Origin of the sequence: Psychrobacillus sp. FSL W7-1457 (assembly GCF_038593405.1) — a bacterium.
GTDB lineage: Bacteria > Bacillota > Bacilli > Bacillales_A > Planococcaceae > Psychrobacillus.
The window spans coordinates 3,573,730-3,946,222 of the sequence record NZ_CP151993.1; the positions used below are offsets into that span (position 1 = coordinate 3,573,730).

Sequence of the window (372,493 nt, forward strand, 5' to 3'; positions counted from 1 at the left end):
GATATTCCAGTTCTTTTTCCTGATAGTTTGTATTAACCGTTACTAAAACTGCTCCCATTTTTCCAGTTGCAAATTGGCTTAATAGCCATTCCCTTTTATTGTCTGACCAAATGGCAATATGTTCTCCTTTTTGAACACCCATGCCAATAAATGCTTTAGCAAGCTCGTCAGTTTCCATATCAAACTCTTTATATGTTTTACGAATCCCATGCTCAGGGTACACATAAGCCTCTTTCTCAGGAAACTTACTTGCGGCTTCCTTTACTATCTCCCCAATTGTTTTTTCATTTAACAACCCAATCTCCCCTTTCGATTGACTACTCACCAATTATATTATCATAAAATTCTGATAGTATAAAAGGTATATAGACGTTTTATCTCTTCTTACACGATAGCTAATCTATCTATGAAATATGTCGTTGTGATACACTAATTTCAAGTATCTTACGAAAAAGAAGGCGATTATATGGAATTCAACGAAATGAAAGACAACGTATTAAAGCAAATCTTATCTAAACAGCTGATTCAAGCAACAATAAGCCAACCAAGGGCTAAATCTAATGAAATAAAGCGCATCAAACTAAAGCCTATTGAAATAAAAAATATGTACCACATCCAATTAGAATACCAATACGAACGTATTTTAAAGCACGAAAATATTCGAATAGAAGAATTCTCTTCAGCATGGGAAAAGTTACTGGATGACTTTCGCCAAATTCACGTTGATTTTATTGAGGAAAAGATTCAAATACAACTTTCTAAGAAAAATAAAGTGATGTATAAAACTGAAAAAAACACTTCATTGAAACAAGTGGATTTATCTCATAATCGTAAAAAAAACTACTTGTTAGACGAGCATACACCTTATCCTTTTTTAATCCGATTAGGAGTTCAAACTTCTGAAGGAAAAGTAAAAAAACAAAAGTACGATAAATTTAAACAAATTAATCGTTTTATTGAGTTTATAGATGATACTTTGGCTTATTTACCAAAGGATAAAACCGTTCGCATTTTAGATTTTGGCTCTGGTAAATCCTATTTAACGTTTGCCCTTTATCACTATTTAAAAATTGAAAAGGGATTAGACATTCGTGTTACGGGACTTGACTTAAAAAAGGAAGTAATTGAAGAATGTTCGCAAATCGCTAAAGATCTAGACTATGACGATTTGGAATTTTTAGTGGGAGATATTAATGATTATAACGACGAAACTGCCGTAGACATGGTTGTTACCTTACATGCTTGTGATGTTGCAACTGATATGGCACTTGCCCGAGCGGTTAAGTGGAATGCTAGCGTCATTTTAAGTGTGCCTTGCTGTCAGCACGAGTTAAATAGACAGCTTGATGCCCCTGGGTTAAACATTATGCTGAAGCATGGATTAATTAAAGAACGTTTTTCAGCACTTGCTACAGATTCAATACGTGCCGAAATATTGAATCTGGTAGGCTACGAGGCCCAATTAGTGGAGTTTATAGATATTGAAAATACGCCTAAAAATATTTTAATACGTGCCTATAAAACAGGTGGAAAGCCAACCCATGAACAAATAGAAGGCTATGAACAATTCAAAGAAATGCTAAACGCTCAACCATTTCTAGAAAATGAACTTAAGGAATACTTGAATATAGACTAATCATGACAATCCAAGGAGAGAACATATGAAAGATCCAACTTATCAAAAAGTGGTATATGGCATAGTAATGGCTATTGCAGTGATAATTGTTCATTTTTTAAATGTAAGGGTATATCCCCTGCATCCTATTTTCTCTATACTCATCGCTATATTAATAATTTATGTAGGCATTACTGCTGTAAAAAAGTCAGGGAAATTTGAACAGACAATATCAAGGATGAAGTATAACTTACTAAATATGGCGGTAGTCTTCATACTATTCATCGCCTATTTCACAATCGACCCCTCTTAAAAGAAAAGCGCAGTCGCCTGCTCTGCCCCGACAGGCAAATGGGGAAAAGCGAGGAGGCAGCTCTCCAGCCACCGCAGCTTTTTTCCATTTGACCCGAGGGGCAAGGCGATGGAGCTAGACATCAAGAAAAGCGCAGTCGCCTGTTTCTGCTCCGACAGGCACATGGGGAAAAGAAATTGTAAAAAGAGGGAACAGATACTTAGGTACCCGTTCCCTCTTTTGCTTTTATAATTCTTGTCTCAAAGCCTGTATAACGTCAATTTTAGTTGCTTTCTTTGCTGGTCTCCATCCAGAAATCATAGCTACCCCAATACTTATGCAAGACGCAATAGCTACAAGCTGCCAAGGAATTAACGAAAACGTTAAATTCATACCCGCAATACTTTCCTCCTCTAATGCCATGCCTACAACAATTGGCAAGACTAGATTAGCTAAATAACTCACTACATAAGAAATAATTACTGCAAGCACAGTTCCAATAATACCGATCCATGCACTTTCCATGAGAAACAGTCGACGGATCAATTTTGGGCTAGCCCCAATTGCTTTCATCACTCCGATTTCTCTTGTTCTCTCTGTAACCGCCATTGTCATTGTATTAAAGATACCTATAGATGAAATTAAAACTGCAATCGTACCTACAAATATAAGTCCTATTTTAAATGCCATAAAAAATACATCTAACTGCTCCAATTGCTCGGAAACAGAGTAAACACTGTAACCCATCTCTTTAATTTCATCTGTTGCAGCCTTGACGTCCTCTAGACTAGCAGTAAAAACTTTCGTTTCTGTGTATAGAACCTCTTCCGGTACCTCTGCTACATTCGCTTTATAGGATGCCATTAATGTTTCCGTCCAAGACTCATCCATTAGGACAATTTTATCGACTATCCAGTCTTTTGCTGGTTGCTTAGTAACACCTACAATTGTAAACGTCCATTGTTCTGGAAAAGTATCCTCTTGACCATATGGCTTCATGGCTAGAGTAACCTCTTTACCTAGTATGGATTCTTCATACCCTTTCGGTATTTCTCCGTCCTCTGCTGCTCCATCTTCCCAAGTCGCAAACTCTTGTTCTGTCCACAAGTTTTCTGCGAAGTGATAACCAACAATAATTTCATTACTATCTTTAGGCATTCTACCCTCGGATAATGATAGGTTTGAATTTGTTTCTTCTTTAAAGTTGGTTAGCTTGGAGTTTCCAAAAATTGTTCTATCCTCTAATTTGAAAATAGTTTCGACGTCTATGCTAGCACGTTGAACAACTGCTCCGACCGAATCTATATTTTTTATTTTCTCATAATCGATTACGCCGTCGTTACCATACACTTCTACCTCTGTAATAGCTTGGTCCTCTAATATTTCAGAACGCATCATATCTTGTACACCAAACCCTATAGAAGCTAGAACGATTAAAAATGCACAACCCATTGTTGCAGCAAGCACTGTCATAAATACTCGTAGTTTATTTTTCTTAATATGCTGGGATACAAATTCTAGCTGATCCTTAAATAACATGAGACATATCCTCCTTCCTAAGTTCTCCGTCGTGCATCTTTAACTTGCGGTGTGCGATGCTAGCTACCTCTTCATCATGAGTGATAATAACAAACGTAATCCCCATAGTCTGATTGAGTTCTTGAATGAGAAGTAGAATGTCCTGCTCTGTCTCTGAGTCTAGGCTACCGGTTGGCTCATCTGCCAATAAAATAGGGGGACTCGTGATTAATGCACGAGCTATACTAACCCGTTGTTGCTGCCCACCAGACAATTCATTTGGATAATGATCTGACACAGAATCTAGACCTACCTTTTTCATAATTTGAAGGACGGTTACTTTACGTTTTTTAGAAGATATCCCTTTCAGCTTTAATGGCAGCTCCACATTTTCAAAAGCAGTTAAACCAGGCATCAGCTGAAAGTTTTGAAAGATAAAGCCGAAATTATTTAAGCGAAAGTCTGCTCTTTCGGTTTCATTTAACTTAACAGTCTCTTGACCATTTATAAGAATAGACCCTTGTTCTGGACTCATAAAGCCTGCAAGCGTGTTCAATAAAGTAGACTTACCCGAACCACTTTTCCCAACTACGGCCACAATTTCTCCCTGTTGTACGTCAAAGGAGAGATTTTTTAGTACAGGCACCTTCTTCTCTTTTCCTTTCTTTCCAATTAAAAATGTATGATTGACATTCTTTACATGTATCATGCAATACCCCTTCCTTATTACCTTCTATTCATTATAGGTAACATTTCTTAACATTCAGGAAGGATAAAAATGAAGAAATTCTTAAGAAAGACAACTAACTTCATGAAATTGGTGCAAAAAAAATGTTCCCTCTCACTTATAGTGAGAAGGAACAGTTATATTTTAAGAGGGCATTGGTGTGTCAGTTGGTTTTGAGTAGCCTTCTTGATAAGCCTCGTCTATGGCCTGGCGAATTTCTATAAGTGACTTACCTTCTTGAATCATGTTAATAGAGGCAACGGCAGTTTCTAAGCACGCTGCACAGCGAGTACCGTGGTCATCCCATACGACTTCACCATTTTCTTTAATTTCCTGTACAAAACAGTTGAAGTTGCTTTTATGGCCTGCACTATCACCGCAACCACAGTAACAAGGCATCCACTTGAGTACATCATTAGCTTTTGCTGCAGCTTGATAAATCAGCTGCATATTTTCAGGCTGTTTTTCTAGAAACTTAGGAAGCACATCAGTTGAAGAAGTAGTTTCTTGAATATCCCCATTAGCTAAATGAGTCGTATGGTCGTGATCCTGCTCCTGATGATCCACTTCTTCTGCAGCCTTGTGACTTTCTTCTTTTTGACCACAGGCAGCAAGCACCAACATTAAACAAAATAATAAAAACAGAATTTTTTTCATATATACCTCTTTTATATCATTTTTTCTGGTCTAACAATTTCATCAAACTTGTCAGCAGTTAGCAGCTCTAATTCGATAGCTGCTTCTTTTAGAGTTGTACCATTTTTGTGTGCATGCTTAGCAATTTTTGCAGCATTCTCATAGCCAATGTATGGATTCAAAGCAGTTACAAGCATTAGAGAATTATTAACATGATGTTTAATTGTTTCTAAGTTTGGTTCAATCCCTACTGCACAGTTATTATTGAAGCTAATAATGGCATCACTTAATAAGCGAACGGATTGTAAGAAGTTATGAATAATTACAGGCTTGAAGACATTTAATTGATAGTTCCCTTGACTTGCTGCAAAACTGATTGAAGTATCATTCCCCATAACTTGCGCTACTACCATCGTCATAGCTTCACTTTGAGTAGGATTTACTTTACCAGGCATAATAGAGCTTCCTGGTTCATTTTCCGGAATAGAGATCTCTCCAATACCAGAACGAGGACCACTTGCAAGTAAACGTACGTCATTAGCAATCTTCATTAAATCAGCTGCAAGTGCCTTCACAGCACCATGTACATAAACAACGTCATCATAGCTTGTCAAAGCATGGAATTTATTTTTAGCTGAAGTAAATTCAATTCCTAGCTCTTTAGAAATTTCTGCTGCTACTAAATCACCAAAGCCTTTTGGAGCATTCAATCCGGTACCTACAGCTGTACCTCCAACTGCAAGCTCTTTCATATCTTCCACAGCTGTAGTAATCATTTTAGAAGACTTTTCAAGCATTCTATGCCATCCACTGAATTCTTGGCCAAGAGACAGTGGCGTTGCATCTTGTAAATGCGTACGTCCAATTTTAATGATTTCCATAAACTGTTCAGATTTTTTACCCAACGTCTCTTTTAAAACGTCAATTGCAGGCAATAACTCTTTTTCGACTGCGAGTACTCCAGCAATATGAAGTGCAGTGGGGAAAGTATCGTTAGAGCTTTGGGATTTGTTTACATCATCATTTGGGTGAAGTCTCTCTTCACTACCTTTTTCCTCTAATAGCTGATTACCTCTATTGGCAATGACTTCGTTAACATTCATATTAGACTGCGTACCACTACCAGTTTGCCAAACTACTAATGGAAAATGATGGTCTAGCTTTCCTGCTAGTATTTCATCCGCTGCAGCTGCAATAGCATCTTTTTTTACTTTTGATAGATTACCAAGAGAATGACTAACGATTGCCGCTGATTTCTTTAATAGAGCTAATCCATGTACTACGCCAATTGGCATTTTTTCTGTACCAATTTTAAAGTTTTCTTTAGATCTTTGTGTTTGAGCTCCCCAAAGACTATCTTGTGGAACTTTAATTTCTCCCATAGAATCACGTTCAATACGATAAGACATTTTTTTCTCTCCTTTTTCATTTACCACTGATTATTTTTTTCTTGCAACATTTCGAGAAATTCATCTAGCACCTTTGGATTAAATTGAGTTCCTCTACCTCTCTTTATTTCGAGGATAGCGTCTTCAAAGGTCATTGCCCCACGGTAAACCCGATTAGTGGTCATTGCATCAAATGCATCTACAACAGAGACGATAGAAGCTTCTAAGGAAATTTCTTCCCCCATCAGTCCAAAAGGATACCCTTTTCCATCATACCTTTCATGATGCTGTTCGACAATAAAAGCAGCTTCCCGAATACAAGAAATTTCATGATTTTTCATCATTTCAGCCCCTAAAGTAGTATGCATCTTAACTACTTTCCATTCATCTTCTGTTAGTTTTCCAGGTTTATTTAGAATCTCTATAGGAATGGCGAGCTTACCAATATCATGAAAATAGGAGCCTATACTTAACCTTCGAACTCCTTTACTTTTTAAGTTCATTCTTTTCCAAAGTTCAATCGAATAATCTCTTATCCGTGCGCAATGATGATAAGTATAACCATCCACTTCTTGAATACGGAGAGCATCGCGATGAATAATTCCTCTCTCCATGAAGTTTTGGTTAAAATGTGTTTTTGTCATTTCTATTAAAATCTGTACTTTTTCCACTGCATTACAAGTGATTAAAGTATTATACAGCTCTGTCTCTATTACATCACCCGGTCCAAGTATTTTCTGTTTATCCGAGTACAATATTTTTAATCTGCCTGATAGAATAGAATATTTTTCAACGTAATTTTTTTCGTTACAGGGATTCGAATAAATCCAAGACGTGCTTTCAGGTATAAGTGTATAAAGGGCATAGGAAATATTATTCGAGCTTCCGATATAGGTTGTGATTGTTTTATCCGTAACTACCCTTGGTAGACTATGCTTTTCTTCAATATCATGAATTTGTTCTTTTGTAAGTATCATTGTTCCTCCACAATTCTACAACATTCGACAATCTAACCTTAATTATACAGTTAGTTAATACTAAAGGGAATATTAAAAAAACAGACTTTCAAATATCGAAAGTCTGTTTAAAATATACATTTTTATACCTCTTGTACTTCACGTACCTTTGTTTCTTCGTTTGCTTTCTTTACTTCTTGGGTCAGTTGCTCGATGCTTGGACGTATATTACCCTTCCCAGCATAGTTTTCTAACATATCCTTCATATCGATTCCTGAAGAAGCCTTTAAAGTTTCTTGAAGGGTAGACATTAGATTTGTAGCGTATGAGGTAACCTTATTGGCACCTCCGCCCTCTCCTCCACCAGTATCTACTACAGTGATTTTATCGATATTTGAAAGCGGGCTAGCAATTTGTTTTGCGTATTCCGGTAACATCCCAACGACCATGTCTAATACAGCTGCCTGACCGTAAAGATCAAATGCTTCTGCAATTTTTCGTTTTGCTTCTGCTTCAGCAAGACCTTTCAGTCGAATTATATCTGCTTCTGATTCCCCTTGTGCACGTTGCGAGTCAGCTTTTGCTAAACCATCTAAACGTACTTTTTCTGCATCTGCTTTTGCTTTTGCCTCAATACGATATTTTTCTGCATCTGCCTCTGCCATTTCACGAGACTTGGAAGCTGCAGCATTTTGTTCAATAGCATATCGGTCTGCATCTGCCTTTTTCTTTACCTCTGAATCATATTGCTTTTCGCGACGTAAAATCTCTTTCTCTTCTAGCTCAATTTGCTTTTGACGTTCAATAATTTGAATTTGCATCTCTTGCTCAGTTACTTCCTGTTTAGATCGAGCAGTTTCTAGCTCATACGCTTGGTCGGCACGTGCTTTAGCAATATCTTGCTCTCGTCTGTATTCCGCAACCTTTAATTGATTGTCCTTCTCAGCTTCTGCAATTTCAGTTGCACGTTCAATTTCAGCTTTTTGAGCCTCCTTGGAAGCCTCCGCACGTTTGATGCGTGTTTCCTTTTCTGCTTCTGCTGTTGCTATATCTGCGTCACGCTTAACTTGTGCAATTCTCGGCTTACCTAATGAATCTAGATACCCATTTTTATCCCGAACATCTTTAATAGTAAAGGAAACTATGATTAATCCCATTTTTGCTAAATCCTGCGAGGCAACACGCTGTACCTCTTGCGAGAACTTATCTCTGTTTTTATATATTTCTTCAACTGTCATTGATCCTAAAATTGAGCGAAGATGACCTTCCAATACTTCTTTCGCTTCATTTTCTCTGTCCTGTTTAGACTTTCCTAAAAATTGCTCAGCTGCAGTTGCAATTTCTGAAATTGAACCACCGATTTTTATAATGGCAGTCCCATCTGCCATTACCGGAACCCCCTGCTCAGTGTATACTTCAGGTGTTGTTACTTCTAGTTTACTTGATAGTAGACTAAGGGGCTCACTTTGCTGGAATACAGGAAATACAAATGTACCTCCACCTCTAATAATCTTTATGCGATTTCCCGAGTCATCTGTATGAACATTTTTAGAGCCTAAGTAGCTCCCTGTGACGATTAATGCTTCATCAGGACCAACTGTTTTATATTTCGTTATATAGACAGTCAGCATGATGAAAAGAATAAATACAACAACCCCTACTACAACTAACATTTCAATTCCCATTTTAAAATCCCCCTTTTTATTTTATAAAAGGCACATATTCTTTTACTAAAAACGTGCCGTCTTTCACTTCAATTATTAAGACCTGTTTTTCGTAATCGATCTCTTCGTTGTCTAAACCTGTAGCTCTTTTAGCGATTAGACCGTTTACTGACTCAATAACGATTTCACCATACCCATTTGAGGGTATAGGAACAATAACCTTTCCAACCTGCCCTAGTAATGACTCGTTTGTATAAGCTGTGGAAACTTCGGCTGAGGAAAGTGGCAAAAGTACAAAGAAATATAGCAAAAAAGTTAAAAATATAGAAATTCCAATCGCCACAGCGACTATTACCGTATTACTCCAATTAGTAATTTTAAGGAGAATAAAACCTGCTGCACAAATGAATAATAGAAAGGAGAGAATTGTGGTCGGATTAAAGATTCCGGCATCCATGCCGTCTATTGCATCCGCAAATAACACATAAAGAATAGTAAGAAGGCCAATGACAATTAAACCATACAAAAATATCTGTTCTATTTTTCTCACCACTTTTCCAATTAATAACGTCCTTAATAGTTATACGTATCTAAAATTAGAAGGTTTCAATATTTTTAATAATTAGTATTTATTTCTTTATCTCTCCAAAAATTAGCTTTTTTTGTCAATTATTAATCTTTTTTATACACTTGAATTGTTACAGGATTGTAAATTTATCGATTTTAAAGTAAAAAGTGTGTTGATTTTGTATGTTTTTTGGTATGCTATTTGAGGAAAATTCATACTAACTACAACACTTAAAGTCTAGGAGGCTTTTATGATTAGCTCAAAAAAACCAGATCCTTTTTTCCTATCCCTTTTGAAGATAGCTGAAAATGTGCGTGAAGCCACTCATTATGCAGATGACTTCCGTATTAATAATGCTTCAGATTTAAAAGAAATTAGCTTACACCTTAAGAATTACGAAACAGCTGGGGATACACTAATTCATGAGTTGATTGTTATGTTAAACAAATCATTTATGACACCAATTGAACGCGAGGATATTCTAGAGCTTGCTATCCGAATGGATGACATTCTAGATGGCATCGACAATTTCACAGCACATCTTGAAATGTTCACATTAGTGGAAATTGATGAATCCATGCGCACTTTCCTGGGTTATATTGTAAAAAGCACGGATGAGATTGTTAAAGCGATGGAGCTATTAGCTCAAAAGAAATTGCTTAAGATGCATGAGCATTCCATTCTAATCAAGGATTATGAGCGTAAATGTGACGAGGTACTTCGTACTTCCATTAAGCAGCTTTTCTTAAACGAAAAAGATCCGATCCGTATTATTCAATTTAAGGATATTTACGAGCAATTAGAAGATATCGCAGATTATTGTCAAAACGTAGCAAATACGCTTGAAACAATTATAATGCGTAACGCGTAGGAGCTTTAGTTATGGATACTATTTTTATATTAACTATCTTAGTTGTATTTTTTGCTCTTGCCTTCGACTTTATCAATGGTTTCCATGATACTGCAAATGCAATTGCCACCTCGGTTTCGACAAGAGCTTTAAAACCAAAAGTTGCCGTTTACATGGCAGCCATTATGAACTTTGTAGGGGCTTTAACATTTACAGGGGTTGCTAAAACAATTACGAAGGATATAGTTGATCCATTTACACTTCAAAACGGATCATTAATTATATTAGCAGCTTTACTCTCCGCAATAATTTGGAATTTGGTTACCTGGTATTATGGAATTCCATCAAGTTCATCCCATACTCTGATTGGTTCTATTGCAGGGGCAGCTATCTCTGCTGCAGGGTTTGGAGTTTTAAATTATGATGGGTTCACTAATATCTTGATAGCTTTAGTCGTATCACCATTTCTTGCTTTAGCAGTTGGATTTTTAATGATGTCACTATTTAAGGTGATTTTTAAACGAGGCAGCCTGTATGGGACAAACAAAAGATTCCGTATCTTCCAAATAGGAACCGCAGCACTTCAATCGTTTACCCACGGTACAAATGATGCCCAAAAAGCAATGGGGATTATAACGATGGCCCTTATTGCAGCACAATGGCAAGCTACAGACGACATCCAGCTTTGGGTTCGTATTGCAGCAGCAACTGCGATGGGTCTTGGTACATCTATCGGTGGCTATAAAATCATTAAAACTGTTGGTGGTAAGATCATGAAGATCCGCCCTATTAATGGGGCAGCAGCTGACTTATCGTCTGCTATGATTATTTTTGGTGCTACAACTATTCATTTACCAGTTTCTACAACACACGTTATTTCATCCGCTATTATGGGGGTTGGAGCAGCTCAGCGTGTGAAAGGGGTAAAATGGGGAGTCGCTAAAAAAATTGTATTAACTTGGATTATTACTTTACCGATATCTGCCGTAGTAGCAGCTATCATCTTCCAAGTCTTAAATTTACTCTTTTAAATAATTAAAACCTCGTAATTGAATACGAGGTTTTTTCTTTTACTCTTTTATAATCACTCCTAATGATTTGGCAAATCCTATAGCTTGTTCCGTGGAAACTGTGCAGCCCTTTAAATCCTCTAGGGATACTAATAGGTTTTCATATGTAGTGCTACTCAAGTCAATTCCATCTAAAGATGTATCCGTAAAGTTAGCCTCATCTATTTCACATGCTTCGAATTCTACATGCTGGAAGGTGGAATCAATAAAGTCTGCATGATTTAATGTACAGTTATTAAAGGATACCTTTTTCAACTTAGAAAAGCTTAGATTCAGGTAGTTCGCATGGTTTTCACAAACTCTTACATCAGTTAGCCTCGCATCCGCAAAATTTGCTCCAAAGAGCTTACACGCTATGAATTCCACTCGATGAAATACTGCCTGTTCCATTACTACATTAGAAAGATCACATTTTTCAAAAATACAATCTATAAATTCCACTTGGTATAAATGTAAATCCACAAAGGAAGCTTGTTTGAAAAGTACTTGATCAAAGATTATCTTTCCTTCTGATTCCTCAATACTTTCAAGCGAACAAACAGTGGCGTTGGAAATATAATAATCCTCTTGTAAAGCCTCCTTTAAATTGATTTGTTCTGGGTTCTCATTGAGCTTTGGAGACGTAATTTTCACTTATATTCCTCCTTCAAAAATTTTCTTTTATCATAGCATTATATTAGCAGTTAAACTTGCTTTCCATTACAATAAAAAGGAAACTCTACCACTGAAACTGGTAGATTTAACATAAGAGCTATATTACTACTTGGCTTTATCTAAGGAGGAAATATATGAAATTTTTAGCTAACCTAGTGACACGCCATTATAAAGTCACTTTGGGAGTTTGGATCATCCTGTTTGTGGCTCTTGCTTTTTTTGCATTACGGCTTCCATCTTTATTGGAGGGTGACGGTTTTAAAATGAACGGAGAACACCAGCAAGTAATGGATGAGCTGACTGAAACCTTTGATTTACCAGCTGAGACACTCTTCGTCGTATTCGATAAAACATCCGATCAAACAATCCAAGATACATTAAATGATATAGAAAACTTAAAAATAGTGAAAGACATCCAATCACCCTTGGAGGATTCTACTCTCTATAAGGAACATGTATCATACGCAATGTTGCACTTTAATACGGACACCGAGAACATGTCAGAGGTAGTTGATGACATTCGGCAATCTATCGGAAACGAAAAGGGGGTCACTTTAACAGGGGCTGCCGCCATCAATAAAGATATTAATTCAGCTAGCCAAAAGGACTTGGCTAGTGCAGAAGCAATCGGTCTTCCAATAGCATTGGTCGTTCTGCTCCTTGCATTTGGAAGTGTAGTTGCCGCTTTGGTACCAATTGCTGTGGGTATTGTCACAGTAGTTTCAGCACTTGGAGTCATGACATTCTTTGGCGAAGCCATGGATTTATCTATTTTCGTCCTCAATATAGTTCCAATGCTAGGCCTTGCGTTAAGTATTGATTTTGCTTTATTACTAATTAATCGTTATAAAGAAGAGCTTGCTGAAAAGTCCGTTGTAGAGGCTGTCCAAATCTCTATAAAAACAGCTGGCCGCTCTATTGTTTTCTCTGCACTTTGTGTATTTATTGGGCTTGGAGCAATGTTTGTATTAGAAGTAGAGATCTTTCAAAATATTGCTCTTGGCGGTATGCTTGTCGTCGCTATGGCAGTATTGGGCTCCATTACCCTATTACCAGCCTTACTAATGGTATTAGGTGACCGTATTAATAAATGGACTATCTTGCGTGTGAAGCCTGGTGCCTCTACCAAGTGGAGAAACTTTGCCTCCTTTGTGATGAAGCGACCTGTTACCTTAATCATTGTAGCTTTAGTGTTGCTAGGGATAGGTATAATCCCGGTAAAAGAAATGACATTAACCATCCCATCAGTAGAATCTCTACCTAAGGACTATGATTCCCGTCAAGCTTATGAAGTGATGGAGGATGAGTTTAATATGGGGGACCAGTCTACGATTTACGTGGTGGCTGATCGACCAGGTGGCTGGGAAAATACAGATGGACTAAACACTATGAAAAATTTAGAAGAGCAGCTTTTGAAGGATCCTGATGTTAAATCAGTAGATACTGTCTTTTCGGCTAGTGAAATATCTACCGTCGAACAATGGGAGCAAAGCATCATGATGATTCCAGAGGTATCCGGTCAACTCACCTCACTAATGGATACCTTTGTCCAAGGTGACAAATTAATGATTCCTGTTACATTAGGACTTAATGGCTCATCTGATGAAGCACAGGATTGGGCAAGAGAATGGGCAGATAAAGACGTTGGCACAGATATTTTAGTAGGTGGTCAACCTAAGTTTAATCAAGAAATATTTGATGAAATTTTTGATAAGGTCGGGATTTTGCTAGGAATAATATTGGGCTCTACCTTTATCATTTTAACCATCGCCTTCCGTTCCGTGCTTATACCTTTAAAGGCAATTATTATGAATGTAATTGGTTTAGCCTCCACGTTTGGCATACTTGTTTATATATTTCAGTACGGCCATTTTGGTTTAGAGGAAACGACCATTGCCTTAATAATTCCAGTCATTGTTTTCAGTTTAGTCTTTGGGCTAAGTATGGACTATGAGGTATTCCTCATCTCCCGTATTCAAGAGGAGTATTTGAAACATCATAATAATACGAAAGCAACTGTAGATGGATTAACATCCACTAGTAAAATAATTACCTCGGCTGCATTAATTATGATTGTAATCACTGGCGCCTTTGCCTTCACAGAGGTTATGCCAGTCAAACAAATCGGTATCGGAATAGCTATAGCGGTGGCTATAGATGCTTCGATTATCCGCTTACTATTAGTTCCAAGCTTGATGAAACTTTTTGGTAAATGGAACTGGTGGCTACCTTTTAGAAAGGGACCATACAAAGCCAAGAACTTTCACTAAAATTGAAAGTCAAAACTTAAACACAACAAAGAGACTGGGACAAAACTCTACTCCAAATTAACAGCCTCGAAAATTTTACAAGGGGCCATATATTCGAATTATCAGTAGTTGTTTTCCGTTACAGCGGACGCTTTCCGGGGGCACGGCTTCCTCTTCAAACAACTAAAGTAGAAAGTTTTTCATACAGGAAACGGATCGGCCTTATAATAAAGTAAAAACGTGAAATCGAGTTTTCCGGTTTCACGTTTTTTATTGAGAGACTAGTTATGTCCCAGCCTCTTTGTTTTTTATAAAATAGTTAGTTCACAGGTCAGTTCCTCTAGAAATTTGCTTTATACCATTCCTTTGCAGCTTGTACTTCGCCTTGCGTTAGCTGATGGCCGTAATCGTGCCAATGCATCTCCACAACTGCCCCTGCATTTTGCAATAAATCCCGTAGTTCTTCAGATTCTACCGCCGGACACATAAAGTCATTCTTTCCTGCCCCAATAAACACAGGAGTACCTGACATGACTGGTAGCTCTACCCCACGCCTCGGCACCATCGGATGATGGAGAATCGCACCTTTTAAGACATCCTTATATTCAAATAAAAGGTTCCCTGCAATATTGGCTCCATTAGAATAACCAATTGCTACTATCTGCTTACGGTCAAACTTATAGTTTTGAGCAGCTTCATCTAAAAAGTTCTTCAATTCTTCTGTACGAGCCTGCAAGTCCTCCAGATCAAAAACCCCTTCCGCAAGACGTTTAAAGAAGCGTGGCATTCCATTTTCTAGCACATTCCCTCGCACACTCAGAATATTAGCTGAGCTGTCTATCTCTTTTCCTAGTCCAACTAAATCATGCTCATTACCACCTGTACCATGCAATAACAATAAGGTCGGTCTCGAAGAATCCTCCCCTTGAAAAAATAAATGCTTCATAATTAAAAGCTCCTCTTTTATCTCGAATTTGAGATAATTATAGCCAACATATATTTTCTAGTCAAACAATGCGCTTTACGTTGTTTCTAATATTTCCCTTAGCCTTTGTGGTTCATCTACTCGGATGGCAAAGTGCGTAACTACTTTCTCCTTCCCCATGAACATTGTCGCCTCTATAGGTTCATGCAAGTGGATTAAGGCCTGAGGTTCTAATGGTTCAAAATCACGATACATGAATTGAAGTGTATGCTTATCCGGAGCAGCCGCACCCCATTCTACATTCTTGATCAGATGTAGCGGCACAACTATTCGAGCACTAAGTCCTTGTGTCACATATAATTTACCATCTTTTACCTCAGCAGGGTGTAGTCGAGTTACTTGAATATCAGCTAAGAAATAGAAAACACTATAAATATTAAAGACCAATAACACTAATGACAGGAGAATCGATTTGTCATGTAGCCACCAATGAAGTCCAATTGTCTCTATAATAATTGCATGTATTATCATTACATTAAAAGCGATGTAGCTTGTATTTTTGTGTAAAGTAACTATATTTGGATGACTAGGAGCCTTCTTTTTCCACGTAAAAATTGCATAATAAAACATTAAAACTTCAGATGCAATGATACGAATAAGAATATTTTTTGTGACTATCTGCTGAATAGAAGGGATGAAGCTAAACAGTGCTGAAGTCTTCATCTCAGTCATCTGAGCCCTAATTTGGGGAATTTTATAAATGACTAGAATGATTAAACTTAGCTCTGCCACAATTAATAGTGCTTCAAAAGCGATTCCGAGATATAGAATTCCTTTGAATGGTGAAAACAATTCAGAGGGTATAAAAAATCTAGCAATAACTAGCCCACCAACCATAAGACCAATTACTTGTTTGAGGGAAATCTTAAAGTTTGCATAAACTAGTAAAGGAGCAACGATTGCTAAATCTATAAGAGACCCAATAGCAACTCCGCTATTAAGCTGAAGTGAAAAGAAATCCTGCACTTGTGGACGATACAATAGAAAATTAGAAAGAACTACAAGTAATAGAAAAGCAAATGCTATATTGGCAGTCTGTGTTTTTCGATAAATCAAATCCATCCCCCCTGTTTTTAGTTATATTTTAATTATAACTTCCCTTATAATCTAAACACTACCAAAATTAGTTAAATATTCAAAAAAGGAGCACAACTTTGTGAACATTCACCAAAAACAATTAAAAGAAAGAATTCTAGCCTCTCAAGGAAAAATAATAGCTGATTTCGTTCTTCGTCATGCAAAGATAGCAGATATATATTGATGAGAATGGAAATTAGCAGACATTGGAGTGCCGAACTGGTAGATGTAGCGGTGGATACAACTGGAGCTTTTGTCGCAAAACCTAAGGAAGATACTTAAAGAATTTTAGCCAAGTAAAAGGTAAAAGGCCTCTTCCATAAAGAAAGAGACCCTTTATAACTCAGTCTGCTTCTATTCGAATAGCTTGAATAAATTGGCAGTCTATGATAAGTGTTGATCCAGTTTCTGTTGTTGGATCATTAAAGAACGCACAGCAATTATTCTGGTCTAGGTTAATAAAAACAATATCTTCTAATACCTGACCACCTGATAAAAATACATCAACTTCAGTTTGAGTTTGTAATCTTCTTAATTGATCACAAGCACAACCATTACATTTATCGGAATGTTCTTTTTTCTTTTTGCATTCCTTACACTCATTACCCTTGCTACTTCTCTCACTAAAATAATAACTCATATTCAATACCTCCTTTTAGATTTGTAAAGCTTAACCTTACATTAATAAACTATGATTTCAGTATGAAATTTGCTTGTACAATCTGGTATGTGAAAATAAATAAGATTTATTTAGTAGTTTCACTTACTTAATGACTATGTTATAGGTAAGGGTTGATTTTTCGTGAGGTGGTATTGTATGTGAAATGTTACACTTCAACTACCAGGGCAGGTTAGTTGAAGAATAATTTGGAAAGCAAAAGGGTTTTAAATATGTTTATTGAACTAATATAGATGATTTATTAAGGGGAGAGTATTTTGGGTTCAAGAATAATGCACTCGATTATTGGGGGAAAAATTGCGGAGGGTTTATCGATGGAAGATAAAACATCATTTTTGCTTGGAAGCATTGCTCCAGATGCAGTTTTTTCACACGAAGAAAAGAACTTTTCACATTACTTTATAGGTGAAGTGCATGATTATTCCTCCTTGTCATACAATTAACCGGTAACCCCTATTCCTCCATGTAGTATCATAGCTTCGCTTGTTATACGAGATCAGAGTCCCAACCAGCCTCAATCATGTTTCTACAAGTAGGGGGCGAACTGTTTAGTTGACGGGATCATTAGCCCCACGGGTGCTTACGTTCTACCCCGGCTACCGCAATCATATATCGATATAAAAAAAGGTCAACCAGAAATATCTGGCTAACCTTATAATACGAACGGGTGCTTTAGTAAAAAAGGACATTAAAATAAAATAAGCTTGGAGAACATAGCCTAGCTCATTTTTTTATGTGCATTTTAAATCAACTTATCTTTAACATAGCTTACTTAATTAAAAAAATTCCCCATAGCAATTAGCACTATGGAGAACTTTAGATTATTCTTCTACTTTTTCAATCGTTTTAGCTTCACCTGATGCTGGATGAGATTCCTTTAGGGATTCATATCCGACTTTGACTACATCATACAATTCTAACTCATTGCGCTGAGCCATCGAAATATTAAACCAAGTAGCACTTTTCCCAGCTTCTAGTGCTTCTTCTACCGATAAAGTGCGCGCTTCATCTTCACTTAAATCTTCTATAACAAGAATACCACTGTCCTTCGTGTCTATAATAATCCCAGTGATATAGCCAATTGGCTGTGCTTGAGTAGGATTATTCTCAAAGAAGTTCATGATGAAGTAAAAGGTCGTTCCAATAGCGATGAGTAAAATCCCAATAATAATTACTACCGTTGTTTTACCTTTCATACAAAAACCTCCTTATCTTTTTGCAGTAAGACGGAAGCCTTCTTCTAAAAGATATGCTTTTGCTTCATTGTAGGTGCCAAAGCTCTCCTCTAGGTTATAGCCATGGTAGACATTCCAAAGAGTATCCTCTTGTAAAAGAGTTAGCTTAGAGCTTTCTTTGTTTGTCCATTCCTCCTCTACTTCTTCATCGATCAATTCCTCTTCCTCAGTCGCTAAATAGGCAATAGAATCTTTAATCATTTGGCGTAGCTCATCCGCTGATACTTCTCTAATATTAACTAATCCTTTTTCTTTTGCTTCATATTGCGGAAGATCTCCAACATACACAAAGCCATTGCCATTAGGATGTAGATGGTAGATTACAGTTGTTTTATCATATAAGCTTTCTTCATAATGGTAGTTAACTCGTTTCATCGATACTTCTTTACGTGTTAGTTCGGGAAACTCTTGAATAATTGCTTCTTTCTCTTCAAATGTTAGCATATGATTCCTCTTTCTTTTCTTATCTTTAGTTTATTATTATAGCATAAATTCTACCCTCTTCGTGTCCACCACTCTGCTACTATTATAAAACAAATGACAACCGCAATTGCCACAGCAAAAAACCAATCAGGTATGCTTCCCAATTTTATATCCTCCTAACACACCCGCACTATCTACGGCGAATATATTCTTAGTCTGTTCAGGAGAAACAACTCTCCTTCTATTCTAGCCGGGCTCTACCTTATTATCCTTATATTACTATACTTGTTCCTATCGCTCATATTCACTTTATCTTACTTCAAATTTAATCCCGTCTCTTGCGAATAGATATTACTGCTAAAATGTGATAAACTAAAGGACAGACAATAAGAGGACGTGAGAGAAATGATTAAAATTGAATTACCAAAACCAACCGTTACTATTACACAACGCACGCAAGCACTTAAAGAAGGAGAAGTTGAAATCCCATCTATCTTTGGATTTATCGACTTCCACCAAATCCCTCGTGATAAAGGCGGCATCTTTATGTTTTATAACAAAAATGATGAGCTGTTATTCGTAGGAAAAGCCCGTAAAATTCGTCAGCGCATAAAAAAACATTTTGAAGATAATGTTTCCCCGATGATTAAACATCGCGACGAAGTATACAAAATTAGCGTTTGTATTATAGAAGAGCCTATGGATCGTGAAATATATGAAACATATGCAATTAATACCTTAAAAGCTAAATATAATATCGATAAAGTATTCTATAAGTAAGAAATCTCATGCCTCCTAAACGAGGCATGGGATTTTTTATTTTGTTTCTTCAAAAATACTCGTACTGTGCTTTGGCTGCACTCTTGCCTTCGGATCTAATGATGCCTTAATATGGCTAATTGCATTAGGGACTTCCCCAAAGCCTACCGCTATAAGCTTTACTTTACCAGCATGTGTACAAACGTCACCTGCTGCATATATTCCTTCTACGCTTGTTTCCATCTTTTCATTCACTATTACCGAATTTTTCTCCATCTCCAGTCCCCAGCTTTTCAGTGGTCCGAGAGATGCTACGTTGCCATAGTTAACTAGTACATGGTCTACCGGGATTCTTTCCTCTACCTTATCCTTGCTGACTACAATCACTTCTTTAATACGATCTCCATCGCCAATTAGTTCATTGACCGCGTAGGAAGTTTTAACATGTACTTTTGAACCTTGAAGCTGTTGTACGGATTTTTCATGTGCCGTGAATTGCTCACGGCGATGGCAGATAGTTACTTTTGAAGCAATATTCTCTAACATTAACGACCAGTCTAGTGCAGAATCTCCACCGCCCAGTACTAATACATTAGAATTTTGAAAGTCATTTAAGTCTTTTACTTTATAATATAAATTTTTACCCTCATATTCCTTAGCTCCCGGCACAGTTAATTTACGTGGCTGAAATGAACCTACACCAGATGTGAGAAGGATAGTTTTAGAATAGTGAAAACCTTTGTCAGTTTTCAATATAAAATATTCATCGTGTTTTTCTAGCTCGTTTGCGGTTTCCTCTAAACATATGGTCGGATCACTATAGGAAGCCTGTTCAACTAAATTTGCCACTAAATCCTTTGCCAATATTTTGGGCAGGCCACCAATATCATATATATATTTATCTGGGTAAAGCTCCATTAGCTGTCCACCTAGCTCTGGAAGGCTATCAATTATTTTCACCTTTAAATCACGGAGCCCCGCATAAAAGGATGCAAACAATCCAGTTGGACCTCCCCCTATAATTGTTACGTCATACACTTCATGTTTCATGTTGAACAATCACCTCATTAATCTATTATTTACTTTATAAGAAACGGCTTCGTACTTCTGGAGAGGGTATCATACAGCTCTCCTTTTTACCAAACCAACGATAACGATTTTTTGCGATGAATTTGTAAACACTATTTCTAATGGGTTTAGGAACGAATCTGAAAATATAAAGATACTTCCATAAACCTTTTAAATTTTTACACACTCTTAAAGCCCCATCGGAAAATTTATAGACTCTTTCATCTTCTATCAAGATGAAACTATCGATGTGATTAGAAATACCATATTTATCCTTCAATTCCACTCCCGCATCACTTTGAAGTGCAGCAAACTTAAAATAACCACGAGTGTCTCGTTTTATTATAAATTGAACACTGGAATCACAAAAATTACATTCTCCATCAAACATAACGATAGCTGCCATTTAATATTCCCCCCTTGCTTCTAGTGTATCAGAAAGAATTTGGACTGTTAAATGACAGGGGTTAAATTCCCTTAAGACTTTTGACGGAGATAATAGAGCGAGTAAAAACAGAAAAAAAGATGCCCAATACAATTTGGAAATGGCATCTTTTCATTAGTTTATTTATCTTGCGGAGTATCTGATGAGCCATAGGACTCTACATCGTCGAAGCTATTACTGTAGTCTCTAAGTTCTTTTTCTTCCTGTTCTACTGGACGGTCTGTATCAGGCTTTAATATATCTTCTTCGACTGGACGGAAGTCCTCTATCTCCTGTTGGGCATCCTCAATACAGGTTAATGCTGTTGGCTTAGCTTCTAACCGTTCTATAGGGATTTGCTTGTTACATACCATACATTTTCCGTAAGTTCCCTCATCCATAGCCTGAAGCGCAGCCTTAATATCTTCTATTTCCTCTTCATTATGCTTTCGTATAGCTAGTCTCGTATGCTGATCAGTTAAATCCGTTGCATTGTCTGCAGGATGATTATCGTAGTTCGATAACTCCGTTGTTTCAAATTCCTCATCGCTATTTAAACTTTCCTCTAATTCTTTGAATCGGTTAAGTAATTGTTCTTTTAATTTTTCATATTTGGCCATGTTAATTCCTCCTTAGGTTAGTATTAGGATTACCCGAATGTAGGGAAAATAAAACTAAATAGGGTTGCTAGAGTTTCTATTACATAAAATACGGATATTTAAGTAATATATAGAGAAGGAGTGATTGTAAATGGGAATTCATCGTTTTTTTATGAGCATGAACGAATTAGAAAGAATTATACGAGCACCAGGAAGATTCAAATACGAAGAGCATAATGTAGCAGCTCATTCTTGGAAGGTCGCACAATACGCTATGTTCTTTGGAACTATAGAGGAAAACCATGGAGCAAAAATAAACTGGAAATCATTGTATGAGAAGACTATTAACCACGACTTTGCAGAAATTTTTATCGGTGATATTAAGACACCAGTTAAACATGCTTCTCCTGAATTAAAGCAAATGCTTTCGCATGTTGAAGAGAAAATGATGGAAAAATTTATACTGAATGAAATACCTGAAGAATTCCAACCCGTATTTTTTGATCGAATGAAAGAGGGTAAGGATGAAACTATTGAAGGTCGTCTACTGGAATTGGCAGATAAAATGGATCAGGTTTATGAAGCCTTTACAGAGCTACAGCACGGCAATACAGATCCGGAATTTATCAAGATGTATGAGACTGCATTAAGAAAGATTTTACACCTACCACTTAAAGAAAGTGTTACCTATTTTAAGGAAGTCATGCTACAGGATATTATTGCAGAGGATTCAGTCATAGACGTGAAAAATATTACGTTAAAAATTTTAGTAGAATAAGGAAAATTTTTCAATAAAACCTGCGATATATTGCATAATATAGTGTATAATATGAAACAACTAATACTTTTTGAAGGAGGTTGTTTTATGCCTATACCAATTGACCATACCAAACCAGTACGTACTACCGCTAAGCTACATGCGTTCAATCAGCTACAACAATGGATTATCGATGGTACTCTTCAACCCGATGAGAAGCTAAACGATATAGAGCTAGCACAAGCTTTAGGTGTTAGTCGTACACCAATAAGAGAATCACTTCAGCTACTGGAATCCCAGGGCTTTGTATCCATGCAACCAGGAAGAGCAACACAGGTAACTCCTGTGGAACCGGAGGACATTTATAATTTACTCCCTCCTTTAGCAGCATTACAAGCGCTAGCAGCTGAACTTGCAACTCCTAATATGGACGAAGAAATTTTAAATATGCTCGAAGAAAAAAATAAAGAATTCGCAGCTGCCCTGCAAGCTAAAGAATTTACAAAAGCACTAAGAATTGATGAAGAATTTCATCAGCTGATTGTGGATCGTGCGAATAATCCATACATATTCTCTATGGTAGAAATGCTCCAAGCTCATGTAAGAAGACTTTATTATTACGAAAAAATTAATTTAAGAGAGCAATCTATTGAACAACACCAAGAGTTAATTCAGTTGTTTAAAGATAAGGACGTTTCTAGGCTTACAGAAGTAATGCGCGCTAACTGGATTTATACGATAGAAGAATTTTAGTTACCTTAAAAAAATAGCTTTGTTAAAGTTATTGGTTGATTTTGGATAGACATTGCGTTTTTATACTGACTGTACAATTTTAAATGGCTAGTTAGAACATAATTAGATTATAGCGTGTGGTTGGAGTCAGTTTTCCGGTATTATATATGCGAGTAATTTATAAATAGAGTTTATTGAAATACAGCCCTACTCCATTTATTGATTGGAGCACCAGACGGCGACTCCTGTGGGATGAGTGAGACAGTTAAGACATCACAACCGCGCGCGTAAGCGACGGGTGATGGCTTAACGCTCACCCCACGGAAAGCGTCCGGCTGGCGCGGAAATCAATACTACTATCCGATTTAGAAAGCATCCTAAATCAATCCTAACCTTTAACATAGACAAAAAAATAAAGACGTGAAATCAAATTGCTGATTTCACGTCTTTTAATTTATGGACTTGTTATGTCCCGGCTTCTCAAATTTAATATTATCTAATTACCCTAGCAATAAGAGATGTTATAACAGTGATAACAATGAAAGGAATGACCCAGCCAAGTCCTACACCGTAAAATGGTAATATATTGTCATACAAGTTTAGAATTGATTGTAACCATCCAAAATACTCTATTTCTAAAGACTCACATAGCGCTTTCAATCCATCTACAATACTGATTAGGAAAGTAAAGAACATAACCACTACGTATACTAGCCTTGAATGATAGAACAATGGTGATAAAAAAGCTAGCAATATTAAAACTATAGCCAACGGATATAAAAGCATTAGTACTGGTACAGAGTATGTAATAATATTCGCTAAGCCAAAGTTAGCGATAACACATGTAAATACACTGAAAACGATTACAAATACTTTATAACTTACAGCAGGTAACAATGTATGGAAATACTCAGCACAAGCAGTGGTTAAGCCAATGCTCGTTGTTAAACAAGCTAAGATGATTACAATGGCTAATAGAATAGCTCCAAAGGAACCAAAATAATGCTCGGAAGCTGCACTTAAAACAGGACCTCCAGTATCCATTATCCCAAACAAATCAACAGACGTAGCTCCAAGATATCCAATACCAGCATAAATTATTCCTAAGAAGAAAATTGCAATGGCACCAGACTTAGCCGTAGCTACTAAAATACCTTTTTTAGAGGTGACACCCATTGCGCGAACTGCATTAATGACAATAATCCCGAAGACTAAGGAAGCCAAAGCATCCATTGTATTATACCCTTCTGTAAAACCTGTCATAAAGGCATTATTAACGTAACTTCCCTGCGGTGTACTAAAATCTCCCATAGGCTTGAATATAACAAAGACCAATAAGATCAGTAGCCCTATTAGTATTCCTGGAGAAAGGTATTTCCCCACATTATCTACAATCTTAGATGGATTCAAGGAAAGCCATAATGTAAGACCAAAGAAAAGAACTGTAAACACGAACAATCCGATTTGTGTATATTCAGAATTTACAAAGGGCATGATTCCAATTTCATATGAAACAGCACCAGTTCTAGGCAATGCGAAAAAGGGACCGATTGTTAAATATAGTAAAGATGTAAAAACAATAGCAAAAATAGGGTGTACTCGACTAGACAGTTCCTGTAAATTTTTACTTCCAGAGAAGCCCATTGCTAATGTCCCTAAAAATGGGAGTCCAATACCAGTTATTAAAAATCCTATTATAGCAACCCATAAGCTTGTCCCAGCATTTTGTCCAAGGCTCGCCGGGAATATTAAATTACCTGCTCCAAAAAATAGAGCAAATAACATTATTCCAATAACTAAATAACTTGAAAAGGATAATTTATTGTCCAAATGAATTGCCTCCTGTGATTTAAGAAATACTCATTTCTTCTATATTGTCATATTGTAATGAAAAAATGTGTTAAATGATCTTTCATCATCACTTAAATGTTAATAATAATCATGATAATACTATGTATTTATGCAGAATGCAATATATTATAAAAAGTTATAGAATAATTGTTTAATTTAAACAAAAAAGAGTTAGCCAATAAAATAACTTCATTAGCTAACTATTTTTAGCGTTTTCATCTTCTTCTTCAAATAAAATTTCTGTTAATGAATTATCAGAAGAATTTTCAGCCAATTCCACATTTGTTCTATATGCTGCCCTCGTCAATAGATGCCCTGCAACAGGAGCAGTTAAAAACACAAATAAAATACCTAATATTAATCTAATACTCACAAAGCCGTCATGAACCCAAAAATATACAAACGCTCCCGAAAGAGTTAGTAATACTGCAACTGTAGAGCTTTTTGTAGCAGCATGTGAGCGGGTGTAAACATCAGGAAGCCTAATAATTCCTATCGCACTAATAACACTCATTATACTTCCTAAAAGAACTATCAGTGCTGCAAGCAACTCAACTATCTGACTTACGCTCAATGATAACACCCCTCTCAATATAACGAGAAATAGCAATCGTACTTATAAATGCTAATATTCCTAATATAAGAATTGCCTCTAGAAAGGCTTTTGTCTTAAGTACAATCGATACTATAGCAATTATAGATATCAAGTTTACCCCAATCATATCTAAAGCTACGGCTCTATCTGGCATGGAAGGACCCTTTATAATTCGAAAAAGTGCTATTCCTATGGAAACTGCAAATAACGAAAGTGATAATACTAGTATTTTCTCTACCATTTAACGGGTCACCTCCATAATTGCTTTTTCAAATTTCTTTAATGATCGTAAAACGTCTGCTTTTGAGGTTTCCATATCCATCGCATGAATATAAAAAGTATCTCCTTCTGGATTTACTTCCATTACGACCGACCCCGGAGTTAAAGTAAGTAATAGTGCAAGCGTCGTAATCTCCCATTCACTAGATAGCTTAGTCTTATACGTAAAGATCCCTGGCTTAATCTTAAGCTTAGGACTAAGTATCTGTTTACTAATCACAATACTAGATGTAGCCAATTCCCTGTTAAAGATAAAGATCAATTTAAAAATTGAAAATAGACGCTTCAGATAAAACTGTGTTCCAAAAAATCGGTGCATGAGGAACACAATTCCAATACCAACGAAAAATCCGCTTACAAAGGTTTGTAATTGTAACTCCTCTGTGTCCATTAGTAAGGTCCACAAAAATGCTATGAATAAATTAAGTAGAAACTGTGCTGGCATTATATATCACCCCTCCCATTACTCTTCTCTGCCTAGAATGGCATCAATATATATGGAAGGATTGGTCAGCGTATTTGCTGCATCACTAACATACACCGATACCACCTCTGCTCCCAGACCGAGTGCAAGCGTTCCAATACCTAGTAAGAATATTGGAAAAATCATGCCAAACTTCAAGGGTGTTTCATCTTCTAGACTGATAATAGTTTCACCGAATATGGAATTTAAAAATATGCGAAGCAACGAATACAGAACTACTATACTCGAGAGAAATGCCAAGGCTAATAATATATAAGCCCCTGATTCAATTGCCCCTTGACCTACCAATATTTTTCCTACGAAACCGCTAAGCGGCGGAATTCCAGCTAGGGAACAAGTCACAATGAAAAACATCCAACCAAGTAACGGATAGTTTTTAATCAAACCGCTTATCTCATCAATTCTTGTTTTACCTGTTAAAGAAATCATTGTACCCACCAATAAAAATAGCATTGCCTTAGCAATCATGTCATGCATGATATAATATATAGAACCTTCAATAGCAACAGTAGTTCCTATTGCTAAACCAACAAGCATAAACCCAACAGCAATTACGACATTATAAGAGGCTATCAAGCGCATATCCTTGTAGGCAATTGCTCCCATACATCCAACAATGAGTGTGATACCAGCCATAATACCTAGCAGCGTGTGCGTTATAAAAGGATCATGATAGAAAATAATCGTAAATGTACGGAACAAGGCATAAATACCAACCTTTGTTAGAAGAGCTCCAAATAAAGCAGCTATTGCCATAGGTGGCGCACTATACGAACCTGGTAACCAAAAGAATAGTAATAATCCCGCTTTTACGCTAAAAACGACTAGAAACAGTATTCCTATAGTGGTTAACAGGGGATCTTGTCCTGCTTCAGCTACCCTCTGTGATAGATGGGCCATATTAAGCGTCCCAAGAGAACCATACAAATAAGCAAGTGCCAATAAGAAGAACCACGAAGCAACCACATTAATCACTACGTATTTAATAGATTCTCTTAGCTGCCGCTTTGTGCCGCCTAAGGTTATTAATACATAGGATGCCAATAGTGTAACTTCAAAACAGACAAACAGGTTAAACATATCACCTGTCAAAAATGAGCCGTTTACCCCAGCTAACAGAAACAACACAAACGGATAAAAGTACATCTTCTCGTGTCTTTCTCCAATAGAAGAAAAGGCATACATCATACAAAGGGTAGTTACAATACTTGCAGTCAATACCAGCAACATGGAAAAGGAATCTGCCACAAATAAAATTCCAAATGGAGGCTCCCAGCCGCCAAAGTCTAATCGAAGAATTCCTTCTTTTTGTATGGTATTCAAAGTATATATACTAATTCCGGTAATCGAAAGCAAGGTCACTAAAGTAATGATACGTTGCAATTTAACTTGACGATTAAAAAATACTAATAAAACTCCTATCATAATAGGAATGATTAAAGGTAAGACAATAATATTATTCATCATTTGTTCCTCTCAATGCATCCAGGTCATCTGTGCCAATGTCCTGATACGCTCGGTATGCAAGAACAAGTATAAAAGCTGTTACTGCAAAACTAATTACAATAGCAGTTAATATCAAGGCTTGTGGCAGCGCATCCGTATAAGGTGCGTTTGCTTCCTTTAACAAGGGCACGTTCCCTCTTTTTAAATCTCCCATAGTCAATATAAGTAAATGAGCTGCATGAGATAATACTGCAGTCCCTAAAATGACTCGAATTATATTACGAGAAAGGATTAGATAAGTAGCAACGGCAACTAAAATACCGATTAATATAACCATAATTGTTTCCATTAGCTATCATCCTCACTTATGCTTAAAATTATCGTAACGAGCACCCCAACTACCGTTAAGGCAACTCCTGCTTCAAAAATCGTGACAGTTGTTAGCTCTGTTTTACCGAAGATCGGCAAATCAAAATAGGCGAATGTTTGAGACATGAATGGAACCCCAAATAACAGGGAACCTAAACCTGTCCCAGTAGCTAATAATACTCCTACAGCAGCTACGAGCTTAAAGTCTAAAGGAAGACTTTTTTGAACGTTTTCGATCCCATTTGATAAGTATAGAAGAACGAAGGCAGAAGCTAATACCAGTCCTCCGATGAAACCCCCACCTGGTGTATTATGACCCGAAAGAAATAAATAAACACCAAAGGTTAAGATGATAAAAACACCTATTTTAGCAACGTTACGAAGAATAACATCATTGATTTTCACTGTCAGTGTCCTCCTTTTTCGCTCTAAGCTTAATCATGGTATATATACCTAAGCCTGCTATAAAAAGAACAACTACTTCTAGCATCGTATCGAACCCACGGAAATCGCCTAATATCGCGTTTACAATATTAGCTCCTCCCGCTAAGTTATATGCATCTTCAAATAGATAAGAAATCCGTTCGAACTGATCATAGTTCAACACTGACAATCCGACTAAAACTACTACTAACCCTACTCCAATTGATATAATGGCATTCATATTCTTAGTTTTTGATGATACTTTTTCTTTTTGCCAATCCGGTAAATGTGAAAATGCCAAAAGGAAAAGTGCAGTAGTAACCGATTCCACTACCAATTGTGTTAATGCTAAATCTGGAGCTCTAAATATTACAAAGAAAATAGCTACGGTATAGCCTAAAACCCCATTTAATAAAGTTGCAGTAATTCTAGATTTTGCAAATAACATGGCTAAGCTAGCAATAACCATAATTATCACTAAAATAATCTCGTATGTCCTAAACTTTGCACTTGGTGTTGTATCGAATGAAAAAGCACCCGAAATTAGTAAATATCCACCAACTGTTGCTATAAAGAAAATATAAATATACATAAGATAATCTCTTAAATAGCCTGTCATATAACTTTTTGTCGTAACTGTAGACTGCTTCTCTGAAAAGCTTAGAAAGTTCATATATAAAGCATTAAAGGAGTATTTCTGCGGTAGGATGTTATAAATTGGTCTCCAATATCTTAAAACTTTAAAGAGAAGAAAACCTACTATTATTACTCCGATTGTCATCTGTAACTCCGTATTAAAACCATGCCAAGCATAAATGGAAGGTGTTAGCTTCTCCGGATCTCCAAAGGATGGGTAAATACTAGCCATTGCCGGCTTTAGTAAATAATTACCAACTAAATTGGGAAAGAAGAATATACCTACTACTAAACCTGTTAGGATAGTTGGTGAAATAAGCATACCAATTGGTGCTTCATGAATTGGTTTATCCAACTTTTCAGGCTGTGCTTTCCCTAAAAAAGTTTTAAAGATGAAAACCATACAATATATAAATGTTAGTACACTCCCCACCCAAGCAATAACCGGGAATATTACACCCCATGACTGCAAGGAGAAAACATCTGCTTCCATTATCGAAATGGTGGCTGTAAAGAACATTTCCTTACTTAAAAAGCCATTAAAAGGTGGAAGTCCTGCCATCGATAGACTTCCAATTGTAGCAACTGTAAAGGTAATTGGCATAAAGGTCATTAGTCCACCTAATCGGCGAATATCACGTGTTCCGAGTTCGTGGTCAAGTATACCAACGACCATAAACAGCGCACCCTTAAAGGTAGAATGATTAATCATATGAAATAGCGCAGCAAACGTAGCCTGCGTATAGATAACAGACTCCTCAGAATAGCCATATTGTAAAGCAACAGAACCAAGACCTAACAGGCTCATAATTAATCCAAGCTGACTAACTGTAGAGAAAGCTAGTAGTGCCTTTAAATCGGTTTGCTTCACCGCGTTAAAGGAACCCCAGAACATGGTGATCATACCAACGATACTTACTGTCCAAAACCATACTTGATCAATACCGAAAATCGGCGTAAAGCGAGCTACTAAATATATACCTGCCTTAACCATAGTTGCCGAATGTAGATACGCACTGACAGGGGTCGGTGCTTCCATGGCATCCGGTAACCAAATATGAAACGGAAACTGTGCAGATTTCGTAAAGGCACCTAATAGGATTAAAAGCATGGCTGGCAAAAATAAATGGTGATTTGTTATTTCCAAGGTCATTGGAATGATTTCTCGAATACTGAATGTTCCAGTCATTGTATGGAGCATGATGAATCCAACCAGCATCGCAATACCACCACTAACAGTAATAAGCAGTGCCTTTTGTGCCCCTTGTCTAGATGCATTTCGATGGCTCCAAAATGCTATTAATAAGAACGAGGATACACTGGTTAGTTCCCAAAATACATATAAAACCATTAAATTATCAGAAAATACAACGCCGAGCATGGCGCCCATAAAGAGCAGTAAGTAGCAATAAAAGTTATGGAGAGATTCCTTACTAGAAAGATAAAAAATAGAATAAATTATAACTAAACTACCTACACCAGTAATAAGCAAACCTAATATGATACTTAGACCATCTAAATAAGTGGTGAAATTTATATCCAACGAGGGGATCCAATTGTATGTATTAAAGTATGTTTTTCCACTTGCTACAGAGGGAATAAAACTTGCAAGCATTACAAACAAAATGGTCGGTACTAACAAGACAAGCCAGCCAATATGTATTTTTTTAAAGTATCTATAAAAGACGGGTATAATCGCAGCTATTATAAATGGGAAAATAATAGCAAAGTTAATAGAAAACAATTGTTAACCTCCTATTTCCATATATTGTATGAAAATTCTATATAGAAAGATTTATTTCATTTGAAAGAGAGACTTGACTATTAGGGTAACTAGTTGCATAATAGGATTCCATATGGGGTTCATATGATAATCAGCAGAATAAGAGGTATAAATCATAGCCGTTACTTTGGCATGATTTTACGTTAATATAAATGGCTAAGCTAGAATAACTATTTTAGTATTCGGTAGCCTGATCATAGAGGGTAAAACCAGTGCATAAGAGACTAAGTCTTACAATCTCTTCATGCAGTATTAAGGAGAAAATTTCAATATTTAAAGAAGCGTTTTTTTAATCTTTTTGACTCCTTAACGGTAATTAATAGTATATTCTTGTTTTTCCTAAGTAAATTATACACTAAACCGCACTTCTCTGCACTTATAGTGTTTACTATAGCTTATAATTTGCATTATTTTGTACATGTCACTAGAATAGATGAGACTAAGATAAATGGGGTGTAGACAACCGTGAAACGCACAAAAGGTAGGATGGATGAAAGTATACTTGTCTGCGTATACTATGGACCAAATGGTGAACGACTTATTAGAAGAGGACATAAAATGGCTAGTATTATGGACTGCCCTCTTTATATATTAACTGTGGATCCACTTCCATACGATGCTTTCGATGCAGAAAAGTCAGGTTACGTAGATCAATGGAAAGCATTAGCAGATGAACTTGAGGTGGAAGAATTTATCATTCGTGATAATGAAAAACGCCCATCTCCTAAGGTGATTAAAGAAGTTGCACATAACCTGAATATTACTCAAATAATTATTGGACAAACTGCTCAAAGCAGATGGGAAGAAATTACTAAAGGGTCGTTTATGAATGTCTTGCTAAAAGAAATCCCTTTTGTCGATTTCCATGTAGTATCGGTTGAACGTGCTATAAAAGATGAAGAAGAAGGTGTCTTTGAAAAAGGTGTAAGAGCCTATTTAGTGAATGATGGAGACACTTATAAGGTTTCCTTTACTTGTGCTAAGAACATGTGCCAAGAAGGAATATTCTTCAAGGAAATAGGGACAGATTTTGATAACGGGATTTTTAAATTTATGCATAATAACAAAATGCAGCAAGTCCATATCCAAGACAATTTAGTTACAGACCCTTCCCAAGTACCCGATGATTGTACACTAAAAGCAAGATAACATACTAAGAGAAACCTTTAACAGCTTAAGAGACTGTAAACCAACTCAGAAATTTACGAAGTTGGTTCACAGTCTTTTTGTTTTGTATGATTTAAACTTTAAATTACGTCACTCTACAACCTTGCCATCCTTCGGCAAAGCAAATGCGACTACTCCTAGTAAGGGAAGAAGCGATACTACCACCATAGTAGAATAAATCCCGATGTAGTCCATAAGAATACCAATAAGAACAGACCCTAAGGCACCCATTCCAAATGCCAGTCCAACTGTAAGACCTGCCATCGTACCAATTTTGTTTGGCACTAGTTCTTGGGCATAAACAACTGTCACTGAAAAACTGAGCATGATTAAAAATCCTATTAAAGTCAGCAATAATAAAATAGCCCAAACTGGCACATAAGGTAAGACAAGACAGAAAGGAATTGGGATAACCGTTGAAATGACTATCACTTTTTTCCTTCCAATCTTATCTGCCATAGGACCTCCAAAAAATGTCCCCACTGCTCCTACAGCAAGAAATAGGAAAACAATTAGTTGACCTCTCTCCGTAACAAAATTGTAATTCTCGGTCAGATGAAATATATAAAAGCTAGTAATATTCGTTACATAAAAAGAACGTACAAAAATGATGATCATTAAAAGTCCAAGAGCGATGCCTACTTGTTTCTTAGTTAAAGCAGGTAACGAAGATATAAATGCTTTTTTCTTAGCTGCCAAATTCACCTCATTCAGCTGCGCCTTGTACCAACTTGAAATTTTGCTTAACATGAAAATCCCAATCGCCGCCACAATTAAAAACAATGCAGCTCCCCTTTGCCCTAGTGGAATTAGGATAAATGCACTGATAAGAGGGGCTAATGCTTGTCCGGAGTTTCCTCCCACCTGATAAATAGACTGAGAAAGCCCTCTTTTATTACCTGCTGCCATATAAGAAACTCTAGACCCTTCAGGATGAAAGACCGCAGAGCCTAAACCCAAAAACAATACCGCTATAATTATTATCCAATAATCCGTTGCAAAGGCAAGCCCGACCACCCCAATAAAAGAACTTACCATTCCTAGAGGAAGTGCATAAGGCATTGGCTTTTTGTCGCTTATAAAGCCTACAACTGGCTGTAGTAAAGAAGCAACCATATTAAGTGCAAACGAAATGAAGCCTAGCTGAGTAAAGGTTAATCCAATTTCATCTTTTAAGATTGGGAACATGGCTGGAACGATAGATTGTAGCGTGTCATTAAATAGATGGCATATGCCCATTGCTACCATAATTGGATAGATAGGATTTCCCTGTTTAAGCTGCGATGTTTGCGACAATTTTGCACACTTCCCTATCAAAATAGTTAGTTTCATTATTATATCGTAAAATCTTTGATTTTATAAAATTCAGCCTAAAATGGATATATAGAAGGAAGTAGGGCAAAATACGTGGAAGTATATTTATTTAAAGGAGTATCGATCACAATGGGTGATATTAACTTTTGGGAAATGATTTGGAGAACTACCATTTCCTTTGCAGTTTTACTATTTTTAGCACGAATAATGGGAAAAAAACAAATTAGCCAACTAACTTTCTTCCATTACGTCACAGGAATAACAATTGGTTCTATAGCAGCGGAACTCGCGTCGCAAAAAGAAACTCCCTTTGTGGACGGAATTATATCGTTAATATGGTGGGCAGTACTTACAATCATAATGACATATTTTTCGCAGCTTTCCCCCAAAATACGTCTGCTATTAGATGATGAACCAACTATTATTATCAAAAATGGTAAAATTTCTTTAAAGTCCTTAAAATCTGCACGCATGAATATGGATGATGTGATGATGTTACTAAGAGAACAATCCATTTTTTCCATAGATGACGTACAGTTCGCGGTATTAGAGACAAATGGAGAGCTTAGTGTTTTTAAAAAGCCTGCTGAACAAGGAGCAACAAAACAAGATGTGAAGGCAGATGTTTCATTACCGACTTATATGCCTACTGAAATTATATCAGATGGTAAAATTGTCCGTAAAAATCTCAAAGAATTAAATTTAGATGAAGATTGGTTAATGAAAAAACTACGTAAGCAAGGAGTTCAATCTATAGAAGAGGTTTATTTTGCCCAACTACAAACAAACGGTTCCCTTTCGATTAACTTGAAACATAACGGACTATAAATTATTATTCCTCATCACTATATGATAGACAAGCTTGGTTAAAGATAATCACATACAGTAATTTGCTTATAAAACTAAAGAAAAAAAGAAAGGGGCTGGGACAAAACCCAACTTAGAAGTTCAAAAGCCCTGAAAATTTTACAAACAGTAAAATTTTCAGGGCTTTTTTGCTACTTCATCATCGTTGTTCGCCGCTTTCGCTACGAACAACTAGTGTTTCCCTCTATATTTAGTAAATATCAATACTATTCCAAGCACCCAACAGTGAGACTAATTATGTCCCAACCTCTTTGTTCCCTTTTAAATAGGAAGCTTTTATTATTTCAAAATATTGTTAGTGAACTCGTTCGTTAAATTATTGATCTCTTCTATATTAATGGAAGAAAGCTGATTGTTGCTTAGTCGGTACTTTTCTTTTAAATGGAGAATACGTTCCACACTCTTATTAATCTGTTCTTCTTTTATCTCTCCATTACGGACAGCATCTAAAATAGCTTGAATTGCTCTTTCTACTTTTTCATAGTCATGAGCGATTAATACAATATCATTGCCAGCCTTTATAGCTTCTACTGATGCCTCTCCTATTTCATGATGATTTAAAATAGCCTTCATTGTCATATCATCCGTCATGATGACTCCTTCATACTGTAAACGTTCACGCAGTATATCTGTAATAATCTTTTTAGAGATAGAAGAAGGCATATCCTCATCTATCTTAGGCAATAGTATATGACCGATCATTACAACATCAGCTCCGCTTTTAATAGCATTTTCAAAGGGAATTAACTCTAACGCTTCAAGTTCCTTTAAATCCTTATTTACTATCGGAAGCTCAACGTGCGAATCAACTTCTGTGTCACCATGACCAGGGAAATGCTTAATAACCGAGATAACATTTTGACTTTGTAAACCCTTCATAGTTGAAATTCCAAACTCACTTACCACTTTAGGATTACTTCCAAAAGAACGATCGCCAATAATAGGATTGTCGGGATTACTATCTACGTCCATTACAGGAGCAAAATCTAGATTAAATCCATATGCATTTAGTTGCCTACCTAATATAACCCCTAATTGTTTTGCTAAATCCAAATTATTCTTTTGACCAATTTGTTTGTTCGTTGGTAAATCATTAAGTTCCGGAATCCTAGTCACCCGTCCCCCTTCTTGATCTACCCCTAAAAAAAGTGGAGGGTCTTCTTCCTGATTCTCAGCCTTCAAGGAATTCAGTAAGGTTACGATTTGGTTTGCATTCACTAAGTTATCTTTAAAAAGGATAACACCACCAACCTTATCCTCCCTAACCATTCTCCTACCTTCCTCCGATAATTCCACTCCATCAATTCCTCCAAAAATCATTTGACCAACTTTTTCTTCTAAGGTCATTCGGTCTACTGGAGAAGTTTTCACTGGGGAGCTTGCCTCTTTTAAATCTGTGTACACTGAAATATGATGTACATTGGGATTAGGAACACTTTCTGTGGGCTTCGGTAAAATCCATTTTAATTGTATATTTGGAGCTACTTCATAAACTAGGATAGTTTCTTCTTTCCCCTCATCCTGATAGCTTCGTATCATGTCTGGCTCACCTGCAACTGAATGGATGTCCTTTAACTGAACTTCCTGTATATATGAGGAATTAGTTCTAACGTCAAAAACAGTTCCTGAATGATGTCCAATCGTTGCGTAACGAGTTAGATAAGTATCATAAATATCATTGGAGAGGTTACTGCTTTCATCAGGTACTCCCCATAGCTCGTACAATTGTTCCGTATCGGTCTCGCCAACGATAAACGGAACATTTATAACCTGCCTTTTTTCTGCTAGCTCAAAAACGAGAGAGACAACTGCCTGCCCTCCTGTTACTGTTTCCTCTTTATTTATAAACTCTTTCGGCTCTTCCTCTTTGTTCGTTGTTAAAACTGCTTCTATTATAGTAAAGAAAAATATTACCACTAAGATTACCGCAATTTTTTTTGTCATATTTAAGGCCTCCGAACACTCGTCTACCTTATTGTATTTCAATTAGTATAGACACTATACCTTTTTTCTCGTTATTATTTATAAATATTTAGAGAATTGTATGCATATCTCCTTTACTGTGCTTCATTTATCAAAAAAAGCGCAAGCGCCTATGTCTGCCCCGACAGGCAAATGGAGAAAAGCGAGGAGGCAGTTCCTCAGCCACCGCAAACGCTCTTGTTTGCGACGAGCTTGCGCAGGAGCAGTTTTTATCCATTTGACCCCGAGGGGCAAGGCGATGAAGCTAGACATCAATTTACCCACAGGTTCAGAATTTTATAATTTCCTAAACAACAAAAAAAATCCCCTAAAGAGGGGACTTAAGCTTGTGATTTATGGTGAAATGGACATTTACCTTGAATCGGCTCAATGTCATCACCTATAAAGGATTGTTTCCATTCATTATGCGTTGGATCTCCGAAGTGACCGATATCTGGATGCTTAGGGAGTTGGTCCCATGCTTCTACACGTTTACGAACTTTCTCACGTGACATAATTCCACCTTTTTCAGTACCTTCTAGACCTTCAAATATTTTACGTGGCTGAAATCCTAGCACCATTGCATTCCCTAGATGACGAGTCTTTCGTTTTTTATAAGCAGGAGCATTTCCGAATACAAAGATTGGTTCACCATTGAATCGGAAATCCCATAAGTAGTGGTCAGGGTCGCGAGGACTATCTTCTGGCCATTCAACCTCATCGACCTCATGTAAATACTGAAGGATATCCCAAAATTGCTTTCTGTAATCATCAATAGAACCCTCTTGCTCAAAAGGCTCAACAAATACAAAGAGACCATGTCTCTTATAGTTTGGTAATTTAAATAAATCTAGAAAATCTGCTACTGCATAAGGTAAGTTACTCCAGTCATCTTGACTAATATAAGCATAGCGGAGCTCGCCTTTCAGTTCGCCACTCATTCCAAAAAAACACGGGAATGTTTTATCAGTTACCGTATTATGAAATGTTTCATATTCCTTATACAGCCAACTCGGCAAGTCTGTTCTAATTTTAAAGTCTTCCTTTGTTAATAACGCTTGTTCCTTCGTAATCATATAATCTCCTCCACTGTCTTGTTCGCACAAATCTTTATGTGTCTTTACCCCTTACTCGATTTCCTGAAACAACAAATAAATTTTACCAATAGGTTATAAAATACTGATTTGGGGAATATAAAGGGTGAATGAATAAACTGGAGGATGAATTATAGTGAAGATGATAGAAGATATAACACAAATAAATTGTCAGAGTGAATATGGCTCACTAAAAAAGGTATTCTTATGTGAACCTCAATATATGGAAATTAAAGAAGTGATTAATGATGTTCAAAAACAATATATAAATGATAATATTGATCGATCTCTTGCCCTGTCCCAACACAAGCAGTTTGAACAAACTTTAAGGGAGGCAGGTATCGAGGTAATTAAACTAAAACCAAGTAAAGAGCATCCTGAACAAGTCTTCACTAGAGATATTGGTTTTACTTTGGGCAAACATCTCTTTATTTCTGAAATGGCGAATCCCATTCGTCAAGGTGAAGAGAAGGTGCTTGCCGAATGGATGAAGGAACATGATATAACATATAAGAAACTCTCCAATCATTCGATTGAAGGTGGCGATGTAATTGTTGACGGAAAACGTGTATTTATAGGGATTAGTCATCGCACAAGTCAGAATGCTATTCAAGATCTCCAAAGTGAATTACCTGAGTTTGAAATTATCCCCATACCTTTTAATCCAAAGTATTTGCACTTAGATTGTGTATTCAATATTCTTTCGGCACAAGATGCATTAATTTATCCAGATGCGCTTGACCAGGAAACCTTCGAGCATTTATCGAGCATGTATCATTTGATTGAAGTAAGTGAACAGGAACAGTTCTCTATGGGGACCAATGTATTGTCTATTGGTCAAAATCGGGTGCTAAGTTTACCAGTAAACCGTGGTGTTAATGACCAAATGAGAAAACACGGATACGAAGTGTTGGAGGTCGACTTCTCTGAAATTATTAAATCAGGTGGGTCATTCAGATGTTGTTCCATGCCCATTGTTCGACAATAAGCAAAAACTCTCTATGGTGACGTTTCGAAGATAAAACAAGCTTAGAAATACGTTTTTAAGCTTGTTTTATATTTCATTTCTCTAATAGTTCATTACGTTTCATAACTAATACGTATTTGGAATATTTTTGTATGCAAGCTTTTGAATGACTGAAGCATGCTCCGGATATTTCTCTAGCAGCTCATCCTGTGTGAATATTTCAAAGTCTTCATATTCAAAGCCCGGTGCAACCATACACCCAACTAAAGAAAAGGCTCCCCCTTCTGCAACCGATGAACCAAAGATGGAATTTCCAGGCACAATTAATTGTGGGACTTCACCATTCATTAAATCTAATCCAAGCTTGTATTCATGGTAACTTCCTTCTTGATCAATTACATGGACAGTTAAAGGATCGCCTCCATGAAAATACCAAAGCTCGTCTGATTTCAAGCGATGTAAATGAGAGATATCTTTTTCCCCAAGTAAAAAGTATATGCTTGTGTATAGCTTTCTATCCAATCCATTTGCACTTATTGTATTGTCAGAGGAAAAGGTTGAACGAAAGTATCCACCCTCTGCATGTGGCTCCAAGCCTAAATGCTCAATATAATAGGAAGCGTCCTTTTCCATCATACCTCCCTCATTTCTAAATGCTTCATGCAGTTAAACAGGTGGCAATGGTTTCTCTCATCTTTTAGCTCAACAATGGTAACTGAGGTATTTCCAATATCATTAGAGAATTCTCCACCTGGTATAAGTGCGTTAAAAACTCTTGCAAGAAAACCACCATGACTAACAACTATTACTTTCTTACCTCGATGCGCTTTTTGTATATCCTCGATAAAGGACATACCTCTAGCGATAATAACCTCTTCCTTTTCGAAGCCCATATCCTGCGCTCTCCAATTTAGACCCCACTTATCTACTCGTTCTTGCTCAGTAGTTCCCTCTACAAGACCTCCTCCAATTTCTCCCAAACGGATATCTATATTAAAATTTATTTCAGGTTGCTTTTTTGCTATAATCTCAGCTGTACGCTTTGCTCTAATTAGTGGACTAGTATACATTACATCCCACTGCTCTTTTCCCATCCGCTCGGCAACTCGCTCTGCCATTAAAATTCCTTCTTCATCTAACGGCACATCCGTTTTACCCTGAGCTCGTCCCTCTTTATTCCAAGCTGTCACACCATGTCTAATAAACGCTATTGTAGTCATTTATAATAACCCCCTTTGTTCAAAGATAAGATAGAAAATACTTTTCGTAAAGTGCGGTCAAAAAGGTTTATGAAAAAAAGTTCTTTTTAAGTCTTGACCTTCACGCGACGTAAACCTTTACACTACATATAACTGGAGGTGAAGTAATGATATATACAATTCAGAAGCTTGGAGAACTTGCTGGAATTAGTACTCGAACTATTCGCTATTACGATGAAATCGATTTATTAAAACCAGCAAGCCTAAGCGAAGCAGGTTATAGAATGTACGGATCAGCGGAGGTAAATCGCCTTCAACAAATATTGTTTTACCGAGAGTTGGGGATAAGCTTGGGACAAATAAAAGAAATCCTCATTTCACCTGGCTTCGACCGTACTGTTGCTTTAAAGGAGCATAAGGAAAAACTAATTCAGAAACGAGCTCAGCTAGATTTGTTAATAAATAATGTGGATAAATCGATTCAAGAATATGAAAGGGGTATTAAAATGACAGACAAAGAAAAATTTGAAGGATTTAAACAAGAGCTTGTGGACAACAATGAGGATATGTATGGTGAGGAAATTCGAAACAATTACGGAAATAATGTTATAGACCAATCCAATGCTATTCTAAAAAACATGACGAAGGAACATTATGAAGATGTTGTAAATTTAGAGCAAGATGTATTAGATAGCTTAAAAGAAGCGATTGCTGCTGGTGACCCAACAAGTAAACTCGGACAAAAGACAGCAGAACTGCATAAACAGTGGATAAGTTTTCATTGGCCAAATTATTCAAAGGAAGCACATGCTGGCCTAGCAGAAATGTACGTGGCAGACGAACGCTTTCAAGCTTATTACGATAAAGTTCAACCTGGTGCGGCGCAATTTTTACGTGACGCTATTGTAGAATACACTAAAAACTAGAAGGCTAGCCTTCTAGTTTTTTAAGAGTTGCTCTATTATGTGGATATCATCCGGATAAGCTAGTGGCAAGTTCTTAATATCGTCCAATGACTTCCAAGCAATCTCATGGATAAATTCATCTGGATCATGAATCGTTAATTCTCCACTAAGAAATTCTACTATAAAATACTCTACATAATACGAGATACCATAATCACTTAATATTCCACTTTTTTATGTATCATTTCAATTGGGCGAACAGTTAAGCCTGTCTCCTCCCAAAATTCCCGGACACAGCATTCTTCAAAAGTTTCCCCTTCCTCCACCGTCCCTGAAGGAACTGTCCACAGCTTGTCTTCTCCCGGTGCTGCCTGTAAAACCATTAATACTTCATTCTGCTCATTTAAACAAATACCAGCTGCCCCTTGCCATTTAAACATTCTTTCCACTGTCCTTCCTAAGCTATAAAATATTATTCTTTTATTATACCGTACTGCTGGGTATCATTCCTAAATTATAGAAGCGCCTATATCCTTATGGCAAGTGCCCAATGCGTGCTCGTCTCCGCCCATTACCTTGGTGAAAGTGCCCCATTCACTGCTCAGAATCGCCCGTAAACGAACCTAAATGATCCATACCACTTATTATTTTATTCAGTACCTTGCATTGTATAATAGCATATGGTATATTACTACCAACGGTACTGTTTATTGAATAGTAGCGAAGGGAGTGAAGGAAAATGAATATACAATTTAAAAAGGGTGTGCTAAACCTGTGCGTGCTTGTCTTATTGGATAAGCAGGATCGATATGGCTATGAACTTGTACAAAAAATATCAGATCAAATCTCGATTTCTGAGGGCTCAGTTTATCCACTCCTTAGACGATTAACAAAAGAAGGCTACTTCACAACTTATTTACAGGAATCAACGGAAGGTCCTCCACGTAAATATTATAAGCTGACGGATCTCGGTAGAACATATCTTCATGAGCAATTAAAGGAATGGAAAAGCTTTACGGATGGTGTGAATAATCTAATCGAAGAGGGTGTAAAAAATGACTGAGCAACAATTTATTAAGGAATTGGAACTTGCATTACATCAAATGACGACCGATGAGAGAAACGAAATAATCTCAGATATTAGAGAGTACTTTTCAAATGCACGAGAGGATGGAAAAACGGACAGCGACATTTCTACTTCACTTGGTTCTCCAAAGCTTATCGCACAGGAGCTTCTTGAAAATTATGTTCCGGTAAAGTCCCAGCCAAAGGCTTTTACAAGTGATAAGTTAATTGTTATACCGGATTCTAGTTTCAATAATGTGTTAATCGATCTTGATTACGGTTCTCTAAATGTCTTTCCATCAGAGAACGATGAAACAACTATCGAACTAATTGGAGACAATGACAAGCTTTCCTTCGTTGCTGAAGTTATAGATGACACCCTCTCCATTAAGTTAAAATCTAAAAAAATGAGCTTCTTTACTTTTATTTTTCAAGTAAAGGAATTGAAAGTAAACGTTGCTCTACCTAAAAAATTATATTCGACTATTATTATGAAAACAGATGACGGACGTATTCGAGCAGAAAAAATGCTAGGAAAAAATGTTAAAATTTCATCTGACAACGGCTCCATTGCACTTCAAGAAATAGCTTCTACTATGATGGAGGTTTCCACAGATAATGGGCGTATCGAGTTAGACCGAGTCCAGGCTGATAAGTTAACTACTACGACTGACAACGGCAGAATAGAGCTTCGCAATGTAGATACCGAGAAGGTTTATGCAGAGACGGACAATGGCCGAATTACCATGCAATATGTAAATGGGGATATCCTGGGGAAAACGGACAACGGACGTATCGAACTGTTAACAACTAGCATTGATCGCATGATTGACCTTAAAACGGACAACGGAAGTATCATGATTGAAACAGAATCCGACCCTACAGATGTATCTATCTCTGCAAAAGTCGATTGGGGTAAAGTCGATATTTTTGGTGAACGTAATTCTAAAACAGTCTTTGGCGCAGGGACTCATCAAGTCAGGTTAACATCTGACAATGGCAGACTAACTGTAGCTAGACGAGCAACTTCTGGAATTAAATTATAAACACTCTTTCTCCCCTTTTCTCATAGACTAGGTAAGGACTATAACAAAAGGGGAAATGTATGAATAAAACAGAAAATTATAACCAACAGATGTATGCTCAACAGGCTTTCCAACAATCGTTAACATTAATAGCCGGTGCCGTACAAGGAGAAAAAGAAGATCAAGTTTTTTATGATTATTTAATTTCCTTAGCTCCGACGCAAGAGCAAATTGAAATAATCACCTCCATTCGAAACGATGAAGTAAAACATAGGCAATGGTTCAAACAAATGTACAAAGCATTATCTGGTAATGAGGTTGTCATTACCACGGAAGAACAATTTGTCCCTCCAGCCGATTATATAAGCGGTATTAAGAAAGCATTTTTCGGCGAGCTAAAAGCAATGGAAAAATACAGAGTAATACGGGAAGGCCTACCCTATCGTGAATATAGAGATATTGTCTTTGAGATATTAACAGACGAAATGAAGCACGCTCAGCTGTATAATTATATTTTAACGGAGAATATTTCGATGAATACTCCTAAGAAGACAGCAACTGAAAATACTGCATCTACTACCACAAGCAATGGTCCCGAACCAGTTGCCTTTCCAGATCAATGGATTCAATATACGGAATACCTTGTAAATGAAGGTCTAAATGATGTTGAAAGAGGCATTAATACGAAGCACATCCTCCAAGAATTTATACTTATGGGGGTCCTAGTCGGTAAAGGCTATACTCCTGAACAAGCATACGAAACAGTAGAGAACTGGGAGTTATCAGGGGAATCACAAATACTTCAGCAAAGTAAAAATAGTCAATAAGCCATCGCTGCGTGCAAAACGCAGCCTTTTTTTATGTCCATTTTTTTACTTTCTCATGTTACTCTAAAATTAATATTTTATTTTTGAGAAAAATTAAAATCGTAGACGTTATATAGAGTGTAAAAGCTTTTACAACTACCAAAAGGAGCTATTGTAGATGAAATCAACTGAATCTAATTTTATCCACAGGCTGCAATCTGGAAAAGAAGATGCACTCGAATATATTGTGGATAATTACTTACCGCTAATAAAAGGCGTTACCTACAAGGTTCTCTCCCCTTTAAATAATGCTGGAATGATGGATGAATGTATTAATGATATTTTTTTATCCATTTGGGATCACTCCAAGGATTTTAATGGGGACACAACTGATTTTAAAAAATGGATCTGTGTGATCACTAAATTTAAGGCAATTGATTACTACCGAAAAGCAACTCGTAATATGGAGGTTTCCAGTGAGCAGATGGAGCTTCAGCCAGCTGATTCAATAGAAAAACGTTTAATCCTTACAGAAAACCGAAACGAGCTAATGCAATTAATCCATAAACTAGACCCAATTGACCAACAAATCTTCATCATGCGTTTTTTTCTTGGAGAAAGCACAGAGACAATCGCTAAGAAGCTCGGAAAAACAAAAGCCTCTGTCGATAATCGTATATACCGAGGAAAGAAAAGGCTAAATGGACAGGTTACAAAATTTCTTCTAGGAGGTAGCTTTGTATGAAGGACCTTTACAAGCAATTTAATGATATCGAAATAGATGTAGACGAATTTGAAGAGGTAGAAGTAAGCGAGTTTGAGCGAGCGAAGGTAAAAAAAGAATTAATAAATAAAATCAGCACATCTAAACAAAGGAAAGGGAAAAAGTTATTAGCTGCCGCTTCCCTTGCGATTGGACTAAGCATCTCTGCTTTAGTAGGGCTTTCTTTTACAGCCTATGCGGACAATATTACAGTAATCAGTAATATTTATAAATTCTTATATGGAAATACCGGTGACGGAGGAACTTATTATGAGGGTTATGCAGATATTTCTACTCCTATAAATATAACAGCAACAAGCAATGGGATAGACATAACCGTCGCCGATGCCATCTACGATGGGGAATCTATGATTGTTACCTATACAATCGATGCCAATAGAGATCTTGGGAACCCCGTTGTAATTAGAGGGGTACCACACCTTCAAGGCTCTCCGAAAACTGGAAGCCATGCAGCAAGTAAAGTACCAGAGAGCGAAAATAAATATGTAGGTATTATTACTATGAAAATGGACGAAAGGGATGCCACTTTGCCAATAGAGTGGAACATTGATTACTTACGTCCAGGAAGTACCATTGATAATGAACCTATCGAAGGCGATTGGAAGTTCAATTTTACTTTAAGTAAGGCTGATATCGCTATCTATCATTTAGATAAAAAGTTGGAACAAGAAGATATTGCAATTCATCTACAAAAGCTAACAATTTCACCGAATTCATTTCATCTAGTCTTCGAAGAATTTACCTCCGCTAAGTTGTATGAAGGGTGGGATAATATTTCTGTTAATTTAATGGTTCAAGATAATCTAGGTAATCATTATTCTCTTAAAGACCAAAGTGGTGGAGGAGATTATAACTCTGCTAAGCGTAATATTAAATGGGGTGCTATCTACGAGAAGATTAATCCTAAGGCTACCCAACTCATAATTACTCCTAAAGTAGAATTATATGATTATGATTTAGTTGATTATAATGAGGATGGTTCTATAAAAGAGGGAGGTCGCTCTAATGATAGTACAGCCGATCAAAAACAATTTAAGATGGATGACATCATTATTGATTTAAAATAAATATAACAGAGGACTGGTAGTGAGTATCCATAACCAGTCCTCTTTTTTTTACATCTGCTCCGGAGCTTCTATCCCCAGTAAGCTCAACCCTTCCTTTAAAACTATCGCAACCGCATAACAAAGTGTCAGTTTGGATACCTTTGTCTCGTCATCAACGAGGATTTTTGTATGTGCATAATATTTATTAAAGTGGCGAGATAGTGTTAGGCAGTATTTTGCTATAAGCGATGGATCTACCTGTTCAAAGGATTTCTGTATAACCTGTGGAAAACGTTGAAGTGTCATAATCGTTTGCCAAGTCTCTTTTTCTAACCCTTCCAGCCTTACATTGTTAGCATCAAAATAGCCCTTTTGAAGAAGCGAACAAATTCTTGCGTGCGTATACTGGACATACGGGCCAGTTTCCCCTTCGAAGTTAAGCATTTGTTCTAGTGAAAATTCTACATCATTCATACGATGATTTTTTAAATCATGGAAGATGACTGCACCTACCCCAACCGATTTTGCGACCTCTTCTTTATTAGGAAGAGATGGATTTTTCTCCTTAATGCTATTCTTCGCCTCTTCAATCGCCTCTTCCAATACTCCTTTCAATAAAACCACCTTCCCTTTACGAGTCGACATCTTCTTGCCATCCTTCAGCATCATTCCAAACGGTACGTGCTGACAGTCCTTTGCCCACTCATAGCCCATTTTTTGAAGCACACTGAACAGCTGATTAAAATGAAGCGTTTGCTCGTTGCCCACTACATAAAATGACTTTGCAAAATCATATTCTTTTTTGCGATACAAGGCTGCCGCTAAATCTCTCGTTGCATATAGGGTAGTTCCATCCGTTTTCTTAATCAGACATGGTGGCATATCTTCGAGCTCCACTACTAGTGCCCCGTCAGATGCAGTTAGTAAGCCCTTTTCTTCTATCTCTTTAACCACAGGTTCCATTTTATCGTTATAGAATGCTTCACCGTTAAAGGAACTAAATACAATCCCTAATAGTTCATAAATACCTTGAAACTCTTTGAGAGAGGCCTCCTTAAACCAATTCCAAAGCTCTCTAGCCTCCTCATCCCCCTGCTCCAAACTCTTGAAGGCAGCTCTTGCCTCCACATTCAAAGATTCATCTTTTTCGGCCCATTCATGAAACTTTACGTAAATCTTTAATAGCTCTTCTATCGGCGAGGCTTCTATTTTTTCCTTATCTCCCCATAGCTTATAGGCCACGATTAACTTACCGAATTGAGTTCCCCAATCTCCTAAATGGTTAATACGAATAGTCTTGTATCCGTTCTTTTCTGCTATATTGGCAAGCGCATTTCCTATTACCGTAGAACGTAGATGTCCCATAGAAAAGGGCTTAGCAATATTCGGTGAGGAGAAATCTATCGTAATTTTCTCGTTCTTCATTGGCAGCTGGCCGTATTGGGTTTTGGTTTCCATTATTTCCTTAAGTACTTGCTTAGCAACGGTTTGCTGGTTATAGAAGATGTTCACGTAGCCACCTACCGCTTCTACCTTAAAAATAAGAGAGCCTTTTAACTGAGTTGCCAATTCAGTAGCTATTAGCTGCGGGTATTTTTTATATATTTTGGCTAGTGTAAAACAAGGAAATGCTACATCTCCTAATTCTTCGTTCTTTGGCTTTTCAAAAAGCTTCTCTATCTCATCTACTGTTAACAGACCTTTTAAAACAGATTCTACCAAAAAAGCCATTTGCTTCACTAATTCCATATACATTCAGCCTCCACATTTTTTCTTCATATAAAAAGCCCTCGCCTCTATGAAGAGACGAGAGCTTAAATTCCCGTGGTACCACTCTAGTTGTCACACGTTGTGACCGCTTTAACGTTATTAACGAGGACTTCCCCGGTCTTTTCTACTCTTAGTTCAAAAAGCTTCTCCAAAGTGCGTTTCTCCGAAAAGTTTTGCATCAGGCTCTCACCTCCCCTGACTCGCTTGGCATTACTGCATTCGGATACTCTCTTTATCACTGAATTGTCTATTAATTTTTACTAATTTTAGTGGAATGCAATCCTAATGTCAATATACATTTGGTGTATACAACCTTATTTACTTCCTAGCTTCAAATGAACGGAGTCGATTAGCTTCTGATAACCAATTTCTTGGTAGATTTTGTTGGAGGTCGGGTTTAGCATATCCGTATATAGCACGCAGAAGTCATATTGCTTTAATAGCTCCTTGCTGCAGGCTGCCACCATGGTTCTGCCGTATCCTTTTCGTCGTTTCTCTTTTGGAGTAAACACCATAGAAACAGTCACCCCATGCGCGGAAGGTCTCGCCTTCTTCATCATGGACACGATTTCCCCTTCATCCTCCCAAAGAAAAACCTCACGAGCATTTAACATAGCTTCCACTCTTTGAGCTATATCTTCTTTAGCGCTTCTCGGAAGTCCCGTATCTCCTTCAAATTGGCTAAGCCAAGATTCGATTAGTGGAGCGTCTTTGTCATTAGCAAGCCTCCAGGAGCCTGGACTAGCTTCTAACATATCATCCACCTGATCTAATCGGTATAGCCCTTGGTCCATTAACAGGGAGTGGGGTTGACCGGTTTTTTCTTCCCATTTCTCTGCAAAATGCATAGCCCACTCTTTCACACTTATTATGGAGTCAATATGTATACCTCGTTGTATGATTTCTTCTATACCTAAATCAGTTGATGCCTCTATTTTATTTGGATCCACAAAAATAATATTTAGAGGATGTGGTGGAGTCATTTGAAAAAGAGCAATTAACTCTCCATCTTCTTCAATAGTCGCCATTAGCGGGTTTTCATATCCACCTACTCGTATTCTTTCTAGCACCCCTAGAAACAAGCTAAATTTGTCCTCATTTTCCTTTAAAAAAGGTATTGCCTTCTCGTAAAAATTCTCTGCACTTTCATAGATTTGAAATCTCATTTTTCCATCCCCTTTGTAATGTTTTATGTTAATATAACGTAAAACGTTGCATGATGGGAGATATTTATGAAAATTATTTCTATTCGGGATATTCATATTGGAGAAGGACTTCCTAAGGTCATTGTTCCATTAACAGGAAAAGATAAAGACTTCCTTTTAAATGAGCTACCACTAGTTAAAGAAAGCGCTCCAGATATAGTGGAGTGGAGAGTAGATTTGTTGCAAGGAGTGGAAAACATAGAAGTGGTCAAGGATACCCTTTCCTATATACGTAATTTTTTGTATCCGGTTCCTCTTCTATTTACCTTTAGAAGTCATAAGGAGGGCGGTTCTACTGTTATAGAGAGCACCTATTATAAGCAGCTTTTGCGTGAGGTCATCCAAACAAAAGAAATAGATTTAGTGGATATAGAGCTTTTTTCAGAGGATGTAGAGGAAATAGTAGCTTTAGCTAAGGATTTTAAAATTTCTGTGGTAATGTCAAGCCATGATTTTAAAGGGACACCTTCCAAAGAAGTCATAATAGAACGAATGACAACTATGCAAAAGCTAGGGGCAGATATCCCCAAAATAGCTGTGATGCCTAGTAGCCCCGCAGACGTCCTTACCCTTTTGGATGCTACCTACACAATGTATTCTACATATGCAGACCGTCCGATTATTACGATGGCTATGGCTAAGGCAGGTATCGTTAGCCGTATGGCTGGAGAGATTTTTGGTTCAGCTGCTACATTTGGTTCAGTTCTCTCTGCTTCCGCTCCCGGACAAATTAAAGCTGCCGAGTTAAAGAAAGTCTTAAAGCTTCTACATAACGCATAGCTTTATGCGATTTCAAACGGGGCGATGACTCCCGTTTGAAATCCAGAGTGTTGATATAAACTCTAATGCTCTATAGTCCTCCTGTGTATAATCTTTTTTCTAGTCGTATCATATCCACACACGGAATTCCGTTTTCCACAATTTCTTCCGAATAATGTATAGTGAAGAAATCTCTATCCACAGATACGATTCGGAAACCACACTTTTGATAGAGCGCCAGCTGGTTTAAACTAGAGTTTCCCGTTCCCACCTCTATTATTTTATATCCAAGCTCCATGGATTTTTCAATTGCATGAAGTACCAATTCTTTTCCTAGTCCTCTTCCTTGATATTGCTCATGCACAGCTATATTTTTGAGCTCTATAGTGTCGTCATCCAAGGGTAGCAATACATAAACTCCAATTGTTTCGTCGCTATCTTTCGCTATATAACATTGCCCTCTATCCAAATAGGCTTCCACCAATTCCTCTGAAGGATCAGCTAAAAGCAACAAATCCATTGGATAATTGCTATCTATTTTATGTATATTCATTTACTTTTCGCCCCTCTTTATTTTTATCCTAACAAAAGCCATCCCTCTCTAAAAGCAAGGATGACTTTCGCTCACGACTCAGGTATCAATAACTCTAAAATATCCTCAGACACATAGGTCTGCTTGTTGTGCAAAACAGGAGCCTCTTGGAATTCCCTTATACTTTTATTATATCCATACTTCAGCTCACCACGTGTTATGGTAAAAGAACCGTTACCAAGCTTTAAGTACATACTATTTCGTTTTGGATGAGATATGACCTCATACCCTAAGTATTGAGCCACTTGGCGTAAAGGAATCATTTTAACCCCATTGTGGATAAAATGGTTATCTTCTATTAGATGATTGAGCTCCTTTACAGCAGGTTCAACATAGTCTATTGCAATAATTTTAGAAGGAGTTATAAGCTTCTGTTCTCCCTTAGGAGCGCTATAGAATACGATTAACTCCTTACCCTTTAAATCCTTTTGTTTAATTTTCTTACCCTTTTCGTCCATTAATTTGGTTTGATTGGTAATTTGAAGATGAAGCTCTCTGTCTAAGCTTACAAAATCCTCATTGAATTTTGACACCTTTACTAAGCTACCCTTTTTTCCATGAGCAACAATTATATCTGGCGTGATTCTTGGTGGATAGATTAAAATCATTGGTTTATTTTTATCATAATAAGCATCCACTTTAGTTCCCTTTTGAAACGAGTCAATCGATACTTCTTTGGTTGAAGCATCGTTAAGCGCTATAACGTCTTTATTCAATACAAACATAGATACCAATGTCTCATCATCGTCTGACTCTACAGTCAAGGTCACTTCTTTATTATCTTTAGTAACTTCCTTAACGGTTCCTGTAAACTTGATAAAGTTGCTGGCATTCTGCTCTTCATCATCCAAGACCACTACTTTGGATGGTATTGCTTGTGCAGGAATACTTCTAGTTGTGGACTTGTAAAATACAATTAGCTCATGACCTGCAAAATTCTTTTGTATAATACTCTCTCCATGCTCATTAACCACAAGCGTGTCCTTAGTAATGTTAAGCTTCAGCTGATTGTCTTCACTTGTTAACTCATCATTAAAGATACCCACTTTAGCAAAGCCTACATTTTTGGAATCATGCGCAATTATTAGCTCAGGAGTGATTTGGGCAGGATAAATCATAATCCTAGGCTGTGTTTTGTCATAATAGGCTTCTATTCGTTGTCCTTTAACAAAATCCTTTTGTTTAATTTCCTTCGTGGTACCGCTGTTAAATAAAAGTGTCTCATCTGAAATAGTAAAAATAGTGACAATTGGTTCTTTTTCCTCTGTTTCTACCGTAAGTATGACATTGTCCGCTTTATGAGTGATTTCTTTAACCACTCCGGTAAACCTCTCTAATTTAGAATTCATGGAATTCTCCCCCTCCTTTGCTAATACAAATGTAGGTGCGAGAAGAAGACAAATGGCTATAAAGCTTAAATAAAGATAGCGTAATTTTTTCATTTTTTACCGTCCCCTTTGTTGTTATCAATGTATTAGACGGAAGGCTATACTAAACGTTTCACAATTTTTTGAAACGTTTAATGTAATTGCACGTATAAAGTATTATGTAAAAATACTTAGGAATGGAGCATATGTATGGCATTAGTAATCAATGAAGTAACCAAGCGTTACCATAATTTCACTGCAGTAGACCATCTTTCCTTTACCATTGAAAAAGGTGAAATCTTTGGCTTAATCGGCCAAAATGGCGCAGGTAAAACAACGACTTTTCGTATGATACTAGATTTACAGGAAACTACAGAAGGAACCATTACATGGGATGGTACGAATATCAACAATATTAACCGAGACCTTCTTGGCTATTTACCCGAGGAAAGAGGGATTTTTCCTGCAATGAAAGTAGAGGATCAGCTTTACTTCTTTGGTGAGCTTCGTGGTAAATCCCGAAAGGATCTAAAAAAAGAAGTCGATTATTGGATTGACCGTTTTGAATTAGAGGATAAAAGAAAAGCAAAAGCCGAAACTTTATCAAAGGGTAATCAGCAAAAGGTTCAATTAATCGCAAGCTTCATACACCAGCCTGCTTTTCTCATTCTAGATGAACCTTTCAGTGGCTTGGATCCAGTAAACAAAGACTTGTTAAAGGGAGCTATTTTAGAGCTAAAAGACAAAGGCACGACCATTTTATTTTCTAGTCATCAAATGGAAAATGTAGAAGAGCTTTGTGACCATCTATGCCTATTAAAAAGAGGCGTCTCTTTGTTTGCTGGTAGCTTACTAGACTTGAAGAAGCAGTACGGGAAGACAAGACTAACCATTCGAACAGATATACCTAAGGATAAGCTCGAAAGTATGGAAGGCGTCAAGCATGTCCATGTTGGCAAAGACCAGTATGTACTTACACTAGCAGACGAAAAATATGCTCAAGCGATTTTCGACTCCATTTTTGATGGTAAATATATCGAAAAATTTAGCCTGGATTACTTGTCATTAGATGAAATCTTCAAGGATAAGGTAGGTGGCAAGAATGTCTAAATTCTGGTTGCTTGTAAAACAGCTATATACTGAAAAGATAAAGGCAAAGTCATTTATTGTCATGCTTGCTATCTATGTCGGTGTAATTTCTATCGTATTGTTTTGGTCGGATATAAAGGCCGCTTTCTTTGAAAGTGAAGCATTGGAAATTGCTGTGATAAATGAAACAGATGCCGATATTGATGCTTTATTCCAATCGAATAGTGATTTAGCCTTCTCCTTTCCTACAGAATCTAATAATGAAGTAGAAAAGGAAGTAATTGATGGAGACTATGCGGCTGCTATTTTTATAAAAGATGAAGGGAATTCTCTAAGCGCTGAGATTGCTACGTATGAACCACTCACATTTAATGATCAGCTTAGCTTATCTTCAACCCTTCAATATGCCGGGAAATTGTATGAGGTACAACAGTTAGATTTATCAGCTGAGGAAGCTGATAAAATCCTGCAATCTGAGACAGTCATCACTATGAAAAATTTAGATGAAGCCTCGGTTGGTGGTAAGAGTGAGGATGAGAAAGCCATTGGAATCGTCGCTTCTATGCTTGTCGGCTCTTTAATTTATGGATTTCTAATTTCCTTTTTATCTATGATTACCACAGACGTAGCTTCTGAAAAAGGCTCTCGTGTTTTAGAAGTACTACTTGCAAGCGTTAAACCATCTACTCATTTAATCGCTAAATTGACTGGGACATTTCTCTTGGCGATCACTCAAATTGCAGCTTTGATCATAGTTTTAGCAGTCATCTTCATGACAGTTGATGGTGGCTCCAAAATGGATAGCCTACAACCTATGATTGAGGAACTTTCCTACTCTTACATTGGGTATGCTTTTGCCTTTTTAATACTGACAATAATATTAAATCTAATCATTGGCGCATTATTAGGCTCACTAGTATCTAAAGTGGAGGAAGCGGGCCAGGCAGTTATGCCAATGACTATCATTGGAATCATCGGTTTCTATGTGTTAATCTTTGGAGCACAAAGTCCTGACACTATGCTAGTGAAGGTATTTTCTTATATTCCATTTACATCCGGGATGGTAATGCCCCTACGTATTGGTGCAACAGACATTGGGACATTCGAGCCAATGTTAGCTTTAGCCATACTCGTTATTACTTCTATTATCGCATTCGTCATTAGTCTATCCTTCTATAAACGAAGTGTTCTCACATATAGTTCAGGTGGGTTAATCCAGAAGATTAAAACGATGTTGAAGGTAACAACCTAATATTAAATGAAAGTATCGCGAACCTCACATGTTCGCGGTACTTTTTACTATTTGGAGTGTTTTTCTCTCGTCACTTTTACAGTACTTTTTTGCATATACTATGGGGGTGAAAGAAGGGATGCGAATAATATGTGTGGAATAACGGGATGGGTTGATTTTAAAAGAGATTTACGAGGGCATTCCCCTATTGTCGAGAAGATGGCGGAGTGTTTAAAAAAGCGAGGACCTGATGACCATAATGTATGGAGCTCAGCCCATGCTGCCTTTGGTCACCGAAGATTAACAGTGGTTGACCCTATTGGAGGCAAGCAGCCAATGAGCAAAAGCTATCAATCTAGGAACTATACACTTTGCTATAATGGGGAGCTTTATAATACAGAGGACCTCCGAAAAGAATTACTAAGTCGTGGCCATTCATTCTCCGGGCATTCCGATACGGAAGTATTGTTAACCTCTTATATTGAATGGAAGGAAAAGTGCATTGATTACTTTAATGGAATTTTCGCGTTTGCGATTTGGGATGAAGAGGAACAAAAAGTGTTTATGGCCAGAGACCGCTTAGGGGTAAAGCCTTTGTTTTTTACAGAAAAAAATGAAGGTCTGCTATTTGGCTCCGAATTAAAGGCATTACTTGCGCATCCAGACGTTCCTACTGAGATTGACCGGGAAGGATTATCTGAAATTATTGGTCTTGGTCCATCACGTACTCCAGGCTTCGGTGTGTATAAAGGTATAAGAGAGCTTCGGCCAGCACATGCCTTAATCTTTTCAAAAAATGGACTTCGTGTATGGAGATATTGGAACGTGGAAAGTAAGGAGCATACCGACACTTTAGAAGAAACAGTTGAGAACGTAAGATACTTAGTAACAGATGCCATAGAAAGGCAGCTCGTATCTGATGTACCTTTATGTACATTCCTTTCTGGAGGAATAGATTCCAGCGCCATTTCTGCCATTGCTGCGAATGCCTATAAAAGAGATGGCAAGTCTCCCCTCCATACTTACTCCATTGATTATGAAAACAACAACGTACACTTCAAGGGAAATGAATTTCAGCCGAGCGAGGATTTTCCTTTCATCCAAAAGGTCTCCAGCACTCTTAATACTACCCACCACTTTTCTGTTATTACACAGGATGATTTAGCCCAATTCTTAACGGAGGCAGTCCATGTTCGCGATTTACCTGGAATGGCAGATATCGATTCCTCTCTTTTATGGTTTTGTAAGGAGATCAAAAAAGATTTCACCGTTGGATTGTCTGGAGAATGTGCGGATGAAATTTTTGGAGGCTATCCTTGGTTCCATAAGATAGGGAATGCAGAAACAGGCTTTCCTTGGATTCGCTCCAAGCATGAAAGACACTCATTGCTAAATGATAGCTGGCAGAAGAAATTGAACATCGATGACTATGTCCAAAATGCTTATGATGTCAGTGCAGCTGAAACGCCTCAGCTATTTGGAGAATCCTCCTTAGAAGCTGAGCGAAGAGAGCTTTTTTATATGAATATGATTTGGTTTATGACCACTCTGCTAGACCGTAAAGACCGAATGAGCATGGGAGCAAGTTTAGAGGTTCGCGTTCCCTTTGCTGACCACCGGCTTGTAGAGTACGCGTGGAATATTCCCTGGGATTTTAAAATGGTTGGAAATCAAGAAAAAGGTATACTTCGCAAGGCGTTAGAGGGAATTCTTCCTCACGAGGTACTATATCGTAAAAAGAGTCCTTATCCAAAAACACATAACCCTATTTACGCGGCAAAGATACAGCTTATGATGAAGGAACAGTTATTAGATAAGAATTCTATCTTACATGAATTATTTACACCAAGTAGCCTTCACTCTTTAATCGAATCAAATGGAGAGGCTTTTAAAACTCCTTGGTATGGTCAATTGATGACGGGTCCTCAGCTGTTAGCATATTTGGCTCAAATGCATATTTGGTTTAAGGATTATAATGTTCAGCTCGTTGACTGATAGATTGATAGAGGGGTGGACGTTAACAATCGCGTCCACCCTTATTATTTATTTTTTTATAATAGAGATTGATTAATAATACGAAAAAAATGAGCTGGAAAAAGTATCTCCAGTGTCATTTTACTTTGAAGTTGTTTTTACCTAACGCACGCATTAATTGAACAAGGACAATTTTTAAGTAGCAATATTTTTAGAAAATAAAATGCGGTCTTGTCCCACACCAGCGTAATCAGTTTTTAAGGATACGGAAAAACCCATTGATTTATGAAAAGAGACAGAACTCGTGTTTACTGGTGTAGTAATGCAACGGACAGTGTTACAACCTAAACTTCGAACCTTAGCAAAAAACAATTCATATAACTCTCTTGCTAAACCGTTCTTCCTGAATTCTGGGTTAACACCTACAAAATGTATGTATGCTTCATTTATATTTGTTTGCGACACAAATCCAATTAGAAATGCAGATAATACTTCATTATCTTCAACTATGAAACTAGTCGACTGAAAATGCTCGAAAAACAGGCGAGGCAACAAATGTGTCATCTCTCGACCACCCCACCATTCATTCAAAACATTAATTACTTTATAATAATCTTCTTCCGAAACGTTTTGTATTTGCATTAATACAACTCCTATTTATAAATATTTAAGTTATAACTAAATGCACTGTTAGTTTAATTGTAACATTTCAAAAAAAATACTAAAAACACCATTACCTTTAACATAGCCTATTTTTTTGTTCCAATGTACAGCAGGTGAGATGATACCCCTAGCATATAAGGGTCGCTGGCTTTTTCAATTAGCAAGTTTATTAATTTATCGTATTCCTGCTCCCCTTTTTCCTTCCAGTAGTCCCAACTTACCTTGTTCAATGTTGCAGCTACATTTGAGCCAATCAATTCCAGACTTTGAAATCCGTTCGATTCCATAAAAGGCTGTATGTCATCGATATTATAATAATAGGCTCCAGTAAAACGTCCAGTCTCCTGATGATCAAAGCAGCCAGTTTGATTGAATTGAAGGATGTCGTCCATCTGGTCATGTGGTTTCCAGTTCTCTGGGTGTGTCAAAGAGGTTAATAAGTGTTTAACTCTCGGCATAAAGGCAACAAAAACAATTCCTCCCTTTTTAGTCACTCTATGTAATTCTTTTATCGCTTCTACCCGATCAATGTCTTCCTGTAAATGATACATAGGACCAAGCATAAGAGACGCATCAAATTGCTCGTCTTGGATTTTAGATAAGTCTCTTGCATCAGCCACTAGGAAATCGGTGAAATGACTTTTTAGATTAAACTCTTCTGCTTTTTCTTTCGCTATTTCTACTAGTTTGGGAGTGAGATCCGTTAACGTAACGTTGTAGCCCTCCATTGCTAGCCTAATGGAATACTTCCCAGGGCCAGCTCCGTTATCAAGGACTTTTCCAATAGGAGGCATATACTTCATGATATAGTGCCAATTCACCTGAAATTCAATTGGCTCTCTTTCTAGTCTTCCCCATTCGTCAAATTGGTTGTAATAGCTAATAATATTACTCATAAAACACCCGCTTTCTTAAATATATTTATTTGTACCTAACTCATGTAAGGAATTGATTTCTACAATATTTGATAAAAAAGGACAGAGCAAGATTGTCTCTGTCCTTTCCGTTGTTTAGAAAATTATAGAATTCTGCACCTGTGGATAGATTGATGTCTAGCTCCACCGCCTTGCCCCTCGGGGTCAAATGGTTAAAAGCTCCGGTGGCTGAGGTACTGCCTCCTCGCCTTTCCCCATTTGCCTGTCGGGGCAGACATAGGCGCTTGCGCTTTTCTCGATGTCTAGCTCCACCGCCTTGCCCCTCGGGGTCAAATGGTTAAAAGCTCCGGTGGCTGAGGTACTGCCTCCTCGCCTTTCCCCATTTGCCTGTCGGGGCAGACATAGGCGCTTGCGCTTTTCTCGATGTCTAGCTCCACCGCCTTGCCCCTCGGGGTCAAATGGTTAAAAGCTCCGGTGGCTGAGGTACTGCCTCCTCGCATTTTCCCATTTGCCTGTCGGGGCAGGGATAGGCGCCTGCGCTTTTCTTGTTTAATTGCTTGTAAGTGTTCTAAAGTACTGATCCACAAAAGGGATAAGATAGTCTAATAGCTCTTCACTTGGGTTCATCTTTGCATGATGAAGACCAAAAGGAGAATCGACACCCGCCCAGAATAACATGCCTGGTATGTCTTTTAAAAAATATCCAAAATCTTCACCTGTCATCGCTGCGTCACAATGAATGGCGTTGGTTGCTTGATGCTGATCAGCAAAAGCAAGAAAATCATTGGTAATGTCATGATCGTTATACACCTGATAATAGGATGATCCATAATCAATTTTTACCTCACACTCAAACGCGATTTCAGTAGCATGGCAAAAAGCCTCTATCTTTTCTTTTATTAATGCCATCGTAGTAGCATCCATCGTTCGAATCGTTCCTTCTAAACGAGCATGACCTGAAATAATGTTTTGTACGGTGCCTGATGTAAATTTACCAATCGTTAATACTGCAGGTTTCATTGGGTTAACTGTACGGCTAACGATGGACTGCAACTGCAACAATAGGGTTGCTGCAGCTATCGACATATCCTTTGCTTGATGTGGAAATGCAGCATGCCCTTCCTTCCCTATTAAATCAATGTAAAGCTCCGACGTATTCGCAAATAGGAGGCCAGGACGGGTAGCTATCGTCCCAACTGGATACTCCGGTGCTACGTGATAAGCAAATATCTTGTCAGGTACTAGCTCAGGATGTTCTTCCCTTAACCAGTTAAGCATCGGAAGAGCACCACCTGGGCTTTCCTCTGCTGGCTGAAACAAGAACACCATATTGTCGTTTATTGGTGTACCTACTATTTTTTCTAGTAACCCAAGTGCAACAGTCATATGCATATCATGACCACATGCATGCATTTTCCCTAGATGCTCAGAAGAAAAGTTAACCTCTGTAGCTTCCGTGATTGGCAGACCATCAATATCAGTTCTCCAACCAATCGTTTGAGTTGGTTGAAGCCCTTCTACTTTCACGACAATTCCTGTTTTCCAAGTAATAGTCGTTAACCGATCCTGCCGAAGGGACCCGATCTGCTCTAAAAGGTATGCTTGCGTTTTCACTTCTTCAAAGCCAAGCTCCGGTATACGATGCAAATCGCGACGAATATCAAGTAAGGCCTTCATATGTCACCTTCTTAAATTTGACGTAGTTCTTGCATGATTTCTGTTTTAGATTTTGTTTGTGCATCGATATCCTTAATCACCTTTGCAGGGGTACCAGCAACAACTGTATAAGGAGGCACGTCTTTCGTAACAACTGCTCCAGCTGCAACAACCGCACCTTTTCCAACACGGCATCCCTCTAGGACTACGGCATTCGCACCGATTAATACGTCGTCTTCAATAATTACCGGAGTTGCAGAAGGTGGCTCGATAACACCTGCAAGCACTGCTCCAGCTCCGATATGACAATTGTCTCCAACCGTCGCACGGCCACCAAGGATTGCTCCCATGTCGATCATTGTTCCTTTACCTATAACGGCTCCGATATTAATCACTGCACCAAGCATGATAATCGCATTATCCCCAATGCTTACTTGATCACGGATAACTGCGCCTGGTTCGATTCTCGCATTAATCCCTTTTAAATCTAATAGTGGAATAGCAGAATTTCTGCTCTCATTTTCTACTACTACATCTTCGATTTGATCCTTATGCTGTTCTAAAGCAGGTTGAATTTCCGACCATTCTCCAAATAGAATAAGAGAATTTCCTTGTCCAAAAACTTTTGTATTATCCCCAAAAGAAAGTTGGTCAATACCATTTCCCTTTATGTATACCTTCACTTGTGTGGATTTCTTTGCGTGTTGAATGTAAGAAATAATCTCATGTGCATCTAACTGTTTCATGTTCTCATTACCTCCTCAAATATGTGCTTATTGTACAGTAATTTTTATTAAAAATCACGAATTTAAATACATTTTGAAATAATTAATTAACTCCATCTATTAATACAAACCAACACACCTACTCAGAATTATTACAGATATATTGCAGGTGCCAGGCACCTGCAATATATCTGTAATAAAATCTTAAATATCTGAAAATACTGATATTTAGTTGTAAAATTTTAGATTAAAAGTATAATATTAATAATCATCTACTTAAAATGACAATTATATTATTGTTTTTAAATTTGAAAACGCTGTCATTTAGATGATAATAATCCTTTGGGGGGAGAGAAAATGAAGAAGAAAAGTTTTAGCATTATTTTGTTCGTCACAGTTTTAGCACTTTTTATGGCTGGATGTAGTGGGGGTAAGCCAAATATTGCAATTGGCCCACCTGCTAGTGAAACTAACTCTGTTTCCAAGCTAATTTTAGATGCATATGGAATTACAGACGATGATTACAAGGCTTATCAGGAAGGATTCGGAGATGCTGCTGATGGTGTACAGGATGGCAACATTGATATTTCTATAGGTATACTTGGTCTCCCTGCTGCTAGTATTGAGAGCTTGCAGAATTCTGCAGGAGATGTAGTAATGATGAGTTTATCTGATGATGCGATTTCCTATATCGAAGAGAATAGTGGCTATAGACGTCACACTATACCTAAGGACACGTATGACTTTTTGGATTCCGATGTAGAAACGGTTACAGCGTACGCCATTTTAATGGGAAGCACGGACACGATTGATGAAGAACTTGGGTATGAGCTAACTAAGATCATGATTGAAAATGCCAGTGAAAATACACATGCTCAGGCAAAGCAAATGATTTTAGAAAATGCTCTAAACGGAGCTGAAGGACTTCCAATTCATCCTGGGGCTAAACGTTACTATGAAGAACAGGGTCTTACTGTAGACAATCCGGTCGCAGAGCTGACTGCTGACAAAAGCAATCGAAAAAATGATTTTATTCTAGGTACCGGAAGCCAAGGCGGCACTTATTATCCACTAGGCGGAGAGATGGCGAGCATTTGGAACAAGCATATAGAAGGATTTAACTTAACTAATACAGAAACTGGAGCGTCTGTAGAAAATCTATCCAGTATTCGAGACGGCAACATGGATTTAGGAATGTCTGTACATGTGCCAGCATTACAAGCAGTAAATGGTGAGGCTGCATTTGAAGGACATGAGGTTCCAAACGCCGCTTTTATTGGTCATATTTATCCAGAGGTTATTCAAATTGTTACACGTGAAAGCTCAGATATTAAAAGCTTAGACGATGTAAAATAAAATCGATGTATAAATAAATCTAGTTAAAGATGAGGTGAGGCAATGAAAGATCAGCAACCTGTAAATGCACAAGAAATATTGGAAAAATACGATAAAGAAAATCAGTTCCGAACAAATATTGGAAAGTGGGCATGGGTCGTTACCTTTTTAGGTGTAGCCTTAACCGTATTCCATCTATATACTGCCTACTTTGGAACTCTGCCCACCCAAAAACAAGGGGCTGTCCATGTAGGAACTGCTCTCGGAGTTATCTTTCTTTTGTATCCATTCAAAAGGAGCTTAATTAAAACTCAAAGGAATATCCCCTGGTATGACATTGTACTTGCCTTTACTGCGATGTATGTGACCTACCATAAAATATTCTTTTTTGATTCAATTTTACAGAGCAGAATTTCCGGATATAGCATACCTGATGTAATTATTTCCATCCTTGGGATTCTTCTCGTCCTGGAAGCGACCAGAAGAACGGTTGGCTTACCAATCGTGATAGTGGCTTTAGTAGCCATACTTTATGCTATCTTCGGAAATTTTGTCCCTACTCAAATCCTTTCACATCCTGGATTTTCGATTGAGCGAACCGCTACTGCACTTTGGTACAAAGAAAGTGGAATCTTTGGCACCCCAGTTCAAATTTCAGCAAAGTTTATATTCCTCTTCCTATTCTTTGGCGTAATGCTCGTACAAACAAACGTAGGGAAATTCTTCAATGATTTAGCCTTTTCCTTAACAGGAAGATATACAGGTGGTACAGCAAAAACCGCAGTTGTAGCTAGTGCACTGCAAGGAACTATATCAGGAAGCTCCGTTGGTAATACGGTGGCAACTGGATCCTTCACCATCCCTATGATGAAAAAAGCAGGATTTAAGCCGGAATTTGCTGGAGCAACTGAAGCTGCTGCATCTACCGGCGGACAAATTATGCCTCCTATGATGGGTGCAGCCGCGTTCATTATGATGGAGATATTAGGGGTATCATATGGAACTATTATGATGGCCGCAATTATCCCAGCCATTCTCTATTTTACCGGTATTTTTATAGGGACACATTTTGAAGCAAAAAAACTAAAGATACATGGATTGCCTAAGTCCCAATTACCTTCTTTTACAAAGACGATGAAACGGAATTGGTATATGCTTTTACCACTTTTCGTAATTACAGGAACCATTATTTACGGATTTACTCCGCAGCGTGCTGCACTATTTGGAATAGTCGCTGCCTTTCTAGTGAGCTTAATACGCAAAGAAACAAGAATGTCCCTTAAAAAGACTATAAATGTTTTAGAGCAAGGTACAAGAGTTGCTCTTCCAGTTATAGCCGCGGTTGCTACAGCTGGTATTATAGCTGGAATAGTAAGTATGACAGGCCTTGGCTCCAAATTTGCTGCTGGAGTGATAGCCCTATCCAACGGATATCTAATTCTTGCTCTCATATTTACTATGATTGCTTGTATTGTATTAGGAATGGGTTTACCTACTACAGCAAACTATGTAGTTACTGCTACTATTGCTGCTCCAGTATTAATAAATGAATTTGGAGTAGCTCCAATTGCTGCACATATGTTTGTATTCTATTTTGGAATAGTCGCAGACATCACTCCTCCTGTCTGTCTAGCAGCTTATGCAGGGGCAGGCATTGCCGGCGCAAATCCATTTAAAACGGGTATGAACGCAGTCAAATTAGCCATTGCGGCCTTTATCGTTCCATTTATCTTTATCTATAATCCAATTTTAGTGATGGTAGATGTGGAACCAATCAGCATGATACTATCCTTAGCTGGTGCTTTAATTGGGATGGTTGCGGTAAGTAGCTCTATGATTGGCTATTTCATTAGATATTCAAGGTTTTGGGAGCGATCTGTCTTATTTGTAGCCGGGTTAATGCTTATTGTTCCTGAGGTTTTAAGTAGTGCGATTGGACTCGTGCTTATCATAGGAATTTGGTTCATACAAAAAAGAAGAACAGACGATGAGCTTGAAATGGAAAGTCCAAGGTCTAGTCAAGCACTGTATTAATTAAGCCTTTAATTTTCAGAAGAATATGTTATATTATTAGTAACTAATATCGAAGGGACGATGGGTGGACTATGATTTTATAATCTTATTTCTCGCTTAATATTACTGCTTTACGCAGAAAAATATTTTTAGCTAAAACGGAAATAGGATTAGTCTGCCCATTTTTCAAATCAGGTCAATGAAATTACTGCAAACATGTTGTAGTTATTTTTTGTCGTACATTTAAATGGCAGCAGAATCCTTCCGTCTAGAAACGGAGGGATTTTTTTAGTCTCTCCGGCAGGGAGGAAATGTTATGACAATACAAGGAAGAATAGTAAATCTAAGCATTACACATGGTCATAAAGAAATTATTAAAAATATAAAAACGGATATACCTTTAGGTGCTGTAATAGGTATTGTAGGGAGAAATGGTGAAGGTAAATCTTCGCTTTTGTCCGTCCTTTCAGGCGAAGCTCCCCCCTCTTCTGGACAAATCGAATGGATAGGAGCTCCTCCGACCATTAGCTACTGCAAGCAAGAGGACGAGAATTTCTATTCAACTGAAGTGGAGAAGGATGAATGGACTTATATGAGCAAGTGGTCTGTACCCCGTACCCTTTCTTATAATAGTTTAAGTGGTGGAGAAAAGATGAAAAAAAGACTAGCTAAAGTTTTTGCAGAAAGGTCTCACTTACTATTACTTGATGAGCCTACTAATCATTTAGACCAAAGCAGTCTATCTTTTTTAAAGGAGCAAATAGCTACCTATCCCGGAACCATTATTTTAGTCTCTCATGACCGTTATTTTTTAGATCAAGTATCCAATTATATATGGGAAATTGAATATCAAAATCTAACTCCTTACAAAGGAAATTATTCTACCTACCGAAAAAGAAAAGAAGAATTACTCCTTACTCAACAGAGAGAATACAACGCGCAACAATCGAAAGTACAACTTGTAGAAAAACAAATTGCAGAGTTAAGAAAATGGACTAATAAGGCTCACGCTGAGTCTACAAAGAAGGATGGCTACAAAGAATATTTCCGAATGAAGGCGAAGAAAAAGGATGTTCAAATCCGTTCTAAACAAAAACGATTAGAACTAGAGCTTTCTAAGCATCGGGTAGACCGTCCAGTAGAGGAAAAGGAAGTCAATTTCTCTATTGACGGGAATAAGAAAAAGGGAAAACGCATTCTAGAAGCCAAAAATTTAAGCAAATCCTTTAATGCCAAAACTCTTTTCCAAAATACCTCTTTTACTATTCAATCAAATGAACGCGTTGGTATTATAGGAGCTAATGGAAGTGGTAAAACAACCTTCTTTCGGATGCTTATAGGAGAGGAACCCTTTGATGGTGAGCTTTGGAAAACGGATTCGATGAATATCGGCTATTTACGACAAACTGTATTCGACCTTCCGAATGAGCAGACCCCCTCTAACTTTTTTGCAACTACAGATTTCGAAACACGAGGAATTATTCAAACTTTGATGACCAACTTGGGATTTTCAAAGGACCATTGGCTACGTCCCATTTCTACTATGAGTATGGGTGAAAGGGTAAAACTCAAGTTAATGGAGTTCATGTTAGATCAAAAAGATGTACTTATTTTAGATGAACCTACGAATCATCTCGATTTACCCTCTCGAGAACAGCTAGAAAAAACTCTTTCCACTTATCCGGGTACTATTTTACTTGTAACTCATGATCGTTATTTTTTAGAAAAGTTAACCAACAAGCTACTTATATTTGAAAATAAGAAAGTCCAGAAAGTCGAGATGACTTACAATGAGTGGCTCCATAGAGAAGAGGAAAATGAAGTCGAAAAAATTCTCCTGACTTTAGAAACAGAGCGTCTCGCCATTTTAGGCCAATTAAGCTACCTTCTACCTAAGGATTCCAAGTATGCCGAGTTAGATGAGCAATTTAATTTACTGACCCAAAAGATTAATAAGTTAAAAACCAAATAACACAAAAGAGGATGTGACGTAACACTCCTCAAAATAAAATGTATGTTTTCTGTTACGACAGAAGCTTTCCGAGGGCACGGCTTCAATCTCCTCGTCGCCGTCTCCCTACCAAACAATAAGAGAGATCATTTAAAAAGAAATAAGGGCGTGAAATCAAGTTGTGGTTGATTTCACGTCTTTTAATTTATTGACTAGTTATTTCTCAGACACTTTTCAAAAAATATGTCGATTTCCCGGGAAATAGGTCATTGAGGTCTAAATTAATTTACATTAACTGAAAATCAACATATAATAATAGAAATCCAATCAGAAAAGTAGGTTTTAAGATGAAGACAATTCCAAAACCCCTTGTTATGGTCAATCAGTGGTCAATAGTAACCTCCGTAGTCATAGCGCTTCTTATTCAATCAGCATGGATTTTACTTATACCATTAATAGCTAATCTATCAAGTTTATTAATTGGATTCCACCCTATCTTATTTATAGCTAAAAGGTTTTTAAAGAAGCCTGGTAGTGAATACATCCAAGAGGATTATGATCAGCTAAGATTTAATCAATGGCTTGCAGTTGGCTTTTTAGTTGTAGCTAGCATTAGCTTTTTCCTAAAGTGGAGCATTTTATTTAATATTGCAACAGTCATGGTTGGCTTAGCAGCATTTGTAGCTATATTAGGGTTTTGTATAGGTTGCTTCTTTCGTTTCCAGTATCAGCAATGGAAATATCGGAGAAATAACTCTGCTACCCATTAAAAAAAAAGAGAAGAACGTCACAGTTCTACTCTTTTTTTATTTGACATTAACGATTATCCAAAGCACAAAGAGTTTCTTCACTCTTCACAATTCATGTTTCTTCCAGTACTTCTAGCTGTTTCACTAATGATGTAGCTTAGTTTCAAACGCTTAAACCATCTCTCCGAATCATTCATTTCTCCTGTTATTCCATTTACCTCTTCGTGATACTCAAGTCCATTCACTTCCAAGTAGCCTAATTGGAATCCTGCTATTCTGTATGCAATCATGGCCCATTCTGCATCCGTCATTTTGGCATTCGAATAATGATTGATATAATTAGCGCATTCTCTTTTAAAGGCGCAGGATCCTGCTGTAATATCAAAGCTTTGCCCTACCTCCAACGAAAATATTTTATTGGTCACTCTTTCAGTCTCGATCCATTCCAATGGATGAGTGAGCATGGCCTGTTGTGTTCTGCCTATAACTAAATAGTCATAATTAGATATTTTATTTACTACTCTCTTTAATTCATTTGGATAACTATGTATCCATGTCAGTATCCGATCTAAATCACAATAATGGTAATGCTCACTATGACTCTGAAGTGAAAATTTTAGAGCTTGCCTTCTAGCATCAGCTGCTCCCTTTTTAGGAATTACACGATATTTAACTGCAGTGTTTTGTATTACTTCTAACAATTTCTTAGAAGTTTCATCACTTATGGTTAAATATACATCTCCATATATATTAGAAAGTGCCTGATGGTAAGTTTTAAGTAGGTCTAAACTTTTCCCATCTGGATCATGAGTTACGGTGACAAGAACTGGTTTATCCACGATTGGTTTTCCCTTTCTTTCCAAGGCCATACGTTATAGCAATAGCTATGAAGAGAACAAGGAGTACCCCTCCAATGAAAGAAACGGATATTGTATTCCAATTGTTCTTCTTACTTCCCGCATACTCTCCGTCACTATTTGCTTTCACGTATATCCCTACTTCTGATTCAACAGCAATAGCTTCCTCTGGATTTACTTCCACTATTTCATAATACTTAGTCCCTTTAGGAAATGTATTAGAAAAATTACCTGAATACGTTCCTTCTCTATCGGAGTATTTAGTGACGTGTCCAATCTCCTTGCCTATTTTCTCTACGTTTTCTTCTGTAATTATATACACGTCACCATCCCAAACTACAAACTGATATGCCCAGCTTGCCATAGCTGGGCTTAGGATGACGAAGCTGCCTAACAGCAGGATTAATGCACAAATATAGGATGTCCTCATTCTCTTTTCTCTCCCTTTTACCAATTAGACGCTCCATAGTTCCAACAGTTTCTTTAAAAAAATTAATAGGATTCTTCTTGCCTTGATAAACGCTTAGCCCATGTGTCACTTATTTCCATTCTGCTAAATGATTTGTCTTTGGGGTTCATATACTTTGTAGAAAGTCCATATCAAAAAAAATCCTCACTCCAGTTTCCTGAAGTGAAGATTTTCTCTGTATATCATTAAGCTAATTCTACATTGTGATAGACTTGCTGAACGTCCTCTAAGTCTTCGATAGCATCAATCATTTTTTCAAATTGTGCTTGTGCATCTGCATCCAATGCAATGTCGTTTTGTGCAAGCATTGTAAGCTCAGAAATTGTAAATTCCTCAACTCCTGCTGCTCTTAAAGCTTCTTGCACCACGTGGAATTGATCTGGCTCAGCGTATACGATGACCGCGTCTTCTTCTTCCAAGATGTCACGAGCATCCACATCAGCCTCCATTAAGATTTCTAATACCTCATCAGCTGTTTTTCCTTCTAACCCAATAACTGCTGTTGCATCAAACATGTAAGATACGGAACCACTAACTCCCATGTTGCCGCCATTTTTACCAAATGCAGCACGCACATCAGAAGCAGTACGATTTACGTTATTTGTTAATGCATCTACGATAACCATTGATCCACCTGGACCAAATCCTTCATAGCGAAGCTCGTCATAGCTTTCCTCAGATCCACCTTTTGCTTTTTCAATTGCTTTATCAATAATATGTTTTGGCACACTGTAAGTTTTCGCACGCTCTAATACAACCTTTAACGCTTGATTGGAGACGGGATCAGGTTCACCTTGTCTTGCTGCAACGTATATTTCACGACCAAATTTGGCATAAATACGACTAGTATTCGCATCCTTGGAAGCTTTCTTTTCCTTGATATTATTCCATTTACGACCCATAAAGTCCCACTCTCTTTCTCCTATTGTTTTCGTACTCTAGAATTCTACTGTGTTATTATACATTAGATTCCTTACAAGTAGCAAAAATTAATACATTAACTTCCATTCACTCCACACTCAGATACCTTTATATCCAGGAGAATATCTTAGTTAGACCTAACTATTAACAATAACAATTCCATAAGAAAAAAAGAGTCTTTCCATTCTTAGGACAAGACTCTTTCAGCCAATTATTTTATTAACCTTCTGCTAAAACGTTCCGAACAGAGTCTCTTAGTTTAGCTGTAACAGTTTGCATGCTTTCTAGATTACGTACGAGTGGCTCATCTTGATAAAACTCTGCAAATTGTTGCCCTTCATACCTTGGTATAACATGCATATGATAATGGGTCAATTCACTAAAGACTCCTCCATTTTGACAGATTGTAATCCCATCTGGGGCATATAATCTTTTGATAGCCTTAGAGATTAGCCTAGATGCATCCATGATAGAATAGGCTACCTCAACATCTAGGTCATCCACATCCTCATAATGCCTTTTCGGAAGTATCAGCACATGCCCATTATTAAAGGGTTCATGGTCTAAAAAGCAGGTAATATGATCATTCTCAAATATAACAAATATCTCTTGTTTTTTATTCGCTAACATACAGCCTAAGCAATCGGTCATTTAGTTTCCTCCCTACAGCATTTTTTCTAGCACAATTTTATGCTTACCTTTATTACTTATAAATGTTTCTTTAATATCAAACCCAAACTTTATATTTAAAATCAGCATTTCTCTTTTTTCATTTCTTGAGATGGTACGTGCTTTTGTGTACCCCATTGACTTAACAAGTTCATGCTGTCTACGCATCAGCTCTTTCGCTATTCCTTTTCCACGATAATCCTTGTGAACACCGCCAAGCCAGCTATAAAAGGTGCGATTTCCGTAGTCGTAGCCAATTTTAAATCCTACTACACGGTCTCCATCTTTTGCTACAAACAGGATTAAATTGTTTTTTTCTTTTAACTTCTCTGTTGCCAAGTCCGAGCCATCAAATACATGCTTATGTAGCTCCAAAACACCAGAAAGCGTCTGTTTGTCCGGTACCCCATGAAAATATTCATACTCCACCTTTACTCCCCCTCCTGCTCCAGTTGCTCTTTATAATCGAGTTTAACTTTGCCTAAAAGTGCTTCACAGCCCTCTAAAACCAAATCATAGGTTTCCTGAAAATCACCAGTGAAATAAGGATCAGGTACATCTTTCTTGTGCTCAGTCAAATCTAAAAAACGAATAATTTTGGGATGGTCAGGTTGACCAAGCATGTGTCGTATATCTTTAATATTATTTTCATCCATACCAACAATATAGTTAAATTCTTCAAAATCTTCTTTTTGTAGCTGACGTCCGGACATACCCTCTGTGGAAATGTCATATTCTTTCAGCTTAGCTATTGTCCCTTGATGTGGTGGGGCTCCAATATGCCAGCCACTTGTAGCAGCTGAATCTACTTGTATACTCGCTTCTAATTTTTCCTTTGCTACTAGATGCTTAAATACTGCCTCCGCCATGGGAGAACGACAAATATTACCGAGACAGACAAATAAAATATGAATCATCTTTTAACATCCCTTCTTAGTCTATTGATACTCCATATGCTTTATCAATCCTATAAACTATCTTTATAATACCCTTTCTATGTCCCTCAAATCTTCTTGATTATAAAAGTACCAATACCAATTAACATAAATAGAATCATCATATAAATAATGAGCATTCCTATTTCTATTGATTCAACACCAAGCGCGAATAATATTAATAGTATCGCCCCTGTAACGAAGAGGACAACATAAAGTACAGTAGAAAAATAATTCTTCATCATTACAGTTGTGCGTTCATCCATATCCGGTACATTTCCTATCCGTTTTTGACGCCACCATGCATAAAGCAAAAAGACAGTAAAGCCCCCTAATGCTCCAGCTAACATGGGCAAGAATAGCCCCCAATTGAAGATGCCTTCCTCTTTACCCGCGATATACACCCCTAAAAACGAGCCACCAATGATACATCCACTAATAATTCCATACAATAGGATCTCATAGCCCTTCTTCATCCTTATTCCTCCTCTAGATAAAATAATTCTTCAATAGGTACTTCAAAATAACGTACTAGTTTAAGTGCAAGCTCTAAGCTGGGATTGTATTTATGGTTTTCAATCGCTGTAATGGTTTGTCTGGTAATTTGTAAATCACCCGCCATTTGAACCTGAGTTATCCCCTTTTTTAATCGGATTTCTCTTATATAATTAATGACCTTTGCCATTTACTTCCTCCTTGCTTACAATGTAAATATATCTTTACATACAGAATAATCAAAAATTTACCCAATGTAAAGAACTCTTTACATGTTTTCATTAATTTTTTGTTATAATTTTCTTAAAAATAGGTGTAGGGGGAATAAGATGAGAAATCGAGGAGCCACTATTATTTTAGAACAAGGTCGAGTTGCACTGATTAAAAGAACGAAACCATTTACCACCTATTATGTATTTCCTGGTGGAGGTATCGAGGATGGGGAAACCCCTGAGGAGGCAGCTATTCGCGAGACATATGAGGAGCTAGGGGTACATGTTCGCATCCAAAGACTTTTTAAAGTACTACCATATAGCGGAACTCAATATTATTATTTAGCTGTTATTGTAAGCGGTACGTTTGGCGCCGGATGTGGAGATGAATATGTAAGCACTTCTCAAGAAAAAGGAAAATATGAACCGATTTGGATCGACCTCAAGGATTTATCTACTCTTGATGTTCGTCCTAAAGAAATAGTAGAAGCAATCTTGGCAAATTAAACAGTCCAAGGAAACCCCAAAAATTCGGTTCATAATGTACAGACTGAAATTAACACAAATATATTAGAAGTATTTATAAAGACTGTGCAAGTTTCTTAATAGAGTAGTTAAAATTTTGTGGATGAATCCATATATTAAAAAACTGCTACCTTCTTTTGATGGAAAAAAGATAGCAGTTTATAAGTTGTTGGCTAATTCTATGAGTAAAAATTATTTGTAAAGTTTAAGCAAAATTATTTGTTTATATAGAAGCGTCTCGTTCTTAAACTAAAGATCCGCCAGTTTTTAAGTATTTTTCAATACCTTCTGCAGCACGATATGCTAGTGCTCCAACTGTACCAGTTGGGTTGTAACCTGAGTTTTGAGCAAAAGCACTTGCACCTGGTACAAATACGTTTTCACAATCCCACATTTGTAGATAGCTGTTTAAAGCACTTGTTTCTGGATCAGAGCCCATAATTACTCCACCAGTATTATGAGTAGATTGGTAGTTACGAATATCGTAATCTCCGACTTCGAGGCCATTAATTTTGATATCTTTTGCACCCATTTTTTTCATGATCTCAGCTGATTTTTCGCCCATAAACTTCATTAGTTGACGGTCTTGATCTTTCCAATTAAACGTCATACGAAGTAATGGATCACCGAATGCATCTTTATAAGTTGGATCTAAATCGATGTAATTATCTTGCCAAGGTAGGGAAGCCCCTTGTGCTTTAACAATAAGAGCACGGTTTGCATTTGTAACAGAAGCGTCTTTAAATTCTTTCCCCCAAGTAGGAACGCCTGCTGGAATCTGATTGTTTGCAATAGGACGATCCCCTAATTGGGTAATTTGAATTGTCGCACCATGTAAGAAATCTAGGTCAGTGTGATCAAAGAAGTCTCCGTTGAAGTCATCAATTTGGGCTCCTAGAGATCCTGCACCACCGTATAGATTGAACTCTTTATCGAAGAAACCTACAGCAGTCCCCAGAATTGTTTGGTATGCATAGTTTCTACCAATAACACCTGTACCAGTAACTGGATCATATGGACGGCCAAGTTGAGAGTTTAATAATAGTTTAATATTGTTCATTTGATAGGCTGATACTACAACTACATCTGCCTCTTGGATGAACTCTTCACCAGTGCGTATATCAACGTATAACACACCAGTAGCTTTTCCATTTGTGTGTAGAACTTTACGTACAACAGAATGAGTACGTACTTCGAAGTTACCAGTTTCTTTAGCTACAGGTAATACTGTAACTACTGGTGAAGCTTTTGCTCCATATTCGCAACCAAAACGCTCACAAAAACCGCAATATTGACAAGCGCCACGAGAAACGCCATCTGGATTAGTATAAGATTGCGATAGATTGTTAGAAGGCATATGGTATGGATGATATCCAAGCTCTTTCGCTGCACTTTTAAATAATTTTATAGCAGGTGTTTCCAGCATCGGCGGGTTAGGATATTTAATTTGTGGAGAATCAGGTAGTGGATTCGCCTCCCCGCTAATACCCGTCATGGCATCAAATTTATCAAAGTATGGTTCTAACTCTTCGTATGTTATACCCCAGTCTTGAAGCATCATCCCTTTAGGGATTTTACCTTTTCCGTAACGTTTAACAGTTTCTGAATAGATCTCGAAATCGTATGGTAGGAAGCGGTAAGTTTGACCATTCCAATGCTCTCCTGATCCACCTGTTCCTTCTCCGATTAGGAAGCTACCCCATTCACGGTAAGGTAATGCTCGTTGTGTCGTATTATGACGGAATGTAATTGTTTCTTTAGAAAGATCCTGCATCATTTCTTTACGCTCTGCGTAACGTAATTCATCGTGAGCCATAAAGTAATCCTCAGTTGAACGTTCTTTACCACGTTCAATACCCACTACTTTGTATCCTTTTTTTGTGAGTTCTGCTGCGATAATACCGCCTACCCAGCCTACCCCTACTAAAACTATATCTGTTTTTGGTAATTTAGTTGCCAAAGTTGTTCACCCTTTCTATTGGTGTATATTAGTGTTGATGCTGAGAGTTTAAGCTCATAGGATCTATTTTCACGAATTCATCTTTTTCTAACACATTAGTATAACTTGATTGATGTCCAGGGAAATTCTTCATTTTCCAACCAGCCATATCTTTGTTACCGCCGTACATAGGGTCAGCATATACTCCTTCAATTGTTACTTTTCTAAGTAAAGAGAAGAAAAAGGATGCACTAACAGCTCCATTTAATTTAACTTTATCAGCTTCAAAATCTTTTAAGATTTCGATTTGTTGTTCTTCTGTTAAAGTAGCGAATTTAGGTTTATCATCGGATTTCTTTGCAGCCTCTGCATTTAAAGCTGTAATTCCAAGGTTAAACACTTGCTGACGATTCAAATGTGTTTGGTACCCTTGTTGTGGAACTGCTTCTCCTGGAAAGAAAGGACCGGTCATATATTCTTTTGAGTTCAGACCAAAGCTTCCTGCGAGTTGGTGATCGATATAATATGCAACAAGTAATTCTTTCGCACCGGGTCCTACCTCAGTTTTAGGGAAAATTTGCTCTGCTGCAGCTTCTATCGTATCAAATTGTGCTTTGTCAAAATACATCAGTGCTTGGTTGAAGTTAACACTAGTAGTTGCTGAATGAACCCCAGTCTCGTTAGTTTTAGACGTTGAGTCTTTCCCTAGTAAAGAACCGAGTGCTCCACCTAATACAACTCCACCAACTGTTAATCCAGAGTTTTTGATAAAAGTACGTCTAGATGAACGTTTATCTAAGTATGTAGTCTTGTTTTCCTGTTCTGACATAATATGACCTCCAATGTAAATTAGTTGAAAATAGGTTAAATATTTATTTAGGTAAACAATTAGTTGAAAAAATCCTCATTAATGAAAAACTGAATGCCAGTTATAAACTAATGAGAATAAGATTGTATAAACCAATAAAAATGAGATAAAGTATATATATTTTTTTCCAGTCCAGCAAAAAACAATAATAGATAATCCGATACTTGAACCTATTAACGCGTACCAAGGAAACTCATTATTATAGTAAAAGAGGCCAAGAGCTAAATCTGCTACTATAAATAAAGCAAAAATTACTTGATTCAACAGTTTTAATTCTTCTAAGTTATATTGCGTCACTTTTATTCTCCTTTAACATAGTTCACACAACTATGAAAATGTAATTTTTATACAAAACAAAACAACCGTTTTACAGTCTACTCCTTTTATTTCTTCAATACTAGATATTTATTTCGAATAATAAAATATAATTTTATTCTGAAAAAACATTAAATTTTTATAATTATTGCAGATTAATAGTAAAAACCCTTGTATTATCGGTATAAAGTAATTATATTTCTTGGTTAAATAAACGATAAAATTATATTTATATAATAAAATCCCTGCAAAAGGAAAGGCGACTTTTATAACGAGGAGAATTTTCCAGCTCACACCATTTGATCATTTTTAATACTAAATTATTTACAAATTTAAACGTAGGAGTATAATGTGTTATTGATACAAAACAACCAATTTTATATATGATTAACTACTATTGAAAAAAACACATGAGAATATATAGAAACAGTATAGGAGAGACTATAATGCCAAATATCGGAATACCAGGTTTAATCATTATATTAATTATTGCTTTAATCGTGTTCGGTCCGAAAAAATTACCTCAATTGGGTAGAGCAGTTGGAGAGACGTTAAAAGAATTTAAAAGCTCAACTAAAGATATAGTAGACGATGTTGCAGAAGAATTTAGAATAGAAGACAAAGAAACAGCAACTAAAAAAAATATCTAATACAAAAAGCCGCCTAATTCTAATAGGCGGCTTTTTGCATGTGTTAATATACGTTGCTAGATCAGTCTATAAGAATCTATACAAAAGCTTGTTGCTCATTATTTCTTTAAATAACGAAGAAATAAAAGGTCCTCTTGGTGTTTGTGTGATGGGAGAAAATGTTGAAGTCGACAGTATGATGGATTATTAGATAGGGGTCAGTCATGTAGGTGATGCACCTTGAAAAGCTGGAGACATTATAAATACCAGCATCAAAATAGGCGACCTTTGAGGCCATGGAGCAATGCCCGATGCTATGTGGAAAGCTTGGAAACAAATTTACTCCAAACGGTTTTCCTCTAGCTCCTACAAACAGGCATGAACATCAGAGATGGAAGTGTATACAGATGTTGACCCATCTGATCCAAACTGTTATTCGGAAATATGGATTCCTATCATATAAAAAAGTTGAACTAGTTCAGTTTACTAAACAATTGTATTTGATATTGTGCTACGAAAGGGTTACTAGCCTTTGCCACATTTTATACATATGCACTGTCATATCTTACTTCTACAACAATCATTTCCTCTTCTGAGTAAGCCTTAAGTAATTCCCTTGCTATATATGATGGTGCTCCTAATGATACTATGGTTTCTTGTTCAGATTGTCCCTCTTTTAACAAATCACAAAAATAATTTTGGAAATCTCGAACTATGGCTTGGCGTTCCTTTGTATTCAACATATAAAGCTCTTTTTCTAACGTCTCAATATAAATATTCGCTGTCATGTTTCTCTCTCCCTCAGTACTATTCATTAAATAGTACTATACCATAACACTATTGTTCATTGCAAGGTACCTTGTTTTAAATAAAAAGTTGGTCCTGCTTCTTGTCAGGACCAACCTTTAACTTTATTTGAACAACTCTGGATATACGGTTTTAGCCACCAACTCTACTGCCTCTCCAATTCTTGGTCCGGGACGTGACATAATGTCTTGATCTAATTGGAATACAGCATTACTTTGAACTGCCTCTAGCTGGCCCCAACCTGGACGAGCTTTAATCTCACCAATTGGATCTTCTACATAATTTACAGTAGTCAAGATGATTGGTGGATTTCTTTTGATGACATCTTCCTCAGATAATTTAATCCATCCCTCTTGGTCTGCAAAAATATTGTTAACAGAAGCGTTATTTAAAACCTCTTGTTGAAATGTATCTTTACCTGTTGTAAATATTTCAGGTGACGGGCTTATTTCAAAATAGACTTCTTTCTTTTCATTTACAACAGCTACTTTGTCTTGAACACCTTTAATAGTGTCACGAATAGAATTAACAAGATCAGTTCCTTTCTCCTCTATCCCCATTACTGAGGCAAGTTGTGCAACATCTCCATAAACGTCTTCAAATGACAGTGCCGATTGAATGACGAATACATTTAGTCCCGCATTCTCCAACACTTTAAGCTCTTCCTCAGAACCTGTCGTATAAGCAATCACGACATCAGGGTTGATCTCCAAAATACGCTCTGCATTAAAGCTCATAGAATCGGAAATCCGTTCAATATCTTGTGCTTCTACTGGGTAGTTATCATAGTCTGTTACACCTACAATTTTTTCGCCAACACCAAGAGCGAATAAGATTTCAGTGTTACTCGGTTGCAGAGAAACAATTGTTTCTGGAACCTCTTCAAATATAATTTCTTTACCCCTATCATCCGTTACGGAATATTCCTTTATTTCTTCCGAGACAGTTTCTTTATCTGCCTGACACCCTACAAGAAATACAGATATTAATAATACCGCTAACCAATTCCTTAACTGTTTGTTCATTTGTTATTCCTCCACTTTTTTCTTTTTTTGTATTGGATATGATTTACTAACAAATTGAATTTCATCTACCCCGTGCTGTTTATTTACATAGACCGCCATGACAAACAACACATTTGCCAGTAGCTGTGTATAGTCGAATAATATCTCTGGCACTTCTCTTTCTAATGAAACCTTATGTAATGCCCTAACAGATTTCTTCGCTTCACTCCGACAGACATGTAATTCACAGGCTGCGGTAGAACCTTGTGGCAGTACAAATAGATTTACTCTACCTTCCACTTCACTTACGTAAAAATCATACATATCACTAAGAATATTTAAATCTTGTTCGCTAATTGCCAACTTACCTCTAACAGAACCATTTAAGTGATATGCCATAGGTGCCAGGTACATTAAGTCTTCGTAAACTCTTGGTATATCCTTTGTTAAAGATGCAGCAAGTCCTATCCGAGTGGTCAATGAATCCGTTTGGATTTCAAAATCTACAGTAGAAGGTTTCTCTCTCATAAATGGATAACAAATATAACGTAAATCCTTTTTCATCTCCTAGCCTCCTTTCCAATGTATTTGTGAAATTTCAGCAATAAAATACTCGACTTCTTACAGCACAAAAAAACGCCACCCCTAAAAGGGCGGCGCAATACCTATTTATCGTTAGAAATTCAATCTCAAAATAGAAACGTGCCGTACAATCCCTTAACTTCCGAAGAGTATTTATACGTTCAAGAAAAGGCTGGTCTCCTGGCTCATGCATCATTTTACTCTAAGAACCTTCCCATCGACTTCTAGCCGACAGTGGTATTTTTCTTATTTCATTAGCATTTACAGTTGCGGATACAGCTTCGGTTTTTCACCGAATTCCCAATTAAGCTGACAAGTCAGCACCTTTTCCCTGCAAAATTATTCACTTATCGTAAGTGTACCATAGCCTCTCATTCGAATGATAGAAGCTTGTCCGTCTATTTTCTTTCCTTACTATCAATCTTTAATCATTTTGATTTCTCTTATATTTATGCTACTGTTTTTATATGAAAAAATTTATCCCACTTTTACTTTTAATTCTCTTTGTATTTATTGCTTCTGGACAGACGTCCGAGCAGCAGTCTTTAGAGACTGTGCTTAAAAACTGGCTTCCGAATAAGCCATTGGAGTCCTTTTTATCTTTATTTCATATTCCATATTGGGGATTTAATGTCTCTGTCGAGGAACGTGGCTACTATGCATTTGTTGAATTCTTAATAAGAAAAGGCACACACTTCTTTTATTTTGGTTTGATTAGCGTAGCCATTCATATTGCTTTGTCTAAAAGATTAAAATACCGAAAACTGGTGGCAATATTCATTACCTTTCTTCTTGGAGCTGCTGATGAATTCCATCAATCCTTTACGAGTGGACGATCCGCTCTTTTTCAAGATGTCCTACTAGATACAAGTGGTGCAATTTTTGCCATGCTAGTATTAACATTAGTACAACGTATAAAGCACAGAAAAAACGCTACCCCCTAAAGGGAAGCGTTTTCTATCTAACTATTTACGTCTTTTTATTAGCAAGAAAGCAATTCCTAGCGTAACTACGGAGAATACTGTAAGTATTTGGTTTATCGGAAGGATAGGTTTAAATTTCACATTCTCAGCGGTGATTTCATATACTCCTATCGGTTTTACCGAAAAGGCACCACCTGCTCCTTCTCCTTGGCCACTTGAATTTTGCTCATCCGTAATCTCAGTTCCACCTCCGCCACCTCCACCCACAAAATAGTTAACCTTGGCAACGGGTAAAACTTTTTTATTATCCAACACAATTGGCTCTCCATATATTAGAGAAACGTCTTTTTCTCGAGAGAACTTTTCGAATATCGCACGTACGGGAGTTTGAAGCCACGGTAGCTTTACATCGCTTTTTAACTTTTCTTCCATAATGTCATCTCCTTTATTTTAGGATAAGTGTCATGTGATGTTCCTCGTAGTAAACATCTTCAACTTTTAAAGCCATTTCTTCTATTCCAAATACTTTAAAACCTAACTGAAGATATAAATTTTTGGCAGACTTATTGTCGGCAACAACTGTTAGATTAATCTTTTCTATCTCATAAGTTTCTCTTGCTTGTTTAATGGCCTGCTCCATCAAAGATCTCCCTATTCCTTTTCTTCTTCCTAGCGGGCTAACATACATCGCAAAAATATTTGCTCTATGCTTCATTTTTAAAGTACTTTCTTGTAAGAGGGTGACCATACCTATTAATCTTGTTCCTTCATATGCCCCAAAGGTATAATTTCCGTCTACCTTGAAATTAGCTCTTACTCTCTTAATGGGGTTTTCTCTTTGAATAGCCTCTTCATAGCTAGTTCCGAATGCTTCGGGACTATTTTGCAGTGCCTCAAGCCTAAGCTCCCAATAAGCCCTGGCATCATCAGATGTTAACCTTCTAATTTCCATGTTCTATGCCTCCTGAGAAAAATAGCGTGCATTACAAATTTCATGTGCGTACAATATTAAATCTCTACAAGCCTCTGCACGTGATTTTTCTGTTTCAAATAACGACGCAGACTGCTCTAAAGAGCGAATTCTCATTCCTTCTTTTAGTAAGGGATGCCAAACATTTGGCAGCATACTTAATCCTTTTCCCAGTGCTTCTTTTTTTGAAATAATCTGCTCATATTCGAGTGAATAAAGAATTCTGCAAATAGTAGCTGTAACAGCCTCCACCACTTCATCAGGCACTGAATCTGGTATTTCTTTTGCTTTCTCATACCAATAATGATTTATATTGTATTTTAACGTTTCCAAGACGTCTTCCCATTCAGTAGGGATATTTAGCTCCTGAATGGCTGTCCCCTGCAATACAATTCCATGCTCCTTTAACACCCACCAAGTTACATGATTAATGTCCCAATGACCTACCTCAACTAAACCTTCTGAACAATATGGATACGGCTGAAGAAGATTATTGGTTTTACCAAGGTCCTTTGTTTGAATATACATACCATCCATCCGAGAACCTAATTCTTCTTTAGACAATTGAAAATGAATGTCCTTTATTATTTCTATTTCTTTCTCATTCATCTCTCTTTTTAATAAAACAATAAAGTCAATATCACTCTTCTTCTCATCAAAAGCTCCTAAAGCAATGGAGCCATACAGATAAACTCCTTCTATTAAAGTCTTAGGTAGATTTGTGTTTAATTGCGGTAAATATAATTGCAGTAAGTTATGCGCAGACTGAGATATTAAATAACCCAAAGTTCTTCTCCCCTTCTAAATATGTTCAAAATATGTCCCAGGTTCCGAAATTTCGACAAAACATGACAAGTAACACTATTACTAAAAACTAGTCTAAGGTACATTAGCGCTAACAAATAATTTTTTTTAGGAGATTATCATACTGTGAATAAAAATGTTGCTTGGATTACTGACACTGCTGCTTTATTGGAACAATCATTTATTGAAAAACATAATATACATGTCTTACCGCTAAATATTGTTTTTGAAGAAGGTGCCTTCAAGGAAACAATTGATATGACACATGATGAATTCTATGACAAATTAAGAACCGCAAAAGTCCATCCTAAAACCTCTCAGCCCCCAATTGGCGAGATGGTGCAACTATATGAAGATTTAAAAGCACAGGGATATGACTGTGCAGTAGCAGTTCATACGTCTAGTGAGCTATCAGGAACTTATAACAGCTCACAAACTGCTTCTGAACTAGCCAACTTTAAAGTGTATTCGATTGATTCTAAAATAGGTTCTTATCCGATGGTCAAAATGCTAGAGGTTGGAAAAAGCATGGTAGAAGAAGGACATGATGTAGAAGAAGTTGTAGCCCATATTGAAAATATGACAAATAACTCCGAGTTATCCTTTATTCCTTCTAGCTTGACTCAGCTTCATAAAAGCGGTCGTGTGTCCGGCACGAAAGCTTTTCTTAGTAATCTCTTAAATATAAAAGTAGTCATTTCCTTTGATGAAGGAAAAGTGGTTATGAAAGAAAAAGTCCGTGCAGATAAAAGAGCTAAAAATTATGTAATGGAGCTACTTCGAAAAGACATGAAAATAGCTGAAGTTCCAGAAGTTGCCGTAATCAACTGCAACAATGTTAAGGATGCTAAAACCTGGAGAGAAGAAATCTTACAAGAATTCCCTAAGCTAAAGGTAATCGTTATCCCACTAAGCGCTTGTGTAGGAGTGCATGCGGGAGAAGGTACAACAGGACTTAGCTGGGTCAGATATTAATAGATTCAATCGAGGGGGTTTGCTATTTAGCAAACTCCTCTTTTAATAAGGAACAAATAGCAGCATCGCAAAACCGCCCTTTTTCAAATGCCGATTTTCTTAATGTTCCCTCATATATAAATCCTGCCTTCTCCAAAGTTCTTTTCGATGCACTATTTTCCGGATCATAGAGTGCTTCAATTCTGTTAAGCTCCATATTTTCAAAGCCATAGGTAAGTATAGGCTGCAAAATCTCTGTCATTACTCCCCTTCTCCAAAATTCTGGTGTGAGCTCAAACCCGATTTCAGCCTTATAGTGTTCCTTTTCCCAATTATGGTAGCCACAGCTCCCTATAATCTTATTGTTCTCCTTAGTAGCTATCCCCCAACGCAAGCCCTCATTTTTATGATATTTTTTCTGCCAGTTCTTTATTATCCTTCTTGCTTCGCTAACATCATTTAAGACATCCAGATCATAGTATTTCATAACCTCATCCTGAGAGAAATAATGGAAAACCTCTTTTGCATCGCTTAGTTCTATTTGGCGCAGTATAAACCGTGTCGTTTCCATTCTAGGAAACCTTTTATTGCGTTGATCATAGGCAAATAATACAAAGAATTGAGCAATGAAAATTATCCCTGACAAGAAACTAATAAAGATGCTTATCCAAACATGTGATGATATTTCTCCATTTCCAATAGGGCCAACTTTCGGCTGGTACATATCATAAACACCATAAGCATTAATCCCTAATATAACTACTCCAGCAAACAATATAATCCATTTAGCCATGACGACACTCCCTATCGAGAGTTTATTCGAGATGATGGCCATAAAATCCTTTTTTGTTGTTCTGAAAAGACCTATAGCGCCGCCGGACTATTTTACGACAATTAACTCTTCGTTTACGACAATCACCGGATAATTTACGACAATCTCTCGCCTGCCCTATCCCTTTGACCTGATTTACGACAATCCAGCCTCGGATTACTACAATGACCGGATACTTTACGACATTCACCTGATAATTTACTACAATCTCTCGCCTGCCCTATCCCTTTGACCTGATTTACGACAATCCACCCTCCGATTACTACAATGCCTGGATACTTTACGACATTCACCTGATAATTTACTACATTCTCTCGCCTGCTCTATCCCTTTGACCTGATTTACGACAATCCACCCACCGATTACTACAATGCCTGGATACTTTACGACATTCACCTGATAATTTACTACAATCTCTCGCCTGCTCTATCCCTTTGACCTGATTTACGACAATCCAGCCTCCGATTACTACAATGCCTGGATACTGTACGACAATCACCTGATAATTTACGACAATCCGTCATCCAATCCACTTACCACAACACCTTTACTCTCACAGATGTTGTCCAATAAATGTTTCTATCCCCATGTCACCAAGGCTTCCTACTCGATGCTTCCTAACGGAAACAACTTGATTCTCCATTTCCTGGTCACCGATGATCAGCATATACGGATGCTTTTGCATGGCTGCCTCTCGTATCTTCAATCCAATCTTTTCTACGCGTTCATCTACTTCTACCCGGTAGCCTTCTTGTTCTAGCTGCGACTTTACTTCTTCCGCATAAGCTAGATGAGCATCTGCGATAGGCAATACCTTCACTTGAACTGGGGCTAGCCAAAGTGGAAAATTACCTTGAAAGTGTTCTAATAGAATCGCGATAAATCGTTCAATGGAGCCATAGATCGCTCGATGAATCATGATAGGACGACGAAGTTGGTTGTTTTCATCGACGTACTGACAATTAAATTTTTCCGGCATTTGAAAATCAAGCTGAACTGTTCCACACTGCCAGCTACGTCCAAGTGAATCGAGTATATGGAAGTCAATTTTAGGACCGTAAAAAGCTCCATCTCCCTCGTTTACTTGATATTCAACCTGTTTACTCTTCAATACCGATTCTAGTGCTTCTTCTGCTTGGTCCCATGCTTCCACAGAACCCATAAAATCCTCTGGACGAGTTGATAGCTCCACCTTATAGCTAAATCCAAATTCACGGTAGAATTCATCCACTAGATCTAACACCTTCGCAAGCTCACCTTCAATTTGCTCCTCTAGAACAAACAGATGGGCATCGTCTTGAGTAAATGCTCTAACACGTAATAGACCATTCAAAGATCCCGAAAGCTCATGACGGTGTACTAATCCGAGCTCTGCATACCGTATTGGAAGTTCTCGGTAACCTCTTCTTTTACTATTAAAGATTAAAACTGCTCCTGGACAGTTCATTGGCTTTATCGCATACTTTTGTTCATCCACATCGGCAAAATACATATTTTCATGGTAATGATCCCAGTGTCCCGACTTCTCCCAAAGCTCCTGCTTCATCATGATAGGAGTCTTTATCTCCTGGTAGCCCGCTCTCTGATGCTTCTCTCTCCATAAATTTTCTAGTTCATTTCGTAAGACCATTCCTTTTGGTAGATAAAATGGCATACCGGGAGCTTCCTCCATGGACATAAATAATTCTAATTGCTGACCTAATTTTTGATGACTTAATCTTTCCTCGGCTTTTACTGACATTATAATTCCTCCTAGTTTTGGTTAAATATAAAAAGACCACACCCATCCCGGTAAAGGGACGAGTGTGGTCGTGGTTCCACCCTAATTTTGCCGACATTAAAAAATACGGCTCTCATAAAATATAACGGTTTTCCGATTATGGATACTAGTTGTTCCCCATAATAGCTCCAAGGTGGTAAACTATTCGCCTTTCTAACAGGGCTTTCAGCCAATGACCCTGCTCTCTAATTAGAAATTGTTGAATAATTCATGTCCTTTTCATAGCTTAAATATAAAATTGTATATACAAAAAAACACACCCGTCCCGGTAAAGGGACGAGCGTGGTCGTGGTTCCACCCTAATTTTGCCGTCGAATAAAAAATACGGCTCTCTAAAAAGATAACGGTTTCCCGATTATGGATACTAGTTGTTCCCCATAATAGCTCCAAGGCGGTAAATCATTCGTTTTTCTTACAGGGCTTTCAGCCAATGACCCTGCTCTCTAATAAGAAATTTATTGAAATGACTCATGTCCTTTTCTTTGCCTAAATAACATAAATTAATTTTCAATAGTATATTCAATAAGTTTAGAATAGTCAACTAAATTTTATTTTAAATGAAAGAACGTCCCATCACAACCGTGTGATAGTATTTCCCATCCCTTAAAATTTTATCGTTTTTTAATATACCCTCTACCTCGAAACCATACTTTTTATATAAGGAAATCGCTTTTTCGTTTGTATGTAATACATTTAATGAGATTTTTTTGATACTATTGGCATCAGCCCAAGCGATCGACTCCTTCAAGAAGTTGGTACCGATACTCAGCTCCCAATATTCTTTTAAGACACACACACCAAATTCTACTTTATGCGCAAACCGCGTTAAGCCGTTCCCTACACATCTAGAAAAGCCAACAATCCTCCCCTCAATCTCTGCGACTAAAAAGAGATTGTTCACGGAAAGGGTGTCATCCTCAATTAGCTTCTCAAAGCCTGTGACATCAATGAATGCTTCCCCTTGTTCTCTATCTAGATTCTCCGTCTCCCCGTCGATTTGAACCCTGACCTCGGACAGCTGTTTTGCATCGAGCTGACTAGCCGATCTGATTTTATACGAGATATCTCTAACCTTAAATTCCTTTGTCTCTATTTCCATCTCTCAATTTCCCACTTTTCTTTATTTATTCTTATCGAAGTTTCTTTTAGCAAGCTGCTGCAAAGGATCCCATACACCGTTAAATGGTGGAGCGTACGATAGGTCCAGGTCTAATAAATCGGGGAGCTTCATGCTGTGGTAAAGGGCAGTTGCTAATACATCGGTGCGCTTGTCTACTCCTTGCCCACCAACAATCTGACCACCTAGAAGCAATTGATCCTCTTTACGATAAAGGAGTTTTATCTGCATTAACTCTTTACCAGGATAATAACCTGCAATATCACTGGCCTCAATCGTACTTGTGTCGAAAGGAATGTCTAGTTCCTTTACTTCCTCCTCTGACAGTCCGGTTCTACCAATAGACAATTCAAAGAATTTCATAATAGAGGTACCGACAATACCTTTAAATGGTATTTCTTCTCCAATCATATTGAATCCTGCAAGTCTACCTTGTTTATTGGCAGTAGTACCTAGCGGGACATAATCGTTTTTTTGTTTCAAACGATTAAAATGAGTGGAGCAATCTCCTGCCGCATAAATATCTGGAATACTTGTTTCCAAATATTCATTTACGATTATGGCTCCATTCGCTAGAGTCTCTATTCCTGTCTCCTTAAGGAAATTAGTTGCAGGTTTTATGCCAATAGCTATTAACACTAAGTCTGTTGAGTATGTCCCTTTGTCAGTTACAACCGCTTGGACTCGTGTCTTCCCCGTAAAGGATTTAACCTCCTCATTTAGTTTGACCTCCACATGTTTTTCCTTTGCCTTTTGTAGTAATATGTCTGACATCTCTGGATCAAGAATTGGCATTAGTCGATCTCCACGTTGAATTACTCGGACCTCTTTACCAATTTCTCTTATGTTTTCTGCCATTTCTAAACCAATATATCCTCCACCGATAATCGTAACGTGATTTACAGCCTCTAAATCCGCTATCAATGCCTCGGTTTGTGGAATGGTTTTAAACGTATGTATCCCATCTAGTTGTGTACCCTCCCAGTCAGGTACAACGGAGCTAGCACCTGTTGCTACCAACAATCGGTCATACTTAACCTCAAATCTTTCTCCAGTTACTAATACATTCCCTGCAACTGTTTTGTTCAGATGGTTTACTTCAGTTACTTCATGTCCTATTTTTGCATCAATCTTGTATTTCGTTCGAAACATCTCTACACTTCTTGCAATTACATCTGTCGTAGAAAATATCTTTTTTCCAACTACATATGGTAGGCCACATTGTCCGTATGAGTAAATATTTCCTTTTTCTAAAGTCGTAATTTGAGCTGTAGAATCGTTGCGAAAAATCTCCATTGCAGCACTCATACCAGCTGCATCTCCGCCTATAATGACATAATGCATACATTCTCCTCCTCATCTCTCTTTTTATTACTTCTCGTTTAGATGATAATGTTCCTTCTATAAGTTAATAATGCCCTTAATTTCCTTAAGTTAATCTCAATCAAAAGAGGTATGCCCTGTCTTAAAGGACATACCTCTTTAACTGTAATTTGATTAAACCGCACGATCCCAAAAGCGATGCGCCGCCACTGCATTGATGAACTCATCTACAAAGTGTACTTTATCATTTGCTAACACACCAACTTGACCTACAAGTCCCATTTCTTCTAGAAGCTCGTCACCACTAAAGGTAGATCCAATAGGCTTATAATGTGTAAATGCTTCTTGGACAAATAACATGGCATTTTTCTTAAATGCAGGTGTTGTTCCATCATTACTTGCCACATAGACTGCGTCAAATAAAACGGAATCTGCTGTTAAGAAGGTGTGATCTACTGGTAAACTTGCACCATTTGCTCCAGTTACACTTCCATGATGATCACTCACGACCATAGGAAGAGTTCCTTTTGCTTTTAAAGCCTCCATAAAGCTCAATAACTCTTCATCAAAGCCATCTCCTACGAGAATTGCTATTTTTCTAGTATCAGGCTTCATTACTGTATTTAGCTGACTTAAGGCTGGTGAAGATTTGGTTACTTTATTCTCAGCAGTTCCTTGAATAACCATTCCTAAATTCTCTGCAACTTTGCTCGCCATTTCTAAATCTATGTTTGCAATCATTTCTAATGCTTGAGTACGTACCGACTTCTCTACACATTTACCAAGCTCAAAGCTAAATGCTTCAATTATGTGTTCCTTCTCTGGCTTACTCATACTATTCCAGAACATTGTAGCTTGAGTAAAATGATCCTTAAAGCTTTCGCTACGTGCTCTTACCTTACGAGCATCTATTTTTTCTTGATAGTGAGCATATCCGCCCTCTGCTTCGCTCACTGGCGCAGGCGTGTTGTTAGCAAGTGAATTTTTGTGATAGCTAACTTGTCCAACGTTAATCGTTTGTCTTCCATATCCATCTCGCTGGTTATTATGGAAAGGGCAAACCGGACGATTGATCGGAAGTTCGTGGAAATTAGGACCACCAAGTCTTATTAACTGTGTATCCGTATAAGAGAACAATCTTCCTTGTAAAAGAGGATCGTTGGTAAAGTCAATACCAGGAACGACATTACCTGGATGGAATGCTACCTGTTCTGTCTCCGCGAATACATTATCAACGTTTCGGTTTAATGTCATTTTTCCTATACGTTTAACCGGCACCTCTTCCTCCGGCCAAATTTTAGTAGGGTCTAATATATCAAAGTCAAAAGAGAACTCATCTTCTTCTGAAATAATTTGCACGCCAAACTCGTATTCTGGATAGTCTCCCTTTTCAATTGCTTCATATAAATCACGGCGGTGGAAGTCGGGATCCTTACCATTAATCTTTTGTGCTTCATCCCACACAACCGAGTGAGTTCCAAGCAATGGCTTCCAATGGAATTTAACAAAGTGAGCCTTTCCTTCTTCATTGACAAATCGGAAAGTATGAACACCAAAGCCTTCCATCATGCGATAGCTTCTAGGAATTGCTCGATCTGACATTGCCCACATAATCATATGTGCCGATTCCTGGTTGTTCGCTATAAAATCCCAAAATGTATCATGTGCCGTAGCTGCTTGAGGCATTTCGTTATGAGGCTCTGGCTTCATAGCATGGACTAAATCTGGAAACTTAATAGCATCTTGAATGAAAAAGACAGGAATATTGTTAGCCACTAAATCGTAGTTTCCTTCTTCTGTATAGAATTTAGTCGAGAAACCTCGAGCATCACGCGCTAGCTCACCTGACCCGCGGGAACCAGCAACTGTCGAAAACCTTACAAAGACAGGGGTCTTAGAACCAGGTGTTTGTAAGAACTTCGCTTTTGTATAAGGCTTCATGGATTCGTACACTTCAAATACTCCATGTGCTCCGTAACCTCTAGCGTGAACAATTCGCTCTGGAATTCGCTCATGATCAAAATGCGTCATTTTTTCTCTAAAATGAAAATCCTCCATAAGTGTTGGACCACGATCTCCAGCCTTTAAAGAAAATTCATCCTCAGAAACTTTTAACCCATGATTAGTTGTCATAGCTTTGTCTTTATCTACTGCTCGAAATTGTTCTAATTGTTCATTTTTACTGTTTTCATTTACTTTATTATCCAATCGAAGTCCTCCTCTAATATAAATTGCTTCTATAGGATAATTACCCATAATTTTAGTAAAAAAACTTCTTTATTATAATCTTTCTAAATTAGTAACTAGTTTAGAGCTTTAAAGCGCATAGTTTCTATTAATATATGAATGAGGGAAGTATGATTGATTTCATTTCTACGTGGGAAAGATAGAATTTGAAAACATGAATAAATTTATCTCATTTACTAACTAAAAAAATACCTCAAGAGATTATATATATCTCTCGAGGTATATCGCTTACACTCTGAAGCTAAAGCTGAGAATATCAACCATTGCTTGTATTTAACCCATTATATTGTATCCACCATCTACGTACACTATTTCTCCAGTGACACCTCGTGATAAGTTACCAAGAAGTGCAACCGTCATTTCTCCAACTTCTTGTTGAGTAACATTTCGTTTAAGAGGAGCAGTTTCTTCTATTTTATGCAAAATCGTGTTAAAAGAAGAGATACCCTTAGCCGCTAAAGTTCGAACGGCTCCAGCAGATATCGCGTTGACACGAACGTTTTGCTTGCCCAAATCTACTGCCAAATATTTTACAGATGCTTCTAAGGATGCTTTAGCAATGCCCATAACATTATATCCTTCTAAAACGCGCTCTGCTCCAAGATAGGACATGGTGACAATAGCTCCACCCTCTGTCATAAAAGGAGCTGCTTCTCTTGCTGCAGCAATTAAAGAATACGCGCTAGTATCCTGAGCAAACGCATAACCCTCTCTCGAAGTTTTAATGAAATCATCTTTTAAATCTTCCGCATGAGCAAATGCCACTGAGTGAACGACCCCGTGGATCACTCCTACTTCCTTACCGATCTTCTCGAAGGCTTCTTTAATGCTCTCATCGCTATTAACATCACATTCTACTACTAACTTAGCCTCTAAATTATTATCTCCTAATAATTTTTGGATTTTCCCTAGAGAGCGTTCTTTTCGGTAAGTAAAAATAACATTTGCTCCAACATCAAATAAGGTTTTAGCTACTCCCCATGCCAAGCTTCGCTCATTAGCCACGCCCATTACTACTACATTTTTATCTTTTAGTTGTATTAAGTCCTTCATAAGAACCTCCCGTTTTAACCTGTTATTAGTACCTGTTACTAATTTTATCATACCACATGAATCTTCTCTTGTACTATGCAATTTTCTTTTTTCATTCAGTAGTTTATTATTATTTGAATTAACTTCATAATTTCTTTTTTATGAAAAAATACGAACACTTAAATGAGCATAATATGCCTTTTTAATAATCAAGTAGAATTGAATTCAGCTCTCGGGGACTCTTTCCTTCGGTTGAGCGATAAGCAACATAAAAGCTACTTGCTTTCCCCAATGAGGAAGCAAGTAGCTTTTTTAACTTATGACTTCTTCTAGCGTATTAGCTAAAATTATATTTTTTAAATTCTTGCAGGCAAAGTATTGCATAGCCCCTGCTCCACCTATATAAAATTTAGTTTCTTTATGATTTTCAGCAAACTGGTCCAACCCAGCTAGCAATTTAGGATTGCGTTCAAAAGGTATGCTTGTCGAGGCAGACAATAGAACCTTTTGTGGTTTAAGTTTTTCTACCATTGATTCTATTGCTCCCGGTGCAGGAGAAGCCCCTATTAAAAAGGATTTCCATCCCTTCATCATAAATTGTAATAATAAAATGTGAACAGGTATTTCATGGGTTTCATGAGGAAGACAGCATCCTATCACCAGCGGCGCATCATCCCTATAATGAAAATTACGACGAATTTGCACTAGGAAATCACGGACAATCATACTAGAAACAGCCTCCTGATACTCATCCCATTCTTCCTTTTCCCATCGGTTTCCCACCTCGAGTAAAAAGGGTAATACGACCTTATCTAAAAAATTCTCTAAGCCGTAGTGAAAGTAGGCTTGCTGCAAAGTATACGTTAACTCTATTTCATCGCAATCTGTTCCATGCTCCAACAACTTAAAAACAAAATCATTAAACTCCGGAAAAGAGGATTCATTTTCAATAGGTAGCTCCACTTGGGCATGATCTAATTGTTTTTCCTCCAAGACCTGAGCAACTGCTTGTTTTAGAGAGTATCCCTTCTCAGATAGAACCTTTACTTTTAAAAGCTTCTTTATATCCTCTTCACTATAAACTCGATAGCCGTTATCTAAACGTTCAGGTTGTATCAGGTCATAACGCTCTTCCCATTTTCGAATAACTTGCTTTGACAAACCTGTTACATTAGACACCTGTTGAATATTATAATTACTATTTGGGCGAGCTTGCATCATCTATATTCATCCTTTCAGCCTCTATGTAAAAGCTGTTGTTGCTTTTGTTAATTAATCTATAGTATAACATCATTCCCTCAACATTATACAGTAGTTCTACCAAAAAGAAAATTCTAGCTTTAAATCTTCATCCTAATATCTCTAAACTGAGCGATTCTTAGAGTATATTTGCATAATACATTCCAAATGAAATTGTATAACTTATGATAAATAATATTATACAAACATTTGACAAACGTCATACATCCTGTTAATAATAAGAGTATAAGAAAATCCATTTGCACCTATTCATCAAGTTTATTCAATAAGGAGAGATTAGATTGGTAATACCTTTTGCGAAAAAATGGTTTAAAGAAACGGAATTAAATACAACTGTAAAAGAACCAGTTATACAGTTGGAGCTTTATCCAGAATTAAAGAAGCAAATGAAGTTAATTGGTCTAGGCAAGGACGATATAAGAATGATACATACGTTTCAGCCCTATGTGGAAAAGGGTATAGACGATATTGTCTCTGTTTTTTATGAGCAAGTCCTTTCTGTTCCCTCCTTACGAGCAATTATTGAAGAAAGAACTCAAATCGAGCGTCTAAAGAAAACAGTCGGCAGTTATATTATTGAGATGTTCAGTGGTGAGTTCACGGAAACTACTATTGAGAGAAAACGAAGACTAGCCCAAATGCACTTTCGGATTGGATTAGAGCCCAAGTGGTATATGGGGACCTTCCATCAAATACAGTCAATTATCATTTCGTTAGTTAACAAGGAAATAAGGGATCACGCCCAAAAAGAAAAGATCTCTCTTACTATATCTAAGCTTATCAATTTAGAAATGCAGCTTGTGCTTGAAGAATACGAAAAAGAAAACGTGAAACTTCGCCAACAGCAATACGATACTGTTAAAACAGAGCTAAAAAGTAAAATTTCATCCATAAGTGAGGACTTGGCAGGCTTAACTGATGAGACGACGACCTCCATGGAACAGGTTGAATTGAATACTGCTAGGATACGCGAAAGTGTTCAGGCTAATATGGACAGCGTTAAACAAATACAAACAGAAGCTAACGACGGTAACAAATTAATAGAACTTCTGCAAAGACAAATGGAGCTTGTCACTGGTAATACAGGAGAAATGGCAAAAATTATTGTTGATTTAAAACATTCTTCCGAAGAAATTTTTCACATCGTTGGGCTAGTAAAGCAAATAGCGGAACAAACCAATTTACTGGCATTAAACGCATCTATAGAAGCAGCTCGAGCGGGTGAGCATGGAAAAGGCTTTGCAGTGGTGGCACAGGAAGTAAGAAAACTAGCGGAGCAGTCTAAACGCTCTGTAGAAGAAATTACATACTTGGTACAAACCTCTACCAAGCTTACAAACAAAGCCGTTAACACTATTGCAAATATGGAAAAGAGTGTTGAGCTAGGATTAGAAAGCTCCCAGGATACTAATCGGAAATTCAATAAAATCCTTTTTTCAATAGATGAAAACACCGACTATATAAACCAAGTAGAGTTTCAAGTGTCAAACCTTGTAGAGGTAATTAGAGATATTTCAAATGATACTAAAACAGTTGCTGTAACAGCCGATAGCCTTTATCAAACAGCAGTACAGCTTTAATAAAAGAGATAGGAAGTGAATGGAATGTTTTTAGCATGGAATGAAATCAAAAAAAATAAGTTACGCTTTTTTCTAATCATAGGAGTCTTAATGTTAGTGGCATACCTTGTATTTTTCCTTTCCGGGCTCGCTACCGGTTTAGCAAACCTAAATCGCGAAGCAGTAGATAAGTGGAATGCAACTGCTATTGTTCTTGCCGAGGAATCGGATAAAAGTCTACCGCAATCATTTATTAGCACCGAAGAATTAGATAACATCGATGCACAGGATAAGGCAATACTTGGACAAATAAGTGCCATTGCGACAAACGGGGATTCTAAGCAGAATGTGTCTATATTTGGCATAGACAAAGAAGAATTTTTGATGCCAAAAGTCAGTGAGGGTGAAGAATTCTCCGACGAAAATGAAGTAGTAGCAAGTGATAATTTAAAAGAAGAGGGTTTTAAAATCGGAGATGAACTAGAACTTTCATCTACTGATGAAACATTAACAATCGTCGGCTTTACAGAAAGCTCACGGTTTAACGGTGCACCCGTGCTCTATGGGGAACTAGCAACCTTCCATAAAATAAAGTTCGGTGAAGCAGCTGAAGCAAATGAGGATCAAATAAATGGTATTGTTGTTTCGGATGACAGTCTAGATGCTATAAACACTAGCAATGATGAGCTTCAAATTACAGAAATCGAAAACTTTATTGAGAGCCTTCCTGGATATACTGAGCAATCACTTACCTTAAACTTTATGATTTACTTTCTATTTGGAATCTCTTCTGTCATCGTTGCGATTTTCTTATATGTTCTAACCGTTCAAAAGATTAGTATGTTTGGTGTCATGAAGGCACAAGGAATTTCTAACGGTTATCTTTCTGTTTCAGTAATCGTCCAAACCTTCCTGCTTGCCTTCATAGGGGTTGTTGTCGGATTCGGATTAACCATTTTAACCGGAAAATTTTTACCAAGTGCAGTTCCTGTAGCCTTTGATTTAACGACTATGTTAATTTATGGGGCTGTATTAGTGGTTGTTGCTATTCTAGGAGCAGTTTTCTCTGTATTTACCATTGTGAAAATAGACCCGTTAAAGGCGATTGGAGGATAAGTAAATGGCGATTTTAAAATTAGATAAGGTAAAAAAAACATTTGGCTCTGGCCATAAACAGGTTGATGCTTTAGAGGAAACTGATTTTGTAGCCGATAAAGGGGAACTTATTGCAGTGATCGGCCCTTCAGGTTCAGGAAAGAGTACTTTTCTGACCATTGCCGGAGGGCTGCAATCCCCTTCTAGCGGAGAGATTATTGTAAACAATCAAAATCTCACCAATCTAAATGAAAAAAAACGGTCTAAAATTCGACTTAAGGAAATAGGCTTTATATTGCAGGCCTCCAACTTGGTACCTTTTCTAACAGTAGATAAACAGATGAAATTACTCGATAATGTAAAAAAAGACAATATGACAAAAGAAGAGCTCGAAACGTTGTACGAAAACCTAGGTATTACTGAGTTGCGTAAAAAGTATCCTTCTGATTTATCAGGTGGTGAAAGACAGCGTGTCGCAATTGCCAAGGCATTATATAGTAAGCCTTCTATCCTGTTAGCTGATGAACCAACCGCTTCTTTAGACTCTGATCGTGCATACGAAGTGATGAAGCTATTGAAGAAAGAAACAGAAAATAATGAAACTACTACGATTGTGGTAACTCATGATACTCGTTTAATTGAATACTGCGATAAAGTGTATGTCATGACGGATGGAATATTAGAAGAAAAAAGCAAAAAGGAAGTGGAGCAAACTGATCCACTATCTCACTAAATACTACTTTTAGGGGGGCTGGCAACAGCCTTCTTTTTTTATAAAAAGTTCTACGTAAAAACATTTGATGATTAAATAAAGCTCTATTTATGACTTTTACTCCCCACTACATAACAATATCTTATATTTTTCTCAATATTAATATAATTTGTGTTATGATGATACATAAAATTTATTAATTGTTTGCAAGGGAGTGCTTTCATTGATCATTCAACCTTCTACTAGAATGTCCTTATTTGAGCCAGCAATATTTGGTGACTTAAAAGCAGCAGCAGCCAGAAAAAAAGAATCCGGATTCGAGCTATATGACCTTAGCCTAGGAAGTCCCGACATCCCGCCAAGTGAGGCGGCTAGAAAAGTACTATCTGATTTGAGCTTTTCAGCAGACTCTTACGGATATACATTAAGTGGAACGAAACGTTTTTATGAGGCAGTGGCTAATTACTATAAACGATGTTATCATGTCCCATTAAATCCTGAGACTGAAATTGTCCAAACGATGGGCTCTCAAGAGGGACTAGTCCATTTACCTCTAGCCTTTTGTGATGAGGGGGATATTATTCTAACGACCAACCCTGGATATGTTGCGTATGATGCCGGTATAAAATTAGCAGGAGCAGAACCTTACTATATGGATCTTCTAGAAGAGAATGACTACTTACCTGATTTAGGTGCGATCCCAACAGAAATAGCTCAAAAAGCTAAGCTAATGATATTAAATTTACCTGGAAACCCGGTACCTGCCATGCCAAGCGAGGAGTTTTTCCAACAGGTAGTTGCTTTTGCTAATACATATAATGTCATTATTCTACACGATGCAGCATACTCTGAATTTTACTTTACTGGAGACTCTCCGTGTAGCTTTCTTTCCACGCCTGGTGCTCTTGAAGTAGGAATGGAGATTAACTCCTTATCTAAGAGCTTTAGTTTGGCGGGAACCCGGATAGCTTATATCGCTGGAAATTCAGAAATGATCGGTATTATGAAACAATTAAAATCTAATTTAGACTTTGGCATTTACGGTCCAATACAAGAGGCAGGTATTGTTGCTCTTAACTACGCTGAGGAAATTACGGAATCACTACGCAAAACCTTCTCTGAAAGACACCGAGTAGTCATGGATGGATTAAGAGACCTTGGATGGAATGTGGCACCCTCTAATGGCGGCATGTTTGTTTGGGCTAAGTATCCTTATGAAATTTCTGATAAGGAATTTGTCTTCGAGGCAATCGATCAAACTGGTGTAGTGATGGTCCCAGGTACTGTCTTTGGTTCAGCAGGAGCTGGCTATGTACGAATTGCATTGGTACAAAATGTAGAAATACTAAAAAAAGCGATTGAACAATTAAAGAAGCTAAAAATTAATTCGTTAGTTCTATAATTATCTTCTAAGTAACAGAAAAACCATCGACATTTAGCTGTCGATGGTTTTTGATCTGACAGCTAAACATTAGACTGTCTGACTGTCTAAATCAGAGTTCTCTTCTTTTTCATGAACAAGCGCATACTTTTCCCATTTCCTACTTTTCCATCTAAAGAACATGATAATACCACGTAGCCACTCATCTGCAGCTATAGCTAACCAAATTCCTGGTAGTCCCATATCAAGTACAAAAACAAATAAATATCCTAACGGCACACTCATCATCACCATAGACAAGGCACCCATTATTACTGGGAAGGTAGCATCCCCTGCTGCACGCAACGAATTGATAATTACTATATTCAACGTACGACCAGTCTCAAGTATGATACTTAAGACAAGTACAGAAGCTCCAATTTTAATAATTTCCTCGTTATCTGTGAATAAACTCATCAAAGGGTGGCGGAACGTGATTACAACAGCAACCATTGCTAATGTAAATACAAATGCTCTTTTTACACTATACCAAACAGATTTATAGGCCTCCTCTTTTTCATTGGCCCCTACAAACCTCCCGACAATTATTGCAGTTCCCATACCTATTGCGACTGCAAACAAATACGTAAACATCGATATATTGACAGCATACTGCCTAGCGGCCAATGCTTCTGCTCCTAAATAAGTCGCATAATATAAAAATACGATTTGACAGCCCTGATATAAAATTTGTTCAAAAGCTGAAGGCAAACCTATTTTAAGTATTTTTCCCACATACTCTTTAGAGATGGTGAAATAGTAACTTACTTGCACACGGTACTCCATTACTTGATATAGAAGCCAAAAGAACACAACAAGCGCTATAAATCGACTCACTACAGATGATATGGCAGCACCTTGTACGCCTAGCTCAGGAAAGCCAAATTTACCGAAAATTAGTGCGTAGTTACCCACGACATGAATTATATTCATCCCTAACGAAACAAACATTGTTTGCTTTGTATAACCATGTACACGAATAATGGCAGCCAAAGCATTAATCAATGCTTGAAGAAAAATACCACCGCCAACAATCATCAAATATTGATTGGCAAACTCAAGGACCTCTCCCTCTAAATTCATACCAGCCATAATACTTTTAGAAAATATGACAAACCCGATACTAAGAATAATTCCTACCCCAAGATTTAAAGTTACGGCAAGACCGGAAATTTTAGAGGCCTCTATATATCTTCTAGAACCTAAATATTGTGAAACTACGATAGCTGCACCGTTACCAACTACCTCTAAGATTAATATCGCAATATGGATATATTGGTTGGCTGCCCCAACTCCTGAAACAGCATTATCAGATACTGCACTTAACATAAAAGTATCTGCTATTCCCATTAACATAAACAAAAATACTTCTAAAAAGATTGGCCAAGTTAAATGAAATAAGCTTAGCTTTTCTCCTAAATCCTTCTTTTGTCTAATTGCCAAGTTTATTCCTTCTTTACTTTCATTTTTTCACAGGAAAAATCTTACCATAGAATCCTTCAATCTACTAATAATATTTTATACTTTTCATTTAATTTAAAATTAAGCTTCAAGTTAAAAGTGCCAGTTTACTATTACATTTTTATTATATTTTATTTAAATTATGCTAAAATTTATTAGATTTATAGAGGGAAAATAAGGGTAAAAATAGAATATATTAGTACGTATATTCTTTATAGGAGGTCTAACGCAGATGTCTCACTTTATCTCTCGTATCGCCACTGTAGAAATACCCGTCAGTAATTTAGAGAGCTCCATGGATTTTTATATGACTGTTCTCGGGGTTCATGTTGAATCTAAAGGAGACAAGACTGCCATGCTTTCCTTTCATACGAAAGGAGTTCCTACTATTTTTTTAGTAGAAACAAAAGAAGTTCGACCTTTATTTTTTACTAACACTCACTCTAGTGTGATCCATAGTATCATCGACTTTTATACGCCTTTGTTAAAAGATTTTTATCAATGGTTGAAGAAAAATAAAGTTGAGGTTGGGCCACTGAATGTAAATGAGGAGGGTCTAGGAGGTTTTGGTTTTAAAGATCCTGATGGGAATAATTTAAGTGCAAGTAATATTGAGCATTTTGGACAATAGTGGACATAAAATACGTCTGACTCTAAAGAGTCAGACGTATTTTATGGTTAATGAATAGATGGTTGTTCAATTCCAATATTTTGATGAATGTAATGCTTTAACGCGGGCTCCGAAAGCTCGATTTCATTTATTTGTAAGCTATCTTTGACGTATGCTAGTTTATTTCCTTCTGTTGCATATGATTGGATGTGTAAAGTGTTATCCATGTATAAAATTCCTTCATTTGTTATCATTTTATCCTCTTTATTCAACAGACCTTTTTTTGTAAGTTCCTCCTGAATGGTAGAGAGTCGGTCACCTAACCCTTCCTTCAAAGCTTTTGATAAGCTACCTTCTGATCCCTTTTCCAGAAAATTGCACACGTAATAGGCAAGTAGTGTTTGTTCTTTTACAGTTAGTCTCTCCATGCTATTTCCCCATTTCGTCTCTTTTTCTCTTTATTCCTTTTTTTCCTAAAACTTAAACATAAAGGACCTAGATCTTTGGCGATCCAGGTCCTTTACTTTATTCATTTATTATATTTTTTATGTCTTCTTCAAAATCATTAGGATTGTCAGTTGGTGCGTATCTTTTAACTATATTTCCCTCTTTGTCGATTAAAAATTTTGTGAAGTTCCATTTAATCTTACTTGAAAGCAATCCTTTGGTATGCGTCGTCAAGTATTTAAATAACGGATGTGCCTCACTGCCATTTAGTTTTACCATTTCATGCATGGGAAAGGTCACTCCGTAGCTCATACGACAAGCCTGTTCTGCTTCCGCTCCATTTCCAGGCTCTTGGAAAAACTGGTTGGAAGGGAAGCCTAGTACTACTAAACCTTCATCCTTGTATTTTTTATAAAGGATTTCTAGACTATCAAACTGATTACTTAGTCCACACTTAGTTGCCGTGTTAACGATAAGCATCGGCTTTCCTCTGTATTCACTTAAGTCATATTCTGTTCCGTCCGATTTTTGTACCTTAATGTCATAAATACTCATTTTCATCATTCCTCCATTTTCGATAAAAAAGCATTTAGTTCTTTTAATTGGGACATGAGTGTACTTGCATTCATGTCTAGGAAGTTACAGCTTGTAATTTTTTTTATAATGGATTGTTCAATTTCATCTTCTGCTTTTTTAGCCTTCTCAGTTAGAGATATAATATAGGCTCGTTTATCCTCGTTAGATTGTTTCTTTTCAAGCCAGCCCCGCTCAATCATTCGGTTAATAATAGGGTTTAACGTACCGATTCCTAGATCCAAACGCTTTCCAATATCCCTCGTCAGCAAATGATCCTCTTCCCATAATGCCAACAATACTAAATATTGAGGAAACGTTAATTGAAATGGCTCCAAGGTTTTAGCATATTGCTTAGCAAAGTTACTGGAAGCCTTATATACCTCGAAGCATAGCTGCTGCTCTAATTTAGAGGGTTTCTTGTTACTCATTTCTTACTCTCCTCACATAAATACATCGCACACGATGTATTTAAATCATATCGTACCTTTTCAAAAAAGTAAAAGAATCTGACTTCGAAGAAAAAAGGCTTCACAGCTGTCAAAAGCAACCGTGAGCCTTACCTTTATTAACTTCCTATATACAACGCGCATTGGCTTATAGCGATAAAGAAAGCAGGATTTTGTATTGGAGAGTCTTCATAAATTTCTAGCTCTATTACGAACTCATCTTCTACCTTAGCTTTCCACCTAGCAACTTCTTTTCCTTCACAAACATAGCTAGTCCATTCTTCTAGTTCCTTTTCAATTACTATATTGAAATCCTTACCAAGAATTAATAAATCAGCCACTAGTTCCTTCCATTTATCATAGGTTATTGTGTAATGTTCCTTTGTTTCATAATCAAAGGCTTGAAAATATACTCTACCCTTCTTTGAAACCTTTTTACATGTAAAAATAATTTGATCATTTAAGTCATATATATCGTAACGAAGGAAGTAACGGTATTCCATGGCTCTATCTAGGAATCGCTTCAAACGATTAGAGTAATACCTTTGAAATGTACAAATTCCCTTTCCCTCTTCGTTATATACAGTGGTTTTAGGGGTTATTTCTATCTCTAATGGTTGCGTATAGTGATATGTTGGCATTTTTATTTTCTCCTTTAAACAGTTGCTATAATAATAGCATTTTTGGACCTATATCTATATTATTTAGGCTATCCAAAAACAAAACGCTAATGTAAAATATTGTATAAACAAATTTAGACATCTTTTAGGAAGAGTGGGGGTCATGGTATGGCAGAAAAAAACACTTCTCAAACATGGGCAATAGTATTATTTTCTATTGGTGTTTTTATGGCTGCTCTTGATAACGGGATTATCAGTGCTGCTCTTACAACCATCAATAGTTCTTTTGAGGTTAATGCGAACTGGGGGGCGTGGGGAATAACACTCTACACTCTCGGTCTTGCAATCAGCGTACCAATAGTAGGAAAGCTCTCTGATCGTTATGGTCGCAAGCGTCTTTTCATTGTGGAGATTGCCATTTTTGGAATTGGTTCCTTGCTAGTTGCCTTAAGTCCTAACTTCACTTTTTATTTAATCGCCCGTTTCATCCAAGCTTTAGGTGGAGGTGGTATATTCATCATCGGAAGCTCTCATATTTTAAGCACTCTGCCGGTAGAAAAACAAGGTAAGGCTTTAGGTATGCTGGGGGGGATGAATGGTATTGCAGCAGTATTAGGACCCAACCTTGGTAGTGTGTTGTTAGACCTTACAGGAAGTTGGCATTTCTTATTTCTCATTAATATACCTATTGCAATCGCTCTTGTTATACTTGGTTTTTTAAAGTTAGAAGAAACAAAGGATGCAGCAGTTGGAAAACTGGATTTACTAGGAATTGTTTTACTTTCCTTGTCTATTCTAGGAATTATGTATGGGTTGACTAATATTGAAGGAGTTAACTTCTTTACGAGCCTGCTGGAGTTTGAGGTATATGGATATATTTTAGCAGGGATTGTTCTTTTACTCCTATTATTATTCCATGAAAGTCGTTTAGAAAAACGTGGTGGTGATCCCATCCTTCCATTTCGTTTGCTATCCAAATCGTCATACTTATTAACCTTGTTAATCGGTATGTTTTCAGGAGCTCTATTAGCAGGTATGATTTTTATCCCTGCCTTTTCTGAGCAAGTGCTTGGGATAGCCCAAGAAAACGCTGGGTATTGGATGACACCTCTTGCATTAGCAGCTGGGTTAGGAGCTGCGATGGGTGGTGTGTTAGTTGATAAAAAAGGACCAATTTTAGCCGTACTTCTATCTGGTATTGTGTCTGCCATTGGTTTTCTATTGTTTCCTACTTGGATTGAAGCTAAATGGCATTTCATTCTCGCTTCTTCAGTAGCTGGATTCGGAATGGGTATAATTCTTGGGGCGCCTTTAAATATATTAGCAACCGAAAAACTAAACGCCGACAAGGGCACTGCATTAGCAACTCTCTCTTTAAGTAGACAAATCGGTATGACCATTGCTCCAACTATTTATGCCGGATTTATTACTAGAGGATTTAACGAAATGCCAACCATTTTCCAAAATGATTTCCCAAAAATATTACAGCAAAACATCGAGGAAGCAAACATCAGTGAGGCAGGCCTCCAGGAGTTTCAAAACCTTTCCCAACAGGTGTCCTCCTCTGGGGAAATTATTTCCCAGGAAACTATGTCACGATTATTAGACCAAATACAAGATCCAACATTACTTCAGACTGTATTAAAAAGTATCGACCAAGTAACTACAATAGCTGCACAAAATGGCTACGGAGGGCTCTTCTATTCTGCTGTTGTAATAGCAACTCTAATTATCCTTACAACCCTCGTTCTGTCGCCCATTCGTAAGCGAAGTCTAGAAAGGTAAATCATAAAGGTATTACTGACTAAGCATATCAGTAATACCTTTTACCTTTTTTGGTCTAACAATATTCATCTACAGCGATTCAACTGGCTCTCTCTTATTAGATTTAATAAGTGTATAAATAATTCCTCCAAAAACCATTAAAATCCCTAAAACTTGCATAGGTGTTGGACGGAAATCTAATATCAATGTATCTAGTAATATAGCGACGACTGGGTCAACAAATACTAATGCGGAAATCACCACAGCAGTTAACTTTCTAAGACTATCAAAAAATAAATAATAGACAAATCCTGTATGTATTAAGCCCGTACCAATTATGTATAGCCAGTTTTCTATAGTTAATCCTTGAAATACATTAAGTTGAAGAAACGGAAGTAGTATTACAATTCCAATTGTGGTTTGGACAAAGGTCATTGCATAGGCACTTAACTGGTTAACACCTTTTCCAAGAAGCATAGTCATCGCATAGCAAAATGCAGCTAAAAGTGCCCATAAAAAGCCAGAGCCCAGAAACGCTGATAGGGATTGAGTGGTATTAATACCTACAATCAGAACACTTCCAAGAAAGCATACAAGTATCGCAACAAGTGATGTCCATGTCATCCTCTCCTTCAAAAATAAGGTTCCAAGTAACAATACAATGATCGGCGCCAAATTATATATAGTAATCGCAATCGTAATCGATGTGACTTCAAAAGCCTTGAAAAGGAATACCCAATTTAGAACTAAGAATACACCGCATAGAAGAGTTTGAAGCAGTTCTCTTTTTTTCCACGTTTCTGTCTTATGTTGACCAGTAATCAACCATAATGCACCAAGGAAAAGGGTGGCAAAAATACAGCGAACAAACACTAACTCTATAGCAGGAATACCAGTTTTTCCTGTAAAAAAACCAATTGATCCAAAAATGGCCATGGACAATGTCATTTTTAGCATTGCCGCTCTATTCATCTAAACTCACCCTACCTTTGTTTTGCTTATTTTCTTATATCCACTGATTTGTTGCATAAGGAAAAAGAAAACGCCGATTAAAACTATAAGACCACCAATAATTTGCCAAGCAACTATACGTTCACCTAGAATAATAACAGCTAAAATGGTTGCTCCAACAGGCTCTCCAAGAATACTCATAGAAATGGTCGTAGCATTTACGTAATTAAGAAGCCAGTTATTTATGAGATGTGAAATGGTAGGAACGACAGCCAATAAAACAAAAATCCCCCATTCCTTGGCATCATAGCCTGTCAACTGAACCGAAGTGACAACATTATAAAGAATTAAAGCGACTGCAGCAAAACCAAATACACAGAAACTATAAATCCAATGAGATACTTTCTTTACAGCACTTTGACCAATTAGTAAATAACCCACCACTGCAATAACACTTAAAAATGAAAGAATATCTCCTAATATGGCACTTTTACTAAGCCCAAAATCTCCCCATCCCACCATAACAGCACCTACAACTGCAATACCCATAGTAAGCAAAGCACTGGCAGTAGTTCTTTCTTTAAATAAAATCATTCCGCCGATTAAAGCAATGATCGGCTGGAGCGCTAGTATTATGGTTGAGCTTGCTACAGTAGTTAGCTTCAAAGAGCCAAACCAGAGAGCAAAATGCAAAGCTAAGAACATTCCCGAGAAGAACAAAAGGTACCATTCTCTTTTTGAAATCCTTTTAAATTCGTTTCTTTTTATCCAGACAACCGGCAAAAGCAATAAGCTAGCTAGGATCATTCGATACATACTTAAGATAGTTGCTGGTGCACTGGACCATTTCACAAAAATTGCTGCAAATGAAATCGCTACAATAGAAACTATTAACGGTAATACAATTGATTTAGAAGTTTTTTCAGAATTCACAACGTTACCCCATTTTTTCTTTTTCTTTTTCTTGTAACTATTATTATCCTATAATCTAGCACTTTATCAACATAAAGTAGACAATATAAAATATCTTCTTATACAAAAAAATCCCCTACTAGGGGATTAATCTGTACGCTCTCTTTTCCATTTTCTATATCTGTTTGCTAATCCCTTACCTCCTGTACTAATCAGTAGTGCTAAAGACAAGCCAATACCACTTAGCGCAGTAATTAGGGAAATCCATTCAAAGAATGAGTATCCAGGGACTTTCGACCAGTCAGCAAAGCCCTTCCAATCCTCTATGACTAAGTTCATGCCATAAATACCGGAAATAGTCGTATATACTGTCAGCATGAACAATAGCATATTATGACGGTTACTCGTTTGGTTATCTTGTGCACGATACAAATCATCTAATGTCTTTTTAACTTCAATAAAGAGGTGGTTTAGATTAAATGCTTCTCGAAGTAAATGGGTAAGCTCCTTCCCCTCTTGCCTAGGAGAAACCTGACCAAAGTAGTATCTTGAATAAAATTTAGAAATAAGCTCCATAAGCTCTCTCACATACTCCTTATCCTTGGACCAGCTTACCTCACTATGCTCAAAGGATAGTTTTAATAGCATTATCTTATAGTAGTAATGTAACAATAAATTATAATACATCGTTCCCATAAAGTCAGAGATGCTATTTGGGGAAGCTTGCTCATCTATTTTAGTAACAGTTGCCTGAACGTTCTCAGAGATAATAGTATATGTAAATGGAGCCCATCGATTATGTACCCGTTTTTCAACAAACTGCTCAATGTAGTTCGGGTTTGTACTAGATATATATGGATATCCATCGATTTTACCATCAACCTGTGCAACCCGATACAAGTGCTCCTCTAAGATTTCTTGATCATCCTTTACTACGAGAAAAATGGAAGAAAGCATTCTGGCATCCTCAAAAAAAGGAAGACTACCATAGTACCCCTCTAAATGTTCATTTCTTATAATAAACGGCTTAACTGAAGGACATAAATGATCCAATACTAATTGGTTGGTTGTTTCAAAGGTGTAGGAATCATTATATATAATGACTCCTTGCTCTTCCTCCAGTTTAGGTTCTAATACTCTAAAGTGAGAAACAAATTGCAAGAACTCTGATAAATTTTCATGCCCTTCCTTTAACGTTCGGATTGTTATTAATCCGATACCAAAAGGACATAGCGTAATGTCTACACTATTAATAACAAAGGTACTTTTTTGTTCTTTAAATTCCCATGTGAATTCTTCATTTATTTCTTTTGAGTATCTTAAAAACCCCCTATTTTTTGTAGTTTGGGGGAATAGTTTATCTTCTATATATGGTAAAAAAAATTGACTTAGTTGTTCATGTCTAACCCTTACTCCTTTTCCATAATAACCAGCTTGAAGTGTATTGTTCTTTAGTTTAAAAAATTTAAAATGATGCCTTTCTAGTGTTTCCATCATTTTATGTCTCTGTTTCTCATAAAAGGCGAATGGGAACATAAAAGTTACGTATGCTTTTTCTACATCTAACTCTTCTAACTTGCTTGTCACAGTCCATTCCCCCATTTCTTAACCTTTAGATACCACCTTTTCGTTTTTTCAAACAAAAAGCAACTTTACCTAAAAAGGTAAAGTTGCTTTTTAACCTATAAATTACAGGTTATTGTTATTATCGTTGTTGTTATTGTTGTTATTGTTGTTACGGTTGATATTCCGGTTGTTTCTGTCATTGTTATTGTTGTTATTATTGTTGTTTATGTTTTCAAAGTTGAATTCCTCACCGAATTCGTTGTTGTTATTGTTGTTGTTATTGTTATTGTTATTGCGGTTGATGTTATTACGGTTGTTGTTATTGTTGTTTGACATTATATTTTACCTCCCTTCTTCCGTATTAGAATGAGTTATAAACGATAAAATATACATTTTTTTATTTTTTCTTAAAGTCCTCTTTACTAAAAGCTTTTGCGAATTCCAATTGTGTATGAGTTCTTTGATAATAACCTGCTTTATCGCTTGGATTTGTTACTCTTGGTTCGAAAATATACAATTTTATATATTGATGCAAGTACATTTCCCCGATTATCAATATAAGAGAAATAATAAATGCAGCTCTTCCTACAGGGACGGAAGGGTCGAATAAGTAAGTACCTATTAGCCAAACTACTGCAAGTGCTAGTATGAAATCACCAAAGGTTGCAAGAACATTACCGATCTTTGGCATTAAAAAGATATCACCTATAAAGCCTAAAACAGTTAAAGCAATACTTGTAATAAAAATATTTAATAATTCTACCCCATAATAACCTAGTACAATCCAAATGACGGCTGTTGTCATAATAAACTTAATGAGACATGCTTTGAAATACATTCAAAACCACAGTCCTTTCTTTTAAGTTGATTTTTGACTATTTATTTCTTTATCCTTTAACTGTTTAGCTATTAATTCGTTTAACTCATTATAAGTTAATCCAGAATTAGCATTTTGCCTTTTGACTTCATCAATATTAGTTCCTGCAATCGTATACTTTGCGTTATCCTTCATATTAGCTCCTCTTTTCCATTTATGGGTTTAGGGTTAACTACCTCAGCCTTAGGACGAGTTTGTTTAAACCAATGATAATAAAGGATGACTATTAACCCTATCTCAATAGCGTCCCCACCATAATACATAATCATGCCTCCCATTTCTGCTTCTTCTCTGGATATACCAAGTGGTGGATTTGCATAAATATACTTGGATAGAATTGCATGACCAGCTAAAGCAAAGATAAAGACAACAGACCTGTAAACATAACTTTTTCTATATGGTGTTGGGTCAATATAAATGATGGAAATAGTAAAAAGATAACCTGCTAAGAAAATGTGTATATGAATGATAATATAAACCAAAGTACCTTCATGCATCATTGCGAATAGTGGAGTCGTGTATAATAACCAAAGCCCTCCCACATTTAGCACGGAAGCGACAATAGGATTTTGAAAAAAGTGAACGAATCTAGTTCGTAATATCCCTGTTATTTTTCTTGAGATTTTGACTGGCAGAGTTCTTAAAAATAGTGTCATAGGTGCTGCTAAAGCCAACAATAACGGTGCAAGCATTCCTAAAAACAAATGCCCAACCATGTGAGCAACAAAGTCTGTATGTGCCTGCTGTGCGAGATTCCCCGTTACAGATATCATTGCTAAAGCTATTCCTAATATCCATAAAACAGTTCGGTAAATAGGCCACTTTTTTTTGCTTTTATTTGATGATAAGACAGCATATAAATATAAGAACAGCAAGAGAACAAATGGTGCACCTAGTATAATCTGTACAAAATCAGTGTTTAAGCTGCTTTCATGAGAATGACTATGCAATTTATACACCTCTACTCTTTACACTAGTTTGCTTTAACAAAATAATTCCTACTACTATCATTAAAGCTGCAGTAATATTCCAAACTAGGTCATACGGCAATATATCCACATTGTAGCGAATTTGATGTAAACCTAATAGCTTGTGCTGAATGATTCCATCATATAGCTGGAAAATGCCAGCTCCCAAAAATATTCCTCCTAGCCACCTTTTTGGCCAAAATGCTTGGCGTCTGTGAAGATCTGCCATTAAAAAAGCTGAACCTACAGTAGCAAAGAAGCTAAAAGCATGGAAAATGCCGTCTGAAACAAGCCCGATGTCCGTGGTAGACTTGTCATAAAAATGATGCCAATGTAAAAGCTGGTGAAAAACTACTTCATCTATAAAGGCTACTACCCCTAATCCAAATAATATGCCCGTCCACATATTCTTAGTGGAATAAAGCCTCTGATTTTCTTTAGTAGGTGCATTACTTTTTATCGATGCCATGATATCCTCCTTTCTGTTTGCATTACCTCAAATTTTATTTTAGTTTTTCCCTGATTAACTGTTCTTAAACCATTAGTCTTATGAATCGTTACCTTCTCTATATTGCCAAAAACCAACTAGAGACTTTTAAAAGTATTAGCCTCGTGAAAATCGAGTAGGAGGGAGTGATTAACTCCCGACCTCTCACACCACCGTACGTACGGTTCCGTATACGGCGGTTCAATTAAGATGAATGACGCAAAGTTTCGTAACGAACGTGCAGACTTTTCAGCCCTTGGCTTTCCCAAAAGGAATTGCCAAGGGTTCTGTGTAATATGGGGCTTTTAGAAATGCGCCAGTACCCTTTACGGGTATTTCCCCACTCGTATGCTTTTCCATAAGGAACTTTTAATCGAGTAAGATTTCTGACTCTTGTTCGAGGTTTCTTCCAATCCTTCCAAAGGCACATACGTAATCTTCGTTTAATCCAGCTATCCAATATTTTAAATATGGTAGGTGTATCTGCTAAAGCGAAGTATCCACACCAACCCACTAGATATTGGTTTAACTTTTCAATTCTATATTCCATGGAATATGGCATCTTTCTAGAGGTAATTTCTCGTATTTTCTTCTTCATTCGTTGTAGACTTGTTTTTGCAATACGAACCTTCGGTTCTTTATGAGCAGTAAAGCTAAACGCCAAGAATTTTCGATTCCAAGGGCGGTCCACTGCCGATTTCTTTTCGTTCACTTTCAGTCGAAGTTTTCCTTCAATAAATCGTTGTATACTCGCCATTGTTCGTATCCCTGCCCGTTCACTCTTCACATAGATATTGCAGTCGTCTGCGTACCGAACGAATTTATGTCCACGTTTCTCTAACTCTTTATCAAGTTCGTCTAATACGATGTTTGATAAGAGTGGACTTAGAGGTCCACCTTGCGGGGTTCCTTCTTCTGTACTGGAAACTACTCCATTTATCATGACACCGGATTGGAGATATTTACGGATGAGTTTTAGTAAAGGTTTATCTGAAATTCGTTTCGCTAACGTTGCTATTAGTCGGTCATGATTGACCTTATCAAAGAATTTCTCTAAATCCATATCCACGACCCATCGATAACCCTCTTTTATATAACCCTTTGCTTCTCGAATGGCATCATGGGCACTCCGATTTGGTCGGAATCCATAGCTGTATTCTGAAAATGTTTTATCATATTCCTCAGATAATATCTGCGATATAGCTTGTTGAATCAAACGATCTATCACGGTTGGAATACCTAATAGACGCACACCACCGTCTGGTTTCGGGATTTCGACTCGACGTACTGGCTGCGGTTCATAGGTTCCATTCAAAATCTGCGATTTAATGGTTTCCCAATTTTCGAGGATGTGCTGTCGTAAGGTTTGTACGGGCATCATGTCTACTCCATGGCTTCCTTTATTCGCTTCTACCCGCTTTAACGCTTGTATCATGTTTTTCCGTTCCAGTATCTGATTCAACATCGCCATTTCGTTCCTTTCCGTGAATAACTTATCTTCTTTTGCCCAACTGGACTACACCCTCCGCAAATACCCTCGTGGGATTCACCACTACTTTCTAAGCGTGAGGTTTCTTTGTTTTCTGTGTTCATTCATCCAAGTTGGAAAGCCAAGGGTTATTCTCTCCTAATTGTTCAGTCCTTCCGAATGGTTCTAGACCCATTCGTACTATGACCTCTGCTGACTTCTGATGGTTCAGCCACTCCTCATGGAGTGGGTTATGAAGGGTACTTCACGTTTCCATCAGACCTCCCCGGGTAAGCGCATGCACTTTCACACCATCTATCCGCCTCATTTACTTGGTATGACCTTCGACAGAAAGAGCTTTGTTTTGTTATGCAAACTCACTCAATCATACCTAGCCTTCTATGAGATTCGTGTTCCTCGGACCGGTGATTTGCCTCCAGCTTCCTTCAGATTCCGCGTCACCACGGACACCCTTGCTCTCGGCTAACCTCTACTTCTGTCTTCGGGGTTCGGGACTTGCACCCTATAGTTCATGCGCATGCCGGGCGCACATAAAAAAAGATGCGAAGGACTATGTCTTTCGCATCTTTTTCTACCTATTATTTAACTGAGACTCCCAACAAATTTTAACTCTTCTACCTTAGTATGATCTTGCTTTCCTTCTAAAATAGCCTCAACATCATTTAGAGTTCGGTCTATTGAAACAGCTACTCCTGGACCCGTAAATTGTTCCGCTACATAAAATGATTGGGTAAAATATGCCTCTAGTCTTTCTCCTCGCTCGTAGGTTGTCAGTTCACTCTCTGGAAGCTTTTGAATTCCATGCACCCCTACAATGGAACGTAATTCTCTATAGCGTCTTAATAGCTTTTGTGCACGCTGTCTTAAACTAAAATGACGCTGGTCAACATCTATTCCCTCCATGACAGATGAGGTCGAATAGATAGGGTGAATCGCAGGATACATATGACGAGTTGCAAGGTCTGCATCTAGCTGCCATATAGTTTCTAAAGGACCAAACGGCATGTCTTCATCTACTACCTCTCCAGATAAATCTACTAAGATAGTTGTAATCCCATCTAGATTCTCTGCAATCATTTTTTCCTGTAAATCCAATAGTTCTCCTGAAATAATATAGCTTCTATCTGTGATAAATACTGTATCTCCTTGAATCTCTAAGAGCTTTTTATGTGTTTCATCAATAGTATTGGTAACAAAATCGGCTAGTTCTATAGTTCCTTCAAGCTCACCATGCTCTTTTTTGGGTAATAAAAACAGTGTTGTGTAATTACTATCCTTAAAACGATGCAGAAGCTCAGCAAGTATAACCAACTGACCCATTCCTGGTCTCGCCACCAAACCAATCGTCCCATCCTTTACTAGTGGTGCAAAAAAGTCTAATGCCTTGATTTGTGTTTCAATCATATCCTTCTTCTCCCCCCGTATGATCAATTCATCTACCGTGCAGTTCGCTAATGATGCTAAACCTACAAGTGTTTTAACCTCTGCCTTCCCCAAAGCAATCTTCCCTGTGCATAAATTGGAGACAGTAGCGGGTCGAATCCCAATGGATTTAGCAGCTGTCGTCAAGTTGGGTACCTTTCTTCTAAGCAAAGCGACATTTAATCTTATTTCTTCCACATTAACCCTCTCCCTTACTTTAAATAGTAATATAAATTACTTTAAAAAGCAATTAATTTATTTTTGAAAGTAATTTAAATTACCCTGAAATAAAAAAAGTACCAGGTTGCTTAACCTAGTACTCAATAACACTATGTCTTTATTTGACTTAATGAACTGTTCAATAGATATAAAATAGTTTCGTTGAACATGGATGGTGAAATACGTGACATTTCATCTATTGTCTTGTATTGTATCTCAGTAAATTGTGGATGTTTTTCAATTCCCCGAAGTATACTACGCATTGCATCTGCAGCTTGTTGATTCATTAAAATATCGGAAAATGTACTATTAATAGAAAATACACCCTCTGGAATTTCAATTTCTTTTACTATAACATTTTGTGTATTAGGGGCAGTAAACCAATCTGTAACTGCATATATATCAACCTCTTTTACTTCACTCTCAATTATTGGTTGTCCAATTAAAGTTTGGTCTGCTTCTGGATTTTTTTCTTTTTCTTCTTCAGAAATAGGCTTAACAGGCTTCTTCTCATTCTCCTCCTTATTTTCTTCCGTCTCATCATCAGGGCTTATAGGAGCTTCTTTTTCTTTTTCACTATCGTTAGAAGGAATAGTTATTAATTTGAATTCAGCAGCTTGTCCATCCATTTGTGCAATTGCCTGTGCGATAATGGCATCCAGGTTAGCTTGGATTATTTTCTCCTGTTCTGTATTATCTATCTTCATTTGAGATTTTAAAGACTTCGCATACTCATTTAAGGTATTGATTCTAGTTTGCTTTTCAAGTGCAGTAAATGAAACCAACTCGTCAGAAGCTTTTTGCATTTCCTTCGATAAAGAAGTTTCCAAGTCCTTTAACAGAATATCTTTTTCCTCTGAAATAGCCTTTTCTAGGTCTACTATGGACTTTTCTTTTTTCTTGTTAAACCAATTGCTCATCATGAGTGTTATATCCTGATCGGCTAGTACCGATTTTAGTCCCCCACCTAGTGTCATGCTGCATAGAATGACAAAAATAAAGAGGATAACCTTATAGTTTTTTATATTTTTTCCCATTTCCCTACCTCCATTTTGAGGTATAAGAGCTTCTAAAGAGGAACTCTTACAGAGAGTTTTTTTTACTCTTATTCATTTATCCCATTTACTAAATCCTGCATAGAAGTTAACGCAGCAGTCTCTAAATCTTTGGCAGCTGCTTCTATTGCATCTGTTTGGGTCTGAATCATGAAGTTAGTCATCATTTGTGTCCAAAGCGTAAAGTCTGCTAATTCCTTATCTATTTTTCCTTTCAAATCATCCGTTTTAGTGTCCACATGATTGTCAATGGTAGCCTGAAGACCTGACTTGGAAGCTTCTATTGCTGCTTCTAGCTCAGAAAGTGCTGCTGTTGTTGCAGCTTCTAATTCAGCATTTAATGTATCTAAAGCAGCAGATCCTTCGGCTATCGTATGTGCCTCCATATCTCTTTCTGCTTTTCGATTTGCCTCTAACCAGAGAAGACGTATATTCTCTTTTTCTGTCTCATAAATTTTAGTGAACTCAGCATTAGTGTAATTAGTAAGCTCTACTTTTTTCGCCTCTAACGCTGCCTTATGCTCTTGCAAGTCTTTATCAATCTTAGAAGCAGCACCTGCAGTAGAGTCTTCTTGAGATTCACCAATCTTATTGGTAGCTTTCGCCTCTAAAGCCCCGTACTGAGTTGATGCTACTAATGTTTTATCGTCTTGATATCCACCAACGGTTTCATCAAACTCCTCGGTAGCTGCACCAAACTGCGTATTAAACCAATTTTGTAGCATTTCACCAGCATTAGACGCCCCAAACGCAGATCCCGCTCCAACAAGTAATGTAACAGCCACTGTTCCTGTAATTATTTTCCCTTTAACTGTTTTCATCATCCTAAATATCCCCTTTTAGTTAGTAGTAGTTAATAGTTTATTTAAATTCCTTCTAGTACTTTTATAAATGTATTTTCGATATCTAGTTCCAGTTGTTCTTCCAGTTCCTTCTCAATAGCTGGTTCATCCAAATTCATGTTTTCAAGATCGCTTACAACTTCACTTAACTCACTCTTAAATTCTCCTTGTGTTTTTGTAATCTCTTTTTTAGAACGATCGATTTGTTTTTCTAAAATATTTTCTTGAATAGAGTTAGTTAGGTACTGTAAAGAGTCTTTAAGAATAACTTCATATCCTACTAACGAATTACTAATAGACTCGTCAACTTCTTTTTGTTCCTTTATTTCCTGAACTTTGATAAACCAATTTCCCAGAGCAAAATAGTTAATACTACTTGCCGAGATGTAGCTAGAACCAACAAAAACCAGTAGTATAAATGTAATAACCACTACTATTTTCCGAATTTCACTTCCCCCCAGTCACTTTCTTCTTTTAAGACAAAAGTACCTCAGACAATGAACCTAATTACTTAATTACCCTCCTTTTCTATAGGTATATAGACTATTTCACCTCTACTTCTGTTAAATTTCTTTGCTTTTTAACAGAAGATTAAGATTATTATACTTTTGATTCAATTCATTTCAATCTATTCGATAAAACTTCTTAGAATAATACAAAAATAGTCAAAATATTCTTATTTCCGACTTAAATAGACAGGCTAATGGAACCTTATATCTCCCTAAAAGGTATTTTTTCATCTAATTTTGATAAATGCTGAAAATTATACATTTTCGTGCCTTATATATATATTATTACTTACGAATAAAAAGAGGATTGTTCATAAATAGGTCCTAAGCTAGCTAGTTAAAGTGGAGTCATCAAAACTACGAAAATCGTGTAATACCTAAATTAGCTTTCAAAAATCAAAAACTGGATCCACGTCAGTTTTACGTTGACGATAGATAACTCTGTTATTTCTTTAAAAGCTTTTGTGTTACATATATTTTTTATTCCCATTCCGTATTTTTACGATTCGGCCCTTCTTCTGCTTTCTTACAAAAACTTCGAAAGGAACAATCGTAGAGGTTTCATATTCAAACACTATTAATAGACTACTAGCCCAGTTGATTCTTTACGTATTAAATAGTGAAGTCTGATTACGTTCGATTGTTTTAATTCCAATTCTATAGAACAAAGTCGTCTTTTTTCATGTAAAAAAATAGCTACTAATATTTTACTTTCGTAAAATATCAGTAGCTATTCTATTTTAATGTCAGTTTTGTCCCAGTCTCTAAAAATTTATATCTTTATTTCTTTTAAAGATTTATTAAGTAAATATAAAATAGTTTCATTGAAGAGTGAGGGAGATACTCTAGACATTTCGTCAATAGTCTTGTATTGTATTTGACTGAACTGGGGGTGCTTTTCAATTCCCTTTAAAATGCTTCGCATGGCAACAGCTGCCTGTGGATTCATCAATATGTCAGAAAATGTACTATTTATAGAAAAAGCATCTGATGGAATCACCAACTCTTCCACAGTCACCTCTTGTATATTAGGCATACTAAACCAATCCGTGATGGAATAAATATCTGCTGTCACTATCTCATTTACTACTTCAGCTGGTTTTGTTTCATTTATATAAGTATCAGCTTCTACTTTCTCAGGTTTTGATACTGGTGATGGTTCTTGAATAAATTCTTTTTCTTTTTCTTTTTCTTTTTCTTTTTCTTTTTCTTTTTCTTTTTCTTTTTCTTTTTCTTTTTCTGTTTCTGTTTCTGTTTCTTCCGGCACTGGTATCATTACAGGTGTAGGAACGGCTTCAGAACTAGTAGGAACTTGAATCGGCAATAGTTTTAAATTAGAAGCTTGACCATCTAATTGCGCTTTTGCATTTTCTAAAATAATATCTATGTTTTTCATAATTGCAGCTTGTTGCTCACTATTATCTATGTTCATCTCTGCTTTTATGTTATTCGCATATTCTTGTAAAGCTTCAATGCGAGTTCGCTTTTGAATAGCTGTAAACTCCGCCAATTGTTTTTCAGCTAGTTGCATCTCTGTATTTAATTGATCTTTCAATTGTTCCATAAGTACATCTCTTTCAGTACTTATGGCACTATCTATTTCTTTTAGTGACTCGTCTTGTTTTTTTAAAAACCATTTTTCCATTAATAGTTGAACGTCTTGATCAGCTAAAGCTGTTTTAACACCACCGCCGAGACCAATAAACAAGCAAAGAGCTCCTGCTATCATGGCTACCTTTTTAATCGGCTTTCTTTTATACTTTTCTATTCTACTTAGCATATCTTCTCCTCCAATCATAAAAATAAGGACCTCTTATAAATGGAGGCCCTTATTTAGTATTATAAGATTATTTATTAATGCCAGACACAATGCTATCTAACTTTGCGAAAGCCTGTCCTTCAAGTTCAGTTGCTTTTTTTGTAATAAGGTCTTGTTGTATTACAACTAATTCGTTTCTTTTTTCAGTAACAGTATTTCTTAACTCGATTATTTTAGCGTCAATTGCAGCGATAATTTCATTTTTCGTAGCAGTCTTTTCAGAGTTTAGTTGTGTCTGAAGTGAACTTTTCGCGTCATTAATCGCTTTAGTCAAATCGTTAACAGCTTTAGCCGTTGTAGCATTTAAATCTTCATTCAAGCTACCAAGAGCAGCTGACCCTTTATCTACCGTGTGTTTTTCTAAATCTCCTTCAGCGTATTTCACTGCTTCCGCACCAGTTGTATTAATAATAATATTAGCAGCATCGTAAAGCTGATTAAATTGTACTTCCATATAACCCGCGATTTCATTTTTCTGTGCATTTACTGCATCTATATGTTCCTGAGCTTCAGCTTTTATTGCAGTGTTTTTTGCAGCAACTTCATCCGCCCCAGTCTTATTAATACTATTAGTTGCCCCTGTTTTTAATCCCTGATACTCACCAGCTAATTTTGTGATTTTACCTGTTACGTTTTGCTTAACCCCACCAATAACTTCTTGTTGAGCTACCCCAAATTTACTGTTATACCAGCTTAATAAGTTTGTTCCAGCATCTGAAGCTCCGAATGCTACTCCTGCTCCTGCAAATAACGTTAATGCTAATGTTCCTGCGACTACTTTACCTTTTACTGTTTTCATCATTTTAATATCTCCCTTAGATTTTATATTTTTTATACTAATTCGTTAATTACCAAATACCTCATATAGTACTTCTTGTATGTCCTGATCGATTTCGTCTTCAATTTTTTTACTGTCCACGTAATCGCTAAGGTTTTCTTTTTTTAACTCGTTAACTGATTGGTTTAACTGAGTTTCAACTTCCTGTTGGTAATTCTCAATACCGTCCTTTGATTCTTTTATCTGATTCTCGATAGTCTTTTGAAGAGTATGATGATAATGTCCTAGACTTTCCATTATGAACGCATTTACTTCTTCAAAGGTCTTTTCTACTTCAGATAAAACATTATTCCGCTCACTCTCTTTCGTAAGTAATTGCCCATACCATTTAGAGAGAGGGGCTGGTGTCATGCCACTTGCATAAATGGCGTTAGACCCTATTCCTAATAGGACTAACAATCCCAAGATAATGCTTACTATTTTTTTCATAGTCGGCATCCCTTTCTAACTGCATTTAATTTCCCTAACAACCGACTCTGCAACTATTACTATATACTCACTATAAACTCCTCCCACTAGATATTTAGTTTATTTTTTTCACCACTTCTAGTTATCTCATAATTAATTCGTAACAGAAGATAACCATAATTATACTTTTATCATAAATGGTTTCAATACATTCTCTGAAACTTCTGACTTTTCTACAAAGAAAGTCATTTTATTTTATTTTCTGACCTTTAAAACAGGTAAAAAGATACCCACTTTCTATCTTTTATTCTATATTTTGCGCATTATATAAGTCTAAAGATTCATAAAAACAAAAAATGCATGCTATTTTATAGCATGCATCACTTTAATCTCATTTTTAATTTATATATTTACATTAGTAGACTTTATAATTAGTACCCATAAAGTCTTTTTCTTCTCTTTGAATTAGGTGGCTGGCTGCTCTTCATTCATTAATCTCTTTGTAATAAAAAATCGTCGCACTCATTTCCCCATTAGCAGATTTGGCATAACCGGGAATCTTGCCAGCCTGTATGTATCCTAGAGAAGTATATAAATTATTTGAAGCATCGCCCTCCCTTGTGTCCAAAACTATTAAGGTTCTACCCTCTCTTGCAGCTCTATTTTCTGCTTTTTCCATTAGCTGACGTCCTATTCCATTTCTCCGGTAATGGGGATGAGTCATAAGTTTAGCAATCTCTGCACGGTGCATACCATTTTGTTTACTGCAGAGTTGGAGCTGGATACTACCAATAATACGATTATTCCTTTTTGCAACAAACAAGATAACCTCAGGGGTTAAGACGTCTTCCCAATAATCCATGGCATCCGCTAGCTCCATTGGAGGCAAAAAGCCAATAGAGGCACCGTCTTCTACCACTTGTATTAGTAGCTCAGAAAGCTCCTCCATATGTTCTACGGTAGATGTTAACTGTTCGATTTTAACCTCGTTAAACACTTTCATCCCCCTCGTAAAATTAAATTTTAAATATTATTCTACAAGACTAGCTTTGTATCCTTCTATTTAGCGTTAACGTATATACGCAACACGTTATTATTGCTGCACATTTTTTATGATAGAAGCATTTTCTACATCTAAAACTAGATCTGCTTGTTCCAATGGCTTTTCTTCCCTTAAGTAAAACTCTTCACCCTTCCAATATCTCCGTTCATACTTATTTAGTCGTGCTTCCATATCTCCTATATAAGAATCTCGCTTCAATACCCGTACGTTTCGAATCTCTCTCGGACAATCCAAATAGATTAAATAATCAACAAAACTACGCCATTCCTTGCGTTGAAGGAATACCCCCTCAATTAATAGAACTGTACAGTCCTTCAGGGGTATATCCTTTGATAAGCACTGATCTTCTTGGGCAATATAAAATTTAAGCTGAAGAACCTTTGCCTTCTCATGAATTGACTTAAACAAGCTTTCCTGAATGTATAAAACATCCCATTGCATGCTATAGTATTCATACCATTCTGGTTGCCCGGTGTTATAACGCTTTTCTCGAACTTCTATTAAATCATCAAGGTGGATAATAACAATCTTATGACCCGCCTCCTCCAGTTCTTGAGCTAGTTGATCCGTAAAAGTAGTCTTTCCTGCCCCACTTAACCCGTCTACCCCTAAAACAAAAGGACGGTTTAAGCTTTTTATTTTTGTTAAAATCTGTTGTACGTTAAACATTTTTGGATTCTCCTGTGTTTAATAACTTGATAATAGCATTGGTAACTACGTAAGGATCCTCCAAATGAATAGAGTGACCTTTATCTGTTTGGATATGCTCTGTCCTGGCTGTTAACTTGGATAACAAAAGCTGCTGTTGAACCCATCTTTTCTCGGGATTATTAGAACTTAATACAGTGACAGGCAAGTCATTTAAAAGGGGCTTTGCATTCTTTAATTGATCTGCTGAAATGGCAATATCCCTATACTCTTGATAAATCGTTTGATACGCGCCCATTGTATATCCAGTATAATTTAAATAATGATTTTTCTCTCCAGCCAAAAACTTTCTTCCTGCCTTTTTCTTTAATATTCTAGGCAGACCAATAAGAGAAGTCACATACCCAAAAGTCGCCAACCGTTTAAATCCTCTGTTTTGGTTACCAGGAGCATACTGGTTCTCATGCACAGCATCGACTAGGAGTAGACCCTTCACCTGTTCTGGATACAAACTTGCGTATAGCCTCATGATAAGCCCTCCAAAGGAATGCCCTACTAAAACATAAGGTGGTTGAAGATCTAACTTTTCCAGCAGCTCCTTTAACTCCTCTACATAATCTAGTGCAGTTAGAGTTTGTCTTCTTGTTTTACTCCACCCGTAATTCCCTCGATCATAGGACAATACTTTAGCACTCTTAGAAACTTTGGGCTGAATTTCGGACCAATCAATAGAGATAGAGCCTAATCCCGCTTCTAATATGACTACATCTGGCCCCTCTCCTTCCAATATAACGTGTATATTAGAGTTCTTAGTTTTAATAATATTGCCTGGAGGATTTATTTTATTTTTGTGATTCATGGTTATATTCCATATGGTTAATGGAAATAAGGCAATTCCTAAACCCATTCTTAGAAAAGCAGCTAGCATTTTAGTCATAATTTTTCTCTACCGTTGATATTATTCTTTCATCTTTTACTTCTATTAAAAAATTTTCTTGAACATACTCCTTGCCACCATATTGTTCATACCATCCTTTAACGCTTGCAACATGTGGCTGATCACTTCTTACTGCAGCCTCTATTTGCAAATATTCCTCGTAGCTGTTATATTCCCAAATGGCAAAAATCTCGACTAAATCGTCTTTTGTAGCCGTCATCCATCTTCCTACTAAGCGAGAGCCATGCTTTAACTGATTCGGCAAATTAATTTCATTGAATAGCTTGTTGAAGCTCTCCACAAATTCTTCCTTTACACGATAATACTTTCTTCGATAAAACATGCCCATCACTCCCTTAGCGCTTTGTCCATATAGCTTTCGTATAGGCTAACTTCAACCCTTGACGTTCCATGTTTCGATGACTACTACTTCCGAAAACAGCCTCACTAGTAATATACTTTGCACCCTGCTCCACCGCTTTCTCTATCCTCTTATTTAGCAGTGCACGTTGCACTCCCATTCCCCGATAAGCTGGTAGAGTTGCGGCAGCTGCCAAGGTGGCAAGTTCCCCTTCCACATATAAAACTCCAATGCCTACTGGGACATTTTGTCGAAGTGCTAAGTAAAAACTCCAGCCCGGCACGTCATATAATATTTGGTTGTTTTGCTGTATCCCGTCTTGTATAAAAGTTGGCAGACCGAAAGCATTTACATAGATAGATGAAAACAAGTCAAATTCATCCTTTTTTAGAGGACGAACTTCGATAGTTGTCGACAAACTTCCACTTTTACTACTAGAGACAGACCTCATAAAGGAAGAATGAAAACCAGATTGATAATATTCCATATCTGATAGCTTGCGAAACAGTTGATCAGAACTATTCAGTGGAGTAACCTCTATTCGAAAAGAAACAGATAGCTCCTTATAAAAGAAAAGGATTTCATCTAAGTATTTTATATCGTAACTATTTAATCCTCTCACCGTATTAAAAGCAGGTCCCGGTATTTCCTTCACAGCAAAAGCATGGGTATTGCCTTTTACTATTCGCTCTGCTCCCATAGGATTATCTGGTAATGATTGAATTGTATTTATTCTAGATGTTAGTGTTTGTATTTCTGCTAATTCCGGTATGCTATATTTCATTTTCCATCTCCTATTATTTTATTTATACCTTGCCAAGTGCTGGCATCTGACTATATTTCTAAAGCTAGAGAATAATAACGAAATATGTCTAATTATAAACCTTTAACAATAATCATATACTTTAGAATATTTTACACTATTATTCTTTCATGCTAGAATATAATTCATATAATAACAATTAAAACCAATACAAAGGGGCGTATGTCATGAATACAAAGAGGTATAGACGAAGAAATACGATGGCTTTTACGGTGCTAGCTTATTTCACTTTTTTTGCAGGGGTCGTCATGTTTAGTATCGGGCTATACAATGCAGATAATTTGCAGCTAAACGAAAAAGGATATTATATTGCAGTAATGATTTTAGTAGCAGTAGGGGCAATCCTTACCCAAAAGGTTACGCGTGATAATGCTGAGGACAACGATATAATCGCTGAGCAAGAACAAGAACGTCAAATGAGCAATATTCGTATACCTTCAAGCTCCTCAAGCAGTAAAGAATCTTAAAAGCATATTATATTATGACAAAAATCCTGCCTTTAATTAGACAGGATTTTTTCTATTTCTACACGACTAATATTTGAGCCTTCTAGCAAGAAAATGTCTGGATTTTTCATGCGACTCCATTCGTCAAAGTCAAATGTACTATCAAAATGATTGAATAATAGAGACATGATATTCCCATGAGACACTATTCCCACATTTTTAACACCCTTTATACCTGACACCTCATTTACTACATTCAAAATACGGCCTAGCGCCTCTCGGCTAGATTCTCCACCGGGAAAGGTAAGATCTTTATCTTCAAAAGTCTTCTTTAGTTGCACTAGCCAATCATCCATAGGCTCTTTACTTAAAATACGCTCGCCTAACCCTTCATGGGTATGTATCTGCAAACCTGCATGAAAAGAAAACGGCTGGATTGTTTGTATTGCTCGCTGGAATGGACTAGAGATCAAATAGTCAATCTGTAATTTTTCTAATACAGATACAAGATCATTAGCACTTGCTTCACCTTCCAATGTTAAAACAGCATTTTCTTCTTGTCCTTCCGCCTTACAATGTCTTATAAAATATAATCTTTTGTTATGCATATACATTTCTCCTTTTAATATTTTCTTTTAATAATCTTATTTCCTTTTTACCTATGCATTTCATATAAAATTCCCTACAATGAAAGATGGAAAAGGAGGATGAATGATGAAAAAAGGTTATTTAGCAAATGGATTATTTGGATTAGGAGATCGTTTAGTAAATGAACTAGTAGCAAAGGAGATTCGAGCTTCACTCCCAGGCGTTGACTTATATGTACCACAGGAAAATGCAGCAATTAATGATAAAATGGCCTATGCAGATAGCCTGCTTATCGCTAGTGCAGACATCGATGCCCTGAAGAAGAGTGACTTCCTTGTTGCCATAATTGATGGAGTTGAAATAGATTCTGGTGTTGCAGCAGAAATTGGTGCATTCTCTATGTTAAATCGTCCAATTTATGCACTCTATACCGATACGCGCCAACAAGGTCGAGAAAATAAGAAAAAAATTAACGCATTAATTGAAGATGGAACCGAAAATCAATTTATGTACCGCAACTTGTTTGTTATTGGACTGATCAAGCAAAACGGCGTCATTGTTAGCTCGATTGAGGAGCTAGGAAAAGCCTTGAGAAATTAATACATATATTTATAAAAAATCCTGTGTTTTTATCACAGGATTTTTTGTTTTATTTCACCAATTTCCAATTGACCATTTGCTCAGAAGTTCCTACTCTTTGCATATTTAGCTTTTCTAATACACGCATGGAGCCAAGATTATCGGAAAGTGTTTCAGCAATAATTGCATCCACCTTACCGGTTGCAAAAGCCCATTGAATGATGGCGCCTACTGCCTCTGTTGCATAGCCCTTACTCCAATACTCCTTTAATAAACCATAGCCAACCTCTACTTGTTTATCTACATTAGGATTTCCCTTAAAACCAATATCCCCAATGACCTGACCATCACTTTTCTTTATCACCAGCCACGCTCCCCAACCCAATGAGGTAGGATCAGCTTTAAGCATCTCTAAAGACATAGAAATCTGTGGTCCATTATCATAGCTCTGCTTTTCAGCTATTTGAGCAGTTTCTTCCGTACAAGGGATAATTTCTAATCTCTCAGTTTCTAATTTCATTTTGACTCTCCTTTTTATTTAGCTACATTTCACCTCTATAAAAGCTAATGTACAAAACATAGAACTATCCCCTTTCATTATTCAGTTAGTAAAATTATACCACGATACATTTTTTATTTTTTCATTTTTCTAAAATTATTATATAATTAGTTTACTAGTATCGAAGGGACTGATAGAGAATGAAAAACAAACTAATGGTGATTGAAAAGTAGACTTCTAACATTTCTCTTTTCAATACAAACAGAAAAAATAGACCTAAAATGAAAAGAGGAATACAACTTGTATCAAGATCAAGAATTAATCATACGACCAATTCAGTACAAAGATTTACCTAGATTATGGGAATTAATGTGTAAAGATGAGGAGCCGGAGTGGAAAAAATGGGATGCACCCTATTACGACTATAAGCCAACTCCATATGATGTTTTTATGGAAAAAGCAGAATCCTACGTGGACAGTAAAAGCTTTTGGGGGATTGAAGTAGATGGTATATTGCGTGGGATTGTGTCATATTATTGGGAGCATGAACCTTCTAAATGGCTTGAGATGGGTATAGGCTTTCATGAAGCTCCAAGCTGGGGTAAAGGGCTAGGAACCCGCGCTATGAGACTTTGGATGAACCACCTTTTTACTAAAATGCCACTTGTTCGGGTAGGCTATACGACCTGGTCAGGTAATAAACGGATGATTCGGGTAGGAGAAAAGCTTGGAATGTCTATGGAGGCAAGAATTCGTAAAGTCCGCTTATATAATGGTGTTTACTATGATTCCATTCGAATGGGTATTTTAAGAGAAGAATGGGAAAAGGCACAGGAAGAAAGTATAAAAGAACTTTAAAAAAAGCTTGACAGTTATCAGAATTAATTGTAAATTCACTATAATAAGTTAATGCGATGAAGAGAAAAAGTAAGATGAGCGGTTTTCTTCAAAGAGAGCTTCGGTAGCTGAAAAGAAGCAGAAAACACCATTTGAACAATGGCCTCTGAGCACTACATTGAACGTGCAGTTACCTGCGCCTGAGATGCTAGCGGGATTGGTACCCGTTATCCACACCACAGTCTAGAATTTCATATTAACGGAATTTCTGTACTTGCTGAGGCTGCTTATGTGAATAAGTAGTGAATAAAGGTGGTAACACGAGTATCTCGTCCTTTTCAATCCAATGATTGAGGAGGGCGAGTTTTTTAATTCGCTCTCCTCCAAAAATAATGAGGAGAGTGTTTTAACATGACAGTAGGGTTATTAGTATTTCAATCAGATTTTGGTATCAACGACGGTGCGGTAAGTGCTATGCACGGGGTAGCCAATAGTGTGAAGCGTGGACTTCCGCTATTTGATCTGACACACCAAATTCCTCAATACAATATTTGGGAGGCATCTTATCGTCTCTTACAAACCATCAGCTATTGGCCAAGTGATACAGTATTTGTTTCCATAGTAGACCCTGGCGTTGGATCGGACCGGAGAAGTGTAGTTGCTAAGACCATAAACGATCAATATATTGTCACCCCAGACAATGGCACATTAACCCACATTAATCGATTTATTGGTATTAAAGAAGTGAGAGAAATTGATGAGTCAAAAAACCGCCTACCGAATTCTGGAGAATCTCACACGTTTCATGGACGTGACATTTTTGCTTATACAGGGGCACGACTTGCTTCTGGTGACATTCATTTGGAGGACGTCGGACCCTCTATCCATACATCTTTTATCGTGGAATTGCCATTAAAGGAGGCAGTTATTGAAAATAATTCGATTACAGGAGTCATTGATGTCATAGATCGACCATTCGGCAATCTTTGGACTAATATTCACCGTCTACAGTTTAAGCAGCTGAATGTAGAATATGGAGAGAAATTTGACGTTTCGCTTTCTATTAACGGGGAGGTAGCGTATGAGGGAGTAGTTACGTATGGTCGTTCTTTCGCTGCCGCAGAGTTAGGGGATGCACTCATGTATGTGAATTCTCTTGATAATATAGGAATTGCCTTAAATCAAGGCTCCTTCGCTGATACCTATAAGATTTCAACAGGTGCTAATACAGAAATAACGATTCGGAAAGCTGTTATTACAATCACTTAATTGGATGACTGGCAATAAAATATATAGGGGGAGAAATGAAATGAAAAAATCTATCTTTTCAACTAGGACGGTTGTTGCAATAGGTATCGGAACAGCTGTGTTCCTAATTCTAGCTAAATTTGCTGCAGTCCCTACCGGTATACCTAATACGACAATTCAAACATCCTATGCTTTTTTAGCACTCATTTCAGCTATTTTTGGACCGATAGCGGGTTTATTTGTTGGATTATTTGGTCATGCTTTAAACGACCTTACTTCTTATGGTTCTATATGGTGGAGTTGGGTCATTTCATCCGCATTTGTTGGATTAGGTATCGGATTATATTTTAAGAAGTTTTCTTTTGAGGATGGAGAGTTTGGTAAAAAACACATTATATTATTTAACATTGTTCAAATCGTTGTTCAAGTTATTGCATGGGCTTTAATAGCTCCATTATTGGACATTCTTATTTATGCAGAGCCTGCAAATAAAGTATTTACACAAGGGATCGTCGCTGCTGCTTCTAATATTATTACAGTTGCAATTCTAGGTACACTATTGCTTACTGCGTATGCAAAGACAAGAACCAAAAAAGGAAGCCTGAGCTACGAGGAATAAGTAGATAAGGAGATTTACATGAAAAAGCCAGTCATCGAATTTAAACACTTTAGCTTTCAATATAATAGTCAATCCGAACCTACTTTGCACGATATCAACTTAACGATTTACGAAGGGGAAAAAGTAGCTATTGTCGGACCATCCGGCTCTGGTAAAAGCACGCTCGTTCATTGCCTGAACGGGCTTGCGCCTTTTGCTTTTAAAGGCAGTATGACAGGAAACCTTACCATTCATGGGAGAGAGACCAGAGAGCTTGACCTCTTTACCATTTCACAGGAGGTTGGTACGGTTCTCCAGGATACGGATGGTCAGTTTATTGGCCTTACTGTCGGCGAGGATATAGCCTTTTCCCTAGAAAATAATGCTGTACCCACACAAAAAATGCATGAACGCGTTCAAAAAGCAGCCGCTTTAGTAAAAATGTCCAATCATTTAGATGCTCGGATTCATGAGCTCTCAGGCGGTCAAAAACAACGAGTCGCTCTTGCTGGCGTTTTAGTAAACGATGTGAATATTCTATTGTTTGATGAACCTCTTGCTAACCTTGACCCTGCTTCTGGGAAGGGAGCAATGAGACTGATTGATCAGCTTCATGCAGATAGCAACAAAACGATTATCATTGTAGAACACAGATTAGAGGATGTTTTGTCAGAACCTATCGATCGCATAATATTAATGAATCACGGTCAGATAGTTGCAGACGGCAGCCCCAATGAGCTATTGGCAGGATCGTTATTAACGGATAATTGGATACGAGAACCACTTTACATTAAAGCTTTAAAATATGCTGGGTGTGAATTGAGTGATCACCCCAACCTAACTAAGGTTGACAGCATCGTAAATGACTCCTTCCGGCAGAAGCTAAAAACATTTAGCGATGCAAGATGCTCTCCAATTCAGCTTGGTTTTAAAAATGAGCCTGTCCTGACACTTGATGACATCAGCTTCCACTATGGGAATCATTTAGACATTATTAAAAACGTGTCTTTTCAATTACATAAAGGAGAAATGATAAGCCTTATCGGAGCCAATGGAGCCGGTAAATCTACTCTTTCCTCTCTTATCTGTGGTTTTGAACGACCTACTGAAGGCACTATATATTTCGAGGGTTTTAATGCGATTAACGACTCTATCAAGGAACGAGCTCATCGTGTAGGCTTTGTCCTCCAAAATCCAAATCATATGTTTTCTAAGCAAATAGTTTTCGATGAAGTTGCTTTTGGCCTTATTCAATTTGAACTATCAGATAGGGAAGTTAAGAGACGAGTGGAGGAAACATTAAAGACTTGTGGATTATACCCTTTCAGAAACTGGCCGATTGCAGCCTTGAGCTATGGGCAGAAAAAACGTTTATCAATTGCCTCTATCCTCATCATGGAGCCCCCAATTATATTATTGGACGAGCCTACAGCGGGGCAGGATTACAAGCATACTACAGAACTAATGATGTTCTTAGAAGATTTAACGAAGAAGGGTACATCCATTATATTAATTACCCATGATATGCACCTAATGACGGAATATACAGACCGCGCAATCGTGTTAACAGAGGGGAAGATATTAGTGGATGACTCACCAGCCCATATCCTGTCGAATCCCTCTTTAATTCTAGAGGCTAATTTAAAGGAATCTTCCTTATATGAGATTGCTAAACAGCTCAAAATTGAGCATCCCTCTGACTTTGTAGAGCAATTTATACAGTATGATCGGGAGGTGCGATTTAATGGGCAACGAACTGCTAAGCTATCTTGATCGTGACTCTATTATCCATCGCCTAACAGGTTCAACCAAGCTGATCTGTTTCCTACTTTGGTCCACTGCGGCAATGTTAACGTATGACACAAGAGTTTTAATGGTGCTGTTGCTCGGTAGCTTTATTTTGTTTTATATATCGGATATTAAATTAAAGGATATCAGCTTAGTACTTGGTTTTATCCTCGTGTTTTTATTATTAAACAATATAGCCATATTTTTGTTCGCCCCTCAGCATGGGACAACTATTTATGGTACCTACCACCCTATTACTGGGTCCATGGGGCGTTATACACTTACGCAGGAGCAATTGTTTTACCAACTAAATATTACGTTGAAATATTTTGCAGTAATCCCTCCTGCTCTTTTGTTCTTAGTCACCACACATCCAAGTGAGTTTGCAGCTTCTCTAAACCGTATCGGTGTAAGCTATCGACTTGCCTACTCGGTTTCTATTGCTCTACGCTATATTCCTGATATACAAAGGGATTTTAAAACAATTTCTCGTTCCAAGCAGGCTCGCGGGGTGGACATGTCTAATAATGAAAAACTATTTACCCGAATAAAAAATGCTGGCTCTATTATAATGCCACTTATTTTTTCTAGTCTGGAACGTATTGAAACAGTCAGCAATACAATGGATCTTCGAGGTTTCGGTAAATTTAAAACTCGCTCCTGGTTTAGCTTAAAGGAGTTCAGAAAAAGAGATTTAATCGCTATTCTAATATCATCTTCATTATTTTTATTAATGGTTTTATTTATTTTTATTAACAATGGAAGGTTTTTTAATCCATTCACGTGAATCATTATTGACGTCTTACTAGAAAATGTTCTTATGTAGTAGGTGTTATGAAATTGGAACAACCTAAAAGTTAATCTCAAAGGGCCTCTCTTTAGGAGAAGCCCTTTTATCTTTTTAAAAATAAGTATTGACTGTCATTATAAATTATATTAATATTATAACAATTTAAAAGGTTGGAATAATATTTTTTTATTATTCACATATAATGTATTGCGTTAGTCCAAATAAGGACTATTTATTTTTAATACATTCGGTATATTTTATGCGATATATTATATAACTAGGAGGAATCATCATGAATCAAGCAACTAAGACATACCTAATCGACCGAATGTACAGAGGTTCCCAAGGACTAGCAAACGCCGTTCTTGTCACTTTAGGAATTGGACTACTTATTGAAACTATTGGTACGTTTACAGGCTGGGAAGGTTTTATGGCTATTGGGAAAACTGCTCAATTGATGCTTGCCCCAGCAATTGGTGCAGGTATCGCTTATCAGCTCGGAGGGAATACATTAGTTATTTTTAGTGCGATGGCCTGTAGCACCATTGGAGCGAATGCTCTCATACTACAAGATGGATTATGGGTTTTGACAACAGGACAACCAATTAGTGCAGTACTAGCAGCCGTGGTTGCTATCTGGGTAGGAAAACGTATTGCAGGAAAAACAAAGCTTGATATGCTTGCGATTCCTTTTTGCGCCATCCTTATAGGTGGTGTCGCGGGGGTTGGTTTAGCAGCTGTGACTACCCCTTTGTTACAGCAATTAAGTGAGTTTATTGCTGGTTCTGTTTCTGGATCTCCTTTACTTGGATCGATTGTTATTGCATTGGTGTGGAGTATTTTCCTTATGTCCCCTGCTTCCTCAGCAGCAATCGCCATTGCTTTACAACTAGACCCAGTATCTAGTGCGGCAGCATTAATCGGGTGTACAGCACAATTTGCAGGATGGACAGCTATGTCCTTTAAAGAAAATGACTTAGGTGCGAACATTGCACAATCGTTCTTGACGCCTAAAGTTCAAGTACCTAATTTGGTGAAAAATCCACGGTTAGTAATTGGGCCATTTTTATCTTCAATTATTTGTGCTCCGATTGCTATCTTATTATTTAATTTTGAGGTACCTTATACATTAGCCGGGCTTGGACTAAATTCATTCATCGCTCCTTTAAATGTTCTAGCAAACCAAGGTATTGGAGTGCTTCTTATGTATATCGTGTTAGGCGTTATTGTACCGGCAGTTATCTCTATGACAGCTTATCATCTGCTTAAAAAACGAGGATGGGCTAAAACTGGAGACTTACATATGGAAGTCCAGTAAATACGGTCATAGCAAATAAAAGCTCCTTACATTTACAGACAGTAGATTTAAGGAGCTTCATTTATGTAATGAGGCAGGTCTATCCTAGCCTCTAATTTTATAAAATGTTACTTATAATGCCCTTGTCTGTGTAGATTGTCACTGGCGAAGCTATTGCTCTTTTATCGGAAAACAACCATCTCCTACCTACAGGTCCAAGCAATATATATACCCCATCCTCCTGATGCCCCATAAAGTTTAAATGTTCTGGTTCGTCCACTATTTTTCCATCCTGTGAAGGGATGCCTAGGTCCATTATTTGGTCTGCGAACTCAATGATATTATGGGTAGTTAATCCAATTTCACTAATTTCAACAACATTGTTTGAAGTGAAGTGCATAGCATTCGACTTTGGTGTAATTGCTTCTCTTGCAATAAACTCCACAACGTTTCCTGCCGGATCCTGAAAATAACAGGACTTTGCTTTAAAATGACCACTATATTCTACCTCATCCTTCCCTTCCTCTATAGATAACGTTACACGTGGTAGCAGCCATAATTTAGCCTTTGAAAACATATTTGAGTGTATATTAAAAGCAAAATGATAGAAAGTATCCCCGGCTTCACTGTCCTTAATAAATCTAAGCAAACTATTCCCAATTTGAAATGTGGCCTCGGTATCTTTCCATAACTTTAAAGGAAACTCTAATGTATCTCGGTAAAAGATAACCATTTCCTCTAAGTTAGATACCCACAAATCAATTTGTTGGATCTTCATTTTTATCCTCCTCTTTAGCTTCTACTCTCAATATATACAAGTAGTATTGGGGTCAACTCGGCCAATAGCAGGAAGAATAAATATAATGATAGCTTTTTTTAACTTTTCCCAATGTATATGGTAAAATTAAGTCATTAAAATATGTAAAATAAAGGGGTATTTCATGAAAATTTCCGTTAATTACTCAGAGGATTACCAAAGCCTCCTCACAGAAGAATTACATAACAAACTAGAGGCTACTCATGATTTTATCCAGTCAAAAACAGGATTGGGATCTGACTTTTTAGGATGGGTAAATTGGCCAAGCTCCACTCAGCAAGCTTTTTTACAAGATATAAAACAAACTGCAGAGCATATTCGCTCTAATTCAGATGTATTAGTTGTCATTGGAATTGGGGGGTCTTACCTAGGCTCCAAAGCAGTTCTAGAATCACTCGCTACTCCATTCCAAAAGGACAAACAATTAGAAGTCATCTTCGCGGGACAGCTAGTTAGTGGTGCTTATTTAAAGCAATTGATTGCTTACTTAGACTCTAAGGAAGTAACTTTAAATGTTATTTCTAAGTCGGGTACGACAACCGAACCTGCTATTGCTTTCCGATTCCTACGCCAGTACATGGAAGCGCGCTACGGTGAAGAGGCTGCAGCTCGCATCATCGTCACTACAGACGAGGAAAAAGGTGCTCTATTGTCTCTTGCGAAGGAAAAGGGCTACAAACGCTATGTAGTACCAGAAGATATCGGTGGCCGCTATTCTGTTTTTACAGCAGTTGGCTTATTACCAATCGCAGCAGCTGGGCATAATATTGAGCATTTGATAGCAGGAGCTAAACAAGCAGAAGAGGAATTTCAAGTCATGGACGTTCAATTGAATGCGGCTATTAAATACGCTGTCATCCGAAATCATTTATACGGTAAGGGATATCCTGTGGAAATAATGGCTACCTTTGACGAGAAGCTGAAGTATGTCCAGGAATGGTGGAAACAGTTATTTGGGGAGAGTGAAGGAAAAGAAGGAAAAGGTATTTTCCCTGCTTCCGTACTGTACTCAACGGACCTCCATTCATTAGGACAATACATCCAAGATGGTAAGCGTATGCTATTCGAAACATTCCTTATGGTCGAACAGGTTTCAGATGATCTAACCGTCTTTGAAGCGGAGGATAACCGTGATGAGCTAAATTACTTAAGCGGTCTGACGTTACATGATTTCAATAAGGCATGTCACGAAGCAACCGCCTCTGCCCATTTAGACGGTGGTGTTCCTCAAATCACATTAACAATGGAACAGCTAGATGAAAAGCATATTGGTCACTTATTATATTTTTACATGATGACTTGTGCGTATAGTGCTTACTTGTTGGACATTAATCCTTTTGATCAGCCAGGAGTAGAAGACTATAAACGAAACATCTTTAAGATTCTTAAAAAGCCTGGATATTAAAACTGTAGCCTCCAAGTTGGGGGCTACAGTTTTTCATTTTTCAGTAGAGTTTTCCTATTTACTGTGGAACCGACCGGTTTTTCGGTGTGACCGACCGATTATTACGGTGAACCGACCGATTTTTTCGTGAAACCGACCGATTATTACGGTGAACCGACCGATTCTCCATTTTATTTACACAACAAGCATTGCGGCACCAAGCATACCTGCTTCATTACCAAATTGTGCTCGTTTAATTTCAACTGGTTTAAGCATTAATGGTTTTACTTTTTCGATTAGCAAGTCCCACCATTCATCGGCAGATTCCGAAACGCCACCGCCAATAACTATACAATCCATATCAATTACTGCTTGAAGGGTAGAAAGAACAATTGCAAAGTCTGCTATAAAACGATCTCTTGCACGTTTTGCACTTTCAATCTCCCGAGAAGCTAGCTTAAATAAAGTATGGGGCTTAGCTAATTCTCCAGTAGCCGGATCAATCACATGCTCTTCTTTAATCAATCTCTTTAATGCAGTTCCTGATACGTATTGTTCACTACAGCCTGGTCGTCCACAACCACAAACTAACCCGTTAGGATATAAAATGAGATGTCCGATTTCTCCAGCTCCACCATTCGCACCATTCATAACCTGACCATCAAATATAAAGCCACCGCCAAGACCGGTACCAACCGTTACACAAACTACTTTTGAAAAGTTACTTCCTGCTCCGATACGTGCCTCTGCAAGTGCCGCACAGTTCGCGTCATTATTTAACTCGACTCGAAGTCCCGTAGCTGTCTCTAATAGCGGTTTTACAGGTGTGCCCTCCCAGCCAGGCAGCTCCTTTTCAAAGGTGACTGTTCCAGTTTCAGCATCTACCATTCCTCTGGTTCCAATGCCAACTCCTGAGATGTCAGGGAACTGATCTTTAATCTTTAAGACCTGCTCCTCTAAATATGGGTATAAGGGAAGCTCTGTAGGTACTGTTATATCAGCCAAGACTTCTCCAGTCTCATTCACAACGCCCATCCGTATTTTCGTTCCACCAATATCTATGCCAAGTACCTTCTTCACTTTATAATCTCCTTTCAAAAGCTAATACTACTGCTTCATAGGGACGTACATTTATCCCTTGTTCTTCTATTTCTGGTGAGTCGTAATTAGCTATCATTACTTTTCCGCTAAGACCCTCTACCTCACAGCTAGTCCATTGCAGTTTCTCTGTACTATTTGAGAAATTCGTGATGACAAGCCATTCTTCCTTCTCGGTTTGGCGCTTATATACAAAAAGCTTTGAATCGTTTGGAAATAGCAAATGAAAGCTTCCATAAGTTATAATGTCGTGCTGTTTTCTCAACTCAATAAGCTTTTGATACGTATAAAAGATGGATGAGGAATCAGATAGCACCTGTTCGGCATTAATTTCAGTAGTATTTGGATTCATCTGTATCCACGGAGTACCAGTTGTAAATCCCCCATCGCTTGTCCACTGCATAGGTGTACGTGCATTGTCTCTACCCTTAGCATAAATACCACGCATAATAGCACCCTCTGGTATACCTTGTTCTATTTTACTATTATACATATTAATCGTTTCGATATCCTTGTAGTCTTCAATACTATCAAATCTAACGTTAGTCATACCTAGTTCTTCTCCTTGATAAATATAAGGAGTTCCTTGTAGCATATGAAGACAAATAGCTAGCATTTTAGCAGAAGTAACTCGATATTCTTGGTCATTCCCAAAACGAGAAACGACACGAGGCTGGTCATGATTGTTCCAATATAAGCTATTCCATCCTACCCCATGAAGTGCATGCTGCCATTTCTCAAGATTGTGTTTTAACGCAACTAAATCCAGTGGCTTTGCATCCCATTTTTCAAAAGGTCCACTGTCTAAATCCATATGTTCAAAGGTGAATACCATGTTCACTTCTTTATTGGCAGGATTCGTATATAACTGAGCATCCTTAGGAGAAGCTCCTGGCATTTCACCTACTGTTAGTACATCATAGTTTTGAAGAACACGCTCATTCATTTCTTTTAAATATGTATGGATTTTAGGACCATTCATAAAATATGGACCTCCATCACCATATAGCTGTCCTTGTCCAACCTTTCCGTCAGGTAGTCCCTCCACCTTGGAAATAAAATTAATAACGTCCATTCGAAATCCGCCTATACCCTTATCTAGCCAATAGGTCATCATCTCATATATATCGTTACGGAGCATTTCGTTCTCCCAATTCAAGTCTGGTTGCTTCTTAGAAAACAAATGTAAGTAATAGGAATCTGTCGCCTCATCCTTTTCCCATGCAGATCCGGAAAAAACAGAGCCCCAGTTATTCGGCGGCAAATTGTCTTTCCCCTCCCTCCAAATATAATAGTCTCTATACTTAGAGTCCTTTGAGGATTTGGACTCGACAAACCACTTATGCTCGTCAGAGGTATGGTTAACGACAAGGTCCATTACTATACGTAAGTCTCTTGCTTCTGCTTCCTCTATCAATTGACCTAAATCTTCCATTGTTCCAAACTCATCTAAAATAGTACGGTAGTTTCTTATGTCATAGCCATTGTCATCGTTCGGAGAGTCGAAAACAGGACTCAACCAAATAACATTGACACCTAGCTTCTGTAAATAATCTAATTTAGAAATAATCCCTTGTATATCCCCAATTCCATCTCCGTTTGAATCCATAAAGCTACGTGGATAAATTTGATAAACTACACTTCGTTTCCACCAAGGCTCCTTATTTGTCTTCATGTTCTCCGACCCCCATCAGAAGTATTTGATATATTCATTATAATGCAAACGCTTGCATAAAGTGATATCTTTTTTCAAAAAGTTATTTGAATTGGATTAAAAATAAGAACTGGCAATATATAAAAAAAGCAAGTACATGAATGACGTACTTGCTTCTTTAGTGCCTAGTGATGCATTCTAAACGAAGAGACCTATATTAGCTCTTTTTCACAAACTCAGATTTTAACTTCATGGCCCCAAAGCCATCTATCTTACAATCAATGTTATGATCTCCATCTACTAGGCGGATACTCTTTACTTTCGTCCCGATTTTTAGCGTGGAAGAGCTCCCTTTTACTTTTAAATCTTTAATAACTGTAACAGAGTCTCCGTCCTGAAGGATATTCCCGTTAGAGTCCTTCACCACCAACTCTTCTGCCGTATCTCCTACTTCTTCTGTTAAGGACCATTCGTGAGCACATTCAGGACAAACTAAAAGAGAGCCATCTTCATATGTATATTCGGAATTGCACTTTGGGCATTTCGGCAATGCTGTCGTCATTTTATTACCTCCAATTTACCTCATTTTAATACAGGACTCTATGCCCTTCAACTCATTTCTATCCCCAATAGGTTTATTGAAATTTCTTTGTGGGTAATCATTTAATAACCTTCCTAATTAAAATATATTCAAAAATATGGTGAGAGGAGGAATGAACATGGCTGAAGAAGAAAAACGCGTAGAAGTACATCGTGAAGAACGAACTGATTCTGGGATGGTAGGAGCAACCTTCATCAAGTATGCTGCTTACCTAATTATATTCTTTGGTATCCTTTGGTTCCTAATCTCTTTCGTATTCCCAATGTTTTAATTGGTGACTAAATCCACGTCTGACCACATGCAGACGTGGATTTTCCCTTTTTAAAAAGAAGCCCTATTCCGGGCTTCTTTTTTTGTTATTCTGTTTCTGGGAAAAATGCTTGCTCGGTCCATACGTCGACTAATACTGGTCCTTTAGTTTGGAGGGCTTTGCTCAGTATTTCTTCTAAATTTCCATCTGTTTCCACACGGAACCCTTTCCAACCACATGCCTCGGCCACTTGAACGAAATTTGGGTTAGTCAGTTCTGTCCCTAACTCTTCATTGCCAGCAGCTTGAATCTTATCACTTTCCATTTGAAGAGCTCCATTATTAAAAATTACTACCGTGATATCCAGACCATAACGAGTAGCAGTCAATAAATCAGCTAACGTCATTTCTATACCACCGTCTCCCACCACGGCTACCACTTGTTTTTCTGGTTGCTCTAACTTTGCTGCAATTGCTGCAGGAAGACCAAAGCCCATGGAACGCCAATATCCTGAAAAGAGAACCTTTTGGTTAGTTTGACGGAAGTTCCTATTCATCCACACTGTTACGTCTCCTGTGTCTAAAGCAATGATTGCATCGTCTGCTACCGTATTTTCTAGTCCTCTTGCTATTCGTGATGGATGAACGGGAGATCCTTGTATTTGACCTTCCTGTTCGTTTTGATATGCCCATTTCTCTTTTACTGCGTCTATGCGATTAAGCCACTCTTCATTCTTCTGTTTGCCCTTCATGCTTTCTAATAGAAGAGGAATAACCTGCTCAGTTTTACCCTTAATCCCGTAATCTGCTGCCACTCTTTTCTTGGCATGCTCTAAATGAAGGTCAATATGGATAATAGTCGCATCTTCTGGCACATATCCCTCCGGCCACCACGTTGCTCCTGCTATTAGAACTACATCCGCATCTTTAAATACATTTGGGGCATGGGGATTTCCTCCCTCGCCAATCCCTTGGATGAGATGAGGTGTAGCGTCCTCAAAAATGCCTTTGCCGCCTAGACTTAATAAAATTCCTGCTCCCCAAGTCGTAGCCAGCTCTGCTATATCTCCTGCTGCTCCTCTTGCTCCTGCACCAGCTAAAATCATTGGTTGTCGTGCCTGTTTCATCACTCCCGCTACCTCTTCTAAATCATTTAGTTCAAAGGTGCCTGTTCCCTCTAATACTTTCGGGAGTTGTCTAGCCTTTACAGTAGTCTCTTTTTCAAATAAATTTTTAGGCACTGATATGTGAGTCACTGTTCTCTGCTGTAGAGAAATTTCAGCTACCTTCTGAAGCAAATCAACAATGGCATTCTCACTATTTAAGTTTGCTGAGTATGCTGCAAATGGCTTAAATAGCTCCTGCTGATCGACATATTGCTGAAAGTCTGTCCCCATTTCTTTTTGTTCGGCCTGACCCGTTAACGCTAATACAGGTGCCTTGTCTGAATATGCATCACCTAGACCATTTAAAAGATTGGCTGCACCTGGACCCATTGTAGAAGTACATACTGCTAGTCTACCCGTCAGCTTTGCTTCCGCCGAAGCCATGAATGCTGCTACAGACTCATGCTTTACAGCAATAAATTCGATTTTATCCTGCTTGGCTATTGCGTCTAAAAGCCCAATAATAGTATCACCAGTCACCCCGTAAATTCGCTTAACCCCTAAAAGGGATAGCTGGTCTAATATAACCTCTGCGACATTTTTATTCATATTAATCCTCTCCTTTAAACAGAGTATGTTACCTGTTAAATTCCCTTATACAAATGGATTAAACAAATAACCTCAAGAAGAGGTTTACTCTTAAAAATGGATTCCCCAGCTGTTAATCCATTCTTTGATGTCCTTTTCCTGCTCTATACTTAATGAGTTCCCCATATCACGTTGCATTCTGATACCCGCCCAAACAAAAAATGCTGGAAGATTATTATAAGCCCCTTCAACACTTTCATAGCCCGTTCTCCAACCTGCTTCAAACGCCTTTATGAGAGATAGATTATCTTTAAAATGACGGTATCCCTCTATCTGTAAAATAGATAGAGTCCTTGCATAATCAAATCTTGGATCACCTACCGCTACATTAGTCCAATCTATTACTCCCGTAATCTTGCTACCATCTGTTAGAACATTTAATGGATGAAAATCTAAGTGAATAAGACATTCTTTAGCTGATGGCAGTTCTTCGATCATCTTTTTTTCTGAACCGATTGGCGTTAACCAATTGGGAGTTCTGATTTCTAAAGATTCTGGTACCGTTATGTGATGAAGTTTTGCATGTGTCTTTCCAAATTCTTCTCCTAGCTGATGAGCTACAGCTGGTTTTTCCATTAGCATTTGAAGTACAGTTACTCCTTTAATCCATTCCATTAGCATAGCAGCATAGGAATCCTCCACTATAACTGAATACACAATAGGTACAGGAATACCACTTTCTAATGCAAGTTCCATTATATTCTTTTCATATAAAAACTGGTCATATCGTTCAGCATGTTGGATCCGAAGGGCAAGATTAGTACCATCCTGTATTCGTACTTTATATACTAAGCAGTCTTTCCCCCCCTGTACCTCTTCAAGCCTTGTATACGATGTGATCCCTAATTTATTTATAATTTTATTTATGTCCATCCATTATCGCCCCTTATAATTCTTACACCGCTATATAACCTTTTAGTTCTGCTTTACCATTCAACATTCCTGCTGACTTACATATGTTAGAGATAAAAGCTAGAGGGGCTGAAAGATTGTCCAAAAAAATTGCTCTTGTGTGCAGTATTGAGTCCTATACGCTAGGTGATGCCCATCTATTCAAGGATGTTTGTCTTGTTCCAATATTACTTGGTGAATATTTAGGATACGAGGTAACCATAGTAACTGCTCACATTAACCAGACATTACTCCATGAGACCTTTCCAAATGTAAAGTTTGCACGTGTTTCCTCCGAGGGGAACTTCGAGGAAAATATGAAACTTTACATGATAGAGCATGCGCATGAAATTGATATTGCAGTTGCATTTGGTCCTTACCCATCTTATCTATCTATTTTGAAGACATATAAAATGTATAATCCGCTTGGGAAAATTTATATGAAACTAGATGTAAATCGTTACTGGTTGACTCGGTTATTACAAGAACCTTATTTTAAAGAACTATTGAATCTCTGTGACTTAGTTACCTCTGAGTGCGAGCCGATTCAAAATAAAATTAACGAAATGCTGAATTTAAAAGTAAAAAGAATTCCAAACGGTTTTTATGAATTTTTTCCTACAGAGCCTGTTTTATTTAAAGATAAAAAAAATGTAATTCTAACTGTAGGGAGAATAGATTCCCCGGAGAAGCAAGTCCTTCCAGCTGTAACAGCCTTCTTATCAGCAGGAATACCTGATTGGGAATTTCGCTTAGTTGGACCAATGAATGAGGAATTCAAAGCCAAATTATTTACCTTATTAGAGGGAAATCCATACGGCTCTCAAGTAAAAACCTTAGGTCCCATTTACGATAAAATTCTCTTGGAACAAGAATATAGAGCTGCTAAAATATTTACCCTTACCTCCATAGTAGAATGTCATGCTCATGTCTTAGCAGAGGCTGCTAAGAATGGTTGTTATTTGATCTGCACAGACGTGGACGGGGTCTCCGATATTACGTACAACCAAAGATACGGGAAGATTCATTCCACCTCCGATTGGGAGGGGATAGCTAAAACATTAAAAAAAGTGACAAGCGACGAGAAATTACTCTCAAGCACCTGCTATGAGCTACAGTCCATTGCACGAGCTTCCTTAAATTGGAGAAACCTTGTCCAACAAATTTCTCTTTTTCTGAGAGAAGCTCCAATGAAGTAGCTAGTCTAAGCAAACAAGGACCGCTCTTTATATGAATTATGCTATATTAACTCTATCAATAGGAAGGTAGGGAACAGTCATGAAAATTGAAGTATGGTCGGATTTTGTTTGTCCATTTTGTTATATTGGAAAGCGTCGTTTAGAGCAGGCTTTAGAGGAGTTTGATCAAAAAGACAAGGTAGAAGTTAGCTTTAAAAGCTTTGAGCTACAGCCTCATCTACCAAGCGATAAAAGTGTAACTGTTCATGAAATGCTCGCTAAAAAGATGAATATGTCTCCTGAGCAGGCAAAGGCAATGAACAATCAGGTCATTGCTAGTGCAGCAACTGTAGGATTGGCATACCAATTTGACGAAATGAAACAAACAAATACATTAGATGCGCATCGCTTAGTGAAATATGCAGAGTCTGCAGGAAAAGGTGGCGAATTAACAGAACGTCTTTTAAGCGCTCACTTCTTAGAATCTCAATTCATAGGTGAGCACGAAACTCTTTTAAACTTAGCTACCGAAGTAGAATTAAATCGGGAGGAAGCAAGCAAAGTTTTATCAAGCTCCGATTATTTAGACGAAGTCCGAATGGATCAGCAAGAAGGTCAGCAGCTCGGTGTTCAAGGAGTGCCTTTCTTTGTTTTCAACAGAAAATATGCCATTTCTGGAGCGCAGCCTCACGAAGCCTTCGTCCAAACATTACAGAAAGTTTGGGAGGAAGAAAATCAAACCACTCCTCTTCAACATATTCAAACTGATTCAGATGCAACTTGTACAGATGATAGTTGTGAAATTACGGAGAGAAACAAAGAGGTTTAAAAATAGAGGCTATCGTGATATGTCCGCGATCAATCTCTATCCATATATATAACAAAAGGCCATTACTGAATAGCTCTCAGCAATGGCCTTTTGTTATTTCATTTCTAATAAAGCCTTATAGATTTCATTTATAGTCGGTAGCTTTAACATTTTGCGATTACTGTATATGTTAAAAAGCTCTTTTTGAATTATCTCTCTTGCAAACTGTTCACGATCATTAGACTTGTACATTTGTCGTAATAATTTAGGGATTTTGTATTTCGATTTAAATATATCCAAAAGATTTTGAAGCTCTTTTTCGTTCAACAAATGGTTGTATACGTGCTGCTCGAGCTGTACCTCGAATAAATCTAGCATCTCTTTTGCATCGTCTTCAATAAAACGATTTAAAATCCTACTTGCAATTTTAGATGTGACGATACTACCGATGATTAAACCAACTATACCGCCTACTAGAGCCCCAGTGCTTGTACTCCCCAATGGAATAAGAGCACCTATGGCCGCACCGATTGCCATACCTCCTATACTACCTGCCACATTTGCAGCTGTTTTCGTGATGTTTTTAAACAGCTGCGTTTTAGACATCTCACCTTTTATAGCTCGGGAAATGTCTAAGGTAGAAAGCATACCAGTTACTAATGCGCCGGTAACCACGTTAGCATTTAGTAGTAGAATAGTTTTTTTAGCTGCTAGTGAGCCAATCATAGCCTTATGAGTAAACTTTCCGGCAGCTTTCTTTGCTACAACCTTCGCTCCATTTTTTCGAATAGCCCCCCTGACGCCAATCCCTAATTCAAAAGCATCATCTAGCTCAATATCCTGCATGTCATTTGACAGTACCTCATCTACTACTGCTTCTCCCACTATATTTAACCCAGTGAATACCGCATTTTCTACCGCTTCCTCACGAGTGGCTCCGTTCCATGTACTTTGCGCAAAAGCAACAGCAGCACTCATTCCTAATGACTCATTTAGAAGCTGAACTCGCCCTGATTCCTCTAAGATTAGTCCGTCTACAAGACCAGCATGCGCTATATAGCGAACTTGTTTATATGTAAAAGCACCTTGCTTCACTGTTTCTCTTGCAAGCACTTCATTTTGTAAACGGTCTGATAGTTGTGAAACCACATCATCATACTGGTCAAATGCGACTTCTAGTTTGATAGGACCTAATTGGTTCATGTACAATAGCTGATTGTCTAACAAACTTGCCTCTACTGTTTCGTTTACAGAAGAGCAATAAATATTTTGTAAAAAGTGCTCATTCTTAATATATTCCATGTTTTCCACGTTCATCTTGCCTCCACTGGTTTCTTCTAATAAATAAGGAAACCATATAACTCATAAGTTGTATAGTAAAAAAGATATAACAACATTAATTTGTCACACGTTTGGTGAAATCCTTAATATGGGGATAACTTTCAGTAGTATTTAATAATAGGGATAACTATGTGTATAAGTGCATAACTTTTTAGGAATTATCTACATTCTCCCAAAAAAGATATTATAAATTTTTGGATATGTGTGTAACTTTGTGGAGAAAGTCTAATTTTTACTATAATGAGCTGCTACATTTTATCTTTTGGGGAGAAGCTGTTTATAAGTTTGTTTTTCTTTTTGAAGATAGAACACCTTTTAGATAAGACAAAAGCTTTCCATTTTAAAGTTTTCTTTAGTATCTTTAATTTACTATTTATCTTTTTTAAACTGTAAACTTGGAGAGGTGACGATAATTGCAAAACTATAGAATAGACCAAAGCAAAGGCTTAGAGTTTGGCCTTTATACACTAGGGGACCATATTCCTAATCCCCATACTGGTGAACGTATTTCTTCCGCTCAGCGACTTAACGAAATAATAGAGTTAGCCAAATTAGCCGAGCAGGCAGGGCTAGATTTTTTTAGCGTAGGGGAAAGTCATCAGGAGTACTTTACTACACAAGCTCATTCGGTTGTTTTGGCTGCTATAGCACAAGCCACGAACACACTTAAAATTGCGAGCTCTTCTACGATCATAAGTACCTCTGACCCCGTACGGGTTTATGAAGATTTTGCTACAATTGATTTAATCTCCAAAGGTCGCACAGAAATTATTGCTGGCAGGGCTTCCCGAGTTGGTCTTTTCGATTTGTTGGGCTATAACGTACGAGATTATGAAGAGCTCTTTGAAGAAAAATTTGAGCTGCTCCTTCAAATTAATAAAGAAGAGATCATAAACTGGAGCGGTGAATTTCGTGCTCCATTAAAGGATGCACAGGTTATCCCTCGCCCGCAAAACGGTTCTTTACCAATTTGGCGAGCTGTTGGTGGACGTCCAGAAAGCGCGATCAAAGCAGGACATGCAGGCGTTCCAATGTTTATAGCAACATTAGGAGGTCCTGCTACTAGCTTTAAAGTTTCCATAGATGCTTATCGAAATGCAGCAAAAGAAAATGGTTTTAATCCTGAAGCGCTTCCTGTTGCAACTGCAGGATTTTTCTATGCTGCAGAAACAACCCAGCTAGCACAACAAGAAATTTACCCTTATCTAAACCAAGGTCTCCAGCTAATCAACGGGCATGGTTATCCTAAGCATCAATTTATGCAAGGTGCCGATCGCCATGATGTGATGAATATCGGAAGTCCTCAACAAATTATTGAAAAAATCCTCTATCAGCATGAGGTTTTTGGCCATCAACGGTATATTGCACAAATGGACTTTGGTGGGGTACCTTTTGAGAATTTAGTAAAAAATCTCGAACTAATAGGCAATGAAATTCTTCCCGCTATTAAGAAATACACAAAAAAATAATATACATTAAAAGGAGATCCCAAACTAGGCGATCTCCTTTTTTCATCTATTTAAGTTTAGGTAATCTAACTTCAAGCTGGTTATTCTTATAGTTTACAGTGATGTCTTCCTTAGAAACCAAGCTCGGAAGTGATATAGAACGGTGAAATCGACTTACGTAATGTGAATTTCTATTGTTTGCTTCTTCGGAGTGGTTAATCATGCCATTTATCATTAGCATGTTGTTTACCACTTCAATTTCGATATCACTATTTTTGTCCAAGCCAGGAATATTGCACAATGCAACGATTTCATTTTCCGTTTCCTGCATATCCGTATGCAAGCTTCCGAGTTGCATCACCTTAAAAAGGGGAAGCTCTCCAAAAAAGCGTTCAATTTCTTTAAATATATTAGTGGTTAGCTGATTAAATGGATCAGACGGCAGTAATGACATTAACTTGCCTCCTCATTTTATTTGAAGGTGATACAAATATTTTGTACATCACCTTGCATCGTCTAACCTTTATATATGTAATTCAACTGCTTTCATCTAGGCTCCCTGTTTAATTCACAAAAAAAGAAAGAGGGGTAAGACCCCTCTTCCTGGTTATGCCTTTAAAAGAATATTAACAATAGAGTACCGACGATAAAGCAATAATAAGTAAAATAATGCAATTTCCCATTCTTCATGATTCCCATAAACCATCTCATAGCAAAATAGGACATGATAAAAGTACTTACAAACGCCGCCAAGTAAGGAATGGCTAATTCAGCCTTGTTTGGTTCATCGATAAAATCGGATAAGCCTAATACAACCCCTCCTAAACTTATCGGGATATAAAGCATAAAGGAGAACCTTAGTGCTGTCTCCTGTTTCATCCCTACTGCTATCGAGGAAATAATGGTAGCTCCTGATCTACTGATACCAGGTGTTAAAGCAACTGCTTGGCCTAAACCAACAATCCAAGCATCCTTGGCAGTCAGGTCTTTTTCTCCTTTTGTCCCCTTCATATTTCGAATGGTCCATAAGGCTAACCCTGTGATGAAAAGCATTATTGCAATTACTGTCAGACTGATGCTTTCAGCTATCCAATCACTCAACAGGACCCCTAATATGCCCGCTGGAATCGTCCCAATAATTATAAAAAGCACAAATCGAAAATCACTTTTGTAACGCGTGTCTTTCTTCTGCACATAGGAAATAGAATTTGTTGCTAGTCTAACAATATCCTGTCTATAAATGAGCAAGATAGCCAGCAAAGAGGCTGTGTTTGTTAGTATCGCAAAGGTGAAGCCTTGTTCTCCTACTCCTAGTAGCTCACTAACAATCATGACATGCCCACTCGATGAAACCGGAATTGGCTCTGTAAAGCCTTGAACAAGTCCAATAATAATCATTTTTAAAGTAAATATTAAGTCTTCCATTTTTCCCCCTATAGAACATTTATAATGTAAACAGACGTTTTATCCTAAAGAATGTTTCCATTGTTAAGCATTATATGCACGATATTATTAGAACAGTAATAGAGATTCTATATCTATAAGTTAATACCTAAAGAGTTAAAGCCAAGATAAATATGAAATTTTGAAACTGCCTTCTCTCTTTGCTAATTACTTCAACATCTATTTAGTAGCGGTGAGATTTTTAGACGTATTGTACGCTTCTAATCGAATAACACATTAAAAAGCAAAAATACCTCGAGAGTTTCATCCCTGGAGGTATTTTTCGATGCTCTTACTTTGATGCTCTTACTTAATAGAAAATAGTTAATGATAGTTAGTAAGCACTCCAACCACCATCAGCTGTTACTACAATACCATTGATAAGTGAAGATTCTTCAGAGGCTAGGAATAGGGCAATATTTGAGATGTCTGATACTTGACCTGCTCTTGTCATCATTCCAACACCTCGTGTGGCTTGCTTCATACCGAATGGATCAACATTATCCATAGCTGCTGCGAATCCTGTTTCTACGTGCCCAGGTGCAATGGCATTGGAACGAATACCAAGTGGTCCATAATGCGAAGCAACATTTTTAGTCATACCAACAACAGCATGCTTAGCTGCAGTATAAGTAAGTCCACCACGACCACCCATTACACCTGATAATGATGCCATGTTGATAATTGTGCCACTTCCGTTCTTTTCAAAATGAGGGAGCACTTGACGTATACAGCGCATAACACCTGTTACATTAATATTCATAACACGGTTCCATATATCATCCTCGACATTAGCGGCTGCTTGCATATTATCACCTACACCTGCATTGTTCACTAAAATATCAATGCGACCAAAATGCTCAATTGTGGAGGAAACCATTTTTTTCACATCATTCTCGTTTGCAACATTCACTTTAACACCAAAAGCAGAAAATCCTGATTCTGTTAATTCTTTTACGGTAGATTGCAGAGCTTCCTCGTTAAAGTCAGCGATTACTACACTAGCGCCTTCTTTTGCATATGCAATTGCAATTTCCTTACCAATTCCAGCTCCACTTCCGGTGATTATAGCAGTTTTGTTTTCTAAACGGTTCATTTTCAAGCTCCTCTTAAAAGTATTAGATTCATTGTTATCTTAGTACAAAAAGATTCAACTATACAAAAAATAAGTCTATCGCTAGCTACAACATGGAAAAACAACAATATTAAAGAGATAATAACGAATTTTATATTCGTTTATGTAATTTTTTTAAGTAAAGCCTACATAAAATAATTTTTTTCTAATAAAGTATTATATACGTTATAATTCGTCACCTAATAGTGTATGATATACAGTATAGAAAAAGAGGTGAGAATAATTGGTTAATTTGTTGGATTCATACATGACTGAACTTAGAAGAGGAACGCTTCCTTTAGCAGTTTTAAGTCAATTACGAAAGCCACAGTACGGTTATTCGTTAGTTCAAGGATTAGAAAGTGCTGGGGTTTCTATTGAACAAAGTACACTATATCCCTTACTACGTCGTTTAGAGAAACAAGATTTATTAACAAGTAGCTGGGATACAACAGAAAGTAGACCAAGAAAGTATTATGTACTAAGTGATTATGGCATAGAGGTTTTTGAACTATTAAAAGGAGAGTGGGAGAAAATGACTTTAGAATTGAGGTCACTTTTAGAGGGAGATGATTTAAATGAATTTGATTGATGCTTATGTGTATGAAGTAACAAGAAGACTTCCAAAAAAATCGCGAGATGATATTGCAATGGAGCTAAAATTTTCGATTGAAGATATGCTCCCAGAGGGCTATACAGAAAAAGAAGTAAAAGAGGCGCTAGCTAAAATGGACGATCCAGCTATTTTAGCAGCAAGCTATCGTGATAAGCCGATGTATTTAATCGGTCCAAGGGTTTATGACGCTTATATAGAAACACTAAAGATGATTTTCCCTTGGGCAATCCTTATATGTGTCATCCTAAATGTTGTTGCAAGTATTGGGCTTTTCAATGGAGAAGAAGCGGTATTATCGGTAATTATTAATATCTTTACAGACACTATCGTTAATGTCATATACCTTATTTCACAAGTATTTATCTGGGTCACTATAGTATTTGTCATTGTAGAACGAGTTGGTCTATCCAAAAATGATCTACCCTTAACGAAAAGAGGCACTCCTTGGACACCAGAGGATTTAAAGGATGTCCGAATCGTCCCTGCAAAAAAAATGATAACAACCGGAGAAATAGTTTTTAGTATCTTGTGGACTGTAATATGGGCTGTAATTTATTGGAACGCTGATCACCTTGCTGGAATATACCGGTCAGCTGAAGATACGGGCTTACAGCTAGTAATGCCCATTTTTGACCAACAGGTGTTACTATCATATTGGCCTTTAGTAGTAGCATTTATTGTACTTGAGATTGGGTTGGCTCTTTACAAGTGGTATGTTGGTCAATGGACAAAGAATGTTGCAATTGTAAATGGAATCATCCATACGATGAGTATTATTACTTTTATCATCATAACAAGTCATGCTAATTTATATAACGAGGCTACGATTCCTTATATGGCAAACGTTTTAGAAATGAACATCCCCTCCTTGCTATCTGTGATTGAAATAATATGGATTATCATTGTGGTATCTGTAGTCATTTCTACAGTTATGGAGCTAGCAGACAGCTATAAAAAGGCTAAAATTTAATAATATATACTCAACCCTCCAAGCAAATAATGCTTGGAGGGTTAACTATATCCACAACAAATACTTATACTTCCTCCTAAATAAAACTAATCCCCCTCTTAATACCTACCAATAAAATCTCAATATTCAACCTTAAATATGTCTAAAATGTGAACTACATAAATTTCCCTACGAAAAAAACACTTACATCACAAGAAATTATTTTGTTATAGTAACAACTAGACCGGTCAAAACAAAGAAATTATAAAAATACACAAATCGCTTATAGTCGACATATAGTGATTGCTATTTTTTACTTAAGTGTACTCATAGTACAACTTATAAATTATTTCTAAATAATAATGAAGTATATAAATACTTGGATATGTTATTTTTAGAGCTCAAGAAGCCCTAGAATAATATCTGCCATATCGGGACGTCAGTAGATGTTTACTCACGTTTACAAAACAAAGAAGTATTCCCCTTAAGACAAAGTCTAGGGGAATATCTATTTTATAGAGGGAGTTTCAAATATAAATGAATAAACAGTTCAAGACAGGACCGATAATGGCTGCTCTTTTAGTAGCAGGATTTGTCGGACTTTTTAGTGAAACCGCATTGAATATTGCTTTAGGAGACTTAAGTTTAATATTTGATGTTAAACCTACAACCATTCAATGGTTAGCCACGGGTTACTTTTTAACTTTAGGTATTTTAGTACCTGTAACGGGAATTCTGATGCAAAAATTTACAACACGTCAAATGTTCCTTACTTCTATTTCTTTATCCATTATCGGAACTATTTTAGCTGCAGTTTCACCGACTTTTAGCCTTTTGCTAGTTGGACGTATTATTCAAGCAGCAGGATTAGCGATCAATTTGCCATTAACGCAAAATGTCATCTTTACTATTTTCCCTCCTAACAAACGTGGTGCTGCAATGGGAGTAATGGGACTAGTTATGTTAGCAGGACCAGCATTAGGTCCAACGATTGCTGGACTAATTTTAGATACACTATCATGGGAATGGATCTTTTGGGTAACCATTCCGTTCTTACTACTCTCTGCTATCATCGGCTTAGTGTTCTTGCCTAATGTTAACGAAATTCGAAAAGTTTCTATAGACATTTTATCTGTTATTCTTTCAACGCTTGGCTTTGGGGGCATTGTATACGGAGTAAGTGTTGCCGGAGAACATGGCTGGACGAGTACAATCGTTATAACATCCATTATTGTTGGTGTGATTGCATTAATTCTGTTCTCTCTTCGTCAAACGAAAATGGAGAATCCAATGCTGAATTTGAAGGCCTTTAAATATCCTTTATTCGTCTTGGGAGTTGTAATGAGCTTTATCACATTCTTTAATATGCTATCATTGCTTGTTGTTTTACCTATGTACATGCAAATGGCATTATTAATGCTTGCCTTTACTACTGGCCTGGTATTACTACCAGGAAGCTTGTTGAATTGTATTTTAGCACCTACCATCGGACGGATGTTTGATAAGTTTGGTCCAAAAGCTGTAATAACTCCAGGTACTATCTTTGTTGTTATTGGGTATATCCTTTATGCTTCATTTGGTACCGACACAGCTACATGGTTATTAGTTGTTACACATATTATCATGATGCTTGGTATCGGTATGGTACTTGCTTCTACGCAAACAAATACACTAAATTCATTGCCTAGAGAATACTATCCAGATGGAATAGCATTAACTCAAACAGTTCAACAAGTAGCTGGGGCAATGGGTATTGCCATCATGGTTTCAGTGTTGTCTGCAAAACAAAGTAGCTATTTAACAACGGTTAATGATAATTTAGCAGAGGCAACTGCTTCTGGCTCATCATTCGTATTTACCCTAGGTTTAATATTGGCAATCGTAAATCTTGTGCTATCTCTATTTATGAAAAAGCCAGGAGAAGTAAGACTTAAAGAATAATACAAGCCCTCTCTACAAATAAAAAGCTCCGAAGATTTACGTAAAGTAAATATCGGAGCTTTCTTTTTGGTTACAAGCAACTTTGGAATGCAAGTAGAAGCCTAGCCAAAAGATTAAGTTAATGCTTGGCATGGCTCACAGCCTGATGCAATAAGTTCATCACGTGATCATCATCGCTTGAATAGTACATGGTAGTTCCTTCACGGCGAAACTTTACTAAGCGCAAGTTCTTTAAAAAGCGAAGCTGATGAGAAACCGTTGTTTGCCCTAAATTTAATGATTCAGCTATTTCATTGACAGAGTGCTCTTCACAGCATAAATAATTTAATATTCGTATACGAGTAGGATCACTTAGTGCTTTGAACGTCTGGGATACAACGAAAAGTGTTTCTTCATCTAAATCATGCTGTAACTTTTCCTCCACTTTGAACCCTCCTTATTTTAGTGATGGTGGTGATGATGTGCTCCTGTGTCTTCAGCCTTCGTTGTACATAAAATGGATGATTCGTGCTTATGTGATTCTGTTTCAAGTTGAATAGTCACATGCTGTATACTTTGATGAGCTAAATCGTGTTCTACTTTTTGCAGTAGTTTTTCACCCTCACCAATAGTCATTTCCTTATCTACAACTACATGACAGGAAAGTGCATTCAAGCCACTAGTTATAGACCATATGTGTAAATCATGTACACTATGGATTTCAGGGTTTTGTTCGATTGTTTGTACAATGTTATTTATGTCTACATTTTGTGGGGTACCTTCCATTAGAACATGAAGAGATGCCTTTGTTACAAAGTATCCACTTCTTAATACAAGCGCAGCGACAATCACACTAGCCAATGGATCTGCCCAGCCCCAGCCAAAGAACATAATGAGTAATGCAGCAATGATTGCTCCGACTGAGCCTAGCATATCGCTAATAACATGCAAGTAAGCTCCTCGCATATTCAGGTTGTCTTCTGTGTCACTACCTCGCATCATGAACCAAGCTACAAAAATGTTAACCGCTAACCCAATAAAACTAATGATTAGCATTCCAGTTGTAGCAACCTCTGGTGGATTAGCAAATCGCATAAATGCCTCATAAAAGATAAAGAATGCAATCCCCATAAGCGTTAGGCCATTGAGCACAGCCGCTAATATTTCAAAGCGCTTATATCCATATGTTTTGTTATTATTTGCAGCTTTTTCTCCAAGGCTAAGGGCCAATAATGCAATGGCCAAAGATACAGCATCGCTTAACATATGGCCAGCATCTGAAAGAAGCGCCAAACTATTGGTCAAATAGCCCCCTATTGCCTCTACAATCATATAGGTAAAAATGATAAAAAAAGAAACGAGCAATACTTTTTTATTGGCACCGTGTGTGTGATTATGATGATCCGACATAATAACTCCCTGCCCCCCCATTTAAAGTAAACCTAAAACTTATATATGATTATATATTCATATATACATAATATATCCTCTTTATTATTTTGTAAACGGGATTGATTCACTAAAGGCATATTAAATTTTATGTATGAAAAAAAGCCCACACTAGTAAGTATCGGCTCCTGGTTTAGCTGCTTATAATATTTACTACTTATGGAACAGGGAATTCCTCTACTTTAAGTTGTTATCCCCTTATTTTTGTTTGTAGCAAGTAAGATAATTGCTACACCAATCGCTAAAATTCCTATTAAAAGAGTACTATAAAAAAACATGGTTAGACCTATCGTTGGGGAACCCGATACTAAACTACAAAGAACTAAGAATACAATTCCAATACCAGTTAGAAAATAAGAAAATAGCTTTGTTTTACGTCTAAATAATATGTAGCCGATCAGTATAATTAAATACGTTCCACTTAATAGCATAGCTAGAGGATAGGCAGGTACGAATTTAGCAGCATATATAAAATAATCTATTGTCAAAATGTCATTCGTTTGGTTTACTGACCCATTAAACCAATTTGAAAAAACAGCTGTATGCTTCCACTCCCATATATCTTGCGTTAATGTACTTCCCTCATACCAAGACGCAATTGTAGAAAATACTAATACTCCCAAAGCTATGCCAGCTTGTATAAAAAGTTTCAAATACTTCTCACCTCCTATTATAGATACATTACCATTTTTTATCTTTATGTGACCAGTTTTACCCGTCTAATCTACTGTTTATTTCTTCTTTTTAGTTATGTTACTCCGATATAAATCGCTAAAACTAAATTTATCATAAACAAAGCCAATCCAATCTAGATATATCATGAATCAATAGAAAGAGGGTCATTCAGCTATGGAATTAGCTGAATGACCCTCTTATATTTCATTTCTTTTAATACGTCTAATTAACTCCTCAAGCCAATGCGAGGTATGATCGGTCTTATCTGAAAAATATTCTCCAAGATAATTGACTAAATGCTCTTTCTCCTCTGTTAACTGTACTTGGTTTTCTAAGTTTTTTATGTTATCCCATCGTTCCTTGAGAAGCATTATTTTCTTTTCAAGTATCTCAATTACTTTTTCGCGATCAACATATTCTATATTTGCTAGAGCGATGACCATCCCGCTAATTGTATCTGTATTCTCAAATATATGATAAATTTTTTGTGGTAAAGCAGCTTTACCTTTCTCAGTAATCGCAAATACTTGTTTATCGGGTCGGTGCTCTTCCTTAATAATTTCTACCGGTTCAATCAGTCCTTGTTTTACCAAAGATTCAAAATGATAATATAGCTTACTTTCTGTCACTCCCCCTAATTGATCTAAGGGAATTGGCTCTGAAAGCTCTTTTTTTAACTTATATGGATAGTTATTATCCTGCATTAATTTGCCCAATATATATATTTGAATTGCCATTATAGTACAGCCCCTTTGGCAAGAATTATATTCATTGTAGCAAAATCATGCAGTAATTTCAGTATTATTCACAACTTCCTTTGTTTCGCTTATTGAAGCTCTTTCCATTGGAACGGGTTTATGGACGAAGGCTGCAAGCAGCATATTTATTAGCATTGCTCCTAAACCGACCGCAACCATGCCCCATACATAAGGTGCTGGGCTAATACCTCCATACATATTAGCAAAGTATGCTTGTACAGAATAATACATTGGGGAAATATAACTTACCCACTCGTACGGTCCATACATCATGTCTCTTGTAATGGTTGCTCCATTTGCAATGGTCTGTACTAGTAGGACTGGTATGTTCAGAATCATACCGCCCTCCCCCACAAGGAATATAAACATTGCCGTAAAGTTAAATGCTACCATATAGTTTAAAACTTGCTGACCAAAAAGACCTAAAAATAAATCTCCACTTGGTTCATTTACTAGATAGGTAATCCCCATTGCTGCAAGAGCCGCAAGCACGGCAATCATTAATGCAGTCAATTGCACGTAAACGAATAAACGAGTTTTGCTCGCTTTTCCAAGGCTCTCCTTGAAGGAAGCTACTAATTGCATTGCTGCAATCATTGCCCCTACATAACCTGCCATTGTTAAGAACATCGGAAGCATGTTGTTATGCATACCATCCGGGATATCATTGATCGTTACTACGTTTCCAACATAAGATGTTTCAATCGTTTCTGCCATTGCAGCAGCTTGGTCTTCAGGAACATTAAAGTTCATTAACACTCCCTGTGCGGTCTGCTGAGAAAACTGAGCGCTTAACTGATTGTTTATCTCCGTGACAATAGACGTCATGGAGGAAGAAACAACTGTTGCACCCGCTTCGTTAACAGTGAAGTCAATACTGGATGATACTTTTCCGTTTTGCATGTTTGCCGAGAAATTTTCAGGAATGTGAATTACTAGAGTTACTTCATTTTCCTCTAGCTGTTCTAACGCATTCTTATTGGACAAATCTGTTTTAATCTCTTCAAATGGTAAACTTTCTTTTAACTGGTCGGCAATCACCGAGCCATATTCACCGGCATCCTCATTGACTAGGGCTATTGGAAGTTGATCGATATTACCTGGGATCGCTGTATACCCTGGAAGAAAAATCCCCAGCATAGCAACTGCATAAAATATCCCCATAAAAATGGAAGCAATAGCTCCCTTTGTTTTCAAAAATTGTGTAAACTTCATTTACCTTTTTCCTTCTTTCATTATCTAATCACTTTAAATAAACTACTTTAATTTGAGTACTTTAAATAAATCACTTTGTAAGTATAATCTTTTAAAAGTAAATTGGCAAAAGAAAAAGGGTTCTTTTCGTATTTCATACGCTAAATATGTCCAAACTAAGAGTTAATTTTGTTTGAACAAATTCTCTAAGTGTTTTTAAGTGTTCCTACTTACTATGGTCGAGCTAAATATGGACTTATAAAAAAGAGCTTAGCAGTGAACATATGTTCATGCTAAGCTCTTTCGTTTCCACAAACAAACCTCTAAATTTGAGTTACTTAAAGCTTGGAATTGTGATCTATTTTCAATTGATGCACCACGGACAGAGAGCGATGTGAGTGACAAAATAAATAGTCCACGTTGGGAAGCTATCTATTTCTTCATCTTAATGGAGTTTAGAATTTTTAAAAACTAACCAATTATTTCTTGACGTGCCTTAAAACTAAACGTATAATTCTAAATCGTAACCATTACTATTTATAAAAGGAGTGTTATTTATGAAGATATCGTTAGGAAATGGGTTAAGCTTTTTAGCTATCAGCACCTTATTAGTTGGATGTCAGGCTACTGATCTCTCCGAAGAAAAGAACCTTGAGAACGAGACGTCCCAGGAAGCAACAGACAAGCGTGTTGAAAAAAGTGAACATGGGCATAATCACTCTCATGTCGAAAAAAAAGATAAGATTTACGCCGGTTATTTTAAAGATAGTCAAGTACAGCATCGTGCTCTTTCGGATTGGGATGGTGACTGGCAATCCGTCTATCCATACCTCGAGGATGGCTCACTTGATGAAGTATTTGCACATAAGGCAGAGCATGAAGGCAAGAAGTCTGCTGAAGACTATAAGGAATACTACCGAGTTGGATATCAAACAGATGTTGATCGTATTGTGATTAAGGAGGACACGATCACCTTTTACAGGGGGGAAAAAGAGGTGAAAGGCCAGTATATATATGATGGCTATGAGATTTTGACCTATGAGGCAGGAAATAAAGGAGTAAGATACATATTTAAGCTTAAGGAAGAAACACAAGGTCTTCCACAATACGTTCAGTTCAGTGATCATATTATATCTCCGAAGGAGTCTGACCACTATCACCTCTATTGGGGGAACGACCGACAGACTTTACTTCAGGAAGTAAATAACTGGCCAACCTTCTTCCCATCAGGAATGAGCGGGCATGATATAAGCCATGACATGATATCGCATTAACCTACAATCATCTACATCTTCACTATTTGTTGTTACATTATTAACCGCTATTTAAGAAAATTTTCTCAAACGTTGAAAGAGAGAATTAGTCCCCTTATCACGTTAAGTTTAAGTGGCAACGAATTATATCAATTTATTATTCTTATAAGAATTCCATTAAAAGTCTAAGTCTAGAAGGCACTTTTCCATATATTATAAATAGGTTTACTCTGTAAGGAGGTGAGTACATGCCACTTTTTTCACCAGTACCAAGAAGATCCTTTCCTCCAGGTTATAGACAAGGGTTTGGCCCTCCTTATCAAGGGCAACAGTTCGGTCCTCCTTACCAAGGGCAACCTTTTGGGCCTCCTTACCAAGGACAACCATTTGGGCAACCATTTGGACCACCTAATCAGGGGCAACAGTTTGGTCCCCCTAATCAGGGACAACCATTTGGGCAACCTTTTGATAATAGATGGAACCAGCCTTCTTCCAATAATACTTCCCCAGGCTTTTTAGGAAGACTGCCCAATCATATCAACACACTTGCGGGTCACGCCACTACCTTACAAAATGGTTATAACATGATGAGACAATTAGGATCTGCTATAGGCTTGTTTAGGTAGTTAAAAGCCGATGTTCCTCACTATTTAAGGACATCGGCTTTTTGTAATTATTGTCTTGTATTTGATTGTCATCTAAAAAAAACAACTAACTCAATTAAGAGAAAGTCGATTTTTTTAGAAGAAAGTTAAAAATGGGATATATTTTTTTAAAACATTATTAGTAGCTTTCTACCTAATAAATGAATGATGCTCCCACAATAATAAGTAGGATAAATAACACTACAAGCAGTACGAAACCTGATCCGCTATTGCCGTAACCCGATCCTCCGCCTTGATTTTCATATCCAGACATTTACTATTCCCCCTCTCCTCCTGATACTTATAGATTATGTAAGAAAAAAATTATGGATAAGGTAATTTATTACATAATCAATAAATAATTATTGGAGAAAAGAGAGAATCTGGGTAAAAGAGGTTTGTGTAGGACTTGCACCCATTAACCTGTTATTATAGTTGTTTTTTATTGAAAATAGCTATGGAACTTAAAAGTATTATGAAAATACTTGCAACGGTTAGCCAAATAACCATTGAAAAATCTTCTGTTCCCATAGCACCGGTTAATATTTCTACATTACTCGTTGCTAGTCGGATCGGGTTGTATGCTTCTGTTTTCTCAAACATATTTAGTAGTAATAATGCTACAAATACAATTCCTGAAAAAAGCATCGGCATATATGTTGATGTTGCTAAGACATTTCCAAACAAAAATACAGCAATCATTAAAATGCCAAATAACCATAGACAAAAAGCAGCAAAGTAGTAATGCGAAACAGTACTCATATCCCAATAATAAGATGTATATGCGAATGTCGTCCAAAAAGCAAGGGCATAGCTTAGTGTCCATATAAGTGATATAGCTGTGGCTTTCGACCAGATAACTGTTTTTCTTGAAAGTCCTTTTGTTAACATAAGGATAAGGGTACCTTTTGATAACTCTGAGGATAATGTGGTGCTAAATAAAATAATGAACAAAATAATACCCATTTGTGAAATATTTTTATAAAACTGTATCCAAGAGTCGAGAGCAGTTGGCTCTGGAATATCCATTAATACTCCTGCTGGCATAAACTGTTCAAATAATACAGGCATTAATTTTGCAGTTAACGGGCTCATAATGCCAAGACCTAAAAAAATAGTGACTATAATCCACAATTTATAAGTACGATGTGATTCCATTAATTCTTTTTTTATAAATGCTTGAAATGATTTCATTTAACCACATCCATAAATATATTTTCTAATGATTGCTCCATTTTTTCTAACTTTTGCGGAAAAACTTGTGCTTCCTGGAATGCTTGCAAAACTAATTGCTCTGTAAAATGGGTATGTTTAAATTGCAGACTCATTTTTTCCTCTTTAAAATTACTATCATTCAACAAATCTTGAATGCTTGATAAGCCACAAAATCTGTTTTTATCATCCTCTGTTCCAAATTGAATATACAATTGATCAGATTGATATTGCCTTTTTATAGGTTGTAGATCTCCCTCCATCACAATTTTACCTTCATGTAACACAGCAATATCGTCACAAATACGTTCCACATCAGATAATACATGTGTTGAAAAAATAACCGTTGTTTTCTGCTTTACTTCATGTAAGATGTCTAGAATCTGTTTTCGACCAATTGGGTCCAATGCTGAGGTTGGTTCATCACAAATTAATAATTTAGGCTCATTTAAAAGTGCTTGCGCAATTCCTAGACGTTGCTTCATCCCTCTTGAATAAGTACCAATCCTACCAGATTCGTTAGCCAATCCAATAAGATCTAACAATTCCTCGCTTTTCTGCTTCGCATATGATTGCTTCAAACCAGTGATTTCACCACATAATAGAAGGTATTCTCTTGCAGTCATAAAGGGATAAAACATTGGAACATCAGGTAAAAACCCAATGTATTTATTGGTTTTCGTCTCACCGAAACGAACCAATTCTCCACAGATATTTAAACTACCTTCATCTGATTGTAGTAAACCTAATAACATTTTCATTGTAGTCGTTTTTCCTGAACCATTTCTGCCAAGAAAGCCAAAGACTCGATTCTCTTCAACTGTAAATGAAATATCATCAATTACCTTTTTTTCTCCGAATTGCTTCTTCAGTCCTTTCACTTCAACAATGGACATTTATTTATCACCCCGTCCAAATACGAAATAAATAACAGGACCAATAAATTGAAAGAAGAGTACTACGATAATCCACATCACCTGATTACCAAACCGATATGTCGGGTGTTTTATTACATGAACTACTGCAAAGATGGCCAATCCAAACTGAATAATAATCAGTGGTAATAAAAACGGTAAATATTCTATTAATGTTGACATGTTGCTCTCCATTTACTTTTTTCCTCCTAATGAGAATTTTAAATTTTCGACAAGCAATTTATATAAAGGATCCTCTTGAATAAAACCAAACACCGGTTGTGCGCATACGCTTTGCAGCATACTTTCTTTAATCACTTCATCATCCCGTACTGCATTAATACCTAAATCTAAATTTTCAAGCCATTCATCAATTAACGTAAAAAAATTATCTCCATGTAATGTAAATGGAAAAATGTTAGACGTGCAAACCCCTAAATATCTTTCCAACCAGTACAACGTTTTCTCTCGATTTCCTTGCATTGCGTATCCTTGGGCAGCTGCATAGTAAAACTGCAACACGATATTCGGATGCAATTCCTTTAATCCAAAAATAGAAGTAATCCCTTCCATGCGCAGAATGGTTTCTTCGAATTTCTCTTGATCGTCAATATTTAATAACATATATGAATGAGCAGTTCCTGCTAGACTTGATAAGCTTTGATACATATTCACTTGTAAGGTGCGTTTTGCTTGCTCTACATCACCCATCATTTGAAAGGCATTAGATAGTACAATTTCATCGCCAACAGCAGGGCGTAACGTATCCCCTAACAAAGACAGTACTTCTTCAGGTTTCTTTAATAATAAATAAATGACTGCTTGTAACGAATTTGCCTGTTTATTAAGCCAAACATCATCACTTTCTTGCTTAATCCTTACAAACAGTTGAGCTGTCTCTTCTAAAATAGCTTGTTGTTTTTCCTCCGTTGGTGCGAGCATATAATGATTCAAATAAAGAACACCCATTTGCAGTAAGAAGGGAAAGCATGCATAATACTTTTGAATTATACTTTGGCTTTCCTCGTATACTAAATCAAAATCCTGTTTACTAAATTTTGTAGCAAGCTCGTGATATTGTTTCTTTATCTCATCCTTCGTTAACTGCGGTGCATAACCAATCAGTTCGTCAATCGTTATATTATAAAATGATGCAAGCTTCGGCAAAAGTGTTATATCTGGATAAGTTTTACCCGTTTCCCATTTGGATATAGAGGCTTTGGAAACACCTATAAATTTTGCTAGGACATCTTGTGTAATTGCTTTTTCTTCTCTTTTTTTTATAAGTATTTGACTAATCATAAGTCTCATCATACTCATCTCCTTCATCCTTACCTTCATTGTACTAATCACACGAATAACCCTCAAACGGTTTACCGTTAACTTTAGTTAAAAAAATCAACCTACAAGCAACATTGAAATTGCAATTATATTTTGCAAAATCTCACTTCTTAATCAGACTATAGTTACAACAACATAAATTAAATACCTATACAGTGAATTAACGTATAATTTTCTCTTAAATAGTGGTTCCATATTATCTCGACAACTTTAGGATAAGGGTACCCAACTTTTTTAGAAACCTGTCCATTCACGACTGTAAACAACTTATTGAAATGTCTTAAAGATAATTTAGTAGTTAGTATTTATAATAAATAAGTAAAAGCCGATGTTCCAATTAATGGGACATCGACTTTTGTTTATTTCATTTCTTTACCATACACTTTACCTCATAGATAATTATAATAAAATAATTAATACGTATGGGCTGATAAAATAACGGATATTTAATTAATTGTATTATATTCATACTCTCTTATTTTTGATTTAATTATCTTAACAGAAAATGTTTTTACCATTACATCCTCGATATTAAAATGACACTGTTCGTTCATTCAAAAAAACTACTTAACTTAAATTTTAATGTTATTTTAACTATCCAATTTTTTAATCGTTATAGAAGCGTTTACGGTCTGTCCTGTGCCTCCTGCAGTTGTTAAGGTAACAGTTCCATCCGAACTATTTCTTAATGTTATTACATCGTCAGCCGCGAGGTTGGTTATTACATATCCATTATTTTGTACAACACCAGATCCGGAACCATAGCGTGTTCCTGGTATCGCAACACCATTTACAAACACTTCAAATTGGCTAGGTTCGTTGGTTGTCGTAGAGAAATTAAACTCGTAATCGCCTGGAGTCGTAACTGTAATCCCTGCTTCACCTGTATGGGTAATTCCATCTGTTAGTAATCCATTTGTATTAAAAGTTCTTTAATAGCTTGCATATTTTTTTTGTAATTATTTCTTCCAAATTTTAAAGAATTCCACGGGAAAAAATAGTAAGTCTGAATTATAATTTTTCATTAACGGGTGCTTTAGTAATAACAATATTAAAGTAAAATGAGCCAGGAGAAAATATCCTAGCTCATTTTTTTGTGTATTTTAAATCAACTTTTACCTTTAACTTAGCTTAACATGATAAAAAAACTGGCTAGAAAATCTAACCAGTTTTTTTACGTCACGACTGAGTTATTTAAGAACAACCACTTAAATACATATAAGCAAATTACTCAACTGTAACAGATTTAGCTAGATTTCTAGGTTTATCTACGTCACAGTCTCTGTGAAGTGCTGCATAGTAGCTGATTAGCTGCAGTGGGATAACCGCTACTAGTGGGGCGAATAATTCATGTACTTTTGGAAGTACATAACGATCGTCCTCTTCATCAAAGCCTTCCATTGCAATGATACAAGGGTTTGCTCCACGAGCAACTACCTCTTTTACGTTTCCACGCACATTTAAGCTGACAGCCTGCTGTGTTGCTAAGGCGATGACAGGCGTACCATCTTCAATAAGTGCGATTGTACCGTGCTTAAGTTCTCCTCCAGCAAAGCCTTCTGCTTGGATATAAGAAATTTCTTTAAGCTTTAGAGCGCCCTCTAAGCTAATATAATAGTCCACGTTTCTTCCGATGAAGAAAGCATTTCTAGTAGTAGAAAGGTATTCTGTTGCAATCTCTTCAAGTTCTTCTTTAGTATCTACGATTGCTTGAACCGCATTTGCAACAATTCCAAGCTCTTGTACGACATCAAAGTCTAGCTCTTTGCCTTGGGATTTTGCGAATACAGATGCCGTGACCATTAGCACTGCTACCTGAGCAACATAAGCTTTTGTCGAGGCTACAGCAATTTCAGGACCAGCATGCAATAATAACGTATGATCCGCTTCACGAGAAAGTGTGGATCCAGGTACGTTAGTTACAGTTAGTGTTGGATACCCTTTTTCTTTGATTTTCACTAATACTTGGCGACTATCTGCCGTTTCACCAGATTGTGTGATGAAGATGAATAAAGGCTTTTCCGATAGAAGTGGCATGTTATATCCAAATTCACTTGAGATATGAACCTCTACTGGGATACCAGCAATTTTCTCAAAATACTCTTTACCGATTAGACCAGCGTGGTAGCTAGTTCCTGCTGCAATGATATACAGACGATCCGCATCTTTTAGTGCATCTAAAATGGCAGAGTCGATAGTAAGCTCGCCTTGCTCGTTTTGATAGGCTTGGATAATTTTACGGAGAACAGTTGGCTGCTCATCGATTTCTTTTAACATATAGTGAGGATATGTTCCTTTTTCAATATCACTCATGTCTAGTTCTGCTTTGTAAGAAGCACGCTCTACCTTTGCTCCATCAAGTGTTTGGATCTCTACTGATTCCTTGCGTACGATTACGATTTCTTGGTCATGAAGCTCGACGTATTGCTCTGTTACTTGTAGCATTGCCATTGCATCAGATGCAACCACGTTAAATCCTTCTCCCACACCCACTAGTAATGGGGATTTGTTTTTCGCAACATAGATCGTGCTTTCATCTTCATTATCGATTAAAGCAATTGCATAAGAACCATGAATCAAATGCAACGTTTTTCTTAATGCATCAACAGTTGATAGACCATCTTTTGAGAAGCGTTCGATTAACTGTACAATTACCTCTGTATCTGTATCAGAAGCCATTTGAACATCAGCCAAATAAGCCTTTTTCAATAAATGATAGTTTTCGATTACGCCATTATGCACAAGCGTAAAACGTTTCGTTGTACTTTGATGAGGATGAGCGTTTTCTTGGTTTGGAACTCCGTGAGTCGCCCATCGAGTATGACCAATTCCTAGGTTAGCACTTACATCACCGTCTACAGCTTCGCGCAAATCTGCGATACGTCCCTTTTCCTTAAAAACCATTACTCCATCTTCATTTAAAACTGCAATCCCCGCTGAATCATAACCGCGGTACTCTAATTTTTCTAAGCCTTTTAATAAAATTTCTTTTGCATCATTTTCACCGATATATCCTACAATTCCACACATAATATATATTCCTCCGTTATCATTCATGTCAAAATAAGCATACTAAAAAAAGCCTTAGCAATACAACGCCGGCTGGAAACGCACATAATCTATGCGATACCACTACTGCGCATATCCTAAACATTTTTTAAATACACATGCCTATTAAGCTAAGAATGCCTTCTTTTCCCCTTGGTCATTCAATCACTTGAATGGTTTCTGAAAAAGAATTACAACCGGGCAAATACGGTCGGGAGGCATCCGCCGAAATTTCGATAACCTCCACCTCGTCTGCTGAAAATTTGTTTCGTCCAATTTCTTCAGCTCAGGCGCTTTAATTGTTTTCCTTCTTTAACGCGTTACCTATCCTACCTTTCTACGCGATTACAAAATATTTTAATATAATGCAACTCCATCATTATATCTTCTCAGTATATGTGAGTCAATCGAAACGACAAGGCCTAAAGTACTGAGAAACCTATAAATAGAGAAAGAGACCTATCACTCATGGTCTCTTTTACTCATACTAAAACTGCTCCGTAAACAAGTGCTAGGATAATAACAAACGCAGGATGCAGCTTTACCTTCTCTAACAGCAAATAGCTTCCTACTATTAGAATAAGCGTTGACACTACACCAACTCCGTCTAATGAATCCTTCCCAAACTGAAGAGTCATCACACCTAACAATACTGCTATTACTGGTCTTATGAGCTTTGTAAGGTTTTTAACTTCCGGTGCCTCTTTATATTTTAATAGAATAGCCATCATACTAATCATAAGGATCAAGGAGGGAGCAACTGTCGCAAAGAGAGCAATAGCTGCTCCTAAAATCCCGCCCTCAGTATATCCAATATAGCCTGCCATTTTTGTGGCAATAGGTCCAGGCAAGGAGTTTCCAAGTGCTACTACTTCGCTGAATTCCTGAGTAGTCATCCACTCATAGTTCTCTACTACCTCGTGCTCCACCAACGGAATGGAGGCGGGTCCTCCCCCATATCCCAATATACCCGGGATAAAAAATGCTAGAAACAACTGCCAATAAATCATTTCCGCCCCCTCCTTTTCAATAGAGGAAAAAAGGCAATAGCCATACACACTAGGATGATAATTGCAGGGTGTATATGTAAAAGTTCCATTAGAAACGCAGCACCGGCTATTATTAAACAAGCCTTCCACCATCCAAGGGTTTCTCCAGATTTTTTGATAAAGTCCCAAGTCATTAATGCTAGCATAACTGCAACGACAGGAATAACTGCAGCAGTCATACCCTGTACTCTTGGGGAATCCTTAAAAGACTGGAGAAAGCCTAGCAGGAGGATCATTAACACTACGGTAGGAAGGACAGAAGCGAGGAGAGCATTAACACAGCCCCAAAAACCGGCTATTCGATAACCAATATAGCCAGCCATCTTAGTAGCTATTGGACCTGGCATTGTGTTTGCCAATGCTAATGTATCGCCGAACTCTTCCTCATCCATCCATTTATATTTCTTAACTACCTCCTGATGCACTAGCGGTATAGAGGAAGGGCCACCGCCAAATCCTAGCATGCCTATTCGAAAAAATGCCTGGCTTATATCTCTTTGAAGTACTGGCTTAGGACGTACAGAGCCATCCTTCAAAGACTGATGTTCTACCACGTTGCAATAGCTCCATCCGTTCTCGATTCTGTTCCTCCTTGAAGGACTCCCGTTTCTGGGTTTCTCCAAATGATTTGCCCACGTCCAAAACTGCCGCCATCCGTTGCCACCTGAATTTCATGTCCTTTTCTCACCAAGCTTTGCACCAAATAGTTAGGGAATTCAGGCTCTACATGTACCGTTTTGCCCCTCATCCACTGCCAACGCGGCATATCAAGTGTTGCTTGAGGATTTAACAAATAATCTACAGTGTTGGTTACAACCTGGAAATGCCCCTGTGGTTGCATATAGCCACCCATTACACCAAACGGCCCTACTGCTTCTCCGTCTTTCGTTAAGAAGCCTGGGATAATCGTATGGTAAGTTTTCTTCCCTGGCTTTAATACATTAGGATGTGACTCATCTAAAGAGAAATCATGTCCTCTGTTTTGCAATGCAATACCTGTTCCTGGAATGACAACACCAGAACCGAAGCCCATATAGTTACTTTGTATAAAAGAAACCATATTTCCTTCCTCATCAGCAGTTGCCAAATAGACAGTTCCCCCCTTTGGTAATTCATAAGGTTCGGGATCTGTAGCTTCGTCTTGGATTACCGCTTTGCGCTTTTCCGCATATTCCTCGGACAATAAATGCTCGACACTTACAGGCATTTCATCAGGCTCCGTTATGAATGCCTGGCCATCCGTAAATGCCAGCTTCATCGATTCAATTTGTTGATGAAGCGTATGAACACTTTGCCACTCGGGCTTATCCAGCTTATTAAATACATTAAGGGCCATCAAAGCGACCATACCCTGACCATTTGGCGGAATCTCCCAAACATCATAGCCACGGTAGTTCACAGAAATTGGGTCTACCCACTGAGGCTGATAGGATTGTAGGTCACTTTTAGATAGATATCCCCCATGCTTTCTCATAAATCCATCTATTTGTTCAGCAAGATCTCCTTCATAAAAAGCTCTTGAATTTGTTTCTCCTATAGCTCGAAGCGTGCTTGCATGACCTGGAGACTTCCACACCTCTCCTATTTCTGGAGGGCGACCATCTGGAGCAAACGTATCAAACCATGCGTTGAATTCCTCTGTCGTAAAGCTCGCTTTAAACTTTTTGTATGCTATCTTCCAATACTTCCCTAAAATTGGGGACAGAGGATAACCCTCCTCCGCATATTGAATTGCAGGCTCTAGTACTTCTTTTAACGGCAATTTGCCAAACCTTTCTGATAAGGCTGCCCATGCAGCAGGAACTCCTGGCACCGTTATCGGCACTACTCCATGCACAGGCATCTTCTCTAAGCCTTGTGCTCTTAGCTTCTCAGCCGAAATAGACTGTGGTGCAGGACCTGATGCATTCAACCCATGAAGCTTTCCTTTTGTCCAGACTAAAGCAAAAGCATCTCCACCGATTCCATTGGAGGTTGGCTCCACCACAGTTAATGCAGCAGCAGTGGCAATAGCTGCATCAATGGCATTCCCACCCTTTTTTAATATATCTAAACCAGCCTGTGCCGCTAAAGGTTGTGATGTTGCAACCATACCTTTTTTAGCAAAAACGGTATTTCTCTTACCTGGAAATGGGTGATATAAGTAATCCATGATGTAATTCCCCTTTATATAATTTTTGTCCCTGCAAAGTGACAAGCAGCAAAGTGTCCTTCTTCTATTTGTTCCCATGCTGGCTTATCCTTTTTGCAAATATCTTGGGCTATCGGGCAGCGCGTATGGAATGGACAACCTGTTGGAGGATTCGCCGGGTTAGGTAGATCTCCTTGAAGTCGAATACGCTTCATATTCCGATTTACCGAAGGGCGTGGAATCGCAGACAACAATGCCTGAGTATAAGGATGCGTCGGATTTTTAAATAAATCCTCCACTGTACCAAGCTCTACCGTATTTCCTAAATACATGACTAGCACTCGATCACAAAAATAACGAACTACCCCCAGGTCATGTGAGATGAACAAATACGAAAGACCGTATTTTTCCTGTAATGTTTTTAATAGCTTAAGAACTTGAGCTTGAACGGAAACGTCTAGAGCAGAAACTGCTTCATCACAGATGACAAAGGAAGGATTTAAAGCTATAGCTCTAGCTATTCCAATCCTTTGGCGCTGCCCCCCACTAAATTCATGAGGGTAACGCTCATAATGCTCTTCCTTTAGCCCAACTTCATTTAAGAGTTCCACCACAGCTTTGCGTCGCTCTACTTTGGATAAGTTCGTATGCATCACAAAGACTTCCTCTAACGCATGCCCAATTCTCTGTCTAGGGTTTAGGGAAGCAAAAGGATCTTGGAAAATCATCTGCATTTCCTTAACGAACTTTAACTTCTCTTTTCTCTTAAGGTTTTGAATTTCCTGCTCCTTAAATATTACTTTTCCATCCGTTAGTTCCTCTAGTCCTAAGATAGCTCTACCTAAAGTGGACTTCCCACAACCAGATTCTCCAACTACCCCTAGACTTTCTCCTTCATAAAGCTTAAGATTTACTTCTTGAACTGCCTGGACATGCCCTTGAACTCTCTTTAATATTCCACCTTTTATAGGGAAGTACTTTTTAACTCCATTTAATTCAAGGAGGACCTTCTGATCAGTTTTGGGTGACGAGATGACCATTCTTTACTTCCTCCTCTTCCTCTTCATATAACCAGCAACTTACCGTATGTCCACGCTCGTCTTGGATCTCTTTTGGAGGTAGTACGCTACACTTTTCTGTCGCAAATTTACATCGGGGATGAAATCTGCACCCTTGAATGTCCTCATGTAAACTTGGAAGAGAACCCGGAATTGGCTCTAATTCAAAATCAGGATCATCTACATTTGGCACAGAATTTAAAAGCCCTTGGGTGTACGGGTGTTTTGGATTGTTGAAAATATCTTCAACCATACCTTCCTCCACCTTTTTACCTGCATACATCACCATCACCTTATCCGCTACCTCTGCTACTACTCCCATATCATGCGTAATAAGCATAATGCCCATATTTAACTTTGTCTTTAACTCATTGATTAGGTCCAAAATTTGAGCCTGGATTGTAACATCTAATGCGGTTGTTGGTTCATCTGCAATGAGCAAACCTGGGTGACATGATAGAGCAATGGCAATCATAACCCGTTGTCTCATCCCACCACTCAGCTCATGAGGGTACTGACTCATCCGTTTTTCTGGGTAAGGGATTCCTACTTGGTTTAACAGATCGATTCCTTGTTTGTGTGCCACTGATTTAGATAGTCCGTGATGAAGCATCAAAGGCTCCCTTAATTGGTATCCCACCGTCAATACTGGATTAAGTGCAGTCATAGGCTCTTGAAAAATCATTGATATCTTATTACCACGCATCTTTCTCAATTCTTCATATGAAAGACTTTGGATTTCTTTTCCTTCATACTTGACTTGGCCTGCAGCTATTTTACCATTGCTTGGCAAAAGACCAATGACTGACAAGGATGTAATACTCTTACCACAGCCAGACTCTCCTACGATACACAGTGTTTCTCCTTTTGAAACAGAAAAGGAGACATCTCGCACAGCTTGAACGTTACCGTCTGCTGTACGAAATTCAGTTACTAAATTGTTCACTTCTAATAATGTCTCCCTCATCGGATATACCTACTTTCCAGTTACATTTTTTAATGACCATTTACCAGTAGAATCAAGGTCCAACCCAGTGTATTTGTTATCCAAAGCAGATGTAACAACTCCATGATACATAACTACTACTGCATTCTCGTCTAACATTAATTTATTTGCTTGATTAAGTAACTTCGCACGTTCTTCTTGGTCAACTGTAGTACGTGACTGCATTACTAAGTCATCAAATGCTGGATTACTATACTGTGCACGATTTGACGCACCTACATTGTCACTATGAAAGTTAGGATAAAATAATTCAGAACCGTCTCCAGTAACATTTGACCAGCTTAAGAAGGTTAAGTCATATTCCCCTGCACGAGCTGAATCTAAATAAGTAGCCCACTCCATAGACTCAATTTCAACCTTGAACCCTGCTTCAGTTAATTGAGCTTGAACAATTTCAGCCATTAAAGTTGTATTAGCACGGTTAGCTGTTAACAATTTAAGTGGTTGATCACCATATCCATTTTTCTCTACTAATTCTTTTGCATGCTCTATATCATAAGGAGTTCCTGCCTTATCAGCAGACGCATCATATCCAAATACTTTTGGTCCTATTACACTATCACTTCTTACACCTAATCCGTTCAATTTAGAGACAAATGCATCACGATCGATTGCTGAGGCTACTGCTTCTCGGAAATCAGGGTCTTGGTTTCTTTCTCTTAGATGGTTAAATGCAAAATAATAGACTGGAGAACCATCAATTTTTTGAATATCAATACTGTCCATCGATTCTAAACGATTGATTTGCTCGGTTGGTAGGTTATCGATAAATTGAACCTCGCCTGTTTGAAGCATCGAAATGGCAGTAGAAATCTCAGGAACTACCTTGAATACTACTTTCTTTAAATCAGGTGCCCCTTCTCGATATTCTTCGTTCGCTTCTAGCACTAACTGATCTCCAGGAGTCCAACTAACAAATTTAAATGGACCGGTACCTACTGGCTCTTTCATCAAATCTTGTTTTTGGTCAGCGGTTGGACTTACAATCGCAGAGTTGGAATGAGAAAGTGCCGCTAAGAATGCACCGTAAGGATATTTCGTTGTAATTTTAACCGTATATTCATCTTCGACTGTAATTTCTTCCACGGATTCTAAAAGAGATGCACGTGGTGCACCAGTTGCTGGGTCACGTAATTTATCAAACGTATATTTGACCGCTTCTGCGTTAAATGGAGTCCCATCGTGGAATTGTACACCTTCCCTTAGTTTAAAAATCCATGTATTTTCATCTGGAGTTTCATAGGACTCCGCTAATAAAGGCTCAATCTCTAATGTTTCTGAGTTACGTTTGAAAAGTGTCTCATATACTTGATCAATCACATTTGCTGAAGGAGTGTCATTTGTCATGGTTGGAGACAGGCCGACCGCATCAGTTGTAGTAGCATAGGTAAAGGTATCTCCACTAATGTCACTTCCTGAGCCTCCGTTTTCTTTTGGAGCTGATGAAGACTCTCCTCCAGAACAAGCTGCTAGAACGATTGATACAACAAATAATAAAATAAATAACCATTTTTTCTTCATTTTCATATTCCCCCTATTTTCTATTTTTTATTGGATGTCCATATTTGGATCTAATGCATCTCGTAATCCGTCTCCTAATACGTTAAAGGCAAATACAGTTAACATAATTGCTATCCCAGGAATAATTGTTAAATGAGGTGACGTCCACATATAGCTTTGCCCTTGTGCAATCATTGCCCCCCATTCTGGTGTAGGAGGCTGTGCCCCCAATCCTAAGTAACTAAGAGAGGCTGTGGAGAGGATAGCTGTTCCCATTCTCATTGTTGCAAATACGATAATTGGTGCCATAGCATTCGGAAGAATATGACGAATCATAATCCTTAAATCAGAAGCACCTAATGATTTTAAAGCCATAATATATTCTTTTTGTTTTATAGAAAGTACTGATCCTCTCACTATGCGAGCACAGCTTGGTATGGACCAGATACTAATCGCTATTGCTACGTTAACCAGGCTGGTACCTAATATAGCAATGATTAGCATAGCTAGTAGAATACCCGGGAAGGAAAACAGCAAATCTACTATTCTCATAATGATTCCATCTAGTTTTTTATAATAGCCCCCGAGCAAACCAAGCGTAATACCTCCTAGCAGACCAAGAACGACAGCTGCTATTCCGACTAAGAGAGAAATTCTAGAACCATAAACGATACGAGACCAAACGTCTCTACCATAATTATCTGTCCCCAACCAATGACCTTCTGAAAAGATAGGGAGTTCACTGGCTACTAGATTTTGTTTTGATGGATCATGTGTGGCTAAGGAGGGAGCAAATACCGCTATGAAGATTAGCCCCAAAATAATAGCAAGACCAACTACTGCTAATTTATTTTTCATGAGGCGTTTCATCGTCGTGACGTATACCTTATCCTTCTTTTTTGTTGCAGTTGGAAGATTATTGTTTATTGAAATAGTATTCGACATATGATCCCTCCTTCTTAGTCATAACTTATCCTTGGATCGATGAATGTATAGACAATGTCTACGATGAGATTCACAACCACGAATAGTGTGGCTACTAATAATACGGAAGCTTGCACCATCGGGAAGTCCCTTTGTGCGATAGCGTCTACCATCAACCTTCCAACACCATTAATCGCAAATACTTTTTCCGTGATAATTGTTCCTCCGAGTAAACCACCAAAGTTAACACCAATCACAGTAACTACTGGAATCATTGCGTTTTTTAGAGTATGTACCCAAATGACTGATCTTTCTTTCACACCTTTGGCTCTGGCCGTTCTTACATAGTCGGCTTTAGCCACCTCGAGCACTGAGGATCTTGTCATTCTTGCAATCATTGCTGCAGCGCTAGTGCCCAATGTAATTGCAGGAAGGATCATTTGTTTAAAGCCCTCAGCTGTATAGAATGGTGCTGACAGTCCACCTACTGGTAGCCATTGCAGATTTACAGCAAATACTAATATTAACAATGCACCTAACCAAAAATTTGGTATGGATATCCCGGCAAGTGCAAAAGTAGTTGACGTCACATCGAGCCATGAATTTTGTTTTAATGCTGATATCAATCCCGCTACCACACCTATTATGATGGCAACTATCATACTCGCAATTGCCAGCTTAAAAGTATTCGGTAGCCTAATAGCTATTGCTTCTGAAACGGATTGTTTAGATTGATAGGAATAGCCAAAGTCTCCTTGAACCGCATTTTTAACATATCGACCGTACTGAACTAGGAAAGGATCATTTAATCCCAAGTTCTCTCTTATTGACTCCAAATCAGATTCGGTCGCTGTCGGTCCTCCTACCATTGTGGCAGGATCCCCGGGTGCAATGTACATGGAGGAAAACACTAGAAATGATATACCAAAAAGCAAGAAAAGAAGCTGCATCCCACGCCTTACAATTAAAGAAACCAAAATCCCACCAACCTTTTCTACATTTGTTAATCTTTTTTTTATTTTTGATTAACAAATGATTGAATTTTAATAATTTTGATTATAATACAACTATCAATAAAAATCTATATGAATTTTCAAATAAATTTATTTATTTGATTTATTCTTTACATTTAGACTAAATAATTAATTTTACATTACATTTTGAATATTATATCTGCTATATCATTACTTTATGTTTTGTTATTTTTTTCATTTAAAGTAAACGTTTCCATTCTTTCTGTCCATGCAAAAAGGCATCCTCAAGGGGATGCCTTTTATAACTTTAAGCCACTACGGCTTTTAAACCTTCTTAATAAAATATGACTCTCAACTCTAGTAATACCTTCTAATGCGTATAACTCTTCGTTGATGAATTTTTCAAGACTAAGGAAGTCATCAACCAACACGTGCATATGTAAAGTGGAAGGTCCTGTCATTTGGTAGCAGCTAGCAACACTAGGATTGTTCGCTAGTTTCTCTGCGACTTCCACCAATGATGATGGTTCACAATCCACTTCAAAAAAGCCCGATACCCCTTTGCCTACTTTTTCCGAATTAATCACTACAGTAAATCTTTCAATAACTCCTTCTTTCTGTAGTTGATGTACTCGTTCTCTCACAGCAACCCTAGATAAATTTAACTCCTTCCCAATATCTACATATGATAATCGGCCATTAGCAGTTAACAGTTCTAGGATTTTTTTGTCTATCATATCTATTCCCATTTTTTCACACCCCTCATTTCTATCATAAATTATTAACTTTACTTTAGAAAGCAAAAATAACATTATACAGACATAATGTAAAGAATTAAACAATATATTACTATTATCGAAATAAAAAGCAATATATATATTAACTTAAACACACAAAAAGACACCCTTGCAGGGTGCCCTCCTTCATTATACTTTTAAGCCAACAGTTTAACAATTTCACGGTTGAACGCTGGAATGTCATCTGGTGTACGACTAGTAACTAATTGTTTTTGACAAACGAAAACCTCTTCGTCATGGAACTTAACTCCTGCATTTTCTAAATCTACTTGAATAGATTTATATCCAGTTGCATCTCGACCATTGAGTGTTTTAGCAGTAATTAAAAGCTGAGGTCCATGACAGATTGCAAATACGGGTTTTTTAGCATCCATAAAGTATTTTGCAAATTGTACGAAACGATCATCTGCTCTTAAAATATCGGGAGAAAATCCACCAGGAATGAATAGTGCATCAAATTCTTCTGGCTTCACATCGTCAATACCATAGTCAATCGTTACATTTACTTCACCATTTTTACCGGTTACTTGTTTCCCAGCCTCTTGTTCAATAGCGAATACCTCGTGTCCAGCTTCGTTTAATGCTTGTGCCGGTTTCGCATATTCCGAGTCCTCAAACATGTTTGTGATTAATGTTGCTACTTTAGCCATTTCCTCACTCCTCAATTGTTTGTTCTCTCTTATAATTCCACTAAAAAAGCTATATTAAACATCTTTAATGAAAATTAGAAAGAAGGGCTTTTGATAATCTATTTATAAGAATTTTTTAATCAAAAAGGCTACTAAAGTATTCGATTTATTTTACTTATATGGTTTATTTGTTAAATATAAAACTAAAATCAACGGGGAAGGTTAGTTTAGATTAAGAAAGTAGTCGAATATTAAAAGGGGGAATATATATGTTAAAAAAGATAATTATTAGTATTATTTTAGGAGGTTTATTTGGTTTTATAAGTCATATTATAATCAGTTCGCGACTATACTTACCGGAAGATATGTTATTTTTTTCAACGTTTTTAGGTGTTATTTTTGGTTTATTAATTTGTTTAATTGTTGATGTAAATAAACAAATTGGAATTAATTCTACGGGTGCATAGTAAAAAGCAATATCGAAGTAAAATGAGCCAGGAGAAAATATCCTAGCTCATTTTTATATGTCTTTTTCAACTTTTCCTTTAACATAGCCAACAAAAAACCCCGACCGTAATTCTACCGGTCAAGGTTATATTATATCTTTAGTCTACTAATCCCATTTCTGCTTTTACTACTTCAACTATACGATTTACATATTTCTCACAGTCTTCTACGGTAGAAGCCTCTACCATTACGCGAACTAATGGTTCTGTTCCTGAAGGACGAACTAACACGCGTCCGTTACCAGCCATTTCTGTCTCCACTTCACTAATGATTGCAGCTACTTTATCATTCTCAGTAACAGCATGCTTATCAGTAACGCGTACATTTACTAGCTTTTGAGGAAAGACTTTCATTTCAGCTGCTAGCTCAGAAAGTTTCTTCCCTGTTACCTTCATAATGTTTACAAGCTGTAAGCCGGTTAACAAACCATCACCTGTAGTATTGTAATCTAGGAAGATAATATGACCAGATTGTTCTCCACCCAGGTTGTAACCATTCTTCTTCATCTCTTCTACAACATAACGATCTCCAACAGAAGTTTTTACACTTGTCATATCATTCGCCTCAAGTGCTTTATAGAAGCCCATGTTACTCATAACAGTAGAAACAACTGTCTTGTTGTTTAATCGTCCTAGGGAATTAAGATATTTTGCACAGATATACATGATTTGGTCGCCATCAACGATGTTCCCTTTTTCATCTACTGCGATAATTCTATCTCCATCACCATCAAATGCTAATCCAACATTTGCTCCCTTTTCAAGAACAAACTTAGCTAAGCCTTCTGGATGTGTAGACCCTACACCATCGTTTATATTCAAGCCGTTAGGCGAAACTCCCATTGTCGAAAGGTCGGCATCTAAGTCAGCAAATACATGAGTACCTAAGGAAGATGTTGCACCATTCGCACAGTCTAAGGCTACATGAATGCCTACGAAGTCTTCATCAATTGATTGCTTAAGATATTGAATGTATTTTTGACCGCCTTCGAAGTAATCGGATACGGATCCGACACCACCACCTGTGGGTCTTGGCAATTCATCCTTCTCTGCATCAAGCAACTGCTCAATTTGTTCTTCTTGCTCATCCGTAAGCTTAAACCCATCTGAACCAAAGAATTTGATACCGTTATCTTCCACGGGGTTATGGGAAGCAGAAATCATTACACCAGCATCTGCGCTCATTACACGTGTAAGATAAGCTACTCCCGGTGTACTAATAACACCTAATCGCATTACTTCCACTCCGACAGATAAAAGACCAGCAACAAGCGCGCCCTCTAGCATATGTCCAGAAATACGTGTATCCCGTCCAATGAGTACCTTTGCTCGCTCTTTAGTATCTTTTGTTAAAATATATCCACCAAAGCGACCTAATTTAAATGCTAATTCCGGTGTTAATTCCTCGTTTGCTACACCTCTTACTCCGTCTGTACCAAAATATTTTCCCATTAATCTTCTCTCCTTAATTACCTGTTATCCTGCTTTTATGCGTCTTTTATCATTAATTTTGCTTCGGATTCAGATGTTTGCCATTCTACATTAGAAGGACCATCAATTTGAATAGGAAGAATTCTTTCACCAACTTCTATGTTTTGGGCATCTACGTAGATAGAAATGTCCCCTGACTGAATATCTTTCAAGGCATCCGGTGTTCCCTTGGCCACAACAGAAATTATTCCATCAGTAGGTGTTTCGAAGCTACTCGCTAGCTGCTCTGGTAATCCTTTTACAGCTATCCTCATTTCTGTAAAGGACTTCTCTGTTATCTCATCAGCTACAGCTGTGTCCTCATCTTCCTTCTCGGCTTCATCCGTACCGTTGGAAGGGGGTGTTGCGCTTGTAACATCTGCTTTTATATCAATTTTTTCTTGAGATAATTTGGTCACTCCCTCAGGCACAACCATTTTAACACTGATTGACCCAGTGTCTTCAATTTTACTCACATCTACATCGACATTCAACCTATCAATTTTATCAACAACTGACCTAGGACCATATACCCGCACCTTCTGAGTCGCTGTTGATAGTGCATTAATAGTTAAACCTTCCTTTGGAGTTCCTTTTTTCGAAAGCGAGATAGGTACTTCTTTACTGTATTCTTCAACTGTCACTTTAACATTTACAGTTCTCGGCTCAACAGAGACATCAAGCTTATTAAGATCCAAATCAAGCACTCTAACGCTAGCTTCTTGCTCAAAGGACTTATCTATGCCTTTTTCGCTCGAAATGGTTGCTTTTACATAGCCTATAGATTGTATAACACTTTTTGCTCCTGTTACGTTTACTGTTCGAGGTTCTACAGAAGAAGTCATGACATAGTTCTCTGCTAACAGGCTTTCATTCATGTCAAGATCTACCCGGAATTCCTGGGTGATTTTTTCTTCAATTACTACATTCACATATACGGGGTCTGTTCGGACCTTTAATTTTTCTGAGAAATTTTCCTGTGATATAGCAACTCTATGTTCGCCCATTGGAAGTTCTCTTAAGTCTACAAACAGCTTGTAGTCCTTCATAATCTTTGCCGAAGTCACAAAGTTTGCAGGGCCTTGTATATTTACATCTACCGTATCTGGAACTCCAGTGACGACTAAATTTTCATCATCATAATAGACTTCTACTGGAACATCCCTTAATACGTCAATTGCATTGTTGCTAGAGTTCTGATGATCAGATTCCAAATCCGATTTCACGGAAACAAACAGCAATATGGCAAAGGTAAGTGTAATAATTCGCAAAAGCCACGGATTATTCATCATTTTATCCATTTTGTTTCCCCCTCCATCGCCACTTAGAAGGTGTCACTTGCTCCTCAGTTGGACCAAACCAAAGTCTTGTTAAATGATTTTTAAATTCATCCATTGAAAGATTTCGATGTAGGTCTCCGTTAGAAGTAAGGCTTACTGCTCCTGTTTCCTCTGAAACTACAATTGTAATAGCATCTGTGACCTCACTAAGCCCTATTGCAGCTCTATGCCTTGTTCCAAGCTCCTTCGAGATAAAAGGACTTTCAGAAAGTGGTAAGTAACAGCCAGCAGAAACAATCTTATTTTTTTGAACAATAACCGCCCCATCATGTAGTGGCGTATTTGGAATAAAAATATTAATCATTAACTCAGAAGTTAAGTGGGCATTTAAAGGTATTCCCGTCTCAATATATTCTGTCAATCCAGTCTCTCGTTCGATGGAAATTAAAGCACCAATTCGACGCTTTGCCATATAGCTAACAGACTTGGTCATTGCTTCTATTAGACGAGTCTGCTCTTCTTCCTCTTGTAGAGAGCTTCTAGAAAACAATTTCCCCCTACCTATTTGTTCAAGTGCTCTTCTGATCTCAGGTTGGAAAATGATAATAATTGCTAAGAAACCATATGTGATAACTTGATTTAACATCCAGCCAAGTGTATCTAAACCTAGAAAATCAGTTACTACTTTTGCAATAACGATGACAAAGATACCTTTTAATAATTGAACTGCTTTTGTACCTTTAATAAGAGTAATTAATTTATATATAACGAACCATACGAACAAAACGTCTAATATATTGACGATTACGTTCACTGGCATCAAGTCTGTAAATTGTTCCATAAACGACATTGGGCATCCCCCACTTTTTCTCGCAAATCCATATAAAGTAAGTATAACATATTTGAAGTATAGATTTCTCGTTCTAATACTAACGCAAAAAGTCTATCCAGGTTCCTGGATAGACTCCTTTTTTAAAAAGATAGGATAATATATGTGTTTCTCGGGGTATTTATTTCTATTTTTATTCTTCAGTCTTATCGCTTTTAAAGAAAGAGGTAATTTCATTAGCAGTATCTTTTATGGTATACCATAACCAGTCAAATGCTTTGTTAATTTCCTCACTTTTACCTGTAACATTGGCTGTGGAAGCCATATATTTAGAACCGTCGATAATGGACCCATTAATCACTGTTAAATTGCCGTCCAATTCTCCATCAACGCGCACATCACCATTCTTAACTATCAAATCTCCTTTAACGACTTGTCCCTCAGGGATTATAACTGTTTCTCCCTCGACAATAACATTCTCTTGCTTTGTGAATGAAAACTGTTGGTCGTTATTATAATTGGAGAAAAGGGCACTACTCATTAAAAGCATAAACATAGCTGCTGCCGTAAGAACAGGATGCTGTCTAAACCATCTGCTTACACCTGTATGTGATTTTTCTTTTGGAAGTCTAGACATAACTGATAGAGTAAAATCATTTGGTGCCTCTACATGAGCTGCTCCTTTTACAAAGGCTACTACATCGCTTAACTCATGCATATGATTGCGACACTCTTGGCACGACTGCAAGTGTGACTTGAGCTCCAGCTCGTGTTCACGACTAATTTCACCATCTAGATATTCATGCATATAGTGAACAATTCGTTCTGGACACGCACTCATCATGATTCCTCCTATTAAAGATTCGGTTGTTTACTTAATTGTTTTCTAAGTGCTTCCCGACCTCGATGTATTCTTGTTTTTACTGTGCCTAATGGGAGATCTAAAATTTCACTTATTTCCTGTAATGATAGTTCCTCCATGTATTTAAGCACTATAGCAGATCGATACTTATCTGGAAGACGGCTGATCTCATATTGAATTCTATCTTGTAGCTCAAGTTTCATCAACTCTTCCTCAGGAAGTTCGTCAGAGGCAGCTATTTGAGAATACATGTCGAGACCTTCCGTACCTTTTACTTCTGCATCTAAATAATAATCAGGCTTTTTTTTACGTATACGATCAATACATAAATTGGTAGCAATACGATACAGCCACGTAGAAAATTTTCTCTTTTGATCGAATGTATGAATATTTATATAGGCCCGGACAAATGCCTCTTGTGCTATATCTTCAGCTTCGTGACGATTGCCAAGCATTCTATAACAAACTTGGAAAAGCCTATTTTGGTAAAGGTCGACAATCTCCGCGAATGCGTCTTTATCTCCTTTAAGTACTTGTTTTATTCTTTTGTTAACTATCGCATCCATCGTGTGATTTCCCCTCCGCTCTATGCGGCTGTCTCTACCTATACGTAAGAAGGATTCAACAGGTTTCATTTTTTTATATTATTTTAATTTTATCAAATATTTCCTGTGTTGTGTTGTTAAAAAAAAGAAAAAGCTGACAATTAGCCTGCTTTTCCTAAAATACTAATAAAACTATTATATTAAGCTTTCTCCAAATAATGAGCCCATAAGTGCTACTGCAGTATCAGCTGTTTTATTTTTCTCATCGAGAATAGGATTTACTTCTACAAATTCAGCAGATGAAATTAAATGAGAGGAATAAAGCATTTCCATAGCTAAATGACTTTCACGATAGCTTATACCTCCTGGTACCGGCGTTCCCACTCCAGGTGTATATAGCGGATCTAATCCATCTAAGTCAAGAGATAAATGCACACCGTCCACTTTACGTTCCAGGAAGTAAGTTATCGTTTGATTCATAACCTCGGTCATTCCTAGCTTATCTATTTCATGCATGGAGAAAACTTTAATACCTTTTTCTCTAATCAGTTCTCTCTCTCCCGGGTCTACAGAGCGGGCGCCAATTATAACTATATTCTCGGGTTTAATCTTCGGTGCAAATTCACGTATGTTCACTAAATCCTTGTGACCTAAGCCTATGCTTACGGCTAATGGCATACCATGAATATTTCCCGATGGAGAAGTTTCAGCAGTGTTTAAGTCTGCATGAGCATCGTACCAGATAACCCCTAGATTTTCATAATGATCAGAAAGACCTGCTAATGTACCGATAGCTATACTATGATCTCCACCTAGGACAAGTGGGAAATCACCTGCCTCTACAACCGCATGCACTTTATTGGCAAGAGCTGTATTAGCTTCAATCACCTGCTCTAAATTTCTTAAGGTAGTAGATGATTCTTTTTTTCTAGTCTGACTGATTAAAATATCCCCTTCATCCTTCACCGTATGACCAAGGTCAGTTAAGCGTTCCACTACTCCAGCATAACGAATAGCACTTGGTCCCATATCTACCCCACGTCTATTTTGGCCAAGATCCATGGGAACCCCTATAATTGTTAGATTTAATTTATTCATTATTTTATACCCCCTTTAGTTCATACACTTATTGTAATTCCTTAAAGGCAGTTGGCTCAACTCAGCATTTTCATGTATATTTATTCATTAATAATTGAAGATATTTTTTTGCTTCTGCCCATTCTTCATTTACAATCGAATATAAAACCGCGTTTCTGACGGTCCCGTTGGATCTCACACGTTCGTTCCTTAACACACCTTCCTTGATGCCCCCAATTCTTTCAATAGCTCGCTGTGACGGTAAGTTTAACTCGTCGGTTTTAAACTGCACACGAATCATCCCCAACGCCTCAAAGCAATGCTGGAGCATCAAGAACTTACAGGTCGTATTTACATGAGTTCTCTGAAAAGCTTTCCCGTAAAAAGTAGAGCCAATTTCACAAGCACGGTTAACTTGATCTATCCCGTAAATCCTAGTCGTACCCATTATTTTCTTGGTATCTGTATGTTCCACTACATAAACAATTGCGGTTTGTTGACCTTGCATTTGATCAATTCCTGCCTGCAGCCAATCTCCTAGCTGTTCTTCACTTTCTACCCTATGTAACATATATTCAAATACGCTAGGCTCATACAGCTCCCACAGTAACGGTATATCGCTTTTCGTTAACAATCTTAACGTAACATCCCCTAGGATTAAGCTTTCCATTTCCTCTCACAACCTCTTCTCTTTTTCTATTTATATCGGAATGTAGAAGTTATTTTGTTATATATCTAAATACAAAAAAACTCTTTTCAATTGAATGAAAAGAGTACAGTATACACACATTAGAATTAAAATGGAGCCTAGCGGGATCGAACCGCTGACCTCCTGCGTGCAAGGCAGGCGCTCTCCCAGCTGAGCTAAGGCCCCATAATAGATAATAGAAAATGGCTGGGGTACCTGGATTCGAACCAGGGCATGACGGAATCAAAATCCGTTGCCTTACCGCTTGGCTATACCCCAAAAACTGGTGGAGGGGGACGGATTCGAACCGCCGAACCCTAAGGAGCGGATTTACAGTCCGCCGCGTTTAGCCACTTCGCTACCCCTCCAGGCTATTATAAAAACTTTAAACTTTATGGTGGAGGATGACGGGCTCGAACCGCCGACCCTCTGCTTGTAAGGCAGATGCTCTCCCAGCTGAGCTAATCCTCCAAAACAGTAATCCTCTTTAAAAACCGGACAATTAATAGTTTAGCATAAGTATTACTTCAAAACAAGCATTTTTTTATGTACATTCCCTACTTTTATGTAAAATAGAAAAGCTTCCAACCGGATTTGAACCGGTGACCTCTTCCTTACCATGGAAGCACTCTACCTACTGAGCTATGGAAGCATAAAAATGGCTCCGAAGGTAGGACTCGAACCTACGACCAATCGGTTAACAGCCGATTGCTCTACCACTGAGCTACTTCGGAACGTTCTTATTATTTAAAGTACAAATATAATTATAACAAGTATACTTTAAATTTCAAGCTTAATTTAGGTATTTTTCCAATGAAATATTCAAGGTTCCAACATATAGAAGTTACCATCTTTTTGAATGATATTCTCTATATTTTATTTCATAGAAGATGCTTCACCATATTATATTGTCCATTTTTATTTAGAAATATGCGTAGAAGAATTTTTTATTTAGAGTTTTTTTAATCTATTTTTTAATTCTTATTTATAGCCAAAAATTTAAGCTATTAATAGAGAACAGTGAAATTTAATATTGCTTTTTTATGTTTAAAGTAGAGTTGGTTTTCGCTCTAGACGTAAGCTTTCCGCGGGGGGAGTCGCCGTCTGCCTCTCCAATCAATAGAGTAATTAATGTTAGTATTTTATAGGTAGTGCATTCTATATAAAATTCAACGCTCATTAAAAGATTTAATTATTGCTAGGAGAGTGCTTTTAAAGTAGACGAATGGTACGAGCAGGAATCACAGCTGTCACAGAGTTTAAACGCCTTTTTGATCAGGCTCACGTAATTATTACTCGTAACTCTTTCCTTGCCCTATTCATAACATGCTTAAGTATTTTTGTAATTTCTGGGGAGAGATTGCCTTCTAAACAAAAAAACACCAGCCACAGTCGTTCAGTTCCTCGAACTCTTTGCCCCTCCGGCTTCTCGCTCACTTCCTTAGGGAGAGAATGCCTTCGGCTTTTTTTTGATACAGGACAAAACAAAAAAGCCGCCACCGATTACTCGGTGACGACTTCCTTTAGTTGCCCAGCGACGTCCTACTCTTGCAGGGGCGACCCTCCAACTACCATCCGCGGCTGCGAAACCAGATGGGCGGCAGATTTCTTCGTCAGCCGCAGTCGTTCGGTTCTCGCGTATGCCATACGCTCCGAGCCTCTCTTCTTTGCTTCCTCGAACTCTTTGCCCCTCCGGCTTCTCGCTCACTTCCTTAGGGAGAGAGTGCCTTCGGCTTTTTTTTTGAAACAAAAAAGCCGCCACCGATTGCTCGGTGACGACTTCCTTTAGTTGCCCAGCGACGTCCTACTCTTGCAGGGGGAGACCCCCAACTACCATCGGCGCTGAAGAGCTTAACTTCCGTGTTCGGTATGGGAACGGGTGTGACCTCTTCGCCATCATCACTAGACTTTTGAGTTGTTCACTCAAAACTGGATAAAAGACATCATTAATCGAAACAAACAATTTGGTTAAGTCCTCGATCGATTAGTATTCGTCAGCTGCACGTGTCGCCACGCTTCCACCCCGAACCTATCTACCTCATCGTCTTTGAGGGATCTTACTTACTTGCGTAATGGGAAATCTCATCTTGAGGGGGGCTTCGTGCTTAGATGCTTTCAGCACTTATCCCGTCCACACATAGCTACCCAGCGATGCCCTTGGCAGAACAACTGGTACACCAGCGGTGTGTCCATCCCGGTCCTCTCGTACTAAGGACAGCTCCTCTCAAATTTCCTACGCCCACGACGGATAGGGACCGAACTGTCTCACGACGTTCTGAACCCAGCTCGCGTACCGCTTTAATGGGCGAACAGCCCAACCCTTGGGACCGACTACAGCCCCAGGATGCGATGAGCCGACATCGAGGTGCCAAACCTCCCCGTCGATGTGGACTCTTGGGGGAGATAAGCCTGTTATCCCCGGGGTAGCTTTTATCCGTTGAGCGATGGCCCTTCCATGCGGAACCACCGGATCACTAAGCCCGTCTTTCGACCCTGCTCGACTTGTAGGTCTCGCAGTCAAGCTCCCTTCTGCCTTTACACTCTTCGAATGATTTCCAACCATTCTGAGGGAACCTTTGGGCGCCTCCGTTACACTTTAGGAGGCGACCGCCCCAGTCAAACTGCCCGCCTGACACTGTCTCCTACCCGGGTTACGGGTATGGGTTAGAATTTCAATACAACCAGGGTAGTATCCCACCGACGCCTCCTCCGAAGCTGGCGCTCCGGGCTCTAAGGCTCCTACCTATCCTGTACAAGTTGCACCAAAATTCAATATCAAGCTACAGTAAAGCTCCACGGGGTCTTTCCGTCCTGTCGCGGGTAACCTGCATCTTCACAGGTACTATAATTTCACCGAGTCTCTCGTTGAGACAGTGCCCAGATCGTTACGCCTTTCGTGCGGGTCGGAACTTACCCGACAAGGAATTTCGCTACCTTAGGACCGTTATAGTTACGGCCGCCGTTTACTGGGGCTTCAATTCGCACCTTCGCTTGCGCTAAGCACTCCTCTTAACCTTCCAGCACCGGGCAGGCGTCAGCCCCTATACTTCACCTTACGGTTTTGCAGAGACCTGTGTTTTTGCTAAACAGTCGCCTGGGCCTATTCACTGCGGCTCTTCTAGGCTATTCACCCAAAAGAGCACCCCTTCTCCCGAAGTTACGGGGTCATTTTGCCGAGTTCCTTAACGAGAGTTCTCTCGCTCACCTTAGGATTCTCTCCTCGACTACCTGTGTCGGTTTGCGGTACGGGCACCTCCCACCTCGTTAGAGGCTTTTCTTGGCAGTGTGAAATCAGGAACTCCGGACATACGTCCTTGCCATCACAGCTCAATGTTACAGAGTGCGGATTTGCCTACACTCACACCTCACTGCTTGGACGTGCATAACCAACAGCACGCTTACCCTATCCTACTGCGTCCCCCCATCACTCAAACGGTGGGGTGGTGGTACAGGAATATCAACCTGTTGTCCATCGTCTACGCCTATCGGCCTCGACTTAGGTCCCGACTAACCCTGAGCGGACGAGCCTTCCTCAGGAAACCTTAGTCATACGGTGGATGGGATTCTCACCCATCTTTCGCTACTCATACCGGCATTCTCACTTCTAAGCGCTCCACCAGTCCTTCCGGTCTGACTTCAACGCCCTTAGAACGCTCTCCTACCACTGATACCAAAGGTATCAATCCACAGCTTCGGTGATTTGTTTAGCCCCGATACATTTTCGGCGCAGCGTCACTCGACCAGTGAGCTATTACGCACTCTTTAAATGATGGCTGCTTCTAAGCCAACATCCTGGTTGTCTAAGCAACGCCACATCCTTTTCCACTTAACAAATACTTTGGGACCTTAGCTGGTGGTCTGGGCTGTTTCCCTCTTGACTACGGATCTTATCACTCGCAGTCTGACTCCCAAACATAAATCATTGGCATTCGGAGTTTGTCTGAATTCGGTAACCCGGGATGGGCCCCTAGTCCAAACAGTGCTCTACCTCCAAGATTCTAACGTTTGAGGCTAGCCCTAAAGCTATTTCGGAGAGAACCAGCTATCTCCAGGTTCGATTGGAATTTCTCCGCTACCCACACCTCATCCCCGCACTTTTCAACGTGCGTGGGTTCGGACCTCCAGTAAGTGTTACCTCACCTTCATCCTGGACATGGGTAGATCACCTGGTTTCGGGTCTACGACCACATACTCATTCGCCCTATTCAGACTCGCTTTCGCTGCGGCTCCGTCTTCTCAACTTAACCTCGCATGTAATCGTAACTCGCCGGTTCATTCTACAAAAGGCACGCCATCACCCGTTAACGGGCTTTGACTATTTGTAGGCACACGGTTTCAGGGTCTATTTCACTCCCCTTCCGGGGTGCTTTTCACCTTTCCCTCACGGTACTGGTTCACTATCGGTCACTAGGTAGTATTTAGCCTTGGGAGATGGTCCTCCCGGATTCCGACGGAATTTCACGTGTTCCGCCGTACTCAGGATACACTCTGGAGGGAATGAACTTTTGACTACGGGGCTTTTACCCTATCCTGCGGACCTTTCCAGGTCGCTTCGTCTAGCTCATTCTTTTGTAACTCCGTATAGAGTGTCCTACAACCCCAAGAGGCAAGCCTCTTGGTTTGGGCTCTTCCCGTTTCGCTCGCCGCTACTCAGGGAATCGAATTTTCTTTCTCTTCCTCCAGGTACTTAGATGTTTCAGTTCCCTGGGTGTGTCTCAGATGCGCTATGTATTCACGCAAATGTACTGCCCCATTACGGGCAGTGGGTTTCCCCATTCGGAAATCTTCGGATCGAAGCTCACTTACAGCTCCCCGAAGCATATCGGTGTTAGTGCCGTCCTTCATCGACTCCTAGTGCCAAGGCATCCACCGTGCGCCCTTATTAACTTAACCTAAAAGTTAAAAGTACTACACTTGCAATCACGTAAGTGATCACAATTTGAATATCTTGCGTTTGTTTCTTTTTTTGATGTCGTTTTATCCAGTTTTCAAAGAACAAGTTAAAAAGCTTTAAATGCTCATATAGAATGAACATTCAAAACTGAACTGCAAAACGTTAAGATACAGATAAAAATCTGTATTCCGAATATATCCTTAGAAAGGAGGTGATCCAGCCGCACCTTCCGATACGGCTACCTTGTTACGACTTCACCCCAATCATCTGTCCCACCTTCGGCGGCTGGCTCCCAAAAGGGTTACCCCACCGACTTCGGGTGTTACAAACTCTCGTGGTGTGACGGGCGGTGTGTACAAGGCCCGGGAACGTATTCACCGTGGCATGCTGATCCACGATTACTAGCGATTCCGGCTTCATGTAGGCGAGTTGCAGCCTACAATCCGAACTGAGAACGGTTTTATGGGATTTGCTCACCCTCGCGGGGTTGCGACCCTCTGTACCGTCCATTGTAGCACGTGTGTAGCCCAGGTCATAAGGGGCATGATGATTTGACGTCATCCCCACCTTCCTCCGGTTTATCACCGGCAGTCACCTTAGAGTGCCCAACTGAATGCTGGCAACTAAGATCAAGGGTTGCGCTCGTTGCGGGACTTAACCCAACATCTCACGACACGAGCTGACGACAACCATGCACCACCTGTCACCGCTGTCCCCGAAGGGAAAAGCCTATCTCTAGGCCGGTCAGCGGGATGTCAAGACCTGGTAAGGTTCTTCGCGTTGCTTCGAATTAAACCACATGCTCCACCGCTTGTGCGGGCCCCCGTCAATTCCTTTGAGTTTCAGTCTTGCGACCGTACTCCCCAGGCGGAGTGCTTAATGCGTTAGCTGCAGCACTAAGGGGCGGAAACCCCCTAACACTTAGCACTCATCGTTTACGGCGTGGACTACCAGGGTATCTAATCCTGTTTGCTCCCCACGCTTTCGCGCCTCAGCGTCAGTTACAGACCAGAAAGCCGCCTTCGCCACTGGTGTTCCTCCAAATCTCTACGCATTTCACCGCTACACTTGGAATTCCGCTTTCCTCTTCTGTACTCAAGTCCCCCAGTTTCCAATGACCCTCCACGGTTGAGCCGTGGGCTTTCACATCAGACTTAAAGGACCGCCTGCGCGCGCTTTACGCCCAATAATTCCGGACAACGCTTGCCACCTACGTATTACCGCGGCTGCTGGCACGTAGTTAGCCGTGGCTTTCTAATGAGGTACCGTCAAGGTACGAGCAGTTACTCTCGTACTTGTTCTTCCCTCACAACAGAGTTTTACGATCCGAAAACCTTCTTCACTCACGCGGCGTTGCTCCATCAGACTTTCGTCCATTGTGGAAGATTCCCTACTGCTGCCTCCCGTAGGAGTCTGGGCCGTGTCTCAGTCCCAGTGTGGCCGATCACCCTCTCAGGTCGGCTACGCATCGTCGCCTTGGTGAGCCGTTACCTCACCAACTAGCTAATGCGCCGCGGGCCCATCCTGTAGTGACAGCGAGATGCCGTCTTTTAACATTTCCTCATGTGAGGGAATGGATTATTCGGTATTAGCCCCGGTTTCCCGGAGTTATCCCAATCTACAGGGCAGGTTGCCCACGTGTTACTCACCCGTCCGCCGCTAAATCAGAAGAAGCAAGCTTCTTCATCATCCGCTCGACTTGCATGTATTAGGCACGCCGCCAGCGTTCGTCCTGAGCCAGGATCAAACTCTCCATAATAGAGAACTTAAAAAGCTCATTTTGTTTTGCTGGCATCATCATTAAATGATGTCAAAAATTGTTTTGCGTCAATCAAGCCGAAGCTTGTTGATGCTGTATGTCTTAACGTTTTGCATGTTCAGTTTTCAATGTTCATATAATGTATTTTGTCGTTTTGTTTTAGCGACCTTTGTATCTTAACATCGTTTTAACATGAATGTCAACACTTAATCATAAAATTTATTAAAACAAATTGAAAAGGTGTGTGTTTCCTTGAAGACAAAGCTCTTAATAACCATCACTTCTATACTGTTATTCTTGCTGTTACTCTTCGCGCCCAATACTTATTCTACACTTCTTCCCGTGTTCCAAGTAACCGAAAAACCAAGTGTTATATCGAAGGGAACCTATGGGAATACGGTAACTATCGACCTATCATTTGGTAGAGAGGATGTAGAAACCCTAGTAGAAGGTTTGAAAGCTCCTTATCCTCATTTTTTCATTAGCATTGAATGGATTGAGCGATCTGAGCCCATTATTAAAATTATGCAGGATAAAAAAATTCCTATTAGTCTGCTGGGTAAAGAAGGCTTGTTGTATGTAGAGGACCGGAGTCTATTTAAAAAAGAAATAGCTAGATTTGAAGCGGCTATTGGTGTGAAGCCAGATTGGTTTCGGACTTCTGATTACGAGTTCCCTGTTGAACTTCAAAAGGATGCCTGGAAGGAGGAAGTAAATCTTTTAGGCTCTACTTTAGTTTTAGGAAATTCTGTGCCTAAGCTTACGAAGGGAGATATACTTACAGTTCCGCTCCACCAAGAAGAAAGAATCGATACAATCCAGCTTGCAAAATATTTAAGATCACAACCTTTTGTTAGTATTGAACAAAATATATTTAATATGAAAATGAAAACCAAAAGTTATCCGGAATAGCGTAGAGAATTCAACTATTCTTCTATAATAAAAACTGCTCCGACTAATAGTCAGAGCAGTTTTCTTATTTAACCTTTGCCGTAGCTTCTCTTCTCGCTTTTCTACGCGCTTCTAGTTTTAATCGGTCTTCATCAGATTTAGCGTTATATTTTGGCAAAGCTAATAACTGATATGCATTAACCGCTAAAATTGGGAACAACAATAAAGTAACCCAGCTATCGACGTTATCCGCATTTACCATTAAGACAGGAAGCCACTCTAATGTTGAAATTACAATCATAAAGAACAATGCAGAGATTAACACGTGTTTTTTTGTTTTATTTGCTTTAATAAGCGCCACCACTACTCCTGTTCCGATTAGAACGACTAACAAGAAAGCATATAGCCATACTTGCGAAGTAGTATCCGCGTTTGGACGGAAACGGAACATTATTAAATCAAATATGACAAATGCAATGATTAATAACTGTACCCAATTCCATAAAGTTAGGGTTCTAAATATATTTACACCCATTTGGTGAATCGTTAAATATGCGAAAAATCCCATTTGAGTAATAACACTTACGGTAAAGCCCATTACTACCATAAAAGCAAAGGCAGCAAGAAACTCACTCCATTGGCCTGCTTCAAAGTATTTAGCAAAGGCATCATCCCAACGGATAAATAGACCTAAAACTCCTGTTATTAAACCACCGATGAGCATGGAATTGATAAAAAATTTAAACCAATTTCGTATTGTCACAGCTAGGTTGCCTCCATCTACTCTATTTCATCCTTCAATTGTAACAACGATTTATCAAAAAATCTATTTCTTCATAATATCAATACATATTTCCGTACTAATTGTGAACAATAATTGAAAAGGATGGTGAGGAATCAATGAAGTATTTCGCCCTGATTTTATTAAGTATTGGGTTACTAGCAGGTTGTAGTGACTCTTCTAGTACTCCTTCATATGAAGAAAACAAAAAGATGTTAATCGATGCTTTACAGACAGAGGATGGTAAAAAAGCTATTCGAACTCTTTTAGAGGATCCTAAGTTTCAAGAAATGCTTGTAATAGACAGTGAGCAAGTAAAAAAGTCAGTAGAACAGACAATGCTTTCGAAGGAAGCAGAGGAGTTCTGGAAAGAAATTTACCAGGATCCTAAATTTTCTGAGACCATGGCTAAGAGCATGAAGAAGCAACAAGAAGACTTAATGAAAAGCATGATGAAGGATCCAGAGTATCTGAAAGACTTAGAGACATTCTTTAGCTCAGACGAAATGAAAAAAGAATTAGAAAAAACATTGAAATCGAGTGATATGAGAAAAGAAATTCAAAAGGTTGTGGAAGAAACTATACAAAGTCCGTCCCTCCAAGCAAAATGGCAGAAGCTAGTGGAAGAAGCCGGTGCTTCTAAAGAAGAAGGTGGCTCTAAAGAAGAGGGAGGTAAAAAAGAAGAAGAAAAATAGGCCGCTCCTCTATGGAAACGGCCTTTTCTTTATGCTTTTTCTATCACTTTTTCAGCTATTTCTAAATATAGCTTCCCTGTATCATGCGTTTCGCCGTATACAGAAGGAGCAAAGTCAATGTCGTTCCAGTCAGGCTGACCTAATGGAATTTGGCCAAGTAGCTCGGTACGAAGTTCATCCGCAAGCTTTGGTCCTCCACCTTTTCCAAAAACAAATTCCTTTTCGCCTGTAGATTTAGATTCATACCAGGACATATTTTCAATAACACCTAGAATCTCATGGTCCGTCTGTAATGCCATTGCACCTGCACGCGCTGCTACAAACGCAGCTGTAGGGTGAGGAGTGGTTACAACTATCTCTTTAGAAGCCGGTAGCATTTGGTGTATGTCTAACGCGACGTCACCAGTTCCCGGTGGTAAATCTAGTAGCAAGAAATCTAACTCTCCCCACTCTACGTCTTTAAAGAATTGGTCTAGCACTTTCCCTAGCATTGGTCCACGCCAAACTACTGGAGTATTGTTCTCTACGAAAAATCCCATGGATATTACTTTTACGCCTTTGCGTTCCACTGGAATTATTCGATCCTCTTTAATCTGTGGTACGTCTTTAACACCCATCATATCAGGCACACTGAAGCCGTAAATATCTGCATCTACTAATGCAACTTTTTTACCTAACCTTGCAAGAGCAACAGCTAAGTTTACGGACACTGTAGATTTACCTACTCCACCTTTACCCGATGCAATTGAGATGATTTTTACTTTACTGTTTGGAGAAAGAATATCTTCGCTATCGCTTTCTTTCCCTTTTCCTCTGAACTGCTCCAATACTTCTTTAGGAAGCTCCTCAAAACGAATACCTACAGTATTTGCACCAGCGTTTTTTAACACCTCAACCACTTTTGTTTGTAATTGCATCTGCTCCGCAGAATTGATCTTAGCGATTGCAAGCTTAACGCTAACATGATTCTTTTCTTCTTTTATTGAAACTTGAGAGATACCATTCGTTTCTTCAAGCGTTCTATGTAAAAACGGATCGTTTAATTCCCCAAGTAATGTACGAACTTGATTCTCATTAATCATTGTGTAGACACTCCCCTTTAGTTAACTATTCGCAATATAGTATACCATATACGAGTGTCTACCATCCCATCAACGGCTCAATAAATGCTTTCCTCTACAAATACACCAATCCCTTTGGCAATTGCATTTACCATATCGTTTTGATATTTGTCTGATGTTAGCAATTCTCTTTCCTCCGTATTGCTTATAAACCCTGTCTCTACTAATACCGCCGGGGCTTTCGCTTTCTTTAAAATGTATACTTGTTTAATAGCTAGTGCTTCTCTTTCTGTATTCCCAATGTTAGTTCTTATAGAAGATTGAATAGACTTAGCCAATAACTGGCCGCCTTCATGTCCTTCCGCATGATAGAAAACCTGTGCTCCTCTCCATCTCTCCTCTGGCACAGCATTAACGTGCATACTGATTACCATATCCGGCTCAGAGTTATTCATTATTTCCTCGCGGAGCAAAAGGTCAGCTCGTTTTCTAGCTCTTGTAGTTGGAAAATCCTCATCTGGTGAATGTTCAGCTACAGCGTCTCCTTCTTTAGTTCTTGTCATAACAACGGTTGCCCCTTGAGACTTCAATAACTTCTCTAGTTTAAGAGACATAGCTAATGTAATATCTCTTTCCACTATTTCTCCGTAACTAGCGCCGCCATCCATACCACCATGGCCTGGATCAATCACAATCTTTACCCCACTCAAAGGCTCTGGTAGGAAGAAACCAATATCACTTGCTCTCGTACTGTACGTTACAGCTAATAGAGTGACAAAAAATAAAACCCCAATTGTTAACCATTTCTTCAGATTAATCGCCCCTTTTTCACTCATTATACGTACGAGGGACAAAGAGTATGATTAGATTCTAGGCTTCATTTTAGAACTTATCCAAAACGAGGGAACAGATAAAACTGTAATAATAGATATGATAAAAAACACGACAGCTCCAGCTCCTATGTTGTCTAAGAGTATGCCTCCCAAACTAGGGGCAATTATTCTACCTATAGACTTAACTCCGGTTAGAGCGAAGTAAGTTCCTTTCTCATGATCCTCGCACATACTGTCTATATGTATATCTACCATTGTAAATACGAGCACCTCTCCAGCAGTGAAGATTATCATTGCTCCAATCAAAACAATAATATTAGGACTTTGGCCAAATATTAATAACCCTAAGGATAACATCCCACTTCCTATCATTAGAGAAGTAGTCGTGCTAATCCGCTCACCAAGCTTATACACAAAATATTGAATGACAAGAACCGTAATAGCATTCGTAGTGATCAACCATGCAAAATATTGTACAGCAAGCTCAGCGTCAAACGTCCTTCCAAGATATTGGCTGAAGGTCGAATCAAACTGACTGTATCCAAAGGTTACAAAAATAAGAGCTAGTACAAAAATGCTAAACGCATAATCTTTTTTAAATACATAAAATGATTGAAAAATAGATGATTTACTTGCACTAGCCACTGGCTTCACCATTGGATACTTCTTAAACAACACTAAAAATGTAATAATGTTGATTAAAAAGATAAAACCTACTCCAAAGAATATATTCTCTAGTCCAAAACGCTGAAAATAGACAGAAGTAAGGGGTGCTACAGCAGCAGATATATTAATCAAGAAATATCGGATATTAAAAATTAGTCTTCTATTCTCTGGTTCCGTATAAAGACTCAACAGAACACGATAGGTCGGCTCTACAATCGATTGACTCATTCCAAGAACAATTGCAAAAATGATAAATCCTGCGTATTGATCTATAAATGGAAAATATATATAGCAAGCAAGATACCCAGCTAAACCGGTAATGATTACTTTATTTTTTGGAAACTTGTCAATATAAGGACCAATAAAAAAACTCATAATAAGACCTGAAAACGCAAGGGTGGAAAGTATAGCTCCAATTTGCACACCCGTATATTCAAACTCATTCAATAAAAATAAAGTAAGATAGGGAATAACTAAAAATGTTCCAAATCTCGCTAAGAAAATGCTCACCAAAATGGTGGAGGTAACAACATTAAATTTTTTTCTCATCTCAACCCTGCTTCTCTCTATTTTTCGTATTCATATAAGCAAACTTGCTTGTCGCCCAAGATTATTTCTTTTACTAGTCTCATACCTGTTTTCTCTGCTACCTTCCTAGATGCTAGGTTTCCCTTCTGAACAAGCGATATAAATCTATCTTCTCCTAGCTGACTCAACCCTCTTTCTAACAAAGATCTTGCCGCTTCACTTGCATAACCATTTCCCCAATGCTCTCTAGCAATCCAATAACCAACTTCTAGTTCTTCTCTACCCTCTATCACCTGTGGGACAATTCCCGCATGCCCAATAGGTACTCCATCCGTTTTACGGACGAGTAGCTTTAATCCATATTCCTTGTTTAGCTCATAATGTTGAAATATCCATAGTAAGAAATTTACCGATTCCTTCCGATTTCTTGGCTTTCCACTCCCTATAAATCTCATCATTTTCTCATCCGACAGCATCGAATATAGAAACTTAAAGTCATCCTCTGTATAAGAACGGAATATTAATCGTTCAGATGAAAACACTTCCCCACCTCCAATATGTATAATTGCTAACTTAATATACACCTTCGCAATTTATGCTACAATCACTATTTCGGTAGAAGATAAATTATTCTTAATAATTTGTTATTAAATAATAATTTCCCAGGTAATAAATTTTTCCATTGCGATAAAAAGGTAGATTGAGGTGCCGAAGACCCAATCTACCTTTCTTGTTAACCTATCTTTTTTACTAAGTAATATTGTTTACTATCCTTCGTAGGAAAATCATCCACGATCCCAATTTCTTCGTAACCAAATTTTTTATAAAAATTCGGCGCTTGAAAGCTAAAGGTATCTAATTGTATAAGCTTACAGCTATGTTCTATCGCATATTCTTCTATCCTTGTTAGCAGCTCTTTACCGTGACCCTGCCCTCTCAATGAGTCATCCACCCATAGAAAGTCTATATGGAGGTGGTACCAAAAAACTGTCCCTGTAATTCCTCCGAGAATTTTTTGATTTTCATTACGCAATATGTAACTGATCTGTTGTTTCGGGTGCTTCACTTCTTCGGGAACATTAGCCATATTATGCTCAATAACCTTTTGTCGTATATAATCACTATCCGCCTGATTCCATTGTTTTAAAATTTCCATACCAACATCCTCCTCGCCACATTCTTTGTTCCATTTTAACTTATATAAATTACCTAGTCTTTTTTTTAAATAAAACAACTCCTTAGAAATAAAATATTACAAGATTTCGCCGGAGCTATTTCACGAGCATCTGACTCTACTGTGTTGTGGTCAGTATATAAACAAATATTTTTTTGTCTCTAATTTATAATCTACATCTTTAAACTCTTAGCATTCGTCCATACCTGCCCACTGCGCTAACCTTTATTTTTCCACGAAAAAACCCTCTCCCAAATTGGGAAAGGGTTGTAAATTCGATATTAACGTTTTGAGAACTGAGGTGCACGACGAGCGCCTTTAAGTCCTGGTTTTTTACGTTCTTTCATACGTGGGTCACGTGTTAAGAATCCTGCTGATTTTAAAGCTGGACGGAAATCAGGATCTACTGTAAGTAGTGCACGTGCAATACCGTGACGGATTGCTCCTGCTTGACCTGTGAATCCACCACCATTAACGTTTACATGAACATCGTAGCTACCTAAAGTTTGAGTAGTTACTAATGGTTGTTTAATGATTTCACGTAAAGTTTCGTATGGTACGTAATCTTCTACGTCACGTTTGTTGATAACGATTTTTCCTTCGCCTGGTACTAAACGTACGCGTGCTACTGAGCTTTTACGGCGACCAGTGCCGATATATTGAACTTGTGCCAAGTGTATGTCCTCCTCTTAATTATTATCCGCGAAGCTCAAATGCTTCTGGTTGTTGTGCTGCATGTGGATGTTCTGCTCCAGCGTAAACGTGAAGTTTTCCGAACATTTGACGACCTAAAGTGTTTTTAGGAAGCATTCCTTTGATCGCTAATTCGATCATTTTTGTTGGGTACTTAGTACGCATTTCTAAAGCAGTACGTTGTTTAAGTCCACCAGCAAATTGAGTGTGACGGTAGTAAATTTTGTCGTTTAACTTGTTCCCAGTTAAATGAATTTTTTCTGCATTGATAATGATCACATGATCACCAGTGTCAACATTCGGTGTGAATGTTGGTTTGTTTTTTCCACGTAAAATAGCTGCTACTTCAGAAGCAAGACGACCAAGAGTTTGGCCTTCAGCGTCGATAACTAACCATTTACGTTCTACTTCGTGACCTTTAGCCATGAATGTTGTACGCATGTATTTTGTCCTCCTAATTCAATCATAATCGATCTATAATTTTCTATATCCTCATAACAATAAGTTTCGGGGCTTATATTGTGGGGCTAATGAAAATACCATACATCATCATAACCCGCCGTTGCTTAATAGTCAAGTATTTTTCCATAAACACCTGGAAAAGTTGCTATATCATGAATACTCTACTTTTTCTAGGTATAAACCGTGTGCTGGAGCGGTTTTCCCAGCGTTTTTTCTATCGCAAGATTGAAGAATTCCCGGTAGCTCGTCTACATTTTTTTTTCCTATTGCCACTTCCCATAAAGTACCTGCAATAATTCGGACCATATTATATAAAAAACCACTGCCGTTAATCACCATATGCAGTTGATTAGATTCTTCTTTCCATTCAAAGTCTATCGATCGTACCGTTCGAATAAAATCTTTCACACTAGTTTTAGATGCACAGAAGCTTGAAAAATCATGTGTTCCTAAAAGGTGAATGGAAGCTTCCTTCATCAATTCTACGTTAGGCTTATATCTGTCTACATGGACCGTATAGTTACGCTCAAAGGGACTTTGAATCTCCTCAAGCGACCATTTATAACGATACGTTTTACCCGCTGCATGATATCTAGCATGAAAGTCAGCAGCCACTTCCTCTACGAAAAGTATTCGGATATCCTTTGGAAGTTGAACATTTAAAGCAGTTCTCCAGCTGTCCATAGATAAAGTAAAGGGACTATCAAAATGGATTACCTGCCCTGTAGCATGAACTCCAGCATCCGTTCGTCCACTTGCTACTACCTTTACTAGCTCTCCTTTATGGATTGTTTGTAGAACTCGTTCAAGCTCTAACTGTACGGTTCTTTTTCCCGGTTGGATTTGATAACCCGAAAATTGACTCCCGTCATAGCTTATTACAGCTCTTAAACGCATACGGTTACCTCCATTTACTGTCTAAAATAAACAAGTATAGCAGCCAGTAGAACAAGAACGACTAAAATCGACGTATCCTTCTTTCTCCACTCAAGCTTGCGATATCTCGTCCTTCCTTCTCCACCTTTATATCCGCGAACCTCCATAGCTGTTGCTAAATCTTCTGCTCGCTTAAATGCACTCACAAATAGTGGAATGAGCAGCGGTACAATAGCATTCATGCGCTGCTTCATACTTCCCGACGTCATATCCGACCCTCTAGCCATCTGTGCTTTCATAATCTTGTCGGTTTCATCCATAAGTGTTGGGATGAACCTTAAAGAGATTGACATCATAAGCGCTAATTCATGCACTGGGAGCTTCCATTTCTTTAGTGGATTCAGAAGTATCTCTAAAGCATCTGTAATCGATATAGGGGTTGTAGTGAGCGTTAGAATGGACGTTAGTATAACAAGGACGAAGAAACGAATAGATATGAATATCCCTTGCTTCAAGCCTTCTTCATAAATCTTTATAAACTTCCATTCGAAAATAATAGCGCCCTCTCGGGTAAATATCATGTGCAGCAGGAACGTAAAGATAATTAGAAAAACGACCGGCTTTAATCCATTGATTAAAAAGTATAATCTAATTTTGGACATACGAATGATTAAAAAAGTAAATAACACTAATATCCCATATGTAATCCAGTTATTTGCGATGAAAACTACGGCAATAAAAAGAAAAACAAAGATTAGTTTAGCTCGAGCATCTAAACGATGGATAAACGAATCTCCGGGAATATATCTTCCAAAAATCATTTTTTCTAACATTCATCCTCACACCCTTCCTTTAACAGGTGTGCCAAGTCTTTCGCTAACACTTCCTCCGTTAAGCAAAGGTTCGGTAGCCTTCTGCCAATCATTTGTTCTAGCTTCCGCTGAAACTTTACTGTTTGAGGTAGCTCTAGCTGGTAGTCCCTTAATTGAGTTTCATTTTGAAATATTTCTTCTGGAGTCCCCTGAACTACACATTTCCCTTTATGCATTATTGCTATTTGATCTGCATATCTAGCTGCATCCTCCATGCTGTGCGTCACGAGGATGGTCGTGAGCCCCGTCTCTTGATGGATTTGATAGAAGAGGTCCATAATCTCTTTCCGGCCTCTAGGATCAAGTCCTGCAGTAGGCTCGTCTAACACAAGGACATCTGGGTTCATTGCCAGAACCCCAGCTATAGCAACTCGTCTCATTTGGCCTCCTGATAAATCAAATGGAGACTTATCCATGACTTCATCTGGTAGACCTAATAGTCGAATTAATTCGATGGCCCGAGCTTTGGCTTCTGCCTCTGATACTCCGTAATTCATAGGCCCAAACATAATATCTTTCAGAACAGTCTCATCGAATAATTGATGCTCTGGAAATTGAAAAACAATGCCTACCTTTTGTCTGACCGAGCGTAGCTGCTTATTTTTCTTATCTGCCTTCACTTCTACGTTTCCTATTTTAACTGTGCCATCCGTAGGCTTTAACAATGCATTCAAGTGCTGTAATACAGTTGATTTGCCCGACCCTGTATGCCCTATAATTGCTTGATAAGAGCCAGATAAAATATGCATGTTTACGCTAAACAGGGCCCTCTTTTCAAAGGGCGTATCTTTAGCATAGGCGTAGCTTACTTGTTGAAGTATGATGTCCATAAATCATTCACCAACTCTTCTTCTGTCATATGTTCTGCAGTTAGGGATATCCCTTCAGCTTTTAGGAGCTTGGACATTTTCATGGCGAAAGGTAAATCTAAACCTAAATCCACCAATTCTTGACCGCGTTCAAAAATCCCTTTAGGAGTATCCTCCACATACTTTTCTCCTTGATTCATCATTATTACTCTATCCGCAAGCAATGTTTCCTCTAAATCATGGGTGATGGAGATAACAGTTAAATCTGTTTCTTCTCTTAACTGTCTGACAGTCGTTAGCACCTCTTCCTTTCCTTGCGGGTCTAACATAGAGGTTGCTTCGTCTAACAGTAAGATTCGAGGTTGCATAGCAATAGCGCCTGCTATCGCCACTCTTTGCTTCTGACCGCCGGATAGATGATGAGGTTCGCTATTCATAAAATCTTGCATATTGACCTTTGCTAGCGAATGTCTAACTCGTTCTACCATTTCCTCAAAGGGGATTCCGTTATTCTCAAGGGCAAATGCTACATCATCCTGAACAGTAGCCCCGACGAATTGGTTATCAGGATTTTGAAAAACCATCCCCATTTTCGATCTTGTTTCCCAAAGATTGTCTTGTGACAAGGAGTCACCAAAAACACGTACTGTTCCCTCCTGAGGAAATAGAAGACCATTCATTAGTCGGGCTAACGTCGATTTACCAGAACCATTATGACCTACAATGGCGACCCATTCACCTTCCTTAATAGAAAATGATACATTATGTATAGCTGGCCGTATAATAGACTCCTCTTCAGCATATGTAAAAGTTACATTCTGTAAGGATATAATTTCTTTTTTCAACCACTTAACCTCCCTTAACTAAACTCTGCTCGGCTTAACTCTATCCTAACAAATTTTATGGACAAATTAAAAAAGCGCGCACCTCATTTGGAGAAATGCGCTCTTCTATAACTTATTTCTTGACTGGTTGCTCAAGACCAGTCAGAAAATGAGGTGCGTAGAGCTAGACGAGACGCCACTAATGAAAGTCCGCTCATCATAACACTCTGCTTTTATAATGTCGTATAAATCTGTTTGAAAAAAGAAGAGGGTGGTAGCAACACCAACATCCCTCTTCAGCTTTGGATTTTAATTTAGCAATCGATCAAACGACTGATCCATTAAATTAAACTAACTCAATTACTACAACTGGTGCTCCGTCTCCGCGACGAGGTCCAACTTTCATAATACGAGTGTAACCGCCTTGGCGATCTGCATAACGTGGTGCAACATCATCAAACAATTTTTGCAAAGCAAAAGTTGTTGATTCTTCGCCTTCTTCGTTTGTAGTAGTAACTACTTCACGACGAATATAAGCAGCTGCTTGACGACGAGCATGCAAGTCTCCGCGTTTACCTAAAGTGATCATTTTTTCAACAACAGAACGTAATTCTTTTGCACGTGCTTCAGTTGTTTGAAGACGCTCATGAATAATTAGATCAGTCGTTAAGTCACGTAACATCGCTTTACGTTGAGAACTTGTACGTCCAAGTTTTCTGTAACCCATGGATGTTTCCCTCCTTTGGTGAATATTCATATCTAGCTATATCAAAATTCGCTTAGTCTTCTTTACGTAATCCTAAGCCAAGCTCATCTAACTTAGCTCTTACTTCTTCTAAAGATTTACGTCCAAGGTTTCTTACTTTCATCATGTCGTCTTCTGACTTGCTAGCTAGCTCAAGTACTGTATTAATACCTGCGCGCTTCAAGCAGTTATAAGAACGAACAGAAAGATCAAGTTCTTCAATAGTCATCTCTAAAACTTTTTCTTTTTGATCTTCTTCTTTTTCGACCATGATTTCAGCAGTTTGTGCCTCATCTGTCATCCCTACAAAAATGTTCAAGTGCTCTGTTAGTATTTTTGCTCCAAGAGAAATCGCCTCTTTTGGACCGGTGCTGCCATCTGTCCACACATCAAGAGTTAATTTATCGTAGTTAGACATTTGCCCAACACGAGTGTTTTCCACTTGAAAATTAACGCGTGAAACTGGAGTATAAATAGAGTCGATCGGGATTACGCCGATAGGAAGATCCTCACGTTTGTTTTGATCAGCAGGAGTGTAGCCACGGCCTCTCCCTGCGTACATACGCATACGGAAATGACCATTTTTGCCGATTGTAGCAATATAAAGCTCAGGATTTAAAATCTCCACGTCGCTGTCATGAGTAATGTCAGCTGCTGTAATCGTTCCTTCTCCTTTAACATCTATCTCTATGACTTTTTCTTCATCAGAGTAGATTTTAAGAGCTAGCTTTTTCACATTCATAATAATAGATGCTACATCTTCCACAACGCCTTCAATAGTTGAAAACTCGTGTAAAACGCCATCGATTTGAATAGAAGTAACTGCAGCTCCTGGTAAAGAAGACAGAAGGATACGACGTAAAGAATTACCCAAAGTATTTCCATAGCCACGTTCAAGCGGTTCTACAACAAATTTACCAAATTTGGCACTTTCGCTGATTTCTACACTTTCAATCTTTGGTTTTTCAATTTCGATCATTCCAATTTACCCTCCCTCAAAACATCGAATGTATAGGTTCTTTCCATCATGAATTCGATCGTTTAACTGATTGCTGTGTTGCACAACCTCAGTCTGTACAATAAATGATGTTCTCAAACATATTGAGGATCACCTATTAAACGCGACGACGTTTTGGTGGACGGCAACCATTATGTGGTACTGGTGTTACGTCTTTAATTGCTGTAACTTCTAGACCTGCAGCTTGTAGTGCGCGGATTGCCGCTTCACGACCAGCACCAGGACCTTTTACAGTTACTTCTAAAGTTTTTAAACCATGTTCCATTGAAGTTTTAGCAGCAGTTTCAGCAGCCATTTGTGCAGCGAATGGAGTAGATTTACGAGAACCTCTGAATCCAAGAGCTCCAGCACTTGACCAAGAAATTGCATTACCTTGCATGTCTGTTATAGTCACAATAGTGTTGTTAAATGTTGAGCGAATGTGAGCAATACCGGATTCGATATTCTTTTTCACACGACGCTTACGTGTTTGTTGTTTACGTGCCATGTTAAGAAGAAACCTCCTTTACCGATTATTTTTTCTTGTTAGCTACTGTTTTACGTGGACCTTTACGAGTACGAGCATTGTTCTTCGTGTTTTGTCCGCGTACTGGTAAGCCGCGACGATGACGGATTCCTCGGAATGAACCGATTTCCATCAGACGTTTAATGTTTAGTGATACTTCACGACGAAGGTCACCTTCTACTTTGTATACACCGATTTGTTCACGGATTTTGTTAAGCTCGTCTTCAGTTAAATCACGAACGCGAGTCTCTTCAGAGATCCCAGCTTCCGCTAGTACTTTTTGTGACGTAGTTTTACCAATTCCGAAAATATATGTTAATGCAATAACAACGCGTTTATCGCGTGGAATGTCAACACCAGCAATACGTGCCATATGTGTCGTGCACCTCCTTCTTATTATCCTTGTCTTTGTTTGTGTTTAGGATTTTCACAGATTACCATTACTTTACCGCGTCGGCGAATTACTTTACATTTTTCGCAGATCGGCTTCACAGATGGTCTCACTTTCATCTAACCCAACCTCCTTAGTAGTCCGGAGTGCAAAAGATTTATTTAAAACGGTACGTGATACGACCGCGAGTTAAATCGTAAGGAGAAAGTTCAATTGTGACTTTATCTCCAGGTAAAATGCGGATAAAGTGCATACGAATTTTACCCGATACATGCGCAAGTATCGTATGACCGTTTTCTAATTCTACCTTAAACATCGCGTTTGGCAAAGTCTCAACAACTGTTCCTTCGACTTCAATTACATCATCTTTCGCCATCAACCCTGTCTCCCTTCTATATACAAATCAGGTTCTCAACAATAATCAAACGTAATTTGCTGTAGTATAGCCTCAAAATAAACGAAACTATTCGTTTTAAGCATATGTTTGGAAATCATGAGAGATGTTCGAAAGACACTCGTAAGGTTTCGTTTAACGCAATCCACCGAGTAGACTGACTGGTAGAAACCTGTCTCCCTCATGTCAACATGTTCGTACGAATGTGTTGGATGAGTTCCATAGTACCCGTTCGATTAATGCTTTCCACGAAACCCATTATACCCTTTCAGAAATCAAAATGCACGTGGACTAGGGGGTCCTCGCTGTTAACACATTTTAAAATCATCCAGTTCGTATACCGGGCGCAATATGCTTTTGCAGCTCTCGAAAAAAACGTTTACGTTCTTTGCATACTACCCGGATATTCAGTCGTCTGCGACGGGCACCGGGCTTTAGATGCGGTTGCCCTGTAACAGAGCATCGATGTCAGCAAATACTACTTTAATATCCTGCTGGCCATCTAAATTACTTAAAACACCTTTGTTCTCATAAAAATCAAGCAAAGGTTGTGTTTGCTTCATATTTACTTCCAGACGGTTCGTCACCGTTTCGGGATTATCGTCCGCACGTTGATAAAGCTCTCCTCCATCTTTGTCACAAACACCCTCCTTAGCAGGTGGGTTGAACAGTAGATGATAAGCAGTGCCGCATTCTTTACAAATACGACGACCTGTTAGACGTTTAATCAATTCTTCTTGTTCTACTTGAATATTAAGCACATGCTCAATAGATTTCCCTAGATCCGAAAGTAAAGCATCTAATGCTTCAGCTTGAGGAACCGTACGCGGGAAGCCATCTAATAGGAATCCTTGATCGCAATCTGGTTTACTTAATCTTTCACGAACAATACCAATCGTAACTTCATCGGGTACTAATGCACCTTGATCCATAAACGATTTTGCTTTTAAACCAAGCTCCGTGCCTTCTTTAATAGCTGCACGAAACATGTCGCCTGTAGAAATATGAGGGATTGCGTACTTCTCAACAATTTTATCTGCTTGAGTGCCTTTACCAGCACCAGGCAGACCCATTAAAACGATATTCATACGAAAATGCCCCCCAGGACTATTTGTTGATTTTTAGGAACTCTTATCGTTCCTAAAAACCGACATTATTTCATAAAGCCTTTATAGTGACGTTTAACTAATTGGGATTCTAATTGTTTCATTGTTTCAAGGGCTACCCCAACAATGATAAGCAGACTTGTTCCGCCAATTTGTATCGATTGTGGTAAACCAGCAAACTTTACAAATAATAGAGGCATAATAGAGATTACTGCTAAGAAAATAGCTCCAACAAAAGTTAAACGGTATAAAACGCTTGTTAAGTAATCTTGTGTGTTTATTCCTGGACGAATCCCTGGAATATATGCACCTTGCTTTTTCAAGTTATCTGCTACATTTTCCGGATTCACCTGAATGAATGCGTAGAAATAAGTAAAGGCAGCTATCAAAGCAACATAGATGATCATACCAACTGGCTGTGTGTAATCTAGCGTGTTTCTAATAAATTCTGTTGTTTTGTTTTCACCAAAGAACAAAATGATAGACTGCGGAGCCATAAGGAACGCAGATGCAAAGATTACTGGGATAACTCCCGCAGCGTTAACTTTTAAAGGTAAATGTGTTTGTTGGCCTCCAGTTTGTGAAGAACCAGCAACACGTTTTGCATATTGAATAGGAATTTTACGCAACGCTTGTTGAATATAAATAACTCCTACTGTAACAGCAATGATTGCCAATAAAAGCAAGATGATAATCACGATGTTGATGAATAATGCATCACCAGCATCTTGGATTTGTTGAGCATACAATTGGTTAACTCCGTTAGGGATAGCAGCAACGATACCTGCAAAGATAATGACAGAAATACCATTACCAACGCCTGAAGCAGTGATTTGTTCACCTAACCACATTAAAAATGCAGTACCGGCAGTTAATACAACCGCAATAGTTAGATACGTTAGAATACCATCGTCTTTTATCAAAGAACCACTATACATTTGGTTGAAACCGTATGACATGGCGATCGCTTGGATAAAAGCTAACACAATTGTGAAGTATCGAGTGAATTGAGCAAGTTTCCGTCTTCCGACTTCTCCTTGTTTTGCCCACTCAGTAAACTTCGGAACAACGTCCATTTGTAACAACTGAACGATGATTGATGCCGTAATGTATGGCATGATACCCATTGCTAAAATAGAAAAGTTAGCAAGAGCTCCACCACCGAATGTATTTAAGAAACCGATTAAACCTAGTTCATCTGTTTGCTTTAATACATCTGCATTAACGTGAGGTACTGGAACAAATGTCCCAATACGAAACACGATTAGCATCAATAATGTAAAAATGATTTTATTTCGAATATCTCTCACACGCATAAAGTTGGAGATTGTCTGAAACATTAAACCACCTCTGTTTGTCCGCCAGCATTCTCGATTGCTTCTTTTGCTGTTGCAGAGAATTTGTGAGCTTTTACTGATAGTTTCTTCTCAAGAGTTCCATTACCTAAGATCTTAATACCAGACTTTTCGTTACTCACAACACCTGTTTCTATTAATAGAGCAGGTGTAACTTCTGTGCCTTCTTCGAAACGATTTAATGTGTCAAGGTTTACAATTGCATATTCTTTACGGTTGATGTTAGTAAATCCACGTTTTGGTAAACGACGGAATAAAGGGTTTTGACCCCCTTCAAATCCTGGACGTACTCCTCCGCCTGAACGAGAATTTTGACCTTTATGACCTCTACCTGCAGTTTTACCGTTACCAGAACCGATACCACGACCTACGCGGTTACGTGTAGAACGAGATCCTTCTGCTGGTTTTAACTCATGAAGTTTCATATGGTGGCACCTCCTTATTCTTAAAATAAACCTTAAATTTCTTTCAAAGTTACTAAGTGAGCTACTTTGCCAACCATTCCGCGGATAGCGGCGTTGTCTTGGTGCTCAACTGTTTGATGAAGTTTACGTAATCCAAGAGCTTCTGCTGTTTTGCGTTGATTTGGTTTAGTACCAATCAAGCTTTTAGTAAGGGTGATTTCTAATTTAGTTGCCATTGTAATTTCCCCCCTTATCCTAACAGTTCTTCTACTGATTTACCACGTAATTTAGCAACGTCCTCAGCACGTTTTAGTTGATTTAAACCTTGTACTGTAGCACGAACCATGTTAATTGGTGTGTTAGATCCAAGTGATTTCGATAGAATATCAGTAATACCAGCTAACTCAAGAACCGCACGAACTGGTCCTCCAGCGATAACTCCAGTACCTGGTGCTGCTGGTTTAACTAGAATAGATCCAGCTCCAAAGCGACCAATTACTTGGTGAGGAGTAGTTCCGCCAACTCTTGGTACTTCGATTAGATTTTTCTTCGCATCTTCAACTGCTTTACGGATAGCATCAGGAACCTCTTGAGCTTTCCCAGTACCAAATCCTACATGTCCGTTTTTGTCTCCAACTACTACTAATGCAGTAAAGCGGAAACGACGTCCACCTTTTACAACTTTAGCAACACGATTAATTGTTACTACGCGTTCTTCAAGTTCAAGTTTGTTTGGGTCAATACCACGCATGAAATATGTCCCTCCTTCTTCTTAAAATTCTAAGCCGTTTTCACGTGCAGCTTCAGCTAAAGCTTTAACACGTCCATGATATAAGTAACCGCCACGGTCGAATACAACAGATTTAATGTTCTTTTCAGTAGCGCGTTTAGCGATTGTTTCACCGATCAATTTAGCAGCTTCAACGTTTCCAGCTGTTCCATTGAAATCTTTGTCCATAGTTGATGCACTTACGATTGTTACACCTTGTGTATCATCGATAAGTTGAGCGTATAAGTGTTTATTAGAACGGAATACATTTAAACGAGGACGTTCAGTAGTACCCGTGATTTTTGTACGAACACGTGCATGACGTTTCTTACGAACTTGATTTTTGTCTTGTTTCGTAATCACAGTAGTCACTCCTTTCTAATGCGCAATGCATTATTTACCTGTTTTACCTTCTTTGCGGCGTACAACTTCACCTTCATAGCGAATACCTTTACCTTTGTAAGGCTCAGGTGGGCGAACTTGACGGATGTTAGATGCTAATGCACCAACGCGTTCTTTGTTAATACCGCGAACGATAATTTTTGTATTAGAAGGAACTTCAACTTCAAGTCCATCTTCAGGAGTGAATTCAACTGGATGAGAGTACCCTACGTTAAGTACAAGTTTCTTACCTTGTAATTGTGCACGGTAACCAACCCCAACTAATTCAAGTCCACGTGCAAATCCTTCAGAAACACCAGTAATCATGTTTGCTAATAAAGCACGAGTTGTGCCATGGATTGTACGGTGTTCTTTAGAATCTGAAGGACGAACTAAAGTAATAACATTACCTTCTTGTTCAATCTTGATATCTTGGTTAAAAGAATTTGTTAATTCACCTTTTGGTCCTTTAACGATCACAGAGTTATCAGCGTTAACTGTAACTGTAACGTTAGCAGGAACCTCTATTGGTTTTTTACCTACTCGAGACATTTTGTTGCACCTCCATTCGTTTGTTGATTATTACCAAACGTAAGCTACGATTTCTCCGCCAACTTGTTTAGCGCGAGCTTCTTTATCTGTTAATAAACCATTTGAAGTAGAAACTAAAGCAATTCCTAAACCGTTCAATACTCTAGGTACTTCGTTTGTTTTAGCGTAAACGCGTAGACCAGGTTTTGAAATACGTTTCAAACCAGTAATAACGCGCTCGTCATTTTGACCATATTTTAAGAAGATGCGGATGATTCCTTGTTTGCTATCTTCTACATATTCAACATCACGTACGAAACCTTCGCGTTTTAAAATTTCAGCGATTTCCTTTTTCATGTTTGAAGCAGGAACTTCTAATTTCTCGTGACGAACCATGTTAGCATTACGAATGCGTGTTAGCATATCTGCAATTGGATCTGACATTGTCATTACATTTACCTCCTTCCCAGTTATAGGGGATTACCAGCTTGCTTTTTTAACGCCAGGAATTTGTCCCTTGTATGCAAGTTCACGGAAACAAATACGGCAAAGCTTAAATTTACGATATACAGAGTGCGGACGACCACAACGCTCGCAGCGTGTGTACTCTTGCACTTTGAACTTTGACGTACGTTGTTGTTTAACGATCATTGATTTTTTAGCCACGTTTTCGCCTCCCTTATTTTACTTTTGGAATGGCATACCGAACTGTGTTAATAACTCACGAGCTTCTTCGTCAGAGTTCGCAGTTGTTACAATTACGATGTCCATACCGCGTACTTTCGAAACTTTATCATAATCGATTTCAGGGAAGATTAATTGCTCTTTTACTCCTAGAGTGTAGTTACCGCGACCGTCGAATGCTTTTTTAGAAACACCGCGGAAGTCACGTACACGAGGAAGTGAGATAGAGATTAATTTATCCAAAAAGTCGTACATACGCTCACCACGTAGAGTAACTTTTGCACCGATTGGCATACCTTCACGTAGACGGAATCCAGCGATCGATTTTTTAGCTTTCGTAACTACAGGTTTTTGACCTGAAATAATTTGTAATTCTTCAACAGCAGCATCAAGTGCTTTTGTATTAGATACAGCATCACCCACACCCATGTTGATAACAATTTTATCAACTTGAGGAACTTGCATTACTGAACTATATTCAAACTTGCTCATTAGAGCAGGAGAAACTTCCTTAAGATACTTTTCTTTTAGGCGGTTCATGTGTGTACCTCCTTTCTCTTTACTTATTTAATAATTTCACCAGATTTTTTCGCAACACGAACTTTTTTGCCATCTTCTACTTTATAACCTACGCGAGTCGGCTCGCCAGTTTTAGGGTCGATTAACATAACATTCGATACGTGAATTGCAGCCTCTTGGCTTACAATTCCTCCTTGCGGATTAGCTTGGTTGGGCTTAATGTGTTTTTTGATGATGTTTACACCTTCAACTAAAACACGGTCTTTCTTAGGGTAAGCAGTTAGGATAACACCTGTTTTCCCTTTGTCTTTACCTGAGATCACCATTACTTTGTCGCCTTTTTTAACATGCATTCTGTCGCACCTCCTTGATTGGCACTTTCATGATAATTAAAGAACTTCTGGAGCTAAAGATACGATTTTCATGAAGTTGCTGTCACGTAGTTCACGCGCAACAGGTCCGAAAATACGAGTTCCACGCGGTCCTTTATCGTCTTTGATAATAACGCACGCGTTTTCATCAAATTTGATATAAGTTCCGTCTTTACGGCGTACGCCGCTTTTAGTGCGAACGATAACAGCTTTAACTACGTCACCCTTCTTGACAACGCCACCTGGTGTTGCTTTCTTAACTGTACATACGACGATATCGCCGATATTAGCAGTTTTACGTCCAGTACCACCAAGTACTTTTATTGTTAAAACTTCACGTGCACCTGAGTTGTCTGCAACTTTCATACGAGTTTCTTGTTGGATCACTTAGGTTACCTCCCTCCGGAAATTAGTAGTTCCGAATTTATTATTAGATAATAACCGCTTTTTCTACAACTTCCAATAAACGGAAACGTTTTGTAGCTGATAGCGGACGAGTTTCCATAATACGGACGATATCGCCGATTTGGGCTACGTTTTGCTCATCATGAGCCTTAAATTTCTTAGAATATTTAACACGTTTACCGTATAATTTATGTTTTTTATGTGTTTCAACTAAAACAGTGATTGTTTTATCCATTTTGTCAGAAACTACACGGCCAGTGTATACTTTGCGTTGATTACGCTCAGTCATGCCTGAAAACCTCCTTTATCAGTTGTTTGCACTGATTTCTCTTTCGCGAATTACAGTTTTCATACGTGCAATCGCTTTACGAACTTCACGAATGCGAGCTGTGTTTTCTAATTGACCAGTCGCCAATTGGAAGCGAAGGTTGAAAAGCTCTTCTTTCAGTGATTTTACCTTTTGTTCTATTTCTGCAGTAGTAAGTTCACGGATGTCATTAGCTTTCATTAGATTCACCACCAATTTCTTGACGTTTAACTATTTTACACTTAATAGGAAGCTTATGAGACGCTAAGCGCAATGCTTCGCGAGCTACCTCTTCAGATACGCCAGCAATTTCAAACATAATTTTCCCTGGTTTAACGACTGCTACCCAACCTTCAGGAGCACCTTTACCGGATCCCATACGAACCTCAAGAGGCTTTTTCGTATAAGGTTTATGCGGGAATATTTTAATCCATACTTTACCGCCACGTTTCATGTAACGTGTCATAGCAATACGAGCTGATTCAATTTGACGACTTGTAATCCAGCTAGCTTCAGTTGCTTGTAAACCAAATTCACCGAAAGCTATTTCTTTACCGCCTTTTGCTTCACCACGCATTTTCCCACGGTGTTCGCGACGATATTTAACGCGTTTAGGCATTAACATATTATTTGCCTCCTTCCTCAGAGTTCTTCTTAACTGGAAGGACTTCACCACGATAGATCCATACTTTAACGCCTAACTTACCATAAGTTGTGTCAGCTTCAGCATGTGCATAATCAATATCTGCACGTAGTGTATGAAGTGGTACAGTTCCTTCGCTGTAATGTTCAGCACGCGCGATGTCTGCTCCGCCTAAGCGTCCAGATACTTGAGTTTTAATACCTTTAGCGCCAGAACGCATTGTGCGTTGAATTGCTTGTTTTTGAGCACGACGGAAAGATACGCGGCCTTCTAATTGACGTGCGATACTTTCTGCTACTAATTTAGCATCAAGGTCAGCTCTTTTAATTTCTACGATGTTGATGTGTACACGCTTGCCAGTGATATCGTTTAAGTGTTTACGAAGTGCTTCGACTTCAGTACCACCTTTACCGATTACCATTCCTGGTTTCGCAGTGTGAATTGTAATGTTTACACGTTTAGCAGCACGCTCGATTTCTACTGTAGAAACAGATGCATCTTTTAAACGAGTTTCAATGTACTTACGAATTTTTAAATCTTCATGAAGTAAGTTTGCATAGTCTTTGCCAGCGTACCATCTTGACTCCCAGTCACGAATGATCCCAACTCGCAATCCTATTGGATGAACTTTTTGACCCACGAATTATCCCTCCTTCTTCTCAGATACCACTACCGTGATGTGGCTTGTACGTTTGTTGATAGCACTTGCACGACCCATCGCACGTGGACGGAAACGTTTTAGTGTTGGACCTTCATCAACAAATACTTCAGAAACAACTAGGTTGTTAATATCTAAATCATAATTGTGCTCTGCGTTCGCAATAGCAGATTTTAAAACTTTCTCAACAACAGGTGATGCTGCTTTTGGTGTAAGTTGTAAAATTGCAACTGCCTCGCCAACTTGCTTACCTCTGATTAAATCAACGACTAATCTTACCTTACGAGGAGCAATGCGCACTGTTTTAGCAATAGCTTTTGCTTGTGACATTTGAATGACCTCCTCTCAAATTAGCGTCTTGTTTTCTTATCATCTGCACCATGACTTTTATAAGCGCGTGTTGGTGCAAACTCGCCTAGTTTATGACCTACCATATCCTCAGTCACGTATACAGGAACATGTTTACGTCCGTCATATACAGCGATAGTTAACCCGATAAAAGTTGGGAAAATTGTTGAACGGCGAGACCAAGTCTTAATCACTTGTTTTTTCTCAGAATCCTTTTGTGCATCGACCTTTTTCAATAAATGATCGTCTGCGAAAGGTCCTTTTTTCAAGCTACGACCCATGCTGAAACCTCCCTCCGTGATTGCACCACGGCTCGTTCTTTGAACCGTAGTAAAACCACTTTATTTTTTACGACGACGAATGATAAGTTTGTCGGATTTGTTTTTCTTGCTACGAGTTTTGTATCCAAGAGTTGGTTTACCCCATGGAGACATTGGAGACTTACGTCCGATTGGAGTACGTCCTTCACCACCACCATGTGGATGGTCGTTCGGGTTCATTACAGATCCACGTACAGTTGGGCGTTTACCTAACCAACGATTACGACCTGCTTTACCGATGTTTACAAGTTCGTGTTGTTCGTTTCCTACTTCACCGATAGTAGCGCGGCAAACTCCTAGGATTAAACGTACTTCACCAGATTGTAAACGTACGATAACGTACTTACCTTCTTTACCTAGTAATTGAGCAGATGTACCAGCAGAACGAACTAACTGACCACCTTTACCAGGTTTCATTTCGATATTATGGATAGTAGTACCCATAGGGATGTTTTGCAATGGAAGTGCATTACCTGCTTTAATATCAGCTTCTGGTCCTGACACGATTGTCATTCCCACTTCTAAGCCTTTAGGAGCTAGGATATAGCGTTTTTCCCCATCAGCATAATTTACTAATGCGATGTTTGCAGAACGGTTTGGATCATATTCAATAGTAGCAACACGTGCTGGAATACCGTCTTTGTTTCGTTTGAAATCAATTACGCGGTATTGGCGTTTGTGTCCACCACCATGATGACGAACAGTAATTTTACCTTGATTGTTACGGCCGCCTTTACGCTTAACAGGAGCAAGTAGTGATTTCTCAGGCTTGTTCGTTGTGATTTCAGCGTAATCAAGTGAAGTCATGTTACGACGTCCGTTTGTCGTTGGTTTATACTTTCTAATCGCCATTTTATTCCCTCCTTCTTGATTATTAATTCCTTATATAAGGATTAAATTTCGAATAACTCGATTTCTTTGCTGTCTTGAGTTAATGTAACAATCGCTTTACGACGTTTGTTAGTATAACCACCAAATTTACCTACGCGTTTGAATTTACCTTTGTAGTTCATGATGTTAACTTTCTCAACATCTACTCCAAAGATTTCTTCTACTGCATATTTAACTTGAGTTTTGTTAGCGCGAGTGTCCACTTCGAAAGTGTACTTTTTATCTGCCATTACTTCAGAAGAACGCTCGGTAATGACCGGACGTTTAATAATATCACGTGCTTCCATTATCCAAGCACCTCCTCTACTTTTTCTACTGCAGCTTTAGTCATCACTAATTTATCGTGACCAACTAAATCTAAAACGTTAATGCCTGTTGCAGACACAACTGTGATTCCAGGGATGTTACGAGCAGCTAATGCTACGTTTTCATCTAAATCAGCAGTTACTACTAACGCTTTTTTATTGATTGAAAGGTTAGTTAACACTTTCACGAATTCTTTTGTTTTTGGAGCATCAAATGCTAAACCTTCAAGTACTACAATGCTTTCTTCACGCACTTTAGATGAAAGAGCTGAAAGAAGAGCTAGACGACGTACTTTCTTAGGTAATTTATAGCTATAGCTACGTGGAACTGGACCGAATACAGTACCACCACCACGCCATTGTGGAGAGCGGATCGAACCTTGACGAGCACGACCTGTTCCTTTTTGCTTCCATGGTTTACGACCACCACCAGCTACTTCAGAACGATTTTTCACTTTATGATTACCTTGACGTAGTGAAGCACGTTGAGAAATGATAGCTTCAAATAGCACAGATTCGTTTGGTTCAATTCCGAAAACTTTATCGTTTAACTCGATTTCACCAACAGAAGATCCTGCTTGATTGAATAAAGACACCTTTGTCATTCCTGTTTCCTCCTTTCTTCAGAGAATTATTTCGATTTAATAGCAGCCTTAACAACTACTAGTGATTTACGAGAACCAGGAACATTACCTTTTACTAATAGTAGGTTACGTTCAGCATCCACTCTTACGATTTGTAAGTTTTGGATTGTTACTGTGTGCCCACCCATTTGACCAGGTAATTTCTTTTGTTTGAATACACGGTTCGGAGCAACTGGCCCCATTGAACCTGGACGACGGTGGTAACGAGATCCATGGGCCATTGGTCCACGAGATTGTCCGTGGCGTTTAATAACACCTTGGAAACCTTTACCTTTAGTAATACCTGTTACATCAATTACATCGCCTTCTGCAAAACTTTCTACGTTGACTTCTTGACCAACCTCGTAATTAGCTGTATCCAAGCCGCGGAATTCGCGGATGAAGCGCTTAGGAGCGGTGCTAGCTTTGGCTACGTGTCCTTTAGCTGGTTTGTTAGAAAGCTTTTCGCGCTTATCTTCAAAACCTAACTGAATTGCTTCGTATCCGTCTGTCTCAGCAGTTTTCTTTTGAAGTACTACGTTTGGAGTAGCTTCAATAACTGTTACAGGGATTAAGTCACCGTTCTCAGCAAATACTTGCGTCATACCGATTTTTCTACCTAAGATTCCTTTGGTCATCCGTCACACCTCCTATAATAATTTGTTGTTTTTTATCTTTTACCATTAAAGTTTGATTTCTATATCAACGCCAGATGGTAAGTCAAGCTTCATTAACGCATCAACAGTTTGTGGTGTTGGGTTAACGATATCGATAAGACGTTTATGCGTACGCATTTCGAATTGCTCACGAGAATCTTTATACTTATGAACAGCACGAAGAATCGTATACACAGATCTTTCAGTCGGAAGTGGAATCGGACCCGATACACTTGCACCTGAACGTTTAGCAGTTTCTACAATTTTCTCAGCAGATTGATCCAGGATTCTGTGATCATACGCTTTTAAACGAATACGAATTTTTTGTTTTGCCATTATTTTCCCTCCTTTTCGCCTATTTTCTAGACATTCTCCACGAAAATTTTCCGTACACTCGCCATGGCAAAGCGGCCGGGTGTGTCGGTAACCTCTCGTTTCATCGCAGTCAAAGACCAACATTCAACATTATATCCAATAAAAATAGAATATGCAAGTCTTTTTCTCAAATTCTTTTTATATGCTTCAACTTTATATATATTCATTTAAACAATACATTTTTTAGCCGTTTTCTAGTATATAAAATTATCACTAAAAATACAAATGAAATGAATGGTAGAAATTCCTTTATCCCTTGTTCCACAAGTGTCATCATGCAAGAGACAAATTACCTTCTTCTATTCAAAAGAAAAAGAGCTCACTAAGGAGCTCTCTCTTCTATAGTATATATACAATTCCAAACCAACCAAAAATGATTAACGGGATATTGTAGCAAATGAACGTAGGCACACAAGTATCCCAAATATGATTGTGCTGACCGTCTACACTTAATCCCGCGGTCGGACCCAGCGTTGAATCAGATGCGGGGGAGCCGGCATCTCCTAATGCACCAGCTGTTCCTACCAGGGCTATAATCGCCATAGTACTTAATCCTAACTCTAATCCTAGAGGAACAAAAATAGCTGCAATGATAGGAATAGTTGCAAACGAAGATCCTATGCCCATTGTTACGATTAACCCAATGACTAACATAATGAGTACGGCTAAGCTGACGTTACCTGCAAGCAACTCCGCTGAAGCTTCTACTAAATTTTCTACATCACCAGTTGCATTGATCACAGAAGCAAACCCATTTGCTGTAATCATGACAAAACCTACAAAAGCCATCATTCTCATACCTTCAGTTAATAGGAGGTCCGCTTCCTTCCATTTTAAAGCTCCTGTGATATACAGTACAGTAATACCCGCTAAAGCCCCAGCTATCATTGAGTCTGTTTCAATCTGAACATACAAGGCAGCAATCAATGAAATAATAGTGAAAAATACACTACTCTTTTTAACGTTCAATTGTAATTCCTCTACAGCAACTTCCTGTTGTTTGTATTGTCTTGGCTTTCTATATAATACAAACGCCATAACTAATCCTGCCACCATTCCTAGCGCCGGTATTACCATTGCTCGAGGAATATCATCTAAATTGATTGCTAGACCAGATAGCCCCATCTGAGTAGCCACGATCTCTTGGTAGATTGCACCGAAACCATATGGCAACAACATGTATGGTGTAATCAATCCAAACGCTAAAATAGTTGCAATCAATCTACGGTCAATCTGAAGCATATTTAGTACTTTCAAAATTGGCGGAACTAATAATGGGATAAATGCGATATGGATTGGTATTAAATTTTGCGAGAATATAGCCATCATCAGTAATAACAAGAATATTAACGTCTTAGCTAGACCAGTCTTCTGGGAATCTCCTTCTCTTTTTACAAGCTTGAGAATAGCTGCTACTAATAGCTCTGGTATTCCTGTCTTGGAGATAGCCACCGCAAAGCCTCCTAAAAGCCCGTAGCTAAGCGCTATTGTAGCTCCAGCACCTAATCCATCCGTGAACGCTTTTATCGTATCTGCGACCGATAAGCCTGCTGTGAGGCCCCCTACCAATGCTCCTATAATCAATGAGAATACTACATTTATACGAAGTAGACTCAGAACTAACATAACTGCAACTGCAATTAGTACTGCATTCATTTTACACACTCACTTTCACACACTAGATTGCTAACATGATAGAAGTTTATATTCTTTTTTCCATATTGTCAATAGAATAAACTATGCCAATAGTTAACATCCAAGCATTTTACAGTGGCCCACTAGCTTCTATATAAAAAAAGCCTGACTTCCAATTGGAAACCAAGCTTTTTCTTTTTCTTTATAAAGCAGCTTTAACTACTTTTCGATAGTACCCTGCAGAAAGAATTGCAAAGATAGAGTATAGAACAATATATATACCCATCGTGATCAATAGTGGAGCTACCAACTCGGTGCCAAACAAAACCCACCCCGATTTTACTGCAAAATAACTGTGTGCTAACCCTATGATTAATGGAAAGCCGAAGTTGAACAGCTGCTTACGTCGGATCCCACTCATAATTTCATTAGTAGTGAAGCCCATTTTTCGTAAAACTTTATAGGTACCTTTCTCTTCATCCGCCTCAGACATTTGCTTGAAGTACAGAATACTACCCGTAGCTATTAAAAACGCTAAGCCTAAAAATCCACTTATAAAAATAGTCATTCCAAGTGAATCTAACATCTTTATACGATAATCTTCCTGAGATTCTACACTGACTGTGTTTGTTGCTCGGTCATTACCTGGAATAGGTATTTCCACTGACACTTTATTTGCTTCAAATACTTCTTGTGCCTTTATTAGTTGATTTTCTTCCTTCAAGTCCATACCAACTATTTTTTGATTCACAGTAAGAGGGTCATTAAGTAGCTTTTGAAAAAAAGAATCGGACACTACAACTGTAAATAAACCATAATTATGATAATCAGGTACTAACCGATCTTCTATCACTTCTTTAATAAATATTTCCTCTTTACCTGTTGAAGTATTGAACTGGATTGGTTTTTGTGATTCTATTCTTATGTTTTCTGCACTCAAACTATCATAACCCAGTATATAGCCTTCCCCTTCTTGTAATTGAATATTAGGAAGCTTATTTTGAATCGCCTTTAGGCTTACAACCTGTATACCTAGCTCGGTGGATAAATTTTTATTTAATGCAGACTCCTTGACTAATAATGGGCGAACATCTGCTGGAACCTCTAGTAAATCTATATCATACCTGGTATATTGAATACCTTCTTTATCAAATTCCTCTACCAATTCGAAGCCAGTATCCTCATACATTATATAATCATAAGGTACTGCCTCTTTTGCCACTGAGTCCGTGGAATAGTAAGAGATATAGGTTAATGTTAATATTGCTAGCGTAGTCGCTGACAATACTGTAATAGTAGTCAGAGACATGGCATTGGCTTTCATTCGGTGCATGATTGTGGATAAAGACAATACATCTTGAATAGACAGTAAACCTTTTTTACTTTTTCTTACAAAATTTAAGATTAATGCTACCGAGAATCGAAATACAAAATAGGTTCCGCCAATCGTTAAAGCAAGGATAGAAACCATTTTGAATAACAGTACATTAGCAGATGGTAAGTTATCCAAATCTAACAGTGTCGTCGATAAATAATAGCCATATCCTATAGAAATCAACCCTATAAATCCTAAAAACATCTGAAAGGCATTAAACTTTTTGACTCGCTCGTCTGCGACTGCAGTAGTTGTAATGAGAGCTAGCAGAGTTACTCTTTTGATTCTTATTGCAGTTTGTAGAATAACTATCAATAATAGTACGGAGAAAACAACTACAGTAGTCATTAGTGCTTCTATAGAAAATGAGAGCTCGACAAATGCATCCTTTTCTACTATTTTTAAGAGAATCATTACAAATATTCTTGAGGAAAGTAAACCTACTAATACACCAATGACAATCGCACTGAACCAGAGAATAATGTTCTCTATTGCTATTAGTCTAGCCACTAGGCTCTTGGACATTCCGACTAGCTGGTACAAACCTATTTCCTTGCTCCGTCTGTTCATAAAAAGCTTATTAGCATAGAGTACAAAGAAAGTTACAATAAATAATAATAAATAGGAAGCTGTTTCTAATGCAGCTGCTGATCTTCCAGTCCCGATTTCATTAACGATTGCGGGATTATACTGTAATGTGACAAAGGAATAATATAATGAAACACTGAAGACTAAAGCAAAGACATAAAGATAATAACTCTTTATATTTTTCCTCATACTTCTTAGAACCAATTGATTAAGCGTCATAGCCATCACCACTTAATACACCTTGGGTATTCATAATCTCTTGGAAAAATTGCTTGCGATCCTTATCACCTTTATACAACTCCGAGTATATTTGACCGTCCTTTAGAAATAGAACACGTGAACAAAAGCTCGCAGCTACAGAGTCATGCGTTACCATCATAATCGTAACTTTCTTTTCTTTGTTTATTTTTTCTAGATTACTTAACAACGCCGTAGCCGATTTAGAATCTAAAGCTCCAGTGGGCTCGTCTGCAAATACAATTGAAGGATTACCAACTAGTGCTCTTGCCGCCGATGTTCGTTGCTTTTGACCACCAGATATCTCATTAGGATATTTGTTTAAAATATCTTCAATTCCTAACAGAGTTGTAATCTCCCTTATCTTTTCCTCCCCCTCGCTCTTAGAGGATTTTCCTACAGATAATGGTAGATAAATATTTTCTTTAACTGTTAGTGTATCCAACAAATTATAATCCTGAAAGATAAAACCTAACTGTTCTCTTCTAAATTTGGAAAGCTTCTGTTCTTTCATTTTTTGAAGATTATTATTGTTAATCTCGATTAATCCAGATGTAACTTTATCAATGGAAGCTAAGACATTTAATAGCGTTGTTTTCCCTGAACCCGAAGGTCCCATAATTCCAACAAACTCTCCTTCTCGAACTTCTATGTCAATATCCTTTAATACTTCTTGAGTATTAGATTTTTTACCAAATACTTTTTTAATCTTGCGACCTCTTAAAATTACCATGGTCTACCTCCTACCTTTTATTAACTTCATTTTACCCATTAATTCTAGTAAAATCGTTCGTTTTAGGTGACAATCAAAGAAAGTAGATGACATTTTCGTCACCTACCTAGTATTTGTTGCATCTCATTTTGTAGTGGAAAGTGTAAGGAGAAGGTAGAACCCTGACCAATATCAGAAACAACGTTGATCCTGATCCCTAGCTTTTCGGCGGAATTCTTTGCTAAGTATAGACCCATTCCAGTTGAAGCAGCACTCTCTCTGCCAACCCTGCCAGTAAAAGACTTTTCAAAAATTCTTGGCAAATCCGATTGTGCTATTCCTATCCCTTGATCTTGAATAGAAAGGATTAGGTGACCTAAATCATCTGTAGAAGTAAAAATCCGAATTTCACTATTCTCTTTACTATATTTTACTGCATTTGATATTAGCTGCCTTAGAATAAACGCTAGCCATTTCTGATCTGTTAGTATGACGTGTTCCAAGTCGCTAACCTCAAACCCTATATTTCGTTGTATACACCATGGCATCAGCTCTTTAATTTCCTGAAATACAACTCTTTGTATAGTTACTTCCTCGATTACATTATCCTTTTCAATTGAAGGAAGTCGTGTTTTATGAAGTTGTTGATCTAAGAGCATATGCAGTCGAAGCCATTCTACTTCTAATTGCTTCTTAAGTGTTGGATCTTCTACATTGTCTATCATTAGTTTCATACTGGTTAGCGGTGTCTTCATCTCATGTATCCAGGAAAGAGTTTGATCCTTCTCTTCAAGAGAACTGGTATTGGAATCATTCAGTTCTTGTTTTCCGGTTAAAATTAGTAATTCAACCTCTTCTATAATCATTTTATCAAAAAGTGATTGTCCTTCTGGTAGTCTTGCTATAAGCTCATCGAAAGTCGGGTCACCCTGATTAATCTTTAAAACACTTTTTATAAACTTTGTTTCCCTAAAGTATCGCCATAAAAAGAATACTAAAAATAAAAGTAGGTTGGTACCATTCAAGTACACAATAGAAGTATTGGTAAAGGCAACGTCAACCGTCAGGAGAATATTGAGCCAAAGCTGGAAAAAGCCAAAAAATAAAATCCAGGCAATTCGCTCTCTAATATAATATAACAGTAACCTCATAGCTCCTCCTTAGTAACAGCTAGATAGCCTAATCCCTTCTTCGTTACAATAACCTCATCTAATCCAATTTGTTCTAACTTTAACCTCAATCTATTAACATTTACAGAAAGAGTATTATCATTTACAAACTTTTCATCATCCCATAGCTTTCTCATGAGTTCATCTCTCGATACTATTTTATCTACAGATTGGACTAATACTCTAAGGATAAATAACTCATTCTTTGTAAGTTCAGCCTCTTGTTCTTCTTTGGAAATTGTACTTCTAGAGTAATCAATAATTGCACCATTCCAATGAACGATATCTGACTGTTCCTCTCCATAATCATACGTTCTCCTTAAAATAGCTTGAACCTTTGCTAATAAAACCTCCATATTGAAAGGCTTTTGAACAAAGTCATCCGCCCCCATCTGCATGGCCATGACCATATCCATTGGGTGATCTCGTGAGGAAAGAAATATAATAGGTACTTTAGAATGTCTTCGAATTTCTCGGCACCAATGGAAACCATCATATGCTGGCAGCTGTATATCTATCATAACTAACTCGGGTTTCTGTTCTAAAAAACTAGGAAGTACTTGTTGAAAATCAGTAGGGCCTATAACTTCAAATGACCATAGATGAAATTTTTCCTTTAATAAATTAAATATAGAAACATCATCTTCTATTAGCATAATTTTTCGCATATAATTACCTCCTAATCCCAGTGTACACAATTATACACATAAAAAAAACCATCTCGTCGTCACGAGATGGTTTTAACAGTTTAAATAAGATTACTTAGTGATAGTAGCAACTACACCAGCGCCTACAGTACGTCCACCCTCACGGATAGAGAATTTAGTACCTTCTTCGATAGCGATTGGAGAGATTAGAGAAACAGTCATTTCGATGTTATCTCCAGGCATAACCATTTCTACGCCTTCTGGTAAGTTACAAACACCTGTTACGTCAGTTGTACGGAAGTAGAACTGAGGACGGTAGTTTGAGAAGAATGGAGTATGACGTCCACCCTCTTCTTTAGAAAGAACATAAACTTCAGCTTTGAAGTCTGTGTGTGGTGTAATTGAACCTGGTTTAGCTAATACTTGACCACGTTGGATCTCTTCACGAGAAACCCCACGAAGAAGAGCACCAATGTTGTCTCCAGCTTCAGCATAGTCAAGAAGTTTACGGAACATTTCAACACCTGTTACAGTAGTTGATTTTGCTTCTTCAGTAATACCGATAATGTCTACAACGTCACCGATTTTAACTTGTCCACGCTCAACACGTCCTGTAGCAACTGTACCACGACCAGTGATTGAGAATACATCCTCAACTGGCATCATGAATGGTTTGTCAGTTTGACGTTCTGGAGTTGGGATGTAGTTATCTACAGCGTCCATTAATTCAACGATTTTTTCTTCCCATTCTGGCTCTCCTTCAAGAGCTTTAAGAGCAGAACCTTTGATTACTGGAATGTCGTCGCCTGGGAAATCGTATTCAGAAAGAAGGTCACGAACTTCCATTTCAACTAATTCAAGTAATTCTTCGTCATCAACCATGTCACATTTGTTCATGAATACAACTAGGTATGGAACACCTACTTGTTTAGATAAAAGAATGTGTTCACGAGTTTGTGGCATTGGGCCATCAGCAGCAGATACTACTAAGATCCCGCCGTCCATTTGAGCTGCACCTGTGATCATGTTTTTAACATAGTCAGCATGTCCTGGGCAGTCTACGTGAGCGTAGTGACGAGTTTCAGTTTCATATTCAACGTGAGAAGTGTTGATTGTAATTCCGCGCTCTTTTTCTTCAGGAGCGTTATCGATGTCAGCGTAAGATTTCGCTACTCCACCCATTTTTTTAGAAAGAACTGTAGCGATTGCAGCAGTTAAAGTTGTTTTACCATGGTCAACGTGTCCGATTGTACCAACGTTAGCATGTGTTTTGGAACGGTCAAATTTTTCTTTAGCCATTAGAGAAATCCTCCTCAGTAATTGTTAGTTTTTTTTATGATAAAAGATAGGGACAAGTAGTCCCTATAATTCATACACTACAAGAAAGTTATGCTTGAATCAAGATGAAAAATTAATTATTCACCTTTATGTTTTTTGATGATTTCTTCAGCAATTGATTTTGGAACATCTTCATAGTGGTCAAATACCATCGAGAATACTCCTCGACCTTGTGTATTTGAACGTAATGACGTTGCATATCCAAACATTTCTGCAAGTGGAACCATTGCACGTACTACTTGTGCGTTACCACGAGCGTCCATACCTTCAACGCGTCCACGACGAGATGTGATATCACCCATGATGTCTCCTAAATATTCTTCAGGAATAACAACTTCTACCTTCATGATTGGCTCAAGAAGTGCAGGGTTTACTTTAGATACAGCATTTTTCAATGCCATAGATGCAGCAATTTTAAATGCCATCTCATTCGAGTCAACATCATGGTATGATCCGTCGAATAATCTAGCTTTGATATCGATTAATGGGAATCCAGCGATTACCCCGTTGTCAAGAGAGTCACGAAGACCTGCTTCAACAGCTGGGATATATTCACGCGGTACTACACCACCAACGATAGCATTTTCAAATTCAAAGCCTTTTCCTTCTTCGTTTGGTGAGAATTCGATCCAAACGTGTCCGAATTGACCACGTCCACCAGATTGGCGAACGAATTTACCTTCAACTTGTGCCGATGAACGGAAAGTTTCACGGTAAGATACTTGAGGAGCACCTACATTAGCTTCTACTTTGAATTCACGACGCATACGGTCAACTAGAATATCAAGGTGAAGTTCACCCATACCAGCGATGATAACTTGACCAGTTTCTTGGTCAGTGTGTACGCGGAATGTTGGATCTTCTTCAGCTAATTTTTGTAGTGCTTGACCCATTTTATCTTGGTCAGCTTTTGTTTTTGGTTCTACAGAAAGTGAGATAACTGGCTCTGGGAATTCCATAGATTCAAGAATTACTAGAGACTTTTCATCACAAAGTGTATCACCAGTTGTTGTATCTTTTAAGCCTACTGCTGCAGCAATATCTCCAGCATAAACTTGTGAGATCTCTTCACGAGAGTTAGCATGCATTTGTAGGATACGTCCTACGCGCTCACGCTTCCCTTTAGTAGAGTTTTGTACGTATGAACCAGATTGAAGAGTACCAGAATATACGCGGAAGAAAGTTAATTTACCAACATAAGGGTCAGTCATAACTTTAAACGCTAACGCAGAGAATGGTTCAGAATCGTCAGAATGACGTTCTACTTCTTCTTCACTGTCAGGATCGATACCTTTCATAGCTGGAATATCAAGTGGTGATGGAAGGTAAGCAACTACTGCATCAAGAACTTTTTGAACACCTTTGTTTTTGAATGCTGTACCACATACTACTGGATAGAATTCTACGTTAAGAGTACCTTTACGGATACCAGCAACTAATTCTTCGTTCGTAACTTCTTCTCCACCAAGATATTTTTCCATTAGATCTTCATCAAGCTCAGCTACCGCTTCAACTAATTTTTCACGGTATTCTTCAGCTTGTGCTTTATATTCTTCTGGAATTTCAACTTCTTGGATATCAGTACCTAAGTCATTTCCGTATACAGTAGCTTTCATTGTCACTAGGTCAATGATACCGCTGAATTCGTCTTCAGCACCGATTGGTAACTGAATTGGATGAGCGTTAGCTTGTAAACGGTCACGAAGAGTTCCTACAGAATATAGGAAGTCTGCACCTGTTTTGTCCATTTTGTTTACGAAAACAATACGTGGTACGCCGTAAGTTGTAGCTTGACGCCATACTGTTTCAGTTTGTGGTTCAACACCAGATTGAGCATCTAGTACTGTAACCGCACCATCAAGTACACGAAGTGAACGTTCAACTTCAACAGTGAAGTCTACGTGTCCAGGTGTATCGATAATGTTTACACGGTGATTATCCCAAGCAGCTGTTGTCGCAGCAGAAGTGATAGTGATACCACGTTCTTGCTCTTGCTCCATCCAGTCCATTTGTGAAGCACCCTCATGAGTTTCCCCAATTTTGTGGATTTTACCAGTGTAGTATAGAATACGCTCCGTAGTAGTCGTTTTACCAGCATCGATGTGAGCCATGATACCGATATTACGTGTTTTGTCTAAGGAGAACTCTCTAGCCATATTGTATTTCTCCTTCCAATTTCGGATTAGAGTATGATTGTATTAGAATCTTACCAACGATAGTGAGCAAATGCTTTGTTAGCTTCAGCCATTTTGTGCATATCTTCACGTTTCTTAACAGAAGCACCAGTGTTGTTAGATGCATCAAGAATTTCATTAGCTAAACGCTCTTCCATAGTTTTTTCTCCACGAAGACGTGAATAGTTTACTAGGTAGCGAAGACCTAAAGTATAACGACGGTCAGGACGTACTTCAACCGGTACTTGGTAGTTAGCACCACCAACACGACGAGCACGAACTTCAAGAACTGGCATAATGTTAGTTAATGCAGCTTCAAATACTTCTAATGCATCTTTACCAGAACGTTCTTTCACAAGATCAAACGCACCGTATAGAATTTTTTGAGAAGTACCTCTTTTACCGTCAATCATCATTTTATTAATTAAACGAGTTACTAGTTTCGAATTATATATTGGATCTGGTAACACGTCACGTTTGGAAACAGGACCTTTACGAGGCATGTGTTTTCCTCCTTTCGACGAATGTCAATTTATTAAATAGATTATTTTTTAACTTTAGGGCGTTTTGCACCGTATAGAGAACGGCTTTGCATACGACCAGTAACACCAGCTGTGTCAAGAGCACCACGTACGATATGGTAACGTACCCCTGGTAAATCTTTTACACGTCCTCCGCGGATAAGTACAACACTATGTTCTTGTAGGTTGTGTCCTTCTCCTGGAATATAAGCTGTTACCTCTAACGTATTTGTTAAACGTACACGAGCGTATTTACGAAGTGCTGAGTTTGGTTTTTTCGGCGTCATTGTCCCAACACGAGTACAAACCCCACGCTTTTGTGGCGAATTAAGATCTGTAGCTGATTTTTTAAAGCTATTGTAGCCTTTTCCTAATGCTGGAGACTTTGATTTCGTGATGTTGGATTTACGAGGCTTACGTACCAATTGGTTAATTGTAGGCATCGATTATTCCTCCCTTCATTTGTTCTTTTAATACCACACATCCAGGTGGTTCATTTTTTGGGTAAAAACAAAGTCTTTGTGCTTAACACAAAAACTGTTACACAGTAATAGCCACAACGGAAGCGCCTAAACGCAAACCACAGGCTCTACCAAGGTCTATTTTAGACTCGACATAGGTAATTGGGACATCATTATCGTTTGCTGCCTGACGTGCTAATTCAATGATTCTCAATTCTACATCAAGTGCAATATATACTTCTTTGACAAGCCCTTTTTTCATTGCTTTTACTGCTTGCTTTGTACCTATGATCGTTTTGTCTGCTTGTTTTACTTTTTCATAAGACATTTACATATCCTCCAAAGCTACAAGTCCGATAACTATCAACCTTAAATATATTATCATTCCCTGCAAAAAGTGTCAACACTTAACAAGAAAATATTAGGGAGAATTATTATTAACTCTCCCTAATATAAAGTTATTCTGCGCTTACTGCTTCTTTTTGTGCATCTGATTCGTTTTTAGTTATTTGAATTTGACGGTAACGTTGCATACCAGTACCAGCCGGAACTAGTTTACCAATAATAACGTTTTCTTTCAATCCAAGTAGCTCATCACGTTTTCCTTTAATAGCTGCATCCGTTAAGACACGAGTTGTTTCTTGGAAAGATGCTGCTGATAAGAATGATTCTGTTTCAAGAGATGCTTTTGTAATACCAAGGATAACTGGGCGACAAGTTGCAGGAATCTTACCTTGAAGTACTGCTTCTTTGTTCGCTTCAGCAAATTGATGAATATCTAATAGTGAGCCAGGAAGCAAGTCAGTTTCTCCCGCTTCAATTACGCGCACTTTACGAAGCATTTGGCGAACCATTACTTCGATATGCTTATCACCAATTTCTACCCCTTGCATACGATAAACTTTTTGTACTTCTTTTAACAAGTACTCTTGAACAGTTGAAACATCTTTTACTTTTAACAATTCCTTAGGATCGATAGAACCTTCTGTTAATACTTGGCCACGATGGATTACGTCATTTACTTGAACTTTTAGACGAGCATTGTATGGTGCTAAGTATTTACGAGTCTCTACATTACCTTGAATTGTAATTTCTTTTTGTCCTTCTCTAATTTCATCGATTTCAGTAACCGTACCTGTAATCTCTGAAATAACCGCTTGCCCTTTTGGATTACGAGCTTCGAAGATCTCTTGAATACGTGGAAGACCTTGTGTGATATCATCACCGGCAACCCCACCTGTATGGAATGTACGCATCGTTAACTGAGTACCTGGTTCCCCGATAGATTGAGCTGCGATAATACCTACCGCTTCCCCTACTTCTACCTTGTCACCAGTAGCTAAGTTCAAGCCGTAACATTTTTTACATACACCGTGTTTCGTATTACAAGTAAATGCTGAGCGGATAGTTAATTGAGTAATTCCAGCATCTTCAATCAAACGCGCGATTTCATTAGTAATTAAGCCGTCTCTTTCTAAAATAACATGCCCTTTTTCAGGATGGAAAATTGTTTTCTTCGTATGACGACCAACAATACGTTCGCCAAACTCTTCAATAACTTCCGTTCCTTCCATAAGAGATCCTATTAGTAAGCCACGGTCAGTACCACAGTCATCCTCACGTACGATTACATCTTGCGCTACATCAACAAGACGACGAGTTAGGTAACCTGAATCGGCTGTTTTAAGTGCTGTATCGGCAAGACCTTTACGTGCACCATGTGTAGAGATGAAGTATTCAAGTACTGTTAAACCTTCACGGAACGATGACTTGATCGGAAGTTCGATAATTCGACCAGCCGGATTGGCCATCAGACCACGCATACCTGCAAGTTGAGTAAAGTTGGACGCGTTACCACGGGCACCAGAGTCACTCATCATGAAGATCGGGTTCATATTATCTAATGATTTCATTAGTTTTTCTTGAATAACTTCTTTTGCTCTACTCCAATGTCCAATAACGCTTGCATAACGCTCTTCTTCTGTTATTAGACCACGACGGAATTGTTTCAATACTTTATCTACTTTTCCTTGTGCTTCTTCAAGAATCTCACCTTTGTCTGGAAGTACGACGATATCAGAGATACCAATAGTTATACCAGCCTTAGTGGAGTACTTAAATCCAAGTGCTTTCATACGGTCAAGCATTTTAGAAGTTTCTGTAATATGGAAACGTGTAAATACTTCAGCGATGATATTACCTAGAATTTTCTTCTTGAATGGTTGAACAAGATCCATAGATTCAATATGTTTTTTCACATCTGTTGTAGTAGAGATGAAATATTTTTCAGGTGTTTCAATTTGTAAATTATAATCCGTTGGTTCGTTAATGTACGGGAACGTTTCAGGAAGTATTTCGTTAAAAATAACTTTACCTACAGTAGTTAATAACAACATCTTGTTTTGTTCTTCCGTAAACGTCGGATTTTTTAATGATGATGCAGCAATTGCAATTCGAGTATGCAAATGTACATGACCAGTGTTATATGCGATTAACACTTCTTCTGGACCGTAGAATGTAGAACCTTCACCCATTGCACCTTTACGCTCTAGTGTTAAGTAATAGTTACCTAATACCATATCTTGAGAAGGTGTAACAACTGGTTTACCATCTTTAGGGTTCAAAATGTTTTGTGCTGCAAGCATTAATAGACGAGCTTCCGCTTGTGCTTCTGCTGATAAAGGAACGTGAACAGCCATTTGGTCACCATCAAAGTCAGCGTTATATGCTGTACATACTAGAGGGTGAAGACGAATTGCACGGCCTTCTACTAATGTTGGTTCAAATGCCTGGATACCTAGACGGTGAAGAGTAGGTGCGCGGTTTAATAAAACCGGATGCTCCTTGATTACATCTTCTAGTACATCCCAAACCTCAGGATGCATGCGCTCGATTTTGCGTTTTGCACTCTTAATATTATGTGCCAAGCCTCGTTCCACTAGCTCTTTCATAACAAACGGTTTAAATAACTCGATTGCCATCTCTTTTGGAAGTCCACATTGGTACATTTTTAAGTTTGGTCCTACTACGATAACGGAACGACCAGAATAGTCCACGCGTTTACCAAGTAAGTTTTGACGGAAACGACCTTGTTTCCCTTTAAGCATGTGAGAAAGTGATTTCAACGGACGGTTACCTGGTCCTGTTACCGGACGGCCACGACGACCATTATCAATCAATGCATCTACAGCTTCTTGTAGCATACGTTTTTCATTTTGAACGATGATGCTTGGAGCACCTAAGTCTAATAAGCGTTTTAAACGGTTATTACGGTTGATCACACGACGGTATAAATCATTTAAATCTGATGTCGCAAAGCGTCCGCCATCTAATTGAACCATTGGACGTAATTCTGGTGGAATTACCGGAAGAACATCTAAGATCATCCAATCTGGCTTATTCCCTGAGTTACGGAATGATTCAACTACTTCTAAACGTTTAATCGCACGTGTACGACGTTGACCTTGAGCAGTTTTCAACTCTTCTTTTAGGTGTTCAGTTTCACTTTCTAGATCTATTTCTGATAATAGACGCTTAATAGCCTCTGCACCCATAGCCGCTTGGAATTTGCTGCCAAACTTATCTCGGTATGCACGGTATTCTTTTTCAGAAAGTAATTGTTTCTTTTCAAGAGGTGTATCCGCTGGTTCGATTACTACGTAAGAAGCAAAGTAAATTACTTCCTCAAGTGATCTTGGAGACATATCCAAAATCAGACCCATACGGCTTGGAATACCTTTGAAATACCAAATATGTGATACAGGAGCTGCCAATTCAATGTGTCCCATACGCTCACGACGAACTTTCGAACGCGTAACCTCAACTCCACATCGATCACAAACTACGCCTTTATAACGAACACGTTTGTATTTACCACAATGACATTCCCAGTCTTTTGTTGGACCGAAAATACGCTCACAGAATAACCCATCTTTTTCAGGTTTTAGTGTACGATAGTTAATTGTTTCAGGTTTTTTTACTTCTCCATAAGACCATGAACGAATTTTATCTGGTGAAGCTAAACCAATTTTCATATACTCAAAATTATTAACGTCTATCAAGGAGCCTACCTCCCTTTAGTCTTGAGTCTTTAGAAAGACCTTCCAAGTAGCTCTGCATAATGCAATTTAATACGGAAATACGGACAGGCATCACCTGTCCGATTTTTTATCTAATCAATTATTCCTGCTTTGCCTTACTCTAAGTTTCCAACTGGCTCTTCTTCGTTAGCTATTGGTAATAAACCAAGCGCATCAGCTGCCGGAATATCGTCATCTTCATCTAAATCGCGAAGTTCAATTTCTTCTTCGTCAATTGTTAACATCTTAACGTCCATACCTAAACTTTGAAGTTCTTTTATCAATACTTTGAATGATTCAGGAACGCCTGGTTCAGGAACGCTTTCTCCTTTAACGATCGCTTCATATGTTTTCACACGTCCAACCACGTCATCGGATTTAACCGTTAAGATTTCTTGTAATGTATAAGCAGCACCATAAGCTTCTAGTGCCCATACTTCCATCTCACCAAAACGTTGTCCACCGAATTGTGCTTTACCTCCAAGAGGCTGTTGCGTAACAAGTGAATAAGGTCCTGTTGAACGAGCATGAAGCTTATCATCAACCATGTGGGCAAGTTTGATCATATACATAACCCCTACAGATACGCGGTTATCAAAAGGTTCACCTGAACGACCATCATATAGAGTCGTTTTACCATCACGGTTTAAGCCTGCTTCTTCCATTGTGTTCCAAACATCTTCCTCGTTGGCACCATCAAATACTGGTGAAGCCATGTGTACACCAAGAAGTCTAGAAGCCATACCTAAGTGAAGCTCTAATACTTGCCCGATATTCATACGAGAAGGTACCCCTAGTGGATTTAACATAATATCTACTGGTGTTCCGTCTGGAAGGAAAGGCATATCTTCTTCCGGTAGAATACGAGAGATTACCCCTTTGTTACCATGTCGTCCGGCCATTTTATCCCCTACAGAGATTTTACGTTTTTGAACGATATAAGCACGTACTAATTGGTTAACGCCTGGTGATAACTCATCTCCATCTTCACGATTGAAGACTTTAACGTCTAATACAATTCCGCCTGCACCATGAGGTACACGTAGAGATGTATCGCGAACTTCACGCGCTTTTTCACCGAAAATAGCATGAAGTAAACGTTCTTCAGCAGTAAGTTCTGTAACCCCTTTAGGTGTTACTTTACCAACTAAAATATCTCCGTCTCTTACTTCTGCACCAACACGGATAATCCCACGGTCATCTAAGTTACGTAATGCATCTTCTCCGACGTTTGGAATATCTCTAGTGATTTCTTCTGGCCCAAGCTTCGTGTCACGTGATTCTGATTCGTATTCTTCTATATGCACAGAAGTATAGACATCATCTTTCACAAGACGTTCACTCATAATTACAGCATCCTCGTAGTTGTATCCGTCCCATGTCATGAAGGCTACTAGTACGTTACGACCTAGTGCAAGCTCTCCTTGTTCCATAGATGGACCATCTGCAAGAATATCTAAAGGTTTAACGCGGTCTCCAACTTTAACGATTGGACGTTGGTTAATAGATGTACCATGGTTAGAACGCTCGAATTTGTGTACTTTATAAGTTGTTAAGTCACCTTTAACTTCTTTTCCGTCCACTTCTTCAATTCGACGTACACGAATTTCCTTCGCTTCTACGTGTTCTACGATACCGTGATATTTCGCAATAACCGCTGCACCAGAGTCACGTGCATTGACGTGTTCCATCCCAGTTCCGACAAACGGAGCTTCTGGGTTTAAAAGAGGAACCGCTTGACGTTGCATGTTCGCTCCCATTAGGGCACGGTTAGAGTCATCATTTTCTAAGAACGGAATACATGCTGTCGCTGCAGAAACTACTTGCTTCGGCGAAACGTCCATGTAATCAATTTGATCTCTTCTAAATACCGTGTTATCTCCACGGAAACGACCAACTACTTCTTCGTTTTTGAAAGCACCATCTTCAGATAGTGGCGAGTTTGCTTGCGCAACAACGTAGTTGTCCTCTTCATCAGCTGTTAGGTAATCAATACGAGAAGTCACAAGACCTGTTTCAGGGTCCACACGACGGTATGGTGTTTCGATAAATCCAAATTTATTTACTTTCGCAAAACTGGAAAGTGAGTTAATTAATCCAATGTTTGGTCCCTCAGGAGTTTCAATCGGACACATACGACCATAGTGAGAGTAGTGAACGTCACGTACTTCGAACCCTGCACGCTCACGCGTTAAACCACCGGGTCCTAAAGCAGATAGACGACGCTTATGAGTCAACTCTGCAAGTGGGTTTGTTTGGTCCATGAACTGAGATAACTGCGAGCTACCAAAGAATTCCTTGATAGATGCAATAACTGGACGAATATTTATCAGCTGTTGTGGAACAATTGCTTGTGTATCGTTAATAGACATACGCTCACGAACTACACGTTCCATACGAGAAAGACCAATACGGAATTGGTTTTGCAATAACTCTCCAACTGAACGTAAACGACGGTTACCAAGATGGTCAATATCATCTGTGTTTCCAACGTTGAATAATAGGTTAAAGAAGTAACCAATAGATGAAACGATGTCAGCAGGCGTAATGTTTTTAACTTCTGTTTCCACATACGCATTACTAATTACGTTAATTTCTTTTTGCTCTTCATCATTTGGCGCATAAATTTTAATCGATTGAACCGTAATATCGTCTTCTAACACTCCACCTACTTGAGAGAATGTTTTAAAGCCAATTCCGTTTTCCAGATGAGGAATCAGTCTGTCTAATACACGACGATCAATCAGCGTACCAGCTTCAACTAAGATTTCACCTGTTTCAGGATCCACTAGCGTTTCTGCTACCGTTTGGTTGAATAAACGATTTTTAATATGCAATTTTTTGTTCATTTTGTAACGGCCAACATTAGCTAAGTCATAGCGTTTTGGGTCAAAGAAGCGAGAGTATAGCAAGCTCTTTGCGCTTTCAACTGTTGGTGGCTCACCAGGACGTAAGCGTTCATAGATTTCTAATAACGCTTTTTCAGTAGTTTCTGTATTGTCCTTTTCAAGCGTGTTACGTAAATACTCATTGTCACCGATTAAATCAATGATTTCTTGATCTGAACCGAAGCCTAAAGCACGAAGTAAAACAGTTACTGGTAATTTACGAGTTCTATCAATACGAACATAGACTACGTCTTTTGCATCAATCTCGTATTCCAGCCATGCACCACGGTTAGGAATAACTGTAGCACCAAAGCCTTTTTTACCATTTTTGTCAGTTTTGTCATGGAAGTATACACTTGGTGAACGGACTAGCTGAGATACGATTACTCGCTCAGCACCATTAATTACGAAAGTTCCGGTTTCTGTCATTAGTGGGAAATCACCCATAAAGACATCCTGTTCTTTCACTTCATCCGTTTCTTTGTTATGAAGACGTACTTTTACGCGTAGTGGTGCTGCGTATGTTGCGTCACGTTCTTTTGATTCATCGACTGAATACTTTGGTTCATTCAAACTATAGTCGACAAATTCCAATGATAGATTGCCTGTAAAATCCTCGATTGGTGAAATATCTTTAAACATTTCACGTAAACCTTCTTCAAGGAACCATTCATAAGATGCTGTTTGAATCTCAATAAGATTCGGTAACTCTAGCACCTCACTAATACGCGCAAAACTTCTACGCTGGCGGTGTTGTCCGTACTGAACTAGTTGACCTGTCAACTCATTCACCCCTCAATTAAAGCGATATTAGGTCTTTTCGATATAGACATTTTGGTGTATGATATCGAAAGACAAAAAGAAAACGAGTTCTTAATAAGAGCTCATTTTTGATTCACCAAACTTTTCTCGGCCAGTATACCCATAAAGTATAGCTTTTATACAAAAGGGCATAAGTCCTCAAAATAATATTTTTGCATTTTATTATAATATCATAGCGATTTTGTCAAGTCAATCTTTTGTACCTTTTATAATCCAATAACCTTTTTCTTTGTTCACAACTTCTACTTGACCAAAAATCTCTTCTAAAAAACTAAAAGTAGATGGCGCCCCTTGTTTCTTTTGAATTACAACCCACAATTCTCCCCCTGAAACTAATTTTTCATAGGAATCCTTATAGAAACGAAATATAGTCTCTTTTCCAGCGCGAATAGGTGGATTAGTTATAATAGCCGCAAAGTTTGCAGTTTCCACTGCTGACAACCCATCACTTTCATAGATTCGCACATTTTGTACCCCGTTAGCAGCCGCATTTTTTACTGCAAGTTGGATTGCACGTGTGTTAACATCTACTAAATGAACTGTTCTTTCTTCATTTGCTTTTGCAACGGCAAGTCCAATTGGACCGTACCCACAGCCCACATCCAATATATCTCCTTCGAGATCTGGGGCACTAAAAGCATCAATTAATACACGGGAGCCAAAATCTACTTCGCTCTTACTAAATACACCAGCATCTGTTTCAAAACGAAAATCATGACCAAGTAATTTAAAATTCCAATGTTGAGGCTTACTTTCCGTTTGAGGTTTTCTAGAATAATAATGTTCAGACACCGTTTAACCCTCCATCATACATACGAAGAAAAGCCCGTCGTATATAGACGAGCTTTTTCCCCGAGTTGTACCAGAAATTACTTAACTTCTACGTTAGCGCCTACTTCTTCAAGTTGAGCTTTCATAGCTTCTGCATCTTCTTTAGATACGCCTTCTTTAATAGCTTTAGGAGCGTTATCTACTACTTCTTTAGCTTCTTTCAAGCCAAGACCAGTGATTTCACGAACTACTTTGATTACTTTGATTTTTTGGTCGCCTGCAGATGCAAGGATTACGTCAAATTCAGTTTGCTCTTCAGCAGCAGCAGCACCGCCACCAGCAGCAGCAGCTACAGGTGCAGCAGCAGTAACACCGAATTCTTCTTCGATTGCTTTTACTAAGTCGTTTAATTCAAGAACTGTCATTGATTTGATAGCTTCTAAGATTTGCTCATTATTCATTTTATTTTCCTCCTATTATTGGGTATGTTAGGCTATTAGCCGGTTTTTTGTTGAAGAGTTGCATAATGAATTATGCGCCTTGCTCTTCTTTTTGTTCTGCAACAGCTTTTGTTGCAAGTGCGAAATTGCGCACTGGAGCTTGAAGTACAGATAAAAGCATTGAAAGAAGTCCTTCGCGTGATGGAAGTTCTGCAAGTGCTTTTACATCTTCAGCTGAAGATACGTTACCTTCGATGATCCCTGCTTTAATTTCTAATTGTTCGTTCTTTTTAGCAAAATCGTTGATGATTTTTGCAGGAGCAACTACGTCTACGTTAGAGAATGCAACAGCATTTGGTCCAACTAAGAATTCGTTGATCGCATCAACACCCGCGATTTCAGTAGCACGACGTGTAAGTGAGTTTTTATAAACTTTGAACTCAACGCCAGCTTCACGAAGTTGTTTACGTAATTCCGTAACTTGTGCAACGTTTAAACCACGGTAATCAACAACTACTACTGAAGCAGCAGCTTTAAATTTACCAGCGATATCGTCTACAATTACTTTTTTTGTTTCGATTGCTTTGCTCATCTTGGCACCTCCTATAAGAATTGGCCATTTATACCGACAAAAGAAAAGCCTCTGATCTACGGATAGACACAGAGGCAGAAAGTCATCATCTAATTAGAATCTGAATTTACGTGTCCTCGGTAGGATATTAAGTGACAAGTCACTCCTACTGTCTTCGGTACAAATGTATATTACACAACAAAAGTCATCTTATCAGATAGACTATAGGTTGTCAATTATTATTTTACTGATTGAGCGTCAACTTTAATAGCTGGGCCCATTGTAGTTGTAACATTTACAGATTTCATGTAAACACCTTTTGATGCAGCTGGTTTAGCTTTTTGAATTACTTCAAATACTGCCATGAAGTTTTCTACTAATTTGTCGTCTTCGAAAGAAACTTTTCCGATAGGTGCATGAATAATCCCTGCTTTGTCAGCACGGTATTCTACTTTACCAGCTTTAATTTCTTCGATCGCTTTAGTAACATCAAATGTAACAGTACCAGTTTTAGGGTTTGGCATTAAACCTTTTGGTCCAAGTACTCGACCGATTTTACCAACTTCACCCATCATGTCAGGAGTTGCAACGATTACATCGAAGTCAAACCATCCTTGTTGGATTTTGTTGATATATTCCACGTCACCTACATAGTCTGCACCTGCAGCTTCAGCTTCTTTAAGTTTTTCACCTTTAGCAAAAACTAATACGCGTTGAGTTTTACCAGTTCCGTTTGGAAGTACTACTGCTCCACGGATTTGTTGGTCGTTTTTACGAGTATCAATTCCTAGACGGAAAGCAACTTCAACTGTTGCATCAAAATTAACTGTGCTAGTTTTTTTAGCAAGTTCAATCGCTTCTTTAGCTGAATACGTAGTATTTTTGTCAACTAATTTAGCAGCTTCTTGTAACTTTTTACCTTTGTTAGCCATTTTAAAATGTCCTCCTTGATAGTGGTTTTAGCGGAATAAACCTCCCACGTGTAAAGGTTGCAGTTATTCTAAGGAACAACTACAACCTTCCAAAAAACAATTGCTTCATATCAAAATCACATAAAGTATTAGTCTTCGATCGTAATACCCATGCTACGTGCTGTACCTTCAACCATCAACATAGCTGTTTCAACAGATGCAGCGTTTAGATCTGGCATTTTTTGTTCAGCGATTTCGCGAACTTTTTCACGTTTAACTGTCGCCACTTTAACGCGGTTCGGTTCACCTGATCCAGATTGAATTCCTGCTGCTACTTTAAGTAACACTGCTGCCGGCGGAGTTTTTGTAATGAAAGTAAAAGAACGATCTTCAAATACAGAAATTTCAACCGGAATGATTAGACCTGCTTGATCAGCAGTACGTGCGTTGAACTCCTTACAGAATCCCATGATATTAACACCTGCTTGTCCTAATGCAGGACCAACCGGTGGAGCTGGATTAGCTTTACCAGCAGGAATTTGTAATTTAACAACTTTAATCACTTTTTTAGCCACGAGACACACCTCCTTAAGTCCGTGATGTGGTAATTGGGTTGCCCCTCCCACTCAAATATCTGTCTCTCAGCTCTGCGCTGATAACATTTAGAAAATTCATGCAGACTTTTTTTCAGTCTGACCTTTGAAATGATACCACTTATCCATTTTTTTAGCAAGTATAAATTATACTTTAATTACTTGTTCGAAATCTAGCTCCATATTCGTTTCGCGTCCGAACATATCTATAGAAACAGTAACTTTTCCTTTTTCTGCCTCGATTGCTTCTACTTTACCTTGGAAATGAGCAAATGGCCCTTCTAGTACTTCTACTAATTCTCCAACTGAGAAATCTACCTCGACTTTGCGATCGTTCATACCCATTTGCTTCAGCATAGATTGAACCTCTTCTGGAGCAAGCGGTGTAGGCTTTGTCCCTCCACCTGATGAACCTAGGAATCCAGTTACTCCTGGTGTGTTACGTACTACATACCAAGCGTCGTCGGTCATGATTAACTCTACAAAAACATACCCAGGGAATGTTTTTCTTGTAACCACACGTTTTTTTCCATCTTTAAAATCTGTTTCTTCTTGTTCCGGGATGAACACTCGGAATATCTTGTCAGACATCCCCATTGTTTCTACACGCTTTTCTAAATTTGCTTTTACTTTATTTTCATACCCAGAGTACGTATGAACGACATACCAATTTTTTTCCATAGTGTCAGGACTAGACGTCCTTCCCTCCTTTTCTAAGACAAATGAAAAAACCCGTTCGTTGACTAAGACGGGCTATTTTCAGATATTTACATGCTACAAACTTATAACTCCAAGTACCAACGGAACAATTCAGAAATACCTAAGTCCACTACTGCAAAGAATACAGCCATTACCGCTACTGTTGCAAGCACAATGATTGTGTACCGTGTTAGCTCTTTGCGTTTTGGCCAACTTACTTTTCTCATTTCTGACCCTACGTTTTTAAAAAACCCACTAATATTAGCCATTTAGTTGAACCTCCACATGGAATATCTATCTTCTTACATACTCATAATGTTTGTTTGTGTACTGTATGAGCATTACAATGCGTGCAGTATTTTTTTCTCTCTATACGAACAGAACCGCTATCTTTAGACGTTGGAACTGTATAATTGCGATTACCACATTCTACGCAACTCAAGACGATTTTTTTAGTCATAATCTCACCTTTTTGGTGTATAAGTCTTTTTCAAGATTATCACCTTAGACTTACTGTGTCAACAAAATCCCAAATTATGCATAATTACTTCCAATCTCCATATAACGCTCTAGCTTACGCTTTACTCTTTGCAAGGCATTATCGATAGACTTAACATGTCTATTCAATTCCTCGGATATCTCTTGATAGGATTGGCCATCTAGATATAAGGAGAGCACCTGCTGTTCAAGCTCGCTTAAAATTTCACCCATTTTACCTTCCATGTAATCATAATTCTCTCTGTTTATGATTAACTCCTCTGGGTCGTCTACCACAGATCCTGCGATAATATCCATAAGTGTACGGTCTGATTCTTCATCATAGATCGGCTTGTCCAAGGAAATATATGAATTGAGCGGAATATGCTTTTGTCTAGTAGCTGTTTTAATAGCAGTAATGATCTGCCTTGTAATACATAATTCAGCAAATGCCCTAAAAGAAGAAAGCTTTTCCTCTTTGAAATCACGAATCGCCTTATATAGTCCAATCATTCCTTCTTGAAGTATATCTTCCTTATCCGCACCTATTAAAAAATAGGATCTACCTTTCATTCTTACAAATGAACGGTATTTCGTTATTAAATAATCTAGCGCTTCGGTGTTTCCTTGATGAACCATTTCTACAAGCTCTTCATCTAGTAAACTATCCAATTGTTGTAGATTCAGCTCTGTCTTTTCCAATGAAGTCACCTCAGCTAAATTAGACATATTTACCATCAGTATACAGGATTCAAATTTATAGCGTCAATGAGTCATTTCATTCCTCTTCGCCATTTTTCGAAAATTTCCGCTACTTCTTCTGATAAATCAATGGTCGAAGACGGCTTAGCTTCTTGGATATTCTTCACTTTTTTCGTAATATTCGAGGAAATAGAAATCATTTCAATTTCTAGCTCTCTTGCAGATTTTCTTAGCGCACCTTGTCCAAATATGACTCGTTGCTCTGTCATATCAGAGGTAGCAACATAAATTTGTACGCGTCTGCCACTTAACTCCCGAGTCATCTTTTCAATTCGTTCGTCTGCTGTTTCATTTTTTCTTGTAAAGATAATTTCCACATCATACTGTTTCTTTTTGTTTTCTATACCCGGTACTAGGTGGGCATCAAACACTACAATTACTCGTATACCAGTAAATGCTTTATATTCTGCCATTTGCTCGATTAGTCTATCTCTAGCATCTAGTAATTTATCATTTTTTAGTTTTCTTAACTCGCTCCATGCGCCGATGATATTATAACCATCGACAAGTAGAATCTGCATGATTTTATTGTTTAAGCGGGTTTCTTACGCGCAAAACTTCGTATAGAAGGATTGACGTAGCAACGGACGCATTCAAGCTAGTTACATGACCAACCATCGGCAAATGGTAAAGAAAGTCGCATTTATCTTTCAATAATCGACTCATCCCTTTTCCTTCACTTCCAATAATGAGTGCTAACGGGAGGGTAGCATCCATATTTCTATAATCTGTTGACTTCGCGGCATCTGTTCCTGCAATCCACACTCCGCGCTCTTTAAGCTCGTCCACTGTTTGAGCCAAGTTCCCGGCACGATAAACTGGCACATGCTCAATTGCACCTGTAGATGCTTTGGCTACTACTGCTGTTAACCCAACAGCTCTTCTCTTCGGAATGATAATACCATGTGCTCCTACCGCATCCGCAGTACGCATAATAGAACCTAGGTTATGTGGGTCCTCAATTTCATCTAAAATGATAAAAAGCGGATCCTCTTTTTTACTTGCAGCTAGATTAAATAAATCATCTAATTCTGCATATTTGTAAGCAGCAACTGAAGCTACAATCCCTTGATGATTTGCATCGGTTAGATTATCCAGCTTTTTCTTTGGGACAAACTGAACGATAATTCCTGCTTCCTTCGCCAATTGTATGATTTCTGTAACACCACTTTTTTGAATACCTTCAGCTATCCAGACCTTATTCATGTCTCTTCCAGAGCGCAGTGCTTCTACGACTGGATTTTTACCAGCAATAATTTCACCAGTTTGTTCGGATTTCTCTATCATTATTTTTTCTCTCCCTTTTGCCCATCGATAAATTCAATGGAAAATCGCAGCACCTCTTGCAAACGATCTGCTTGCTCACTTAAGTATAAGCTACCAATAACAGCTTCAAACGCTGTACTGTAATGATACGTCAAAACGTCTGTATTTTTAGGAACCGTTCCAGATTTGGCGTTTCTTCCTCTTCTTAAGACAGCCTCTTCTTCCTCAGTTAAGAAATTAGTGTTTAACATTTCTTTAACGATTGTTGCTTGTGCCTTGGCAGACACGTATTTTGTTGCTTCTTTGTGAAGGATGTTTGGTCTAACCCGCCCTGAGCGGATGAGGTGCTCTCGAACTACTTGTTCGAACACCGCATCACCCATATAAGCTAAGGCTAAAGAGTTAAGTTGCTTTACATCAGATAATTTAAATTCCACGAGGGTCACCCACGCTTCCATCGGATACCTTGGGCAGTATCTTCTAAAATAATATTCATTTCCTTCAGCTGATCTCTAATTTCATCCGCACGGGCAAAATTTCGATCTTTTCTCGCTTGGTTACGTTCTTCGATAAGCGCATCAATTTCTTCATCCAACACCTCTTGCTCCTTTGAAAGGGTAATTCCAAGAACTGCAGTTAATAAATCCAAAACGGATATAAATTGATTTAATACTTCTTCAGATGTTTGCTTTTCTAATAGATAAGTATTCGCTAGCTTAGATAATTCAAATAATGCAGCTATCCCATTGGCAGTATTAAAATCATCATCCATTGCTGTTTCAAATTGTTGCTTAACTTCTTGTATTTTGTGCAGCCATATATCATGCTGGTCACCTAAATCCGCTGTTGTATTCAAACGGTGAAGTACATTTTCATATGAAGTACGAATACGGTCTAACCCTGCCTCTGCCTGCTCTACAAGCTCTTGAGAATAGTTAATCGGGTTACGGTAATGTACGCTTAGCATGAAGAATCGGAGCACTTGCGGATTAATTTGCTTGCGAATGTCATTCACCAATACAAAGTTACCAAGTGACTTAGACATTTTTTCGTTGTCTATATTGATATAACCGTTATGCATCCAATACCTAGCAAAGGTTTTTCCAGTCCTAGCCTCAGATTGAGCAATCTCGTTTTCATGGTGAGGGAAAGTTAAATCCTGACCACCAGCGTGTATGTCAATTGTGTCTCCCAAAATCTCACGTGCCATTACAGAGCACTCAATATGCCAACCTGGTCGACCTTGCCCCCACGGACTTTCCCAGAATATCTCACCCGGCTTTGCAGCTTTCCATAGAGCGAAGTCTAACGCGTCTTCTTTCTTCTCTCCACGCTCAATGCGCGCTCCTACCTTTAAGTCGTCTACGGACTGATGAGAAAGCTTTCCGTACCCTTCAAACTTTCTCGTACGGTAGTAAACGTCACCTTGTGATTCATAAGCATAGCCTTTTTCTACTAACACTTTAATAAAATCTATAATTTCATCCATATGTTCCGTTACACGAGGATGGGAGTCTGCCTTTGTGCATCCTAGTGCCTCTACGTCTGCATAATAAGCTTTAATAAAACGATCCGTAAGCTCCGATACATCTTCACCGAGTTCGTTGGCTGCTTTAATAATCTTGTCGTCTACATCAGTAAAATTACTTACGAATGTCACATCGTATCCACGATATTGCAAATACTTTCGGACCGTGTCATATACGATAACCGGTCGTGCGTTACCGATATGGATGTAATTGTATACCGTTGGACCGCATACATACATCTTTACCTTTCCTTCTTCTATTGGCACAAATGGTTCCTTCTCACGTTTTAGTGAATTAAAGATTTGAATTGTCATGGCGATTGGCTCTCTCCTTTTCCTCTAGCAATTGAACTATTTCTTCCTGTAGTTGCTTAATCTTATCTTCCATTTCCTTGCATCGATCTGCAAATGGATCAGGAAGATCTTGATGATCTAAGTTTCTTTTTACCTTTTTACCATTTTGAATGACGACTACACCAGGTATGCCAACTACCGTAGAATCTTCTGGTACATCCTTTAGGACGACGGAGCCTGCTCCTACCTTACTGTTGTCACCGATTGTGATAGACCCCAACACCTTAGCTCCAGTAGCTACTAAGACATTATTCTTAAGAGTAGGGTGACGCTTTCCTTTTTCTTTACCAGTTCCCCCTAAGGTAACACCTTGATAGATCGTACAATCGTCTCCTATCTCACAGGTTTCTCCAATAACCACCCCTGAACCATGGTCGATGAAGAAGCGTCTGCCTATCACCGCTCCAGGATGGATTTCTATACCTGTAAAGAACCTGCTGATTTGGGAGATTAGCCTTGCAAGGAAAAACCATTTCCTTTTATAAAAGACGTGTGCTAACCTATGGCTCCAAACTGCATGTAAGCCTGCATAGGTTAATATAACCTCCAACTTACTAGTAGCAGCGGGATCCTGTTCAAACACTACCTCTATATCTTCTTTCATCCGCTCAAACACGATAATCACTCCTTTTTTCCATAAGAAAAGCGCAAGCGCCTATGTTTACCCCGACAGGCAAATGAAGAAAAGTGAGGAGGCAGTTCTTCATCCACCGCAACTTTTATCCATTTGATCCCGAGGGGCAAGGCGCTGAAGCTAGACATCTATTTATCCACAGGTTCAGAATTTTATAATTTCCTAAACAATAAAAAAAGTCTCTGTCTATAAATATAGACAGAGACGCTGTTTTGCGCGGTTCCACTCTGATTGGAAAGATATACACCTTTCCCGCTTCACATCTTTAACGCAGATGATACGTCCAGCCTACTAATCGTTCGGCTTGGCGCTCCGAGGTGCATTTCCATAACACATAGGTTCAGACCACTTTCAGCCGGTGATGGTCCTCTCTAAGGAACTTGCGTTACGTACTTCTCCTCTTCTTAGCTTTCTTTACTTCGTTCATGAATTACACTCATTTTCACACCTTGCAGTGGAAAAGTCAATTTTATTGTTTAGCGTATTTGGAAACTCTAGCAATTACTTTTTCTTTTCCGATTAAGCTAATTGCATCAGCTAATTCCGGACCATGTGTCTGGCCAGTAGTTACGACACGGATAGGCATAAATAGGTTTTTCCCCTTATGGCCAGTTTCCTTTTGTACTGCTTTAATCGATGCTTTAATTTCTGCTGGTTCAAATGTTTCTAGAGCCTCTAACTGTGCTTTAAAGGCAGCCATAACCTCTGGTACTTGTTCACCAGTCAATACTTCAAGAGCTTCTTCATTATATGCAACATCGTCGTTAAAGAACAATGATGACAACTCAATAATTTCTGCTCCAAAGCTCATTTGATCATGGTAAAGTCCTATTAAATTTGTAGCCCATACTTGCTGCTCCTCAGATAATTCCTCTGGAAGAAGCCCTTCTTTTTGTAGATGTGGCAACGCAAGCTCTACTACTTTTTCTAGTGGAAGTTGCTTAATGTATTGATTGTTCATCCAAGTTAGTTTTTGCTTATCGAACATTGATGGTGATTTTGAAAGACGAGCTACATCAAATTGTTTAATGAATTCCTCTTTAGAGAAGATTTCTTCTTCCCCTTCAGGAGACCAGCCTAATAGAGCAAAGAAGTTGAACATTGCTTCTGGAAGATACCCTAGGTCTTTATATTGTGCTACAAATTGTATGATTGATTCATCACGTTTAGATAATTTTTTACGGCTTTCGTTGATGATTAACGTCATGTGCCCGTACTTAGGATATTCCCAGCCAAAAACGTCAAATACCATTAACTGTTTTGGAGTATTTGATAAATGCTCTTCACCTCGGAATACATGCGTAATCTCCATTAAGTGATCATCTAATACTACTGCGTAGTTATACGTTGGAATGCCATTTGCTTTGACAAGAACCCAGTCACCAACGTCTTTGGATTCAAAGGACACAGTTCCGCGAACTAGATCATCAAATGTATACGTTACGTTTTCAGGCACACGCATACGAATCGTGTAAGGTATGCCTGCATTTTCCTTCTCTTGAACTTCTTCTTTCGATAAATGTCTGCATTTTCCGTTATACATCGGAGCAGCGACACCTTTTTCTTTTTGTTGTTCACGGTCAGCCTCTAGTTCCTCTGAAGAACAGAAACATTTATAAGCATGGCCTTTTTCTAGCATTTCTTCGGCATACTTTGTGTAAATATCTAAACGTTCCATTTGGCGATAAGGTTCATAAGGTCCACCGATATCTACGGACTCATCGTATTCCATTCCTAACCACTTTAAGTTGTCCAGCTGCGATAATTCTCCGCCTTCAATGTTTCGCTCGATATCTGTATCCTCAATACGAACGATAAATTTTCCGTTATGGTGGCGAGCATATAAATAATTGAATAATGCAGTACGTGCCCCTCCAATATGGAGATTTCCTGTAGGACTTGGTGCATAGCGTACGCGAACTTCTTTTGTCATTATAAATCCTCCTAATTATCTTACGTCTAAATTAAACCTTTATCTGGAAAGTGGAATTAATTTGTTTATAGACAACACAATTATTGCCTGTCACGTTTTAGTAGTAAACTTTATCTATTCTACCACTGCGTGTAGTATTTTTAAAGTTAGTCTTTTTTCATTAAAAGGATCGTCGCCATCGAAGCAATCCCTTCCCCACGCCCAGTAAACCCTAGCTTTTCAGTAGTCGTTGCCTTTACATTGACCTGAGAGACATCAGCTTGCAGAAGCTCTGCTACCTTTGAGCGGATTTGCTCTATGTACGGGGCCATTTTAGGCATCTGAGCTATTATCGTGCAATCTACATTTCCAAGTTTATAGCCTTTTGCATCTACTAGCTTCCAAATATACTCGAGCAATTTCGCCGAATCTGCATCTTTAAAGTCAGGATCCGTATCAGGGAAATGTCTCCCAATATCTCCTTCTCCAATTGCTCCTAGCGCTGCATCTGTAATGGTATGGAGTAACACATCTGCATCCGAGTGACCGATTAAACCTCTTTCATAAGGAATCGTTATCCCGCCTATGATTAATGGGCGGTTGTCTGCAAATTCATGTACATCAAAGCCTTGTCCTATTCTTAACAATTTATTTATCCTCCTGCTTTCGTTTATTTAAAATTACTTCCCCTAACAATAAGTCCTCTTGAGTGGTTACCTTTACGTTATCATAGGTACTCTCCACGATGTGAACATTTCCACCTTGCTTCTCTACTAGCATAGCCTCGTCTGTCCCTAAAAAGGATTCCTGCTCTGCGATTCTTTCGGCTTTTTCCAATACGTCATATTGAAAAGCTTGAGGTGTTTGGATAATCCAAAGGCTCTCTCGATCAACCGTTTCCTGTATTATACCATTGTGAACCTTTTTCATCGTATCCTTTGCACGTACTGCCGCAACTGCTGCGCCGAATTGATCAGCAGCTTGGACTAACTGATGAATGACTTCCTGCTGAACGAATGGTCTAGCAGCATCATGCACCAATACAATTCCTTTAGCAGGACTAGCCTTCAAGCCCGCATACACACTATGCTGCCTTTCAGACCCACCTTCTACAATGGCTGACACCTTTTGGATGGAATATTGCTGAAGCAGCTGTTCTATATATGATTTTTCTTCTTTTTTTATCGCTAAAACAATATGAGCACAGTCAGGGTCTTGTTCAAAAACTCTAAGCGTATGTATTAAAACTGGTATATTACTTAATTCGATAAAAAGTTTGTTGTGACCTGCTCCCATCCTTTTGCCACTTCCCGCGGCAGGTAAGATTACTGTATACAACATTAATTACGCACCTCCTATATTACAAAGAAAAAGGGTATGCTCCACAAAGGAAACACCCCCTCCTACTTATTTAGTTTCTTGGGGTTTCGCAAAGATCATTCGTCCTGCTGATGTTTGGAGAACACTCGTCACTTCCACATTAATAGCTTGTCCGATATAAGCTTTACCGCCTTCTACAACAATCATCGTCCCATCGTCTAAATAAGCTACCCCTTGATTATGCTCTTTACCATCTTTAATCACAACTACATGCATTATTTCCCCGGGAATAACTACCGGTTTAACGGCATTTGCTAAATCATTAATATTCAATACACGAACCTGATGCAACTCACACACCTTATTTAGGTTAAAATCATTTGTTACTACTATGCCGCCCATTTTTTTAGCTAGACGCATCAGTTTTAAATCAACTTCTTGAACATCCTCGAAGTCTTCTTCCACTATTAAAACCGCAGTGCTTCTTTCATCCTTTAATTTGTTTAGAACATCTAAGCCTCGGCGACCTCTTGTCCGTTTAAGTGTATCGGAAGAATCTGCAATATGCTGAAGCTCCGTTAGCACAAATTGAGGGACAACTAGCACCCCTTCCATAAAGCCGGTTTCAGAAATATCAGCTATTCTTCCATCAATGATCACACTTGTGTCCAAGAGCTTGTAAGTACCCAATGGTAGGGCCTGTTCTTCTTCCTCTGCTGTTTTTTTCTTCAATGCAGGGAGCTTAGAAGAGGGAGTGAACACATGTAGTAATTCATCTCTCTTTTTATAACCTACTTGGAATCCTAAATACCCTAAAATAATGGTCAATAGAACTGGAGCAACAGACCGAATGACTGGAAATTCAATACTCGACACCGCTGACCCTAAAAAGAAGGCTACGATTAAACCGATGACCATCCCTAACGTCCCAAACAACAAATCACCAATGGGTGCCTTTAACAGTCTTTCCTCCATCCATTTAATGAAATGAATTAAATAATCTGTTAAAAATAGCGCAGCTACATACAGCATGATTGCTCCGATCAATACAGAAACATATACATTGTTAATAAAAGAGTTGTTGGATAAATTAATCAGTTCATATAAGTGCGGTAAGAATAGCAACCCTAATGTACCACCTATTAATACAAAAGCAATTTGAATAATCCACTTTAACAAATATTCCACCTCCGTTTAAATTTTATTATACTTCCTTTTATGGCTCTATGCCTATTTTGACGTATGAGTAAGGCTAACCTATGCAGCAATACTAGTATCAAAAGTTTACTTATACATAGTTTACATTACCACTCAGAAGTATACGTATTTTAGAAAGCAGGTGGCAGTTTCCCACCACCGTATCTTCTCTCCTATTACCTCGAGTAGTTTGTCCTACTAGTCAGTTAAGAAAAAGCTTCCTTCATCACTTCATTTACTGATTCTACACCAATGACCTGAAGTCCCTTTGGATAGTCCCAGCCTCCCATATTCGATGCTGGGATGATTGCTCGTTTAAAGCCGAGCTTTGCAGCCTCTTGCACTCTTTGTTCAATCCTCGAAACTCGCCTTACCTCACCAGTTAATCCGACTTCTCCTATAAAACAGTCAGTTGAAGCAACACCTATATCTCTAAAACTAGAGACAATACTTACTAGGACGGCTAAATCGATGGCAGGTTCGTCTAATTTTACTCCACCGGCAACTTTTATATAGGCGTCTTGCGTTTGAAGTAGCAGTCCCATGCGTTTTTCTAGCACTGCCATCAACAAGGAAATTCTATTTTGGTCAATCCCAGTAGCCATTCTTTTTGGATAGTTAAAGCTCGACTGTGTGACTAGCGCTTGAATCTCTACTAAGATCGGTCTTGTACCTTCCATAGACGCGACGATTGCAGAGCCTGCTGCTCCATGAGAACGCTCCTGCAAAAATAACTCAGAAGGATTCAGTACTTCCTTTAGGCCCTGTTGTACCATTTCAAAAATAGCAATCTCATTAGTCGACCCAAATCTATTTTTTTGCGAACGCAATATACGATGATTGTGATGACGCTCACCCTCAAAATATAAAACCGTATCTACCATATGCTCGAGAATCCTTGGCCCGGCGATTTGCCCTTCCTTAGTTACATGACCAACTAAAAAGATCGCAATATTTTTAGTCTTCGCGATACGCATCAGCTCAGCAGTACTTTCACGTACTTGAGACACGCTACCTGGTGCACTCGTTACTTCTGGGTGATGCACAGTTTGTATAGAATCCACGATTACAAAACGCGGACTTACTTGATCGATTGTTTCATTTATCAGCTCTAGATTAGTTTCCGAATAGATATAAAGTTCGTTTGAAGTAACTCCTAGACGTTCTGCTCGGAGTTTCGTCTGGCGGATGGATTCTTCTCCAGAAATGTAGAGGACTCTTTCTCCCTTATTCGCAAGAAGTGCAGAAACTTGTAAAAGAAGCGTTGATTTACCTATACCTGGATCTCCCCCAATTAAAACTAGGGAGCCTGGCACAATTCCTCCACCTAAGACCCGATTCAATTCTACTAAATCCGTCTGTACACGAGGCTCATCGATCGTTTCAATAGATATAATGGGCGTTGCTTTTTGAGTGACTCCAGAGGAATGCTGAAAAGAATGTCTAGGCCCCTTAGAAACAACCTCTACCTCTTCCACCATCGTGTTCCATTCTCCACACCCTGGACATCTACCCATCCATTTCGCAGCCTCATAGCCACATGAGTTACACATAAATTTCGTTTTCTTTTTTGCCATATAATCCTCCTATAAATAAGAAAAGCGTAATCGCCTGTTTTGCCCCGACAGGCAAATGGGGAAATGCGACGAGGCAGGTCTTCAGCCACCGCAGTATTTTTCCATTTGACCCGAGGGGCAAGGCGATGAAGCTAGACATCTTTAAAAGCGCAATCGCCTGTTCTGCCCCGACAGGCAAATGGGGAAATGCGAGGAGGCAGTTCTTCAGCCACCGCAAACGCTTTTGTTTGCGACGAGCTCGCGCAGGAGCAGTATTTTTCCATTTGACCCGAGGGGCAAGGCGATGAAGCTAGACATCTCGAAAAGCGTATGTCCCTATGTTGCAAAGCTATGTAAAAAAAGGCATTCCGGTGATCTCGGAATGCCTATATTATTAACTTTCTGTGACAGGCTCTGTTGTTCGAACAACAAATTCGTCATTTTCTACATCAAATACTACACGCTGACCCGTTAAGACTTCACCTTTTAACAGTTCCTCTGAAAGACGATCTTCCACATGCTTTTGTAATGCACGGCGCAACGGACGTGCTCCATATGTTGGATCGTAGCCTTCTGTAGTAATTTTATCTTGAGCAGCTTCAGTAAGTACTAGCTCTATTCCTTGTTCTTTTAAACGCTTCGCTAGCTGCTCTGTCATTAATGTCACAATTTGTTTTAAGTGTTCCTTCTCTAATGAGTGGAATACAATCATTTCATCTAAACGGTTTAAGAATTCAGGACGGAATGCTTTTTTCAATTCTTCCAGCATTTTTCCTTTCATATCTTTATAATCCGTTTTTCCAGCTTCTTGTAAGTTAAACCCTACATGTTTATTGTACTTAAGTGCATCTGCTCCAACATTAGATGTCATAATCACTACTGTATTGCGGAAGTCGACTGTGCGACCTTTCGAATCAGTTAATCGACCATCCTCTAATACTTGTAAAAGTATATTGAATACGTCTGGATGTGCTTTTTCAATTTCATCTAATAAAATAACAGAATACGGTTTACGACGAACTTTTTCAGTCAACTGACCACCATCATCAAAGCCAACATACCCCGGAGGTGAACCTACTAAACGAGAAGTAGAATGTTTTTCCATGTACTCAGACATGTCTACTCGGATCATCGCGTCCTCGTCTCCAAACATTACCTCTGCTAAAGCACGAGCTAACTCCGTTTTACCTACTCCTGTAGGTCCTAAGAAGATAAATGAACCAATTGGTCGCTTCGGATCTTTTAAGCCTGCTCGAGCTCGTCGAATAGCACGAGAAATAGCATCTACCGCTTCTTTTTGTCCGATTACACGTTCATGTAATTTATCCTCCAGCTTTAACAACTTCTCGGACTCTGTTTGAGCTAACTTGGAAACAGGAATTCCAGTCCACATCGAAACTACAGCAGCGATATCCTCGACTGTAACCTCTGACTCTTCTTTTCCTTGTTTTTCTTTCCAAGTATTTTTCATAGTTTCTAATTTATCTTTAATCTTTTGTTCTTTATCTCGGAAAGAAGCTGCCTTCTCAAATTCCTGGCTTTGCACAGCTGCATTTTTCTCAGAGCGAACAGCCTCTAGCTTCGTTTCTAATTCTTTTAAATTAGGAGGAGTTGTATAGGAGCGAAGGCGAACCTTAGAACCTGCCTCATCAATTAAATCTATTGCTTTATCAGGCAAGAAACGATCTGAAATGTAACGATCAGACATTTTAACTGCCGCTTCTACTGCTTCATCCGTAATTTTCACACGGTGATGTGCTTCATAACGATCGCGTAACCCATAAATAATTTGTACAGCTTCCTCAGAAGAAGGCTCATCAACTTGGATTGGTTGGAAACGACGTTCAAGCGCAGCATCTTTTTCAATGTATTTGCGATATTCGTCTAATGTAGTAGCACCTATACATTGAATTTCTCCTCGAGCCAGTGCCGGTTTCAAGATATTAGAAGCATCAATTGCCCCCTCTGCTCCACCTGCACCGATTAAGGTATGAAGTTCATCAATGAAAAGAATAACATTTCCTGCTTGGCGAATTTCATCCATTACTTTTTTCAGACGATCTTCAAATTCACCACGATATTTAGTACCCGCTACAACAGTACCCATATCTAAAGTCATTACACGTTTATCTCTTAAAATTTCAGGAACCTCATTTTGTACGATTTGTTGTGCAAGACCTTCTGCAATAGCAGTCTTACCTACACCAGGCTCGCCAATTAGGACCGGATTATTTTTCGTACGACGAGCTAATATTTCAATAACACGTGTGATTTCCTTGCTACGCCCTATTACAGGATCTAGCGTACCTTCTCTTGCAATTTGTGTTAAGTCGCGTGCTAATCCGTCTAATGTCGGTGTACTAGCAGGAGCGACTCCGTTGTTATTACTATTGCTATGAGATTGATCGGAACTTCCTAATAATTGAAGCACTTGCTGACGCGCCTTGTTCAAGCTTACACCTGCATTGTTCAATACTCTTGCAGCTACTCCTTCTCCTTCACGGATTAAAGCAAGAAGTAAATGTTCTGTTCCAATGTAAGAGTGACCTAGTTTTCTCGATTCATCTACTGAAAGCTCAATGACTTTCTTAGCACGAGGCGTATAGTGAACGATTGGACCAACTTCCTCTGCCCCAGTTCCAACCAGTTCCTCGATCCCTGCCTCTATTACTTTAGGATCTACTTCGATTGCTTCTAATGCTTTTGCGGCAATTCCGCTACCCTCACGGATAAGACCAAGTAAAATATGTTCTGTTCCAATAGATTCATGCTTTAAACGAATAGCCTCTTCTTGAGCTAATTGTAAAACTTTTTGCGATCTTTGCGTAAATCGATTAAACATCATGCAGGTTCCTCTCCTTTTGTATTATCTTTTTCTCCTTTTTGCAAACGTTCCCTTAACAGCTTAGCTCGAAACATGTCACGCTCCGTGGCATTTAAAGTTGTGCCAGCGTACTTTTGTAAAAAACCAGGCTGCATAAAGATCATACATTCATTTAGGATGGACATATCTATATCCTTAATAAGTCCAATATCTATTCCTAAACGCACATCAGACAGACATCTTGCCGCCTCCTCTGTGGTCATTAGACGAGCATAGGATAAGGTTCCTAGCGAACGGTAAAGACGATCCTCCAATGTATTTGGGGAGTGCTGTAAAAGTGCGTCTCTTGCTTCTCTTTCTTTTTGAATAATTTGTTCTGCTATACTTTGAAGATCAGCAAGTATATCTTCCTCAGTCTTACCAAGTGTCGTTTGATTTGATACCTGATAAACATTGCCGAGCGCTTCACTACCCTCTCCATATATTCCTCTTACGACCATACCAAGCCGAGAAATAATGGTTACGATTCGATTCATTTGCTTTGTTTTTGTTAAAGCAGGTAAGTGCATCATGACAGATGCTCTAAGTCCTGTTCCAGTGTTTGTAGGGCAGCTTGTCAAATAACCAAACTGTTCGTCAAATGCATATGGTAATTCCTTTTCTAATAAACGATCTATTGTATCTGCCCGTTCGTAAGCTTGTTGGATTTGGAGTCCTGGAAATAGGCATTGAATTCGAATATGGTCCTCTTCATTCACCATGACACTAACAGACTCATCTTCTGATAAAAGGACCGATCCCGTATTTGGTGAATTTGCGAGCTTAGGACTTATTAAATGTTTTTCAACCAAGACTTGACGCCCTAGCTCAGATACATCTTTAATGTGCACAGATGTAAAATTTTTCTGTAATTCTTCATCTGCATCTAGCAGTGTGGAGGATACAGATTGGTCAATTTTATGCGCTTCGTCCTCTGTAAATGCTAGAGGGAAGCGAAAACCATTTAGGTTTCTCGCCAAGCGAATTCTGGTGCTCATCACGATGTCAGAATGTTCTCCTTCTCCTTCCATCCAACTAGATCTGGAATTATCTAAAAAGTTCTCAATCGACATGTGAAGCGTCACCTCCTCCGGCAAGTTGCTGTTCAAGTACTTTTACTTCATCTCTTAACTTCGCCGCATCTTCAAATTGCTCTTGCTCAACTGCCTGCTTCATTTGAGCCCTAATTGCTTCAATTCGTTTCTTTAAAGCTATTTTTTCACCAAGTCGCCCTGGTGCTTTTCCAATATGTGTAGTGTTGCCATTGTGTAGACGTTTTAGGGCTTGAGGTAAATGAGGACGGAAACTTTCGTAACATGAAGCGCATCCAAACTTACCTTCTTCTAGAAATCTCTCAATAGACCAACCACATTCATCACATTCAAGTGTTTTTTGTTGTTTTTGTTGAACTATCTGATCTGCTTGGTTAAACCAATTAGATAGAAGCTGATGAAGAGATAATGGGTCTTGTTTGTATTCAACATAAAACGGGTGGAGGCTATTGGCACAGACCTCACAATAATGTCTTTCAAAGTGTTCTCCGTTATGCACTTGTGTAACCGTCACTTTAGCTGGCCGTTGTTTACAATTTTCACAAATCACCTTATCAACACCCCGTTCAATTTTCACTTTTTTCGTATTTTAGTGTTAAAAGCATGGCACATAGTATACGTGCTCGTAGCTCATCTCTTGCTGGTAGTGGGATGGCTAAAGTTGTTCTGTCTAGAGCTGCTAAAATTATCTTTGCCTCTCTTTTAGTAATAACATCTTCATCCAATAAACGAAAAACAATATCCTCTGTAGTGGATGCAGATGCTCCTGCTTCCAGACTTTGTATTATATGCTCAATTAATTCAGCTTTTGTGTGGGCTCGAACGCGGAGAATTCGAATATACCCACCACCACCACGTTTACTTTCCACCAAATATCCACGATCCAGTGTGAATCGGGTGTTTATTACATAATTTATTTGTGAGGGTACACATTGAAATTTTTCTGCGATCTCGCTTCTTTTGATTTCAATTTGCCCTCTACTTTCTTGTTCGATAATTGCCTTCAAATAACCTTCAATAATGTCAGATATATTTTTCATCTTCTCTCACCTCTTCTCACAAAAACTGACTTTGACTATCTTTGACTATATTATATAATGAATGTTTTGGTTGTGCAATTGATTTGCCTAGCATAAAAGAAACAAAAAAACTACCAACATTTATTGTCAGTAGTTTTAGGGTGTATCAAAATGAAAACTTATATTCTTATATTTGTGAATTGTATTTAAGCCGTGTAATAAAAATTGTTGGCTCTACCTCAATATCCTGTACTTTGAAAAAGTGATGTCTTTCATACAAATTAAGAGCTGGTATATTTTTTGCTCCGGTAGTAACTGTTATACTCACAGTTTTAGGAGTTGCACTTACAACATGGTGTAACAACTCAGAAGCTATTCCCTTTCTAAAATAATTTGGGTGGACAACTAACCTACAAATGTTTAGTACGTCTCCCTCATATTCATAGGAGATAAAACCAAGTAGGTTCTCCTTATTATACTTTCCTATAAAAATCTCTTTAGATACTTTAATATCCTCGATTGTTTCCTTAAGCTGTGGTATGCCTTCAAAACCGATAATTTCTGCTTCCTTGCGGTAAGCCGGAAGCTGTATTTCGAGCATTTCCTCTGCTACAGAATGTTTTTGGTGATCAATTAATCGAATCATACACACCTCTATTAAATTTTTCTTCTCTTATTAGTTTTTTGGATCTTCGATACTTGCTTCCATTTATCCCGTTCTGTTTTTTGAGCAGCTAAGTTGTTTTTTCGCTCGATATGGGCAAGCTCACGCAATAATTTCACATAGCTTACATATCGATCCTCTTTTAGCAAACCAGTTTGAATGGCTTCTTGAATGGCGCAACCCGGCTCTTTTTTATGCTGACAGTCTCTAAATCGACAGTCGATAGCAAGTTCTTCAATATCCTGAAAACTGTTGCTAATACCCTCGCTAGAATCCCAGAGCTGGAACTCTCTCATTCCCGGGGTATCAATTAATAGTCCCCCTCCAGGTAACAAGGAAAGCTCTCTATGAGTGGTTGTATGACGCCCTTTACTGTCATCAGCTCGAATATCGCTAACCTCCATTACATCCTCACCAGATAGAGCATTGATTAAAGAGGATTTTCCTACGCCTGAAGAACCTAGTAATGCACCCGTTTTCCCGTTGACCAGGAGAGCAGCTAAGTCTTCTATACCTTCTCCAGTAACACTAGATACTGTGAAAACGTCTACTCCGAATGCAATCGTTTCGACTTCACTGATGAAATAATCCACCTGTTCACAAGCATCTTTTTTCGTTAGCACCACGACAGGTGTAGCACCGGAGTCCCAAGCTGCAAGTAGGTAGCGCTCTAACCTTCTTACATTAAAATCATGGTTGAGTGACATCACTAAAAATACATAGTCTACATTCACTGCTACCAATTGAATTTCTGTTGTTGTACCTGCCACTTTTCTTGAGAATTGGGATTGTCTCGGTAGAACCTGTTGAATAATACCTTTATCTTCTCCGGGCATCTGCTCTAAAACCACCCAATCTCCTACTGCTGGATAGGCTTCTCGATTGTGATCAAATTTAAACCTACCCGAAAGAGAGCAAAGCCATTCACCTTCATTCGTAATTACTCGATAAGAATGCTTATGCTCGAGTAAAACTCGACCTACCAACCCATCGTTTGACATCTTTTCTTCCCATTTATTATTCCATCCATACTGTTCGATTAAATTCAATTCAATTTCCTCCTAATTTTCCCATTAAAATATTTGAGTCGCCATTTTTTTAGGCGAATTACTGGGCAACAAAAAAACCATGATTGCTCGAATCAGCAATCATGGTCTCCCGTTCATTAGTAAAGAAATTTCAAAAAGTATGAAGAAATAAGCTCGATTGTCTGTGTACAATCAAACTAATACCTATTCCGCCTACATTTTAAAAATAACAGGGTGAGACATCATGAACTTACTGATTCGAATCGAATTATATACAATAGCCATAATGCCTCACCTCTTTCTTTAAGTTAAATTCAGAATACTACAAGTTTTTGAAATATGCAATAGGCAATTACGCCGTTACATCACGTTTTGTAAATGACCAGTAGCTTGTCACTAGGAAAACTGCAAGGTAAATAAGGATTACGACAATAGAGAAGGCCATAGTCATTCCCTCTATTGAGGGATCATTTGCGCCAATGTATTGCCCCAAATTTGTATTAGCAAATAAAATATATTTCGAAGCCTCGATTTTCAGCGCCGCAAGAACTCCTGTAACTTGTACTCCTGTAAACATTAAGAAAATGGATATCCCTATTGCCAATGAGCTAGAACGGAAAACAGAGCCAATCATAAAGGCTAACATACCAATCACAAGTACATTAATTAAAGCTAGAGCAGTTAATAGCATTAACCTACCCCAGAAGGAAACTTCTACAACAGCTCCGTCCACTAGCTCTAACTGGGTTCCTGGTACATTATCAAAGAATATATATCCTAAAATGGTGCCCGAAATAAGAAGAATACCAGTCATTGCTACTGCAAATAAACCAACCGTTAAAAGTTTAGACGTTAGAATTTTCCAACGTTTTACTGGTCTTGTTAATAACATTTTAATCGTTCCTTGAGAAAACTCAGAAGCTACAATACCACCGGCAACGACTACTGTAAGTAGAGTAACAACAGACATCATACTAGGAAGACCAGTGATAAAGCCTTGTGCACTGTCATCAATAATTGGTGGCAGTTCATTATCCATTCTATACTTAGTTATCTCAGGTTCCTCTGCAACGGCCGTCATCTGACTCACTGTTATAGTTTCTCCTGAATCGTCCTGTCCTACTTCCAAGGAATTCATCCATTTAACAAAACCAGCGGAAGCAAGCATTACCAACACGAGCAATATAGCCATTATCCAGGTTGCTTTTTTACTCCATAGTTTTAACCACTCATTTCGTACGAGATTCAGCAATTTGTCCACCTCCTGTAATTTCTAAGAATTGATCTTCTAATGTTTTTCTATTTGGAGTGACGGAATAGATTTGTAGCCCATTCGCAATCATCTCTGCAACTAATGCAGGCACTTCCTCTTTATTAAGTGGGATTACAAAACCGCTTCCTTGAGTCTCCATTGTAATCTCTTTATGTTTAAAGAAATCTACTACTTTCTCTTTTTCAGATGCTTCGATGTAATAATAAGATTTCTGCTGTTCATTTACTTCTTGAATAGATAAAAGCTTTCCGTTTTGAATAACAGCAATCCGATCACACATTAATTCTATCTCTGCTAGTAGGTGGCTTGATACAAAGATAGCTACACCATCTTCTACGGCAATCTTTTTTAAGTACGTACGGAATTCCCGAATCCCTGCAGGATCTAAACCGTTAGTAGGCTCATCTAAAATTAGAAATTTAGGCTTATGTAAAATTGCCTGTGCTAGGCCAAGACGCTGTCTCATTCCTAATGAATAAGTAGATACCTTTTCATGAATACGCTTCTGAAGTCCCACCTGAGCAATTACTTCCTCAATGCGCTCTTTTGTTATATTCTTATTCATTCTTGCAAAATGAACTAAATTTTTATACCCGCTCATGTATTTATACATTTCAGGGTTTTCTACAATTACCCCTACCTTACTCATGGACTCCTCAAAATCCTCAGACAGAGGCTTTCCTTCTATAAAAACCTCACCTGATGTTGGCTTCATAAGACCAGTCATCATTCGTATAGTTGTTGTTTTCCCTGCTCCATTCGGCCCTAGGAATCCAGTTATTTGCCCAGAATACAAGTCTAATGTCAGGTCGTCGATAATTTTCTTTGTCCCGATTACTTTAGAAAGATTTTGTAACCGTACTATTGTTTTTTGTTCCAATTAACTCACCTTCCTTATCTCTAATTTTATCTCTATTAACTTATACGTCTCAAATTTGAATAAGTTCTATAAAAATCTAATTTAATTTGTTTTCCTTCTACGCAGCTATAAATCAAAATAAAAAAACACCAATCCATTTCAATCAGACTGGTGTAATCACATATCAATTATAAAGATGACAGGCAACAAAATGGCCTGGTTCCTGCTCTTGCCAAATCGGCTTTTTCTCTGCACATATAGACATCGCGTGAGGACATCTTGTCCGGAATACACAACCTGAAGGTGGATTGATCGGACTTGGTAGCTCGCCCTGTAAGATAATCCGTTGACGGGATTCCTCAATATCAGGGTCTGGAATTGGAATAGCCGACAACAATGCCTGAGTATAAGGATGTAATGGGCTTTCATAAAGCTGACTACTTGTTGTTAGTTCAACCATATGCCCTAAATACATTACACCAATACGATCAGAAATATATTTAACCATAGATAGATCATGAGCAATAAATAAGTAGGTTAACCCTTTTTCCTTTTGAAGACGCTGTAATAATTTTACTACTTGAGCTTGTACAGAAACGTCCAATGCAGATATTGGCTCATCTGCTATGATAAATTCCGGATCTAATGCCAGGGCTCGCGCAATTCCTATACGTTGTCTTTGTCCGCCTGAGAATTCATGTGGGTACCTATTAGCATGATCTCGATTTAGTCCGACATCTTCTAACAGCTCGTAAACTCTTTCTCTAATCTCTTTTTTAGAGCTATATAATTTATGAATTTCGATAGGCTCTGCAATAATTTCGAGGACGGTGGACCTAGGATTTAGAGATGCGTAGGGATCTTGGAAAATCATTTGCATTTTCTTCAAATAATCTTTACGTTCTTTATCATTCATTTCATGTACATTCTTTTGTTCGAATAGAACATCTCCATCAGTACGGTTATACAGACCTAGGATAGTACGTCCAGCGGTAGATTTGCCACAGCCCGATTCCCCTACTAATCCAAATGTTTCTCCCTTGAGAATATCAAAGCTAATCCCATCCACTGCCTTTAAAGTGCTGCCTTGACCAATATCAAAATGTCTCTTTAAATCCTTTACAGATAATAGTACATTCTCCGTCATATCTTTCCCCCCTAAACGGCATATCTTCTCACAGCACATATCTCTTTTTGTAGCTTGGAGCCTTCTAATACTAAAATTTCCACTGACTTTCCTGTTGAAGGTGAATGTAATAATTGACCATTCCCATAGTAAAATCCAACATGACGAACTGAGCCTGCGCCTTCGTCATTTGCAAAAAATAGCAAGTCTCCCTTTTTCCATGAAGAAGGTTCATCCATAGAGACCTCTATTCCTTCTATCGCCTGATCACTTGCATCGCGTGGGATAAAATAGCCACACGCCTTTAACATGTTGTATGAAAATCCTGAGCAATCAAAGCCATATGGAGACATCCCTCCCCATAGATATGGTAAGTCTAAGTAGGCTTCCCCCAGCCTCACAGTTTCCTCTAGTGGGAGTCTTGGTAATTGTTCCTTAGATGTAGCATATTGTACATTTTCTTTTCGGAGCAGCCCTTCTCCATGTGGCGCTCGAACCTTATAGAAATCATCCGTTTCCGCTAGAACAGGTAGAATTGTATTAAAAGGTAGAATCAGTAATGGTTTTTCTTCCGTATCCCATAACTGGGTTCTTGTACCCTTTACTCGAACAATTCCTTTGTTTTCTACCTCTACTATTTCTTTCAATTGAGCCAATGGCACCCAACCCGGATAGCCTCTTTCGTCTTTTTTAGAGGGCTGCCAGACTGCAATTATTTTTGCCCAATCGTCCTTTATCTCGTCCACTATAACTGGCTCTCCGTAAAGAAGCTGAGTTTGAACACGGTTCTCATCACAAAGGGCTAGTCGCTCCTTGTATGGCAGAGCTTCTAGCCATTCAACAAGCTGTACAGGATTGGATATTCCAGGACAATCTACTTCTCGAGCTGATGCTGGCTCTGTCCAGACCGTCGCAACCTTTACTGCACAAGCCCAATAACTTTTTTCTACTGTCATTTTTGTCCCTCCCCTATTTTAACGCTTGCAATGCCTAGCCCATAGGATTTCGAAAAGGTCATCGTGCTAGCTTGGTAGACGATTCCGCCTGTAACAATGTCCTCCGCCAACATTAAAGGGGCATCAAAATCATAAAAAAGGATATTAGACTGACTCGCTGCCAAATGAGCTGCCGCTGTTATACCTATTTTAGTTTCAATCATACTCCCTACCATACAGGTGATACCATTTGCCTCTGCCAATGTATTAATTTTTAATGCCTGATAAATGCCACCAGATTTCATTAATTTAATATTAATTAAGTCTGCAGCCCGCATTTCTAATACACGCTTAGCATCATAAATTGAGAAAACACTCTCATCTGCCATAATAGGGGTTGCTGTTCGTTCAGTTACGTATTTTAAGCCTTCTAAATCCTCTGCAGGTACAGGCTGCTCGACAAACTCAATATTAAGCCCAGCATCTTCCATAGTACCTATAGCACGGACGGCTTCTTTTGCATTCCATCCCTGATTGGCATCGAGCCTTATTTTAATATCTTTTCCTACTCGCTTCCTAATAGCCTCAATACGTTCAATATCATCTTGTATCGTACCTATTCCAACCTTTACTTTCAGTATTTGAAAGCCTTCTCTTACGTAGCGCTCAGCGTCCTCTGCCATCTCAGCTGGTGCATTGACACTCACAGTAAAATCGGTTGTAAGGCAATTTCGATAGCCTCCTAAATATTGATAAAGTGGTAGCTCAGCATATTGACCCAAAAGGTCAAAGATTGCCATGTCAACTGCAGCTTTTGCACTCGTATTTCTGACAAGTGCTTTATGGAGCTTCTGAAAAATTATCTCCTTTTCTAGTAAAGAAAGTCCGATTAGCTGCGGAGAAATAATTTCGTTTATCGCGTATTGGATACTTTCTAATGACTCACCAGTGATCACATGAGTAGGAGGTGCCTCTCCGTAACCTACCTTTCCTTCATCAGAGGTTACCTTCACGACAATGGAAAAAGCAGTGGTAACTGTACGTAATGCTGTTTTGAAAGGTTTGGTCAGTGGAACAGCAACATAAAACGTTTCAATAGCTTGTATTTTCACCCTATCTTCCTCCTACTCTACACCTGGTAATATAGATAACGTTAAGTTCTCTGTATTTAACATACCGTCTACTCCTAATGGAATCGCAAAGTGAGGCTGACAGTGTCCAATAAGAAAACCTTTTACTGCTGGTTTACCTAAGTTCCCTAAGTAATGATCAAAAACCTCATCCATTGTGAGAGATTTTTTACCTCTCCTTGGCTCCGCATCACAGAAGTCTCCAATGACGAATCCAGCAGCGGCATCTAGCTTGCCAGCTAAACGTAGTTGATTTAGCATTCCATCTACCTTATATGGCTCTTCTCCAATGTCCTCTATTAGCAGAAGCTTACGATTGGTATCCACTTCATATTTGGTCCCTATTCCGCTTGCAAGAAGAGAGAGATTTCCACCAACTAGCTCCCCTCGGGCTACCCCAGGAGCAACTATGGATAAAGGAGATATATCCTCTGTGTAGTGTAACTCTATTGGCTGAAACAGCTGATAAAACATTTTTTTGGATAGCTCATTAAATGTACTTTTACCCACGTCTGAAGCTAACATGGGACCATGGAATGTGACAATATCCGAATATAAATTCATTGCACTATGTAAATAAGTGATGTCTGAATAACCCCAAAAAATTTTCGGATTTTCATTCATTAATTGATAATCGATTTGGTCTGCATACCTTGCAGTACCGTATCCTCCGCCAGCACAAATTATTCCATTGATGTTAGGGTCTGCGAACATCTCATGTAAATCCTCTAGTCGCTCTTCGTCTGTGCCCGCTAAATACCCGTTAACTTGCTCTACACTTTTTCCCATTCTATAAGATAATCCTAATTCCTCTAAAAACGACAGGGAGCGTTTCAGTTGATCTAAGTTAGGAGGACTAGCTGGAGCAATAATTCCAATTGTATCCCCTTTTTTCAATCTATTTGGTTTTATTTTCATATGTATAATCTCCTTTGTTTTTAAAGAAAAGGGCGGCACTTGCAAAAGTGCCGCATCTTTTGTTTGGGAATAAATGCTTTTATTCCTTATCTGCCCATTTTAAATCCATGTATCCAACTGGATGCCTTACAATACCTTTAACATTCGATTTCTCCAGTGTTACTTGGTTGTAATAGTGGATTGGAATAACAGGCATTTCTTCCATTAAGAATTTGTCAGCCTCTATTAGCATATCCCAACGTTTTTGCTCATCTGTTTCATTTTTAATATCAGCAATCATTTTATCGAACTCTGGACTAGACCAAGTAGTACGATTCATAGAAGAACCAGTAATAAAGCTTTCTAATGCGTTTACAGGATCAGCATAGTCAAATAAGAAGGAAGAGCGTGATAACATGTATTTGAACTCTTTTTGTTCTGAAGCAAATACGCTAGCCTCTACATTTTGAAGTGCTATTTCTACTCCTAGAACTTCCTTAAATTTACTTTGAAGTGCCTCTGCAATTTTCTTGTGAGTGTCACTTGTTGAATAAGTTAAGGTTACTTGAGGTAGTTCAGTGTAACCTTCTTCTTTCATGCCTTCTGCTAAAAGTGCTTTTGCTTTTTCCGCATCATGCTGTATTAGCTTTCCAGCAGTCTCTCTAAATTCCTTGCCATCAGGACCGATAAATCCGTATGGAACAAACCCTTCTGCTGGTTTCTCGCCATTTTTTGTAACGTACTCTACAATTTGTTGTTGGTCAACAGCCATACCAAAAGCTTGGCGAATTTTTTTGTTTGTAAATGGTTCTGTAGAAACGTTATATCGGAAGAAATATAGACCGGCTTGGTCTTCGTTTTTTAACTCCGGATCATTCATCAATTTGTCTGAAAGCTCTGCTGGAACACCAGATACATCTAAATCACCTGTAGAGTACATTTGATATTCTGTATTCGAATCATCAATCATTGCCCACTCGACTTTGTCTAACTTCACAGTTTCAGCATCCCAATAACTTTCGTTTTTCTCAAAAGTGAAGCTTACATCATGATCCCAGCTAGCCAATTTAAAAGGACCATTCCCAACAAATGATTCTGCTTCTGTAAACCATTCCGGATTTTCTGTAGCTACCTTCTCGTTTACCGGGAAGAAGCTTGGGTTCGTGATAATATTTAAAAACGCTTCAGTTGGAGCAGCAAGTTTAACTTCAAATACTTTCTCACTAACAGCTTTAATCGCTACTGCATCAGCTGTTCCTTCTCCATTGTTGTAAGCCTCTGCCCCTTCAATAAAATATGCCAAGAATGCTGCTGGAGAAGCAGTTTCTGGATTTAACATATGCAACCATCCATAAACAAAATCTCCTGCTACAACAGGGTCTCCATTAGACCATTTTGCATTTTCACGAATCGTAAAAGTATACGTTAACCCATCCTCTGATATTTCAATTTTCTCCGCTGTAGCCTCTTCAGCTTGGTGGTCTTTGTTTAATCTTACTAGACCCTCCATAAGGTTGTTTAACGCGCTCCATGATACTGCATCAAACCCTACCGATGGATCAAATGACGTTGGCTCATTGCCATTATTTAGCTTAAGTACTTTTTCTGCCTCTGGAGCAGCTTCCTCTTTACCCTCGTCCGTCTTTGTTGTCGTCGGCTCAGTCTCGGTCGGTGTCTTCCCAGCCTCTTCATTGGCTGTACACGCGCTTAACACAAGAACAAACAAAGCCATAATTAATAATGAAAGCCATTTTTTCATCCTAGTTTCCCCCTCTGTATTGTATATGTGAATGCACTTGCGCGCTCTCATCCCTTTTACTTTTGTAATTGTAAAACCTTTGCTCTGTCATCCTGGAGCCAGCAATCTACCTTATGGGCATCTGATAGCTTACTTGTAAATGGATACACATGATCACATACTTCCATGGCAAACTTGCATCGTGCAGTAAATGGACAGCCAGTAGGAGGCGAGAAAAGGTCAGGTGGTGTTCCATCAATTGGCTGCAACTCCTCATCCATTAAATCCAAACGTGGAACTGAGTTTAGAAGCCCTTGAGTATAAGGATGCTGTGGAGTGTAAAAAATTTCTCTTTTATCCCCTATCTCCACGATTTTACCTGCATACATCACAGCGATGCGATCAGCTATCTTTGCTACTACCCCTAGGTCATGAGTAATTAAAATAATTGAAATATCGGTTTTCCTTTGAATTTCTTCAAAGAGCTCCAATATTTGTGCTTGTATTGTTACGTCTAAGGCAGTGGTAGGTTCATCTGCTATAAGCAGTTCTGGATCGCAGATTAAAGCAATGGCGATTACGATACGCTGTCTCATCCCACCAGAGAATTGGTGAGGATACTGTTTTAATCTTTCCGAAGGATTCGGGATGCCTACCAGGTTTAGCATTTCGATTGCCTTTAGCCTAGCCTCTTGTTTGCCAACCTTCTTATGTGTCCTCAAACCTTCCGTTAACTGCTCCCCTATAGTCAGGGTAGGGTTTAAGGCGGTCATAGGATCTTGAAAAATCATGGATACATCAATACCTTGGATCTTTCTGAGTTCAGATTTACTTAGCTTCGTAAGCTCTTTGTTTTTAAATAAGATACTTCCATTCTTAATCATGCCTGCTGGCTCCGGTATCAACCCCATGATGGCATTGGAGGTCACACTCTTTCCACAGCCAGATTCACCAACGATTGCTAACGTTTCACCTTTATATAAATCAAAGTTGACTCCCCTGACTGCTTCTACCTCTCCCCCATACGTTTTAAATGAAACTTGTAGGTTATTAACCTGTAATATTTTTTCATCAGTTATTTTCTTTTTTGCTTTCTTACCGCTAGGCCTAGCTAAAGAGTCACCCGATTGTAAGGATGCAGCTACTTCATCTACTTTCCCTCGAGCAAGTTCCTTTGCATGATCTAATTGATGTTCATTCATCCATTCTTACCTCCTAAGCTTTGGATCAAGTGCATCCTGTAAGCCATCTCCTAATACATTAAATGCAAACATTGTCACAGAGATAAAGAATGCAGGGAAAAACAACCTCCACCAATGGCCAGATAAAATTACCGGCAAGGCATCATTTGCCATTACACCCCAGCTGGCAGCGGGTGCAGATACTCCTAGTCCTAAAAAACTAAGAAATGCCTCAGCAAATATCGCACTCGGTACAGTAAGAGTCATTTGTACAATAATAGGACCCATCGTATTAGGCAATAAGTTTTTCCGTATGATTCTAGAGCTTTTTGCACCAAAGGATTTGGATGCAGTTACAAATTCATAGTTTTTAATTTGTAATACCTGGCCTCGTACAATCCTAGCCATACCTACCCAGCCAGTTACAGTTAACGCCACTATAATGGTTGTTAGACTTGGACCCATAACAACCATCAATAAAATAACTACCAATAAATGAGGTAGACCATAAAGTACTTCAATAATGCGCATCATGATCGCATCTGCTCTGCCGCCCTTGTAACCGCTAAAGCCTCCATAAATAATTCCAATAAAGAAATCAATTAATGCAGCCATTACCCCTACAAATAACGAAACTCTAGCACCGTACCATGTTCTTGTAAAAACATCTCGACCTGCCTCATCCGTACCGAACCAATGCTCAGCTGATGGACCTTGGTTTTGCATTGGATAATTTACTTCATCCATATCATATGGTGAAAAGATCGGACCAAATATGGCAAACAGGGTGAGAAGAACTAAAAAGAGCAGTCCTCCCATTGCAAGCTTATTTTTCTTTAGCCGTCTCCAAGCATCCTTCCAATAGGACAAAGAAGGTCTCACAACTGATTCGGCTTCTCCCTCTTCTTTTACTTTTGGACGAAACCATTCATCCTTTATTTCTACTGGGGATACAGTCTCTTGTGTTTTAACCATTAAGCATCCCCCTCTTTACGATGTAATTTGATACGTGGATCTAATATGCCGTAGACAATGTCTACTAAGAACAGCATAAATACTAGGAATGCACTATAAAAGACTGTCGTTCCCATGATAACTGGATAATCACGATTATTAATGCTTTCTACAAAGTATTTCCCCATTCCTGGAATGGCAAAAATGCGTTCTATTACGAAGGTACCTGTTAGAATACCTGCAAGCATCGTACCCATAATGGTTACTACTGGCATTAAGGCATTTCTTAAGGCATGACGAAAAACAATTCTAGCTGGAGAAAGTCCTTTAGCTCTTGCCATTTTGATATAATCCTGTGTCAATACTTCTAGCATGCTGGATCTAGTTAAACGAGCGATTATAGCTGTAGGTCCCGTGGCCAATGCTAGAGTTGGAAGAATCATATGCAATGGACTACTCCAAGTGGCTGGCGGTAATAACTCCCACGTTACCGCCACTTGCTGAATCAGTAAAGTGGCTAAAACAAAGTTAGGAACTGATATACCAATTACCGCAAAAGTCATAGCCAAATAATCAATAATACCGTTATGCCGGAGGGCGGCCAATGTACCTAAAAGAACCCCGGACAATAAAGCAACTAAGATAGTTGCCATTCCTAACTCAAAGGAAATTGGAAACCCCCTCGCTAATAGTTCATTGACTGATTCATTTGGCTTTTTAATAGACGGACCAAAATCGAATGTAACAATTGACTTCAAATAGTTTAAATATTGCACGTACATAGGCTGATCAAGCTTATAAAACTTTTCTAAATTTGCTTGAATAGTAGGATTTGAAGTTCTTTCTCCATCAAAAGGTGAACCCGGTATGGTGTGCATTAATGCAAATGTGAGAGTTGCAATGATGAGGATTGTTGCTATCATCATCATAAAACGCTTAATAATATACTTCGTCACGGCAGGCTTCCTCCTAACAGAATTTGGTTTGCATTGCTAGCTCTACCATGACAAGCATCGCACGATACGCTTCGAGAATATCTTTTGCTTCAAATTTTACGATAGTTGTTCCTTCTATTATTTCACAGCCAGGCATCAGTGCTGCCCACTCAGCTTGTCCGTAGTTTGTAAATTCAATTTTTAATATTGGGTGCTCGGGAGGTGTAAGTGGTGGAATATGATCTCTTTTTTTAATAGCCTCTGCTACTTTCTCTTTTAGAAGGGCTTGTGATTTTTGAGGGTGTAATGTTTTTACAGCAGACCTAGATATAGATTGCTTTACCGCTGCTGTTACAATGCCAGGTATAAGAGCTTCTGCCTCGCGACAAGCTCCGTCATCTCCAGCAACCATAATGACAGGAACCCCGTAATAGCCAGCCACATATGCATTAAGTCCAAGCTCTCCTATTTCTACGTCATTGATGTACATATTGCGAACTCCAAAAATCATGGAATGGCTCATAACCCCAGGTTGTCCTGCTCTAGAATGATATCCCGCAAATACTGCTCCTATGTAACTTTCATCTAATGACTGTACCATCGAATAAGGCTTAAGATCTCCTGTAATTAAAGAGACTTCTGGATGCAATTCCTCCACTAAAAGATTATTCATTTTTGAATGGCTGTCATTAACTAGGACCTCGTTGACTCCAGTAGATAGTGCCCCTTCTATAATTGCATTGGCTTCTTGCGTCATGATGCGTCTTGCTCTTTCATAGTTATGCTTGTTCGACTCCACAAATGTGTAATCCGGCAGACCGGTTATGCCTTCCATATCAACTGAAAGAAATAGCTTCAATACATTCTCCCCCAAATTCTAACTCTATTTTTCTATTAGTAAGACCAACTTTATCAAAATTTACGGAAAATTACAATATCTCGTTTTTGCTAGATGTTTGGGATATTAAAAAAAAATTAATAAATTCATTTTTTCCCTTACCAAAGAAAATAAAAAGCAAATGCACCTTTTATAAAGGGCATTTGCAATATTCGATTAAGATATACAAAACTTGGTTAAGTCAACGCGATAGTTCAAAAATTAACGAAATCTAGAGAAAAATCCACGATGGGATCCACCTGAAAACTGATTGTTAACAGGGTATGCATTTTGTGCTTCAGGTACTACCACTGTTTCATTAGATTCTGTAACGTAAAATTGTGGAACATTTACGATATGTTCTCTATTTACATTTACAATAGGTTGAATGACTGGTTGAACTCTTGGTATGAAAGAATCACTAACACGATATTGCGGTGGGCAAATAATTGGCTCAGCTGCTGGTAGCTGTCTTCTGCAACCACATTGTTGGCCCCAACTCATGTTCTTTCCACATGAATGACACATATGATGATTACTCATATTCTTCACCTCCTCTTGCACTTAATAATAATAGATGCAAGAAATCTTCGGAGGTATAGACATACACCTCAATGCCCAAAAAAAAGAATGACTTTGCGAAATACTTTTTACGTAAAACCCACAACAAACAAGGATAAATTAAAATCACGTTTTTAAATTCTCAACTCTTGTATATGCATACCTTTAATTAATATGAGTCATACTTTAAAGGATACAATATAATGGTATCGATTTCTTCAATCCTTTCAGGATTAGCAAGAAATACTTATCATCACTCTTTCCATATAATATTAAAAATAGGTAATATTTGCTTCTTTTGATTTATTTCCATATATTTCACCGTATAAAATACCTAATAAAAACGTTTGAATATATTAAAAAACGGTTATTCTAGGCATATGGGTTGATTAAACAATTTTATCTTAGTATAGTAATAGACTTAGTTGGAGCTAAAAGGAGGAAACATGAAAAATATTTCAAAAGTATTTTATATCACCATCGGCCTTATTATTTTAGCGGTCGGTTATGGAGCATTGGCTCCGGAAAGTTTTGAGGCACTTACTACACGAGGTAAGTCGTTTGTTTCAACATCATTTGGTTGGTATTACATGCTACTCATGTCAATGATGTTATTAATTAGTATATTTTTTATCTTCAGTCCGTACGGGAAGATACGATTAGGTAAGGATACTGATCGACCAGAATTCAGTTTAATTTCCTGGTTAGCCATGCTATTTTCAGCAGGAATGGGAATCGGTCTTGTCTTTTATGGTGCCGCTGAACCTCTATCTCACTTCGCAACTAGTCCTGCTACTGAAGACCCTAATACGAATGCTGCATTTAAAGAAAGCTTAAGACAATCCTTTTTTCATTGGGGACTACATGTTTGGGCAATGTATGGAGTTATCGCTTTAACACTTGCTTACTTTCAGTTCCGTAAAGGGGAACCGGGGTTAATTTCGGCAACACTGAAGCCAATCTTCGGCAAAAGAATGGAAGGTCCATGGGGCGTCCTTGTCGATGTACTAGCTGTCTTTGCTACAGCATTTGGAGTTGCTACTTCCCTTGGCTTCGGCGCTGTTCAAATTAACGCAGGTCTTAACTACTTATTCGGTTTTGAAATAGGTATCTTTTCACAATTTATCATTATTGCCGTGGTTACTGTCTTATTTGTGGCCTCTGCATGGTCAGGGTTGAGCAAAGGTATTAAGTATCTTTCAAACCTGAACTTAATACTTGCTCTTGCCCTTTTACTATTTGTAATTGTTCTAGGACCAACTTTACTAATTTTAAATATGTTCACGGATTCATTTGGTGGTTATTTAGCAAATATCATTCAAATGAGCTTTAGAACCGCTCCATTAAACTCTAGCAATAGAGAATGGTTGGATATGTGGACTATCTTTTATTGGGCTTGGTGGATATCATGGGCACCATTTGTTAGTATGTTCATCGCTCGAGTTTCTAAAGGTAGAACGATTCGCGAGTTTATGATTGGGGTATTAGTAGTGCCTACTCTTTTAGGTGCTATTTGGTTCTCATCTTTTGGGACCACCGCTATTGATATACAAAAAAGAGGCATTGCAGATTTAGCAAGTCTTTCAACAGAGCTAACTATTTTTGAGATGTTTAATACCATGCCATTCTCTTTTATCATTTCTCTGTTTGCAATTTTGTTAATCGCATCGTTCTTTATCACGTCTGCGGATTCTGCCACATTTGTGCTCGGTATGCAGTCTACTAATGGTTCTCTTACACCACCTAATAGCGTCAAGCTTACATGGGGAGTTATCCAATCGACTATTGCGCTTATATTACTATCGGTCAATGGGCTCACCGCGTTACAAAACACTATTATTATAGCGGCACTGCCGTTCTCATTTATAATGATAGTAATGGTTATATCATTATTTAAATCATTAAACGACGAAACTAAGGTAAAGATAAAAAAATAACAAAAATGCCAGGGAAAATCCCTTGGCATTTTTGTTTTAATATTTTTCATTGGGATATTATGAGATAATATACAAAGATCTGGTCGAAAGTGTGGTTTCTTTATGATAAGTACAATAGGCAGGACAGTCAACCAAGAGATCATTATAGATTTTCCTTTAGAATATATACAAACAAACGAACTGGAATGGTATTGGGTGGATATCGGTGAACCGACTAAAGAAGAGGAACAACTTTTAAGTTCCTTCTTTCACTTCCATCCACTTGCTATCGAGGATTGTCTGCAAATGCTGCAGCGCCCTAAGTTGGATCACTATGGTGATTATGAATTTTTTGTTTTACACGCCTTCAATGAGAAAGAAATGGAGGCTGAGGAGCTCAATCTTTTTGTCGGAAAGGATTTTGTTGTAAGCTTTCACTTTCCCCCTATGCAAGAGTTACAAGAAGCTAGAGAGAGAATAAGAAGTAACCCGAGGGATTGGGAACGTGGCAACATCCTCATTACGTACAATATCGTGGATAAAGTGGTAGACACGTACTTCCCAATTGTTTACCATATTGAAGATTATTTGAATGAGGTAGACGAAAGGCTAGCGATGGACATGGATCATTTGTCTATGGATCAAGTATTTGACCTTCGAAGTGACTTATTGCGTTTACGAAGAACTATTATTCCAATGCGAGACTTGCTATACCGGGTGATGTACTCCGAACGTATTAACTTAAACCAGAGTGAGCGTGCATATTTTGATGACATTTATGATCATCTTCTGAAGTTAACCGAGATGGTAGAAGCTAATCGAGAGTTAACTGCAGATATAAGGGACAGCTATGATTCGATCAATGCTAGCCGAATGAATCGTATTATGATGATACTGACCACGGTTTCTACCGTCTTTATTCCTTTAACGTTTATCGTTGGGGTGTACGGCATGAATTTTATTAATATGCCTGAGTTAGAGTGGAAGTATGGCTACTTTATTGTCGTTGGCTTAATGGTAGTGATTGCTACTGGAATGATTACCTGGTTCAAGTATAAGGGCTGGTTTAATTTGTTTAGAAGTTAAAATTTACTTAGGGGGATAATATGATTGAGATTAAAGGAACACATAATAATGCATTAGTTTTTACAGATATAATAGAAGAAACTGCAAAATCTCAGGTAGAACAGCTTTGTAGTCTTCCATTTCTTCAGGACACCAAAATTAGAATGATGCCAGATTTACATGCTGGTAAAGGCTGTACGGTGGGCACAACTATGACGATTACTAATAAAGTAGTCCCTAATTTTGTAGGAGTCGATTTAGGATGTGGAATGATTTGTGCAAAGATAGACACTAGAAAAGAAGATGTGGATTTTGCCAAGCTTGATAAGACAATCAAAAAAAATGTACCAAGCGGAACTCGTATTCGCCAAAAAGAACATCGTAATACAATAGAAATACCTTTTGAAGAGGTATCTGCTCCTATCAATGAACAGCGTGCAAAATTGAGCCTAGGTTCACTTGGAGGAGGAAACCACTTTATAGAACTCAACGAAGGTGAAGATGGGAGTATCTATCTAGTTATACACTCTGGAAGTAGAAACTTAGGAAAGCAAATTGCAGAGCATTATCAGCAAGTAGCATCCAATACTTTAGGTAACAGCATCTCAAAAGATCTTGCATATGTAGAGGGAGACAATATGAAGGATTATTTATATGACCTTTCAATTGCCCAAAAGTACGCCGCATTTAATCGTAAGACAATGGTTGATGTTATTTGTAGAGGGATGAATTGGAGTGTTCAATCTGAGTTTGATACCATTCATAATTATATTGACTTAGATAACATGATTTTACGCAAGGGAGCAATATCAGCTCAAGCTGGTGAGATCGTAATTATACCAATGAATATGCGTGATGGCTCACTTATCTGCCGCGGAAAAGGAAATCCTGAATGGAATTATTCTGGTCCTCATGGAGCTGGCCGTTTAATGAGCCGTTCTCAAGCAAGAAAACACGTTGCTTTAGAAGACTTTCAAGCTTCTATGGAAGGAATTTGGAGTACTTCCGTAGTGTCTGCCACAGTAGATGAATCTCCTTTTGCCTACAAGGCTATGGAAGATATACTTGCTCATATTCATGACACTGTTGATGTATTAGAGGTTATTAAGCCCGTCTATAATTATAAAGCACACTAAAATAAAGGAGGCTCATCATATTTTCTTATGATGAGCCTCCTTCTTGTATCTCCATTTAAATCATGACTGATTAGCTGTCCAGTAATAAAATAAAGCTGTAAAAGTTAGTTTTTCTACATATGATAGGCCTTCTGCAAATGAAACGTGAACATTCATCCCTTGCAGCTCAAAGGCGGGGTGTGTAGCGTACGGAAACATACCAAAACGATAGGTTGCTAATCTTTTACCCTTCAAATCATTTACGTCTATATCACCGTACACACTCTTTGCCTCCATTTGATGTGTTTTTTCCCGATTTGGGTCAAATACTAGTGCTCTATTTTTTACTGAAAAAACCGGAAGTACTGCAGTTGAGAGGTGTACCTGCTTATGATCAAACACTTGTATCTCCATAAATTTAAGTTTGTTTGCAATAGTAAACTTGCTAACCACTTGACCATCCATTGTTATAACATCATAAGTTACTGGAAATATCATTCCTTTTCGAATAAGTGGAAATGCATTTAGCCTTCTTATGACCGGCTGTTCCACTGTAGGACTGATACTATAAAGCCTTTCACCAGTAGGGGAGACTAAAAAGCTCCTCGGAATAATCGAGACATCACTTTGGAAATTTAACTCCTTTAATGTAAACTCAGATGGAGTTTGTTCTGTAACTGTGCTCTGCTCCACTGGTAGCTTGTTCGCTGCTTGTTGGAACAAGAAAGTCAAACTAAAGAAAATGAGAAGCGTCCATCCTACAGATATATGTAATTCCCAATCCGTTAATAAAGTCTCCCTAAAGCCCAAAATTACTGCTATGTAAACTATTAAAACAGTAATAGAGGCAATTTTAGCATATTTAGCTGTCCGTTCATAAATATGTTTCATCTACATCCCCCCTCCCCCTTTTACGAAGACCTTCAGGAAATAGTTTCATAAAAAAATCCCTCCTAAAGATTTCTCTTTTGGAGGGTGAGAGTATTCTTTAATGCTCCAATGCTCGCTTAAACAGTTTTCGTAAAAATTGCCACAAAATATAGAGGCCAAACGCTAGAAATAATACTACTAAAATGGTCTCTACTGCGTGTGGTAGATTAAATGGGTTTAAGAAGATTTGAAGCGTAACTAGCAAATAGATGAGTCCAGCGATTCCAGCAATAACTACAATACCCATTATTGCAATTTGCATATAACTAAGTTGCTTCATTTGATGACGGTGTATAAATAATTCTAAAATGATGACCAAAAGGATAACCATAATTGTAATTGTCATCTCATGGAGATAGATAGAATTTATTAAATAGATGCCAAGAAATAAAATCATTAAGTACTTATAATTCTCATCTATTAGCTTTATCATACAGTCACCTCAGTTTTTAATATTTCATCGCTAGACGTTGTTTACGGTGGGCCCTTCTTGCTGGTCCAGTTTCATACAGACGTTTTTCGTCCTCATTTTCTGGATGAATGCCCGGAACTGGAACTGGTTTCCCCTCTTCATCTACTGCAACCATTGTCAGGAATGATTCCGTTGTAAGCTTCTCTTCTCCTGTCAGTAGATTCATGGAAGTTACGCGAACGTATACCTCCATTGAACTGCGTCCCGTTGAGGATACAATTGCATCTAATTCAATTACATCTCCAACTTTTGCTGAAGATAAAAAGTCTACAGAATCAATAGAAGCAGTCACGACAGCTCCTTTTGCATGTTTCATCGCAGTGATGGCTGCGATTTCATCTATAAATGCTAAAACCTTGCCACCAAATATAGTTTCATGATGATTAGTATCTGGAGGTAAGATTAAATGGGTTTGAATTGTTCTTGATTGACTCATTGGATTAGTATTCACGAAAATCTCTCCTTGATGTTTAACTTCGATGTGTCTTTTTTTAAAAACCTTACTTACTTAGTATAGCATTCCTTCTTTAATTTGAGTTGGAAGATGATGCAAAACTTGTCGCTGCAATAGATGAAATCATCATTGCCTGTTGAGCCTGAAAAAGTATTTCAAGGGAGGTAGTCATTGATATTGCGGTAGTTTCATGTATGTCCCTAGAAGAATTCAAGGTCAATCCAAGAGCAATAGGAAGTGCTGATTCCTTGTACCAGGTAAAAAGCTTCATATTAGTCAATGCTCTGTATGTCTCCACTATATTCATTAGCTGATTTTCGTTTAATTTAAGAGCAGCCATAAAACCAATAAGTGGATACTGCGAAAGAGAGAATTTTATCTTCACACTTTTAAAACCATCCCTAATAACCACTACCCTTGGTACTGTTTCCTTATCATACCCAGGATTTGTATAAGTAAGCACTTGAGATAACCACTGGAGCTCATTCCCTGAATAAAATTTATGATTTTTTAACTCTTCATAATATCTATTCATGGTCTCTGCCCTTGTTGTAATATCCCCCTCCAACTTACCTAAAAAGATTGCAAACGGGTAATCATCACTATTAGTTAAGAAACGATGATGGACCTTCATCGCTGACATAAGCTCCATAGCTCTACTGATTTCATAATCCCACTTATCTGGTTCATCCGACATCATTAAAGCAGCAACGTATGTGTAATCATTCATCTTAAATGATTTTTTCTTCAATTCCTCTACCTTCAGTAATAACTGATCGATTGCTTCTTCCGGTTCTTGGCCACTTACATCCAAAACGGAAGTAAACAATGGCTGTAGGTGGGATCGTAAGGGAGAGAACACACTTACTTTGTTCTTCATGATCTCTTTTATCTTGTTAAAGCGAACTGGATCCACATCTTTTTCTAAGGACGTATAATAGCCAGCAAGGGACAACGTTACTCTCTTATCTACTGACCATCCTAAAACCTCTTTCAGCTTATTATAATTATGCTCTACTTTTTGTATCTTCAACATTTTACCCACTCCTTTACTTTTTTACTGCTTAAAACCCATGAAAGTTTCACTAATTTGTTATACTAATACCACAAAGAAAAGTAGGTGTTAAATTATGCGTATAAATAAGTTTTTAAGTAAGGCTGGCATTGTATCTAGACGTGGTGCAGACAAATGGATAGCAGAGGGCAAGGTCACCATTAATGGGTCAGTTGCTGAACTAGGAAGTAAAGTAGAGGCTGGCGATGATGTACGTGTAGATGGTAAGCAAGTAAACGTGGAGCAGCCCTTAGTGTACCTTGTTTTAAATAAGCCAGTAGGCATTACGAGTACAACGGAACGCAATATTAAAGGGAATATTGTAGACTTCGTCAATCACCCACTCCGTATCTTTCATATCGGTCGCCTAGATAAAGATTCTGATGGCTTAATACTATTAACCAATGATGGGGATATTGTGAATGAAATTCTTCGGGCAGAAAACAAGCATGAAAAAGAATACATTGTAACTGTCAATGAGAAAATCACAGACACATTTATTGAAAAAATGTCGGCTGGAGTTAACATTCTTGATACAACTACCTTACCATGTAAAGTAAAGAAAATAGGGCCAAAAACATTTAATATTATTTTAACTCAAGGTTTAAATCGCCAAATACGTAGGATGTGTTCTGCCTTAGGATTTACAGTTAAGAGATTACAACGAGTTCGTATTATGAACATTTCCATTGATGGTCTTGCTATTGGTGAATGGCGCGATTTAACTGAGCAGGAAAGAAAAGAACTATTTAAAGAATTAGACTATCACCCTAAACGATAATAAAAGAAAGCAGTCCACACTTTAAATGTGGACTGCTTTTGTCTTATGAGTTACCAGCCACACGTTTCTCTAATGGTTGGAATAATTTCTTTTTATCTACATCTGGTCGAATAGATTCTAACTGCTCTAGAGCAATCTTCGCACCATAGTCCATTCCTTGACATCCACCCAGCAGAACAAGATCGCCTTCTGACACCTCACTCAAGCCAAAGCTAATAGCCTCTGGAAGTTCTTCATATAAATGAACCGTAATGCCTGCTTCATCCATTACTTCTTTAAATACTTGTAACTCTTGCTCAGATACTACATCTTTTTTAGTAACATGAGATTTACTGATGGTAGCAGTGATCTCATGAATACCTAATCTTGGTGCCCATTTAGCGATAGCTTCTGCATTTTCTTTATTGACGGTTACCCCTCTATCTCCACGAATTGCATATACAAGGGACAAGCGGTTAAAATCCATTTTTTCTAATGTTCCAAGTGTAATATCTATGTTCCCACTATTTGCAAAGTGGTCATCTATAATTTTAAAATCTTCCTCAAAGATGATTTCAAAACGTCTTTCTACCCCTACAAATTCGGATAGACTTTTTTGAATGGTCTCCACTGGAACACCACATAACAAGCCGGCTACAATACTAACCATGGAATTGTAAACGGAGTGGTAACCCGGTGTAGAAAGCTCAATTGAAAATTGTTGCTTAGGTATGATCATATCATTTGTAACTAAATCACGTTGAATAACTAGATTGAATTTTGCTCTTCCTGTTGATAAATCCAAATCTCTACATATTACATCTGCCGATTGGTCTTCTACACCAATAGTAATAACAGTAGCCTTTGTTTTGTTAATTAGAGAGGCAGAATAAGCATCATCTAAATTTAGAATCGCTACCTTGTCCGCTCCAGCGTCTCGAATAAGACTAGATTTATGTTCAAAATATTTTTCAAAGGATGAATGTAAGTCGATATGTTCTCGACTTATATTGTTTAACGTCACAATGTCAAAATCAACACAGCCTACACGTTTTAACTCTAAAGCAGAGGATGAAACCTCCATTGTAGCGTGAGTCACGCCTTCATCGACCATCTTAGCGTAAAATCGCTGTAGATCAAGCGATTCTGGTGTTGTCAGTTCAGAAGGCTCTGCATAATCTCCAATTTTAACTACGACTGTCCCCATTAGACCTGTTTTTAGACCATGATTCTCTAAAATCGCATTAGTCATAAAGGAGGTAGATGTCTTTCCGTTAGTTGCCGTAATGCCTATCGTTTTAAGCTTATGAGTAGGATGATCATAGTAAGCAGCGGCAAGTGCAGCTAGAGCTTTGCGTGCATCCCCCACTTTATATTGTGGAACCTCTAGAGCATCTATAAACTCCTCTACCACAAGTGCTACAGCCCCATTTTCCACTGCTTGTCCAGCAAACTTATGCCCGTCCGCTTTAAAGCCTTTTATACAAACAAATACTTGGCCCTTCTCCACCTTCTGTGAATTATAAGCAAGTCCTGTAATATTAATATTTTTAGCATTTTTGACGTCAATTATAGATAGTTGATTCATCAAATTTGTTAGTTCCATCAAAACATCCACCTTTATATGTAAAATCTTCTCAGTTAAGTTTACATCAATTCAAATAAGAAGGAAACTAAAAGGAAATACAAAACTATTTCCTTAATTGTCCTTCAATTGAGTCTATTCCATCATTTCTCTTGTTAAAAAGTCACGCCGGTCATGGAAAGAATGACGACATAAAATATACGCTTTTCGTGAGGAGAAATTAAATGGTTTTTCACTCACACCGATACACCTTTCGTCTAGGCACCCCGCCCTTAATCTGTCTACTTCACCTAAAATAAAATGAAAAAACGTGATATCTTAACGATTTCACGTTTTTCATTATCTGAGGCTAGTGACGTTATTCCGCCTCGTTATAGTGTTCCATGCAAAAAGCAAGAACTACGGACTCTTCATCTTCTTCTAAGCCGTAATCTAATACTTTTCCATTACTGCGATCAAGGAAGTGATATTGAACAATTTTTGACCCCGTATCTAAAACAGCTAAAATAACTCTCAAATCTAATGAGCTTGCCTCTTCAAATAACTCGTCATCCTCTGGAACTTCAAAGCCCAGTAAAAATTCATATCGATCCCCAGCAATTATTCCTGTTGGGTCCTTTATCTTTTCAATCTCATAAGATGTTATATTCACAAAGTCCACCTCCGTCTATAGTTTATCATTTTTACAGAGCATTTTCTTATTTTGTTCGCTATAATAGAGAGATTATAAAAAGAAGGAGAGAATCTCTCATGCTTAACCCTGAAAAAATAATATATATACTTGTACCTGTTTTTCTTCTCGTATTAGTATTCGGTGAAGGACTAAACAATATCATATATTCTATCCTATCTTTCCTCTTAGGCCTATCGATGCTTTACCTTGCTTATTCCCTTTTACGTAAACAACGCGAGGAGCGAAAGCAGCGCAAATAATATTTAAAGGCATTGCATTTGCTCCAACACTTTCATCATAGCAAAAGCACCCTTAGACTTATTGGAGCAGATAGCTAATTTAAGTTGTTGAGCAGGATAGTATGCCGAGTGAAAGCTAACTCCAGGGTCATATCCCATTACGTGGTACTTGCTAATATTGTTCCCGTCTTTCTTTATCCATACTCCATATCCATAGTAATCATCATCCTGTTCTTTTACATAAGGTTGGAGTAAGGCTGCCGTTGTTTGCTCCTCTAATAATTTATTGTCTAGCAGGGCATCCCAAAAATGAAGCATATCCTGAACCGTTGTAAAAGCTCCTCCATCCGAGCCGCCTAGGACGGGTAGAGAATAAATATTAGTTTTCCATGATCCATCCTCAGAGTCTATATAACCTAGTGCCGTATTATTCGGTAAGGCATCCATCGGAAAATACCCCGAGTCCTTCATTCCCGCTTTCTCAAAAATATTTTTTTCTACATATCGTTGAAACGATAGCCCTGTAGTTTCTTCTACGATTAAACCAAGTAAGATATAACCTGCGTTGTTGTAATGAAATTGTTCTCCCGGCGTAAATTTCATCTTACCATTCTGAAATAATGGTAAGAAGTCCTCTAACTTACGCATATGGTACATCGGCTTTTCAATCCAAAGTTCTTCAAAGTCATCCATCACCTCTTCATCAAAATAGTCTGGGACTCCAGAAGTGTGTGTCAGTAAGTGATGAATAGTTATTGAATCATCAAAATGAGGAAGAGTGATGGACGTACAATCCTTTAATTTTTGGTCATAAGCTAATTTCCCTGCCTCTACTAACTGGCTAATGGCAACCGCAGTAAAAATTTTGCACCCAGATGCAATACCAAACCTGGTATCTATTGTGTTAAGTAGCAAATCGGAGCGGTTAGCATACCCAAAACTAGTCTCTACTAGCGAGGAATCCTTACTTTTCAATAGAATACTTCCTGAAAACTGCGATTCTTTTTGAGTCACTTCTATTTGTTGCTTGTTCATCTCTCCCATAATATTTCCCCCTGAAGATTATTTCTATTTTCTAAAAATCTTTACTACCTCGTTCACGATTAATGGTAGTAAGCTAAGCCCAATAACAATTAACCAGTCTTCTAGCTGTAGCGACTGTACACTAAACACATCTGCAATAGGTCCAATTGAAACAATGAGCACCTGTAAGACAACACCTAACAAAATAGAATATATTAATAACTTGTTTTTAAACAACCCCGCTTTAAACACTGACTGGTTCATAGATCGGAAATTTAAGGAATGAACTAGCTGAGAAAAGCTTAAAGTGATAAAGGCCATCGTCTGAGCATGTGTCAGTACTTCTTCGGACACATTATTCGTAACTCCCTCTAGCCCAATTAAAAATGCCACTAAAGTTGCAATACCTATTAATAGACCGTTTAGCAATAAGAAAGGAATCATTCCATGAAATAATTGTTCCTTTTTAGGTCTGGGTTTTTCCTTCATCACTCCCGGTTCCTCAGGATCCATCCCAAGAGCCAGAGCTGGGAAAGTATCCGTCACCAGGTTAATCCATAAAATATGAATAGAACGTAAAGGAGTGGGCCATCCAGCAATAATCGCAAAAAACAATGCAATGATTTCCCCAAGATTACAGGACAAAAGGAAGATAATAGATTTTTTAATATTTTTATAAATATTTCTACCTTCTTCAACCGCTTTTACGATGGAAGAAAAATTATCATCTGTAAGTACCATGTCTGAGGCACCTTTTGCTACATCCGTTCCGGTTATACCCATAGCAACTCCTATATCTGCCTCTTTTAAGGATGGTGCATCGTTCACTCCATCTCCTGTCATCGAAACCGTATTACCAGCAGCCTTCATTGCTTGGACAATTTTCACCTTGTGCTCTGGAGAAACACGAGCAAATACATTGATGTTTTGGCATGTCTTAACCAATTGTTCTTGGTCTAAGGAGTCTATTTCAACGCCCTCCATGACCTCCGCATCAGAAGAAGCAATTCCAAGATCCTTAGCAATAGCAAATGCAGTGTCCTTGTGATCTCCCGTAATCATTACCGTACGAATACCTGCACTCTTACATAGTGCAATAGAGTCTTTAACTTCTAATCTAGGAGGGTCAATCATCCCAACGAATCCAACGAAAATAAGGTCATTTTCAGCCTGCTCCAGCACTATCTCCGCATCCACCTTATATGCCGCAGCTAACACTCGCAGTGCCTCGCTAGACATCGAGTGAGATGCATTTAAAATGATTACTTTATCCTCTTCAGTTAATGGTTTAACTTCTCCATTACTCCAAATTCTATTACAACGACCAAGTAATCGATCTATTGCCCCTTTGGTCATATAGTAATAGCCGTCTTCAGACTCGTGGATCGTCGTCATTAACTTTCGTTCCGAGTCAAATGGAATCTCTGCGACTCTCTTTAGCTCAGCTTCGAGGACATTTTTGTCTATCCCATGGCTCGCTCCTGCAGCGATTAACGCAATTTCAGTTGGATCACCTGTTTCAGCACCTTTCGTATAAGTAGCATCATTACACAAAACAAAAATTCTCATTAAACGTTCATGCCCAGTACTAGCCTTTTTTAGATTAGCAATTTCCTGGTTCTCTCCATTTAAGAAAAACTTTGTTACGGTCATTTTGTTTTGCGTAAGCGTGCCCGTCTTATCAGAACAGATTACATTTACGGATCCTAAAGCCTCAACCGCTGGGAGCTTACGAATGATTACATGTTGTTTAATCATTCTTTGTACACCAATTGCCAACACAATAGAGACTATAGCCGGCATACCTTCAGGAATAGCAGCAACTGCAAGACTGATCGCAATCATGAACATTTCTAGTAAATCTCTTCCTTGAATCATTCCGATTAAGAAAATCAGCAAGGATATCCCCATTGCTGCAAAACCTAAATACTTACCAACTTGAGCTAGGCTTTTTTGTAATGGAGTTTGCTCATCCCCCGTATGTAGCATGCCTGCTATTTTACCAATTTGGGTGTTCATACCTGTTCCTACTGCTACGCCTGTTCCTCTACCGGCTGTAACTAGGGTGGACATGAATAACATATTTTTTTGATCGCCTAAAGGAATTGTCTTTTCCTCTGTATTAAGCTTTACATGTGCATCCTTTTCAACGGGAACAGATTCTCCAGTTAAAGCTGCTTCCTCTACTTTAAGATTGGCGGATTCAATTAACCTAATATCACATGGTATATACGATCCCGCGCCTACCACAATAATGTCACCCGTTACTACTTCAATCGAATCTATCTCTTTAGATTGACCATCCCTTTTGACTACAGCCTTTGGAGTGGACATATTTTTTAGTGCTTCTAATGCTTCCTCTGCTTTTGACTCTTGAATGACACCTACAACTGCATTGATAATAACTACTATCCCAATAATAATTGCGTCTGCCACTTCTCCTACAAAAGCTGAAACTGCGGCAGCAACAATAAGTACATAAATAAGAACATTATTAATTTGGGCAAAAATTCTTTCTAGCCATGACTTCTTTTTAGCAGCTGCTAAACGGTTCGGACCATTTTTCTCTAATCTCTGTCGTGCTTCATCTGTGGTTAGACCAGCTTGTACATTAACTTGAAGCTCTGTTGCTATATCTTCCGTCTTTTTTTTATACCACATGAGTTTTCGTACCTCCTTTTTATGTATATATCTTTCCCCTAGAAAAAACTATAATGTAAATAATTTTAAATATCAGTCGTACTTTAGGGTCTAAAAAAGCGACATTCTAAAAAAAGGCGACTGTAACACTAGAAGTGTTAGCTAGCCGCTCTCATCCTTCCTCTGATATCTCCCCTTTTTCATTAATTGCAACTCTTTTACCATTCGTAAAATGAATATCTATTGGAGAGGTAACACTCATCTTTCTAGAGAAATACCACCTGCGATGTGGAGGAACCAATAATATAAATGTATCCTTTCTACCTATAAAATTTAGCTCCTCCGGTTCAATACGAACGTGACCTGACACGGCAATGCCTAGTTTTTGAAGCTGTTCACCTACCTGTTTCACGAAAGGAGTGGTTATACTTACTTCACTTATATTCAGCAAAGATTCAATACTGAAGTCACTCCATTTATCTACATGTCTTCTAGCGATAAACTCAATCACGTTACCAGCTGGATCCTCGAAGTAAAATGCGTCTGCGTCGAATCGGCTGTAATAAATATCATCCAACCCATCCTCTCTATTTAGCAATACTCTTTCCTTTGCCCAGAGCTTAGCAAGTGTGTACTGGTTACCCGGAATGTTAATAGCAAAATGATATAATGAAGGATGTTCTGATTCTTGAAAAACAAGAGTAGACTCACCAATTTCCACTTGAAAGTAATGGTCATCTGCTTCCGTAATATTGAGCTCTAACACATTCCCATAAAATCCTCGCAGCTCCTGTAACTTGTTTGTATACATGGTTACTGTTTTAAACATACTCGCACCCCTTTTTATTTAACATCCATTACTTCAAATCGTTCACAGACTAACAATAAATCTTCTTCAAACTTCAACCCAACTTTGTCTAATTCATTTGTGAAAAAATTTATGTGCGTTTTTTTCCAATAATCATAACTTCTGTCTCCTTCACCCTCGGCATGCGCAAATTCTTCAGAAATTCTATTCATTGGTTTAATGGTGACATCCTTTGTTTTTATAATACAAACTGGTTCATCCTTTGTATTTAAGATAATATTATACTCACCAACCTGTGGAAGTGGCTCATTTTCTATTTCATATAGTATATGAGCGGAACAAGTAGCAGTTTTTATTCTGTTTACAACTAGTTGTGCCAAAGTGTCCGCATCTTCTCCAAATTGCCAAGCGGAGACCTTGGGCTCATACTCTTTGTCTTTCCAAAAACTGTTCCAGTATTCTCTAGCAACTTCATTCATATTGATTACCTCTTTTATTTAATATTTCGTTAATTTTAGTATAGAGAAGGGTTTTTAAAAATACTATTGATATTTTCACTATTCCTTTCAAGGGTACCAGAACTAACTAGTAGTAATGCAGTATTTTTAAGAGACGAGTGACAAGAAGAACAATCATACAGGGATGCTATGGCTAATAAAGCGATCAGGACATCCTACATAAGGGAGCTAATGAAATGACTAAAAAATTATATTACGAAGATCCTTACCTAACTACTTTTACTGCCTCTATCATAAAAAAAGAACCTGAATATGTAATAATTTCTGAAACAGCTTTCTATCCTACTGGAGGTGGCCAACCATGTGATACTGGAAGCCTAAATGGTATTTCCGTAGTCAACGTAGAGTTTATAGATGGTGAACTAAGACATTTTCTAGCTGAGCCATTAGATTCTCAGTCCACAGAAGTGAAGGGGAATATCAACTGGATGAGACGTTTCGACCATATGCAGCAGCATGCAGGTCAACACATCTTATCCGCAGCCTTTGCGGAGCTTTTCCAAATGCAAACAGTAAGCTTCCACCTTGGTAAAGAAACTGCAACAATAGATTTAGACACAACCGAAGTTACTGAGGAGCAATTAAAAAAAGTAGAAGAATTAGCTAATCAAATAATTCTTGAAAACCGCGCTATTGAAACAAAATGGGTGACAGAAGGTGAGCTCGTTCAATACAAATTACGTAAAGCAACTAGTATTAAGGAAGATATCCGTTTAGTCATTATTCCTGATTTCGATTACAACGCTTGCGGCGGCACTCATCCATCTTCGACTGGACAAGTAGGTTCCATTAAAATCCTACAGACAGAGAAACAAAAACGGCATATTCGAGTGGAATTTGTCTGCGGTAAAAGAGTGTTAACACAACTTGACCGTAAGCAGGATGTATTACTTAGCCTAATTAGCAAGCTGAGTTCACCAGAGGAAAAGCTAGTCGATGCTGCAAATAACCTATTGCATACTAACAAAACTTTAGAAAAGCTATTAAATGAGCACAAACAGGAGCTTTTAAAGTTCGAAGCCAAGGAGTTATTAAAACAATCTATTAACGATATAGTAGGTGTTACTTTTGAAAATAGAACTATCCAGGATCTACAAAGGCTTGCTCGCTTCCTTGTAGAGGAATCCCCTTCCTCCCTATGTGTATTAGTTTCACACAATGAAGAAAAGCTTCAAATCGTAACTGCCCGTGGTACAAATAGAGAAGAGAGTATGAAAGCATTGCTTTTACAGCTACTTCCTCTAATTAATGGTAAGGGTGGAGGAAACGATACACTTGCCCAAGGTGGAGGCGAAGCAGCGCTCTCTAGTACAGAGCTCTTAAATAAGGCTTTAACTTACATTAAGTAGCCGTGCCATAAAAGCTCCTTCTACATATACTAACTTGACTAAGTAGAAGGAGGATATTATTTTGACGAATCAATTTAATTTTCCGGGTTTATTTCCCGGCGGATTTCCGGGAAGACCACCTGGTGGACCTGGAAGCACAGGAAGACCGCCAGGAGGGCCAGGTGGCTTTCCGGGTATACCAGGTTTTCCAGGATCACCGGGTTCGCCAGGTTTTCCAGGGTCTCCGGGTTTTCCGGGCTCGCCAGGGATGCCTGGATTTCCAAATAGACCGCCAGGTGGCGGGCAGACTCCAGGTACACCAGGTAGGCCTCCAGGACAAAATACACAAGGAGGGCCACCTACTAGCCCTCCTCCCTCGTTTATTCCTCAACAAAGACAGGATGTAGGCGTGTTTGCGGTTGACCCTGGCGCTATAAGAAATTGCTTGTTCCGGAACACTTATATTTGGTTAAATAACGGAAGAGGCTTTTGGATTTACCCAACCTATGTAGGTAGAAATTCAGTTTCTGGTTTTCGTTGGAATGGTTTTCGTTGGACCTTCTACGGTACAGACCTTGGAAGAATAACATCTTTTCAATGCTTCTAAAAAGCCGAGTTTTCTCGGCTTTTTTTATTTTTTATAACATGTATTCCTTTACAGACTATGTAAGGAGTATTAAAATAAAACTTAGCTAGTTAAATAATTTTCCATGTTAGGAGCAATAAGATGACAAATCCACTTATTCACGAGCTTTTCCAAAAGACTCGTTATTTATCCTATGAGGTAAACAAAACGCTAAAGGATTATAATCTTTATTCATCTCAATGGTCTGTCTTAAATTGTGTCTATCGACATAATGAAATGACACTGACTCAAATTTGGAAGTATTTAAATGTGGAAGCCCCTACGATCACTCGCACAGTCAATCGGTTGGCCGTTTTAGGTTGGCTAGACATAAAAGCTGGAAAAGACCGTCGTGAGAAAATAGTAAAACTTTCTACTAAAGCGCTAGAAACATTTCCTACTATTGAAAATTCTATGAATGTTTTCGAAAACGAAATGATTTCTGCCCTGTCTAAGGAAGACCAACAGCTTTTAATGGAGTTGTTAAAAAAAATTAATAAGGAGTAATGTTTTTTGACTAACAAGGAACCAATATGGACTAAACCTTTTATCAGTTTGTTTAGTACAAACTTCTCCATATTTATCATCTTCTATGGCTTAGTAACTGTTCTTCCTCTTTACGCTACAGATGTATTAGAGCGTTCGGATGAAGATGCCGGTTTACTAATGACCATTTTTTTAATTTCTGCAATTATTATGCGTCCGTTTACCGGTAAGCTTTTAGATTTAGCTGGTAAGAGAAAGATGCTATGGATCAGTTTATTTTTATACTTGATTTGCACAGTTATGTATTACTTCATAGAACCCTTTAGTATTTTGCTTATTTTGCGCTTTGTCCAAGGTATTTGGTTTAGTATCGCTACAACCGCCAGTGGCTCCCTTGCTGCAGACAATATTCCACCATCTAGACGTGGTGCAGGATTAGGATACTTTACTATGTCTACAAACTTAGCTGTTGTAGTAGGTCCCTTCATCGCTTTGACGATTGTTCAGTACTTCTCATATGATATTTTCTTTATAGCTATGAGTCTACTTTTAATAATTGGTGCTTTAACGGCATTATCTATTCCACCGGAGAAACAGCCAGCCGTGCCACCTGTCAGAGCAAAAATGACTTTTAACGATCTTTTTGAAAAGAAATCTTTACCAATCGCATTAATCGGGAGCTTAGTCGCTTTTTCGTATGCAAGTATTCTATCTTATCTTTCTATATACTCCCAACAAAAAGATTTGTTGTATCTAACTAGTAGCTTCTTTGCAGTTTTTGCTATTGTGATGCTTGTAAGTAGACCATTTACCGGAAGAATTTTTGATGAAAAAGGACCAAGATACATAATAATACCGGGATTAGTCTTCTTTATGTTTGGACTTATTTTGTTAGCATATATGGATAGTCCCTTTACATTCTTATTGTCTGGCGCTTTTATTGGTTTAGGATATGGAGCGATTGTGCCTAGCTTCCAAACACTGGCTATACAGTCGACTACTCATGAGAGAAGTGGCTATGCAACAGCTACCTTCTTTACATTGTTCGATACTGGTATTGCTATAGGTTCTTTTATCCTCGGACTTGTTGCATCGAAACTTGGGTATCAAGGGCTTTATCTGCTATCTAGCGGAATTGTTGCCTTGACCTTGATTGTATTCTTAATGCAAATGAAGCGATTGAGAGCAAACCTTAATCGCTAAGCTTAATGCCTTTTGAGGGACAAACGCTTTGTTCCGAGTTAATCCGTTTATATTATAAAAAGCACAATGCAGAAGTCGACTGCATTGTGCTTTTTATTTAAATAGATGTATATAAACCCTATATTTGGTAAGACTTATGTGGACTTAAAAATGTAAAATTAGGAGGGACATAAGTGTATAAACATATTACAGTTACTTTAGTAATTACTAGCGTTTTATTGGCAGGGTGTAGCTTTTCTTCAGTTGATGCAGATAAAGGTGAGATGGTGGATGTTTCATTGATGAATTCAGAAGGTAAACAAGTAGGAACTGCAACGCTTTCAGAAACCTCCAAGGGTACCCACATTTTATTAAAAGCAGAGGGGTTAGCTCCTGGAATTAAGGCCATCCATTTTCATGAGAAGGCTAGCTGTGAAAAACCAACGTTTGAATCCGCCGGAGGTCATTTTAATCCTACTGGAAAAGAGCATGGATTTCAAAATCATAAGGGGTATCATGCCGGAGATCTACCCAATATTGAAATAGACAAGGATGGAACTGTTGAGTTAGAAACTATTTCACCTGCTGTAGTGTTAACTCAAGGGAAAAGTAATTCTTTGTTAGATGCTGATGGTAGTGCTATTGTTATTCATGAAAGTGCTGATGACTATAAAACCGATCCTGCAGGTAATTCTGGCAAAAGAATTGTATGCGGAGAAATTAAGAAATAAGTTGGAGTGTGAAACACGTGAGAAAAGTAGGCTGGTTTCTTCTTTTGTTAGTAGCCATTTTCTTCTCCAGACCTTTGTGGGAGGAATATACAACTGAATATGTTGATCTTTCTTTTCTTCAGCCTGTAGATGAATGGATAGAGTCTATGGAGGTTGGTCAGTATCTAAATGAAGCGAAGGCTTACTGGCAAGAGATGAAATCTAATCCTACTTCCTCCCCAACTAAAACGAACATTCCTCTTTCTGATGCAGGCATTGAGTTAGATCAGATTAAGATGGGTATGAAAAAAAGCGAGATTGAAACGATATATGGAAAAGCTCAAAGAGTTAGTCTAAACGAATACGGGTTAGTTTGGCATACTCACCATGAAAACTATCAAAATTTCATGATGGTTTCTTATGATTCTCAAAATAAGGTAAATGCCATGTTCACTAATCAGCCCTCTAACTCCATGTTTCTAGGGATGACTATGGATAGTAATAGAGAGCAGGTGCTTGCTGCTTTAGGAGAACCTATCAAACGTTTAAAAAAGGGTAACATCGTCTATATACTCCCAGACTCGGGGGAATATGATTTGTTTTTGGTCAATAACAACTATGTTACTTTTTTTTATGATATACATGAGGGCAGTACTATTACAGCAATACAAATTGTAGAGGAATCCGTGGAAAAAAATCATAAAAAAACATTTGGTGAGCCTTCTGAGGAATTGAAAAAAGGATTTGAATATCAGCTTTTCGATTTAACAAATGCTGCTCGTGCGATTCGTGGTTTACCTATCCTTGCGTATGATGAATCAGTAAGTGACACCGCTCGGAAGCATAGTGAGGATATGGCTATCCATAATTATTTTAGTCATGACAACTTACAGGGGCTAACTCCTTTTGACCGAATGGAGCAGGATGGTCTTAGCTTTACCTATGCTGGTGAAAATTTAGCATACGGACAAAGCAGCAGTATATTTGCCCATGAGGGATTGATGAACTCACTTGGTCACCGTAAAAATATTCTAAGTCCAAATTATAGGAATTTAGGAGTCGGAACTGCTTTTAATGATACTGCCACACCCTACTACACTGAAAACTTTTTTACACAGTGAAAAGCTATAGAGAGGATCACGACTAATGTCGGGATCCTCTCTTCTAAATTTCACTTACTTTAAGTTAAATCCTTTACTTGCTAAGAAATCTCTCACATGGGGTCTGCGAGGACTTTCTAGGAAGTCTGCCATTTGACTTGTCCAAGTAGATACTTTTTGGTTAGATCCACGACTCAAGTAATATTCCTTCATCGTTTCATCATACTCTTTCAGAAGCTCTCCGTATTTACCAGAATTATAATCATTTTCGTGGAGAATGGCCTCCACTGGTAGACGTGGCTTCACCTCATTTTGTTGGTCAGGCACACCTAGTGTAATTGCAAAGAGTGGAAATACCCCTTCTGGCAGATTAAACAAAGTACTAATTTCATCTAATGCATTTCTTACCCCACCTATGTAGCAGATGCCATAGCCTTTGTCTTCGGCAGCAATAACAAGATTTTGCGCGAACAGGGCTACGTCTACTGTTCCGACAATTACATTTTCAACCGTATCAATCGTTATTTCTTTTTCTTGAATTTTGCCAGCCGCTTGTAAGCGATTGAAGTCTGCACACATTAGAAGAGCTGCTCCTGCAGTAGCAAATTGAGTAGGGTTTTTGGATAGTCTACCTAGTTCTTCTTTTTTCTCCTCATCGGAAACCCATATCACGCTATAGGCTTGTACGAAGTGGGAGCTGGCTGCATGTTGAGCAGTTTCTATAAGCTCTACTACTTCTTCTCTCGGCAACTTATAGTCTTTATATTTTCTCACAGAAGCATGCGCTCGTAACAGTTCTTTAACCATTCGTATTCCTTCTTTCGTTGTTTTTTCTAAAGTAAGTATAGCTTAATTTATTTTAAGAATGAAACAAATCACACTCTAAGGAAACGGAATGGCTATTAAAGACGGCAAGTAACAAGCTATGGGCTCTGCAGTGCTTGTTGAGTCAATTACAAATAAGCACAGGAAGGGGATACCATTACTGTGCTTATTTCCATTATTCATAACTACTAAGCTGAGTGTTCTCGTCAGAGGTAAATGCCCGGGATCTTGTTAGGAATCGTTTGCCCTCTACTCCTTCTAAAGAAAACATTCCTCCTCTTCCCTCTACCACATCAATGATTAGCTGGGTATGCTTCCAGTATTCAAACTGATTCTTGTGCATGTAAAACGGAACATCCCCAATATGTCCTAAGAGTATATCCTGATCTCCGATAATTAGCTCCCCATTGGGATAGCACATAGGAGAGGACCCGTCACAGCACCCTCCTGATTGATGAAACATTAAGGGACCGTGCTTACTTTTCAATTGCTCGATTAGCTCTAGTGAAGTATCTGTTGCGATGACCCTTTCGACCATCTACATTCATCCTCTCTGTTGCTTAAAAGAATCCTAATTTATTTTCACTATAGCTCACTAATAGATTTTTGGTTTGTTGATAGTGACTGAGCATCATCAAATGATTTTCTCGGCCTATTCCAGACATTTTGTAGCCTCCGAAAGCAGCATGGGCCGGGTATTGATGATAACAATTTGTCCATACACGTCCTGCTTGAATAGCACGTCCAAAACGATATGCTGTATTCATATTGCGTGTCCATATTCCAGAACCTAAGCCGTATAACGTGTCATTAGCAATTTCCAGAGCTTCTTCTTTCGTCTTAAATGTGGTAACCGACACCACTGGACCAAAAATTTCTTCCTGGAATATACGCATTTTGTTATGACCCTTAAAGACTGTCGGCTTAATGTAATAGCCCTCTGCCAATTCACCTTCTAATGTATTCCGTTCGCCACCGATCAGGCACTCTGCTCCCTCTTGTTTTCCAATATCCAAGTAGGATAGAATTTTCTCCATTTGCTCTGTGGAAGCCTGTGCTCCCATCATTACATCAGGGTCTAAAGGATTTCCTATGTTAATAGACTCTACTCGAGCAATTACTCGTTCCATAAACTTATCATAAATAGACTCTTGAATAAGCACCCTTGAAGGACATGTACACACCTCTCCTTGATTTAAAGCGAACAATACAAAGCCCTCTATTGCTTTGTCTAAAAATGCATCATCTTCATCCATTATGTCCTCAAAGAAGATATTCGGTGATTTCCCACCAAGCTCTAGGGTTACTGGAATAAGGTTTTGAGAAGCATACTGCATGATTAAACGGCCAGTGGTAGTTTCTCCGGTAAAGGCAATTTTACTGATTCTAGGACTAGAGGCTAAAGGTTTACCAGCTTCTAAGCCAAATCCATTTACGATATTCACCACGCCAGCAGGAAGTAAATCCTCAATCAGCTCCATTAGTACTAATATAGAGGCTGGCGTTTGCTCTGCTGGTTTTAGCACGACACAGTTACCAGCTGCTAAGGCCGGGGCTAGCTTCCATACTGCCATTAGGATAGGGAAATTCCAAGGAATAATTTGTCCCACTACACCAAGAGGTTCATGGAAATGATATGCAACCGTATCATTGTCTATTTGGCTAAGCCGACCTTCTTGTGCTCTAATGGCACCAGCAAAATAACGAAAGTGGTCAATAGCTAAAGGTAAATCAGCATTTAAAGTCTCTCGTACCGCTTTACCGTTATCCCAAGTCTCTGCAATAGCTAACATCTCTAAATTTTCTTCTAAACGGTTAGCAATTTTGTTTAAAATATTTGATCGCTCAGTTACCGATGTCAATCCCCAAGCTTCCTTGGCCGCATGAGCTGCATCTAAAGCCAATTCGATATCCTCCGATGTGGAACGAGCAACCATTGTAAATACCTTTCCTGTCACAGGTGTGACATTCTCAAAGTACTGCCCATTAACCGGTGGTGTCCACTCTCCGTTGATATAATTATCATACTTGTCCTTAAAGGAAACCTTTGCCCCTTCAGTATTAGGAAATGCATAAACCATCCCTATTCCTCCCCCACATTTTTTTGCGCATTTAAATAATATGCAAAAGAATAATTATGTATGCGCTTACATTTTTAATTACTTTCCATGAGATGAATCTTATATCCCTCCTCCAATAATATCAATCTTATAATAATATTAACAGATTAAAATGAATATTCAAACTATATAATTTGATAAAATTATTTAAAGATGGGCTCTGTTATTTTCATAATTCCTCTATCAGCCACGTGCAATATTAAAGCCTTCATTATTCTTTTCAGAAAGGACTACATAAATTTAAATAGATAGATTAAAACTATTGATAACATTTTTTGGATAATTTTATTAATATATAGAAAACACTCTTTTAATTTTTTGAATTTTTTTATAAAATAGAAGAATGGCTATTTTTTAGAAAAGAGGAGATTAAATTGAGTGATATAGCGATTGAGCTGGCAAAAGTTAAAATACCTCACAGAAAAACCCCCAAAAAAGTTGTTGCTGGGCGCATGATCATGATAGCAATTGGAGCTATCCTGATGGCGGTCGGTCTAGAACTTTTCTTAGTTCCCAATCAAATTCTCGATGGTGGAGTAGTAGGAGTTTCTATCATTATTTCACATTTAACGGGAGTAAGATTAGGAGTTTTTATCTTCATACTAAACATTCCATTCTTTTTCTTAGGATACAAGCAAATCGGAAAAACCTTTGCACTATCCACTCTTTTTGGTATTACTATACTGTCACTCTGTACATCTTATTTACACCATATTGATGCTTTTACAAAAGATTTACTGCTATCAACTGTATTTGGAGGCATCGTTCTTGGCGTCGGAGTAGGATTAGTTATTCGTCATGGAGGTTCCTTGGATGGCTCTGAAATTTTAGCTATTCTTTTTAATAAAGCATTACCTTTTTCAGTTGGCGAGATTATTATGATAATAAATCTAGTCATATTCTCTGTTGCCGGTTTCGTCTTCACTTGGGAGCAAGCCATGTATTCCTTTTTAGCCTACTTTGTAGCATTTAAAACTATTGATATCGTTATTCAAGGTTTAGATGAATCTAAATCCGTCTTTATTATTAGTGAGAAAGTAGAGATTATTGGAGACACTGTCATGGACCGTCTTGGTCGAGGAGTAACATATCTTCATGGAGAAGGTGCCTATACAGGGGATAGTAAGAAGGTAATCTTTACAGTAGTTACTCGATTAGAGGAAGCCAAGTTAAAATCTATTGTGGAAGAAATAGATTCCCATGCCTTTTTAGCAGTAGGCAACATAGCCGAGGTACAAGGCGGCAGATTTAAGAAAAAAGACATTCATTAACAAGAAAAGCGCAAGCGCCTATGTCTGCCCCGACAGGCAAATGGGGAAATGCGAGGAGGCAGTTCTTCAGCCACCGCAGTTTTTTCCCATTTGACCCCGAGGGGCAAGGCGGTGCAGCTAGACATCGAGAAAAGCGCAACCGCCTATCTCTGCACCGACAGGCAAATGGAGAAAAACGAGGAGGCAGTTCCTCAGCCACCGGAGCTTTTCTCCATTTGACCCCGAGGGGCAAGGCGGTGGAGCTAGACATCGAGAAAAGCGCAACCGCCTATTTTTACCACTACTTTTTATTTTGCATATTTAAAACCCCGTACCTTGTAGAAGGATACGGGGTTTTATTGGTTTTAAGCTAATGATTCTTCTTTATCTAACATAGTTCCAGTTTCAGCAAATTTCGTGTGGAAAGAGAATGCTTTCTCTAATACATGAGGAGTTTGTCCGCCTCTAGTTAGGGCCTCCACGAAATAACTGCTTAACTGGTCTCTATACATTGGATGCACACAATTATTAATAATTAAAGATGCACGCTCTCGAGGAGCTAAACCGCGTAAATCAGCATAGCCTTGCTCTGTCACTACTACATCTACGTCATGCTCGGTATGATCGACATGAGATACAAATGGAACGATACTAGAGATATTTCCACCCTTAGCAATAGATTTGGTTACAAATATAGCCAGTTTGGCATTGCGTGCAAAGTCTCCGGAACCTCCGATACCATTCATCATCTTTGTACCACATACGTGTGTAGAGTTTACATTTCCGTATATATCAAACTCTAACGCTGTATTAATAGAGATTAGTCCAAGACGACGGATTATTTCTGGATGATTTGTAATCTCCTGTGGTCTTAGCACAAGCTTTTCACGATATTGATCGAAGCTACCGAATACCTGGTTCATCTTTTCTTCTGATAGTGTAACCGAACATCCAGAAGCAAAGTCGACCTTTCCTGCATCGATCAAATCAAAAACAGAGTCTTGCAATACTTCGGAGTAAACCTCAAGGTTCTCAAATTCCGAATCAATCATTCCGTGTAATACGGCATTAGCGACAGAGCCTATACCAGCTTGAATAGGCGCTAGCTTCTCTGTTAATCTTCCAGCCTTTACTTCCTCACGAAGGAAAGTGATTAAGTGATCTGCCATTTCCTTTGTTTCCTCATCCGGAGGAACAATTGTAGATGGAGAATCCAAATACTTAGTAAAAACGATTCCTTTAACCTTAGATGCATCAAAAGGGATACCAATGGTACCAATTCGTTCACCTACGGAGGTTACAGGGATTGGTTGTCTATTGTCTCCTTGTGCGACTGGCTCATAAACATCATGTAAGCCTTCGAACTCCTCAAGTTGCGCTAAGTTTATTTCAATAATAATGTTATTTGCATGAGTAACGAAGGTTGCAGAGTTACCAACTGAAGTAGTTGGTATAATCATTCCATCCTCTGTGATTGAAACCGCTTCCACAATAGCGAAGTCAATTGTAGGTAAAACCCCGTTACGAATTAATTCGGATGTATGAGATAAGTGTTGGTCAACAAATAGATGATCACCTGCATTAATATGCTTTCTCATAGTTGCATCCGCCTGGAATGGTAAACGTTTATTAATGATTCCTGCTTCTGATAGAAGCTTATCTATGTCAGAGCCTACTGAAGCTCCTGTAAATACGTTAACTTTAAAAGTATCTTTCTTAGCTCTATCTACTAATGCTAATGGCACCGCTTTCGCATCACCCGCACGTGTAAATCCGCTTAATCCTAAAGTCATTCCGTCTTGAATCCAGGAAGCCGCTTCTTCTGCGCTTACTATTAAGCTATGTAATTTAGTATTTTTTATACGATTAAGTTCTTTTAACATACAGACATCCCCCTCATTAGTTGCCTTGTCTAATTATTTTACTTCGTATCGTCACAAATTTGATAAAAACAGTCAAAGACACTTATAAAATGAATGAAGCAGAAAAAATAATGACTAAAACAGAATGGATTTTAAAAAAATTCATATTTTGCTATATCAAAAAAAGGAATAAATAAAAAAAGCTTGAATAAAAAGAGATTAACCCCTTATCCATGCTTTCTTTTTAAAAACCTAATAATTTCCTAAAATAGCTAGAATACGACTGGCTAACAGATACCTTTTCTCCGGTTTGCATAGCTAATACAAAGGTAGAATGTGTATCCGGGTATATTTCTTTAATCTGATGCACATTGACGATAAAAGAACGGTGACACCGTATAAAGGATTCTCTTGGTAGTCTATATTCAAAATCCTGGAGTGAACCAGCATGTGTACCAGTAAAATTTTTAGTCACGATTCTCGTTTTTCGATCTCTTGCTTCTAAATAGATAACATCTGAAAAAGGAACAGGCATCCAGCCGTCTAGTGTTTTGACTGTAATAACTGATTTTCCATCCGTCAGAGCAGGATAAATGGCTAAAACAGTTCCTTCTACCTCACCGTTGTGCTGCAAGGGTACAGCCATCCCATGATAAGGAATCCCAAACATTTCTCGATTGATAAATTCAGAGACCTTTTGGTTACTATGCAGCGCTTTATAAGCTAAAGTTCCTTCCTTTATAGGGTCCCCTGGTTTTATCTTTAAATCAATGCGTGTGCTTGGTCTATAGTATATATACTTTTCTTTGTCTGAAACGGCTATGGATATTTCGTCCGAAAATAACTGGCCAACTACATCTAAAAGTCCACCTAAAGAGAGCTCATGCACCCTTTTCTCCCCCTTTCACTACTTTGATTCACAAACTAAAATTTCTCGCTCAAACTGTTGTTTCGTTGTAATACAGCGATCCTTTATATGAAGACCAATCGATTCTAACCGATCATCCATAGATTCGATTGTGACAATGACTACCCGCTTAGCAATCCTTTTCGCATGCTTTAATATGGTCAGTTGTTCCTCCCATGAGGCATGAGTATATAAATTATAAGGTAAATCGATAATCGCTACGTCATAGGCTTCCTCTATGTCTTGAATAGCACCCTTTTCTACCTGTCCAGTTAGCCCAAAATAAGCCAGATTTTCTCTGGACCCTATACAAACTAAGGGATTAATATCTCTTCCTACAATATCGATATCCATAGATCTCGCTTCTACTAGGACAGTTCCAATTCCACAGCACGGGTCGATTGCTCGTACGCCTGAAGGATGAGGAACGGCTATATTAGCTACAGCTCTAGCTACTCTCGTACTTAGGGCAGTAGAATATTCTTTGGGTTTTTTTATATGATTAAACCAAATAGGTTCACTCTTTGTATAAGTACCAAAGTACCATCGCTGTTGGTATGGAGCTATTGCAAAGAATTGTTCTGGATTATGAAGATCAAAATCTCCCTTCATCTCTGATCCTATAGCTCTTTCAATATGGAGACGCTCCTTGTTTTCAATCTTATCCTCACCTTGCCTATCATTTATTTTAAGAAAGATCACTTTGTTGGTTTCTCCTTCTTTACCAAATAAATGGGCAGCAGCAATAATTTCTTCTACAGTGTCCCCCTCCGCTAAGATATCCATTCTTCCCTTCATGAATGGACTTCTACTAGGATCTATCTTTGTATCACTTTTAAGTATTTTCATGTCTGTATCGTACCCAAAAAAAGAGCGCATCTCTAGATGACAAAGAGAGCGTTCTGCATCGTTATAAGCAAATGTATAAATAAATGACGGATGATCGTTTAAATTTTTCAACGTATTACCTCCAATAATATTTTTATTATAACATGTGGTACTTTTTAAAGTCCGTTATCATAACCCAATAGTTAATTAGCATAAAAAGGAAGTATAATAAGAATAGACTATAATTTTCAGAACTATTAGATATTTGAAAAGGGGATAAGCGAATGGACTTTGATGTAATCGTTATAGGAGCCGGCTTAGCAGGGCTCGTGGCAACAGCTGAGTTAGTAGATGCTAGAAAGCGAGTTTTGTTATTGGATCAAGAACCGGAAAGTTCTCTAGGCGGTCAAGCCTGGTGGTCGTTTGGAGGGTTATTTCTTGTAGATTCTCCTGAACAAAGAAGGATGGGTATTAAGGACTCCTATGAGCTCGCATGGCAGGACTGGTTAGGGACAGCCGGGTTTGATGGAGATAACGAAGAAGAATACTGGGCAAAAAAATGGGCAGAGGCTTATGTACGATTTGCCCATGAGGAAAAAAGAGACTGGCTGCATAAAAAAGGAATTCGATTCTTCCCCGTAGTTGGATGGGCAGAACGTGGAGGTTATCTAGCTGAAGGACACGGCAATTCAGTTCCTCGCTTTCATATTGTATGGGGTACAGGCCCAGCAATTGTTGCTCCGTTTAAAAAACAGGTGCAAGGAGCAATATCCGAGGGATTGGTTACTTATAAGCCACGTCATCAAGTAGAGCATTTGATAACTAATAACGGTACGGTCATCGGAGTTAGTGGCTCCATTTTAATACCAAGTAACGTAGAACGAGGGCAACCTAGCTCCAGAGAAGTGATGGACAAATTTGACTACAACTCTAAAGCTGTAATAGTAACAAGTGGAGGTATAGGAGCTAATCTTGATCTAGTACGGCAAAATTGGCCTGCACGTCTTGGGACCCCTCCTACCAATATGATTTCTGGGGTGCCAGAGTATGTAGACGGTCGAATGATGGGAATTACAGAAAAAGCAGGAGGTCGTTTAGTCAATAAAGATAGAATGTGGCACTACACGGAAGGCATTAAAAATTGGAACCCAATCTGGAAGAACCATGGAATTCGTATACTACCAGGTCCCTCTTCTATTTGGTTAGATGCAGAGAGTAATCGCTTTCCTGCTCCTAACTTTCCAGGCTTTGATACATTAGGTACATTAAAGGCCATCCAGGATACTGGATATGATTACTCTTGGTTTATACTTACCGAAAAAATAATCGAGAAGGAGTTTGCACTGTCGGGCTCAGAACAAAATCCTGATCTTACTGAAAAAAGCATTAAACAAGTGCTAAAACGAGTTTTACCAGGTCCAACAGCTTCAGTTAAGGCTTTTATGGATACGGGTGAGGACTTTGTCGTTGCTACTAATTTGAAAGACCTTGTAGATGGAATGAATAAAGTGGTCGGCAATAGCTTATTAAACTACGAACATATAGAAAAACAAATTTTAGCTCGTGACCGTGAGATGGATAATAAGTTTACAAAGGACCTACAAATCACTGCACTAAGGGGAGCCCGTCATTATATTGGAGACAAGCTCATACGTGTAGCAGCACCACATAAAATGTTAGATGAAAAAAATGGTCCGTTGATTGCAGTTCGTTTGAATATCCTAACTCGTAAAACATTGGGAGGGCTGCAAACGGATTTAGGCGGTCGTGTGCTGAACTCAGCAGGTACATCTATTCCCGGCCTATACGCTGCTGGAGAGGTCACAGGCTTTGGTGGTGGTGGAATGCATGGATACCGTGCGTTAGAGGGAACCTTTTTAGGAGGATGTCTATTTACCGGAAGAGAAGTAGGCAGAGCTTTAGCCAACGACTTATCCGAGTGAATATATAAAAAAACTTTGACTACAACCTGTCAAAGTTTTTCTTTTGGAAAAGAATAATATTCTCTATACTTCCTTACATAAATAATGATATATTTCGTTGCCTATTTGAGAGAGTATCCTTTTGGAAAGGACGTCATCCTCTTGCTCCGAGAGCACGGTTGCAACTAGTTTTCTATTTCCAACAAAAAATATACCCACATCATGTCGAGTACCCGGTATCCAACCAGTTTTGTTTGCAAATTCCCAAGCAGGCATTCCATTGTTAAAGTTAGAATACGGAGAAGGAAGCTTTTCCGGCAAACAATCTCGAACTTGTTGTTTTTTCATAATATCGATCATTAGTTTACTTGCTTCAGTACTAACCAGTTCTCCTTGAGCCATTTTAGTCAGCAAGATGCCAACATCTTTTGCAGCAATGCGATTAGAACCAAGTGGATTGGGTTTACTCAACATAAGCTTGTTATAAAATGTACTATATACCATACCAGCATCTTTCATGGTCTGTTGAATGTTTTCTACTCCAACTAAATCTATTAATAGATTAGTAGCCGTATTATCGCTTTGAATGATCATCAGAAGAATGATATCCGATAGTGGCAGAGAAGTACCTGGAGTTAAATGCTGGAGAACACCGGACCCTCCTACATACTCCTCCTTTTTTAGGCTAATTAAATCACTCAGTGACAACTGCTTACGTTCCAACGCCTGAAAAACAGCAGCCATGATCGGCACTTTAATAACACTCGCTGCGTAAAACAGCTCTTGTTCATTGTGCTCCCACTTTTCACCTGTATTCAAATCCTCTAATACAATTCCCCAAGTCCCCTTGGAAGGTGCAATCAACTTTTGAACCTTGCTTCTAAGCTCCTCCACTATCCAGCCTCCTCTAGTCATTCTATTTCTTTTATTATAGACTAAAGTATATTATATTTTTTGAAAATTTAATCTACAAGGAGTATTTATATGACTCAACTATTATTGTTACAAAAGGTAATCGATCATATCGACAATCACATTAAAGAAGATATGAAAACTGATAACCTAGCACAGCTAATCGGTTACTCTCCCTTTCATTTTTCTCGTATTTTTCATCAAGCAACTGGTTATACCCCCATGGATTATGTACAAAAAAGGAAGTTACAATTTGCTTTGGTAGATCTCCTTCAGGGAAAAAGAATTATTGATATAGCAGTAGAATATGGTTTTGAAACACACGCTGGATTTACAAAATCGTTTAAGCGCTGTTTTGGTAGTCCCCCAAGCTTGTATAGGATGCATTGTCCCATATCATTTCCACAAAAGTTGTGTTTAGAAAGTCTTCTACAAAAGAAAACTGGCGGAATAGTTCTTCAACCTAAGATTATATCTCTCCCACCTTTTATGGTTGCAGGAAAGACATTTGAAACTCGGTTAAAGAATATAACTTATACAAGAGATGCTCCTGCTTTTTGGGATCAAAGAATACCTTCTGAAGAATCTATTGAAGCCACTTTATATGATCTTCTGTCGCCTAAAATACACGGAGAGTATTGCTTTAACCTTAGCGGACCAGAGCTAGAAAATCATTTCACCTATCTTTTTACCGTAAATTATGACGAGGGAACAACCATACCGGAGGGAATCATTAAGTTACAGGTTAAAGCGGCAACATATGCAGTATTTAAAACCCCTTTGGTACTAGAAGAGCACTTTGTTTCCTCTATAAAAGGAACTTGGCAATATATTTTAGAGGACTGGCTCCCGAACTCTCAGTATGAAGTAGATGAAGGTAGTTACGATTTTGAATACTATGATGAACACTGCCATGATTGGGAGTATGACAAAATCTATATGGAAATTTACCTGCCGATTAAAGAGAAACTATAAGGTTCGGCAGGATTTGAAGCACTAGCCCTTAGCTTTTCTTAAAAGAAAACGATATAAGAACAGGACTGGGCTTAAAATTATTGCACTTACTATAATAGCCGTCCTAATAGAAAAGCTTGTGGCAATATAGCCAATAAACGGTCCTCCACTTATTTGCCCTATTGCATCGACTTGCCCCTTTACAGAAAAGAACGTTGCACGAGTCGAGGAGTCCTTAATGAGTTTATTTAACCAAATATCCTCCAATGGGTACATAACTTTTCGACTCACTTGAATGAAAACATAGCATATAAACAAGCCGATAAAATACTTGGAAACCGCAAAGCCTATTAATGCAATCACCAGGCTGATGCTCCCTATAAAAAGAGCAATGTATATCCGATGTAATTCCTGATAGATTGTGCTTTTGTTTAAAAAGTGGAGTACTATAAACGATACTAGAACAACTACTAGTTGAAATCCGCCCGTCAATAGCACTAGCTGTTCATTTCGCAAACTGCTTATGAACGTTGTATCAAGCACGTGAGCAAGCCATAGACGATCAAAGCCTTCACTATAAAAACCTATAATTAGTGCAATTAGAAAGAGCATACGTAGTATAAAGCTAGTTTTGGAAAAAAGAATAATCTTACTTACATTCTGTTTCATAGCCTCAAATGTAGTGATTCTATCCGTTCTTTCAATTGGTTTAAAATGCTCCTCTTTCATAAAGACTATAAGAATAGTAGCCAAGCCTATCATACAAAGGCCTCCAATAATAATAGGTAGATTAATCATGTAATAACCGGTTAAAATACTTAACGGTATGGCTACTAGTTGACCCAAATTCCCAGCCTTTGCTCCCCTCAGATATGCCATAGAAGCTTTTTCTTCTCCTATTTCATCTGCAATCCAAGCTTGCTGAGATCCACTTGTAAAGGTATAACCTATCCCCCACGCCACTTGGGCCAATAAAACTATCGAAAAGTAGGGAAACAATCCCTCTAATAAAAAACCTATTCCTATTAAAAAATACCCAATAATAATGGACAGCTTTCGGCTCTTCAAGTCGGATACCACTCCTGTTGGAATTTCAAATAGAAATACAGATAACTCTAGTACCGTTCCCACCAATACAAGTTGCAACGGATCCAGCTTAACTACGCTCACGTGATACAACAAGCTGACTGTAAATATATACGTAAAAAATAATTGCGATACAAAGCAAATAAAAATATACAGCTGATAGGAATCCCTTGTTCTATTCAAAAACATTTACCTCACCTCTCCAATGATTATAAAAAGAGGTGCAACCTGTCGCTTATCCAAATTTGCTACATTGAATAAATTTTATGTTATATTGAAAGAACAATTAAATAATGTGTAGATTTAGGTGTTCTTTTGTCAGCAAAAGAACTTAAAAGGGAAGTTCGGTGAAAGACCGACGCTGTCCCGCAACTGTAAATGGGAGCGATTCTTTATAAACCACTGTGTAACAACGGGAAGGAAAGAAGAGCTATGAACATGAGCCAGGAGACCTGCCTATTTCAAGTACACACCGAAAACCTACGCGGATAGGAGGGTGTTAAGTCAGCTATGAACAAGCAATTGCTTGAAATTACTGTCGTACGAAAAACACAATAAAATTACAGGGGCTACTACGGTCCTGTTTTCATAGTGGATTTTATTAAGTTTCTAATCGTACTGATCAAAAAATTATACTAACTAGCATCTTCTTTTATAAAAAAGAGGATGCTTTTTTACGTACAAAAGAGAGGAATTTTTAAATGAAAAAAGATATTTATATTGCATACTTTAGACAAGTATTAATGACAAACCATGTTACAAATACATCAATATCACTACAGTCTACCTTTGAGGAATTGAAAAAAGACATTGAGCTTAATTCAACCTCGAGCATAGAGGAAAAAAAAATTATGCATCGTCATTTAATGGATGCACACCATCAAATGAAAAATGAGATTTCTGGACAAAAAGAAGAGTAAGTCTTAGGAGTATTCATCCTTTTGACAGCTACATGTGTTAAAAGGATTCCATAAAGAGTGCTTGGTACATAACTAATCAATAAATAAAAAACGTGAAATCGTCTATTTGATTTCACGTTTTACTATTTTTTTGCTAGATACTTCCTTCTAAGGAATTTCTCTATTCTAGTTGTTTGTAGAGGAGGAGACAACAACGAGGAGATGGAAGTCATTCCCCCGAAATGATTCTGCCGTAACGGAAAACAACTGTAAATCATGGAATATGAGCCCAAAAACTTTACTAGTTCGTAAAAATTTTCGAGGCTTTTTATTTGGAGGAGAGGTTTGACCCAGCCTCCTTTTTCTCAAGTTTAAAGATCCTGGTAATCCCTTTGATATTTCCCGCCGTCTTTTACTTCTGAATGGTACAAAGCTTTCAAAGCAAAACTTTTTTCTAAGTCATGCTCCTTCATTACTTCCTTCAATCTTTTTGCTAAGTCTGGACTAAACTTCACAAGCTCTTCCATTTTAGATTTTGAATATTGCATATCATTACCTCCCCACTATCATTGTTTCTACAGTATAGCACTTGTCTAAAAGTCATACGAAAAAATCGTTTTCTTAAGAACTGTAAAAAATCAGTAACCGATATTATTTAATTTGAGAATAGTGCCCATAAATTATGTAGTCACATTTTTTTCAATTTTACATAAATTAGTTTGACAATTCAAAATCGAAATGTTAACCTATTGAACAAATCTTTCCTTAAGGAAATTTATTATCACGAAAGAAAATTATATTTTTTTATTCTAAAAGTTTCCTTAAGGAAATAATTTATAACAAAGGAAAAGGAGTGTGCTAAGTGAAAAAGTTCTTTGTTTTTTTGATTGCGAGTTTTTTATTGGTTGGCTGTAGTGACAATAATTCCGGGAAGGCTAATGACGATAAGCCCCTAGTAGTCACAACTACGGGTCAAATTGGAGATGCGGTTAAAAAGATTGCCGGCGATTATGTGGTGGTTAAATCCTTAATGGGGCCAGGTGTAGATCCACATCTTTACAAGGCAACACAAGGGGACCTACAAGTATTAGAAGATGCAGATATCATCTTTTATAATGGCCTAGAACTTGAGGGGAAGATGAGTGATATTTTTGAGAAAATGCAAAAGGAGAAATCAGTAGTGGCAATTGGAGAAGCTGTTCCAAAGGATAGAATATTAAATGACGAAGCTCATCCAGAATTATTTGATCCACATATTTGGTTCGATATTGAGGTTTGGAAAATAGCTACCCATGAAATAACAAAAGCACTCGTCGAGGAATTTTCCTCTAACAAAGATCAATTCTTAGAAAATGAAACAAAGTTCTTTGATGAACTAGATCAATTAGATGAATGGACGAAGAAACGGATTAGTGAAATACCTGAAGAGCAACGAGTGCTTGTTACCGCTCATGATGCCTTTAAATATTTTGGTAAAAGCAATGGACTGGAAGTACGGGGATTACAAGGTCTCAGTACGGAAGCAGAATACGGATTAAAGGATATACAGAACATTGTAAATTTTTTAGTAGAGCAAAATATCAAAGCAGTATTTATAGAATCCAGTGTCTCAGATAAAGCGATGAATGCCGTGATTGAGGGTGCAAAGGAAAAAGGGCATACGATAAAAATTGGTGGGGAGCTATATTCGGATGCGATGGGTGCAGAAGGCACAGAGGATGGCACTTATATAGGAATGTATACGCATAATGTCAATACAATTGTAGATTCACTTAAATAGGAGGCAAAGAAATGAACGCATTACAGGTAAGGGATTTATCTGTTGCTTACGAGGAGAAGGTTGTATTAAGCAATATCAACCTAAATATCCCCAATGGCCAAATAACTGGTATCATCGGACCAAACGGAGCTGGCAAATCGACATTGATTAAAGCTGTACTAAATCAACTACCTAATAAAACCGGCTCTATATCCATTTTAGAGCGACCACTGAACCCCAAGGATCATGTAGTCGGATATGTTCCTCAGCGTAATGCTGTAGATTGGGACTTTCCAACAAATGCACTGGATGTAGTGTTGATGGGGCGGTATGGACATATTGGAATAATTCGAAGACCTTCTTTAAGAGATAAGCAAATTGCTCTGAATTGCTTAAAAAATGTAGGAATGGAAGCCTATGCGGAACAATCAATCGGCCAGCTTTCCGGAGGGCAACAGCAACGCGTCTTTTTAGCTAGAGCTCTCGCACAGGAAGCCGAGGTTTACTTCATGGATGAACCATTTGTGGGAGTGGACGCGGCCACGGAGAGAACGATTATTTCCATTTTGAAGGAGTTAAAATCTCAAGGTAAATCCGTGTTCGTGGTTCACCATGACTTGCAAACAGCTGCTGATTACTTTGATTGGATTGTGTTATTAAACCAAACAATTATTGCTGCCGGGCCTACTGACATTACATTTACTCCAGCTAATTTACAAGAAGCATACGGTGGAAAGCTTTTTTTCATGGATCAAGCAACTTCAGGAAAAAATGCCATATGAAAGAGGTGACCAGTAATGTTGTCGGGTAATTTACTTTGGGTTCTCGCTGGGGCTATTCTATTAGGGATAGCTGCTGGTTTAAATGGAACGTTTGCCTTTCTTCAAAAGCAAAGCTTAGTAGGAGATGCAGCAGCACATGCTGCACTTCCTGGCATTGCGCTAGCCTATTTAATATTTGAGAAAAAAGATTTACCCATCCTCATGATAGGAGCCGCTATAACCGCTACCCTTTCTGTATATATGATTCAATGGATTGTGAATCATTCCAAGCTAAAGGCCGATGCAGCCATTGGTTTAATATTATCCGTCTTTTTTGGAATCGGAATTGTATTAATAACAATAGTTAACCAAAGCGGGACCGGGAACCAAAGTGGTTTAAATGACTTTATATTTGGAAAGGCAGCTACAATGGCTAAAAGTGATTTAATCTGGTTATCCGGTAGCGCCCTATTAATCATTGCTATGTGTTTATTATTCTTTAAGGAATGGAAATTAATGATTTTTGATCCTGTCTTTGCAAAGGGTATTGGATTACCAATAGAACGTCTACGTATCTTGTTAACTGCCTTGACCGTATTAACTATAGTCACAGGTATTCAGGCAGTAGGAGTTATTTTAATGGCCGCCATGTTAATCATTCCTGCTGCTGCAGCTAGATTTTGGTCTAGCCACCTTGGTGTAATTTTGGTCACGAGTGCCTTTTTTGGGGCTTTATCTGGAGCACTTGGCACCATGATTAGCTCTCTGCGCACTGGTTTATCCACTGGCCCAATAATTGTTTTGGCAGCTGCTTCATTGTTTTTAATATCTTATTTTTTCGCACCAACAAGAGGGCTACTTTCTAAGCTTCGGAAAAAACGTATATTTAAACAACAGCGTGTGGCAAGAGAGGTGACTAACCATGAATGAGTTTTGGGTTCTTTTAACTGGGTCACTTGTTGGCATAACCTGTGGTCTTACCGGAGTCTTTCTAATCCTACGGAAAACAGCAATGATTGCGGACGCCATTAGTCATACAGTTCTGTTTGGAATTGTGGTCGCCTTTATGGTCACTCAATCATTAAATGGAGTTTGGATGCTTATAGGAGCGGCTATTGCAGGATTGCTTACCACCTTTCTAGTACAGGTGCTTCAATCAGGCGGTTTGCAAGAGGATGCGGCTATAGGGGTAGTATTTACCTCTCTTTTTGCCTTAGGTGTATTATTAATCACCTTATTTGCAAGCAATGTTCATTTAGACGTAGAGCATGTGCTGATGGGGGAAATAGCGTTCGTACCGTGGGATACATGGAGTATATTAGGATTTGAAATGCCTAAAGCAGTTTGGATGCTACTGTTTGTTCTATTACTAAACATAGCTTTTTTAGTATTGTTTTATAAAGAAATTAAACTCTCTACCTTTGATCCATTGTTCGCTATTTCTATTGGATTACCTATCATGGGAATGCATTATTCCTTTATGACACTAGTCTCCCTTACGACCGTAGCTGCATTTGATAGTGTAGGTGCAGTATTGGTCGTTGCCATGCTAATCGGCCCTGCGGCTACTGCCTATCTAATGAGCAAAAGTGTTCCCGGTATGATTATTTGGAGCATGACATTTGGTATAACAGCAGCTATATCTGGCTATTACTTAGCAAAGCTTTGGAACACTTCTATTGCAGGTATGATGGCAGCAATGATAGGCATTCTTTTTATGCTCGTTTTTCTATTGAAGCCTCATGATGGATGGCTTTGGAAAGCTTGGGTATCACTGAAAAAAGATTGACCGAAAGCTATTTCTCGATAACTCCCTCTCACCTTTTGTTTATCACTGCTTTTGCTATAATACAAGAAAGGAATAAACAGAGGGTGATGTTATGCATAAAACTATTGGAATTCTTGCACACGTCGATGCAGGAAAGACCACATTTTCAGAGCAACTGCTCTTTCATACAAAGACAATTAGACAGCGAGGAAGAGTCGACCATAAGGATTCCTTCCTCGATAGTCATTTAATAGAAAAAAATAGAGGTATTACTATTTTCGCTGACCAAGGAGTATTTTCTTATAATAACTCTACTTATTATGTTATCGATACTCCAGGCCATGTCGACTTTTCTCCTGAAATGGAGCGGGCCATTCAAGTAATGGACTACGCCATCATCATCATAAGTGCCGTAGATGGAGTAGAAGGACATACGGAAACAGTTTGGCAGCTACTTCGAAAGCATCAGATTCCCACGTTCTTCTTTATCAATAAAACTGATTACGAGGATACCGATCCTGCGGCAGTTTTACAGGATATTCAAGCTAATTTATCGAAGGATGCCTGTCACCTAACTAATGCATATACGGAGGAACTAATCGAGTTTATCGCTGAACGAGATGAGGTCCTTTTAGATACTTATATGGAAACCGGGTTTGATGAACAGCTATGGACAGGCAAATTCAAGCAAATGATTAAGGAATGTACCGTATTTCCTTGTGCATCTGGCTCAGCCTTAAAGGATATTGGAGTGTTGGACTTTTTAGAATCACTGGACTTGCTTACGGAAACAGACTATAACACTGACCAAGCTTTTACTGCTCAAGTATACAAGATACGCCATGATGAGAGTGGCAATCGAGTTACCTTTTTAAAGGTTTTAGGCGGAAAACTTAAAATAAGGGACGAAATAAATACTGGAGATGGACAGGAGAAAATAACACAGCTTCGTCAATATAATGGCAGCAAGTTTAAGACACTCGATGAAGCGAATGCAGGTGAACTAGTTGCTGTGACAGGGCTAACCGCTGCTTCTATTGGAGATACCATCGGTGCTACTCAAAGTAAAACACATTTCGATTTAATACCTACTTTAAAGTCTAAGGTAATCTTCGACGATTCCACCCATGTAAAAGAGGTACTGAAATCTTTTAGACTACTAGACGCTGAGGACCCATCCCTACAGGTTTATTGGGATGAGTATTTTCAAGAGGTCCAAGTACATGTGATGGGTGTAATTCAACTTGAGGTGCTTGTACAAATTGTTAAGGAGCGCTTTCATTTCGATGTGATGTTTGGAGAACCTAAGATTCTTTACAAGGAAACGATTGAGACCGCTGTTAAGGGCTATGGTCATTTTGAGCCATTAAAACATTATGCTGAGGTACACCTATTAATCGAGCCTGCAGAGAGAGGTTCTGGAGTGACCTTTCATAACATTTGCCATGCAAATGATCTGTCTATAGGAAACCAAAACCTTGTGCAGCATCACCTTTTAGAGAAGTCTCACCATGGTTTACTGACAGGTTCTGCACTTACTGACGTTAAAATCACTTTACTAACTGGGCGGGGACACAATGAACATACCTCAGGTGGAGACTTTAGAGAAGCGACTTACCGGGCACTACGTCAAGGCTTAGAAAAGGCACAAAATGTAATACTTGAGCCTTTTTATGATTTTAAAATTAAAGTAAATATGGATTTAATCGGAAGAGTTCTTTCAGATATCCAACAGGCACACGGAACATTTGATCCACCAGAAAATGTAGGCGATAAGGTTATCGTCAAGGGGAAAGTACCTGTAGCTACTTTTATGAGCTATAGCACTACCTTCGCTTCCTACACTCATGGCAAAGGGACACTCAGCCTGCTATACAGTGGCTATGATCGCTGCCATAACCAAGAGGAGATAATAGAAAGTATCGGGTACAACAAAGAGGCAGATCCAGAATACACCTCTACCTCTATCTTTTGTGCAAAGGGTACTGGATACAAAGTTCCTTGGTACGAGGCTGAAAAAGCGATGCATTGTCTATAAGACTTTTCAGGCCATATCTTATTTTTATATTTCATAACGATAAATCATAAAACGCTCATTGTGATTTTGTTCATAGAGCTCGGGTATACGTATTTCCTTCCATAGATTGAAAGCAGTCTCCTGCTCCAAAAATTGAAGATATTCGGGGGTTGGGTAGTAGAGAATGATATCTACTGTCCTCTCCGATTCATCTACTGACTCTAGAATATTATGAACAACCTTTTGAAATATAGGAGTAGAGAAAGGATTAAAGAAATAGAAGCAATCTTCCTGAGCGTCTATTTTGTATTCCTCTGCCAAGCAGCACTCAAAGCTAATGGATGCTCGTGTAGGCTTAGCTCTTTCCATATACTTCATGAGGTTTTCCATTGCCTGCTGATAAAGCTGACCACTCATCTCTATTCCTGTTACAGAGATGCTATGGAAATAATGCACATAGAACGGCACTCTACCTTTTCCGCATCCGAAGTCTAACATTCTGTTACAAGCCTTCCAATCATAGGCCTCAAACAATACCTGTAATGCGCTATATGGGGTTGCCTCGTAACGATTATAATGAGAGGACTGATATTGCCACTCCCTCATTCCAGCTGTTTGTATTCTTAATAATCGTTCGTAGTCTGACTCTTTCATCGCAACCTCCTTGATTCTTTTTATTGAGCAAAAATATGCTGCTGGACCCAGTCATTTTTTTGACTGTTAGCTTCCTCCAGTAATGATACCTTAAATGGATTACCTTTTGACACAATTGTCCCTGTAAACGAAGGATTTTCAATACGGATTATCACTTTCTCTTGAACTACTCTTTTGGTGATTTGTAGCTTCGCAATTCCACCAATGTTGGTGCTATCAAACTGTTGAGCAGAGAAGAAGTTACCTAGCGAGTAGAAGACATGGGTTTCACCCATGCTAGTCGCTATTCTTTCATAGGGCTGAATGACATGAGGATGGTGACCAAAAATTACATCGGCGCCTGCCTCGGCCATCCACTTGGCAAGCTCTTTTTGATGTTCACTTGGCTCTAGGGCATACTCTTCTCCCCAATGTATACTTAGAACTACCACATCTACCTTGGACTTTAAGGCTATAATATCTTTTTTTATTTGTTCTTTATTTATTAGATTTACTAAATATTCTTTTCCCTCAGGTATCTGGTGTCCATTCAACCCATAAGTGTAATTTAAAAAGCCTAATCTGACACCCTTCACTTCGAATATCCTATCCGTTTGTTGGTCCTCCACTGATTTATGGGCTCCCACGTAAGGAATATCGTTAGCTTCCATTGTTTCAATAGCTGCTAATAAGCCTGCTTCCTTTTTGTCTAGCGTATGATTATTGGCGCTTGAGATGAGATCTACACCAACCGCCTTAAGATCTCGAATAATATGAGACGGACTAGAAAAGTTAGGGTATCCAGACAAGCCGAATGTTGTTCCTGCAGGTGGAGATTCCTGATTTGCTAATAAAAAATCTAAGTTTTTCAACTCTTTTTCCACTTCTTGAAAAGATGGTAGGAAGCTTGAGTAATTATAGAGAGGACTATGCAATAAAACATCTCCTACCATTCCTATCTCTATCTGAGTCTCTTTGTATAATTGATGAAAATTGGTTACCTGTTTACCAGAAAAATCTTCTTCAAAGGAATTTGTTATTTGTGCATTAAAAAAAGATAAAACGACGATAAATAGTAATAGAAAAGAGAGTAAAAATTTCATGCCTCAGACCTCCTCCTATCATCTTTATCTATTCTTCTGTCTAATATACACATATAAAAATCCACCAGCTCCTAGCAATCGTAAAAACGAATTGATTGTCATAGCTGACTCCATGCCAACAAGCTCTAATAAAATAATACCCATTTGAGGAGCAACAAACGCTACTAATGCCAATAAAACGTTATATGTCGTAATACAATAAGTTCTTGACTGTTCTGGTGATTTTTCTAAAAGCAAATTAAACAATATGAGTACAGTCCCAGATAGAAAGAAACCAGACGTCGTTTGAATCATAGTTAAGTAGTATAAGTTAGTAGACAGCACAACAAGGAATGGTGTTGTAGCCATTCCTACTGCAGCCCAAATAAACATTCGAAGATTACTATATTTCTCAGCCCATCGCTTCCATAAAGGAAAGGTAAAAAACTGCATGAGCATGCTGCCTACCGAAAACATACTGACCCAGAATATAGTTGCCCCCGCTATTCGAACGTTATATATATTGAATAAGCCCCATGCCATTTGCCAGGCAAAGTTAAAAAACAGAGCAGCTCCTAAAAAGGATACATAATTGGAATCTCGAAAAATAGACCAATCCATTGTTTTCTTTTTTTCAACGCTTTCATCTATTTGAACAGGTGCTTCTTCATGCTTCATAACAAAGTACACTTCTAATATTCCAAATAATAAGGCTACCAAAAACAAAATTTGATACGCGCCGGCACTTGTAGACTCCTCTCTCATGACTATGCCTATAAATAAAGTAGCTACAAGCCCTACTAAAGTCAGCAAGCGGTTACGGTCACTAAAAAATTGCCCTCTTCGGTCCTCTGCAATCATTCCACTGATAAACGTTTGCCAGCCAATATTTGCAACTGTATTAGGTACACTAATTAAAGCTATAATAATAAGAAAGGACCATGCTTGCATGGATGAAGAAGGTAAATAAATGACTAGTACTATGAATAAAAAACATAGTCTGGCAAGTAGAATGGCCCCTGCAACTAATTTCTTTTGCTTATAGGCTTTGTTTAAAAGAATTGCTGCTGGTACTGTCATGAGCAGAGCAATTAATGGAGGGAGCGAACTGATGAGACCCACCTGGTAATTAGTTGCCCCTAAAATAGTAATAGCAAAGATAGGAAAAAAATTATTAGAAAAATTTAAAGCGATAGTTGAAGCCATACCATGATAAATGCTGACTTTCTCGTTATACATTCTCAAAATTCATTCCGTCCATTTCATGTGAGATAGATAGAATTATATACCTCATTTCTAGGAAAACAAGAGTATTATTTACAAATATTCCCCTTATAAACCTGAAGAAAAAAATACAAATTTAAACCAACTGTTAATAAAGTAATGTTTTAGACAATATTTCTTCATAGAAAGTACACAAAAGGGCAGCTTTAAATATTTCATTTTATTCGTTAAACCCTTAGAATATAAGGTGTTATCAGTTTTATCCTAATATGACAATTATAAAGTTTTCTAGTTTACAAATTGACTGGAAAGAGTATAATGGGTAGTTGGTACAGGACATTCATGTAACAATATGCTAACTTTAGCACTAATATAAACGGCTTCCCTTTTGTTTAAAGAAGATGGGGTGAACAAAAATGGCAATTACACAAGAGCCGGAGCTTACACTGGTTGAACATTTAGCTGAGCTTAGAAAACGCCTAATAATTATAGCAGCTACCTTTATCCTATCTCTTGCAGTAGGATTTTGGTTTGCGCCTAAAACGTTAAACTTTCTTAAGCAACAGCCCACAGCAGCACATGTAGAATGGAACATATTCGGTTATACGGACGGTTTGTTGATCTATGTAAAATGTGCTTTAGTCTTGGCTATTCTTGTAACCTTACCAATTGCTATGCATCAATTATGGTTATTTGTAAGACCTGGGCTATTGGACAAGGAAGCTAGAGGGACTATTTACTTTATACCAGTTTCTTTTTTCTTATTTTTAGCTGGTATTAGCTTTAGCTACTTTATTTTATTTCCTTTGATGTTAGATTTCATGTCTAATATCAATGAATCTATAGGTGCCACAGAAACCTATGGAATGCAGCAATACTTTACATTTATGTTTAATTTAATCATTCCTGTTGGAATAGTGTTTGAACTGCCTGTAATTATTTTATTCCTTACGAAGCTGGGAATTATTACGCCAGATCGACTACGTAAGATGAGAAAAGTTTCATACTTCGTATTAGTAGTTGTAGGGGTTTCCATTACACCTCCAGACTTTATCTCAGATTTCATCATTATCATACCTTTATTGTTATTATTTGAAATAAGCATTTTAGTATCATCTTGGTCTTATAAGCGTCGGTTAGCCAAAGAGGCTCTTTTAGAAAAAGAACTCGAGGACAACCAAAGTGAATAAGCATGATATAATAACGATACACTTGACTAATACTTATGCCATTTGAATAGATAGACAATTATATTCATTAGGAGGAAACACCATGCCAAACATCGGCGTACCAGGTTTAATCATTATTCTAATCATTGCTTTAATCGTCTTCGGACCTTCTAAATTACCTCAACTAGGTAGAGCAGTTGGACAAACATTAAAAGAATTTAAAAAGTCTACAAAAGACATCGTTGACGATGTAGCTGAAGAATTCAAGTTAGAAGACAATGATACAAACGCTAAAAAGAAAGCATAATAAAAAAACCGAGCATATATTTTGCTCGGTTTTTTTGTTCTTAATCACTATATTCCATGGAAGTCTCCAATGGATGCGGGAGAGGTTTTCCAAAGTAGTATCCTTGAAATAATTGATAGCCTGCGTCTTTCAGCCATTCAAAATCCTCTTTTTGTTCTACTCCTTCTGCTAATGGGATAGAATCGATTTCTAATGCTGTTTCTAAAAATTGCAATGCTACTCTTTGTTTCTCTTTATCAGAGGTCACCCCTTGAACATATTTCATGTCCAGCTTCATATAATGGGGCTTAATATCCTCTAGCATTTGCAGAGTGCTATGTCCTTCTCCTACATCGTCTAAGGCATATTGGTAGCCCCTTGCTTTATAAAAGGCCATGATCTTTTTTAAGTGGTTAACGTCTTCTATTTTTTCGGTTTCTACAACTTCAAAAACCAAGCTTTTAGGGTTAACACCTAGACGATCGGCTAACTCGTTGGTGGATTTAAGACAATGCTCAGGCGAATAGATAGAGGTTGGTATAAAATTGATGAACGCTTTTTTATTGACTAGCTTTGCAGCATACTTTACAGCAGTCATTCTACAAATCCGGTCTAACGCATACAGTCGTCCTCTCTCTTTAGCAGCGCTAAAAACCTGGCCAGGATATAAGATTTCCCCACCCTCATCTAAAAATCTAGAAAGAATTTCATAGGCATATATCTTATTATTTTTATCTACAATTGGCTGATAATAGCAAATTACTTGTTCGTTCCTAATTACTCTGTCCACCCACTCTACCTCAAATAATTCCTCTATCTTATAGAAAGGTTGCCAATCCCTATTTGGAATCTTAAAGGAAATCTTCGAAATATCTAAATGATCTATACTATAGTCAACAAAATCCTTCGCATCATTCTCGCGAAGAGTAAAATAACGATTATTCTCTTCTAACTTTAATATCCTACTTTGAATAAACTCTATTATATCCGGGAACACCTGATTATTCAGGTCACCGTCCATTTTGAACTCAACTATCAAATCTCTTACAGCACAACCGCTACATTCCAACATAATCCCTCCTACCTATAATACTATTCATAATTATGTATTTTTTCCTATTATAATGATTATATTAAATATTTTGTTACATGCATAATCAGAAGTCTTTGATTGATGATTATTAAATAAATATAGGAGGATGGGAGTAGCAACAAAAAGTAATTTCAAAATTCATAAACACATTCAATGGCTGTCCGATAAGGAAACACAAAAAAAGAGAAGCGCATCTCAGGCTCCTCCTTTAAGGTCTTTATAGGTTTTTAAAGAATACTCTGATGACATCAGCACCACCGATAATTGTGCCGAGAGAACCAAACAGGTTAGTTAACACTAAAACTAGCAAGACTCTTGTCACCTTATTTTTCCAGAATCCTTTTATCGTAAATACATCTTCGGACAGCCTTTCAAAATCCCCTATCGTTGGTCGTTTCATATAAGCCTGCACTAATCCTGAAAACCAACCAGAGGCTAATATAGGATGGAGTGCGGTTATTGGTGCCACGATAAATGCTGTAACTACAGCTAAAGGATGACCTAATGCTACAATTGCTCCTATTGCTGCCATGGATCCCGTCCAAATAATCCAGCTCCATGCTTGGTCCCATCCTGCCGTAGGATTAGCTATAAAAGTATAAGCAACCAAAGCTATTAAAAGGATAGGCAAGGACCATCCAATGATTTTAGGTAAAATAGATTTCGGAGGGACAGCAGATAGTCTTTCTAAATCTTGATGCTTGTATATTTCTTTTGTAATCCCCGGAACATGAGCGGCCCCTAAAACTGCTACAACTTTTTTCCCTGGAGCTTCCTTAATCTTTTGAGCTAAGAACTGGTCTCTTTCATCGATTAATGGTGTTTTCAACCTTGGAAATGACTCTGTGAATTCTGCAAGCACTGCGTTGAGAGTGTCTTGTGACTTCATATTCTCTAGCTCTTCTTCTGAAATGGTATCTTTACTAAAAATGCTATAAAATACTGACGTTAGGAGCTGAGACTTACCAAGCCAACCAAGATTATGCCAGATACGTGAAAATGTTATTTGGATATTACGATCAGCTAGTACAAGTTCTGCGCCATTTTCTTTTGCACTCTCTATCCCTTGAATCATTTCCTGGCCGGGTTTAATATCAAACTGCTTCGCCATACGGTTTTGAAAGGAAGAAATAGCTAAGTTCATCAATAGCAATGTTGCTTTCTTCTCTTTTATGATTTTAAAAATATCTGTCTCTTTCCATTTGTTATTATCTGTAATAGATTGATATCTCTGTTCGTCCAACTCTATACACACGGAATCCGGTTTTTCTTTTTCAATCACTTCTTTCACCTGCTCAGCACTTAACCTTGAAACGTGAGCAGTACCAATCAAAATAATTTCCTTGCCATCGACCTCTAAACGAGTTATATTTGCTTCCGACATAAACTACTTCCTTCGTGTAAATGTATTTCTTTACATAGTCGACTGAGCATGTAAAGACTTGTATCTATAATAATGAAGTACTTGGGCATAAAATTCAATTTGTTTATACAAAAAAATAGGAGATTTAATCGTAACCTAATCTGTTTATTTTGAGTTTTTCCCCTTGTATTTTAAGATTCTTCTTAGTACATGAAACGTTTAAATTTGAGATTGAAATGTTATACTTACATTGATTTAAATAAGTTATAAAGAGGAGAATGTCTAATGATTATCGTTACGAATCGTATTAAAACAAAACCAGGATTTGCAGAAAGAATGGCTCCAAACTTTACAAAGCCAAGCCCACTTCAAGAAATGGAAGGCTTCGTAAAAGTGGAGGTTACTATTACACAGGGTACCACTGAATATGATGAAATGAATGTCAATATGTATTGGGAAAACGAAGAAAGCTTCCAAGCATGGAAAAATAGCGACCTCTTCAAGGCAGCACATAAACGTCCAGAACCAGGTTCTGCAGAAGCATCGAAAGAATCTCCACTATTAGGTAGCGAGTTAATCATTTCTAAAGTGGCTTCTACTGTTGGAGCAATTTCCAACTAAATAAATTATTAAAAGGAGCAAGTGATGTTATATCGCTTGCTCCTTTGCATTTATTTATCGATTATCGATACGATAGATTCCTTTTTTATCCCTTAATAAGCATCCATTGGCTTTAAAAATCCGAATCATGTATTCATTGTTCTCATCTGTACTACCTACATAATATGTCGCATGCATATTCTTTAAAAGCTCTAATGAATATAAGTGAAGTACCTTCCCTAAACCTTTACCTCTATGCTCTGGAGTTACTCCAAAGTAAAACAATCTACCTTCCTCAGTAGTTCCGTCTTCTATATGAGGAATACTGATACCCAAAGGTTCTTTTGCTTTATAGAAGATATGACAATGGTTACGCCAGTTAGAACCTAACTCATTTAAGAAGGCATCCATAATTTGATCAATAGAGAATAAATTATTTTTGTTCGCAGATCCGCTTCGACATGCATCATATAGTTTGGCAAATTCCTCATCCCTCATCAAGCTATCCGAAAGAGATTGCACAAAAATAGAACTATCTAAAATAAAGTGTTCTTCTAGTGTTCTTGTATATTCCACCACGGAAGAAACCTTATGAAAACCTTCATTTAATAATTGTTCCTCATACTCCGCATCCATCAGAAGCGACAGATAATTTACCTGATTGCTTTCCCAATCTGCTAAAATATTTTTTAGTTCTGCCCAATATTCTTCTTTAGATTGACTCATTTTTATTTGATCGGCAAGCCAGTATTCCTGGTCTTTTTTTATGACGTTAAAAGCAACCATCTGTGCGCCCCCTATAAGTCGTCTATATGCGTAATTCTGTTTCTACCATTTCGCTTGGAATAATATAACGCTTGATCAGCCTTCTCTACCACGCTTGCATGCGTGTCTTCGGATGTATATGTTGCTATCCCCATGCTTATCGTCACTTCACCTATCACCCAATTTGCTGCTTCTATTTCCTGCCTTAAACGTTCTCCCTGGTTTTTAGCCTGTTGTGCATTAGTAAACGGGAGAAGAACGATAAACTCCTCCCCTCCGTATCTAAGTAATGTATCCGCTGGACGTACTGTTACTTCGGCTATTTTAGCTAGTTGCTCTAGCACTTGATCTCCCATTGTGTGACCCCAAGTATCGTTCACTTGCTTAAAATGATCGATATCTATTAAGCATAAGGAAAAAGCCTGTCCTTTCTGCTCGTAATGTATGATCATCTCTTCTAGCTTGATATGAAAATAACGACGGTTTTTTAAACCAGTCAATTTATCAGTTATAGCTAATCTCTCTAGCTTTCTATTTAGTTCAAGTAGCTTTTCTTGCTTTTCCTCTATTTCTTCATGAAGCTCTTCTAATTTAGAAAGAGCAAGTTCTTTTTCTCGAAATGCTTCCTCTAATTGCTTTTTGGCTAGCCTTATTTCTTGTTCATATCCTATTCGTTTTCCCATAGAAACTAATACACAGTCAATTACATCTGCACCCTCTCGAGTAGCTTTTTTCCCGTTTAACAACACAGGAATGCTCTGCCCATCCTTATGCTGTAGACTAAGAAATAATTCTTCCATATGTCCATATAATCGTATATAAGGATAAAAATAAGTATGGAATATAAACTGATTCGTTTTAGACATGATTGTTTCTATATGTTTTTGAGAAAGATCGTCAAAGGAAAACCCTATCATTTGAAGAAAGGTTTTATTCATATCAATTAGCATACCTTCTTGACTAATAGTGACATAGCCACAAGGTGCCAAATCCAAACGTTCCTCCATAAAATGTCATTCCCTTCCCTACACCTGGTATAGATACTCTTTAATGAGCTCTGCTGTTTCACACGGGTGACTTAGGTGAGGATAATGACCCTTTACATCCATTATCTTAAATTCACTATTCTCTATATGACGGTGTAAATATTCTCCTACCTGAATAGGAACAATACTGTCTTCTGAGCATTGAATGATTAGCACCGGAATAGATGATTTCTCTAAATCTTTACGATGGTCAGAAAAGAAGGTCACCTCTGCAAATTGTTTTGTTATCTTCGGATTTGTTGAACTAAAACTTTTTTCTACTTCCTTTGCTACCGCGGGGTGTTTTTCAGTGGCAGCCACTATTGGAGCCATATAGCTTGCCCACCCTATAAAATTCATCTCCATCATATCTAGCATCTCGTGGATATCTCTTTCATCGAATCCACCGTAATACTCGTGATCATTAAGATATCTCGGAGATGGTCCAATCATAACCAACTTCTGAAAAACATCCGGCTTTTGAATCGCTGCTAACATACCAATCATGGAGCTTACCGAATGACCTACAAATATAACGTCTCTCAATTCCAATGCCTCTACTATGTCTAAGACGTCTCGGACATAGCCTTTAAGCGAGGCGTATTTCTCTGCATTATAAACACTTAAATCCGATTCACCGGAACCAACATAATCAAATAATACAATTTTATAGTCATTCAAAAATGAAGGAATAATATGCCTCCACATCGTTTGGTCACATCCAAAGCCATGCGCAAACATGATTACTTTTTCCTTATTTCCAATTACTTTTACATTATTACGTTTTAATACTTCACTCATAGGAACACCTCTAGTTTATTTCATACCTTATATAAAAGGCTTCCTTTTCTTTTGAAAGGGAAGCCTTACATAGATTTGATAATTTAACCAATGTATATATTACCAATATACTATTTTATTGAATTTTATTCTAGGTAAAAGAATGAAATGCTACTAACATCCTAGAGTCTACTTCCTTGTTCTTTTTAAAAATTCCCTCGTTCGATCCTGTAAAGGATGGTTAAATATTTGGTCTGGAGGTCCTTCCTCTGCAATGACTCCTTTGTCCATGAAGACTATACGATCAGAGACTTCCTTGGCAAATTCCATTTCATGCGTAACAATCAACATGGTCAGGCCAGTATTCGCAAGCTCTTTCATAACTTTTAATACCTCACCGACCATTTCTGGATCAAGTGCAGATGTAGGCTCATCAAACAGCATTACATCAGGATCCATAGACAAAGCTCGTGCAATAGCTACTCTCTGCTTTTGTCCACCAGACAATTGCTTTGGCTTAGCATTGACGTAGCCATCCATGCCTACCACCTTTAAATATTTCATCGCAACTTTTTCGGCTTCTTCCTTAGAACGTTTTAATACCTTTACCTGTCCAACTGAACAGTTGCTTAATACATTATGATTATTAAACAAATTAAACTGCTGAAATACCATACCAAGCTTTGTCCTATAGGAATTGATATCATGCTTATTATCTAAAATATTATTTCCTTTATAAATAATTTGTCCCCCACTAGGCTTTTCCAATAAATTAACACATCGCAGAAGTGTTGATTTGCCCGATCCTGAAGAGCCTATGATACATACAACCTCACCTTTTTTTACAGAGAAATTTATATCTTTTAAAACTGCATGTGCTCCAAAGGATTTGCTTAGATGTTGAATATCAATTACGTGTTCCATATTTGCTCCTCCTTTGTTTACTTGTTTTCATAAGGACCTTTTGGCAGTACAGCCATTTGCATAGGCTGACCAATGACAGTGTAATTTTCGGGTCCATCTAGTTTCTTTTCAAAATGTCGTAAAATTAATGTAACCGCAAACGTCATGATGAAGTATAAAATACAAGCTACAAAGAATGACTCAAAATATCTGAAATTGTTTCCAGCTACAGACTTCGTTTGGAAGTATAATTCCGTTACCCCTATCACATTTAAAACAGAGGTATCTTTAATATTAATGATGAATTGGTTGCCCGTTGCTGGAAGTATGTTACGGATAACCTGGGGTAACACAACATATAGCATAGTTTGAATGTGATTCATCCCTATCGCTTGTGATGCCTCAAATTGTCCCTTATCAATTGAAATGACTCCCCCCCGAACAATTTCAGCCATATACGCTCCCGTATTAATAGATACAATAAAAATTGCTGCTAGTAAACGATCCATATCTAACCCAAAGGCCAGTGATGATCCATAAAAGATGACCATAGCTTGGACGATCATTGGTGTCCCTCGGAAGAATTCTATATAGATGGACAGAATAAGATTAACCAGCTTTAAAAAATATCTACTTACCCTCTTTTCAGGTAGTGGGATGGTCCTAATAACGCCTGCTAATAATCCAATGATTGCTCCTACAATAGTTCCTATAATAGAAATCAACAGGGTTACTCCTGCTCCACGCAAAAACATCGGCCAGTTATTGGTGATAATGGAGATAATCCATTCTAAACTCATTGTCTTCCTCCTTACACTTTCTGTTGCCTCGAACATCCACTAACCAATTGCGTAAGTACTTTAAAAAATGAAACGGCTGCTTTTATTAGCAGCCGTTAGTATACTTATTCTGCAGCTGGTTGATTGGAAATAGCATTATCCATAATTTCTTGACGCTCTTCTTCTGAAATTCCTGCTAATATTTCATTTATTTTATCTGTTAAATCGCTACCTTTTTTCAATCCTACTGCAACAGCTGTTTCTTCTTCATCTGCAACAAATCCTTCTTCGAATTCAACCATGCTGAAGTTGTCATTTGCAGAGGAAGCACTAATTCCTTCTGGACGTTCAGATACATAACCGTCGATCATACCAGATTCCAGTGCTACACGCATTGCTGGAAAGTTATCTGATGCAGGCTGTTTTTTTACACCTTTAATTTGGTCTATCACTCCGTAGTGAGAAGTATTTAATTGGCCTGTGACTTTTGCTCCATTAAAGTCTTGAATGGAAGTGGCACCCTCAAATTTTCCGCCCTTTTTTACAACCATAACAAAGTTGGAAGTATAATAGTTTTCAGAGAAATCGATTGTTTTTTTACGCTCTGCTGTTGGTGACATTCCAGCAATAATTGCATCAATCTTACCCGAAGTTAAAGCTGGAACTAGACCGTCCCATTCGGTTTTAACGATTACCAGTTCTTTACCTAAGCCTTCTGCAATTTTTTTAGCAATTTCTACATCGTATCCACCAGCATACTCTGCGTTACCGTCCAATTTTACTCCACCGTTTTTGTCGTCCATTTGAGTCCAGTTGAAGGGGGCATATCCTGCCTCAAGTCCTACAGTAAATGTATCTTGAGCAGATGCTGATCCACTGCTTTCTTCCTCTTTAGTTCCACAAGCAGCAAGCAATAAAAAAATGGATAGTAAAAATGTTAATGTAAATAGTCTCTTTTTCATCTCTAGTAATCTCCTTTTTTAAAGTTATTATATGTATGCAACCATACAAAAAGGACAACTGTACAAAAAAAGACTTGAGGTAGACTCAGGTCATAATGTATGGTTGCCCTAAATCCTCTACTTTTCCCCATGAGATAGCACACCATTATAAACCGGGACGTTTATAACGGACAGTCCTGCAATTCTTCACTGCAGACCCAGCATGTAATAATGAGTTTATTACAAGCTTCGGCGACATTTCCTTCTCCTTAGTATCTAAGCATCTCAAGCTCCTCTAAGGACTGTTAAATATCGCGCCTCTACCTCACTTATAAAAGCGAGGTTATATTCAATTAGTTGTTCATAGTCTACAATAGAGATTTTCATCTGTCAACAAACATTCTATTGATTAATCAAAATATTACTATTTTTAAAACTTCATTATTCTAAATAGAAACGAACAGTCTTATTTAAAAAATGAACCAATAATACGGGGAATAAATAAGAAAAAATCTGCTAAAGTAAATGTATTTTCCACTTTATCAAAGACATCCATTTTTGACTTTTCGTTCGGTTTGTATGTCGTTACTGTATCGCCTTGAATTGGCTCAATCCCATCATTGAAACTTATACGTATAGAATGGCAGTTCACATAATCAGACGAATCCATCACCTGAAAATGTATATGAGGCTCAGAGGAGTTTCCAGAATTTCCACAAAGGCCAATTGTTTGTCCCTGCTTCACCGCGTCTCCTTCTTTTACTACTATAGAATATTGTTTAAAATGCGCAAGCAAGCTATATTCTCTATTTTTATGCTCCAAAATGACATAGTTTCCGGCTGGTTCTTTTTCATTCATTTCTCCGGGAATATTATCTACAATATTATTCATAACCTTTACTACCTTACCGTCTGCTGGCGCAACTACCTCTTTATCAAAAGCATAGTAACTTTCATTGAGTAATCTATCCTTATACGTCTGACCATCCTTCATCCTCACTAAATCATATGCATAGCGCTGAGATTCATAAACGTAATGATAATTAAGAAATTCATTCGTCCCACCCCAGAAAACAAGCCATTCTTCTTTAATAGGCATTATATATTTATTTTTGGTGTAACGTTGATCGCTTTTAGGGAAGGTTACATAAGGTTTTAATACTATGCCCTGGATGTAGTTAGCCGTATCAAAGGTTACACTAACTATTCTCTCCTTATTGTTATCTAACCATAAATACTGAGTTGAATAACCCATTTCGATCTTTTTATACATTTGGTAGCTTTCAACACCGTGATTAAAGGAAATGGCTAAATCAGTAAATTGGTCCAGTGATACTAGCTCTTTAAATTCTTTAACGCATTGGTTATAAATTTCTTCATGGTTTCCATATAAGAATACTTCTCCAAACCTTTCTGGAGTTATAAATTCCTCTACATTCATGGCTCTGTTTACCTCCAATTTATAACACTGTCAGTATTTATCATGTAATACGGAAAAAGTTAACTAAGGTTTCACTTAATATGAAAAGTAAAAGGAAACGAGGGTGTAGATTCTCCGTTTCCTTTTGTTGATTTTATTTATTTCTTTTTTGTATTGTTGATATCGAAGGAAAAGTTTCACATGGAACATAAATAGAAATTGAGAATAGCCTACATCTACACTTTGAAGGGTAGACATAGGCCTTAAACTAAAAGAGTGGAAATGACAATCTTGCGTAGTCATTCCCACCCTAAATCAATTATTTTTGTATAAACATTTGAGTCCAATAGTTTCCGTCTTTCACGTAACCTACCCCAATATGAGTATAGTTTTTGTTTAAGATATTGGCTCTATGTCCTTCACTATTCATCCAAGCGTTAACTACTGCTTTCGCAGTCGTTTGACCTTGTGCGATATTTTCTCCTGCTGATTTATAGCTAATTCCAAAATTCTTCATCATTGTAAATGGAGTTCCATAAACAGGACTTGTATGGCTAAAATATTTTTGATCGTGCATATCTTGTGATTTATATTGTGCCACTCTTCCTAGCTCCCAGTCATAGCTTAATGGAGACAGGCCAGCATTTGCTCTTTCAACATTTACCAGTTTAATTACATCTTGTTCAATGTTATAAGAATCTTTTGTAGGAACATTTATTTTTTGTCCTGGATAAATAAGATTTGGATTTTCTAACTGAGGATTTTTCTCAATTAATTCTGAAACTCCAGTTTGTGTTTTTACTGCTATTTTCCATAGAGAATCTCCTGATACAACGGTATAGGTATTAGCTGCAAATGCAGTTAGTGGTAATAATAAAGAAATTGCGACTGCTACTGCAGCAACTTTTAATTTGGTTCTAAACAAGGTAATCTTCCTTTCTTTTTTTTACTCTATTAATATAGTAAAATAAAAAAGTCCTATAAATCACCCCTTAATAATTGGATGTAATTTTACAGTTAGATTACAAAGAAAAACAAATAAAAGAGAAAGCTTGATAGTATGGGGAAAATAATTGGTTCAAAGGTAACACTTTTGAAATATTCAAGGAGGAAAATTCCTCTATAGACAAATTCTTTTTATAATTTTTCCGTTTTTTTAAAAGTTAGGTTAAGTCTACTGTCCTATACAACAATGAGTGTTTAAGATATATTAAAAACAGGTGATTATATGAATATTAAAAATTATTTAAACAACGAACGTTTTCTCTCTGGAACAACTATGAAAGACCCTACTGCTTGGGAAGAGAACAATATGGCCTTACACATCTGTGAAAATCCACTACACATAATAGAAAATCGCAAGAAATTAGCGGCCCAGATCAATTGCAGTTTAGATAATTTCGTTTGTGCCAATCAAACCCATAGTGCAAATTTCTATAAAGTTACTGCGATTGATAAAGGGCATGGAGCAACGCTTTTGGAAACTGCTATTAAGGACACAGACGCTCTTTACACATTTGAACCAAACCTATTGTTATGCAGTTTTACAGCAGATTGCGTACCAGTCATTTTTTATAATGAAACTAATGGGCTTATTGGAGTCATTCACTCTGGTTGGCAAGGAACCATCAAGGAAATTACAAGCCAACTATTTGAGCATCTGAAAACACACGAACAATGCAACCCAGCTGACTTTCATGTACAAATAGGCACTGCACTAAGCCAAGAAAAGTTTGAAGTGGATGAAGATGTCTACACAAAATTTAAGAACCTAGGGTATGCAGATGACTTTATGTATTACAGAGAAGAAACAGGTAAATATCATATCGATAATCAATTGACCGTTCAAAAGCAGTGTGAACTGGCTGGTATACCGCTTGAACAGATTTCTATAGATCGCACATGTACTTTTTTAAGTCCAGATGGCTTCTCTTACCGAGAGGATAGAAATACTGGGAGACATTTAAGTTTTATAATGAGGAAGAAATAACTTTCTAAAATAGGCTGTAATCTCTTTAATCAATTAATAGACGTCTCATTACTAAAAATGTTACTCAAGCTTCATTTAAACAGCCCGGTTCTTCACAGAATTGGGCTGTTTTTTTAAGTAAAGTATTCAAATTTTGCATTAGGAAAGAACTTTTCCATATAACTATATAGATGCTCTTTGATGTCTTCCTCTTCTTCTTTTTGATAAATGTATTTTCCTATACCATACTTCCCCCATTTTATTCTTCGGGATTCTTCGTCCAGTTCAAGCTTAGTCATTGGGTAGTTTTTTTCGATTACCTTTTTAGCTGGCTTCGTAAAACGATGCTGGATGAATTCAAAGGTAATATCATCTCGTGCATCCTTCGGAAGCTCTGCATCTAATCGTTCAAACATATGATAATACCCTTCTTTCCACCCTTCATGAAGATATATAGGAGCGACAATGAACCCAAGTGGATATCCTGCTCTCGCAACCTTTCCTGCAGCCTCAATCCTCTTGTCTAATGGAGAAGTACCAGGCTCAAAATTTTTAATCACATAATCTGCATTTACACTAAAGCGAAATCTGGTTTTTCCATTATGCTTTGCATCCAATAAATGATCTACAAAGTGAAATTTTGTCACAAATCGTAGTCTACCGAATTCCGATTTACCAAAATGTTCAATCGCTCTTTTTAAGGTATGAGTTAAATGATCTATTCCCACGATATCAGAGGTACAGGATGCTTCGAATCTTGTGATTTCCGGCGCACGTTCTTCCATATACTGATCAGCTGCTCCGAGAATTTCGTCTACATTCACATATGTACGGATATAAGGTTTGGTCCCCATCGTTGTTTGTAAATAGCAATAATGGCAATGCCCCATACAACCAGTAGCAAAAGGAATGGCATATTCCGCAGAAGGCTTCGAGGTATCAAATTTCAAGGTTTTTCGTATTCCTACAACTAGGGTAGACTTAGCAATACGGTATTTTTGAAAGTCATTATCGCCAGGAAGGTTACGTATTTGGTTATGAGAGGTTGTGTAATGAATTTCTTTTCCCATCTTCTCAAACTTTTCTTTCAGTTCTCTACCTAGTGGATAATCCAGCGCCTTTGGCTCAAAATACACAAGCTGAGGTGTAAATGGTTTTCTCATGTTCAACCTCCATTATTGAAAATAGTGACGATACGCTTGCTCTGCTTCATAGGCACTTGTATAAATAGCCATATCAGCTGTTAAAGGGTAATACGTTTCATATACAAAAACAGCTAGTCCATCCGGATTATCTGGATCATTAACTACTGCCGCCGATTGAATGTTAGCGACACTTTGAATATGGGGGTTTCTATAAAAAACATAAACGATATCTCCTGCTGTATAATCTTCCATTTGCTTCTCTCACACTCCTAGCTTTTTAACTAGCTTGGCTTTCCTAAGAGAATTTATGTAATAAATACAATTGAAAAAACCATATTCGCTAAATCGAATATGGTTTTTTTATTGAAATCAATTTCATAATTCCTCTTTAAAAGACCCTACAACATATTAAATATAAAGAAATTAGTGATTCGCTACATATATTGCGGTAACCAAGGAATGTTTTAATCCTTATTTCATTCAGACAGACCATCCCTCAGAAAAAATAAATAGGAGAATTTTAAAAAAGTATAAGTTCTACATTTATATTCGGTTAACTAAACATATGCTTTAGTAAACCTAAGAAAAAAGGAGCTGCCCATTGATTATATATGTCGTTAATAATGGAGATACGCTTTGGGAAATTGCTAATCGGTATCAAATAGATGTAAATGCGATTTTACAAGCGAACCAATTACCTGATCCAAATACTCTATTGGTTGGTCAATCACTTATTATTCCTATTTATGGAATATATCATACAGTTCAAACTGGCGAAACTCTTTGGTCAATTGCACAACAGTATGGTATTACGGAACAATCTATTCTTCTTTCTAACAGACTTGCAAACCCAAATCTCTTATATCCTGGTGAGCGAATTTTTATTCCTCCTATCATTCATGTTGTGCAGCCTGGTGAAACACTACGACAAATTGCTAGCCTTTATGGTACTACTATTCAAGCACTTATTAATCAAAATAGAATACAAACGCCTGGCCTCCTATATCCAGGAACACAACTAATCATTCCTAGAGTCAAGCCATTAATCGAAGTGAACGCCTATACCTATCAGAAAGAAGAGGATGCCGTCAAGACGGTAAACAGTCTTCAATCTCTACTTACCTATATTAGTCCCTTTGCTTACAAGCTTACAGAAAGTGGAGATTTAGAGCCCTTACAGGACGAACTGTTAATAGAAGCAGCTATTACCGACAATATTGTACCAATGATGGTGGTCACCAATTTTTCATCTACTGAGGCTGGAACTAATCTCATGCATGTCATTTTCTCTAATCCAGATATATTAAAGAAATTGATGACAAACATTCTTCAGATTATGGAGGATAAGGGTTATAGAGGATTGAATATTGACCTGGAAAACGTTTTACCAGAAGACAGAGATGCTTATACGTCCTTTCTCCAGCTAGCAGTAGATACACTTCATCCTAAAGGGTACTTTGTTTCCACTGCAGTGGCTCCTAAAGTTAGCGAGACTCAGTCCGGCTTGCTATATGAAGCACATGATTATGAAGCACATGGAAAAATTGCAGATTTTGTGATCCTAATGACGTATGAATGGGGTTGGCGCGGTGCATCTCCTCAAGCGATCTCCCCTGTCAATCAAATGAAAAAGGTAGTAGAATATGCTTTAACTGTTATTCCTGCAGACAAACTATTTTTAGGCTTTCAAATATATGCAAGAGACTGGCGAATTCCTCATCAGGCTGGGCAAATTGCAGAGACCTTTAGCCCGCAGGATGCAATAACATTGGCTACCCAATACGGAGCAAGAATACAGTTTGATACAGTGGCTCAATCACCTTTTTTTAATTACACAGATGAGCAGGGACAAAAGCATGAGGTTTGGTTTGAGGATGCTCGAAGTGCTCAGGCTAAATTTAATTTAGTCAAACAATATCGTTTGAGAGGCATTAGTTATTGGGTGTTAGGTTACTCCTTCCCTCAAAACTGGGTATTGTTAGATGACAACTTTGAAGTAAAGAAAATAAAAGATTAAAGCCAATCTCCTCTCATTTAGATATTGAGCGATAAGTCTATAAAAAAGAAAAGAACCTACCATCTATAGAAGTTGGTAGGTTCTTGATGATCTATAAATAATGCTTAGACTATATCGTCTATAACTTCACTAACGTCTTCCAAAGGTTCCATGTTCTCTGCTACCTTTTGGTCTACTTTTAGTCGAAGTGTTTCTGCAGTTTCTGCATGTACATCCTTAAGTAGCTCTGGGTTGTTCATAAGAGACATACCGTAAGATGGAATCATCTCTTTTATTTTTGGCTCCCACTCCGTTATATGATCTGGGAAGCATCGTTTAAGGACGTCCAACATAACTGGTACTGCAGTAGAGGCACCTGGAGAAGCACCTAATAAGGCTGCAATGGAACCATCCTCTGAAGTGATAACTTCTGTACCAAATTGAAGAGTTCCTTTTCCTCCAGCTTCAGTGTCCTTGATGACTTGTACACGTTGGCCTGCTACAACTAAGTCCCAATCCTCTGCTTTAGCATCTGGGATAAAGATTCGTAGCTCTTCCAAGCGTTGTTCTTTAGACAGCATAACCTGTTGTACCAAATATTTTGTTAGAGACATCTCTTTTGCTCCTGCTGCTAGCATTGTAAAGAGATTATGTGGCTTAACAGAAGTTACTAAATCCATCATCGATCCAGTTTTTAGGAACTTCGGTGAGAAACCTGCGAAAGGTCCAAATAGTAGTGATTTTTTATTATCAATAAAACGAGTATCCAAATGAGGTACAGACATTGGCGGAGCCCCAACAGCAGCTTTACCATATACCTTAGCATGATGCTTCGCAACTATTTCAGGATTGTTACATACCATGAATATACCGCTTACTGGGAAGCCCCCGATATGTTTCCCTTCAGGAATACCCGATTTTTGTAAGAGATGTAGACTTCCGCCTCCACCACCAACAAAAACGAATTTTGCTTTATGATTCTCAATTTTGCCTTCTGCAAGGTTTTTCACTTTTACTTCCCATTTGCCATCTGGCGTACGGTTTAAATTCTCTACACTAGACTTATAATTGACCTTAACATTTTTAGTCTTTAAGTGATCGAACAACATACGAGTCAATGCCCCAAAGTTAACATCTGTACCAGAGTCAATTTTAGTTGCAGCAATCGCTTCATTAGCCGTACGGTTTTCCATGATCAATGGAATCCATTCTTTTAACTGTGCTGGATCATCAGAGAATTCCATTCCTTCAAATAATGGATTTTGAGTCATCGCTTCAAAGCGTTTTTTCAAGAACTCCACATTTTCTGTCCCCTGAACCATACTCATATGTGGCAATGGCATAATAAAGTCCTGAGGATTTTTGATTAAATTACTTTTTACAAGATGAGACCAAAATTGCATAGAAACCTGAAACTGTTCGTTTACATTGATTGCTTTTGTGATATCAATAGAACCATCTGGTCTTACAGAAGTGTAGTTTAGCTCACAAAGAGCTGCATGTCCTGTTCCCGCATTATTCCATTCATTTGAGCTTTCTTCGCCTGCACTGTCAAGCTTCTCAAATACTTTTATATCCCACTCCGGTACTAATTCTTTTAAAAGCGTTCCTAAAGTCGCGCTCATAATACCGGCACCAATTAAGATAACATCTGTTTTAGTTTCTGTGTTGCTCACTTTTACCATCCCTATACTTTATATTTGCAGAAGCCTTGTTAACGTTACGAAAACAAAGAGTTAGTTAACTCTGCTTCTGACTCTATATAACCGTGACTATTGCTTTAAATTTGTTTATAAGTTCAGAATATCTATTCTATTATAATATAATTAATGATTTTTTTAAAGTGTGTAGAAATTGTGAATTAATTTAGATTAATGGGACTAAACAAACCCAAACTGTCTCCTCCCCATTGTTTATTCCCTCCTCCATCTAATTGATAAATAAAGTAATTACCAACCGTCAATGCATCTTCTTTATGAGTTCGAATAGCACTAAAATACTCTTGGAAAATGTACGGCCCCTCATGGTGCTTAAATACACGTTCCGATTTAAATATGCACTATGAACAGGGCGTGTTAGTAGCGAGTCAGAGAGATGTTGTGTAACATAATTTTGGGGTAGAATCGCAATTCCTAAACCTTCCTCTACTAATACTTTTATCATTTCAAATCTTTCTATTTTATATGATATATGGGGTGTTACATTTTCCTGTTCAAATGCTTTTAATATTTGGGCACTTGTTTGAAACTCCGGCATCCCTATGATTAATGGTTCCTCGGTAAAATCCTTAAGCATAAGCTGTTCTTTTTGTGCAAAAGGATGATCTTTTTTTATAAGTACAACATATGGTTCGTTGTACAATAATTCACTTTGTATTTCTTCATCCACAATGTGCTGGTTTGTAATTACTCCATGCACATGTAAGCCTAGTAATGCTTGTCTTACTGTTTGATTATACAGCGTGTCAATTAAAGTAAGCTGATTGGATGGGTATAGCTTCTGATAATCTGTAATGACCTGTGACAACCAATAATTTGCCGATTCGATTACCCCTAATCTTATTTCTAATTGTTCTCCTTTTGAGAGCTCCCTTAACTCCGTTTGCATGACCTCGAACTGAGCAACTAAGCCTTTCGACCGTTCCCAAAACTGCTGTCCCATTTCTGTTAATTGAAACTGCTTTGTTGTTCTTTCTATTAACGGAGTATCCATTTCTTGTTCAAGTGCCTTAATGGCGTTACTTAATGAAGGCTGAGAAATGTGCAAGGCCTTAGCTGCCCTGGAAAAGCTGCGATATTTTACGGTGGCATTGAAGTAATACATCTTTCGTAAATCCATCTCTTCACCCCCATTTATAGTTTTAAACTATTATAATATAAAAAATTAATATTGGTTATTATAAATATTTAAAATTATACTAACAATATGATTTTTTAGATAAATGAGGGTGGAAATATGCATAAACCTACAGATTTAAAAGTATGGCAAGGTCGGGTGGATCATGAGTCAGACCACACTTACTACCGTTATCATCAAGTAGTTCGGTTGGCGTCTCTAAAGACTCAAGGGAAAGTCGGTGTAATTGGCTTTGCTTGTGATGAAGGAGTACACCGTAACAATGGACGAATTGGAGCCAAAAATGCGCCTCTAGCTTTACGCAAGCAGCTAGCAACATTACCTTGGCGTCATGCCGTTCATGAAAACGCTTTAATAGACTATGGGAATGTTATTTGCGAGGGCAATGAATTAGAGCAAGCTCAGATTGAACTCGGAGAAAAGGTGGCCAATATTTTATCCAGTGGAAAGGCAATCGTACTTGGTGGTGGACATGAAACATTATATGGACAGTATCTAGGTGTGCGAAAAGCATTTGGCCCCGATGCGTCCATTGGAATACTTAATATAGATGCACACTTTGACATGCGTTCATACGATAAACAGACTTCCTCAGGCACTATGTTTAAGCAAATTTTAGATGAGGATCCAAATGCACATTATTTCGTTTGCGGTATTCAACAATATGGCAATACCACGGCCTTATTTAATATAGCAGATCAGTATAAGGTAACCTATTTTACAGATGAACAGCTGGACTTTCCTTCGTTTACTATAGAGTTACATAACTTTATGGATACACATGATGTGTTACTCGTTACACTTTGTATGGATGTTTTAAATGCAGCTGAAGCGCCTGGAGTCAGTGCACCGTCTCCATTTGGCTTATCAGCTGTAAAGGTCCGAGACATTCTACGCCAAATGGCTTCTCATAAAAAAACAGTCAGCTTTAGTATTTGTGAGGTCAACCCTTTACTTGATGTAGATAACCGGACGGCAAAATTGGGAGCTTACTATATCAATGAAGTAATTATGAATAGTTTCGAATAAACAAGGGGGATACGTATGGTATTAAATCAAATTACAACGCTCAGTCTAGCAGTGGCTTTATTTTTAATCGGTACATTTTTAGTAAAAAGAATTGGATGGTTAAACCGTTTTTGTATTCCAGCACCGGTAGTTGGCGGCTTAATCTTTGCGATTTTAGCAACGGTGTTAAAAAGTTTCGACATTCTTGATATAACATTAGACACTTCCCTTCAGTCTATTTTCATGATTACCTTTTTCACAACAATTGGATTAGGGGCAAGCTTTAAGCTTGTAAAATTAGGCGGAAAACTACTCGTCATATATTGGTTAGCTTGTGGATTTCTAGCTTTAATGCAAAACGTAATTGGTGTCTCATTGGCAAAAGTAATGGATATTCACCCTCTGATTGGTGTGATGGCAGGAGCTGTTTCCATGGAGGGGGGACATGGAGCTGCTGCTGCATATGGAGAAACCATTGAAAGCCTTGGAATTCCGTCTGCTATATCAATTGGTATGGCTGCCGCTACATGTGGTTTAATTGCTGGTGCTCTTGTTGGTGGTCCAGTCGTTCAATATTTAATACGCAAGTTCAACTTAAAGCCAGCTTCTGAAGAAACAGAAGAATATGTAGAAAAAGCACAGCACGAAATTACCGAGAAATCTTTTATGGTACAAGTCTTCTTAATTACCTTCTGTATGGCTGTTGGTACATATGTTGGTGAATGGTTCTCTAATATGACTGGTTTTGTTTTACCGGGCTATGTAGGGGCTATGTTCGTAGCTGTAATTGTTCGTAACATTTTAGACCGTTTTAATCCTGATTTAATTAATATGAAGGAAATTAATTTAATAGGAGATATCTCTCTTGGTATTTTCCTATCTATGGCACTGATGAGCATCAAGCTCTGGGAAGTAGCAGACTTAGCCCTTCCGTTGTTTGTCATCATATTAGCGCAAGTAATCTTCATTGTATTATTCGCGGTAATCGTTCTTTTCCGTTTATTAGGAAAAAATTATGATGCTGCCATTATGGTAGCAGGCTTCCTTGGCCATGGGCTCGGAGCAACACCTAACGCAATGGCCAATATGTCAGCAGTAGTTTCAAAATTTGGACCATCCCGAAAGGCGTTCTTAATAGTACCAATCGTTGGCGCCTTCTTAATAGACGTGTTTGGTATGCCGATTATTATTACTACAATTAATTTGTTTAAATAGACAAAATAAAAGCGCAATCCTTTGAACATCAAAGGTTTGCGTTTTCTTATTGGAATAGGTTATTCAAAATAGTTATCTCGAAGCAAATCTTGACTTCCAAGTCAAAAAGCACAATGTAATATTTCCCAATTAATGTTTGGAGGATTTAAATATTTTATTCTGGGTATCTAATATACTTACGAGTTGAGCTTAGGATGTGATGTTTTTATGTTTGGACTATCTGACCTCTTGTCACTGATTATTTCTGCATTTATCATCTTGCCTGTGGTCGTATTTCTGCGAGAATCCGGTTATTTAATCGTTAGCTGGTTATTCGGAGTAGTAAAACCACGGCTCACAATCGGTTCCGGACCCAGGCTCTTTAAAATTGGAATGATTGATATACGCAAGTACTATCATTTGTATAGCTGGTTTTCATATGATGACTTAAAGCGTAAAAGTAAGTTTGCTTATGTTAGCATTTATTCTGGACCAATATTGGTTAACCTGATTATTGCCCTCCTCATTAACTTCTTAATCGCCAACGGCTGGGCTGCAGAATATAAAACATTTTGGGATCGCTTTGTTTTCTACGCATTCTATTATTTGTTATTTGATATAGTACCCATGATTACGACTAATGGTAAACCGAACAACGGCATGATTATTTATGAAATGATTCGATACGGAAAGAGAATCGACTTTAACGAAGAATCCTTCCTCCCAGCTACTTCAGATGTGGAGAACGAGTACCACGAACAGATGAAGCAAATAGAAGAAATAAAAAAAGAGAGAGAAGAGGAAAAACATGAACACTAAACTATTGTTTTCTTCTCTCTCAAAAGAGCCGATTCAAGAATATCTCCTAAATCGGCTCTTTTTTATATAAAATCGCGTTAATGCATTCTTTATTCGTAAATCTAGCCTAGCCTAGAAGCTAAGCCTAATCCTTTATACCTCCCTTAGACGCCTTGCTTTCAGAGCAAGCCCTTGGTTCAGTATCAAGGCACCTATCATTTGAATGACTGTTTTCACAACTACTTGGCCGACAATTGCTGCAGGCACAGCTTCCCACGGTATAAATCCTGCTCCAAGTGGACTCAATCCAACGATTACAAAAACAACAGAGTCAAGAAGACCTCCCACAATCCCACTGTAAAAAACTCTCCACGCCATTGGTAACTTTAAGCGTGTATAGATTTCTGTATCTGCTGTCTCGGCGATTACAAAAGATAAAGCAGATGCTGCCACAATCATTAAAGTATCTCCAAGTGCAAATGATGCAGTCCCTGATAAGAGTAACGCTAAGAAGATAAATAAATATGTTTTAGCTCTACCATATTTATTTTGCACAAGATCTCGAAATATAAAGGTTGCTCCAACAAAAAGCGTCCCCATAGGAACGATAAACATGCCAAACTCTAACGGTGCAAATCTAGCCGTCACCACATTTGCAATAACAATAGATAATAAATACAATAATATTCTCATTATGCTTCTCCTTTAAATATCACTAACTCTGTAAAGGCTAGTAACATTTATATATTCTTTTCCGCAAGTTCTCGCTTAGTATTTAAATACTCCTCAAGCCCATTTTCACGTAATTTACATGCTGGGCACTCTCCACAACCATCTGCAATGATCCCGTTATAACAGGTTAAAGTTCTTTCTCTCACATACTCAAATACACCAAGTGAATCTGCTAGCTCCCATGTTTGTGCCTTGTTGATCCACATTAATGGTGTATGAATGACAAAGGAACTATCCATTGATAAATTTAATGTCATATTCATCGATTTGATAAAAACGTCACGACAATCGGGATACCCACTAAAGTCTGTTTCACAAACCCCTGTCACGATATGGTTTGCTCCTACCTGACTAGCTAAGACACCAGCAAATGAAAGAAAAAGCAGATTTCTTCCGGGAACAAATGTTGAAGGTAGCTCACCTTTAGCCCTTTCTTCAATTTTTATCTCCTCGCGTGTCAATGCATTAGCTGCAAGCTGATTTAGTAATGACATATCTAGCACATGATGTTCGATGCCAAGCTCTTTTGCTATTTCTTTTGCACAGTCAATCTCTAGACGATGTCTTTGACCATAATCAAAGGTCACGGCCACCACTTCTGCAAAATTTTCAATCGCCCAGAACAAACAAGTCGTACTATCTTGTCCTCCACTAAATACAATAAGTGCTTTACTCTGTTTCATGTATAAATCTCCTTCACGACGAAAAAACAGCACGCTAAGAGAAGTGCTGTTTTCATCTTAGTTTTTTTAAGAGGGTCGCTAATAACCTCTTCCTTGCTAACAAGGATTTATTTAATTAATTTTCATTTATAAGTAATCGTCTAGGAGTAAGAAGTTCCTATTCCATTCCATTTATCGATTATCAATATTTTCAGGATTAAGGTCATGGTTCATTAAACGGTAGCTCGCAATCTCCTCATATTTTGTTCCTGGTCGTCCATAGTTGCACCACGGATCAATGGAGATACCTCCACGTGGTGTGAATTTCCCCCAAACCTCAATATACCTAGGATCTAGCAGTTGGATTAAATCATTCATAATAATATTCACACAATCCTCGTGGAAATCACCATGGTTTCTAAAGCTAAATAAGTATAGCTTCAACGATTTACTTTCCACTATTTTTTTATCTGGGATGTATGAAATATACATAGTGGCAAAATCAGGTTGTTGCGTTATTGGACATAGACTCGTAAACTCTGGACAATTAAACTTCACAAAATAATCTCGATTAGAATGTAGATTGTCCACTGATTCTAATACTTCAGGCGCATAGTTAAATGCATATTGCACTTTTTGATTTCCTAATAAGGTTAAATCTTCTAATCCTTCAGCTGACTTTCGGCCAGACATAAAAAAACCCCCTTGAAAAGTAATACCAAATCTTTTCAAGGAGAGGTTGAGACATTTTCTATAAAACTTTACAGGATTAAAACAAAAAAGCCATGTCCAGTTATGGACATGGCTTTTTCGTCATGTATCCATAGTTTTTTATAGAGGGTATCTGCTATGAACCTCTCCTGAAAAATTTCAGGTATTTATCTAAAAAAATAATATAATACGTGGAGATAAATGTCAAATTGAAAAATAACACTTTTTGGGCTCGTTATTAGATAGGACGGAAATTTATGAAGCATTACCGACTAACTAATTGAGGCGTCGTGTTACGTATCAAATAATCAAATGATCCAAGTGCAGCTGTTGCCCCTGAACCCATTGAAATGATGATTTGCTTGTATACCGTATCCGTACAGTCACCTGCTGCGAATACGCCAGGCATGCTTGTCGCACCGTGCTTATTAATAATGATTTCATTATTTTGATTTAAATCAATTATACCTTTTAAAAATTCTGTGTTCGGTAGTAGACCAATTTGTACGAAAACCCCTTGTAGCTCAATATGCTCTTCTTTACCAGACACAACATCCAAATAAGTTAACCCGTTCACTTTATCTGTACCTGTAATTTCTTGTGTTAAGGCATTTGTTAAAACCGTTACATTAGATAGACTATGTAAACGCTCTTGTAATACTGTATCAGCCTTTAGCTCTGCATTCCGTTGTAATAGGTAAACATGGTTCACAATTCCCGCTAAGTCAATTGCTGCTTCAACTCCAGAATTTCCACCGCCAACTACAGCCACATCTTTCCCTTTGAAGATTGGACCATCACAATGCGGGCAATATGCTACGCCTTTATTTTTAAATTCTTGCTCGCCTGGTACACCTAATTGACGGTAGCGTGCCCCTGTTGAAAGAATAACTGTTTTTCCTTTCAATACTGCACCGTTTTCTAATGTTACTTCTACCATCTCGTTACGAGCAATACTTGTAACTCGTTGGGATTTCATAATATCTACATTGTAATCCGCTACATGTGCCTCTAAGCTTGAAACAAATTGTGGACCTTCTGTAGCTCTCGTACCAATAATGTTCTCAATAGCCAATGTGTCATTTACTTGACCACCAAAGCGCTCCGCTACTATACCTGTACGAATACCTTTACGAGCGGAGTAGATTGCTGCAGAGGCACCTGCCGGACCACCACCAACTACCAATACATCGAACGGCTCAACGTCTTGGAATTCAGACCCGTCTGACACTTCTCCAAGCTTGTTTAATATATCTTCAAGCTCCATACGACCACCACCGAAGTTCTCACCGTTCATATAGACAGTGGGTACAGCCATAATGTCTCGTTCTTTAATTTCGTCTTGGAACGCGCCACCTTCAACCATTGTGTTTGAGATATTTGGATTTAACACAGACATGATATTCAATGCCTGTACAACGTCTGGGCAATTGTGACAAGTCAGGCTCACGTACGTTTCAAATTTCATAGGTTTCTTAATGGCTTGAATGCGTTTAATCACAGCCTCATCTATCTTAGGAGCACGACCTGAAACTTGCAATAAGGCTAGTACTAATGATGTAAATTCATGGCCAAGTGGTAAGCCTGCGAATGTTACACCTGACTCCTCCCCCACCTTATTAATGCTAAAGCTAGGAGTACGCTCTAGTAATGCATGTTGTACGGTAATAAGCTGAGACATATTTTCTAACTCTGTTACAAGCTCAAGCATGTCATTAGATACTTTATCGTCGCTTACGCTTACTTTGATAACTATCTCACCTTCTAATAATGCTAAGTACTGTTGTAACTGAGCTTTTAAGTTTGCATCTATTAGCATAAATTTCGCTGTCGCTGAAATAATGAAATATTATATTCAGATAATTCAATAACTATAATTCAATAATAAATCAATCTGTTATTCTCAACGAGCAGCCCTTCACCTCTATTCATCTTTTTTTAATACGCGTATTTCTTTTTTCTTTATAATTCTAATAAAAAATAGCGACAAGGCTGTCTGAAAATAATTTCATAACAGGCACTTGCCGCTTAAATCTTGCTCTAGTTTATATAGCTTAGAAACTTAGATTTTACCAACTAGGTCTAAGCTTGGAGTTAAAGTTTCGCCGCCTTCTTGCCATTTAGCTGGGCAAACTTCGCCTGGATTGTTGCGAACATATTGAGCTGCTTTTATTTTGTTTACTAACGTAGATGCGTCACGACCAATACCACCAGCGTTAATTTCGTAAGCTTGTACAATACCTTCTGGGTCAATGATGAAAGTACCGCGCTCTGCTAAGCCATCCTCTTCATTTAATACATCAAATGCTTTAGAGATTGTGTGAGATGGATCACCAATCATTATATATTCGATTTTGCCGATAGTATCGGAAGTATCATGCCAAGCTTTATGTGTGAAGTGAGTGTCAGTTGATACAGAGTAAACTTCAACCCCTAAAGATTTTAATGTTGCATACTCATTTTGTAGGTCTTCTAGCTCTGTAGGACATACGAAAGTGAAATCTGCAGGATAGAAGCATACTACTGACCATTTGCCTTTGAAATTTTCAGAAGATACGTCGATGAATTCACCTTGTTGGAATGCTTTTGCAGCGAATGGTGCAATTTCTTTACCTATTAATGCCATGATTTATAGCCTCCTATGTATTATTTCTATCAAGTATTAAAATTATGTTGTAATAATTCTAATGTATAGTTTTATTATTCTATACATTTGATTTTCAGTCAACCATTAAGGTATGAAAATAGTTCGTTATCAATACCACTCTACAACATTTATAGTGTCCAAGAGAAATGGGCATACTGCGTTTTGAGAAAATAAAAGTCAAAAGAAAAGGATTAGAATTCCTTAATCTTTTACTTAACAGCACTTCCTTGTGGTAAGTTTTCAACACTAATCTGCATTTAAGACTCATGTCATTTTGTCCTCTTATCCAACAAGCGCATAATCTTAAGAAAAGTCTTGCAGTCATTCTGTAGACCCGAAAACTTCCTATAAAGCATGGTACAATCATTCTATGAAAAATAGCTGGAGTGATTATTAATAATGAGTAAACGAGAACAACAAAAACACCAACGCCGTCAAAACATTATCCAGACTGCCAAGAGCTTATTCTTGGAACAGGGCGTCCAACATGTACAAATGCAAGATGTAGCGACTGCTTCTGGAGTTGGGATCGCAACGTTATTCCGTTACTTTCCTAAAAAAGAGTATTTGATAATTGCGGCTACGAATGCAATTACAGATGAAATGGCCACGGATATTGGGCAGATTATCGAACAGCCTATAACGGCATATGAAAAAATTGAGCAAATTTTAGAGTATTATATGGGCATCATAAAGGATCCGCAGTTACGTTTAGCAAAGTACTTCGATTCCTTTGATTTATATGAAAAGATAGCTGAAGAATCACCGGAGCAATATGCTGAGTATTTATCGGCACGCAGCAATTTAGCCCGAGTTTTATTAACTATAAGTGAGCAGGGCAAGCTGGATGGCTCGTTAAGGTCAGAAATTGATTTGGATGTATTTGTCATGACAATGGTGCAAAATTTTAGCATCTTTACTTATAAATCAAGCCTAACAAAGCATGATTCCAACCTATCGAAGTTACTTTCTGCGGACAAGCAGCTTTTGGTGATGAAGGATGTATTTTTACGCTATATTCAACCATAGTAAGTAACAGCAACGGACATTTGAATTGACATTCAAACAAGAAAGTTGTTTACTAGTAAATATAAAAAGTGATAGTCAACTATCACTTTATATGAATCTATTTTAGGGGGCAATTTACATGAGTCGTTTAACAGGTAAAGTCGCAATTATTACAGGTGCTGCACAAGGCATGGGAGCAGCACATGCAAAATTATTCATTGAACAAGGTGCAAAAGTTGTTTTAACAGATTTAAATGAAGAAAAAGGAAAAGCATTCGCAGCTGAATTAGGCGAAAATGCCCTTTTTGTTAAACAAAATGTAACATCTGAAGAAGATTGGGCAACAGTTATTGCTAAAACAGAAGAAGCATTTGGTCCAGTAAATGTATTAGTAAATAATGCCGGTATTACGATGGCAAAAAATATGCTTGATATTACAGTAGAAGAATACCGTCGTATCGTAGACATTAACCAAGTGTCCGTATTCTTAGGTATGAAAACTGTAGTTGCTTCCATGATGAAAGCTGGTGGAGGTTCAATCGTCAACATTTCTTCCATGAACGGCTTAGTTGCTGGTGCAGTAGGTTATACTGATACGAAATTTGCAGTACGTGGTATGACAAAAGCAGCTGCAATTAACTTAGCGCCAATGGGCATTCGCGTAAACTCTGTACATCCAGGTGTAATCGCGACACCAATGGTGGTACAAGAAGATACAAAAGCAGCGGTTGAAGCATTTGCTAAACACATTCCATTAAAACGTGTTGCACAGCCAGAAGAAGTCTCTAATATGGTACTATTCTTAGCTTCTGACGAGTCTAGCTACTCAACAGGTTCAGAATTCGTAATCGATGGCGGATTAACAGCACAATAATAGTATGTATAAACTAATAAAAGGTCGATTTTCTATTAACGTAGAAAATCGACCTTATTTTTTATTTAATTTATAATCGCACTTACTTTTGAATCGTTTATCTCGGCGGATCTATGAGATTTTTTTACTAGCCTATATAAACGCTTTCGCATGTTCCAGCTGCTGGTTCATAAAAGCAATGGTCTTTATATTGACCAGAAAAAGGTTGACCATACCAAGTCGGAGGACAAGGACCGAATGGATTAAAATACCACAGTGCATATTTCGCTGGGTGTTCTCTCCAATAATCCAAAGCTTGTTTTGCTAACTTTTTTTCAGTAGTTCTCGCTCTTTCATAAAACAAATTACCTTTTTGAACGGCTTCAAAAGAATAATTTCCTCCTTGTACCTGAAAAATGACATCCTCAATAGTTCTTACATCATTAAAGTCCAAACAATCAGCTTTAGCGCGGTTTACAATTACATTACCAACATATAACATCCCTTGTTTCCCTTCACCCTCGGCTTCCGCTCTCATCATCCTTGCCATGAGATCAATGTCTTTATCTCGGTATTTAACTCTAGCCATTTTTTCACCCCTAGGTATTGTATGAAAGAAAACTGAATTATGTCATTCTATCCCCTTTACCAACTTGCACATTATTTTATTAAGAACTACTAAGTAACGTAGCTCAACAATATTAGACCGCTTTTGAGGTTTATTGCAAAATTTAATAACACTAGAAAAAGGCTAGCTTGGCCTATTTGGTCCCTGCTAACCTTTTTGCTTCTTCTCATCCAATTAAAAAAATCTTTACACCTGTGTCTTTTAACCAACCTCAAACTAAAAAATAGCATATTGGTAATAAAACGATTGGAGTTGGTGGCATGAGTAAGTTAAATCCAGATAAACTCACTGTTGAATATCGAGATGGTGTTTCAGCTACGGGACCCATCATTTCCAGAAGTCACACACTGACTCACTCTGATTTCACTGGAGAATTATTCTTAACAATTGGAACACAATTTGCATGGGATAAAATTAATACTGAAATGAGAGACGAAGTACTAGGCGTTTGGAAAACACAAGGGAATAGTTTAAATTACAACGTATATCTATATCTAGATAAAGAAAATCACGACTTAAGTGCAGCAACAAAGCGGAATGAAGTTTTTAGGCGCGAATTACCACTTGCATTAACAACGATTCGATATGGCGATCGGTTTTTATTTGACCTATATCCAAGATTGGATTATGCATTAATAATCGTTAACTTTATGTCCATTTATCCTTCATTATTTAAACAGGAGATTTGGGGTACTTTTAGTAATTACTCCATTTCATTATAAACAAATAACTTCTATGTTTGTTTATAATTGAATGCCTATCACCCTTATTATGGACGGCTTTATACAACTCGTTTACGTTAAATCTACCACCAAAACATGTCGGATTAATATTTTTGGTGGTTCTCTTATTAAATAAGTATGATCTGTATAAATTGAATTCTATACACAGAATACATAATTAGTAACGTTATCACGGTTTACTATGCTATATTAAATATGTAATAAACAACTCTCGTTGACATCGAATAATGGTACTTTAGATTAGGCAAATTAGCATTATTGGGTGCCAAACCCATTAGAGTTCTTTAGGAACAAAGAATTCTACCGCAGCATCTCCTTGTGAGATGCTGCTTTTTTGTTTCTTTTTCTTGAATAGGGTTTCCCATTTTAAAGGGGGGATTTTTATTCCATTAATGATTGTTATAATAATACTGTTAAATCGGTACCAGCTTATCAGTGGTTTTCCCACTTTCTTATGGTATGGTTCTCCGAATGTAGCTAAGTGCGGTCTTTTTTTATAACTTATTATTCTCAATTTCCTTCAGAAATAACAGCTTCTTTTTCTTCTACTTTATAAGAACACTTCTATTACTAGTTTCCTCTCTTCAACCTATTTTTCTGCAACGTATTTTTTTATTTTCAGCACTGTTATGGAGGCTAGCGCTTTCTATTTCAATAATCAACTTTAACAGAGCTATTAATTTAAATAAAAAAACCTACGTTTAAGTAACGTAAGTTGATTAACTATTAATTTTGTTGAATTTTATATTTGAAAATAAAAATCGAAAGACTAAAAAGGACAGCTGCATAAACTACCACAACATATAAATGGGGAAACATTGCGTTAAAGTCTTCTGCCACAATTGCTCGAACTAAATCAACAGCGTGGACGAATGGTAGCGCATAAGCGACTTTTTCAAAAGCTCCTCCAATTAACGATAAATCGAGCCATGCGCCAGATAAAAATGCTGTTAAGTTAGTTAATAAAGCTCCGCATAAGCCTACTGCTGCCTTTTCGTTAAATAAGGAGCCACATAACAGTCCGATTCCTATGAAAATAGTAGATGTAATGAGTAAGGTAATAAATGCAAATACATGGTTGAAAGATAGTTCCAAACCTAAAAAGTAAGCAGTTATAAAACAAGTAATACTTTGAAGCACAGCAAATATCCCTAAAGGAAGCGTATATCCAATAATGAAATCACTTGCTGTCATTGGAGTTGTTAGCAATCTTATTAAATAAGAACTAGAACGGTCCTTCGCTAACGTTTGTGCTGCAAATAAAGCAATAAAAGAAAGACTAAATACTGCTATACCTGGTGTCAATTGTTCAATATTAAATATTTCTGCTGGAACATTGCGATTAATCGCAGTTAAAAGCAACAGTAAAATGATTGGAAAGGCTATACCAAAAAATAATGAAATCGGGTCACGTACAATTTCTTTCGTACAACGTCCAGCAAATGCCAATGCCCTCATTATAATTCGCCTCCTGTTACGAAATGCACAAATGCATCCTCAAAGTTTTCTTTACTTGCTGTTGTAAGGAGCTCGTCTACTGTACCTAGTGCCTTTATTTCGCCATCCTTCATAATACAAATACGATCACACAAGCTTTCTGCTTCTTCTAAATAGTGCGTAGTAAGTACAATTGTCGTCGTCTCTCTCAGTATATTAATCATTGCCCAGAGCTCACGACGGCTAATGATATCTAACCCTAAAGTAGGTTCATCTAAAAATAAAATTTGAGGATTTGCAATTAGCGCCATGGCAATACTTAACTTTCGCTGCCAGCCACCGGATAAATTTTTCCCACGTTGATGCTCGTAAGGCTGTAGTGAAAACTGGCTAATTAAAGCTTCCGTTTTTTCAAAGGACTTCTCCTTCGAAAAACCGTGAATACGTGCCATTAATAATAAATTTTCGCGCACAGATAAATTTGGTGCAATTGACGTTTCCTGAGGCGAGACAGCGAGTAATTTTCGAATACCTGGTAACTCTTTACTAAGGGAATGCCCAAGGACAAGCGCATCTCCTGTAGACGGTTTTGTAAGGCCACTTAGCATATTTATAACAGTCGTTTTACCAGCACCATTTACACCGAGGAGTCCGAACAGTTCGCCTTGGTTAATCGTAAGTGTCATCGGCGAAACGGCAACTTTTTCTTTATAGCTTTTTGATAAACCGTGAAGTTCAATTGCAGCACTCATTTTTTATTCCTCCTCTTTTTGCTGAGCTTTCACCATATTTAAAAACTGTTTAATCATTTTTTCAGGTGCTAACGCCAACCCACGATCCTCATCCCCTATAATAACGACTGAATCACCTGGGTTAATTTGAAAAATCTCACGGGCTTTTTTCGGAATTACAATTTGGCCACGTTCCCCTACTGTTGCTGTCCCAAAAAAATGCTGGCCTTTGGGTGGAATATCTACACCTGTTTCTTCTGGGTTATGATTTACTAACGCATCTAAGGTTACTCCGAAGAAATTGGCAATATTCATACTATGGTGTAAATCTGGTGTCGATTCGCCTTTTTCCCATTTTGCAATTACTTGACGTGAAACATTTAATTCTTGGGCTAATTGCTCCTGAGTTAGGTTATGACGTTTTCTCATCGAGCATAAATTCATATTAATCATACTTTTCATCCTCTCATATGTAATTATAAACACTATTTTAATCGTATTTCTACCAACGGAGTATAACAATAATGTTACTATTCGTAGCGTAATGTGTGATGAAAGTAGATGTGATTAATAAACACCGTATTCTAACAAATTGCAAAATTTTTAAGCCATTAGCTCTGTTAAAATTGAATATTTAAATAAAGAGCGCTAGCCTCCGTTAAGGCTAGCTACAACTATTTAATAAGATAAGCAATTCTACTACTAATTACCTCCTAAAATCTTCTCTCATTTATCAACATTGAAATTCAACATATCCTTAATTAAAATAACCACCTAAAACGCTGACTAATCAACATCTCAGATGGATATTCGTGACGCGGCTAAGTGCGGTTTTTGTGAGTATATTAATTATTAATATCAGATATACTAAAAGTAATTACTTTATTTGATTTATCTCCATGTAATTTTAATGTTATTTCATCATTTGCTAAGTTTTCGTTAAATAAAACAGATTGGTCTGCTTCGACAGTTCTATATGTATCAAAAATATTAAAAATGTTAAATGACCAATTTGTTTGCATTGTCAAATTTCTATGGTCTTCGAAAACTAAAAACTCATCCGCTATAGGTTTAAAGAATACATTTTTAGATTTCATTTCTAAACTAATCGTTGTATTCCAGTCTCTATTTGGATCTTCACCATTATAACTATGATCTCGAATCATATGAACGTTACTTATTTCCAAGCTTTTAGGATTTGCTTCAAATGTTACAGTACTTACAACTGTATTCACTAAAAGTAGAGCTAAAATAACTACCAATGATATCAACATTCTTTTTTGTTTGATACCAAAATTCAACTTTTTCACCATTTTTTCATCCTCTCTTAGTAAGAAATCCAAAGAAACATTAAAACAGTCACAAATTTCAATAACCATTTCTAAATCAGGATAACTTCTCCCTGTCTCCCAGCTCGATATAGTAGATCTTGAAACCTTCAACTTTTCAGCTAACTGCTCTTGAGTTAATTTATTTTCTGCTCTTAGCTTTTTTATTTTCCCCGATAAATTCATAATTCGTCTCCTTTCAGAAATTAGACTATTTTAGATTGACCTAAATAGCTAGATAAGCCTATTCACATCTTCATTTTTTAACGACAAGATTCTTGTCATGTTGATATATCAACGTTTCTAAGCTTTTTAATTGCTTGCTAAAAACGATTGTAAAAAGACATAACCTTACATCTTTTCCCCTATAAATTGGTGAAATTCTGCCTTTGTAATTAACGAAATAAAAAATAGACATATTCATTTTATCTGAATATGCCTCAGTATTAATTATAAATATAGATACTATTTAAGGATTATTATGAAACCGCACTTACTTATGATACGGTTCGCCGTTACATGGCTAAAGGCGGTTTTTATACAGCACTTCAAGATAAAACCAACGAAGCTCCAGCTTCCTTTGCAGCTAGTAAAATATAGTCTTTATAATCCTCTGTTGTATGCGCGTTATCTTAAGCATTGTCGGAAGCTAAAGGATTTTCAACTTGAATACGTATCAGTGATATGCACAGCGCCTGAAATAAAGGATTTATAAATGATTAAAATGGACATAATTGAACGAGGAAGGGGTATTCGAATTATGGAGCATTATAATAATCATGGGCAACAACAAAGCGAAAATAACAATCGAAAAGTAATCATGTGGACGTTTTTACTCATTACATCATTTATGATTGTAGAAGTTATTGGCGGGTTTATGACAAATAGCCTGGCACTTTTATCAGATGCAGGGCATATGCTGAGTGATTCTGCGGCTTTAGGGCTTAGCTATGTAGCACTTATTGTTGGTCAACGTGCTGTATCAGGGCAAAAAACATTTGGATACCGACGCTTTGAAATATTTGCAGCGTTTATAAACGGTTTAACGTTAATTGCAATTTCTATCTATATTTTTTATGAAGCTGTAAAACGTTTTTCAGCACCTCCAACTGTTGCGAGTACAGGCATGCTAATAGTAGCTGTTCTCGGTCTAGTAGTAAATATTGTGGCAGCATTTATTTTAAATCATGGTGATAATGAAAATTTAAATGTAAAGAGTGCATTTTTACATGTTATTGGTGATATTCTTGGCTCTATTGGCGCGATTACAGCTGCATTACTTATTTTATTTTTCCAATGGAATATCGCCGATCCAATTGCTAGTATCATTGTGGCTGTTTTAATTATTTTTAGTGGATATCGCGTAACGCGCGACTCTTTTCATATTTTAATGGAAGGGGCTCCAAAACATTTAAATACAGATAAAATTGAAGAAAAAATATTATCTGTAAAAGAAGTAATAAAAGTAACGGATCTTCATATTTGGTCTATTACATCTGATTTTCCATCATTAACATGTCATGTAAGCGTTGGACAAGATGTAGATGAACAGGTCGTATTGCGTAAAATTCAAACATTACTTCATGATGAATTTAACGTGCATCATATGACAATTCAAATTGTAAAGTAGTGGAAATAGAAAGTGAAGTGCCTAATTGAAACCCTGTAATATGGTAGCTGTAGTTGGAACACTTGAAAATGGATGTTTGAACTGCAGTTATCATACGTACTCTTAAACCTCACGTACTTATGATACGGTTCTCTATGATAGATCTACATGCGCTTTCTTAAACTAGCAACACGTATTTTTACTACATCTTCTAAAAGTTGAATAAACTTTTGCTGTTCTTTTTGATTATTATTTAGACGAGTAACTAGAATAGGTATTTTCTTACCTTCGCGTTCATAAAGAAACTTTTATGATGTCGTTCATCTACATATAGGTCATTAAACCACTTTAACTTTCTAAGCTTTTTAATATTTTTATCAATTTTGTTAGTATTCAACCTACTATTGGAGGAGCTAATTAAATCTGTGGATGAAAGTAAACTCAGTATGACCCCTATTAAACTAATAATTGCTAAACCTATCCATCGAAAGACTTTTTTTATAATATTAGACCCGCAATTCTTTTTATTTTATTACAGTATAAAACCAACTAAAACATAGTTGTTTTAGTTGGTCTTTTAGACACCGTACTTACTTATGATACGGTTCGCCCTTCATTATTCGAAATGCTCGATAAATCTGCTCCACTAAAACGAGTTTCATGAGCTGGTGTGGTAGTGTCATTTTGGAAAAGGAGAGCTTTTCGTCGCTTCGCTTCATGACTTCTTCATGCAATCCTAGAGAACCACCGATAACAAAGGCAATTTTGCTTTTTCCATAGGTCATTAATGACTCTATATCCGCAGCAAGCTGTTCAGAGGTTTTCATTTTTCCTTCGATTGCTAGAGCAATGACGTAAGTGTCTGCTCCGATTTTTGCTAGAATACGATTCGCTTCCTTTTTCTTCACGATTTCCATATCTGCATCGCTTAAGTTTTCAGGGGCTTTTTCATCTGCAACTTCAATTAATTCCATTTTAGCGTAGCTTCCAAGTCTCTTTGTATATTCTTCTATCCCCATTTTCAAGTATTTTTCCTTAAGCTTCCCCACTGATATAATTTGTATATTCACAGGTTATCCACCTTTACAATTCATTTACAAACAAGTTATTAACATCACTTATCCACATATCCACAATAGTTATCTACATCTTGTGTCATCATTTTCATGAGCCACAAGATATATTGCAGAACTATTACAATAGGTACAACTTGTGGATAACTGTTTTTCCTCATTTATTTTCTCCATCATTGGGAACGTTTTTTCTTCTGCTACAAATATATCTAAAGCGTGATTTATATGGGTTTCGCAACTGAATATTCTCACTATTTAACTCCCTTTCTCTTTAAAATTACTCAACATAGTTATACACAATTTTTCTTTTGTTATCCACAGTCTATTTTAACAAAGAAAAAACGAGTAGGAAAGACAAGCTTTTCTTTCCTACTCGTTGTGTAAAACTCTTGTTACCACTTTTCAGTTATCCACATGTCTACAACTGCGTGGAGTCCTCTAAAGTTAATGTTAATTCCACTATTTCTCCTTGGCGATATACTTTTACATCCAAGCTGTCACCAATGTCTTTTTCATTATATAAATGCTTTCTTAGATCGATGGAGTTCTCAACTTTTTCTCCATCCATTTCTACGATGACATCATAGGTTTTTAGACCAGCATTTGCAGCAGGTGTACCTTCATATACTTCGTCTACTACTACTCCCGTAGTTACTTCTGCAGGAAGTTTTAAAGTATCTCGTTGATGAAATGCTGGAACATTTGTTAAGTCAATTAGTGTAATGCCCATAGAAGGTCGAATTACTTTACCATTGACTTCTAGGTCTTCAATTATAGGCATCGCTGAGTTTACTGGAATCGCTAAGCCGATTCCTTCTATTGTTGATTCGGAGATTTTCATCGAATTGATACCTATAAGCTGGCCTGCTAAATTGATCAATGCTCCCCCACTATTACCAGGATTAATGGCCGCATCGGTTTGTAAAACTTCCGCTTGCCAATCTACTGTCCCGTCCTCATTGATATCCACTGGAATGGCACGATCCGTACCAGAAACTACACCTGTTGTAACTGAACCATAAAAGTCTAAGCCGAGAGGATTACCAATAGCGATAACTGTCTCTCCCTGCTTTAATGTATCTGAGTTTCCAATCTCTAAAACTGTTTCAATACCTTTATCGTCTATTTCTAGGACGGCAAGATCTGTCCACATATCGCTACCGACCAATTTTGCCTCTGCTTTTATTCCATCCTTTAATGTAACTTCTAATGCTTCGGCACCTGCAATTACGTGGTGGTTTGTAATGATATATGCTTTTCCTCCTGCTTTTTTGTAGATAACTCCTGAACCTGTGCCTGCCTCCTGCTCAGAGGAACTTTGGCTCCAAAAGTTTCTGACCGACTGGATATTGGTAATGCCTACTACTCCCGCTGAGGCTTTTTCAACAGCTCCGGTTACATCCGTAGTAATGTCAACGCTGATTTGCTCTGTTTTAGTTGTTTTACTTGTCGTGGCTTCCCCTTCGGTTTGGGAAGGTAAATTGTTTACAACGGAAGGAGTTAAAAACCAAACAAGAAGTGCTCCTACTAGGACACCTGCTAATCCACTGAAGAAATAACCTGCTGCTCCTCTTTTCTTATCCTTATTTCTTACTTTTGGTGGTTCTTGTTCAGGACCATATGAATTATAGTAACCCATTGCACTCTCCCTTTCATTAAACAATATGTTCGTATGCTTACTTTACCCACTAAACATTAAAATTAAATGAAAATAATCTAAAATTAAATTAAAAATATCTCTAATAGTAAAGAAAAAATAGGAGAAATCTTGCCTCACCATATTTATGTATATAAAAAAGCTCCAAAAGCTTTTAGGCTCCTGGAACTTTATAATTATACTAGTACTAATTCAGTCGGCTGATTTGCATCCGTGTCGTGTAAGTGAACATATTCACCTGCGATGATACCACACGATTGTAAGGTTTGAGTAACGCTCATTCTTGCTAGGTCCTTCATGTTATTGTCCTTGCTAAGATGTGAGAGGTACACATTAGTTGATTTTAAATCAATTACCTCACTCATGGCTACCGCAGCATCTTCGTTAGAGACATGTCCTACGTCACTTAGTATTCGTCGTTTGACTGACCAAGGATAGCGTCCCATTTGTAGCATACTGACATCATGATTGCTTTCAAAGACAAAGGCATCTGCTCCTTTAATATGTCCCTTCATGCGATCACTTACATATCCCGTATCTGTAATTAAAACAAGCTTGCGCCCATTTTCATGAAAGATATAAAACATCGGATCTGCAGCATCATGGGAGACTCCAAAGGATTGGATATCCATAGAGCCAAACGTTTTCACCGATTCCATATCAAAAGTGAAACGTTGATCTAAGGGCACCTTTCCAACAAGTGAATCCATTGCTCCCCATGTTTTTTCATTGGCGTATATTGGTACACCATATTTTCTAGCTAATACACCGAGCCCCTTTATATGATCACTATGCTCGTGAGTAATGAAGATACCAGAAAGATTTTTTATTTCTCTTCCAATTCCTTGAAAGAGCTCGTCCATTTTTTTGCCGCTTAGGCCTACGTCAACTAAAAAGGAATGCTTCTCGTTTTCTACGTAGATTGCGTTTCCGCTGCTCCCGCTAGCTAATACACTAAACTTCATCATCAAAACTCCTTATTCTACTGCTGATGAATCTACTTCTGTTGGTATTTCAATAATTCTTCCTTCTACCGCATTTACAAAGTGTTCATCTATTGTTCCGTCTTCTCGTTCCACAAGTATTCGCCAAGTTGGAGCAAATACCTGCGTCTCGGCTTGCTGAACTAATGTAAAATAGCCAAGACTAATATCTGTAACGGTTGAATTGGCAACTAGCAAACCTTTGGAATATAGATTTGAAACTGCTTGAATAGTAGGTAACAAATTTTTAGACTCACTATAATCCTCTAAGTTATCTAGGATGGTTTGCTCATAGCCTATGAGTTCATTATTCTCGTTCCAATAGACTACTAATTTAGCTTTTTGATTGTAATAGACAAGACGATCATTTACTTTTTGAAAAAATATAGCCATGCGAGCTTCTTCGTCTTTCTTCCATAATCCATATGAAGAGCCCTTAAAAATATTATCACTGATGAGAGTTTCGATTGAATTCTCTTCGGTTATAGGTATAGGTTTTATAAACGTGCCAACTATTTGCGCATCTGGATTAAATTCAACTGTTTGATTTTTTAATTCTTCTATTTCCTCTGGCTTAAAGTTATGAACACTACCAGAAACATAATAGGCTTCTTCCACAGTAACACTAGAAGCTTTTGTCACATTAATGTTCTCTACTTTTAGACGTTCTTCTGTCGTGGTAGAGCTTAAAACTTCTATATTTTGACCCGCTGTATATCTATTTAAATATAAGGAAAACAAAAAGACATTCAAGATAGAAAAAACAATGATAAAAATAGTCTTCGTTTTATTCCAATCCATAGGTGCCACCTCCTATAGTTTCTGGAGATAGTCTCAACCATGATCCATTAATTTGATAATACCAAGATGGCACCAAAGTAAATAAAGGTTGGTCTTCATCTTTAGAAATATAATAGCCTTGTACTAAATCATCTATTAAAGAGACTTGTGAATTTGGGGCTAAGCTAAGTAATTCATATGCATTTTGACCGGAAGGTAACTCTAAATCAGTGGAAGTTATCGGTAGAGCATTTAACGTGTAATATGGTCTATTATAACGATAAACTCGATTACTTCCCCAAACTTGAACTATTTCTGTAGTCAACATATCCTTACTGAATACAGGCAACCCATCAAAATATAGTTGATAATTTACTTGACTCGCATTCTTATTCATCCTACTAAATCGATAATCATCAGTCCAACCATCATGCTCATTAACAAAGCTTAAGCTATTATATAAAAGTTCCGATGATTTACCAAGAAATTCACCTTCTGATGCTGGATGAACGTAGCTTAACCTTTTAGAAATAGGGTCTACAGTCATTAATGCGTTATCATCCGTATATTGTTCTCCTGATCCTACTGGGTTACTTCGTCGAACAACTAAACTTGGTATATTAAAAAGAGCATCTTTGAATCTATTCGTATCAATCTCTTCCACTAAATAAGTATATTGAACAACCTTTTCAGGGTTACTTGTAGTATATAAGGATAATTTGCCTTCTCTGACGATTTCCTTATATTCCAGCATGGCATTGGAGGTCTTGACCATACGCTCAGAGAAACCAAAGATATCTTCCTTCGTCACATTTGCAGTATAAATTTTATTCAAGGTGGTGCTTATGAAATACAAAGTAGCCCCTTGATCAGATTCCTTTTCCCCTACTCTTTGGTCCACACTTTTCGAGGACCAATCTATAACTAGACGATTAAAAGAAGAGTTAGGGAAGATAGGATCTAAAAACTTTAAAATTGGACTATAAGATTCTATCGGTATATCTGCTTGAAAAAACAATGTACTCGTATATGGCTTGTTGATTAATTCATTTACCTGTTGAGAATTAGTATTATTACTATACAGTTTCACCGTTTCAATCTCCCAATTTTTCATGGGATTTATAACATTATTGATATCTACGATCGAATAGGAACCTCTTAGATTTTCGGGTTGACTAATCAGCAAACGATACGGTTTTATAACATCTTCCATCTTCTTCTTCTCTGCAATCGATATATTCACGACAGGTGGTTCAGTAGTATCATAATTTGGTGAATAGGTCCAAATCGTAAAGGTAAGTGTAAGACTAAGCAGTATGAGTAATAATAAAATAATAGATTTTACTGGTTCAATATACTTCAATCCCACTCACCTTCTTCATCCAACAGTATTTCTAAAGTAAAGAATATAGTAGTCCCGTGGCCTTCTTCACTTTCTGCCCAAATCTTACCTCCATGAGCTTCAATCATTTCCCGGGCAATGGCTAGACCAAGCCCCGTCCCACCCATTGACCGGGCTCTAGCCCGGTCTACTCGATAAAAACGATCGAAAATGCGATTTACATTTTCAGAAGGTATTCCCATGCCATCATCTGATATCATTACTTGTAACCACTCATCTTTGACTGCTATGCCAAATCGAATATTCCCTCCATCTGGGGAATACTTTAACGCGTTCGATATAATATTATCGATTACTTGAGTTAACTTATCTGTATCAATGTCTACATAGTACGGCGTCTCTGGAAGCATACGTTGGAACGTAACATTTTGTGATTTAGACAGTTCAAAACGATCAATAATTCGATTGAAAAATAGATTAAAATTAACGATTTCTCTATTCAGATCATAGTCACGACTATCCATCTTAGACAATTGTAGTAGGTCATTAACCAATCGAATCATTCGTTGGGTCTCCGTTTGAGTAACCATTAGAAACGACGGTGCTATCTCTTCATCCTTCCATGCTCCATCCGCTAGTGCCTCTAAATAACTGCTCATCGTAGTTAAAGGAGTTCGGAGTTCATGAGATACATTAGCTACAAACTCTCGACGTTCCATATCAATCTTCTCTTGCTCGGTATTATCATGTAAAACAGCGATTAAACCATTTACGAAACCAGTTTCTTTTTGGATAACTGAAAAATTTGCACGAAGTATATATGGTCGTTCCTGGGTACTGAAATCTAAATTCATGGATTCCTTTGAGTGAATGAGATCTTCGAAGGAATGAATGCTATCAATGCCAAGCACTGAAATAATAGGCCTGTTGAGAACCATTTCTCTTGGTATGCGCAAGAGCCTTAGGGCGGGATCATTGATCAAAATAACTCTACCCTTTCGATCAGTGGCTATTACTCCATCCGTCATATTAGTTAAAACAGAGGCAAGTTTCCTGCGCTCAGCTTCTGTAGTCGACTGAGATTCTTGCAGCCTATTTGTTAGATGATTAAATGCATGTGCTAACTGACCGATTTCATCATTTCCGTATACTCTTACCTTACGAGAAAAGTTGCCCTTAGACATAGCCTGTGCTTGTTTTCTCATCTCCGATATAGGTCTTGTAATTGTTTGTGCTATAAGAATACCTAGTACAATTGTGATTACAAGGGCTACTGCCGTACCCACTGCGAGGATTTGGTTTATTTCGTTCATTTGACCAAATACATTTTCAATATTCGATTCAATATAGAGAGTTCCAATTACCTCACCCTGTGAAATAATTGGTGTTACTAATATCCATACACGTTCTCCTGATTTAGAGGCGATGCTATCAAAATCTTCTTCTGCCGTGATAGATTTATGGACTAGTTCATCTAACGACTTTTGTCCAACGATTGCTTGGTTGTTCGAATCTGAGGTAGCTCGTATTTGATATTTCGCATCGATTACTCGAACTTCTTTAATATCATCAGAATTAAGACCAGTCAAAATAGAACGTAAGCTTTGTTCTAATGTTTGGTCTTCTTCAACCCGTATTTTAACAAGTTCTTCTCTTGCGCTAAACTCTAATACACCAACGCGATCCTTAACAGATTGTTGAAAGTTTTCTTTTAATGTATGCTCCAATCCCTTGACAAAATATAGACCAATTATTTGCATAGCTATTAAAATCAGTAAAACATAAATCAACACAATCTTTACATGAACTGATTTAAAGTAACCAACCTTATGCATCGAATTACTCCTGCTCAGGGCTTCTTAAATAGTAACCAACGCCTCGTCTAGTTACAATCCAGTTTGGATGACTAGGATTATCTTCAATTTTCTCACGTAAACGTCTAATTGTAACATCTACCGTACGTACATCACCAAAATAATCATAACCCCAAACTGTTTGTAAAAGATGTTCCCTTGTCATTACCTGTCCAATATGTTTAGAAAGATAATGTAAGAGTTCAAACTCACGGTGAGTCAATTCAATTGTTTCATCTCTTTTTAATACCAAATAAGCATCCGGTTGGATAGTTAGTGGACCTATAGTAATGTCATTAGTTACTACTTCATTATCTTCTTGAATGGTTTGGTGTCTTCTCATGTTAGCTTTAACTCGAGCTATTAATTCTCTTGTACTAAATGGCTTTGTTACATAATCATCTGCACCTAGCTCTAACCCTAAGACCTTATCTATCTCTGAGTCTTTAGCAGTTAGCATTATTATAGGAAAGCTAAAGCGTTTACGAATTTCTCTACAAACTTCCATTCCATCTCTGTTAGGCAACATTATGTCTAACAGCATGAGATCTGGTTGAATCTCGTCTACTTTTTTTAATGCATCGTCGCCATCATAAGCACAGAAAACCTGATACCCCTCTTTTTTCAAATTAAATTGTAGTATGTCAGCAATCGGCTTTTCATCATCCACTACTAGTATTTTCTTACTCACTTGTTAAACCCCTTTCGCCCTTTTCTGCTATATTTTAATCAAATACATTATTTTAAACAATTAATATATCATTACTCTATCATTCTTTTACTCTCCTTGCATCATTAAAGAAGTGAGAAAAAATAAGGGTAGAAAATGAAAATTTTAGGTCGAGCTTTGTCGAAATATTTCCCAGGAAATTTAATTCTTTCCTAATTCAATATTTCACAATACATAAAAAGACAGCCGGCTAGCGACTGTCTCTAACTTATATTTATTTTAACACAGATAAGGGATCAATCGTAACTCCATCCTTCTTCACTTCAAAATGCAAGTGGGTTCCTGTGGAGCGTCCTGTACTCCCCATAACGCCTAGTTTTGAGCCTTGAGGTACTACATCGCCCACACTTACACTAACTGAGGAGAGATGAGCATACGTCGTTTTATACCCATTTTTATGATTAACGATTACACGATTACCGTATGTACCATCCCAACCAGCTGCTTCAACTACTCCATTATCTGCAGCTTTAATATTAAATCCACTTGGTCGAGCAATATCAATACCTTCATGCTTACGTCCCCAACGGTAACCCATTTTACTAGAAATGTAGCCACCTTCTGCTGGCCATGCAAACACTCCGGAACCACGAGATGGAATGACTTTTGTTCCCTTTAAAACAACATGTTCCTTAGGTTGCTCTAAAATTGTTTCATCTGAAAGTGATTGGCCAATTTCTACACCATTCTCTTGACGAATCAAGTAAGTCGCCACTCGTTTTCCATCGGCACCTTCTTGCTTTACTTTTGTATCACCTTTGAACATCTCATCTGTTTCTATTACTTGTTTAGTATGAGGTACAGGTTCCTCTACCTTTTTCTCATAAACTACTTCCATATTTATAAGTGGTTTTAGTACAGTCACATTAAGCTCTTGATTTATCTGTAAGACACTTGTGTCTGTAAGTCCTGGATTGATCGCTAATAACTCCGCTGAGGTTAAATTAAATTTACCTGCAATATTACCAAGTACGTCACCAGCTGAAACTTTATATGTTTCTTGCTCTAAGGTTCCTTCTAAAAGAAGCTTAACTGCTTCATCAGCAGAAACAATCTTTTCGGGTGTCACATCTACCGTAACCCCTGAAACTTCTTGTTTTAAAATTAAATCTACAATTCTAGTTTCGCCAGTTTGTAATTCGGGTAAGCTATCTGTAACACTTTTTCTAGCTTCCAATGTGGCTAGCTCTTCTTCTGTGATAAACTGAAGTTTTAATTTTTTTATAACTTCATGGTATGTTGCAATGTCTTTGACGTAGACCGCCATCTCGTCATTGACAGATAAGGCAAAAGCGGTTGCTTCCACTTCTATTAATTCGTTAAGCTTTTGCAATGTTGTTTCATCGCTTGTTGAGGGAGTATAAACTTGTTCAGTAATAACCTTTAGGTTATTGCCTGCTTGTAGTTGAAGACCGTCATATTGGGAGCTACTCTCTTGCACTTTTTTATCAAAAAGCTTTTCCATTTCTTTTTTATCGGAAATTGCCCCAACGTACTGACCTTCTGCATATATATGATAAATTTCTTTTAAAGCTTTATTATTCTCTTCATTAGCAAATGCCATATTAAAAGTTAGAGATGACATAAGTAATACCATTATAGTAGCTTTTTTCACTACATTTGATTTTCTGTTTGAAAGAACAGTGAAGTTTTGATCCTCTTGTTCCTCATTCTTTCTATTCCAAAGCATGATAAAGCTCCTTCCAAACCTATTTAAGTTGCTAGTGCAAATTTTACACTATCTTAATTTAACATATTTGAAATAGTGAAGTGTAGGAATAGTCTATCTTGTAAAGAAAATGTATTTTTAAATCCATTATTTTCTATTTTTACATTTTGATTGTTATATTTAATCATTTTTATAGGTTTTAATCCTATGTTTTTAAGAATTTCCTCCAGTAAATTCTTATTTATACATATTACTACGGGTGCCTTTGTTATATTTGTAATAATTAGATAAATTTTAGATACCTATAGCTTTTATATGAAGAGAATCAAATGGGTAGACATGAATATCTTGTAAAATCCATTTCTAGCTATTGGCCATTTTTCCAATTATATTGTTAGACAGTTTAAATATATTACTTAGAACTGCTTTCCTACTGAGAGTATAGGTCTTATTTTCTTATGAATAGAAGGCAAATCACTGAGATAAATCGTTATTTGTCGGTGAAAATTCTTAAAATTATTTCACATAAAAAGCCGCCAAGTTTTCATTGGCGGCTTTCATTTTACTTATAATTATCTCCAAACACTTGAAATAACGTTTGTTTGTGTACGATCCGGTCCTACAGAGAAAATAGAGATAGGAACTCCTGTTAATTGAGATATGCGTTCTAAGTAATGTCTTGCAGTGTCCGGTAATTCATCGAGAGATTTACACTGAGTGATATCCTCACTCCAACCTGGTAATTCCTCATAAACTGGCTTACATTCGGCAAGCATACGCAGGTTTGCTGGATATTCTGTGATAAGCTCTCCTTTATATTCGTATGCTGTACAAATTTTAACCGTTTTTAATCCAGTTAAAACATCAATTGAATTCACTGTTAAATCCGTTAATCCACTTACTCTTTGCGCATGGCGGATTACCACTGTATCAAACCATCCTATACGACGTGGTCTACCTGTTGTAGTCCCATACTCTTTTCCTACTTCTCTGATTTGATTCCCTACTTCGTCAAAGAGTTCAGTAGGAAATGGTCCATCTCCCACACGTGAAGTGTATGCTTTACATACTCCTACCACATGCGATATTTTTGTTGGACCTACTCCTGCTCCAATCGTTACTCCACCAGCTACCGGGTTAGAAGAAGTGACAAAAGGATACGTTCCTTGGTCAATATCCAACATTACTCCTTGAGCTCCTTCAAAAAGTACGCGTCTGCCCTCGTCTAATGCATCATTAAGTACTTTAGAGGTATCCGTTACATACTGTTCAATTTCTTGGCCGTAACTGTAGAATTCTTCTAAAATTTCTTCTACTGTAAATCCTTCTGTTTCATAAAACTTCTCAAACATACGATTTTTTTCTTCTAGGTTATGCTCTAATTTTTCTTTAAACACTTCATAATCTAAAAGATCTGCTACACGTATACCTACACGAGCAGCCTTGTCCATATAGGCAGGACCAATTCCTTTACCTGTCGTTCCAATTTTTCTTGCTCCTCGGCGAGCTTCCTCTACTTCATCTTGCTTTATATGATAAGGAAGAATTACGTGGGCACGATTAGAAATACGTAAGTTTTCAGTCGTTACACCGCGATCATGCAGCCCTTTAAGTTCTTTTACTAATGCTCGTGGGTCAACAACCATGCCATTCCCAATAACTGAAATCTTGTCCTTATAGAAAATACCGGAAGGAATGAGATGTAGCTTATAGGTCTCTCCTCCGAAAATAATTGTATGTCCTGCATTATTACCACCTTGGTAACGTGCAATTACTTCTGAGTGTTCTGATAAAAAGTCAGTAATTTTACCTTTTCCTTCGTCTCCCCATTGGGTCCCTACTACAACTACTGATGGCATTGCCAACACCTCCGTCAGACATTTCGTCCTGATTAAAAATCAGTGTAATTGTACCAATCATTTTTACCATAGTCAACCAACTTAAGTAAAAAACACGAACGAATTGATGTTTAAATAATCAATTCGTTCGTGTTTTTATGCTGGAGGAGCTTGATGTTGACTCCAATCAATATTCACAAATTTATTAAATTCTTTTACAAATGCTAGAGTCACTGTACCAGTCGGACCGTTACGTTGCTTAGCGATAATAATCTCAATCATGTTCTGATTTTCTGTTTCCTTATCGTAGTAATCTTCTCGATACAGAAAGGAAACAATATCGGCATCTTGCTCAATAGAACCAGACTCACGTAAATCAGACATCATTGGTCTCTTATCTTGACGTTGCTCAACACCACGGGAAAGCTGCGAAAGAGCAATAACAGGAACCTTCAATTCACGGGCTAGCCCCTTTAATGAACGAGAAATCTCAGATACCTCTTGTTGACGGTTTGCCTGACTTCCACCGCTCCCTTGAATTAACTGTAAATAATCAATTAGAATCATGCCTAAGCCTGACTCCTGCTTTAATCGTCTACATTTTGCTCTTATTTCATTTACCCGGATACCCGGTGTATCATCTATATAGATTCCTGCATTTGATAAACTACCCATAGCCATCGTCAGCTTGCGCCAGTCTTCTGTAGTCAGCGCACCTGTTCTTAACACTTGAGCGTCAATATTACCCTCAGCACAGAGCATACGCATAACCAACTGTTCTGCACCCATCTCTAGACTAAAGATAGCGACGTTTTCATCTGTTTTAGTTGCTACGTTTTGTGCTACGTTCAAAGCAAAGGCTGTTTTACCTACCGAAGGACGGGCAGCAACAATAATAAGGTCATTACGCTGAAATCCTGCTGTTATACGATCTAAATCCCGGAAACCAGTAGGAATACCGGTAACGTCACCTTTTCTTGTGTGTAGCTTCTCGATATTGTCATACGTCTCTACTAACACATCTTTAATATGTTTGAAGTCGCCTGCATTTTTACGATTGGCAACTTCCATCATTTTTCTTTCTGCTTCGGAAAGGAGAGCTTCTACCTCATCTTCGCGAGTAAAGCCATCCTCTACAATTGTCGTAGCCACGCGAATAAGACGACGGAGTATAGATTTTTCCTCTACTATTTTAGCGTAATGTCCGATGTTAGCTGCGGTAGGCACTGCATTTGCTATTTCACTAATATAGGAGATACCACCGACATCTTCTAATTCCTTCTTAGAAGAAAGTTCTTCTGTGACTGTTACAACATCAATTGCTTTTCCCTGATCACTCAGACGAAGCATTGTCTGAAATATTTTTTGATGAGCTACCCGATAGAAATCCTCAGGCATGACAATCTCTGCGGCTGTTATTAATGCTTGTGGTTCTAAAAATATGGCTCCAAGAACAGATTGCTCTGCTTCTTGATTATGCGGCGGTACACGGTCCAATAATGGATCGCTCATAGAATTCTCTCCTTACGCTTCTTCAGATACGTGTACCTTCAAAGTAGCTACTACCTCTTGATGTAGTTTTACTGGTACATTTGTGTATCCTAGAGCACGAATTGCATCATCTAGTTCCATTTTACGTTTATCTATTTTAATTCCGTTAGTTTTCTCTAGTTGTGCGGCAATTTGTTTCGTTGTCACTGATCCAAATAGTCGACCATCATTCCCTGATTTTGCTTTTAGTTCAACAGTTAGTTGCTCTAAAGTTTCTTTTAATTTTTTTGCTTCTGCTAGTTCTTCAGCAGCTTCTTTTTCTGATTTTTTCTTTTGTCCTTCTAGAGCACTTATAGCAGCAGAATTTGCTTCTACTGCAAGTTTATTTTTAAGTAAATAGTTATGTGCATAACCATCTGCTACATTCTTAATTTCACCTTTTTTACCTTTACCTTTAACATCTTTTAAAAATACTACTTTCATTCTTCATTTCCTCCCTCAATTGTTTCTAATATAGCTTCATTTAATCGATTGATAGCTTCTGGAACAGTGATACCGGCTATCTGAGAGGCTGCATTTGTTAAATGGCCTCCACCGTCTAATTTTTCCATGATTACTTGAACATTTACTTCTCCTAGCGACCTAGCGCTTATTGCTACGGAAGAATCACTTCTTCTACCTACTACAAAGGAAGCAGAAACATTATTCATAGCGAGCAAAATATCTGCTGTTTGGGCGAGTAATACTTGACTATAAATCGTATTCTCATCACCGTAAGCTATTGCTATTCCATCCTTTAAAAAGTGAACATTTTGCACAATTTTTGAGCGTTCAATATACGTATCTAAATCCTCTTTTAGGAGGCGTTGTACTAATATGGTGTCTGCACCATGAGTTCTTAAATAAGAGGCTGCCTCGAACGTTCTAGCCCCTGTACGGAGCGTAAAACTTTTCGTATCGACTATTATACCTGCTAACATTGAAGTCGCCTCTAGCATGTTAATTTTCTCGTTTTTCGGCTGGTACTCTATAAGCTCTGTTACTAATTCTGATGTGGAGGAAGCATATGGCTCCATGTATACAAGCATCGTATTAGTGATAAACTCTTCTCCGCGACGATGATGGTCGATCACTACCACTTTCTCTGCTTTTTGTAATACCTTTTCATCTATAACCATACTTGGTTTGTGTGTATCCACTATTACTAGTAGTGTTTTCTCTGTCATTTTGTTAATCGCTTCTTCAGCACTAATGAATCGATTATATAGCTCTGGTTTTTCCTTAATTTCCTCCATTAAGCGCAGGACACTCTTGTCTAGCTCATTGAAATCAATTACAACATAACCATTTATCTTGTTCATTTCTGCCATTTTCCTTACACCAACTGCTGCACCGATGGCATCCATATCTGGGAACTTATGTCCCATCACGATTACTTGGTCACTATCCTGAATGAGGTCCTTCAATGCATGGGAGATGACTCTGGCTCTCACGCGCGTCCGCTTTTCTACTGGATTTGTTTTGCCTCCATAGAATTTTACCTTTCCACTAGGATGTTTGATGGCTACTTGATCTCCACCACGTCCTAAAACTAAATCTAAGCTGGATTGTGCAAGTGCTCCTAATTCTACTAGAGAAGTAGAACCTGCCCCTACTCCTACACTTAAAGTTAAAGAAAAGCCAAATTTAGAGGTGGTTTCTCTAATATCATCTAAAATGGAGAACTTACTTTTCTCTAGCTCCATTAATATGGATTCATTAAAAACAGCTAAAAAACGATCTGAGGATATTCTTTTAACGTATATACCATACTTGGCACCCCAATTATTTACACACGAGGTAACAAGGCTGTTTAACTGTCCTCTGGTTTGGTCATCCATTCCCTGTGATATCTCATCATAGTTGTCGATGAATAATACACCGATAACTGTACGATCACCATAATAGAGGGATTCCATTTCTATTTGCTCTGTAATATCAAAGAAGTATAGAAGTTTTTCCTCTGCTTTATAAAATACCTTATAATTATGATCGTCTAAAGAGATCACCATTTCCTTAGAATCATCTTGCTTTAGTAGCTGCTGAAAATCAGAGGATATGGAAAGCAACTCTTCCCCTATAATTGTGTCGAAGGGTAGTTGCTGTGTCATATACGGATTGGCCCATTCCACCACATGCTGATCGTTGATGAGAATAATCCCAATAGGCATTTCAAGCAAGGCTTCTTCTCCTACCTTCTTCATCCTGTAGGAAAGTGTCTCTATATGCCTTTCTGTTTCTTCATAAACACGTTGCTCGATAATCCATGCATATATGAATACGCCAATAACTAATAGCGCAAATAATAATCCAACTAACAGGTTGTCAGATAGAAGCAAATAGGATGCCACTCCACCTAAGAACATAAATAATATTAGTGGATATCGTAATGGTCGTTTTCTAAAAAAAGACGCCACTGAATCAGCTCCTTATTTCTTGTATCTGTCTTTTAAATATGCTCGCAAATTAAATCCTAAATCTAACACCCCTAGGATAATAGTAAACGTATAGAGCGGAATTGCTAAGAAGGTTGCTAAAATAGCACTCCATTTTGGCCAACCCTGAATATGAAAATAATATTGAATTAGGGATACACCTTGTAAGAATAATAATGCCCTTAAAATGAATGTAGCATTTATGATAAGCATATAGCTAAAGGTACCTACCTCAAATGTTGTAACTAAGGATATAATAGCTACAACTAAATAATACCACAACACCGCTTTAGGTAATTTAAAATACATGTATTTAGGAAATTTTGGAACTGGTACTTTTAATTTCTTTAAAATAGGTAAGTTAACAGCAATATAGATAAATGCTGTTATAAACATAAGAAAAATAAAGTAAGTTGGCGTTAAAGCTTCTAGGACAATTAAAAACTGCCTAACCATCTCATCATAGGTTTCTGGTTTTTGATTAGCTGATTCCAGTAAATTACCGACTTGTTCATAGGATATTTTAATGCCCTCTAAAAATTGCTCTATTAGGTTAATATTTAATACTAAGATAGAAACGATATACTGAGCAGCTGTCATGAGTAGTACAAATATTCCTGTGGCCATTAGCATATACAGCTTTGTCTGCTTTCTACGTAAAGAATCTCCTATTAGAAAACCAACTGGACCTACTATTAAACCAAGTGTAACACCTACTATACCTCCAATAATAAAAGTTATAATAACTGCTACAACTGTAACAAGTAAAGACTCTTTTCTTCCAAACTTGGCACTATACCAAGCTAAAGGTAAAGGCGCTATTAGGGACGTGATAATTGTTAGAATTGGAACATACACGGACATTGCTATCAAAATAGCAAATAGTGCAATCATTAAAGATCCAAACGTTAAAAAGCTTGACTGATTCTTTTGCATGATCGACCTTCCTTTTTTATAATCATCTATCCATTGTAACAGATTTTGCTATACAACTAAAATTACATGTTACCACACTGATTAGGTGAAATGTACTATGGAAGGTTTTAGTAAATGATTCTTGTATAGTTTATATTATTCGAGTCAACCTCATAATTCCTTTTTATTTAGTATACGACCAAGCAAGGAAAAATAAAGACTTCTATATGCTTTGCAGTGAACAAATACAATCAAATTTTTCTCCACATTGTTTATTTCACACGAGTTAATCGAAAAACCAATATTATGCTAACGAGATCTTGTAATAGCTATTATGGTCTAGCTGATTCTTTCAGATAGTAAGTTCTGTTGATCCTATTTGAACCATAGGAATATGACCCGCTAATGAGCTACATACTATAAAAGTTAAGTTATTACCGTTCTCTACATAATAAAGACAACAAAAAAAAGACCGGTTTCCCGGTCTTTCATATATACTTATCTCTCTTCAGAAGAGAATGGTAGTAAAGCCATAATACGAGATACTTTGATAGCTCGTGTTAACTTGCGTTGGTACTTCGCGCTAGTTCCTGTCACACGACGTGGAAGAATTTTCCCACGTTCTGACACGAATTTTTTCAACAAATCTACATCTTTATAATCGATGTGTGTGATGTTGTTAGCAGTGAAGTAACAAACTTTACGGCGTCTTTTGCCTCCGCGACGTGGTGCCATAATAGGTTGCCTCCTTTTCGATTAAAGTAAAACGTGCGAGAAAATTTTAGAATGGTAAGTCGTCATCCGATACTTCTATCGGACCGCTACTATTTCCAAATGGATCTTCATCTACACGCGTATAGTTTTGCTGATTCATTGGTTGGTTTTGCTGATATGTTGGATTAGAATTCTGTTGTCCGCCACCATATGATTGTCCACCTTGGCTACGTTCACCAGAGCCTCCACGTGGTTCTAAGAACTGAACGCTGTCTGCGACAACATCCGTCGTATATACACGCTTACCATCTTGTCCTTCATAACTACCCGTTTGAATTCTGCCTTCTACACCTGCTAAACTTCCTTTTTTCAAGAAATTGGCTGTGTTTTCTGCTTGTTTTCTCCAAACGACACAGTTGATAAAATCAGCTTCTCTTTCACCTTGTTGATTAGAGAATGTACGATTTACAGCAAGTGTAAATCTAGCCATTGCTACTCCACTCGGTGTATATCGAAGTTCCGGATCTTTTGTTAGTCTTCCAACTAATACGACACGGTTAATCATCAGTTAATAACCTCCCTCGTTCAGCATTCATCGTCGATTGTTATTATTTATCGTCCATACGAACAGCAATGTGACGGATAATGTCTTCATTGATGTTAGCTAAACGAATGTATTCATCGATTGCTTGAGAATCAGCGTTTACTTTAACGATTTGGTAGAAACCTTCACGTAAGTCATTGATTTCGTACGCTAAGCGGCGTTTACCCCACTCTTTAGCTTCGATGATCTCAGCACCATTTGAAGTTAAGATTTCGTTGAAACGCTCAACTAGAGCTTTTTTCGCATCTTCTTCGATTGCTGGTTGGATAATGTACATTAATTCGTACTTTCTCATCTATTTACACCTCCCTATGGTCTTTGGTCGAACTGTGGTCAGCCGACAAGGAGCAAGTAATGCTATTACTCACATCGGTTTATTGTATCATACACTTTTACTTATATCAAGGTTTGATTGTCTTATTTCAAATATTTGTCTATAATCGTGTAAAGGGGGAATGAGGATGGAAAAAAATGAGTCGATTCTTTCTACTATCGAAATTGATATAAAGAAGGTAGCTTGGCATAGCCTATGGATGACTATTCTATTTTCTATATTAGGTCTAGTTTTATATGGTTTTATTTATACAGAATATGAAATAAACATTACTCTTTTAGGTCTTTTATTAACATTCCTTGGTTTTATACTTTTAATAGTCTTACATGAAGCATTCCATCTGCTTGGCTTTTGGTTGTTCGGTAAGGTCCCGTGGAACAAAATGGACTATGGTGTGAATCTTAAATTAGGAGTTGCTTATGCAACTACCTCCCTCCCCATTTCCAATCGATCGATGAAAAAGGCATTACTGCTCCCATTTTGGATGACGGGAATATTACCTGTTATCATAGGTTACATGATTGAATCTCCCATATTAGTCTTACTAGGTGCCTGGCTTATTGCTGGTGCAGCTGGAGACTTTGCTATGTATAAAGAATTAAGAAAAATTCCTAACGATAGTTTAATAAAAGACGATCCTACTCTTCCAATATTATATGTAATATCAAAAGACCGGTCTGCATAATGCAAACCGGTCTTTTGATATTAAACGTTAAAACGGAACAGCATAACGTCCCCGTCTTGTACAATATATTCTTTACCTTCTAAACGTACCTTACCTGCTTCTTTAGCAGCAGACATTGAACCTGCTGAAACTAAATCGTCGTAAGCAACCGTCTCAGCACGGATAAATCCTTTTTCAAAGTCGGAGTGAATGACACCCGCACATTGAGGAGCCTTCATACCCTTACGGAATGTCCAAGCACGAACTTCTTGCACGCCCGCTGTAAAGTAAGTAGCTAGTCCAAGTAAGGAATATGATGCTTTGATAAGCTGATCTAAACCAGATTCTTGAATACCTAGCTCCTCCAAGAACATTTTTTTCTCATCGTCCTCTAGAGCAGCCATCTCTTCTTCGATTTTGGCACATACAACTATAACCTGCGCGCCTTCTTCTGCAGCAAATGCACGCACTTTTTGAACGTACTCATTATCTTCTGATTCCATAATGTCATCCTCAGATACATTTGCTACATAAAGCATTGGCTTGATCGTTAATAAGTGAAGTCCTTTTACAACACGAAGCTCTTCTTCTGTAAAATCTACAGAGCGACCAGATTTACCTTCTTCAAATGCTTCTTTTAAACGAGTCAATATAGGCTCTTCTACCATTGCTTCTTTATCTTTTTGTTTAGCCATCTTAGCAACTCTAGCTAAACGTTTATCTACGCTTTCCAAATCCGCTAAAATTAGCTCCAAATTAATAACTTCTATATCAGAAATTGGATCTACCTTCCCTGATACATGCGTTATATTGTCATCCTGGAAGCATCGTACAACCTGACAAATTGCATCTACCTCACGAATATGAGCAAGAAACTTATTGCCGAGTCCTTCGCCTTTACTTGCTCCTGCTACTATTCCAGCAATATCAGTAAACTCAAATGCAGTTGGCACTGTTTTCTTTGGTACTACTAATTCTGTCAGTTTATCTAAACGAGCATCCGGTACTTCAACAATCCCTACGTTAGGATCTATTGTTGCAAATGGATAGTTTGCAGCTAAAGCCCCTGCTTTTGTTATTGCATTAAATAACGTGGATTTACCTACATTTGGTAATCCAACAATTCCTGCTGTTAATGCCATATATGTCACAACCCTTCAATTTTCTTACTTAACGTATTCCCTTTAACCTGTCTATTATATTGATTTTGACAGTAAAAGTCTATCTTTACTCTGTCTCAGCTTGTACAAGCACTTTTTTCATTTTCTTCTCGAATTCTATACGTGGAATCATAACACTATGCTGACATCCCTCACATTTAATCCGTATATCTGCCCCTATGCGTATTATTTTCCAACGATTTGTTCCACAAGGATGTTGCTTCTTCATCTCTACAATATCATTTAGCTGAAATTTTTTTCTTTCCATTTACTCTCACCTACTCATTATTTTTCGCATTACGTACGACGATTGGATACGGAATATCCACGCCAGATTGCTCTAAAAATTCTTTTAGATCTCTTCTAATTCTTCTAGCAATGTCATCCTGCATCATAGGGATAGTCTCTACTCCAATTCTAAGCACCAAATCATCTGAGGATATCTCTTGTACCCCTAAAATTTCAGGAACCTTAACTAACTCCTTATACTTCAAAATTAAACTTTCTAAAAAGCCTTCTAACATTTTCTCTACCGCTTCTATATCGGATTCATAGGATACCTTTATATCTATGGTAACAATAGTATTGAATACAGAATAATTAACAACATTAGATATCGTGCCATTCGGAATAATAAACAGTTCCCCCACATAGCTTCGCACTTTCGTTGTACGCAAACCTATTTCTTCTACTACACCTCTGAACGTTCCAATCTGCACTTCATCTCCAACTGCAAACTGATCCTCAAATACTATAAAGAAACCTGTGATAACATCTTTAACTAGACTCTGTGCACCGAACCCTATCGCTAAGCCTATAACACCAGCACCTGCAATCAACCCTCTTACGTCAATATTAAATGTAGATAAAATGGATAGAACTGCTATGAAGTAAACAGCATACGTTAAAACGTTTTCTAATAACTTGATGAGAGTATTATGTCTTCTTTCCGAATATCTTAACGGACTCTTTAATCTGACAGCGAAAACTCTTCTTATAATTGATTTACCTACCTTTATAACAATAGCTGTTAAAAGAAAAATAAAGATAATTTTGATACATACTAAACCTAAGTTTATCCAATTATCTTCATTCAGTATGTAAGCTTCAATTCCTTTATATGTCTCCCCCATTGTATCCCACCTCACTGAATAAATATTTTCTATCATGCATATACTAACTTTAAAAAAGAAAGCGAGTTTATATATGAATAAAATTAATGTTGCTCCTCAAGCTTCCACTATCTATTATAAAGAAACAGGAGTTATTTGGCGATTAAGCAACCACTTTTTAGAATATATACCTTTTAATCATCAAAACCTTGTTTTTTGTTGTATAGGGACAGACCGTTCAACTGGGGATGCCTTAGGTCCAATGACTGGGTCATTTTTAACACAGCTTAACTCTTTTCCTTTTGAAATCATTGGAACATTGGATAGCCCACTCCATGCGTTGAATTTAGAAGAGACTACTAATACGCTCTACAGTTCTTCTGAAAAGCCATTTGTTGTAGCCATTGATGCCTGCTTAGGGAATGCTAATAACATTGGAGAAATTATTATTCATCCAGGCCCTCTTTTTCCTGGAAAAGCTGTAAAAAAAGATTTACCACCTATTGGTGAAATTTCAATTAAAGCTATTGTTAATATTGGTGGCTATATGGAATATAATGTATTGCAAAGTACTCGATTAAACCTTACTTTTGAAATGGGAAAGGTCATTTCTCGATCTCTACTTCTTGCATGGCATAGATATAATTTAAAAAATAAAAGCCACTACAATACCTACAAATAATAAAGATGGTAATAGATTTGCTACTCTAATTTTAGTTAATCCTATTAAATTCATTCCTATACCAATAATCATAATTCCTCCAGCGGCTGTCATTTCCTGTAGAAACAAATCAAGTGCAGCTTCTGGTACTAATCTTGTAATTTGTGTAGCAAGCAATGCTATTGTTCCTTGGTAGATTGCAACCGGAAAAGCTGAAAAAACAACACCTATTCCTAACGTTGCGGAGAGAATAATAGCAGTAAAGCCGTCGATGATTCCCTTGCTGATTAACAATTCGTGATCATTTTGAAGACCGCTATTTAAAGCTCCTAATATACCCATTGCGCCTATTACAAATATAAGTGTGCTTGTAACAAATCCTTGGGCAATACTATCTGTTTGTTTTTTTGAACCAAACTTTTTTTCAATAGTCTGCCCTAACCTGTTAATCCATTTATCTATATCTAACCACTCACCTACTACCGCACCAAGCACGATGCAAATAATGATAATAACAAAATTACTACTTTCTAATCCCATTTGTATACCCATTACCATTACTACTATTCCTATAGCATACATTACCGTTTGTTTCATATTTTCAGGGATGTCCTTTAAAAGTCGTCCGATTAATGTCCCTGCTATGATCAGTATTGCATTGACCAATGTACCAAATAACACCATATCCTATCCTCTTCTCCTAAAAATATAACCTATCTCTAGGTTGTCCTAGAAATAGGTCATGTCTAATCCTCTAATAATTTTAAAATTCTTTCCAAGTCATCCTTCGAGTAAAACTCTATCTCGATTTTCCCTTTTTCTTTTTCATTGTTTTTAGTTATTTTTACAGCTGTCCCAAAGAGTTCTCTTAATTCCGATTCTTTTTCTAAAGTAAAAATATCTTTATCTATTTTTTTTGTTTCACGTGGAACATTTTCATTTAAACGTTGAACCAAGGCTTCTAACTGCCTTACATTTAGATTTTCTTTAATTGTTTTTTGCATAATGAGAGGGATAGATTTTTTCTTCTTTAAACCTAATAATGCCTTCCCATGTCCCATGGATAATTTCCCTTCAGAGACAGCATTTCTTACAACATCAGGGAGTGTAAGTAAGCGAATATGGTTTGCTATATGAGGTCTACTTTTTCCCAGTCTGAACGCTAACTGCTCTTGGGTAAGACCAAGAGTCTCCATCAGATTTTGGTAAGCCTCTGCTTCTTCAATCGGCGTTAAATCTTCTCTTTGTAGATTTTCTAAGATAGCAAGTTCCATCATTTGTTGATCATTTAACTCTCGTACTACTGCAGGAATTGCATCTAAATGAGCCTTTTTAGAGGCTCTAAATCTACGCTCTCCTACCACTATCTCAAACTTAGAACCTTTTTTTCGAACGATGATCGGTTGTAGTACTCCGTGCTCTTTTATAGATTCAGATAACTCTTGTAATGCCTCATCGTCAAATATTTTCCTTGGTTGATAAGGATTAGGTTTAATATCAACAATACTAATCTGTTCTACTTTTTCTTCTGGCATTGTATCTTCTCCAGGAAAAAGAGCATTAATCCCCTTTCCAAGTCCTTTAGCCATGACGAATCACTTCCTTCGCAAGTTCTAAATATACTTCCGCTCCTCGAGATTTTGGATCATAAATAATTATAGGCTCTCCGTGACTAGGTGCTTCACTTAAACGAACATTCCTGGGAATAATAGATTTATATACTTTGTCTTGGAAATATTTTTTAACTTCTTCTATTACTTGAATGCCAAGATTTGTTCTGGCATCAAACATTGTTAATAACACCCCGTCAATTGCCAACGTTTTGTTTAAGTGCTTTTGCACCAATCTAATCGTACTCAGTAACTGACTTAACCCTTCCAAAGCATAAAATTCACATTGAACTGGGATTATAATGGCATCAGCAGCAGTAAGAGAATTGATAGTTAAGAGACCAAGTGAAGGAGGACAATCTATAATAATATACTCATAATCAGCTTGCACTTCCTGCAATGCTTTTTTAAGTCGCACTTCTCTTGAAATGGTAGATACTAGTTCAATTTCTGCACCAGCTAAAGAAATGGTTGCAGGAACTATATGTAAATTTTCCACTTTCGTTTCTAAAATTGTCTCTTTTACACTAACATCATCTATTAACACATCATAAATACATTGATTCACATCGCCTTTGTTGACACCAACGCCACTAGAAGCATTTCCCTGGGGATCAATATCTACCAGTAAAACCTTCTTTCCTAAGTATGCAAGACAGGCACTTAAGTTAACGGATGTAGTAGTTTTACCTACACCACCTTTTTGGTTGGCTATTGCAATAATTCTTCCCACTCTTGCACCTACTTTCATCAAAATAAAAAACCACTCTCTTCCATTCTATCAAATTTTACAGAAAAATGAATGTTATTATTGTTACAAAAGAAAAACTCTCACAAAATAGTGAGAGTTTCATATATTTTATATATTATAATATCTATTTATGATTTCTTTTTAGGAATTCTTACTGTTATTTGATAAAAATCTTCGGTGTCTTCTTCTTCGGTTTTTAAATTGATTCCGCTTTTAGTAACCATACTAAGAGATTGCTTGATCGTATTTAAAGCAATTCGTACATCTTTACTAATCGCTTTTCTTTTAGGTTTTGGAGCTTTTTCCTCTTTTACAGGAGGATTTACTATATCATTAACTTTTTCTTCGAGTTGTTTTACATTCCAATGATTATCAATGGATTCAACCATAAGCTTGATTTGTATTTCTTCATCCTTTATTTGCATAAGAGATCTTGCATGACGTTCCGACAATCTCTTATCCATAATTGCTTGTTGAATTTCTTCTGGTAGTTTCAGCAAACGTAGCTTATTAGCTACAGTCGATTGGCCCTTACCTAATCTTTGAGCGAGCGCTTCCTGAGTTAACTCATGCAGCTTAAGTAGTTTTTGATAGGCTACTGCCTCTTCAATGGCAGTCAGCTCTTCTCGTTGAAGATTTTCTATCAATGCAATCGATGCTGTTTCCTTATCACTTAAGTTACGAACTATAGCAGGTACTTCTGTCCACTTAAGCTTTGTCATCGCCCTGAAGCGACGTTCCCCTGCTATTATTTCATACTTATCGTCATCCATTTTACGAATGACGATAGGTTGAATTACACCGTGTGTATGAATAGTTCTAGCAAGTTCTTCTATTTTTGCATCATCAAAAACGGTCCTAGGCTGGTACCTATTAGGAACTATTTTTTCTATGGCTACTTGTACTACTTCTTCATTATTAGTCTGAGTAGCCTCAACGACTGGATCTTGTCCTTGCTTATCAGAACCTCCGAAAAATCGTGAGAAAGGACTTTTCATCTAACTAGCACCACCTTTTAGATACTCTTTACTTATGTTCACGACACAGAAAATAATATAATAATGTTTCACGTGGAACGTTCCTCATTAAATAATAGGTGTTTTGTTTGGTATACCTGGCTTTCGAGGGTATCTTTTCGGTGTGCTTTTAATTTTAGAAAAGACATATAACGTTCTCTCACTATTTTCTATCGGTAATAGAAAAGAATACTCCGCACTTTTTTCAGAGCCTAATACCTCAATAGCTTTTTGTGCATCTTTTAATTCATCTAATGCACTTGCTGCTTTCATAGCTATAAACTTCCCACCGACTTTCACAAGTGGAATACATAGCTCTGACAGTACAGAGAGTCTTGCTACTGCTCGTGCAGTAACAAGATCAAACTGTTCTCTATATTCTTTATTTTGTCCAAATTCCTCAGCACGCGCATGAACAAAATTAACATTTTTTAAATTTAGCTCCTTGCTTAAATGAGTCAAAAATTGAATTCTTTTATTTAAAGAATCAACTATTGTTACATTAAGGTTTGGAAAACAAATTTTTAATGGAATACTTGGAAACCCTGCCCCTGCTCCTACATCACAAACAGAAAGGGAACCATTAAAATCCTCATAGAAAGAAGCACTGATAGAATCTAAGAAATGTTTTAAGTAAACAGATGGTTCATCTGTGATGGCAGTTAAATTCATTTTCTCGTTCCATTCCACAAGTAACTCATAATATTTTCTGAATTGCTCTAATTGGAAATCTGTTAGTTCAATTCCTTTTTCATAGAGGGCATTTTTAAATTGTTCTTCGTTCATTTTGTTCTCCTCATTGTCTTAGACTAACCAGTGATTTTAGCTATCTTACCTTGTTCAATATATATTAGAAGGATAGAAATATCTGCTGGGTTTACTCCTGAAATACGAGATGCTTGTGCAATAGATAATGGTCTTACTTGCATTAGTTTTTGTTTTGCTTCTGTTGCAAGTCCGGAGATTGCATTGTAATCAATTTGATCAGGGATCTTTTTGTTTTCCATTTTTTTCAACTTATCAACTTGTTGTAGAGATTTATCTATATAGCCTTCATACTTAACTTGAATCTCAATTTGTTCTTTTTCTTCTTCACTTAACTGAACTTCTCCCGGAACTAGTTGGGCTACTAAGTCGTAGTTCATTTCTGTTCTTTTAAGAAGATCTGAAGCACGAATTCCATCTTTTAACTCGCTACCGCCTGCATTACGAACAACTTCTTGAGTCTCCTCATTCGGTTTGATAATAATGGAGCGTAGGCGACGAAGCTCATCTTCTATTCTTTTCTTTTTCTCTAAAAACTTATTATACCGTTCTTCTGGCACTAAGCCAATATTATATCCAATTTCTAACAATCTTAAATCGGCATTATCATGACGAAGCAGTAAACGATATTCAGCTCTTGAAGTAAGCAAGCGATATGGCTCGTTAGTTCCTTTTGTAACTAGATCATCAATTAAGACACCAATATACGCATCTGATCGGCTCAACACTTTTTCTTCTTTATTTAATACTCTAAGAGCAGCGTTTATTCCTGCCATTAGACCTTGAGCTGCAGCTTCTTCATAACCAGAAGTTCCGTTTATTTGTCCAGCAGTATATAAATTTTTAACTTTTTTTGTTTCTAACGTTGGCCATAGCTGTGTTGGAACCATTGCATCATATTCAATCGCATAGCCTGCTCGCATCATTTCCGCATTTTCTAATCCTGGGATAGAAGCTAACAGTTTACGTTGTACGTGCTCTGGAAGACTCGTTGATAACCCCTGTACATAAACTTCTCTTGTGTTACGACCCTCTGGCTCTAAGAAGATTTGATGACGTGGCTTATCATTAAATCTAACAATTTTATCTTCAATAGACGGACAGTATCTTGGACCCGTTCCTTTTATCATACCAGAATACATTGGCGATAAATGTAAATTATCATTGATAATTTGGTGTGTTTCAGAACTTGTATATGTTAACCAGCAAGGTAATTGATCCATAATAAATTCTGTTGTTTCGAAACTAAATGCTCGAGGAACATCGTCGCCTGGCTGAATTTCTGTTTTACTATAGTCCACCGTTTTACTGTTTACACGAGGTGGAGTACCTGTCTTAAATCTAACTAGGTCGAATCCTAAATTGCGGATACTATCAGCTAGCTTAATGGATGGTTGTTGGTTATTGGGACCACTAGAATATTTAAGGTCTCCTATAATAATCTCACCACGTAAAAATGTACCTGTAGTAATAACTACTGTTTCTGCTCGATAAACTGCCCCTACTTGGGTTACTAAGCCAACAATTTTATCATCTTCAACTAATAGTTCTTCTACTACTGCTTGATGAACTGTAAGGTTTGCTTGTTCCTCTATAAGACGTTTCATTTCATTTTGGTATAGAACCTTATCAGCTTGTGCTCGAAGTGCACGTACTGCTGGTCCTTTTCCTGTATTCAACATTCTCATTTGAATGTGAGTTTTATCTATAACTTTACCCATGGCTCCACCTAAGGCGTCAATTTCACGCACTACGATTCCTTTTGCAGGGCCTCCGATGGACGGATTACATGGCATAAATGCAATCATATCTAGATTGATTGTTAAAACAAGCGTTTTAGCGCCCATTTTAGCAGAGGCTAATGCGGCTTCAACACCCGCATGCCCTGCTCCTACAACAATCACATCGAACTTGCCTGCTTCAAAGTTTGGCATGTTCGTAACTTCCTCTCGTTTTTTATTTTCCTAAACAGAATTGAGCAAATAACTGGTCAATCAGGCTTTCTTCGACTGTATCTCCAATTATTTCTCCTAATATTTCCCACGTTCTAGTAACATCTATTTGAATCATATCGACTGGCACGTGATTATGTGCTGCTTCGATGGCATCAGTAATTGTAGATTTAGCAAGATTTAATAAAGCGATATGACGGGCATTAGAGACATAGGTAATGTCTGACACTTCAATGTTTCCTTCAAAGAACAAGGACGCTATAGAGTCTTCCAGCTCGTCAATTCCCTCTTCTTTTAATAAGGAAGTAGAAACAATTCTCTTATCAGTAGCAAGACGTTGTACCTCATCGTAATCTAACTTGGTTGGAAGATCCGTTTTGTTAACGATAACGATATAATCCATTCCTTTAATAGTCTCGAATAACCTTCTATCTTCTTCAGCTAGCTCTTCTGAATTATTCAACACAAGTAAAATTAAATCTGCCTCTTTTAGAACTTGGCGTGATTTCTCTACTCCAATACGTTCGACTATATCTTCTGTTTCACGGATTCCAGCAGTGTCTACTAATTTTAAAGGGACACCACGTACATTTACATATTCTTCTATAATATCCCTCGTAGTTCCTGCTATCTCCGTAACAATTGCTTTGTTTTCTTGAATTAAGCTATTTAAAAGTGATGATTTCCCTACATTTGGTCTTCCGACAATTGCTGTCGACAGCCCTTCGCGAAGAATTTTACCTTGAGATGAAGTAATTAAAAGCTTTTCAATTTCTTCTTTTACCCAAGTTCCTTTTTCAATCATCATAGGTAACGTCATCTCTTCAACGTCATCATACTCTGGATAATCAATATTTACCTCTACCTGAGCTAAAGTTTCAAGGAGTGCTTGCCTTAAGGTTTTGATGAGACGTGATAAACGTCCATCCATTTGACCTAAAGCTACATTCATTGCTTTATCAGTTTTGGCTCTTATTAAATCCATTACCGCTTCAGCCTGCGACAAGTCTATTCTTCCATTTAAAAAAGCACGTTTTGTAAACTCACCAGGTTCTGCAAGCCGTGCACCATTTATAAGTATTAACTGAAGAACTCTATTTACTGTGACTAGTCCTCCATGACAATTTATCTCTACTACGTCTTCTCTCGTAAAAGTTTTCGGACCTTTCATAAGAGACAACATAACTTCCTCTACTACTTCATTCGTCTTTGGATCCACGAGATGTCCATAATGAATAGTATGAGAAGATTGTTCACTAAGATTTTTTCCATTTGGAGACTGAAAAACTTTATTGGCAATTGAAATTGCCTCTGCTCCACTAAGCCTTACAATGGCAATGGCTCCTTCTCCTAATGGAGTGGAAATTGCAGCTATTGTATCAAATTCCAAAAGTGTACACCTCCTTGCACTTCCAGTTATCCACATGTGAATAACTAAAAAGAACATGACTATCTAACATATAACAATAACATATTTTGTCCTAAATCAGAAGTATAGATACTTTTTATTATGTGAACAAAAAAAGAATCCTACTGATGGCTTATCGCTCATCTTCGGAAATCTTCTTAAGCGGATTAATAACAGAAGAAAACGGATTCCAGCTTATTTTCAAGCTAAAATCCGTTTTACTTATTTTATTGATTCGATCACTAAATATCTATTTGGTTCATTACCGACTGAGTAAGTTTCAATGTCTACTCTTAGGGATAAAGCATTGTGAATAATCTTTCTCTCAGAAGAAGACATTGGTTCTAATTCTATCGGTTGACCAGTACGCACTGCTTTGTCAGCCATTCTTTCTGCTAACTGTTCTAATGCTTCTTGTCTTCTTTCACGGTAGTTACCAACGTCCAACCTAATAAGGATAAAGGAATTTGAAAATTTGTTTGCAACTAATTGAGATAGGTTTTCCAGTGCATTTAATGTTTGGCCTCTTTTTCCTATTAATAAGGCAGCCTTTTCACTGTTTAAATGAAGATAAATGTACTTACCCTCTCTTGTTTCACTAATTACTAAATCGTCAATATCCAATTCCTTAGCGATTGTTTCAAGATATAGTTTTGTTTCAGCTATCGCTTGATCATTATTTGGTGCTTCAGTGACTTCTATAGTTTCTTTTACTTCTTCTAATGTAGAGGTATTATCTAAAATCGGCTGTTCGATTACTTCCTCTACTATTTTTTCTTCCAAGACCTGATCGACTGGGTCGTCCTTTTTTAAAACAGTTACTTCAACAACTGCAGGCTTAGATAAAAATCCAAAAAAGCCTTTTTTCCCTTCTTCCACTACGGTAATTGACACATCTTCTCTCGATACTTCAAGTTTTTTAAGTGCAACGTTTATAGCTTCCTCTTTTGTAGGTGCAGTCTGTGTAATCTGCTTCATTTTTTGGCCCCTCCCGTTTTTGCTTTAACAGGTACTTGTTTTTCTCTTTTCCAAGGTTTATAAATGAATAAGTTTTGAATGATAGATATAATATTTCCGATTACCCAATACAATGTTAATGCAGCAGGTAATACAATACCAAATCCCATGATCATGAACGGCATGATATACATCATGATTTTCATTTGAGGGTTGTCCATTGCTGGGCCAGTTCTCAATACGATTAATTGCATGATTCCGGCTAAGACAGCAAGGATAATACTTGGCTCTGCCAATGCAAAACCTAAGAAATCACCAAGATTGATCTCAGGTGTATTATTCATACGACTAATTGCATGATAGAAACCGATTAGTATTGGCATCTGAATAAAAATAGGAAGACATCCAGCTGCTGGATTAATATTTCTATCTTTATATAAAGCCATCATTTCTTGTTGGAATTTTTGCTGTGTTACAGCATCCTTGGAGCTATATTTTTCTTTTAGCTTTAACATCTCTGGTTGTACTTCTTGCATTGCCTTAGAGTTTTTAGTTTGTTTAATCATTAACGGTAAAATTACTAAACGAATAATAATCGTTACTGCAATGATCCCTAGACCATATGTCCCTAATAGCTCTTGGAAAAATGTAATAGCGGAAACTAATGGCCAAACAATGTATTCATTCCAAAAACCTTCGGAAGTATTATAAATTGGTTCATTGAATTCCGTACATCCAGCTAGTAAAGCTGTCATTACTATTAATAATAATAGTAAAGGTAATTTTCTCTTCAACCTTCTTCCCCCTATTAAAATACATTCATCTTTCATCTATCCTTATCTTAACATCTCATCCAAAAGACTTCACTAGCTTTTCTTCTTTAAAACTTTGGCTACTTTCAAAACATGCTCTAAGTTCTTTTTTGTCTCATGAAAGTCAAGCTTGGCCGCCGAATTTCTGGCGATAATAATATAATCTTTGTTTCCTGCCACTGAATCATTCAACTCTAAAAAGGATTGACGAATGTATCTTTTAATACGATTACGAACTACTGCATTGCCAACTTTCTTACTTACAGATAATCCTATTCGAAAATAATCGTATTCATTCTCCATTGTATAAACTACAAACTGTCTGTTGGCGAATGATTTCCCTTTTTTAAAGATCTTTTGAAATTCAGCATTCTTTTTTATGCGTTGTTTCTTATTCATCTAGTCACCTGCTCCAACTAATCGGTTTGAAAGAAAAAAAAGACCACTGAATTGGTCAGTGGACTTATAATTATGCTGATAATACTTTTCTTCCTTTAGCACGACGGGCTGCTATTACGCGGCGACCGTTTTTTGTACTCATACGTGCGCGGAAACCGTGATTTTTTGCTCTTTTACGGCTATTTGGTTGGAATGTACGTTTCATCTATATGACACCTCCTGAGTGATCATCTTAAAATGTTCCTTAGACAGTCTCCGATATTATATAAAAACTACACTGTATTTGTCAATCTTTATTTAAGTCCATGTCTTGCTGCTTCTCTTTTCTACTTGCCCATTCTTATCCACATACTAAGATATCTTTTCCCACTTACCTGTGAATAACAATTTTCGACAAAAAAATATCCACATAGCTTATGAACATGTTTTTAACATATCCCTTTGCTGTGGACAACCTTAACTGTTAATTAATTTAATATTGTGGATAACCTTAAAGTATCTTGTAATTGCAACGTTTTTTTGATACGATATCTGTGTTTTACTTTTTCAAACGAAATATGTTATTTTTTATTATCCACAGTTGTTAGTAATCTGTGGATAATATTTTCCCCATACGTTTATAAAGTTTATCCACAGGACGTGGATTTGTGTATATAACTATAATTTATACATATAAAATATAAAGCAGAATGATTATTCTCTTTTTGTAAAACCGTCTTATTACTAAAAGGTAGGAAAAACGGATTTCCTATCAATCTTATAGAAAAGGAGATTATGTTA

383 protein-coding genes, 6 tRNA genes, 3 rRNA genes, 3 pseudogenes, 4 riboswitches and 6 other annotated features (1 of these 405 cut by a window edge) are annotated in these 372,493 nt (G+C 37.8%); of the genes and pseudogenes, 89 read left to right on the forward strand and 306 right to left on the reverse strand.

What is annotated here, in order from left to right:
• Positions 1-301, reverse strand: partial view of an AMP-binding protein gene (locus NSQ95_RS17490; protein WP_342560831.1) — the 5' end (the start) only. 1,337 nt of this gene lie to the left of the window's left edge; only the first 301 of its 1,638 coding nucleotides appear in the window; it begins with the start codon at positions 299-301; its stop codon lies beyond the left edge, outside the window.
• A 165-nt stretch (positions 302-466) separates the two neighbouring features.
• Between NSQ95_RS17490 and NSQ95_RS17495 the strand changes: the two genes are divergently transcribed.
• Both NSQ95_RS17495 and NSQ95_RS17500 read left to right on the forward strand, forming a co-directional pair.
• Positions 467-1,636 (forward strand): SAM-dependent methyltransferase, encoded by a 1,170-nt coding sequence (locus tag NSQ95_RS17495; RefSeq protein ID WP_340881694.1) that lies wholly within the window; start codon positions 467-469, stop codon positions 1,634-1,636.
• 25 nt (positions 1,637-1,661) lie between these two features.
• The gene (locus NSQ95_RS17500; protein WP_340881692.1) at positions 1,662-1,928 is read left to right on the forward strand and encodes a hypothetical protein; all 267 of its coding nucleotides are present in this window, start codon (positions 1,662-1,664) and stop codon (positions 1,926-1,928) included.
• Positions 1,929-2,153: 225 nt separating this feature from the next.
• Here NSQ95_RS17500 and NSQ95_RS17505 read toward each other — a convergent pair whose 3' ends face one another.
• From NSQ95_RS17505 to NSQ95_RS17535, 7 genes are all read right to left on the reverse strand, one after another.
• Entirely contained in the window at positions 2,154-3,446 is a 1,293-nt protein-coding gene (locus tag NSQ95_RS17505; RefSeq protein ID WP_340881690.1) for an FtsX-like permease family protein, read from the reverse strand.
• Positions 3,436-4,134: an ABC transporter ATP-binding protein gene (locus NSQ95_RS17510; RefSeq protein WP_340881688.1), complete on the reverse strand. Its 699-nt coding sequence runs from the start codon at positions 4,132-4,134 to the stop codon at positions 3,436-3,438. Before NSQ95_RS17510 ends, NSQ95_RS17505 begins: the two co-directional genes overlap by 11 nt.
• Before the next feature lie 162 nt (positions 4,135-4,296).
• The gene (locus NSQ95_RS17515) at positions 4,297-4,809 is read right to left on the reverse strand and encodes a PCYCGC motif-containing (lipo)protein (protein ID WP_340881687.1); all 513 of its coding nucleotides are present in this window, start codon (positions 4,807-4,809) and stop codon (positions 4,297-4,299) included.
• 11 nt (positions 4,810-4,820) lie between these two features.
• Positions 4,821-6,197 carry a class II fumarate hydratase gene (gene fumC / locus NSQ95_RS17520; protein WP_340881685.1) on the reverse strand — a complete coding sequence of 459 codons (1,377 nt, stop codon included), beginning with the start codon at positions 6,195-6,197 and terminating at the stop codon, positions 4,821-4,823.
• Between the two features lie 20 nt (positions 6,198-6,217).
• Positions 6,218-7,153, reverse strand: a complete 936-nt coding sequence (locus tag NSQ95_RS17525; RefSeq protein ID WP_340881683.1) for an HD-GYP domain-containing protein — start codon at positions 7,151-7,153, stop codon at positions 6,218-6,220.
• A 122-nt stretch (positions 7,154-7,275) separates the two neighbouring features.
• Positions 7,276-8,817 carry a flotillin family protein gene (locus tag NSQ95_RS17530; protein WP_340881681.1) on the reverse strand — a complete coding sequence of 514 codons (1,542 nt, stop codon included), beginning with the start codon at positions 8,815-8,817 and terminating at the stop codon, positions 7,276-7,278.
• A gap of 16 nt (positions 8,818-8,833) precedes the next feature.
• Positions 8,834-9,346: a hypothetical protein gene (locus tag NSQ95_RS17535; RefSeq protein ID WP_340881679.1), complete on the reverse strand. Its 513-nt coding sequence runs from the start codon at positions 9,344-9,346 to the stop codon at positions 8,834-8,836.
• Positions 9,347-9,614: 268 nt separating this feature from the next.
• Here NSQ95_RS17535 and NSQ95_RS17540 point away from each other — a divergent pair, with 268 nt between their 5' ends.
• Together NSQ95_RS17540 and NSQ95_RS17545 are read left to right on the forward strand one after the other, a co-directional pair.
• Positions 9,615-10,235, forward strand: coding sequence for a DUF47 family protein (locus tag NSQ95_RS17540; RefSeq protein WP_340881678.1), 621 nt, complete (start codon positions 9,615-9,617; stop codon positions 10,233-10,235).
• A gap of 11 nt (positions 10,236-10,246) precedes the next feature.
• The gene (locus NSQ95_RS17545; protein WP_340881677.1) at positions 10,247-11,245 is read left to right on the forward strand and encodes an inorganic phosphate transporter; all 999 of its coding nucleotides are present in this window, start codon (positions 10,247-10,249) and stop codon (positions 11,243-11,245) included.
• Positions 11,246-11,284: 39 nt separating this feature from the next.
• Here the strand turns inward: NSQ95_RS17545 and NSQ95_RS17550 are convergent, their stop codons facing one another.
• Entirely contained in the window at positions 11,285-11,917 is a 633-nt protein-coding gene (locus NSQ95_RS17550) for a pentapeptide repeat-containing protein (RefSeq protein WP_340881675.1), read from the reverse strand.
• 155 nt (positions 11,918-12,072) lie between these two features.
• Here NSQ95_RS17550 and NSQ95_RS17555 point away from each other — a divergent pair, with 155 nt between their 5' ends.
• Positions 12,073-14,208, forward strand: a complete 2,136-nt coding sequence (locus NSQ95_RS17555; RefSeq protein ID WP_340881674.1) for an MMPL family transporter — start codon at positions 12,073-12,075, stop codon at positions 14,206-14,208.
• Between the two features lie 319 nt (positions 14,209-14,527).
• Here NSQ95_RS17555 and NSQ95_RS17560 read toward each other — a convergent pair whose 3' ends face one another.
• From NSQ95_RS17560 to NSQ95_RS17570, 3 genes are all read right to left on the reverse strand, one after another.
• Positions 14,528-15,136: an alpha/beta hydrolase gene (locus NSQ95_RS17560; RefSeq protein ID WP_340885839.1), complete on the reverse strand. Its 609-nt coding sequence runs from the start codon at positions 15,134-15,136 to the stop codon at positions 14,528-14,530.
• 72 nt (positions 15,137-15,208) lie between these two features.
• Positions 15,209-16,228 carry a beta-carotene 15,15'-monooxygenase gene (locus NSQ95_RS17565; protein ID WP_340881670.1) on the reverse strand — a complete coding sequence of 340 codons (1,020 nt, stop codon included), beginning with the start codon at positions 16,226-16,228 and terminating at the stop codon, positions 15,209-15,211.
• A gap of 364 nt (positions 16,229-16,592) precedes the next feature.
• Positions 16,593-16,889: a hydrolase gene (locus tag NSQ95_RS17570; RefSeq protein WP_340881668.1), complete on the reverse strand. Its 297-nt coding sequence runs from the start codon at positions 16,887-16,889 to the stop codon at positions 16,593-16,595.
• Between the two features lie 296 nt (positions 16,890-17,185).
• Here NSQ95_RS17570 and NSQ95_RS17575 point away from each other — a divergent pair.
• Positions 17,186-17,353 (forward strand): annotated as a pseudogene (locus NSQ95_RS17575) (hydrolase); the annotation flags it as partial.
• 396 nt (positions 17,354-17,749) lie between these two features.
• Here NSQ95_RS17575 and NSQ95_RS17580 read toward each other — a convergent pair.
• Both NSQ95_RS17580 and NSQ95_RS17585 read right to left on the reverse strand, forming a co-directional pair.
• Complete coding sequence (locus NSQ95_RS17580) at positions 17,750-18,124, reverse strand: DUF3221 domain-containing protein (RefSeq protein WP_340881667.1); 375 nt, start codon at positions 18,122-18,124, stop codon at positions 17,750-17,752.
• A gap of 12 nt (positions 18,125-18,136) precedes the next feature.
• Entirely contained in the window at positions 18,137-18,607 is a 471-nt protein-coding gene (locus NSQ95_RS17585; protein WP_169358464.1) for a hypothetical protein, read from the reverse strand.
• A 384-nt stretch (positions 18,608-18,991) separates the two neighbouring features.
• Between NSQ95_RS17585 and NSQ95_RS17590 the strand changes: the two genes are divergently transcribed.
• Entirely contained in the window at positions 18,992-19,366 is a 375-nt protein-coding gene (locus NSQ95_RS17590) for a nucleotide excision repair endonuclease (RefSeq protein WP_340881664.1), read from the forward strand.
• Positions 19,367-19,402: 36 nt separating this feature from the next.
• On the opposite strand, the gene NSQ95_RS17595 is transcribed toward NSQ95_RS17590, so the two are convergent.
• The 3 genes from NSQ95_RS17595 to NSQ95_RS17605 all read right to left on the reverse strand — a co-directional run bounded on the left by NSQ95_RS17595 (position 19,403) and on the right by NSQ95_RS17605 (position 21,457).
• Positions 19,403-20,395, reverse strand: a complete 993-nt coding sequence (locus NSQ95_RS17595) for an NAD(P)/FAD-dependent oxidoreductase (RefSeq protein WP_340881662.1) — start codon at positions 20,393-20,395, stop codon at positions 19,403-19,405.
• A 34-nt stretch (positions 20,396-20,429) separates the two neighbouring features.
• The gene (locus tag NSQ95_RS17600; protein ID WP_340881661.1) at positions 20,430-20,819 is read right to left on the reverse strand and encodes a thiol-disulfide oxidoreductase DCC family protein; all 390 of its coding nucleotides are present in this window, start codon (positions 20,817-20,819) and stop codon (positions 20,430-20,432) included.
• A 158-nt stretch (positions 20,820-20,977) separates the two neighbouring features.
• The gene (locus NSQ95_RS17605) at positions 20,978-21,457 is read right to left on the reverse strand and encodes a TraR/DksA C4-type zinc finger protein (protein WP_340881660.1); all 480 of its coding nucleotides are present in this window, start codon (positions 21,455-21,457) and stop codon (positions 20,978-20,980) included.
• Positions 21,458-21,587: 130 nt separating this feature from the next.
• On the opposite strand from NSQ95_RS17605, the gene NSQ95_RS17610 reads away from it, so the two are divergent.
• Both NSQ95_RS17610 and NSQ95_RS17615 read left to right on the forward strand, forming a co-directional pair.
• Positions 21,588-22,214 (forward strand): YfbR-like 5'-deoxynucleotidase, encoded by a 627-nt coding sequence (locus tag NSQ95_RS17610; RefSeq protein WP_340881658.1) that lies wholly within the window; start codon positions 21,588-21,590, stop codon positions 22,212-22,214.
• A gap of 87 nt (positions 22,215-22,301) precedes the next feature.
• Positions 22,302-22,946 carry a GntR family transcriptional regulator gene (locus NSQ95_RS17615; protein WP_340881656.1) on the forward strand — a complete coding sequence of 215 codons (645 nt, stop codon included), beginning with the start codon at positions 22,302-22,304 and terminating at the stop codon, positions 22,944-22,946.
• A gap of 471 nt (positions 22,947-23,417) precedes the next feature.
• Here the strand turns inward: NSQ95_RS17615 and brnQ are convergent, their stop codons facing one another.
• The 8 genes from brnQ to NSQ95_RS17655 all read right to left on the reverse strand — a co-directional run bounded on the left by brnQ (position 23,418) and on the right by NSQ95_RS17655 (position 30,752).
• A complete protein-coding gene (gene brnQ / locus NSQ95_RS17620; protein ID WP_340881654.1) occupies positions 23,418-24,755 on the reverse strand; it encodes a branched-chain amino acid transport system II carrier protein in 1,338 nt (445 codons plus the stop codon).
• A gap of 217 nt (positions 24,756-24,972) precedes the next feature.
• The gene (locus NSQ95_RS17625) at positions 24,973-25,350 is read right to left on the reverse strand and encodes a Na+/H+ antiporter subunit G (RefSeq protein WP_340881652.1); all 378 of its coding nucleotides are present in this window, start codon (positions 25,348-25,350) and stop codon (positions 24,973-24,975) included.
• A complete protein-coding gene (locus NSQ95_RS17630; protein WP_169358455.1) occupies positions 25,328-25,612 on the reverse strand; it encodes a Na(+)/H(+) antiporter subunit F1 in 285 nt (94 codons plus the stop codon). Before NSQ95_RS17630 ends, NSQ95_RS17625 begins: the two co-directional genes overlap by 23 nt.
• Entirely contained in the window at positions 25,613-26,095 is a 483-nt protein-coding gene (locus NSQ95_RS17635; RefSeq protein ID WP_340881649.1) for a Na+/H+ antiporter subunit E, read from the reverse strand.
• A gap of 18 nt (positions 26,096-26,113) precedes the next feature.
• Positions 26,114-27,598, reverse strand: coding sequence for a Na+/H+ antiporter subunit D (locus NSQ95_RS17640; RefSeq protein ID WP_340885837.1), 1,485 nt, complete (start codon positions 27,596-27,598; stop codon positions 26,114-26,116).
• A complete protein-coding gene (locus NSQ95_RS17645) occupies positions 27,591-27,929 on the reverse strand; it encodes a Na(+)/H(+) antiporter subunit C (protein ID WP_251553286.1) in 339 nt (112 codons plus the stop codon). Before NSQ95_RS17645 ends, NSQ95_RS17640 begins: the two co-directional genes overlap by 8 nt.
• A complete protein-coding gene (locus NSQ95_RS17650; protein ID WP_340881645.1) occupies positions 27,929-28,354 on the reverse strand; it encodes a Na(+)/H(+) antiporter subunit B in 426 nt (141 codons plus the stop codon). Before NSQ95_RS17650 ends, NSQ95_RS17645 begins: the two co-directional genes overlap by 1 nt.
• A complete protein-coding gene (locus tag NSQ95_RS17655; RefSeq protein WP_340881643.1) occupies positions 28,341-30,752 on the reverse strand; it encodes a Na+/H+ antiporter subunit A in 2,412 nt (803 codons plus the stop codon). The genes NSQ95_RS17650 and NSQ95_RS17655 overlap by 14 nt, the downstream gene beginning before the upstream one ends.
• A 504-nt stretch (positions 30,753-31,256) precedes the next feature.
• Between NSQ95_RS17655 and NSQ95_RS17660 the strand changes: the two genes are divergently transcribed.
• Positions 31,257-31,940 carry a histidine kinase gene (locus tag NSQ95_RS17660; protein WP_340881641.1) on the forward strand — a complete coding sequence of 228 codons (684 nt, stop codon included), beginning with the start codon at positions 31,257-31,259 and terminating at the stop codon, positions 31,938-31,940.
• A 108-nt stretch (positions 31,941-32,048) separates the two neighbouring features.
• On the opposite strand, the gene NSQ95_RS17665 is transcribed toward NSQ95_RS17660, so the two are convergent.
• Positions 32,049-33,206: an MFS transporter gene (locus NSQ95_RS17665; protein ID WP_340885836.1), complete on the reverse strand. Its 1,158-nt coding sequence runs from the start codon at positions 33,204-33,206 to the stop codon at positions 32,049-32,051.
• A 195-nt stretch (positions 33,207-33,401) separates the two neighbouring features.
• Between NSQ95_RS17665 and NSQ95_RS17670 the strand changes: the two genes are divergently transcribed.
• Positions 33,402-34,100, forward strand: coding sequence for a DUF421 domain-containing protein (locus NSQ95_RS17670; protein WP_340881639.1), 699 nt, complete (start codon positions 33,402-33,404; stop codon positions 34,098-34,100).
• Positions 34,101-34,418: 318 nt separating this feature from the next.
• Here NSQ95_RS17670 and nagZ read toward each other — a convergent pair whose 3' ends face one another.
• Positions 34,419-36,083, reverse strand: coding sequence for a beta-N-acetylhexosaminidase (gene nagZ / locus NSQ95_RS17675; RefSeq protein WP_340881637.1), 1,665 nt, complete (start codon positions 36,081-36,083; stop codon positions 34,419-34,421).
• Positions 36,084-36,442: 359 nt separating this feature from the next.
• Complete coding sequence (locus NSQ95_RS17680; RefSeq protein WP_340881635.1) at positions 36,443-37,177, reverse strand: YqcI/YcgG family protein; 735 nt, start codon at positions 37,175-37,177, stop codon at positions 36,443-36,445.
• A gap of 160 nt (positions 37,178-37,337) precedes the next feature.
• On the opposite strand from NSQ95_RS17680, the gene NSQ95_RS17685 reads away from it, so the two are divergent.
• Complete coding sequence (locus NSQ95_RS17685; RefSeq protein ID WP_340885834.1) at positions 37,338-38,183, forward strand: dimethylarginine dimethylaminohydrolase family protein; 846 nt, start codon at positions 37,338-37,340, stop codon at positions 38,181-38,183.
• A 105-nt stretch (positions 38,184-38,288) separates the two neighbouring features.
• On the opposite strand, the gene NSQ95_RS17690 is transcribed toward NSQ95_RS17685, so the two are convergent.
• Positions 38,289-38,798 carry a cupin domain-containing protein gene (locus NSQ95_RS17690; protein ID WP_340881633.1) on the reverse strand — a complete coding sequence of 170 codons (510 nt, stop codon included), beginning with the start codon at positions 38,796-38,798 and terminating at the stop codon, positions 38,289-38,291.
• Positions 38,795-39,382, reverse strand: a complete 588-nt coding sequence (locus NSQ95_RS17695) for a histidine phosphatase family protein (RefSeq protein WP_340881632.1) — start codon at positions 39,380-39,382, stop codon at positions 38,795-38,797. The genes NSQ95_RS17690 and NSQ95_RS17695 overlap by 4 nt, the downstream gene beginning before the upstream one ends.
• A gap of 146 nt (positions 39,383-39,528) precedes the next feature.
• Here NSQ95_RS17695 and NSQ95_RS17700 point away from each other — a divergent pair, with 146 nt between their 5' ends.
• Positions 39,529-40,287, forward strand: coding sequence for a MerR family transcriptional regulator (locus tag NSQ95_RS17700; RefSeq protein ID WP_342560015.1), 759 nt, complete (start codon positions 39,529-39,531; stop codon positions 40,285-40,287).
• 12 nt (positions 40,288-40,299) lie between these two features.
• Here NSQ95_RS17700 and NSQ95_RS17705 read toward each other — a convergent pair.
• Positions 40,300-40,706, reverse strand: a pseudogene (locus NSQ95_RS17705) (NUDIX hydrolase).
• 299 nt (positions 40,707-41,005) lie between these two features.
• Here NSQ95_RS17705 and NSQ95_RS17710 point away from each other — a divergent pair.
• The 5 genes from NSQ95_RS17710 (at position 41,006) to NSQ95_RS17730 (ending at position 45,013) form a co-directional block, all read left to right on the forward strand.
• A complete protein-coding gene (locus NSQ95_RS17710) occupies positions 41,006-41,329 on the forward strand; it encodes a PadR family transcriptional regulator (protein WP_298474236.1) in 324 nt (107 codons plus the stop codon).
• Positions 41,322-42,377 (forward strand): DUF4097 family beta strand repeat-containing protein, encoded by a 1,056-nt coding sequence (locus NSQ95_RS17715; RefSeq protein ID WP_340881626.1) that lies wholly within the window; start codon positions 41,322-41,324, stop codon positions 42,375-42,377. Before NSQ95_RS17710 ends, NSQ95_RS17715 begins: the two co-directional genes overlap by 8 nt.
• Before the next feature lie 59 nt (positions 42,378-42,436).
• Positions 42,437-43,183 carry a ferritin-like domain-containing protein gene (locus tag NSQ95_RS17720; RefSeq protein WP_340881624.1) on the forward strand — a complete coding sequence of 249 codons (747 nt, stop codon included), beginning with the start codon at positions 42,437-42,439 and terminating at the stop codon, positions 43,181-43,183.
• A gap of 157 nt (positions 43,184-43,340) precedes the next feature.
• Complete coding sequence (locus tag NSQ95_RS17725) at positions 43,341-43,907, forward strand: sigma-70 family RNA polymerase sigma factor (RefSeq protein ID WP_340881623.1); 567 nt, start codon at positions 43,341-43,343, stop codon at positions 43,905-43,907.
• On the forward strand, positions 43,904-45,013 hold the full coding sequence (locus NSQ95_RS17730) for a DUF4179 domain-containing protein (protein WP_340881622.1): 1,110 nt from the start codon (positions 43,904-43,906) through the stop codon (positions 45,011-45,013). The genes NSQ95_RS17725 and NSQ95_RS17730 overlap by 4 nt, the downstream gene beginning before the upstream one ends.
• Before the next feature lie 48 nt (positions 45,014-45,061).
• Here NSQ95_RS17730 and argS read toward each other — a convergent pair whose 3' ends face one another.
• The gene (argS, locus tag NSQ95_RS17735) at positions 45,062-46,741 is read right to left on the reverse strand and encodes an arginine--tRNA ligase (protein WP_340881621.1); all 1,680 of its coding nucleotides are present in this window, start codon (positions 46,739-46,741) and stop codon (positions 45,062-45,064) included.
• Positions 46,742-46,791: 50 nt separating this feature from the next.
• Positions 46,792-47,010 (reverse strand) — a binding site (T-box leader).
• Between the two features lie 66 nt (positions 47,011-47,076).
• Positions 47,077-47,928: a GNAT family N-acetyltransferase gene (locus NSQ95_RS17740; RefSeq protein ID WP_340881619.1), complete on the reverse strand. Its 852-nt coding sequence runs from the start codon at positions 47,926-47,928 to the stop codon at positions 47,077-47,079.
• 66 nt (positions 47,929-47,994) lie between these two features.
• On the opposite strand from NSQ95_RS17740, the gene aroD reads away from it, so the two are divergent.
• Positions 47,995-48,747, forward strand: a complete 753-nt coding sequence (gene aroD, locus NSQ95_RS17745; protein WP_340881617.1) for a type I 3-dehydroquinate dehydratase — start codon at positions 47,995-47,997, stop codon at positions 48,745-48,747.
• 70 nt (positions 48,748-48,817) lie between these two features.
• On the opposite strand, the gene NSQ95_RS17750 is transcribed toward aroD, so the two are convergent.
• On the reverse strand, positions 48,818-49,279 hold the full coding sequence (locus tag NSQ95_RS17750) for a GNAT family N-acetyltransferase (protein WP_340881615.1): 462 nt from the start codon (positions 49,277-49,279) through the stop codon (positions 48,818-48,820).
• 71 nt (positions 49,280-49,350) lie between these two features.
• Entirely contained in the window at positions 49,351-50,667 is a 1,317-nt protein-coding gene (locus NSQ95_RS17755; protein WP_340881613.1) for a stalk domain-containing protein, read from the reverse strand.
• Between the two features lie 228 nt (positions 50,668-50,895).
• On the opposite strand from NSQ95_RS17755, the gene NSQ95_RS17760 reads away from it, so the two are divergent.
• The 3 genes from NSQ95_RS17760 (at position 50,896) to asnB (ending at position 55,000) form a co-directional block, all read left to right on the forward strand.
• Positions 50,896-51,795, forward strand: coding sequence for an ABC transporter ATP-binding protein (locus NSQ95_RS17760; protein ID WP_340881612.1), 900 nt, complete (start codon positions 50,896-50,898; stop codon positions 51,793-51,795).
• Positions 51,788-53,026, forward strand: coding sequence for an ABC transporter permease (locus NSQ95_RS17765; protein ID WP_340881611.1), 1,239 nt, complete (start codon positions 51,788-51,790; stop codon positions 53,024-53,026). The genes NSQ95_RS17760 and NSQ95_RS17765 overlap by 8 nt, the downstream gene beginning before the upstream one ends.
• 129 nt (positions 53,027-53,155) lie before the next feature.
• Complete coding sequence (gene asnB / locus NSQ95_RS17770) at positions 53,156-55,000, forward strand: asparagine synthase (glutamine-hydrolyzing) (RefSeq protein ID WP_340881610.1); 1,845 nt, start codon at positions 53,156-53,158, stop codon at positions 54,998-55,000.
• A gap of 174 nt (positions 55,001-55,174) precedes the next feature.
• On the opposite strand, the gene NSQ95_RS17775 is transcribed toward asnB, so the two are convergent.
• The 4 genes from NSQ95_RS17775 to dapD form a co-directional block, all read right to left on the reverse strand.
• Positions 55,175-55,621, reverse strand: a complete 447-nt coding sequence (locus tag NSQ95_RS17775) for a GNAT family N-acetyltransferase (RefSeq protein WP_340881608.1) — start codon at positions 55,619-55,621, stop codon at positions 55,175-55,177.
• 107 nt (positions 55,622-55,728) lie between these two features.
• Entirely contained in the window at positions 55,729-56,538 is an 810-nt protein-coding gene (locus NSQ95_RS17780; RefSeq protein WP_340881607.1) for a class I SAM-dependent methyltransferase, read from the reverse strand.
• Between the two features lie 528 nt (positions 56,539-57,066).
• A complete protein-coding gene (locus tag NSQ95_RS17785) occupies positions 57,067-58,194 on the reverse strand; it encodes an N-acetyldiaminopimelate deacetylase (protein ID WP_340881606.1) in 1,128 nt (375 codons plus the stop codon).
• A gap of 11 nt (positions 58,195-58,205) precedes the next feature.
• Complete coding sequence (gene dapD, locus NSQ95_RS17790) at positions 58,206-58,919, reverse strand: 2,3,4,5-tetrahydropyridine-2,6-dicarboxylate N-acetyltransferase (RefSeq protein WP_340881605.1); 714 nt, start codon at positions 58,917-58,919, stop codon at positions 58,206-58,208.
• 336 nt (positions 58,920-59,255) lie between these two features.
• Here dapD and NSQ95_RS17795 point away from each other — a divergent pair, with 336 nt between their 5' ends.
• The 4 genes from NSQ95_RS17795 to NSQ95_RS17810 all read left to right on the forward strand — a co-directional run bounded on the left by NSQ95_RS17795 (position 59,256) and on the right by NSQ95_RS17810 (position 64,967).
• Positions 59,256-60,254: a TAXI family TRAP transporter solute-binding subunit gene (locus tag NSQ95_RS17795; RefSeq protein WP_340881603.1), complete on the forward strand. Its 999-nt coding sequence runs from the start codon at positions 59,256-59,258 to the stop codon at positions 60,252-60,254.
• A gap of 42 nt (positions 60,255-60,296) precedes the next feature.
• Positions 60,297-62,267, forward strand: a complete 1,971-nt coding sequence (locus NSQ95_RS17800; RefSeq protein WP_340881602.1) for a TRAP transporter permease — start codon at positions 60,297-60,299, stop codon at positions 62,265-62,267.
• 295 nt (positions 62,268-62,562) lie between these two features.
• Complete coding sequence (gene abc-f, locus NSQ95_RS17805; protein WP_342560016.1) at positions 62,563-64,218, forward strand: ABC-F type ribosomal protection protein; 1,656 nt, start codon at positions 62,563-62,565, stop codon at positions 64,216-64,218.
• 326 nt (positions 64,219-64,544) lie between these two features.
• Positions 64,545-64,967, forward strand: a complete 423-nt coding sequence (locus tag NSQ95_RS17810; RefSeq protein ID WP_340881599.1) for a DUF4395 domain-containing protein — start codon at positions 64,545-64,547, stop codon at positions 64,965-64,967.
• Positions 64,968-65,044: 77 nt separating this feature from the next.
• Here the strand turns inward: NSQ95_RS17810 and NSQ95_RS17815 are convergent, their stop codons facing one another.
• The 8 genes from NSQ95_RS17815 to NSQ95_RS17850 form a co-directional block, all read right to left on the reverse strand.
• Positions 65,045-65,785, reverse strand: a complete 741-nt coding sequence (locus NSQ95_RS17815; RefSeq protein ID WP_340881598.1) for a hypothetical protein — start codon at positions 65,783-65,785, stop codon at positions 65,045-65,047.
• Entirely contained in the window at positions 65,778-66,233 is a 456-nt protein-coding gene (locus tag NSQ95_RS17820; protein ID WP_340881597.1) for a hypothetical protein, read from the reverse strand. The genes NSQ95_RS17815 and NSQ95_RS17820 overlap by 8 nt, the downstream gene beginning before the upstream one ends.
• 224 nt (positions 66,234-66,457) lie before the next feature.
• Complete coding sequence (locus tag NSQ95_RS17825; protein WP_340881596.1) at positions 66,458-67,174, reverse strand: YebC/PmpR family DNA-binding transcriptional regulator; 717 nt, start codon at positions 67,172-67,174, stop codon at positions 66,458-66,460.
• A gap of 238 nt (positions 67,175-67,412) precedes the next feature.
• Positions 67,413-67,844, reverse strand: coding sequence for an HIT family protein (locus tag NSQ95_RS17830; protein ID WP_340881594.1), 432 nt, complete (start codon positions 67,842-67,844; stop codon positions 67,413-67,415).
• Positions 67,845-67,856: 12 nt separating this feature from the next.
• Positions 67,857-68,291, reverse strand: a complete 435-nt coding sequence (locus NSQ95_RS17835) for a GNAT family N-acetyltransferase (protein ID WP_340881593.1) — start codon at positions 68,289-68,291, stop codon at positions 67,857-67,859.
• 2 nt (positions 68,292-68,293) lie between these two features.
• Positions 68,294-68,779, reverse strand: coding sequence for a low molecular weight protein-tyrosine-phosphatase (locus NSQ95_RS17840; protein ID WP_340881592.1), 486 nt, complete (start codon positions 68,777-68,779; stop codon positions 68,294-68,296).
• Between the two features lie 86 nt (positions 68,780-68,865).
• Complete coding sequence (locus NSQ95_RS17845) at positions 68,866-69,273, reverse strand: hypothetical protein (protein WP_340881591.1); 408 nt, start codon at positions 69,271-69,273, stop codon at positions 68,866-68,868.
• Between the two features lie 2 nt (positions 69,274-69,275).
• Positions 69,276-69,482: a helix-turn-helix transcriptional regulator gene (locus NSQ95_RS17850; RefSeq protein ID WP_340881589.1), complete on the reverse strand. Its 207-nt coding sequence runs from the start codon at positions 69,480-69,482 to the stop codon at positions 69,276-69,278.
• A 139-nt stretch (positions 69,483-69,621) separates the two neighbouring features.
• Between NSQ95_RS17850 and NSQ95_RS17855 the strand changes: the two genes are divergently transcribed.
• Positions 69,622-70,011 carry an NUDIX domain-containing protein gene (locus NSQ95_RS17855; RefSeq protein ID WP_340881588.1) on the forward strand — a complete coding sequence of 130 codons (390 nt, stop codon included), beginning with the start codon at positions 69,622-69,624 and terminating at the stop codon, positions 70,009-70,011.
• A 262-nt stretch (positions 70,012-70,273) separates the two neighbouring features.
• On the opposite strand, the gene NSQ95_RS17860 is transcribed toward NSQ95_RS17855, so the two are convergent.
• From NSQ95_RS17860 to NSQ95_RS17870, 3 genes are all read right to left on the reverse strand, one after another.
• Entirely contained in the window at positions 70,274-71,989 is a 1,716-nt protein-coding gene (locus NSQ95_RS17860) for a GMC family oxidoreductase (RefSeq protein WP_340881586.1), read from the reverse strand.
• A gap of 28 nt (positions 71,990-72,017) precedes the next feature.
• Complete coding sequence (locus NSQ95_RS17865) at positions 72,018-72,797, reverse strand: gluconate 2-dehydrogenase subunit 3 family protein (RefSeq protein ID WP_340881585.1); 780 nt, start codon at positions 72,795-72,797, stop codon at positions 72,018-72,020.
• A 78-nt stretch (positions 72,798-72,875) separates the two neighbouring features.
• Positions 72,876-73,133 (reverse strand): hypothetical protein, encoded by a 258-nt coding sequence (locus tag NSQ95_RS17870; protein WP_342560017.1) that lies wholly within the window; start codon positions 73,131-73,133, stop codon positions 72,876-72,878.
• 461 nt (positions 73,134-73,594) lie between these two features.
• Between NSQ95_RS17870 and tatA (NSQ95_RS17875) the strand changes: the two genes are divergently transcribed.
• A complete protein-coding gene (tatA, locus tag NSQ95_RS17875) occupies positions 73,595-73,801 on the forward strand; it encodes a twin-arginine translocase TatA/TatE family subunit (protein WP_340885831.1) in 207 nt (68 codons plus the stop codon).
• 521 nt (positions 73,802-74,322) lie between these two features.
• Here the strand turns inward: tatA (NSQ95_RS17875) and NSQ95_RS17880 are convergent.
• The 3 genes from NSQ95_RS17880 to NSQ95_RS17890 form a co-directional block, all read right to left on the reverse strand.
• The gene (locus NSQ95_RS17880) at positions 74,323-74,568 is read right to left on the reverse strand and encodes a DUF1700 domain-containing protein (protein WP_340881581.1); all 246 of its coding nucleotides are present in this window, start codon (positions 74,566-74,568) and stop codon (positions 74,323-74,325) included.
• A gap of 123 nt (positions 74,569-74,691) precedes the next feature.
• Positions 74,692-75,612, reverse strand: coding sequence for an ABC transporter substrate-binding protein (locus tag NSQ95_RS17885; RefSeq protein ID WP_340881580.1), 921 nt, complete (start codon positions 75,610-75,612; stop codon positions 74,692-74,694).
• A 3-nt stretch (positions 75,613-75,615) separates the two neighbouring features.
• On the reverse strand, positions 75,616-76,155 hold the full coding sequence (locus tag NSQ95_RS17890; RefSeq protein WP_340881578.1) for a hypothetical protein: 540 nt from the start codon (positions 76,153-76,155) through the stop codon (positions 75,616-75,618).
• Positions 76,156-76,325: 170 nt separating this feature from the next.
• A riboswitch (cobalamin riboswitch) is annotated at positions 76,326-76,516 on the reverse strand.
• Between the two features lie 124 nt (positions 76,517-76,640).
• Here NSQ95_RS17890 and NSQ95_RS17895 point away from each other — a divergent pair.
• Positions 76,641-77,117 carry a VanZ family protein gene (locus NSQ95_RS17895; protein ID WP_340881576.1) on the forward strand — a complete coding sequence of 159 codons (477 nt, stop codon included), beginning with the start codon at positions 76,641-76,643 and terminating at the stop codon, positions 77,115-77,117.
• A gap of 21 nt (positions 77,118-77,138) precedes the next feature.
• Here NSQ95_RS17895 and NSQ95_RS17900 read toward each other — a convergent pair whose 3' ends face one another.
• Genes NSQ95_RS17900 through NSQ95_RS17910 form a run of 3 tightly spaced genes read right to left on the reverse strand, consistent with a single transcriptional unit; the run spans position 77,139 to position 78,852 of the window.
• A complete protein-coding gene (locus tag NSQ95_RS17900; protein WP_340881575.1) occupies positions 77,139-77,528 on the reverse strand; it encodes a spore germination protein GerW family protein in 390 nt (129 codons plus the stop codon).
• Positions 77,529-77,541: 13 nt separating this feature from the next.
• A complete protein-coding gene (locus NSQ95_RS17905; protein WP_340881574.1) occupies positions 77,542-78,048 on the reverse strand; it encodes a GNAT family N-acetyltransferase in 507 nt (168 codons plus the stop codon).
• A gap of 3 nt (positions 78,049-78,051) precedes the next feature.
• The gene (locus tag NSQ95_RS17910; protein ID WP_340881572.1) at positions 78,052-78,852 is read right to left on the reverse strand and encodes an aminoglycoside adenylyltransferase domain-containing protein; all 801 of its coding nucleotides are present in this window, start codon (positions 78,850-78,852) and stop codon (positions 78,052-78,054) included.
• 144 nt (positions 78,853-78,996) lie between these two features.
• On the opposite strand from NSQ95_RS17910, the gene NSQ95_RS17915 reads away from it, so the two are divergent.
• Positions 78,997-79,845 (forward strand): DegV family protein, encoded by an 849-nt coding sequence (locus NSQ95_RS17915; RefSeq protein ID WP_340881570.1) that lies wholly within the window; start codon positions 78,997-78,999, stop codon positions 79,843-79,845.
• A 22-nt stretch (positions 79,846-79,867) separates the two neighbouring features.
• On the opposite strand, the gene NSQ95_RS17920 is transcribed toward NSQ95_RS17915, so the two are convergent.
• The 7 genes from NSQ95_RS17920 to NSQ95_RS17950 form a co-directional block, all read right to left on the reverse strand.
• On the reverse strand, positions 79,868-80,617 hold the full coding sequence (locus NSQ95_RS17920) for a GNAT family protein (protein ID WP_340881569.1): 750 nt from the start codon (positions 80,615-80,617) through the stop codon (positions 79,868-79,870).
• A gap of 592 nt (positions 80,618-81,209) precedes the next feature.
• A complete protein-coding gene (thrS, locus tag NSQ95_RS17925) occupies positions 81,210-82,397 on the reverse strand; it encodes a threonine--tRNA ligase (protein WP_340881565.1) in 1,188 nt (395 codons plus the stop codon).
• Between the two features lie 51 nt (positions 82,398-82,448).
• Positions 82,449-82,668 (reverse strand) — a binding site (T-box leader).
• 37 nt (positions 82,669-82,705) lie between these two features.
• Positions 82,706-82,928 (reverse strand) — a binding site (T-box leader).
• 61 nt (positions 82,929-82,989) lie between these two features.
• On the reverse strand, positions 82,990-83,535 hold the full coding sequence (locus NSQ95_RS17930; protein ID WP_340881564.1) for a GNAT family N-acetyltransferase: 546 nt from the start codon (positions 83,533-83,535) through the stop codon (positions 82,990-82,992).
• A 21-nt stretch (positions 83,536-83,556) separates the two neighbouring features.
• The gene (locus tag NSQ95_RS17935; protein ID WP_340881562.1) at positions 83,557-84,897 is read right to left on the reverse strand and encodes an FAD-dependent oxidoreductase; all 1,341 of its coding nucleotides are present in this window, start codon (positions 84,895-84,897) and stop codon (positions 83,557-83,559) included.
• 153 nt (positions 84,898-85,050) lie between these two features.
• Positions 85,051-87,132, reverse strand: coding sequence for a catalase (locus NSQ95_RS17940; protein WP_340881561.1), 2,082 nt, complete (start codon positions 87,130-87,132; stop codon positions 85,051-85,053).
• A gap of 264 nt (positions 87,133-87,396) precedes the next feature.
• Positions 87,397-88,176, reverse strand: coding sequence for an SDR family oxidoreductase (locus tag NSQ95_RS17945; RefSeq protein WP_340881560.1), 780 nt, complete (start codon positions 88,174-88,176; stop codon positions 87,397-87,399).
• 291 nt (positions 88,177-88,467) lie between these two features.
• Positions 88,468-89,376, reverse strand: coding sequence for a MerR family transcriptional regulator (locus NSQ95_RS17950; RefSeq protein WP_340881558.1), 909 nt, complete (start codon positions 89,374-89,376; stop codon positions 88,468-88,470).
• Positions 89,377-89,696: 320 nt separating this feature from the next.
• On the opposite strand from NSQ95_RS17950, the gene NSQ95_RS17955 reads away from it, so the two are divergent.
• The 4 genes from NSQ95_RS17955 (at position 89,697) to NSQ95_RS17970 (ending at position 94,183) form a co-directional block, all read left to right on the forward strand.
• Positions 89,697-90,995, forward strand: a complete 1,299-nt coding sequence (locus NSQ95_RS17955; protein ID WP_340881556.1) for a globin-coupled sensor protein — start codon at positions 89,697-89,699, stop codon at positions 90,993-90,995.
• A 24-nt stretch (positions 90,996-91,019) separates the two neighbouring features.
• Positions 91,020-92,090 (forward strand): ABC transporter permease, encoded by a 1,071-nt coding sequence (locus NSQ95_RS17960; RefSeq protein ID WP_340881555.1) that lies wholly within the window; start codon positions 91,020-91,022, stop codon positions 92,088-92,090.
• Positions 92,091-92,094: 4 nt separating this feature from the next.
• Complete coding sequence (locus tag NSQ95_RS17965) at positions 92,095-92,802, forward strand: ABC transporter ATP-binding protein (RefSeq protein ID WP_340881553.1); 708 nt, start codon at positions 92,095-92,097, stop codon at positions 92,800-92,802.
• 202 nt (positions 92,803-93,004) lie between these two features.
• On the forward strand, positions 93,005-94,183 hold the full coding sequence (locus NSQ95_RS17970; RefSeq protein WP_340881552.1) for an aminotransferase class I/II-fold pyridoxal phosphate-dependent enzyme: 1,179 nt from the start codon (positions 93,005-93,007) through the stop codon (positions 94,181-94,183).
• A 69-nt stretch (positions 94,184-94,252) separates the two neighbouring features.
• On the opposite strand, the gene NSQ95_RS17975 is transcribed toward NSQ95_RS17970, so the two are convergent.
• Positions 94,253-95,650 carry an MATE family efflux transporter gene (locus NSQ95_RS17975; RefSeq protein ID WP_340885828.1) on the reverse strand — a complete coding sequence of 466 codons (1,398 nt, stop codon included), beginning with the start codon at positions 95,648-95,650 and terminating at the stop codon, positions 94,253-94,255.
• A 244-nt stretch (positions 95,651-95,894) separates the two neighbouring features.
• Between NSQ95_RS17975 and NSQ95_RS17980 the strand changes: the two genes are divergently transcribed.
• Positions 95,895-96,293, forward strand: a complete 399-nt coding sequence (locus NSQ95_RS17980; protein ID WP_298474101.1) for a VOC family protein — start codon at positions 95,895-95,897, stop codon at positions 96,291-96,293.
• 47 nt (positions 96,294-96,340) lie between these two features.
• Here NSQ95_RS17980 and NSQ95_RS17985 read toward each other — a convergent pair whose 3' ends face one another.
• From NSQ95_RS17985 to NSQ95_RS18000, 4 genes are all read right to left on the reverse strand, one after another.
• Positions 96,341-96,700, reverse strand: coding sequence for a hypothetical protein (locus NSQ95_RS17985; RefSeq protein ID WP_340881549.1), 360 nt, complete (start codon positions 96,698-96,700; stop codon positions 96,341-96,343).
• Between the two features lie 97 nt (positions 96,701-96,797).
• The gene (locus NSQ95_RS17990) at positions 96,798-97,274 is read right to left on the reverse strand and encodes a glutathione peroxidase (RefSeq protein WP_340881547.1); all 477 of its coding nucleotides are present in this window, start codon (positions 97,272-97,274) and stop codon (positions 96,798-96,800) included.
• Positions 97,275-97,279: 5 nt separating this feature from the next.
• Positions 97,280-97,723 carry a MarR family transcriptional regulator gene (locus NSQ95_RS17995; RefSeq protein WP_340881545.1) on the reverse strand — a complete coding sequence of 148 codons (444 nt, stop codon included), beginning with the start codon at positions 97,721-97,723 and terminating at the stop codon, positions 97,280-97,282.
• Positions 97,724-97,860: 137 nt separating this feature from the next.
• A complete protein-coding gene (locus NSQ95_RS18000) occupies positions 97,861-98,382 on the reverse strand; it encodes a hypothetical protein (RefSeq protein ID WP_340881543.1) in 522 nt (173 codons plus the stop codon).
• A 147-nt stretch (positions 98,383-98,529) separates the two neighbouring features.
• On the opposite strand from NSQ95_RS18000, the gene NSQ95_RS18005 reads away from it, so the two are divergent.
• Positions 98,530-100,146, forward strand: a complete 1,617-nt coding sequence (locus NSQ95_RS18005) for an MFS transporter (RefSeq protein ID WP_340881541.1) — start codon at positions 98,530-98,532, stop codon at positions 100,144-100,146.
• Between the two features lie 69 nt (positions 100,147-100,215).
• On the opposite strand, the gene NSQ95_RS18010 is transcribed toward NSQ95_RS18005, so the two are convergent.
• The 20 genes from NSQ95_RS18010 to NSQ95_RS18105 all read right to left on the reverse strand — a co-directional run bounded on the left by NSQ95_RS18010 (position 100,216) and on the right by NSQ95_RS18105 (position 118,280).
• The gene (locus tag NSQ95_RS18010) at positions 100,216-101,097 is read right to left on the reverse strand and encodes a DMT family transporter (RefSeq protein WP_340881537.1); all 882 of its coding nucleotides are present in this window, start codon (positions 101,095-101,097) and stop codon (positions 100,216-100,218) included.
• A 6-nt stretch (positions 101,098-101,103) separates the two neighbouring features.
• Positions 101,104-102,009 (reverse strand): DMT family transporter, encoded by a 906-nt coding sequence (locus tag NSQ95_RS18015; RefSeq protein WP_340881535.1) that lies wholly within the window; start codon positions 102,007-102,009, stop codon positions 101,104-101,106.
• Positions 102,010-102,135: 126 nt separating this feature from the next.
• On the reverse strand, positions 102,136-103,575 hold the full coding sequence (locus NSQ95_RS18020) for a hypothetical protein (RefSeq protein WP_340881533.1): 1,440 nt from the start codon (positions 103,573-103,575) through the stop codon (positions 102,136-102,138).
• A gap of 376 nt (positions 103,576-103,951) precedes the next feature.
• Positions 103,952-104,392 (reverse strand): DUF2512 family protein, encoded by a 441-nt coding sequence (locus NSQ95_RS18025; protein WP_340881531.1) that lies wholly within the window; start codon positions 104,390-104,392, stop codon positions 103,952-103,954.
• A gap of 21 nt (positions 104,393-104,413) precedes the next feature.
• Complete coding sequence (locus NSQ95_RS18030; RefSeq protein WP_340881529.1) at positions 104,414-104,566, reverse strand: hypothetical protein; 153 nt, start codon at positions 104,564-104,566, stop codon at positions 104,414-104,416.
• On the reverse strand, positions 104,563-105,390 hold the full coding sequence (locus NSQ95_RS18035; RefSeq protein WP_340881527.1) for a cytochrome c oxidase assembly protein: 828 nt from the start codon (positions 105,388-105,390) through the stop codon (positions 104,563-104,565). Before NSQ95_RS18035 ends, NSQ95_RS18030 begins: the two co-directional genes overlap by 4 nt.
• A complete protein-coding gene (locus NSQ95_RS18040) occupies positions 105,383-105,868 on the reverse strand; it encodes a DUF2243 domain-containing protein (RefSeq protein WP_340881525.1) in 486 nt (161 codons plus the stop codon). Before NSQ95_RS18040 ends, NSQ95_RS18035 begins: the two co-directional genes overlap by 8 nt.
• Before the next feature lie 223 nt (positions 105,869-106,091).
• On the reverse strand, positions 106,092-107,351 hold the full coding sequence (gene ltrA, locus NSQ95_RS18045) for a group II intron reverse transcriptase/maturase (protein ID WP_340885825.1): 1,260 nt from the start codon (positions 107,349-107,351) through the stop codon (positions 106,092-106,094).
• 606 nt (positions 107,352-107,957) lie between these two features.
• A complete protein-coding gene (locus tag NSQ95_RS18050) occupies positions 107,958-108,995 on the reverse strand; it encodes a hypothetical protein (RefSeq protein WP_340881523.1) in 1,038 nt (345 codons plus the stop codon).
• Between the two features lie 131 nt (positions 108,996-109,126).
• Complete coding sequence (locus NSQ95_RS18055) at positions 109,127-110,053, reverse strand: hypothetical protein (RefSeq protein WP_340881521.1); 927 nt, start codon at positions 110,051-110,053, stop codon at positions 109,127-109,129.
• Between the two features lie 68 nt (positions 110,054-110,121).
• The gene (locus tag NSQ95_RS18060) at positions 110,122-110,895 is read right to left on the reverse strand and encodes a hypothetical protein (RefSeq protein ID WP_340881519.1); all 774 of its coding nucleotides are present in this window, start codon (positions 110,893-110,895) and stop codon (positions 110,122-110,124) included.
• 41 nt (positions 110,896-110,936) lie between these two features.
• Positions 110,937-111,344, reverse strand: coding sequence for a hypothetical protein (locus tag NSQ95_RS18065; protein ID WP_340881517.1), 408 nt, complete (start codon positions 111,342-111,344; stop codon positions 110,937-110,939).
• A gap of 850 nt (positions 111,345-112,194) precedes the next feature.
• Positions 112,195-113,202 (reverse strand): hypothetical protein, encoded by a 1,008-nt coding sequence (locus NSQ95_RS18070; RefSeq protein ID WP_342560018.1) that lies wholly within the window; start codon positions 113,200-113,202, stop codon positions 112,195-112,197.
• 67 nt (positions 113,203-113,269) lie between these two features.
• A complete protein-coding gene (locus tag NSQ95_RS18075) occupies positions 113,270-114,043 on the reverse strand; it encodes a hypothetical protein (protein WP_340881513.1) in 774 nt (257 codons plus the stop codon).
• A 42-nt stretch (positions 114,044-114,085) separates the two neighbouring features.
• A complete protein-coding gene (locus NSQ95_RS18080) occupies positions 114,086-114,508 on the reverse strand; it encodes a hypothetical protein (protein WP_340881511.1) in 423 nt (140 codons plus the stop codon).
• Positions 114,509-114,971: 463 nt separating this feature from the next.
• A complete protein-coding gene (locus tag NSQ95_RS18085; protein ID WP_340881509.1) occupies positions 114,972-115,490 on the reverse strand; it encodes a GNAT family N-acetyltransferase in 519 nt (172 codons plus the stop codon).
• Between the two features lie 90 nt (positions 115,491-115,580).
• On the reverse strand, positions 115,581-116,219 hold the full coding sequence (locus NSQ95_RS18090) for a kinase (protein WP_342560019.1): 639 nt from the start codon (positions 116,217-116,219) through the stop codon (positions 115,581-115,583).
• On the reverse strand, positions 116,212-117,135 hold the full coding sequence (locus NSQ95_RS18095) for an alpha/beta hydrolase (protein ID WP_342560020.1): 924 nt from the start codon (positions 117,133-117,135) through the stop codon (positions 116,212-116,214). Before NSQ95_RS18095 ends, NSQ95_RS18090 begins: the two co-directional genes overlap by 8 nt.
• Positions 117,128-117,478: an NIPSNAP family protein gene (locus tag NSQ95_RS18100; RefSeq protein WP_340881503.1), complete on the reverse strand. Its 351-nt coding sequence runs from the start codon at positions 117,476-117,478 to the stop codon at positions 117,128-117,130. Before NSQ95_RS18100 ends, NSQ95_RS18095 begins: the two co-directional genes overlap by 8 nt.
• Positions 117,479-117,491: 13 nt before the next feature.
• Positions 117,492-118,280, reverse strand: a complete 789-nt coding sequence (locus NSQ95_RS18105; protein WP_342560021.1) for a GNAT family N-acetyltransferase — start codon at positions 118,278-118,280, stop codon at positions 117,492-117,494.
• Between the two features lie 206 nt (positions 118,281-118,486).
• On the opposite strand from NSQ95_RS18105, the gene NSQ95_RS18110 reads away from it, so the two are divergent.
• A complete protein-coding gene (locus tag NSQ95_RS18110; protein ID WP_169358373.1) occupies positions 118,487-118,786 on the forward strand; it encodes a YiaA/YiaB family inner membrane protein in 300 nt (99 codons plus the stop codon).
• Positions 118,787-118,818: 32 nt separating this feature from the next.
• Here NSQ95_RS18110 and NSQ95_RS18115 read toward each other — a convergent pair whose 3' ends face one another.
• Positions 118,819-119,373: a histidine phosphatase family protein gene (locus NSQ95_RS18115; RefSeq protein ID WP_340881498.1), complete on the reverse strand. Its 555-nt coding sequence runs from the start codon at positions 119,371-119,373 to the stop codon at positions 118,819-118,821.
• A gap of 106 nt (positions 119,374-119,479) precedes the next feature.
• On the opposite strand from NSQ95_RS18115, the gene NSQ95_RS18120 reads away from it, so the two are divergent.
• Complete coding sequence (locus tag NSQ95_RS18120; protein ID WP_342560022.1) at positions 119,480-119,953, forward strand: nucleoside 2-deoxyribosyltransferase; 474 nt, start codon at positions 119,480-119,482, stop codon at positions 119,951-119,953.
• 49 nt (positions 119,954-120,002) lie between these two features.
• Here the strand turns inward: NSQ95_RS18120 and NSQ95_RS18125 are convergent, their stop codons facing one another.
• On the reverse strand, positions 120,003-120,452 hold the full coding sequence (locus tag NSQ95_RS18125) for a GNAT family N-acetyltransferase (protein WP_342560023.1): 450 nt from the start codon (positions 120,450-120,452) through the stop codon (positions 120,003-120,005).
• A 279-nt stretch (positions 120,453-120,731) separates the two neighbouring features.
• Here NSQ95_RS18125 and NSQ95_RS18130 point away from each other — a divergent pair, with 279 nt between their 5' ends.
• The 6 genes from NSQ95_RS18130 to NSQ95_RS18155 all read left to right on the forward strand — a co-directional run bounded on the left by NSQ95_RS18130 (position 120,732) and on the right by NSQ95_RS18155 (position 127,010).
• Positions 120,732-121,289 (forward strand): GNAT family protein, encoded by a 558-nt coding sequence (locus tag NSQ95_RS18130; protein WP_342560024.1) that lies wholly within the window; start codon positions 120,732-120,734, stop codon positions 121,287-121,289.
• 47 nt (positions 121,290-121,336) lie between these two features.
• Positions 121,337-121,608 (forward strand) — a binding site (T-box leader).
• A gap of 71 nt (positions 121,609-121,679) precedes the next feature.
• A complete protein-coding gene (locus tag NSQ95_RS18135) occupies positions 121,680-122,537 on the forward strand; it encodes an S-adenosyl-l-methionine hydroxide adenosyltransferase family protein (RefSeq protein ID WP_340881490.1) in 858 nt (285 codons plus the stop codon).
• A 40-nt stretch (positions 122,538-122,577) separates the two neighbouring features.
• Positions 122,578-123,135 (forward strand): ECF-type riboflavin transporter substrate-binding protein, encoded by a 558-nt coding sequence (locus tag NSQ95_RS18140; RefSeq protein WP_340881488.1) that lies wholly within the window; start codon positions 122,578-122,580, stop codon positions 123,133-123,135.
• Between the two features lie 18 nt (positions 123,136-123,153).
• The gene (locus NSQ95_RS18145) at positions 123,154-124,887 is read left to right on the forward strand and encodes an ABC transporter ATP-binding protein (RefSeq protein WP_342560025.1); all 1,734 of its coding nucleotides are present in this window, start codon (positions 123,154-123,156) and stop codon (positions 124,885-124,887) included.
• Positions 124,859-125,689 carry an energy-coupling factor transporter transmembrane component T gene (locus NSQ95_RS18150; RefSeq protein WP_340881484.1) on the forward strand — a complete coding sequence of 277 codons (831 nt, stop codon included), beginning with the start codon at positions 124,859-124,861 and terminating at the stop codon, positions 125,687-125,689. Before NSQ95_RS18145 ends, NSQ95_RS18150 begins: the two co-directional genes overlap by 29 nt.
• 295 nt (positions 125,690-125,984) lie before the next feature.
• Entirely contained in the window at positions 125,985-127,010 is a 1,026-nt protein-coding gene (locus NSQ95_RS18155) for a PTS sugar transporter subunit IIC (RefSeq protein ID WP_342560026.1), read from the forward strand.
• Positions 127,011-127,107: 97 nt separating this feature from the next.
• Here NSQ95_RS18155 and NSQ95_RS18160 read toward each other — a convergent pair whose 3' ends face one another.
• Complete coding sequence (locus NSQ95_RS18160; RefSeq protein WP_342560027.1) at positions 127,108-127,767, reverse strand: hypothetical protein; 660 nt, start codon at positions 127,765-127,767, stop codon at positions 127,108-127,110.
• A 163-nt stretch (positions 127,768-127,930) separates the two neighbouring features.
• Between NSQ95_RS18160 and NSQ95_RS18165 the strand changes: the two genes are divergently transcribed.
• A complete protein-coding gene (locus tag NSQ95_RS18165; RefSeq protein ID WP_342560028.1) occupies positions 127,931-129,211 on the forward strand; it encodes a glucose-6-phosphate isomerase in 1,281 nt (426 codons plus the stop codon).
• Positions 129,212-129,385: 174 nt separating this feature from the next.
• On the opposite strand, the gene NSQ95_RS18170 is transcribed toward NSQ95_RS18165, so the two are convergent.
• From NSQ95_RS18170 to NSQ95_RS18180, 3 genes are all read right to left on the reverse strand, one after another.
• The gene (locus NSQ95_RS18170) at positions 129,386-130,270 is read right to left on the reverse strand and encodes an ROK family protein (protein WP_340881476.1); all 885 of its coding nucleotides are present in this window, start codon (positions 130,268-130,270) and stop codon (positions 129,386-129,388) included.
• 1 nt (position 130,271) lies between these two features.
• Positions 130,272-131,963 carry an alpha-glucosidase gene (locus NSQ95_RS18175; RefSeq protein ID WP_342560029.1) on the reverse strand — a complete coding sequence of 564 codons (1,692 nt, stop codon included), beginning with the start codon at positions 131,961-131,963 and terminating at the stop codon, positions 130,272-130,274.
• A 196-nt stretch (positions 131,964-132,159) separates the two neighbouring features.
• Positions 132,160-132,504, reverse strand: a complete 345-nt coding sequence (locus NSQ95_RS18180) for a zinc ribbon domain-containing protein YjdM (RefSeq protein ID WP_169358359.1) — start codon at positions 132,502-132,504, stop codon at positions 132,160-132,162.
• Between the two features lie 157 nt (positions 132,505-132,661).
• Between NSQ95_RS18180 and NSQ95_RS18185 the strand changes: the two genes are divergently transcribed.
• Entirely contained in the window at positions 132,662-132,814 is a 153-nt protein-coding gene (locus NSQ95_RS18185; RefSeq protein WP_342560030.1) for a hypothetical protein, read from the forward strand.
• Between the two features lie 85 nt (positions 132,815-132,899).
• Here NSQ95_RS18185 and NSQ95_RS18190 read toward each other — a convergent pair whose 3' ends face one another.
• Both NSQ95_RS18190 and NSQ95_RS18195 read right to left on the reverse strand, forming a co-directional pair.
• On the reverse strand, positions 132,900-134,507 hold the full coding sequence (locus NSQ95_RS18190; RefSeq protein WP_342560031.1) for a thiamine pyrophosphate-binding protein: 1,608 nt from the start codon (positions 134,505-134,507) through the stop codon (positions 132,900-132,902).
• A 90-nt stretch (positions 134,508-134,597) separates the two neighbouring features.
• Positions 134,598-135,419 (reverse strand): phosphotransferase, encoded by an 822-nt coding sequence (locus NSQ95_RS18195; protein WP_342560032.1) that lies wholly within the window; start codon positions 135,417-135,419, stop codon positions 134,598-134,600.
• 116 nt (positions 135,420-135,535) lie between these two features.
• Here NSQ95_RS18195 and NSQ95_RS18200 point away from each other — a divergent pair, with 116 nt between their 5' ends.
• Positions 135,536-136,636 carry a glycosyltransferase family 4 protein gene (locus NSQ95_RS18200; RefSeq protein ID WP_342560033.1) on the forward strand — a complete coding sequence of 367 codons (1,101 nt, stop codon included), beginning with the start codon at positions 135,536-135,538 and terminating at the stop codon, positions 136,634-136,636.
• Between the two features lie 79 nt (positions 136,637-136,715).
• Positions 136,716-137,444, forward strand: a complete 729-nt coding sequence (locus NSQ95_RS18205; protein ID WP_342560034.1) for a DsbA family oxidoreductase — start codon at positions 136,716-136,718, stop codon at positions 137,442-137,444.
• A 93-nt stretch (positions 137,445-137,537) separates the two neighbouring features.
• Here NSQ95_RS18205 and NSQ95_RS18210 read toward each other — a convergent pair whose 3' ends face one another.
• Positions 137,538-138,734 carry a hypothetical protein gene (locus NSQ95_RS18210; protein ID WP_342560035.1) on the reverse strand — a complete coding sequence of 399 codons (1,197 nt, stop codon included), beginning with the start codon at positions 138,732-138,734 and terminating at the stop codon, positions 137,538-137,540.
• A gap of 443 nt (positions 138,735-139,177) precedes the next feature.
• On the opposite strand from NSQ95_RS18210, the gene NSQ95_RS18215 reads away from it, so the two are divergent.
• Positions 139,178-140,233: an LLM class flavin-dependent oxidoreductase gene (locus NSQ95_RS18215; RefSeq protein ID WP_340881461.1), complete on the forward strand. Its 1,056-nt coding sequence runs from the start codon at positions 139,178-139,180 to the stop codon at positions 140,231-140,233.
• A gap of 46 nt (positions 140,234-140,279) precedes the next feature.
• Here NSQ95_RS18215 and NSQ95_RS18220 read toward each other — a convergent pair whose 3' ends face one another.
• The 3 genes from NSQ95_RS18220 to NSQ95_RS18230 form a co-directional block, all read right to left on the reverse strand.
• Positions 140,280-140,666, reverse strand: coding sequence for an Hsp20/alpha crystallin family protein (locus tag NSQ95_RS18220; protein ID WP_340881459.1), 387 nt, complete (start codon positions 140,664-140,666; stop codon positions 140,280-140,282).
• 161 nt (positions 140,667-140,827) lie between these two features.
• The gene (locus NSQ95_RS18225; protein WP_340881458.1) at positions 140,828-141,637 is read right to left on the reverse strand and encodes an undecaprenyl-diphosphate phosphatase; all 810 of its coding nucleotides are present in this window, start codon (positions 141,635-141,637) and stop codon (positions 140,828-140,830) included.
• Between the two features lie 352 nt (positions 141,638-141,989).
• Positions 141,990-142,751 (reverse strand): glucose 1-dehydrogenase, encoded by a 762-nt coding sequence (locus NSQ95_RS18230; RefSeq protein ID WP_340881456.1) that lies wholly within the window; start codon positions 142,749-142,751, stop codon positions 141,990-141,992.
• Positions 142,752-143,013: 262 nt separating this feature from the next.
• Here NSQ95_RS18230 and NSQ95_RS18235 point away from each other — a divergent pair, with 262 nt between their 5' ends.
• The 3 genes from NSQ95_RS18235 (at position 143,014) to NSQ95_RS18245 (ending at position 146,275) form a co-directional block, all read left to right on the forward strand.
• Entirely contained in the window at positions 143,014-143,361 is a 348-nt protein-coding gene (locus tag NSQ95_RS18235) for a PadR family transcriptional regulator (RefSeq protein ID WP_251556975.1), read from the forward strand.
• Positions 143,348-144,355: a hypothetical protein gene (locus tag NSQ95_RS18240; protein WP_342560036.1), complete on the forward strand. Its 1,008-nt coding sequence runs from the start codon at positions 143,348-143,350 to the stop codon at positions 144,353-144,355. The genes NSQ95_RS18235 and NSQ95_RS18240 overlap by 14 nt, the downstream gene beginning before the upstream one ends.
• A gap of 516 nt (positions 144,356-144,871) precedes the next feature.
• Positions 144,872-146,275: a DHA2 family efflux MFS transporter permease subunit gene (locus NSQ95_RS18245; RefSeq protein ID WP_251556977.1), complete on the forward strand. Its 1,404-nt coding sequence runs from the start codon at positions 144,872-144,874 to the stop codon at positions 146,273-146,275.
• A gap of 118 nt (positions 146,276-146,393) precedes the next feature.
• Here the strand turns inward: NSQ95_RS18245 and NSQ95_RS18250 are convergent, their stop codons facing one another.
• The 5 genes from NSQ95_RS18250 to NSQ95_RS18270 all read right to left on the reverse strand — a co-directional run bounded on the left by NSQ95_RS18250 (position 146,394) and on the right by NSQ95_RS18270 (position 150,351).
• On the reverse strand, positions 146,394-146,699 hold the full coding sequence (locus NSQ95_RS18250; RefSeq protein WP_251556978.1) for a metalloregulator ArsR/SmtB family transcription factor: 306 nt from the start codon (positions 146,697-146,699) through the stop codon (positions 146,394-146,396).
• A 17-nt stretch (positions 146,700-146,716) separates the two neighbouring features.
• Entirely contained in the window at positions 146,717-147,664 is a 948-nt protein-coding gene (locus NSQ95_RS18255) for a cation diffusion facilitator family transporter (RefSeq protein WP_340881452.1), read from the reverse strand.
• A gap of 221 nt (positions 147,665-147,885) precedes the next feature.
• Positions 147,886-148,356 carry a YjdJ family protein gene (locus NSQ95_RS18260; protein ID WP_340881450.1) on the reverse strand — a complete coding sequence of 157 codons (471 nt, stop codon included), beginning with the start codon at positions 148,354-148,356 and terminating at the stop codon, positions 147,886-147,888.
• A 219-nt stretch (positions 148,357-148,575) separates the two neighbouring features.
• On the reverse strand, positions 148,576-149,115 hold the full coding sequence (locus tag NSQ95_RS18265) for a PadR family transcriptional regulator (RefSeq protein ID WP_340881448.1): 540 nt from the start codon (positions 149,113-149,115) through the stop codon (positions 148,576-148,578).
• Between the two features lie 45 nt (positions 149,116-149,160).
• Positions 149,161-150,351, reverse strand: a complete 1,191-nt coding sequence (locus tag NSQ95_RS18270) for an ABC transporter permease (protein ID WP_340881446.1) — start codon at positions 150,349-150,351, stop codon at positions 149,161-149,163.
• 536 nt (positions 150,352-150,887) lie between these two features.
• Here NSQ95_RS18270 and NSQ95_RS18275 point away from each other — a divergent pair.
• Both NSQ95_RS18275 and NSQ95_RS18280 read left to right on the forward strand, forming a co-directional pair.
• Positions 150,888-151,604, forward strand: a complete 717-nt coding sequence (locus NSQ95_RS18275) for a metal-binding protein ZinT (RefSeq protein ID WP_251556987.1) — start codon at positions 150,888-150,890, stop codon at positions 151,602-151,604.
• A 227-nt stretch (positions 151,605-151,831) separates the two neighbouring features.
• On the forward strand, positions 151,832-152,209 hold the full coding sequence (locus NSQ95_RS18280) for a hypothetical protein (RefSeq protein WP_340881443.1): 378 nt from the start codon (positions 151,832-151,834) through the stop codon (positions 152,207-152,209).
• Positions 152,210-152,381: 172 nt separating this feature from the next.
• On the opposite strand, the gene NSQ95_RS18285 is transcribed toward NSQ95_RS18280, so the two are convergent.
• The 17 genes and pseudogenes from NSQ95_RS18285 to NSQ95_RS18365 form a co-directional block, all read right to left on the reverse strand.
• A complete protein-coding gene (locus NSQ95_RS18285; RefSeq protein WP_169358338.1) occupies positions 152,382-152,501 on the reverse strand; it encodes a YjcZ family sporulation protein in 120 nt (39 codons plus the stop codon).
• A gap of 155 nt (positions 152,502-152,656) precedes the next feature.
• The gene (locus NSQ95_RS18290) at positions 152,657-153,421 is read right to left on the reverse strand and encodes an ABC transporter permease subunit (RefSeq protein ID WP_340881440.1); all 765 of its coding nucleotides are present in this window, start codon (positions 153,419-153,421) and stop codon (positions 152,657-152,659) included.
• The gene (locus NSQ95_RS18295) at positions 153,418-154,335 is read right to left on the reverse strand and encodes an ABC transporter ATP-binding protein (protein WP_342560037.1); all 918 of its coding nucleotides are present in this window, start codon (positions 154,333-154,335) and stop codon (positions 153,418-153,420) included. The genes NSQ95_RS18290 and NSQ95_RS18295 overlap by 4 nt, the downstream gene beginning before the upstream one ends.
• Positions 154,336-154,548, reverse strand: coding sequence for a PLDc N-terminal domain-containing protein (locus tag NSQ95_RS18300; RefSeq protein WP_240949579.1), 213 nt, complete (start codon positions 154,546-154,548; stop codon positions 154,336-154,338).
• Positions 154,549-155,667, reverse strand: a complete 1,119-nt coding sequence (locus tag NSQ95_RS18305) for a helix-turn-helix transcriptional regulator (RefSeq protein ID WP_342560038.1) — start codon at positions 155,665-155,667, stop codon at positions 154,549-154,551.
• 617 nt (positions 155,668-156,284) lie between these two features.
• Positions 156,285-156,608 (reverse strand): annotated as a pseudogene (locus NSQ95_RS18310) (collagen-like protein); the annotation flags it as partial.
• 313 nt (positions 156,609-156,921) lie between these two features.
• Positions 156,922-158,724 (reverse strand): glutamine--fructose-6-phosphate transaminase (isomerizing), encoded by a 1,803-nt coding sequence (gene glmS, locus NSQ95_RS18315; RefSeq protein ID WP_340881436.1) that lies wholly within the window; start codon positions 158,722-158,724, stop codon positions 156,922-156,924.
• A 500-nt stretch (positions 158,725-159,224) separates the two neighbouring features.
• Positions 159,225-159,752, reverse strand: coding sequence for a chromate transporter (locus NSQ95_RS18320; protein ID WP_169360607.1), 528 nt, complete (start codon positions 159,750-159,752; stop codon positions 159,225-159,227).
• Positions 159,749-160,345: a chromate transporter gene (locus NSQ95_RS18325; protein WP_342560039.1), complete on the reverse strand. Its 597-nt coding sequence runs from the start codon at positions 160,343-160,345 to the stop codon at positions 159,749-159,751. Before NSQ95_RS18325 ends, NSQ95_RS18320 begins: the two co-directional genes overlap by 4 nt.
• Positions 160,339-161,943 carry a gamma-glutamyltransferase family protein gene (locus NSQ95_RS18330; protein WP_342560040.1) on the reverse strand — a complete coding sequence of 535 codons (1,605 nt, stop codon included), beginning with the start codon at positions 161,941-161,943 and terminating at the stop codon, positions 160,339-160,341. Before NSQ95_RS18330 ends, NSQ95_RS18325 begins: the two co-directional genes overlap by 7 nt.
• 14 nt (positions 161,944-161,957) lie before the next feature.
• Positions 161,958-162,962, reverse strand: a complete 1,005-nt coding sequence (locus NSQ95_RS18335; protein WP_298471286.1) for a dipeptide ABC transporter ATP-binding protein — start codon at positions 162,960-162,962, stop codon at positions 161,958-161,960.
• Positions 162,937-163,947, reverse strand: a complete 1,011-nt coding sequence (locus NSQ95_RS18340) for an ABC transporter ATP-binding protein (RefSeq protein ID WP_340881428.1) — start codon at positions 163,945-163,947, stop codon at positions 162,937-162,939. Before NSQ95_RS18340 ends, NSQ95_RS18335 begins: the two co-directional genes overlap by 26 nt.
• Positions 163,948-163,956: 9 nt before the next feature.
• Entirely contained in the window at positions 163,957-165,507 is a 1,551-nt protein-coding gene (locus tag NSQ95_RS18345) for a glutathione ABC transporter substrate-binding protein (protein ID WP_342560041.1), read from the reverse strand.
• Positions 165,508-165,534: 27 nt separating this feature from the next.
• Positions 165,535-166,431, reverse strand: a complete 897-nt coding sequence (locus tag NSQ95_RS18350; protein WP_340881426.1) for an ABC transporter permease — start codon at positions 166,429-166,431, stop codon at positions 165,535-165,537.
• Between the two features lie 14 nt (positions 166,432-166,445).
• Entirely contained in the window at positions 166,446-167,387 is a 942-nt protein-coding gene (gene nikB / locus NSQ95_RS18355) for a nickel ABC transporter permease (RefSeq protein ID WP_340881424.1), read from the reverse strand.
• A 296-nt stretch (positions 167,388-167,683) separates the two neighbouring features.
• Positions 167,684-168,133 (reverse strand): Lrp/AsnC family transcriptional regulator, encoded by a 450-nt coding sequence (locus tag NSQ95_RS18360; RefSeq protein WP_340881422.1) that lies wholly within the window; start codon positions 168,131-168,133, stop codon positions 167,684-167,686.
• Between the two features lie 185 nt (positions 168,134-168,318).
• Positions 168,319-168,831, reverse strand: coding sequence for a type 1 glutamine amidotransferase domain-containing protein (locus NSQ95_RS18365; RefSeq protein ID WP_169360610.1), 513 nt, complete (start codon positions 168,829-168,831; stop codon positions 168,319-168,321).
• A 248-nt stretch (positions 168,832-169,079) separates the two neighbouring features.
• Between NSQ95_RS18365 and NSQ95_RS18370 the strand changes: the two genes are divergently transcribed.
• Entirely contained in the window at positions 169,080-169,277 is a 198-nt protein-coding gene (locus tag NSQ95_RS18370) for a hypothetical protein (RefSeq protein ID WP_340881421.1), read from the forward strand.
• Positions 169,278-169,415: 138 nt separating this feature from the next.
• Here the strand turns inward: NSQ95_RS18370 and glmM are convergent, their stop codons facing one another.
• The 16 genes from glmM to NSQ95_RS18450 all read right to left on the reverse strand — a co-directional run bounded on the left by glmM (position 169,416) and on the right by NSQ95_RS18450 (position 182,720).
• Positions 169,416-170,768, reverse strand: coding sequence for a phosphoglucosamine mutase (glmM, locus tag NSQ95_RS18375; RefSeq protein ID WP_340881419.1), 1,353 nt, complete (start codon positions 170,766-170,768; stop codon positions 169,416-169,418).
• A gap of 35 nt (positions 170,769-170,803) precedes the next feature.
• Positions 170,804-172,087 (reverse strand): CdaR family protein, encoded by a 1,284-nt coding sequence (locus tag NSQ95_RS18380; RefSeq protein ID WP_340881416.1) that lies wholly within the window; start codon positions 172,085-172,087, stop codon positions 170,804-170,806.
• Complete coding sequence (gene cdaA / locus NSQ95_RS18385; protein ID WP_169360613.1) at positions 172,080-172,916, reverse strand: diadenylate cyclase CdaA; 837 nt, start codon at positions 172,914-172,916, stop codon at positions 172,080-172,082. Before cdaA ends, NSQ95_RS18380 begins: the two co-directional genes overlap by 8 nt.
• A gap of 172 nt (positions 172,917-173,088) precedes the next feature.
• On the reverse strand, positions 173,089-173,736 hold the full coding sequence (locus tag NSQ95_RS18390; RefSeq protein ID WP_169360621.1) for a zf-HC2 domain-containing protein: 648 nt from the start codon (positions 173,734-173,736) through the stop codon (positions 173,089-173,091).
• Between the two features lie 14 nt (positions 173,737-173,750).
• Complete coding sequence (gene sigW, locus NSQ95_RS18395; protein WP_169360614.1) at positions 173,751-174,323, reverse strand: RNA polymerase sigma factor SigW; 573 nt, start codon at positions 174,321-174,323, stop codon at positions 173,751-173,753.
• 174 nt (positions 174,324-174,497) lie between these two features.
• Positions 174,498-175,400, reverse strand: a complete 903-nt coding sequence (rocF, locus tag NSQ95_RS18400) for an arginase (RefSeq protein ID WP_169360615.1) — start codon at positions 175,398-175,400, stop codon at positions 174,498-174,500.
• 70 nt (positions 175,401-175,470) lie between these two features.
• Positions 175,471-176,049 (reverse strand): GNAT family protein, encoded by a 579-nt coding sequence (locus tag NSQ95_RS18405; protein WP_340881411.1) that lies wholly within the window; start codon positions 176,047-176,049, stop codon positions 175,471-175,473.
• Positions 176,050-176,180: 131 nt separating this feature from the next.
• Positions 176,181-176,253 (reverse strand) — tRNA-Ala (locus NSQ95_RS18410).
• Positions 176,254-176,271: 18 nt separating this feature from the next.
• Positions 176,272-176,346: transfer RNA gene (locus NSQ95_RS18415), tRNA-Gln, on the reverse strand.
• Between the two features lie 5 nt (positions 176,347-176,351).
• A tRNA-Tyr gene (locus tag NSQ95_RS18420) sits at positions 176,352-176,435 on the reverse strand.
• Positions 176,436-176,462: 27 nt separating this feature from the next.
• Positions 176,463-176,538 (reverse strand) — tRNA-Val (locus NSQ95_RS18425).
• Positions 176,539-176,646: 108 nt separating this feature from the next.
• Positions 176,647-176,719 (reverse strand) — tRNA-Thr (locus NSQ95_RS18430).
• A gap of 7 nt (positions 176,720-176,726) precedes the next feature.
• A tRNA-Asn gene (locus NSQ95_RS18435) sits at positions 176,727-176,801 on the reverse strand.
• 1,057 nt (positions 176,802-177,858) lie between these two features.
• Positions 177,859-177,974 (reverse strand): 5S ribosomal RNA (gene rrf / locus NSQ95_RS18440).
• A 57-nt stretch (positions 177,975-178,031) separates the two neighbouring features.
• Positions 178,032-180,960, reverse strand: a 23S ribosomal RNA gene (locus NSQ95_RS18445).
• Positions 180,961-181,165: 205 nt separating this feature from the next.
• Positions 181,166-182,720 (reverse strand): 16S ribosomal RNA (locus tag NSQ95_RS18450).
• Together the 16S, 23S and 5S rRNA genes form the textbook arrangement of a ribosomal RNA operon.
• Positions 182,721-182,972: 252 nt before the next feature.
• Between NSQ95_RS18450 and NSQ95_RS18455 the strand changes: the two genes are divergently transcribed.
• Positions 182,973-183,632 (forward strand): hypothetical protein, encoded by a 660-nt coding sequence (locus NSQ95_RS18455; protein ID WP_251555622.1) that lies wholly within the window; start codon positions 182,973-182,975, stop codon positions 183,630-183,632.
• Positions 183,633-183,696: 64 nt separating this feature from the next.
• On the opposite strand, the gene NSQ95_RS18460 is transcribed toward NSQ95_RS18455, so the two are convergent.
• The gene (locus NSQ95_RS18460) at positions 183,697-184,374 is read right to left on the reverse strand and encodes a KinB-signaling pathway activation protein (RefSeq protein WP_251555623.1); all 678 of its coding nucleotides are present in this window, start codon (positions 184,372-184,374) and stop codon (positions 183,697-183,699) included.
• Positions 184,375-184,511: 137 nt separating this feature from the next.
• Here NSQ95_RS18460 and gerD point away from each other — a divergent pair, with 137 nt between their 5' ends.
• Complete coding sequence (gerD, locus tag NSQ95_RS18465) at positions 184,512-185,087, forward strand: spore germination lipoprotein GerD (RefSeq protein WP_340881408.1); 576 nt, start codon at positions 184,512-184,514, stop codon at positions 185,085-185,087.
• Positions 185,088-185,116: 29 nt separating this feature from the next.
• Here gerD and NSQ95_RS18470 read toward each other — a convergent pair whose 3' ends face one another.
• The 89 genes from NSQ95_RS18470 to NSQ95_RS18910 all read right to left on the reverse strand — a co-directional run bounded on the left by NSQ95_RS18470 (position 185,117) and on the right by NSQ95_RS18910 (position 261,300).
• Positions 185,117-186,169 carry a P-loop NTPase gene (locus tag NSQ95_RS18470; RefSeq protein WP_169359341.1) on the reverse strand — a complete coding sequence of 351 codons (1,053 nt, stop codon included), beginning with the start codon at positions 186,167-186,169 and terminating at the stop codon, positions 185,117-185,119.
• Positions 186,170-186,246: 77 nt separating this feature from the next.
• Positions 186,247-186,960: an N-acetylmuramoyl-L-alanine amidase gene (locus tag NSQ95_RS18475; RefSeq protein WP_251555654.1), complete on the reverse strand. Its 714-nt coding sequence runs from the start codon at positions 186,958-186,960 to the stop codon at positions 186,247-186,249.
• A gap of 51 nt (positions 186,961-187,011) precedes the next feature.
• A complete protein-coding gene (locus NSQ95_RS18480) occupies positions 187,012-188,196 on the reverse strand; it encodes an MFS transporter (RefSeq protein ID WP_342560042.1) in 1,185 nt (394 codons plus the stop codon).
• A gap of 17 nt (positions 188,197-188,213) precedes the next feature.
• Entirely contained in the window at positions 188,214-188,717 is a 504-nt protein-coding gene (locus tag NSQ95_RS18485; RefSeq protein ID WP_342560043.1) for a GNAT family N-acetyltransferase, read from the reverse strand.
• A 191-nt stretch (positions 188,718-188,908) separates the two neighbouring features.
• Positions 188,909-189,331 (reverse strand): GNAT family N-acetyltransferase, encoded by a 423-nt coding sequence (locus NSQ95_RS18490; protein ID WP_340881403.1) that lies wholly within the window; start codon positions 189,329-189,331, stop codon positions 188,909-188,911.
• A gap of 299 nt (positions 189,332-189,630) precedes the next feature.
• The gene (gene rpsI / locus NSQ95_RS18495; protein ID WP_144512714.1) at positions 189,631-190,023 is read right to left on the reverse strand and encodes a 30S ribosomal protein S9; all 393 of its coding nucleotides are present in this window, start codon (positions 190,021-190,023) and stop codon (positions 189,631-189,633) included.
• 22 nt (positions 190,024-190,045) lie between these two features.
• Positions 190,046-190,483 (reverse strand): 50S ribosomal protein L13, encoded by a 438-nt coding sequence (gene rplM, locus NSQ95_RS18500; protein WP_151112062.1) that lies wholly within the window; start codon positions 190,481-190,483, stop codon positions 190,046-190,048.
• Positions 190,484-190,654: 171 nt separating this feature from the next.
• The gene (gene truA / locus NSQ95_RS18505; protein WP_342560044.1) at positions 190,655-191,401 is read right to left on the reverse strand and encodes a tRNA pseudouridine(38-40) synthase TruA; all 747 of its coding nucleotides are present in this window, start codon (positions 191,399-191,401) and stop codon (positions 190,655-190,657) included.
• 14 nt (positions 191,402-191,415) lie between these two features.
• The gene (locus tag NSQ95_RS18510) at positions 191,416-192,213 is read right to left on the reverse strand and encodes an energy-coupling factor transporter transmembrane protein EcfT (RefSeq protein ID WP_169359345.1); all 798 of its coding nucleotides are present in this window, start codon (positions 192,211-192,213) and stop codon (positions 191,416-191,418) included.
• Entirely contained in the window at positions 192,207-193,082 is an 876-nt protein-coding gene (locus NSQ95_RS18515) for an energy-coupling factor ABC transporter ATP-binding protein (protein ID WP_342560045.1), read from the reverse strand. The genes NSQ95_RS18510 and NSQ95_RS18515 overlap by 7 nt, the downstream gene beginning before the upstream one ends.
• Positions 193,058-193,906: an energy-coupling factor ABC transporter ATP-binding protein gene (locus NSQ95_RS18520; RefSeq protein ID WP_169359347.1), complete on the reverse strand. Its 849-nt coding sequence runs from the start codon at positions 193,904-193,906 to the stop codon at positions 193,058-193,060. The genes NSQ95_RS18515 and NSQ95_RS18520 overlap by 25 nt, the downstream gene beginning before the upstream one ends.
• A gap of 325 nt (positions 193,907-194,231) precedes the next feature.
• Positions 194,232-194,612 carry a 50S ribosomal protein L17 gene (gene rplQ, locus NSQ95_RS18525; RefSeq protein WP_169359348.1) on the reverse strand — a complete coding sequence of 127 codons (381 nt, stop codon included), beginning with the start codon at positions 194,610-194,612 and terminating at the stop codon, positions 194,232-194,234.
• 52 nt (positions 194,613-194,664) lie between these two features.
• Positions 194,665-195,609, reverse strand: coding sequence for a DNA-directed RNA polymerase subunit alpha (locus NSQ95_RS18530; protein WP_169359349.1), 945 nt, complete (start codon positions 195,607-195,609; stop codon positions 194,665-194,667).
• A 136-nt stretch (positions 195,610-195,745) separates the two neighbouring features.
• A complete protein-coding gene (gene rpsK, locus NSQ95_RS18535; protein WP_169359350.1) occupies positions 195,746-196,135 on the reverse strand; it encodes a 30S ribosomal protein S11 in 390 nt (129 codons plus the stop codon).
• 25 nt (positions 196,136-196,160) lie between these two features.
• Entirely contained in the window at positions 196,161-196,526 is a 366-nt protein-coding gene (rpsM, locus tag NSQ95_RS18540; RefSeq protein WP_090567879.1) for a 30S ribosomal protein S13, read from the reverse strand.
• 23 nt (positions 196,527-196,549) lie between these two features.
• Positions 196,550-196,663 carry a 50S ribosomal protein L36 gene (gene rpmJ, locus NSQ95_RS18545; RefSeq protein WP_003247619.1) on the reverse strand — a complete coding sequence of 38 codons (114 nt, stop codon included), beginning with the start codon at positions 196,661-196,663 and terminating at the stop codon, positions 196,550-196,552.
• Positions 196,664-196,701: 38 nt separating this feature from the next.
• Entirely contained in the window at positions 196,702-196,920 is a 219-nt protein-coding gene (infA, locus tag NSQ95_RS18550; protein WP_016429904.1) for a translation initiation factor IF-1, read from the reverse strand.
• A gap of 452 nt (positions 196,921-197,372) precedes the next feature.
• Positions 197,373-198,026, reverse strand: coding sequence for an adenylate kinase (locus tag NSQ95_RS18555; RefSeq protein ID WP_169359351.1), 654 nt, complete (start codon positions 198,024-198,026; stop codon positions 197,373-197,375).
• Between the two features lie 65 nt (positions 198,027-198,091).
• Entirely contained in the window at positions 198,092-199,384 is a 1,293-nt protein-coding gene (gene secY, locus NSQ95_RS18560; protein WP_169359352.1) for a preprotein translocase subunit SecY, read from the reverse strand.
• Positions 199,384-199,824, reverse strand: a complete 441-nt coding sequence (rplO, locus tag NSQ95_RS18565; RefSeq protein ID WP_169359353.1) for a 50S ribosomal protein L15 — start codon at positions 199,822-199,824, stop codon at positions 199,384-199,386. The genes secY and rplO overlap by 1 nt, the downstream gene beginning before the upstream one ends.
• 32 nt (positions 199,825-199,856) lie before the next feature.
• Positions 199,857-200,039, reverse strand: a complete 183-nt coding sequence (gene rpmD, locus NSQ95_RS18570; RefSeq protein WP_142538201.1) for a 50S ribosomal protein L30 — start codon at positions 200,037-200,039, stop codon at positions 199,857-199,859.
• 14 nt (positions 200,040-200,053) lie between these two features.
• Positions 200,054-200,554, reverse strand: coding sequence for a 30S ribosomal protein S5 (gene rpsE / locus NSQ95_RS18575; RefSeq protein ID WP_144541001.1), 501 nt, complete (start codon positions 200,552-200,554; stop codon positions 200,054-200,056).
• A 21-nt stretch (positions 200,555-200,575) separates the two neighbouring features.
• Positions 200,576-200,935 (reverse strand): 50S ribosomal protein L18, encoded by a 360-nt coding sequence (gene rplR / locus NSQ95_RS18580; RefSeq protein ID WP_169359354.1) that lies wholly within the window; start codon positions 200,933-200,935, stop codon positions 200,576-200,578.
• Positions 200,936-200,965: 30 nt separating this feature from the next.
• On the reverse strand, positions 200,966-201,505 hold the full coding sequence (gene rplF, locus NSQ95_RS18585) for a 50S ribosomal protein L6 (RefSeq protein ID WP_298472514.1): 540 nt from the start codon (positions 201,503-201,505) through the stop codon (positions 200,966-200,968).
• Between the two features lie 30 nt (positions 201,506-201,535).
• The gene (gene rpsH, locus NSQ95_RS18590; protein WP_169359356.1) at positions 201,536-201,934 is read right to left on the reverse strand and encodes a 30S ribosomal protein S8; all 399 of its coding nucleotides are present in this window, start codon (positions 201,932-201,934) and stop codon (positions 201,536-201,538) included.
• A 30-nt stretch (positions 201,935-201,964) separates the two neighbouring features.
• The gene (gene rpsN, locus NSQ95_RS18595) at positions 201,965-202,150 is read right to left on the reverse strand and encodes a 30S ribosomal protein S14 (protein WP_169359357.1); all 186 of its coding nucleotides are present in this window, start codon (positions 202,148-202,150) and stop codon (positions 201,965-201,967) included.
• Between the two features lie 18 nt (positions 202,151-202,168).
• Complete coding sequence (rplE, locus tag NSQ95_RS18600; protein ID WP_169359358.1) at positions 202,169-202,708, reverse strand: 50S ribosomal protein L5; 540 nt, start codon at positions 202,706-202,708, stop codon at positions 202,169-202,171.
• A gap of 23 nt (positions 202,709-202,731) precedes the next feature.
• Positions 202,732-203,040 (reverse strand): 50S ribosomal protein L24, encoded by a 309-nt coding sequence (gene rplX / locus NSQ95_RS18605; protein WP_169359359.1) that lies wholly within the window; start codon positions 203,038-203,040, stop codon positions 202,732-202,734.
• A 36-nt stretch (positions 203,041-203,076) separates the two neighbouring features.
• Positions 203,077-203,445, reverse strand: coding sequence for a 50S ribosomal protein L14 (gene rplN / locus NSQ95_RS18610; protein WP_053591327.1), 369 nt, complete (start codon positions 203,443-203,445; stop codon positions 203,077-203,079).
• Positions 203,446-203,488: 43 nt separating this feature from the next.
• The gene (gene rpsQ, locus NSQ95_RS18615) at positions 203,489-203,752 is read right to left on the reverse strand and encodes a 30S ribosomal protein S17 (RefSeq protein ID WP_169359360.1); all 264 of its coding nucleotides are present in this window, start codon (positions 203,750-203,752) and stop codon (positions 203,489-203,491) included.
• Between the two features lie 18 nt (positions 203,753-203,770).
• Positions 203,771-203,971 (reverse strand): 50S ribosomal protein L29, encoded by a 201-nt coding sequence (gene rpmC / locus NSQ95_RS18620; RefSeq protein WP_053591325.1) that lies wholly within the window; start codon positions 203,969-203,971, stop codon positions 203,771-203,773.
• A complete protein-coding gene (gene rplP / locus NSQ95_RS18625) occupies positions 203,961-204,395 on the reverse strand; it encodes a 50S ribosomal protein L16 (RefSeq protein WP_144540987.1) in 435 nt (144 codons plus the stop codon). The genes rpmC and rplP overlap by 11 nt, the downstream gene beginning before the upstream one ends.
• A gap of 1 nt (position 204,396) precedes the next feature.
• Entirely contained in the window at positions 204,397-205,053 is a 657-nt protein-coding gene (rpsC, locus tag NSQ95_RS18630) for a 30S ribosomal protein S3 (protein ID WP_169359361.1), read from the reverse strand.
• A gap of 3 nt (positions 205,054-205,056) precedes the next feature.
• Positions 205,057-205,401: a 50S ribosomal protein L22 gene (gene rplV / locus NSQ95_RS18635; protein ID WP_144540983.1), complete on the reverse strand. Its 345-nt coding sequence runs from the start codon at positions 205,399-205,401 to the stop codon at positions 205,057-205,059.
• A 20-nt stretch (positions 205,402-205,421) separates the two neighbouring features.
• A complete protein-coding gene (rpsS, locus tag NSQ95_RS18640; protein WP_090567829.1) occupies positions 205,422-205,700 on the reverse strand; it encodes a 30S ribosomal protein S19 in 279 nt (92 codons plus the stop codon).
• Between the two features lie 60 nt (positions 205,701-205,760).
• Positions 205,761-206,591 (reverse strand): 50S ribosomal protein L2, encoded by an 831-nt coding sequence (rplB, locus tag NSQ95_RS18645; RefSeq protein ID WP_169359362.1) that lies wholly within the window; start codon positions 206,589-206,591, stop codon positions 205,761-205,763.
• Positions 206,592-206,632: 41 nt separating this feature from the next.
• Positions 206,633-206,917, reverse strand: coding sequence for a 50S ribosomal protein L23 (rplW, locus tag NSQ95_RS18650; RefSeq protein ID WP_144512677.1), 285 nt, complete (start codon positions 206,915-206,917; stop codon positions 206,633-206,635).
• Entirely contained in the window at positions 206,917-207,540 is a 624-nt protein-coding gene (rplD, locus tag NSQ95_RS18655; protein ID WP_169359364.1) for a 50S ribosomal protein L4, read from the reverse strand. The genes rplW and rplD overlap by 1 nt, the downstream gene beginning before the upstream one ends.
• Positions 207,541-207,566: 26 nt before the next feature.
• Positions 207,567-208,196, reverse strand: a complete 630-nt coding sequence (rplC, locus tag NSQ95_RS18660) for a 50S ribosomal protein L3 (protein ID WP_144540976.1) — start codon at positions 208,194-208,196, stop codon at positions 207,567-207,569.
• A gap of 45 nt (positions 208,197-208,241) precedes the next feature.
• Positions 208,242-208,550, reverse strand: coding sequence for a 30S ribosomal protein S10 (gene rpsJ / locus NSQ95_RS18665; RefSeq protein ID WP_042478628.1), 309 nt, complete (start codon positions 208,548-208,550; stop codon positions 208,242-208,244).
• Positions 208,551-208,928: 378 nt separating this feature from the next.
• A complete protein-coding gene (locus NSQ95_RS18670; RefSeq protein ID WP_340881386.1) occupies positions 208,929-210,245 on the reverse strand; it encodes a Na+/H+ antiporter family protein in 1,317 nt (438 codons plus the stop codon).
• A 181-nt stretch (positions 210,246-210,426) separates the two neighbouring features.
• A complete protein-coding gene (locus tag NSQ95_RS18675; RefSeq protein ID WP_340881384.1) occupies positions 210,427-212,406 on the reverse strand; it encodes an ABC transporter permease in 1,980 nt (659 codons plus the stop codon).
• Positions 212,396-213,157 carry an ABC transporter ATP-binding protein gene (locus tag NSQ95_RS18680; protein ID WP_340881381.1) on the reverse strand — a complete coding sequence of 254 codons (762 nt, stop codon included), beginning with the start codon at positions 213,155-213,157 and terminating at the stop codon, positions 212,396-212,398. The genes NSQ95_RS18675 and NSQ95_RS18680 overlap by 11 nt, the downstream gene beginning before the upstream one ends.
• A 98-nt stretch (positions 213,158-213,255) precedes the next feature.
• A complete protein-coding gene (locus tag NSQ95_RS18685) occupies positions 213,256-214,287 on the reverse strand; it encodes a sensor histidine kinase (RefSeq protein ID WP_340881378.1) in 1,032 nt (343 codons plus the stop codon).
• On the reverse strand, positions 214,284-214,973 hold the full coding sequence (locus NSQ95_RS18690; RefSeq protein ID WP_169359369.1) for a response regulator transcription factor: 690 nt from the start codon (positions 214,971-214,973) through the stop codon (positions 214,284-214,286). The genes NSQ95_RS18685 and NSQ95_RS18690 overlap by 4 nt, the downstream gene beginning before the upstream one ends.
• A 90-nt stretch (positions 214,974-215,063) precedes the next feature.
• Positions 215,064-216,251, reverse strand: coding sequence for an elongation factor Tu (gene tuf, locus NSQ95_RS18695; protein WP_298472467.1), 1,188 nt, complete (start codon positions 216,249-216,251; stop codon positions 215,064-215,066).
• 116 nt (positions 216,252-216,367) lie between these two features.
• Positions 216,368-218,446 (reverse strand): elongation factor G, encoded by a 2,079-nt coding sequence (gene fusA / locus NSQ95_RS18700; RefSeq protein WP_298472463.1) that lies wholly within the window; start codon positions 218,444-218,446, stop codon positions 216,368-216,370.
• Between the two features lie 50 nt (positions 218,447-218,496).
• Entirely contained in the window at positions 218,497-218,967 is a 471-nt protein-coding gene (gene rpsG / locus NSQ95_RS18705) for a 30S ribosomal protein S7 (RefSeq protein WP_169359372.1), read from the reverse strand.
• Positions 218,968-219,008: 41 nt separating this feature from the next.
• A complete protein-coding gene (rpsL, locus tag NSQ95_RS18710; RefSeq protein ID WP_169359373.1) occupies positions 219,009-219,428 on the reverse strand; it encodes a 30S ribosomal protein S12 in 420 nt (139 codons plus the stop codon).
• A gap of 97 nt (positions 219,429-219,525) precedes the next feature.
• A complete protein-coding gene (locus NSQ95_RS18715) occupies positions 219,526-219,774 on the reverse strand; it encodes a ribosomal L7Ae/L30e/S12e/Gadd45 family protein (RefSeq protein WP_340881372.1) in 249 nt (82 codons plus the stop codon).
• 130 nt (positions 219,775-219,904) lie between these two features.
• Complete coding sequence (gene rpoC / locus NSQ95_RS18720; protein ID WP_340881369.1) at positions 219,905-223,507, reverse strand: DNA-directed RNA polymerase subunit beta'; 3,603 nt, start codon at positions 223,505-223,507, stop codon at positions 219,905-219,907.
• Between the two features lie 134 nt (positions 223,508-223,641).
• Positions 223,642-227,196, reverse strand: coding sequence for a DNA-directed RNA polymerase subunit beta (gene rpoB / locus NSQ95_RS18725; RefSeq protein WP_340881366.1), 3,555 nt, complete (start codon positions 227,194-227,196; stop codon positions 223,642-223,644).
• Positions 227,197-227,424: 228 nt separating this feature from the next.
• A complete protein-coding gene (locus tag NSQ95_RS18730; protein WP_342560046.1) occupies positions 227,425-228,027 on the reverse strand; it encodes a class I SAM-dependent methyltransferase in 603 nt (200 codons plus the stop codon).
• A gap of 77 nt (positions 228,028-228,104) precedes the next feature.
• Positions 228,105-228,467: a 50S ribosomal protein L7/L12 gene (gene rplL, locus NSQ95_RS18735; RefSeq protein WP_169359378.1), complete on the reverse strand. Its 363-nt coding sequence runs from the start codon at positions 228,465-228,467 to the stop codon at positions 228,105-228,107.
• Between the two features lie 70 nt (positions 228,468-228,537).
• The gene (gene rplJ / locus NSQ95_RS18740; protein WP_342560047.1) at positions 228,538-229,038 is read right to left on the reverse strand and encodes a 50S ribosomal protein L10; all 501 of its coding nucleotides are present in this window, start codon (positions 229,036-229,038) and stop codon (positions 228,538-228,540) included.
• Positions 229,039-229,070: 32 nt separating this feature from the next.
• Positions 229,071-229,214: a sequence feature (ribosomal protein L10 leader region), on the reverse strand.
• Between the two features lie 42 nt (positions 229,215-229,256).
• Complete coding sequence (gene rplA / locus NSQ95_RS18745; protein WP_169359380.1) at positions 229,257-229,949, reverse strand: 50S ribosomal protein L1; 693 nt, start codon at positions 229,947-229,949, stop codon at positions 229,257-229,259.
• Between the two features lie 128 nt (positions 229,950-230,077).
• Entirely contained in the window at positions 230,078-230,503 is a 426-nt protein-coding gene (gene rplK, locus NSQ95_RS18750; protein WP_169359381.1) for a 50S ribosomal protein L11, read from the reverse strand.
• A gap of 165 nt (positions 230,504-230,668) precedes the next feature.
• Positions 230,669-231,202, reverse strand: coding sequence for a transcription termination/antitermination protein NusG (gene nusG, locus NSQ95_RS18755; protein WP_169359382.1), 534 nt, complete (start codon positions 231,200-231,202; stop codon positions 230,669-230,671).
• 101 nt (positions 231,203-231,303) lie between these two features.
• On the reverse strand, positions 231,304-231,489 hold the full coding sequence (gene secE / locus NSQ95_RS18760; RefSeq protein WP_169359383.1) for a preprotein translocase subunit SecE: 186 nt from the start codon (positions 231,487-231,489) through the stop codon (positions 231,304-231,306).
• 41 nt (positions 231,490-231,530) lie between these two features.
• Entirely contained in the window at positions 231,531-231,680 is a 150-nt protein-coding gene (gene rpmG / locus NSQ95_RS18765) for a 50S ribosomal protein L33 (protein WP_342560048.1), read from the reverse strand.
• A 74-nt stretch (positions 231,681-231,754) separates the two neighbouring features.
• Complete coding sequence (sigH, locus tag NSQ95_RS18770; RefSeq protein ID WP_169359385.1) at positions 231,755-232,426, reverse strand: RNA polymerase sporulation sigma factor SigH; 672 nt, start codon at positions 232,424-232,426, stop codon at positions 231,755-231,757.
• Positions 232,427-232,470: 44 nt separating this feature from the next.
• The gene (locus NSQ95_RS18775) at positions 232,471-232,980 is read right to left on the reverse strand and encodes an NYN domain-containing protein (RefSeq protein WP_298472443.1); all 510 of its coding nucleotides are present in this window, start codon (positions 232,978-232,980) and stop codon (positions 232,471-232,473) included.
• A 4-nt stretch (positions 232,981-232,984) separates the two neighbouring features.
• On the reverse strand, positions 232,985-233,746 hold the full coding sequence (rlmB, locus tag NSQ95_RS18780) for a 23S rRNA (guanosine(2251)-2'-O)-methyltransferase RlmB (protein ID WP_169359387.1): 762 nt from the start codon (positions 233,744-233,746) through the stop codon (positions 232,985-232,987).
• Positions 233,746-234,183 carry a Mini-ribonuclease 3 gene (locus tag NSQ95_RS18785; protein ID WP_342560049.1) on the reverse strand — a complete coding sequence of 146 codons (438 nt, stop codon included), beginning with the start codon at positions 234,181-234,183 and terminating at the stop codon, positions 233,746-233,748. Before NSQ95_RS18785 ends, rlmB begins: the two co-directional genes overlap by 1 nt.
• A complete protein-coding gene (gene cysS, locus NSQ95_RS18790; RefSeq protein WP_342560050.1) occupies positions 234,168-235,568 on the reverse strand; it encodes a cysteine--tRNA ligase in 1,401 nt (466 codons plus the stop codon). The genes NSQ95_RS18785 and cysS overlap by 16 nt, the downstream gene beginning before the upstream one ends.
• Positions 235,549-236,223 carry a serine O-acetyltransferase gene (gene cysE / locus NSQ95_RS18795; RefSeq protein ID WP_342560051.1) on the reverse strand — a complete coding sequence of 225 codons (675 nt, stop codon included), beginning with the start codon at positions 236,221-236,223 and terminating at the stop codon, positions 235,549-235,551. The genes cysS and cysE overlap by 20 nt, the downstream gene beginning before the upstream one ends.
• 215 nt (positions 236,224-236,438) lie before the next feature.
• Positions 236,439-236,656 (reverse strand) — a binding site (T-box leader).
• A gap of 54 nt (positions 236,657-236,710) precedes the next feature.
• Positions 236,711-238,174 (reverse strand): glutamate--tRNA ligase, encoded by a 1,464-nt coding sequence (gene gltX / locus NSQ95_RS18800; protein ID WP_342560052.1) that lies wholly within the window; start codon positions 238,172-238,174, stop codon positions 236,711-236,713.
• Between the two features lie 146 nt (positions 238,175-238,320).
• On the reverse strand, positions 238,321-238,800 hold the full coding sequence (gene ispF, locus NSQ95_RS18805) for a 2-C-methyl-D-erythritol 2,4-cyclodiphosphate synthase (RefSeq protein WP_342560053.1): 480 nt from the start codon (positions 238,798-238,800) through the stop codon (positions 238,321-238,323).
• 1 nt (position 238,801) lies between these two features.
• Positions 238,802-239,494, reverse strand: coding sequence for a 2-C-methyl-D-erythritol 4-phosphate cytidylyltransferase (ispD, locus tag NSQ95_RS18810; protein WP_342560054.1), 693 nt, complete (start codon positions 239,492-239,494; stop codon positions 238,802-238,804).
• Between the two features lie 66 nt (positions 239,495-239,560).
• Positions 239,561-240,652 (reverse strand): PIN/TRAM domain-containing protein, encoded by a 1,092-nt coding sequence (locus NSQ95_RS18815; RefSeq protein WP_169359394.1) that lies wholly within the window; start codon positions 240,650-240,652, stop codon positions 239,561-239,563.
• A 224-nt stretch (positions 240,653-240,876) separates the two neighbouring features.
• Entirely contained in the window at positions 240,877-242,247 is a 1,371-nt protein-coding gene (radA, locus tag NSQ95_RS18820) for a DNA repair protein RadA (protein ID WP_169359395.1), read from the reverse strand.
• 373 nt (positions 242,248-242,620) lie between these two features.
• A complete protein-coding gene (locus tag NSQ95_RS18825) occupies positions 242,621-245,071 on the reverse strand; it encodes an ATP-dependent Clp protease ATP-binding subunit (RefSeq protein WP_169359396.1) in 2,451 nt (816 codons plus the stop codon).
• Positions 245,068-246,162, reverse strand: a complete 1,095-nt coding sequence (locus NSQ95_RS18830; RefSeq protein ID WP_298474074.1) for a protein arginine kinase — start codon at positions 246,160-246,162, stop codon at positions 245,068-245,070. Before NSQ95_RS18830 ends, NSQ95_RS18825 begins: the two co-directional genes overlap by 4 nt.
• Positions 246,152-246,655 (reverse strand): UvrB/UvrC motif-containing protein, encoded by a 504-nt coding sequence (locus NSQ95_RS18835; RefSeq protein ID WP_342560055.1) that lies wholly within the window; start codon positions 246,653-246,655, stop codon positions 246,152-246,154. The genes NSQ95_RS18830 and NSQ95_RS18835 overlap by 11 nt, the downstream gene beginning before the upstream one ends.
• Positions 246,656-246,707: 52 nt before the next feature.
• Positions 246,708-247,181: a CtsR family transcriptional regulator gene (locus tag NSQ95_RS18840; RefSeq protein WP_340881349.1), complete on the reverse strand. Its 474-nt coding sequence runs from the start codon at positions 247,179-247,181 to the stop codon at positions 246,708-246,710.
• A 166-nt stretch (positions 247,182-247,347) separates the two neighbouring features.
• Positions 247,348-247,806: a GNAT family N-acetyltransferase gene (locus NSQ95_RS18845; RefSeq protein ID WP_342560056.1), complete on the reverse strand. Its 459-nt coding sequence runs from the start codon at positions 247,804-247,806 to the stop codon at positions 247,348-247,350.
• An 11-nt stretch (positions 247,807-247,817) separates the two neighbouring features.
• On the reverse strand, positions 247,818-248,879 hold the full coding sequence (gene rsgA / locus NSQ95_RS18850; protein ID WP_342560832.1) for a ribosome small subunit-dependent GTPase A: 1,062 nt from the start codon (positions 248,877-248,879) through the stop codon (positions 247,818-247,820).
• Positions 248,880-249,204: 325 nt separating this feature from the next.
• Positions 249,205-250,104 (reverse strand): ABC transporter permease subunit, encoded by a 900-nt coding sequence (locus NSQ95_RS18855; protein ID WP_342560057.1) that lies wholly within the window; start codon positions 250,102-250,104, stop codon positions 249,205-249,207.
• Positions 250,082-251,005, reverse strand: a complete 924-nt coding sequence (locus tag NSQ95_RS18860; RefSeq protein ID WP_340881343.1) for an ABC transporter ATP-binding protein — start codon at positions 251,003-251,005, stop codon at positions 250,082-250,084. The genes NSQ95_RS18855 and NSQ95_RS18860 overlap by 23 nt, the downstream gene beginning before the upstream one ends.
• A gap of 163 nt (positions 251,006-251,168) precedes the next feature.
• Entirely contained in the window at positions 251,169-252,131 is a 963-nt protein-coding gene (locus tag NSQ95_RS18865; protein ID WP_340881341.1) for an oligopeptide/dipeptide ABC transporter ATP-binding protein, read from the reverse strand.
• An 11-nt stretch (positions 252,132-252,142) separates the two neighbouring features.
• A complete protein-coding gene (locus NSQ95_RS18870; RefSeq protein ID WP_342560058.1) occupies positions 252,143-253,066 on the reverse strand; it encodes a C40 family peptidase in 924 nt (307 codons plus the stop codon).
• Positions 253,063-254,157 (reverse strand): dipeptide epimerase, encoded by a 1,095-nt coding sequence (locus tag NSQ95_RS18875; RefSeq protein ID WP_340881338.1) that lies wholly within the window; start codon positions 254,155-254,157, stop codon positions 253,063-253,065. Before NSQ95_RS18875 ends, NSQ95_RS18870 begins: the two co-directional genes overlap by 4 nt.
• Positions 254,158-254,169: 12 nt before the next feature.
• Positions 254,170-255,093 (reverse strand): LD-carboxypeptidase, encoded by a 924-nt coding sequence (locus tag NSQ95_RS18880; protein ID WP_340881336.1) that lies wholly within the window; start codon positions 255,091-255,093, stop codon positions 254,170-254,172.
• A 79-nt stretch (positions 255,094-255,172) separates the two neighbouring features.
• Entirely contained in the window at positions 255,173-256,831 is a 1,659-nt protein-coding gene (locus NSQ95_RS18885) for a peptide ABC transporter substrate-binding protein (RefSeq protein ID WP_342560059.1), read from the reverse strand.
• 56 nt (positions 256,832-256,887) lie between these two features.
• A complete protein-coding gene (locus NSQ95_RS18890) occupies positions 256,888-258,012 on the reverse strand; it encodes an ABC transporter ATP-binding protein (protein WP_340881333.1) in 1,125 nt (374 codons plus the stop codon).
• A 6-nt stretch (positions 258,013-258,018) separates the two neighbouring features.
• Positions 258,019-258,966 (reverse strand): ABC transporter permease, encoded by a 948-nt coding sequence (locus NSQ95_RS18895; protein ID WP_169359408.1) that lies wholly within the window; start codon positions 258,964-258,966, stop codon positions 258,019-258,021.
• The gene (locus NSQ95_RS18900; protein WP_340881330.1) at positions 258,966-259,901 is read right to left on the reverse strand and encodes an ABC transporter permease; all 936 of its coding nucleotides are present in this window, start codon (positions 259,899-259,901) and stop codon (positions 258,966-258,968) included. Before NSQ95_RS18900 ends, NSQ95_RS18895 begins: the two co-directional genes overlap by 1 nt.
• Positions 259,902-259,914: 13 nt before the next feature.
• Positions 259,915-260,739 carry a M55 family metallopeptidase gene (locus tag NSQ95_RS18905; protein WP_342560060.1) on the reverse strand — a complete coding sequence of 275 codons (825 nt, stop codon included), beginning with the start codon at positions 260,737-260,739 and terminating at the stop codon, positions 259,915-259,917.
• 240 nt (positions 260,740-260,979) lie between these two features.
• Entirely contained in the window at positions 260,980-261,300 is a 321-nt protein-coding gene (locus tag NSQ95_RS18910) for a hypothetical protein (protein ID WP_342560061.1), read from the reverse strand.
• Positions 261,301-261,764: 464 nt separating this feature from the next.
• On the opposite strand from NSQ95_RS18910, the gene NSQ95_RS18915 reads away from it, so the two are divergent.
• The 3 genes from NSQ95_RS18915 to NSQ95_RS18925 all read left to right on the forward strand — a co-directional run bounded on the left by NSQ95_RS18915 (position 261,765) and on the right by NSQ95_RS18925 (position 265,435).
• Positions 261,765-263,255, forward strand: coding sequence for a BCCT family transporter (locus NSQ95_RS18915; RefSeq protein WP_342560062.1), 1,491 nt, complete (start codon positions 261,765-261,767; stop codon positions 263,253-263,255).
• Positions 263,256-263,357: 102 nt separating this feature from the next.
• Positions 263,358-264,320, forward strand: a complete 963-nt coding sequence (gene corA / locus NSQ95_RS18920; protein ID WP_342560063.1) for a magnesium/cobalt transporter CorA — start codon at positions 263,358-263,360, stop codon at positions 264,318-264,320.
• Positions 264,321-264,340: 20 nt separating this feature from the next.
• The gene (locus NSQ95_RS18925; protein ID WP_342560064.1) at positions 264,341-265,435 is read left to right on the forward strand and encodes an RtcB family protein; all 1,095 of its coding nucleotides are present in this window, start codon (positions 264,341-264,343) and stop codon (positions 265,433-265,435) included.
• Positions 265,436-265,495: 60 nt separating this feature from the next.
• Here the strand turns inward: NSQ95_RS18925 and NSQ95_RS18930 are convergent, their stop codons facing one another.
• The 4 genes from NSQ95_RS18930 to NSQ95_RS18945 all read right to left on the reverse strand — a co-directional run bounded on the left by NSQ95_RS18930 (position 265,496) and on the right by NSQ95_RS18945 (position 268,306).
• Positions 265,496-266,305, reverse strand: coding sequence for a hypothetical protein (locus tag NSQ95_RS18930; protein ID WP_342560065.1), 810 nt, complete (start codon positions 266,303-266,305; stop codon positions 265,496-265,498).
• Positions 266,306-266,402: 97 nt separating this feature from the next.
• Positions 266,403-266,777, reverse strand: coding sequence for a hypothetical protein (locus NSQ95_RS18935; protein ID WP_342560066.1), 375 nt, complete (start codon positions 266,775-266,777; stop codon positions 266,403-266,405).
• Positions 266,778-266,793: 16 nt separating this feature from the next.
• Positions 266,794-267,252, reverse strand: a complete 459-nt coding sequence (locus tag NSQ95_RS18940) for an acyl-CoA thioesterase (protein ID WP_169359432.1) — start codon at positions 267,250-267,252, stop codon at positions 266,794-266,796.
• 91 nt (positions 267,253-267,343) lie between these two features.
• Positions 267,344-268,306 carry a DUF4003 family protein gene (locus tag NSQ95_RS18945; protein ID WP_342560067.1) on the reverse strand — a complete coding sequence of 321 codons (963 nt, stop codon included), beginning with the start codon at positions 268,304-268,306 and terminating at the stop codon, positions 267,344-267,346.
• 94 nt (positions 268,307-268,400) lie between these two features.
• On the opposite strand from NSQ95_RS18945, the gene rluF reads away from it, so the two are divergent.
• On the forward strand, positions 268,401-269,105 hold the full coding sequence (rluF, locus tag NSQ95_RS18950; RefSeq protein WP_342560068.1) for a 23S rRNA pseudouridine(2604) synthase RluF: 705 nt from the start codon (positions 268,401-268,403) through the stop codon (positions 269,103-269,105).
• A 43-nt stretch (positions 269,106-269,148) separates the two neighbouring features.
• Here rluF and murE read toward each other — a convergent pair whose 3' ends face one another.
• The 6 genes from murE to NSQ95_RS18980 form a co-directional block, all read right to left on the reverse strand.
• Positions 269,149-270,690: a UDP-N-acetylmuramyl-tripeptide synthetase gene (gene murE, locus NSQ95_RS18955; protein WP_342560069.1), complete on the reverse strand. Its 1,542-nt coding sequence runs from the start codon at positions 270,688-270,690 to the stop codon at positions 269,149-269,151.
• 337 nt (positions 270,691-271,027) lie between these two features.
• Positions 271,028-271,321, reverse strand: a complete 294-nt coding sequence (locus NSQ95_RS18960) for a DUF6509 family protein (RefSeq protein WP_342560070.1) — start codon at positions 271,319-271,321, stop codon at positions 271,028-271,030.
• Positions 271,322-271,605: 284 nt separating this feature from the next.
• A complete protein-coding gene (locus NSQ95_RS18965) occupies positions 271,606-272,625 on the reverse strand; it encodes a serine hydrolase (protein ID WP_342560071.1) in 1,020 nt (339 codons plus the stop codon).
• A 24-nt stretch (positions 272,626-272,649) separates the two neighbouring features.
• Positions 272,650-275,265, reverse strand: a complete 2,616-nt coding sequence (locus NSQ95_RS18970; protein WP_340881322.1) for a calcium-translocating P-type ATPase, PMCA-type — start codon at positions 275,263-275,265, stop codon at positions 272,650-272,652.
• A 151-nt stretch (positions 275,266-275,416) separates the two neighbouring features.
• Positions 275,417-276,073: a glyoxalase gene (locus NSQ95_RS18975; RefSeq protein ID WP_342560072.1), complete on the reverse strand. Its 657-nt coding sequence runs from the start codon at positions 276,071-276,073 to the stop codon at positions 275,417-275,419.
• Positions 276,074-276,087: 14 nt separating this feature from the next.
• Positions 276,088-276,531 carry an ASCH domain-containing protein gene (locus NSQ95_RS18980; protein WP_342560073.1) on the reverse strand — a complete coding sequence of 148 codons (444 nt, stop codon included), beginning with the start codon at positions 276,529-276,531 and terminating at the stop codon, positions 276,088-276,090.
• Between the two features lie 215 nt (positions 276,532-276,746).
• On the opposite strand from NSQ95_RS18980, the gene NSQ95_RS18985 reads away from it, so the two are divergent.
• Positions 276,747-277,919: a DHHA1 domain-containing protein gene (locus NSQ95_RS18985; protein ID WP_342560074.1), complete on the forward strand. Its 1,173-nt coding sequence runs from the start codon at positions 276,747-276,749 to the stop codon at positions 277,917-277,919.
• A gap of 74 nt (positions 277,920-277,993) precedes the next feature.
• On the opposite strand, the gene NSQ95_RS18990 is transcribed toward NSQ95_RS18985, so the two are convergent.
• On the reverse strand, positions 277,994-278,257 hold the full coding sequence (locus NSQ95_RS18990; protein ID WP_342560075.1) for a hypothetical protein: 264 nt from the start codon (positions 278,255-278,257) through the stop codon (positions 277,994-277,996).
• A 368-nt stretch (positions 278,258-278,625) separates the two neighbouring features.
• Here NSQ95_RS18990 and NSQ95_RS18995 point away from each other — a divergent pair, with 368 nt between their 5' ends.
• From NSQ95_RS18995 to NSQ95_RS19010, 4 genes are all read left to right on the forward strand, one after another.
• On the forward strand, positions 278,626-279,030 hold the full coding sequence (locus NSQ95_RS18995) for a MarR family transcriptional regulator (protein WP_342560076.1): 405 nt from the start codon (positions 278,626-278,628) through the stop codon (positions 279,028-279,030).
• A 6-nt stretch (positions 279,031-279,036) separates the two neighbouring features.
• Complete coding sequence (locus tag NSQ95_RS19000; RefSeq protein ID WP_342560077.1) at positions 279,037-280,212, forward strand: MFS transporter; 1,176 nt, start codon at positions 279,037-279,039, stop codon at positions 280,210-280,212.
• Positions 280,213-280,385: 173 nt separating this feature from the next.
• A complete protein-coding gene (locus NSQ95_RS19005; RefSeq protein ID WP_251555631.1) occupies positions 280,386-280,922 on the forward strand; it encodes a superoxide dismutase family protein in 537 nt (178 codons plus the stop codon).
• Positions 280,923-280,939: 17 nt separating this feature from the next.
• Positions 280,940-282,022, forward strand: coding sequence for a CAP-associated domain-containing protein (locus NSQ95_RS19010; protein ID WP_342560078.1), 1,083 nt, complete (start codon positions 280,940-280,942; stop codon positions 282,020-282,022).
• 54 nt (positions 282,023-282,076) lie between these two features.
• Here NSQ95_RS19010 and NSQ95_RS19015 read toward each other — a convergent pair whose 3' ends face one another.
• The 3 genes from NSQ95_RS19015 to adh all read right to left on the reverse strand — a co-directional run bounded on the left by NSQ95_RS19015 (position 282,077) and on the right by adh (position 284,907).
• The gene (locus NSQ95_RS19015; protein WP_298474014.1) at positions 282,077-282,808 is read right to left on the reverse strand and encodes an NADPH-dependent oxidoreductase; all 732 of its coding nucleotides are present in this window, start codon (positions 282,806-282,808) and stop codon (positions 282,077-282,079) included.
• A gap of 193 nt (positions 282,809-283,001) precedes the next feature.
• The gene (locus NSQ95_RS19020; RefSeq protein WP_342560079.1) at positions 283,002-283,364 is read right to left on the reverse strand and encodes a DUF779 domain-containing protein; all 363 of its coding nucleotides are present in this window, start codon (positions 283,362-283,364) and stop codon (positions 283,002-283,004) included.
• A 22-nt stretch (positions 283,365-283,386) separates the two neighbouring features.
• Positions 283,387-284,907: an aldehyde dehydrogenase gene (adh, locus tag NSQ95_RS19025; RefSeq protein ID WP_169359428.1), complete on the reverse strand. Its 1,521-nt coding sequence runs from the start codon at positions 284,905-284,907 to the stop codon at positions 283,387-283,389.
• Positions 284,908-285,398: 491 nt separating this feature from the next.
• On the opposite strand from adh, the gene NSQ95_RS19030 reads away from it, so the two are divergent.
• On the forward strand, positions 285,399-286,217 hold the full coding sequence (locus NSQ95_RS19030; protein WP_169359436.1) for a YitT family protein: 819 nt from the start codon (positions 285,399-285,401) through the stop codon (positions 286,215-286,217).
• Positions 286,218-286,561: 344 nt separating this feature from the next.
• Here NSQ95_RS19030 and NSQ95_RS19035 read toward each other — a convergent pair whose 3' ends face one another.
• The 3 genes from NSQ95_RS19035 to NSQ95_RS19045 form a co-directional block, all read right to left on the reverse strand.
• Positions 286,562-288,079 carry an acetyl-CoA hydrolase/transferase family protein gene (locus NSQ95_RS19035; protein WP_169361266.1) on the reverse strand — a complete coding sequence of 506 codons (1,518 nt, stop codon included), beginning with the start codon at positions 288,077-288,079 and terminating at the stop codon, positions 286,562-286,564.
• 223 nt (positions 288,080-288,302) lie between these two features.
• Entirely contained in the window at positions 288,303-288,947 is a 645-nt protein-coding gene (locus NSQ95_RS19040; RefSeq protein ID WP_169361267.1) for a LytTR family DNA-binding domain-containing protein, read from the reverse strand.
• An 18-nt stretch (positions 288,948-288,965) separates the two neighbouring features.
• On the reverse strand, positions 288,966-289,925 hold the full coding sequence (locus NSQ95_RS19045) for an RNA methyltransferase (RefSeq protein ID WP_340881302.1): 960 nt from the start codon (positions 289,923-289,925) through the stop codon (positions 288,966-288,968).
• A gap of 152 nt (positions 289,926-290,077) precedes the next feature.
• On the opposite strand from NSQ95_RS19045, the gene NSQ95_RS19050 reads away from it, so the two are divergent.
• On the forward strand, positions 290,078-291,736 hold the full coding sequence (locus NSQ95_RS19050; RefSeq protein ID WP_342560080.1) for an FAD-binding dehydrogenase: 1,659 nt from the start codon (positions 290,078-290,080) through the stop codon (positions 291,734-291,736).
• Positions 291,737-291,799: 63 nt separating this feature from the next.
• On the opposite strand, the gene NSQ95_RS19055 is transcribed toward NSQ95_RS19050, so the two are convergent.
• The gene (locus NSQ95_RS19055) at positions 291,800-292,609 is read right to left on the reverse strand and encodes a serine hydrolase (protein WP_342560081.1); all 810 of its coding nucleotides are present in this window, start codon (positions 292,607-292,609) and stop codon (positions 291,800-291,802) included.
• Positions 292,610-292,699: 90 nt separating this feature from the next.
• Between NSQ95_RS19055 and NSQ95_RS19060 the strand changes: the two genes are divergently transcribed.
• Positions 292,700-293,602: an AraC family transcriptional regulator gene (locus NSQ95_RS19060; RefSeq protein ID WP_342560082.1), complete on the forward strand. Its 903-nt coding sequence runs from the start codon at positions 292,700-292,702 to the stop codon at positions 293,600-293,602.
• A gap of 21 nt (positions 293,603-293,623) precedes the next feature.
• Here the strand turns inward: NSQ95_RS19060 and NSQ95_RS19065 are convergent, their stop codons facing one another.
• Positions 293,624-294,856, reverse strand: coding sequence for an MFS transporter (locus NSQ95_RS19065; RefSeq protein ID WP_342560083.1), 1,233 nt, complete (start codon positions 294,854-294,856; stop codon positions 293,624-293,626).
• Positions 294,857-294,955: 99 nt separating this feature from the next.
• A riboswitch (cobalamin riboswitch) is annotated at positions 294,956-295,142 on the forward strand.
• 226 nt (positions 295,143-295,368) lie between these two features.
• Between NSQ95_RS19065 and NSQ95_RS19070 the strand changes: the two genes are divergently transcribed.
• Entirely contained in the window at positions 295,369-295,587 is a 219-nt protein-coding gene (locus NSQ95_RS19070) for a hypothetical protein (RefSeq protein WP_340881296.1), read from the forward strand.
• Positions 295,588-295,937: 350 nt separating this feature from the next.
• Here the strand turns inward: NSQ95_RS19070 and NSQ95_RS19075 are convergent, their stop codons facing one another.
• Positions 295,938-296,114, reverse strand: a complete 177-nt coding sequence (locus NSQ95_RS19075) for a hypothetical protein (RefSeq protein WP_169361273.1) — start codon at positions 296,112-296,114, stop codon at positions 295,938-295,940.
• Between the two features lie 314 nt (positions 296,115-296,428).
• On the opposite strand from NSQ95_RS19075, the gene NSQ95_RS19080 reads away from it, so the two are divergent.
• The 5 genes from NSQ95_RS19080 (at position 296,429) to NSQ95_RS19100 (ending at position 301,892) form a co-directional block, all read left to right on the forward strand.
• The gene (locus NSQ95_RS19080) at positions 296,429-297,346 is read left to right on the forward strand and encodes a zinc ABC transporter substrate-binding protein (protein ID WP_340881295.1); all 918 of its coding nucleotides are present in this window, start codon (positions 296,429-296,431) and stop codon (positions 297,344-297,346) included.
• Positions 297,347-297,357: 11 nt separating this feature from the next.
• On the forward strand, positions 297,358-298,107 hold the full coding sequence (locus tag NSQ95_RS19085) for a metal ABC transporter ATP-binding protein (RefSeq protein WP_340881294.1): 750 nt from the start codon (positions 297,358-297,360) through the stop codon (positions 298,105-298,107).
• Positions 298,108-298,122: 15 nt separating this feature from the next.
• On the forward strand, positions 298,123-299,016 hold the full coding sequence (locus NSQ95_RS19090) for a metal ABC transporter permease (protein ID WP_340881293.1): 894 nt from the start codon (positions 298,123-298,125) through the stop codon (positions 299,014-299,016).
• Positions 299,009-299,875 carry a metal ABC transporter permease gene (locus NSQ95_RS19095; protein ID WP_340881291.1) on the forward strand — a complete coding sequence of 289 codons (867 nt, stop codon included), beginning with the start codon at positions 299,009-299,011 and terminating at the stop codon, positions 299,873-299,875. The genes NSQ95_RS19090 and NSQ95_RS19095 overlap by 8 nt, the downstream gene beginning before the upstream one ends.
• Positions 299,876-299,966: 91 nt before the next feature.
• A complete protein-coding gene (locus NSQ95_RS19100; protein ID WP_340881290.1) occupies positions 299,967-301,892 on the forward strand; it encodes a translation factor GTPase family protein in 1,926 nt (641 codons plus the stop codon).
• Positions 301,893-301,916: 24 nt separating this feature from the next.
• Here NSQ95_RS19100 and NSQ95_RS19105 read toward each other — a convergent pair whose 3' ends face one another.
• Genes NSQ95_RS19105 through NSQ95_RS19115 form a run of 3 tightly spaced genes read right to left on the reverse strand, consistent with a single transcriptional unit; the run spans position 301,917 to position 304,825 of the window.
• Positions 301,917-302,525, reverse strand: coding sequence for an SAM-dependent methyltransferase (locus NSQ95_RS19105; RefSeq protein WP_340881289.1), 609 nt, complete (start codon positions 302,523-302,525; stop codon positions 301,917-301,919).
• Between the two features lie 20 nt (positions 302,526-302,545).
• Positions 302,546-303,607 carry a CapA family protein gene (locus NSQ95_RS19110; RefSeq protein ID WP_342560084.1) on the reverse strand — a complete coding sequence of 354 codons (1,062 nt, stop codon included), beginning with the start codon at positions 303,605-303,607 and terminating at the stop codon, positions 302,546-302,548.
• 24 nt (positions 303,608-303,631) lie between these two features.
• Positions 303,632-304,825 (reverse strand): MFS transporter, encoded by a 1,194-nt coding sequence (locus NSQ95_RS19115; RefSeq protein ID WP_342560833.1) that lies wholly within the window; start codon positions 304,823-304,825, stop codon positions 303,632-303,634.
• 401 nt (positions 304,826-305,226) lie between these two features.
• Between NSQ95_RS19115 and tatC the strand changes: the two genes are divergently transcribed.
• A complete protein-coding gene (tatC, locus tag NSQ95_RS19120; RefSeq protein WP_342560085.1) occupies positions 305,227-306,000 on the forward strand; it encodes a twin-arginine translocase subunit TatC in 774 nt (257 codons plus the stop codon).
• Positions 306,001-306,082: 82 nt separating this feature from the next.
• Complete coding sequence (gene tatA / locus NSQ95_RS19125) at positions 306,083-306,286, forward strand: twin-arginine translocase TatA/TatE family subunit (protein WP_251555642.1); 204 nt, start codon at positions 306,083-306,085, stop codon at positions 306,284-306,286.
• 40 nt (positions 306,287-306,326) lie between these two features.
• On the opposite strand, the gene NSQ95_RS19130 is transcribed toward tatA (NSQ95_RS19125), so the two are convergent.
• Positions 306,327-307,337, reverse strand: a complete 1,011-nt coding sequence (locus NSQ95_RS19130; RefSeq protein ID WP_342560086.1) for an EAL domain-containing protein — start codon at positions 307,335-307,337, stop codon at positions 306,327-306,329.
• A 238-nt stretch (positions 307,338-307,575) separates the two neighbouring features.
• A complete protein-coding gene (locus NSQ95_RS19135) occupies positions 307,576-308,742 on the reverse strand; it encodes a TraB/GumN family protein (RefSeq protein ID WP_340881282.1) in 1,167 nt (388 codons plus the stop codon).
• Between the two features lie 264 nt (positions 308,743-309,006).
• Between NSQ95_RS19135 and NSQ95_RS19140 the strand changes: the two genes are divergently transcribed.
• Positions 309,007-309,342, forward strand: coding sequence for a heme oxygenase (locus NSQ95_RS19140; protein ID WP_342560087.1), 336 nt, complete (start codon positions 309,007-309,009; stop codon positions 309,340-309,342).
• A 54-nt stretch (positions 309,343-309,396) separates the two neighbouring features.
• Here NSQ95_RS19140 and NSQ95_RS19145 read toward each other — a convergent pair whose 3' ends face one another.
• The 8 genes from NSQ95_RS19145 to safA form a co-directional block, all read right to left on the reverse strand.
• A complete protein-coding gene (locus tag NSQ95_RS19145) occupies positions 309,397-310,107 on the reverse strand; it encodes a GNAT family N-acetyltransferase (RefSeq protein ID WP_340881278.1) in 711 nt (236 codons plus the stop codon).
• A gap of 11 nt (positions 310,108-310,118) precedes the next feature.
• Positions 310,119-311,093 carry a sensor domain-containing diguanylate cyclase gene (locus NSQ95_RS19150; RefSeq protein ID WP_340881276.1) on the reverse strand — a complete coding sequence of 325 codons (975 nt, stop codon included), beginning with the start codon at positions 311,091-311,093 and terminating at the stop codon, positions 310,119-310,121.
• Between the two features lie 18 nt (positions 311,094-311,111).
• A complete protein-coding gene (locus NSQ95_RS19155) occupies positions 311,112-311,912 on the reverse strand; it encodes an alpha/beta hydrolase (protein WP_340881275.1) in 801 nt (266 codons plus the stop codon).
• A gap of 168 nt (positions 311,913-312,080) precedes the next feature.
• Entirely contained in the window at positions 312,081-312,815 is a 735-nt protein-coding gene (locus tag NSQ95_RS19160; RefSeq protein WP_340881273.1) for an amino acid ABC transporter ATP-binding protein, read from the reverse strand.
• A gap of 17 nt (positions 312,816-312,832) precedes the next feature.
• Positions 312,833-313,594: an amino acid ABC transporter permease gene (locus NSQ95_RS19165; protein WP_169359780.1), complete on the reverse strand. Its 762-nt coding sequence runs from the start codon at positions 313,592-313,594 to the stop codon at positions 312,833-312,835.
• 104 nt (positions 313,595-313,698) lie between these two features.
• The gene (locus NSQ95_RS19170; protein WP_340881270.1) at positions 313,699-314,535 is read right to left on the reverse strand and encodes a transporter substrate-binding domain-containing protein; all 837 of its coding nucleotides are present in this window, start codon (positions 314,533-314,535) and stop codon (positions 313,699-313,701) included.
• Positions 314,536-314,662: 127 nt separating this feature from the next.
• A riboswitch (Lysine riboswitch) is annotated at positions 314,663-314,845 on the reverse strand.
• Positions 314,846-314,980: 135 nt separating this feature from the next.
• Positions 314,981-315,955: a M23 family metallopeptidase gene (locus tag NSQ95_RS19175; RefSeq protein WP_342560088.1), complete on the reverse strand. Its 975-nt coding sequence runs from the start codon at positions 315,953-315,955 to the stop codon at positions 314,981-314,983.
• A gap of 298 nt (positions 315,956-316,253) precedes the next feature.
• Positions 316,254-316,859, reverse strand: a complete 606-nt coding sequence (safA, locus tag NSQ95_RS19180) for a SafA/ExsA family spore coat assembly protein (protein WP_340881266.1) — start codon at positions 316,857-316,859, stop codon at positions 316,254-316,256.
• 303 nt (positions 316,860-317,162) lie between these two features.
• Between safA and pgeF the strand changes: the two genes are divergently transcribed.
• The gene (gene pgeF / locus NSQ95_RS19185) at positions 317,163-317,924 is read left to right on the forward strand and encodes a peptidoglycan editing factor PgeF (protein WP_342560089.1); all 762 of its coding nucleotides are present in this window, start codon (positions 317,163-317,165) and stop codon (positions 317,922-317,924) included.
• Between the two features lie 113 nt (positions 317,925-318,037).
• Here pgeF and splB read toward each other — a convergent pair whose 3' ends face one another.
• A complete protein-coding gene (gene splB, locus NSQ95_RS19190) occupies positions 318,038-319,066 on the reverse strand; it encodes a spore photoproduct lyase (RefSeq protein ID WP_340881263.1) in 1,029 nt (342 codons plus the stop codon).
• A gap of 12 nt (positions 319,067-319,078) precedes the next feature.
• Positions 319,079-319,300: a transcriptional regulator SplA domain-containing protein gene (locus NSQ95_RS19195; protein WP_340881262.1), complete on the reverse strand. Its 222-nt coding sequence runs from the start codon at positions 319,298-319,300 to the stop codon at positions 319,079-319,081.
• A 349-nt stretch (positions 319,301-319,649) separates the two neighbouring features.
• Between NSQ95_RS19195 and NSQ95_RS19200 the strand changes: the two genes are divergently transcribed.
• A complete protein-coding gene (locus tag NSQ95_RS19200; protein ID WP_340881260.1) occupies positions 319,650-321,065 on the forward strand; it encodes a LysM peptidoglycan-binding domain-containing protein in 1,416 nt (471 codons plus the stop codon).
• A gap of 104 nt (positions 321,066-321,169) precedes the next feature.
• On the opposite strand, the gene NSQ95_RS19205 is transcribed toward NSQ95_RS19200, so the two are convergent.
• Both NSQ95_RS19205 and NSQ95_RS19210 read right to left on the reverse strand, forming a co-directional pair.
• Entirely contained in the window at positions 321,170-322,729 is a 1,560-nt protein-coding gene (locus NSQ95_RS19205) for a malate:quinone oxidoreductase (protein ID WP_340881258.1), read from the reverse strand.
• Between the two features lie 274 nt (positions 322,730-323,003).
• Entirely contained in the window at positions 323,004-323,882 is an 879-nt protein-coding gene (locus tag NSQ95_RS19210; RefSeq protein WP_340881257.1) for a LysR family transcriptional regulator, read from the reverse strand.
• Positions 323,883-323,999: 117 nt separating this feature from the next.
• On the opposite strand from NSQ95_RS19210, the gene hutG reads away from it, so the two are divergent.
• The 3 genes from hutG to NSQ95_RS19225 all read left to right on the forward strand — a co-directional run bounded on the left by hutG (position 324,000) and on the right by NSQ95_RS19225 (position 326,921).
• A complete protein-coding gene (gene hutG, locus NSQ95_RS19215; RefSeq protein WP_340881255.1) occupies positions 324,000-324,929 on the forward strand; it encodes a formimidoylglutamase in 930 nt (309 codons plus the stop codon).
• Positions 324,930-324,938: 9 nt separating this feature from the next.
• Positions 324,939-326,123: a sodium/glutamate symporter gene (gltS, locus tag NSQ95_RS19220; RefSeq protein ID WP_340885815.1), complete on the forward strand. Its 1,185-nt coding sequence runs from the start codon at positions 324,939-324,941 to the stop codon at positions 326,121-326,123.
• A 207-nt stretch (positions 326,124-326,330) separates the two neighbouring features.
• Complete coding sequence (locus tag NSQ95_RS19225) at positions 326,331-326,921, forward strand: hypothetical protein (protein WP_340881253.1); 591 nt, start codon at positions 326,331-326,333, stop codon at positions 326,919-326,921.
• A gap of 132 nt (positions 326,922-327,053) precedes the next feature.
• Here the strand turns inward: NSQ95_RS19225 and NSQ95_RS19230 are convergent, their stop codons facing one another.
• From NSQ95_RS19230 to ahpC, 5 genes are all read right to left on the reverse strand, one after another.
• A complete protein-coding gene (locus NSQ95_RS19230) occupies positions 327,054-327,593 on the reverse strand; it encodes a VUT family protein (RefSeq protein ID WP_340881252.1) in 540 nt (179 codons plus the stop codon).
• Between the two features lie 47 nt (positions 327,594-327,640).
• The gene (gene queC, locus NSQ95_RS19235; RefSeq protein ID WP_340881250.1) at positions 327,641-328,315 is read right to left on the reverse strand and encodes a 7-cyano-7-deazaguanine synthase QueC; all 675 of its coding nucleotides are present in this window, start codon (positions 328,313-328,315) and stop codon (positions 327,641-327,643) included.
• Between the two features lie 171 nt (positions 328,316-328,486).
• Positions 328,487-328,987 carry a preQ(1) synthase gene (gene queF, locus NSQ95_RS19240; protein ID WP_340881247.1) on the reverse strand — a complete coding sequence of 167 codons (501 nt, stop codon included), beginning with the start codon at positions 328,985-328,987 and terminating at the stop codon, positions 328,487-328,489.
• A 124-nt stretch (positions 328,988-329,111) separates the two neighbouring features.
• Positions 329,112-329,158, reverse strand: a riboswitch (PreQ1 riboswitch).
• A gap of 112 nt (positions 329,159-329,270) precedes the next feature.
• Positions 329,271-330,824 carry an alkyl hydroperoxide reductase subunit F gene (gene ahpF / locus NSQ95_RS19245; RefSeq protein WP_340881246.1) on the reverse strand — a complete coding sequence of 518 codons (1,554 nt, stop codon included), beginning with the start codon at positions 330,822-330,824 and terminating at the stop codon, positions 329,271-329,273.
• Positions 330,825-331,067: 243 nt separating this feature from the next.
• On the reverse strand, positions 331,068-331,631 hold the full coding sequence (gene ahpC / locus NSQ95_RS19250) for an alkyl hydroperoxide reductase subunit C (protein ID WP_340881244.1): 564 nt from the start codon (positions 331,629-331,631) through the stop codon (positions 331,068-331,070).
• 420 nt (positions 331,632-332,051) lie between these two features.
• Here ahpC and NSQ95_RS19255 point away from each other — a divergent pair, with 420 nt between their 5' ends.
• Together NSQ95_RS19255 and NSQ95_RS19260 are read left to right on the forward strand one after the other, a co-directional pair.
• Positions 332,052-332,681 (forward strand): TetR/AcrR family transcriptional regulator, encoded by a 630-nt coding sequence (locus tag NSQ95_RS19255; protein WP_340881243.1) that lies wholly within the window; start codon positions 332,052-332,054, stop codon positions 332,679-332,681.
• A 118-nt stretch (positions 332,682-332,799) separates the two neighbouring features.
• Positions 332,800-333,534: a glucose 1-dehydrogenase gene (locus NSQ95_RS19260; RefSeq protein WP_340881241.1), complete on the forward strand. Its 735-nt coding sequence runs from the start codon at positions 332,800-332,802 to the stop codon at positions 333,532-333,534.
• A 127-nt stretch (positions 333,535-333,661) separates the two neighbouring features.
• Here NSQ95_RS19260 and NSQ95_RS19265 read toward each other — a convergent pair whose 3' ends face one another.
• The gene (locus NSQ95_RS19265; protein WP_340881239.1) at positions 333,662-334,102 is read right to left on the reverse strand and encodes a cell wall hydrolase; all 441 of its coding nucleotides are present in this window, start codon (positions 334,100-334,102) and stop codon (positions 333,662-333,664) included.
• A gap of 299 nt (positions 334,103-334,401) precedes the next feature.
• On the opposite strand from NSQ95_RS19265, the gene NSQ95_RS19270 reads away from it, so the two are divergent.
• Positions 334,402-334,863: a staygreen family protein gene (locus NSQ95_RS19270; RefSeq protein WP_340881238.1), complete on the forward strand. Its 462-nt coding sequence runs from the start codon at positions 334,402-334,404 to the stop codon at positions 334,861-334,863.
• A gap of 747 nt (positions 334,864-335,610) precedes the next feature.
• On the opposite strand, the gene NSQ95_RS19275 is transcribed toward NSQ95_RS19270, so the two are convergent.
• From NSQ95_RS19275 to NSQ95_RS19290, 4 genes are all read right to left on the reverse strand, one after another.
• Positions 335,611-336,342 carry an ABC transporter permease gene (locus NSQ95_RS19275; protein WP_340881237.1) on the reverse strand — a complete coding sequence of 244 codons (732 nt, stop codon included), beginning with the start codon at positions 336,340-336,342 and terminating at the stop codon, positions 335,611-335,613.
• Complete coding sequence (locus tag NSQ95_RS19280) at positions 336,342-337,073, reverse strand: ABC transporter ATP-binding protein (protein ID WP_340881235.1); 732 nt, start codon at positions 337,071-337,073, stop codon at positions 336,342-336,344. Before NSQ95_RS19280 ends, NSQ95_RS19275 begins: the two co-directional genes overlap by 1 nt.
• 3 nt (positions 337,074-337,076) lie before the next feature.
• Positions 337,077-337,505, reverse strand: a complete 429-nt coding sequence (locus tag NSQ95_RS19285) for a helix-turn-helix transcriptional regulator (protein WP_340881233.1) — start codon at positions 337,503-337,505, stop codon at positions 337,077-337,079.
• Between the two features lie 392 nt (positions 337,506-337,897).
• Positions 337,898-338,566 (reverse strand): helix-turn-helix transcriptional regulator, encoded by a 669-nt coding sequence (locus NSQ95_RS19290; RefSeq protein ID WP_340881231.1) that lies wholly within the window; start codon positions 338,564-338,566, stop codon positions 337,898-337,900.
• A 574-nt stretch (positions 338,567-339,140) separates the two neighbouring features.
• Here NSQ95_RS19290 and NSQ95_RS19295 point away from each other — a divergent pair.
• Positions 339,141-340,010 carry a cation diffusion facilitator family transporter gene (locus tag NSQ95_RS19295; protein WP_340881230.1) on the forward strand — a complete coding sequence of 290 codons (870 nt, stop codon included), beginning with the start codon at positions 339,141-339,143 and terminating at the stop codon, positions 340,008-340,010.
• A gap of 569 nt (positions 340,011-340,579) precedes the next feature.
• Here the strand turns inward: NSQ95_RS19295 and rlmH are convergent.
• From rlmH to rpsF, 17 genes are all read right to left on the reverse strand, one after another.
• Entirely contained in the window at positions 340,580-341,059 is a 480-nt protein-coding gene (rlmH, locus tag NSQ95_RS19300; protein ID WP_340881228.1) for a 23S rRNA (pseudouridine(1915)-N(3))-methyltransferase RlmH, read from the reverse strand.
• A 69-nt stretch (positions 341,060-341,128) separates the two neighbouring features.
• Positions 341,129-341,314 carry a CxxH/CxxC protein gene (locus NSQ95_RS19305; protein ID WP_340881226.1) on the reverse strand — a complete coding sequence of 62 codons (186 nt, stop codon included), beginning with the start codon at positions 341,312-341,314 and terminating at the stop codon, positions 341,129-341,131.
• A 166-nt stretch (positions 341,315-341,480) separates the two neighbouring features.
• The gene (locus tag NSQ95_RS19310) at positions 341,481-342,701 is read right to left on the reverse strand and encodes a S1C family serine protease (protein ID WP_340881224.1); all 1,221 of its coding nucleotides are present in this window, start codon (positions 342,699-342,701) and stop codon (positions 341,481-341,483) included.
• A gap of 194 nt (positions 342,702-342,895) precedes the next feature.
• Positions 342,896-343,684: an MBL fold metallo-hydrolase gene (locus tag NSQ95_RS19315; protein ID WP_169359840.1), complete on the reverse strand. Its 789-nt coding sequence runs from the start codon at positions 343,682-343,684 to the stop codon at positions 342,896-342,898.
• Between the two features lie 12 nt (positions 343,685-343,696).
• Positions 343,697-344,503 carry a two-component system regulatory protein YycI gene (gene yycI / locus NSQ95_RS19320; RefSeq protein WP_340881222.1) on the reverse strand — a complete coding sequence of 269 codons (807 nt, stop codon included), beginning with the start codon at positions 344,501-344,503 and terminating at the stop codon, positions 343,697-343,699.
• On the reverse strand, positions 344,490-345,845 hold the full coding sequence (gene yycH / locus NSQ95_RS19325) for a two-component system activity regulator YycH (protein WP_340881221.1): 1,356 nt from the start codon (positions 345,843-345,845) through the stop codon (positions 344,490-344,492). Before yycH ends, yycI begins: the two co-directional genes overlap by 14 nt.
• Positions 345,842-347,659: a cell wall metabolism sensor histidine kinase WalK gene (walK, locus tag NSQ95_RS19330; RefSeq protein ID WP_340881220.1), complete on the reverse strand. Its 1,818-nt coding sequence runs from the start codon at positions 347,657-347,659 to the stop codon at positions 345,842-345,844. The genes yycH and walK overlap by 4 nt, the downstream gene beginning before the upstream one ends.
• A 4-nt stretch (positions 347,660-347,663) precedes the next feature.
• A complete protein-coding gene (gene yycF / locus NSQ95_RS19335) occupies positions 347,664-348,368 on the reverse strand; it encodes a response regulator YycF (RefSeq protein ID WP_169359808.1) in 705 nt (234 codons plus the stop codon).
• A 253-nt stretch (positions 348,369-348,621) separates the two neighbouring features.
• Complete coding sequence (locus tag NSQ95_RS19340) at positions 348,622-350,097, reverse strand: M23 family metallopeptidase (RefSeq protein ID WP_340881219.1); 1,476 nt, start codon at positions 350,095-350,097, stop codon at positions 348,622-348,624.
• 551 nt (positions 350,098-350,648) lie between these two features.
• Positions 350,649-351,935, reverse strand: a complete 1,287-nt coding sequence (locus NSQ95_RS19345) for an adenylosuccinate synthase (protein WP_169359810.1) — start codon at positions 351,933-351,935, stop codon at positions 350,649-350,651.
• 135 nt (positions 351,936-352,070) lie between these two features.
• Positions 352,071-353,426 carry a replicative DNA helicase gene (gene dnaB, locus NSQ95_RS19350; RefSeq protein ID WP_144540259.1) on the reverse strand — a complete coding sequence of 452 codons (1,356 nt, stop codon included), beginning with the start codon at positions 353,424-353,426 and terminating at the stop codon, positions 352,071-352,073.
• 12 nt (positions 353,427-353,438) lie between these two features.
• A complete protein-coding gene (rplI, locus tag NSQ95_RS19355; protein ID WP_169359811.1) occupies positions 353,439-353,888 on the reverse strand; it encodes a 50S ribosomal protein L9 in 450 nt (149 codons plus the stop codon).
• Positions 353,885-355,861 carry a DHH family phosphoesterase gene (locus NSQ95_RS19360; protein ID WP_340881216.1) on the reverse strand — a complete coding sequence of 659 codons (1,977 nt, stop codon included), beginning with the start codon at positions 355,859-355,861 and terminating at the stop codon, positions 353,885-353,887. The genes rplI and NSQ95_RS19360 overlap by 4 nt, the downstream gene beginning before the upstream one ends.
• Before the next feature lie 12 nt (positions 355,862-355,873).
• A complete protein-coding gene (locus NSQ95_RS19365; RefSeq protein WP_340881215.1) occupies positions 355,874-356,815 on the reverse strand; it encodes a YybS family protein in 942 nt (313 codons plus the stop codon).
• A 477-nt stretch (positions 356,816-357,292) separates the two neighbouring features.
• A complete protein-coding gene (rpsR, locus tag NSQ95_RS19370; RefSeq protein WP_142540806.1) occupies positions 357,293-357,529 on the reverse strand; it encodes a 30S ribosomal protein S18 in 237 nt (78 codons plus the stop codon).
• 46 nt (positions 357,530-357,575) lie between these two features.
• Positions 357,576-358,073 (reverse strand): single-stranded DNA-binding protein, encoded by a 498-nt coding sequence (gene ssb, locus NSQ95_RS19375; protein ID WP_169359814.1) that lies wholly within the window; start codon positions 358,071-358,073, stop codon positions 357,576-357,578.
• A 43-nt stretch (positions 358,074-358,116) separates the two neighbouring features.
• Positions 358,117-358,407 carry a 30S ribosomal protein S6 gene (gene rpsF / locus NSQ95_RS19380; RefSeq protein ID WP_169359815.1) on the reverse strand — a complete coding sequence of 97 codons (291 nt, stop codon included), beginning with the start codon at positions 358,405-358,407 and terminating at the stop codon, positions 358,117-358,119.
• A gap of 166 nt (positions 358,408-358,573) precedes the next feature.
• Here rpsF and NSQ95_RS19385 point away from each other — a divergent pair, with 166 nt between their 5' ends.
• A complete protein-coding gene (locus NSQ95_RS19385) occupies positions 358,574-359,131 on the forward strand; it encodes a DUF3267 domain-containing protein (RefSeq protein ID WP_340881213.1) in 558 nt (185 codons plus the stop codon).
• A gap of 20 nt (positions 359,132-359,151) precedes the next feature.
• Here NSQ95_RS19385 and ychF read toward each other — a convergent pair whose 3' ends face one another.
• The 3 genes from ychF to NSQ95_RS19400 all read right to left on the reverse strand — a co-directional run bounded on the left by ychF (position 359,152) and on the right by NSQ95_RS19400 (position 361,403).
• Positions 359,152-360,252 carry a redox-regulated ATPase YchF gene (gene ychF / locus NSQ95_RS19390; protein WP_340881211.1) on the reverse strand — a complete coding sequence of 367 codons (1,101 nt, stop codon included), beginning with the start codon at positions 360,250-360,252 and terminating at the stop codon, positions 359,152-359,154.
• 85 nt (positions 360,253-360,337) lie between these two features.
• Positions 360,338-360,538, reverse strand: a complete 201-nt coding sequence (locus NSQ95_RS19395; RefSeq protein WP_169359818.1) for a DUF951 domain-containing protein — start codon at positions 360,536-360,538, stop codon at positions 360,338-360,340.
• A gap of 10 nt (positions 360,539-360,548) precedes the next feature.
• Positions 360,549-361,403: a mechanosensitive ion channel family protein gene (locus NSQ95_RS19400; RefSeq protein ID WP_340881208.1), complete on the reverse strand. Its 855-nt coding sequence runs from the start codon at positions 361,401-361,403 to the stop codon at positions 360,549-360,551.
• A gap of 73 nt (positions 361,404-361,476) precedes the next feature.
• Here NSQ95_RS19400 and yyaC point away from each other — a divergent pair, with 73 nt between their 5' ends.
• Entirely contained in the window at positions 361,477-362,064 is a 588-nt protein-coding gene (yyaC, locus tag NSQ95_RS19405; RefSeq protein WP_340881207.1) for a spore protease YyaC, read from the forward strand.
• Here the strand turns inward: yyaC and NSQ95_RS19410 are convergent.
• From NSQ95_RS19410 to rpmH, 11 genes are all read right to left on the reverse strand, one after another.
• Positions 362,029-362,727: a DUF554 domain-containing protein gene (locus NSQ95_RS19410; RefSeq protein WP_340881205.1), complete on the reverse strand. Its 699-nt coding sequence runs from the start codon at positions 362,725-362,727 to the stop codon at positions 362,029-362,031. The two genes, yyaC and NSQ95_RS19410, sit on opposite strands and share 36 nt — an antisense overlap.
• A 62-nt stretch (positions 362,728-362,789) precedes the next feature.
• Positions 362,790-363,632, reverse strand: a complete 843-nt coding sequence (locus NSQ95_RS19415; protein ID WP_340881204.1) for a ParB/RepB/Spo0J family partition protein — start codon at positions 363,630-363,632, stop codon at positions 362,790-362,792.
• Complete coding sequence (locus NSQ95_RS19420; protein ID WP_169359841.1) at positions 363,625-364,386, reverse strand: AAA family ATPase; 762 nt, start codon at positions 364,384-364,386, stop codon at positions 363,625-363,627. The genes NSQ95_RS19415 and NSQ95_RS19420 overlap by 8 nt, the downstream gene beginning before the upstream one ends.
• Positions 364,387-364,532: 146 nt before the next feature.
• A complete protein-coding gene (gene noc / locus NSQ95_RS19425) occupies positions 364,533-365,402 on the reverse strand; it encodes a nucleoid occlusion protein (protein ID WP_251556724.1) in 870 nt (289 codons plus the stop codon).
• Between the two features lie 87 nt (positions 365,403-365,489).
• Entirely contained in the window at positions 365,490-366,206 is a 717-nt protein-coding gene (rsmG, locus tag NSQ95_RS19430) for a 16S rRNA (guanine(527)-N(7))-methyltransferase RsmG (RefSeq protein WP_169359824.1), read from the reverse strand.
• Positions 366,207-366,229: 23 nt separating this feature from the next.
• Positions 366,230-368,119: a tRNA uridine-5-carboxymethylaminomethyl(34) synthesis enzyme MnmG gene (mnmG, locus tag NSQ95_RS19435; protein WP_169359825.1), complete on the reverse strand. Its 1,890-nt coding sequence runs from the start codon at positions 368,117-368,119 to the stop codon at positions 366,230-366,232.
• A gap of 22 nt (positions 368,120-368,141) precedes the next feature.
• Positions 368,142-369,527 carry a tRNA uridine-5-carboxymethylaminomethyl(34) synthesis GTPase MnmE gene (mnmE, locus tag NSQ95_RS19440; protein ID WP_169359826.1) on the reverse strand — a complete coding sequence of 462 codons (1,386 nt, stop codon included), beginning with the start codon at positions 369,525-369,527 and terminating at the stop codon, positions 368,142-368,144.
• Positions 369,528-369,767: 240 nt separating this feature from the next.
• Positions 369,768-370,523, reverse strand: a complete 756-nt coding sequence (jag, locus tag NSQ95_RS19445) for an RNA-binding cell elongation regulator Jag/EloR (protein ID WP_340881199.1) — start codon at positions 370,521-370,523, stop codon at positions 369,768-369,770.
• Positions 370,520-371,296 (reverse strand): membrane protein insertase YidC, encoded by a 777-nt coding sequence (yidC, locus tag NSQ95_RS19450; protein ID WP_169359828.1) that lies wholly within the window; start codon positions 371,294-371,296, stop codon positions 370,520-370,522. Before yidC ends, jag begins: the two co-directional genes overlap by 4 nt.
• Before the next feature lie 72 nt (positions 371,297-371,368).
• Entirely contained in the window at positions 371,369-371,713 is a 345-nt protein-coding gene (gene rnpA, locus NSQ95_RS19455) for a ribonuclease P protein component (RefSeq protein ID WP_169359829.1), read from the reverse strand.
• A gap of 70 nt (positions 371,714-371,783) precedes the next feature.
• Complete coding sequence (rpmH, locus tag NSQ95_RS19460) at positions 371,784-371,918, reverse strand: 50S ribosomal protein L34 (RefSeq protein ID WP_144540295.1); 135 nt, start codon at positions 371,916-371,918, stop codon at positions 371,784-371,786.
• Positions 371,919-372,493: the final 575 nt, after the last annotated feature.

Bases quoted from the DNA above. Each gene is read 5' to 3' on its own strand.
- NSQ95_RS18110 (WP_169358373.1), top strand. From the start codon at position 118,487: ATGAATACAAAGAGGTATAGACGAAGAAATACGATGGCTTTTACGGTG.
- NSQ95_RS18530 (WP_169359349.1), bottom strand. From the start codon at position 195,609: ATGATCGAAATTGAAAAACCAAAGATTGAAAGTGTAGAAATCAGCGAA.
- NSQ95_RS19270 (WP_340881238.1), top strand. From the start codon at position 334,402: ATGAGTAAGTTAAATCCAGATAAACTCACTGTTGAATATCGAGATGGT.
- NSQ95_RS19280 (WP_340881235.1), bottom strand. From the start codon at position 337,073: ATGAGTGCTGCAATTGAACTTCACGGTTTATCAAAAAGCTATAAAGAA.
- NSQ95_RS19075 (WP_169361273.1), bottom strand. From the start codon at position 296,114: ATGCAATATTCAAAATCTAAAATGGAAGAGCTTGTGAAGTTTAGTCCA.
- NSQ95_RS17985 (WP_340881549.1), bottom strand. From the start codon at position 96,700: ATGGAGAGACTAACTGTAAAAGAACAAACACTACTTGCCTATTACGTG.
- rplO (WP_169359353.1), bottom strand. From the start codon at position 199,824: ATGAAACTTCATGAGTTAAAACCAGCAGAAGGATCTCGTTCTACACGT.
- NSQ95_RS18185 (WP_342560030.1), top strand. From the start codon at position 132,662: ATGGCTGAAGAAGAAAAACGCGTAGAAGTACATCGTGAAGAACGAACT.
- NSQ95_RS17585 (WP_169358464.1), bottom strand. From the start codon at position 18,607: ATGCTAACATTTGAAGAGAAAGAAGCAATTATTCAAGAGTTTCCCGAA.
- NSQ95_RS18345 (WP_342560041.1), bottom strand. From the start codon at position 165,507: ATGAAGAAAAAATGGTTATTTATTTTATTATTTGTTGTATCAATCGTT.
- NSQ95_RS18190 (WP_342560031.1), bottom strand. From the start codon at position 134,507: ATGAATAAAAATGTCGCAGAGGTTATATTAGACCAGCTATCCCTTTTA.
- NSQ95_RS18070 (WP_342560018.1), bottom strand. From the start codon at position 113,202: ATGCTAAGTAGAATAGAAAAGTATAAAAGAAAGCCGATTAAAAAGGTA.
- rpsJ (WP_042478628.1), bottom strand. From the start codon at position 208,550: ATGGCAAAACAAAAAATTCGTATTCGTTTAAAAGCGTATGATCACAGA.
- NSQ95_RS18025 (WP_340881531.1), bottom strand. From the start codon at position 104,392: ATGTATTTCAAAGCATGTCTCATTAAGTTTATTATGACAACAGCCGTC.
- rpsR (WP_142540806.1), bottom strand. From the start codon at position 357,529: ATGGCACCACGTCGCGGAGGCAAAAGACGCCGTAAAGTTTGTTACTTC.
- NSQ95_RS19020 (WP_342560079.1), bottom strand. From the start codon at position 283,364: ATGGTCGAAAGGGTCATCGCAACAGATACTTCACTAGAGCTAATCGAG.
- NSQ95_RS17775 (WP_340881608.1), bottom strand. From the start codon at position 55,621: ATGCAAATACAAAACGTTTCGGAAGAAGATTATTATAAAGTAATTAAT.
- NSQ95_RS17940 (WP_340881561.1), bottom strand. From the start codon at position 87,132: ATGGGTAATTATCCTATAGAAGCAATTTATATTAGAGGAGGACTTCGA.
- NSQ95_RS18510 (WP_169359345.1), bottom strand. From the start codon at position 192,213: ATGTTAGAAAAAATGATTTTTGGAAGATATATTCCCGGAGATTCGTTT.
- NSQ95_RS18080 (WP_340881511.1), bottom strand. From the start codon at position 114,508: ATGAAAAAAATAGTAAGCATTATCTTGGGATTGTTAGTCCTATTAGGA.
- NSQ95_RS17840 (WP_340881592.1), bottom strand. From the start codon at position 68,779: ATGATTCATATTTTATTTGTCTGTCTCGGTAATATTTGTCGTTCTCCC.
- NSQ95_RS17760 (WP_340881612.1), top strand. From the start codon at position 50,896: ATGGCATTAGTAATCAATGAAGTAACCAAGCGTTACCATAATTTCACT.
- NSQ95_RS18145 (WP_342560025.1), top strand. From the start codon at position 123,154: ATGAAAAAGCCAGTCATCGAATTTAAACACTTTAGCTTTCAATATAAT.
- gltX (WP_342560052.1), bottom strand. From the start codon at position 238,174: ATGACAAAAGAAGTTCGCGTACGCTATGCACCAAGTCCTACAGGAAAT.
- rpmD (WP_142538201.1), bottom strand. From the start codon at position 200,039: ATGGCAACTAAATTAGAAATCACCCTTACTAAAAGCTTGATTGGTACT.
- NSQ95_RS19410 (WP_340881205.1), bottom strand. From the start codon at position 362,727: ATGGTGTTATTTGGTACATTGGTCAATGCAATACTGATCATAGCAGGG.
- NSQ95_RS17495 (WP_340881694.1), top strand. From the start codon at position 467: ATGGAATTCAACGAAATGAAAGACAACGTATTAAAGCAAATCTTATCT.
- NSQ95_RS19315 (WP_169359840.1), bottom strand. From the start codon at position 343,684: ATGAAGTTTAGTGTATTAGCTAGCGGGAGCAGCGGAAACGCAATCTAC.
- NSQ95_RS18405 (WP_340881411.1), bottom strand. From the start codon at position 176,049: ATGGAAAGCTTAATCCTAGGGGATGTTACGTTAAGATTGTTAACGAAA.
- NSQ95_RS18295 (WP_342560037.1), bottom strand. From the start codon at position 154,335: ATGTCCATTGTTGAAGTGAAAGGACTGAAGAAGCAATTCGGAGAAAAA.
- NSQ95_RS18945 (WP_342560067.1), bottom strand. From the start codon at position 268,306: ATGTTGAAGATACAAAAAGTAGAGCATAATTATAATAAGCTGAAAGAG.
- ssb (WP_169359814.1), bottom strand. From the start codon at position 358,073: ATGATTAACCGTGTCGTATTAGTTGGAAGACTAACAAAAGATCCGGAA.
- NSQ95_RS18690 (WP_169359369.1), bottom strand. From the start codon at position 214,973: ATGCGAAAAATTATGCTAATAGAAGATGATGTTTCTATATTTAATTTA.
- NSQ95_RS18085 (WP_340881509.1), bottom strand. From the start codon at position 115,490: ATGAAAGTGTTTAACGAGGTTAAAATCGAACAGTTAACATCTACCGTA.
- NSQ95_RS19030 (WP_169359436.1), top strand. From the start codon at position 285,399: ATGATCATGATAGCAATTGGAGCTATCCTGATGGCGGTCGGTCTAGAA.
- NSQ95_RS17695 (WP_340881632.1), bottom strand. From the start codon at position 39,382: ATGACTACAATAGCGTTTATTAGACATGGTGTGACAGCTTGGAATAAA.
- NSQ95_RS18155 (WP_342560026.1), top strand. From the start codon at position 125,985: ATGAATCAAGCAACTAAGACATACCTAATCGACCGAATGTACAGAGGT.
- NSQ95_RS19105 (WP_340881289.1), bottom strand. From the start codon at position 302,525: ATGAAAGAGTCAGACTACGAACGATTATTAAGAATACAAACAGCTGGA.
- NSQ95_RS19285 (WP_340881233.1), bottom strand. From the start codon at position 337,505: ATGATTAATATGAATTTATGCTCGATGAGAAAACGTCATAACCTAACT.
- NSQ95_RS17570 (WP_340881668.1), bottom strand. From the start codon at position 16,889: ATGAGTTATTATTTTAGTGAGAGAAGTAGCAAGGGTAATGAGTGTAAG.
- NSQ95_RS18910 (WP_342560061.1), bottom strand. From the start codon at position 261,300: ATGAGTAATCATCATATGTGTCATTCATGTGGAAAGAACATGAGTTGG.
- NSQ95_RS18380 (WP_340881416.1), bottom strand. From the start codon at position 172,087: ATGGATAAAATGATGAATAATCCGTGGCTTTTGCGAATTATTACACTT.
- rpsF (WP_169359815.1), bottom strand. From the start codon at position 358,407: ATGAGAAAGTACGAATTAATGTACATTATCCAACCAGCAATCGAAGAA.
- rplM (WP_151112062.1), bottom strand. From the start codon at position 190,483: ATGCGTACAACATTCATGGCTAAAGGTCACGAAGTAGAACGTAAATGG.
- asnB (WP_340881610.1), top strand. From the start codon at position 53,156: ATGTGTGGAATAACGGGATGGGTTGATTTTAAAAGAGATTTACGAGGG.
- corA (WP_342560063.1), top strand. From the start codon at position 263,358: ATGATAAGTACAATAGGCAGGACAGTCAACCAAGAGATCATTATAGAT.
- rplQ (WP_169359348.1), bottom strand. From the start codon at position 194,612: ATGGGTTACAGAAAACTTGGACGTACAAGTTCTCAACGTAAAGCGATG.
- NSQ95_RS17855 (WP_340881588.1), top strand. From the start codon at position 69,622: ATGAGAAATCGAGGAGCCACTATTATTTTAGAACAAGGTCGAGTTGCA.
- rplV (WP_144540983.1), bottom strand. From the start codon at position 205,401: ATGTCACAAGCAAAAGCTATTGCTAAAACAGTGCGCATTGCTCCTCGT.
- nusG (WP_169359382.1), bottom strand. From the start codon at position 231,202: ATGGAAAAAAATTGGTATGTCGTTCATACGTACTCTGGGTATGAAAAT.
- rpsG (WP_169359372.1), bottom strand. From the start codon at position 218,967: ATGCCTCGTAAAGGTCCTGTTTCCAAACGTGACGTGTTACCAGATCCA.
- fusA (WP_298472463.1), bottom strand. From the start codon at position 218,446: ATGGCTAGAGAGTTCTCCTTAGACAAAACACGTAATATCGGTATCATG.
- tatA (WP_251555642.1), top strand. From the start codon at position 306,083: ATGCCAAACATCGGCGTACCAGGTTTAATCATTATTCTAATCATTGCT.
- NSQ95_RS18865 (WP_340881341.1), bottom strand. From the start codon at position 252,131: ATGACGGAGAATGTACTATTATCTGTAAAGGATTTAAAGAGACATTTT.
- NSQ95_RS17530 (WP_340881681.1), bottom strand. From the start codon at position 8,817: ATGGGAATTGAAATGTTAGTTGTAGTAGGGGTTGTTGTATTTATTCTT.
- NSQ95_RS19170 (WP_340881270.1), bottom strand. From the start codon at position 314,535: ATGAAAAAGAGACTATTTACATTAACATTTTTACTATCCATTTTTTTA.
- NSQ95_RS18335 (WP_298471286.1), bottom strand. From the start codon at position 162,962: ATGGTCATCTCGTCACCCAAAACTGATCAGAAGGTCCTCCTTGAATTA.
- NSQ95_RS19060 (WP_342560082.1), top strand. From the start codon at position 292,700: ATGACTCAACTATTATTGTTACAAAAGGTAATCGATCATATCGACAAT.
- rplX (WP_169359359.1), bottom strand. From the start codon at position 203,040: ATGCATGTTAAAAAAGGCGACAAAGTAATGGTGATCTCAGGTAAAGAC.
- NSQ95_RS17865 (WP_340881585.1), bottom strand. From the start codon at position 72,797: ATGTCAGAACAGGAAAACAAGACTACATACTTAGATAAACGTTCATCT.
- NSQ95_RS19130 (WP_342560086.1), bottom strand. From the start codon at position 307,337: ATGTTGGAATGTAGCGGTTGTGCTGTAAGAGATTTGATAGTTGAGTTC.
- secY (WP_169359352.1), bottom strand. From the start codon at position 199,384: ATGTTTCAGACAATCTCCAACTTTATGCGTGTGAGAGATATTCGAAAT.
- rplC (WP_144540976.1), bottom strand. From the start codon at position 208,196: ATGACCAAAGGAATCTTAGGTAGAAAAATCGGTATGACGCAAGTATTT.
- truA (WP_342560044.1), bottom strand. From the start codon at position 191,401: ATGCGTTTAAGAGCTGTAATAAGCTATGACGGGAGTCAATTTTCGGGT.
- NSQ95_RS19100 (WP_340881290.1), top strand. From the start codon at position 299,967: ATGCATAAAACTATTGGAATTCTTGCACACGTCGATGCAGGAAAGACC.
- NSQ95_RS18330 (WP_342560040.1), bottom strand. From the start codon at position 161,943: ATGGATTACTTATATCACCCATTTCCAGGTAAGAGAAATACCGTTTTT.
- NSQ95_RS19365 (WP_340881215.1), bottom strand. From the start codon at position 356,815: ATGCAAAAGAATCAGTCAAGCTTTTTAACGTTTGGATCTTTAATGATT.
- NSQ95_RS18095 (WP_342560020.1), bottom strand. From the start codon at position 117,135: ATGACTAAAATGCTAGCTGCTTTTCTAAGAATGGGTTTAGGAATTGCC.
- NSQ95_RS17800 (WP_340881602.1), top strand. From the start codon at position 60,297: ATGAAAGATCAGCAACCTGTAAATGCACAAGAAATATTGGAAAAATAC.
- NSQ95_RS18230 (WP_340881456.1), bottom strand. From the start codon at position 142,751: ATGAACCGTTTAGAAAACAAAACTGCTATAATCACCGGAAGTGGAGCT.
- thrS (WP_340881565.1), bottom strand. From the start codon at position 82,397: ATGTCAGTAAAAGCCGAGGAAAGATTAAGTCATCAAAAATTAGGTCAG.
- rpsQ (WP_169359360.1), bottom strand. From the start codon at position 203,752: ATGACTGAGCGTAATCAACGCAAAGTATACACTGGCCGTGTAGTTTCT.
- NSQ95_RS18120 (WP_342560022.1), top strand. From the start codon at position 119,480: ATGAAAAAAGGTTATTTAGCAAATGGATTATTTGGATTAGGAGATCGT.
- NSQ95_RS17785 (WP_340881606.1), bottom strand. From the start codon at position 58,194: ATGAAGGCCTTACTTGATATTCGTCGCGATTTGCATCGTATACCGGAG.
- NSQ95_RS17595 (WP_340881662.1), bottom strand. From the start codon at position 20,395: ATGAAACATGAAGTGTATGACGTAACAATTATAGGGGGAGGTCCAACT.
- NSQ95_RS19150 (WP_340881276.1), bottom strand. From the start codon at position 311,093: ATGGAGGAACGTTTGGATTTGGCACCTTGTGGCTATGTCACTATTAGT.
- NSQ95_RS17960 (WP_340881555.1), top strand. From the start codon at position 91,020: ATGTTTTTAGCATGGAATGAAATCAAAAAAAATAAGTTACGCTTTTTT.
- cdaA (WP_169360613.1), bottom strand. From the start codon at position 172,916: ATGTCGTTTATGGAACAATTTACAGACTTGATGCCAGTGAACGTAATC.
- NSQ95_RS17765 (WP_340881611.1), top strand. From the start codon at position 51,788: ATGTCTAAATTCTGGTTGCTTGTAAAACAGCTATATACTGAAAAGATA.
- NSQ95_RS17700 (WP_342560015.1), top strand. From the start codon at position 39,529: ATGATATATACAATTCAGAAGCTTGGAGAACTTGCTGGAATTAGTACT.
- NSQ95_RS18980 (WP_342560073.1), bottom strand. From the start codon at position 276,531: ATGAATGAAGTTGCTAGAGAATACTGGAACAGTTTTTGGAAAGACAAA.
- NSQ95_RS18360 (WP_340881422.1), bottom strand. From the start codon at position 168,133: ATGGGAATAGATATGATAGACAAAAAAATCCTAGAACTGTTAACTGCT.
- rpsE (WP_144541001.1), bottom strand. From the start codon at position 200,554: ATGCGTGGTATTGACCCAAACAAACTTGAACTTGAAGAACGCGTAGTA.
- NSQ95_RS18680 (WP_340881381.1), bottom strand. From the start codon at position 213,157: ATGGTAATTTTAAGAGGTCGCAAGATTAAAAAAGTATTTGGTAAAAAA.
- NSQ95_RS18840 (WP_340881349.1), bottom strand. From the start codon at position 247,181: ATGAAAAATATATCTGACATTATTGAAGGTTATTTGAAGGCAATTATC.
- NSQ95_RS17615 (WP_340881656.1), top strand. From the start codon at position 22,302: ATGCCTATACCAATTGACCATACCAAACCAGTACGTACTACCGCTAAG.
- NSQ95_RS18935 (WP_342560066.1), bottom strand. From the start codon at position 266,777: ATGATAAAGCTAATAGATGAGAATTATAAGTACTTAATGATTTTATTT.
- NSQ95_RS17605 (WP_340881660.1), bottom strand. From the start codon at position 21,457: ATGGCCAAATATGAAAAATTAAAAGAACAATTACTTAACCGATTCAAA.
- NSQ95_RS19110 (WP_342560084.1), bottom strand. From the start codon at position 303,607: ATGAAATTTTTACTCTCTTTTCTATTACTATTTATCGTCGTTTTATCT.
- NSQ95_RS18480 (WP_342560042.1), bottom strand. From the start codon at position 188,196: ATGAGAAAAAAATTTAATGTTGTTACCTCCACCATTTTGGTGAGCATT.
- NSQ95_RS18670 (WP_340881386.1), bottom strand. From the start codon at position 210,245: ATGAATGCAGTACTAATTGCAGTTGCAGTTATGTTAGTTCTGAGTCTA.
- NSQ95_RS19395 (WP_169359818.1), bottom strand. From the start codon at position 360,538: ATGGAAAGAAAAAAATTTCAGCTAAATGATATTGTAGAGATGAAGAAG.
- rplJ (WP_342560047.1), bottom strand. From the start codon at position 229,038: ATGAGCAAAGCAATCGAAACAAAAAAAGTAATTGTAGACGATATCGCT.
- rplA (WP_169359380.1), bottom strand. From the start codon at position 229,949: ATGGCTAACAAAGGTAAAAAGTTACAAGAAGCTGCTAAATTAGTTGAC.
- NSQ95_RS19205 (WP_340881258.1), bottom strand. From the start codon at position 322,729: ATGGTAAAAGTGAGCAACACAGAAACTAAAACAGATGTTATCTTAATT.
- NSQ95_RS19290 (WP_340881231.1), bottom strand. From the start codon at position 338,566: ATGAATTTATCGGGGAAAATAAAAAAGCTAAGAGCAGAAAATAAATTA.
- NSQ95_RS19065 (WP_342560083.1), bottom strand. From the start codon at position 294,856: ATGTTTTTGAATAGAACAAGGGATTCCTATCAGCTGTATATTTTTATT.
- NSQ95_RS19275 (WP_340881237.1), bottom strand. From the start codon at position 336,342: ATGAGGGCATTGGCATTTGCTGGACGTTGTACGAAAGAAATTGTACGT.
- infA (WP_016429904.1), bottom strand. From the start codon at position 196,920: ATGGCGAAAGATGATGTAATTGAAGTCGAAGGAACAGTTGTTGAGACT.
- rplW (WP_144512677.1), bottom strand. From the start codon at position 206,917: ATGGAAGCACGTGATATTATTAAACGTCCGGTCATTACCGAGCGTTCT.
- NSQ95_RS18285 (WP_169358338.1), bottom strand. From the start codon at position 152,501: ATGTCTGGATATGAAAATCAAGGCGGAGGATCGGGTTACGGCAATAGC.
- NSQ95_RS19310 (WP_340881224.1), bottom strand. From the start codon at position 342,701: ATGGGTTACTATAATTCATATGGTCCTGAACAAGAACCACCAAAAGTA.
- NSQ95_RS17780 (WP_340881607.1), bottom strand. From the start codon at position 56,538: ATGAGTAATATTATTAGCTATTACAACCAATTTGACGAATGGGGAAGA.
- NSQ95_RS17680 (WP_340881635.1), bottom strand. From the start codon at position 37,177: ATGATTACGAAGGAACAAGCGTTATTAACAAAGGAAGACTTTAAAATT.
- rpmH (WP_144540295.1), bottom strand. From the start codon at position 371,918: ATGAAACGTACATTCCAACCAAATAGCCGTAAAAGAGCAAAAAATCAC.
- NSQ95_RS18140 (WP_340881488.1), top strand. From the start codon at position 122,578: ATGAAAAAATCTATCTTTTCAACTAGGACGGTTGTTGCAATAGGTATC.
- NSQ95_RS19135 (WP_340881282.1), bottom strand. From the start codon at position 308,742: ATGTCGGAAGCAAATATAACTCGTTTAGAGGTCGATGGCAAGGAAATT.
- NSQ95_RS19385 (WP_340881213.1), top strand. From the start codon at position 358,574: ATGGAAAAAAATGAGTCGATTCTTTCTACTATCGAAATTGATATAAAG.
- NSQ95_RS18245 (WP_251556977.1), top strand. From the start codon at position 144,872: ATGAATAAACAGTTCAAGACAGGACCGATAATGGCTGCTCTTTTAGTA.
- nagZ (WP_340881637.1), bottom strand. From the start codon at position 36,083: ATGACAAAAAAAATTGCGGTAATCTTAGTGGTAATATTTTTCTTTACT.
- NSQ95_RS18675 (WP_340881384.1), bottom strand. From the start codon at position 212,406: ATGACGCTTAATCAATTGGTTCTAAGAAGTATGAGGAAAAATATAAAG.
- NSQ95_RS18000 (WP_340881543.1), bottom strand. From the start codon at position 98,382: ATGCCAACATATCACTATACGCAACCATTAGAGATAGAAATAACCCCT.
- tuf (WP_298472467.1), bottom strand. From the start codon at position 216,251: ATGGCTAAAGAAAAATTTGACCGTTCCAAAACACATGCTAACGTTGGT.
- NSQ95_RS17900 (WP_340881575.1), bottom strand. From the start codon at position 77,528: ATGGAAGAAAAGTTAAAAAGCGATGTAAAGCTACCGTGGCTTCAAACT.
- NSQ95_RS18175 (WP_342560029.1), bottom strand. From the start codon at position 131,963: ATGAAGACAAATAAGGAGCCTTGGTGGAAACGAAGTGTAGTTTATCAA.
- NSQ95_RS17540 (WP_340881678.1), top strand. From the start codon at position 9,615: ATGATTAGCTCAAAAAAACCAGATCCTTTTTTCCTATCCCTTTTGAAG.
- rocF (WP_169360615.1), bottom strand. From the start codon at position 175,400: ATGAATAAATTAAATCTAACAATTATAGGGGTTCCCATGGATCTTGGC.
- NSQ95_RS18165 (WP_342560028.1), top strand. From the start codon at position 127,931: ATGAAAATTTCCGTTAATTACTCAGAGGATTACCAAAGCCTCCTCACA.
- NSQ95_RS17690 (WP_340881633.1), bottom strand. From the start codon at position 38,798: ATGATGGAAAAGGACGCTTCCTATTATATTGAGCATTTAGGCTTGGAG.
- NSQ95_RS18300 (WP_240949579.1), bottom strand. From the start codon at position 154,548: ATGGAGAGCAACATGTCAACATTAATAGAATATTTACCGTTTTTATTA.
- dnaB (WP_144540259.1), bottom strand. From the start codon at position 353,426: ATGAGCGATCCATTATTGGACCGTGTACCGCCGCATAATCAAGAAGCA.
- rpsK (WP_169359350.1), bottom strand. From the start codon at position 196,135: ATGGCACGTAAACAACAAACACGTAAGCGTCGTGTGAAAAAGAATATC.
- NSQ95_RS17730 (WP_340881622.1), top strand. From the start codon at position 43,904: ATGAAGGACCTTTACAAGCAATTTAATGATATCGAAATAGATGTAGAC.
- NSQ95_RS18830 (WP_298474074.1), bottom strand. From the start codon at position 246,162: ATGTCGATTGAGAACTTTTTAGATAATTCCAGATCTAGTTGGATGGAA.
- argS (WP_340881621.1), bottom strand. From the start codon at position 46,741: ATGGAATTAGTGAAGCAAATGGCTTTTTTGGTAGAATCTGTTTTAAAA.
- NSQ95_RS17825 (WP_340881596.1), bottom strand. From the start codon at position 67,174: ATGGGTCGTAAATGGAATAATATCAAGGAAAAGAAAGCTTCCAAGGAT.
- NSQ95_RS18205 (WP_342560034.1), top strand. From the start codon at position 136,716: ATGAAAATTGAAGTATGGTCGGATTTTGTTTGTCCATTTTGTTATATT.
- NSQ95_RS18975 (WP_342560072.1), bottom strand. From the start codon at position 276,073: ATGTTTAAAACAGTAACCATGTATACAAACAAGTTACAGGAGCTGCGA.
- NSQ95_RS18090 (WP_342560019.1), bottom strand. From the start codon at position 116,219: ATGTTTAACGTACAACAGATTTTAACAAAAATAAAAAGCTTAAACCGT.
- NSQ95_RS19155 (WP_340881275.1), bottom strand. From the start codon at position 311,912: ATGAGTGAAGTATTAAAACGTAATAATGTAAAAGTAATTGGAAATAAG.
- NSQ95_RS18160 (WP_342560027.1), bottom strand. From the start codon at position 127,767: ATGAAGATCCAACAAATTGATTTGTGGGTATCTAACTTAGAGGAAATG.
- NSQ95_RS17640 (WP_340885837.1), bottom strand. From the start codon at position 27,598: ATGAATAATATTATTGTCTTACCTTTAATCATTCCTATTATGATAGGA.
- NSQ95_RS18940 (WP_169359432.1), bottom strand. From the start codon at position 267,252: ATGAGTCAATCAAGAACAATTCAAACCCATTTAATCTTACCTCCAGAT.
- splB (WP_340881263.1), bottom strand. From the start codon at position 319,066: ATGAGAAAACCATTTACACCTCAGCTTGTGTATTTTGAGCCAAAGGCG.
- NSQ95_RS18715 (WP_340881372.1), bottom strand. From the start codon at position 219,774: ATGTCTTATGAAAAAGTAAAACAAGCAGACAAAACGATCATAGGTACA.
- NSQ95_RS19070 (WP_340881296.1), top strand. From the start codon at position 295,369: ATGAAAAAAGATATTTATATTGCATACTTTAGACAAGTATTAATGACA.
- NSQ95_RS18240 (WP_342560036.1), top strand. From the start codon at position 143,348: ATGAATTTGATTGATGCTTATGTGTATGAAGTAACAAGAAGACTTCCA.
- NSQ95_RS18265 (WP_340881448.1), bottom strand. From the start codon at position 149,115: ATGGCAATTCAAATATATATATTGGGCAAATTAATGCAGGATAATAAC.
- NSQ95_RS19145 (WP_340881278.1), bottom strand. From the start codon at position 310,107: ATGGTTGCTTTTAACGTCATAAAAAAAGACCAGGAATACTGGCTTGCC.
- rplL (WP_169359378.1), bottom strand. From the start codon at position 228,467: ATGAATAATGAGCAAATCTTAGAAGCTATCAAATCAATGACAGTTCTT.
- NSQ95_RS18775 (WP_298472443.1), bottom strand. From the start codon at position 232,980: ATGCAGATTCTACTTGTCGATGGTTATAATATCATCGGCGCATGGAGC.
- NSQ95_RS19255 (WP_340881243.1), top strand. From the start codon at position 332,052: ATGAGTAAACGAGAACAACAAAAACACCAACGCCGTCAAAACATTATC.
- NSQ95_RS17500 (WP_340881692.1), top strand. From the start codon at position 1,662: ATGAAAGATCCAACTTATCAAAAAGTGGTATATGGCATAGTAATGGCT.
- NSQ95_RS18965 (WP_342560071.1), bottom strand. From the start codon at position 272,625: ATGGGAGAGATGAACAAGCAACAAATAGAAGTGACTCAAAAAGAATCG.
- NSQ95_RS18915 (WP_342560062.1), top strand. From the start codon at position 261,765: ATGAAAAATATTTCAAAAGTATTTTATATCACCATCGGCCTTATTATT.
- NSQ95_RS19035 (WP_169361266.1), bottom strand. From the start codon at position 288,079: ATGTTAAAAGAACTTAATCGTATAAAAAATACTAAATTACATAGCTTA.
- ahpC (WP_340881244.1), bottom strand. From the start codon at position 331,631: ATGGCATTAATAGGTAAAGAAATTGCACCATTCGCTGCAAAAGCATTC.
- NSQ95_RS18255 (WP_340881452.1), bottom strand. From the start codon at position 147,664: ATGTCGGATCATCATAATCACACACACGGTGCCAATAAAAAAGTATTG.
- NSQ95_RS17590 (WP_340881664.1), top strand. From the start codon at position 18,992: ATGATTAAAATTGAATTACCAAAACCAACCGTTACTATTACACAACGC.
- cysS (WP_342560050.1), bottom strand. From the start codon at position 235,568: ATGACAATTCAAATCTTTAATTCACTAAAACGTGAGAAGGAACCATTT.
- NSQ95_RS17810 (WP_340881599.1), top strand. From the start codon at position 64,545: ATGAAGACAATTCCAAAACCCCTTGTTATGGTCAATCAGTGGTCAATA.
- ahpF (WP_340881246.1), bottom strand. From the start codon at position 330,824: ATGCTAATAGATGCAAACTTAAAAGCTCAGTTACAACAGTACTTAGCA.
- NSQ95_RS17665 (WP_340885836.1), bottom strand. From the start codon at position 33,206: ATGGTAGCAATGGGCATATGCCATCTATTTAATGACACGCTACAATCT.
- NSQ95_RS18930 (WP_342560065.1), bottom strand. From the start codon at position 266,305: ATGAAACATATTTATGAACGGACAGCTAAATATGCTAAAATTGCCTCT.
- NSQ95_RS18290 (WP_340881440.1), bottom strand. From the start codon at position 153,421: ATGAAATCATTTCAAGCATTTATAAAAAAAGAATTAATGGAATCACAT.
- NSQ95_RS18350 (WP_340881426.1), bottom strand. From the start codon at position 166,431: ATGTCGAATACTATTTCAATAAACAATAATCTTCCAACTGCAACAAAA.
- NSQ95_RS17755 (WP_340881613.1), bottom strand. From the start codon at position 50,667: ATGAATTCTAAATTAGAGAGGTTTACCGGAGTGGTTAAAGAAATCACT.
- NSQ95_RS17670 (WP_340881639.1), top strand. From the start codon at position 33,402: ATGGGTGATATTAACTTTTGGGAAATGATTTGGAGAACTACCATTTCC.
- NSQ95_RS18180 (WP_169358359.1), bottom strand. From the start codon at position 132,504: ATGACGACAGCATTGCCGAAATGCCCAAAGTGCAATTCCGAATATACA.
- rpmC (WP_053591325.1), bottom strand. From the start codon at position 203,971: ATGAAAGCTAATGACATCCGTGAACTTACTACTGCAGAAATAGAACAA.
- sigH (WP_169359385.1), bottom strand. From the start codon at position 232,426: ATGTCTAATTTAGCTGAGGTGACTTCATTGGAAAAGACAGAGCTGAAT.
- NSQ95_RS17980 (WP_298474101.1), top strand. From the start codon at position 95,895: ATGTCTCACTTTATCTCTCGTATCGCCACTGTAGAAATACCCGTCAGT.
- murE (WP_342560069.1), bottom strand. From the start codon at position 270,690: ATGGAACTAACAAATTTGATGAATCAACTATCTATAATTGACGTCAAA.
- glmS (WP_340881436.1), bottom strand. From the start codon at position 158,724: ATGTGTGGAATTGTAGGATATATCGGTGAAAATGATGCAAAAGAAATT.
- radA (WP_169359395.1), bottom strand. From the start codon at position 242,247: ATGGCAAAAAAGAAAACGAAATTTATGTGTAACTCATGTGGCTATGAG.
- aroD (WP_340881617.1), top strand. From the start codon at position 47,995: ATGAAAATTATTTCTATTCGGGATATTCATATTGGAGAAGGACTTCCT.
- NSQ95_RS19140 (WP_342560087.1), top strand. From the start codon at position 309,007: ATGATTATCGTTACGAATCGTATTAAAACAAAACCAGGATTTGCAGAA.
- NSQ95_RS17545 (WP_340881677.1), top strand. From the start codon at position 10,247: ATGGATACTATTTTTATATTAACTATCTTAGTTGTATTTTTTGCTCTT.
- NSQ95_RS18970 (WP_340881322.1), bottom strand. From the start codon at position 275,265: ATGTGGTATAAAAAAAAGACGGAAGATATAGCAACAGAGCTTCAAGTT.
- mnmG (WP_169359825.1), bottom strand. From the start codon at position 368,119: ATGCCAAACTTTGAAGCAGGCAAGTTCGATGTGATTGTTGTAGGAGCA.
- NSQ95_RS19090 (WP_340881293.1), top strand. From the start codon at position 298,123: ATGTTGTCGGGTAATTTACTTTGGGTTCTCGCTGGGGCTATTCTATTA.
- NSQ95_RS18150 (WP_340881484.1), top strand. From the start codon at position 124,859: ATGGGCAACGAACTGCTAAGCTATCTTGATCGTGACTCTATTATCCAT.
- NSQ95_RS18115 (WP_340881498.1), bottom strand. From the start codon at position 119,373: ATGCATAACAAAAGATTATATTTTATAAGACATTGTAAGGCGGAAGGA.
- NSQ95_RS17580 (WP_340881667.1), bottom strand. From the start codon at position 18,124: ATGAAAGGTAAAACAACGGTAGTAATTATTATTGGGATTTTACTCATC.
- NSQ95_RS17830 (WP_340881594.1), bottom strand. From the start codon at position 67,844: ATGACCGATTGCTTAGGCTGTATGTTAGCGAATAAAAAACAAGAGATA.
- NSQ95_RS18885 (WP_342560059.1), bottom strand. From the start codon at position 256,831: ATGAAAAAATGGCTTTCATTATTAATTATGGCTTTGTTTGTTCTTGTG.
- NSQ95_RS18005 (WP_340881541.1), top strand. From the start codon at position 98,530: ATGGCAGAAAAAAACACTTCTCAAACATGGGCAATAGTATTATTTTCT.
- yyaC (WP_340881207.1), top strand. From the start codon at position 361,477: ATGAATAAAATTAATGTTGCTCCTCAAGCTTCCACTATCTATTATAAA.
- NSQ95_RS17525 (WP_340881683.1), bottom strand. From the start codon at position 7,153: ATGATACTTACAAAAGAACAAATTCATGATATTGAAGAAAAGCATAGT.
- rnpA (WP_169359829.1), bottom strand. From the start codon at position 371,713: ATGAATAAGAAACAACGCATAAAAAAGAATGCTGAATTTCAAAAGATC.
- NSQ95_RS18870 (WP_342560058.1), bottom strand. From the start codon at position 253,066: ATGACAGTAGAAAAAAGTTATTGGGCTTGTGCAGTAAAGGTTGCGACG.
- NSQ95_RS17610 (WP_340881658.1), top strand. From the start codon at position 21,588: ATGGGAATTCATCGTTTTTTTATGAGCATGAACGAATTAGAAAGAATT.
- NSQ95_RS18390 (WP_169360621.1), bottom strand. From the start codon at position 173,736: ATGAGTGCGTGTCCAGAACGAATTGTTCACTATATGCATGAATATCTA.
- NSQ95_RS18040 (WP_340881525.1), bottom strand. From the start codon at position 105,868: ATGGCATCGATAAAAAGTAATGCACCTACTAAAGAAAATCAGAGGCTT.
- queF (WP_340881247.1), bottom strand. From the start codon at position 328,987: ATGTCTGGCCGAAAGTCAGCTGAAGGATTAGAAGATTTAACCTTATTA.
- NSQ95_RS18995 (WP_342560076.1), top strand. From the start codon at position 278,626: ATGACAAATCCACTTATTCACGAGCTTTTCCAAAAGACTCGTTATTTA.
- NSQ95_RS17920 (WP_340881569.1), bottom strand. From the start codon at position 80,617: ATGGCTAAATGGATTATATTGTTTGCTGGAGTAGTTATATTAGGGATT.
- NSQ95_RS17685 (WP_340885834.1), top strand. From the start codon at position 37,338: ATGATAGAAGATATAACACAAATAAATTGTCAGAGTGAATATGGCTCA.
- rpmG (WP_342560048.1), bottom strand. From the start codon at position 231,680: ATGACTAAAAAAATCGTCTTGAGTTGCGTAGAATGTGGTAATCGCAAT.
- NSQ95_RS19230 (WP_340881252.1), bottom strand. From the start codon at position 327,593: ATGAGAATATTATTGTATTTATTATCTATTGTTATTGCAAATGTGGTG.
- ispD (WP_342560054.1), bottom strand. From the start codon at position 239,494: ATGTTGTATACAGTAATCTTACCTGCCGCGGGAAGTGGCAAAAGGATG.
- rpmJ (WP_003247619.1), bottom strand. From the start codon at position 196,663: ATGAAAGTGAGACCATCTGTGAAGCCGATCTGCGAAAAATGTAAAGTA.
- NSQ95_RS17555 (WP_340881674.1), top strand. From the start codon at position 12,073: ATGAAATTTTTAGCTAACCTAGTGACACGCCATTATAAAGTCACTTTG.
- NSQ95_RS18825 (WP_169359396.1), bottom strand. From the start codon at position 245,071: ATGATGTTTAATCGATTTACGCAAAGATCGCAAAAAGTTTTACAATTA.
- NSQ95_RS19115 (WP_342560833.1), bottom strand. From the start codon at position 304,825: ATGTATAACGAGAAAGTCAGCATTTATCATGGTATGGCTTCAACTATC.
- fumC (WP_340881685.1), bottom strand. From the start codon at position 6,197: ATGTCTTATCGTATTGAACGTGATTCTATGGGAGAAATTAAAGTTCCA.
- NSQ95_RS19225 (WP_340881253.1), top strand. From the start codon at position 326,331: ATGTTTGGACTATCTGACCTCTTGTCACTGATTATTTCTGCATTTATC.
- rpsM (WP_090567879.1), bottom strand. From the start codon at position 196,526: ATGGCACGTATTGCTGGTGTTGACATTCCACGCGATAAACGCGTTGTT.
- NSQ95_RS17850 (WP_340881589.1), bottom strand. From the start codon at position 69,482: ATGGCAAAGGTCATTAATTATATAAGAGAAATCCGATTAAAAAAGGGG.
- NSQ95_RS17880 (WP_340881581.1), bottom strand. From the start codon at position 74,568: ATGACAGCGAATATTTATATTGAGACGTTAGAAAAAGAGCTTTATATG.
- NSQ95_RS18060 (WP_340881519.1), bottom strand. From the start codon at position 110,895: ATGATGAAAACAGTTAAAGGGAAAATAATTACAGGAACAGTGGCTGTT.
- NSQ95_RS18105 (WP_342560021.1), bottom strand. From the start codon at position 118,280: ATGAAATATAGCATACCGGAATTAGCAGAAATACAAACACTAACATCT.
- NSQ95_RS17930 (WP_340881564.1), bottom strand. From the start codon at position 83,535: ATGGAAATAGAGACAAAGGAATTTAAGGTTAGAGATATCTCGTATAAA.
- NSQ95_RS19400 (WP_340881208.1), bottom strand. From the start codon at position 361,403: ATGGGGGAGACATATAAAGGAATTGAAGCTTACATACTGAATGAAGAT.
- NSQ95_RS17720 (WP_340881624.1), top strand. From the start codon at position 42,437: ATGAATAAAACAGAAAATTATAACCAACAGATGTATGCTCAACAGGCT.
- NSQ95_RS17510 (WP_340881688.1), bottom strand. From the start codon at position 4,134: ATGATACATGTAAAGAATGTCAATCATACATTTTTAATTGGAAAGAAA.
- rluF (WP_342560068.1), top strand. From the start codon at position 268,401: ATGCGTATAAATAAGTTTTTAAGTAAGGCTGGCATTGTATCTAGACGT.
- NSQ95_RS19265 (WP_340881239.1), bottom strand. From the start codon at position 334,102: ATGGCTAGAGTTAAATACCGAGATAAAGACATTGATCTCATGGCAAGG.
- rpsH (WP_169359356.1), bottom strand. From the start codon at position 201,934: ATGACAATGTCAGATCCAATTGCAGATATGCTAACACGCATTCGTAAT.
- NSQ95_RS17710 (WP_298474236.1), top strand. From the start codon at position 41,006: ATGAATATACAATTTAAAAAGGGTGTGCTAAACCTGTGCGTGCTTGTC.
- NSQ95_RS17635 (WP_340881649.1), bottom strand. From the start codon at position 26,095: ATGCCAGCACAGTTTCTACTTAATTTATTCATAGCATTTTTGTGGACC.
- jag (WP_340881199.1), bottom strand. From the start codon at position 370,523: ATGAAGCAGATTACACAGACTGCACCTACAAAAGAGGAAGCTATAAAC.
- dapD (WP_340881605.1), bottom strand. From the start codon at position 58,919: ATGAAACAGTTAGATGCACATGAGATTATTTCTTACATTCAACACGCA.
- gerD (WP_340881408.1), top strand. From the start codon at position 184,512: ATGAAGTATTTCGCCCTGATTTTATTAAGTATTGGGTTACTAGCAGGT.
- NSQ95_RS17950 (WP_340881558.1), bottom strand. From the start codon at position 89,376: ATGATGCAAGCTCGCCCAAATAGTAATTATAATATTCAACAGGTGTCT.
- NSQ95_RS18195 (WP_342560032.1), bottom strand. From the start codon at position 135,419: ATGGACATAAATAAAATTATAAATAAATTAGGGATCACATCGTATACA.
- NSQ95_RS17890 (WP_340881578.1), bottom strand. From the start codon at position 76,155: ATGAAAAAGGATTTACGTTATATTTGTTATCCATTTATGAGAGAGAAA.
- NSQ95_RS18490 (WP_340881403.1), bottom strand. From the start codon at position 189,331: ATGGAAATTTTAAAACAATGGAATCAGGCGGATAGTGATTATATACGA.
- NSQ95_RS17945 (WP_340881560.1), bottom strand. From the start codon at position 88,176: ATGAAGGACTTAATACAACTAAAAGATAAAAATGTAGTAGTAATGGGC.
- NSQ95_RS18880 (WP_340881336.1), bottom strand. From the start codon at position 255,093: ATGAAAATAAAACCAAATAGATTGAAAAAAGGGGATACAATTGGAATT.
- NSQ95_RS18470 (WP_169359341.1), bottom strand. From the start codon at position 186,169: ATGATTAATGAGAATCAAGTTCGTACATTACTTGGGGAATTAAACGAT.
- NSQ95_RS18925 (WP_342560064.1), top strand. From the start codon at position 264,341: ATGATTGAGATTAAAGGAACACATAATAATGCATTAGTTTTTACAGAT.
- pgeF (WP_342560089.1), top strand. From the start codon at position 317,163: ATGAATATTAAAAATTATTTAAACAACGAACGTTTTCTCTCTGGAACA.
- NSQ95_RS18555 (WP_169359351.1), bottom strand. From the start codon at position 198,026: ATGAATATCGTTTTAATGGGTCTGCCTGGTGCTGGTAAAGGCACTCAA.
- NSQ95_RS17965 (WP_340881553.1), top strand. From the start codon at position 92,095: ATGGCGATTTTAAAATTAGATAAGGTAAAAAAAACATTTGGCTCTGGC.
- NSQ95_RS18125 (WP_342560023.1), bottom strand. From the start codon at position 120,452: ATGAAATTAGAAACTGAGAGATTAGAAATTATCCCTTGTACGGAAGAA.
- NSQ95_RS19160 (WP_340881273.1), bottom strand. From the start codon at position 312,815: ATGGAACACGTAATTGATATTCAACATCTAAGCAAATCCTTTGGAGCA.
- secE (WP_169359383.1), bottom strand. From the start codon at position 231,489: ATGGCTAATATTAGTGGGTTTTTTAAAAACGTAGGGTCAGAAATGAGA.
- NSQ95_RS18515 (WP_342560045.1), bottom strand. From the start codon at position 193,082: ATGGACATCATACTTCAACAAGTAAGCTACGCCTATGCTAAAGATACG.
- NSQ95_RS17505 (WP_340881690.1), bottom strand. From the start codon at position 3,446: ATGTTATTTAAGGATCAGCTAGAATTTGTATCCCAGCATATTAAGAAA.
- rlmB (WP_169359387.1), bottom strand. From the start codon at position 233,746: ATGATAGAGAAATCCGAACAAACTGGTGAAATTATTGCTGGTAAAAAT.
- rplI (WP_169359811.1), bottom strand. From the start codon at position 353,888: ATGAAAGTAGTATTTTTAAAAGATGTTAAAGGTAAAGGTAAAAAAGGT.
- NSQ95_RS17715 (WP_340881626.1), top strand. From the start codon at position 41,322: ATGACTGAGCAACAATTTATTAAGGAATTGGAACTTGCATTACATCAA.
- NSQ95_RS17990 (WP_340881547.1), bottom strand. From the start codon at position 97,274: ATGAGTATTTATGACATTAAGGTACAAAAATCGGACGGAACAGAATAT.
- noc (WP_251556724.1), bottom strand. From the start codon at position 365,402: ATGAAAAGTCCTTTCTCACGATTTTTCGGAGGTTCTGATAAGCAAGGA.
- NSQ95_RS19210 (WP_340881257.1), bottom strand. From the start codon at position 323,882: ATGGATTTACGAAAGATGTATTACTTCAATGCCACCGTAAAATATCGC.
- NSQ95_RS18845 (WP_342560056.1), bottom strand. From the start codon at position 247,806: ATGATTCGATTAATTGATCACCAAAAACATTCTGTAGCAGAGGAAATG.
- abc-f (WP_342560016.1), top strand. From the start codon at position 62,563: ATGACAATACAAGGAAGAATAGTAAATCTAAGCATTACACATGGTCAT.
- NSQ95_RS18340 (WP_340881428.1), bottom strand. From the start codon at position 163,947: ATGAGGGAGACATTATTAGAAGTGAACAATTTAGTAACTGAATTTCGT.
- NSQ95_RS18280 (WP_340881443.1), top strand. From the start codon at position 151,832: ATGCCACTTTTTTCACCAGTACCAAGAAGATCCTTTCCTCCAGGTTAT.
- NSQ95_RS19165 (WP_169359780.1), bottom strand. From the start codon at position 313,594: ATGAGTTTAGAATGGATTATCTCCATTATCACCAATAACTGGCCGATG.
- NSQ95_RS19340 (WP_340881219.1), bottom strand. From the start codon at position 350,097: ATGCTTTGGAATAGAAAGAATGAGGAACAAGAGGATCAAAACTTCACT.
- NSQ95_RS18270 (WP_340881446.1), bottom strand. From the start codon at position 150,351: ATGAAGTTTACACAATTTTTGAAAACAAAGGGAGCTATTGCTTCCATT.
- adh (WP_169359428.1), bottom strand. From the start codon at position 284,907: ATGGTTTATGCATTTCCTAATACTGAAGGGGCAAAGGTTTCCTTTAAG.
- NSQ95_RS18275 (WP_251556987.1), top strand. From the start codon at position 150,888: ATGAAGATATCGTTAGGAAATGGGTTAAGCTTTTTAGCTATCAGCACC.
- NSQ95_RS17725 (WP_340881623.1), top strand. From the start codon at position 43,341: ATGAAATCAACTGAATCTAATTTTATCCACAGGCTGCAATCTGGAAAA.
- NSQ95_RS18305 (WP_342560038.1), bottom strand. From the start codon at position 155,667: ATGATGAGACTTATGATTAGTCAAATACTTATAAAAAAAAGAGAAGAA.
- yycI (WP_340881222.1), bottom strand. From the start codon at position 344,503: ATGGATTGGAATAAAACGAAGACTATTTTTATCATTGTTTTTTCTATC.
- NSQ95_RS18365 (WP_169360610.1), bottom strand. From the start codon at position 168,831: ATGGCTAAAGTAGCAACATTAATCACAAACATGTTTGAGGACTCGGAA.
- NSQ95_RS17905 (WP_340881574.1), bottom strand. From the start codon at position 78,048: ATGGAAATTAGAAGGTTAACATCTGATGATGCCAGGGCTTATTGGGAG.
- NSQ95_RS17630 (WP_169358455.1), bottom strand. From the start codon at position 25,612: ATGGTAGAGAAAATACTAGTATTATCACTTTCGTTATTTGCAGTTTCC.
- rpsL (WP_169359373.1), bottom strand. From the start codon at position 219,428: ATGCCTACAATTAACCAATTGGTACGTAAGCCTCGTAAATCCAACATC.
- queC (WP_340881250.1), bottom strand. From the start codon at position 328,315: ATGAAACAGAGTAAAGCACTTATTGTATTTAGTGGAGGACAAGATAGT.
- NSQ95_RS19415 (WP_340881204.1), bottom strand. From the start codon at position 363,632: ATGGCTAAAGGACTTGGAAAGGGGATTAATGCTCTTTTTCCTGGAGAA.
- NSQ95_RS17750 (WP_340881615.1), bottom strand. From the start codon at position 49,279: ATGAATATACATAAAATAGATAGCAATTATCCAATGGATTTGTTGCTT.
- NSQ95_RS17885 (WP_340881580.1), bottom strand. From the start codon at position 75,612: ATGAACAAACAGTTAAGGAATTGGTTAGCGGTATTATTAATATCTGTA.
- NSQ95_RS18320 (WP_169360607.1), bottom strand. From the start codon at position 159,752: ATGATTTATTGGCAGTTGTTTCTAGCATTTTTTATCCCGGGTATATTG.
- NSQ95_RS18785 (WP_342560049.1), bottom strand. From the start codon at position 234,183: ATGGAAGCGTGGGTGACCCTCGTGGAATTTAAATTATCTGATGTAAAG.
- NSQ95_RS18685 (WP_340881378.1), bottom strand. From the start codon at position 214,287: ATGAGGTTACTGTTATATTATATTAGAGAGCGAATTGCCTGGATTTTA.
- NSQ95_RS18985 (WP_342560074.1), top strand. From the start codon at position 276,747: ATGACTAAAAAATTATATTACGAAGATCCTTACCTAACTACTTTTACT.
- NSQ95_RS17895 (WP_340881576.1), top strand. From the start codon at position 76,641: ATGAAAAAATTTATCCCACTTTTACTTTTAATTCTCTTTGTATTTATT.
- NSQ95_RS18055 (WP_340881521.1), bottom strand. From the start codon at position 110,053: ATGGGAAAAAATATAAAAAACTATAAGGTTATCCTCTTTATTTTTGTC.
- sigW (WP_169360614.1), bottom strand. From the start codon at position 174,323: ATGGATGCGATAGTTAACAAAAGAATAAAACAAGTACTTAAAGGAGAT.
- NSQ95_RS17820 (WP_340881597.1), bottom strand. From the start codon at position 66,233: ATGAGGACATCCTATATTTGTGCATTAATCCTGCTGTTAGGCAGCTTC.
- hutG (WP_340881255.1), top strand. From the start codon at position 324,000: ATGCATAAACCTACAGATTTAAAAGTATGGCAAGGTCGGGTGGATCAT.
- walK (WP_340881220.1), bottom strand. From the start codon at position 347,659: ATGCATAAGGTTGGTTACTTTAAATCAGTTCATGTAAAGATTGTGTTG.
- NSQ95_RS17795 (WP_340881603.1), top strand. From the start codon at position 59,256: ATGAAGAAGAAAAGTTTTAGCATTATTTTGTTCGTCACAGTTTTAGCA.
- NSQ95_RS19050 (WP_342560080.1), top strand. From the start codon at position 290,078: ATGGACTTTGATGTAATCGTTATAGGAGCCGGCTTAGCAGGGCTCGTG.
- rplE (WP_169359358.1), bottom strand. From the start codon at position 202,708: ATGAACCGCCTAAAAGAAAAGTATCTTAAGGAAGTTTCTCCTGCTCTA.
- rplF (WP_298472514.1), bottom strand. From the start codon at position 201,505: ATGTCTCGAGTAGGTAAAAAACCAATAGAGGTTCCTGCTAACGTTACA.
- NSQ95_RS18370 (WP_340881421.1), top strand. From the start codon at position 169,080: ATGTTAAAAAAGATAATTATTAGTATTATTTTAGGAGGTTTATTTGGT.
- NSQ95_RS17645 (WP_251553286.1), bottom strand. From the start codon at position 27,929: ATGGAAACAATTATGGTTATATTAATCGGTATTTTAGTTGCCGTTGCT.
- NSQ95_RS19085 (WP_340881294.1), top strand. From the start codon at position 297,358: ATGAACGCATTACAGGTAAGGGATTTATCTGTTGCTTACGAGGAGAAG.
- NSQ95_RS19195 (WP_340881262.1), bottom strand. From the start codon at position 319,300: ATGGAAGATTATACAGCAGGAGATATCGTTTATGTTTTTTATAGAAAC.
- NSQ95_RS17995 (WP_340881545.1), bottom strand. From the start codon at position 97,723: ATGAGTAACAAGAAACCCTCTAAATTAGAGCAGCAGCTATGCTTCGAG.
- NSQ95_RS18075 (WP_340881513.1), bottom strand. From the start codon at position 114,043: ATGATGAAAACAGTAAAAGGTAAAGTAGTCGCAGGAACATTAGCATTA.
- NSQ95_RS18890 (WP_340881333.1), bottom strand. From the start codon at position 258,012: ATGAATGAACATCAATTAGATCATGCAAAGGAACTTGCTCGAGGGAAA.
- ychF (WP_340881211.1), bottom strand. From the start codon at position 360,252: ATGGCATTAACAGCAGGAATTGTTGGATTACCAAATGTAGGTAAATCC.
- NSQ95_RS19345 (WP_169359810.1), bottom strand. From the start codon at position 351,935: ATGCCATCAGTAGTTGTAGTAGGGACCCAATGGGGAGACGAAGGAAAA.
- NSQ95_RS18220 (WP_340881459.1), bottom strand. From the start codon at position 140,666: ATGTCATTACTGCCGTCTGATCCATTTAATCAGCTAACCACTAATATA.
- NSQ95_RS18135 (WP_340881490.1), top strand. From the start codon at position 121,680: ATGACAGTAGGGTTATTAGTATTTCAATCAGATTTTGGTATCAACGAC.
- NSQ95_RS19260 (WP_340881241.1), top strand. From the start codon at position 332,800: ATGAGTCGTTTAACAGGTAAAGTCGCAATTATTACAGGTGCTGCACAA.
- rplB (WP_169359362.1), bottom strand. From the start codon at position 206,591: ATGGCGATTAGAAAGTATAAACCAACGACAAACGGACGTCGTAACATG.
- NSQ95_RS17515 (WP_340881687.1), bottom strand. From the start codon at position 4,809: ATGAAAAAAATTCTGTTTTTATTATTTTGTTTAATGTTGGTGCTTGCT.
- NSQ95_RS18895 (WP_169359408.1), bottom strand. From the start codon at position 258,966: ATGGTTAAAACACAAGAGACTGTATCCCCAGTAGAAATAAAGGATGAA.
- NSQ95_RS19015 (WP_298474014.1), bottom strand. From the start codon at position 282,808: ATGGTTAAAGAACTGTTACGAGCGCATGCTTCTGTGAGAAAATATAAA.
- NSQ95_RS17935 (WP_340881562.1), bottom strand. From the start codon at position 84,897: ATGCATTATGTCATTATAGGCGGAGATGCAGCTGGTATGAGTGCTGCA.
- ltrA (WP_340885825.1), bottom strand. From the start codon at position 107,351: ATGTTGAATCAGATACTGGAACGGAAAAACATGATACAAGCGTTAAAG.
- NSQ95_RS19295 (WP_340881230.1), top strand. From the start codon at position 339,141: ATGGAGCATTATAATAATCATGGGCAACAACAAAGCGAAAATAACAAT.
- tatC (WP_342560085.1), top strand. From the start codon at position 305,227: ATGGCAATTACACAAGAGCCGGAGCTTACACTGGTTGAACATTTAGCT.
- glmM (WP_340881419.1), bottom strand. From the start codon at position 170,768: ATGGGAAAATATTTTGGTACAGACGGAGTAAGAGGTGTAGCAAACGAG.
- NSQ95_RS18010 (WP_340881537.1), bottom strand. From the start codon at position 101,097: ATGAATAGAGCGGCAATGCTAAAAATGACATTGTCCATGGCCATTTTT.
- NSQ95_RS17600 (WP_340881661.1), bottom strand. From the start codon at position 20,819: ATGGCAGCTATCGTTATGTTTGATGGAGAATGTAATTTTTGTGATTCC.
- rsmG (WP_169359824.1), bottom strand. From the start codon at position 366,206: ATGAACGAAGAACAATTTAAAAATGCCCTCTATGAAAAAGGAATTGAA.
- rplP (WP_144540987.1), bottom strand. From the start codon at position 204,395: ATGTTAATGCCTAAACGCGTTAAATATCGTCGCGAACACCGTGGGAAA.
- NSQ95_RS19175 (WP_342560088.1), bottom strand. From the start codon at position 315,955: ATGAATGTAGAGGAATTTATAACTCCAGAAAGGTTTGGAGAAGTATTC.
- NSQ95_RS19095 (WP_340881291.1), top strand. From the start codon at position 299,009: ATGAATGAGTTTTGGGTTCTTTTAACTGGGTCACTTGTTGGCATAACC.
- NSQ95_RS18225 (WP_340881458.1), bottom strand. From the start codon at position 141,637: ATGGAAGACTTAATATTTACTTTAAAAATGATTATTATTGGACTTGTT.
- NSQ95_RS18100 (WP_340881503.1), bottom strand. From the start codon at position 117,478: ATGTTTTATCGAAGAAAGTATTATCGTGTAAAGGAAGAATTTGTGGAG.
- rpsS (WP_090567829.1), bottom strand. From the start codon at position 205,700: ATGGGTCGTAGCTTGAAAAAAGGACCTTTCGCAGACGATCATTTATTG.
- NSQ95_RS17845 (WP_340881591.1), bottom strand. From the start codon at position 69,273: ATGAAGAAGGGCTATGAGATCCTATTGTATGGAATTATTAGTGGATGT.
- rplD (WP_169359364.1), bottom strand. From the start codon at position 207,540: ATGACAAAGGTGTCTTTATTCAATCAAGCAGGATCTTCTGTTGGTGAA.
- NSQ95_RS18030 (WP_340881529.1), bottom strand. From the start codon at position 104,566: ATGAAGGATAACGCAAAGTATACGATTGCAGGAACTAATATTGATGAA.
- NSQ95_RS17740 (WP_340881619.1), bottom strand. From the start codon at position 47,928: ATGAGATTTCAAATCTATGAAAGTGCAGAGAATTTTTACGAGAAGGCA.